Annotated in this window: 445 protein-coding genes, 4 tRNA genes, 3 pseudogenes, 6 riboswitches and 1 other annotated feature (2 of these 459 only partly in view); of the genes and pseudogenes, 70 read left to right on the forward strand and 382 right to left on the reverse strand. The window is 37.6% G+C overall.

The window, feature by feature from the left end; translation table 11 throughout:
• The 3 genes from LEUM_RS05535 to LEUM_RS05545 form a co-directional block, all read right to left on the reverse strand.
• Window positions 1-147 carry the 5' portion of an ASCH domain-containing protein gene (locus LEUM_RS05535; protein WP_011679872.1) on the reverse strand. It extends 192 nt beyond the left edge of the window, so the window shows 147 of its 339 coding nt (coding positions 1-147); the start codon lies at window positions 145-147; its stop codon lies off the left edge, out of view.
• A 52-nt stretch (window positions 148-199) separates the two neighbouring features.
• Entirely contained in the window at window positions 200-814 is a 615-nt protein-coding gene (locus tag LEUM_RS05540; RefSeq protein WP_011679873.1) for a cadmium resistance transporter, read from the reverse strand.
• Between the two features lie 132 nt (window positions 815-946).
• Entirely contained in the window at window positions 947-1,360 is a 414-nt protein-coding gene (locus tag LEUM_RS05545) for a cytidine deaminase family protein (RefSeq protein ID WP_011679874.1), read from the reverse strand.
• Between the two features lie 220 nt (window positions 1,361-1,580).
• Here LEUM_RS05545 and LEUM_RS05550 point away from each other — a divergent pair, with 220 nt between their 5' ends.
• Window positions 1,581-2,009 (forward strand): HIT family protein, encoded by a 429-nt coding sequence (locus LEUM_RS05550; protein ID WP_011679875.1) that lies wholly within the window; start codon window positions 1,581-1,583, stop codon window positions 2,007-2,009.
• Between the two features lie 72 nt (window positions 2,010-2,081).
• Window positions 2,082-2,522, forward strand: a complete 441-nt coding sequence (locus LEUM_RS05555; protein ID WP_242824515.1) for a DUF2000 domain-containing protein — start codon at window positions 2,082-2,084, stop codon at window positions 2,520-2,522.
• Here the strand turns inward: LEUM_RS05555 and LEUM_RS05560 are convergent.
• The 4 genes from LEUM_RS05560 to LEUM_RS05575 form a co-directional block, all read right to left on the reverse strand.
• Entirely contained in the window at window positions 2,514-3,290 is a 777-nt protein-coding gene (locus LEUM_RS05560; protein WP_011679877.1) for an AraC family transcriptional regulator, read from the reverse strand. The genes LEUM_RS05555 and LEUM_RS05560 overlap by 9 nt on opposite strands.
• A gap of 76 nt (window positions 3,291-3,366) precedes the next feature.
• Window positions 3,367-4,014 (reverse strand): response regulator transcription factor, encoded by a 648-nt coding sequence (locus tag LEUM_RS05565; protein ID WP_041775243.1) that lies wholly within the window; start codon window positions 4,012-4,014, stop codon window positions 3,367-3,369.
• Window positions 4,004-5,212: a sensor histidine kinase gene (locus tag LEUM_RS05570; protein ID WP_011679879.1), complete on the reverse strand. Its 1,209-nt coding sequence runs from the start codon at window positions 5,210-5,212 to the stop codon at window positions 4,004-4,006. Before LEUM_RS05570 ends, LEUM_RS05565 begins: the two co-directional genes overlap by 11 nt.
• A 77-nt stretch (window positions 5,213-5,289) precedes the next feature.
• On the reverse strand, window positions 5,290-7,404 hold the full coding sequence (locus LEUM_RS05575; RefSeq protein ID WP_011679880.1) for an MMPL family transporter: 2,115 nt from the start codon (window positions 7,402-7,404) through the stop codon (window positions 5,290-5,292).
• A 144-nt stretch (window positions 7,405-7,548) separates the two neighbouring features.
• Here LEUM_RS05575 and LEUM_RS05580 point away from each other — a divergent pair, with 144 nt between their 5' ends.
• Window positions 7,549-8,010, forward strand: coding sequence for a GNAT family N-acetyltransferase (locus tag LEUM_RS05580; RefSeq protein ID WP_011679881.1), 462 nt, complete (start codon window positions 7,549-7,551; stop codon window positions 8,008-8,010).
• 42 nt (window positions 8,011-8,052) lie between these two features.
• Here the strand turns inward: LEUM_RS05580 and LEUM_RS05585 are convergent, their stop codons facing one another.
• The 35 genes from LEUM_RS05585 to xerC all read right to left on the reverse strand — a co-directional run bounded on the left by LEUM_RS05585 (window position 8,053) and on the right by xerC (window position 42,408).
• The gene (locus tag LEUM_RS05585) at window positions 8,053-9,423 is read right to left on the reverse strand and encodes an FAD-binding oxidoreductase (RefSeq protein WP_011679882.1); all 1,371 of its coding nucleotides are present in this window, start codon (window positions 9,421-9,423) and stop codon (window positions 8,053-8,055) included.
• A 26-nt stretch (window positions 9,424-9,449) separates the two neighbouring features.
• On the reverse strand, window positions 9,450-10,649 hold the full coding sequence (locus tag LEUM_RS05590; RefSeq protein ID WP_011679883.1) for an MFS transporter: 1,200 nt from the start codon (window positions 10,647-10,649) through the stop codon (window positions 9,450-9,452).
• 118 nt (window positions 10,650-10,767) lie between these two features.
• Window positions 10,768-11,703, reverse strand: coding sequence for a helix-turn-helix domain-containing protein (locus tag LEUM_RS05595; RefSeq protein WP_011679884.1), 936 nt, complete (start codon window positions 11,701-11,703; stop codon window positions 10,768-10,770).
• Window positions 11,704-11,712: 9 nt separating this feature from the next.
• Entirely contained in the window at window positions 11,713-12,474 is a 762-nt protein-coding gene (locus LEUM_RS05600) for an acetoin reductase (RefSeq protein WP_010277938.1), read from the reverse strand.
• Window positions 12,475-12,579: 105 nt separating this feature from the next.
• A complete protein-coding gene (locus tag LEUM_RS05605; protein WP_011679885.1) occupies window positions 12,580-13,722 on the reverse strand; it encodes an acyltransferase family protein in 1,143 nt (380 codons plus the stop codon).
• Window positions 13,706-15,235, reverse strand: coding sequence for an AMP-binding protein (locus tag LEUM_RS05610; RefSeq protein ID WP_011679886.1), 1,530 nt, complete (start codon window positions 15,233-15,235; stop codon window positions 13,706-13,708). Before LEUM_RS05610 ends, LEUM_RS05605 begins: the two co-directional genes overlap by 17 nt.
• Window positions 15,236-15,254: 19 nt before the next feature.
• Window positions 15,255-16,223 (reverse strand): aliphatic sulfonate ABC transporter substrate-binding protein, encoded by a 969-nt coding sequence (locus tag LEUM_RS05615; RefSeq protein ID WP_011679887.1) that lies wholly within the window; start codon window positions 16,221-16,223, stop codon window positions 15,255-15,257.
• Entirely contained in the window at window positions 16,220-16,942 is a 723-nt protein-coding gene (locus tag LEUM_RS05620) for an ABC transporter ATP-binding protein (protein WP_011679888.1), read from the reverse strand. Before LEUM_RS05620 ends, LEUM_RS05615 begins: the two co-directional genes overlap by 4 nt.
• A gap of 4 nt (window positions 16,943-16,946) precedes the next feature.
• Window positions 16,947-17,723 carry an ABC transporter permease subunit gene (locus LEUM_RS05625; protein WP_011679889.1) on the reverse strand — a complete coding sequence of 259 codons (777 nt, stop codon included), beginning with the start codon at window positions 17,721-17,723 and terminating at the stop codon, window positions 16,947-16,949.
• Window positions 17,724-17,920: 197 nt separating this feature from the next.
• A complete protein-coding gene (locus LEUM_RS05630) occupies window positions 17,921-19,120 on the reverse strand; it encodes a Zn-dependent hydrolase (protein ID WP_011679890.1) in 1,200 nt (399 codons plus the stop codon).
• A gap of 6 nt (window positions 19,121-19,126) precedes the next feature.
• Window positions 19,127-19,681: an MFS transporter gene (locus LEUM_RS10875; RefSeq protein ID WP_341349448.1), complete on the reverse strand. Its 555-nt coding sequence runs from the start codon at window positions 19,679-19,681 to the stop codon at window positions 19,127-19,129.
• Between the two features lie 66 nt (window positions 19,682-19,747).
• The gene (locus LEUM_RS10880; protein ID WP_242824517.1) at window positions 19,748-20,353 is read right to left on the reverse strand and encodes an MFS transporter; all 606 of its coding nucleotides are present in this window, start codon (window positions 20,351-20,353) and stop codon (window positions 19,748-19,750) included.
• Between the two features lie 23 nt (window positions 20,354-20,376).
• Window positions 20,377-21,153: a thiazole synthase gene (locus LEUM_RS05640; protein ID WP_011679891.1), complete on the reverse strand. Its 777-nt coding sequence runs from the start codon at window positions 21,151-21,153 to the stop codon at window positions 20,377-20,379.
• Between the two features lie 21 nt (window positions 21,154-21,174).
• Complete coding sequence (gene thiF / locus LEUM_RS05645) at window positions 21,175-21,822, reverse strand: sulfur carrier protein ThiS adenylyltransferase ThiF (RefSeq protein WP_011679892.1); 648 nt, start codon at window positions 21,820-21,822, stop codon at window positions 21,175-21,177.
• Window positions 21,823-21,832: 10 nt separating this feature from the next.
• Complete coding sequence (thiS, locus tag LEUM_RS05650; RefSeq protein ID WP_010292462.1) at window positions 21,833-22,030, reverse strand: sulfur carrier protein ThiS; 198 nt, start codon at window positions 22,028-22,030, stop codon at window positions 21,833-21,835.
• A 26-nt stretch (window positions 22,031-22,056) separates the two neighbouring features.
• A complete protein-coding gene (gene thiE, locus LEUM_RS05655; protein WP_011679893.1) occupies window positions 22,057-22,695 on the reverse strand; it encodes a thiamine phosphate synthase in 639 nt (212 codons plus the stop codon).
• A 131-nt stretch (window positions 22,696-22,826) separates the two neighbouring features.
• Window positions 22,827-22,917, reverse strand: a riboswitch (TPP riboswitch).
• A gap of 149 nt (window positions 22,918-23,066) precedes the next feature.
• Window positions 23,067-23,948, reverse strand: coding sequence for a type I 3-dehydroquinate dehydratase (locus LEUM_RS05660; RefSeq protein WP_011679894.1), 882 nt, complete (start codon window positions 23,946-23,948; stop codon window positions 23,067-23,069).
• Window positions 23,945-24,499 (reverse strand): type 2 periplasmic-binding domain-containing protein, encoded by a 555-nt coding sequence (locus tag LEUM_RS05665; protein ID WP_011679895.1) that lies wholly within the window; start codon window positions 24,497-24,499, stop codon window positions 23,945-23,947. The genes LEUM_RS05660 and LEUM_RS05665 overlap by 4 nt, the downstream gene beginning before the upstream one ends.
• Window positions 24,500-24,502: 3 nt before the next feature.
• Complete coding sequence (locus LEUM_RS05670) at window positions 24,503-25,303, reverse strand: shikimate kinase (RefSeq protein WP_011679896.1); 801 nt, start codon at window positions 25,301-25,303, stop codon at window positions 24,503-24,505.
• Window positions 25,304-25,310: 7 nt separating this feature from the next.
• A complete protein-coding gene (locus LEUM_RS05675) occupies window positions 25,311-26,162 on the reverse strand; it encodes a prephenate dehydrogenase (protein ID WP_011679897.1) in 852 nt (283 codons plus the stop codon).
• Window positions 26,159-27,463, reverse strand: a complete 1,305-nt coding sequence (aroA, locus tag LEUM_RS05680) for a 3-phosphoshikimate 1-carboxyvinyltransferase (RefSeq protein WP_011679898.1) — start codon at window positions 27,461-27,463, stop codon at window positions 26,159-26,161. Before aroA ends, LEUM_RS05675 begins: the two co-directional genes overlap by 4 nt.
• 46 nt (window positions 27,464-27,509) lie before the next feature.
• Complete coding sequence (gene aroC, locus LEUM_RS05685) at window positions 27,510-28,688, reverse strand: chorismate synthase (protein ID WP_011679899.1); 1,179 nt, start codon at window positions 28,686-28,688, stop codon at window positions 27,510-27,512.
• A gap of 1 nt (window position 28,689) precedes the next feature.
• Window positions 28,690-29,754, reverse strand: a complete 1,065-nt coding sequence (gene aroB / locus LEUM_RS05690; protein ID WP_011679900.1) for a 3-dehydroquinate synthase — start codon at window positions 29,752-29,754, stop codon at window positions 28,690-28,692.
• On the reverse strand, window positions 29,751-30,743 hold the full coding sequence (gene aroF / locus LEUM_RS05695; RefSeq protein WP_011679901.1) for a 3-deoxy-7-phosphoheptulonate synthase: 993 nt from the start codon (window positions 30,741-30,743) through the stop codon (window positions 29,751-29,753). The genes aroB and aroF overlap by 4 nt, the downstream gene beginning before the upstream one ends.
• A 4-nt stretch (window positions 30,744-30,747) precedes the next feature.
• Window positions 30,748-31,572 carry a shikimate dehydrogenase gene (gene aroE, locus LEUM_RS05700; RefSeq protein ID WP_011679902.1) on the reverse strand — a complete coding sequence of 275 codons (825 nt, stop codon included), beginning with the start codon at window positions 31,570-31,572 and terminating at the stop codon, window positions 30,748-30,750.
• Entirely contained in the window at window positions 31,569-33,491 is a 1,923-nt protein-coding gene (locus LEUM_RS05705) for a transketolase family protein (RefSeq protein ID WP_011679903.1), read from the reverse strand. The genes aroE and LEUM_RS05705 overlap by 4 nt, the downstream gene beginning before the upstream one ends.
• Window positions 33,492-33,872: 381 nt before the next feature.
• Complete coding sequence (locus LEUM_RS05710; RefSeq protein WP_011679904.1) at window positions 33,873-34,445, reverse strand: anthranilate synthase component II; 573 nt, start codon at window positions 34,443-34,445, stop codon at window positions 33,873-33,875.
• Window positions 34,442-35,806, reverse strand: coding sequence for an anthranilate synthase component I (trpE, locus tag LEUM_RS05715; RefSeq protein WP_011679905.1), 1,365 nt, complete (start codon window positions 35,804-35,806; stop codon window positions 34,442-34,444). The genes LEUM_RS05710 and trpE overlap by 4 nt, the downstream gene beginning before the upstream one ends.
• A complete protein-coding gene (gene trpA / locus LEUM_RS05720) occupies window positions 35,793-36,569 on the reverse strand; it encodes a tryptophan synthase subunit alpha (protein WP_011679906.1) in 777 nt (258 codons plus the stop codon). Before trpA ends, trpE begins: the two co-directional genes overlap by 14 nt.
• Window positions 36,566-37,141, reverse strand: coding sequence for a phosphoribosylanthranilate isomerase (locus tag LEUM_RS05725; protein WP_011679907.1), 576 nt, complete (start codon window positions 37,139-37,141; stop codon window positions 36,566-36,568). Before LEUM_RS05725 ends, trpA begins: the two co-directional genes overlap by 4 nt.
• Entirely contained in the window at window positions 37,138-37,926 is a 789-nt protein-coding gene (gene trpC / locus LEUM_RS05730) for an indole-3-glycerol phosphate synthase TrpC (RefSeq protein WP_011679908.1), read from the reverse strand. The genes LEUM_RS05725 and trpC overlap by 4 nt, the downstream gene beginning before the upstream one ends.
• A complete protein-coding gene (gene trpD, locus LEUM_RS05735; protein ID WP_011679909.1) occupies window positions 37,923-38,948 on the reverse strand; it encodes an anthranilate phosphoribosyltransferase in 1,026 nt (341 codons plus the stop codon). The genes trpC and trpD overlap by 4 nt, the downstream gene beginning before the upstream one ends.
• The gene (gene trpB, locus LEUM_RS05740) at window positions 38,941-40,128 is read right to left on the reverse strand and encodes a tryptophan synthase subunit beta (RefSeq protein ID WP_011679910.1); all 1,188 of its coding nucleotides are present in this window, start codon (window positions 40,126-40,128) and stop codon (window positions 38,941-38,943) included. The genes trpD and trpB overlap by 8 nt, the downstream gene beginning before the upstream one ends.
• A gap of 434 nt (window positions 40,129-40,562) precedes the next feature.
• Window positions 40,563-41,441, reverse strand: a complete 879-nt coding sequence (locus LEUM_RS05745) for an aldose 1-epimerase family protein (RefSeq protein WP_011679911.1) — start codon at window positions 41,439-41,441, stop codon at window positions 40,563-40,565.
• Window positions 41,442-41,505: 64 nt separating this feature from the next.
• Window positions 41,506-42,408, reverse strand: a complete 903-nt coding sequence (gene xerC, locus LEUM_RS05750) for a tyrosine recombinase XerC (protein WP_011679912.1) — start codon at window positions 42,406-42,408, stop codon at window positions 41,506-41,508.
• Window positions 42,409-42,549: 141 nt separating this feature from the next.
• Here xerC and LEUM_RS05755 point away from each other — a divergent pair, with 141 nt between their 5' ends.
• On the forward strand, window positions 42,550-42,990 hold the full coding sequence (locus tag LEUM_RS05755) for a hypothetical protein (RefSeq protein WP_011679913.1): 441 nt from the start codon (window positions 42,550-42,552) through the stop codon (window positions 42,988-42,990).
• A 33-nt stretch (window positions 42,991-43,023) separates the two neighbouring features.
• On the opposite strand, the gene LEUM_RS05760 is transcribed toward LEUM_RS05755, so the two are convergent.
• The 3 genes from LEUM_RS05760 to LEUM_RS05770 form a co-directional block, all read right to left on the reverse strand.
• Entirely contained in the window at window positions 43,024-44,367 is a 1,344-nt protein-coding gene (locus LEUM_RS05760; protein WP_002814654.1) for a PFL family protein, read from the reverse strand.
• 53 nt (window positions 44,368-44,420) lie between these two features.
• Window positions 44,421-44,693: an ACT domain-containing protein gene (locus tag LEUM_RS05765; RefSeq protein WP_031295551.1), complete on the reverse strand. Its 273-nt coding sequence runs from the start codon at window positions 44,691-44,693 to the stop codon at window positions 44,421-44,423.
• Window positions 44,694-44,924: 231 nt separating this feature from the next.
• On the reverse strand, window positions 44,925-45,368 hold the full coding sequence (locus tag LEUM_RS05770; RefSeq protein ID WP_011679914.1) for a nucleoside 2-deoxyribosyltransferase: 444 nt from the start codon (window positions 45,366-45,368) through the stop codon (window positions 44,925-44,927).
• Window positions 45,369-45,634: 266 nt separating this feature from the next.
• On the opposite strand from LEUM_RS05770, the gene LEUM_RS05775 reads away from it, so the two are divergent.
• Complete coding sequence (locus LEUM_RS05775) at window positions 45,635-46,270, forward strand: hypothetical protein (RefSeq protein ID WP_011679915.1); 636 nt, start codon at window positions 45,635-45,637, stop codon at window positions 46,268-46,270.
• 27 nt (window positions 46,271-46,297) lie between these two features.
• Here the strand turns inward: LEUM_RS05775 and LEUM_RS05780 are convergent, their stop codons facing one another.
• From LEUM_RS05780 to LEUM_RS05865, 18 genes are all read right to left on the reverse strand, one after another.
• A complete protein-coding gene (locus LEUM_RS05780; RefSeq protein ID WP_011679916.1) occupies window positions 46,298-47,455 on the reverse strand; it encodes a hydroxymethylglutaryl-CoA synthase in 1,158 nt (385 codons plus the stop codon).
• Window positions 47,456-47,590: 135 nt separating this feature from the next.
• The gene (locus tag LEUM_RS05785) at window positions 47,591-49,213 is read right to left on the reverse strand and encodes an ABC-F family ATP-binding cassette domain-containing protein (protein ID WP_011679917.1); all 1,623 of its coding nucleotides are present in this window, start codon (window positions 49,211-49,213) and stop codon (window positions 47,591-47,593) included.
• 163 nt (window positions 49,214-49,376) lie between these two features.
• Window positions 49,377-49,814, reverse strand: a complete 438-nt coding sequence (locus LEUM_RS05790; protein ID WP_010280083.1) for a hypothetical protein — start codon at window positions 49,812-49,814, stop codon at window positions 49,377-49,379.
• A gap of 48 nt (window positions 49,815-49,862) precedes the next feature.
• On the reverse strand, window positions 49,863-50,600 hold the full coding sequence (locus LEUM_RS05795) for an RsmE family RNA methyltransferase (RefSeq protein WP_011679918.1): 738 nt from the start codon (window positions 50,598-50,600) through the stop codon (window positions 49,863-49,865).
• Window positions 50,600-51,490, reverse strand: coding sequence for a 50S ribosomal protein L11 methyltransferase (gene prmA / locus LEUM_RS05800; RefSeq protein WP_011679919.1), 891 nt, complete (start codon window positions 51,488-51,490; stop codon window positions 50,600-50,602). The genes LEUM_RS05795 and prmA overlap by 1 nt, the downstream gene beginning before the upstream one ends.
• Window positions 51,477-52,547 carry a zinc-binding alcohol dehydrogenase family protein gene (locus LEUM_RS05805; RefSeq protein WP_011679920.1) on the reverse strand — a complete coding sequence of 357 codons (1,071 nt, stop codon included), beginning with the start codon at window positions 52,545-52,547 and terminating at the stop codon, window positions 51,477-51,479. The genes prmA and LEUM_RS05805 overlap by 14 nt, the downstream gene beginning before the upstream one ends.
• Window positions 52,544-53,335, reverse strand: a complete 792-nt coding sequence (locus LEUM_RS05810) for a hypothetical protein (RefSeq protein ID WP_010289154.1) — start codon at window positions 53,333-53,335, stop codon at window positions 52,544-52,546. The genes LEUM_RS05805 and LEUM_RS05810 overlap by 4 nt, the downstream gene beginning before the upstream one ends.
• Window positions 53,319-55,172, reverse strand: coding sequence for a translation elongation factor 4 (gene lepA, locus LEUM_RS05815; RefSeq protein ID WP_025268153.1), 1,854 nt, complete (start codon window positions 55,170-55,172; stop codon window positions 53,319-53,321). Before lepA ends, LEUM_RS05810 begins: the two co-directional genes overlap by 17 nt.
• A 128-nt stretch (window positions 55,173-55,300) precedes the next feature.
• A complete protein-coding gene (locus LEUM_RS05820) occupies window positions 55,301-56,353 on the reverse strand; it encodes a Gfo/Idh/MocA family oxidoreductase (RefSeq protein ID WP_011679922.1) in 1,053 nt (350 codons plus the stop codon).
• A 43-nt stretch (window positions 56,354-56,396) separates the two neighbouring features.
• Window positions 56,397-58,454, reverse strand: a complete 2,058-nt coding sequence (gene glyS, locus LEUM_RS05825) for a glycine--tRNA ligase subunit beta (RefSeq protein ID WP_011679923.1) — start codon at window positions 58,452-58,454, stop codon at window positions 56,397-56,399.
• A 37-nt stretch (window positions 58,455-58,491) separates the two neighbouring features.
• Window positions 58,492-59,433, reverse strand: coding sequence for a glycine--tRNA ligase subunit alpha (gene glyQ, locus LEUM_RS05830; RefSeq protein WP_011679924.1), 942 nt, complete (start codon window positions 59,431-59,433; stop codon window positions 58,492-58,494).
• A 277-nt stretch (window positions 59,434-59,710) separates the two neighbouring features.
• The gene (locus tag LEUM_RS05835) at window positions 59,711-60,823 is read right to left on the reverse strand and encodes a DUF805 domain-containing protein (RefSeq protein WP_011679925.1); all 1,113 of its coding nucleotides are present in this window, start codon (window positions 60,821-60,823) and stop codon (window positions 59,711-59,713) included.
• A gap of 82 nt (window positions 60,824-60,905) precedes the next feature.
• Window positions 60,906-61,451: a ribosome recycling factor gene (gene frr / locus LEUM_RS05840; protein WP_002814677.1), complete on the reverse strand. Its 546-nt coding sequence runs from the start codon at window positions 61,449-61,451 to the stop codon at window positions 60,906-60,908.
• Entirely contained in the window at window positions 61,451-62,176 is a 726-nt protein-coding gene (pyrH, locus tag LEUM_RS05845; RefSeq protein ID WP_011679926.1) for a UMP kinase, read from the reverse strand. The genes frr and pyrH overlap by 1 nt, the downstream gene beginning before the upstream one ends.
• 146 nt (window positions 62,177-62,322) lie before the next feature.
• Window positions 62,323-63,198 carry a translation elongation factor Ts gene (tsf, locus tag LEUM_RS05850; protein ID WP_002814686.1) on the reverse strand — a complete coding sequence of 292 codons (876 nt, stop codon included), beginning with the start codon at window positions 63,196-63,198 and terminating at the stop codon, window positions 62,323-62,325.
• Between the two features lie 109 nt (window positions 63,199-63,307).
• Entirely contained in the window at window positions 63,308-64,084 is a 777-nt protein-coding gene (rpsB, locus tag LEUM_RS05855) for a 30S ribosomal protein S2 (RefSeq protein ID WP_002814693.1), read from the reverse strand.
• 145 nt (window positions 64,085-64,229) lie between these two features.
• Window positions 64,230-64,502 (reverse strand): GIY-YIG nuclease family protein, encoded by a 273-nt coding sequence (locus LEUM_RS05860; protein WP_011679927.1) that lies wholly within the window; start codon window positions 64,500-64,502, stop codon window positions 64,230-64,232.
• Window positions 64,499-65,263, reverse strand: coding sequence for a tRNA1(Val) (adenine(37)-N6)-methyltransferase (locus tag LEUM_RS05865; RefSeq protein WP_011679928.1), 765 nt, complete (start codon window positions 65,261-65,263; stop codon window positions 64,499-64,501). The genes LEUM_RS05860 and LEUM_RS05865 overlap by 4 nt, the downstream gene beginning before the upstream one ends.
• A gap of 59 nt (window positions 65,264-65,322) precedes the next feature.
• On the opposite strand from LEUM_RS05865, the gene LEUM_RS05870 reads away from it, so the two are divergent.
• The gene (locus LEUM_RS05870; protein WP_011679929.1) at window positions 65,323-65,961 is read left to right on the forward strand and encodes a lysophospholipid acyltransferase family protein; all 639 of its coding nucleotides are present in this window, start codon (window positions 65,323-65,325) and stop codon (window positions 65,959-65,961) included.
• A 10-nt stretch (window positions 65,962-65,971) separates the two neighbouring features.
• Here LEUM_RS05870 and LEUM_RS05875 read toward each other — a convergent pair whose 3' ends face one another.
• Entirely contained in the window at window positions 65,972-66,208 is a 237-nt protein-coding gene (locus LEUM_RS05875) for a YneF family protein (protein WP_002814697.1), read from the reverse strand.
• A gap of 249 nt (window positions 66,209-66,457) precedes the next feature.
• Here LEUM_RS05875 and lexA point away from each other — a divergent pair, with 249 nt between their 5' ends.
• Window positions 66,458-67,096: a transcriptional repressor LexA gene (gene lexA / locus LEUM_RS05880; protein WP_011679930.1), complete on the forward strand. Its 639-nt coding sequence runs from the start codon at window positions 66,458-66,460 to the stop codon at window positions 67,094-67,096.
• A gap of 39 nt (window positions 67,097-67,135) precedes the next feature.
• Here the strand turns inward: lexA and pyrE are convergent, their stop codons facing one another.
• From pyrE to LEUM_RS05970, 18 genes are all read right to left on the reverse strand, one after another.
• Window positions 67,136-67,768, reverse strand: coding sequence for an orotate phosphoribosyltransferase (gene pyrE, locus LEUM_RS05885; protein WP_011679931.1), 633 nt, complete (start codon window positions 67,766-67,768; stop codon window positions 67,136-67,138).
• Window positions 67,769-68,464: an orotidine-5'-phosphate decarboxylase gene (gene pyrF, locus LEUM_RS05890; RefSeq protein ID WP_011679932.1), complete on the reverse strand. Its 696-nt coding sequence runs from the start codon at window positions 68,462-68,464 to the stop codon at window positions 67,769-67,771. It abuts the gene before it with no gap.
• 44 nt (window positions 68,465-68,508) lie between these two features.
• Window positions 68,509-71,688 (reverse strand): carbamoyl-phosphate synthase large subunit, encoded by a 3,180-nt coding sequence (gene carB, locus LEUM_RS05895; RefSeq protein WP_011679933.1) that lies wholly within the window; start codon window positions 71,686-71,688, stop codon window positions 68,509-68,511.
• Entirely contained in the window at window positions 71,681-72,766 is a 1,086-nt protein-coding gene (gene carA / locus LEUM_RS05900) for a glutamine-hydrolyzing carbamoyl-phosphate synthase small subunit (RefSeq protein ID WP_011679934.1), read from the reverse strand. Before carA ends, carB begins: the two co-directional genes overlap by 8 nt.
• Complete coding sequence (locus tag LEUM_RS05905) at window positions 72,763-74,040, reverse strand: dihydroorotase (RefSeq protein WP_011679935.1); 1,278 nt, start codon at window positions 74,038-74,040, stop codon at window positions 72,763-72,765. The genes carA and LEUM_RS05905 overlap by 4 nt, the downstream gene beginning before the upstream one ends.
• 4 nt (window positions 74,041-74,044) lie before the next feature.
• Complete coding sequence (locus LEUM_RS05910) at window positions 74,045-74,938, reverse strand: aspartate carbamoyltransferase catalytic subunit (protein WP_011679936.1); 894 nt, start codon at window positions 74,936-74,938, stop codon at window positions 74,045-74,047.
• A gap of 177 nt (window positions 74,939-75,115) precedes the next feature.
• Window positions 75,116-75,739: a signal peptidase I gene (gene lepB / locus LEUM_RS05915; RefSeq protein WP_011679937.1), complete on the reverse strand. Its 624-nt coding sequence runs from the start codon at window positions 75,737-75,739 to the stop codon at window positions 75,116-75,118.
• Window positions 75,740-75,799: 60 nt separating this feature from the next.
• Window positions 75,800-76,153 carry a YlbF family regulator gene (locus LEUM_RS05920; RefSeq protein WP_010290990.1) on the reverse strand — a complete coding sequence of 118 codons (354 nt, stop codon included), beginning with the start codon at window positions 76,151-76,153 and terminating at the stop codon, window positions 75,800-75,802.
• A gap of 88 nt (window positions 76,154-76,241) precedes the next feature.
• Window positions 76,242-78,302 (reverse strand): PBP1A family penicillin-binding protein, encoded by a 2,061-nt coding sequence (locus LEUM_RS05925; protein WP_011679938.1) that lies wholly within the window; start codon window positions 78,300-78,302, stop codon window positions 76,242-76,244.
• 3 nt (window positions 78,303-78,305) lie between these two features.
• Window positions 78,306-78,776, reverse strand: a complete 471-nt coding sequence (locus LEUM_RS05930) for an arginine repressor (protein WP_011679939.1) — start codon at window positions 78,774-78,776, stop codon at window positions 78,306-78,308.
• A 112-nt stretch (window positions 78,777-78,888) separates the two neighbouring features.
• Window positions 78,889-80,580 carry an arginine--tRNA ligase gene (gene argS / locus LEUM_RS05935; RefSeq protein ID WP_011679940.1) on the reverse strand — a complete coding sequence of 564 codons (1,692 nt, stop codon included), beginning with the start codon at window positions 80,578-80,580 and terminating at the stop codon, window positions 78,889-78,891.
• Window positions 80,581-80,859: 279 nt separating this feature from the next.
• Complete coding sequence (locus tag LEUM_RS05940) at window positions 80,860-81,129, reverse strand: hypothetical protein (RefSeq protein WP_010292892.1); 270 nt, start codon at window positions 81,127-81,129, stop codon at window positions 80,860-80,862.
• A gap of 54 nt (window positions 81,130-81,183) precedes the next feature.
• Complete coding sequence (coaBC, locus tag LEUM_RS05945; protein WP_011679941.1) at window positions 81,184-82,389, reverse strand: bifunctional phosphopantothenoylcysteine decarboxylase/phosphopantothenate--cysteine ligase CoaBC; 1,206 nt, start codon at window positions 82,387-82,389, stop codon at window positions 81,184-81,186.
• A 70-nt stretch (window positions 82,390-82,459) separates the two neighbouring features.
• Window positions 82,460-82,957, reverse strand: a complete 498-nt coding sequence (locus tag LEUM_RS05950; protein WP_011679942.1) for an LURP-one-related/scramblase family protein — start codon at window positions 82,955-82,957, stop codon at window positions 82,460-82,462.
• Complete coding sequence (locus LEUM_RS05955) at window positions 82,954-83,769, reverse strand: SPFH domain-containing protein (protein ID WP_011679943.1); 816 nt, start codon at window positions 83,767-83,769, stop codon at window positions 82,954-82,956. Before LEUM_RS05955 ends, LEUM_RS05950 begins: the two co-directional genes overlap by 4 nt.
• An 11-nt stretch (window positions 83,770-83,780) precedes the next feature.
• A complete protein-coding gene (locus LEUM_RS05960) occupies window positions 83,781-84,128 on the reverse strand; it encodes a toxin-antitoxin system HicB family antitoxin (protein ID WP_011679944.1) in 348 nt (115 codons plus the stop codon).
• 104 nt (window positions 84,129-84,232) lie between these two features.
• Window positions 84,233-84,436 (reverse strand): CsbD family protein, encoded by a 204-nt coding sequence (locus LEUM_RS05965; RefSeq protein ID WP_011679945.1) that lies wholly within the window; start codon window positions 84,434-84,436, stop codon window positions 84,233-84,235.
• Window positions 84,437-85,478: 1,042 nt separating this feature from the next.
• Window positions 85,479-85,997 (reverse strand): hypothetical protein, encoded by a 519-nt coding sequence (locus LEUM_RS05970; RefSeq protein ID WP_010291464.1) that lies wholly within the window; start codon window positions 85,995-85,997, stop codon window positions 85,479-85,481.
• Between the two features lie 568 nt (window positions 85,998-86,565).
• On the opposite strand from LEUM_RS05970, the gene LEUM_RS05975 reads away from it, so the two are divergent.
• Window positions 86,566-86,784, forward strand: coding sequence for a hypothetical protein (locus LEUM_RS05975; protein ID WP_011679947.1), 219 nt, complete (start codon window positions 86,566-86,568; stop codon window positions 86,782-86,784).
• A gap of 147 nt (window positions 86,785-86,931) precedes the next feature.
• A complete protein-coding gene (locus tag LEUM_RS10995) occupies window positions 86,932-87,039 on the forward strand; it encodes an IS3 family transposase (RefSeq protein WP_223316677.1) in 108 nt (35 codons plus the stop codon).
• A 70-nt stretch (window positions 87,040-87,109) separates the two neighbouring features.
• On the opposite strand, the gene trmB is transcribed toward LEUM_RS10995, so the two are convergent.
• Genes trmB through LEUM_RS05990 form a run of 3 tightly spaced genes read right to left on the reverse strand, consistent with a single transcriptional unit; the run spans window position 87,110 to window position 89,798 of the window.
• Entirely contained in the window at window positions 87,110-87,769 is a 660-nt protein-coding gene (gene trmB / locus LEUM_RS05980; RefSeq protein WP_011679948.1) for a tRNA (guanosine(46)-N7)-methyltransferase TrmB, read from the reverse strand.
• A 12-nt stretch (window positions 87,770-87,781) separates the two neighbouring features.
• Window positions 87,782-89,068: an ABC transporter permease gene (locus tag LEUM_RS05985; protein WP_011679949.1), complete on the reverse strand. Its 1,287-nt coding sequence runs from the start codon at window positions 89,066-89,068 to the stop codon at window positions 87,782-87,784.
• A complete protein-coding gene (locus LEUM_RS05990; RefSeq protein WP_011679950.1) occupies window positions 89,058-89,798 on the reverse strand; it encodes an ABC transporter ATP-binding protein in 741 nt (246 codons plus the stop codon). The genes LEUM_RS05985 and LEUM_RS05990 overlap by 11 nt, the downstream gene beginning before the upstream one ends.
• A 162-nt stretch (window positions 89,799-89,960) precedes the next feature.
• On the opposite strand from LEUM_RS05990, the gene LEUM_RS05995 reads away from it, so the two are divergent.
• The 3 genes from LEUM_RS05995 to LEUM_RS06005 are packed head-to-tail and all read left to right on the forward strand — an operon-like array spanning window position 89,961 to window position 91,645.
• Window positions 89,961-90,383: an HIT family protein gene (locus LEUM_RS05995; protein ID WP_011679951.1), complete on the forward strand. Its 423-nt coding sequence runs from the start codon at window positions 89,961-89,963 to the stop codon at window positions 90,381-90,383.
• A gap of 34 nt (window positions 90,384-90,417) precedes the next feature.
• Window positions 90,418-90,660 (forward strand): hypothetical protein, encoded by a 243-nt coding sequence (locus LEUM_RS06000; protein ID WP_010289169.1) that lies wholly within the window; start codon window positions 90,418-90,420, stop codon window positions 90,658-90,660.
• A gap of 55 nt (window positions 90,661-90,715) precedes the next feature.
• Window positions 90,716-91,645 (forward strand): peptidyl-prolyl cis-trans isomerase, encoded by a 930-nt coding sequence (locus LEUM_RS06005; protein ID WP_011679952.1) that lies wholly within the window; start codon window positions 90,716-90,718, stop codon window positions 91,643-91,645.
• 79 nt (window positions 91,646-91,724) lie between these two features.
• Here the strand turns inward: LEUM_RS06005 and LEUM_RS06010 are convergent, their stop codons facing one another.
• The 7 genes from LEUM_RS06010 to LEUM_RS06040 are packed head-to-tail and all read right to left on the reverse strand — an operon-like array spanning window position 91,725 to window position 98,532.
• Window positions 91,725-92,930: an MFS transporter gene (locus tag LEUM_RS06010; RefSeq protein WP_011679953.1), complete on the reverse strand. Its 1,206-nt coding sequence runs from the start codon at window positions 92,928-92,930 to the stop codon at window positions 91,725-91,727.
• Between the two features lie 11 nt (window positions 92,931-92,941).
• Entirely contained in the window at window positions 92,942-94,123 is a 1,182-nt protein-coding gene (locus LEUM_RS06015) for a pyridoxal phosphate-dependent aminotransferase (RefSeq protein ID WP_025268174.1), read from the reverse strand.
• 30 nt (window positions 94,124-94,153) lie between these two features.
• Complete coding sequence (locus LEUM_RS06020) at window positions 94,154-95,092, reverse strand: D-isomer specific 2-hydroxyacid dehydrogenase family protein (RefSeq protein WP_011679955.1); 939 nt, start codon at window positions 95,090-95,092, stop codon at window positions 94,154-94,156.
• An 18-nt stretch (window positions 95,093-95,110) separates the two neighbouring features.
• Window positions 95,111-95,833 (reverse strand): amino acid ABC transporter ATP-binding protein, encoded by a 723-nt coding sequence (locus tag LEUM_RS06025; protein ID WP_011679956.1) that lies wholly within the window; start codon window positions 95,831-95,833, stop codon window positions 95,111-95,113.
• Window positions 95,826-96,485, reverse strand: a complete 660-nt coding sequence (locus LEUM_RS06030) for an amino acid ABC transporter permease (protein WP_011679957.1) — start codon at window positions 96,483-96,485, stop codon at window positions 95,826-95,828. The genes LEUM_RS06025 and LEUM_RS06030 overlap by 8 nt, the downstream gene beginning before the upstream one ends.
• A gap of 11 nt (window positions 96,486-96,496) precedes the next feature.
• Complete coding sequence (locus LEUM_RS06035; RefSeq protein ID WP_011679958.1) at window positions 96,497-97,333, reverse strand: basic amino acid ABC transporter substrate-binding protein; 837 nt, start codon at window positions 97,331-97,333, stop codon at window positions 96,497-96,499.
• A gap of 2 nt (window positions 97,334-97,335) precedes the next feature.
• Complete coding sequence (locus tag LEUM_RS06040; RefSeq protein ID WP_011679959.1) at window positions 97,336-98,532, reverse strand: trans-sulfuration enzyme family protein; 1,197 nt, start codon at window positions 98,530-98,532, stop codon at window positions 97,336-97,338.
• A 321-nt stretch (window positions 98,533-98,853) separates the two neighbouring features.
• Here LEUM_RS06040 and LEUM_RS06045 point away from each other — a divergent pair, with 321 nt between their 5' ends.
• Window positions 98,854-99,759: a LysR family transcriptional regulator gene (locus LEUM_RS06045; RefSeq protein ID WP_011679960.1), complete on the forward strand. Its 906-nt coding sequence runs from the start codon at window positions 98,854-98,856 to the stop codon at window positions 99,757-99,759.
• Between the two features lie 279 nt (window positions 99,760-100,038).
• Here the strand turns inward: LEUM_RS06045 and LEUM_RS06050 are convergent, their stop codons facing one another.
• The 7 genes and pseudogenes from LEUM_RS06050 to LEUM_RS06080 form a co-directional block, all read right to left on the reverse strand.
• The gene (locus LEUM_RS06050) at window positions 100,039-100,776 is read right to left on the reverse strand and encodes a 3-oxoacyl-ACP reductase (protein WP_011679961.1); all 738 of its coding nucleotides are present in this window, start codon (window positions 100,774-100,776) and stop codon (window positions 100,039-100,041) included.
• The gene (locus LEUM_RS06055; RefSeq protein WP_011679962.1) at window positions 100,773-101,330 is read right to left on the reverse strand and encodes a QueT transporter family protein; all 558 of its coding nucleotides are present in this window, start codon (window positions 101,328-101,330) and stop codon (window positions 100,773-100,775) included. Before LEUM_RS06055 ends, LEUM_RS06050 begins: the two co-directional genes overlap by 4 nt.
• Before the next feature lie 6 nt (window positions 101,331-101,336).
• Window positions 101,337-101,382: riboswitch (PreQ1 riboswitch) on the reverse strand.
• A 21-nt stretch (window positions 101,383-101,403) separates the two neighbouring features.
• Window positions 101,404-102,702: an RNA polymerase sigma factor RpoD gene (rpoD, locus tag LEUM_RS06060; RefSeq protein ID WP_011679963.1), complete on the reverse strand. Its 1,299-nt coding sequence runs from the start codon at window positions 102,700-102,702 to the stop codon at window positions 101,404-101,406.
• A 49-nt stretch (window positions 102,703-102,751) separates the two neighbouring features.
• A pseudogene (gene dnaG, locus LEUM_RS06065) lies at window positions 102,752-104,615 on the reverse strand (DNA primase).
• Between the two features lie 234 nt (window positions 104,616-104,849).
• Window positions 104,850-105,671, reverse strand: a complete 822-nt coding sequence (locus LEUM_RS06070) for a helix-turn-helix transcriptional regulator (RefSeq protein ID WP_011679964.1) — start codon at window positions 105,669-105,671, stop codon at window positions 104,850-104,852.
• Window positions 105,672-105,695: 24 nt separating this feature from the next.
• Complete coding sequence (gene yicI, locus LEUM_RS06075; protein WP_011679965.1) at window positions 105,696-107,834, reverse strand: alpha-xylosidase; 2,139 nt, start codon at window positions 107,832-107,834, stop codon at window positions 105,696-105,698.
• A 19-nt stretch (window positions 107,835-107,853) separates the two neighbouring features.
• Window positions 107,854-109,257, reverse strand: a complete 1,404-nt coding sequence (locus LEUM_RS06080; RefSeq protein WP_011679966.1) for a glycoside-pentoside-hexuronide (GPH):cation symporter — start codon at window positions 109,255-109,257, stop codon at window positions 107,854-107,856.
• 544 nt (window positions 109,258-109,801) lie between these two features.
• On the opposite strand from LEUM_RS06080, the gene LEUM_RS06085 reads away from it, so the two are divergent.
• The 3 genes from LEUM_RS06085 to LEUM_RS06095 are packed head-to-tail and all read left to right on the forward strand — an operon-like array spanning window position 109,802 to window position 110,679.
• On the forward strand, window positions 109,802-110,245 hold the full coding sequence (locus tag LEUM_RS06085) for a hypothetical protein (RefSeq protein WP_011679967.1): 444 nt from the start codon (window positions 109,802-109,804) through the stop codon (window positions 110,243-110,245).
• Window positions 110,238-110,450 (forward strand): hypothetical protein, encoded by a 213-nt coding sequence (locus LEUM_RS06090; protein ID WP_011679968.1) that lies wholly within the window; start codon window positions 110,238-110,240, stop codon window positions 110,448-110,450. Before LEUM_RS06085 ends, LEUM_RS06090 begins: the two co-directional genes overlap by 8 nt.
• Before the next feature lie 10 nt (window positions 110,451-110,460).
• On the forward strand, window positions 110,461-110,679 hold the full coding sequence (locus tag LEUM_RS06095; RefSeq protein WP_011679969.1) for a hypothetical protein: 219 nt from the start codon (window positions 110,461-110,463) through the stop codon (window positions 110,677-110,679).
• A 142-nt stretch (window positions 110,680-110,821) separates the two neighbouring features.
• Here the strand turns inward: LEUM_RS06095 and LEUM_RS10510 are convergent, their stop codons facing one another.
• Window positions 110,822-111,031 carry a hypothetical protein gene (locus tag LEUM_RS10510; protein ID WP_080506302.1) on the reverse strand — a complete coding sequence of 70 codons (210 nt, stop codon included), beginning with the start codon at window positions 111,029-111,031 and terminating at the stop codon, window positions 110,822-110,824.
• A 17-nt stretch (window positions 111,032-111,048) separates the two neighbouring features.
• Between LEUM_RS10510 and LEUM_RS10885 the strand changes: the two genes are divergently transcribed.
• Window positions 111,049-111,570, forward strand: coding sequence for a hypothetical protein (locus tag LEUM_RS10885; protein WP_242824518.1), 522 nt, complete (start codon window positions 111,049-111,051; stop codon window positions 111,568-111,570).
• Window positions 111,571-112,580: 1,010 nt separating this feature from the next.
• Here the strand turns inward: LEUM_RS10885 and LEUM_RS06115 are convergent.
• A complete protein-coding gene (locus LEUM_RS06115) occupies window positions 112,581-114,836 on the reverse strand; it encodes a S8 family peptidase (protein WP_011679973.1) in 2,256 nt (751 codons plus the stop codon).
• Window positions 114,829-115,875 carry an ATP-binding protein gene (locus tag LEUM_RS06120; protein WP_011679974.1) on the reverse strand — a complete coding sequence of 349 codons (1,047 nt, stop codon included), beginning with the start codon at window positions 115,873-115,875 and terminating at the stop codon, window positions 114,829-114,831. The genes LEUM_RS06115 and LEUM_RS06120 overlap by 8 nt, the downstream gene beginning before the upstream one ends.
• A gap of 378 nt (window positions 115,876-116,253) precedes the next feature.
• On the opposite strand from LEUM_RS06120, the gene LEUM_RS06125 reads away from it, so the two are divergent.
• The gene (locus LEUM_RS06125) at window positions 116,254-116,883 is read left to right on the forward strand and encodes a plasmid pRiA4b ORF-3 family protein (protein WP_011679975.1); all 630 of its coding nucleotides are present in this window, start codon (window positions 116,254-116,256) and stop codon (window positions 116,881-116,883) included.
• A gap of 49 nt (window positions 116,884-116,932) precedes the next feature.
• Here the strand turns inward: LEUM_RS06125 and LEUM_RS06130 are convergent, their stop codons facing one another.
• From LEUM_RS06130 to LEUM_RS06225, 20 genes are all read right to left on the reverse strand, one after another.
• Window positions 116,933-117,175 carry a hypothetical protein gene (locus tag LEUM_RS06130; protein ID WP_011679976.1) on the reverse strand — a complete coding sequence of 81 codons (243 nt, stop codon included), beginning with the start codon at window positions 117,173-117,175 and terminating at the stop codon, window positions 116,933-116,935.
• An 11-nt stretch (window positions 117,176-117,186) separates the two neighbouring features.
• Window positions 117,187-117,954: a relaxase MobL gene (locus tag LEUM_RS10970; RefSeq protein WP_011679977.1), complete on the reverse strand. Its 768-nt coding sequence runs from the start codon at window positions 117,952-117,954 to the stop codon at window positions 117,187-117,189.
• An 18-nt stretch (window positions 117,955-117,972) separates the two neighbouring features.
• Window positions 117,973-118,683: a relaxase MobL gene (mobL, locus tag LEUM_RS10975; RefSeq protein ID WP_011679978.1), complete on the reverse strand. Its 711-nt coding sequence runs from the start codon at window positions 118,681-118,683 to the stop codon at window positions 117,973-117,975.
• Window positions 118,667-118,981 carry a hypothetical protein gene (locus LEUM_RS06145; protein WP_011679979.1) on the reverse strand — a complete coding sequence of 105 codons (315 nt, stop codon included), beginning with the start codon at window positions 118,979-118,981 and terminating at the stop codon, window positions 118,667-118,669. Before LEUM_RS06145 ends, mobL begins: the two co-directional genes overlap by 17 nt.
• Window positions 118,971-119,684, reverse strand: a complete 714-nt coding sequence (locus LEUM_RS06150; protein WP_011679980.1) for a hypothetical protein — start codon at window positions 119,682-119,684, stop codon at window positions 118,971-118,973. The genes LEUM_RS06145 and LEUM_RS06150 overlap by 11 nt, the downstream gene beginning before the upstream one ends.
• 17 nt (window positions 119,685-119,701) lie before the next feature.
• Window positions 119,702-120,010, reverse strand: a complete 309-nt coding sequence (locus tag LEUM_RS06155) for a hypothetical protein (RefSeq protein ID WP_146133162.1) — start codon at window positions 120,008-120,010, stop codon at window positions 119,702-119,704.
• Complete coding sequence (locus LEUM_RS06160) at window positions 119,997-120,794, reverse strand: DNA/RNA non-specific endonuclease (protein ID WP_011679982.1); 798 nt, start codon at window positions 120,792-120,794, stop codon at window positions 119,997-119,999. Before LEUM_RS06160 ends, LEUM_RS06155 begins: the two co-directional genes overlap by 14 nt.
• Before the next feature lie 94 nt (window positions 120,795-120,888).
• On the reverse strand, window positions 120,889-121,188 hold the full coding sequence (locus LEUM_RS06165) for a hypothetical protein (protein WP_011679983.1): 300 nt from the start codon (window positions 121,186-121,188) through the stop codon (window positions 120,889-120,891).
• A gap of 208 nt (window positions 121,189-121,396) precedes the next feature.
• Complete coding sequence (locus LEUM_RS06170; protein ID WP_011679984.1) at window positions 121,397-122,365, reverse strand: coiled-coil domain-containing protein; 969 nt, start codon at window positions 122,363-122,365, stop codon at window positions 121,397-121,399.
• A 5-nt stretch (window positions 122,366-122,370) separates the two neighbouring features.
• Window positions 122,371-122,781 (reverse strand): single-stranded DNA-binding protein, encoded by a 411-nt coding sequence (locus LEUM_RS06175; protein WP_011679985.1) that lies wholly within the window; start codon window positions 122,779-122,781, stop codon window positions 122,371-122,373.
• Window positions 122,771-123,121, reverse strand: coding sequence for a hypothetical protein (locus LEUM_RS06180; protein WP_011679986.1), 351 nt, complete (start codon window positions 123,119-123,121; stop codon window positions 122,771-122,773). The genes LEUM_RS06175 and LEUM_RS06180 overlap by 11 nt, the downstream gene beginning before the upstream one ends.
• Complete coding sequence (locus tag LEUM_RS06185) at window positions 123,099-123,365, reverse strand: hypothetical protein (RefSeq protein WP_011679987.1); 267 nt, start codon at window positions 123,363-123,365, stop codon at window positions 123,099-123,101. Before LEUM_RS06185 ends, LEUM_RS06180 begins: the two co-directional genes overlap by 23 nt.
• Before the next feature lie 26 nt (window positions 123,366-123,391).
• A complete protein-coding gene (locus LEUM_RS06190; RefSeq protein WP_011679988.1) occupies window positions 123,392-124,333 on the reverse strand; it encodes a replication initiator protein A in 942 nt (313 codons plus the stop codon).
• Between the two features lie 11 nt (window positions 124,334-124,344).
• Window positions 124,345-124,557, reverse strand: coding sequence for a helix-turn-helix domain-containing protein (locus tag LEUM_RS06195; RefSeq protein ID WP_010279008.1), 213 nt, complete (start codon window positions 124,555-124,557; stop codon window positions 124,345-124,347).
• A 241-nt stretch (window positions 124,558-124,798) separates the two neighbouring features.
• Entirely contained in the window at window positions 124,799-125,092 is a 294-nt protein-coding gene (locus tag LEUM_RS06200) for a hypothetical protein (protein ID WP_010279016.1), read from the reverse strand.
• A 21-nt stretch (window positions 125,093-125,113) separates the two neighbouring features.
• Window positions 125,114-125,956: a PTS system mannose/fructose/sorbose family transporter subunit IID gene (locus LEUM_RS06205; RefSeq protein ID WP_011679989.1), complete on the reverse strand. Its 843-nt coding sequence runs from the start codon at window positions 125,954-125,956 to the stop codon at window positions 125,114-125,116.
• 1 nt (window position 125,957) lies between these two features.
• A complete protein-coding gene (locus tag LEUM_RS06210) occupies window positions 125,958-126,821 on the reverse strand; it encodes a PTS mannose/fructose/sorbose/N-acetylgalactosamine transporter subunit IIC (RefSeq protein ID WP_011679990.1) in 864 nt (287 codons plus the stop codon).
• 25 nt (window positions 126,822-126,846) lie between these two features.
• Entirely contained in the window at window positions 126,847-127,341 is a 495-nt protein-coding gene (locus LEUM_RS06215; RefSeq protein ID WP_011679991.1) for a PTS sugar transporter subunit IIB, read from the reverse strand.
• Window positions 127,342-127,356: 15 nt separating this feature from the next.
• Window positions 127,357-127,788, reverse strand: coding sequence for a PTS sugar transporter subunit IIA (locus LEUM_RS06220; RefSeq protein ID WP_011679992.1), 432 nt, complete (start codon window positions 127,786-127,788; stop codon window positions 127,357-127,359).
• A 182-nt stretch (window positions 127,789-127,970) separates the two neighbouring features.
• Window positions 127,971-128,546, reverse strand: coding sequence for a TetR/AcrR family transcriptional regulator (locus LEUM_RS06225; protein ID WP_011679993.1), 576 nt, complete (start codon window positions 128,544-128,546; stop codon window positions 127,971-127,973).
• A gap of 142 nt (window positions 128,547-128,688) precedes the next feature.
• Between LEUM_RS06225 and LEUM_RS06230 the strand changes: the two genes are divergently transcribed.
• Entirely contained in the window at window positions 128,689-129,825 is a 1,137-nt protein-coding gene (locus LEUM_RS06230) for an alpha/beta fold hydrolase (RefSeq protein WP_011679994.1), read from the forward strand.
• 102 nt (window positions 129,826-129,927) lie between these two features.
• On the forward strand, window positions 129,928-130,071 hold the full coding sequence (locus tag LEUM_RS10710; protein WP_011679995.1) for a hypothetical protein: 144 nt from the start codon (window positions 129,928-129,930) through the stop codon (window positions 130,069-130,071).
• Window positions 130,072-130,111: 40 nt separating this feature from the next.
• Here LEUM_RS10710 and dprA read toward each other — a convergent pair whose 3' ends face one another.
• Together dprA and LEUM_RS06240 are read right to left on the reverse strand one after the other, a co-directional pair.
• Window positions 130,112-130,978 carry a DNA-processing protein DprA gene (dprA, locus tag LEUM_RS06235; protein WP_011679996.1) on the reverse strand — a complete coding sequence of 289 codons (867 nt, stop codon included), beginning with the start codon at window positions 130,976-130,978 and terminating at the stop codon, window positions 130,112-130,114.
• A 54-nt stretch (window positions 130,979-131,032) separates the two neighbouring features.
• Window positions 131,033-132,910 carry an ABC-F family ATP-binding cassette domain-containing protein gene (locus LEUM_RS06240; RefSeq protein WP_011679997.1) on the reverse strand — a complete coding sequence of 626 codons (1,878 nt, stop codon included), beginning with the start codon at window positions 132,908-132,910 and terminating at the stop codon, window positions 131,033-131,035.
• Between the two features lie 93 nt (window positions 132,911-133,003).
• On the opposite strand from LEUM_RS06240, the gene LEUM_RS06245 reads away from it, so the two are divergent.
• On the forward strand, window positions 133,004-133,942 hold the full coding sequence (locus tag LEUM_RS06245) for a dihydroorotate oxidase (RefSeq protein ID WP_011679998.1): 939 nt from the start codon (window positions 133,004-133,006) through the stop codon (window positions 133,940-133,942).
• Between the two features lie 28 nt (window positions 133,943-133,970).
• On the opposite strand, the gene LEUM_RS06250 is transcribed toward LEUM_RS06245, so the two are convergent.
• Window positions 133,971-135,227: an acetate/propionate family kinase gene (locus LEUM_RS06250; protein ID WP_011679999.1), complete on the reverse strand. Its 1,257-nt coding sequence runs from the start codon at window positions 135,225-135,227 to the stop codon at window positions 133,971-133,973.
• Between the two features lie 156 nt (window positions 135,228-135,383).
• Here LEUM_RS06250 and LEUM_RS06255 point away from each other — a divergent pair, with 156 nt between their 5' ends.
• Window positions 135,384-136,247: an N-acetylmuramoyl-L-alanine amidase family protein gene (locus LEUM_RS06255; protein ID WP_011680000.1), complete on the forward strand. Its 864-nt coding sequence runs from the start codon at window positions 135,384-135,386 to the stop codon at window positions 136,245-136,247.
• Complete coding sequence (locus tag LEUM_RS06260) at window positions 136,247-136,546, forward strand: hypothetical protein (RefSeq protein ID WP_011680001.1); 300 nt, start codon at window positions 136,247-136,249, stop codon at window positions 136,544-136,546. Before LEUM_RS06255 ends, LEUM_RS06260 begins: the two co-directional genes overlap by 1 nt.
• Before the next feature lie 59 nt (window positions 136,547-136,605).
• Here LEUM_RS06260 and LEUM_RS06265 read toward each other — a convergent pair whose 3' ends face one another.
• From LEUM_RS06265 to LEUM_RS06280, 4 genes are all read right to left on the reverse strand, one after another.
• Window positions 136,606-138,798 (reverse strand): Tex family protein, encoded by a 2,193-nt coding sequence (locus LEUM_RS06265; protein ID WP_011680002.1) that lies wholly within the window; start codon window positions 138,796-138,798, stop codon window positions 136,606-136,608.
• A 122-nt stretch (window positions 138,799-138,920) separates the two neighbouring features.
• Window positions 138,921-139,352 (reverse strand): universal stress protein, encoded by a 432-nt coding sequence (locus LEUM_RS06270; protein ID WP_010290893.1) that lies wholly within the window; start codon window positions 139,350-139,352, stop codon window positions 138,921-138,923.
• A 341-nt stretch (window positions 139,353-139,693) separates the two neighbouring features.
• The gene (locus tag LEUM_RS06275; RefSeq protein WP_010287499.1) at window positions 139,694-140,170 is read right to left on the reverse strand and encodes an MscL family protein; all 477 of its coding nucleotides are present in this window, start codon (window positions 140,168-140,170) and stop codon (window positions 139,694-139,696) included.
• A 160-nt stretch (window positions 140,171-140,330) separates the two neighbouring features.
• Window positions 140,331-142,619 (reverse strand): carbohydrate-binding domain-containing protein, encoded by a 2,289-nt coding sequence (locus tag LEUM_RS06280; RefSeq protein ID WP_011680003.1) that lies wholly within the window; start codon window positions 142,617-142,619, stop codon window positions 140,331-140,333.
• A gap of 431 nt (window positions 142,620-143,050) precedes the next feature.
• On the opposite strand from LEUM_RS06280, the gene LEUM_RS06285 reads away from it, so the two are divergent.
• From LEUM_RS06285 to epsC, 3 genes are read left to right on the forward strand one after another with little or no spacing between them, the layout of a single operon-like run.
• The gene (locus LEUM_RS06285; protein WP_011680004.1) at window positions 143,051-143,965 is read left to right on the forward strand and encodes a PLP-dependent cysteine synthase family protein; all 915 of its coding nucleotides are present in this window, start codon (window positions 143,051-143,053) and stop codon (window positions 143,963-143,965) included.
• A 10-nt stretch (window positions 143,966-143,975) separates the two neighbouring features.
• A complete protein-coding gene (locus LEUM_RS06290; RefSeq protein ID WP_011680005.1) occupies window positions 143,976-145,115 on the forward strand; it encodes a trans-sulfuration enzyme family protein in 1,140 nt (379 codons plus the stop codon).
• 13 nt (window positions 145,116-145,128) lie between these two features.
• Complete coding sequence (gene epsC, locus LEUM_RS06295; RefSeq protein WP_011680006.1) at window positions 145,129-145,623, forward strand: serine O-acetyltransferase EpsC; 495 nt, start codon at window positions 145,129-145,131, stop codon at window positions 145,621-145,623.
• A gap of 257 nt (window positions 145,624-145,880) precedes the next feature.
• Here epsC and LEUM_RS06300 read toward each other — a convergent pair whose 3' ends face one another.
• From LEUM_RS06300 to LEUM_RS06370, 15 genes and pseudogenes are all read right to left on the reverse strand, one after another.
• Window positions 145,881-146,156 carry an HU family DNA-binding protein gene (locus LEUM_RS06300; RefSeq protein ID WP_002814789.1) on the reverse strand — a complete coding sequence of 92 codons (276 nt, stop codon included), beginning with the start codon at window positions 146,154-146,156 and terminating at the stop codon, window positions 145,881-145,883.
• Between the two features lie 173 nt (window positions 146,157-146,329).
• Window positions 146,330-147,640: a ribosome biogenesis GTPase Der gene (gene der / locus LEUM_RS06305; protein WP_011680007.1), complete on the reverse strand. Its 1,311-nt coding sequence runs from the start codon at window positions 147,638-147,640 to the stop codon at window positions 146,330-146,332.
• A gap of 74 nt (window positions 147,641-147,714) precedes the next feature.
• Window positions 147,715-148,905 carry a 30S ribosomal protein S1 gene (gene rpsA, locus LEUM_RS06310; RefSeq protein WP_011680008.1) on the reverse strand — a complete coding sequence of 397 codons (1,191 nt, stop codon included), beginning with the start codon at window positions 148,903-148,905 and terminating at the stop codon, window positions 147,715-147,717.
• 94 nt (window positions 148,906-148,999) lie between these two features.
• Window positions 149,000-149,677, reverse strand: a complete 678-nt coding sequence (cmk, locus tag LEUM_RS06315) for a (d)CMP kinase (RefSeq protein ID WP_164907664.1) — start codon at window positions 149,675-149,677, stop codon at window positions 149,000-149,002.
• A gap of 14 nt (window positions 149,678-149,691) precedes the next feature.
• Window positions 149,692-150,249 carry a hypothetical protein gene (locus tag LEUM_RS06320; protein WP_002814796.1) on the reverse strand — a complete coding sequence of 186 codons (558 nt, stop codon included), beginning with the start codon at window positions 150,247-150,249 and terminating at the stop codon, window positions 149,692-149,694.
• Window positions 150,250-150,322: 73 nt separating this feature from the next.
• Window positions 150,323-150,913, reverse strand: a complete 591-nt coding sequence (locus tag LEUM_RS06325; RefSeq protein ID WP_011680010.1) for an ECF transporter S component — start codon at window positions 150,911-150,913, stop codon at window positions 150,323-150,325.
• 98 nt (window positions 150,914-151,011) lie between these two features.
• A riboswitch (FMN riboswitch) is annotated at window positions 151,012-151,148 on the reverse strand.
• Window positions 151,149-151,176: 28 nt separating this feature from the next.
• Entirely contained in the window at window positions 151,177-151,926 is a 750-nt protein-coding gene (locus LEUM_RS06330; RefSeq protein WP_011680011.1) for a pseudouridine synthase, read from the reverse strand.
• A complete protein-coding gene (gene scpB, locus LEUM_RS06335; RefSeq protein ID WP_010293836.1) occupies window positions 151,919-152,518 on the reverse strand; it encodes an SMC-Scp complex subunit ScpB in 600 nt (199 codons plus the stop codon). The genes LEUM_RS06330 and scpB overlap by 8 nt, the downstream gene beginning before the upstream one ends.
• On the reverse strand, window positions 152,511-153,287 hold the full coding sequence (locus tag LEUM_RS06340) for a segregation and condensation protein A (RefSeq protein WP_010293839.1): 777 nt from the start codon (window positions 153,285-153,287) through the stop codon (window positions 152,511-152,513). The genes scpB and LEUM_RS06340 overlap by 8 nt, the downstream gene beginning before the upstream one ends.
• Entirely contained in the window at window positions 153,254-153,628 is a 375-nt protein-coding gene (locus LEUM_RS06345; protein ID WP_010293841.1) for a hypothetical protein, read from the reverse strand. Before LEUM_RS06345 ends, LEUM_RS06340 begins: the two co-directional genes overlap by 34 nt.
• 5 nt (window positions 153,629-153,633) lie before the next feature.
• Complete coding sequence (xerD, locus tag LEUM_RS06350; protein ID WP_041775244.1) at window positions 153,634-154,530, reverse strand: site-specific tyrosine recombinase XerD; 897 nt, start codon at window positions 154,528-154,530, stop codon at window positions 153,634-153,636.
• The gene (locus LEUM_RS06355) at window positions 154,527-155,390 is read right to left on the reverse strand and encodes a CvfB family protein (protein WP_011680014.1); all 864 of its coding nucleotides are present in this window, start codon (window positions 155,388-155,390) and stop codon (window positions 154,527-154,529) included. The genes xerD and LEUM_RS06355 overlap by 4 nt, the downstream gene beginning before the upstream one ends.
• A gap of 88 nt (window positions 155,391-155,478) precedes the next feature.
• Window positions 155,479-155,925 (reverse strand): GatB/YqeY domain-containing protein, encoded by a 447-nt coding sequence (locus LEUM_RS06360; RefSeq protein WP_010289446.1) that lies wholly within the window; start codon window positions 155,923-155,925, stop codon window positions 155,479-155,481.
• Window positions 155,926-156,007: 82 nt separating this feature from the next.
• Complete coding sequence (gene rpsU / locus LEUM_RS06365) at window positions 156,008-156,193, reverse strand: 30S ribosomal protein S21 (protein WP_011680015.1); 186 nt, start codon at window positions 156,191-156,193, stop codon at window positions 156,008-156,010.
• A gap of 136 nt (window positions 156,194-156,329) precedes the next feature.
• Window positions 156,330-157,599: pseudogene (locus tag LEUM_RS06370) on the reverse strand (MFS transporter).
• 139 nt (window positions 157,600-157,738) lie between these two features.
• Here LEUM_RS06370 and LEUM_RS06375 point away from each other — a divergent pair.
• Both LEUM_RS06375 and LEUM_RS06380 read left to right on the forward strand, forming a co-directional pair.
• Window positions 157,739-159,286: a PucR family transcriptional regulator gene (locus tag LEUM_RS06375; RefSeq protein WP_011680017.1), complete on the forward strand. Its 1,548-nt coding sequence runs from the start codon at window positions 157,739-157,741 to the stop codon at window positions 159,284-159,286.
• Window positions 159,287-159,387: 101 nt separating this feature from the next.
• Entirely contained in the window at window positions 159,388-160,794 is a 1,407-nt protein-coding gene (locus LEUM_RS06380; protein ID WP_011680018.1) for an amino acid permease, read from the forward strand.
• Between the two features lie 56 nt (window positions 160,795-160,850).
• Here the strand turns inward: LEUM_RS06380 and LEUM_RS06385 are convergent, their stop codons facing one another.
• From LEUM_RS06385 to LEUM_RS06400, 4 genes are all read right to left on the reverse strand, one after another.
• Window positions 160,851-161,717 (reverse strand): YitT family protein, encoded by an 867-nt coding sequence (locus LEUM_RS06385; RefSeq protein WP_002814812.1) that lies wholly within the window; start codon window positions 161,715-161,717, stop codon window positions 160,851-160,853.
• Between the two features lie 101 nt (window positions 161,718-161,818).
• Complete coding sequence (gene aspS / locus LEUM_RS06390) at window positions 161,819-163,594, reverse strand: aspartate--tRNA ligase (RefSeq protein WP_011680019.1); 1,776 nt, start codon at window positions 163,592-163,594, stop codon at window positions 161,819-161,821.
• Window positions 163,591-164,892 (reverse strand): histidine--tRNA ligase, encoded by a 1,302-nt coding sequence (gene hisS / locus LEUM_RS06395; protein ID WP_011680020.1) that lies wholly within the window; start codon window positions 164,890-164,892, stop codon window positions 163,591-163,593. The genes aspS and hisS overlap by 4 nt, the downstream gene beginning before the upstream one ends.
• Before the next feature lie 408 nt (window positions 164,893-165,300).
• Window positions 165,301-166,296: an aldose epimerase family protein gene (locus LEUM_RS06400; RefSeq protein WP_011680021.1), complete on the reverse strand. Its 996-nt coding sequence runs from the start codon at window positions 166,294-166,296 to the stop codon at window positions 165,301-165,303.
• Window positions 166,297-166,469: 173 nt separating this feature from the next.
• Between LEUM_RS06400 and LEUM_RS06405 the strand changes: the two genes are divergently transcribed.
• Window positions 166,470-167,399 carry an AraC family transcriptional regulator gene (locus LEUM_RS06405; protein ID WP_011680022.1) on the forward strand — a complete coding sequence of 310 codons (930 nt, stop codon included), beginning with the start codon at window positions 166,470-166,472 and terminating at the stop codon, window positions 167,397-167,399.
• Here LEUM_RS06405 and LEUM_RS06410 read toward each other — a convergent pair.
• The 4 genes from LEUM_RS06410 to LEUM_RS06425 form a co-directional block, all read right to left on the reverse strand.
• The gene (locus LEUM_RS06410) at window positions 167,396-168,568 is read right to left on the reverse strand and encodes a galactokinase (protein ID WP_011680023.1); all 1,173 of its coding nucleotides are present in this window, start codon (window positions 168,566-168,568) and stop codon (window positions 167,396-167,398) included. The two genes, LEUM_RS06405 and LEUM_RS06410, sit on opposite strands and share 4 nt — an antisense overlap.
• A 28-nt stretch (window positions 168,569-168,596) precedes the next feature.
• Window positions 168,597-170,009 (reverse strand): glycoside-pentoside-hexuronide (GPH):cation symporter, encoded by a 1,413-nt coding sequence (locus LEUM_RS06415; RefSeq protein WP_011680024.1) that lies wholly within the window; start codon window positions 170,007-170,009, stop codon window positions 168,597-168,599.
• 194 nt (window positions 170,010-170,203) lie between these two features.
• Window positions 170,204-171,211 (reverse strand): aldo/keto reductase, encoded by a 1,008-nt coding sequence (locus LEUM_RS06420; RefSeq protein ID WP_011680025.1) that lies wholly within the window; start codon window positions 171,209-171,211, stop codon window positions 170,204-170,206.
• On the reverse strand, window positions 171,204-174,314 hold the full coding sequence (locus LEUM_RS06425) for a beta-galactosidase (protein WP_011680026.1): 3,111 nt from the start codon (window positions 174,312-174,314) through the stop codon (window positions 171,204-171,206). Before LEUM_RS06425 ends, LEUM_RS06420 begins: the two co-directional genes overlap by 8 nt.
• Before the next feature lie 223 nt (window positions 174,315-174,537).
• Between LEUM_RS06425 and LEUM_RS06430 the strand changes: the two genes are divergently transcribed.
• Complete coding sequence (locus tag LEUM_RS06430; RefSeq protein WP_011680027.1) at window positions 174,538-175,893, forward strand: threonine/serine exporter family protein; 1,356 nt, start codon at window positions 174,538-174,540, stop codon at window positions 175,891-175,893.
• Between the two features lie 59 nt (window positions 175,894-175,952).
• Here LEUM_RS06430 and LEUM_RS06435 read toward each other — a convergent pair whose 3' ends face one another.
• Entirely contained in the window at window positions 175,953-176,897 is a 945-nt protein-coding gene (locus LEUM_RS06435) for an NAD(P)-dependent oxidoreductase (protein ID WP_011680028.1), read from the reverse strand.
• A gap of 218 nt (window positions 176,898-177,115) precedes the next feature.
• Between LEUM_RS06435 and LEUM_RS06440 the strand changes: the two genes are divergently transcribed.
• A complete protein-coding gene (locus tag LEUM_RS06440) occupies window positions 177,116-178,159 on the forward strand; it encodes a branched-chain amino acid aminotransferase (RefSeq protein ID WP_011680029.1) in 1,044 nt (347 codons plus the stop codon).
• Window positions 178,160-178,278: 119 nt separating this feature from the next.
• Window positions 178,279-178,350: transfer RNA gene (locus LEUM_RS06445), tRNA-Glu, on the forward strand.
• An 81-nt stretch (window positions 178,351-178,431) separates the two neighbouring features.
• Here LEUM_RS06445 and LEUM_RS06450 read toward each other — a convergent pair.
• From LEUM_RS06450 to LEUM_RS06480, 7 genes are all read right to left on the reverse strand, one after another.
• Entirely contained in the window at window positions 178,432-178,929 is a 498-nt protein-coding gene (locus tag LEUM_RS06450) for a YutD family protein (RefSeq protein WP_011680030.1), read from the reverse strand.
• Complete coding sequence (locus LEUM_RS06455; protein WP_011680031.1) at window positions 178,929-180,272, reverse strand: bifunctional metallophosphatase/5'-nucleotidase; 1,344 nt, start codon at window positions 180,270-180,272, stop codon at window positions 178,929-178,931. Before LEUM_RS06455 ends, LEUM_RS06450 begins: the two co-directional genes overlap by 1 nt.
• An 84-nt stretch (window positions 180,273-180,356) precedes the next feature.
• Entirely contained in the window at window positions 180,357-180,803 is a 447-nt protein-coding gene (locus LEUM_RS06460) for a hypothetical protein (protein WP_011680032.1), read from the reverse strand.
• Between the two features lies 1 nt (window position 180,804).
• Window positions 180,805-181,899 (reverse strand): aminopeptidase P family protein, encoded by a 1,095-nt coding sequence (locus LEUM_RS06465; RefSeq protein WP_011680033.1) that lies wholly within the window; start codon window positions 181,897-181,899, stop codon window positions 180,805-180,807.
• A gap of 116 nt (window positions 181,900-182,015) precedes the next feature.
• Complete coding sequence (rpmA, locus tag LEUM_RS06470) at window positions 182,016-182,333, reverse strand: 50S ribosomal protein L27 (protein WP_002814840.1); 318 nt, start codon at window positions 182,331-182,333, stop codon at window positions 182,016-182,018.
• Between the two features lie 27 nt (window positions 182,334-182,360).
• Entirely contained in the window at window positions 182,361-182,660 is a 300-nt protein-coding gene (gene rplU / locus LEUM_RS06475; RefSeq protein WP_002814842.1) for a 50S ribosomal protein L21, read from the reverse strand.
• Between the two features lie 11 nt (window positions 182,661-182,671).
• Window positions 182,672-182,755: a sequence feature (ribosomal protein L21 leader region), on the reverse strand.
• Window positions 182,756-182,844: 89 nt separating this feature from the next.
• Entirely contained in the window at window positions 182,845-183,426 is a 582-nt protein-coding gene (locus tag LEUM_RS06480) for a TetR/AcrR family transcriptional regulator (protein ID WP_011680034.1), read from the reverse strand.
• A 536-nt stretch (window positions 183,427-183,962) separates the two neighbouring features.
• Here LEUM_RS06480 and LEUM_RS06485 point away from each other — a divergent pair.
• Both LEUM_RS06485 and LEUM_RS06490 read left to right on the forward strand, forming a co-directional pair.
• Window positions 183,963-184,223 (forward strand): SemiSWEET family transporter, encoded by a 261-nt coding sequence (locus LEUM_RS06485; protein WP_010285162.1) that lies wholly within the window; start codon window positions 183,963-183,965, stop codon window positions 184,221-184,223.
• Between the two features lie 517 nt (window positions 184,224-184,740).
• Window positions 184,741-184,953, forward strand: a complete 213-nt coding sequence (locus tag LEUM_RS06490) for a hypothetical protein (RefSeq protein ID WP_011680036.1) — start codon at window positions 184,741-184,743, stop codon at window positions 184,951-184,953.
• Window positions 184,954-185,272: 319 nt separating this feature from the next.
• On the opposite strand, the pseudogene LEUM_RS06495 reads toward LEUM_RS06490, so the two are convergent.
• Both LEUM_RS06495 and LEUM_RS06500 read right to left on the reverse strand, forming a co-directional pair.
• A pseudogene (locus tag LEUM_RS06495) lies at window positions 185,273-185,458 on the reverse strand (SemiSWEET family transporter); the annotation flags it as partial.
• A gap of 522 nt (window positions 185,459-185,980) precedes the next feature.
• A tRNA-Arg gene (locus LEUM_RS06500) sits at window positions 185,981-186,054 on the reverse strand.
• Window positions 186,055-186,154: 100 nt separating this feature from the next.
• Between LEUM_RS06500 and LEUM_RS06505 the strand changes: the two genes are divergently transcribed.
• From LEUM_RS06505 to LEUM_RS06520, 4 genes are all read left to right on the forward strand, one after another.
• A complete protein-coding gene (locus tag LEUM_RS06505; RefSeq protein ID WP_011680038.1) occupies window positions 186,155-186,673 on the forward strand; it encodes a hypothetical protein in 519 nt (172 codons plus the stop codon).
• Window positions 186,674-186,851: 178 nt separating this feature from the next.
• Window positions 186,852-187,385, forward strand: a complete 534-nt coding sequence (locus LEUM_RS06510; RefSeq protein ID WP_011680039.1) for a GNAT family N-acetyltransferase — start codon at window positions 186,852-186,854, stop codon at window positions 187,383-187,385.
• Window positions 187,386-187,479: 94 nt separating this feature from the next.
• Complete coding sequence (rarD, locus tag LEUM_RS06515; RefSeq protein WP_011680040.1) at window positions 187,480-188,370, forward strand: EamA family transporter RarD; 891 nt, start codon at window positions 187,480-187,482, stop codon at window positions 188,368-188,370.
• Window positions 188,371-188,565: 195 nt separating this feature from the next.
• Window positions 188,566-189,285, forward strand: a complete 720-nt coding sequence (locus tag LEUM_RS06520) for a hypothetical protein (protein ID WP_011680041.1) — start codon at window positions 188,566-188,568, stop codon at window positions 189,283-189,285.
• A 114-nt stretch (window positions 189,286-189,399) separates the two neighbouring features.
• On the opposite strand, the gene LEUM_RS06525 is transcribed toward LEUM_RS06520, so the two are convergent.
• Together LEUM_RS06525 and LEUM_RS06530 are read right to left on the reverse strand one after the other, a co-directional pair.
• Complete coding sequence (locus LEUM_RS06525) at window positions 189,400-189,720, reverse strand: DMT family transporter (RefSeq protein WP_011680042.1); 321 nt, start codon at window positions 189,718-189,720, stop codon at window positions 189,400-189,402.
• Window positions 189,721-189,762: 42 nt separating this feature from the next.
• Complete coding sequence (locus tag LEUM_RS06530; protein WP_011680043.1) at window positions 189,763-191,451, reverse strand: glycosyltransferase family protein; 1,689 nt, start codon at window positions 191,449-191,451, stop codon at window positions 189,763-189,765.
• A 369-nt stretch (window positions 191,452-191,820) separates the two neighbouring features.
• Between LEUM_RS06530 and LEUM_RS06535 the strand changes: the two genes are divergently transcribed.
• Window positions 191,821-192,033, forward strand: a complete 213-nt coding sequence (locus LEUM_RS06535; RefSeq protein WP_010291057.1) for a hypothetical protein — start codon at window positions 191,821-191,823, stop codon at window positions 192,031-192,033.
• A 173-nt stretch (window positions 192,034-192,206) separates the two neighbouring features.
• On the opposite strand, the gene LEUM_RS06540 is transcribed toward LEUM_RS06535, so the two are convergent.
• The 4 genes from LEUM_RS06540 to LEUM_RS06555 form a co-directional block, all read right to left on the reverse strand.
• Window positions 192,207-192,295, reverse strand: a tRNA-Ser gene (locus tag LEUM_RS06540).
• A 47-nt stretch (window positions 192,296-192,342) separates the two neighbouring features.
• Window positions 192,343-194,184 (reverse strand): translational GTPase TypA, encoded by a 1,842-nt coding sequence (gene typA / locus LEUM_RS06545; RefSeq protein ID WP_002815002.1) that lies wholly within the window; start codon window positions 194,182-194,184, stop codon window positions 192,343-192,345.
• Window positions 194,185-194,245: 61 nt separating this feature from the next.
• Window positions 194,246-195,034 (reverse strand): inositol monophosphatase family protein, encoded by a 789-nt coding sequence (locus tag LEUM_RS06550; RefSeq protein ID WP_011680044.1) that lies wholly within the window; start codon window positions 195,032-195,034, stop codon window positions 194,246-194,248.
• The gene (locus tag LEUM_RS06555; protein ID WP_002815004.1) at window positions 195,031-195,303 is read right to left on the reverse strand and encodes a UPF0223 family protein; all 273 of its coding nucleotides are present in this window, start codon (window positions 195,301-195,303) and stop codon (window positions 195,031-195,033) included. The genes LEUM_RS06550 and LEUM_RS06555 overlap by 4 nt, the downstream gene beginning before the upstream one ends.
• A 55-nt stretch (window positions 195,304-195,358) precedes the next feature.
• Between LEUM_RS06555 and def the strand changes: the two genes are divergently transcribed.
• Complete coding sequence (gene def / locus LEUM_RS06560; RefSeq protein WP_011680045.1) at window positions 195,359-195,937, forward strand: peptide deformylase; 579 nt, start codon at window positions 195,359-195,361, stop codon at window positions 195,935-195,937.
• A gap of 49 nt (window positions 195,938-195,986) precedes the next feature.
• Here def and LEUM_RS06565 read toward each other — a convergent pair whose 3' ends face one another.
• From LEUM_RS06565 to parE, 19 genes are all read right to left on the reverse strand, one after another.
• Complete coding sequence (locus tag LEUM_RS06565; RefSeq protein WP_011680046.1) at window positions 195,987-196,886, reverse strand: DnaJ C-terminal domain-containing protein; 900 nt, start codon at window positions 196,884-196,886, stop codon at window positions 195,987-195,989.
• Between the two features lie 63 nt (window positions 196,887-196,949).
• Window positions 196,950-198,797: a molecular chaperone DnaK gene (dnaK, locus tag LEUM_RS06570; RefSeq protein ID WP_011680047.1), complete on the reverse strand. Its 1,848-nt coding sequence runs from the start codon at window positions 198,795-198,797 to the stop codon at window positions 196,950-196,952.
• Window positions 198,798-198,883: 86 nt separating this feature from the next.
• Window positions 198,884-199,453: a nucleotide exchange factor GrpE gene (gene grpE / locus LEUM_RS06575; RefSeq protein ID WP_011680048.1), complete on the reverse strand. Its 570-nt coding sequence runs from the start codon at window positions 199,451-199,453 to the stop codon at window positions 198,884-198,886.
• 16 nt (window positions 199,454-199,469) lie between these two features.
• Window positions 199,470-200,495 (reverse strand): heat-inducible transcriptional repressor HrcA, encoded by a 1,026-nt coding sequence (hrcA, locus tag LEUM_RS06580; RefSeq protein WP_011680049.1) that lies wholly within the window; start codon window positions 200,493-200,495, stop codon window positions 199,470-199,472.
• A 121-nt stretch (window positions 200,496-200,616) separates the two neighbouring features.
• Complete coding sequence (gene ribF, locus LEUM_RS06585) at window positions 200,617-201,561, reverse strand: riboflavin biosynthesis protein RibF (RefSeq protein ID WP_281446845.1); 945 nt, start codon at window positions 201,559-201,561, stop codon at window positions 200,617-200,619.
• Between the two features lie 2 nt (window positions 201,562-201,563).
• Window positions 201,564-202,472 (reverse strand): tRNA pseudouridine(55) synthase TruB, encoded by a 909-nt coding sequence (gene truB / locus LEUM_RS06590; RefSeq protein ID WP_011680051.1) that lies wholly within the window; start codon window positions 202,470-202,472, stop codon window positions 201,564-201,566.
• Window positions 202,450-202,989, reverse strand: coding sequence for a PTS glucose transporter subunit IIA (locus LEUM_RS06595; protein WP_011680052.1), 540 nt, complete (start codon window positions 202,987-202,989; stop codon window positions 202,450-202,452). The genes truB and LEUM_RS06595 overlap by 23 nt, the downstream gene beginning before the upstream one ends.
• A gap of 2 nt (window positions 202,990-202,991) precedes the next feature.
• On the reverse strand, window positions 202,992-204,167 hold the full coding sequence (locus tag LEUM_RS06600; protein WP_011680053.1) for an aminotransferase class I/II-fold pyridoxal phosphate-dependent enzyme: 1,176 nt from the start codon (window positions 204,165-204,167) through the stop codon (window positions 202,992-202,994).
• 95 nt (window positions 204,168-204,262) lie between these two features.
• Window positions 204,263-204,616, reverse strand: a complete 354-nt coding sequence (gene rbfA, locus LEUM_RS06605) for a 30S ribosome-binding factor RbfA (RefSeq protein WP_002815019.1) — start codon at window positions 204,614-204,616, stop codon at window positions 204,263-204,265.
• 72 nt (window positions 204,617-204,688) lie between these two features.
• The gene (gene infB, locus LEUM_RS06610) at window positions 204,689-207,193 is read right to left on the reverse strand and encodes a translation initiation factor IF-2 (RefSeq protein WP_011680054.1); all 2,505 of its coding nucleotides are present in this window, start codon (window positions 207,191-207,193) and stop codon (window positions 204,689-204,691) included.
• The gene (locus LEUM_RS06615; protein WP_011680055.1) at window positions 207,194-207,514 is read right to left on the reverse strand and encodes a L7Ae/L30e/S12e/Gadd45 family ribosomal protein; all 321 of its coding nucleotides are present in this window, start codon (window positions 207,512-207,514) and stop codon (window positions 207,194-207,196) included.
• Complete coding sequence (gene rnpM / locus LEUM_RS06620) at window positions 207,504-207,800, reverse strand: RNase P modulator RnpM (protein ID WP_041775246.1); 297 nt, start codon at window positions 207,798-207,800, stop codon at window positions 207,504-207,506. The genes LEUM_RS06615 and rnpM overlap by 11 nt, the downstream gene beginning before the upstream one ends.
• Window positions 207,801-207,853: 53 nt before the next feature.
• Complete coding sequence (nusA, locus tag LEUM_RS06625; RefSeq protein ID WP_011680057.1) at window positions 207,854-208,951, reverse strand: transcription termination factor NusA; 1,098 nt, start codon at window positions 208,949-208,951, stop codon at window positions 207,854-207,856.
• 24 nt (window positions 208,952-208,975) lie between these two features.
• Window positions 208,976-209,452, reverse strand: a complete 477-nt coding sequence (gene rimP / locus LEUM_RS06630; protein WP_002815024.1) for a ribosome maturation factor RimP — start codon at window positions 209,450-209,452, stop codon at window positions 208,976-208,978.
• Window positions 209,453-209,745: 293 nt separating this feature from the next.
• Window positions 209,746-210,015 (reverse strand): 30S ribosomal protein S14, encoded by a 270-nt coding sequence (rpsN, locus tag LEUM_RS06635; protein ID WP_002815025.1) that lies wholly within the window; start codon window positions 210,013-210,015, stop codon window positions 209,746-209,748.
• Entirely contained in the window at window positions 210,015-210,164 is a 150-nt protein-coding gene (rpmG, locus tag LEUM_RS06640; RefSeq protein ID WP_002815032.1) for a 50S ribosomal protein L33, read from the reverse strand. Before rpmG ends, rpsN begins: the two co-directional genes overlap by 1 nt.
• Before the next feature lie 165 nt (window positions 210,165-210,329).
• On the reverse strand, window positions 210,330-211,235 hold the full coding sequence (locus LEUM_RS06645; protein ID WP_011680058.1) for a manganese-dependent inorganic pyrophosphatase: 906 nt from the start codon (window positions 211,233-211,235) through the stop codon (window positions 210,330-210,332).
• 46 nt (window positions 211,236-211,281) lie between these two features.
• A complete protein-coding gene (parC, locus tag LEUM_RS06650) occupies window positions 211,282-213,720 on the reverse strand; it encodes a DNA topoisomerase IV subunit A (protein ID WP_011680059.1) in 2,439 nt (812 codons plus the stop codon).
• A gap of 142 nt (window positions 213,721-213,862) precedes the next feature.
• Complete coding sequence (gene parE / locus LEUM_RS06655) at window positions 213,863-215,926, reverse strand: DNA topoisomerase IV subunit B (protein ID WP_011680060.1); 2,064 nt, start codon at window positions 215,924-215,926, stop codon at window positions 213,863-213,865.
• 177 nt (window positions 215,927-216,103) lie between these two features.
• Between parE and plsY the strand changes: the two genes are divergently transcribed.
• On the forward strand, window positions 216,104-216,718 hold the full coding sequence (plsY, locus tag LEUM_RS06660; RefSeq protein ID WP_010287393.1) for a glycerol-3-phosphate 1-O-acyltransferase PlsY: 615 nt from the start codon (window positions 216,104-216,106) through the stop codon (window positions 216,716-216,718).
• Here the strand turns inward: plsY and dtd are convergent.
• Both dtd and LEUM_RS06670 read right to left on the reverse strand, forming a co-directional pair.
• Window positions 216,712-217,161 carry a D-aminoacyl-tRNA deacylase gene (gene dtd / locus LEUM_RS06665; protein WP_011680061.1) on the reverse strand — a complete coding sequence of 150 codons (450 nt, stop codon included), beginning with the start codon at window positions 217,159-217,161 and terminating at the stop codon, window positions 216,712-216,714. The genes plsY and dtd overlap by 7 nt on opposite strands.
• 160 nt (window positions 217,162-217,321) lie before the next feature.
• The gene (locus LEUM_RS06670; protein WP_041775247.1) at window positions 217,322-219,559 is read right to left on the reverse strand and encodes a RelA/SpoT family protein; all 2,238 of its coding nucleotides are present in this window, start codon (window positions 219,557-219,559) and stop codon (window positions 217,322-217,324) included.
• A gap of 315 nt (window positions 219,560-219,874) precedes the next feature.
• Here LEUM_RS06670 and LEUM_RS06675 point away from each other — a divergent pair, with 315 nt between their 5' ends.
• The gene (locus LEUM_RS06675) at window positions 219,875-221,083 is read left to right on the forward strand and encodes a multidrug efflux MFS transporter (protein WP_011680063.1); all 1,209 of its coding nucleotides are present in this window, start codon (window positions 219,875-219,877) and stop codon (window positions 221,081-221,083) included.
• A gap of 20 nt (window positions 221,084-221,103) precedes the next feature.
• Here LEUM_RS06675 and LEUM_RS06680 read toward each other — a convergent pair whose 3' ends face one another.
• The 6 genes from LEUM_RS06680 to LEUM_RS06705 form a co-directional block, all read right to left on the reverse strand.
• Window positions 221,104-221,406: a DUF7671 family protein gene (locus LEUM_RS06680; protein WP_011680064.1), complete on the reverse strand. Its 303-nt coding sequence runs from the start codon at window positions 221,404-221,406 to the stop codon at window positions 221,104-221,106.
• Window positions 221,399-223,900, reverse strand: coding sequence for a carbamoyl phosphate synthase preATP-grasp domain-containing protein (locus LEUM_RS06685; RefSeq protein ID WP_011680065.1), 2,502 nt, complete (start codon window positions 223,898-223,900; stop codon window positions 221,399-221,401). The genes LEUM_RS06680 and LEUM_RS06685 overlap by 8 nt, the downstream gene beginning before the upstream one ends.
• Window positions 223,881-224,960 (reverse strand): carbamoyl phosphate synthase small subunit, encoded by a 1,080-nt coding sequence (locus LEUM_RS06690; protein WP_011680066.1) that lies wholly within the window; start codon window positions 224,958-224,960, stop codon window positions 223,881-223,883. The genes LEUM_RS06685 and LEUM_RS06690 overlap by 20 nt, the downstream gene beginning before the upstream one ends.
• Window positions 224,961-225,085: 125 nt before the next feature.
• Window positions 225,086-225,613 carry a bifunctional pyr operon transcriptional regulator/uracil phosphoribosyltransferase PyrR gene (gene pyrR / locus LEUM_RS06695; protein ID WP_011680067.1) on the reverse strand — a complete coding sequence of 176 codons (528 nt, stop codon included), beginning with the start codon at window positions 225,611-225,613 and terminating at the stop codon, window positions 225,086-225,088.
• Complete coding sequence (locus tag LEUM_RS06700) at window positions 225,603-226,541, reverse strand: RluA family pseudouridine synthase (RefSeq protein ID WP_011680068.1); 939 nt, start codon at window positions 226,539-226,541, stop codon at window positions 225,603-225,605. The genes pyrR and LEUM_RS06700 overlap by 11 nt, the downstream gene beginning before the upstream one ends.
• On the reverse strand, window positions 226,531-226,920 hold the full coding sequence (locus LEUM_RS06705) for an EbsA family protein (RefSeq protein WP_011680069.1): 390 nt from the start codon (window positions 226,918-226,920) through the stop codon (window positions 226,531-226,533). The genes LEUM_RS06700 and LEUM_RS06705 overlap by 11 nt, the downstream gene beginning before the upstream one ends.
• A 184-nt stretch (window positions 226,921-227,104) precedes the next feature.
• Here LEUM_RS06705 and LEUM_RS06710 point away from each other — a divergent pair, with 184 nt between their 5' ends.
• Complete coding sequence (locus tag LEUM_RS06710) at window positions 227,105-227,488, forward strand: ribonuclease HI family protein (RefSeq protein ID WP_002815051.1); 384 nt, start codon at window positions 227,105-227,107, stop codon at window positions 227,486-227,488.
• 20 nt (window positions 227,489-227,508) lie between these two features.
• Here LEUM_RS06710 and LEUM_RS06715 read toward each other — a convergent pair whose 3' ends face one another.
• The 3 genes from LEUM_RS06715 to LEUM_RS06725 all read right to left on the reverse strand — a co-directional run bounded on the left by LEUM_RS06715 (window position 227,509) and on the right by LEUM_RS06725 (window position 230,583).
• Entirely contained in the window at window positions 227,509-228,036 is a 528-nt protein-coding gene (locus tag LEUM_RS06715) for a GNAT family N-acetyltransferase (protein WP_011680070.1), read from the reverse strand.
• Between the two features lie 58 nt (window positions 228,037-228,094).
• Entirely contained in the window at window positions 228,095-229,297 is a 1,203-nt protein-coding gene (locus LEUM_RS06720; protein WP_010289224.1) for an aminotransferase class I/II-fold pyridoxal phosphate-dependent enzyme, read from the reverse strand.
• A gap of 152 nt (window positions 229,298-229,449) precedes the next feature.
• Window positions 229,450-230,583 carry a THUMP domain-containing class I SAM-dependent RNA methyltransferase gene (locus tag LEUM_RS06725; RefSeq protein WP_011680071.1) on the reverse strand — a complete coding sequence of 378 codons (1,134 nt, stop codon included), beginning with the start codon at window positions 230,581-230,583 and terminating at the stop codon, window positions 229,450-229,452.
• Window positions 230,584-230,605: 22 nt separating this feature from the next.
• On the opposite strand from LEUM_RS06725, the gene LEUM_RS06730 reads away from it, so the two are divergent.
• A complete protein-coding gene (locus LEUM_RS06730) occupies window positions 230,606-230,887 on the forward strand; it encodes a hypothetical protein (protein WP_002815058.1) in 282 nt (93 codons plus the stop codon).
• On the opposite strand, the gene LEUM_RS06735 is transcribed toward LEUM_RS06730, so the two are convergent.
• The 5 genes from LEUM_RS06735 to LEUM_RS06755 all read right to left on the reverse strand — a co-directional run bounded on the left by LEUM_RS06735 (window position 230,888) and on the right by LEUM_RS06755 (window position 237,147).
• On the reverse strand, window positions 230,888-231,523 hold the full coding sequence (locus LEUM_RS06735; RefSeq protein ID WP_002815059.1) for a DnaD domain-containing protein: 636 nt from the start codon (window positions 231,521-231,523) through the stop codon (window positions 230,888-230,890).
• 108 nt (window positions 231,524-231,631) lie between these two features.
• Window positions 231,632-232,939 carry an asparagine--tRNA ligase gene (gene asnS / locus LEUM_RS06740; protein WP_011680073.1) on the reverse strand — a complete coding sequence of 436 codons (1,308 nt, stop codon included), beginning with the start codon at window positions 232,937-232,939 and terminating at the stop codon, window positions 231,632-231,634.
• A gap of 7 nt (window positions 232,940-232,946) precedes the next feature.
• Complete coding sequence (locus LEUM_RS06745) at window positions 232,947-234,140, reverse strand: pyridoxal phosphate-dependent aminotransferase (RefSeq protein ID WP_011680074.1); 1,194 nt, start codon at window positions 234,138-234,140, stop codon at window positions 232,947-232,949.
• 14 nt (window positions 234,141-234,154) lie between these two features.
• Window positions 234,155-234,682, reverse strand: a complete 528-nt coding sequence (locus LEUM_RS06750; RefSeq protein ID WP_011680075.1) for a hypothetical protein — start codon at window positions 234,680-234,682, stop codon at window positions 234,155-234,157.
• Window positions 234,683-234,753: 71 nt separating this feature from the next.
• Window positions 234,754-237,147, reverse strand: coding sequence for an exonuclease domain-containing protein (locus LEUM_RS06755; RefSeq protein WP_011680076.1), 2,394 nt, complete (start codon window positions 237,145-237,147; stop codon window positions 234,754-234,756).
• A 161-nt stretch (window positions 237,148-237,308) separates the two neighbouring features.
• Here LEUM_RS06755 and mvk point away from each other — a divergent pair, with 161 nt between their 5' ends.
• From mvk to fni, 4 genes are read left to right on the forward strand one after another with little or no spacing between them, the layout of a single operon-like run.
• Window positions 237,309-238,241: a mevalonate kinase gene (mvk, locus tag LEUM_RS06760; protein ID WP_011680077.1), complete on the forward strand. Its 933-nt coding sequence runs from the start codon at window positions 237,309-237,311 to the stop codon at window positions 238,239-238,241.
• Window positions 238,238-239,179 (forward strand): diphosphomevalonate decarboxylase, encoded by a 942-nt coding sequence (mvaD, locus tag LEUM_RS06765; RefSeq protein WP_011680078.1) that lies wholly within the window; start codon window positions 238,238-238,240, stop codon window positions 239,177-239,179. The genes mvk and mvaD overlap by 4 nt, the downstream gene beginning before the upstream one ends.
• Window positions 239,172-240,191, forward strand: a complete 1,020-nt coding sequence (locus tag LEUM_RS06770) for a phosphomevalonate kinase (protein WP_011680079.1) — start codon at window positions 239,172-239,174, stop codon at window positions 240,189-240,191. The genes mvaD and LEUM_RS06770 overlap by 8 nt, the downstream gene beginning before the upstream one ends.
• A gap of 1 nt (window position 240,192) precedes the next feature.
• The gene (gene fni, locus LEUM_RS06775) at window positions 240,193-241,245 is read left to right on the forward strand and encodes a type 2 isopentenyl-diphosphate Delta-isomerase (RefSeq protein WP_011680080.1); all 1,053 of its coding nucleotides are present in this window, start codon (window positions 240,193-240,195) and stop codon (window positions 241,243-241,245) included.
• A gap of 16 nt (window positions 241,246-241,261) precedes the next feature.
• Here the strand turns inward: fni and hpt are convergent, their stop codons facing one another.
• From hpt to larD, 4 genes are all read right to left on the reverse strand, one after another.
• Entirely contained in the window at window positions 241,262-241,825 is a 564-nt protein-coding gene (hpt, locus tag LEUM_RS06780; protein ID WP_011680081.1) for a hypoxanthine phosphoribosyltransferase, read from the reverse strand.
• A complete protein-coding gene (gene purB, locus LEUM_RS06785; RefSeq protein WP_002815074.1) occupies window positions 241,822-243,117 on the reverse strand; it encodes an adenylosuccinate lyase in 1,296 nt (431 codons plus the stop codon). The genes hpt and purB overlap by 4 nt, the downstream gene beginning before the upstream one ends.
• On the reverse strand, window positions 243,110-243,874 hold the full coding sequence (locus LEUM_RS06790) for a formate/nitrite transporter family protein (RefSeq protein ID WP_011680082.1): 765 nt from the start codon (window positions 243,872-243,874) through the stop codon (window positions 243,110-243,112). Before LEUM_RS06790 ends, purB begins: the two co-directional genes overlap by 8 nt.
• Before the next feature lie 175 nt (window positions 243,875-244,049).
• Complete coding sequence (gene larD, locus LEUM_RS06795) at window positions 244,050-244,769, reverse strand: D/L-lactic acid transporter LarD (protein WP_011680083.1); 720 nt, start codon at window positions 244,767-244,769, stop codon at window positions 244,050-244,052.
• A gap of 213 nt (window positions 244,770-244,982) precedes the next feature.
• Here larD and LEUM_RS06800 point away from each other — a divergent pair, with 213 nt between their 5' ends.
• Entirely contained in the window at window positions 244,983-245,435 is a 453-nt protein-coding gene (locus tag LEUM_RS06800) for a flavodoxin (RefSeq protein ID WP_002815077.1), read from the forward strand.
• A gap of 11 nt (window positions 245,436-245,446) precedes the next feature.
• On the opposite strand, the gene LEUM_RS06805 is transcribed toward LEUM_RS06800, so the two are convergent.
• From LEUM_RS06805 to LEUM_RS07055, 51 genes are all read right to left on the reverse strand, one after another.
• Window positions 245,447-245,863: a GtrA family protein gene (locus LEUM_RS06805; protein ID WP_011680084.1), complete on the reverse strand. Its 417-nt coding sequence runs from the start codon at window positions 245,861-245,863 to the stop codon at window positions 245,447-245,449.
• A gap of 43 nt (window positions 245,864-245,906) precedes the next feature.
• Window positions 245,907-246,809 (reverse strand): glycosyltransferase family 2 protein, encoded by a 903-nt coding sequence (locus tag LEUM_RS06810; RefSeq protein WP_011680085.1) that lies wholly within the window; start codon window positions 246,807-246,809, stop codon window positions 245,907-245,909.
• A 10-nt stretch (window positions 246,810-246,819) separates the two neighbouring features.
• The gene (locus LEUM_RS06815; RefSeq protein ID WP_011680086.1) at window positions 246,820-247,692 is read right to left on the reverse strand and encodes a hypothetical protein; all 873 of its coding nucleotides are present in this window, start codon (window positions 247,690-247,692) and stop codon (window positions 246,820-246,822) included.
• A gap of 1 nt (window position 247,693) precedes the next feature.
• Window positions 247,694-249,601, reverse strand: coding sequence for an LTA synthase family protein (locus LEUM_RS06820; protein ID WP_011680087.1), 1,908 nt, complete (start codon window positions 249,599-249,601; stop codon window positions 247,694-247,696).
• 94 nt (window positions 249,602-249,695) lie between these two features.
• The gene (locus LEUM_RS06825; protein WP_011680088.1) at window positions 249,696-251,465 is read right to left on the reverse strand and encodes a 6-pyruvoyl-tetrahydropterin synthase-related protein; all 1,770 of its coding nucleotides are present in this window, start codon (window positions 251,463-251,465) and stop codon (window positions 249,696-249,698) included.
• Window positions 251,449-253,386, reverse strand: a complete 1,938-nt coding sequence (locus LEUM_RS06830) for a DUF6020 family protein (protein ID WP_232683906.1) — start codon at window positions 253,384-253,386, stop codon at window positions 251,449-251,451. The genes LEUM_RS06825 and LEUM_RS06830 overlap by 17 nt, the downstream gene beginning before the upstream one ends.
• Window positions 253,355-254,308: a glycosyltransferase family 2 protein gene (locus LEUM_RS06835; RefSeq protein WP_011680090.1), complete on the reverse strand. Its 954-nt coding sequence runs from the start codon at window positions 254,306-254,308 to the stop codon at window positions 253,355-253,357. The genes LEUM_RS06830 and LEUM_RS06835 overlap by 32 nt, the downstream gene beginning before the upstream one ends.
• A gap of 9 nt (window positions 254,309-254,317) precedes the next feature.
• Complete coding sequence (locus LEUM_RS06840; RefSeq protein WP_011680091.1) at window positions 254,318-255,271, reverse strand: glycosyltransferase family 2 protein; 954 nt, start codon at window positions 255,269-255,271, stop codon at window positions 254,318-254,320.
• A 45-nt stretch (window positions 255,272-255,316) separates the two neighbouring features.
• Window positions 255,317-256,507 (reverse strand): UDP-galactopyranose mutase, encoded by a 1,191-nt coding sequence (gene glf, locus LEUM_RS06845; protein WP_011680092.1) that lies wholly within the window; start codon window positions 256,505-256,507, stop codon window positions 255,317-255,319.
• The gene (locus LEUM_RS06850; protein ID WP_011680093.1) at window positions 256,507-257,277 is read right to left on the reverse strand and encodes a DUF4422 domain-containing protein; all 771 of its coding nucleotides are present in this window, start codon (window positions 257,275-257,277) and stop codon (window positions 256,507-256,509) included. Before LEUM_RS06850 ends, glf begins: the two co-directional genes overlap by 1 nt.
• On the reverse strand, window positions 257,274-258,650 hold the full coding sequence (locus LEUM_RS06855; protein ID WP_011680094.1) for an O-antigen ligase family protein: 1,377 nt from the start codon (window positions 258,648-258,650) through the stop codon (window positions 257,274-257,276). The genes LEUM_RS06850 and LEUM_RS06855 overlap by 4 nt, the downstream gene beginning before the upstream one ends.
• A gap of 9 nt (window positions 258,651-258,659) precedes the next feature.
• The gene (locus LEUM_RS06860; RefSeq protein WP_011680095.1) at window positions 258,660-259,286 is read right to left on the reverse strand and encodes a YveK family protein; all 627 of its coding nucleotides are present in this window, start codon (window positions 259,284-259,286) and stop codon (window positions 258,660-258,662) included.
• 17 nt (window positions 259,287-259,303) lie between these two features.
• On the reverse strand, window positions 259,304-259,930 hold the full coding sequence (locus LEUM_RS06865; RefSeq protein ID WP_011680096.1) for a sugar transferase: 627 nt from the start codon (window positions 259,928-259,930) through the stop codon (window positions 259,304-259,306).
• Between the two features lie 65 nt (window positions 259,931-259,995).
• The gene (locus LEUM_RS06870) at window positions 259,996-261,441 is read right to left on the reverse strand and encodes a flippase (protein ID WP_011680097.1); all 1,446 of its coding nucleotides are present in this window, start codon (window positions 261,439-261,441) and stop codon (window positions 259,996-259,998) included.
• Window positions 261,442-261,537: 96 nt separating this feature from the next.
• On the reverse strand, window positions 261,538-263,049 hold the full coding sequence (locus tag LEUM_RS06875) for a glycoside hydrolase family 32 protein (RefSeq protein ID WP_011680098.1): 1,512 nt from the start codon (window positions 263,047-263,049) through the stop codon (window positions 261,538-261,540).
• A 108-nt stretch (window positions 263,050-263,157) separates the two neighbouring features.
• Window positions 263,158-266,187, reverse strand: a complete 3,030-nt coding sequence (locus tag LEUM_RS06880) for a glycoside hydrolase family 68 protein (RefSeq protein WP_011680099.1) — start codon at window positions 266,185-266,187, stop codon at window positions 263,158-263,160.
• Window positions 266,188-266,583: 396 nt separating this feature from the next.
• On the reverse strand, window positions 266,584-269,661 hold the full coding sequence (locus LEUM_RS06885) for a glycoside hydrolase family 68 protein (RefSeq protein WP_011680100.1): 3,078 nt from the start codon (window positions 269,659-269,661) through the stop codon (window positions 266,584-266,586).
• A 137-nt stretch (window positions 269,662-269,798) separates the two neighbouring features.
• On the reverse strand, window positions 269,799-272,807 hold the full coding sequence (locus tag LEUM_RS06890) for a glycoside hydrolase family 68 protein (RefSeq protein ID WP_011680101.1): 3,009 nt from the start codon (window positions 272,805-272,807) through the stop codon (window positions 269,799-269,801).
• A gap of 155 nt (window positions 272,808-272,962) precedes the next feature.
• On the reverse strand, window positions 272,963-273,994 hold the full coding sequence (locus LEUM_RS06895; RefSeq protein ID WP_011680102.1) for an acyltransferase: 1,032 nt from the start codon (window positions 273,992-273,994) through the stop codon (window positions 272,963-272,965).
• Window positions 273,995-274,054: 60 nt separating this feature from the next.
• Window positions 274,055-275,368, reverse strand: coding sequence for a GH25 family lysozyme (locus tag LEUM_RS06900; protein ID WP_011680103.1), 1,314 nt, complete (start codon window positions 275,366-275,368; stop codon window positions 274,055-274,057).
• Between the two features lie 45 nt (window positions 275,369-275,413).
• Window positions 275,414-275,923 carry a hypothetical protein gene (locus LEUM_RS06905; RefSeq protein ID WP_011680104.1) on the reverse strand — a complete coding sequence of 170 codons (510 nt, stop codon included), beginning with the start codon at window positions 275,921-275,923 and terminating at the stop codon, window positions 275,414-275,416.
• A gap of 104 nt (window positions 275,924-276,027) precedes the next feature.
• Window positions 276,028-277,035, reverse strand: coding sequence for a hypothetical protein (locus tag LEUM_RS06910; RefSeq protein WP_011680105.1), 1,008 nt, complete (start codon window positions 277,033-277,035; stop codon window positions 276,028-276,030).
• Between the two features lie 122 nt (window positions 277,036-277,157).
• Window positions 277,158-278,207, reverse strand: coding sequence for a WxLIP family cell surface protein (locus LEUM_RS06915; RefSeq protein ID WP_011680106.1), 1,050 nt, complete (start codon window positions 278,205-278,207; stop codon window positions 277,158-277,160).
• Window positions 278,208-278,235: 28 nt separating this feature from the next.
• Complete coding sequence (locus tag LEUM_RS06920; protein ID WP_011680107.1) at window positions 278,236-279,015, reverse strand: WxL domain-containing protein; 780 nt, start codon at window positions 279,013-279,015, stop codon at window positions 278,236-278,238.
• Window positions 279,008-279,406, reverse strand: coding sequence for a hypothetical protein (locus tag LEUM_RS06925; protein WP_011680108.1), 399 nt, complete (start codon window positions 279,404-279,406; stop codon window positions 279,008-279,010). Before LEUM_RS06925 ends, LEUM_RS06920 begins: the two co-directional genes overlap by 8 nt.
• Window positions 279,407-279,414: 8 nt before the next feature.
• A complete protein-coding gene (locus LEUM_RS06930; protein ID WP_011680109.1) occupies window positions 279,415-280,947 on the reverse strand; it encodes a hypothetical protein in 1,533 nt (510 codons plus the stop codon).
• Between the two features lie 384 nt (window positions 280,948-281,331).
• On the reverse strand, window positions 281,332-282,171 hold the full coding sequence (rfbD, locus tag LEUM_RS06935; RefSeq protein ID WP_011680110.1) for a dTDP-4-dehydrorhamnose reductase: 840 nt from the start codon (window positions 282,169-282,171) through the stop codon (window positions 281,332-281,334).
• A gap of 48 nt (window positions 282,172-282,219) precedes the next feature.
• Window positions 282,220-283,257, reverse strand: coding sequence for a dTDP-glucose 4,6-dehydratase (gene rfbB / locus LEUM_RS06940; protein WP_011680111.1), 1,038 nt, complete (start codon window positions 283,255-283,257; stop codon window positions 282,220-282,222).
• 13 nt (window positions 283,258-283,270) lie between these two features.
• Complete coding sequence (locus LEUM_RS06945; protein WP_011680112.1) at window positions 283,271-283,864, reverse strand: dTDP-4-dehydrorhamnose 3,5-epimerase family protein; 594 nt, start codon at window positions 283,862-283,864, stop codon at window positions 283,271-283,273.
• 9 nt (window positions 283,865-283,873) lie between these two features.
• On the reverse strand, window positions 283,874-284,749 hold the full coding sequence (rfbA, locus tag LEUM_RS06950; protein ID WP_011680113.1) for a glucose-1-phosphate thymidylyltransferase RfbA: 876 nt from the start codon (window positions 284,747-284,749) through the stop codon (window positions 283,874-283,876).
• 52 nt (window positions 284,750-284,801) lie between these two features.
• Window positions 284,802-285,953 carry a glycosyltransferase family 2 protein gene (locus LEUM_RS06955; RefSeq protein WP_041775288.1) on the reverse strand — a complete coding sequence of 384 codons (1,152 nt, stop codon included), beginning with the start codon at window positions 285,951-285,953 and terminating at the stop codon, window positions 284,802-284,804.
• A 937-nt stretch (window positions 285,954-286,890) separates the two neighbouring features.
• On the reverse strand, window positions 286,891-288,300 hold the full coding sequence (locus tag LEUM_RS06960; RefSeq protein ID WP_011680115.1) for a lipopolysaccharide biosynthesis protein: 1,410 nt from the start codon (window positions 288,298-288,300) through the stop codon (window positions 286,891-286,893).
• On the reverse strand, window positions 288,293-289,336 hold the full coding sequence (locus tag LEUM_RS06965; protein WP_011680116.1) for a polysaccharide pyruvyl transferase family protein: 1,044 nt from the start codon (window positions 289,334-289,336) through the stop codon (window positions 288,293-288,295). The genes LEUM_RS06960 and LEUM_RS06965 overlap by 8 nt, the downstream gene beginning before the upstream one ends.
• 21 nt (window positions 289,337-289,357) lie before the next feature.
• Complete coding sequence (locus LEUM_RS06970) at window positions 289,358-290,446, reverse strand: EpsG family protein (protein WP_011680117.1); 1,089 nt, start codon at window positions 290,444-290,446, stop codon at window positions 289,358-289,360.
• Window positions 290,447-290,474: 28 nt separating this feature from the next.
• Window positions 290,475-291,446, reverse strand: a complete 972-nt coding sequence (locus LEUM_RS06975; RefSeq protein WP_011680118.1) for a glycosyltransferase — start codon at window positions 291,444-291,446, stop codon at window positions 290,475-290,477.
• The gene (locus tag LEUM_RS06980) at window positions 291,443-292,369 is read right to left on the reverse strand and encodes an SP_1767 family glycosyltransferase (protein WP_011680119.1); all 927 of its coding nucleotides are present in this window, start codon (window positions 292,367-292,369) and stop codon (window positions 291,443-291,445) included. Before LEUM_RS06980 ends, LEUM_RS06975 begins: the two co-directional genes overlap by 4 nt.
• A complete protein-coding gene (locus tag LEUM_RS10380; RefSeq protein ID WP_011680120.1) occupies window positions 292,366-293,328 on the reverse strand; it encodes a DUF6625 family protein in 963 nt (320 codons plus the stop codon). Before LEUM_RS10380 ends, LEUM_RS06980 begins: the two co-directional genes overlap by 4 nt.
• Before the next feature lie 26 nt (window positions 293,329-293,354).
• Window positions 293,355-294,326: a glycosyltransferase family 2 protein gene (locus LEUM_RS06990; RefSeq protein WP_010290133.1), complete on the reverse strand. Its 972-nt coding sequence runs from the start codon at window positions 294,324-294,326 to the stop codon at window positions 293,355-293,357.
• Between the two features lie 18 nt (window positions 294,327-294,344).
• Entirely contained in the window at window positions 294,345-295,505 is a 1,161-nt protein-coding gene (locus tag LEUM_RS06995; RefSeq protein ID WP_011680121.1) for a glycosyltransferase, read from the reverse strand.
• The gene (locus LEUM_RS07000; RefSeq protein WP_011680122.1) at window positions 295,498-296,082 is read right to left on the reverse strand and encodes a sugar transferase; all 585 of its coding nucleotides are present in this window, start codon (window positions 296,080-296,082) and stop codon (window positions 295,498-295,500) included. The genes LEUM_RS06995 and LEUM_RS07000 overlap by 8 nt, the downstream gene beginning before the upstream one ends.
• Before the next feature lie 35 nt (window positions 296,083-296,117).
• Window positions 296,118-296,876: a CpsD/CapB family tyrosine-protein kinase gene (locus LEUM_RS07005; RefSeq protein WP_011680123.1), complete on the reverse strand. Its 759-nt coding sequence runs from the start codon at window positions 296,874-296,876 to the stop codon at window positions 296,118-296,120.
• A gap of 18 nt (window positions 296,877-296,894) precedes the next feature.
• The gene (locus LEUM_RS07010) at window positions 296,895-297,788 is read right to left on the reverse strand and encodes a YveK family protein (protein ID WP_011680124.1); all 894 of its coding nucleotides are present in this window, start codon (window positions 297,786-297,788) and stop codon (window positions 296,895-296,897) included.
• 22 nt (window positions 297,789-297,810) lie between these two features.
• The gene (locus LEUM_RS07015; RefSeq protein WP_011680125.1) at window positions 297,811-298,581 is read right to left on the reverse strand and encodes a tyrosine-protein phosphatase; all 771 of its coding nucleotides are present in this window, start codon (window positions 298,579-298,581) and stop codon (window positions 297,811-297,813) included.
• 101 nt (window positions 298,582-298,682) lie between these two features.
• A complete protein-coding gene (map, locus tag LEUM_RS07020) occupies window positions 298,683-299,471 on the reverse strand; it encodes a type I methionyl aminopeptidase (RefSeq protein ID WP_011680126.1) in 789 nt (262 codons plus the stop codon).
• A gap of 115 nt (window positions 299,472-299,586) precedes the next feature.
• The gene (locus LEUM_RS07025; RefSeq protein WP_011680127.1) at window positions 299,587-300,549 is read right to left on the reverse strand and encodes an LCP family protein; all 963 of its coding nucleotides are present in this window, start codon (window positions 300,547-300,549) and stop codon (window positions 299,587-299,589) included.
• A 132-nt stretch (window positions 300,550-300,681) separates the two neighbouring features.
• A complete protein-coding gene (upp, locus tag LEUM_RS07030; RefSeq protein ID WP_002815112.1) occupies window positions 300,682-301,311 on the reverse strand; it encodes a uracil phosphoribosyltransferase in 630 nt (209 codons plus the stop codon).
• A 153-nt stretch (window positions 301,312-301,464) separates the two neighbouring features.
• Window positions 301,465-302,817 carry a branched-chain amino acid transport system II carrier protein gene (gene brnQ, locus LEUM_RS07035; protein WP_011680129.1) on the reverse strand — a complete coding sequence of 451 codons (1,353 nt, stop codon included), beginning with the start codon at window positions 302,815-302,817 and terminating at the stop codon, window positions 301,465-301,467.
• A 370-nt stretch (window positions 302,818-303,187) separates the two neighbouring features.
• Complete coding sequence (gene rplT, locus LEUM_RS07040) at window positions 303,188-303,607, reverse strand: 50S ribosomal protein L20 (protein WP_002815114.1); 420 nt, start codon at window positions 303,605-303,607, stop codon at window positions 303,188-303,190.
• 44 nt (window positions 303,608-303,651) lie between these two features.
• Window positions 303,652-303,849, reverse strand: coding sequence for a 50S ribosomal protein L35 (rpmI, locus tag LEUM_RS07045; RefSeq protein ID WP_002815120.1), 198 nt, complete (start codon window positions 303,847-303,849; stop codon window positions 303,652-303,654).
• 65 nt (window positions 303,850-303,914) lie between these two features.
• Window positions 303,915-304,454 carry a translation initiation factor IF-3 gene (gene infC, locus LEUM_RS07050; RefSeq protein WP_050892168.1) on the reverse strand — a complete coding sequence of 180 codons (540 nt, stop codon included), beginning with the start codon at window positions 304,452-304,454 and terminating at the stop codon, window positions 303,915-303,917.
• A 148-nt stretch (window positions 304,455-304,602) separates the two neighbouring features.
• On the reverse strand, window positions 304,603-305,253 hold the full coding sequence (locus LEUM_RS07055) for a DUF1361 domain-containing protein (protein WP_011680131.1): 651 nt from the start codon (window positions 305,251-305,253) through the stop codon (window positions 304,603-304,605).
• A 330-nt stretch (window positions 305,254-305,583) separates the two neighbouring features.
• Between LEUM_RS07055 and pnuC (LEUM_RS07060) the strand changes: the two genes are divergently transcribed.
• The 4 genes from pnuC (LEUM_RS07060) (at window position 305,584) to LEUM_RS07075 (ending at window position 308,022) form a co-directional block, all read left to right on the forward strand.
• A complete protein-coding gene (gene pnuC / locus LEUM_RS07060) occupies window positions 305,584-306,378 on the forward strand; it encodes a nicotinamide riboside transporter PnuC (RefSeq protein ID WP_011680132.1) in 795 nt (264 codons plus the stop codon).
• A gap of 96 nt (window positions 306,379-306,474) precedes the next feature.
• On the forward strand, window positions 306,475-306,648 hold the full coding sequence (rpmF, locus tag LEUM_RS07065) for a 50S ribosomal protein L32 (protein ID WP_002815130.1): 174 nt from the start codon (window positions 306,475-306,477) through the stop codon (window positions 306,646-306,648).
• Between the two features lie 59 nt (window positions 306,649-306,707).
• On the forward strand, window positions 306,708-307,340 hold the full coding sequence (locus LEUM_RS07070; RefSeq protein WP_011680133.1) for a copper homeostasis protein CutC: 633 nt from the start codon (window positions 306,708-306,710) through the stop codon (window positions 307,338-307,340).
• A gap of 40 nt (window positions 307,341-307,380) precedes the next feature.
• Entirely contained in the window at window positions 307,381-308,022 is a 642-nt protein-coding gene (locus tag LEUM_RS07075; protein ID WP_011680134.1) for an NAD-dependent epimerase/dehydratase family protein, read from the forward strand.
• Window positions 308,023-308,085: 63 nt separating this feature from the next.
• Here LEUM_RS07075 and LEUM_RS07080 read toward each other — a convergent pair whose 3' ends face one another.
• Complete coding sequence (locus LEUM_RS07080) at window positions 308,086-308,400, reverse strand: SemiSWEET family transporter (RefSeq protein ID WP_010287764.1); 315 nt, start codon at window positions 308,398-308,400, stop codon at window positions 308,086-308,088.
• A gap of 212 nt (window positions 308,401-308,612) precedes the next feature.
• On the opposite strand from LEUM_RS07080, the gene ahpC reads away from it, so the two are divergent.
• From ahpC to LEUM_RS07095, 3 genes are all read left to right on the forward strand, one after another.
• Window positions 308,613-309,182: an alkyl hydroperoxide reductase subunit C gene (gene ahpC, locus LEUM_RS07085; protein ID WP_002815134.1), complete on the forward strand. Its 570-nt coding sequence runs from the start codon at window positions 308,613-308,615 to the stop codon at window positions 309,180-309,182.
• Window positions 309,183-309,192: 10 nt separating this feature from the next.
• The gene (locus tag LEUM_RS07090) at window positions 309,193-310,902 is read left to right on the forward strand and encodes an FAD-dependent oxidoreductase (RefSeq protein ID WP_011680135.1); all 1,710 of its coding nucleotides are present in this window, start codon (window positions 309,193-309,195) and stop codon (window positions 310,900-310,902) included.
• 194 nt (window positions 310,903-311,096) lie between these two features.
• A complete protein-coding gene (locus tag LEUM_RS07095; protein WP_011680136.1) occupies window positions 311,097-312,791 on the forward strand; it encodes an NFACT RNA binding domain-containing protein in 1,695 nt (564 codons plus the stop codon).
• Between the two features lie 49 nt (window positions 312,792-312,840).
• On the opposite strand, the gene LEUM_RS07100 is transcribed toward LEUM_RS07095, so the two are convergent.
• From LEUM_RS07100 to LEUM_RS07110, 3 genes are read right to left on the reverse strand one after another with little or no spacing between them, the layout of a single operon-like run.
• Window positions 312,841-313,599: a class I SAM-dependent methyltransferase gene (locus LEUM_RS07100; protein WP_011680137.1), complete on the reverse strand. Its 759-nt coding sequence runs from the start codon at window positions 313,597-313,599 to the stop codon at window positions 312,841-312,843.
• Complete coding sequence (locus LEUM_RS07105) at window positions 313,580-314,587, reverse strand: thymidylate synthase (protein ID WP_011680138.1); 1,008 nt, start codon at window positions 314,585-314,587, stop codon at window positions 313,580-313,582. Before LEUM_RS07105 ends, LEUM_RS07100 begins: the two co-directional genes overlap by 20 nt.
• 24 nt (window positions 314,588-314,611) lie before the next feature.
• Window positions 314,612-315,082, reverse strand: a complete 471-nt coding sequence (locus LEUM_RS07110) for a nucleoside 2-deoxyribosyltransferase (protein ID WP_010288781.1) — start codon at window positions 315,080-315,082, stop codon at window positions 314,612-314,614.
• Between the two features lie 109 nt (window positions 315,083-315,191).
• A riboswitch (TPP riboswitch) is annotated at window positions 315,192-315,299 on the reverse strand.
• 378 nt (window positions 315,300-315,677) lie between these two features.
• On the opposite strand from LEUM_RS07110, the gene LEUM_RS07115 reads away from it, so the two are divergent.
• Window positions 315,678-318,044, forward strand: coding sequence for a phosphoketolase family protein (locus LEUM_RS07115; RefSeq protein ID WP_011680139.1), 2,367 nt, complete (start codon window positions 315,678-315,680; stop codon window positions 318,042-318,044).
• Window positions 318,045-318,128: 84 nt separating this feature from the next.
• On the opposite strand, the gene argF is transcribed toward LEUM_RS07115, so the two are convergent.
• From argF to serC, 8 genes are all read right to left on the reverse strand, one after another.
• A complete protein-coding gene (gene argF, locus LEUM_RS07120; protein WP_011680140.1) occupies window positions 318,129-319,145 on the reverse strand; it encodes an ornithine carbamoyltransferase in 1,017 nt (338 codons plus the stop codon).
• A complete protein-coding gene (gene argH / locus LEUM_RS07125; protein WP_011680141.1) occupies window positions 319,145-320,527 on the reverse strand; it encodes an argininosuccinate lyase in 1,383 nt (460 codons plus the stop codon). The genes argF and argH overlap by 1 nt, the downstream gene beginning before the upstream one ends.
• A gap of 55 nt (window positions 320,528-320,582) precedes the next feature.
• Window positions 320,583-321,809: an argininosuccinate synthase gene (locus LEUM_RS07130; protein WP_011680142.1), complete on the reverse strand. Its 1,227-nt coding sequence runs from the start codon at window positions 321,807-321,809 to the stop codon at window positions 320,583-320,585.
• Between the two features lie 189 nt (window positions 321,810-321,998).
• The gene (locus LEUM_RS07135; RefSeq protein WP_011680143.1) at window positions 321,999-323,282 is read right to left on the reverse strand and encodes an adenylosuccinate synthase; all 1,284 of its coding nucleotides are present in this window, start codon (window positions 323,280-323,282) and stop codon (window positions 321,999-322,001) included.
• A 344-nt stretch (window positions 323,283-323,626) separates the two neighbouring features.
• Window positions 323,627-324,349 (reverse strand): YebC/PmpR family DNA-binding transcriptional regulator, encoded by a 723-nt coding sequence (locus LEUM_RS07140; protein ID WP_010278976.1) that lies wholly within the window; start codon window positions 324,347-324,349, stop codon window positions 323,627-323,629.
• 84 nt (window positions 324,350-324,433) lie between these two features.
• Window positions 324,434-324,922 carry a phosphatidylglycerophosphatase A family protein gene (locus tag LEUM_RS07145; protein WP_011680144.1) on the reverse strand — a complete coding sequence of 163 codons (489 nt, stop codon included), beginning with the start codon at window positions 324,920-324,922 and terminating at the stop codon, window positions 324,434-324,436.
• 16 nt (window positions 324,923-324,938) lie between these two features.
• On the reverse strand, window positions 324,939-326,117 hold the full coding sequence (locus LEUM_RS07150) for a 3-phosphoglycerate dehydrogenase family protein (RefSeq protein ID WP_011680145.1): 1,179 nt from the start codon (window positions 326,115-326,117) through the stop codon (window positions 324,939-324,941).
• Window positions 326,114-327,202, reverse strand: coding sequence for a 3-phosphoserine/phosphohydroxythreonine transaminase (gene serC, locus LEUM_RS07155; protein WP_011680146.1), 1,089 nt, complete (start codon window positions 327,200-327,202; stop codon window positions 326,114-326,116). The genes LEUM_RS07150 and serC overlap by 4 nt, the downstream gene beginning before the upstream one ends.
• A gap of 240 nt (window positions 327,203-327,442) precedes the next feature.
• On the opposite strand from serC, the gene LEUM_RS07165 reads away from it, so the two are divergent.
• Window positions 327,443-327,526 (forward strand) — tRNA-Leu (locus LEUM_RS07165).
• A 43-nt stretch (window positions 327,527-327,569) separates the two neighbouring features.
• Here the strand turns inward: LEUM_RS07165 and pta are convergent.
• Window positions 327,570-328,550, reverse strand: coding sequence for a phosphate acetyltransferase (gene pta, locus LEUM_RS07170; RefSeq protein ID WP_011680147.1), 981 nt, complete (start codon window positions 328,548-328,550; stop codon window positions 327,570-327,572).
• 105 nt (window positions 328,551-328,655) lie between these two features.
• Entirely contained in the window at window positions 328,656-329,318 is a 663-nt protein-coding gene (locus LEUM_RS07175; protein WP_011680148.1) for a uracil-DNA glycosylase, read from the reverse strand.
• Between the two features lie 48 nt (window positions 329,319-329,366).
• Here LEUM_RS07175 and LEUM_RS07180 point away from each other — a divergent pair, with 48 nt between their 5' ends.
• Complete coding sequence (locus LEUM_RS07180) at window positions 329,367-329,906, forward strand: LURP-one-related/scramblase family protein (protein ID WP_010294919.1); 540 nt, start codon at window positions 329,367-329,369, stop codon at window positions 329,904-329,906.
• Window positions 329,907-329,947: 41 nt separating this feature from the next.
• Here the strand turns inward: LEUM_RS07180 and LEUM_RS07185 are convergent, their stop codons facing one another.
• Window positions 329,948-331,090 (reverse strand): PTS sugar transporter subunit IIC, encoded by a 1,143-nt coding sequence (locus tag LEUM_RS07185; RefSeq protein WP_011680149.1) that lies wholly within the window; start codon window positions 331,088-331,090, stop codon window positions 329,948-329,950.
• Between the two features lie 379 nt (window positions 331,091-331,469).
• Here LEUM_RS07185 and LEUM_RS07190 point away from each other — a divergent pair, with 379 nt between their 5' ends.
• A complete protein-coding gene (locus tag LEUM_RS07190; protein ID WP_011680150.1) occupies window positions 331,470-331,790 on the forward strand; it encodes a hypothetical protein in 321 nt (106 codons plus the stop codon).
• The gene (locus LEUM_RS07195; RefSeq protein ID WP_011680151.1) at window positions 331,774-332,478 is read left to right on the forward strand and encodes a class I SAM-dependent methyltransferase; all 705 of its coding nucleotides are present in this window, start codon (window positions 331,774-331,776) and stop codon (window positions 332,476-332,478) included. Before LEUM_RS07190 ends, LEUM_RS07195 begins: the two co-directional genes overlap by 17 nt.
• A 40-nt stretch (window positions 332,479-332,518) precedes the next feature.
• On the opposite strand, the gene LEUM_RS07200 is transcribed toward LEUM_RS07195, so the two are convergent.
• The 31 genes from LEUM_RS07200 to LEUM_RS07350 all read right to left on the reverse strand — a co-directional run bounded on the left by LEUM_RS07200 (window position 332,519) and on the right by LEUM_RS07350 (window position 368,115).
• Window positions 332,519-333,355, reverse strand: a complete 837-nt coding sequence (locus LEUM_RS07200) for a DUF368 domain-containing protein (RefSeq protein ID WP_011680152.1) — start codon at window positions 333,353-333,355, stop codon at window positions 332,519-332,521.
• Between the two features lie 80 nt (window positions 333,356-333,435).
• On the reverse strand, window positions 333,436-333,966 hold the full coding sequence (locus LEUM_RS07205; RefSeq protein WP_011680153.1) for an adenine phosphoribosyltransferase: 531 nt from the start codon (window positions 333,964-333,966) through the stop codon (window positions 333,436-333,438).
• Between the two features lie 34 nt (window positions 333,967-334,000).
• Complete coding sequence (gene recJ / locus LEUM_RS07210; protein ID WP_011680154.1) at window positions 334,001-335,968, reverse strand: single-stranded-DNA-specific exonuclease RecJ; 1,968 nt, start codon at window positions 335,966-335,968, stop codon at window positions 334,001-334,003.
• On the reverse strand, window positions 335,955-336,911 hold the full coding sequence (rnz, locus tag LEUM_RS07215; RefSeq protein ID WP_011680155.1) for a ribonuclease Z: 957 nt from the start codon (window positions 336,909-336,911) through the stop codon (window positions 335,955-335,957). Before rnz ends, recJ begins: the two co-directional genes overlap by 14 nt.
• A gap of 125 nt (window positions 336,912-337,036) precedes the next feature.
• Complete coding sequence (gene msrA, locus LEUM_RS07220; protein ID WP_002815174.1) at window positions 337,037-337,552, reverse strand: peptide-methionine (S)-S-oxide reductase MsrA; 516 nt, start codon at window positions 337,550-337,552, stop codon at window positions 337,037-337,039.
• A gap of 60 nt (window positions 337,553-337,612) precedes the next feature.
• The gene (locus LEUM_RS07225; protein ID WP_041775202.1) at window positions 337,613-338,566 is read right to left on the reverse strand and encodes a ketopantoate reductase family protein; all 954 of its coding nucleotides are present in this window, start codon (window positions 338,564-338,566) and stop codon (window positions 337,613-337,615) included.
• 109 nt (window positions 338,567-338,675) lie between these two features.
• Entirely contained in the window at window positions 338,676-339,407 is a 732-nt protein-coding gene (gene trmD, locus LEUM_RS07230; RefSeq protein WP_011680157.1) for a tRNA (guanosine(37)-N1)-methyltransferase TrmD, read from the reverse strand.
• The gene (gene rimM, locus LEUM_RS07235; RefSeq protein ID WP_011680158.1) at window positions 339,407-339,928 is read right to left on the reverse strand and encodes a ribosome maturation factor RimM; all 522 of its coding nucleotides are present in this window, start codon (window positions 339,926-339,928) and stop codon (window positions 339,407-339,409) included. Before rimM ends, trmD begins: the two co-directional genes overlap by 1 nt.
• Window positions 339,929-340,003: 75 nt before the next feature.
• On the reverse strand, window positions 340,004-340,486 hold the full coding sequence (locus LEUM_RS07240) for a methylated-DNA--[protein]-cysteine S-methyltransferase (RefSeq protein ID WP_011680159.1): 483 nt from the start codon (window positions 340,484-340,486) through the stop codon (window positions 340,004-340,006).
• A 50-nt stretch (window positions 340,487-340,536) separates the two neighbouring features.
• Window positions 340,537-344,229: a helicase-exonuclease AddAB subunit AddA gene (addA, locus tag LEUM_RS07245; RefSeq protein ID WP_011680160.1), complete on the reverse strand. Its 3,693-nt coding sequence runs from the start codon at window positions 344,227-344,229 to the stop codon at window positions 340,537-340,539.
• Entirely contained in the window at window positions 344,229-347,708 is a 3,480-nt protein-coding gene (locus LEUM_RS07250) for a PD-(D/E)XK nuclease family protein (protein ID WP_011680161.1), read from the reverse strand. The genes addA and LEUM_RS07250 overlap by 1 nt, the downstream gene beginning before the upstream one ends.
• Window positions 347,708-348,499 (reverse strand): alpha/beta hydrolase, encoded by a 792-nt coding sequence (locus tag LEUM_RS07255; protein WP_011680162.1) that lies wholly within the window; start codon window positions 348,497-348,499, stop codon window positions 347,708-347,710. The genes LEUM_RS07250 and LEUM_RS07255 overlap by 1 nt, the downstream gene beginning before the upstream one ends.
• A gap of 87 nt (window positions 348,500-348,586) precedes the next feature.
• Window positions 348,587-350,368 (reverse strand): MFS transporter, encoded by a 1,782-nt coding sequence (locus tag LEUM_RS07260; RefSeq protein ID WP_011680163.1) that lies wholly within the window; start codon window positions 350,366-350,368, stop codon window positions 348,587-348,589.
• 100 nt (window positions 350,369-350,468) lie between these two features.
• Window positions 350,469-350,888, reverse strand: coding sequence for a 30S ribosomal protein S16 (gene rpsP / locus LEUM_RS07265; RefSeq protein WP_011680164.1), 420 nt, complete (start codon window positions 350,886-350,888; stop codon window positions 350,469-350,471).
• A 138-nt stretch (window positions 350,889-351,026) separates the two neighbouring features.
• Complete coding sequence (locus LEUM_RS07270) at window positions 351,027-351,227, reverse strand: hypothetical protein (protein ID WP_010282506.1); 201 nt, start codon at window positions 351,225-351,227, stop codon at window positions 351,027-351,029.
• A gap of 146 nt (window positions 351,228-351,373) precedes the next feature.
• Window positions 351,374-354,166 carry an isoleucine--tRNA ligase gene (gene ileS, locus LEUM_RS07275; protein ID WP_011680165.1) on the reverse strand — a complete coding sequence of 931 codons (2,793 nt, stop codon included), beginning with the start codon at window positions 354,164-354,166 and terminating at the stop codon, window positions 351,374-351,376.
• A gap of 309 nt (window positions 354,167-354,475) precedes the next feature.
• Complete coding sequence (locus LEUM_RS07280; RefSeq protein WP_011680166.1) at window positions 354,476-355,138, reverse strand: DivIVA domain-containing protein; 663 nt, start codon at window positions 355,136-355,138, stop codon at window positions 354,476-354,478.
• Window positions 355,139-355,198: 60 nt separating this feature from the next.
• The gene (locus LEUM_RS07285; protein WP_011680167.1) at window positions 355,199-355,996 is read right to left on the reverse strand and encodes a YlmH family RNA-binding protein; all 798 of its coding nucleotides are present in this window, start codon (window positions 355,994-355,996) and stop codon (window positions 355,199-355,201) included.
• Window positions 355,993-356,256 (reverse strand): YggT family protein, encoded by a 264-nt coding sequence (locus tag LEUM_RS07290; protein ID WP_010286031.1) that lies wholly within the window; start codon window positions 356,254-356,256, stop codon window positions 355,993-355,995. The genes LEUM_RS07285 and LEUM_RS07290 overlap by 4 nt, the downstream gene beginning before the upstream one ends.
• A gap of 5 nt (window positions 356,257-356,261) precedes the next feature.
• Window positions 356,262-356,711: a cell division protein SepF gene (locus tag LEUM_RS07295; protein ID WP_002815191.1), complete on the reverse strand. Its 450-nt coding sequence runs from the start codon at window positions 356,709-356,711 to the stop codon at window positions 356,262-356,264.
• 9 nt (window positions 356,712-356,720) lie between these two features.
• Window positions 356,721-358,028 (reverse strand): cell division protein FtsZ, encoded by a 1,308-nt coding sequence (gene ftsZ / locus LEUM_RS07300; RefSeq protein WP_011680168.1) that lies wholly within the window; start codon window positions 358,026-358,028, stop codon window positions 356,721-356,723.
• Between the two features lie 23 nt (window positions 358,029-358,051).
• Complete coding sequence (gene ftsA / locus LEUM_RS07305) at window positions 358,052-359,383, reverse strand: cell division protein FtsA (protein WP_011680169.1); 1,332 nt, start codon at window positions 359,381-359,383, stop codon at window positions 358,052-358,054.
• Window positions 359,384-359,474: 91 nt separating this feature from the next.
• Entirely contained in the window at window positions 359,475-360,179 is a 705-nt protein-coding gene (locus LEUM_RS07310; protein ID WP_011680170.1) for a cell division protein FtsQ/DivIB, read from the reverse strand.
• On the reverse strand, window positions 360,179-361,270 hold the full coding sequence (gene murG / locus LEUM_RS07315; RefSeq protein ID WP_010293865.1) for an undecaprenyldiphospho-muramoylpentapeptide beta-N-acetylglucosaminyltransferase: 1,092 nt from the start codon (window positions 361,268-361,270) through the stop codon (window positions 360,179-360,181). The genes LEUM_RS07310 and murG overlap by 1 nt, the downstream gene beginning before the upstream one ends.
• Before the next feature lie 10 nt (window positions 361,271-361,280).
• Window positions 361,281-362,630: a UDP-N-acetylmuramoyl-L-alanine--D-glutamate ligase gene (murD, locus tag LEUM_RS07320; protein WP_011680171.1), complete on the reverse strand. Its 1,350-nt coding sequence runs from the start codon at window positions 362,628-362,630 to the stop codon at window positions 361,281-361,283.
• Window positions 362,631-362,673: 43 nt separating this feature from the next.
• Complete coding sequence (mraY, locus tag LEUM_RS07325) at window positions 362,674-363,636, reverse strand: phospho-N-acetylmuramoyl-pentapeptide-transferase (RefSeq protein ID WP_002815199.1); 963 nt, start codon at window positions 363,634-363,636, stop codon at window positions 362,674-362,676.
• 9 nt (window positions 363,637-363,645) lie between these two features.
• Window positions 363,646-365,784, reverse strand: a complete 2,139-nt coding sequence (locus LEUM_RS07330) for a penicillin-binding protein (protein WP_041775170.1) — start codon at window positions 365,782-365,784, stop codon at window positions 363,646-363,648.
• 2 nt (window positions 365,785-365,786) lie between these two features.
• A complete protein-coding gene (gene ftsL, locus LEUM_RS07335; RefSeq protein ID WP_011680173.1) occupies window positions 365,787-366,155 on the reverse strand; it encodes a cell division protein FtsL in 369 nt (122 codons plus the stop codon).
• 58 nt (window positions 366,156-366,213) lie between these two features.
• Window positions 366,214-367,152 (reverse strand): 16S rRNA (cytosine(1402)-N(4))-methyltransferase RsmH, encoded by a 939-nt coding sequence (gene rsmH / locus LEUM_RS07340; RefSeq protein ID WP_011680174.1) that lies wholly within the window; start codon window positions 367,150-367,152, stop codon window positions 366,214-366,216.
• Window positions 367,153-367,190: 38 nt separating this feature from the next.
• Complete coding sequence (gene mraZ, locus LEUM_RS07345; RefSeq protein WP_002815203.1) at window positions 367,191-367,622, reverse strand: division/cell wall cluster transcriptional repressor MraZ; 432 nt, start codon at window positions 367,620-367,622, stop codon at window positions 367,191-367,193.
• A gap of 151 nt (window positions 367,623-367,773) precedes the next feature.
• Window positions 367,774-368,115 carry a DUF3397 family protein gene (locus tag LEUM_RS07350; protein ID WP_011680175.1) on the reverse strand — a complete coding sequence of 114 codons (342 nt, stop codon included), beginning with the start codon at window positions 368,113-368,115 and terminating at the stop codon, window positions 367,774-367,776.
• A gap of 100 nt (window positions 368,116-368,215) precedes the next feature.
• Here LEUM_RS07350 and LEUM_RS07355 point away from each other — a divergent pair, with 100 nt between their 5' ends.
• On the forward strand, window positions 368,216-368,422 hold the full coding sequence (locus LEUM_RS07355) for a DUF4044 domain-containing protein (protein ID WP_011680176.1): 207 nt from the start codon (window positions 368,216-368,218) through the stop codon (window positions 368,420-368,422).
• Between the two features lie 47 nt (window positions 368,423-368,469).
• Here the strand turns inward: LEUM_RS07355 and LEUM_RS07360 are convergent, their stop codons facing one another.
• The 22 genes from LEUM_RS07360 to LEUM_RS07465 all read right to left on the reverse strand — a co-directional run bounded on the left by LEUM_RS07360 (window position 368,470) and on the right by LEUM_RS07465 (window position 391,626).
• Complete coding sequence (locus LEUM_RS07360; protein WP_011680177.1) at window positions 368,470-370,176, reverse strand: DAK2 domain-containing protein; 1,707 nt, start codon at window positions 370,174-370,176, stop codon at window positions 368,470-368,472.
• Between the two features lie 8 nt (window positions 370,177-370,184).
• Window positions 370,185-370,544 carry an Asp23/Gls24 family envelope stress response protein gene (locus LEUM_RS07365; RefSeq protein ID WP_014324985.1) on the reverse strand — a complete coding sequence of 120 codons (360 nt, stop codon included), beginning with the start codon at window positions 370,542-370,544 and terminating at the stop codon, window positions 370,185-370,187.
• A 208-nt stretch (window positions 370,545-370,752) separates the two neighbouring features.
• Window positions 370,753-370,953, reverse strand: coding sequence for a 50S ribosomal protein L28 (gene rpmB / locus LEUM_RS07370; protein WP_002815208.1), 201 nt, complete (start codon window positions 370,951-370,953; stop codon window positions 370,753-370,755).
• A 90-nt stretch (window positions 370,954-371,043) separates the two neighbouring features.
• Window positions 371,044-371,358, reverse strand: a complete 315-nt coding sequence (trxA, locus tag LEUM_RS07375; protein ID WP_011680179.1) for a thioredoxin — start codon at window positions 371,356-371,358, stop codon at window positions 371,044-371,046.
• Window positions 371,348-372,007 (reverse strand): thiamine diphosphokinase, encoded by a 660-nt coding sequence (locus LEUM_RS07380; protein WP_011680180.1) that lies wholly within the window; start codon window positions 372,005-372,007, stop codon window positions 371,348-371,350. The genes trxA and LEUM_RS07380 overlap by 11 nt, the downstream gene beginning before the upstream one ends.
• Complete coding sequence (rpe, locus tag LEUM_RS07385) at window positions 372,007-372,663, reverse strand: ribulose-phosphate 3-epimerase (RefSeq protein WP_011680181.1); 657 nt, start codon at window positions 372,661-372,663, stop codon at window positions 372,007-372,009. The genes LEUM_RS07380 and rpe overlap by 1 nt, the downstream gene beginning before the upstream one ends.
• 13 nt (window positions 372,664-372,676) lie before the next feature.
• A complete protein-coding gene (gene rsgA / locus LEUM_RS07390) occupies window positions 372,677-373,564 on the reverse strand; it encodes a ribosome small subunit-dependent GTPase A (RefSeq protein ID WP_011680182.1) in 888 nt (295 codons plus the stop codon).
• Between the two features lie 51 nt (window positions 373,565-373,615).
• Window positions 373,616-375,541: a Stk1 family PASTA domain-containing Ser/Thr kinase gene (gene pknB, locus LEUM_RS07395; RefSeq protein ID WP_011680183.1), complete on the reverse strand. Its 1,926-nt coding sequence runs from the start codon at window positions 375,539-375,541 to the stop codon at window positions 373,616-373,618.
• Between the two features lie 2 nt (window positions 375,542-375,543).
• Window positions 375,544-376,278 carry a protein phosphatase 2C domain-containing protein gene (locus LEUM_RS07400; RefSeq protein ID WP_011680184.1) on the reverse strand — a complete coding sequence of 245 codons (735 nt, stop codon included), beginning with the start codon at window positions 376,276-376,278 and terminating at the stop codon, window positions 375,544-375,546.
• Window positions 376,278-377,624 (reverse strand): 16S rRNA (cytosine(967)-C(5))-methyltransferase RsmB, encoded by a 1,347-nt coding sequence (gene rsmB, locus LEUM_RS07405; RefSeq protein ID WP_011680185.1) that lies wholly within the window; start codon window positions 377,622-377,624, stop codon window positions 376,278-376,280. The genes LEUM_RS07400 and rsmB overlap by 1 nt, the downstream gene beginning before the upstream one ends.
• Entirely contained in the window at window positions 377,614-378,579 is a 966-nt protein-coding gene (gene fmt / locus LEUM_RS07410) for a methionyl-tRNA formyltransferase (protein ID WP_011680186.1), read from the reverse strand. Before fmt ends, rsmB begins: the two co-directional genes overlap by 11 nt.
• A gap of 107 nt (window positions 378,580-378,686) precedes the next feature.
• Window positions 378,687-381,098 carry a primosomal protein N' gene (priA, locus tag LEUM_RS07415; RefSeq protein ID WP_011680187.1) on the reverse strand — a complete coding sequence of 804 codons (2,412 nt, stop codon included), beginning with the start codon at window positions 381,096-381,098 and terminating at the stop codon, window positions 378,687-378,689.
• Complete coding sequence (locus tag LEUM_RS07420; protein WP_011680188.1) at window positions 381,095-381,649, reverse strand: GNAT family N-acetyltransferase; 555 nt, start codon at window positions 381,647-381,649, stop codon at window positions 381,095-381,097. Before LEUM_RS07420 ends, priA begins: the two co-directional genes overlap by 4 nt.
• A 41-nt stretch (window positions 381,650-381,690) precedes the next feature.
• On the reverse strand, window positions 381,691-382,833 hold the full coding sequence (locus tag LEUM_RS07425) for a nicotinamide-nucleotide adenylyltransferase (protein ID WP_002815228.1): 1,143 nt from the start codon (window positions 382,831-382,833) through the stop codon (window positions 381,691-381,693).
• Between the two features lie 45 nt (window positions 382,834-382,878).
• Window positions 382,879-383,646: a nicotinamide riboside transporter PnuC gene (gene pnuC / locus LEUM_RS07430; protein ID WP_011680189.1), complete on the reverse strand. Its 768-nt coding sequence runs from the start codon at window positions 383,644-383,646 to the stop codon at window positions 382,879-382,881.
• 102 nt (window positions 383,647-383,748) lie between these two features.
• The gene (gene msrB, locus LEUM_RS07435; RefSeq protein ID WP_010281611.1) at window positions 383,749-384,192 is read right to left on the reverse strand and encodes a peptide-methionine (R)-S-oxide reductase MsrB; all 444 of its coding nucleotides are present in this window, start codon (window positions 384,190-384,192) and stop codon (window positions 383,749-383,751) included.
• Window positions 384,193-384,295: 103 nt separating this feature from the next.
• Window positions 384,296-384,880 carry a ribosome biogenesis GTP-binding protein YihA/YsxC gene (gene yihA / locus LEUM_RS07440; RefSeq protein ID WP_002815235.1) on the reverse strand — a complete coding sequence of 195 codons (585 nt, stop codon included), beginning with the start codon at window positions 384,878-384,880 and terminating at the stop codon, window positions 384,296-384,298.
• Window positions 384,881-386,131 (reverse strand): ATP-dependent Clp protease ATP-binding subunit ClpX, encoded by a 1,251-nt coding sequence (gene clpX, locus LEUM_RS07445; protein WP_011680190.1) that lies wholly within the window; start codon window positions 386,129-386,131, stop codon window positions 384,881-384,883.
• A 140-nt stretch (window positions 386,132-386,271) separates the two neighbouring features.
• On the reverse strand, window positions 386,272-387,567 hold the full coding sequence (tig, locus tag LEUM_RS07450; RefSeq protein WP_011680191.1) for a trigger factor: 1,296 nt from the start codon (window positions 387,565-387,567) through the stop codon (window positions 386,272-386,274).
• A gap of 165 nt (window positions 387,568-387,732) precedes the next feature.
• Entirely contained in the window at window positions 387,733-388,467 is a 735-nt protein-coding gene (locus tag LEUM_RS07455; RefSeq protein ID WP_011680192.1) for a cyclase family protein, read from the reverse strand.
• Window positions 388,468-388,877: 410 nt separating this feature from the next.
• On the reverse strand, window positions 388,878-390,293 hold the full coding sequence (pepV, locus tag LEUM_RS07460) for a dipeptidase PepV (RefSeq protein WP_011680193.1): 1,416 nt from the start codon (window positions 390,291-390,293) through the stop codon (window positions 388,878-388,880).
• A 127-nt stretch (window positions 390,294-390,420) separates the two neighbouring features.
• On the reverse strand, window positions 390,421-391,626 hold the full coding sequence (locus LEUM_RS07465; RefSeq protein WP_011680194.1) for a DUF2075 domain-containing protein: 1,206 nt from the start codon (window positions 391,624-391,626) through the stop codon (window positions 390,421-390,423).
• 116 nt (window positions 391,627-391,742) lie between these two features.
• Between LEUM_RS07465 and LEUM_RS07470 the strand changes: the two genes are divergently transcribed.
• Entirely contained in the window at window positions 391,743-392,564 is an 822-nt protein-coding gene (locus LEUM_RS07470; protein ID WP_011680195.1) for an NAD(P)H-hydrate dehydratase, read from the forward strand.
• 57 nt (window positions 392,565-392,621) lie between these two features.
• Window positions 392,622-393,440, forward strand: a complete 819-nt coding sequence (locus LEUM_RS07475; RefSeq protein WP_011680196.1) for an exodeoxyribonuclease III — start codon at window positions 392,622-392,624, stop codon at window positions 393,438-393,440.
• 35 nt (window positions 393,441-393,475) lie between these two features.
• Here the strand turns inward: LEUM_RS07475 and LEUM_RS07480 are convergent, their stop codons facing one another.
• The 8 genes from LEUM_RS07480 to LEUM_RS07515 all read right to left on the reverse strand — a co-directional run bounded on the left by LEUM_RS07480 (window position 393,476) and on the right by LEUM_RS07515 (window position 402,888).
• Window positions 393,476-394,009, reverse strand: coding sequence for a 3'-5' exonuclease (locus LEUM_RS07480; protein WP_011680197.1), 534 nt, complete (start codon window positions 394,007-394,009; stop codon window positions 393,476-393,478).
• A gap of 2 nt (window positions 394,010-394,011) precedes the next feature.
• On the reverse strand, window positions 394,012-394,500 hold the full coding sequence (locus LEUM_RS07485) for a GNAT family N-acetyltransferase (protein ID WP_011680198.1): 489 nt from the start codon (window positions 394,498-394,500) through the stop codon (window positions 394,012-394,014).
• The gene (gene tsaE, locus LEUM_RS07490; RefSeq protein WP_011680199.1) at window positions 394,497-394,946 is read right to left on the reverse strand and encodes a tRNA (adenosine(37)-N6)-threonylcarbamoyltransferase complex ATPase subunit type 1 TsaE; all 450 of its coding nucleotides are present in this window, start codon (window positions 394,944-394,946) and stop codon (window positions 394,497-394,499) included. Before tsaE ends, LEUM_RS07485 begins: the two co-directional genes overlap by 4 nt.
• A gap of 69 nt (window positions 394,947-395,015) precedes the next feature.
• Window positions 395,016-396,170 carry a class C sortase gene (locus tag LEUM_RS07495; protein WP_011680200.1) on the reverse strand — a complete coding sequence of 385 codons (1,155 nt, stop codon included), beginning with the start codon at window positions 396,168-396,170 and terminating at the stop codon, window positions 395,016-395,018.
• A complete protein-coding gene (locus tag LEUM_RS07500; RefSeq protein WP_011680201.1) occupies window positions 396,163-397,350 on the reverse strand; it encodes a class C sortase in 1,188 nt (395 codons plus the stop codon). The genes LEUM_RS07495 and LEUM_RS07500 overlap by 8 nt, the downstream gene beginning before the upstream one ends.
• Window positions 397,351-397,488: 138 nt before the next feature.
• Window positions 397,489-399,015: a SpaH/EbpB family LPXTG-anchored major pilin gene (locus tag LEUM_RS07505; protein ID WP_011680202.1), complete on the reverse strand. Its 1,527-nt coding sequence runs from the start codon at window positions 399,013-399,015 to the stop codon at window positions 397,489-397,491.
• The gene (locus tag LEUM_RS07510; RefSeq protein WP_011680203.1) at window positions 399,005-400,129 is read right to left on the reverse strand and encodes a pilin N-terminal domain-containing protein; all 1,125 of its coding nucleotides are present in this window, start codon (window positions 400,127-400,129) and stop codon (window positions 399,005-399,007) included. Before LEUM_RS07510 ends, LEUM_RS07505 begins: the two co-directional genes overlap by 11 nt.
• A complete protein-coding gene (locus tag LEUM_RS07515; protein WP_011680204.1) occupies window positions 400,126-402,888 on the reverse strand; it encodes a SpaA isopeptide-forming pilin-related protein in 2,763 nt (920 codons plus the stop codon). Before LEUM_RS07515 ends, LEUM_RS07510 begins: the two co-directional genes overlap by 4 nt.
• A 466-nt stretch (window positions 402,889-403,354) precedes the next feature.
• Between LEUM_RS07515 and LEUM_RS07520 the strand changes: the two genes are divergently transcribed.
• Window positions 403,355-404,467, forward strand: coding sequence for a helix-turn-helix transcriptional regulator (locus tag LEUM_RS07520; protein WP_010293598.1), 1,113 nt, complete (start codon window positions 403,355-403,357; stop codon window positions 404,465-404,467).
• A gap of 79 nt (window positions 404,468-404,546) precedes the next feature.
• Here LEUM_RS07520 and nrdG read toward each other — a convergent pair whose 3' ends face one another.
• Both nrdG and nrdD read right to left on the reverse strand, forming a co-directional pair.
• A complete protein-coding gene (nrdG, locus tag LEUM_RS07525; RefSeq protein WP_002815265.1) occupies window positions 404,547-405,128 on the reverse strand; it encodes an anaerobic ribonucleoside-triphosphate reductase activating protein in 582 nt (193 codons plus the stop codon).
• Window positions 405,064-407,274: an anaerobic ribonucleoside-triphosphate reductase gene (gene nrdD, locus LEUM_RS07530; protein WP_011680205.1), complete on the reverse strand. Its 2,211-nt coding sequence runs from the start codon at window positions 407,272-407,274 to the stop codon at window positions 405,064-405,066. The genes nrdG and nrdD overlap by 65 nt, the downstream gene beginning before the upstream one ends.
• Before the next feature lie 294 nt (window positions 407,275-407,568).
• Between nrdD and LEUM_RS07535 the strand changes: the two genes are divergently transcribed.
• Together LEUM_RS07535 and nadE are read left to right on the forward strand one after the other, a co-directional pair.
• Window positions 407,569-409,011, forward strand: a complete 1,443-nt coding sequence (locus LEUM_RS07535) for a nicotinate phosphoribosyltransferase (RefSeq protein ID WP_011680206.1) — start codon at window positions 407,569-407,571, stop codon at window positions 409,009-409,011.
• Window positions 409,008-409,829, forward strand: coding sequence for an ammonia-dependent NAD(+) synthetase (gene nadE / locus LEUM_RS07540; protein WP_011680207.1), 822 nt, complete (start codon window positions 409,008-409,010; stop codon window positions 409,827-409,829). The genes LEUM_RS07535 and nadE overlap by 4 nt, the downstream gene beginning before the upstream one ends.
• Window positions 409,830-409,923: 94 nt before the next feature.
• Here nadE and LEUM_RS07545 read toward each other — a convergent pair whose 3' ends face one another.
• From LEUM_RS07545 to LEUM_RS07560, 4 genes are read right to left on the reverse strand one after another with little or no spacing between them, the layout of a single operon-like run.
• A complete protein-coding gene (locus tag LEUM_RS07545; protein ID WP_011680208.1) occupies window positions 409,924-410,448 on the reverse strand; it encodes a YiiX/YebB-like N1pC/P60 family cysteine hydrolase in 525 nt (174 codons plus the stop codon).
• A 16-nt stretch (window positions 410,449-410,464) separates the two neighbouring features.
• Entirely contained in the window at window positions 410,465-411,133 is a 669-nt protein-coding gene (locus LEUM_RS07550; RefSeq protein WP_011680209.1) for an energy-coupling factor transporter transmembrane component T family protein, read from the reverse strand.
• Complete coding sequence (locus LEUM_RS07555) at window positions 411,130-412,533, reverse strand: ATP-binding cassette domain-containing protein (protein ID WP_011680210.1); 1,404 nt, start codon at window positions 412,531-412,533, stop codon at window positions 411,130-411,132. Before LEUM_RS07555 ends, LEUM_RS07550 begins: the two co-directional genes overlap by 4 nt.
• 13 nt (window positions 412,534-412,546) lie before the next feature.
• On the reverse strand, window positions 412,547-413,137 hold the full coding sequence (locus tag LEUM_RS07560; RefSeq protein ID WP_011680211.1) for an ECF transporter S component: 591 nt from the start codon (window positions 413,135-413,137) through the stop codon (window positions 412,547-412,549).
• Window positions 413,138-413,259: 122 nt separating this feature from the next.
• Window positions 413,260-413,349: riboswitch (TPP riboswitch) on the reverse strand.
• A gap of 132 nt (window positions 413,350-413,481) precedes the next feature.
• Window positions 413,482-413,584, forward strand: a riboswitch (TPP riboswitch).
• A 74-nt stretch (window positions 413,585-413,658) separates the two neighbouring features.
• Here LEUM_RS07560 and tenA point away from each other — a divergent pair.
• Window positions 413,659-414,363, forward strand: a complete 705-nt coding sequence (gene tenA, locus LEUM_RS07565) for a thiaminase II (protein ID WP_011680212.1) — start codon at window positions 413,659-413,661, stop codon at window positions 414,361-414,363.
• 87 nt (window positions 414,364-414,450) lie between these two features.
• Here tenA and hisC read toward each other — a convergent pair whose 3' ends face one another.
• From hisC to gatC, 35 genes are all read right to left on the reverse strand, one after another.
• Window positions 414,451-415,524 carry a histidinol-phosphate transaminase gene (gene hisC / locus LEUM_RS07570; protein ID WP_011680213.1) on the reverse strand — a complete coding sequence of 358 codons (1,074 nt, stop codon included), beginning with the start codon at window positions 415,522-415,524 and terminating at the stop codon, window positions 414,451-414,453.
• Window positions 415,508-415,852 (reverse strand): phosphoribosyl-ATP diphosphatase, encoded by a 345-nt coding sequence (gene hisE / locus LEUM_RS07575; protein ID WP_011680214.1) that lies wholly within the window; start codon window positions 415,850-415,852, stop codon window positions 415,508-415,510. Before hisE ends, hisC begins: the two co-directional genes overlap by 17 nt.
• Before the next feature lie 23 nt (window positions 415,853-415,875).
• Complete coding sequence (gene hisI, locus LEUM_RS07580; protein ID WP_002815284.1) at window positions 415,876-416,274, reverse strand: phosphoribosyl-AMP cyclohydrolase; 399 nt, start codon at window positions 416,272-416,274, stop codon at window positions 415,876-415,878.
• Window positions 416,271-417,035: an imidazole glycerol phosphate synthase subunit HisF gene (gene hisF, locus LEUM_RS07585; RefSeq protein ID WP_011680215.1), complete on the reverse strand. Its 765-nt coding sequence runs from the start codon at window positions 417,033-417,035 to the stop codon at window positions 416,271-416,273. Before hisF ends, hisI begins: the two co-directional genes overlap by 4 nt.
• A complete protein-coding gene (hisA, locus tag LEUM_RS07590) occupies window positions 417,032-417,748 on the reverse strand; it encodes a 1-(5-phosphoribosyl)-5-[(5-phosphoribosylamino)methylideneamino]imidazole-4-carboxamide isomerase (RefSeq protein ID WP_011680216.1) in 717 nt (238 codons plus the stop codon). Before hisA ends, hisF begins: the two co-directional genes overlap by 4 nt.
• Window positions 417,745-418,362, reverse strand: coding sequence for an imidazole glycerol phosphate synthase subunit HisH (hisH, locus tag LEUM_RS07595; protein WP_011680217.1), 618 nt, complete (start codon window positions 418,360-418,362; stop codon window positions 417,745-417,747). The genes hisA and hisH overlap by 4 nt, the downstream gene beginning before the upstream one ends.
• 51 nt (window positions 418,363-418,413) lie before the next feature.
• On the reverse strand, window positions 418,414-419,001 hold the full coding sequence (hisB, locus tag LEUM_RS07600) for an imidazoleglycerol-phosphate dehydratase HisB (RefSeq protein WP_010284284.1): 588 nt from the start codon (window positions 418,999-419,001) through the stop codon (window positions 418,414-418,416).
• 1 nt (window position 419,002) lies between these two features.
• On the reverse strand, window positions 419,003-420,280 hold the full coding sequence (gene hisD / locus LEUM_RS07605; RefSeq protein WP_011680218.1) for a histidinol dehydrogenase: 1,278 nt from the start codon (window positions 420,278-420,280) through the stop codon (window positions 419,003-419,005).
• The gene (gene hisG, locus LEUM_RS10520; protein WP_011680219.1) at window positions 420,277-421,884 is read right to left on the reverse strand and encodes an ATP phosphoribosyltransferase; all 1,608 of its coding nucleotides are present in this window, start codon (window positions 421,882-421,884) and stop codon (window positions 420,277-420,279) included. Before hisG ends, hisD begins: the two co-directional genes overlap by 4 nt.
• Before the next feature lie 378 nt (window positions 421,885-422,262).
• A complete protein-coding gene (locus LEUM_RS07615; RefSeq protein ID WP_011680220.1) occupies window positions 422,263-423,369 on the reverse strand; it encodes a GGDEF domain-containing protein in 1,107 nt (368 codons plus the stop codon).
• Window positions 423,363-424,091, reverse strand: coding sequence for an EAL domain-containing protein (locus LEUM_RS07620; protein ID WP_011680221.1), 729 nt, complete (start codon window positions 424,089-424,091; stop codon window positions 423,363-423,365). The genes LEUM_RS07615 and LEUM_RS07620 overlap by 7 nt, the downstream gene beginning before the upstream one ends.
• A 91-nt stretch (window positions 424,092-424,182) precedes the next feature.
• On the reverse strand, window positions 424,183-425,025 hold the full coding sequence (hisJ, locus tag LEUM_RS07625; RefSeq protein WP_011680222.1) for a histidinol-phosphatase HisJ: 843 nt from the start codon (window positions 425,023-425,025) through the stop codon (window positions 424,183-424,185).
• A 49-nt stretch (window positions 425,026-425,074) separates the two neighbouring features.
• Entirely contained in the window at window positions 425,075-425,881 is an 807-nt protein-coding gene (locus tag LEUM_RS07630) for an HAD family hydrolase (protein ID WP_010292271.1), read from the reverse strand.
• Window positions 425,882-425,949: 68 nt separating this feature from the next.
• Window positions 425,950-426,129, reverse strand: a complete 180-nt coding sequence (locus tag LEUM_RS07635; protein WP_010292272.1) for a hypothetical protein — start codon at window positions 426,127-426,129, stop codon at window positions 425,950-425,952.
• On the reverse strand, window positions 426,129-427,604 hold the full coding sequence (gene ffh, locus LEUM_RS07640) for a signal recognition particle protein (protein WP_011680223.1): 1,476 nt from the start codon (window positions 427,602-427,604) through the stop codon (window positions 426,129-426,131). Before ffh ends, LEUM_RS07635 begins: the two co-directional genes overlap by 1 nt.
• Before the next feature lie 42 nt (window positions 427,605-427,646).
• Window positions 427,647-427,991 carry a YlxM family DNA-binding protein gene (ylxM, locus tag LEUM_RS07645; RefSeq protein WP_010285304.1) on the reverse strand — a complete coding sequence of 115 codons (345 nt, stop codon included), beginning with the start codon at window positions 427,989-427,991 and terminating at the stop codon, window positions 427,647-427,649.
• Window positions 427,988-429,316: a signal recognition particle-docking protein FtsY gene (gene ftsY / locus LEUM_RS07650; RefSeq protein WP_011680224.1), complete on the reverse strand. Its 1,329-nt coding sequence runs from the start codon at window positions 429,314-429,316 to the stop codon at window positions 427,988-427,990. Before ftsY ends, ylxM begins: the two co-directional genes overlap by 4 nt.
• 69 nt (window positions 429,317-429,385) lie before the next feature.
• A complete protein-coding gene (gene smc, locus LEUM_RS07655) occupies window positions 429,386-432,943 on the reverse strand; it encodes a chromosome segregation protein SMC (protein ID WP_011680225.1) in 3,558 nt (1,185 codons plus the stop codon).
• Complete coding sequence (rnc, locus tag LEUM_RS07660) at window positions 432,940-433,650, reverse strand: ribonuclease III (RefSeq protein WP_011680226.1); 711 nt, start codon at window positions 433,648-433,650, stop codon at window positions 432,940-432,942. Before rnc ends, smc begins: the two co-directional genes overlap by 4 nt.
• 111 nt (window positions 433,651-433,761) lie before the next feature.
• Entirely contained in the window at window positions 433,762-435,129 is a 1,368-nt protein-coding gene (glmM, locus tag LEUM_RS07665) for a phosphoglucosamine mutase (RefSeq protein WP_011680227.1), read from the reverse strand.
• 3 nt (window positions 435,130-435,132) lie between these two features.
• Complete coding sequence (locus tag LEUM_RS07670; protein ID WP_011680228.1) at window positions 435,133-436,230, reverse strand: CdaR family protein; 1,098 nt, start codon at window positions 436,228-436,230, stop codon at window positions 435,133-435,135.
• A complete protein-coding gene (gene cdaA, locus LEUM_RS07675) occupies window positions 436,227-437,048 on the reverse strand; it encodes a diadenylate cyclase CdaA (RefSeq protein WP_011680229.1) in 822 nt (273 codons plus the stop codon). The genes LEUM_RS07670 and cdaA overlap by 4 nt, the downstream gene beginning before the upstream one ends.
• Before the next feature lie 6 nt (window positions 437,049-437,054).
• Window positions 437,055-439,151: a Na+/H+ antiporter gene (locus LEUM_RS07680; protein ID WP_011680230.1), complete on the reverse strand. Its 2,097-nt coding sequence runs from the start codon at window positions 439,149-439,151 to the stop codon at window positions 437,055-437,057.
• A gap of 3 nt (window positions 439,152-439,154) precedes the next feature.
• Window positions 439,155-440,033 (reverse strand): UDP-N-acetylmuramate dehydrogenase, encoded by an 879-nt coding sequence (gene murB / locus LEUM_RS07685; protein ID WP_011680231.1) that lies wholly within the window; start codon window positions 440,031-440,033, stop codon window positions 439,155-439,157.
• Window positions 440,034-440,223: 190 nt separating this feature from the next.
• The gene (ndk, locus tag LEUM_RS07690) at window positions 440,224-440,637 is read right to left on the reverse strand and encodes a nucleoside-diphosphate kinase (protein WP_010290736.1); all 414 of its coding nucleotides are present in this window, start codon (window positions 440,635-440,637) and stop codon (window positions 440,224-440,226) included.
• Between the two features lie 64 nt (window positions 440,638-440,701).
• Complete coding sequence (locus LEUM_RS07695; RefSeq protein ID WP_031296130.1) at window positions 440,702-441,223, reverse strand: YehS family protein; 522 nt, start codon at window positions 441,221-441,223, stop codon at window positions 440,702-440,704.
• A 192-nt stretch (window positions 441,224-441,415) separates the two neighbouring features.
• Window positions 441,416-441,643, reverse strand: coding sequence for a CsbD family protein (locus tag LEUM_RS07700; protein ID WP_011680232.1), 228 nt, complete (start codon window positions 441,641-441,643; stop codon window positions 441,416-441,418).
• Window positions 441,644-441,813: 170 nt separating this feature from the next.
• Entirely contained in the window at window positions 441,814-441,957 is a 144-nt protein-coding gene (locus LEUM_RS10715; protein ID WP_011680233.1) for a hypothetical protein, read from the reverse strand.
• Window positions 441,958-442,119: 162 nt separating this feature from the next.
• Window positions 442,120-444,066, reverse strand: coding sequence for a DNA mismatch repair endonuclease MutL (mutL, locus tag LEUM_RS07705; RefSeq protein WP_011680234.1), 1,947 nt, complete (start codon window positions 444,064-444,066; stop codon window positions 442,120-442,122).
• 4 nt (window positions 444,067-444,070) lie between these two features.
• On the reverse strand, window positions 444,071-446,635 hold the full coding sequence (mutS, locus tag LEUM_RS07710; protein WP_011680235.1) for a DNA mismatch repair protein MutS: 2,565 nt from the start codon (window positions 446,633-446,635) through the stop codon (window positions 444,071-444,073).
• A gap of 140 nt (window positions 446,636-446,775) precedes the next feature.
• Window positions 446,776-448,170, reverse strand: coding sequence for a 23S rRNA (uracil(1939)-C(5))-methyltransferase RlmD (rlmD, locus tag LEUM_RS07715; protein ID WP_011680236.1), 1,395 nt, complete (start codon window positions 448,168-448,170; stop codon window positions 446,776-446,778).
• Window positions 448,171-448,250: 80 nt separating this feature from the next.
• The gene (locus tag LEUM_RS07720) at window positions 448,251-449,237 is read right to left on the reverse strand and encodes a diacylglycerol kinase family lipid kinase (protein ID WP_011680237.1); all 987 of its coding nucleotides are present in this window, start codon (window positions 449,235-449,237) and stop codon (window positions 448,251-448,253) included.
• A gap of 81 nt (window positions 449,238-449,318) precedes the next feature.
• The gene (gatB, locus tag LEUM_RS07725; protein ID WP_011680238.1) at window positions 449,319-450,758 is read right to left on the reverse strand and encodes an Asp-tRNA(Asn)/Glu-tRNA(Gln) amidotransferase subunit GatB; all 1,440 of its coding nucleotides are present in this window, start codon (window positions 450,756-450,758) and stop codon (window positions 449,319-449,321) included.
• A gap of 15 nt (window positions 450,759-450,773) precedes the next feature.
• Entirely contained in the window at window positions 450,774-452,240 is a 1,467-nt protein-coding gene (gene gatA / locus LEUM_RS07730) for an Asp-tRNA(Asn)/Glu-tRNA(Gln) amidotransferase subunit GatA (protein ID WP_011680239.1), read from the reverse strand.
• A 1-nt stretch (window position 452,241) separates the two neighbouring features.
• Entirely contained in the window at window positions 452,242-452,550 is a 309-nt protein-coding gene (gatC, locus tag LEUM_RS07735) for an Asp-tRNA(Asn)/Glu-tRNA(Gln) amidotransferase subunit GatC (RefSeq protein ID WP_025268372.1), read from the reverse strand.
• Between the two features lie 220 nt (window positions 452,551-452,770).
• Here gatC and rpsO point away from each other — a divergent pair, with 220 nt between their 5' ends.
• Window positions 452,771-453,040, forward strand: coding sequence for a 30S ribosomal protein S15 (gene rpsO / locus LEUM_RS07740; protein WP_011680241.1), 270 nt, complete (start codon window positions 452,771-452,773; stop codon window positions 453,038-453,040).
• A 49-nt stretch (window positions 453,041-453,089) separates the two neighbouring features.
• A complete protein-coding gene (gene rpsT / locus LEUM_RS07745) occupies window positions 453,090-453,341 on the forward strand; it encodes a 30S ribosomal protein S20 (protein WP_002815336.1) in 252 nt (83 codons plus the stop codon).
• Between the two features lie 55 nt (window positions 453,342-453,396).
• On the opposite strand, the gene LEUM_RS07750 is transcribed toward rpsT, so the two are convergent.
• From LEUM_RS07750 to LEUM_RS07780, 7 genes are all read right to left on the reverse strand, one after another.
• Window positions 453,397-454,761 carry a DEAD/DEAH box helicase gene (locus tag LEUM_RS07750; protein WP_011680242.1) on the reverse strand — a complete coding sequence of 455 codons (1,365 nt, stop codon included), beginning with the start codon at window positions 454,759-454,761 and terminating at the stop codon, window positions 453,397-453,399.
• Window positions 454,761-455,741, reverse strand: a complete 981-nt coding sequence (locus LEUM_RS07755; protein WP_011680243.1) for a DHH family phosphoesterase — start codon at window positions 455,739-455,741, stop codon at window positions 454,761-454,763. The genes LEUM_RS07750 and LEUM_RS07755 overlap by 1 nt, the downstream gene beginning before the upstream one ends.
• Window positions 455,742-455,780: 39 nt before the next feature.
• The gene (dinB, locus tag LEUM_RS07760) at window positions 455,781-456,866 is read right to left on the reverse strand and encodes a DNA polymerase IV (protein WP_011680244.1); all 1,086 of its coding nucleotides are present in this window, start codon (window positions 456,864-456,866) and stop codon (window positions 455,781-455,783) included.
• A 47-nt stretch (window positions 456,867-456,913) separates the two neighbouring features.
• Window positions 456,914-457,915, reverse strand: a complete 1,002-nt coding sequence (holA, locus tag LEUM_RS07765) for a DNA polymerase III subunit delta (RefSeq protein WP_011680245.1) — start codon at window positions 457,913-457,915, stop codon at window positions 456,914-456,916.
• Window positions 457,884-460,166 (reverse strand): DNA internalization-related competence protein ComEC/Rec2, encoded by a 2,283-nt coding sequence (locus tag LEUM_RS07770; RefSeq protein WP_011680246.1) that lies wholly within the window; start codon window positions 460,164-460,166, stop codon window positions 457,884-457,886. Before LEUM_RS07770 ends, holA begins: the two co-directional genes overlap by 32 nt.
• A gap of 1 nt (window position 460,167) precedes the next feature.
• Window positions 460,168-460,803: a helix-hairpin-helix domain-containing protein gene (locus tag LEUM_RS07775; RefSeq protein WP_011680247.1), complete on the reverse strand. Its 636-nt coding sequence runs from the start codon at window positions 460,801-460,803 to the stop codon at window positions 460,168-460,170.
• 64 nt (window positions 460,804-460,867) lie between these two features.
• A protein-coding gene (locus LEUM_RS07780; protein ID WP_011680248.1) for a SepM family pheromone-processing serine protease crosses the window boundary here: on the reverse strand, window positions 460,868-461,373 show its end. 586 nt of this gene lie beyond the right edge of the window; the window shows 506 of its 1,092 coding nt (coding positions 587-1,092); its start codon lies off the right edge, out of view; it ends in the stop codon at window positions 460,868-460,870.

The following is a 461,373-nucleotide window of genomic DNA, read 5'->3' on the forward strand; positions in this document are numbered from 1 at the left end:
TATTTGATTGTTATTCTCTAAATCAGTAAATAAGATTTTATGCCCAATTTTTAATTGTGCTCGCTTCTCATCATAGAGTCCTATTTCAATTGTTTTTGTACCCCGCTGCACTAAAACAAATTGATCGTGATTTAATCCCATTAACATAATTACCTTCTCCATCTTAAATGCCATTACCTATCATTATATACTAAAGGTTTTAATAGATTAACAGTAATAGGTGCTGAAGAGTTCCGGCTTCTACTAAGACATATAGCCCTAATGAAACATACACAATTAACTGAACTAAATCGCCTTGTTTACCAAAAAATGCCTTTACGATTGGTACGTTTACCAACTTATATGCTGCCACAATCACAGCCGTCAAGATAATAATAAACAGGACTAAAATGACCGGTAAGATTTGAACATTTAGCATCGTAAAATATGGTATATATAGTGCCATATTATCGGCGCCACAGGCAGAAAAAGTGATTACCAACACGTTCCAAAGAATAGCGTCTGGTTTAATTATCTTTAATTTTTCTTCTATCTCTTCCCCTTCGTCTTCTTTACTAAAATACCCCCTTACCCCGATTATGATCGGAATAATACCCAACAATCCAAGAAGCCATTCCTCCGGAACTTGCTGTAATGCAAGCGCAATAATAATTGAAGTAAGTACTAGTAATCCATTTCCTAAGTACGCGCCTAAAACAACTAATTTCGTATCATGTTTTGTACTATATTTTCCAAAGAGCAAGAGTAGAACAACAAAATAATCCGTTGTTGTCCCTATATAAGAAAAAATTGCTGTCAATACATCTTTTAACATAAAAGTCTCCTGATTTATACATGAATTTATTTTCATGTATAAATAGTAACATACTTACTGGATTTTACAAGTGTTTATTATGATATCAAAAAAAGAAACCAAATTTTATTGGTTTCTTTTTGCTTAATATCATCATTCACGCATATGTCCCCACCACTTAGGTAGTAGCTCTTTCAAGGTAACAGACTCTCTATTGTCATAATCTACCATAATTTCAGTATTTTCGTTTTCTGAAGAAAGTTGCATTAAAAATTCACGGCAAACGCCACATGGCATACCCGTAATACCGACTGGAGCCTCATCTCTAAAAGCAATGAGTCGCTTTATTTTAGTTTGATCGCTATTTAAATACATATTCAACGCAGCTGTTCTCTCGGCACAAAGGTTCATTGTTCCACATAGACCTTCAATACAAAATCCAGTATATATATCGCCATTTTCTGCCTCCAAGGCACTAACAACATGATGCGCATAGATAAATTCATTTACTTCTGTCGGACGATACTGTTTTTTAGCAGCTTCATATAGCTTTTGCCAAATATCCATTTTATCAAACCCCTTTACATTACTGAGGATATTATAACACATGCCAAAGAATTGAATTAAAGTTACACATACGCTCTTATGATAAATATGTGTGGCTTTCAAATTCTCAGAATATTTTGTTTTAATAATTCACTCGTTTAAGTCATGATATAATGGTCTAAATAAATAACGAAACTCAGGTTGTAAAATGAATAACTGTGAAATATGCCGAAGAATAAAAATGATTGAAGAAGGCACTAATCCTTACTTTGTTGCTGAACTAGAAACAGGGTATGTTGTTATTGGTGATCATCAATATTTTGAAGGATATACTTTGTTTTTGTCTAAAAAACACGTAACCGAGCTGCATTATTTACAAACAGATTTCAAACGCAAATTTTTGGAAGAAATGTGTCTTGTTAACGAAGCCGTTGCGCTAGCTTTTGACGCTGAAAAAATGAATTGTGAACTACTTGGTAACGGCGACGCACACGTCCATTGGCACTTATTCCCTAGGCACAAAAATGATACGCCAACACCAGGGCCAGTTTGGTGGTTAAACAGGAAAATCATGTTCAATGAAAATAACTGCCCAACACAAGAAAAACTTACGCAACTAAGAAACAAGCTGTCTAGGGAATTAAAATTAGTTCTTCGTAAAAGTATATAAAAAAGTTACGTCTTTGCTTAAATAGCAAGTTTATACAATACCTTCTTTTTAGAACATGTTTTAATAATATACATGGAAAATTTTGCAAAGAAGGAAAAATTAAAAATGAAAATGAAGTGTGTTGTAATAGTAGATCCTGAACTGCCAATTGGTCTGGTTGCCAATACAGCAAGCATATTAGGTCGTTCATTAGGAAAAGCGCATCCTGAAATCAACGGAGAAGATACTTACGATAAAAATGATCAACTTTACCCTGGCATTGTCAATATCCCTATTCCTATTTTAAAAGCTGATTCAAATAAAATTAACGAGATTCACCGTCAAGCTAACCAGTATGAAGAAATTGAGGTTATTTCGTTTGTGGACGTAGCACAACAAGTCAATAATTATGAAGAATATAAAGCAAAGCTCAAGCAGAGTACAGATGAGGATCTTAACTTTTTGGGGATTTGTTTATATGGCAGCGAAAAGAAAGTCAATCATTTTAGCGGCAGCTTACCAATGTTAAGATAATTGTAATTGATACTTTTTTGGTGAAACACCGTGATATTGCTTGAAAAGTTTGTCAAAATGACTTTCGTCAAAAAAACCATTTTGATGAGCAATTTCCGACATCGACAAATTTGTATTATCTAACAAGTCCTTCACAGCTCTATTCATACGATAGTTCATTAAATATTTTGCTGGTGAGATATGAAAAGTTTCTTTGAACAAACGAGTAAAGTAATATTTACTCAATCCTGATATGTTAGCTAGTGTCTCTACTTTACACTCACTATGAAAATTATTAGAAATATAATGTTGAACACTTTCGAATCGTCTAGTCTCCATATTTTCTACTGAATTCACGGTCCAAAAAGATAATATTTCTTCATCATCGAGTACATTAATGATTTTCGTCAATATATTCGTAGGAGACAGTTCATATACAGCAGAATCCATAATCATTTTAACCTGCTGCATTTGCCTGCTAGTTAATTTAATCGTCATTGGTTGATTAAACTGATCTTCAAGTGCATTCGATGCTATATATAGCATCGTGTAGCGCCAGTTCACTATGTCTATTGGCTGACACCAATGGACTAACTGACTAGGAATAATGACCAAAGTATTCTTTTTAATGTGCCTCACTTTATCAATATTTGCAATACAACTGCCACCTTCAACAATGCCAATCGATAAAAAATCATGATATTGATATCTTGCAGTTTGAAGTTCGTGTGCGCATCTTTTTATAATTAGGCTCTGATTTACAAGGCTTCTACTGTAATTAATTGTCATACGATATATTATATCCTAACTTCTAGTAATTTAAAAAAGCAGATGACAAGTCTGCTTTTTTAGTACGAAAAATATGTTAATCAATATCAATCAGATTATTTTTAACAGCTAAAGCCACGGCTTGAACTCCTGTTGATACGTTCATTTTGATGTAAATGTCAGTTAAATTAGACTTTATAGTCCGTTCTGAAAGATGCATCTCTAGAGCAATGAGCTTAATTTTAACCCCTCGAGCAACACGAGATAATATTTTAAGTTCTTTTTCTGATAAATTGTAGTCTTGTGTTTCTCCTGGACTTGTTTCTGTATGATTCTGAGAGAATAGAATGTCTGAAATCTGGTTTTGTAACACCATGTTTCCAGTTATTGCACTATCAATTGTTGTAAAAATCGTTTCGATACTAGCATCTTTTAATAAATAACCCTTCGCTCCTAACTTCAACATCCGCTGTATATTCACAACATTATCAAAGGTTGACAGTACCACGACAGGAAGGTCCGGAAAATGATCATGAATGAAAGACATAACCTCAAAGCCATCCTTTTTAGGCATTTTAATGTCTAATAGAACTAAGTCAACTTGAGATTTCTTGATAATATCAATAGCTTCATCCCCATCAGCTGCTTCATAAGCAACATCGTAATCTGAATGACTTTCAAAAATTAATTTAATTCCTTCACGAATAATAAAATGATTATCAACAATCATTATCTTACTGGTCATTTTGCCACCTCAATTTAGTTGGAATTTGAATTTGAATTTCAGTCCCTTCACCTATATGGCTTTTGACTAATAGCTTACCTTCCAATTGTTCCACACGCTCTTGGATTGATTTAAGGCCAAAGTGCTTGTGTTTTCTTTTGCCATTTTCCACATTAAAGCCAACGCCATAATCAATAATGCTAATCCGTAATTGATCATCCATGTCAATTTTAACAATTGCGACATCTGTTTTGGAATGCCTAACCACATTTGTCAACGATTCAGAAATAATTCTAGATACTTCCTCGTACACATCTTCAGAAACACGCATATCTGAAGTGCTTTTTATGCGCACACTTAGACCATAATTTTCATAAAACACTTTTGACAATAACTCAAGTCGATCATATAAATTGATGTTTTTGCTGTTATCTTTTCGCATATCAAAGACAATTTCACGTGCTTCCTTTAGTGTTGTTCGTGACAATGAAATCGTTTTTTCTATCTCTTCACTAGCCCGTTCAGTTTTATCAGATGCCATCAAGGATTTAATTCCTTCTAATTGCATTGTCACGCCGGCTAACCCTTGCATAAGCGTGTCATGAAGATCTCGGCCAATACGGTTTCGTTCATTTTGCTTCGAAATTTCTTTGACTTCTGTATAGGTCAATTGTAACTCATCCAGTAAATGCTGAGTTTTAACTAACTCACTAACTTGCCTTTGATAGAATCGCCATGCCAAGAAAATAATTACATTGAGAAAAGTAGAAGCTTGCAATACAATCAACGCCATTAAGGGACCAAAATTAACCCACTCTATTATAAGAAACACAACCTGAAGTGGCACTAATAATAAGGCCATTTTTTTGAACTCGATGTTAAACAACGTCAATAATTGTAAACCGACTACTGGCAACATGCCCATATATAGAACAACTTCAGAAGGAATAAGCAAAATACCTGCCAGAACAATCAAAATAAATTGCGCAGAAATAAAGAATTTTTTACTAAAATTGATGACCGTCCTACTAAAAAAGTTTAAACACAAATGCAAAAACACCACATTGAAAAACAATGCAGAGTTTATTGATTGGACAGCACCATATTCGGTTTTAAAATAGGACGCTAAGAAGTAAATCATCATACTCCAAAAAATCATTGGCCAACGGTATATCATCATGATATGCTTATTCATTTCAACATCTAGATTTTTTCTCATACGTAGATTCCCTTCCAAAAACATTCATACTCAATTATTTTATCATAGTACCAAACTTATAGAACTGATATTAGTGATTAATCGATTTTTACGTTAGGCAATATTTTATCCAACCATTTTGGCAGGTACCAACTCGCCTTTCCAAACAGATCAATTGTAGCTGGTACAAGAATTAGTCTTACCAATATCGCATCGAACAAGATTCCAGATGCTAATACTAATCCCATCGACTTTACAATGGCATCACTAGCGAAAATAAATCCAGAGAAGACCGCCATCATAATAAGTGCCGCCGCCACGACAGCTGGTCCACTATCTCGCATGCCTAAGATTACTGCCTGCCTAGTGTTCTCTGTTTTTAGATAGTGCTCGCGAATTCGACTGACCAAGAAGACTTCATAATCCATAGCTAATCCAAACATAATACCAATAACAAGAACTGGTAAGAAATTAAGTATTGCGCCCTTGGCTGGAATACCAAACAAGTTAATGAAGTGGCCATCTTGTGCTATAAACACAATAGCGCCCAATGTTGCCCCTAATGATAACACAAATCCTAGCACCGCAACCAATGGAATCAGCAAGGATCTAAATACGACTGTCAACAAAATGAATGCGAATAGCACGATAATAATTGCGAACTTTGGCAAAGCCTTCATTAATGCATCAGACATATCGATATTGATGGCAGTAGATCCTGTAACATACAACCTTGGCAAACCCTTTTTTTGATTCAAGTCACGTATCTTATGAACGAGCTTCTTAGTTTTAACAGCATTGGCATCCGTTTTGGGAATGACCGTAATCATCTGATAATCGTTATCTTTACTTGGCATAGCTTGTGAAACAGTGGCTACATTTCCTAAATCTTTAATCTCATTAACACTATCGCTCACCTTTACCATGTTATCTGTTTTTAGTAACACGACCAATGTTGCTTGACTACCCTCGCCATAGGCTTCTGTCATCAAATCATATGCGCGTCGTTCAGTTAGTTTTTCTGACTTAACCGAATCGTTAGGTAGTCCAAGGTTAATATGTGTGAATGGTGTTGCAATAACACCCAGTACCACGACCACCAACATTGTTAATAGTAACTTATATTTGGTTACTAGCTCACCCCAACCACCTTCAATGCGCATTTTACTTGCAAATTGTAACAATCGGTTTGGCTTTTTGCCGGTAACTCGATCACCTAATACGACCAGCATCGCTGGTACAAAAGTCAAGGAAGTTAAAATTGCAGTAAGAATGGCCAAAGAAGCAGTAATACCCATCACTGAGAGCATATCAATGCCAAGGACTGTCATACCTAATAAAGCGACAATGACTGTTGCCCCAGCAAATATCACCGACGTACCTGCGGTAGACATCGCTGCCGATAAGGCATCTTTTTTTGATTTATTTTGCTGTAATTCTTGTCTGTAACGTGAAATGATAAATAAAGCATAATCAATTCCGACTGCCAATCCCATCATTCCAACTAATGACATTGAGAAAGTTGCTACTGATAAGAAGTTCGTTGAAATCAAAACCAACATCATACCAGTCACCAGACCCAATAGAGCTGATAAAATAGGAATTCCAGCGACCAATAGTGAAGCAAAAGTAATTGCTAAAATCACAAATGCAATAGCCAAGCCAACCACTTCAGCCTGCTCACCATTATCCATACCTGAAATCGTAACATCATTTGAAGTTAGTTCTGTTTGAATACTTTTGTGTCGTGTAATCTTTATTGACTTCTCTAATGCGTCAACTGTTTTTTCTGAAACATTTTCGCCTTTTTGCTTATATATCACCCTAGCTGTAGCAGTCATGCCATCTTTACTGTAACTATTTAACATAGCTGGCAAAATCACCATTTTGACATGGCTGTTTTTTTGTACATCTTGAAATAGTTCTGCCATGACTTGCTGATTTTTATCAGTAGTTAATGCTTTACCATTATTTGAGTGTAGTACAATTTGTACCTGACCACCATTTTGCCTAGTACTTGGAAACTCCTTTTCCATTAGTTTATTAGCTCTTTCAGACTGTGACCCCTGAATAGACATCCCCGCACTATCAAAATGAATACCAAAGCTAAGAGCCGCACCAACTGATACAGCAATTGTTATGAAAAATGCCACAATTGTCAGCTTGGCATGCCGATATATCCACCGTCCTAATTTACTAAGTAATTGCCCCATTAATATATTTCTCCTTCTAAGTTAATATATTGACTATATCAACAAAAAGAGACTTACACATCGTACCAAAGGGCACACTTTTTGCCCTTTAGGGCAATTGTGATTGATATGGTATACTAAGTAACTAAATACGAGGAGATAACAATGTTAAGATTAGAAAAAATGACAGCAACGCATTTTGATGACTATATGAGTAGATCAATCAAAGAATACGCTTTGGAAAAAGTGCAAGCTGGTAGTTGGACACAGGAAGATTCGCTGGGTAATGCAAAACTAACATATGACCGACTATTGCCAGATGGATTAAACACTCCAGATAACTTTCTCTTCTCCATTATCAATGATGACAACGTTATTGGCTATATTTGGCTTGGAGCAGACAGTGAAAACAAGAACATCGCTTTTATTTTTGACTTTGAAATTTACGATACCTATCAAAATAATGGTTTTGGCTCTCAAGCCATTGCACTAGCTTCCACAAAAGCAAAAGCGCTGGGGTTCACCTCAATTGGCTTACATGTTTTTGGTACTAATTCTCGCGCTATACATGTTTACGAGAAAACTGGCTTTGAAATAACTGATATAAAGATGCAGAAAAAACTATAAAAAAAGAGCAGAGATATAGTCAACTATATCTCTGCTCTTTTTTTATGCATATCTAGATTGGTTTATGATGTGTTTTGAATCATATTTTTTAACAACCTTTTGCAATCGTTCACGCGTATCACGTGACCATGCTTTTGTTGTTTCTGACTTACTGGTATCACTGGAATAAGCACCATACACACCACATCCATGCTCTTGTAGCGGTTTGAATAATTGATTCAATAAACCTGATTGTGTGATGTCTCCCCACATAGCAACAAACAACGTTGCCTCACGAAATGACCAAGCATCAAAATCAGGCGACAACTGATTTATAGGACCATCAATAGCGCGCACTTCAATACCCATGACTGCACTAGATTTTAACATGGTATGCAATGCATTCAGTAAATGATCATCAATTTTAGTTAACAGTACATTTTTGACATAGACGTTATTCGCCCCTTCGTGTGGTAAATGCGGTGCCTGGACTAATGTATGATAACTCAAATTGCTCTCATCTTGCTTTTCAACTTTGGCGATGTTTAGTGCGTCAGTAAAATATTTTTCGCACAAATCTGTTTTTTCACCGCACCAGATGTTAGTTGCCTGCACCGAAATAATACTTGAATTACTGTCATTTTTGGTTAGCATTAATAAACTACTCATATCTTCAGTCGCAGTTGTTATCCAAGAATGCCATGCAAACAAAAAATGTGATAAGTCGAATACGTTATATGATAACTTTTGCAAACCGATTGGTACTCTTTGTCCTGATTTTGCTGGTTCGACTTTGTCGGCTTGAAAAATAAACTCAGTAACGATACCGACTTGTGAACCTCCGCCACGAATTGCCCAAAATAGGTCGCTATTTTCTTCTTTGTTAACATTACGCTTCTTGCCATCAGCGGTAATGATAGTTGCACCTAGTATTTGATCAGTGGTCAATCCTTGTTTCCGCACGAGTAAACCTAACCCACCGGAAGTTGCTAAACCACCAACGCCGGTGTCGCCAAAGTCACCACTAGACAAAACTAAATCGGCTTTACTAATTTTGTCAGCCACGTCACCCCAAACTGCACCGGCTTGGACTTTAACAAGACCTTTAGCCTCATCAAGTATGTTTACTTGGTTCATCTGTGATAGGTCAATAATGATACCACCATCATTAACTGAATAATTAGTTATGCCGTGCCCACCACTACGAACAGAAAAAGGAATTTGATGTCCAACAAAACGCTGCACATTTCCAGCGTACTCAACCACGTGCGAAACTTGTTCATCATTTTCAGCCATGAATACTAATCTAGGATGCCCTACCTTAAAATAATTAGAACTAACAGACTCGTACTTACCGCTATTTTTTGTAACTGCTATGTTACTTAATGTGGCGGGTAACGCTGGCCATTTCTGTTGATTATCACTGTCTGTCATTAGACTAATTTCTCCTTTACTATGAACTAGCTCAATGTATTTTCACGTTTTGAATTATTAGCAAGAAAAAATAAATAAGTTAAAATCGCAAACGCAGCAAAAAATAAAAATGGTAACTTTATGTTAATTTGATAAATAAATGAACCAAACAATGGTGACACAATTCCAGCTATTGCTTGGGTCATAGCAACAGTACCTGCAACTGCTCCTTGTTGATCCTGTGAAACAACAAGTGAAGCACCAGCAGATAGTGAACTCATTCCAAACGCAGCTCCTGCACCAATCAAAATGTAGCTTACCACTAACATCCAAAAGGCACTAGCTACAGTAATCAATAACAAGCCAAGCACAAGTAATGGAATTCCGACAATCATCATCTTACGAGCAGAAAAATTTAGTACTTTAATTTGCAAAATTTGTGTCAACATTAATGTTACGCCTAATATAACAAACAGCAGAGACGAGGTCTTCGCACTTTGAACAACCGTTTGACCAATATTGTCATGTAAATATAGCGATGTTAGTAACTGTAACCCAACCACAACGAACATCACAGAACATCCAACTAACAACCAGCTCAATAATTTAACCGAGAAAAACTTTTTTGACCCAGTTTCTTTTTTGTCGGTAGCGTGTGTTTCGTTAATTGACACCTGTCTTTTGGGTAAAATAGCCGTCATAATAACGGTAAACAACAACAAGAGAACAATGGTTGTATAAAAAGGCAAATATAGATTACCAGTTGTTGAAATCACCCCACCAATAATTGGCCCCAAGACCATTGCTAACCCTGTTGCAAAGCCAAGGGATGACATGTCTTTTGCACGATCTTTGGTCGTTGAAATATCTGCCATATAAGCATTTGCCGCCGTTGGTGTCGTTGTCATGAATATGCCCAGCAAGAACCTAGTGCCCATCAATCCATAAAAGAATAATGGTACTGCTTTTGACGACGCAATTGACATATGAAACAAGATCACGTAAAGAATGAAGAATACCCCCATCCCGAACAGTCCAATAATCATCACGATTCTACGACCAAATATATCACTCATTTTCCCCCATATTGGTGCAAACAGTAACATTGCCGCAGCACCGAGAGAAATCATAATACCAATTTGACTTGGTATCATGTGTGCTTTAGTTGAAATTGCTGACAAAACTGGCATGGTAATGTAAATTCCCAAATACGACACCAGTGTCGCAACAAAGAGTTTCTTTTTCATAAAATAAAAAATTCCTTTCCTTAATCAAATACTCTAGTGATTAATGTAAAGGAATTTCATGTGGTATACTGCTCTATTTTGGTAATTCTAGCCCAATCGTTCAATGAGCCTACTAAACTTAGTTTTTATAAAGTTGACGATACATTTTAGGTGTCATTTGTTTTTCCTTTTTAAAAAAGGCTGAGAACTTACTTGTATTCATATAACCAACTTCGTTGGCAATAAAAGTAATACTGGCCTGACTATCCTTTAGTAAAGCACAGGCATATTCCAAGCGCGCAGACATCAAGAAACTGTGAATTGACTGGTAATATGTGGCTTTAAACAATTTCTGCATGGTCGTTTGACCAATATCATATTGTCTAGCCAACTGCTGCAAAGTTAACTTTTCACCGATGTGATTCAGCAAATAGCCATGAATAGCATAAATTTTCTTAATATCTCTTGTTGGAAAATAAGTTTTCGGTAAAATAGCTTCGTGCGCCTCATCTGAATTAAGATATAATAATAATTCCGCTATTTTCAATCGTAAAAATTGCAATTGATTCGTTACTTCAACCGCTTCAAAATCTTTAAAAAACCGTTCAATAAACTCTGTTTTTATCAAGATATAATCTTGGTCGGATAAATAATACTTAGTAATGCTATCAATTAGCTGGTCATTACCAACAAGCCTTATAAAATCGTCACTAACTTTCTGGCGATTGATCAGCAATGTAATGCCTTGATATTGGCCACTAACGCTAGAATAGTGATTATTATCATCAAAACTTTGAGCTATTTTCAAAAAACCCGGTTCCAGAAAAATTGTCTCTTGATTATTTTTGATTAAGTTAACAGATCCATTGTAGGAAAAATCTAAGCGCAACACTTGGTCAGAAAAAGTTATCGCCCCATAATACCTATCGAAAGAATAGTCATGTATCACCAAATCCAAGCCTTGTGTTAACTTTATCGCAATTGGTTGAAGATTTCCCGAATTACTAAATAGATCGGTTTTATTTACTTTATTTATGTGTTTTAAAAAATTTAAATAGTTATTTTTATTCGTCATCAAAGACTATTATACATAATTAATCCCACCATCAACTAAAATAGATTGACCGGTGATATAATTTGATTTGTCATCAGCCAAAAATGACACTAGGTTAGCAACATCAGCTGGTTCTTCACCACGACCCAATGCAATACCATCAATATATTCTTGCTTTGTCTCTCCTAATGGACGGTCGTAAATTTTAGCCATTGCAGCATCAATTTGATCCCACATTGGTGTCAAGACGATACCAGGGCAATAGGCATTTACAGTAATTTTGTCTTTTGCTAGCTCTTTGGCAGCAGCTTGTGTAATACCACGTACCGCAAACTTGGTAGCTGAATAAATACCTAGCAACTCAACGGCTTGGTGCCCAGCAATAGAACAAGCATTAATAATCTTTCCACCTCTGCCTTGTTTCTTAAATTGTTTAGCGGCAGCTTGAATACCATATATTGTTCCGTTGACGTTGATGTTGAAAATCTTAGTAATTTCATCAGGCTTAGCGTCTACAATGGCAGCAATTTGTGCAATCCCTGCATTGTTCACAAAAACATCTAATTGACCAAAGTCGTTCACAACGTCATCAACTAACTTGAACATATCCTCATGACTTGAAATGTCAACGTAGTACCCTTTTGAGTCATTACCAACTTCTTCGGCAACTTTCACCGCATTATCTTTGTTTAAATCAGCGACTGCGACAGTGAAACCGTCTGATGCGAGTTGCTTAACAATACCCTCACCAATTCCTTGTCCACCACCAGTAACAACTGCAACTTTAACCATGTGAATTTCCTCCTTTTTAATTACAACTACATTATAAACTTGTAAGCCTTTACATTCAAGTAGTGAAATAATTTTGTGAATAATAAAACTTTAATACAAAAAGGTTCAAGTTCTGACCACTTTTCGTATATGTTGCGGTCGCCCAATCAAAAATCCAAATGGCGGAACTTTGTAAAAGAAGTAAGATAGCGCATATCCCATGAGTGCCGTTATTATATAAATGAAAGGTAACATAACTAATAGCACCCAACCATTACCAGAAGGTAGTGATGATAATAGCACAAACATTAACGCCAACGGTAGGGTCTGTGACAAATATATGCCGAATGATATTTTGGCCCCAATAGCAACAAAATTAGTGATCCATTTTGGCAAATAGTTTTTTCGTAGATCGGCATAACGTAAACCTAGCCAAACAATGTAACCAATGATCACTACATCATAAATAAAAATAAACGGCTGATGAACTTCTTCTGCTTTGTTTAACGTCAGGTTTAATACATGAACATTATAAAAGTATAGAAGTACTGTTCCACAAGCAAAAACCAACGATGATATGCCAAACCATATATGCCATTTACGTATAAAAACTACGAATTCTTGATAATGTATCGCCGCGTAGCCACCCATAATAAAATAAAATTGATAAACAAAAACATTAAAACCATAGTTTTTTAATAGATATGGCCATCCACTTGTACCAATATTTGGTAATTGATATTTAATGAAGACAAGCATTCCTAACTGAACAACTGCTGAAATTACAACTATCATATGATGATACGACAAAAAACGTTTAAACAGCCAAACAATCAACGGAAAGATAAGATACAGTTGCATCGTAACCAAAATATAATACATATAGTAATTATCAGCATAAACTGACAAATGCGCCCAATTTTCTAAAAAATCCCCAAGTGATGAATGGTTTTCTGCTCCTGTTAAAATAGCTGTCCAACTTAAGTAAGGGATCAAAACACCGAGGTATCTTTTTTTCCAAAACTTTAAAATTTGCATTGGCTTAAAGTAATTATTCATGAATAAGACTAAGCCTGTCACAAACATAAAACCCATTCTCGTGAAATGCAGTGAAATGTGAGTTGCCATCAGAATTTCATAGGGCATTGAATGAGTAGAGATCTTATGCGTGACTAAGGTAGTCGTATGATTAGCAAGGACGCCCAAAATGAAAACTATCCTGAAAAAGTCAACTTCAAATAAGTAAATCCGTTTATTTGATTGTTGCATGCTGCATTTCACCTTTCAGACGTTCAATTAATTGTGCCCTTAAAATTTTACCAGTTTGATTTCGAGGGAATGCCCCCGTAATTAAATACTCTGAAGGTTGTTCATACTTAGCTAATTCTTTTGAAATTTTTCCCCTAATTTCATCAATCTCTTGATTATGATCACTCGAATTATTCAGATGTAGTGCTGCTACAACTCTCTCACCATATAATTCATCAGGCAGCCCAATAACAGCGACTTCTGTTACGAACTGAAACTGAGAAATAATCCCCTCCACCTTAGCAGGAGCTACTTTTTCTCCACCATGGTTGATGATTTCTTTTATTCGACCAATCACGTACAGATAGCCCTCTTCGTCAAAATAACCAATATCTCCGGTTCGAAAATAACCGTCTACTAAAATATTGTCTTTAGGATCCAGATATGCTTGTAGTACTCTAGGTCCTCTTATTACGATTTCTCCATGCTGATTGGGTTTGTAAGTGATACCATAGACTGATGAATGAATCGCTATGTCCGTATCTACCACTGGGCCAACTGAACCAACTTTTGGCTTATCTAACGGATTAATTGAAACAACTGTTGTCGACTCTGTCATACCATAACCTTCTTGAACCTTAACATTAAATCTGCGCTCAAAGTCTGTTAATAATTGCTCAGGGAGCGAAAAGGAGGCTGAACGCACATATTCAAGGTGTACTGCTTTTTTTACTTTTTCGTACTGTTGATTACTATTTTGATTTTTTAGTAAAATATTAATAATTGTTGGTACAACTGACAACCAAGTAACTTGGTACTTCGCGACAATAGTCCAAAATTGACTTGCAGAAAACTTTGGCGCTACAATGACTCGACAGCCATTAATTCGTGAAGTAACCGTTGATACAATCTGTGCATTGATATGAAACATTGGCATAACAATTAAAGCATGATCGCTTTCTTTAATATTTTGACTTTTTGTAACAGCTTGCGTAGCCAATAATATTTTTTTATTAGTGATACCGACTCTTTTGGGTTTTCCAGTTGTCCCAGAAGTATTTAAGATTAAAGCTAGTTGTTGTTCATCATCATCGGCTATTTTCCTTACAGAAGTGCCGTTGAATGAAAAAAGATTTACCAGATGACTTAAAACTTCAAATGATCTTTCTGAAAGTATCTCTTGATTTGCTAATTCCATACGAAGGCGATCACTAACAATCGCTCCAGAATATCGGTAGGCGGTAAATTCACTAAGAATTTCTTTAATGCCTGTCGTTTCGGCAACAGGATGTGCTATAGCACCAATTTCCCATAAGGCTTGTTCGATAATAGTTATCCAAATTGAATTCTCTAATCCAATCAGGACGACATCACCCCTCTGAATATTTTGATTAATAAATTGTTCTCGAAATAAATGGATGGCCTCTTTAGTTTCTTTTCCTGTTAACTTTATTTCACTCTTTACGTCTATTAATTGAATTTCATTTTCGTGTAATTCTAATTGTTTATTCAATCTATCGAGCAATACTGACATATTTTATCTACCACCTTCTTTAGTTTGTCGTGTTCAGCACAGTATCTTTAATTGTGATTTTCTTGTTTATCAACCCTTCTTCGTAAAATAAATTAGCAATACTCTGTTGTTCTTTTAAAACAGCTGAAGTTATACCGGTCATTGTGAAGTCTCTACGTTTTACCATTTTTTCAATAACTGATTGTTTCATGCTTAAAGATTTTGCCAATAGTTTTGAAACCTCGGACTTATTATTGTTAGCCCATTTCATATCTTGAGAAAGATATTTTACGAGATATGATGAAACTTTTTTATTTTTCTTAGCAATAGATTTGGTAGATAATAAAAAGTCACGGTTCTTACTCAACCTTTTTCCAGTCGTCAACACCTTAGCATTTTGAGATACTTCTGCCTGGGCAGTATAAGGATCCCATGTAACCCAAGCATCAATTTTTCCTTGACTAAAGGCTATGCTGGCATCTGTCTGTTTCATGTTAACTAACGTAACGTCACTAGAACTAAGGCCGGCCTTCTTCAACGCGCTAAGAAGCAGATACTGAGAACTAGTTCCTTGAGTATAAGCAATTCGCTTACCCTTTAAATCTGATATTTTAGATAGACTAGAACTTTGAGGTATCAAAATGGCGGATCCACTAGATTTACTTGCACCAACAGCAATATAGGTAATATCCGTTTTTGAGGCCTGTGCTGTGACGGGTGGTGTATCACCAGTGCGCGCGTAGTCAATACTACCACTTGCTAATGCTTGCATCTCAGCAGCACCATCAGCAAATTCGCGATAAACAATTTTGTAGCCTTGTTTTTTCATATTTTTTATAAGTTCACCATGTTGCTTAGCAATATCAATTGGATCACCTTTTTGGTAACCAATCGTAATAGTTTGCAACGTTGTTTTTTTCTCGATTGTTTGTGTATAACCATAAATGGCACAAACAGCCCATAAGAACAAAAAAATAACTAACATTGTTTTTCTAACTAATTGCGTCATTTTATTTCCTCGCTAGCGGATAATATGAAACTTTGAACCGTTTCAGTTGCCTCGGTTGAATAGTTACGATCATTACTCTTGCGAATGCCATCTATAATCAATCCCAAATGCCCGTCTTTAACAGCTACTACCCGATCCCCTAGCTGTACAGCCTCTTGAACATCGTGCGTAATTAGAATAGTTGTTAAGTTGGATTCTTCAACAATCTTGGCAATTAGACGCTGCATCTTTAAACGTGTTAATGCATCTAAGGCCCCCAATGGTTCATCTAACAAGAGAATTTTAGGTCGTGACATAAGCGCCCGAGCGAGTGCGACACGCTGTTTTTGTCCACCAGATAGCTGTTGTGGATATGATGTGCTTTTATCGCCAAGTTCAACCTTTTCGAGAAGTGTTAACGCGTAAGCATTTACATCCTTATTTTTGCTACCAAAAGTAACATTATCTATAATAGTCATCCATGGTAGCAAGCGTGAATCTTGGAACATCACACGAGCAATTTCATTTTTATCTGTTAATGACTTGTTATTAACGCTAATCTGACCAGAAGTTGGCTTTTCTAGGCCTGAAATTAACCTCAAGAGTGTTGTTTTACCACCACCACTTTCCCCTACGAAAGAAACGAACTCACCCTCCTGAATATCAAAATTAATGTTTTTTAGAACTTGTTTTTCCCCATATGTTTTACAGATGTTATCTAATCTTATAACTGAGTTCATATATCTATCCTTTTTGCCAATTTAATAAGATGGTTTCAAAACTTAATGCAATCCAATCAGATACTTTACCAAGAAAAGCATAGATAAGGATACTTAAAAAAATAGTCGGCATATCTAAGAATTGCTGCGCATTTATTTCCATATAACCAATTCCTGAACTAGACGAAATTGTTTCAGACACAATGAGTGTTGTCCACATAACTCCTAAAGCATAGCGAAAACCCATTAAAATTGAAGGCAATGCACCTGGTATAATAATTTTCATTAACATCTGTTTTTTACTTAGGCCATAGGAAGAACCCATTTCAATTAGGCTCTTATCAATAGAACGTATGCCATGAAAAGTATTGATATAGATAGGAAAAAATACGCCTACCGCGACTAACGAAATTTTTGCACTTTCTCCAATACCCAACCAAATAATAACTAATGGGATTAATGCTAAGTGGGGAATATTTCGAATCATTTGAATTGAGCTATTAAAAAAACGCTGCGCAAATAATGAAACGCCATTAACACTCCCAAATACAAAACCTAATGTGCCGCCAAGCAACAATCCTGAAGTAGCTCTGTACAACGAAATACTCATATTTCGCTGTAATTCACCACTTTGGATTAGTGTGATACATTTACTTATGACCGCTACAGGTGTTGGCAGTAATGACTCATCAATTAAATTAATACTAGTAGTTACTTGCCATGTGACTAATATTGCAATAGGCAGTACGAATGGAATTAATATCTGATTTCCAGTCTTACTCCTGTACTTAATACTTGACATGATCGTTCTCCTAACCTTTTTTGACAAAATACTTACGTTCTACCTAGAATAGATCGTTACTTTTTGTAAGGTAATTCTATTCTTCGTATATTAATTGAAAAACAAAACTGTTCAAAATAACATGCACTTGTAATTTGTGATTTTTACGTCCAGTGAATTAAAAAAGCAAGTAACATCAAAGTTACTTGCTTTTTCATCTATATATACGCTAATTGATACAATGCTTGTTGCAATACTAATTGGCCATTTACTAAATGCTCAGATTTTGTGTTTTCCGAAGGAGAATGACTATTGCCTTTAATACTAGGGACAAAAATCATTGTGGTAGGCACATATTTTGCAATAATTTGAGCATCGTGTCCAGCACCAGAAATAAGCGACTGGTATGCTGAATTATGATATTGCGCAGCCAAAGCACTGTTATTTGCCAATTGATCACTTAATTTAATGGCATTCACATCCGTCATAATCGTCAAAATACTATCATTCAATTCCGTCAGCTCTTTAACAGCTGTGAATGCATCATCTAACCTTTTTTGGCTTTTATGTCTTAAATCTAATGAAAAATCAACTTCACTAGGAATAACATTAGCAGCATTTGGTTGAACTCGTATTTGTCCAATTGTGTATCTCAACGCTACAAATTCATCTAAAACCGCATAAAGCTGATGAATCAATGTGACTGCTTTTTTCATTGCATCACATCTCATATTCATTGGCGTTGTCCCTGCGTGATTAGCAACACCGTAACATTTGATCAATAGCTTTTTCTGACCAACAATATCAGTCACTATCCCGATATCTTGTCTTTTTTTCTCTAATATTGGTCCTTGTTCAATATGCAACTCAATAAAAGCGTGGATCAGACCAGTCGCTTTTAATTCAGATGCTAGTTCCTTTAATTGAGTAACAGCATTTTGACGTGCATGATTAAAAGATAAACCTTCATGATCTCTCAGACCGTATACTGTGTCTTCTAACTTGTTCATGAGATACCGTGAACCTGTAAAAGCTGTATTAAAACGTGACCCCTCTTCTTCCGAAAATGAAACAGCAACCAATGGTATTTTGGGATGACCAAATTTTTTCATTAATGTGCCAATTGATATCAAACTTGCTAAAGTCCCATAAACACCATCTAACGGCCCACCATTAATTACAGTGTCCATGTGTGATCCTGATAATATGAATACTTTTTGGCCTAGGTTTTTTTCTGTTGTTGCATAGACATTTCCAATGTCGTCAACAAAAGTGTAAAGACCGTAGTCACTAGCAATCTGCATATACTTTTTTTGCGCTGCCAACCAATTTTCATCATATACACAGCGCGTCACACCATCAAAACTAGTTAAACCAATTTTTTTGAATTCGTTTAGTAAAGATACTATATTTTTCATAAGCGTTCAGTCTCGTTCAGCTTCATATTTCACAAAATTAAAGCAAACTAACGACGCCATCAATAATAATGCGGCAACATAAAAACTAATGCTCATACCTTTCGTAACATCAATTAAGAAGCCAGTCATGATTGGTGCAATAATTGATGCAATCATCCCCAAAAAATTATAAATCCCAAATGTCATTGCCAGCTGCGAATTTTTAGCATTAATCTTAATGGTATACAATAGCAAAGGATCTAATGCCATTTTTCCTGTTACCCCATAGACTAGCAAAGACAGTAACAAGACCATATCATTATTAATCGTTACGCCGACAATCAGTGAAATTGCCGACAAAGGAACTAAAATACATATCAATGTCTTAGTATTTTTCAAATAATCATTTATTCTAGCAAACAATAATGCACTTGGAATGGCGATAAACGGCACAATGGATGCTACCCACCCTACATTTGTTCCTGAAATATGCCGATAATCTATCAAGTATAACGGTAACCAAGTAATCATTACAATCTGCCCATAAATTGAAGCAAAAAGCATCAAGTACGTACATGACAAATTACGTGTAAATAGCGCTTTGATGTCGATTGACTTAATTGCAGTCTTAGAATGATTTGGTTTAGTTTATGCATTAAACGGCTTGTCTCGTATAACCAATATATACAGAAGTCCAACGATTACAGTCGGTACGCTGATAGTGATAAATGGGGTAGACCAATGAAAATGAAGCTGTAACACAAGAATACTGGATAATAATGTGCCAAGAATTTGCCCAAAAGCCTGTCCAGAATTAATTAAAGCTGTTCCAAAAGTTAACTTGTTTTTCGGTAATACTTGCGAGGATAATCCATACGATGCGCCATAGAAGCTTCCTTCACCAATACCCACCATTGCTCTAGTAATTAAGAATAGTCCAATAGTTGTGACTAATCCAGAAAATAAGGTCATCACACCAAAAAATATGAAACCAAGTCCAATAATCCATTTTTTACTAAAGTAGTCTGCTAAGGTAGAAAAAGGCATTTGCACGATGGTATACGTTAAGAAAAACAAGGACGAAATCAAACCCAGTTGGCTATGATTCAAGCCAAATTCTGACTGAATAGCTGGCATAACAGGATTTAATATTGTCCGGTCTGCATATATGAATATCCAACCAAAAAAATTTAATAAAATAATAGTGACCCAACTATTATGCCGTTTATTTATTGGGTCTATCGTATTTTCCATGTGAGTTCCTTTTTGAATTCATCCTAAGCAGGATTACTTACTCCTGTTAGCGTTGAAGACGGTGAGGCAGATCCATCTAATACCCGGCCAGGTTTTGCTAAATAAGCTTTACGCCCAGCATTGATTGCTAATTTGAATGCTTCAGCCATCAAAGGAATATTTCCAGCAGTTGCCATTGCTGTGTTGGCCATAATGGCATCTGCCCCCATCTCCATAGCTTCAGCAGCTTGACTAGGTTTTCCGATACCCGCATCAATTATAATTGGCAAGTCAATCTCATTAATAAGAATTTGAATCAAATCTTTATTGGACAGGCCCTTGTTGGTTCCAATTGGTGCTCCTAGTGGCATAATTGCTGCCGCTCCCGCATCGGTTAATTGTTGGGCTATGTTTAAGTCGGGCAACATATAAGGCATTACAATAAAGCCTTCTTTGGCCAGAACTTCTGTTGCTTTTAATGTTTCGTAATTATCAGGCATTAAGTATTTTTTATCAGGAATTACTTCTAATTTAATAAAGTCACTACCACTTAATTCACGGGCAATACGGGCAATTCGGATAGTTTCTTCAGCATTTGTGCAGCCTGAAGTATTAGGTAAAATAGTGACATTCTCAGGAATATAGTTTAAAATATTTTCCTTGGCGTCATTGGAACGTCTCAATGCCATTGTTATTATCTGAGCATCAGCATTTTTTACTGCTGAATCAATTAATTCATAGGAATATTTACCGGATCCTAAAATGAATCTTGAAGTGAATGTATGACCACCAATGGTCAAGGTATCAGTATTTTCTTTCATTACTATCAGTTTCTCCTAAATTTATAAAGCCACTTTACCGAGTATTAGCTGTAAAATGACATTTGCTTGATGACCAGCGCACACAAGCACTCTTGGTGCCATCAATCCTTCTACTCCAGCACTAATGTTATCCCCACAGATGTATACATTTTCGCTCTGTTGTCTCGTTTTAATATTATTTGGACTATGAATTCCAGCTAACCCGTTGCCCATAACAAGCGGTTTATTTGGAAAAATTTCACGAGAACTACCTAATAGGACTGCTTTACTATGCGGGTCATCAAATGCCTCACATATGATATCACTATCACCAAATAGAGCTTCAACATTTTGCGACGTGACTCTTTCTTGAATTGTTGAAATTGTAATAAATGGATTGAACTCTAATATATTTTGTTTTAGCGCAATCACCTTTGGTACATTAATTTGACTCAATTTAAATTGCTGTCGATTCAGGTTACTCAACTCAACAGCATCAAAATCAATCAAAGTCAAATGCCCTACTCCTGCACGCGCTAATGCGATGGCAATATTAGAGCCAAGTCCACCAGCGCCTGCAATAGTCACATGGGCCTGTGCAAGTTTTTCTGACGTTCCTGGCACATTGCGTTGTTTCATATCTTCATATACTTCTTGAACGCTGTAACCATCAATATTAATTTTGTGCATAAGACTTCCTTTAACCTCCGCCTACAAATGAAATAATTTCAATTTGATCATCATTATGAATAAAAGTATCTACAAAACGTTCACGTTGTAAAATCTTACCGTTGTGTTCAACTACAATGTTTTCTAAAGCAGCATTTTTGTCATTGAGCAGTTGTGCAATTGTCTTTCCAACGTACTGATTCTCTACAGAGCCATTTATCTTAAGCATTGCCTAGGACCACCTTTCTCTAGTTTTTAAAGTACTTGGTCAAGTTCTTTAATCGTGTCGGATACTTTGTCCGCTATATTTTCGGCACACATAATTTCGCTAACCATCGCCACACCATTGATTTCAGTATTTTTAAAGTTGTGAATTGTATGTTCCTTGATACCACCAATTGCAATGACTGGTATGGAGACAGTTCGTGTAATCTCCTTTAAAGTTTCGATTGACGTAGGTTTTGTGATTACCTTGGTCTTAGTTGGATAAATAGCGCCAACTCCTAAATAATCTGCCCCCTCTAGTTCGGCCTGTGTGGCTCTCATGGCACTTTTAGCAGACACACCCAAAATTTTTTCTGGACCAATTAAACGTCTTGCGACTGATATCGGTAAGTCATTATCGCCAATATGGACACCAGCAGCATCAACTGCTTGACAGATATCTATTCTGTCATCAATAATCAATGGAATTCTGAATCTGTCAGTAATTTCTTTCACTTTCGTTGCCAGTTCAAAATACTTATGCGTGGTAACCTCCTTTTCTCTTAGCTGAGCGAGTGTGACACCGTTCTGACATGCTTTTTCAATTCGACCTAAAAACTCTTCATCAGAATAATCGTATCGATTTGTGACTAAATATAGCTTTAGCACCTTAGTTATATTTACATCCATGGGCTCCTTTTCGTAAACCTCCTGATAATATATTTTTGAAATTTTTCAATACACTGAACCTTTTTAAATTTTTCAAATAAAAAAGCTGTTTTTTTGCGCAAATGGGTACGCAAAAAAACAGCTTAATAAAAAATCTATTAATCACATCTTCCTACGCAGATTTTAATCCGATCAGGTTCAATGGGTATTTCTCAGCCCTCGCGGGCACCCCAGACATACATATATAATTTCATAAATACTATAACATTTATTTTTTGTAAACACAAGAAATAATTGCCTAGTAAATCAAAGTAAACAAAAAACGCTACCTCCTGAGAGATAGCGGGTAGGTAGATAGATACTACCCAGTTGGTCTTAACTAATATAACACATTATTGCCAAGCTTGCAATAATTCATTAATTGTCAGCTGCCCAGGAGCACTTCCTTGTGTACCATCAAGTACTGCAAAGGTCATTTCTGACCCATATTCATATCCCTCGATACGGCTACTTTTACCTATCTCTCCCATGCTCATCGTGATTAATGGTTGCGAAATATTGACGTTCTTAGTTGTTTGCAATAGGTAATCAACGTCTTTTTCGGATTCAGGCATGACAGCCAATTTGATAATATCTGCTGAAGTATCAGCCATATCACTGATTAAAGCTGGCAAATTTTTAGGGGTAGATTCAAAATCATGGTATGACAGTAATACTGGAATATTGGCTTTATTGGCTGCGTCCATAATACTTTGTCGTAGCGGCTCATCTAATGTATATTCAACATCAACAGCTGCAAACGGAAATCCCGAGTGTAAAGCAGTAATCATAAAAGTGGCATACTCGGTTGGACTCATTTCGCCACGACCACCCTGTGCAACCGTACGATATGTTAACAACACCGGAAAACCACCAATACTATTAAACACCGTACCAGTTAACTCTTTAATAATTTGAACATTTATTTGTGGCCAATTAGCCATGAATTCTTGCTTGGCATTATCAATTTCTGACAACATTTTCGCTTCTGTCATGGCAGAAACGTCTTTTTGCGCCAATTCACTTTGTGCCCCAGCCTTAACTTGTTGCCACATAACCGCCTGACTAAAGTCATCTGCGATGTAATCTGCCCGCCATTCAACAATGTCTGGATTTTGTTGTTGTAGTTTTTGAGCGAACGGACTAATTTTGTCCGTAGGTCCTAAAGTTAGGGGGACTGCTATAATCGGTTTATTCGTACTGCTAGGTATGTTTAATAGTTCTCTTAATGTCATAGGACTCTATAGACGATCCAAACCATCTGAGGCTTTAATTGTTGCCTAATTTGGTATTTTTCGTCACTACTTTCAGGTAATTTTTTGAATTGTTCTTCAGAAACAATTGTAAACCGATTTTGTTCTTTTATAAAGCTCTGTAATGCAACAATTTTACTTGGTGCAAACATCACTGACGGCCCCCAAGCATTATCTAAATTCACAGAGGTTAAATATCTTTTCATTAAGCCTTCTGTGGCCGCATGGACTATTGCTACATTTCGCTCAAATTGGGTATTTTCAATCACACTCATCGTCATTAAGGGTAGCGAAAATGTTTTTTCAATTGCAAGCTGTGACCAATTTAAATAATTAAAGTCGGCCCAATTCAAATCTGGTTCCTGATTAGACTTAAATGCAACTGGTAAAATTATTTTATCCCCTTTATAGTCACTTAGATGCAATAAAACTTCTTCAAGACTATTGTGCAAAATTAGGGTTTCGTCCGTTAAATAATATTGTGCTGCCTGTTCAGAATCTGTGCCACTTGGTCCTAATGTGTGAAGTTTCATAAATCACCTATTTAATTGCCTATTCTCTTTGTCAATGGCAGCCTGCATCAAAATGGTCATAATACCATCAATCATGTCATCTGTGATATCTACAGAAGTACTAAAATCTGATTTCAATTCCTTACGTAACTTTAACATACGATCCTGTTGAATCGTTGGTATACCAAATTTTTCTTTATAACGAGCCACTGCTTCAACAATCTGAAAACGTTCCGAAATAATTTTAAAAATTTGACGATCAAATGCATCTATCTGTGAACGCAATTGTAGTAGTGCTAGTTCATCCTCATTAGCGCTAAATAAGGCAATAATCTCAGCTGCAATACGCGCCGGTGTTTTACCAACTGTTTCTACGGTGAAATTGGCAACTTCTTCGTACTTTGGGTCACGTTCCTGCCATAATGCAAAGAATTCCGCCGTCGATTTTTCTTGAAGTAACGGGCGCTGTCCTTCAAGAATTAAGCGGCCAATAGTACTTTCTAAATTGCCATGTAAATAAATAATTGTCGCTGGAGAATGGCGCAGAATTTCTAAGTTTTCTGGTCGTTCCACTACACCCCCGCCCGTGGCAACAACACCATCAAATGTTTGCACATTATTTAAAACTTTGGTTTCTAACTCACGGAAGCCGGCTTCGCCACGTTCTTCAAAAATTTCTGCGATTGATTTACCGGCAGCACGTTCAATTTCAGAATCAATATCTACGAACTTTGAATGATGTTGCCGAGCAATTTCCTTACCCACAGTCGTTTTCCCAGCACCCATAAACCCAATAAGCATTAATGTATCTGGTTCTTTAATCATAATTTTCTCACTTTAACAATAAATTTTTTCTTGACTCCTGTGCTGACGAAATTAAAGTCATCAAAGTTGATGCATCATTATCTTCAATTGCTTGAGAAAATAATTGTAATTGCTCGATTATCAAGGACTGACTAGTTAATATTGCTTCTTTGTTGCTTAACAATACATCAGTCCATAACTTTGGATCACTTTCCGCTATGCGTGTCATATCTTTGAAGCCACCAGCAACATACTGTCCAAATGTCGTTGAATCGCCCAGCTGGTTAGTGGCAGTATTCATTAATGCAAAAGACATAATATGCGGTATATCACTAATTACAGCCATCAGCTCATCGTGTTTCTTGACTGAAATTGGCATAAATTTAGCGGCAATCGGTTCAAGAATTTCCTGCAACCTACGAGCATTAGAAATTGAACTTGGAATTAAGAAATAAGGCACATCTTGATACAGTTTTTCATTTGCCCACTCAACACCGCTCCGATGAGTACCGGCCATAGCATGCCCACCAACGAAATGAATATTTTTTGGTGTCAAAACTGCTTCAGCCACATCCATAATATCTCGTTTTGTCGATCCTGTATCCGTAACAATTACCTCTTTTTTTAGAGATAGTTGAGATAATGAACGAATCATTTCTTCAATATAAGTTACTGGTGTGGCCAAGATAATAACATCAGCATGAGATGCAACATTTACTAAATTAGAAGCTGCCCCAAAAACAATACCATGATCTTTTGCATAGCTGAGCGACTTTTCATTAATATCAACACCTATTACTTGGTTTTTTGGCTCTTTGTTTAAAATTTTGGCTAACGATGCCCCCATTTCGCCAAGACCCACAACAACGATATTTTTCATAACCATTCTCTCTTAATTGAGGACACATCTTCTACAAATCCAGGATACGACACACTCATAGCTTCTTCACCGGTTAATACTACATCCCCTTCAGTAATGAGAGAAGCAATCACGTTCATCATACCAATGCGATGATCCCCATGTGAGTCAAGTAGTGTTGAGCCATTTGACGTGTGCAAGAGCGTTCCACCATGAATAACCATACCATCTGGCTTCTCATCAATATCAGCGCCCAATTTAGTTAGCTCACTAATGACTGTCGAAATTCTGTCAGTTTCTTTTACACGTAATTCCTCTGCACCACTTATAATCGTGTCTCCCACAGCTTGTGTAGCAGCTAGAGCAAGAATGGGCAGTTCATCAACTGCACCAGGAATATCCTCAGCAGTAATTGCAATACCGTGTAAAGTTTGTGCTTTGACCGTGATATCAGCCAACGGTTCTCCATCAGATGCAATCGGTTTCTGAGTAATTTCTGCACCCATCCGTTCAAGCAATTTAATCACACCATCACGCGTTGGATTGACACCGACCTTTTTAATGGTAATTTCCGAGTTTGGTGTAATTAAACCAGCCACCATGAAAAATGCAGCACTTGAGATATCCGATGGTACTAAAACATGCTGACCGCTTAGTTTTGACTGCTTTTTAACAGTAATTACACCGTTATCTGTTTTAATTTGCCCACCAAACTGACGGAGCATGCGCTCTGTATGATCTCTTGATGGTAGATCTTCGATAATCGTTGTTTCACCCTCAGCTTGTATGCCCGCTAGCAAAATAGCACTTTTGACCTGCGCTGATGCTACCGGCATATGATAAGTAATACCATTTAGTTCAGTATTGGCCTTAATTACAGCTGGTAAGAACTCGTCATTAGATAATTCAAATTGCGCATTCATCATTGACAACGGGTCGGCAACACGACGCAATGGTCGCTTGCTCAGTGATGAATCACCAAAAATATTCAGATCAAACGGTTGCTTACTTAGCAATCCCATGAGGAGACGAGTTGAAGTTCCTGAATTGCCCATATCTAATCCAGCAGATGGTGCCTTAAAATTTGTAAGGCCTTTACCAATAACTGTAGCTTGTGATTCTGTGTGGTCAATTTCCACACCAAGCGCACGAAAAACACCCATGGTATGCATCACATCATCTGACATCAAAAAATTATCAATGACAGTTTTCCCCTCAGCTATCGCACCAAACATCAATGCTCGATGTGATATTGACTTGTCGCCAGGAACTGTTATTTCTCCATGAAGGCCATTTTTTTCTGCTTTAGTGAGTTTAATCATCTCTTTTTATCCTTTGTTCATAATATGTACTATAGCCGAAGCTATATTAAAACTTTCTTATTTCTTCACGATACACTGCCACTTGTTCTTTCATCCGTTCAATGTTATCTGCATCAAATTTATCCAAAACAGCTTTAGCTAACTCAATTGCTACCATTGCCTCAGCAATTACAGCAGCGGCAGTAACTGCAGTTGTATCTGAGCGTTCTATCGATGCACGGTGGTCTTCGTGTGTATCAATGTCAACTGACTGCATAGGACGATACAAAGTAGGAATAGGCTTAACAACACCACGAACAACAATTGCTTCTCCTGTCGTCATACCACCTTCAAAACCACCGAGATTATCAGAACCACGATAAAAGCCACGTTCTTCGTCCCAAAAAATTTCATCCATGACTTGATCGCCATACTTTTCTGCGTTATCAAAACCACCACCAAATTGAACACCTTTGAAGGCATTGATGCCAACAATAGCGTTGGCAATTTTAGCGTCTAACTTTGTATCGGCAGATACATATGATCCCAATCCAACAGGCATACCTGTCGCAATAACTTGGACTTGGCCTCCTACAGTATTTGCATCACGCTTTGTTTTATCAATTACTTCTTTAATAGCTTCATCAGCTTCAGCATTTAGAGCACGTGTGTCGAAACCTTCTGTCACAACACGCAACTCTTGCAGGTTCTTATACTTAGTTAACTCATTTAGGTCGGACTTAGCAGGTCCAACATTCACAACGAAACCATGAACATCAACACCTATTTCGGAAAGTAATTTTTTGGCAACAGCACCAACTGCAACACGCATTGTCGTTTCACGAGCCGAAGATCTTTCCAAAACATTGCGTAAATCTTCACGGTGACGATACTTCATCCCACCAACCAAATCAGCATGTCCTGGACGCGGGCGCAACACCTTACGGAGCGTATTTTCTGCTGTTGCTGGCTCATTAGGGGCCATAATTTTCGACCAATTATTATGATCATCGTTGTGAACATTCAATGTAATTGGTGATCCAAGTGTTGTTTGGTGACGAACACCTGTCAAAAAGGTAACTGTATCAGTTTCGATTTTTTGACGTTCACCACGACCATAACCACGCTGACGTCGAGCTAATTGCTCATTAACATCTTCTTGACTGATGTGTAATCCGGCAGGAATACCTTCAATAACAGCAATTTCTTCAGGGCCATGGCTTTCACCAGCAGTAACATATCTCATATTAATTCTCCACAAATGCCGGCATGTCGGCGATTTTTTTCTTTACAATAATTGGCTGACCTACTTTTTCAAGAGCCACTAAATTCAAAATACCATCATGATTTTTTTTATCATTGATCAAGTGGTTAAAGAAGTCAGTTGTCCCGATAAAATGCGAATGTGTTGGTAAACCAACAGCTTCCAATCGACTTAATAATTCAGTAGTTAGCCCTCTAGGCATTATACCATGTTGTTCAAATCGACTGCTAATAGCAATCATACCAATCGCCACAGCTTCACCATGACGTAATTCACCATGAGCTAATAGTTCAATCGCGTGACCAAAAGTATGCCCAAAATTCAGAAACTGGCGGTCTCCAGCTTCTTTTTCATCAGCCATCACTACACTAGCCTTATAAGCAATCGCACGTTTTGACAATTCTTGCGCATGATGACGTATATCTGCTACCGATTTGATTTGACCAGTAAAATCAAAAAAGTCTTGATTAGCCAATGCTGATGTTTTAACAACTTCCGCATATCCTTCAACTAAATCACGGTCCGTCAGTGTATTCAAATAAGTAACATCAACTAAATCTAAATCCGGCTGATAAAAAGAGCCAGCAATATTTTTTGTATTACCAAGATTCACGGCTGTCTTACCACCAACCGACGAATCAACTTGAGCTGTTAATGACGTCGCAATTTGAATAAAAGCAATTCCGCGCATGTACAAAGAGGCGACTACTCCACCTAAATCACCAATAACGCCACCACCTAATGCAATAACACCATCGCCACGTGTAAATCCAGCAGCTGCCATTTTAGCAATCAATTCACCGGCCACTGACAAAGATTTTGATGACTCTCCAGCGGGAACTTCTAACTCGAGTATATCAAATCCTACTTCACGTAATTGCTTTGCTGTATCCTTTAAATACAATGGCCCAACGTTGCTATCTGTTAATAGTGAAATCTTTCGCGCAGACCACACAGCCGATATTTCTTGGCCAAGACGTGTGTGTAAAGTGTTATCAATTTTCACATCATACTTTTTTGTCGCTAAATCAACTGTAATTGTGCTCATTTAATGGCCTCGCGCACCTTGTTTGCCTTCTCTGTCAATTGTTTGAATTGTGCTGGTGTCAATGCTTGGGCACCATCAACAAATGCATGTGACGGATCATCATGTATTTCGGTCATCAAACCTTGTGCACCAGCAGCAATTGCAGCTAAAGCAAGCGGTTCAACAAACTTTGAAACACCAGCCGCATGTGAAGCATCCGCAACAACAGGATAGTGAGTTAGCGATTGTAAAACAGGAATGGCTGATACATCAAGCGTATTACGCGTGTACTTATTATCATAAGTACGAATACCACGTTCCATCAAAATAATCTGATCATTCCCACCAGCAGCAATGTATTCAGCAGCATTAAGCAAATCATCGATGGTTGCTGACATACCACGTTTCAAAACTACGGGCTTGTTCTTCTTTCCCAGGGCCTTAAGCAAAGCAAAGTTTTGCATATTACGCGTACCGACTTGGAAAATATCTGTGTAAGAATCAACTAAATCCACATCTCGTGTATCTAAGATTTCGGTTACCATATCCATTCCCAACGCATCTGCTGCTGCGCGATGGGCTTTTAAACCTTCTTCGCCATTACCTTGAAATGAATATGGAGATGTACGTGGCTTGAAAGCCCCGCCGCGCAAGATAGTTGCGCCCGCCTGCTTAACATCTTCACCCATTTCTTTAACATGTTCGGGAGATTCGATTGAATCAGGGCCAGCCATGAAGACGAAGTTACCACCACCGATGACACTATGTTTAGTTGTAATAATTGTATCCTCTGGGTGGAAGTCACGTGATGACTTGATGGCTGAATGATGGTTTGTGATTATTTCAACAACGTCTTGTGATATATTTTTCAATATATCTTCGGGTAACTTTTTCACGCCGGCTAACGCAACTCTATTACTGTGAACAAACACTGGTTTAATAGGGTCTTTGGTATCTAATTGCGCTGCAATTTTTTCTGCATCTTGACTTGTCTTTGCGATAATAATCATTGTTTTATTCCTCAATTGCTTTCTTCATAAGATTTCTGTCAGCTGGCCTGTCGAACCAATATTCAAAGCTTAGCGCTCCTTGATTGACTAACATCGGCAAACCATTTAATGTTGCTAATCCACGTTGGTTAGCAGATTTCAATAATGTAGTTTGTTGATTACGATAAATCATGTCCACCACCAAGGCGTGCTGTGGTAGTAATGCTATTTGCAAATCCGTTAATAGCGTCCGCAAATCATTCATCCCAACGGTGGTGGCATTGATAAGCATATCAGCACGCTTTAATGCTTTGGTGAGCATCTGATTATCTGCTAAATCCTCTAGATGCCCATTCCCCTCACTAAGATAGCTAATCTCTGCTTTTCGCTCATGCCAATCTTCATGAACTCTATTAAACACAATTAATTCCCTCACGCCATACAGTTTCGCAGTGGCAATCACTGATCTAGCTGCTCCGCCAGTACCCAGTACAATAACCATTTCTTTGGGTTGGCGAGAATTAATACTTTGCCAGAACCCGTCTCCATCTGTGTTAGTGCCAATCAGATGCCCTTTAACACTTTTAACCGTATTCACCGCATGAAGCCGCTGAGATATTGGCGATAGCTCATCCAAATATTGAATAATTTCATTTTTAAACGGTGTTGAAACATTGAATCCGCCTACGTGTAGGGCTTTTAATCCAACGATGGCCTCTTCAAGTTTTTCTGGTAAAATGTTGAAAGCGTGATAGTGTGCATCAATACCATATTCAGCTATCATCATGTTTTGCATTTGCGGCGAACGTGAATGTCCGGCCGGATGCGCGATTAATCCATATAAAGTCATTGTAACTCCTGTGTGATTTTATCGACGATATCTTCAGCATTAAATCCAAATTCGTCAAGAGCTATTTGTGCTGCCGCACTCATACCAAATTCATCAATACCAAATATTACGCCATCATTGCCAGCAATTCCTTGCCAACCCAATGTTGTTCCTGCCTCTATTATCACATTTTTTGTGCCCGTTTCGGGAATAATTTGTTGCTTTTTATCATCATCTAGCGCTAAGAATCGCGACAGATTTGGCATGGAAACAACGTTTGAAGGTAGTGACAGTAATTCACTCACCTTCTGTGCTATTTGGACTTCGGATCCAGTAGCAATCAAGTTAATTTTAGCCTCATCATGATGTCTTATTTGTACCGCGCCATTTTCAAATGATTGTTTTGCTTGATCTGTGCTTCCTTGAGCACCAATTTCGCCACGACTTAAAATTAAGATTGTTGGTCGATCAGTTGACGTCAACGCCCGCTGCCAAGCGCTGGCTATCTCTTCGGCTGTCCCTGGACGCAATACATCAACACCCGGAATCAGACGAAGCCCCATCAGTTGTTCAACCGGTTGATGTGTTGGTCCATCTTCGCCAACCGTAATACTGTCATGCGTAAAAACATAAATACTCGGCACATGCTGCAAGGCACTCAAACGAATAGCTGCCTTCATATAATCCGAAAAAGCCAAGAATGTCGCGCCAAATACTTTTGTACCACCGTGTAAAGCTATCCCATTCATTACCGCGCCCATGCCAAACTCACGCACACCAAACGCAATATTTCTACCCGATCGATCATCGGCGTTGAACAATGGTGAAGCCACCACTTCAGCATTAGTAGATGCTACCAAGTCAGCTGATCCACCCCATAATTGTGGTAATTGTGTCGCAAAGTTTTGCAACACATATTTAGATATTTTTCGGCCTGCTTGTACTTTCAAATCAGTCGGTAACTCGGGGATGGTCACCGTGTTTTTAGTTGAGAATTGCAGATAATCGGTTAATTCGTCATTCAAAGGTTGTTTTTGATGCAAAAGTCTATTCGAAATTTTAGCACGCAAGTCTTCAAGCAAATTACTTGGTAATTCAAAATTTTGTATATCAACATCAAGCGCTGATGAAAGATCTTGCAATTGTTGACTATCTAGTGGTGTGCCGTGAGCCTTGTTAGTGCCAGCGAACGGTCCAAAATCACCAATAATTGTTTTCACAGCAATCAACGTGGGCTCAGGAGACATTTTAGCATTTTCAATTGCATCGTGAATGGCTTCTAAATCATTACCATCTGCCACCTCACGTATATCCCAACCATAACTGGCAAAGCGCGCTAGATTATTTGATATATCTGACCTTTTCTTCAAACCATCAAGACTGACAGCATTATCATCATAAAGAACAACCAACTTACCGAGCTTTTGTTGACCAGCGAGTGACGCTACTTCATGGCTCACCCCCTCCATTAAATCCCCATCACCAACTAGCGCAAATGTAAAATGGTCAATCACTGAGGGAAATTGGTTATTGAGCTTTGCTTCAGCCATTGCCATACCAACAGCCATACCCAATCCTTGCCCAAGTGGTCCAGTTGTTGCTTCAACACCAGGCGTCACACCAACTTCTGGATGTCCAGGCGTTTTTGAATGTGGTTGTCGAAATTCTGATAAATCTTGGGCTGACAGGTCAAAGCCAGCTGCATGTAAAGTCGCATACAGTAATGCGGCACCGTGACCAGCAGACAAAACGAAACGATCGCGATTAATCATATTAGGATTCTCGGGATCAACATTAAGTTGATTTGCATACAACTCATACAAAATTGGTGCAGCACCCAAAGCAATGCCAGGGTGCCCAGAACCAGCTTTGCTAATCATTTGGTTAGACAGCAACCTCAACGACTGAATTGTTTCTGTTGACAATGATGATGTTTTCATGAGATTCTCCTTAAATAAAAATCGTACTAAGTGAGTAAACACCTAGTACGATTTAACAGAAAATTACACTCCTGAAAACATAAAAGCCACTAGGTGTTTAATATCAACACTTAGTGACTCAACCTTGAAAAACTTCTGGTCGCTAAGTGCGTCGTAACCGACGCACTTATAATGCGACGGCTCTACATAAACCAGAAGTAGTAATAACTATTATTTTTCAAGACTTTGCTGTTCATAATTTTTCTCATTCTTATTTGATGTAATTAACTATACATTCATTTATTATAAATGTCAACAGTTTATTAAAATAAACTTCATTACATCATTAATTCCTCATGAAAAAAGCTTTTATTCTTGCACTAGATTTCATTATTATAGTTTTTATTTTACGTTTGCAGTTAGCGCTATAAATTTTTCAATCATTTTTGATCCTGTCGGCGTTCCAATAGATTCAGGATGAAATTGAAAGCCGAACACTGGTAAAGTTTTATGTTGCATAGCCATTATTTCATCGTCATCTTGTGCGATGCCAACCACTTTGAAATCTTTTGGAAAATTTTTTTTATCAAGAATGAGAGAATGATAGCGCATAATTTTGACTAATCCTGTGCTTAGTAACGGCGATGTGTCTGCTACCAGCATATCAGAAACCTTACCATGACGAATAACAGCTGCCCGTTTAACACGCCCACCAAAAACTTCACCAATGGCTTGGTGCCCTAAACAGATGCCCAACATCGGCTTGCTGTTGGCATAGTGTCGAATCATGTTTTCCATTTCTCCTGCTTGCTCAGGTTTTCCTGGGCCAGGCGAAAAAATAATCCCGTCAGCTTTATCAGCAGTCGCATAGAGTTTCTGATCATCGTTTCTTAAAACCACTAAATCAGTCTTTGTACCTACAATTTGTGCTAGATTATAAGTAAAAGAATCATAATTATCCACGATTAAAATCATACATCCCCTCCAACTCGCAACAACGCTTTAGCCTTGTTAAGTGTTTCTTGGTATTCATTTTCTGCTATAGAATCATAGACAATACCAGCACCCGCTTGCACATATCCTTTGTTACTTTTAACAACCATCGTTCGAATCGCAATGGCAAAATCCATCTGATTATCGCGAGATAAATAACCAATTGCACCGGCATAAACACCTCTTTTAACTGGTTCCATTTCGTAAATACGTTGCAGAGCACGAACCTTGGGTGCCCCAGAAACAGTTCCAGCTGGTAATGTAGCTTTCAAAGCTTCAATAGCAGGTGTGTGTGCCCTTAATTTTCCACTGACTTCAGAAACCAAATGCATAATATAACGGTATTTTTGAATTTCCAGCAAAGTTGTTACCTTGACACTGCCATATTCAGAAACTTTACCAAGATCATTCCGTCCAAGATCGACTAACATACGGTGTTCTGCTAGTTCTTTTTCATTTGTTTTCAACTCTTTAGCAATGGCAACGTCTTCTGTTAATGTTTGCCCCCGTTTACGCGTTCCCGCAATTGGATTAGTAGTTACTGTTTCTCCTCTTACTGTCACCAAGCTTTCCGGGGATGAACCAATAATTTGATAATCACCGTAGTCCATATAGTACATATACGGCGAAGGATTTGTACGACGAAGTTGCCGATAAAAATCAAACGGTTTATCCTCAAATTCAAAACTAAAACGTTGCGACGGAACCATTTGAAACATATCGCCTTCTTGAATTAATTCCTTCGTATGATTAACGATTTTTTTAAATTGCTCAGGCGTCACATTTGATTTTGGATTTAATTCATGTAGTTTTACCGGAACAAGTTCATCAGCCACAGGTAATTTCAACTTATTTTCGATTGCAAGAACAACGTGTTCTAAGTTCTGACGTCCCGAATAAACATTATCCACGACAATTTTTATTTTTTCTTGACGATGGTCGAAAATAACAAAAGTTTCATACAAAAATAAATGGCTGTCGGGCATATCCAACTCATCTTTAGGTTGGTTTTCTAGTTTTTCATAGCAAGCAACCGTATCAAACCCTACATATCCAATGGCACCTCCTTGAAAAGGCAACTCCTCCACGGGCTGTTCTTGCACAACTACTAAATTTTGCAATGCCAGCAGGGGATCTTTGCTTTCACTAGTTTGGCCATCAACCGTCACCAACATACCGTTGGTCTTAAACTCATGGACAGGATCAAGTGCGATAATTGAATAACGTGACTTTTCACTATCTGTAGGTACTGATTCTAATAAAAAACTATGTTCTCCGCGCAACCGAAAATAAGCACTGATTACTGTTAAGGTATCCGCGTCAATTGTCTTAATTTGTCGCATGACGCGCTCCTTTCATGTTTTTAATAAAATCTGTCAAATAAGATGTAGCATCCTCTGGGTGGTCTTCGATAATTTTGACAAGTGCTGAGCCAACAATAATCGCATCAGCAGATTCAAATTGTTTTGCTTGATCATATGTCGTGATGCCAAAACCAACTGCAACTGGCAAATCTGTTAACCGCTTAATCTTAGTAACGATTTCATCAGCTTCGTTTGACAATTTACTTCTAGAGCCTGTTATTCCTAAGGAACTTACTACATATATAAATCCAGAAGCACGTTCTACAATTTTCGGCAAACGATTTCCGGATTGTAATGTTACGAGTTGAATAAAGTCGCGACCATACTGGTGGACAAGTTCCAAAAATTCATCTTGTTCTTCCATAGGCATGTCGGGCATAATAACACCCTGAATATCCAACGACTGCATTTTGCTGAGAAATTTTTCGTACCCATATTTAAATACTGGATTTGTATACGTTAGAAAAACTAAAGGCACATCCGTGTGTTTGCGAACTTCAGCAACTAAATTAAATACATCAGCTGTTGTTGAACCGTTTTCGAGAACCTCTTGATCAGCATTCATGATAGTGGGACCGTCAGCACTTGGATCACTAAAAGCAATGCCAATCTCAATAAGATCTGCACCAGCCTCAGCCATATCAACAATATATTTTGCACTCTTTTCAAAATCCGGATATCCAGCTACCGCGAAACCAATAAAAGCATTTTTATTTTCTAATGCCTGTGAAATTCTAGTCATTTATTACTCCTTGCTATGCGAACCACTTCGCGCATCTTTTCTAAGTTTTTTATACCATTACATTCTGTTCCTGAACTAATATCAACAACCTTTGGTTTCAATAAAGAGATTGCCTGTTGTAAATTATCGGGGGTCAGCCCTCCTGCCAAGAAATCCAATGACTCTAGTGGCTGAAAATTTTCCCAATCAAAAGTTTTTCCGGTTCCTGCTCCTGCGTCAATCATCCGGCACATAGCTTGCGTTTTATACTGATGGTCAGGCTTCATCACCTTAATAACTGGTAATCCCGCTTGTTGAATTTTACTAATTTCCCGTTCAGACTCATTGCCATGCAATTGAACTATTTGAATAATCTCTCTATACTTCAAAATTTCATCAGCATCTTGATTTAAGAAAACACCAACTAATGGAATCTTTGCGTCCAATTGCGAACGTATCTTTTGAGCAAGGGCAAGAGACACCAAGCGTCGCTTGTGAGGAACCAAAATAATACCAGCTAAATCAGGTCGAACTTCATTCAAGTAATCTATATCTTGTAAACGAAAATTTCCACATAATTTAATTAGCGTCATTTTTCGCCCCTTAACTGTTGTATGGCCGCTAATTTATCTGCAGCCTTCATGAACGTCTCACCAACTAAAATACCGTCCACGCCAATCTGTTCAAGGGTAACAACATCTGAGCGATCTTTTATACCAGATTCTGAAATAAATAAAATTTCTGGTGGAACTAATTGTCGTAAACGTTTAGTGTTGTCAAAGTCGACCGTGAAGTCTTTTAAATTACGATTGTTCACACCAATAATTCGTGCATTTGCCTTCACTGCTCGGAGAATCTCTTCTTCATTGTGCGCTTCCACAATCACTGACAATCCTAATTCGTTTGCTAAAGATAGGTATTCTTTTAATTGTTCGTCCGTTAAAATAGCAACGATTAATAAAATGATTTGTGATCCAGCTACTTTAGCCTCATAAATCATGTATGGATCAATTGTAAAATCTTTGCGTAATACAGGAGTAGCAGAATCTGCTGCAACTGTTTTTAAAATATCAAGAGATCCCTTGAAATAATTCTCTTCTGTCAAAACGCTTATCGCATCGACACCTGCCACCTCATAGTCTTTCGCGATCCCTTGATAATCAAACTCTGATGAAGGTACAATTTGCCCTTTCGATGGGGATGCTTGTTTAATTTCGGCAACAACTGATATTTTCTGTTGAGCTAGACTTTTTTCGAAAGGAAATTCTCTTGAAACTGTGATGTGTGCTGCTTCTTTTTGTAAGTCATGCAGCGATTTTTGAGCTTGACGCGCCAACATATTTTGACATGTTGCTGCTACTAAATCATCTAATATCATGCCGTCACCGCCCTAGAAGATGATCGCAACGCCCCTAGTTGACCTAATGCCGTTCCATTAATCAAGGTTTCTCTAGCTAGCTGAATGGCAGCATCAATGGACTGCGCTTTTTTTGCAATAAACAATGCTAGCGCAGCATTTAAAATTGCAGTATCTGCCATAGGACCAGTGATTTTCCCTGCTAAAATATGCTCTGTTATTTTAGCATTTTCAATTGGTGTACCCCCTTGTAAGGATTCAATAGAAACATAGTCAAATCCATAATCTTGTGGGTCGAAAGTGGCCTCTCTAATATGACCATTCGATAATATGGCCAAATCAGTTTTAGTTGTTAATGTCACCTCATCTAAACCATCTTGTCCATGAACCAATATAGCTTCTTGAACACCTAATTCTGACAATACATTTGCTAGTGGTACTAGTAACTCTTTTGTGTAAACCCCCACCAACATTGTACGTGGACGTGTTGGATTCGTTAATGGCCCAAGGATATTAAAAATAGTACGAAATCCCAGGCTTTTACGAATTGATCCAACATACTTCATTGCCGGATGAAACGAGCGTGCAAATAAAAACGTTTGCCCAGCATTCGCTAAAACATCAGTCGCTTGTTCTGGTGTTAAATCAATGGTAACCCCAAGTGCTTCCAATGCATCTGCCGTACCTGATTTAGAACTAGCAGCACGATTTCCATGCTTGACGACAGGCACCCCCGCTCCAGCTACAATGAAACTAGCCGTTGTCGAAATGTTGAATGTACCGGACAAATCACCACCAGTTCCGACAATGTCCATTGCCTCAAATTCTGATGGAATTGTCTTTGCATGATCAATCATGGCCCGAGCCGAGCCAACTATTTCCGAAACAGCTTCTTTTTTTGCGGCTAATCCCATTAAGTAAGCTGCAATTTCAGGGTCAGACACTTTGCCGTCCATAATATCGTTCATTACTTTCTGAGCCATATCATCTGTCAAATTTTTTTGCACGAGCAAGGTTTTAAGTGCTTCTTGAATATTACTCATGAATATCAACTCCTTTATAACGGGCTATCGCAGCAACGTCTTTGTCACCTCGACCACTCAGATTAACCATTATTTGTTGATCTTTTCTCATTTTTGGTGCTAATTTCATTGCATAGGCTACTGCGTGTGCGCTTTCAATTGCAGCAATTACACCCTCTGTTTTTGCAATGTATTCAAATGCATCAACTGCTTCATCATCTGTAATCGGTACATAAGTTGCTCGGTGAATATCCTTTAGATAAACATGCTCCGGTCCGATGCCAGGATAGTCCAATCCTGCAGAAATACTGTAAACAGGATCAATTTGCCCATCGGCTGATTGTAAAAATTGGGATTTCATACCATGAAAAACACCTTTTGAACCTAGTGCCATGGTTGCAGCTGTTTGATCAGTTTTTACGCCTTTTCCAGCGGCTTCAACGCCAATCAATTCCACTTCTGCGTCATCAATGAACTTAGCGAAAGCACCAATTGCATTCGATCCACCACCAACGGCAGCAATTACAGCGTCTGGCAGTTTTCCAGTCATTTCTAAGAATTGCCTTCTGGCTTCCTCACTTATAACCGATTGGAAATATTTAACCATTTCTGGGAAGGGATATGGACCAACCGCTGAACCAAGTACATAGAAAGTATCATCAATTCTTTTTGTCCAGTCTTGAAATGTTGCGTTCACTGCATCTTTTAAGACTTGTGTTCCTGTTGTCACCGCATGAACTTTGGCCCCTAGTAGCTCCATGCGATAAACATTCAACGCCTGTCGTTCTGTATCCTCCTTGCCCATAAAAATTTCTGCTTCCATACCAAACAATGCCGCAGCCGTAGCTGTTGCCACGCCATGTTGTCCGGCACCTGTTTCAGCAATTAAACGTGTTTTACCCATTTTTTTGGCAATTAATGCTTGCCCTAAAACATTGTTAATTTTATGAGCACCAGTGTGATTTAAATCTTCTCTCTTTAGATAAATTTGCGCACCACCTAAGTCTTCAGACATATTTTTTGCATAATATAACATAGATGGTCGGTTCGCGTAATTGTCGAATAAATCTTTCAATTCACTTTTAAAAGCTGGATCCTCTTTATATTTATTGAATGCCTCTGTGACTTCATTAATTGCTGGCATTAGCAATTCTGGAACAAATTGTCCCCCATATTCTCCGTAATAACCTTTTCTTGTCATCTTATTCCTCTTTCTTTAAGCAAACAAAAACCGTCCTGAAAAATTTGCTTTTGCAAAAATTTCAGGACGGTTTTCCCGCGGTGCCACCTGATTTCGTTTAAATCAAATGGTACCCAAAAAGCCCACTCGAGTTAAAACGCGTCTCAACAGTTATCTAACAATAACCTGATCACTTACGTGGATCTTACGTTTGGCAGTACTTGAGATTGCTCTCGTTCAACCAACCCTCAACGGTCCATTTGCCATGTTGCGTTCGGCCCTACTTCCAGTAACAAGGGCTCCCTTTACGTGCACACATGGTTTGATCTCCGTCTCATCAGTTTATGACGTTTTTAAATTACTATCAGTTTAAGACATTATGATAGATAATGCAACCTTTTAACCTAAATTCTAATAAAAAAAGCATCGACACTAATGTATCAATGCTTTTTTTATTAGAAAAACTGTAGACTATAGGTGCCATTAAACGTGTCGCCGGCAGCTAAAACATTTGAACCAAATTTCTCTTTAAAGTTACCTGTTGCATCTACCGTGTCAGCCAACCCCCACCATGGTTCAAGCGCAATAAATGGTGCTTGTTTACCAGCAGGTGTCCAAACGCCGATAAATTGCGCATTGTCTAACGTCATACGCAATCCATGTTGATTAGCCAAACGAGCCAACAAAAATGACGTCTTTTGTCGATTGAGTTTCAAAATAATAGCATCATCATGATAGTCTTCTTGACGCAGACGTAGTGGAATACTAGCATTAAAAGGCGTGGGATGGTTTGGATTGGAATATGGTCCAACTAAACGTACACGATCATATATTTTTTCAGGCTCAATTGACAGATAGTAGTCCGAAAACTTTCCTCCATCAAGTGGCAAATTAAAGGCCGGATGTCCACCCACACTAAAGAATAGGGTTTCTTCTTTATCGGGATTATGTACGATATAAGCAATATGTAGTGTGTCATCCTCTGTTAATTCATAACTGATATCTAATTGAAACTTAAAAGGATATACACGATGCGTCGACTCAGAGTCAACAATACGAAAAACAGCCTTATTTTCACTTTGTTCAACAACATCAAATAACATATTACGTGCAAAACCATGTTGGTTCATGTAATACGTCTCACCCGCAACTCTAAATTGATCGCCACGTAATCGGCCCACAATAGGGAACAGATTTGAAGCATGTCGTCCCCAATATTTAGGGTCTGCAGTCCATATATATTCTAATTCAGCATTTTTATGCCAGACACTTGTTAATTCGGCGCCTTCTGGATTAATTTTCACAATGAGGTGTTTATTTTCTAGCGTTATCATAACTTTTATTTTACTATCTTTTCTTAGATTTGTGAAGCGCTTGATAAACTATTTTTGTAACCGGTTACTTATTGGCTCGCGGAAAGAAATTTTGATAATTTTTTTGTAAACTTTCTCGCGTCACATGGGTATACATTTGTGTCGTTGACAAATTAACATGACCCAACAGTTCCTGAACCGTTCTCATATCTGCACCTCGATTAATCAAATGGGTCGCAAAAGTATGACGCAACATATGTGGATGAATTTTACCAGTCAATGCAGAACGTTGCATTAACTGGTTTAAAATGTAAGTAATGCCAGCTGGTGTAATTGGCTCGCCACGATGATTTACAAATACATATTCATGTTCTTGATTTACTGTTAAGGATGCACGCAAATCTGTAATGTATTCTTTCATAATATTTTCTGCAAAATGCCCAAAAGGAACATAACGATCTTTATTTCCCTTACCATGAATGAGCACCAGGCGCTGCGAAAAATCCAACTGAGATAACGTCAATCCAGCAATTTCAGCCACTCTTATTCCAGTAGCATATAAAAATTCAAGTAAAGCTGCATTACGTTCCCACAAATAATCTTCATGATTGTAGGCCACATCAAAAAGTTCATGCAGTTCATCTTCGTAAAAAAAATCTGGTAATTGGTTCTGATGTTTTTTTAATGAAATACTATCAAATGGATTATCAATGGCAAATTGATTAGTAATTAAAAATTGATAAAACATTCGCAAACTGCTAATCTTTCTAGAGATAGTTGTACGAGCCAACTTTTTTTCATATAAATCATTCAAATAGACACGTACATCTAAAGTTTGAACTTCTCCAAATTTTGTAAATCCGCCACTTTCATGCAAATAATTCTTAAATTCAGCAATATCTGTTAAATAAGCTTTTAAGGTTTGCGGTGAATATTGACGTTCTGATTCTAAATAATCATGATAAAGTTGTTCTTCACGTGTTGTCATATTTTCATTATACTATCTATTGAAAAGATTAAGAACAATTAAATTTGTTTGCAATCATATAAACTCACCCAAATTTGCCTTAAGATGTCGTATAGTAAAGTTAGGATCTAACAATTAACGTTAAAGATATGGAGATTAAATATGAAAGTACCAGTATATAGCCCCATAGAGCAATTGCGTGAGCGCGTAATGAAGTTACAAAACAAGGCATTGGTTAATATTGCTAATTTCCGAAAAAATGTCTTAAAAAATCGAGATGACCGACGCAAACGAATAGCTAAGTTATCAAAAACACGTGAAATTTCTATTGTTCCTTATGAATCAACAGCCAGAGCTGTTGACACTAATAGTTTTGCCTATGCCTTGGAAGCCTCAATTACAGAAAGTGCTGCACCGCAAAAAAAACATTTTGCCATTTCAAATTATATTAAAAACTTTTTCTATCACCCACTTCGTGTTTTATCTACCGTCGTTATTCTGATTCTATTAGTTTATATTGCGGTTATGTTTTCTAAAGCAGTTTCCACAAACCAAAATCCAATTACCGAAACACGAACACAACAATCGAAAAATACAAAATAAAAAAGTTGCGATGATTTTTATCGCAACTTTTTATTAGTTTTTAAATGAATGAATCGGTGCTGGAATGTGTCCGCCACGATTGATAAAGTCTGCACTTGACTTTTCTACAACTGGCATAACTGGAGCAGTACCTAACAACCCACCATAATCAACCATATCACCAACCTTTGTACCCAAAGTTGGCAAAATACGGACAGCCGTAGTTTTATTATTTTGTACACCAATAGCGGCTTCATCAGCGATCATTGCACTAATTGTCGTTGCACTAGTATCTCCTGGAATAGCAATCATATCTAATCCAACCGAACAAACAGCAGTCATTGCTTCAAGCTTTGATAACGTCAATGTACCTTCTTTTGCTGCATCAATCATACCAGCATCCTCTGAAACTGGAATAAATGCACCGGATAGGCCGCCAACACGTTGCGAAGCCATAACACCACCCTTTTTAACAGCGTCATTCAATAGCATTAATGCAGCTGTAGTTCCGTGCGTTCCTACTTGTTCAAGACCAATTTCTTCAAGAACTTCAGCTACAGAATCACCTCGTGCAGGTGTAGGGGCCAAACTCAAATCGACAATTCCAAATTCAACTCCAAGTCGTTCAGCAGCTAGTGCACCCACCATCTGTCCAACACGTGTAATTTTGAAAGCTGTCTTTTTGACAGTTTCGGCAACTACTTGAATAGATTCGCCTTTTACCTTTTCCAGTGCACGTTTTACAACGCCAGGCCCAGAAACACCAACGTTAATCACAACATCGGCTTCACTGACACCATGAAAAGCACCAGCCATGAAAGGATTATCTTCGACAGCATTTGCAAAAATAACTAGCTTGGCATTAGCTGTATCGGATTTTTCAGAAATTCCTTTTACAGTTTCGCCCATCAATTTAATTGCATCAAGGTTTATACCTGCTTTAGTTGAACCAATATTAACACTCGACATCACTAAATCGGTTTCTGTTAGCGCACGAGGTAACGATTTAATTAATGCCAAATCCCCATTGGCAAAACCTTTTTGGACCAATGCTGAATAACCACCAATGAAATCAACACCCACTGCTTTAGCCGCATCATCCAAAGCGTGTGCGTAATAAAGCATATCATCGGGTGTTGCATGACCTGCAATCAACGCAATTGGCGTTACACTGATGCGTTTGTTTGTAATTGGAATACCATATTCACGTTCAATTTGCTCAGCAACTTTTATCAAGTCCTTCGCATATGTTGTAACTTTCTTATATATATTTTTTGCAGTTTGTTGTGGATCACCTGCGATTGTGTCGAGCAACGAAATACCCATTGTAACTGTGCGGATATCAAGATGTTCTTCCTCGACCATGTTGATTGTTTCTTGTATTTGCTTTGTTTCCATGACTTCTCCAGATGATTCAATTCGTAAGTTCTTTAGTAGGTTAGCTACAAATATTAAACTCTACTCATCGCATCAAATATTTCTTCACGTTGCGTATGAATAGTAACGCCTAAATCAGCCCCTAACTTATTCAAATCATCTTGCAACACGTTGAATTGCCCTTCTAATTCTTCTAAATTAATTAGCATACTCATCGTGAAAATATCACTCATAATCGTTTGAGAAACATCTAAAATGTTGATGTTGTGATCCGCTAACGTGTTAGCCACCCCAGCAATAATTCCCGGCTTATCTTTACCAACAACTGTTACAACTGCTTTACTCATAGTCATACAAATTCTCCATTAAAATTTACTTACAATATTATACCAGATTATACAGCAAACTATCTCGCAAAAACGAATAATTAATAGTACAAACTATTTTTTATTCGTTTTATCATCTATTCATTATACAATTACATCACCATTTAAAACGATTAACAAAAAATATACGTTCAAATGATTACCTGTTTTTTATTTTGTTCGGGAGACACATATCAAGTTCACTCTTAAAAATTAAAAGATTTCACCACTAAATTCAATCTTTGGCGTTGCATCAAAGTCGTAAGTTTCCAAATCTGAGATATCCGTGATATAAGCCGTTAATGGCATTCCCATCATTAGATTGACTGCACCAGCTTTTTCTTTAACAACAATAACCGGAATGTTTTTGGCTACTGCGTAGCCAAACTCCCAAGCAGTTCCTGGATCTACTTCCTGCCCTACATAATCAATAACCGCTACCATGACGTCAGCTTGGTTAATTGCCTCAATATCGCCGTTGTAGGTTGCGACACGCCACTCCGGGCCAAACATTTCAAATTCTTCGTGTTGGTGTTCGCGTGGTGAAAAAACAGAACTTAATGTTTGATTGGCTGCTAAAGCTTTTTCAACACGTTCAACACGCTCAATTTGCTCTTTATCGAAGAATGGACTCGCAAGATAAACATTTTTTGACATTTTTAACTCCAATATTATTTAATGCTATTAGTATAACACACCTTCTGGTGAGATTAATCGACCTGAAGACATAAAGACTTCTAAATGAATAACGTTTCGCAAAACAAATATACAAATGACTTCTTAGTAGTTCTTTTATACTTGAAACAGACAATAATTTTAGATATAATAATGTTGCAAGCGCTTAACTATAATGGTGATGCCGTGCCGGGACACGCTTCATCGGTTAAGTGCTTTTTCTTTTTCAAAATAAGGGGGATAAGAGAATGATATTTTTGTTTATCATTTTATTTTTATTAAGCATATTACTTGTAAGTTTTACGATACAAAATAAGCAGAGATATGGGACATTTCTAGTACCACTTATATTCTCCATATTATGTATTGGTGGTACAATCTTTTTTGGTTTTCAATTGCCGTCAGCAATACAAAAGATACAAAAAAATAACGACGCACAGGTAAATTCAAACAAACTAACCAAGTCGCAACAAGCCCATTCACAATCAAATTTGGAAAATGGCAGTACGACTGTAATATCCGATGCTACAACGAAACAACAGCAAGAACAACTCAAATTAAAAGAACAAGAGCTTACTCAGAAACTTGACACAGCATATAGCAAAATTGGTGACGTCACTTTTAATACCGATGCCAAAACTTTCCAGCTCAAACTTTACACTGATTCAGATTTATCAAAGTCGGTTGCTCAAATAGAGACCGACCCAAGTTTAGCAGAAGAAGCGCACTGGTCGAATTTCACTGATTCACTTTTAAAAACTTCGAAGAATATCAAAAAATCTTTTAAAACTGGATACACTTTTGAACTAATGGGTGTCAATGACAGTAACAAAGTGTTGTTTGCGGCAAAAGATGGTGCTGAAATCAGCTCTATCACAAAATGAAGAGATGCATACGCATCTCTTCATTTTTTATTTATATTGTCTTTCACCATTCTGCCAACCTAAAAACTGAAAATGATCTGCGTCAGGATGATCAGATGAAACGTTCTCATGTGAATCAAGAAGCTGTGAATTAAATATTTGTTCATACTGATCTACAGATACTTTTTTTCGATCAGCTAATTCATTTTTTGTTTCATTTGCTGGTACATACTTAAAGAAGTTTTCTTGCAATGTTATAGAGTACAGCTCGGCTTCAGCACCTGAACCATAACTAAATATGGCCAACTGCTCTCCTGCAACCAAATCTTGTGCGTAACTCAATAATGATAACAAGCTTAAATACACAGAGCCAGTGTACAAATTCCCTACTTCTCGACTAAACTTTTGACTTGCCTTTAGATTTTTTAATAACCGTCCTTGCGTTCTCTCATCAGCCTCATCTATAATTTGATCAAAAGCTTTTTTACCCATTTTTGTATACGGTAGATGAAAAGTAAAACCTGCAAAATCAGCGATTGTCCGCCCGGACTGGTCCTTATATCGTTGCCATAGTGTCAAAAACATTTCTTTATAAATATCTGTTGATAAATGTCCGTCTACTATGGCTTCCGTTCTATCGATAGGACGCCAAAAATCTGCGACATCTCGGCTCATATAAACCGAATCAGAATTAATTGTTGCAATGTGTGGGCTTTCTGAAACAATCATGGCAACAGCTCCACCACCTTGGGTCACTTCACCAGGTGTATTTAATCCGTATCTTGCAATATCCGATGCGATAACTAAAACCCTCTTACCAGAATGGCTTGCAACGTAATCTCGAGCCTGCATCAATCCGAATGTTCCCGCATAGCATGCTTGTTTAATCTCAATTGTTCGCGAAAATTCAGACAAATTAAGTAATTTTTGAACATATAATGCGCTTGATTTTGAATTATCGATACCAGATTCAGTGGCAAAAATAATCAAATCAATCTGCTGACGATCATCATTATCAATAATTTTTGCAGCCGCGTTAGCACCCATTGTTACGACATCTTCATAATTCGGTATCACCGATTGTTTATCTTGACCAATACCAATAGTATATTTATTCGGATCCACCCCACGTCGCTGAGCTAATTCTACCAAATCTAATACATATTCAGATGTGTAAAATGATAATTTATCAATTCCAATTGCCATTCTTTTTACCTCCTGTTTTATTGTGGTTAAATAGCAAAAAAAGAATTAATAAGTCGACGCTCAAAATTCACAATATGTTACAAATTATGGTTTTTGTGCCAGCTCATTAATTCAATTTACTATATTACTTATCTACTAGTAAAGTTCATTTACTTTGTCCTGAATACTATCATTATTAATGAATTCATCATACGTCGTATCAACGCGATCAACAACACCCTTTGGTGACACTTCAATAATATGATTTGCCGTAGTTGCTAAGAATTCATGGTCATGCGAAGTCATAATAATTGAACCCTTGAATGCGATTACCGCATCGTTAAGGGACTGAATTGACTCCAAATCCAAATGATTTGTTGGGTCGTCCATCAATAGCACATTAGCTTTGAGCAACATCATCTTCGCCAAAACAATGCGGACTTTTTCGCCACCGGATAACACATTAATTTGTTTTAAGGAATCATCACCACGGAACAGCATTTGCCCGAGCATACCACGTAAACTGGTGTTATCTTTTTGGTCTTCTTCCGCAAAATCACGTAACCAATCCAAAATAGTTACATCTTGATTATCGAAGTTATCATTTAAATCTTTAGCAATATAGGATTGTGACGTTGTAACACCCCAAGAAACGGTCCCCTCATCTGGTGCCATCGTACCTGCTATAATTTGCATCAACGTAGTGGTTGCTAAATCGGAACGTGATAAAATAGCAATTTTATCGTTTGGTCGACCAATAAAGGAAATATTGTCTAATACTTTTTCGCCGTCAATTGTTTTTGAAACGTTTTCAACGCGAACCATATCATTCCCGAGCTCACGATTAATGGGGAAATTAATGAATGGGTATTTTCTTGATGAAGGTTTAATATCATCTAAAGTAATTTTATCTAATTGCTTTTTTCGGGCTGTAGCCTGCTTTGATTTTGAAGCATTAGCTGAAAACCGAGCTACGAAATCTTGCAACTGTTTAATTTGTTCTTCCTTCTTAGCATTTTGTTGAGAAGCTAAGCGTTGGGCCAATTCAGACGATTCACGCCAAAAATCATAGTTTCCAACAAAGGGTGTAATTTTTCCAAAATCAACATCCAAAATATTGGTTGAAACAGCGTTCAAAAAATGTCGATCGTGGGAAACAACAATAACTAAGTTCGGAAAATCAGCCAGAAAATCTTCTAGCCAATTAATCGTCTGTACATCCAATCCGTTGGTTGGCTCGTCTAAAATCAAAATATCTGGATTACCAAACAAGGCTTGCGCAAGCAGAACTTTCACTTTATCATTTTCAGTTAGCTCACCCATCAAGGTATCGTAAACACTATCGCTAATACCCAGCTTGCTCAACAATTGACCAGCTTCAACTTCAGCATTCCAACCATCTAGCTCTTCAAATTCCGCACCCAAATCAGCAACACGCACACCATCTTCATCGTTAAAATCCGGCTTAGCATAGATAGCGTCCATCTCAGTTTTAACTTCGTACAATCGCTTATGACCTTGGATCACCGTATCTAAAACCGTAAATTTATCAAATGCAAAGTGATCCTGCTGCAAAGATGACATTCTCTCGCTATCACCGATTGAAATGGTTCCTTCAGTTGGTTGTAGTTCTCCTTGCAATAACTTCAAAAAGGTAGACTTACCAGCGCCATTAGCACCAATAATGCCATAAGTATTACCGGGTGTTAATTTCAAGTTAACATCTTGATAAATTTTAGGCCCTGAAAAACTAAAACTCATATCTGAAACTGTAATCAATGTAAAATCCTCCAATTAAGTTATGTAAAATAGTATCTCCAGAGTTCATTATTATCTGTATGCTTTGAGCAATAACTATTAAACACAAAGGTAAAATATCCTATACCAGTGTAACAGAAAAAGTGCGAAATATCGCACTTTTTCTAGTTATTCATAACACTAATTATACTTTCAAGTTTCCATCAACTGAAACTTGTCCATCATTCTTTGTCTCACTTTTTAAATCACGGAATCCGTTTTCAACTGGAATTTGATTTTCATCCGGGTCATCACGTGTATCTCCGAAAAAGGTGAATAAACTTAGTACAATGTACATTAGTCCAAAATAAAATCCATACTGATGAGATACCAAATGAAGTAATAATGTTGAAATTCCAGAGAATACTGCAGGCAAGGCAAATAAAATGAGAGGTGATAGCCCACGCTTACGCACACTATACCCAAGATATAAAGTATAAAGACCATTAATGATTAGATAAAACCAGATAACTTTATGTAAACCACTCACACTGAGTAACTTACCAATAAATGGTAGTACCAAACCAAGCATAAACGCTGCAAGCCACTGATACCCGTAGTATTTTTTGAATATCTTCAGCATTATTTCACCACCTATAGTTATCTCATTTATTTATTATATTATAACGAATTAATTTAGTTCACGCAACACGCTAATCGCTGACATTGCATAGAGTGGCGCTGTTTCAGCTCTCAATATTCGAGGACCCAATCCAGCTAATTCAAAATTCTGCAATCGTAATTCCTCAATCTCATTTTCTGTTAGACCACCTTCAGGACCAAATACACAGATTAGTTTTTCTCCAGATGGAACAGCCGAAACAGCCGCTATTAGTGCAGCACTTTCTCCATCACGAGCTGATTCTTCCCAAGCAACAAGTCCAGTATTTTTAGGCATTTGGATAGTATTTTGCCACGTGGTAAAAATAATTTCTGGAACAACCAAGCGATGTGCTTGCTCTGCTGCAGCTTGCGCTATTTTATTAAATCTTTTGACTTTCTTTTCTTGTTGCTTTCGCCAATCGGCAACTGTTCGTTTCATTGAGGTGAAAACGATTGTTTTGACACCAAGCTCTGTTGCTTTTTGGATAAACCAGTCAGAACGATCATTCTTTAGGGGAGACACGACGAGTGTTACATCAATTGGTAACTCAACATTTGAATAATATCGATCGATCACTTTGATATTCATAACCTCGTAATCAATTAAAGTAACTTCTCCAAGGCAGATTTCCAAATTATTACTAACAAATTCAGCTTTTGACCCCACTCGAGCTCTCAAAACTTTGCCAAAATGCTTAAAAATATCATTGTCAGCTGTCAAGCGAATCGTATCATTAATTGGTTCGTTTAGAAAATAGCGTTGCATTATTTAGAATCCTTTTTTGCAATGAATGCATGCCAGTCACTCATTGTTGTGTGTTGAAAAATTTTATATCCCGCTTGTTGTAGCTGTTGTTCAATCGACACTGAAATAGCATCATAGATTCCAGAAACCAAGAAATAGCCACCTGGCTTCAGGCGTGACCACGTCTGTGGAATAAGGCGTTCAATAACGTCAGCTAGAATATTAGCAACAATCAAGTCTACAGGCTTATCGATAGCAATTGACTCCAGTAAATCACTAGTTACCACTGTAACATCATTGGCCACTGGGTTTAACGCTAAATTTTCTTTAGCAACATTCACAGCCATCTCGTCAATATCTGTTGCTAAAATACCTGCTACACCGAGTTGTTTTGCAGCGACGGATAGTACTCCTGAACCCGTACCCACGTCTATCATGCTTTCTCCGCCACGAACGACAGTTTCTAGCGCTTGGATCATTAATCGTGTTGTTTCATGAACTCCTGTTCCAAAAGCTAACTTAGGATCCATAATAATTGGATATTCATCTTTTTGAGCTGCTACAAAGTTTTCCCATGAAGGTACAACAGTAATGTGTCTTGTTATGCGGGTGGCATGATAATATTGTTTCCAGTTGTTTTCCCAATCTGATTGTGCCACGTCATTTAATGTAATAGTTGCAGGTGATGCATCAACCCCAAGCGTCACTAAGTTATCCAACTGTTCTTTTATCCGACTAACAGTGTTAGGTAAAGATGCATCGTCTTCAAAATAAGCTGTCACTGTTACTGGTGAAATATCATCAACAATCTGCACACCCTCAGCGCCGGTTGACATCAATATATCAGCAATTGGTTCAATGCCATCATTGTTCGTCGCAACGGTGAGTGCTTGCCATTTATTGTTCGTCATACTTCACCACTACTTTTCCAATCATGCGACCAGCTTCAACTTCTTTCGTAGCAGCACGAATATTTTCTACAGACAGCCCGTGATAAGTCTTCGACAGTGTCGTCTTGATTTTATTCTCATCAAGTAAACGCGCTACCTGATTAAGTGCATTCCCTTGAGACTGCATATTAACGCCATAGTTCCCCTTCGCAAACATGAACACCCAGCTAAACTGTGCGCCAATGTTCTTCAAAGGCCCCATATCAATTGGCTCCGTCGTTTCAACAATTGATGCAATTCGTCCAAATGGCTTAATAACGGCTGTTGCAAGTGGCCAATAATAATCCGTATTTTGTAAAATCGCAATATTATCAACTTTATCGTGCTGAATCTTTCTCATCTGCTCGTTCAAATCTTGATGGTAGTCTAAGATATAATCAGCGCCAAGTGACTTAACCCAAGTAACAGACTCGGTGCGAGATGCTGTAGTGATAACTGTCATCCCGATATACTTTGCTAATTGAATTAATACAGATCCAACACCACCAGCACCATTCACAATCAAAATTGTGTGCCCCAAGGCACTGTTTTCCTCAAGATCATAACACAACGCTTCATGTAAGATTTCGTAGGCTGTAATTGATGTTAACGGCATAGCCGCAATTTCTTCATCACTCAATGAAGTAGGGGCATGGCCGACCAGTGCTTCATGAACAACTTGAAGGTCAGCGTTAGAACCGGGTTTCAATTGCGCTCCAGCATAGTAAACTTTATCACCAACGCTGAAATGTTGAACATTTTGACCAACTTCTACAACCACGCCGACTGCGTCAAAACCCAAAATACGAAAAACGCCATCATGAGTATAATTGGCTCTCATTTTTGTATCCACCGGATTGACAGAGCTGGCCAAAACTTTAACTAGTAATTCATCTTTATCCGGTTGTGGTCGGGGAATAACTTTTTCCACAAAAGCATCCGGTTGATCAATTAATAGAGGCCGTTCAAATCCAATGGCACGCATTTTATGACTTTGACCAAATGGCCAAATGTTTTTTATTTTGTCTAATAAATTCATTCTGATAACCCACTATTTAAAATATTATTCAGCGTTTGTTTCGATACTTGATAAATTGGTTTAAAGTTTTCATGAGTATACAACATTGTTATTGTCATATTTCTCGTCGCTGAGGTTGGCATGTCATCCTTCAAAACACTTTGCCAGTTTTCAGCGATCATAGCATACTCAACTAAGCGCAACTGTTCAGCAGATAATTTGCTTGCCTCACTAGATTTCTTTTGTAATTGTTTTTCAACATATCTTTGAACTTTTTTCTGACCAGCAGGCAAATCAATAGGTGTTACTTGATATTGAACCTTTGCGTTATGGTATCGATCATACCTTATTTTTGTGATTTTATAGTTACGATCACGTTGTAAGGTCTTTATATATCGTTGCGATAAATCGCTTATGACTTGTTTCTTTTGATACTTATGGCCATCAAAAGTAACTGAATCTGCCACTTTAGCGCTGCTCTTCCACGCTTTGCCAACACTAGTAGCAATTTCTGTTTGCCACGCTGTATTGGTTAAATGTACAACCTGTTTGGTGCGTTTGTCATCAGAATGGCCTGTCAAGCCAAATTGTAACGCGATCGCTGCATCTTTTTGAAGAGTTTTCACACGGGTCTCTTGCGAGATGCCATCAAAATTAAAAACAACTCTGGCAACTGTCAGACTAACCACTAACAGCATAACCAGTACTGAACAAACTGTTAGGATTTTAACTTTACGATTTGTTGGTTTTGACTGCTCGGATAAATTGCGTGCTAATCTAGAACGCTTTGTGTTAGTTTCCTCGGGCATATTGGGCATCGTCCTCCGTTTTAAGCACAGCCATGAAAGCTTCTTGCGGTACCTCGACTGAACCAACAGACTTCATACGTGCCTTACCCCTTTTCTGCTTGTCGAGCAACTTCGCACGACGATCAGGATCACCCGTATGAATTTTAGCCGTGACATCCTTACGATAAGCTTTAATGTTTGTACGAGCTAATATTTTAGCGCCAATAGCTGCTTGCACTGGAATTTCAAAGTTTTGACGTGGAATGATCTCTTTTAGTTTAGAAGTAATAATCCGTCCTCGTTCTACAGCAAAGTCACGATGAACAATGAAACTCAGGGCATCGACCTTCTCACTATTTAACAGAATATCTATTTTGACCAAGTCGGATTGTCTGTAGGATGATAACTCATAATCAAGTGAAGCGTAACCACGTGTGCTCGATTTTAGTTTATCAAAGAAATTGAAAATAATTTCGGACAAAGGCATGTAATACTTGACATTGACACGCGTGTCATCCAAATATTCCATTGTGTCAAATTCACCACGTTTGCGTTGCGCAAGTTCCATAACAGCACCAACGTAATCATTAGGCACCATAATTTGGGCATGCACATAGGGCTCTTCAATGTATTTCACTTTGGGCGTGTCTGGCATTTCGGATGGGTTTTCAATCTCAATAGTTTCTTCATCATTAGTTACCACTCGATAAGTAACAGACGGAGCAGTTGTCACCAAGTCCAAATCAAACTCGCGCTCTAGTCGCTCTTGAATGACATCCATGTGTAGCAAACCCAAAAAGCCAACTCGATACCCAAATCCTAGTGCTTGTGAAGTTTCTGGTTCAAATGTTAACGCAGCGTCATTGAGCTGTAGTTTTTCCAAAGCTTCCCGTAAATCCGTGTACTTAGCGTTGTCTGAAGGATATAGACCAGAATAAACCATAGGTGTCATCGGTTGATATCCGGATAATGGTTCACTGGCTGGATTATTCACTAGGGTAATTGTATCACCAGAATGTGTCGTATGAATGTCCTTAATAGCTGCTGTTAAGTAACCAACATCCCCCGCCATCAAGTAATCACGTTTCTGAGCATTTGGAGACATCACACCAACTTCCGTGACCTCATATTCCGCACCAGTGTTCATCATACGAACCTTGTCACCAGGCTTTACAATGCCTTCTCGTACACGCATGTTAACAACCACACCACGATAAGCATCGTAGGCTGAATCAAAAATCAAAGCACGTAGTGGTGCATCGATATCACCTTGCGGTGCAGGTAAATCGGTAACAATTTTTTCCAGCAGTTCTGGAATACCAATGCCTTGTTTAGCTGACGCTAACACTGCCTCTGAAGCATCAATGCCAATAACATCCTCAATTTCCGTACGAACCTTTTCGGCATCCGCCGCCGGTAAATCAATTTTGTTAATTACAGGTAGAATTTCCAAGTCATTATCTAGGGCCAAATAAACGTTAGCTAACGTTTGTGCTTCAACGCCTTGAGAAGCATCAACAACAAGTATAGCCCCTTCAGCAGCTGCCAATGCCCGCGAAACCTCATAAGAGAAATCAACGTGTCCTGGTGTGTCAATCAGATGGAAAATGTAGGTTTCACCGTCTTTAGCGTCGTAATGAACTTCGACCGCATTTAGTTTAATCGTAATTCCACGTTCACGTTCTAAATCCATCGTATCCAGTAATTGATTCTGCATGTCACGTTCAGCAACAGTATGTGTCTGTTCCAAGATACGATCAGCTATGGTTGATTTTCCATGGTCAATGTGTGCAACAATTGAAAAATTACGTATGTGTTTTTGTCGTTCTTTAAGTTCATTCAAATTTAATTCTGTCATAATTGGCATTTTTTTCTTTCAGTTTTCTATCTATTTAATTTTACCATAAAGCCTCACGTTACTTTTCGAAAATGACACCGCTATTTTAGCAAAATAAAAAAGCTAGGCTATTGCCAAGCTTTTAACTTTCATGAAAATTTAACGACGTGCGGTCCTTTTTCTTTCAACCCTGCAGACAGTATCTTCATTACAGTAATCATGTTTTCATCGGAAACAAGTTTTGGCATACCTTTGACCAGTGTGTTATAAACAGAATCATAGACTCTGCCATAATCACCCTGAATACTAGGTATGTATTTATCAATGCGATCACCACTCTGATTGTAGTATACCAAGTGTCCATAGTTTTGTGGTGTGTCAACGCCAAAACGCGCGTCTCCAGGCATAACACCAGTTTTAAGGTCATTTTCCTGCTCATCAACCTCATACTTAATAAATGTACCTTGTGTTCCACGCAGTTGCCATTTTGGATATTGGATTGTTGCTAATTCTGTGGTTTGAATTGTTGCTTTAAAAGCTTGTGGATAAAAAAGGTTAACCTCAATTTGGTCGTCTACAGGACTATTCAGTAAGCGAGTAGAACGTATATCGTAGGCTGCTGAATTTGGTGCACCAAAGAGACTCACAATTTGATCTACCAAGTGAACACCATGCCCGAATAGCGATCCGTCGATTTCATTACCATTCGATTGTCCGTCATTAGGTCGATAATGGTCCATATGAACCTCAAGATCAACTAAACGACCGAGGTACCCATTTTGAATAACCCGTTGAACTGTCAAAAAGTCACTATCAAATCGCCTACTTTGAAATGACATCAAAAATAACTTTTTATCATAAGCAATATTGACCAAATCACGAGCCTCGATATCACTAGCAGCCATTGGCTTGTCAACCATAACATTTTTTCCAGCCAACAGTAGTTGTTTTGTCACCTGATAATGGCTGGCTGAAGGCGTTACAACAACCACTAGATCGATGGTTTCATCTTCAATAATGTCATCAATATCTGTTGAAAATACAGTACCAGTAACTTCTAACTCAGATTGCTCTGTTGGCCTTTTCCCAAGTGTAGGTGTTACTACACGGCTCACGTGAAACTTATCTTGCCGTAACTTTAAATAAGGTAAATGATAACGATTTGTGCTTTTTCCAAAACCAACGTAAGCAATATTCAACATAATGACCTCCTACTTTCTAGTGACGACCTATTATTTAATAATTTTACTTAATGACAATTTGTTCTAAATCACCCAATTCACTAATTAAGCGATGAATTACATTCAGTTGTGCATAGCGATTGTTTTTAACAGCTGCATTCTCGGTGTTAACCATTGTAGCTTCAAAATAAGTTGAAATAGGAGATTGTAACCCAGCCAATGTTGTATATACCTCGTCAGCACCTTCTTTTACTAAGTGGCTTAAGTTCAGTGCATACGTTGCCTGATACAATTCTTTTTCAGCATCATTTTCAAATAGAGATGGATCCACGCTATCATTGGTTAACTGCTTCACTGCTAAGCGATCGACACGTGTCAGTGATTCAATCACATCACGGAAATCATTATCTTTACTATGAGCAGCGAGTACATTAATACGATCTATGAGGTAAACAACGTCAGTATTTCCTGAGCGACTAACTCCTGCAGATACCAAATCTTGGCGAACACCATCATCCAATGTTAACTTACGCACGCGATCTAAGATAAACTCCAGTACAGCTGTGATATCAGCCGCAGCAACTTCTCCCTGTGATTGGGCAAACTGAGTTAATACCGGTTTCAAAGCAATATGCCAGTTTTTTTCCTGTAACGTTCTTACGATACCTGTTGCTGCGCGACGTAGTCCATAAGGATCATTTGAACCGCTTGGTGTTAAGTCAGCTGCAAAGAAAGTTACAATAGCGTCTAGCTTATCGGCAACTGCTAGTACAGCACCAATATCTGACTCAGCAATTTTTCCTGTTGCTGAAGTCGGCATATAGTGCTCTTTAATTGCTGCAGCCACAGCGGGATTCTCACCAAATAATTTAGCATAGTGTTCACCCATAATACCTTGCAATTCGTCAAACTCACCAACCATACCGGTCATTAAGTCGAATTTATAGATTTCTGCTGCACGGCTCACGTTAGACAATTGTTGTTCATCAAAATTCAGTGATTGCGCTAGTGCCTGAGCCAAAACGCCAGTTCGTTGCATATGTTCATAAACAGTACCAATTTTTTCATGGAAAACCAATTTTTTGACCTTTTCCATGTAGTCAGCAATTGTTTTAGTTTGGTCTTCTTTGTAAAAGAATTCTGCATCCTCAAGACGAGCAACCAAAACTTTTTCATTACCAGCAATAACATTATCCAAATGCTCTTTGTTCCCATTACGTACTGATAAGAAATGTGGCAACAATTTCCCGTCATGATTAGTAACAAAGAAGAAACGTTGGTGTTCGCGCATTGATGTGATTAATACTTCATCAGGAATTTCCAAATATTTTTTATCAAAAGTACCAGCAAATGCCGTTGGCCATTCGACAATATTATTAACTTCTTCCAGCAAATTCTGTGCTGCATCAGTGTCTAATTCTAATGACCAATTGTTTTGTTTAGCAATTGCCGTCAGTTGAGAACGGATTGCATTTTTTCGTACCTCAGCGTTAACTACAACACTTGCTGATTCGAGTTTACTTACATAATCGTCAGCAGAAGAAATTTCAACATGTTCATTTGACAAAAAGCGGTGTCCTCTTGTAACACGACCAGTTTGAACATCTAATACATGAAAATCAACGACTTCCTTATCAAACAAGGCGACAAGCCAGCGAATTGGTCGCACGTACAAGAAAGCATTATTCGCCCACTTCATGTACGTTGAGAACTTCATCTCTGAAACCACCTCGGCACCAATTTTGACCAAGATATCCTTGGCAGGAACACCTTCAGTATGCTTTGTTAACCACACATAGCCGTCTCTTGTTTCAAAGTCATCTGGTGTTGCACCTTGACCGCGTGCAAATCCCATTGCTGCCTTAGTCCACTCACCATTGGCATCTTTTGCTCTTTCAATTGACGGACCACGCTTTTCTTCACTCAAACTTTCTGATTTTTCCGCTACATCGGTTAATTCAACCGCCAACCGACGTGGAGTTGAATAAGGATTAATGGCACCAACAGTCAAGCGATGCTCAGCTAAAAAGTTTCTTGTTCTTTCAATTAATTGATTTTCTGAGCTTGTGACCAGATGTGCTGGCACTTCTTCAAGACCAATTTCTAATAAAAATGTTGACATGAGTTATTCTCCAATATTGATTTTATCTCTGTTACTATCAGGCATTTTCTTTGGTGTATTTACCGTTTTTACCAAGATACTTATCCCGTAATGTCTGATCTTTTAGCAAAGGAAAACCAAGCTTAGCTCGTTCTTCAATAAATACTTTCGATACTTTGCGAGCCATTGTACGAATACGATGTAAATAACCAGCTCGTTCTGTGACCGAAACCGTACCACGTGCATCTAATAGATTAAATGTATGTGATGATTTCAAAATATAGTCATAAGCCGGATGTACCAAGCCCAAATCTAACAAACGAGTTGCTTCTGCTTCAAATTCTTCAAAGTGGCGCAACAACATATCTTGGTTAGATTCTTCAAAAGCGTATTTCGAATGCTCGAATTCTGGTTCTTTGAAAATATCACCGTATAACACACCATTACCCCATTCAAGATCATAAACCGTTGGTACATTTTGAATGTATGATGCTAATCGTTCTAGACCATAAGTCACTTCTGCTGTCACAGAATCTACTTCAATCCCACCAACTTGCTGGAAATAAGTAAACTGTGTCACTTCCATACCATCCAGCCAAACTTCCCAACCAATTCCTGCAGCACCCATGGAAGGGTTTTCCCAGTTATCTTCAACGAAACGTATATCATGTTCTAATGCTTTAATACCCAAAGCTTCTAAAGAACCTAGGTAAAGCTCTTGAATGTTTTCAGGGGAAGGCTTCATCACTACTTGAAACTGATGATGTTGAAACAAACGGTTTGGATTATCGCCATAGCGGCCATCAGCTGGACGACGAGAAGGTTGAACATAAGCAGCGTTCCAAGGCTCAGGGCCATTAGCACGTAAAAATGTATATGGCGACTGTGTTCCGGCCCCAACTTCATTGTCATATGCTTGCATTAAGTTTGCGCCTTGTTTAGCCCAATATTGTTGTAGGGTCAAGATAATATCTTGTAATGATAGTTTTTCGTTTGTCATAATCGTTCTTCCTTAAAAATTTACCGACAATTTAGCACAGATTGTATCGATATTTTGTTATATTTACCAGCATCAAAAAACCGCGTGTAAGTTCATCCAATGCCAAAATAATTGACATCAGGACGCTTACGCGCGGTTCCACCTGACTTCCGAGTTATAAAACCCGACACTCGACTGTTTGTCCGTTCCACCAACGCCACTTGGCTTCATCACGTACAAAACTCAATAATGATATTATGCACTCTCTACGACAAATCGTCAAGTAAAAATTTCTACATTAAGTTGCTCGAAAACTTTCTGACAATGTTTTAACAATTAAATTAAGCAATGATCTTGATGGCGCAATTAAGTACACAACTCGGATATGACCATCTGGCATATGCCACTCTAAATAAGTCATAGCCTTAATACTGTCAGAGGTAGTATCTTGGTAGGTACCATCAATTCGAGAGGCTTGTACATTGTCGACTTGATCTAATGAAACATCACTTTGTCCCGTAATTTTTTTAAAACTAAAACTAGCAAAATCAACACCAAATCCCTGACCTTGAGTGCTGGTTAAAATCATTACGTTTTGTTGTGACTGCAACCACTGCAAAGAAGCTGTATCTTGTTCCCAAGTCCCATGGACCTTAAAGAAACCAAATGTTGCATCTCCTATTGTATCTTCTGTTAATCCTCTGTATGCTGTCGTCTCAGAATCGTCTGGAAGTTCAGTAACTTCTTTTTCAGGTATCGAAGATGCTGAGCTGGCTTCTGGTGTGTTATCATCTGTCTCTTGGGTTGACGAGCTCATAGAACCATTTTTAGTAGAATAACTTGATGACGCGGACTTACCTCGATTTTCATTAACCTGCCGCTGTTCCTGAATATACTTTTGCGCAGCAGCTCTAAATTCATGTGTGATATGCTTTAAAGCAGCAATCTGAAAACAAGCAGTTAAAATCATTACAGCGCTAATTAAAGCTGCATAAAATGATTTTTGCTTTTTACTTAAAGTCGGTGTCCAATAAGCTGAACGCCTTGAAACCAAGTAAATGAGCCAACCGAAATATATTAAAAATGCAATTGGCGCCAAAATAACTAAACGAAAACTGGCTAAAATGCCAAAACTCACTCCTAAAAGTGACGGGCTCATCAGTACAAACATAATTGTCTGTACTGGAAATCCGGTATCTCGTAATCGCCTAATAAATAAGGATAAGTTTGGAATAGTTATTAAGATACTGAATGTTCCAGATAACTTGGTTGCTAACGACCAAGAATTTAAAAAAATAATTGATACAAATAAAATAGATGCAAAAATAAATGTATTCACGATATGAACCCACCAAAAATCCAATCGATACGCACCACTATGAAAATCAAATGCTTCCCGCCAATATCTCAAATATCTCCTCAGCACATCCCTCTCCTAAATAAAAAGACTTGGATTTATCCAAGTCAAGCATGATCGCAATATCTTACGAAAATCAAATTGTTAACAATTCTTTTTCTTTTTCAGCTGCTATTTCATCAATTGCTTTAATGTTTTCATCAGTCAACTTTTGTGTCTGATCTTCGGCCTTGCGGGCATCATCTTCAGGCATGTCTTTGTCTTTTTTAATATCATCCATAATATCACGACGAACATTACGAACTGAAACTTTAGCTTTTTCAGCTTCAGCCTTCACTTCTTTAGCAAGTTCTTTACGACGTTCTTCTGTCATTTGTGGAATCGCCAAGCGCACAATATTTCCGTCAGAAGCAGGATTCAAACCAAGATCGGACACGTTAATTGCATGTACAATTGCTTCCAAGGCACTTTTATCAAACGGCGTAATTAGCAATATTCGTGCTTCCGGTACTGAAATTGAAGCCACTTGGTTCAATGGTGTCATTGCCCCATAATATTCAACTTCGACGCGATTCAAAATATTGGGATTCGCACGACCTGTACGGATGTTGGCTAATTCACGTTGAAGTGCCTCTTGTGCCCCCTTCATACGCTCTTTAGCATTAGTTAAATCAAAAGTCATTATTTTTCTCCTGTTACTGTTGTTCCGATGGCTTCACCAAGCACAACTCGTTTCAAGTTACCTGGTGTGTTAAGGTTAAACACCACCAATGGCATATTATTATCCATAGATAGTGAGCTTGCTGTCGAATCCATTACTTTCAAACCTTTTTGCAAAATGTCAAGGTGAGTTAATTCCGTAAACTTCACCGCATTAGCATTTTTATTTGGATCTGAGTCATAAATACCATCAACGCCATTTTTACCCATTAAGATGGCATCAGCATTAATTTCGTTTGCACGCAAGGCTGCCGTCGTATCTGTAGAGAAATACGGAGAACCTGTACCTGCTGCAAAAATGACAATTCGTCCCTTTTCTAGATGACGAATCGCACGACCACGTATGTAAGGTTCAGCAATCTGCTGCATTGTAATAGCAGTTTGCACACGTGTTTGGACACCAGCGCGTTCCAATGAATCTTGCAAAACTAGAGCATTCATTGTTGTACCAAGCATGCCAGTATAATCAGCACGAGACCGTTCCATACCAATTTTTGATGCTGGCTCTCCACGCCACAAGTTTCCACCGCCAACAACAATGGCAATTTGAGTACCTAGGTCATGGACATCTTTTAGCTCTTCAGCAATTGCAGAAACAGTCTCAAGATCGATGCCTTGACCTTTGTCCCCTGCCAATGCTTCACCAGAGAGCTTCATCAAAACGCGTTTGTACTTAATATCAGTCATGTTTAACCTCTTTTATTTGCTTATACAAGTATATCAAAAATTCCGAAAAATTTCCGAAAAAAAAGTGCGCTATTTATAATAGTACACTTTTTAACTAATTAGCTGCATTGATAAAACAATCAATGGCAATTAGTAGTTTTTAAATATTAACCAAGTTGCTTAGCAACTTCTTCAGCTAAATCAGTGACTTGCTTTTCAATGCCATCACCAACTTGGTAACGAACAAATGACTTAACTGATCCATTTTGTGAAGAAATGAATTGTGCAACTGTTTGGTCGCCATTTTTAACAAATGGTTGATCCAACAAAGAAATTTCAGCCAAGAACTTCTTGATACGTCCTTCGACCATGCGTTCCTTAATGTTATCAGGCTTACCATTCAAATCTTCAGAAGCTAATTGCACTTCCTTTTCCTTAGCAATAACATCAGCAGGTACTTGATCATCAGATACAAATTGTGGTGCAATAGCAGCAACATGCATTGCGATATCCTTGGCAGCTTCTTCTGAAGCACCATCAACAACAACCAAAGCTGAAATTGAGCCTGCCAAGTGAGAATATGAACCAAAGTTTTCTGAATCTGACTTTTCTACTACTGAGAAACGACGCAAAGTAATCTTTTCACCAGTAATTTGAGTTGTTCCGATAATTTTGTCGTTCAAAGTTTGACCTTCTTGAACTTCAAGTGCCAAAGCAGCTTCAACGTCAGCAGGCGCAAATTCGACGATTGTGTTGGCAACTGCGTTTAGCAATTCGTTAAATTCAGCGTTACCAGCCACGAAGTCAGTTTCTGAGTTTAATTCAATGATTGCAGCGCGGTTACCCTTAACGGCAACAGCTGTCATGCCTTCGGCAGCGACACGATCACCCTTTTTAGCGGCCTTTGCCATACCCTTTTCACGCAATAAATCAATTGCCTTGTCTAGATCGCCATCAGCTTCAACCAATGCTTTTTTAGCATCCATCATTCCAACAGATGTCTTATCACGTAATTCCTTTACTTGTGCAGCAGTAATTGCCATTATAGTGCTCCTCTAAAATAGTTTAATGTATTTTTATTATAACATATTAAAATACCATTCCGCGTCCCGAACAGGTCCGCTAGGAACGGTATTTATAGAATAAAATTAATTAGTTATTGCCTTCTTCAACGATGTTAGCAATTTCTTCGATTGATTCTGTGTTTTCGTCACCTTCAACGAATGCATCTTCAGGTGCTGAATCTTGGCCTTGACGACCTTCAATAACAGCATCGGCAATCTTTGATGTGATCAAACGTACGGCACGAATAGCATCATCGTTAGCAGGAATCTTAACATCGACTACATCTGGGTTAGCATTTGTATCGATCATAGCTACAACTGGGATATTCAACATGTTTGCTTCCTTGACGGCAATTTCTTCCTTCTTTGGATCAACAACAAACAATACATCTGGCAAGCCAGGCATGTCTTGAATACCACCTAAGAACTTTTCCAACTTTTCACGTTGCTTGTTCAACAAAACAACTTCTTTTTTAGGCAATTGCTCAAATGTACCGTCTTCGGCCATTGTTTGCAAATCCTTCAAACGTTGGATACGTGTCTTGATAGTGTTCCAGTTTGTCAATGTACCACCCAACCAACGATGGTTGATATAGTATTGGCCAGCACGTGTTGCTTCTTCAGCAATCGCATCAGAAGCTTGTTTCTTTGTACCAACGAATAATACGTTAGCGCCATCAGTAGAAGCGTTACGAATAAAGTTATAAGCTTCGTCAACTAACTTAACTGTCTTTTGTAAATCGATGATGTGAATACCATTACGTTCTGTAAAGATATATTCGTCCATCTTTGGGTCCCAACGACGTGTTTGGTGACCGAAGTGTACTCCTGCTTCGAGGAGTTCTTTCATTGAAATAACTGCCATGATATGGCCTCCTAGGTTTTTCCGCCGACAAATTCGTTGTTCACGCTGACATTTCTGCACCTACGTGTTCTCATTTATCGTGTGTATTTGCTGCTTTTCACAACATATTACATTTTACATTATTTTTGGTTCCTTGACAAGCATATTACCAAATTTTGATTACGTGGTGTACTAATAAATACTTTTCCTTGTTAATTCGTGTTAATTTCTTAAAATTTGCCTCTGCTTTTAACGCTTCGCTCTTTGTCTGGAACTCTTCATAGTGAATCAATTTTAATGGATGCCGCGACTTTACGCGGGTAAACTTAGCCCCTTTACCAGACTCATGTGTCGCTAGACGACGTTGTACGTTATCCGTGAATCCACCATAAAAATAACCATCCGCTGTATATAAAACATAAAAATAATAATACTTCATTCATGCCACGCTTTACCATAAAGGATGTCGTGAACCTCTGATGTATAGTCATTGTCATCAGTATAGGCGATAAGGGGTGGCATAATGCGCACGCCACCTGGTCGGCCAGATTTAATGGCTTCTATTAAAACCATATTGGCTTCGCGGTTTGCCTTTCCATAAACAAATTGAACTCTTTTAATCATAAGCTTTCGTGCAGCAAACGCTGCAAATATATCTGCTAGCCTTTCCGGCCGGTGTACCATATAGACCTTACCATTATTTTTCAGCAGTTTATTGGCAATTTGGGCCAGTTCAGGTAAGTTAATCATCAACTCGTGGCGCGCAATTTCATAATGTTTATCTATATTAGTCTTGGTAGTCTCAGTTAAGGGAAAATAAGGTGGATTAGTCAGAATAGTTTCAACAGAGCCAGGTTTAATTTCATTAAATATATCTTTCATGTCAGCCTGAACGACTGAAACACGTTCATGTAAATTGTTCAGTTCAATGCTACGTTGTGCCATTTCAGCTAATTCTGGTTGTATCTCGACTAACTTTATTTCCCCAGTCACTTTTGGAGCGTAAAAAAGCCCAACCGCGCCAGTACCTGATCCCAAATCAACAGATAACCCTTTACCTTTTCCTTTTACATCAGCAAAATGTGCTAATAAAATCGCGTCTAAGGAATATGAAAACATGTCTGGATTCTGGATGATATTAATATTTTGTGATGGAAGTCCATCAATACGTTCATTTGCTTTAAGAAATGGTTGTGTCATTTGCGTTTCTTTCTGTTTATCTGTAAAATTGAAATGATTAATTTATGAGGTAAATAAATATGAAATTCTATGATTTTTTACGCGGCATTGCTGTTGCTTTAATATGGGCAGTTACTGGCCGCATTAAATACATGAATCGCGACAGAATACCCCAAAACGATAACTATGTGCTAGTTGGTCCACACCGCACTTGGTGGGATCCAGTATGGTATGCTGTGGCAGCCTACCCAAAACACTTTATTTTCATGGCAAAAATTGAATTATTTAAATTCAAGCCACTTGCATGGTTAATCAAATCAGCCGGCGCATTCCCAGTTGATCGTGAAAATGTTGGCCCAAGCGTCATCAAAATACCTGTACGCGAATTAAAAGATGGCAAGCGCTCTTTAATAATGTTTCCTTCTGGTTCTAGACACAGTGATGATTTAAAATCAGGTTCCATTCTAATTGCACGAATGGCTGGAAAGGCAATCGTACCAGCTGTATATCAAGGCCCTGTAAAGTTCAGTCAACTTTTCAAACGTAATAATACCACAGTTAATTTTGGTGAGCCAATTATTATTGATCGTAAAGACCGATTGAACAAGGAAAATATTGCTAAATATACTGAGCAGATGCAAGCAGCTTTCCAAGAATTAGATGCTGAGATTGACCCAACTTGGAAATATGTAGATCCAAAACGTTCAGAAAAAAAATAAGCCGATTGGCTTATTTTTTTTGCGAATTGGCACTTTGTTGCTTCATCTGAGCCATCATTTGGTTCAATTTCTTTTGAGATGGTTTTTGTCCCATTGACATCATCATTGATTTCATCATTTCTTCTGAAATAGGTGGGTTTTTTGCAAGATAACTCTTCATTGAGTTACGTGCCAAGAAAAAGCCACCGACCAAACCAATAATTAAAGTTAACACTGCAATCAAAATTGCTAGCCATGTGCTAATCATGCATATTCTCCTTACTAAAATGTCTGATAATTATTATAGCACAGCCAGCAAAGGCGTGCTATAATAACTTGCAGAGTTAACGTTTTCAATATGAACCATTTTGTTCGTTATAAAAATAAATAACACGAATTTTTTATTATTTATTTAATATTAGGTTGAATTTTTAAAAAAATAACGAACAAACGTTTGATTTGTTCGTGTTTTTCCGTTATACTGATGATAGTAAATTTAACAAGTAGGAAACCCATCATGGCAATTACACAAGAAAGCAAACAAATTCAAGTGCTTCGATTTATTCATGAAGCACAATCAGAAAATGGTTACCCACCAACCGTCCGAGAAATTGGTGAAGCTGTTGGATTATCATCTTCTTCAACTATTCACGGTCACATCGAACGTCTGGTAAAAAAAGGTTATCTTTTAAAAGATGCTTCTAAACCAAGAGCTCGTGCGATTGAAGTAACCGATATTGGTTTAGAGATGCTTGGGATTTCAACCACACCCGGAAAAATTCCGGTACTTGGAATGGTTACAGCGGGTACACCAATTTTGGCAGTAGAAGAAGAAGCAACTGAATTTTTCCCTATCCCAGATAATTTAATGCAATTTGATGGTGACCTATTCATGCTTAATGTTCATGGTGATTCAATGGTTAACATTGGCATTCTAGATGGAGACAAAGTTATCGTACGTAAGCAAGAGAATGCTGATAATGGTGATGTTGTTGTCGCAATGAATGATAACAATGAAGCGACAGTTAAGCGTTTTTTCCGTGAAGCCGATCATTATCGCTTACAACCTGAAAATAACAGCATGGCGCCAATTATTTTGCAAAAAGTCTCTATTTTAGGAAAAGTAATCGGACTGTATCGCGACGCTATTTATTAAAAACCAAATAAAAAGGCTCATCTCTGATGAGCCTTTTTATTATGCTTGCCAAGCATTTGGATTTTCCTTCCAGTTTTGTAAGGTTTCAACTTGTGATTTATCGAGATCCCCACGCTTAACGGCTGTTTCAATTAGTTGTGAATATGTTGTCAGTGAGTTAAATGTTAGTCCTGCTTCAGCAAAATTTTTTTTACCAGCTGGTAATTCATAAGAAAATATGGAAACAACACCAAGGACACTTGCTCCCTCCTTACGCACCGCATTTACTGCGGCCAACACAGACCCACCTGTTGATATCAAATCATCAATCAGAACGACTTTACGATTTTTTACCAATGCACCTTCCGTTTGACGACCTGCCCCGTGATCTTTGGGTTTTGAACGTACATAGACCATTGGTTTATTTAATTCTTCAGCTACCCAAGCTGAATGTGGAATACCTGCAGTAGCCACTCCACCAATAATCTCAACGTCACTATATTCTTTTTTTATTAGTTCAGACAGCCCTTTGTATATATTTTGACGTACCGAAGGGAAACCAATGGTCATCCGATTATCTGTATATATTGGACTCTTAATACCCGAGGCCCACGTGAAAGGTTCTTCTGGCGAAAATTTTACGGCACCAATTTCAAGTAAATCATTAGCTACTTGTTGTTTATAGTCTGTCATTTATTTTCTCCATTCATTGACAACACATTGATATGCAGCCACTGGGTTGGTCGATTGTGTAATTGATCGACCAACAACTAATCCAGTTGAATTCAATTTCTTGGCTTCCGCTGGCGTAGTTACACGCACTTGATCTCCAGCTTCATCACCAGCTAAACGAATACCAGGTGTGATACGTAAAAATCGATCATTCGTGTGTGACTTAATTAAACCAGCCTCTAAGGGTGAACTAATTGTCCCGTCTATGCCCACCGAGTAAGCAAGCTCAGCCAAATGTGCAACACTTTCTTCAATAGTTGCTGTGGTTAATTGTATCTCTTGTATCTCAGCTTCAGAAAAAGAAGTTAGCTGCGTCACTGCAAGTAATTTTAACGCTTCACTTTTATTGGCAACAGCTGCTTCTAGCATTTTTTTCCCTCCAGCTGCATGCAGAGTTAAATATTGTACATCTAGTTTTGATATATTAGCGACTGCACGACCAACAGTGTTTGGAATATCGTAAAGTTTTAAATCTAAGAAAATCGTATAGCCCAATGCACGTAGTTCTGTGATGAACTCTGGTCCCGTACGATAAAAAAGTTCCATACCAACTTTCAATGCTGGCTTTTCTACTAAATCTGAAAAAGGCTTCAAAAATTTGTAAGTAGTAGTTGCATCAGGAAAGTCCAAAGCAATAAAAACTGGCTGTTCTGTCATTATGATCCTCCTATGTACATAAGCCGAAGCTTATTTGAAAAAGTTTAGTGCATTTCTTTCACTGTAAAACTGCGCGACTCTAATACTTCTAAGAAGGCACTAACTGTGTCTAAGGCAGTAAACAAAGGCACGGCATTTTCAATCGCAGCATTTCTAATCAAGCGGCCATCGCTTTCAGCACGGTCATCTGCTTGAGTTGTGTTAATAACAACCTGCACTTTTTGTTGACGCAGTGCTGCAACCGCATTATTATCTGATTCCGAAATTTTATCGAGTACTTCCACAGGCAAGTCATTGTCTGACAAGTAAGCACCCGTACCGGCAGTTGCAAACAAAGCAAATCCCAAATCATTGAATCTCTTTGCTAATTCGAGCGCCTCTTCTTTGTCATCATCAGCAACTGTGAATAAGACATTGCCGTAACGTGGTACTTTAATGTTAGAAGCAATAAAGGCCTTATACAACGCCTTGGACAGGTTAATATCTGACCCCATGACTTCACCAGTAGACTTCATTTCTGGGCCGAGCAAAGAATCAACATCGGGCAACTTTGTGAACGAGAATATTGGTGCTTTAACGTGCACCATATCATCGTTAGGAACAAGTCCCGTCTCAAATCCCATTTCTGACAATTTTTCACCTAACATAACTCTTGTTGCTAATTGAGCGAGCGGAAGATGCGTGACTTTCGATATGAACGGTACTGTACGTGATGCACGTGGATTTACTTCGATAACATATGCCGTATTTTCATGGATAACAAACTGCACGTTCATCAACCCTATTGTGTTCATAGCTTTAGCCAAATTAATAGAGGCTTGCACCATTTCATCTTGAACCTTTTGTGACAAGTATTGTGGTGGGTAAACTGACATAGAATCCCCTGAATGGACCCCCGCCCGTTCAATATGTTCCATAATACCGGGGATTACAGCTGTTTCACCATCTGACAAAACATCTACTTCTGCTTCTTGTCCCACTAAGTACGAATCAATCAATACCGGATGATCATTTGAAACCTTGACCGCACGCTGCATGTAGTCCTGGAGTTCATCGTCAGAAGAAACAATTTCCATTGCTCGACCACCCAAAACGTATGAAGGACGAATCAATACAGGATATCCAATGGATTGTGCAGCTGCTAATGCACAGTCTACTGTGGTTGCTGTTTTACCAACAGGTTGTGGTAAAGCAAGTTCTTTTATGACCTGATCAAATGCTTCACGATCTTCGGCACGATTTAGATCCTCTACAGAGGTTCCTAAAATGTTTACGCCATTGTCTAACAAAGGTTGAGCTAAATTAATTGCAGTTTGTCCGCCGAATTGCACCACCACACCGACTGGATTCTCTAAATCAATCACATTGAGAACATCTTCCAAGGTAAGTGGTTCAAAATACAATTTATCTGAGATAGAGAAATCCGTTGAAACGGTTTCTGGATTAGAATTCATAATAATCGCTTCATATCCAGCCCGTTGAATAGCCTTAACAGCATGAACAGTTGCATAATCAAATTCAACACCCTGCCCGATGCGAATCGGTCCAGAACCTAGTACAAGTACCGATTTTTTTGTACTAATAATCGATTCATTTTCCTGTTCATAGGTTGCATAATAATACGGTGTTGCCGATTCAAATTCTGCCGCAACAGTATCAACCATTTTATAAACTGGCTTAATTTTTTTATCTTTGCGTAGTGTTCTAATATCAGCAGCTGTCTTGCCCCAGATTTTAGCAATTGTTTCGTCAGCAAACCCATTCTTTTTAGCATATTGCAACTGATCAATATCTCCAACATGGCTGGCAAGGTCTTGCTCAATTTCGATAACATGCAATACTTTATCCAAGAAGAATTCATTGATTAGTGTTTTATCATGAATAGTTTCAATTGAAACACCTCGGCGCAATAAATCAGCAATCATAAACAAACGATCATCTCGAGCAGGCATTAATGCTGCTAGCAGTTCATCATCTGAAAGATCCTTATAGGTTATATCATCTAAACCAATAGCCCCAATCTCTAGTGAGCGAACAGCCTTTAACATGGCTTCTTCCATATTGCGACCGATAGCCATCACTTCACCAGTTGCCTTCATTTGCGTGCCTAGGCGACGATCTGCTGTTGAAAATTTGTCAAATGGCCAGCGTGGAATTTTAAACACAACATAATCTAATGCTGGTTCAAACTCTGCCTTTGTCGTGCCAGTTACTGGATTGATGATCTCATCAAGTGTTAAGCCAACGGCAATTTTTGCAGCCATTTTGGCAATCGGATATCCAGTCGCCTTTGAAGCTAACGCTGAAGAACGACTGACACGTGGATTGACTTCAATAATATAATATTTGTATGAATCAGGATCAAGTGCCATTTGAATATTGACACCACCCTCGATTTTCAATGCACGAATAATTTTTAACGCTGCATCACGCATCATTTGAACTTCGCGATCAGATAATGTTTGAACTGGTGCAGTCACAATCGAGTCTCCAGTATGAATACCAACTGGATCAAAGTTTTCCATTGAAGCAACAACCAATGCGTTGTCATTAGCGTCACGCATCACTTCAAATTCAATCTCTTTGTAACCTGCAATCGAACGTTCAATCAACACTTGTGTTACAGGAGAAAGTTCTAATCCATTGGCCGTAATTTCCGAAAGCTCTTCATGGGTTTGAGCAATACCTCCGCCGGTACCGCCTAACGTGTAGGCTGGACGAACAATTACTGGATAACCATGTGTGTCAGCAAAATTAAGTGATTCTTCTAAAGTAGTTGCAATGATGGACTCTGGAATGGGCTCATTCAAACGTTCCATCAAGGCTTTAAATTCTTCACGATCTTCGGCCTCTTCGATTGCTGATAGCTTAGTTCCAAGTAACTCGATATTGAGTTCATCCAAAATTCCCGCTTCGGAAAGGTCTTTAGCCATATTTAATCCAGTTTGACCACCTAGCGTCGGCAAAATAGCATCTGGACGCTCCTTACGTAAAATACGTTCAATAAAGTCAATTGACAAAGGCTCAATGTATACCTTGTCAGCAATTTCAGCGTCAGTCATAATCGTTGCCGGATTAGAATTTACTAAAATAACATGATACCCTTCTTCCTTTAAAGAGAGCGCGGCTTGTGTGCCAGAATAATCAAATTCGGCTGCTTGACCAATAACAATTGGCCCAGAACCAATCACTAATATTTTACTAATGTCTTGACGTTTAGGCATTTGTAGTCTCCTTCTTTGAATCAGCTATCATATCCAAAAATTCATCAAATAAATATTCAGCATCGTGTGGACCAGGTGCTGCATCTGGGTGGAATTGAACAGAGAAAGCATTGTAGCCTTTTAGACGAACACCTTCAACAGTCTGATCATTAATTTCCTCGTGTGTCACAACTAGATCTGTTTTCTCTAAGCTTGCTCGTTCTACTGCGTAGCCGTGATTTTGTGACGTAAAGTCTAATCTCGCTTTGGAAATCGTACGCACGGCATGATTAAAACCACGATGACCGAATTTCATTTTGTAAGTTTCTGCACCATTGGCGATTGCGAACAGCTGATGTCCCAAGCAAATGCCCATTAACGGTAAATGCTTTTGTAGCTTCTGAATTGTTGGAATGGCATATTTTACATCTTTGGGATCACCAGGTCCATTCGACAATAAGATACCGTCAGGGTTCGCTGCCAATACTGTTTCTGCGTCCACATTAGCAGGAAATACCATCACGTTAACACCGCGCTTGGCAAGCGAGCGAAGAATTGAATTTTTCAGTCCAAAATCAATGAGCGCGATTGATACACCATCAGTTGGGTTTTGATACTGTGTCTTTGTTGTTGCATCTGCAACCATTGTTTTCGATGTTTCGAACGCTTTTAGTCTCGCAACGACTTCGTCAGTTATTTCATCAACAAGCGCTGCTTTCATGGAACCCTGATTACGTAACTCTTTTGTTAAAGCGCGCGTATCAATGCCCGTTATACCGGGCATTCCAGTTTTTTCTGCCCATTCAGGCAAACTCATTGTTTTGCGCCAATTGCTTGGTCGTCGAGCGATTTCGTGCACCACAATCGCAGATGCAGCTGGTCGCAAACTTTCAAAGTCATCACGATTAACCCCGTAATTACCGATTAGTGGGTAAGTAAATACAATAATTTCACCTCGGTATGATAAATCTGTAATTGATTCTTGATATCCGGACATACCAGTATTAAAAACTAACTCGGCCATGATATCAACATCAGCACCAAAAGCTTCCCCTTCATATACTGATCCATTTTCTAATAATAAGTAGCGTTTTTTCATTTTACGTTATCCTTATATACAATTTCACCGTCAACCCATGTGGCCAGTGTTTTTCCATACACTTTCCATCCAATAAATGGTGAGTTTTTTCCCATCGATTCAAAGCTTTCAGTATCGATTTCATAGTTATTATCTAGATCAAACAGAGCGAGGTCTGCTCGCGCACCTTCTTCGATACTAGTGGGCGCTTGCAAGTGGAATGCACTGACTGGAGCAGTGACCATTCGCTCAAGCAAAGTTTCTAGAGTCATCACACCATTTTTAACCAAATAAGTATAAAGCAGTTGGAAACTCGTTTCGATTCCGGTAATGCCAAATGGTGCCTCTCGGAAAGACTTCTGTTTCTCTTCTTTTCCATGTGGCGCATGATCAGTAGCAACCATATCGATGGTTCCATCCAACAATCCAGCAATGACTGCTTCACGATCTCTCTGAGTTCGTAGTGGTGGATTCATTTTAAACATTGCATTATCAGAATTGATATCTTCTTCTGATAATAATAAGTGATGCGGAGAAACCTCTGCAGTAACATGAACACCTTCATGTTTAGCAATTCGCACCAATTCAACCGATTCCTTAGTTGAAATATGCGCAACATGGTAATGAACGCCAGCAGCTTTAGCTAGTACCAAATCTCGAGCAAGTTGTGAACTTTCCGCCAATCCTGTAATTCCTGGTAATTCTAATTTTGTTGATGCTTTCCCCTCGTTCATGACACCATCATGAACCAGCGTATCGTCTTCCAAATGCGCGGCTAAAGGTTTGTTAACCGATGCAGCGGCGACCATTGCTTGGAGCATAGTATTTGCTGTCTGTACCCCTTTACCATCATTTGTGAATGCTTTGGCCCCAGCTGCTGACATTCCTTTAATATTGGTTACTTGAGTTGACGTCAAATTATTTGAGATTGCCCCGTACTGTTCAATATGAATCACACCATTTTGTTTATTTCGTGCGATTTGATTCGTTATCTTCTCTTCGTTATCAGGAACTGGATTTAAATTAGGCATAGCAATCACAGTCGTAAACCCACCGCGTGCAGCCGCCTTAGATCCACTATTAATCGTTTCCTTATACTCAAAACCAGGTTCACGAAAATGTACGTGCACATCTACTAATCCCGTTGAAAGGAAGGCCCCTTTGGCATCAAAAACGGTAGCTGCTTTACTTTCAAGATGATTACTAATCTTTTGAATGATTCCTTGGTCAATTAAAATATCTCGAAGAACGAGTTGATTGTTCCATAAAATTTTAGCATTTTTTATTAGTTGCATTTACTTACTCCGTAACGTATTCTAAAATGGCCATTCGTGCATAAACGCCATTGGTCATCTGGTCAAATATGCGTGATTTTGGTGCTTCAACTAAATCATCGGCAATTTCAACGTCTCGATTAACTGGGGCCGGGTGCATAATAATACTATTTTCTTTCAAATTTTCATAACGTGATTCAGTCAAACCATACACTTCATGATACTTTTTTGCCGAAAAATTTTGATTTTCAGTATGTGTAATTCGTTCATGCTGTACTCTAAGAAACATCACAACATCTTGTTCCGACCAACCAACATCAAGGTCCACATGTTCGCCAAATGAATCAAAATCAACTGGTTGCCAGTCTTTTGGTCCACTGAATGTCACTGTTGCGCCAAGCTTGTTGAGTATCTCTGCATTTGAACGCGCTACTCGTGAATGTGCTAGGTCACCAATAATTCGAACCTTCAAACCTTCAAAATGTCCAAACTCTTGGTAAATTGTCACTAAATCTAACAAACTTTGTGAAGGGTGTTGGCCGCTACCGTCCCCCGCATTTACAAGTTGTGGAATTGCATGCCCTTCACTCCGTAAGACGTTTTCATACCATGAATTTTGAGAGTGACGAATTACTGCAACATCCACACCAATCGCTTTAAGGGTTTTTAATGTATCAACCAAACTCTCTCCTTTTGTCATTGAACTAGTTTGAGGGTCGATTTGTATCTGTTTCCAATTAAGTTGATTCTCTGCCATTTGGAAACTACTATGCGTTCTCGTTGAATTTTCAAAAAATAAATTTACAGCCGTTATCGATTTTGTTTTAGGTTGCTCACCTGATTTTAACGCCAACGCACGTTGTATTAAGTGTAGCACGTCATTTTTATTAATTGCATTTATATTCAAATAATTTCGCATATTACCCTTCTTTATACAAAAAACCAAGCGATCTGAGCGACCGCTTGGTTCTAGAAAATGAGGGTAAAAGTGTACACTTCACCAAAAGTATCTAAAGCCTTGCAGGTCTCTCTGGACCTGATTAAAGGTTTTATTTTATTGATAGTAATCATAGCATTTTTTAAAAGTTAATGCAACTTACTTACTAAAGAAATTTTTATTCCCTTGATTGACATTTGCTTTAGCTGTTTTGTTACTATTCCAAAATGGAACAATGACTTTACCAACAACGTGCTTTTTATCTACAAATCCAAAATACCGACCATCATTTGAAACTGACCGATGATCGCCCATGACAAAATACTTACCTTTTGGAACTGTAGAATTATTGCGATCCTTTTTCTGCCATAGCGTACCGGAGGAAAGTGTCTTAAGAGACCATGTGCTACCAAAAGACATTTCCGTTCCCTGTGTACGTTCATTCAAACTAATGAAGCTTTGATTAACTTTCTTGCCATTGACGTACAGATTAGACGCTTTGTATTCAACTGTATCACCTGGGATCGCAATAATACGCTTCACGTACTTATCGTCCCCAGACTGGTACCTAGGATCTTCATCTTTAGCGTTAAATACAATAACATCTCCACGCTTATAACTTGCCACTTTGTTTAGAAACACATTCTCGTTATCTTGCAAATTTGGTTCCATTGATGGCCCACTAACTTTTACGCGTGTGAATAAAAATGAGCGAATAAGCACAACAATAAGAATTGCAATGGCAATTGGAAAAACCCACTCCTTCAAAAATTTCATAAACATAAATAACTTCCTTTACATAAAATCACCAACAGCATAACTGTCGGTGATAGTGAGCTTAATTTACTTCTGCAACTTAGAATATGCTTCGGCAACGGGTTTTGTAACGATGTCATTTAATTCCGTTAGCAAAGTGTTCAAAGCCTGTTCTGCTTCCATCAGCGCATTAATTTTTTCGTCTTTTTGTACTTTTGCAGCAACAGCATCCCATTCCTTTTCTTGTTCAGGTTTTGGTTGTTGCTGACTTTGCATCATTTGTTGTACTGCCATTTGAATTTCTTGGAATTCACCAAACAACGCCTTAGAATCAGTGTCATTTTGTATTGCGTTAAATGCATTTTGCCATGCAATATATTGTTGTGTTTCTGTCAAAATATTTGCCATTTCATTGGCGTTATCGTAAATATTTACTGTCATGTTATTTTCCTTTTTTTAACGTTATTCGATGTCACTAAAATCATATCACAACCCATAACTAATGTGAAACACTAATCAATCTAAACGATTAATTACCAAATAATCCTTTGACATTATTCCACAATTGACCCGCTCCTTCAACAGCTTTGTCAACGCCACTATTGAAATCATCTTGAATCGTTCCCCATAAGTCACTACTTTGACTTGTACTACTTGATGTAGTGTTAGGATTTGTTACTGTAAAGGCGGTTTGATCCGTATTTGGCAAAATTTGTTCCAAAGACGTTTTAACCAGTGGTCCCATTGTAGACGTTAATCCTAACGGCAAAGAACCAGTATTGTTCCCTTCCAGTCCCATCCAAGTTGCTTGAACAATGTCTTTCGTATACGCCATTGCCCATGAATCCTTTGACGAACTAGCATTATTGGTACTATTAGGATTTTCAGTAGTACCAGTTTTACCAGCAATAGTGTAACCGGATGGTGCAGATCCAACACCTGTACCATCCGTATAGGTACCTAGCATCATACGTGTCATATTATTTGCAACCTTACTACTGATGACCTGTGTTTGTTTTGCCTTTGGTGAGCTAACAATTACTTTGCCACTCGCATCAACTATTTTAGTAATATAATGTGCCTGACTCATCACACCACCATTGGCAAAAGCTGTGTATGCTTGTGCCATTTGTTGTGGGGATACACCTTTGGTCAATCCGCCTAGTGCTAGTGATAGGTTCTTATCCTTTTTGGTTAATGGTAAGCCAAACTTAGTACCACTCTTATAACCAACCTCTACACCCATTTTATTAAGTAAATAAACTGCCGGAATATTATACGAATGTTCCAAAGCTGAATACATAGGAACATCAGCCGTTTCAACGTTCATGGCATTGTTTGGTGTATAATTGTTCGTCCCAAAACTCATCGATTGGTTAGGCAATTTTGTACTAATACTATAACCTCGTTGTAGAGCTGGTGCATAAACGACCATTGGTTTGATTGCTGAACCAGGTTGTAATTGTGATTGATTAGCACGATTAAAGCCACGGAAAGTATGAGATGTTTCACGACCACCAACTACAGCCAATACCCCACCAGTTTTAGCATTCAAAACAATAGATGCTGCTTGTGCGTCATCAACATAGTTAAATAATGCTGAATTATCGAAATCATTTTGTAAATTCGTTTGATCCTTTTGGTTTAACGTTGTGTATATTTTATACCCACGATTCATAACATCGTTTTCTGTTAAACCATAGGTATTAATGGCTTCGTTAATCACTGAATCGAAATACCAAGGATAATTATAATCACCAGAATCATCATAAGTATCATTTAGCGTATCCGTCGTCGATTTGGCTGCACTAGCCTGCGCTGAAGTGATCTTTTTATTCTCAACCATGGTTGTCAAAACTAAATTACGTCGAGCCTTGGAAGCTTCTGGATAATCAATAGGATTAAATTTGGCGGGACTAGTTAACATACCCGCTAGTGTAGCCGCTTGTGTTGTCGTTAATTCACTAGCATGAACACCAAAATATTTCTGTGATGCATCTTCTACGCCCCAGACACCATGACCAAACCATGCATTATTAAGGTACATCGTAAAAATTTCATTTTTAGTGTAATCTTGTTCAACCTGCATGGACAAAAAGATTTCTTTGGCTTTTCTGGTAAATGTCTGTTCTTGCGACAAATAAGCATTTTTAACCAATTGCTGTGTTAACGTAGAACCGCCACCAGAAATAGTATTAGATCCGGTTATTTTGTTTTTAACCAATAAAACAGCTGCACGTGCAATCCCTTTTACCGAGAAGCCATACTCATGATAAAAATTACGGTCTTCGATTGATAAAACTGCATCTCGCATGTTCTGTGAAATCTTATTATACGAGACATAGGTGCCTTTTTGTGAATATAATTCGCCTGCTTTTTCACCCTGATCATCGTAAACTGTTGCCGTTTGAGAGAGCGTTGCTTCTAAATTTTTAACGTGTGCAGTTTTAGCTAAAATTGCTAAGTAGGCACTTGTGACCAAAAATAATGTTAAAAATAAAATAATCAGCAAGCGACCAAATTGCCAACGATGCCAAATTGGTCCTAACTTATCCCACACTTTTTGACTTATTGCTTTCAACCACTTCATTCATCAACCTATCAATTCCGCCCAATGATCAGCTAGCTTTGCGGCATCTGTTTCATTTTTACTTGTAACGTAAATTGTGTTAAATCCCGCTAGTGTCGTAATAACTTCAGGTAAATTCGCGTCATCGATAATGCCAGCAACTGAGTTACCACTACCATCAGTCGTTTTAATAATCGTTAAGAACTCAACGTGAGTCACGAATGAAGCATATTCTTTGATTGCTTCATCAACGGCGTTAGTCGTTACCAAATTTTGAACATTTTTCGTTGTATCATTGAGTTGCTGGTAACGTAACTGTCCGCTGTCGCTCTTTTGGCGAATAATATTCATTGCTCGAATATCACGTGATACGGTTGTTTGTGTTGTCTCAACACCATGCTTGATAAGTTGAGCAAGCAATTCTTCTTGGCTGGCAATGATATTATCCTGGATAATATCTAAAATAAGCTTTTGCCGTTCTTGTTTTGAAATCATTGATTTCTCCTTTGTATCATGATGCACGGTTATCTAAAAATATATCATTTACTACCGTTTTGTGCATCACTTTAACAGTTAGCTTAAATAGCACTTGATCTGTCCAGATCAGTTACATTTCTTCAGGTGCCTTGACACCTAATAATCTCAAACTTTCTGTCAAAACAATAGACACTGATTTAACCAACACCAAACGAGCATTTAATTGAACGTCTTCTGTTAATATTTTTGAGTTGGCATAGTACTTGTTAAACGCTCTTGACAAATTTAACGCATATTTAGCAATAATACTGGCCTCGCGTTGTTGCCAAGCACGTTGCACTGTCTTGGGAAAGTTGTTCAGTGTCGTAATAATATCCCATGTTGCTGGATCAGTCAAATTCAAGTCATCACTCGTCAATTGAACCGACGTCTTGCGTAAAATTGATTTTGCTCGGGCATTCGTATACTGTACGTATGGTCCAGTATCTCCTTCAAAACGGACAACTTCTTCTAAATTAAAGTCAAAGTTGTTAGTACGATCATTCATTAAGTCATGAAACACAACAGCACCGGCGCCCACTTCTTCTGCCACTGTATCTTTATCACCCAAATCAGGATTTTTCTCTTGAATTTGCTTCAAAGCCAATTCATGAGCATCATCTAATACATCCTTCAGTAAAACAACATCACCCTTACGTGTTGACATTTTTTTGCCATTAAACGTAATTAGACCAAAGGCAATGTGTTCAATGTCATCAGACCACTCAAAGCCCATCAATGATAAGACGGCCTTCATCTGCACAAAATGTTCTCGCTGCTCACCACCGACAACATACAACGATTTCGCAAAATCATATGTTTCTTTTCTATAAAGTGCGGCTGCTAAGTCACGAGTCATATATAAAGTTGCACCATCTGAACGCTTAATCATGGCCGGTGTTAGATTTGGATTGATATGGCTCAAATCAACAATCTGTGCCCCCTGTGATTCAACTAGAAGATTTTTTTCTTCTAAGAGATCAACTACCTTGTCCATTTTATCATTATAAAATGCTTCGCCGTTGAATGAATCAAACGTTATATCTAAGCGGTCGTATATTTCAGAAAACTCTTTCAACGACTCAGCACGGAACCATTGCCACAAACGGTGTGCCTCTTCATCACCATCTTCAAGTTTCTTAAACCAAGCACGACCTTCATCATTTAGTGAGTCATTTTCCTTAGCTTTTTCGTGAAACTCAACGTAGTACTTTAACAAAGTGGCAATTGGGTCTGATTTGACTTCTTCTTCAGAACCCCATGCTTTGTAAGCATATATTAGTTTACCAAATTGCGTACCCCAGTCACCTAAATGATTTATTTTAACCGGTGCATAACCATTTTTTGCTGTGATGTTTGCTAGTGCATTACCGATAACAGTCGAACGTAAGTGTCCCATCGACATTGGCTTGGCGATGTTTGGGCTGGACATGTCAATCGTGACTTTGGCACCCTGTCCATCCACATTGTCACCGTAGGCACCTTCCAAGTCAAATACTGTCTTCAATACTTGATTAGACGTAGCTACTTTGTCCAAGAAAAAGTTAACATAAGGCCCAGTAGCAACAACTTTTTCAAATCCTTCTTGATCAATTGCAGCAACGATGTCTGCTGCAATTAATTGCGGTGCTTTATGTAATGTCTTGGCTAATGTAAATGTTGGAAAAGCAACATCTCCAAGGTCAGATGATTTTGGTGCTTCTAGTTTTTCAGAAATTTCTTGTAAAGTAAGGTCAGTTAGCACTGCGTTAAGTGCCTCAACAATTTGTATATTATCTACCATTTTTTTTCCTTTTGGTTTTTAATTATGATTTTTAGTAAAAATACATTATAATCAAAAATTCGATATTCTTATTATACCGTATTTTAGGCATTATTCATCTAAAAATAAATAAGCTCGCCTCTTGTTTTCATCAACAAAGAGACGAGCCTAGCCCGCGGTACCACTCTAATAGCTTTCGCCACTCAAATTTATTAACTTTGGACTCTTAGTACGCGCCGTTTTGACTATGGCTTGACTTCCATCAACTCAAGCTCGCTTAATCATAGTTCCAAAACATCTTTACTTATCTTCGTCTTTTACAGATTTTTCAGGCGCAGGGCCGTGTTTAATCACTTCAACCTCATCCATGCGAACAACCGCACGATGGTTCATTTCGTTAACTGCTGGTTGGTCAGCTGGAGCATTTTCCGTAATCTCAACCAACAATGAGTTTTCATAAATTTTTTCAACTTGACCTGTAAAAGGTTTTTCTAAGTTACCATAAGCTGGTGCTAATAAAACATCTCCAAGGTTAAATCCAGAGGTATTTTCTTCTACTTCTTCTGCCATGTTTGCCTCCATTTTAACGTTATTTAACAGTTTATTCTAGCATAAAACAGATGTTTATGCGAGTGTTTTAACTACTCTATCTAATATAGCCCGCGCAATGTCAATTTTTGGTAACAATTCAATTTTTTCTGGGTCTTTATCACGTGATAAAATCGTTACTTTATTATTATCAGAGTCAAAACCACTATCCACATTACTAACATCATTAGCAATTAAGAAATCTGCATTCTTCTTTGATAGCTTTTTTTGTGCAGACGCGAGAACATTTTGCGTTTCAGCAGCAAATCCCACAACAATTTGCCCGGCTTTCTTCATATGACCAATATCTGATAATATATCAGGATTTTGAATTAATTCAATCGTTAAATTCTCGTGACCTACTTTTTTTATTTTGTTTTCAGCTTGTGAAGCAGGCCGATAATCAGATACAGCTGCCGAACTAATGAAAACATCCGCATCAGAAAATTCTTGCACAACCGCTGTATGCATGTCACGTGTAGAAGTAACAACTATTTCTCGGACGCCGTACAATTCTTCACGTTTTGTTGTGGTTATAAGTACCACCGTTGCACCTAACTCTGCAGCTACCTGTGCCAAAGCATAGCCCATTTTTCCTGAAGAACGATTTGTTAAATACCGCACTGGATCAAGCGCTTCACGTGTCCCGCCAGCTGTAATAACAAGTTTCTTTCCTTTTAGTTCACCGCCACGCGCCTGTATACGAATAGCTGCCTGATTTATAATTGTCACAGGTTCCGGTAGGCGACCTTGCGACTCGTAACCTTCGGCTAAGAAACCAATCGCTGGGTCAATAATAAACCAACCATCACTTTTTAATAAATTCAAATTACGAACAACCGCGTCATTATTAAACATAACATCGTTCATCGCTGGGGCGATAACTTTAGCCGCAGGTGATGCCATTACCGTCGCAGTCACAGCATCATCAGCGATACCATTTGCTATTTTTCCAATAATGTTAGCAGTGGCCGGCACAACAAATATCATGTCTGCCCACTTAGCCCATTCAATATGAGTAACCGCAGCCTTCTCATCACGAAAAAGATCAGTTAACACATCATGTTTAGATAAAACAGCTAATGTTTGTACAGTAATAAATTTTTGGGCCGCAGCCGTCATTCCCACACGAACATGAGCACCGCTTTTAACAAATTCGCGTACTAATGTTGCTGACTTGTAAGCCGAAATGCTACCTGTCACAATCACTAATATATTCTTATTTCTATAGAAATCATTCATGCCATTTATTATATCATGGAATGTTTTAAACACGATTCAAAAAGCGATATTCTAAGAATATCGCTTTCTTCTAGGAACTTGCAGAACTAGAATTATGAGATTGTGCTTTAACATAATCAATTGCTACCACTACCGCCACAACAACAGATTCCAAAGACTCGTCCTCAATTTTAATGTCATAGGTGCTTGTCATTGCTAACCAGCGCTGATCAACAGAGCTAATTTCACGTCCATCTTGCAGGATGGCAAAATTCATGTCCCAGATATTACCTTCTACACTTAGACCAAGTCCTTCAATTTCGTATCTTGGTTTTAAAAAGGAAAAGCGTTTAATGATTTCAACTTCTTCTGGAAACTCATTAATAATTAACTTAAACTTTGGTAAAAAAGTAAACACTTGATGCGTTAAACGCGCAATAGGTATACTGTTCAAATCTAGAATATCAAAATACTTTGGAATACTAAATGTACTGCCAGAAACGGTGTAGCGCGTGTTCTCACTGTCGTCAGTTATATCAAACTTTCCGCCCAACGAAAACAAGTGTTGTCTCATCAGTAAATGTTTCATTTAAGTCCTTTTTCTAGTAATTTCCCAGCAACTGGTATTTGACCCAACTGATCTAATTCCTGACCATTCACAACTACCAAATTGCTAGATGATTCAGCCAAAGTTGAGAAAGCATTGATTGACTGGTTTTGGAAATACTTATCATCAGCACCAGCTAAACCAGCCTGAACAGTGTCAATACGATATTTTTCAGCTTCAGCACGAGTTTTCGTAGCATCAGCTTCAGCCTTGGCAGTAGCCATCAATGCATCGTTTTTAGCTTTTGTTGTCAATTCAATTGAACGTGCTTCACCTTCAGCCTTAGCAATTGTAGCAACTCGCTCACGATCTGCCGTTAATTGCTTATCCATTGCTTCTTGAATTGAAGCAGAAGGGCGTAATTCATCAATATTGATACGATCAACATTGATACCGTACGTATTCGTTAAATCACCAATGGCATCCGCTAATTGGACATTAATTTTGGTAGTAGAACCAAGCGCTTCGTTTAACTCCATGCGACCAATAATATCACGTAAGTGCCCACGCACAAGTTGTGCCATAGATTCAACTGAATCCGTGTTTTCGTACATATATTTAACTGCGTTAGTTACATGATAATTTAAAGTAACACTTGCCTTAATATCAGCGTTATCGGCAGTAATCACCGAGTAATCAGGCAGACGTAGTGGGCGCATAGCCAAACTTACCTTACGAATTGTTTGAAAGAACGGTACATAAAAATGTAATCCGGCCTCTCTTCGGGCACGATATTTTCCCAACGTCTCTACAAGACCCGCATTGTTCTGCGGAACAATCTTAAAAAAAAGCATAACTTCTCCCTCTAATCTTTCATGATTTGTCGTAATGTCAAGATATTCCCGTTTGCCTCGAGAATCACGTAATCTTCATCACTTTTAGCAACAGCACTATTATCAATCAAATATCGATAATAGATACCAGAAACGTTGACCAAACCGCTTTTAATATCAATATCTTTACCTGAAATGACCTGACCCACAAATTGACGGTCTTCAAAGTTGCTTGGATGATAGTTAGCCATCAGTAATTGGGTGATGTAATTATTTAATGACCTCCCCTCCTTGCTGGCCTGTTCCGCCAAAAACTCATGTAGTTTGGGATCAATTCTCAATGGTATGTTGCCTGACTTCATGTTTTTTTCTTTAACCATATCTTTATGATATCACATTTAAATCATTTTGCAATTATTAAAATGTTTTTTTACATAATAAAAAGCGCCTAACTACTGCAAGCTAGGCGCTTTTTATTTGTTAATTATTTTTTATCGTTCTTTAAATTGTCAATACTATCTTTGACAGCATCTTTGGCTTCCGTTACGGCATCCTTAGCTTTTCCAAACAAGCCTTGGGCCTTACCTTCTGCTTCACGCTGCTTATCACCGGTAACCTTGCCTTCAACTTCTTTTGCTTTACCAGCAACCTTGTCCTTAGCATTATCAAACTTTTCTTCAACTGACATATAATACGTTCTCCTTGAGGTTTATTTGATGTTACAAGTTCATTGTAACATTTCTAATAAAAAATGACAGTAAAAAAGAACCACTAGAGAAGTTAGACGTGGTTCTTAACATTGGGAGTTGTGATTTTCGGGATAATTAAAAACCACAATTTTATTCTATGCCTATGCAAAGGCTAAAACAACGTATTTCCCTGGTCAATTGACTATCTTATGTTCAAAAAAACCACGTGGCATGAGCAGACACGTGGTTTAAAGATTAGAGTTCTGGTTTTCGTGGCAAATAACAAATCGAAAACCATACACACATTTTAGTTTTATTGATGGCACAATACAACAATATTTGCTGGGCAATCTCATTTAGTTTGTTCAAAAATAATTTTATTTTAATTCTTGGTTTTCCAGATGCTACACGCTGGCCATTTTATACACAAATCATTAGCTGATAGTTGAAAAGACTTTTTGCGAGTTTTGCTTGACGTAGATATCCCAATTCAGTCCAATTATTATTTGTTTAAATAGTATTGACAATGAGAAAATTTCGCTATTCACATATGTACGATGCCCCCGAAGGGAAGAAGCAATACATTTTGGGAGTGTATTTAATAATTTCTAGGGACATCTTACCTAAATGTTAGCACGCTAATTACATTTTCTCTAGCAATAACACTTATAACAACTGGTTAAACGTTCGACAATACATTAATTAGAATTTAATACACAATAAAATGCCCAACCTGAGTTTCGGGATAAAACATACAAATGGTTGGGCATTTGATAATGTCTAAATAACATTACAAAATTTAGTATATCGGATCAATCATTTAAAGATATAAAATATGTTAACTTTCTTGACAAAATTGACAAAACAAATACCGACCAGAATGTCTTCTAGCCGGTATTCTTTGCAATGAGTTTCACTCGTTCTATTTGAGATATTCACTCAAACTAAATTCTTCCCCATGCATAAAGCATATCATGAAACATCGATAGAAAATTCAATTGTTTATTATTAAAATTAACTTATTTAATTCAAATTTAATTATCATTTTAAGCATTTAAATAGCCAGGATTTAATTTTTTCATCAATATCATTAACAAACTTCAACTTGCCGTAGTAAATATTATCTAACGCGTCTATTGCGTAGACCTTAAGTTTTTTCGCATCTTGAGCCGTGATAATTACTCCTAACTCCTCCTCAACCCACGGCATATTAAGAGGCAAAGCTGTTTTTCCTATAATTTCTTTGTTGGGCTCAAAGCTATATTTTGCATAGTTCTTTTCTCGCAGATCTTGCCAAGTATCAGCATAAGTAAACTCTTTGTCAGTAATACCAGCCTCAACTATTTTCATATCAATATCACCAACATTTTTAACATTGATTTTAAAATATGTATTTTCGTAATTTTCCTTGGACCGATGATCTTTGTTTTGTGGAACAGGACGTTTGATATCTTTTTTGAAATGATACAAATATCCCTTTATCTCAATCTGAATTTTTTTATCATGAGAACGGTAAAAGGAACCCACAAAAATAGCAATTATCGCCCCTAAACCACCCAATCAGCAAGTGGTCCCATTTCACTTGTTGTTAAAGTCGTCATAGTATAGCGCCCTCCAATAGACAGCAAAAAAAGCATCCGAAGATACTTTTAAGTGATCCAAACAACGGTGTTATGATTTTGTATATTAATCAAGTTTCAGGAAATTACATAGTGCATTTGGATCACCACGAGCTAAATATTAGCACACTAAGCCTGTCTTGTCACTAAAATATTTGTACAATACAAATAATTGGAAATGTAGTAGTCTTTATAAATCGCCTTGCTTATGAAAAAACCTTAGCGAATCTTTCTGGTTGCAGGCTTTTGGTAACAAAAAACAAGGCTTAATCCTCACTCAAGAAAAAGCCTTGCAAACTCAGTAATTCTCGGCTTACCAAGCTTATTGATATACATTTATGGATGAATATCATTCTTGTAAACATTTTTTGGTAACGCTTACATAATGATTATATACAATTTTAATATGCTTGGCAATAATTATTTTGCTTAGTTTCTTATAGGTAGTTATTTGATTTTCCATTCATTGTTTTAGTGATATACTTTTAATAAATCAAATAGGGGGAAACATGTTAAATATTATTACTGAAATACTAGTTCTTATCATGTTTGTAAGCGGCGTTGGTTCATTTCTCACCTTAAGGCCAGCATATGAAATACGCTCAAAAACACAAAAAATATGGGTGTCTATTTTTCTTACAGCAATTATTGCCGCATTCATAATAACATTATTAACTGCAGTACCTGACTTCATTCACGGCTTTATAGACGGAATATCAGGCAAATAAATAATGAAACATCATCTTAATTGATGGTGTTTTTTGCTTGATTTAAAAATAAAAAACACTTGAGTGCTCAATTAACCCTGGTACAACAAACATTTCACAACTATTAAGTAATACTCTTCCAACTCAGAAGTTAATTCTAACTCGATCATCAATAAAGAAACCGATGTCTATTACTACAATAATGAGCGGATAAAAAAACTGGCCGGAAGCATTCCGGTTCAATACCGAAATCTTGCCAACCAGTTAGCCACTTAAACTTCACATTCAATTTTCGAGGTGAAGTTCATATTTTTTGTTTATATAATACTCTGTAACCCTTGTCGCTCTAAAAATGAGCCTTAATCTTATAAATTGGTTGACCCTTAGCCATAAACTTTTGTTCATACTCGGTCTCAACGTTACCCTGTACCTTGTCTTCATCAGCATGCAAGTCCAGCGTGTAATCTTCTGGTGTCCATCGCATGCCATAGTCCATAAAACTAACCATTGAATACTCAAATAAATGACGATTATCTGTTTTGAATTCAACTTCGCCATGTTCTGGCAAAACTGCTTCATAAGATTTCAAGAATGACTTATACGTTAATCGACGGGATTCATGACGCTTTTTTGGCCAAGGATCAGAAAAGTTCAAGTAAACTTTGCTAACTTCGCCTTTTTCAAAATAAGTCTCAACACCATTACCGTTACCATAAATATAACGCAAGTTTGGCAATGTTCCGACCTGATCAAAGCTCTTACGTGCTGCAATGGCAATCGCCGTCTCTTGAATTTCCATGCCAATATAATTAATTTCCGGATGTGCCAAGGCCATGCCAAGAATAAACTGACCCTTACCAGAACCAATCTCCAAATGTATTGGTTGTTCTTGGTCAAATAATGATTGCCACTGTCCAATTTGTGCTGTTGCACGATCTTGATCAATCACTATATCTGAATGCTCAGCCAGCCAATCGCTAGCCCAAGGTTTTGAGCGTAAATGCATAAAATCTCTCCGTTACTTTTTCATTTTTTTAATCATGTATGGAATATAACTTTTTTGTAGCGCAATAGTAACTACAATCAACAATACAAATAATAACAGTATCCGTTGTAAAGAGCCACTTGTCACGGCTACCGTAACAATCAACAACGTGCAAACAATGTAGTTCACCAATCTATGCACCTGAATAAATGCGCTCTGTTTCTGAGAATTGGTGATTGGCATCAAACGCGTCCAAATTTTCTTTTGCGTATCTGAAAATAGTGGCAATAACTGAAAATTAACAAGATATACTGTCAATGCACCAACTACAGCAACAAGCCAATCGGGTGCAGTCTGCAACACACCTACGATAATCATCCCCACAATTATTAATCTAAGAACCAAAGGCAATATTTCCGTGTCTCGCGCTAAACGTGTCCAATATAATCGCAACATTGCTGGTTTGTTCTTTATTAAACGTTGCAGACAAAAATCTAGGTAACGTCGTCTTTTAATTGATTTAGGTTGATTGGGGATTTCAGCAAAAAGTGCAAAAAAGTGCAATACTCTTTGCTTTTGTTGTTGTGCTTGTTGTGTTGCGATGGCCCAGTTGATTGCGAATGAGTTTGCCTTATGATTGCTGATATGAAAATAGTAAGCCGTTACTGCCATCAATACCAACCAAGCACTCATCAAAATATATACTTGCGTCTGGGTCAATATAAGGATAAATTCTAAGAAAATGCTAGGCAATAAAACACGGAAGAGAAGCCCCTCAGCTGTTGAATTTGCTTCAAATATCGTAATCGTTTGCACGCGTTGCTTCAAGAATAACTTATCTCGTTCAAATAGCAATAGAAGCAACTTATAACTAATTGCAAAAATCAGCAACGAACCAATTCGTAATAAACCACTGACATAAATTCGCAATAGAATTGGTATGATAGCACCGACAAAAACAGCTTGCCATACGCTGGCATATAGAATACTCAAATTTACAGAACGCGTCAAATATTTCTTGATAATTTCCGAGTCGTTTCCTAATAAGTAAAGCCTATCTGCTGGCTTGAAGTACGTAATTAAATCACCTATCTGTAGCCCTATCAGTAACCACGTAATGATGATTACTTGCCACCAATTAGAGCGCCAAAACATCATCGACTGCGGCGTACTGAGCAGTTCGCGATAAGCAAGCACAATACCACCCAAAGCAATAATCAAAAAAATCACAAAATGATCATTAAATAATAATCGCAGATATTTAGCACTTGTCCGCTGTTCGTCTCGAAAGCGCCGCCAAAATAAATCGCTAGCCTTCATTAGCTAACTCCTTTTGCATTAAATCAAACAAATCATCAAGATGATCAACTGTTAACTGATTTTCTTCTGCTAAAGCGGAAGGTGTGCCCACAAAACGTACTTTACCATCATGTAGAACAACGAACCTGTCCACAAATGTTGCCGCTGAAGCTAATAAATGAGTTGTCATCAAAATACTATTTCCAAGTTTTGCTTGTTCTTTCATCAAAGATACAACATCCCTTTGCGCTAATGTATCTAAGCCCAAAAAAGGCTCATCAACAATTAGCAATGGGGCGTTCAACATAAATGCAGACACAAGCATTACTTTTTGTCTCATCCCTTTCGAAAAATGGATTGGTAGCCAGTTTAACTTATCCTCTAATCTAAACATGGTTAATAATGACACAACACGTTCCCAAGTATTATCATCGTCTTTTTCATGCGCCGCTAGCATCAAATGTAAATGTTCACCCAACGTCAATTCGTCATACAATATTGGTTGTTCGGGAATATATGCAAGTTGTGATTTAAAAGCTGTCGGCTCTGATACTATATTAGTATCATTAAGAACTATTGATCCCATCTGAGGCTGTAGTTCTCCGATGATGTGATTAACCGTCGTTGATTTTCCAGCACCATTTAGACCAATTAAGGCAACGATTTCACCATTAGGCACGTCAAAAGAAATGTTTTTCAATATATTATTGCCTGCGTACCCGCCAGATATATTGTTAATTTTTAATCCCATACATTTATTATAGCAAGCATTACATGATATTTGTATGAAATCTATAAATATAGATAATGACCGTCTCTTTTCAATTTGTTTACTAAAAATAACACTTTATTTTTGTTATATAACCTTATTTGTTATAATGAAAGATAACAAGTAGAAACGGAGATTATTACATTGGATATTTTTGACAAAATTATTGCAGGTGAAATACCAAGTTATAAAGTTTATGAAGATGAAGATGTTCTCGCTTTTTTGGATATCTCACAAGTAACCCCTGGGCATACACTCGTTGTACCAAAGAAAAACGTTGATAATATTTTTGACTACGATGACGAAACCGCCAAAAAAGTTTTGTTGAAGTTGCCTGTCATTGCGCGCGCCATAAAAGCCAGTGACGACAAGATTACAGGTCTAAATGTCCAATCAAACAATGGTCCTTCTGCTGGTCAAACCGTTATCCATTCTCACTGGCACCTAATTCCTCGTTATGATGATGATAATCTAAATAGCGTGTTAGCACCAACTATTGATAACAGTGCTCATTTTTCAGCAGAACAGTACCAAGCCATTGCTGATAGTATTGCTTCGCAATTTTAAAACATCCGACGTAACGATGTTTGGGAGAAATAATATGAAATTATTTGATCAATTCAAAAATCTCATCACGAATATAAAAGAAATAACATCTTTGCTCAAACAACTCCAGTTACAACAGCATGAATTAACAGAACAATTAAAAGAGATACAGAGTGTTTCTGAGGACATTCAGTCAGACATCGAAAAAATGAATTTCAAAAATCAACCACATATTTCACGTATTAATGAAGCTACTGAGCATTTAAATACTGAATTATCTAAGTTTAAAGCGCATTAGATTCATTTATGGTAAAATACTTAGTATTGTATCTAGAAAAGGAAAGTATTATCACATGCGAAAATTTATTTGGGGGCTTCTCGTCGTTGTTTTTGTCGGCGGACTGGTCTTTCTTGGTTTTAACTCGTCAAAAACATTAATGACTTCAAAAGTTGGTAAAATTACTGAAAAGCAATTTTACGAAGATATCAAAACATCATCAGCTGGTCAGCAAGAATTTGCTAATATGGTTATTAATAAGGTCCTAGGGGCCGAATATGGCGACCAAGTTTCTGACACAGATGTACAAAACGCCTACGACGCACAAAAGGCACAGTATGGTTCATCGTTCAAGACTGTTTTGGCATCAAACAACACAACTGATGCCCAATTTAAAAAGAATATCAAAAATAATCTGATCATCAACGCTGCCATCAAGGCTAACTATAAGGTAACCGATAAGCAACTGAAAACTGCTTATACAAACTACCACTCAGACACGACGATTTCGATGATTACAGCCAAGAATGAAGCTAAGGCTAAAGAAGCAATTGCTGCATTGAAGAACGGTGATAACTGGAATACAGTGTACAAAAAGTATTCTACAGATAGTACTTATAAATCATCAAATGGTAAAATGCCAGCGTTTAATTCAACAAATACAAGCATCGACTCAGCCGTGCAAACTGCAGCATTCAAGCTCGATAAAGTTGGCGACTACTCAACGGAACCTGTAACTGGTACAAGTGGCAGTTACTATGTCATTAAATTGAATAAGAAAACAACAAAACCTTCAATGAGCAGTTTGCGTAGTACCTTATCAACTCAGATAGTGACTGACTTCATTAATGATTCAAGCAACACCAGTGAAATACAAGCCATTGTCGGAAAGATTTTGCGTAAAAACAATGTTAGTGTTAAAGACAGCGACTTGAAAACTGCTTTGAATACCTATCTAACGGCTGGTATTTCTTCTTCAAGTTCTTCAAGTTCTTCATCAAAATAACTGCTGAATCATTTATTGTCAATGATTGTGCAAAGAAAAACGATCTAATTGCTTAGATCGTTTTTTTATACCAATTTTTTTATGTAGGAGCCGTTGAATTGTCCAGTTCTCCTTTCTTCAATAATACGTAACTGATCATTAAGGCACCACTAGCAATGTAAAATAGATTATTCAACGGCATAAATTGACTCAGGTATGCACCAAGAATAGATCCAGCTAAACTACCAAGTGATTGTGCCGATAAACTCATACTAAAAACCGTACTCAATCGATTACTAGCTTTTGACAATAATACTTGTATCATTGGCGTCATACCAGCGTTAGCAATTCCAATTAAAAATCTTAGTCCTGCAAAAAACATTAAACTGGTGGTCATACCAAGCAAAGCATAAATTATTATTGCTGCAAGTTCACACAATTTAAGTATTTTTAAAGTACCAAAATGGCTACTCATTTTACCAACAAAGGTTGCAAATACAGCTGTTGCGACACCTGGCAAAGCAGAAACAATACCCGTCATGATAGTCAAATAATGCTCTGAAAATAACAAATCTTTAATCATCAAACTAACATAAGGAATTATGGCACTCTCTACAAACTGAATTAGCATGGTAGCACTGAGCAATATTAAGATTGGCACAGTCCAAACGCTTTCCTTTTTAGATGAGACTAACTTTTCGGTCGGACTTGTATTGATTTTCTGAAAGTTTTCCTGAATACCATAAAAACTGATGAAAGCTACGCATAACAAAATTATACCCGTAATAAAAAAAGTCATTCTAATGCTAAATATTGTAGCGAGTACGCCGCCAATTAGCGGGCCCATTAACCCACCAATAATATATCCGGTGGACAATTTACTAATCACTACGGATCGCTCCTCAAGTGGCGTTTCAGCAGCAATTAAGGCAATTACACTGGGTGTATAACCATCAAAAAGCCCTTGACAAAGACGGAGAATAATAATCTGCCAAATATTCGTCACACAACTCAATAAGATGATTACAATCCCCATCCCCGCCGCTGTGCGAAGCAGCATTGGTTTTCGCCCGTGTTGGTCTGCAATTTTACCCCAAATTGGTGAGACTAATATCACTACTAAATACGAAGCCGCATATGAAATACCGGCATAAAAACTAACTTGTGCCTGATTAAAATGACTAATTTGCATGATATAAAGAGCCAAAAAAGGCATGGCTTCACTAAATGCCATGCCCGCCATAAATGTTCCTATCCATGCTATCTTGAAATTTCTAATTCTTTGTTCACTTTTGATTTGCCCCACACTTCCACCTCTTAGCTGAGGCTTTTTTGATTGTTTAATTTAGCCACGGCAGCTTGAAACCTGTCCAAAGCTTCTTTTAGAATTGATAAATCCATTGCATAGGAAATTCGAATAAATCCTTCACCAAATTCAGTAAAAGCGGAGCCATGAACAACAGCCAAATCCACTGTCTCTATTAGAAACTTCACGAAGTCTAATGAAGTCATGCCAAACTTTTCAATATTTGCAAAGACATAAAATGTTCCCTCTGGTTTAATATAGCTAATACCAATTTCATCCAATCGTTTCAGAACATAGTCTCGCCTTTCTCTAAATATGGGCACGATCTCAGACGGGTTATCGCGATCCACTGTTAAAGCTGTCATTGCAGCTTCTTGAGAGATACTTGAGGCACAGCCAACATCGGTTTGATGGATTTTATATAATTCATGAATTAAACATTCTGGCCCTAATAAATAACCAATGCGCCAACCCGTCATACTGTGCGATTTAGATAAACCGTTTAATACTAAGGTTCTTTCCTTCATATCGGGCACACTTGCAATAGATGGTGCGAAATCTTGATCGTAAACTAAACGATTATACACATCATCTGTCAACACATATAAATCATGTCTCTTGATGACATTAGCTAATTCTACTAACTCTTGAGAAGATAAAACAACGCCACTCGGATTATTCGGATAATTGAGTATAACTAATTTACTTTTCTCACTAATGACCTCCTCTAATTGATTTGGTAATAGCCTAAAATTACTCGATCGTGTATCAACAACTACTGGAACACCCCCTGCTAAAGTAACGGCTTGCGTATAAGCAGTATAACCAGGTGAAACAAGGATGACTTCATCACCAGGATTCACTAATGCTCGGATTGCTAGGTCAATGCCTTCACTTGCACCAACTGTCACTAGTACCTCTGTAACAGGATTATAAGGTTCACTGTAAAATTCTTGCGCGTACTCAGTGATGATTCTTCTAAGTGCTAATATACCCATATTATCAGTATATTTTGTGTGATCTTGCTCAATCGCTTTAATGCCAGCTTGCTTGGTAGCAAATGGTGTTGGTAAATCAATTTCACCAACTGTCAGTTGAATGACCTCGTTTACCGGCTTTTTTATAAAATTAGAAACCAAACGGATACCTGACAGTCCTGTGTTATGAACATTTTTATTAATATTTTTTGTCATTAATGGCGTACCTTTCATCACCTAATTGTGCTAGTTTAATCTGTATATCGGCTTTTGGTTGTTAAAAAAATCAAGAACGCTTGCCACTACTTTTTCAGCAGTCAAGTATTCGGATTCTACTGTATTTGCACCAATATGTGGTGTAATCACAATTTGATCATGATTCAATAAAGGACTAGCTGTTTTTATGGTCTCATAACTTGTTGTGTCTAGACCTGCACCTGCTATTTTTCCAGTATTTATTGCCTCAACCAACGCCTCTTCATCTACTAAAGCAGCTCGTGCTGTATTAATTAGAATAGCGTTCGTTTTCATCTTTGAAAACGCTTCATGATTTAAAATACCACTTGTTTCTGGTGTAGCAGGAATATGTAACGATATGATATCTGATTGTGCTAGTAGTGTGTCATACGATACAAATTGACCATAAAGCGTTTCTCGCTTTGTTCGACTATAAACCAATACATGCGCCCCAAAACCATGCAATATTTTTTCTAAATTTTGCGCAATTTGACCATACCCGATGAGTCCTATTATTTTCCCAGATAAATTATGACCCATTAAACTTGCTGGATATGTTAATGCCTCACCTTTTTGCACGCTATTGGTTGCTTGGTTGACCTTACGCAAAACTGTTAATATCAAAGTAACAGCCAGTTCCGCAACAGCAATAGCATTTGCACCGGGTGTATTTGTCACCCACACACCGTGTTTGGTAGCTGATTCCACCGGAATGTTATCATATCCTACACCACGACGGGCGATTAATTTTAGATTTGGCAAGGCATCAAACCAATTCTTGTCAAATGCCATATCAGTCATAATAATGACCGCTGCATCAGAAGCTAAGGACAATAATTTTTTTTCATCATAATTCGGGCTATGCGATACATCATATCCTGCACTGGTAAATTTTTGAATAGCAACTTCGTGTAAATCACCTACAATGTGTATGCGTTTTTCTGACATATATAGTTCCTCAATTTTTCATAATACTTTTCCCAAAAATTCCTTTGTTCTGACATGCTGTGGTGCGCCAAATATCGCATTTGGAGATCCTTCTTCAACGACCACACCATCGGCCATAAAAATAACCTTATTAGCTATTTCTCTGGCAAAGCCCATTTCATGGGTCACTACGATCATGGTCATGCCCTGCTTAGCTAAATCCTTCATTACTTCAAGAACATCATCAACCATTTCTGGATCTAAGGCCGAAGTTTGCTCGTCAAACAATAAGTATTTAGGATGCATCGCAAGCGATCTCGCTATTCCTACACGTTGCTGCTGCCCACCAGACAAAGATTTAGGATAAGCATTCACTTTGTCAGATAAGCCGACTAATGCCAACAGTTTTTTGGCCTCTTCATTGGCCTCATCAACACTCAAGCGCTTCACGCGCTTAGGCGCTAATGTTATGTTTTCTAACACGGTTAAATTTGGGAACAAATTAAAATGTTGAAAAACCATTCCCATCTTGGCTTGAATACTAGAAATATCGTTATTCTCATCTGTTATATCTTCACCATCAACATGGATATACCCGCTTGTTGCAACATCTAAGTGATTGATGAGTCGCAGCAATGTTGATTTACCAGACCCTGATGGTCCAATGATAACAACGACTTCATTTTCTGGCACTTCTAAGTTAATATCTTTTAAAACATCATTGGTACCAAATTGTTTTGAAATGTGTTCTACTTTAATCATTTTGCGCCATTTTCCTTTCCCATAGTTTCATTAGTCGACTTGCTGACAAGGTCAAAATCAAATACAGTACGGCAACTGTGAGATATGGCGTCCAAACAACATAGTATTGTGCATTCATAGCTTGAGCCCAATACGTAATTTCTGGTGCGGATATTGCTGATACCAAAGATGAATCTTTGATTAAACTAATAAATTCGTTTCCTAATGCCGGTATCACTATCTTTATGGCTTGCGGCACTATGATAAAACGCATCGTATCAAATTGAGACAAACCCAATGTTCTAGCCGCCTCACGTTGCCCTTCAGAAATGGATTGAATACCTGAACGAAATGTTTCAGCAATGTAGGCCGCTGCATTCAGGGACAAGGACAGGGCACCGGCTATATATGGATTGGAATGTCCAAAAATTGCCGGTACGACACCAAAGTTGGTAATCAAAATTTGTACAAACAATGGTGTGCCACGAAACAAACCAATATAGGTTTTAAATATTCCAGAAATAACGGGGTTTTTCGACATACGGCCAAGTGCAATAATCAGTCCAAATATCGTTCCAAAAACTACCCCACAAAGGGAAAACAGCAAAGTGTATAGTAAACCATGCATGAAAAATGGGGCGTAATCTAAAATCATTTCATAACTAAAACTCATAGATCATCTCCTCATTGCTGTGACTTTATGACATCAAGTGATGGCTTACTACCAAACCACTTTTCATAAATTTTTGTATATTCGCCATTGTCAATTATTTTTTTCAAAGCAGCGTTATATGTTGAACGGTATTTTGAATTTTTAGTAAACATCAAACCAAAATATTCTGGTTCAAAGTTTTTATCGTCATAAATAACTTTTAATTTGTATGAGGGATTACTTGCCACATACTTTTTAACAGTGGTTTCGTCACCAATTGCAGCGTCTGCTTGCCCATGAACAACCTGTAAAAATGTTGTGCCGCCTTTGTCTTTGCTAATATTTGAACTATTCTTGCCAAGGATTGATTCAGCAGCTTCCTCTCCGGTTGAACCTAGCTGAACAGCAACTTTTTTATTCTTCAGATCAGTTGCATTTTTAATTACTGTGTCAGTTTTCTTAACAATGATTGCCTGTCGAGAAACAAAGTAAGGCTTTGAAAACGAATATGTTTTTTGACGATCTTTTGTAATTGTAATACCAGAAATAGCTGCATCAGCTGAACCAGAATTTAATTGTGTAAACATCGAGTCCCAACCAGTATTCTTAATCGTATACTGATAGCCCGCTTCTTTAGACAAAGATTTTAAGATATCTAAATCAAACCCAACAACCTTACCATTTTTTATGTATTCAAACGGGTTCCAGTTAGCATACGTTAATACTGATATTTTCTTTTCTGATTTACTTTTGGTGGTTGCTGAATGTCCCACCAATTTTGTTGTGCCTATGACAATCCCTACAATAACGACACCTAAGACAATATACACAATATTATTGTGTGACTTTTTTTGACGTGGAGCTACCATGTTTATTCACCTTCCTCTAACTCTATCTGAGATAATGCATACTCAAAGTCATGAATTAAGTCTGCTTCATCCTCAATACCGACACTAACACGCAGTAGTTGGTCAGTAATACCAATCTTTGCTTTCTCTTCTTCTGGCGTATCATAATGAGATGAAGAGACTGGATGTGATATTGTTGTTCGTATGCCTCCAAGGGTCATGGCATACTTCGTCAAGTTTAGCTCCTGTAAAAACTTATTAATTGTTTGACGATCGCCTTTTAATTCAAAACTCAACATGCCCCCATATTGGTTAGAAAATTGCGCTTCCGCTAAGTCATGTTGTGGATGGCTCTTTAAACCAGCGTAATAAACCTTGCTAATTAGCTGATGGTTTTCCAAAAATGTTGCTAATGACAAAGCATTACTTGATTGTTTTTTAACACGTAAGTCTAAGGTTCTGATACCACGTGTTGCTAACCATGAATCAAAAGGATCCCCTGTCGTACCCAGTAGCACCTGAAGGTTATAAATTTTTTCTATTATCTCAGCCTTAGCGCTAATTGATCCTAAGGTTACATCACCATGGCCATTTGCAAATTTAGTTAAACTATTAATCACAACATCTGCACCATCAGTTAGTGCGTGAAATAAAACTGGCGTCATAAAGGTGTTGTCAACAATAAGATAACTTTGGTGGCTATGCGCTAAATCTGCAATTGCCTTAATATTTGCAACTGTCATCATGGGATTGCTAACTGTTTCTGTATAAAGAATTCGAGTGTTCGCATTTATAACCGAAGCAACCTCATCTAGGTTTGTAATGTCAACAAAGTCAACTAAAATTCCGTATTTACTTAGTGTCTTAAGAAAATCAATTGATTCACCATACAGCGTTTTATCAGCCACAACGTGATCACCTGATGTCAAAAGTGCTAAGAGTGTTGTTGATATAGCAGACATACCTGTGTTCGTGATGACACTATTTTCTGATTGCTCCAAGTAGGTCATAAGTTCTGCAATCCCATCACGATTCGCATTATGGGACCTCGTATACGCATAACCTTTTCGATCATAAGTATTTTGCAGATCATCTAAATCTGCCACATTGTGAGCTGTTGACAAATATAAAGGCATCACTTCTGGATCACTGACACGATTGGGGTTAATTTTATTCCCTTTGTACAATATGTTTGTATTTTGTTCATTTTTGTATGTCATTACGACAATACCTCCCTTAAAATAAAAATAAAAATGCACTGATTTGTATCAAAGTTCGTATTTACGGATCCGCTATTTGATATTGCAGTCTACTCTACATACTTATCTATTTTATTTCATTAGTTAAATTGCCTTTTTAAAAATATAATTTGTACAAATTGCACAAATAACATCTCTTTTCAGGAACAAAAAACAGCATACCTAAGTTAGGTATACTGTTTTTAGAAAACTATTTACTCGCAATGTTTAAATAATCTTATCTTGGTTCCACTGAATAAATGCTATAATCGATTAACAACTTTTTTTGAAAGTGTGGTGCGTATGGAAATTAAGCAATTAGAATATTTTGTTACTGCCCATAACTGTGGCAGTTTGAGCAAAGCTGCCGCTAAACTGTTTACAACCCAACCCAATGTCAGCAGGGTCATCAAACTTTTTGAACAAGAGTTAGGCTCTCCTCTATTTGAACGAACTAGCAAAGGATTGAAACTAACAGCGTATGGCAAATCAATTTATAGTTATGCTGAAAATATTTTGAAAAACGTAAATTTGATTACTGATACAAATTCTATATCAAGTAATAATAATTTTTCCGTAGCAACCTATCCCAGTAATATCATGTCATGGCTGTTAGTTGAACTATACCAGAAAAACCCAGATATGATTCTTTCTCACCAACAAGGTACCGTTGAAGAAATAACGACTCAAGTTTCCCAAGGATTCTCTGAGCTAGGCATTCTATACGTTTCTCAAAACCAGTTAAAGGCTTTTCGACATATTATTTCTCACAAGAAACTAAAATTTATTGAGATTGAAAAAAGAGAGGCGTGTATTTATGTCGGACATAACAACCCTCTTTACAATAAAACCTCAATCTCGTTTGAAGAACTACTAAAATTAAAATTTGTCCGCGGATTAAATGATTTTTTTTCTATGGAACACCAATTGGAACAAGTTAATGTTGGTGGCTTCGCTACAGATACGCTACAACCAACTGTTTACACCAATAGCGAGCATCTTTTAACAAATATCATTTTAGAAACAGATGTCGTTGAGCTAGGTATTAATATGGTTTCTCCTAGCCATAAACAATATGATATCAAAAATTTAAAAATTGAAGGAGAAGATGCCTACTTAACATTTGGCTACGTGATCCAACAGGATCACAATCTCAGTCATAATGCGCAAGAACTACTAAAAAGTCTCGAAAAATTACTAAAGCCATAACAAAATGTTATGGCTTTTTACCTATAAACTGGTAATTGTTCTAAATAATTATATCAGGTATAGTGATTGTATATTAATCATTCGAAAAAGGCCACTTTTGAATGAAGCCATCATTATACTTTAAAACTTCAAATCAGCGATAACCCACACTCATGCAAAAATTCATCTGCCAGTAAATAAATATTATAATACAAATACTCTTTAAATCTAATTTGTCTACCCTTATTTAATTGTGACATGGATTGACTATATTATATGGAAGAAAAAAATATTTTTTGTTCAATGTCCTAATGTCCAACCACCGTCAATTGGTACTACTGTGCCATTAATATAGTCAGCTTGTGGGCTTGTCAAAAACATTGTTAAATCAGCGACTTCCTGTGGTGCAGCCCAGCGCTTTGCGGGGGTTTGATTGGCAACTTGTTGGGCCATACTAGCATCGCCAGCAAAATCTTTGGCATTCATTGGTGTTTTAATTGCTCCCGGCGCGATAGCATTAATATGTAATCCCTTTGAAGCATAATCAAAAGCCAACTGTTTGGTATATCCAATAATTGCATGTTTACTGGTTGTATATGCCGCCCCGCCCCCACCAGCAGTAAAGCCAGCTATAGACGCCATGTTAATAATATGTCCATATCCAGAGGCAATCATCTTGGGTAATACAGCATTCGATAAAATAAACATCGGTGTTAAGTTTGTATCCATCACCCGTTGCCAAGTCTCCAAGTCAATGGTTAAAGATGGCTGATAATCATCTAAGATTCCTGCTGTATTCAATAGAATGTCAATTGAAACATCACTAGTTATGTGTTCCACCAACATTTCTAGTTTTTTGTGTTGTCTAATGTCAATTTGATACGTATGCAAATGTTTGTGTGTGTACGTAATTTTTTCTTTGTCTAAAGCATACACTGTTGCTCCTTGAGACAAATAAGTTTTCAATTGCGAAAAACCGATGCCTGAAGCAGCACCGGTTAATAAAACATTTTTATTTGTATAATTTTGTTCAATCATTTGTCTAATTTAATAATCTTACTAAGTGCAAAAATCAAAATACCACCAACAATCAATGACACAATTTCTCCTGGCAAAACACTAATATAGTACGCCAACCATTGTGAAAAAAGACCGCCTGATGCGCCTGAAGGAAATGAACCACTGGCACCAATATTAAAGGCAAATGTAAACTCTGCTGCTAAAATACCCATTCCTAATGTAGAAACTACAAAAGAGCTAATTAAAATTTTTACCAGCGTGCTTGTTACTTTGCGAGTCAACAGATAAGTTACAGTGGTCATAATCAAGGTACCTGCGGTACCAAATATCCAATCAACCCAACCTAATGGCGAAATGAGATTGGCGATAAAAACGCCTAGCCCCAATGCCAAAATATATCGTTTATTCCATGCGGATAAGTGATTTAAGCCCTCAGATAAACGTAACTGAACTGGTCCAAATCCGATTGGTGCTATAACTAACGTAATTGCTGCATACAACGCAGCAACAATCGCTGTTAATGTGATATTTCTAGTGCGATTGCTTTGTCGCGCACTTACTGTTTTTTGCATAAATAGTATCTCCTAGTTTTTTTAAGCGGGATGGTTGATGAACCGCTATTATTAAGTCTCAGAACACAATCAATTAATTCGTACTCTCATCCATGAAATCCTTCAATTGTTTTGAACGACTTGGATGACGTAACTTTCGTAACGCTTTCGCTTCAATTTGACGAATACGTTCACGTGTTACACCAAATACACGGCCAACTTCTTCCAATGTACGTGTACGTCCGTCTTCTAATCCGAAGCGCAAACGCAAGACATTTTCTTCTCGATCAGTCAATGTATCCAAAACAGATTCCAATTGTTCCCTGAGCATTTCATATGCTGCAGAATCAGCTGGAGAAACTGCCTCATTATCTTCGATGAAATCACCCAAATGAGAATCATCTTCTTCACCAATAGGTGTTTCAAGAGATACTGGTTCTTGAGCAATTTTTAAGATTTCACGTACTTTGTCGGCCGTCAAATCCATTTCAGCACCGATTTCTTCCGGAAGAGGTTCACGTCCCAAATCTTGTAACAATTGACGCTGTATACGAATCAGCTTATTAATCGTTTCAACCATGTGGACTGGAATACGAATCGTACGCGCTTGATCGGCGATAGCACGTGTAATAGCCTGACGAATCCACCATGTAGCATACGTTGAGAACTTAAATCCTTTGGTATAATCGAACTTATCTACGGCTTTCATTAAGCCCATATTTCCTTCTTGGATTAAATCCAAGAATTGCATACCACGACCAACGTAACGCTTGGCAATCGAGACAACCAACCGCAAGTTGGCTTCTGCTAACTCTTGCTTGGCTTCGACGTCCCCATTTTCAATACGCTTAGCGATATCAATTTCTTCATTTCCCTTCAACAAATTGACACGGCCAATTTCTTTGAGGTACATACGCACTGGATCGTTAATTTTAATACCAGCTGGGGTTTCCTCGGCTTCTGCTAACTCTTGATCAGTGGGTTTGTTCTGCTTGGCCTTTAACACTTCTGGCGCTGGATCACCATTGTCATCAACAATTGCTATACCGGCATCTTCAACTTTTTCCATCAGACGTTCGATGTTTTCTTCATCTAAGTTAAAGGGCTCAGCTAAACGCTTTGAAAGTGCTGCATATGTTATTTGTTTTGCTGCTTTATACTCAGCAATTAACGCTTTGGTTGCCTTGTCGTACTCAGGATTTTTTAGTGGACCAGACTTTTTGGCTGATTTTGGCTTTGAAGCTTTTCCAGCTGCTGCCGCTTGTTCAGGAGTCTTTCCTTGTGCCAAAGCTAATAGTTCAGCCTTCTTTGCTCGACTATTATAAGCAATTTTTTGCTCATCAAGATAATCTTTAATATCTGAAATTTTACTTGAACTTGAAATAATTGTCATTTTTACTCCTATATTTTACAATGAGGCTATTTAATTAACATCGATTCGACTAATGTTGTCGTTTTTTTATGTTAATTAATTCAGTTGAAAGTTGAACTAGTTTGGCATCATCATGCTGTTGCTTAGCGATTTCAATTAGTTGTTTTAATTCCTGAACACGATTTGACACAGGTGCTTCTTCCATAATTATACGCAAATAATCTTGAACCGCATCATTTTCGACCTTTATATCGCCAAAACTGTGATCAATGGCCATAATTTTTTGATTCAAATTTGGCTTTTGTATAAAATCCATAAATTGAGCAATATCAAATGTCCCCAAATGATCTCGTTGATAAATTTCAGTCAGCATCATTAGCAATTGATACTCAGGATGAACAAAAGCAAATCCCGCTGTCGATTTAACACGTTCCAGCGTATACGGATCTTTAATCATTGCCATGATTAAGGCACGCTCTGCCAACTCAACCTTTGAAATTTTTTGATATCGATTAGGCTCAACTGGAAAACCAAATTCATATTCAGGGACCTTTGGGCTAAAGTCACTCGCAACATGAGATGATTGCGAAACTGATTGATGACTATTTTGCACTTTTACTGACTGCTTAGTTGGTTGTAGTTGTGCTTGTAATGCTTGCTTTGATGTACCAAAACTCATTTGCAATCCGAGTCAGCTGAATATCTTGTTCAACTGGCGTAGCTGTATATAATATTTGCATGACTTCATGCAAGAACGTTAGGTACTGCGCTTGATTACTTAGATTCTTACCATTTCTGGCTGCATTGACCAAAAACTCAATTGGTGTTAAAACGCTTTGATTTAGTGACTTTTTTAAAACTTGTAATCCGCGCTGTATTCGAACTTCATCCGGATCAAGCAAGTCAGGCAGATGGACAACACCGACTTCTATATCTTTAGCATTATTTTTAAAGAGCTCAATTGAACGCCTTGCAGCATTTTGCCCCGCTTCATCACTATCATAAACAAGAAGTATTCTTTTCGCAATACGTGAAAGCTGTCGGACATGATCAGGTGTTAGCGCGGTTCCCATGGTTGCAACGCCAACTTTTTCATCGGCCATGTGTGCTGAAATAACATCCATAAAGCCTTCAAAAATCATCGCCGTACCCGTTTGTCTAATGACATTTTTGGCTCGATCTAGATTATATAGAATACGCCCTTTAGTAAAAAATGGGCTTTCTGGACTGTTCATATATTTGATTGAATTTTCAGCGTCTAGCGATCGACCAGAAAAGCCAACAACTTGACCCCGTTCAGTTTTTATTGGCCAAACGATACGCCCTGAAAAACGATCACGCATGTCACCACTCACAGTATTCGTGATAAATAGCTCGGAAGCCATTAATATTTCATGAGATAAATTTTTCTCCTTCGCATAACTCAATAGAAGGTTATCGTCCGGAACAAAACCAATCCCAAATTCCTTAATAATCTCATCACTTAATTGCCTTTTATCATGAAGATAGGCTAGTGCCTGTTCACCAGAAACGGTGTTAAGCAATGTGTGTTGGTACAATCGTTGCGCATCAGTGTGTAGCTGATAGATTGCTTGTGTTGTGCCATCAATTTGATTACCATTATTCGCAGAAATACTTGAGTCAATTGGAATATCAACGCTTTCCGCTAATGATAAGATTGCCTCAGGATAGCTGTATCCTTCCTTTTCCATAATAAAGGAGAAAACGGAACCAGAGCGACCACATGAAAAGCAATTAAATACTTGCTTGTTTTCTTCAACAAATAAGGAAGGATGCCTGTCATCATGAAAAGGGCATGAGCCCGTCCATTGTCGGCCTTTTTTTACCAATTGTGTATATTGGCCGATAACATCAACGATATTTACTTTTGATCGCACATTATCAATAAAAACTTGCGGAATACGATTTGCCAATGGAACCACCTTTCAAACAATAAAAGTCGCAAACTATTTGGTTTGCGACTGAAATCATTCAACTGTTTTAATTATAATAGTTTAAACAAATCTTGTCAACCCCTGTTTTCGAGGCAGGAATACTTCTATACCAGTGTTTAAAGCTATTTTCATTTTAAGGTAATTAGGTATTATGTTAACTAAAAATTTTAAACCTTAAAAAATTCAAACATACGTTTGGATTTTTTAGGGTACTTACTTCTGTTGTCGTCGAACTTCACTTGGCAATGATCTGTAGTACTCTAAAAATATTTTAGTGCCTAATCTAATATTCGTTATACCACTATCTGTAAAAATTTTTCTAATACTTTTATTACTATTTACTATTTCAAAATATACATGTGCCAATCTGACAACGTAAATATAACGACCCAAAGAGATTCCTGATTTCTTTTTAAAAATTCGACTTAAATAATCTGCATTATAATTAAATTTTTCCGACAACGCTTTGACAGTTAATGTTTGTAAATAATTATTGTTGACATAGCCTATAACTTCTCCAAGCCTCTTATCATGTATGGAATCAATCAATATTCCCCGTTGCCTATATTTAGTAAATAGGTGAAAAAGTGTCCTCAAAAGAAGCTCATTAAATTTGAATCGATACCCAGGATATTTACTTTCGGAAACCTCAAACATTTCTTGGATCAGTGATACCACTTCGTGATATTCTTTGTCCTCGTAATTATTATGAATCGTGAACAAAATATTTTCTGGATTATCCCAATAGTGAGATATATATGTCACAGGAACTTGCAATACAATTGAGGAGTTGTTTGAATGAGAGGATGAGTGAAGGATACCGGAGCCAATAGCGATAAAATTTCCAGGATTTAAGACCGTTGTTTGCGATTCATAATTAAACGTAACAGAACCTTCCAAGACTAATACAATCTCAATATGTCGATGCCAATGAAGTGCCCTTGTCCCAGCAAGCTCATTAGATTTGAAAATTTTAACGTCCAAATCGGTATTATTCAAAACTAATTCATATTCACTATCTAAATCATTTTTCACTTTGTTTCACCTAGAATCGAGGTATTATTGAATTTTTTGCCATACTGGCAAGCTCAAAAAATCATATGTTTCTGAGAGCCATTGCCCTTGACTTTCAACATGAATGTCACGTCCATCAATTAGGTGGTGCCATTCACCTTCTGGCAGGTAGTAGTCGACTACGCCGCTTTCTTCCATGATTGGAGCGACTAAAATTTGTGATCCAAGCATGTATTGTCTATCTAATCCAGAACAATTGCTATCGTCAGGGAACTCCATATACATTGGTCTCATCAACGGAATGCCTTGGTTCACCGACTGTGCTGCTTGTTTGTATATATATGGCATTAAATCTTGTTTCATTTTAGAAAACTTACGTGTAACTTCAACTGCTTCTTCATCAAACAGCCAAGGTACTCTATACTGTATATTGCCATGATAACGCGAATGACTAGAAAGTAACCCAAATTGTGTCCACCGCTTATATATTGCTGGGCTAGCATTTTCTTCAAAACCACCAATATCGTGACTCCAAAAAGTAAATCCTGATGACATTAAGCTAAGACCACCTCTTAAAGTGTCCGCCATCGAGTGAAATTGGCTGAGATTATCCCCACCCCAGTGAACTGGGTATTGTTGACCACCAACTGTAGCAGACCTCGCAAAAACAACAGCTTCTCCATCGCCTTTTTCTTGCTTCAATAAATCAAAAACTGCTTTATTATAACGATACGTGTAAAAGTTATGTTCTCCTTCAGGGTTACCGCCATTATTATAAACAGCCCCATGCATCGGAATTCTCTCACCAAAGTCAGTTTTGAAACAATCAACTCCCATGTCAAGCAATTTTTTCAACAGGCTTTGATACCATTCAACTGCATCAGGATTTGTAAAATCAACAATAGCATTACCAGGCTGCCATAAGTCCCATTGCCAAACATTTCCATCTTCCTTTTTGATAAAATATCCATTCTCTTTTCCAATTTCAAATAATCTTGACTTTTGAGAAATATAAGGATTTATCCATACACACACTTTTAAACCTTTGTCATGGATCCTTTTTATCATACCGACTGGATCAGGGAACTTTTCAGCATCCCATTCAAAGTTACTCCATTCAAAGCCTTTCATCCAAAAACAATCAAAATGGAATACAGACAGCGGAATATCTCTTTCAGCCATTCCATCAATAAACTTCATAACTGTTTTTTCAGAATAATCAGTCGTAAAAGAAGTTGATAACCACAATCCAAATGTCCATTCTGGTGGCAAAGTTGAACCACCAGTTAATTTATTATACTTTCCAATAACCTCCTTGGGAGAATCGCCTGCAATGACATAGTACTCCAGGCTTTCCCCTCTCGTTGAAAAGCTAACCCTATCAACTACCTCTGTGGCTACTTCAAAACTTGTCGTTTGGCTCTCATTCACAAAAACACCATAGCATTTACCATTTTTTATATTCTTAATTCCCGGCTGAACAGCCAAATAAAATGGAATTGATTTGTAACTTTGATCTGAACCCGTCCCACCGTCTCGATTAATAATATCAATACTTTGCCCATTTTTTTCAAACGGTCCGAAGGTCTCCCCAAATCCATAAACTTTTGTTCCTGGTAAAAGGCTTAATTGCTCTCTCATGAAATGATCAGCCCAATTAATGTCGCTATCCTTGAACAGTGCCTGCGCTCCAGTAACAGTATTAGGATGCATAACTTTTCCTAACTCATGACCTGATAAGTCGTCAATAGAAGCTTGAGCTTTCAGTTCAGATGCTGTAATTTTTTCCCCTTTATACTTAAAGTCCATGCGAAAATTAGTATGTAAAGGAATCTCAATTTCTAATGATCCGCTTTTATATTTAATTGCGTCCGATGAGCGAGTGATTTTAGTTTTTACTGGTGTCTGCGCTAAATCATATAAAGGATTGCCATCCTGCTGATCAAAATGTTTGATTCTTACGCCTATAACATCGTGAGTTGGACTAAATAGCGAAATAGTCGAGTTACCCACATCTAACATATCGCTGCGAGTATTCAATCTCTGATAACTTGCGTAGACATTCAAATCTTTACGATTTTGACCTGAAATTTCTGTATCAGTGACTTCTGTATCGTAGGCTTCAATTGGAGAGTTAATGATATAATTATCTTTTCCTAACCAATACCCATCTGAAAACTTCATAATAATTCTCCTTACTTAATCATTCACCTTGCTCTAATTGATGTTTCATTCTTAAGTCTTTAGTCATTTTATTTTCAATCTTATCTACATTATTGAATAGTAGGACAACGCCTGATGCAATATAACCAAACATAGGGATCCATATAAATCCCATTCTTATAGCATTTAATGCCGACAAGCTTTGTGCTGAATCGGAAACATTCGACAAGGCAACGTATCCCCCAGCACTTAACACTGCTGAAAGAAGCATACTTCCTAATCCCATACCAAGCTTTGCACTGAATGAGCTGAATGATGTCACAAGCCCCTCGGCACGAACACCATTTTTCCACTCACCAAAGTCAACAGCATCTGATAACATTACTGCTATTAATGCTCCAACAAGACCATAGCTTATATAATAAATTAGCATTCCAAATAAAATCATTGGCACATTACCACCCATTTTGTCAGCAAAATGCAAAATTAATTGTGATAATGCGGTTCCAATCATTCCTAATAGCATTGTATTCCGTTTTCCAATTAATCTAGAAAAGAAAGGAACTAAGGCAGTAGATATTAAAGTTATAATCGTACCGGCAAGCACTGCGCTACCGAGTTCTTCATTATGGAGTACATATTTGAAATAATATGGCAAAGAACTTTGCCTAATAGCAAAACTCCCCCAGTATACAAAATTAATAAATATAATAATTGCCCAAGGATAGTTGCCTTTCAAAGCTTGCACTGATTCTCGTAAAGGAATTGCGCGATTAGAGTCTTTAGTGACAACACGTTCTCTGGTTCCCTTGAAGGCTGTCATCAAACAAACAACCGTCACCACTCCAAGCAGTAATGCCCATAAAAACCAACCTATTGCCGAAGTTGAAGGATTACGATTGCTTTTATCAAAAAAACTGGCGAATAAAGCAACTGCCGGTAGAGTCAATGGCAAGAATATTGCGGCACCTAAATTTCCAAAAAACTGTCTAATAGTCGACAGTGTTATCCGCTCCGTTGGGTTGCTTGTCATAGCCGGCAGGATAGATGTTACTGGGATATTAATTCCCGAATAAAGAATCTTAGATCCCAAATATGCAATATAAATCCACACAATTTTCCAAACCATCGGAATATTCGGAGCAGTAAATGACATTACACAAAACAAAGCAAACGGAATTGAAAACCATAGCCAATATGGTCTGGATTTTCCCCACCTCGTATGGGTCCTATCAATAAATTGTCCCCAAATAACTCCGTCAATAGAATCAATAATTGCTGAAACAGCGAATAATCCACCAACTACCGATGCTTTTATTCCCATTGTATCGGTACTAAAAACCATAAAATACGTTCCTACAATTTGAAATATAGTGTTACATCCGAAATCTGAAAGGGCATAGGATAATCTTTCAGACCAACTAACTTGTTTATTATTGTCCATATTAATCTCCTTGATTTACATCAAATAAATCTAAATATGTAAGCGCTTACTAATTAAGCATATTATAATTTTTATTTATTTCAACCTTACTAACCAAACAAATCAGATAACGTAACATGATATGTCGGAAACGTACATACTATATTAGTCATAATTAACATAATTTAAATTACTTGTGTAGCACTTCCAACTCGTTTCCTAATATTTATAACAACACATTCCCCCCAGCCCCCCCCTAATCATTAACTTGACAGGCGTGGTTGATACCACACCAGTAAAGTTAATTGGGGGTTCAAAAGGCTCCTTCCGTTTGCATCGCACCAAATTGTTCTGTTTGCTCTGTGCCGCTTTCACAATCGCATGATAAAGAGTCTGTAAGGCGCAAGCGCCAAACAGTCTCTACAAAGAAACACAAGGACGTGACAAGTTGCTGCGCAATCCTTGTGTTTCTTTGGTTATCATGCCAATTGTTACCCGTCACGACGCAACCAGCTCAATTGGAGCGATTGCCAACAGGAAAAAGTTTTGGAATGGAGAAAAAATAATGACAAAGCAATTCTATGATGACTTTAGCAAATTACCAATCGCCAAAATGGCACAATCAATCGCTGATATGACTTATTTATTTAATGAGACTAAAGTGCCGACTAGTCACTATAAAGCGCAATTAAGTAAAGGCTTTGAAGAAATGGTTGAAGCAAGCTTTAGTGTTTCATTAGTCAACACCATTTTCAACACTTTGCAAGCTTTGCAAAAAGAAAGCCCAAAGTTGTTTTACCAAGCTATGCTCTGCCTTGATACCAAAGTAAAGCCTAGCAGTATTACCCCCAGTCAATATCAAGCAATGGAATTTACTTGGTCACAATTTGAATTGAACAAAAAGAAAAATATCCTTGATAAGGACTTTATCCAAATGTTCAATCAAGTTGAAGAAAACGGACTCACCTATTACACGCAAAACCAACAGGAGATTAATGACAATGAATGATGAAGCAATTGAAAAAATAGCCCTACGTTACTTTTCATGGTCTGATGAACAACCTATGGGTGGCTCAGAAATACTGGTAAGCGAAAATCCAAGCAATAGTTCTGGCGAAATTGATTTATCAGATGATGAAGCATTGCGATTAAGTGCATTTATCATGCAAGAATTATCTGAGGGTAAACACGTTACCCTTAGAACCACCATTTAAGGAGAAAATTATGGCAATCGTCAACGTTAAATATATGGAAACATTGGTTAAAACAGTGGCAGTTAATGTCCCTGATACACTCACAGATGAACAGAAACTGACACAAGCTGTTGAAATTGGTAAAAGTCACTATTTTGATGAAAAAGTGATTTTAGGAGCAGATGATTTAGATTTACGTGAAATCAGTGCGGAGTACAAACAAGAGACAACGGACTACGAGGAATTTTAATCACAGATAGGAGTGTGTGCTTATGATTGCGCGCGAAGATGATGAGCGGTAAAAATCTTTTGCCGTGTTCCCCAGACCCGCAAGCGGGATCAAACACGCTACGCTAGTCCTGCCAAGCTCTTGGGTGCCACTTCGCTTTGAGTCAAACATTGTGCCACAACCAGTGACTTGTAAGCTGTGGTGATGATACCACAGCAACAAGCACTAGCACAGAATACAAGGGCTTCGTAAATTCGCTACGCTCACCCTTGTATTCTGCGCTGCTTGTGTCCCCATGTTCTTCGTCAAAACGAAATAACACACCAATCACAGGCAGGGCCGACAGGAAAAAGTTTCTGCCTGGTGCGTACATAATCAAGGAGAACTACTATGAATCGAATTACCAAAGTTATCACTACTATTGCCGCAACAATTATCAGTTTGGATATTTTATTAATGGTCATCAATGGCACGATGCTGTATGTCTTGCTCACCCTGGCTGGCTTTTCTTGGCTTTCAAGCAGTGTGCTTATAAAGCGACGCGTAGCTGGATTGATACTGGTCACCTGTCCCATAAGGAGAAAACTCATGTCAAAACTCACAACTAAATCATTGTCTACCACTACTGATGTTAACGGATTAGTCATTTTAGAAAGCAATGGCCAATATATCTATCCAGGTTTGGCACAAGCAATCTTTGACGATGCTATTTTTGGTCCGCGTATTTTAAAGCGACTGCAACGTCTTTTTGTTGACCACCCAGATGGTCTGAGTGAATCAGGTCATGACTGGTATTTTGGTTATCTGGTCTGTGCTTATACGCAAACGCATTTTGGTATTAAGAATCTATTGAACTATCCCTCAGTGACAAAGGAGCTTTTTTCACTTTGTCTCACACAACTCTCTGATTAGGAGGAACCTAGCATGTTAATCTTTTGTTTATGTTTATTAGCAATGTTTCTGTTTTGGCTAATTGGCCACATTTTAGGAACCTTACTTTATGTGTTAATCCTTATTTTTGGTCATCTTTTTAACTACTGGCACCTGTATTTACCAGTTTTTATCATTGCTTGCATCTGGCATCATATTGGCACCCTGAATATGATTGTTGTCATGCTATGTTTAGCAGCAATGGGATGGTCATATTTAGTCATGCTGATTCATTTTGGCAAGCAGAAGTGAACTCCAAGAAAAAGTGTGGCATACAGGTAACATTAATTCATTATCTGTTATAGTCTTCTTATGATAGAAATTATTAACATTTGAGTTTCACATTTTGAGCTTCTAGTAAGCCAGTCGCTCTTGCTTAATATACATGGTCAAAATGTGTTGGGTTGACTCTTCCTCGGTTTATTTTTATCACTAGACATTGTGTGGCTGTGTGATTGGAGCATTGATGAGTAGTTTATCTACTCGTCAATTAAACACATAAATACTTTGTCACTCACAAAAGGCGCTAACTTGCTTAAATTAAAAGTTAGCGCCTTTCTTTTGTAAACACAAAAGACTTAAACTATTTCTTGATGCATACTGTTCCATTGCCTATTGAACGTTAGACTTGATGAAATAAGATTAATACAGATTAGAGTTTAAATTTATCAAATAAATATCTTTATTTACTTGATTTGTGTCTATGATACCAAAAAATATTATTACCCCAAAGATTAGCACAAACCATCCAAATAGTTGATTTCTTGAAGGAAGTATAAAAAGCCTAGTTATACTGCGATTCCAGAAACAAGATGAATAGTCACTCTGCAAACGATTGCTGAATCAGTAATACTTTTACTTATTGTGTTTCCATTTAATTTTGATTGCTCCGAGGTAGCCTAAACTAGCATTTATCACCAATAAACCCTTAACAACATTTAATATTCTAAATATTGATATGATTCACTTAATGACCAAATACTTTTTATACGTTAATCCAGTTCAACTTCTTCATTCAATTTGTTAAACAAAACTATTTGGTTCTCAACTTGCAACCTCGTAACCAGCCATCCTCTCAAATAAGCCGAATTAATGAATTCTTCAATTCGATTGACACCATCAATTGCTTTTAATGTAACCACAACACCAAACCGAACTCCTTCACCATCTCGGGAAGCTAATCGTTCTGTCGTTTTCACACTCATTCCCCACTGCGGATTATGATTATTCAATATGCTTTTCACTTGTTTTCGTTGCGAATATTTTTCACCAATATGCTTCACGTTATCCCATTTTTGGAATAACTTTCGTGCGTTCTCCTCATAGAGATAATGTGGCTTCCCATCATCGACATTTTGATGATCGCTGTTGATTGGATCGATTGGATCCCCTTTAGCAACATCTTTAAGTCGTCCAAATTTTATATTTAGTTCCGTATTTGTATAGTCAACACCCTGTGATCTTGAAGTTTTTGGAAAATAAACCATCGTAGCCTTAGCAATATAGGGAAAGGCTGAGTCCTTAATGGGAACTGGAAAATTGTAATTATATGAATCATATTTTTCCGACACATCAGAAATCATAAATTTTATTTCATCTTCAGGTGTCTCTAGGACCTCACTGATACTGATTGGAACAATACCGTGACCAATTAAAGCAAGCTCATTGAAACTTTTATTTTGATTCCATCCAATAGCCGAATCTATAATCAAAGCCTTTGCAACTTCACGACTTAATCCCATAACATGAATCAAATAGGCTACTTTTCTTGAAATTAAAGGTGCAGCATATGAAGTACCAGTGACATCAGCCAAGCCCAACGGTTCTATGACCTTAATAAAATCTCCATTCCCTCCACCATAATATGAAACATCCGGTTTCGTGAAAAAAGACAAGACAATTCCCTGTCTCGAGTAATTGGCCGATTTTTTACTAAAGTCAACAGAATTTACGACTATGGAATTCAACGAATCAGCAGGAGCGCCAATTTTTTGGAGTTCTTTATGAACATTTACCTGATTTGTACCAGCAATAATAAATATGACATCATATTTGTATTGCAATTCGTCTAGGATTGATCCTTCAGCTGATATAAAATTATCCCTTATTTCGTCATTAGACCCCAGAGAAAGGTTCCACACTTTAATATCAGAGTTAGTCTCCAATATATGTGATATTTTACGAATGATTTCAAACGAGTTAAACCCTTTTGCAAGCGCAACACCGAAGTGCCTAACTTTAAAATGCCCACATCCATCATCTAAATTTGGGTTTAAATCCGGAGCCGCAACAATTAGTGAGCTTACACTTGTTCCATGTCTATAGTCAATCGGATTTTTAGAAATTTGATCTGAAATTTCATCATGAAATTCAACCCACTCTGAAAATAGTACTTTTGGGTCAAATAAGGTATCCAAAACTCCTATGGTAGGTTCATCCTTAGGAGATGGTAAATGGAAAAGTCCATCGTTAGATAATGGCATACTTTTATAAGGAGCCATTTGATTTATGTCCTTTACAGCCATGGAAACCAAATAAGGAGCTTTATCAAATAGAATTTTGACGTACTGTTCATCCAATAGTACCGTTGTCTTATTCATAATTCTATCACTTGAAATATGAATTCCCAGCTTCGATAGCATATTTTTTAGATCTAAGTTGACATCATATAATGTAACTATGGATGTTCCACTTATATTGTTAACTTGCATATCAACAAACAACTTCTCAATGAAACACGAATCTTTCAAAAAATGTTTAAATTCCGTTACTTTTACGGTGTACTGTGAAAAGTTAATCGTATCAAAAGCACTTCGATCCTCGAACTCCTCTTTAGATAAGCTTTCTCCCGCAATTTCATTTTCAAATATCTTGATAACTTCATTCAATTTTTCAATTGTCTTCTTAAGCACATCCATTGATACAAAATGAGTAATAATGTGTTTATTCTTTTGTTCATTGAAACGTGCCCCTACTACAGTTTCATTGGGTACATGCTTACCATTTTTAAAAAAAGCTGAAGCTCTATTGCTTTTGGCGACTAATTTATAATACTGAACGTTAATTAATGCACCATTAATGACATGTTCATTATTCCAAAAACTTTGTATTTTTTGTAACTCTGCGTACAAATTTTTTATATGAATTAGTTTTATAATCGCTCCGGTGGGTACATTCACACCCATTGGAATACCATTGCTTTTTCGCTGTTCAAAGCGTTTTCCTGTTAGAGTTAAAATTTCATTCATGCTTACTTTCCTCACTTAATTCGCGAGAGACACTACTTTTGGATACACCTGTAATAATTTCAATTTCACGTACCGTAAATCCTAATTTGTTTAACTGCTTGATACTTGGAATACGTCCATTGTGAAAGCTCTTTACTAGTCTTTTCAAGTAATCATACTGATCATTTTCATTACTAAACGCTAGTGAGGTTCGAATGATGTTTTTTAAGTCTGCCGGATAAGGCAACTTTTTTACAGTTGTTAATATTTTTTTAAATAATTTAATATCTCTTTTGGCAGTTTTGAATTGCTTAAGGTACTGGTTCAAAAACACCTCTGCTATTTCAACTAAATCTTCAGACGTATATCTATCAAAAGGCACAATTGCATCAAAACGTCTTGAGAGAGCTTTGTCGATGTTTTCGTATAGATTGGTAGTTCCGATTAAAATAATATTTGTACTCAATCGATCTAATAGTTTTAAGAATTCAGAAGTTAATCGTCCCATCTCGCGTATATCATTACTATTAATTCTGTCTAGTACAAGGGCATCAATTTCATCAAACAAAATAACAAAATTATTTGGATTTGGAATTTGATTAATTACGTCAAATAAACTAATTAAATTTTTCGCACTTTGACCCAACTTGCTGTCCATTAAACTACTAAAATTAACCATTAACAGTTCACGATTCAAGAGCCTGGCGACTTGCTTGACACTCTCTGTTTTGCCTGTACCAGGACTGCCAACGAAAAGAAATTTATGAATACCAACATTATGATTAACTGCGTTTATTATACCTTTAACATCATCTAATATTGGGGTAGGCAGTGGTAGTGATTTCGCGTCAATAGGAACAATTTGAAAGAACTCGTTTAAATTGGATTCTTGTGGAATAAAAGTATCTGCTTGTGAAATTAACCCCATAATATAAGAGGACAGTTGCTCTTCGCCAGAATTACTAAATTCTCGTGCAATCTCTAAAGACTGATTTTTAAAAGCTGTAGAATCATTTTCAAAATGATACCTAATTAAATCTAGAACGTCTTTTTTTTTCATAACTAATACCTCTACAAAAATTATACCATATTTGGGACAAAATGTTATATTTTGGGACAAAAATATAGAATAATTCAAATTATCAGGTACCTCATAAAGATATGTAATTTTATAAATAAAAATAAACTCTTTTTATTCAGTAATGTAAGATCACATTTGAAAATCAGTCATGTACCAGCCACTCCTTCAAAAAATACACTTAACTGTTAAAAATTTAATGGAATACCCGCAATTCCTTTTATTTTAAAAACTAAGCTCTTTGAATTGAGAGTATTCCAACATTAGCAATTGGTGTACATAAATAACTCCATTAAATAACAAAGTATAATATAATTACATTACCGACATCCAACCCACTTGACAATACTAGGAGATCTGATGGCAACGCATAATATTTATGAACTTGACGTGACACTCAAAGACTTTAAACCAACAATCACACGTACTCTGCTGATTAATGGTGAACGTACGCTTGCTTACCTAGCTTACACCCTGATTGCCTCTTTTGAACTTTACGGCAGTCACTTATTCGAATTTAATCAAGATTTGGATATTGGCAGACCAACTACGCTAACTTATGCTTTCCCAATTCCTGATAATTTGGAATCTTTTGTTGAAGAAGGTCATCAAAGCGTTCTTTCTACCAAAGTTAATTCGCTTTTGGGACACCCTGAATTAACTAAACAAACCAATTTCGTCTATGATTATGGTGATTATTGGGAATTTGATCTCAAGGTTAAATCAGTCCAAACACAAGATATTTCTCTGAAACAAATTCCCACTATTCTTGCAGGGCAAGGATTTGGCTTAATTGAGGATATCGGCGGTTTGGGTGGCTTACAAGAATACGCTACGGCTTATAAAGCAGGTAATCTAGATCGCTACCACGAATGGCTGGGTGATGATTTACCAGATATTGGTAGCTTTGATATTGAAATGGCCAATAAAAAACTAAAACCAGAAATCAGTCTTATTAAAGGGCAACACGAAGACATTGATTGGCTTTAACCATTATAAAAGAGCAACGCTAGTATTAATCGTTGCTCTTTTTGATTAATTATTTTATTTTCTCAAAACTTTTGTCATCTATTGTAATCACTTCCAACAACTTCTCCAGACCTGCATCAGTGACTTCAAACTTATCAGCCAACATTTCTTTTCGATTTTGGTCAAACGTCTTAGGTGTAAAACGTCCTGATAAAATACTGGTTATTTTTTGTGCCACAGATGGTGCTGGTAAGTGATGATATTGATCGCTTTTATCATTCACATATATTGCTAAGTAATCGTTAATTGTCATGATCTAATCCTTTATCTTCCCCTTGAGACATGATTTTCATATTCTTCTTGTTGTCGTTCCACAACCTCTTTGTGCTGATTTTCCATAAAGCGTCGCTCAGCAGTTAGCTCAGCTTGAACATCTTTTTGCCAAATTCTACTGATTTTATTAATTGTGCCGTTATTTTTCAAAATAAGAGGCTCTGATTTTCGATTTAAGGTAGGTAAATCGTTCATTGGATATCGTTGCTTATCCGCATCTTTTAAAGCCTCAGAAGACCATTTAGAGCTAGTTTTATCTTTATGAGGTTTTTGCGACTTTATTCGTTCAAATATTGGTGCTAACTGCTGATCAATCGTCTCTGGCTCATCTATGCCATTCAAATGTCGATACAATTGATTAGCTAAGCGCTTTTTTAGTTCTACCTCTTTATTTTCAGACCATTTACGTTGCCCTTTCCTCATCACACCTTGATCTTCGATATTAATATCGTCGTATTTTTTGGCCAACGAGGTAAACCTATTGTAAGCGTTTTCTTCATTGTTTTGCAAGACTTTATCGATTAAATCATTAGTTAACAGATTAGCTTTAGCCATCCTACCTCTACCACTGGTCAAAGGTGTATTACCAACTTGCCATTTACCGTGCATCTCTTGCGGTAAAGCCTGATAAATTTGTTTGATTTGTTTGGCATATTGATCACTGACTAAATGTTGGTCTGTACTGGCAATAATTTCTGCCTTACAGGAGGCAACGCCTTTCAATATTTCTTGCCGCTTGTTAACCTCTGATTCAGACATTAACTGACTGCGAAATTGTCATTTAGCCTCCTCAATGTTCGTTAATGGTATGACACCAACTTGCTGTCCTTTATATGGTCCAGTTTGTTTTAACATTTCAGGGCGAGTTTCAGGACTGACTTTGGCAAACCATAGATGCATATTTAAATGGTCCGTATCTTGATGAATGACCCCAAACCATGCCACATCCTCTGGGGTCTCTCCTAAGGGCAAACTAAACCCCTGGTTAATTAGCTTTTTGGCAACGACTTGCTCTGCACGTTTTAATTTGTTTTGATCTAATATCCCTGTTTCAGGGTCATAGAGTTTATTCTTCACTAACCAATCCCCTCTGATAGAAAAAGCTAACTCATACATGTTATTGCCATTTTGTTGTGCTTCATCCAGGCGTTTTTTTAAGTTTGAAACGTCATGATTATCATAATTTAGCTTGTCATGACTAAATACTGGTTGATTTTCAGTAACTGCAGTTGAACGTGTTGCATAGCCATGCCTACGACTACCTTCAAATTGTTCTGACAACGTTATCACATCCTCTATTGTACCGTTATTAGCTTCACTAGTTTTAACCTTGCCATTTTGGTCTTTAAGGGAGTAATCAACTAACTCGCTATACTGCCAACCATTCTCGTTAGCGACATTTGCCGTGACAAAATGGGCCGGCAGATTCACCATAGCTGTCTTCTTTTCGCCCATTGTAAATGCGCCTAATTTACCAGTCTTCACCATTCTCAAGTGCCTCCTGAATTTCTTCTAGAGATGAAAAATCTTGTTTATATTTTTTAATTAAATCAAAGCCATGTTTAACTGATATCTGTAAGATATAGTCAATATTGTTATACGACATTTCATAATTATTTTTTAAGACCAAAGCCATCTGAGCTGTATAGTAATTTGTTTTGTCCCGTTCATATTGACTATCCGCCATCTCATTAGCTTGCGCTGGATGATGCCAATTAAACTCATCAAGCTGCTGTATATATTTTGCCAGTTTAATTTTTCTTTGTTTTTGTTCCTTAATCGTCATCTACTTTCCCTCCTGCTTGATGATATTTTTTGATCAGTTGCTTATCTCGGCTACGAATCTTTTTATATTCTTCATAGGACTGTGCTAGCTCATTGTTTGGATTGAGTTCTGTTGGTGCGCCAAATTGTTGAAATTCTGTCGGATTGATTGGATTAATGGCGTATTTGACAAAACCATTATCTAAATTAATACCTTCTGGTATGTACTCTAATTGCCTCTGTTGCATGGTTAACAGAAAGCCTAGTAACGTCTCGATATTTCTAAGCTGTGTGTCACGTTTTTTGTCCGCCTTAGATGGGCCAGTGTAATTGACCTTCTGGGCCAGATCACTATAATTCAAGTTTGCATTACTGGGATTTAATGCAATGTTTTCTACGAAAAAGTGCAAGGTAAATTTATAGATGCCGCCTTTTGAAAGTTGTCCATTTAAAGCAGCTGGGTGACGTTGTACCCAATGACTCATCTGCTGGAAATACCACTCTTCTTCGCGTGAATTTCTGATATTGATTGCTTTGGATTGTATGTTAAATACCTGTTCATCAACATCCATTTCTTGAATCACTTTGTCAATAAAATCTAATTCTGATTTCACGTCAAGCGGAATATCTTCGGGTAAATAGGTATCATAAGCTTTTAGTAAATAGTTCTTACGCTTCAACAATGTTTTCATGTGCTGTGCTCTGATTTCGACGGTGTCTTTCATAATTGATGTTCTTCCTCTCAAAATAAATAACGATATTGTCCAACTATAATGAGTAGCTCGAGCAAAGTGATGACAATGAGTCGTCTACTAGCATTTGGTTTAATTAATTTGTCTTGAATGCGCCAAACCTTGATACCATAAATCGCATCCATACCCAGATGAATAATGAGAACGAAAGGCATCACTAAGATACCATTTGGAATATTAAACTTTTTAAAAAAACAAGCATAGAGCAGTATCAACACAAAACTACCAATAGTACTTTGTATAATGATCAATAGTTTTATTTTTCTTCTATCGTCAGATATTTTTTTATTTTGCATCATTAGCTTCTTTCTCGGCCGAACCGTTTAAATAATTTATTTTCCACCCATCCTTAACATTGAAAACGTAGACATTAAATTTTAAAGTCCCATCATTTGACTGTGCCATCATGTGAACACCACGAGGGACTAACTCAACATTTTTGTACATGGGTGTGACTTGATAACGAACATAGTTATTCATTGACTGATGCAAGTAATCGGCAATTTCTGTTTCGAAAGCCACCATACTTTTAGCATTGACACGGCTATCCGCATTCAATTGTCGCGTGCCTGTGATTAGATTTTTGGCTTCGTTGTTTAGACCAGTAAATTGATACCCAATCAAATGACTACGGTTGTATAGCCATTCTGTGTTATTCGTCCCAGTTTTAATGGCATGGTATCCCGGCGTTTTAATTGTTAACCGTTCACGCGCTTGATACTTTTGAGAGGGTGGCATCAATTTTTGGTTAAGCAATCCATTAGCAACCTGTGGTCTCCCCAACCAATCGAGTGACGAAAGTTTTTGCCAACCACCCTGTTTAATTTGCAAATCATTTTGATTAAATGTTGGTTGATTATGATTGACCTCGACAACGGTTTGACCAGTATATTTCAAATTAACTAGTTCATCATTTTGTGTCTGTGAGCTATTTTGTTTATCAATATTAATCAGTTGTGAGTGAGAACCTATTGAGACTATTTTTTGCAAAATCGACACACGGTTTAAATACACAACGCCTATCAAGATAACAATAACTAATAAAATTATTCTCGCAAATCTACCACGTTTATAATTTTTCATCTGAACTCCTTTTGTTTATTCAAACTCATCAAAGTTAATCGAGTGCGGCAAATTTTTTTCCTGAGGGCGAGCGTTGTTTTGTATTTGCTCAATATCATCTACCAATGGTGGTAAATAAAAATCTAAACGTGAAATAATTTTTTTTAGCTAACTCTCCAAAGACAAGCGTGTTGTCATTATGAGCTCGGATCAAATTATTGTTTGCATCAATCAGCTCATCAATATCCGCATCCAACTTTTTTGAAGCATCCATTCTTTCCAATCGTTGCGCATAGACTTCAATTTGCTCACGAATTAATTGGCTGCCTGTCACATTTTCTTGTTTTGCATGTGCCTCAATAATTTTTAAAGAGTGTTCATCAATATATTTAATTGTCTTCGTTACATTTCCCATGCAGCCTCCCATATTTATTTAGTGAACTGGGAACAGGTTAAGGGGAAAGGAAAACCTGATAGGTTTTAATCCCGCCGTGCGGGCCTTTCAAAGGTTTACCAAACCCTTAGGGTGTAAAGGCATTTCTTTACGCCTGTTTCACTATTTCTTTACGCTCAACTCGGATAAAAAATAGCCCTTTTTTGAGCTTTTTTTCATGCTTGTATTTTTACAAATCAGTTGGTTTTGGCAACAACGACTTGCCATCTTCAACTTGCTTTTTTATCTTCTGATATTGACTAATATTTGTCTTGGCACGTTGGATATTATTCTGCGCATCACTAACTTGCGTCCGTATTTGAGTAATAGCATCGCGTGCATTATTAATGCTCGTTTGTGTATCTGAGTCATCAGATTGTGCGAGTATTTTTTGGTACTTTTTGATTGAAGACTGTTGTTGATCAATTGCTTTTTGATATTCAACAATTGCGTTCGTATTCTTTGAAATCAGTTTTTGTTGTGCCGAAATTTTGTCATTACTTTCGTTAACTTCTAGTTCTTTTTGAGTGGCAAATGTTAGTGTATTTGACTTAGAAACTTTGTCACGATTGATGATGAATTTGCCATTTGCGGTATTACTATTTGCAGTAGTTTTCTTTGCATTTGAACTATCGGCAACTACGCTACTTGGTGCTTCGACTGTCGCCGTGTTGATACTTTTATCATGAGCTGTTAGTGTTACAGCATTGAAGTTATGACTCAAGTTTTTAAATTGAACCACGACTGTATTATTCGAAGTTGGTACGACACGACCAGTGACTTGATTACCACCATGATCAGTCATGGCAGTAAATTTAATTTTGCTAATATCGACCAAGTCTTGGTCAGAAACCGATCCGTCAGAGATTGTATAATGCAGTTCCAACACGCCATTATTTTTATTAAAAACACTTTTTGTTAGACTCGCTGTTTTGTTCAAAGTGCCAAATGAAACAGGTGTATTTAACTCCGTACTAGGCAAATTTGAAGGTCGAGGTGTGATGCTAACCAGCACAGTTGCACCGAAGGCTATCATCACAAATATCGAGAAAATACCAATCAAATTACGACGTTGATGTTCTAAAAACCAGGTACCAAAGCGACTAAATCTTTGAAAGACATTTCTAAATTTATCAGTTATAGTGATTATTGCGCTCATGGTCCTCACCCCTCTACGTACTCAAATGCGTTGCTACTAAAGTCCGGGTATGGCGGTAAATCATTATCAGTCTCAGTATGTTGTTCACTTTGATTTTTAGATGAAGGATTAGATTTGTAGATACGGAATTTCGTGACTTGGTTTTGCATGGCATAAACTTTTTGACCTTTTTTTTTATCAGTGTAGTTATGATTACGCATGACAAACTCCACCTCAACGACCTGACCTATATCAGTCACATAATCAAGAATCAATTCAGCTGTTTTGTTAAAAGCAACATAATCAATGTAAGTGGCTTTGCCATCTTTTAAATCATTCATTGCTAATTTGAAGTAGGCAATTTTGGTTTCCTTTTCACCCCTTACGGTGAAGTTTACATCACGAACTAAACGTCCTACGTGGTGATTAATTTGCATAATAATTGTTCCTCTTCTGTCTTAATATTTTCAAAATTGGCTCAGCTCGTGTTGCTAAATAATCCCGTATAGACGTTGACAAAATAAATACTTCCGTATCACATTGAATCTGTTTACTTGTTAAATCTTTGTCGATTGTACAACCAACATAATGGTTGCCTGCTGAGTCGGTAAATAGCTTTCCTTTGATTCTCATGCTCCCTTCACCATGCCAATAGGAAACCAATTTTTTGTCCAAATCAATATGATCACCACATACTTTCTGAACTCTAATAACGTAGTATTTTTTGCCAGCCATCCTCTTTTGAGCTTTCTTTTTAAGCGTATTTGATTTCGTCATGTTGATACTCCCGTGGCTTAGCTACCTGATGAAACGGTAAACGATAATTTCTCATCAATCTTTGAATCATCTTAAATGATTGATAAGAGGTACGGTATAATCTCACTGCACCTTCACTTTGTAATTCATGGTTTTCAATTGCTTTAATCACTTGTCGGCTTAGTTCTCCTGACGAGTTAGCCACAAAAAGAATATCAGCATTGAAAAAGTCTACTGCAATAAAAATGTTATATTGGTTTGCCATTTTGCCTCTCCCCTCTCAATTTAAAGTTAGAACCTTGATACTGATTGATTTGTTGTAACAGCGATCTTCAAACGATTTTCAAGTCCCTTAGCAAAATAATTACCGTATTGGTTAATACCAACCAAGTGGTCTCGCATATACTCCAATTGCTTACCACCAATCTTTAACAAAAATAATTTGATACTGTCATCACCTTGCAACTGCTTTTGTAGTGTCAAAACAGAATTATTTTTTTCAAGCTCACTTGTTAAAAATTTATAACCCTGATCAAGTGCAGTAACAACCACTTGTGCTTGCTCAGGTTCATTCAGCAGCAAATCAGGAATTAATGTTTGGACTACTACCCTTAAGGCCGGATTGTTCTGAATTGTGTTCCCGATAACCACCAAAGTTTGTTGAGAATCATTTGAACTCTTAATATTATTTGTTTCATCCTCATCCAAAGAATCTGTTTCAGTATTACTAAACTCAGTCTTACTTAAATCAGTATTATTAGTGTCGTAATTTGCGACTTCTTGAAGTCTCGTTTTACGACTTCTGGTATTCGCATTTTGAGACTTCCGGAAGTCGCATTTTGCGACTACCTTGGTATCACTGATATCCAAGTTGTTTTCTGTGACCTTTCTAACTTCCAAGTTCCCAACATAGATACGATTTGGATTATTAAATCCCTGCCGTTCTTCTTCTAAAAGACCAAATTCATGTAACTCCTTTTTGATGCGAATTACTTTATCTTTCCCAACATTAAGATCTTCGGCTAATTTCTCATTAGGATAATACAGATAAACATCACCTTTAGAATCAATCCATTCGTTTGAAATTGACAAATTAAACCGATTGCGTAAAAGGCTGTAAGTCAATTTAGATTCTGGCTTCATTTTTTTATAATAATCATCTTCAATTAATGCTTTAGAAAACATAATAAACCGCTCGCTGGTAACTACTTGGTTTAATTTAGTTCTTTCCATGTTCTTCCCCCTTACTCTTGACACTCATTAATAATCCTCAACAATTCAATTTCGGAAATATCCAAGACTCTAGCTACTTTAGAAATTTCGTCCCCGTATATTTTGACTGTTCCCCGCTCAATTCTGGATAAACGGCTTCTATCAATTTTCATTAAATCGGCTGCTTCATTTTGTCCCATTCTTTTAGCCAATCTTTTCTGGATCAAAAAATCACCTAATTTCATAATTGCTCTCTCCAATCAAATATGAGTTACTTTTACTACTCTTTTTCTGGTACAATATACTTTCAATAAAAATCATGAAATTATTTGACGCTTATTTTGGTCAAAAAAAAAGCATCCTACTCTAAGAGTAGAAATACTATCATATCAATCATTTAAACGTTATTTTAAAGTAATATTCTATTTCATAATAGAATGTACAACTAAAAAGGTTTCTCTTTCTAAACAGAGAAACCTTTAAAATTTATTTAGGTTTGACTAGTTCATCATATCGTTCAACAATCACACTAACATTTTGTTGTCCTCTATAAATGGCATAACCAATGATAAAAACAATTAAAATATTGATTGTGCCTAAAACTAATCCTGTACCAAATAACCAAACATTTCGATGGACAAAGAAATAAGTAAGAAGAATGCTTAGACCAACAATCATTGAGAAAAAGGATTGCCAATGTTGAAGATTTTTAATCATTTTCTGCTGATAAGAGATTTCACTCTGATATCCCTTGTCCAAATTTTGTATGCTCTTTGCCATAATAAATACCTTCTTTATGCCTTAATAACTTAATCCAGGATTGAAGAATCCAACTAGCACGCCGATCAAAGCAACAACCACCAAAATGAGCATAACCCGAATAGGTGAAATGTTTTTCTTAGCCATTAACCACCAACAAAATACAATAAACAAAGCGGTCAATAATCCTGGATACACCGAGTCTAATTTGTCTTGCAAAACTAAGTACGCTTTTCCAGATGAATTTGTTAATTTAAAGGACGTTTTTACGGTCACCCAAGTGGCAGCGACGCCACCGACAACCATACCGCCGACAGTTGCAATCGCTTTACGAATCGCTTTTCCTTGAGCGCCAACTAAAATTCCTACCGCCTTATCTCCTAATTCATAACCTTTGAAGTAGGCAAAACGCATACCGAAGTATCCAAGTAAGTTCCAAACGATAATATAAAATATTGCACCAAGCGGTGATCCACCGTCGGACATCCCCAAAGCAATTCCAAGAATAACTGGGATCAATGTGCCGACAACTAGTGAGTCCCCAATTCCTGCAATTGGCCCCATTAAACCGGCTCGTAAACCATTGATTGTTGTATCATCAACATTGCCATGATTGGCTCTTGCCTCTTCCAAACTAGCCGTAACACCGACTATAACAGTACCTAACTGTGGCTCTGTATTGAAAAAAGCCGTGTAGGTTTTCATTGCCTTTTCTTGATCTTCCTTGTTGTCATACAATTCTTCCACAATAGGCAACATTGAAGTCAAATAACCAAATGTCTGCATGTGTTCTTGAGAGAACGCTGTAAGATGGCCATAAAACCAGTAATGAAACGACTTGTTTAAAGTCTTACGAGAAATTTTCTTTTTTTCTAAGTTATCCATCTTAAATATCCTCGTCTTCCTCATCATCGTCGGTCACATCAGTATTTGATCCCGGAGACGCAACTTGTCGATTGGTGCTAATTGCCATGTCTAACTTGTATGAAATCATGGCGAAAATTAATGAAACCACTGTCACTGAGACCAAGTTCAAACCTAGAGAAGCAGCAAATGTAAAGCCTACGAAAAACGGAATGAAATCAAGTGGACTATCTACTATTTGCTTCAACAAAATTGCGATACCTACACAGGGGAGTAAGGCACCAACTGTGAACAAGGTTTTCATTGGAATACCATCCATTGGTAATGCTGTCTTCAATGCAGTAACAGCACTAGACCCAAAATGTGTCATGAATAGTGTTGGAATAAATGAGAAGAAAAAGTGTGAGATCCATGGTAGTCCCCAATCCACAACATACAATTTCTTAAATTGCCCTTTTTCAACTGCTCGCCATCCAATGTGTTGCCAAACCAAGTTCATAGTTGCTGTTCCGTAGAACAACACCGTTCCAACAGTTCCGACTAATGTACCCATTGATTTAGCTAAATCAGCAGCATTTCCTGATGTTGCTACTAATCCTTGAGCATGAATAGCAACCATTGCTAATGGTATACCGATGTAAGAGACCGCTCGAAGATCCGCCGAAACAGTGCCTCCAGGGGTAACCAACGCGATATAGACTAACTGCATCGCTACACCAGCAGCAATACCTGTTTTAAGATCTCCCAAAACCAATCCACAGACTAAGCCACCCACTAACGGACGCCCCAGTGTATAATTTCCAATTGTGGATCCTGCCATACCTGGCATGGAAGACAAACTTGCAAAAATACCTAAAATACTTGCTTGCACCCAACTAATTGTCATATTTCTAACCTCTTTTTATGTTAGACTACAGATTAAATTTTCCTCTGAAGGCATCCCAATAGCCAATTGATACATCTGGCAACAATTGAAACTTAACTTGGTACCCTTTCGCTTGAATATCATCAAATGCTCTAGCTTCCTCAGACGTAATAGACTGATTATTTCCTAATTTCACTGCGTCAGGCCGATCATTGGCTGGACCAACAATCACCGTTTTTACATCATCAGGCTTGAACCCAAAATCAACCAAAATTTTTTTCATATCCTGTGGTGTTTTCGTAATTAGAAAATATTGTCGATCAGAATCCAAAACTTGTTGTGCTTTTTCTTTAAAGTGGTCTAGTGTCCAAACAAACGTTTTCTTTTCTGAGGCACTTTTGAATGCATCCTTTAGAATAGGATTTGTGGCTGCTGCATCATTAACTGCTATCAAGCCATCACAAGGATATTCTTTAGCCCAGCGGGTCACGGTCTGTCCGTGAATAATTCTATCATCAATACGTACAAATGAAATACTCATAATTACTTCGTCCTTTCAAATCTCATCATCGTCCTCTGGATCATCATTCATCTCAAATTGTTTCAAAGCAGAGGCTCCTTCACGTAATACACTGCTAATTAGTTCGTCTTTACTGGAACTGTCTTTCAAGATAGCAGCATTGAGTGCCATTGGGAAATTCATCCCACCAAGAACAATTGTACTTTCTAACCTATTTTCTTGATTCAATACGTTTACAACGGTAGTCAGTGGACTACCGCCGATGATGTCCCCTAGAATAAGCAATTCTGAATTTTGTTCAAGTGTTGATAATAAAGATTTGAAACGATTTTCAAAATGATCTGTATCTTCACCTGATTGGAGCCCTATTGCTTTCACAGTTTTAATACCATCACCAACAAACATTCCCAGAGCGTCCTTGAGCCCCTCTGAGAACTGGCCGTGGCTAACCAAAATAAGATAGTTCATTCTTTTCTCCTATCTTTCATAAACGGAATGTTGTTTCATTTGTTACTATGAAACCCTTTGTCAGGTATTATGTAAGCGCTTGCATAACCTAAATCTTATTCTACTCTTACTATCGATAAAATACAATAATAAATAACAATATTATATGAAGTCTCTCATAACTAAAAAACCATAGCTCTTTGCTATGGTTCGTCATGTATTTCCTTTAAAGATGTAGACATCTCAAGTATTTTCTTTCTGATGTTTTCCACAAATAACAGCGTTTCATCATCAATGCCATTTTCAAAGGTCCAGTTAAGCGTGTCAAAGACAATACTAGCGCCAAATTTTGCAATCAATTCGTTATACTTCAAAGATGATTTTTCACTGAGATACCTCAGCCAATGCTGATATAATGTATCCTCAAATTTTTGTTTTAAATTAAATTTCGGTTCATTGATTGTAAATAAAGCTCGAATAATCTGTTTGTTGTTGACTAATTCATTGTAGAAATGTGTAATCGTTTCTTCAAATTGCCCAGAAATCAACCCCTCAATCCTTTTATCCACAATTTTTTCAAATACTGAAAACTGTGTTTCGACAAGCTGATTTAAGAGGTCATATTTATCTAAATAGTGCAGATAAAATGTTGATCGGCTTGTCATAGCTTGCTTACAAATTTCTTCCACAGTTATTGATTTGAAATTTCGTTCATTCAACAAGGTAACAAAGGCCATCTCAATGTTTTTCTTCGTCTTTATTTTTCTAATATCCGCCATACAAAATAATCCTTTTCTGTCCATAACTAGACAGGTCAAATCATATCGTCCATTTATGGACATTACTAACATCAACTGATAATTGTTTGACCTTATTTTATTAATTATAATGAGTTTAACAAATAAAGAAAGAGGTACTAATATGTTTTATGAATATATCAAAAATAATCCACAATGGAATTTGCAAATAAATCGTCAACTTGAAGGAATCAAAGAAAGTTCAAAAGTGAAAGATGATTTAAAAATAATCATACCTAAACTAACAAATGACGCTTCTTGGTACAAAACTTGGTTCTCATTCGGTGAATTACGCGAAAAAGAAGAAGATCATGCTCTCGCTTGCGCTTATTTTGGCCTTGCCCAGTTTTACTTAAACCAAGATGACGAAAATAAGCAGACAGTTGTTCACCGATACTTAAATAATTTTTACCGTGCACATACTGAAATTGATTATGAAAGTTATCAAGTACCCTATCAAAAAACATTTTTGCCTGCCATAAAGGTCAATATAAATCCCACAGCCACTAAAACTTTGATTATCATCAACGGTTTTGATAGTTTTATGGAAGAAATATTAGTTGCGGTCAATTTCTTTAAGGGAACCGATTATAATGTGATTTTATTTGACGGTCCCGGTCAAGGACGAGCCTTAATTGATAATAACATCAAGTTCACACCATATTTTGAAAATCCTGTCAGTGCAATCATTGATTATTTTAATTTAGACGAAGTTGATGCGATGGGTGTTTCATGGGGCGGTTATTTCGTTATTCGTGCTGCTGCCTACGAAAAGCGAATCAAGAACGTTGTTTGCTATGATTTCTTTTATGATGGGTTAAATACTTTTTTGAAAGATTTTTCAAAAGACACACGAAATCATATTCGTCAATTACTACAAAATAACGACGTTGAAAAAACAAATCAATTAATCCCTACTTTGATTCATTCTGATGCCAACTTAAACTTTCTCTTTACAAAAGGCTATGAAAATACTGGTACTGAAACCCCTTACTCACTGCTAAAAGAAATTGAAAGGCATACAGTGAAAGGAATCGGACATTTAGTGAATCAAAATGTATTGTTACTCGCCGGAAAGGATGATCAATATGTACCTTTTAATGACTTGGTACTAGAACAACAAGAATTAACGAACGCAAAATCACTTGAAACTAAAATTTTCACTAAAGAAACTGGTGGTGAACAGCATTGTCAAGCTGGAAGATATGATTTAGCTTTAGTTGCCATTCAAAAATTTTTAGCTGCACACTGTGAGGATTAAAATACACTGGTTTGATCGATACTTTTGATTGTTTTAACCAATTCATGTTTTTTGGAATCTGAACCTATGGTATAATGAGAACTTCAAAAGGAGTTTAAAAACATGGGACGATATCAAATTGACTTTAAACAGAAACAAGCTAATGCTAAGTACAAGTCTAGTCAACAAACGCAAGCTACTAAAGCCGAAAAAGTCGCTGCTATTAAGTCAGCCTTACTTTCACAAGCAAAGAAACAAGATAAGTAATTGTCTTGTTTTTTGTTTGTTCGGCAAAAACCTAATTTGATCAGCTAAAGGTTCGCACACTTTCAATGACTTCCTCTGAACGACTAATTAATTTTGCACCTAATTGTAATAACTCATTAGTTCCCTGAGAATTTTCAGAGAAAATAGACCCAGGTACAGACAACACTTCTCTGTTATTTTGTAGCGCATAGTTAGCAGTTATTAAACTACCAGACTTTATTTTAGCTTCAATAACCAATGTAGCCGATGATAGACCAGCTATGATACGGTTCCTTGCGGGAAAATGAGACTTATGCGGCCCAACATCGTGTGCATATTCACTTAAGACAATGCCATGTTGTGCAACTTGTCGTTGTAATACTTTATTCTTTGCAGGATAAGCAATATTCAATCCTGTACCTATAACTGCTATAGGCACGCCCTGATTGGCGAAGGTAACTTGGTGAGCCATTACATCGATACCTTTAGCCAGCCCTGAAACAATGGCTGTTCCCCTATTTATTACATTTGGCAATAGTGATCGTAAGCATTCTAATCCATAGGGCGTAGCAGTTCTTGTGCCCACTACCGCTAAATTAGGTAATTCCAGTGCGTTTAAGTTACCATCATAAAACAGAATTAATGGCGGGTCAAATATTTCTTTGAGCTGTATCGGATAGCAGTCATCAAAATAAGTAAAATAATTTTCCTGACTTGTTTCTGCCTTCTGACAAGCTGCTACATATGTAGCTTTTATTTTAGCAATATGTTGCGGTAATGGTCTGACTACTGCCAGTAAAGTTTCAATATTCCAAGGATAATTCTCTGGTATCAGATGATTATCAATTACTTCAATGACCCTTTTTTCTCCAGCATGACCAATGCCTGAAGTTAAATGTAAACCTAATAAAAACTGTTTTAAAATCATATTATTTTCCTCTTGAAATAATACGAAGACCAAAAATAAAAAGCTTATGATTTATCACAAGCCTTCCACAATTTCACTCAAATATTCCCAACGATTCATTTTTTCTTCCAAGTCCTCATTTAGCGAATCTAACTCTTTTTGTAAGTCGCCTAGCAAGACATAATTTGTACCATTTTGAGCCATCTCTTCAGGAATTTCGGAGATTCTTTGTTCAATTGAAGCTATATCATCTTCAATTGTTTGCCACTCTTTTTTCTCATTGTATGTTAACTTCTTTTTTTGCGGCTTCTTATCATCAACTACTTTTTCTTCTTTTTGTGCTGGTGCTGATTTTGCTAAGTCCATCGCCAGATAGTCACTGAACAGGCCATCAAAGCGTTTGATAACACCATCCCCTTCAAACATATATAGTTGATTAGCAACTTTATCCAAAAAATAGCGATCATGGGAAACAGTAATCACGGCCCCAGCAAAACCAGACAGGAAATCTTCTAGAACAGTTAATGTTCCAATATCAAGATCATTAGTTGGCTCATCAAGCAAAAGTACATTAGGTTGTTGTAATAGCAGTTTCAATAAGTACAGCCGCCTTTTTTCACCACCAGACAACTGTCGGATTAATGTTCCATGCATAAATGGTGGAAATAGAAATTGCTCTAATAAGTCCGAGACACTAATTTGATTGCCATCTTTGTCCTTTACAGTAGTTGCAACATCTGACAAATAAGCAATCACACGCTTATCATCTGGAATCTCTTCAGTAACCTGTGTATAATAAGCCATCTTTACAGTTTCACCTAATTCAATGATTCCGCTAGTTAATGGCACTCTCCCAGCTATTGCGTTCAAAAAAGTAGACTTTCCCGCGCCATTAGCACCTGTGATACCAATACGATCACCAGAGGAAACTCGTAAATTGAAATTTTCAAAGATTTTTTTATTGTCGAATTGAATAGTCGCATCTTCAATAACAATTACTTTTTTACCTAAACGTTGCTGTCCAAGATTAACAGCCACATCTTCATCGAGCTGCAAGGTGCCCATATTAGCTTCTAACTCAGCAAAAGCATTCTCCCTACCTTTTTGTTTGGTTGTTCGCGCACGAGCGGATTTACGCATCCATGCTAGCTCTTGTTTGTATAGTTGCTGTTGCTTGTGTTCAGCGACCTTTCCCTGCTCAATACGCTGAGACTTTCCACTCATATAATCTTGGTAATTACCTTGGTATTCATACAAATCGCCAAATGATAATTCGAATATTCTTGTTGTGACAGCATCCAAAAAATAACGATCATGAGTAACAACTAAAACTGCCCCCTTATAGGCAGCTAAATACTTTTCTAACCAAGAAATAGAATCAAAATCTAAATGGTTGGTAGGTTCATCCAATATCAATAAATCTGGCTCTTGAATTAAAACTTGGGCTAATCCAACTCTTTTTCGTTGTCCCCCTGAAAGTTCGCTCACTTTTTTATGCAACTCTGGCATATGTAGCTGTGTTAGAATTGTTTTTACCTGAGATTCCGTTGTCCAAGCATCATCTCGGTCCATAGCATCTTGTGCTTTTTCAAAATTTTGGGCAACTTTTTCATCTGTTGGTTGCTCCCCATATTTTCGCAAAGTATATTCATACTGTCGTATCGTCTGGAATACTGGTTGATCACCAGACAAGATTGCATCCATCAATAAGGAGTGGTCATCCAAATAAGGGTCTTGCGCCAGATATCCGATTGTATAGTCATTTTGCTTCGTGATTGTTCCAGCATCAGCTGGCTTTTTTCCAGAAATGGCATTCAGAAGAGAAGTTTTTCCACTACCGTTTACACCAATTAAACCAATTCGATCACCTTCCGTAATCAAAAATGAAATATCATTGAAAAGAACCTTTTCGCCATATGTACTTTTTAAATTGTCTACTCTAAATTGTTTCATAATACTATTATAACCATTATTGGGGGTTTATATCTCAATAAGTTTTAGATATAATAAGATAACCATTTTAAGGTAACAGAAAGGATTATTTTCATGAATTTAACTGCTAACATCGCTGGTTTCAACTTCGACCATATTTTACTCAACGCTGCAGGTGTTGTGTGCCAGACTAGCGACGAATTAGATAGTGTTCTAGCATCTGACTATACGGGCGCAGTTGTTACGAAATCAGCAACTCCAAGCCTTCGCCCGGGTAACGTCTCACCTCGATATCATGAATTGACCAATGGCTTAGGCACGATTAATTCAATGGGCTTACCAAATGAAGGCTTTGACTATTACATGGATTATGTTACCCAAAAACAAACAGACAAGCCGATCTTTTTCTCAGTTGCTGGTTTATCAAAGCAAGAGAACTTAGATATGTTGCACAAGATAGAAGAATCAGAATTCAATGGTCTTGTTGAATTAAATCTATCTTGTCCTAATGTGCCCGGCAAGCCTCAAACAGCTTATGATTCCGAAACAACTGAAGAAATTTTAACTGAAGTATTTTCATTTTTCACCAAGCCTCTTGGCGTTAAGTTACCACCCTACTTTGATATTGTGCATTTTGACAATATTGCAAACATTTTAAATAAATTTCCATTAGCCTTTGTCAATGCTATCAACTCAATTGGTAATGGCCTTGTGATTGATGAAGAAACTGACACAGTTGTGATTAAACCGAAAGGTGGTTTTGGTGGTGTCGGTGGTCCCATTGTCAAAGCAACAGCGCTAGCTAATGTTAGAGCACTACGTCAGCGGTTAAACCCAAGTATTAAAATGGTTGGAACTGGTGGTGTTACTTCTGGACGTGATGTTTATGAACACGTTTTGTGTGGCGCTGACTTAGTTGAAGTTGGTTCACAATTAGCAATCGAAGGAACATCTGTTTTTGAACGTTTGGAAAAAGAGTTAGCAGCTATTTTAACAGAAAAAGGCTATAATTCTCTTGATGAAGTCCGTGGGCAGTTGAAAATAATTGAGTAAATAAAAAAAGTTGGCTTACGCCAACTTTTTATTTTGTGTTTTGTAATGTTACCACATCACGTGCAATCATTAATTCCTCATTTGTCGGAATCAATAACCCAGTTACTTTAGAACCGGATGTTGTTATAATTGTTTCTTTACCACGAACATTGTTTGCTTCTTCATCTAGATCAACGCCCGCAAATGCCAATGATTTCAATACTTTAGCACGTGTTACTGCATCGTTTTCACCGATACCTGCTGTGAAAATAATAGCATCCACACGACCTAGTTCAGCAAAATACTGCCCTGCATAACGAATCACACGATCGTAGAACATATCCAATGCCAATTGCGCATGAGTATTGGTTTCCTGAACATTTTCCAAATCACGCATATCACTTGAAATAGTTGAGATGCCTAATAGACCAGATTTTTTATTTAAGACATTAAGCATTTCTTCATTTGAAAGGCCTTCACGTTCTTGAATATAATAAATTAATGATGGATCCACATCCCCAGAACGAGTCGCCATTGTCAAGCCAGCAAGTGGTGTGAATCCCATTGACGTATCGTATGACTTACCATTTTTAATTGCCGTTACTGACGCTCCAGCACCTAAATGAAATGAAATCGCATTAAACTCGTCTAATGGTATTCCTAATTTGTCTGCCGCACGTTCAGTTACATAACGATGTGAAGTTCCGTGCGCACCATATTTACGAGCACCGTAGCGTGCGTAGTATTCATATGGCAAGCTATATAGATAATTCTTTTCAGGCATTGTTTGATGAAATGATGTATCAAACACTGCAACAGAAGTCGCATGTGGCAACAATTTTTGGAATGCTCGAATCCCCATTGCATTAGCTGGGTTGTGCAGTGGGGCGTAATCAGCTAAGCGATCTATCTTAGATAACACGTCATCATCAACAACAACTGAATGATTGAACCACTCACCACCAGCAACAACGCGATGGCCAACACCTGTTATTTCTTGAAAATCTTTAATAATTCCTAAATCTGATAATTTTTTTAACATCAGATCAATTGCTGCATGATGATCTTTAATTGGTAATTCAGCTTCGTATTTCTGATCACCACTTTTTGTTGATGAAATTGTACCATCTTCAGTACCAACCAAACGAACAGGTTCAACATCTGCACCATACTTAACTGTGATGATTGCATCGTCCATACCAATTCGTTCGATTACCCCTTGTGTAATAACTGTTTCCTCGGGCATTTCTAACAATTGAAACTTAAGTGAAGAACTTCCGGCGTTTACTGCCATTATTTTTGACATCTGCGTCTACTCTTTTAATCCTTTTCTTTTCTAAAACTATATTATACAGTAAATTTAAGATAATAACGATAATATATTCCAAATTAAGTAAGCGTTTTCAAAAATAAAAATATGGTAAACTACTATATATAAATAGAAAATGTGCGCAAGGATATTATGGTTAAAAAATGGCTTTTAAGTAATTTGATTGGCATCATCATTACTGTCAGTATATTAATTACAGTAGTAGGATTAATTATTTCACTCGTTTCAAAAGAAGAGATTATTACCCATCCCAACAATGTTCAGTTTCGAAATGGCCCTGGGCGACAATACAAATCATTAGCTTCACTAAAAAGTGGTACACGACTAATTGTGATAGACAAGAAACACGGCTGGTGGCAAGTCCGCCGTTCTGACAATGAAAAAGTCGGCTGGGTGGCCAGTTGGGTGGCAAATTCAACCATCTTAAAAACAGCAAAACCGATTAGTGAAGCCACTATTGTTTTAGACCCTGGTCACGGCGGTTCTGATACTGGCGCCCTATCATCAAACGGCAAGTATAAAGAAAAAACATACACTTTACGTACTGCCAGGCATGTGAGGGCAGCCTTAAAACCTACTGGTGCTCGTGTCATCATGACAAGAGATAGTGATAAAATTGTGCCACTTTTGAAAATAGCCATTCCTGGCGAAAAAAATAAAGCCGATGCACAGATATCCTTTCACTTTGACTCTTCAGCAGAGGGTACCAAAGCAACCGGTATTTCACAATATTATTATCACAAAAATTCTAAAACGCTAGCAGAAGTAGTTAGTTCCTCGTTAAATAATATGCCTTTGAATAATCGAGGTGTTGATACAGCTGCTTATATAGCAATAAAAAATACTAGTCAACCTGCAATCTTACTTGAAAATGGCTTCATCAATAACAATGCTGACTTGAAATATATTCGTAAAAGCAGTTATCAAAAGAAAATTGCCAAAAACTTAACTACGGCCCTAACGACTTACTTTAAACAAAACACGGAGATGAAATAATGTCACTATTTAAAAAAGCAAAATCACAAATTGAAGAGAATGCAGCTAATCAAGCCACAGAAACAGTTGAAAATCGTCTAGATGGTATGATTGTCCAACCGTTTGCTTATAAAAAACTACTTATTATCTACCGTATCGAACAATATCCTAGTACTAGTAATCACATTGAAAACAAAATATTATCATTTGATCGCAAAGAACCATTGTCCGAAGCTCGTTATAACGAAATTATTACTCGCTTGAAAAACGATGAAAGTGATCGTATCGCCATTGTTAATATCTTACCTCTAGTTGATTAATGAAAATTAAAAACCTTACCCGCTAAGCGGTAAGGTTTTTTTATTACAACCAACGTCTGTTATTGCGGCGCCAACATGGTTAATCCAATGCGATTTCTTTTTTCATCAACATCAACAATCCAGACCTCAACAATATCACCAACAGATACAATTTCAGATGGATGTTTAATACGACGTGTACTTATTCTAGAAATATGCACAAGTCCATCGTGTTTGACGCCCAGATCCACAAATGCACCAAAATCCACAACATTGCGAACGGTACCTTGTAGTTTCATACCTGCTTTCAAATCTTCAATGTGCATAACATCAGATTTTAGCAATGCCCCTACCATTTCTGAACGACCATCTCGTCCCGGCTTTTGTAAGCTCATAATCATATCATGCAACGTTTGTATACCAACATCTAATTGTTCCGCTGTGTGCTCATTATCTAATCGGTTCAATACCGTATTAGCTTCATCTGTCGCTAAGTTTACTGGGTTTATGTTTGCTAATGACAATAACTTTTTAGCAGCGGTATAACTTTCTGGATGAATATCCGTGTTATCTAATATATTCTTACCATCCTCAATACGTAAAAATCCAGCAGCCTGTTCATACGCTTTAGGTCCTAAACGTGGTACTTTCTTGATTTGTGTACGTGATGTAAATTCACCAAAGTCGTTTCGATAATTAACGATATTTTGAGCCAAATTCTTATTTAGGCCGGCAATGTGAGCTAATAACGCAGGTGAGGCTGTATTTAAATTAACCCCAACTTGGTTAACTGCTGTTTCAACAACGTTGTCTACTTGTTCATCTAGTGTTTTTGCATTCAAATCATGCTGATATTGACCAACACCAACGGACTTTGGATCAATCTTGATTAATTCAGCTAACGGGTCCTGAATCCTGCGCCCAATAGAAATCGCACTGCGCTCTTCCACGTGTAAATCAGGAAATTCTTCCCGCGCCTGCTCGGAAGCAGAATAGACTGAAGCGCCCGCTTCGTTGACAATGGTATACTTTACACCGGCTGGCAAATTTTCCGCAACAAACTCTTCAGATTCACGAGACGCTGTGCCATTCCCAATTGCTACCAGCTCTACCTTGTAATCTGATACCAATTGTTTGAAAGTGTTAATTGCTTCGGACCGTTTCTGCACATTAGCTGGTTTATGCGGATAGATAACCTGCTTAGCTAAAAACTTGCCATTGCTGTCAATAATTGCTAATTTTGATCCTGTACGAAATCCTGGATCAAAACCCATCACAATTTTATTCTTCAGCGGTGCTTGCATCAAAAGATGATAAAGATTGTCACCAAATACCTTAATGGCTTGCTCTTGTGCTTGGGTTGTCAATTCTTGTCTAATTTCTCTTTCGACTGCTGGACGAATAAAACGTTTATAAGCATCTTCAATGGCACGTTGTAATATCTCATATCCTTGGCCTGTCGGATTTTGCCCGTTCAACTCTTTCGTTTGAATAAAGTGCATCATACGCGCCTCAGAAAAATCAATTTTCACTGATAATATGCCCTCTTTTTCACCTCTGTTCACTGCTAAAATACGAAATTTATTGTTGAGAAGTGATTTAATTGTTTCAGTAAAATCGTAATATTGCTCGTAAACTTTTTGCTCATCTTTTCCAGCCATACCACGCTTTAAGCTAGAAACCAACAACCCATCTACAGCCATTCTCAAGCGTAGCCATTGACGATAATTAGCATTTTCACCGATTTGTTCAGCCAAAATTTCATGCACTCCTGCACGCACATCGACCATAGTTGGTAAAGCTTCATTAACGTAATTTCGAAAATCATCATCAATATTACTATTAATATGCGTCATTAACCAGTCGGCAAGTGGTTGCAGACCATTTTCTCGTGCAACCATCGCTCTGGTCCGACGTTTTTGTTTATATGGTAAATATATATCTTCTAGTTCCTGAAGCGTCTGAACGTCTTGAATACTCTTTTGCAAAGCATCAGTCAATTTGCGTTGTTCAAAAATGGCTTTCAAAACTGTATTTTTTCGTTCTACTAACTCTTTTGACCTTTTTGCAATAGATTGGATATCACGAATCTGTACTTCATCCAGTTCACCCGTCATTTCTTTTCGATATCTGGCGATGAAAGGGACAGTTGATCCTTCGTTAAGCAAGGTTAGTGTAGCATTAATTTGCTTTTTAGTTATATTCGTTACTTTAGCCGCAACACTTTGCGCAATAACGTCTTGCGTTGGCTCATGTTGTATTAATTCTGTCATGTTTAGTGTGTTTCCTCCACAAAAACTATTATACTAGATTACTGCTGGAATATATTTAGAATAATAATCATGACTGCACAAAAAAACACTACCAAAAAGTAGCGTAATCATCTTTATCAAATCTATTGTACTAGCAATACACTGGTTTCAGCATGCTCTGAAACATATCGAGCCGTTGAACCCATGAATACACGCATGACAATATTAGTACCGGTTTTTCCCATTACGATTAAATCAGGACTGAGTTGTTCTGGGACCTGATCAGCCAAAACAAAACGAGCATCACCTTGTAGGACATGTGTATCAACTGCAATTTCAGCGTCTTTGACAACAGCTGCTGCCTCATCAAGTTTTGCTGATGCTGTATTAGTCATTCTCTGCACCAAAGAATCATAAAAAGATTGGTCAGAGTCGTAATAAGTGATGGTTGGATACTGAATTACATTAACGATATCTATTTTAGCATCAAACTTCTTTGCCAATTCAACGCTAAAATCGACTGCTCTTTGAGCTGCTTCGCTACCGTCTATCGCAACAACAATTCTACTAATCATAAGTGCTTCCTCTCTGATATAATCATGCATGCTACGCTACTCAAATAAATTATCTGTTAGCATACCATCGTTTTGAGTAACAAAAAACAACTTGCTTTTTGACGAAAACTGCCCTATATTCTCACTTTGGGGAACATAAACATCATCTTGCTTAAACTAGTCATTTAACATCATGCACGTGGCAATACTTGTAAACTAATAGCATAAACTACGAACAAGTTGTTTTGGGGTCAGCTAACCGTCTTTAGAAACTCACCTAACCTATAACTTCAGTATAACCCTTATTGATTTCTTTTGCAAACGCTTACAGGCAGGCCAAAAAGCCCTCTTCTTGACATGAATCAATCCTTTTTCTCCTCAGTTTGATTCAATAATTTTTCTTGCAGATTAACTGATTTCTTGAGCAGCTCATTGGTTTCATGCTGTATCTTAATTAACTTTTTCGTTTCTTCAAGTTGTGCGTTATAACCCAAAGTCTCTGAGGCCTCTTTGATTAAAAATTTATTGACCAATTTAACAAAGAAAAAGACACATGCAGCAATAGTACATAACGTTAGAAAGTTTTCAAAAACACTACGTAATGGGTCTAAGACTAAGTTGATTTTGGCCGAGTGGTTTTTTGAAAATAGTAGTAAAGACAAATAATAAAACAAATTAGAAGCAAAACTAATCACACTTTTGATTAAATCAGTCAAACTACCACCGACAATGACACCTATAGATAATTGAATAATAGCTGGAGAAGTTATAAACTTTCTAAATTCATTAACTTGTTCGGTAGCAATATTATCAGTTATTGGTAGTTTTATTTTTTGCATATTTTTCATCCCTTTTAGTCTGCCATTAGTATGATGACAAAATAATGTTTAATAATTACCTGTTTATTATTCCATGTTGCACTAAATTTTTCAACCAACCGTTCTAATCAAAAAACCGTTTATAATAAACGGTTTTTCTAACGATTCATGAAAATAATAATTATTTAGTCTCTTTTGATGTTCTATACTTAGTTCTTAATCCTGCTAACAAACCAACTTGTACCAGTATCGCAATTAAACTAGATAGCACACTAGCGTTACTAGTCCCTGTTTTTGGTAAGGATGAGGATGATGAAGTAGTAACTTTTGTACTCTCGGCTTTGTCATCATTTTCGTTTGTTATTGATGTTTCATTAGTAGCAGTCGTCACTGATGAAACATTTTCTGCAGGGTCATTACTTGTTTGAAGCGTTTGTTCAGCATCGTTGCTTTCTAAATCAGCCGTAACTGTTACAGTGCTGTCCGGTGACTCAACTGTATTGGATGAGTTTGTGTCCGTTTCGCCAACAGCGTCTTCTGCAACTACTGTTGAACCATCTTCTGTTTTGGGCGCTGACGATGTGGCCGAATCATTATCTGCTGGCGCACTGTTATTAGTTGATTCTTGGGCATTATTTTCAGAAGTACTTGGGATACTCTCTCCTGATGGTGCTGACGGTGCACTATCCGGCTTATTTGCAGGTGCTTCTCCACCAGGAAAACTACCACTACCTGGAAAAGTTCCTTGACCAAATTGTCCATCTGGTGGTGTCCCCATGTTGCCCATACCACCTTCAGCGGTCATACCTGAGCCACCACCTTGACCAGCAATGATATCCGTTGAGGTACCGTTAACGCTTACTTGATACGTTTCACCGGATACAATGCCCTCCGTTGATATATTTAGATACGTTGTCGCGTCAGGAATAGTTGTGGAGAAAAGTTCCTGCCCATCTTTTGAAATAACAATTGTTGATCCAGCTGTTACGGATCCAATAGCTACATAGCTTTGAGTTGATTCCGTATCTGGCGTCCCTTCTGTTCCGGTACCACCCCAAATAATTGTTCCACCTGTAAATGTAATTGTCCCATCGGCATCAAGCGCACCATTATCAGGCGTTGAATTAATTAAATCTATGATTGTACCGCCACTAATATTGATGTCACCGTTGGAATCTAGCCCATCACCATTTCCTCGAATGGTTAAGATGCCACCGTTAATATTAATTGCTTGTGTGTCAGTAGATCCTGCATCGTATTTAGTTTGATCTAACTGAGCATTGATAATATCGTCACTTGAATTCAGGTTAATCGTTCCACCGTTAATTGTTACGATTTCCCCTTCCAAAGCTTCATATGACTTAGTAATATTTAACGTACCAGAATTAATAGTTAAGGTGCCATCAGAGGATATACCATTCATAGTTGAACTAATATTTAAGGTACCATCACCATCAATTGTTAAGTCACCATTAGCATATATGGCGCCATTCGGATTTGTTGTATCTAATGACTCTTCATCTTCAACGACTACAGAAGTTGTGATATTGTTTGTACCCACTACTTCAATCGACAAACTACCAAATTGCTTACCATTAAGCACAGCACCAATTTGGTTGGCTAAATCAACATTGTTAAATACTAACTTTACTGCCGCAGTTACTGGTGCGTTAACAATTATTTGCGCATCAGTCGCTGTACCCTCAATATTGTAAGTTCCAGCTTCGCTAATTGTGACTGTGTTTCCATCACTAGTTGCACCATCTCCTGTAATTGTCGCTGAGGATGAATTAAATGTTATATTACTCGTGTTTCCCGTAGATGCATTTAACGTATTACTTGTTGTGTCAGTCACACTACTTGTTATATCACCTGTGCTATCAGCTGTTGATGTATCTGTCGCACTGCTTGTTGTGTCGCCTGTGCTATCAGCTGTTGATGTATCTGTCGCACTGCTTGTTGTGTCGCTTGTACTATCAGCCGTTGTTGATTCGTCTGTCATACTGCTTGTTGTATCACTTGTGCTATCAGCCGTTGTTGATTCGTCTGTCATACTGCTTGTTGTATCACTTGTGCTATCAGCCGTTGTTGATTCGTCTGTCGCACTGCTTGTTGTATCACTTGTGCTATCAGCCGCTGTTGATTCGTCTGTCGCACTGCTTGTTGTGTCACTTGTACTATCAGCCGTCGTTGATGCATCCGTAGCACCGCTTGTTGTGTCGCTTGCACTATCTGTTGTTGATGATTCGTCTGTCGCACTGCTTGTTGTGTCGCTTGCACTATCTGTTGTTGATGCTGTGTCTGTCGTATAAACAGCGTCTGTCGATGTGGTATCCGCACTAGCAGTGATCTGACCAAGACCACCAATAACTAAGGCAGATAAACCAGCAAATAGCCAAACCTTACCAGCCTTATACATTTTATAGCGTTTTGAAATAACAGCATGTGCAACCTGAGACTTTTTATTCATTTTTTCCTCACTTATTCAGTAGTGTTTTACCAGCAGAGATTAAATTACTCATTGAAAGTCACATCATTGTGACAACCCTTAATTGGCATACGTTTATCATATAGACTGGAAATTAAAAGAAGATTAATTTAAAATTCTATCAATATTAAAATCACTTCCAACATTGTTTGACAAAATATTTTATCTATAGTATATTTAACTCAATTCATAACTAGGAGTTCATTATGGTGTTACCTTTTGCTACATTTAATTCAACATGCTGCAGTACAACGCGTTTTCGATGTTGTACTGTTTATTGAGCATGAATTTTTTGGGTATATCATAACTTAAAATTTTCTACTTACACAGTTAAACTATCAAAACGCGAGAATTCAATTGAATTTTCGCGTTTTTTGTTTGTTTTTTACTAAGAAAATATACAAGGATACATTATGCTAATCAAAAACATACATCAATTAATTGGCCAAACACCGTTAATTGAACTGCAAATACCTGTTCCAAACCAAAGTCGCATTTTTGCAAAACTGGAGATGTTCAATCCTGGTGGTAGCATTAAAGACCGTTTAGGACAATTCTTAATATCAGATGCTTGGCAGCGAAATCTAATTAATCAAAATTCAACGATTATTGAACCGACTGCCGGAAATACTGGTATTGGCTTGGCATTAGCTGCGCAACAATATAAATTACCAACCATTCTTGTTGTACCTGAGAAATTCAGCGCTGAAAAACAGCAACTCATGAAAGCATTGGGCGCAACAATCATCAACACACCTTCTAACGAAGGTATTAAAGGTGCCATTTCCAAAGCAAAATCGATAGCAGCGGAAATTGAAAACAGCTACTTGCCAATGCAATTTGCTAATCCTGCTAATCCTGAAACATATTACAAAACGCTAGCACCAGAAATCGTTACAGATTTGAAAAACGAAAAGATTGATGCTTTTGTTGCTGGTGCTGGTAGTGGTGGAACTTTTGCTGGAATTGCCAAATATCTGAGTGAATATGATGCAACTATAAAAAATATTGTTGTAGAACCCGAAGGATCTATTTTAAATGGTGGCCCAGCACATGCTCACCGTACAGAAGGTATTGGTGTTGAATTTGTACCACCATTCTTCGAATCAATTCACATTGACAAAACATTAACTATTAGCGATGACAATGCCTTTCAGCAAGTTCGATATGCTGCCGAGAACCTAGGACTTTTTATCGGTAGTTCAAGTGGCGCGGCCTTGGCTGCTAGCCTACAGATGGCAGAAACTTTGCCGCCACAAAGTAATATTGTCACGATATTCCCAGACAGCAGCGAACGTTACATGAGCACAAACATTTATGGAAACTGAGGAAAGAAAAATGAAATTTGATACACAACTTATTCATGGTGGCATTAGTGTTGACCAATCAACTGGCGCCGTATCTGTCCCTATTCATATGGCTTCAACCTTTAAGCAAACTAAAATTGGCGAGGCAAAATATGAATATTCAAGATCTGGCAACCCAACCCGTGAAGCCGTAGAAAGCTTAATTGCAGACTTAGAAAATGGTACTGCTGGCTTTGCTTTTGCATCAGGATCTGCGGCGATAAGTACTATTTTTTCACTATTTTCATCTGGGGATCACATTATTGTTGGAAACGATGTTTATGGTGGTACATTTAGGCTAATTGACAATGTCCTAAAAAGAACAGGTCAGACATTTACAATTGTCGATACCCGTGATTTATCTGCTATTCAGGAAGCTATTCAAGATAATACTGTCGCCATTTACCTTGAAACACCAACTAATCCTCTATTACGCATTAGTGATATCAAGGCAATTTCCGAACTTGCTCATCGTCATAATTTATTAAGTATTGTTGACAACACATTTGCTTCTCCTTATGTACAAAAGCCAATTGACCTAGGTGTGGACATTGTTGTTCACAGCGCTTCAAAGTACTTAGGTGGTCATAGCGACCTCATTGCCGGCTTAGTTGTTACTAAAGGTGAGAAACTTAGTGAGAAAATTAAGTTCTTACAAAATGCGATTGGTGCAATCTTGGCCCCTCAGGAAAGTTGGCTCCTACAACGAGGTATGAAAACGCTTGGATTAAGAATGCGTGCTCACCAGTCAAATGCGCAAACAATATTTGATTACCTTAAAACACAAGATAAAGTTGGTAAAATATATTTCCCTGGTGATCCTGATAATCCTGACCATGCTTTAGCCAAGCAACAGATGAATGGTTTTGGTGCCATGATTTCATTTGAGCTAAAGGCTGGGCTGGATCCAGAACAATTCATTAGTAACTTAAAAATCGTTACCTTAGCAGAGAGTTTAGGTGCACTTGAAAGCCTAATTGAAATTCCAGCTAAAATGACTCACGGCGCCATTCCTCGTAATATCCGGCTATCTCATGGCATTCAAGACGAACTAATCCGTCTCTCTGTGGGTGTTGAAGATATTGAAGATTTAATTGAGGACCTAGAACAAGGTTTTAATCAATTGAAATAATAGTGGAGAAAAAATGTTTTTTACTGCTAAATCAATTCTAAAGCGCGACCCAGCCGCAAAAAGCCTTATGATGGTGATTTTAACTTACCCTGGGTTACATGCACTGTGGTTTCATCGCGTTGCTCATTGGCTTCATATTCATCACCGTTATTTGCTCGCTGCCATCATTTCTCGTTGGTCAGCCAAACGAACTGATATATTTATTGCCCCCGGTGCACAAATTGGTCGTGGCGTATTTATTGATCACGGTGTAGGTGTTGTTATTGGTGAAACTGCAATTATTGACGATGGTGTAACCATATTACATGGTGTCACTCTGGGTGCTCGTCATGCGGTGACAGAACGTAGACACCCTCATATCGAGAGCTACAGCTTCATTGGTGCTCATGCGCAAATATTGGGCAATATTACTATTGGTGCAAATAGTAAAGTTGGTGCTAATGCTGTGGTTTTAAACGATGTTCCCGCCTATTCTACTGCTGTGGGTAATCCTGCACGCCTAGTCTAGTATTACCCCCTTCTATATAAATATAATGATAAAAAGCGACGAGACGTTAATCTAGTCGCTTTTTATCGAGATCACTTACCTCGGTACCAATGCGTCATTTTTGGATTATATCTAACCACTTACCTAACACGTATTACAAAAATAACCTTTCAATCTCGAATCGGTTATCAATTTTTGATATACCGTGCCAAAAGGAAAAAGAGCAAGCCCATGTTGAGCTTGCTCTTAATTTATCTGGATAATATTAAGGGTATTAATTACTTAACGGCATCCTTCAAAGCTTTACCTGGCTTAAATGCAGGTACCTTTGAGGCAGCAATTTGAATTTCTTCACCAGTTTGTGGGTTACGGCCCTTACGAGCAGCACGATCACGAACTTCAAAGTTACCAAAGCCGATCAATTGAACCTTTTCACCGTTCTTCAATGCTTCTTCGATTGATGCAAAAACTGCGTCAACTGATGCAGTAGCATCCTTCTTTGTCAAACCTGTTGCCTTAGCAACTGAATCTACTAATTCTTGCTTGTTAGCCATTTTCTTGTCTCCTAATAAGAGTTTTTTTAACGCATGATGCGCTCCGTGAAATCTGTCGAAACATTATTTCATGTAACTAGAATAACATAAGAAACGCCAAATGTGTAGTGTTATCAAGGGTTTTCGGGATTTCGTAACATTTGTGTTACATTAAAAACATATTTTTGCAACGTTTACTTTCGTGCGCGAACAATGAGTTTGATTGGCGTACCAGTAAAGTCAAATGATTCTCGAATTTTATTTTCTAAGAATCGTTCATATGAAAAATGCATAAGTTCAACATCATTAACAAATATGACAAATGTTGGTGGTTGCGTTGCGACTTGTGTCGCATAATATACTCGTAAACGACGACCATTATCTGAAGGTGTTGGATTTATTGCAATAGCATCCATAATGACATCGTTTAATGTTGAAGATGTTATACGCTTACGATGATTATCGTCAACATCTTTAACCATTTGTGGCAATCTATCTAAACGTTGCCCTGTCTTAGCAGAAACAAACACAATTGGTGCATAATCTAAGAATTTAAATTCTTCGCGAATTAAATTCTCAAAGTCAGACATCGTCCGATCATTCTTTTCAATCGCATCCCATTTATTGACAACAATGATCATTGCTCGCCCAGCTTCATGAGCAAACCCAGCCACGTGTTTATCTTGTTCTCTAATTCCTGCTTCCGCATCAATAACCATCAAAATAACGTTGCTATCATCAATAGCTTTCATAGCACGCATCACGGAGTACTTTTCAGTATTCTCATAGATTTTCCCGCGCTTACGCATACCGGCTGTATCAACCATCACAAATTCGTCACCTTCTTCAGTCACAAATCGTGTATCAATAGCATCACGAGTAGTCCCTTCAATATCAGAGACGATCACACGTTTTTCACCAAGCATAGCGTTGACAATTGATGATTTACCAACATTTGGGCGGCCAATTATACTAAAACGAATCGCATCGTCTTCTTGCTCGGCAGCTTCATCAGGAAAATGTTTTACAATTTCATCAAGTAAATCACCTAATCCCAAACCGTGTGATCCTGAAACTGGGAATGGATCCCCAAGACCTAGTGCATAAAAATCATAGACATCATGGCGCATTTCAGGATTATCTACTTTGTTGACAGCCAGAACGACAGGCTTATCAGATTTATATAGCATACGTGCAACTACTTCATCAGCCTCAGTTAATCCTTCTCGGCCGGAAACAACCATCACAATAACATCAGCTTCATTAATTGCTAATTCTACCTGTCCACGTATTTCTGCTAAAAACGGTGCATCACCGATTTCGATACCACCGGTATCAATCATTCGAAATTCATAATTTAACCATTCAGCTGGTGCATACAAGCGATCTCGCGTGACACCGGGCATGTCTTCAACGATCGCAATTCTTTCTCCCGCCATACGGTTGAAAATAGTTGATTTACCAACGTTTGGTCGACCGACAATTGCTACTATTGGTGCTGACATTTTGGCACCTCCTTTGTATAAATAAATTTATCATAAAAAAAGAACTGGCGAACCAGTTCTTTTCAATAGAATTCTTAGAACTTACCATCAAAGAGGTCGCCCAATGTTGCAGCTGAATCATCTTGTTGCTTATAAGCAGCAATATCTGCACGTGATGCTGAACTATCCTTTGAATTTCCACGATCTTCACGTTCTGGCTTTTCTTCCAATGCCTTCATTGACAATGAAATACGTTCTTCGGCAGGCTTAACATCCAAAACTTGAACTTGAACTTTATCGCCTGACTTCAAAACTTCTGAAGGGTTTTCGATACGCTTGTGTGAAATTTGTGATACGTGAACTAATCCTTCGATACCAGGGAAAATTTCAACGAATGCTCCGAAGTCTTTTACACGCTTAACAGTTCCTTCAAGAACTGTTCCGGCAGGAGCTTCTTCAGCAACCTTATCCCAAGGTCCAGGTTGTGTAGCCTTGATTGACAATGAGATACGTCCCTTTTCAGCATCTAAGGCTAAAATTTTAACGTTAACTGTTTCACCCTTTGTCAAAACATCAGCAGGGTTCTTAACACGATCATGAGAAATTTCTGAAACGTGTACCAAACCATCAACGCCACCTAAGTCAACGAATGCTCCGAAGTCAGTCAAACGAGCAACTTTACCTTCAACAACTTCACCAACTGATAGCTTTTCAAATGCTTCTGCTAATTGTGCTGCACGTTCTTGTGCTGCAACTGCCTTACGTGACAAGATTAAGCGTGCCTTGGCAGCATCAATTTCAATAACTTGTGCTTTAATATCTTTATTCTTAAACTGGTTCAAATCTGACACGAAACGATCAGCAACCATTGATGCGGGTACAAAGCCACGAACACCATTAACATCGACAACTAAACCACCACGTACAGCATTGATAACTTTAGCATCAACTGTATCACCTTCACCAAATGACAAGTTTTCCCATGCCTTACGTGCTTCCAAGCGCTTCTTTGACAACAAGTAAGATACGCCTTCCTTGTCGCTTGTTACATTAGAGATGACAACAGCTTCAACACTGTCGCCAACCTTCAATTCGTCTGCCAGATTAATGTTACGATCGTCTGAGTACTCACGCGCTGGCACAACTCCTTCTTCACCGGTATGCAAACCAATAACTGCTTGGTTATCGTTATCAACGGCTAGTACTTCGCCCGTAACGACATCTCCTACCTTAATTTGATCTGCACTCTCGAGAGCTGCTAAAAGCTCGTTGTTTGTTTCACTCATGACGTCAAACGTCCTCCTACAATTTACACTATGAATATAGTGTACCAAATATTTTAGTTCTTGTATAGTAAAAAACACGGTTTAACCGTGTAAATTAGAAACTAATATTATTTTCGATAATGTTGGCTATTTTAGCCACAACATCGTCAATACTTTGTCCCGTTGTATCCACTAAAATAGCGTCCTTCGCTTGTGTTAATGGACTAATTTGACGATGAGAATCTTTGTAATCTCGCGCTTCAATTTCGCGCTTCAATGTTTCGAGATCAGTAGTCATCCCTTTAGCAACATTTTCTTTATAACGTCGTTGGGCACGTTCATCAACACTTGCTACAAGAAAAATTTTGACATCTGCTTCTGGTAACACAGTTGTGCCGATATCGCGGCCGTCCATAATCACACTGTTGTTATTAGCTATTTCACGTTGACGATTGACTAAATTAGAACGTACATCCGCAAAGGAAGCCACTACAGACACATTGTTTGTCACTTCAGCGGAACGAATTTCCTCCGTGACATCGGTATCATTCAAAAATACACGTTGAACTGGTGTACTAGGTTCAAAGCGTATTTCCGTTTGTGACAATAAGTTTTTTATTTTTTCTTCATCATTATAAGCAATGCCGTTCTTTTTTGCAGCTAAAGTTATTGTTCTGTACATTGCACCTGTGTCAACATACACATAATTTAGCTTTGTTGCTAAAATTTTGGCAATAGTAGACTTACCGGCAGAAGCTGGGCCATCAATGGCAACTTGAAAATTCGTCATAATAATAAAAAGTCCTCTTACTGAATGTTTAGTGCAGTACCAGCATACTGTGTGTAATTATCAACTGTTAACCCTGGATTTAATGCAATAACTTGGCTAGTTGTCATCCCGTGTGTAACTGCAAAATTATACAACGTTTGACTAGCACCCAAAACTGCAGTAGTGGTTGTGGAACTACTTGATGCTGAACTTGATTCAGCCGTCTCAGTAGAAGATGAACTAGCAGATTCCTCACTTGAAGCAGCTTCACTGCTACTTACTGATTCTTCTTCAGAAGAACTTGATGCACTTGACTCGGAAGATGATGATTCAGAAGACTCAGAAGACGTAGATTTAGTAGTTGATGAACGCTTTGTACTTGAAGAAACAGCCGTTTGTGGCTTTGATGATTTTTGATTAGCAATCATGCCATACACAGGTACAAAAGATATAACTGCAAGCGCTAATACAACAAGCAGAACACGAAATCCTTTATTTGGGGATTTTGAATCTGACTTTCGGGAAAATTTTGGTTCGAGTTTATCTTTTTTGGGCCGCTTTGAGCGGCTCATGTTGTTTGGGTCAAAATCGTTCATAGAAACGACCTCCATTTTATTGGTTCACATAAAATTTTACCACACCAACACCGACTTTGCTCATAATGTTTTGTTAAGAATGAAACCTTCTCTGGAGCGGCTGTATTGCCCTTAATATGATCATACTCACGACAAACCATATAATACCCTCGATAAGATTGAACGGTAATACCATACCGATAAAATAGTTTTTTAAACCAATGAATTTAGCAATGTCGAAATTAGCAAACCTCGCATACAAAGGTATAGCTACAAACCAATTGATGACAATCGCAACAATTGTCATGACAAACGTGCTGCTTATTAACGGCAGGATTTTTTTTTGCCAATTACTATACTGCTCAAGGTTGGGCATTGTAATTTTTAAGACTGTGATAAAGGCCAAAACAACCAGTAAATTAACCGGTAGTCCTAAATAAGTGTTAACCCCCTCATTTGCCAAAATTAACTTTAGCAAGGTACGAATTAAAATGACCCACAGTGAAGCAGAATAATTTAACCAATATAAGCCAATGACAACTGGTACGATTGAAAAATCTAGTTTCAAAAAATCGGCACTAGGAATGATTGGCACTTGGGGAAACAGCATCAAACCAAATGAAATAGCGCTTAGTATTGCAATTAATGTAGTACGTTGCACTCGCGTTACAGGAATAATTGACATATTTCTTTCCTCTTGTTTGCTCACCTCACCAGTAGATGCAAACAAAAAACCACAGATTTTGTCAGGGTACAACAAAAAATGCAGCTTTCACTTTCTTTTTTAGACTTCTTTATACCCGACTTTACGGTCGGCTCTGGATTTTGACCAGATCAGCTGCAAAAGCAGGTCGCGGGCTTACCATGAAAATTCATGTCTCACCGCCGGTTGGGACTTACACCCGACCCTGAAGTTATTATTAAATTTGATTTTATTGTATCACGGTGTTACTTACGACGCAACAATTTGTAATCTTGTGCCTTTAAGCGTTTGATCTCTACGCTTGTTAATTTACGATACTCGCCCGGCTGTAGACCAGTGACATCAAAAAAGGCATACTGCTCACGCTTAAGCTTTTGCACTGGTAGGCCAACCTTTGCGAGCATGTTTTTGACCTGATGATTACGGCCTTCATGAATAGTTAGACGGACCATACTTGTTCTTTTTGTCGGCTCAATTCTTTCAATGGAAACACGAGCTGGCGCAGTTTTACGTCCTTTTAGGACCACTCCACGTTTCAAAGGAGCTAGCTTTTCTTCGGTTGCAATGCCTTCAACCTTTGCAACATAAGTCTTATCGACTTTAGTTTTAGGATGCATTAATTGATTAGCCACTACACCATCATTTGTTAATAACAAAACACCAGTTGTATCATAATCTAGACGGCCAACTGGATAAACACGTTGATCCACATCCTCTAAAATATCCAATACCGTACGACGACCTTTTTCATCATCATTGGTTGTCACAACCCCACGAGGCTTATTTAACAGGTAATAAACTAACTTCTCACGCCCTTCAATTGGCGCACCGTCGACCTGTACTTTATCATTTGCAGTAACTTTCGTACCTAATTCGGTAACAGTTTGCCCATTAACTTGGACACGCCCATTGATGATCAATTCTTCTGCGCCCCGTCGGGACGCTAGACCCGCTTGGGCAATAATTTTTTGCAGTCTCTGTGCTTCTTCAGACATTTTCTTTTTCACTTTCTGATTGATGTACATCAAATGCACTCGTAAATAGTTCGCCATCAATATCATCACCTAAATCTAACATATTAAAATCAGGTAACGGAGGTAATTCTTCAATACTTTTCAAACCAAAATAATCCAAAAATTCATCGGTGGTACCAAACATGATGGGACGTCCTGGTTCGTCTTTTCTGCCAACTTCGTGGACTAGTTGCCGTAATGCTAGCTTCTGTAAAGTTCCTGAGGATTGCACACCACGAATTGTATCAATTTCAACACGTGTAATTGGTTGCTTATAAGCGACAATAACTAGTGTTTCGAGTTGTGCTTGCGATAATGTTGCATTTACAGGTGAATCAAAATACTGTTTTACTGTGCCACCAAGTTCCGGTTTAGTCACTAGGCGATACACATCGTCACTTTCACGAATTTGTAATGCACTACTTAAATCAGTATCATACTTTAACACAAGTTCTTCAAGCAATCCTTGTATTGCTGAACGATCAAATCCAGTGATAATGCTCATATTTTTCACGGAAATGCCCTCATCGCCAGATACGAACAATAGTGCTTCTATTTGACTTAAATTATTCATCTTCGCCAAACGCCTCAATTTCTACATAAATTTCTTGTTGTTGGTGCTCTTGGTGTAATTTTAATCTTTTATCTTTGGCCATTTCTAATAACGCCAAAAAGGTGACTACCAAATGCTCCCGCTCGTAAATATCATCAAAAAAAGAAGCAAATGGAATCATATCCCCCGTTTGATGCTGTAAGAAATGTTTATTGATGTTGTTAACAGCTTCCTCAAGAGAATATGTTTCCGCAGTAACATGCCTTCTGATGGGCTTTTCCTGCTTTTTTCGCCGCAATAGTTGAGCAAATGCTGTTTGTAAATCCCCTAACGATAAACCAGGAGCTAAAGTTATGGGATGTTTCAAATTATCAGGAGCCTTCATTTGAGTACGTGGAAAGGATTGTTGTTTTAATTGTTCACGTTCACGCAAAGATTCGCTTGCCACTTGAAATTGTTTGTAGGTCAATAATTGTAGCATCAGCTCTTCACGTGGATCCGCATACTCTTCATCTACGGCATAATCATCTGGCTCTTCTTCTGGTAACAAATCAGCGGACTTTATCTTAACTAAAGTAGCAGCCATCACTAAATATTCACTTGCTACATCAAGCTGCATAGCCTGTTGTGCATGAATAAAATCTAAATACTGAGATGTAATGTCAGCAATTTTCAAATCAAAAATATTCATCTCGGATTTCTTAATTAAGTGTAATAACAGATCGATTGGCCCTTCAAAATCACTTAATTTAATTGTTAGACCGTTTTTCGCGATGTTGCTTTTCTCCATTTGTTAATTAACTTTTGATTATCCAAGGTACCCATTAAGAAGGCTTCAGAATGTTGCTCTTGATAATCAGAAATCATGTCGAAGTAGTTTCTGACACTGCGTGACTCTGGGGTTAAGGCAACATGACGAATTATAGCAATATTATTATTATAAATCTCAACACCTAGAACACCAAGTACTTGTCCTTGAGACTCTTTTTGCCAAACATATAAAGATCTTGCTTCATTATCATGATACCATGCTATTTCCGCATTTAAATGAGATATTTCACGTAGCCCTGGCAGCAACGATAAAATACCCATAATTGTTTTTTCATCTGATTGTCTTGATTGTGTCAACATAATTTTTACGCTCTGGGGTGGTATTCATCATACACTTCACTAAGTCTTTTTTTCGAAATATGGGTATAAATTTGTGTTGTCGAAATGTCCGCATGCCCCAATAATTCTTGAACTATACGCAAATCAGCACCGTTCTCTAAAATATGGGTAGCAAAAGAATGACGAAGTGTATGGGGAGAAACATCTTTAGTTATTCCAGCAGTTGTTACCAACTTTTTTATAATCTTCCATATTCCCTGTCGTGAAATTTGATTTCCACGATCGTTTAAGAAAACATAAGGAGACTCTTTGTCTTTAAGTAAAACGATACGGCTTTCATTAAAATATCGAGTCAGCCAATCAATCGCAATTTCACCAATTGGAATAATACGTTCTTTGTCACCTTTTCCGAGTGTTTGAATCAGTCCCAATTGCAAATGAAGGTCACTCATTTTTAAATTAACCAATTCACTGACACGCAAACCAGTTGCGTACATCACTTCTAGCAATGTTCTATTTCGAAGACCAAGTGGTGTATCTTCTATCGGTGCTTGTAATAAACGGTCAATTTCCTCTATGCTCAAAACTGCTGGTAGGTGCTCTGCTTTTTTGGGTGGGCGAACATCATTCATTGGATTATGAGCGACGACTTTTTCTCGCACTAAATAGCCAAAAAAGTTACGCAATGTCGTAACCATTCTAATCACTGAACTATTGGATTTTCCTAGATCTCTGAGTTTATTCAACCACGACAAGATAACAATATGATCAACTTGATCAAGCACCAGTTTCTCACCATTTAGATACTCACCAAATTGTACCAAATCTTGGTGGTAACTCTTAATTGTATTTTCAGATAAGCCACGTTCAATTCGAATATAGTGTAGATAATCCACTATCGCATTGTCAATTTCTTGCATCATTTCTCAACTAATTTTATACCATCGTCAATTTGTTCAATTAGTCTATCCTTGTATAAATGACCCAAGGCTCGTTTGAACTGACTCTTACTAAATCCAAATTGACGCTTGATTGCCTCTGGGTTACTTTTATCATTGAATGGTAAGAAATGATCCGCCCGTCGTTGCAATTGCAACAATAAGAATTGTGCATCCTCATCCATGGTCTTATAGGCCAAAGGTTTCAGTGATAGATTTAATGTGCCATCATCACGGACGCCGATAACACGTGCATCTACAACTTGTCCTAAACGTGGCTCATCGTCACGTTGCGAAGGATGAATAAAACCAAGATAATATTCATCAGTAATAACCAAAGTACCTGCCATTTTGTTACGATAAACTGTGGCTTTAACTGTGGTCGACTTCATACTTTCCGGTGCGCGACGCGATACAGCATTAATAATATGCTGTTGTGCTATTTCACCCCACAAACGGCCTTTATGATCTTCTTTAATGGCAATCATCAATTTGTCGCCTTTTTGTGGCCAAAGTGTTGAAATCGTTGGTAGATCATCAAGAGAAACAACGATATCCTTATTCGGCAAACCGATTGAAACAAAGACGCCCAAATCATGTCGATTCGCTACGACTGTTCCCCAACCGTATACTGATTTCTGTACAGCAGGCGTTTTCTTGGTAATTTGTAATTTGTGTCCTTCATTTTCATATGCAAAGCCAGTCACAAATCCACCGATTTTGAGAGGCTTCTCAAGTTCTGACTTATCAATTTCATATGTAAAGCCGTCGACTTGTGCAAAGAAATATTTTTCATTTTCATCAGTAACGTTTGCTTTAATTATTGTTCCAACTTTTGGATTCATAGCGTTTTCCTTAACGTACGCAACATCACGCACTTTTTATAATACTTATAGTTTACCATGTGTGGTTTACATAATCTATAACGGTCAATTAACCTTTTAACAGATTTTTCACTTGATTAGCAACAAATTTACCGTCAGCTTTTCCTTTGACTTGAGGCGTGACAATACCCATCACTTTGCCCATATCTTTTGGAGATGTAGCGCCCGTCTTTTGGATTGCGTCCTTCACCAATTCGATAATCTCTTCGTCACTCAAAGGTTCTGGCAAATACTTTGCTAAAATAGCTAGCTCTGCACGAATACCAGCAGCTAAATCTTCTCGATTGCCTTTCTCAAACTCTGTCAACGAATCTTGACGTTGTTTAACTTCACGTGAGAGGACTGTTAATTCTTCTTCCTTTGTTAAATCATGGCCTAAATTAATCTGCTCGTTCATAACCGTTGATTTAACCATGCGAATCACTGACAAAACATCTTTGTTTTTGTCTTTCATGGCCTGCTTTATATCATTATTTAACTCTTCTAATAAACTCATGTATATCAACCTTTCAAAATTTAATCTATTGTTATTCTACCATAAAAGAAAAACGCCACCTAAGTGACGTTTTAGAATCGAATTAACGACCCTTCTTCTTGTTACGCTTTTGTGCTGCTTCAGACTTCAATTTACGAGCAACTGAAGGCTTAACATAGTATTCGCGCTTACGGTATTCTTGGAGAGTACCGTCTTTTGAAACACCACGCTTGAAGCGACGCAATGCATCATCCAAAGATTCGTTCTTACGTACGATGACCTTTGCCATGTGATAACCCTCCTTTCTCGCATTTTATTTCGTTAAACGACATGCAGTAAATACTTATCTATTATGACAGACTTTCACGTAATCGTCAATACTATAAACACTGTAAACATGCATTTTATAGCAATTTCCAACATAATTAGTGATCAAGCTTAGATGTGTGCTTTGTATCCGTCATGCGCCAATAAACTAGCAAACTAATGAACACAACCACAGTAACATAGACGAAAAACAAATTTTCGTGATTTATTTTTTTCAGGTACAAGGCAACGTATTCAACCGTGCCACCAAAAATGGCGACCGTCAAGCCATAAGGCAATCCAACACCTAATGCACGAATTTCAGTTGGGAACATTTCAGCTTTAACAATTGCATTAATTGACGTATAACCTGTAACAATAATTAATCCAGCCAGCATGAGTAAGAAAGCCCCCATCCCCGTTTTCACTTGTTGCAAAGTGAGAAAAATAGGAATTGTAAATATTGTCCCCATAATACCGAACCAAAACAATAATGGTTTACGACCTATTTTATCCGATAATGCACCGGCGATAGGTTGTAAAATCATAAAAATAAATAATGCTGCAAAGTTGATCAGTGTGACTTCTTGTGTTGGTAACCCAACAGAATTAATCATAAATTTTTGTAAATAAGTTGTATAAGTGTAGAAAGCGATTGTCCCACCGAGTGTTAATCCAACTACCGTCATGACAGATTTTGGATACTTTAACAAAAGTCGTAGACTACCATTATTGTTTTTCTTTTGTGCCTTAAATTGGTCAGATTCTTCCATGCTCAAACGAAGGAACAATACTACAATGGCTCCCAGAGAACCAATAACAAATGGAATACGCCAACCCCAGTCAGTCAACATCTCTTCTGATAATACTGATTGTAAAATAATTTGAACACCCAAGGCAATGAGCTGTCCACTGATTAACGTTACATATTGAAATGAAGCATAAAAGCCACGATGCCCGCTGCTGGCCATTTCAGAAAGGTAAGTTGCTGAAGTACCATATTCTCCACCCAACGATAATCCTTGGAATAGCCTTGCCAACACCAAGATGATTGGTGCAGCAATTCCTATTACATGATAACTAGGTGTTATCGCAATTACAAGCGATCCTGCGGCCATAATCAATACTGATAAGGTTAATGCGGCCCGTCGACCATGTTGATCCGCATATTTACCGTAACACTAGACTTCCTAGAGGTCTCATCAAAAAGCCAATTGCGAAGACTCCTGCCGTACTTAATAATGCGGCCGTTTTGTCATGGCTTGGGAAAAATGATGGGGCAAAATAGATAGAGAACGAGGCATAAACATACCAATCGAACCACTCAATTAAATTACCTAAGGATCCCTTTAAAATATTACTGACAATTTTCTTTTCTGTACGTTGCATACGCTCACCTCATAATGTTTTCTTTACTGTAACGAACGCATAAAAAATAATCATCGTCATATTGCACAACTTTTTTAATTTTATTTGTACACAATAAGCAAACATGGCATAATAGTAACAACACAATTGGAGGTCGATTATGAACGTTAAAGAATTATTAGCTAACCCCGTATTAGCAGAATACCCAATTTTAGCAGGCGCCGAAGGGCTCAATCGCGAGATCAACCAAGTGGGTATGATTGATGCACCAGATTTTGATGAATATATTGCTCCTGGTCAATTACTGCTCACTACCGGCTTTTTGTTCAAAGAAGATTGGACATTACTGCGAGACTTAATTATCGCGCTAGATCATCATAATGCTGCTGGCTTGGGCATTAAGACGAACCGGCATTTATCACAGCTGCCACGTGATATTATTATATTAGCCAACAAACGTCGAGTACCAATCCTCATGACCCCAACTGATGAATTGATGCCACAAACAATTCAAAATATTACTGATATTATTCTGAACACTCATACGGGTGAACTGCATCAAATTGTTAATATTAATCATCAGTTGTCAACGATGCAAACTAATAATACTTATCAGCATCTGTTAAATCTTAGCGCGGAAATTTTAGAAGCACCACTAACCTTGTTGGACTCACATTTTCGTGCCTTATATGCCAGTACTGATTTACTTCCACAACGTGACTTTTTCACCAAATTTTTACGAGAAGAATCTGGAATTGATTATTTGAATTTAACTCAAAAAGTGCACGTTACCTTCAATAATACAATTTTCGAGATTTCTCCCATTTTTTCTGCTCTAAACGAAAATAAAGCCTTTGCAGCTATTATGAGTTCGAATAAGACACTATCAGATTTTGAACTTTTAAAACGCGAACAAGTAATTACTGCATTGGGATTTTCAAATTCGAGAACCGATTTGTTAAATGAAACTGAGTTTCGCAACCGTTCTGGCTTCTTTTTGAACATTATGCAACACGGGCTAAGTGATGACGCGATTGACAATTATCTAAAGAACGCAAATATTGATTCTAAAAATCCCTATCGCGTAGCGGTTATTGACTTTACAGCGAAAAAAACAGTCATTGAAACACATCAATTTGAAATATTACAAGCACTGACACGCTGGTTTGTTAACGAATCAAACTGGTCTGTACTCCTATTTTCCTATAAACAGCAACTGATTTTGTTAGTTGATAACAAAATTGATACACGCGCATTTCTCAAAGAACTATACGATTTTCTAACATCACAATCAAAGTTAGAATATAACTTTACCATCGGCTTTTCTCGAGTCGCAGAACCCATTCGTGCATTAGCAGATCTTTATGAACAAGCTAACCATGCGCTTCAGCTGACATCAGTAGCACATCCGATTATGCGATTTAGACCCAAGAGTGCCCAAGAAATGTTAAACTTGTTACCCAAGCAAGAGAGCGATGCTTTTGTGGAAAGAATTCTAGGCCCAATTTTAGACAATCCAAGTCTTCTCAAAACTTTGGAAACCTATATGTTCTTACATCAAAATGTAACAGCCGTCGCTTCTGATATGTTTGTACACCGGAATACCATTAATTATCGCTTGAAAAAAATATCTGAGTTATTAGATGTTAACCTTGACATGCCTGATGTTTTGGTCGATATTCAATTAGCTTTTTTGTTACTTGATTAGGCATAATGCACAATAGATTACCCTATTTTTTGTTCACTAATAAATGAGGGTTTAATGATAACTGTGTTAGAATTGTTATCAATCGAGGAGGCATAATATTTATGAGTCAACAAAAAAACGCAACGATGAATGCCGATGGTACCATACGTGGTTTGAAAAAGAAGCACGTACAGATGATTGCCATTGGCGGTACCATTGGTACAGGACTTTTCTTGGGAGCCGGAAACTCTATAGCTAAAACTGGGCCATCAATTTTGATTGTATACGCAGTACTTGGTGCATTTTTCTTTATGATGATGCGGGGAATTGGTGAAATGCTTTATGCAGACCCTTCCCAACATACATTTGTTTCTTTTATCAGTAAGTATGTTGGTGCTGGAGCGGGATATTTCGCTGGATGGTCCTATTGGATTGGACTACTTTTCGTAGCTATGGCAGAATTAACAGCCGTATCAACTTACGTTAAGTTTTGGTTCCCAAGTTGGAAAACTTGGATAATTCAAATTCTCTTTTTGTTTGTTTTAACTATGATTAACTTAATTGCCGTCAGAGTATTTGGTGAAACAGAATACTGGTTTGCCATGATTAAGATCATTGCTATTGTAGCGATGATTGTAACGGGTCTAATATTAATCTTTACAGGATTTAAGGCGCCCGCAAGTGGTGGTCATACTGTCGCTTCATTTAGTAATGTATTCTCAAACTTTTCACTATTTCCAAATGGTGCTTCGATGTTCTTCGCTGCCTTTCCAATGGTATTTTTCGCCTTCCAAGGTATGGAATTCGTCGGTATCACAACAGCTGAAACGGAAAATCCACGTGAGGTTCTGCCAAAAGCCATTAATACAATTATTATCCGTATTTTGATTTTCTACTTAGGTGCCATGATTATTATTATGTCGATCATTAATTGGCATGTTATCGCTAAAACACCTGAATCAAGTCCCTTCGTTATGGTGTTCCAATTGGCTGGATTCAAAGCGGCTGCTACAATAATTAACTTTGTCGTACTAACATCTGCTGCTTCAGCCTTAAACTCAGCCATCTATTCTGCAGGACGACACTTCTACCAATTAGCTGAAGAGTCAGATTCAAAGTTTATGATTAATTTTCGTGAAATTTCATCAAATGGTGTTCCTGCTAAAGCAATTATATTCACAGCTATCTTAGTGTTAATATCACCAGTGATTAATTCGATACCACAGATTACCAGTGCATTCGGTTTAATTACATCGATCTCATCAAACATGTATATCATCGTTTATGCAATGACAATGTATGCTCATCGTAAATTCCGTGAATCAACTAATTTTATGCCAGATGGCTTCCTGATGCCAGGATACAAGTGGACTAGTCCACTAACATTGCTATTCTTCGTCAGCATTTACGCCAGTTTGTTCTTTCAAGCTGACTCTCGTGTTGCTGCCATCGGCGCAATTTTGTTCACGATAGTATTCGGTTACCTTTCTCACCGAAAGTTTTCTACAAAAAATGCAGTAACCGTGTAAAAAATAAAATAGAACAAAAAAAGGAGACAACATCATGTTGTCTCCTTTTTTATTAACTATAACTCTGGCTCGTAGAAACGTCCCACAGTGTGTTCGATTTTCCAAGTAGAAGAGAAAGCTTGTTCATCAACCTCTTTGATTGCTTCTCGTAACTCAAATCGTTCTTGCTGCGTGATAACGGTTAGTAGCACCGAACGCTCCCTCCCAGTGTAACCACCACGCGCCTCATCGATAATGGTAACGCCTCGTCGAAGCTTATTTTGAATACTATCCACCATTTCATCTGGTTTAGTAGTAATAATCATCACTTGCATTTGCTGCTGTCGTGTATAGAAAACATCTATCATTCGTGAACTAATAATAACACCTACAATTGAGTACAAAGCATACTTCCAACCATATGTTAGCCCAGCACCGACCATAATCAAGGCATTGAAAGATAAATTAATTGGTCCCATTTTAAAGCCGTAATGCTTCTTAACTAGGAGACCAATAACATCTAAACCACCTGTTCCGACGCCATACCGTAATGCTGTACCAACCGCCATACCATTAAGCGCGCCACCAAACATAGCGTTTATTAACGGGTCAGTTGTTAAAACACGCGTGGTATCAAAGACAGGAATTAACGCCGAACTGAGCAAAACTGCTAGCGTTGTAAAGATAGCAAATCTCCACGACAACTTCCACCATGCAACGGCTAACATTGGTAAGTTAACCAAGGCTAGCGCTAAAGCGACGGGAATTCTATCGCCAGTTAAAGTCGAAACAAGTTGGGCAAATCCTGTGAATCCAGAGGAATAAATATGCCCTGGATGCCAGAAATAATTCATTGCAAAGGCAACGATTACACCATAAAATACCGCGCCACCAATACGACCAGCGTATTGGTTTTTCATAAAATTGTGAACAATTTTTTGCATAATCAATATGCGTGTTATACGAGAAAAAATCTAATGTATAACACACATTTATCTCCAAGTTTTATCTAAGCTAATAATAACACGAATTTGTTTGATAACAATTACTCTGCTTCTGGAACAAACAATCCTAATTCGTTCAGTTGTTTGCCTTCAACACGAGTTGGTGCCTCTGTCATTGGTTCAGTAGCTCGTGAATTCTTTGGGAAAGCAATCACTTCACGAATATTTTCTTGGCCAGCTAGTAGCATTGCCAAACGATCCAATCCTAGTGCGATACCACCCATTGGTGGGAAACCATATTCCATACCCTCAAGCAAAAATCCAAAGGCTTCATGTGCTTTTTCAGGAGTAAATCCAAGTGCCTTTAGCATCTTTTCTTGGATATCCATACGATGAATACGAATTGATCCAGATCCTAGTTCGTAACCATTTAGTACTAAATCGTAGCTTTGCGCATGTGCCTTATGAGGATCTTCACCATCATTCAAGTAGTGTAAGTCTTCTTCATTTGGCATCGTGAATGGGTGATGAGCAGCAATCCAGCGGTCAAAGTCTTCAGAGTATTCAAACAATGGCCAATCCACAATCCAAGCAAATGCCCAAGGATTCGTTTGATCAATCAAATCTAATGCTTTAGCTGTTTCACGACGCAAATAATCTAGAGTCGCTGAAACGACATCAGCACGTCCGGCACCAAATAACAACAAATCTCCGACTTGAGCGTCTGCCGAAGCAATCAATGCTGCCTGTGCTTCGTCATCAAAGAATTTAGCAATAGGACCGGTCAAGCCTTCTGGCGCTACTTTCATCCAAGCTAGACCTTTTGCACCGAAACGTTCGATGTATTTTGTTAGCTTGTCAATGTCTTTACGTGAATAATGGTCAGCCCCACCAGGAACAGCCAATGCTTTAACAACACCGCCACCTTTAATAGCATTTGCAAACACACCAAATTCACTATTTTTTACTGTTTCAGACAAATCCTTGATTTCGTAGGCTATACGTAAATCTGGCTTATCAGTACCAAAGCGATCCATAGACTCTTGCCATGTCAAAGTTGGAATTTCAGCTGTATCAAGATCAAAATCTACAACGTCATGCATCATCGCCTTAACCCATGCATTGACCAACTCACGGATTTCATCGGCTGTCATAAATGACGTTTCTACGTCCATTTGCGTGAATTCTGGTTGACGGTCACCACGCAAATCTTCATCACGGAAAGCACGGGCAATTTGGAAATAACGATCGAACCCTGCACCCATCAACAATTGTTTAAATAATTGTGGTGATTGTGGTAAGGCATAGAATGACCCTGGGAAAACACGAGATGGCACTAAGTAGTCACGGGCACCTTCTGGTGTTGATTTTGCTAGTACTGGCGTTTCGATGTTAATAAAATCATGAGTATCCATAAAATGCATGGCGCTACTCATAATTTTTGAACGAATGCGCAAGTTTTTTTGCATCTCAGGGCGGCGCAAATCTAAGTAACGATACTGTAGCTTTAATTCTTCATTGGCATTCACATCATCTTCAATATAAAATGGTGGTGTTTTTGACGTTGACAAAATTTCCGCCTCTGTTACATCGACTTCGATTGTTCCAGATTTTATTTTTGTGTTAATTTGATTTTCAGCACGTTCAATAACATGCCCAGTAATCTTTAGAACATATTCACTACGAACTTTTTCAGCGACTGCTAGTGCGTCCGCATTTGTTGCGTTAAAAGTTAATTGTACGATACCTTCTCGATCACGTAAATCAACGAATATCAAGTCTCCAAAATCACGTCGTTTTTGCACCCAACCGGTCAATGTGACTGTCTGATTTAAATATGTTTCATCAATTAATCCTGCGTAATTAGTACGTTTCATTCCTTGTTCCCTTCTGCATCCATGATAAGTGGTAAATTGGTATAAAGCTCTGACAATTGAACAGACTTTTGTTCGCCATTGGTCATATTCTTGATGTTAACAATTTGTTCTTCAAGTTCTTGCTCGCCAATCGTTATGACATATTTGGCATGATGACGATCAGCTGCCTTGAATTGTGCTTTCGCTGATTTTGACAAATAATCACGTTCAGCAACGTAACCAAATGAGCGAACAGCTTGAACAATTTTTGTTGCGATAACATCAGTAGTATCACCGATGTTAACTACGTAAAAGTCTAAATTCTGTTCCTCTGTTGGAGCAACATTTTGCGCTTGCAATAAATCCAACAAACGTTCTACACCAATACCAAAGCCAACACCTGGTGTTTCCGGACCACCAAATTCCTCAACCAAACCAGAGTAACGACCGCCACCAGCAATCGTTGCAGCGCCTTTTAAACTTTCATCTGTAGTCATGATTTCAAAAATTGTGTCGTTATAATAATCCAATCCTCGAACCATTGTTGTGTCAATGTCAAAGTCTAAATTCAATGCAGTTAAAATATCTTGCAACTTTTCCCAGTGTTTAGTCGATTTTTCAGACAAAAAGTCCAGGATTGATGGTGCATCTGCAACAAAGACCTGATCACGGGGATCTTTAGAGTCCAATACACGTAATGGATTTTTTTCTAACCGAGCTTGTGAATCTGCAGATAGTTCATCAAAATGAGGTTTCAGATAATCAATTAAAGCTTGTCGGTAAGCATCCCTGGACTCCTTATCTCCCAAGGTATTAATCGCAACTTTCAAATTTTTTAACCCAAGCGTTTGGAAAAAATCAATGACCATCGCAATTACTTCAGCATCTAATGCGGGCGAATCTGATCCGAATACCTCTGCACCTATTTGATGGAATTGACGGAAACGACCAGCCTGTGGCCGTTCATAACGGAACATCGGCCCCATGTAAAATGCCTTATATGGTTTGTCAAATTCCGGTCCATATAATTTATTTTCCACATATGCTCGGACGACACCTGCGGTACCTTCCGGACGCAAAGCGATATGACGATCACCCTTATCATGAAAATCATACATTTCTTTTGTCACAACATCAGATGTATCACCAGCTGAGCGTGAAAAGACTTCGAAATTTTCAAATAACGGTGTGCGAATTTCTTTGAAATTATAGTCACCAAATAAAACACGGGCAACTGCTTCTACATGTTGCCACTGTACTGTTTTTTGAGGTAGTAAATCTGCTGTTCCTTTGGGACGTTGAAATATTGGTTTTGCCATAGTTGTTATCGTTTTTAGTGTTTTTTATCAGAATTTTGAAGTATACGACATGTTAGTTAACATATTCATCGCTATCCAAAAATAATCAACCACTGCAAACGTATTTCCTCCATTATTTTTTATCTTGCTATATAAAATCCGAAAAAAACGCCCTCAACGATTTCTCGTTAAGGGCGCAAATGCACGGTACCACCTTAGATTTTAACATTTTCATGTTACTTTAATTGCTTAACGCGCAACCACGAGCTATCTTGATCAATAGCAACCTCCAAGGTGTCCAAAATTACGTCTTTGTTTTGCTCGCATCTTCCGCAAAATTTCTTCATGTCCAGACGGTAATTTTTCCAATTCATCGGTTCTAATATAGATAATCATAGCTGTAAGGCTGAATAAAGTCAAGTGAAATATTTAATCTGTTATCTTATAAGTCACCGTGTATTCCTTCACCTGATTAGCTGGCAGCACAATATCCCCAAATCCCTCATGATTCACGGCGTCCGGCAATGTTTGCATTTCAACAGCAAGTGCTGTGAATGGTGCATTTTCTGCCCAATCATCATCGTGATCTTTGATTCCTGGATTAGTCATAAAAATAACAACACCATTCCGATCTGAAGCGACTGTTAGTGTTCGACCACTAACAGGCTCTTGCACAATAACACCAACTTCATCACGCTGCTCATCTAGCAACCAGGCGTCATCAAATTGATCATCCCCAATTTTACGTAGCTGTGAGAAGTCAAATTTGGAATGCTGATTTTCTACCAATCGGCCAGTAGGAATTGTTTCGTCATCTACTTCAACATGTTTGTGAGATGCCACTCGCAACTCATGATTTGTGATATCAGCATCTTTTCCAGCTAGATTAAAATAAACATGTGTCATAGGATTATACAGTGTTGGTTCTGTTGATTCACCACTAAACTTAATTGTTAACTTATCGTCGTCATAAAGTGTGTAAGTCACATTCATCTGTAATTGGCCAGGAAATTCATCCTCAAACGTATGTGACAAAACAATTTCTGCAGCGGTACCCATGTTGCGTGCTGTTCCTTGCCAGTTAATCGTATCAAAACCATTTACACTTGAATGTAAGACATGCCCATTTTCATTTGGTGTTAATGTGAATGACGTGCCGGATAAATTGTATGCAGTTTTAGATAATCGACCACCCACACGTCCAATAGTATTTCCAAAATGAAAAGGATTGTCTAAGTAATGCTCTAAATCATCAAATTGAACAAGCAATTCTTTTTTCTCTCCTGATCGCTCAATAGAAAAAGACTGCCATGTCGCACCATACGATATAACTGTTACTTGAGTATGATTAATGTTTTCTAACGTGAACGCGGTTACCTTTTCGCCATCAGGCAATGTACCAAACACTTCTTCTGTAACTTTCATATGCTACCTCTTTCATTTAATTAAAAATTTTGTTTAAACTATTTATCTAACCCAATAATAAATCACTTGAATAACACATAACAAGTATTATCACTTATCAATAAATATTTTTAAAAAATGATATACTAATGTTGGAAGCGCTATCATTTTATTTTTAAAAAGGTCGTTAAATTATGGAAAAATCATTATTTAATATCGTTAATGAGCACACGCTTGAATCAAGTATATTCTTTGATTTTTCTGGCGTTAGTAAGACTTTTTCTGGTCATGCTTCTGGCCCATTAAAACGTTCACATTATTTGCTTCACTTTGTCTTAGAAGGCCAAGGAACTTACTTTACCATGAATCATAAATATACCCTGAAAGCAGGTGACTTTTTCCTTATACGACCTGATGAAACAATTTTTTACCAAGCTGATTTGAATAATCCGTGGCATTATGCATGGATATCCATTGGTGGTACTGAAACAGCGCAATTAATTGAGAACTTCTCGCCTTTTCGCAATCACCATGATACTTTCTCTTGCGCAACTGTTGAAAATTATCTTAAATTAATTGTTGAATCACTAACGTTAACAAGTCATAGGCCACAAACCGAATTGCGATTAAATCAAATTGCTAGTGAAATACTCCTGTTGCTAATGAAGGAAAACACTTGGAACGTCGTTGAGCATCAAAACGCAACAATACGCCCCATGTCAGAATACACTAAATTATCATTGGCCTATATCAATAATAACTTTACTTATGACACATCTATTACTGACATAGCTGATGCTATCAAAATCAACCGTTCTTACCTCTCGCGACTCTTTAGACGAGATGTAGGTATTTCACCAAAAAAGTTTTTATTACGCCTTCGTATTAACGAAGCTTGCCAATTACTTCAAACAACCCAGTTATCAATTAATCAAATTTCCGAAAAGGTTGGTTTTAGCAATCCATCTGTTTTCGGCCACTCATTTACAGAGCTCATCCATGAAACACCCAGTGCATATCGAAAACGAAGAAGTTTCAACAATATCCAAGAACAACACTCATTAGAATGGCAACAGATCAATGATATTTTAGGACATTTAAGTGCTGTGCAGCAATCTACTTAATCATTAAGCTTAGTCGTGCCATTGCCAACATGTGCCACGTAAAATTCTGGGGCATAGCCGACCACATTCATATAGTCATCATAGACTTTGTTTTCAAAATTGGAAATGGCTGTTTCTTTAACAAGTGCTATTGCACAACCACCGAATCCAGCACCTGTCATTCGTGCTCCTAAAACACCTGGCTGTTTTTGTGCGGACTGCACTAGCGTATCTAATTCAAGTCCAGTAACTTCATAATCTGCTTTTAGAGAGGCATGAGAATCATTCATTAGTTGTCCAAATGTTTGCAAATCACCGTCGGACAACGCTTTTTTTGCTTTTAAAGTGCGCTGATTTTCATAAACTGCATGACGTGCTCGTTTTACGAGTGTTTCGTCGTGAATTAATGCAACATTGTCATCAAATTCTTCATCAGTCAATTCACCTAATGAGTTAATATTAAGTTCTGTTTGTAATAACTTTAAAGCAGTTTCACATTGTGCGCGCCTTTCATTGTACTTCGAATCGCCTAATTCACGACGTTTATTCGTATTCATAATAACAATCGCATATTCACCAAGAACAATAGGAACCAACTCATACGTCAAAGTATTTGTGTCTAACAAAATAGCCTTTTGTTCTTGACCAAAACCAATTGCAAACTGATCCATAATGCCAGTATTGAGACCAAAGTATTCATTTTCAACTTTTTGACCAATTTTAACTAATGATAACCTAGAAACATCCAGATCAAACAAATCCTCTAAAACAACACCCACTAATAACTCTAACGACGCTGATGAGGAAAGGCCTGCACCATTGGGAATGTTGCCCTCGACCAACAGATCAAATCCTGTGTCGAGTACATAACCCTGCTCTATTAATTTGACGATAACGCCTTTAACATAGTTGGTCCACCCATCATTTTCGTCAAAATCAAGCTTCTTATAGTCTAACTGAACTACGCCTTTTTCATCAAAATTAACCGAATAAACTAAAATACGATCATCATCTCGTTTTCTGGCAACACCGTAAGTCCCATAGGTAATTGCAGCCGGAAAAACGTGACCGCCATTATAGTCCGTATGCTCACCAATTAGATTAATCCGACCTGGCGAAAAATACTGTTGGGTTTCGTGAGGGCCAAACTTTTCAGCAAACTTCGTGTTTAGTGCCTTAATTCTTTTCATGAGTAGTCAACCTTTCAAATTATACTAATTACTTCTTGCTATAGCGTAATTCAAGTTCTGCAACTATCTTCGCATGCTTTTTTTCAGTTAGTGTCACTTTAAACATGAAAATAAGTAAAGAAATAATCATCAATGCTGCAGGAATATAAAATGCATATAATTTATAAGTATGGATGCCGCTGGCCGTCATATCATTAAATGTTGCATTTCCGGTCATACCAGCAGCAATTGCAACAAACCCAACAATAGCATTTGAAAATGCGCCAGCTAATTTATCTAATAACGGACGTAATGACAGTGTTACGGCCTCGTTCCGCTGACCATTTTTCCATTGTCCATACTCCACAGAATCTGTAATCGTCATTAACACTGACAAAAAGATAAGTTGTTGTGGGAAATAAAAGAATACTAAGCCAAGGCCAACAATCCACAAGTTACTACCGGCTATTGTAAACATGACATATGCCAGTACCATCAGGGCAATACCACTAGCAAACACATAACGACGTGTCATTACTTTGGCCAAGAATGGGAATAAAGGCACAGCAATTATACCAGTAATCATTGAAATCACACCAACCATCGCAAACTCTGTTACGTGACCGATAACAAATTTAAAATAAAACAGCAGCACGCCTGTGGTTGCTACGTTGGCAATTGCGTAAAACATGTAAGATAGTGCTAACCAAAGCAACTGATCATTCTTAAGGATGGCCTTAAAAACGTCAATAATATTGTATTTTTCGCTGGCTTGTGTCCTTAAAACGGTTTCGTTTTCTTTTGAAAATTTAGCTGTTACTATTGCTGAACCAGCTGACAAAACCGCAACAATTAATGCAAACCAGAACCAGCCAGTTGCACTCTCTTTACCACTACCACCCGTGAGCACAGTAAAGAATGCCACAATAGGTACAACCAAGGCAGTTGTACCATTAGCACCCAATGATGAACCAAAGCGAGCAAATGTTGCTAAAGTACCACGTTCCGCAGTATCAGTTGATAACGCCGGAATCATTGACCAAAAGGCAATATCTTTGAATGAGTAGAAACTATCCAAAATGATAAAAACAATTGTAAACAGTACGAGGTAGAGTGTTGGGTTACTAACAGATAAACCGAAAAAGTTTGTGAAGATTGCCAGTAAGGATATACCCGAGACAACTCCACCAATCACTAACCAAGGTTTGAATTTTCCAAATTTGGTTCGTGTATTATCAATAATACTACCAATAATCGGATCAAAAATAATTTCTACTAAGCGAATACCGACGACTAGTGAGGTAACAATACCAATATACTTGGACTCAGTCGCCTTATCACTCCCCGCAAATAGTGTGCTTGTAACAAAAATCATGAAATATGTTGATAACGTTACATAATACGCATCGTGCCCGAATGCACCAAAAGCGTATGAAAAACGTTGCTTCATTTTATCAGACATCTTTCGACTCCTTATATTTTATTAAGTTCAGGGTATGTATTAACAATACTATGTAAGCGTTTACAAATAAAGTGTAATTTGTATCCTTTTTTCGTTGTTTTGTGATATTTATTGAAAAATAAAAACCCGTCGCCGGCGAGACGTTGGGTTCTGTCTTTTAAATAAATTGGGATAATCCAGAATGAAAGAAACTATTACGCTTGATTGGCTGCATATTCGCTCAATGCGCGATCAATTTCAAGCAACTCCTCTGGTGAAAATGATAGATTGTCCAAAGCTTTGACATTTTCTATGACCTGTTTGGGATTACTAGCACCAATCAAAACACTAGCCAACTCAGGAATTCGTAAATTCCAAGCAAGTGCCATTTGTGGTAGCGTTTGACCTCTCCTTTGTGCAATTTGATTCAACTTTTGCACCGTATTAATTGTTGGTTCAACTTTTTCTGTTGTCAAAAAGGGGATTGTTACTTTGTTCGCACGTGAATTATTTGGAATACCTTTCAAGTATTTATCTGACAACAATCCTTGCGCTAAGGAGCTAAATCCAACCGCACCTTTTTTATTTTCTCCTAATGTCGTAAACAAACCTCGCTCAGCTTTACGATCAAACATATTATAACGTGGTTGATGAATGATGAATGGCGTCTTTAATTCTTTAAAAATATCGATAATCTCTTGTGTTTCTTGACTTGAATATTTAGAAATACCAATATAAAGCGCCTTCCCTTGACGAACCAATTGGTCTAAAGCTTGTGCGGTTTCTGCAACTGGCGTCATCGGATCAGGACGGTGACTATAAAAAATATCAAAATAGTCTAAACCAGTGCGTCTTAAACTTTGATCTGCACTGGCAATGATGCTTTTTCGAGAATTCCAATTACCATAAGGACCTGGCCACATTTCGTGACCAGCCTTGCTTGCAATAACCATTTCATCTCGATAAGGTTTCATATCCGTAGCCATAATCTTGCCGAAATTTTCTTCAGCACTTCCTGGTATAGGACCATAATTATTGGCTAAATCAAAATATGTGATACCTAAATCAAAAGCTTGGTGAATAATTCCCTTTTGGTTTTCGTAGGGATCCACACTACCAAAATTATTCCAAAGGCCCAAACTAATAGCTGAAATCTGTAATCCACTGTTGCCAATTCTGTTATATATCATTTTCTCGTAACGATTTTTATTAGCGCTATACATTTGCTTCTCCTTCTGCATTTGACCACGAAAAACTATAATGATAATGATCGTTTGATAATAAAAACTCTGGCGACACGCTTGGAGACCAAGAATCATCGCCACCAACACCCATATGATAGCCATCAATGTTCAACCAAACACCCTCTTCAGGTTTTAATAGGTGTTGATGCGTGACTGCTGACAATTGTGCTTGACTAAATTGACTCAAATTAAATGAAAAACGTTGTTCGAGTGCCCGAATGACATGATGATCAAATTTAAGATACGCCACTTCAGTACGCAAGCCATTTTCACTAGGAAAAACATACGGTGTATAAAGTTCCTTCAAGGAAGCATCCCATTTGCCACGAATAGCCGCTGAACGCCTATCTGGATAGTTTTCCATTGGTCCCAATCCACTATAAGTCACTGCGTCAGTCGTTGCGTTAATTTGAACACTCAATCCAATACGTGCTGGCTGTGGATCGGCAACTTGCCGCCAAACATCCACATACACTTTTAAATCACCAACATGATTTATTCGATATTCTTTACTAGATATAAACATGATATGTTGATCAATCGGTGATAAAAATTGATGTTGTGTCGTGATTCGTACCTCATCTTTTAATGCTGTCCAATTGAATTGCACAAGCTTTTCATTCAAGTGATTGAACCCTGTTGCTTGCCATCTTTCAAACCAAGCATTTGGATCAATATTTGTTACCTCACTCACTCCAATATCATTATCCAAAGCTGCTCTACTAAATTGATCTTTCAATGGAGTCAGTACTTTTTCCTGCCCATTCTTTATCCAATTAGATAACCAACCTGTACGCTTATTAAACTGCCAGATAGCATCATCTAAAGAAATGGACAAGGAGTCTGTCGCATCATTTATAAGGAAATCTTCATAATCATCAGATGATCGTACGTCACTAATCATTATCGGTTTATTTCTCAAAATAAATTGCTTGTAAGCCAGTAATGTACCAGACCGGATAAGGCCATCAGTGCTATCTTGAACAATCTGGCAGTTCATATAAACATCTTCATTGCTGTTATCGGAGAAATTCAAACTGACTCTCTCTTCAGTTTGGGGTGCCAAATTGAGTTTGATTTTTTTAGTCTCAATCACCTGATCATTTGACAAAATTTGATAAATTAAGGTTGCATCATTGACTGTTTTGAATAAATGCTTATTTGATACCGTCATATAGTTAACTTTTCCAGTTGGATCTTTTTCCAGTTGGAAAGCGAAATATTGTTGACAGTATTTTGCCTCCAGCAAGGCTGGTTTTGGAGTGCGATCGGGAAATAGTAACCCATCCAAGCTAAATTGGCGATCATTAGGATAATCACCAAAATCACCACCATAAGCATAATATGATTGGCCTTCGTTATTTTTTGTGAGCAGGCCCTGATCTACCCAATCCCAAATGAAGCCACCCTGAAGTCTTGGATATTTTTCAAAAGCCTCCCAATATTTATTAAATCCACCTAAACTATTCCCCATGCTATGCGCATATTCACACAATATCAGTGGTCGATTTTCTTTTGACAAGCCAATCCATTTTTTAATAGCCCATTTTGAGTTGACCTCTTCCACTTGATCTTGGTCAACACGTGCATACATCGGTGCAATAATGTCCGTTGCCGGTGTATCAGCACCACCACCCTCATACTGAATTGGACGAGAGGGGTCGGTATTTTTAATCCATTGATACATTGCATCATGATTATGTCCATAGCCAGACTCATTCCCCAACGACCAAATAATAATTGATGGATGATTATAGTCTCTCTGAACCATTCGTGTCACTCGCTCCATCATCAAGGGTAAGTATTTAGGGTCATTTGTAAGGTAATTCATTGGCTTGACACCATGTGTCTCGATATTTGCCTCATCTACTAAATATAATCCATATTGATCACACAGCTCGTACCATCGTGAAGCGTTGGGATAATGAGAAAGCCTTACTGCATTAAAATTATGCTCCTTCATCATACGGATATCATCAATCATTGTTTTTTCATCAACATAGTATCCTGTTTTTGAATTAAATTCATGCTTATTGACACCACGAATTAATAACGGTTGATTATTTAAAGTCAGTAAACCATCTTTAATTTGAACCTTCCTTATACCAACTTTCTTATTTTCAATTTGATAGTTTTCTTCCCCATCGTGCAAAGAAACTTTTATATCATATAAATTTGGTACTTCAGCTGACCATAATGCCGGATTTTTTACTGGTAATTCTAAACTAACTTGACCATCATTAGTACCACGTTCGTCGATTACTCGATTACCAAATTGTTCTGTTGCTTTGAACAAGCTCATACCATGGTAAAATAATTCAGCAGTCACACTCAAGTTATCCGCCGAATTTCCAACTAATTGTGCCCTAACCTCAACAGTTGCGTCATCAAGATCTTCATCCAGTTTTGTCTCAATTGCTAAATCCTGAAATCTTGTTTTTGGAACACGAATAAGATCAACATCACGGAAAATTCCCGACATTCGCCACATATCTTGATCTTCAAAATAGCTCCCCTTGCTCCACTTCAACACCAAAACCGCGATACGATTTTCACCAGCTCGCAATTCTTCAGTGATGTCAAATTCTGCTGGTAAGCGACTGTCTTCCGAATAGCCGACCCATTCTCCGTTAACCCAAAGATAAAATGCAGACCCAACACCATTAAAGACAACATGCGATTCTGTGTTATCTGCTAACCATTTATTATCAAGAAAGACCTTTTTGGAATAAGCGCCAACCGGATTCTCAGTCGGCACATACGGTGGATTTACTGGAAATGGGTAAGTAACGTTTGTATAAACAGGAACATCATAGTCCCCCTGTAACTGCCAATTACTAGGAACATGAATAATTTTTGACGTAGGCAAGTCTTTTTTTCGCCATTCTTCGTCAATGTCTGATAGATTTTCAAAATAACTAAACTGCCAAGGTCCATTGAGGCTTTTTCGTGGTTGTTTAATTTCTCGTTTGTTTCGTTCATTAGCGTAGCTCATACTCGTGTGTAGTGGTAATCGATTCCAATTCGTTACCACTGGATTTTCCCAATCATGGCGTGCTAATATTTGTTTTATACTTGTCATATTTAATCCTCGAGAATTCTTCTGCCAAATTATACACACATCTTATCATCGATGTTCAGAAATGTAAACGCTTACCTATCGGAGTTCATCTACTTTTGGGACGCAAAGAACTTGTTAACCCTTTATTCATCACTATTGAATAGCTTGAATACGACAGCAACTGCAACTATAATGAAGGAATTAGGAGTGTTGTATTAATTTCATTGATTCATTGGAGGAAATAATGGACAAGAATAGTAATCCACACGTGTTAAAAAAAATACCTTTGTCTTTACGCCATCATATGACGATTCCTTGGGCCACTTTTATTAAAAGCGAAAATATTCCAGCTAAAAATGCTAGTCTCCAGGAACGCGCCTCAATTGTTGGTCGAATTGGTATTCTCATGTTGTCTTGCGGTACTGGCGCATGGCGAGTGCGAGATGCAATGAATAAGGTTGCTAGAAAACTAGACCTCACATGCTCTGCCGATATTGGATTAATTTCATTGGAATATACTTGTTTTAGCAATAATCAAAGTTATTCTCAAGTATTATCGCTGCCAAATACAGGTGTAAATACCGACAAGCTAAATATTTTAGAGCATTTCGTTAACAATATCCAAGATGATTTTTCATCTTTAACTATTGGTCAAATTCATCATACGATTAACGACATTCAAAATCGACCAAAGCAATATACGCCGATCATCTCTGGCCTTGCTGCTGCTCTAGCATGTAGTGCGTTCATTTTTTTACTTGGCGGCGGTATTCCAGAGATGATCTGTTCATTTATTGGTGCTGGGATTGGAAACTATGTCCGTTCAATTTTAGGTAAACATGCTATAACCACCATTGTGGGCGTCGCTATCAGTGTTGCCACAGCATGCATCACCTATATGTTTGCATTTAGAATATTCGAATTTTATTTCCATATTTTAGCTCAGCATGAAGCCGGATATATTGGGGCTATGCTCTTCGTTATTCCTGGTTTTCCTTTTATTACTAGCATGTTAGATATCTCGAAATTAGACATGCGCTCTGGTTTGGAAAGACTAGCTTATGCCATAATGATCACGCTAATTGCCACATTAGTGGGTTGGTTAGTCGCTTCGCTGGTTCATTTTAGACCAGCAAATTTTTTGCCACTTGGCTTATCGTCAGTCACACTGATGTTACTTCGTATCCCAGCCAGTTTTTGCGGCGTATTTGGTTTCTCAATCATGTTTAACAGCTCGAAAAAAATGGCTGCTGTGGCTGGATGCATTGGTGCAATTGCCAACACTCTGCGACTAGAACTAGTCGATTTAACTACTATTCCTCCCGCAGCGGCGGCATTTTTTGCCGCTTTGGTTGCAGGATTAATCGCATCGATGGTCAATCGTTACAATGGTTATCCAAGAATTTCCTTAACTGTTCCTTCCATCGTCATTATGGTGCCTGGTTTGTATATCTATCGTGCAGTATATAGTATTGGTAATAACCAAATCGGTATTGGCGCGCTATGGATGACCAAGGCTGCTTTAATTATCATGTTCTTACCACTGGGGTTGTTTGTGGCACGTGCCATACTAGATAAAGACTGGCGGCATTTTGATTAATATAAACAAAAAAGCAGTAATACTCTAAATTAGAGTATTACTGCTTTTTTAAAAGAATATCAATATCCTTTATTTAGATCAACAACATTTTGAACGAACGTACCATCAGCCATAAATGAAGGAACATTTTTTTCAAACAAACGAAATAATCCACCAACACGACCAGCACTTTCTTGTTCACCCCAACTTGTATGTTGTGTCAATAAGATTTGTGGCCGCTCAAATAATGGATGATTCATTGGTAATGGTTCAGGTGTTGTGACGTCTAATGCAGCATATTTGACACGAGAATCATCAATTGCTGAAAGTAGGTCGTCCTGATTCAAAGTTGTGCCACGCCCAATATTGATAAACAAAAACAATTGATTAAACTGTTGGAAAAAATGCTCATCAAAAAAGTTTTCGGTTTCTTTTGTCCCTGGTAACCCGTCAACAACAACTTGCGATTTAGCTAGTGCTTCTTGATAGTCAGAAATCGCATAAGTTGCATCGAATCCTTCAACTGGACGACCTGTAGTATTTACACCAAAAACTACACCGCCCAATGATTTTACAGCGTGAGCAATTTGCTGTCCAATTCGACCAGTACCAAACACCAAAACTGGTAATTCACTCATCAAATACTGATCTGTAAAAGGCTCCCAATGTTTTCGTGTAGAATAAACATTTAAGCCACGAGCAAAGTGGAGAATATAGCCCAAAACAGTTTGAGCTATAGGTACCGCTTTTAACCCACTCGCATTTGTCACAGTAATTTGACGCTCCTGTAGTGTTTTCAAGGGTAAGTAGTCAACACCAGCCGATTGCGCCTGAATCCACTTTAATTTTGATTCTGGGTTAGCAAGGATTTTATGCCCAATTTCTGTATCCCAAGCATAACTTATCAATACCTCAGGTAATTGCTCATCGGTAATCGTGTCCGGTGTCACAACGCTAATATCATATTGTGCAAGAAATTCACGATTTTCTTGCGTTATTGCTTTCACTGCCAGTAATAATGCCATTTTAATTCATCTCCAATAATACTTGATTTATCACTGATATGATAAATAATTTTAGTGATGTTGTGCAATGACCCAATTCATAGGCTTCAGCACTACCTTTAATTATACGAGATTTCTAAATAATTAACATTAAAAAGATTCATCGTTAGCTATTGCACAATTCCCTTCTAAGCGTTATAGTAGTTTTATCATATTTTTCTAAGAAAGAAGGACGTATTATGTCAGAACAACGAAAGGCTAAAGCTGAAGATTTTGATTGGGACAACTTGGGATTTGAATACCATGACCTTCCTTATCGTTTTCGTGCCTATTATAAAGATGGTAAGTGGAGCGAAGGTGGTCTCGAAACAGACTCAAACATTCCAGTCAATGAGGCAGCAACCGGACTTCATTATGGTCAAACAATTTTCGAGGGGTTGAAAGTTTATCGCCGTAAGGATGGCGGTGCAAACATTTTCCGTCCTGACCGTAATGCAAAGCGTCTACAAAATTCAGCCGCTCGTTTGATGATGGCTCCCGTCCCCGAAGAACTTTTTGTGCGTGCTTTAAAAGAAGTTACGAAGGCAAACCAAGATTTCATCCCACCTTACGGAACTGGCGCAACACTTTATCTACGTCCCTTTGAATTTGGTGGTGGCCCAGTTGTCGGCGTGCATCCAGCAGATAACTATGTCTTTGAAGTATACGCAACTCCTGTTGGTGCTTACTACAAAGGTGGATTAACACCAACAGCCTACGTTACTAATCATTATGATCGTGCTGCTCACGGTGGTACTGGTGCAGCCAAGGCTGGTGGTAACTATGGTGCCTCAATGCTTGCTGGTGATGAAGCCCATGCTGCTGGTTATTCTGATGTTGTTTACTTGGATCCTCGTTTGCATGAAAATATTGAAGAGTTGGGATCAGCCAACTTCTTCGGTATCACAAAGGATGGTCGCTTCTTAACACCAAAGTCACCTTCAATCTTGCCATCTGTAACCAAATATTCATTGCTTCAAGTAGCTGAAGAACTTGGCCTAAAAGCTGAAGAAACAACTATTTCAATCAATGATCTTGATCAGTTTGCTGAAGCTGGTGCAATGGGAACTGCTGCTGTAATTTCTCCTGTAGGTTCAATTACACATAACGGTAACAAGCACGTATTCTATTCTGAAACAGAAGTTGGTCCTTGGACACAAAAGCTTTACGATCGTTTGACAGCCATCCAATATGGTGACCAAGAAGGTCCCGAAGGCTGGGCAGTTGACGTACCACTTGATTAATATACTAAAAAACGTCTTAGTGACGTTTTTTATTTTGTACTTAAAAAGTATTGACAGCGCTGCAGATTCTTGTTATTCTATTATAGTTGTTTGATTCAAGCAAATAACAAATTGATCATGGCTCGTTGGTCAAGTGGTTAAGACGCCGCCCTTTCACGGCAGAATCGAGAGTTCGATTCTCTCACGAGCTACTAATTAAGTTACAACTTTGGTTGTAGCTTTTTTTGTTTCTATATATCAATAAATCAAAAAATAAGAGCCTAAAATGGCTCTTATTTTTGCTTAATCACAAATGATTTCTTGTTTTTTTGTTTAGCTGCAGCCACTTTTGCTCTTGATTCTTTTTTATGAGTTACGGGCCGATGATGCTTACTTTTATTCTTATTTTTGGAACGCTCGTTCACCTCAGGAACACGAGGATTAATATTTTCTAGAACAAAGTATGGTGCGCCAAAATTCACATATTCATACAAATAATCCTGTAAAGATTGAATTTTATCATGATTATTCACTGCTTTATTATTATTATAAAAGCCCTTCAAGCGTAATTGTTCAGCAGAAATATCCCCTACAATATAATCATACTGAGCTAATAGCGGTGTGTATCGTATGGCTAGTTTATCTTCATCAAAGGCATCTTTAAAGTCTTCAACTATTTCTAGCGTCAAACGGTCAATTTCAACCTCATTACCCAGCTTTTTAACTTTATAAGTCCCTTTGCGTTCCTCTTGTTGTTTGAGTGTACGTTCTTTTAGTGTGTCGTGATCCATTAGTTATCCTTATATTTATTCGCATAATAATTTGCCATAAGTTCACGCAAAAGTAGATTTAATTCTATTTTTGCTGGCGCTTGCGCTACATCTGGGAAAAAAGAAATCCACTTGTAATGATCGAGTGTCGCTATTTTATACAATTTACCTTTATCGATCGTCTCTCCATTATACAAAACTTCACCATTCTTTTGTCGATCAATACCATCAAAGCGCATATAACCAAAAATTTTACCTCGAAACCCACTACCTTTCATAGGATACTGCGCTAAGTTCGTTATCTGTTCGTCAATACTGTGCAATAAGGAGAGCAGCTTTTCTCCAGATATGGTAATTAGCATTGGATTAATTGCGTGTGGCATACTTTCTAGTAGTTCATAGCGACTTAGTTTTCCTTTTGGTAACTCTTCACTAAACATCCCTGTAGAAATCATTGACACTGGCACATTATAATACTGCTTCAAAGCACGTAAGCCATCATAAACTTGTTCATCTGATGTTATCTCACGAGGCAATGTGCACACGTACTGTTGTTCGAGTAATTCTCGCCCTTTAGCAATCCAACCCCGAACTGTTTTATAATCATCATCGTTTTCTGCTAACTCATAAGTGGGTGTTGCTATCGCCGACTTATGAATAATTCGATGACCCTTGATAGTTAATGTGATATCACCGACATTTTCGCCATAGCGCCCTGCCGCTGCTAACAGAGTGCCACTAACCATTTTACCTTGCGGTAGCAGATGATGCGTATGGGCACCCATAATAACATCTACGTCATATTTCTGAGCAATATGCTCATCTGTTGGCAAACCTAAATGAGAGAGTAACAAAATAATATCTACTTGATCACGCAAAACTGGTAAGTACTTGTCTAACGTCTCATCAATAGCAATGGGATCCCAGCCAAGTGCCGGATAAGTTAGTTGGTATGGCGCTGTTAATCCTATGACACCTATTTTCGTGTTATCTTTAGTGGTCAAAATTTTATAATTTTTAGCCCACTTAGGTTGTGTATCATGAGGCATTTCCTTCAAATTAGCCAATAATACATCAAAGTTAGCATTATCATATAAATGATTCATGGTGTCATGTGAGAAAACAAGCCCCTCGTTGTTTCCAATAGTCACACCATCATAATGTACATCATTCATTAACGAAACATTGCTCAACCCCTGAGTTGCTTCAGTCAATGGATGTAACCTGTCGATTGCATCCCCAATATCAAATGTAAAGCTCTCATCATACTTAGCCTGACCTGCTAATAAATAGCGTGATATGCGCGGCCAATTTTCGAAATGCGAATGAATGTCATTTGTATGTAATAAGTGAATTGTCCCCATTGGTTTCCTCTCTAGCCGATTACGAAATGATTTATATTTTAATTTTACACCTATCTACGTAAAAAGACGTCAACCGACGTCTTTTTATTGTCCAAAACGATACAAAAAATGACTAAAATCGTCCAAATTTGCAGGAAAAGCATTTAATCCCCAAATTAATTGCTCTTTTTCCCCTGGTACTTTGAAACGAACGCCCCATTCATCATTTTTACTAGGATCATCATAAGATGGGCCACGGTATTCACTCATCCAAGTCGTAATATAGGCCATTGCCTCCTCTGAAAAATGATCCCAAACTTTTGTCATATCAACCCAATCCTCACGATAACGCCAATTAAAAGGCTCCCCTTTGTCATTTAAATGTGGATTATAAAACATAAAGTCCTTATCTAAAATATCTTTTGCTTCCTGCGCCTTGAGATCACTCTGCCAGAAAGCATGCCCTTCTTGACGTTTTACGTATATGTAATCAAAGCCCGTAACCAAATTACCTCGATAAAATACTAAAAAGTCTAATCGTTCTTGTGCCATTCTATTCCTCAATAACTATTAAATCTTTAGGCAACGCCGCTGTCAAATTTTCAAAACCATCTGTCGTAACAATAACGTCATCCTCAATACGGACGCCACCCTGATTAGCTAGATAAATTCCTGGTTCAATTGTTAGCAAATGCCCAACTTGCATTTCATCACTAGAACGTGGGCTAATTGCTGGACCTTCATGAATGTCCAGACCAACGCCATGACCACCACCATGATTAAATTGCTGACCATAGCCATGTTCTGTAATATAATCACGTGCCACTTTATCAATTTCGCTACCCGATATTCCTGGTTTAACAACATCAATAGCATTTTGATTAGCCTGTTTAACAATTTCATAAATAGTCTTCAGTTCATCACTAACATTGCCCACAGCAATTGTTCGTGTTACATCCGAAGTATAGCCATCAACATAATACCCAAAATCGATGGTCACTAACTCACCATTTTCAATCACTTTGTCAGTTGCTTCACCGTGTGGTAATGCTGATCGATATCCAGAGGCAACAATTGTATCAAATGATGCTTTTTGTGCACCATATATTTTTTGTAGTCTGTCCAATTCATTAGCAACTTCACGCTCTGTCTTACCCGGTTTTATAAAGGGTAGCAAGTCCTTAAATGATTTCACTGAAGCGTTAGCCGCCTTACGTAAAGCTTCTAATTCTTGTACGTCTTTGACTTCGCGTAACACTTCAATAGCTTTTGGCAATGCATCAAAATCAATATCTGCTGGCAATAATTCATCCAAGTAATCATAAATGTCATAAGGTAAGCTTGCTTCGAAAGCCAACTTCTTGATACCAAATTCTTGCGCTGTTTCTACGGCAACACCGAAATAATCACGTGTGACTTTAAAATCAACACCCTCAGGTAATCTATTTTTGTAGTCTTCTTCGTAACGAGCATCTGTAATTAAGCGAGCATTCTTCTTGCCAACAACTACAATACCATCACCTGTGCCACCTTCAAATCCAGTTAAATATTTTGTATTAAAACCTTGATAAACAATCATACCGTCCAAGTTAAGCTTGGCCAGTAGCTTCTGCAATTTAGCAATACGCGCCTCATAGTACTTTGACATAAAAATCCTCTTTCCTATAACTGATTTAATTATAACATCTGCAACGTTAATCATTTGTAAGTAAAAAGACTAACATATTATCTGCATAATACGTTAGCCTTTTCAATAATTATTACTTACTTTGCAGCAGCAACAATTTCATTGTATTGTTCACGTGTGTAAACAGATACTTGACGCTTTTCGCGACCTTTACGTTCAAACTTAACAACACCGTCTGTCAAAGCAAACAATGTGTCATCGCCACCCTTTTTAACGTTTACGCCTGGATAAATATGCGTACCACGTTGGCGGTAAATGATTGAACCAGCAGTTAAGTCTTGTCCGTCAGCAACCTTAGTTCCTAGACGACGACCAGCTGAGTCACGACCGTTGGCTGAAGATCCGCCACCTTTGTGGTGCGCGAACATCTGCAAGTTTTCTTGATTCATCAACATAAGTCTATTCTCCTTTACAAGTAATGATTACGCGATTGAATCAATCTTCACGCGTGTATATGGTTGGCGGTGGCCTTGCTTAGTATGTGAATGCTTCTTGGCACGGTACTTGAAAGTAATAACTTTCTTTTGCTTGCCTTGCTTTTCCACAGTACCTTCGACCTTTGCACCTTCAACAAAAGGTGTACCAATCTTTGAATCAGTTAATACAACTTGGTCAAAAGTAACCTTTTCACCTGCTTCTGCATCTAACTTTTCGACGAAGATTGTGTCGCCTTCAGCGACTTTATATTGTTTGCCGCCAGTTACAATAATTGCGTATGCCATTATTGGTTTCTCCTTATACTTAGACTCACCATCACAGGCGGTCGGGCCCTTGTCCCGAGCATGCTTTGACCTGTTCTGAGTGGTTGTAGCTATGCTAACAACCGTTTAATTATAACAAAAATAGATCATCGAGTCAATGATTTTCAAAAGAGCTTCAAATAATCCAGAATGACTCAGATGACTATCATATCAGTTCATTACCATTGCTAAAGTCGAATAGGTTCAATCCGTTGCTGGCAACCGTGTTGGTATTGATTCGCCATAGCTCTGTAAATTCTTTAAACAAGTCAGATTGCGAAATGTTCATATTATCCGCTAACCACTTAGCCATGATGGCCCAAAAGCCAGCATTGATAACTTCCCATTGATATTGTTGCGCCCGTCGTTCTTCGTCGTTTAATTCCCTGGTACGGGTTGCCATTTGGGTACGCAGCCTACTATATAGTGCATCACTAAATGGTTTGTCAATATCATGGTTCAAAACAGCATTATAAAAAGCCGCTTGTTTACTAACCGTATTGATCATGTCGGTTATTTTAAAAGTTTGTTGCGTATGTTCCAGTAGGTCATTAATCAAGGAATCATTAATCTCAGATATAAGATGTTCTTTGTTACGATAATATTTGTAGAATGTGCCGCGCGTGATATTCGCACGAGCCAATAGGGTTGTGATAGAAAAATCTGGCTGAGTTGATAGTAATAAAATTGTTTCAGCTTGAATAATGTGTTTAGTACGTACAACACGTGCATCAGTTTTATTTGACATAAATTTACTCCTGACTAAAATATTATGGTTATTCCCACTTTATTTGCTATATTCTTCAATCATCAATTTCAGTTAGTAATTATTAACCAATCAGATATTCTAATTATTCACTCTTAGTAAATCATAACATATTGAAATTAAATGAAATATTACTTTTCATGTCAGGGGCAGCGACAGCATATTCACTAATCTTTTCCAATAAAAAAGTACCCTAATCAGGCACTCGTTACATAGTTTATTATATTAAACTATTGTATTTAACAGACATGATTATCCCCATCCCCGTCTATGTATGGTGATCCCCCAATAATGAAATGAATAAGGATCTTATGAAATAAAATAGAATATAGAAAAGATCACCGTATGTTTATAATAGCACTATTTCTAAAAAAGGTACAAATTAATATGACAAATATTCTAAAATTACAACTTTTAAGGTAAAAATTGCGACCACTTTTCATCAATATGATAAAAGTTGTGATTTTATTCACTTCGTTGTATTATTAAAGCGTACAATAAAAAGGGAGAAGAATATCGTGAAAGAAACAAATTTTATAAAGTACCTAAGCTGGATTGCGACCGTCATGGCTGTGTTAATGTATGTTTCGTATATCCCTCAAATAGCAGATAATCTAGCTGGCTCTAAGGCGAATCCCTTACAACCACTGGTGGCGGCTATCAATTGTACCTTGTGGGTTATCTACGCACTAAAAAAGAATCATCGCGACATACCTGTCGCCTTAGCTAATTTTCCAGGCATAATATTTGGTCTAATTGCTTTCGTGACTGCCGTTTAACTTCTGGACAGCTTACATTGTGATTTTATAAACATTTTTAAAGGTTGTGTTCATTAAAATCAGGGAAACATTTTTTATAATGTTCCCCTGATTTTGTGTCATTTCATTTGTGCGTTTTTTGCTTTTTATAAATAACGTGATAATTAACCTAGGGGGTATTTATAAGAACTGTCACCAAAACTTTAACCCATGTTTCCTCAATGACTACGCTAAGAATGCAACTCCCGATAATAGTTGATACAAAGAAATAATCAGCTGCTTTCAGTTTTATTAGCTGTCTTAATACCAATTGCTCTCATGTCACTAGATAAATTTTGATGCTTTCAACATCATCAAAATTCCAGTAACGAAATTTCCAAGACTGGACTTATAGATGCGCAATACTTATCAGTAGTATCTTTATGCTTCAAACCAGACAAATAATCTTGCTCGGGTTCTTTAGACTTTTTCATGTTATTTAAGACCTTCTTTTCATCGTGTTAGTGCTATAATTTATCTATACATCTAGGGGGAAAGTATGGTAAATTTTATTGTTTCTTTATTACATCTTCTAATCTTTGTAAGTGCTATCGGATCGTTTGTGGTTTTGAAACCTTTATTCAAAACATTCACCAAAGCCCAAAAAATATGGGTTATCATTCTAGTAGTTGCTGTTATCATTGTATTTTTTACTAATGAAATGCCAGATATGATTAAAGGGTATAGCGACGGCTACAATGCTTATAAATAATCAAAAACCATCAACATTATTGATGGTTTTTATTTTGGTGTTGTCTTTTCATGATTAAGCACTTTTAATAGCGTTTTGTGCTAATTTTAAAATGGCATAATTTAAACTATTTTTTTCAAAAAATGGAACAAAACAGCAGCTATAAGAACCAAAATAATTGGATTAAATACACCAATCATTAACCATGATTCTACTGAAGCTTCATCACTCATATCGTCACCTTCAATGTGTTATTTACTAACATCATACCAGTAAATAATCACATATTCATAATCCTCCCAAACTAATTTTAAAACAAAAAGCACCGTAGTGCCTTATTTTAATGAATATAAATTGTAATGACAGTTACTAATCCAAAAAAGATGCCTGGAACGTTAGAAATTATGATTGGCCAATCTTTATATGTTTTACTCCAACCATACCCTGTCCAAAGAGAAGCGTTAATCATTGCAACTAAAGGCTGTAAAAAACCAACAGGATGACCCGAAAAGTTACTAAGTAGTTTTAATCCTGTGCACATTTGTGGATTATAAGTTGGTAACTTTTTATAGAATCTCTTCCACAACCCGCAATGACATCTTGTGAGAATTTAAAGATCACTACAGCAAGCACTTTTTTGACTATTTCAATATTATACTCAAAGATGAACGTAAAGCGGGTCTCGAATGTATAACAAAAAAACTCTTTAAATGAACCCTACAACATTTAAATAGTTCTTTGTAAATCACTTATTCTTAATTGTGAGCACTTCTTCAATTTCTTAAATGCTTTTATCAAAAAAAATTTTGCTGGGAATAATCTATACTTTCAAGTGAAGACTATCTATTGGGGATATCTCTTAAGCGGAAAAACGTGTTTAGAGATGTATCCACTGCGTGGTGTTTCATTAGACAAAAAGCACAAAAATCGAAAATACGATTTGTAAAAGTTTAAGAAGAAATTTAAGTTCAGTCACAAACACCTACATATAGCAACACTTAAGCAAACAAAAAACGTCTTATCAACATTCGTGATAAAACGTTGTAAATGCGCTGAGGGGGATTCGAACCCTCGACCTGCCGGGTAGAAACCGGCTGCTCTATCCAGCTGAGCTACCAGCGCGTACTATAATATAATAACATTTTATTACGTTTCATGAAAGTATTTTTTTTAATCTTAAATTGATTTATACTAACAGTAGATAACATTGGGAGAATACCACATGAGAAAAGCATTTATTGCCTTGGGTGTCGTGATTGCAGCGTTGCTCATCGCCTTTATAACTTTTAATCAACAGCCAAAGTACGCAGATGTTTCTATGCCAAAAGCTGATTATACCCATTTACAAGAATCACGCACCAATATAAAAAGATTGATTGATGATTTAAGTAAATTTAATTACAAAAAAGACAGCACAATGGCGGCAATTGAAAAAGATGCTAAAATTATTGCTAACGAAAATAGTAAAGATCTAAGTAGTTCTGACGCACAGACACTTCGTGATGCCTTATATGGGCAAAATGGTATTGTCACAATCGTTAAAGCCGCACAAACTGGTAAATACAACATTGACGCTAGTGTTGCTTCACGGTTCCATACCGGATTCGATTCAATCATTACCATGTCTGTCAACGCAATCAATAAAAGCTCTGCTCAGCGCGCAAATATTGTTACTCAAATGAAAAAAGACTTAAATATCGAAGAAGCCATATACCAAATTGGTGCCAAGCATGAAGAATAAAAAGCGATTCTAACCAATCGCTTTTTTATTTTTGCTCTTTTCACAACAAACGAACCTTATCTCAAAATAACTCCTATTCCCTTGAACAAATTGACTACATTTAACTATTTATTATCCTGCAATCTCATGTTAAAATGGTTACCTATTATTTTTTTATCCCAAAACTAGGAGTAATAATATGATGAATGTTCGCACGGTGAAGTTAGCAGACGCACCAACATTATTGAATATCTACAAACCTTACGTCGAAAGAACAACCTCTACTTTCGAGTACAATGTTCCTACTATCCAGGATTTTGAAGACCGAATCGCCAATACGCTTGAGAAATACCCTTATATCGTCATAGAAGAAGATAACACGATTTTAGGCTATGCTTACGCTCATGAGTTTAATAGTCGTGGCGCGTACAAATGGACCGTTGAAATTAGCGTATACGTCTCACAAGAAGCTCGCAGTCGCGGAATAGGTAAAATGCTCTATTCCGAAATTGAAAATATATTAAAAAAGCAAAATGTTGTTCATATTATCGCTTGCATTACTGAAGAGAATGAAACAAGTAAGAAGTTCCATGAACGAATGGGCTATGAGAATGTTGGCTTGTTTAAAAAAATAGGTTTTAAATCTGGAAAATGGCTAGATAACTTTTGGATGCAAAAAACACTCTGTCCTTCTGATCAACCGAAAGAGTTTGTGCCTTTTAGCTCATTATAATTATCCGTACTAATTCAAATACTTAACATAAACGTGATAAATCGTTTGCAACAAGTGGTATTATAATAGTTATATTTAATTCGGGAGTATAGCTATGGAAAATAAACGTCTAGGAATTATTTCAGGCCTCTCTGCATACCTTCTGTGGGGCATGCTTGGTGTGTTCTGGAAACTATTAAGTGTTGTCCCAGCAATGGATACTTTAGCCTATCGAATTGTTTGGTCGCTTGTAACCATTAGTGTGGTGTTAACCTTTCAAAAAAGTTGGAAAGAAGTCTGGCACGTCATTATTGAATTAATCCAAAATCACAAAATGGGTTTGATTATATTAAGTGCCTTCCTAATCTCAATTAACTGGTTTTTATATATCGATATGGTTACTCATGAGCAAGCCACTGAAGCGAGCCTCTCTTACTATATAATGCCACTAATGAATGTAGTTGTCGCAGTTATTTTCTTACATGAAAAACTATCAAGGTCCAAAATAGTCGCCTTAATACTTGTTATTATTGGCGTTGTCATCCTAACTATTCAAACTGGATCACTACCTTTAAATACACTACTAATGGCGGCTACATTTTGTTTCTATGGCTTGATCAAAAAACAAGTACCCTTACCAGCTACAATTTCATTAACACTGGAAACCCTCTTCGTTGCACCTATTGCTTTAGTTTATCTGTTCTTATCTCCACATGTGATGATACAAAATGGGCCTAAGATTACAATTCTATTGATTATGAGTGGTATCTTAACGGTTATCCCCTTACTCTTATTCGCTGTTGCCAATAAAAATACTGACTTTATCACGTTGAGTTTTATTCAATATCTTAATCCAACTATTCAATTGCTTATGGCCATTTTTGTTTTGCATGAAGCCTTTAACTGGCATAAGGTCATTGTGTTTGCTTTTATTTGGACTGGCATACTCGTATTTATTATTGGTAGTTTGAATAGCTATTATAAATTGAAAAAAACAGCTTCATAATAAAAAAGCATCTTTGCGAAAGTGTTCCAAACGAATCGCAAAGATGCTTTTTGATAACATTTTTTACATATTTTCTAAAAATGTTTGCTATAATGCAAAAAAGAGCTTCTTTTAATTAGAGGTGCTAGTGTTTTCTGCCTTCACGTGCTAAGCGTCCACGTTAAAAAGTTGAAGAGAATTTGGGAGAATTTGAAAATGTTAGATTATACAAACTTCAACAATAAGTTAAACAGTTGGAAACGAAAACCAATTTTTTGGATTATTCTTTTATTTATTTGGCCGTTTTTTTTACTTTGGTGGCTTGGCCTTTGGTCCATCAATGACATTAAAAAGAAGCGTAGCCATGCTCCTTGGTATAAAATAAAAGGTACTTATGGCCTAATCTTCATTGCCCTATTTCTATTGATTGAGGCATCACCAAATCATAGCAGTAGCAATAGCAATCAAACTAGCTCGGAAATAAGTAGCTCCTCTACATCTGAAAACAGCGAAGCCAGTCAATCCAAATCAATTTCAATAGCCGCAGAAACGAGCTCCCGTGCTGAGGTTGCTAGTATAGAAGCAGCTTCATCATCTCAAGCCAAAGCTAGATCTGATGCTGAAAAATCTAGTTCAGAATCTGCCGCTTTATCCTCGTCAATCTCCGCTAGTTCAGCTTCTAACAGCGAATCTATTGTTCAATCATCTCGTATTGCTGCTTCTCAAGCGCAAGCTAGTTCTGAAGCAACACAACAGGCAAATACTGATACTTCAACTGTAACCACCCAGACAGCTGATAGTAATAATATCAATTCTACTGATCGATATAAATGGGCTATACAAGATGGCTTTACCTGGGAAACTAGGAAAGGTCATTCTACTAGAATAGCACCTGGAAAAGCTTTACCTGTTGGCTATCATTGGCAAGTCCAATGATTGTACGAAGTTATTTGTTAATTCACAAAATAAAAATTATAAAGCCCTTTCTTAACTGATAAGGGCTTTATAATTATGTTTTATTGAACCATCAACGCAGTTGGGAACCACTTGTCACTCTCCGGCTGTCATCTTTATTCCAATAATTGCAACAATCAATAATGCAACAAAAAACCACGTAGCAGTTGAGAATTTATCGTGAAAAAGGATAACCCCCACAAGGACTGAACCAACAGCGCCAATACCTGTCCATATTGGGTAAGCGAGACTAAATGATAAGTGTTTAACAGCTTGCAGAAGACAAAGCATGCTAGTAATTAGACCTACTACAGTAATAACAGCCCAACCCACTTTAGAAAAACCATCACTTAACTTCATAGCAGTTGACCATAATATTTCCGAAATACCCGCAAACAACAAAAAGATCCAAGACATAGTTATCCTCCAAAATTAAAGCAGTTAAATAATCTAATTAGTTCAATGTTTTTTAAACAATGGTAACAGCTTAGTCAATTTTTTATTTTTTAATACAATTAAAGTCAACAATGCAATGACACTTATCCAAAATGAAATTATTTGAACCGGCGTCTTTACATATTTCACATCAATTTTACTAATACCTTTTTCTATAGGAACAACGATGGCATTGTTTTTATTATATTTTTCAGGCATTTTTTCCCCATTCACGTATACTGTGAACCCAGGATAAAAGATATTTGGCAATACAACATCAGTATACTTTTGTACTGAATTAATTCGATAATGTATGCTGTCGTATCCTGTTGTCCAACGTGTTTGTTGTATCTCTTTCTTTGGATTCATCAACGGAATAGAATGTTGTTCTAACTTATCTTTGATTTTGAATGCATTATGTGGCAAATAATCATATACATAATTATTTAGTGTGGCATTTTGAAAATCATCCCAAGAAACTATGTTAACAGCATTGCCGTTTGGGTTTCGCTTAATACTAAAATTAAGACTAGTGACTGAGAGCAATCCAATAGAACAAAATAGCGTTACCAGCAAGTAGCGACTCTTTCTATTTTCAACAATATTAGCAATGGCAATTGCCCCAAGAAAAGCTGAAATAAAAGTCGCAGTATAGAGAAATCTGCCAACGAATTGTACGAACCCTAAATATTTATCAAAAATTGGCCAAGGAAAGATATTAGTTACAAGTATTAAATTGATCAACAAAACTACTGATAAGTATTTTAATGCGGGATGAAACTTGTTCCAGCCATTAATAACAAAGAATACAACGATTAGGCCTGATAAACCTAAGCTGTACGAAGCCAACTTGTCTGTTAAAAATACACTCAATGTAGGTAAAACAGTATTTGACAACAATAGTTTATTGACAGAAATATTTTTAACAAACAACAAATTTTGTAGAAGTGGTGCTAAGAAAAACGCTGAAAGTAACGCTGAAAGCATTCCTGCGTAAATTAACTTTACTATACGCGTTAATTTGATATTCTTAGCTTCTTTAACAGTAAATGTCATTGAGAATGAAAAGACCAACATCAAAACAACAACTACCGCATCAGGTAGATCACATAAAATGAGTCCGGCAACCCCTAAAGACATTATCCACCATTTTTTATGATCTTTTAATGCAATCTGATACATTCCATAAAAAGCAATTGGCATAAAAATAAAAATAAAAGATCCACCAAAGCTACGATAAAACAATGTTATAGAAATCGCAAAATGACTAAATCCATATAGCGCACTACTTAATAGAGCAATGAAACGACTTTTTGTTATTTTTAATGTACAAATGTACATTGACATAAACGTTGAAAAAAAGATTAAAGCAATAAATGCCAAATAACCACCGTACGCATTGCCAAAGATTATGTGCAAGAGCACCTCTGGAAGCATAGTTATCAACGGATAAAAAAGATTTTGTGGATATCCAAATGATCCAAAAGTTTTAGTCATCACACTGGGAATTGCTTGATTCAAATGACCATGACTTAAATTCAAATAACTTTCTGCGACACGAGCCATATGGAAACGCCCATCCCATCCCTCTTGATGGATATAGGCTGGCCCATGCAAATAAGGTAAAATAATCAAACAACTGAATAACGCAAAAAGTAAGCAAACACTTATGTTTAAATGCTTACCAATTATATACTTAACTTTATTTATCATACTATTCTACTTTCCCCAAAAAAGAGCGAAATAACCTTCATTAACATCTCCAAAATAAGAAACACGCTCCTATGTATCATAACAGAAGTAATAGTGTTTTTAAAGCAAAAGTTTCTATAATAATTTCTGAAGTGAACTTTCACCATAATTTGTACCTAATTTTTCTAACACTAGAAGAATAGAGATAATTTGCTACTTATCACTGTTCGATTTTCAGAAATAGCAGCTGTCTATCAAATACTTTATAAGCATTTAATGTTTTTTAAATCTGGCTATGTTTTTATATGGCATACCCCATATACCATATTTGTGATATCCTTTAATTATTAGCGCCAAAATGATACTGATTTAAAAAAAGGACAGAATTTCATGGATTGGAAAAATTATTCTTTGCAAACTCAAAATGCAGACTGGGCATTTTTGGATGAAATGTTAAGACGATCAAAAAGTAAAAAATTCGAGTTATCAGATTTTTTCGAAAATTATCAACACAAAAGATATGTCCTCGAAAATTGGAGTCGTAATCATTTACACAAACAAGTATTTTTTTCAAATTTTGATGAAATTATTCGGATTGAATGATTTTAAGAATAAACCCTACATAAATTTTTTTGCAGTTTGAGTTACGAAAACAGTAAATGGCTCCTACTGTGTACTGTGCTGTTTTCTAACGTTGTATTAAGTTATGCAAAATAAAAAAACGTTGATATAACAACGTTTTTGTACATATAAAAACATGAGATAACATATAATAAAGGAGCTAGCGGGATTTGAACCCGCACACCGCGAAATGCGGCTCGACGGATTTCGAGTCCGTTGCAGTACCGGATTGTGCCATAGCTCCATAACGAAGAACCCAAGCAGGTTCCTGATTATTATTTAAAATAAATGTTAGTTTGTTGATGCCTTACGACGCTTAGCAGACTTTTCACGCTCAGCTGTGTTCAAGATAGCTTTACGGATACGTACGTTTTCAGGAGTTACTTCAACATATTCATCATCATTCAAGAATTCCAAAGAAGCTTCCAAATTCATGATGCGTGGTGTCTTAATTGAAGATGTTTGGTCTTTGTTTGATGAACGAACGTTTGATTGTGGCTTCAATTTTGTAACGTTGACTGAGATGTCATTGTCACGCGCATTCATTCCAACAATCATTCCTTCATAAACTTCAATACCAGCGCCAACAAACATTTGTCCACGATCTTCAACACCCATAATCGCATAGTTTGTAGTTGTTCCTTGGTTAATAGAAACCAAAGCACCATTACGACGTCCTGGTTCCCAGTTACGAACAACTGGACGATATTCAGCATACGTATGGTTAAAAATACCATATCCACGTGTAGCTGACATAAATTCAGTTGAATAACCAATTAAGCCACGTGAAGGTGCCATATAAGTCAAACGTGTTTGTCCGTTACCAACAGACTCCATGTTGACCATCTCACCCTTACGTTGGTTCAATGAATCAATAACTGTTGATGAATATTCATCAGGTGTATCGATTTGAACTGATTCATATGGTTCTGATTGAACACCATCAATTTCACGGTAAATAACCTGTGGACGAGAAGCTTGTAACTCAAAGCCTTCACGACGCATCGTTTCAATCAAAATTGACAAGTGTAATTCACCACGACCAGACACTGACCAAGCACCAGCTTGTCCAATATCTTCAACGCGCAATGACACATCAGTATGCAATTCACGACGCAAACGATCTTCAATTTGACGTGCAGTAACAAACTTACCTTCTTTACCTGCAAACGGACTGTCATTTTGACGGAATGTCATTTGCAAAGTAGGTTCGTCGATACGTAAAATTGGTAATGCATCTGGATGAGCAGGATCTGCAACTGTTTCACCAACAGAGATATCTTCCATACCAGAGACAGCAATCAAATCACCAGCTTTAGCTTCTTGGATATCTACTTGGTCTAACCCGATGAAACCAGCAAGCTTAGTTACACGGAAACTTTGTGTTGAACCATCCAACTTCAAAACTTCAACGTTGTCACCAATTTTAATTGTTCCGCGCTTAACACGGCCAATACCGATACGACCAACGAAATCATTGTAGTCCAACATTGCCACTTGGAATTGTAATGGTTCATCTGAGTTGTCAACTGGTGAAGGAATTGTATTAAAGACAGCATCAAAAATTGGCTTCATCGTATGTTCTTGATCGTCAACATTTGGTGACAAAGAAGATGTACCGTTCATCGCTGAAGCAAAGATAACTGGGAAGTCCAAATCTTCTTCATCGGCACCTAATTCAATAAACAAATCCAATACTTCGTCAACAACTTCTTCAGGACGTGCACCAGGACGGTCCACTTTGTTAACGATAACGATTGGTGTCAAATGTTGTTCGAAAGCTTTTTTCAACACAAAACGAGTTTGTGGCATTGTACCTTCAAAAGCATCAACGACCAACAACACGCCATCAACCATACCCATGATACGTTCAACTTCACCACCGAAGTCCGCGTGTCCAGGTGTATCCAAAATGTTAATTTGCTTGTCCCCAACCTTAACGGCTGTGTTTTTTGACAAGATAGTGATACCACGTTCTTTTTCAATATCGTTAGTATCCATTGCACGATCACCCAATTCCTTGCGTGAATCCAATGTGTCTGATTGCTTCAAAAGTTCGTTAACCAGCGTCGTCTTCCCGTGATCGACGTGGGCAATGATAGCGATGTTACGAATGTCTTCGCGATTTGCCAATTTTCTAGTACTCCTTTAATTTAAATGCTGCCACATACAAAAGCTAGGGACACTTCGTTCCCTAGCTTCTATGCAACGCCAAAATATCGCGATGCGCTCGATTCGTAGCAACTAATACTATGTTAGATGATAACATATCTAACTGCTTTCCGTCAATATCTGAAACAATTAATCCTAATGTTTTTGCTAAAACTTGACCAGCAGCAAAATCCCATGACATCATTTTTGAAGAATATCCAACGGCTTGACCACGTAAGACACGGATAAAAGACGGACCAGCAGCGCCAATAACTCGGTATCCCAAGGCACTTTTAGCAATTTCGTCATATCCAAACATCCCATAGAGCAAGCGCGCACCACTCAATAAAACAATTCCTTGATTAAGCGCATCATTTTCTGGTGGATCTAACCGCAATTGATTGGCAAAAACACCCATTTGAGGACCCCCATGATAAACAATATTATTTACCACATCCATAATCCATCCTAAAATAGGTTGGTTATCAATGTAAAGTGCTATCATAATAGCAAAGTCATCGTGCTGTTTATAGAAATTCATGGTACCATCAATTGGATCGACAAACCACACATGTCCAGCCATACTAATTGGTTTATCACCAAATCCCTCTTCACTCACAATTTGTGCATCTGGATCAAATTTTCGAATGTACTTGTTGATTATTTGCTCATTGCTTTTATCAACATTTGTAACTAAATCACGTGCATCGTGTTTAGTAGCTACATCTAAATGCTGATTCATTGCCGCTATTGTAGATTTTTGCAATTCATCAAGCCACACTAATACAGTTTGGTCAATTTCTTGAATTTCAAATGGGCTTAATGTGCTCATAAGCGTACTCTGTCTTTCGTCGAATTTTGGACAAATTTTATGGTTTTATATATGCTGTATCCCGTTTGGCGTTCAAAATCCTTATCAAATTTTTTCTGCTCGCTTTTGGCAGGCATTATTTTTCTGTATGCATCGTAGTTTTTTAATACCTCTTCACGAGAAGATCCTTTTTCATAAACACCTAACACACTGTTTATAAAATTTGTCACAATAATAATATCTTGGGTCGTCCAATCACCATCGATTGGTAATACATAATTTTCATTCATAATTTTATTTTAACATGTTATAACGTTTGATATACTAGATTGTGAGGTAAAAAAAATGACAATCAGATTTACTATGGATAAAATCACACGGGACGGGGATCCCGTACTACGTAAAACGGCTGCGTCCGTTCCTTTCCCTTTGAGTGAAGAACACGCACAACTTGCTAAAGATATGATGGAATATTTAGTTGTATCTCAAGATGAAAAACAAAATGAGAAGTACGGTCTACGTCCAGGTGTTGGATTAGCTGCTCCACAAGTAGGCTACTCTTTGCGTATGTCATCAATTTTAATACCTGCACTTGACCCAGAAGACACAATTGACGAACCTTATTTTAAGGGCACAATTTTCAACCCTGTAATTATTTCAGAGTCCGTCAAGCGAGGTGCCTTAAACGTTGGTGAAGGTTGTCTATCAGTTGATGAAGATGTGCCTGGCTTTGTACCTCGTGCTTATCGAATAACAGTACGCTACCAGGATGAAGATGGTAATAAGCAAACAATTAAATTGCGCGACTATCCTGCCATTGTTTTCCAGCATGAAATCGATCACTTACATGGGCACTTATATTATGATCACATTAATATGCAATCGCCTTGGGAAGTTGATGAAGATACAAAATATATTGATTAATTTGGTCAATCTAAAAAGCTCTGCAGATAATCACTGCGGAGCTTTTTGATTACAATTTATCGAAGAAACTCTTTTTCTTAGTTGTACCGTCGGTAGCTTCCTTGAAAGCTTCCAACGCCTTTTTCTGATCTTTATTAAGTCGTGTCGGTACTTCGACAGTCACAATAACAAATTGATCTCCGTGTCCATTGCCACGCAAACGCGGAGCACCCTTACCACTCAAGCGGAAACGCTTACCAGTTTGAGTACCAGCTGGGATTCTTAACTTCACTTCACCGTGAACCGTCTTGACTTGAATTTCGTCACCCAACGCAGCTGTCACAAAGCTTATCTTTTGTTCTAAGTAGACATCTGCACCATCACGTTCAAATCCATCCCTTGATGGTGATACTTGGAAGACAACGAACAAGTCTCCTTGTGGTCCACCATTAACACCACTTTCACCTTGTCCACTCAAACGCATTTGCTGCCCAGTTTCAACACCAGCAGGTACAGTAACCTTAATCTCGTGTTGCTTACCATCACCACGGTTAAACTTAATCGTAGTTTCCTTACCAAAAATGGCCTCTTCAAAAGTCAAGTTCATGCGGTACTGTAAATCTTGTCCTTTGCGCGGACGATTTGGATCAAATCCGCCACCAAACATTTGACTAAATATATCACCCAAATCGGAGAAGTCGCTAAAGCCACCTTGGCCGCCAAAACCGCCTTGGCCACCAAAACCACCTTGTGCGCCGTTAGGTCCAAATTGATCATATTGCGCACGCTTTTGTTCATCACCTAGCGTCTCAAAAGCTTCTTGAACTTCTTTATATTTTTCTTCAGCACCAGGTTCATGATTCAAATCTGGATGGTATTTTTTTGATAGCTTACGATAAGCCTTTTTAATTTCATCTTGACTGGCGTCTTTACTAACGCCGAGACGGTCATAATATTCAGTGTTATTCACGCGCCCGCTCCTTCTAATTTATGTACACAAACCGCACTCAATGAATGCGGTTTGTTTTAATAATTACTTCTTGTCGTCTTTATTTGGATCAACTTCTTCAAAATCACCATCAACTGTGTTGTCATCAGCAGACTTTGCGTCTCCTTCAGCTCCGTCCTTTGGCGCTGCTTGTTGATACAACTTCATTGCTAATTCACCAGCTACCTTAGTTAATTCTTCTGACTTAGCCTTCAAATCTGTCAAATCAGCATCATCAGCTGCGGCATCTTCCTTAGCTTTTTTCAAAGCTTCCAAAGCGTCTTGTGTTGGCTTCTTTTCATCGTCACCCAACTTGTCACCAACTTCTTCCAAAGTCTTTTCAGTTTGGAAAATCAATTGATCAGCTTCGTTGCGTGTATCGACAGCTTCTTTCTTCTTAGCATCAGCCTCTTCGTTTGCCTTGGCATCGTTCATCATCTTTTCAATTTCTTCGTCTGACAAACCACCAGCAGCTTGGATTGTAATCTTTTGCTCCTTCTGTGTTCCTAAGTCCTTAGCAGAAACATTAACAATACCGTTACGATCAATGTCAAATGTCACTTCAATTTGAGGTACACCACGTGGTGCGGCCGGAATATCTGCTAATTGGAATCGACCCAATGTCTTGTTGTCGGCAGCCATTGAACGTTCACCTTGCAAAACATGAATGTCAACAGCTGGTTGATTGTCAGCTGCAGTTGAGAATACTTGTGACTTTGAAGTTGGAATCGTTGTGTTGCGTTCAATCAACTTAGTGAACACACCACCCATTGTCTCAATACCCAATGACAATGGTGTAACATCAAGCAAAACAACATCCTTAACATCACCAGTAATGACACCACCTTGAACGGCAGCGCCCAAAGCAACAGCTTCATCAGGGTTAATTGAGTGGTTAGGTTCCTTACCTGTCATCTTCTTAACAGATTCTTGTACGGCTGGAATACGAGTTGAACCACCGTTCAAGATAACCTCGTCGATGTCAGAGAATGACAATCCGGCATCCTTCAAAGCACTCAAAACAGGTTGCTCTGCTTTCTTAATCAAATCAGCTGTTAATTCGTTAAACTTTGCACGTGTCAATGATGTCTGTAAGTGCAATGGTCCGTTATCACCTGAAGCAATAAATGGCAAATCAATTTGAGCTTCGTTTGCAGATGACAAAGTCTTCTTAGCTGATTCTGCGGCATCCTTCAAACGTTGCAAAGCTAATTTGTCATCCTTTAAATCAACACCATTTTCTGACTTAAATTGTTCTGCCAAATAGTCAATAACTTTGTTATCAAAGTCATCACCACCAAGATGAGTATCACCGTTTGTTGACAAAACTTCAAACACGCCATCTCCTAATTCAAGGATTGACACATCGAATGTTCCACCACCTAAGTCATAGACAAGAATTTTTTCATCCTTATCTAGCTTGTCCAAACCATAAGCCAATGCGGCAGCTGTTGGTTCGTTAATGATACGTTCTACTTCCAGACCAGCAATCTTACCGGCATCCTTAGTAGCTTGACGTTGTGCGTCGTTAAAGTAGGCAGGAACTGTGATAACAGCTTTTTCAACCTTTTCACCTAAGTAATCTTCAGCATAGCCCTTAATATATTGCAAAATCATTGCTGAAATTTCTTGTGGTGTGTAGTCTTTACCATTGGCATTAACTTTATAACCAGCTTCACCCATGTGAGACTTGATTGAAATAATCGTGTCTGGGTTTGTAATTGCTTGACGCTTTGCAACATCACCCACTTGACTTTCGCCATTTTTAAATGAGACAACTGAAGGTGTTGTACGACCACCATCTGGATTTGTGATGATCTTTGGTTCGCCACCTTCAAGGACAGCAACAGCTGAGTTTGTCGTTCCTAAATCAATACCAATAATTTTTGACATAAATATTTTCTTCCTTTACTTTAAAATCATTTTCATCTTTTTAAGGTGTGGTATCTCATCGATTGAATCACCATGCAAAATCGTTCTTATTTCGCCACTGCAACCATTGCTGGTCGAATTACGCGGTCTTGTAATATGTAACCCTTTTGCAAAACTTGTGCAATCTGGTCAGATTCAACTTCATCTGACTCAACACTTTGAATTGCTTGGTGCTTAGTTGGATCAAAAGATTCACCAATTTCACCCGTTGACGTAATACCATTGTCTGTTAAAGCTTGATTTAACGTCTTAAGCGTCATCTCCACACCTGTTTTAATTTGCTTTGACACTTCATCGTTAGCTTCAACTTGAAGGGCTCTTTCCAAATTATCAACGGCTGGCAATACTGCACTGGCTAATTTTTGTCCATCATACTTGCGTACATTTTGTAGTTCACGCGCATTGCGCTGTTGTATATTTTGAATTTCTGCTTGTGAACGTAATAATTTTTCTTCGAGGTTGTTAACTTGCTCTGTTAGCTTATCAATTTCCGCTTGTTTCGGATCAGGCTCCACCTGTAAATCATCAGCTTCAGATTCAATTTCTTCGGTCAAATTTTCATCAGTTTGATCAGAAATGTTCTTATCTTCTACAACTTCTTCGTTTTTTTCTGTCACAAGTGTGACCTCCTAGCTATGTATATTCAATCATTTTGCGACTTAACGCTTCACCAAACGCGTCTGTAAGCAACGTATTGGTACTATATGACATAGGAATTGGACCAAGTAAAGCAATAATACCACTTCCTTGATTTGGTACCAAAAATCCACGCGTAATCAAGCTGAACTCTGAAAGTAATGGCTCGCCAATCTCACGTCCAATTTTAACTTGAACATCTCGTGTTGGCGAAGCAATTTGTCTAACATCCTCAGCATTGTTCAAAAATTCCAACAGAGGCTTCACATCAGCGATATCTGTTTCTTTACTAAAGTCTAGAACATTCAATCGGCCGCCAATATGGACGTTATCTCCGTTCGATCGTGCTAACACGTCGCCAAATAGTTGCAAAAAAGCTGCCGGCGTTTTAATCATGCGACTCATTTGCGTAGGCAACTCATCAGACTGCATCATACGCAACACATCATTAACCGGTCGACCGACCATCTGATCATTGATGTATGCAACCATACTTTCTAACGATTCAATCGCCATTTCATTTGGTAATTTAAATGTCTGGCTAGTCACTTTACCATCATTAGTAACCAATACTGCAATCAGCTGATGGCCCTCCAATGGAACCAATCGAAATCCCGAAACTTTAATATCAATTCGCCTTGGCTTCAAAATTAACGCAGTATAACCAGTTAAATTTGATAAAGTCCTAGCTGTTTCGTCTAGCAAATCATCTATCTCATGGAAGTTTCCACGGAATGATTGAATGACCGCTTGTACATCGCGATCAGTCGATCTGCGTGTCATCATCAGGTGATCTAAATAATAACGATACCCTTCGTATGATGGTACACGACCAGCAGAAGTATGCAATTTTTTTATAAGATCATCGGATTCTAGCGCTGCCATTTCGTTACGAATCGTAGCAGAGCTAATTTTAATATCTAGATGTTCTTGTAGACTTTTTGAACCAACCGCATGCTCACGCTGTGTATACTCATAAATAATGGCGGTTAAGATTAACTTTTGTCGTTCTGTTAGCGCCATATTATCGACTCCTTTTAGCACTCACTATATCTAACTGCTAACACTTATTATAATACACTATTTGAGAAATAATGCAAGTCTTTTTAGCACTCTTTTTATAAGAGTGCCAAAAAACTGTATTTTATAATTTTGTATTAAAATAATGCCTTGTTTGTCTTGCATCTTCATTAAGTTGATCTATCAGTGCTTGAACGTTTTCAAATTTCACTTCACCACGCAGATAATGACACCATTGTATCTGAACAAACTCACCATATATTTCTTCTTGATAATCTAAAATGTTAATTTCAACTGTGATTGGACGAGCATCACCAAACGTCACATTGCGTCCGATGCTAGCCATTCCTAGATACCAAGTATCATATACTTTTATTTTTACAGCATAGATACCAATACCAGGCAGCCATTCCTCTTCAGGTGTTTGTATATTGGCAGTTGGGAAGCCTAATTCACGGCCTCTAGCTTCGCCATGGACGACTATACCTGATGTCGAATGGACACGACCAAGCTGCTGTGCGGCGCCATCTACGTTCCCCTGATCTAACATAGATCGAATTGTTGAAGAAGAAACTTTCTGATTATAATCATCAAATTCAGACACAGTAATAACATCAAAGCGATTAGTTGCATATGTTGCTAAATGTAGCATATCACTATCCGTTCCCGCTGCACCATACAAATGGTCGAATCCTGCTACCACCGTAACAGGGTTTAATTGCATGACCACCTCATCTACAAACTGTTGACCACCTAATTTAGCAAGTTTAGAAGTAAATTGCATAACATAAACCCGATCAACACCTAGCTGTCTCATGATGGACTTCTTTTTGGCTAATGGTGTTAAATAACGCAGTGGTTTTTTCAACGTCTGAAAAGCTACAATTGGATGTGGATCATAGGTCAACACAGCCAAGGGCACCCCTTGTTTTTCAGCTTCTGCTTTCGCACGAGCTAAAACAGCCTGATGCCCGCGATGAACACCGTCAAAAAAGCCCATTGCAACGACCTGTTGAACCGGCTTTTTAAAATCTAATATCGGATAATGTAAACGAATTAATTCTGTCATAGTCATTGGTTATCAAATACATAACGAGAGCGCCATAATTGCTCAATCTCGTCATATTGATATACTGCTTTCAGTTTGTTTTGATAATATAGTTGCAAATAGCTGTCATTTGCAGGCCAACTAGAAATTTTCTGACCATTTTTTACAGCAAACCATTCATTTTCACTCAAATTTTTAGTTGGCCACTTCAATACTTCTCTAATAGGTATTACTTGTTTTAATACTTCTTCATACGATAGTGTGGACAAAAAATCCAGGTCACGTGCTTCAGAAATTTTGAATCCGCTCCCCATCGTTCGAGTTAATTGTGTCATTGTTGCCGGGATCCCAATTATTTTGCCTGCATCTACGGCTAAAGTGCGAATATACGTGCCCTTGGAAACTGTGGCTTCAAACTTGAATACCTGCTTACCTTCTATAAATTTAATACCGGATGTACGTTTAAAGTCATGAATTACCGCTTTACGAACTGGACGTTCAACAGTCTCACCATTTCGAGCATACTCATAGAGCCGCTTACCATTAACTTTTACAGCAGAGTACATAGGTGGCCTTTGTGTGATTTCGCCATTTAATTGCTGTATCGCTTGATCAATTTTCTGGTCAGAAAAAGGCGTTACGATATCCAGCTGATCAACGATTTCACCATCAAGGTCCTCTGTTTCTGTTGAAAACCCTAATGTAATTTCACCAATATAACTTTTTGGCCGTGTTTGCAATTCATCAATCAACTTTGTCGCTTTACCTAAAGCAACTACTAGGACACCATCAACATTCGGATCTAAAGTGCCAGCATGGCCAACTTTTTTTTGACCAATAATACGGCGTACTCTACTAACAACATCAAAAGATGTCATGCCACGAGACTTATTGATAACTAACAAACCATCAACTATCTGATTCTTTGTCATTTTGCAATTCCCCTACTTGCCAGACGTTTTGTCCTGCATAAACAGAACCATACCGAATATTTGGTAGGTCTTGGTTTGCCCAAACAACATAAATGCGTAGTGCTTCATGATCAGCAGATAGCACCTTCTGATTTGTCGTTCCAATAACATCACCTGCATGTAATTGTTGTCCTACACCGTATTGAGCCAACCGAACGACATTTGATGTGCCCACGACAGTTACAGTTACAGTCTGTTCTGAAATATCTGTCAGCGTCAAATAATCATTAGTGGACTCAGTAACAATACCCGAAACCGGTGCCATTAAATTACCACTATGCGGCACTAGCATAACCCCGTTTTTAGTTTTAAAGGGTTCATCGCGGCTGTCGGTAATTTTTTGTAAATCCCCAGTCACTGGCGCTACTAAAACAGGCGTATCATTATTACGCGCTAATCTAGTCGCATTGATTTGACCCGTACTCTTCAATTGTGATAATTTTTTTTCTGAACCAAAAAGTCGTTTCCAGAAGTTCATCTTTAGCCGCGTACCTTTTCAATATATTTTGTCATTCGCTTCATTCCTTCTGCCAAGTCTTCATCGGACGCAGCGTATGAAATACGAATGTAAGCTTGCGCTGCATCGCTGAAGGCCGAACCAGGAATAACCGCCACTTTACCTTCTTTTGCTAACTGTAAAGCAAACACATCGCCATCAGTACCTAAATCAGCAGGCAATTTAGCAAATAAATAAAATGCCCCTTCTGGCTCAACCACATCAAACCCTAACGCCTGCAACTGTGATAACACTTTGTCTCGACGTTGACGATAAATATCACGCATCTTTACTGGTGTGTCGGTTACATCACGTAAAGCAACCAAAGCCGCATCTTGAACAAATGTAGGTACAGCGAAAACCAGCGTTCCATGTGTTTTTTGCAATTGCGCAATTGTCTCAGCTTGGCCTAAAATAAATCCCACACGATAGCCTGTCATGGCATGAGATTTGGATAAACCATTAATGTAAATTGTGCGTTCAGGTATATACTCAGCAAATGATACATGTTCTTGATCATAAGTTAGGACGGAATAAATTTCGTCAGAAATGACCCATAAATTATGCTTCGTAAATGTTTCAGCTAATGCAATGATCTCATCACGTGAGTATGTTACTCCCGTGGGATTAGTTGGGTAATTCATCAAAATAGCTTTAACGGGTACCGTCGCATTTTTGATGGTTTCTTCGACCATATCAGGTGTTAATTTAAAATCGTTTGCCGTTGTATCAATGGACAAACGCACACCATGTGCTAAATCAAGAGAAGAAAAATAAGGTCCATAGGCTGGTTCTGGTACCAACAAGCCATCATTATCATTCAGGAGGGTTTGAAATATAACATTTATGGCTTCACTCACACCCTGTGTGATGATAATATTTTCTGGACCATTATAATTTAAATGATACTCACGATTAAAATACGCAACAGCAGCTATTCTCAAATCTGTTTCACCTTGACTTTCAGCGTAGTGAGAACGATCATTTGTAATTGCATCAATAGTCGCTTGCTTAATACGTTCATCAACAGCAAAACCAGGTTCACCAAATGTTAATCGTAAAATATCTGGAATATCACGAACTTTTAATTGAAAATCCAATAGTTTGTCAGGCGCCATATCCAATACTATAGAATTGAAGGGTTGAGTTGGATTAGTCATATTAAATCTCATTTTCTTAAAAATTAATTGTATAGAACTATTTTAACACAAAAAGCGCTCATCCTAATGGAGAGCGCCCAATATTTGATAATTTATTAATTTTCAGTGTGCAGCTTGCGAATCAAGTCCTCAATATGATTTCCGTATTGAACAGATGTATCACGCACAAACTTCAATTCTGGCGTTTTGTAAACCGTCAATCGTGAACCTAATTCTTTACGAATCAATCCACTAGCAGCTTCCAAGCCGGCTTGAGTTTTCTTAGCATCACTGGCCAAATCAGATAAAATGGAATAATAAATTGTTGCTATCTGCAAGTCACCAGACAATTCAACACTTGTTACTGTAACCTCTTTTACTCGCGGATCATTAATACGCTTAAGTAATAAATCAGTAACATCACGTTGTACTTCTTGAGCGAGACGACCTGCACGTTGTGGATTTGCCATAACTATTTCGCCTTCTCTTTCTTTCTATTAAAAGACACAACCTACCAAAAAGCATTCAGCGTAATCGGTCTCTTACTTAGGTTTAACTTCTTCCATTACATAGGCTTCAACAACGTCCCCAGCGTGAACATCATTAAATTTGGCCACTGTAAATCCGAATTCAAATCCCATCTTCACTTCGTTAACTGCATCTTTACCGCGCTGCAATGAGCCAACTTCACCGTCAAACACTACCACATTATCACGTATGACGCGAACCTTAGAATCCTTAGTAATTTTACCTTCTTCAACCATGGCACCGGCAATAGTTCCGACCTTAGAGAATTTGAATAATTCTTTAACTTCGACTTTTCCAATAACCTTTTCTTCGTATACAGGTTCAAGTTGGCCCTTCATAGCTGCTTCAACATCGTCGATCGCATTATAAATGACATTATAGAAACGAATATCAACCTTTTCAGAATCAGATTGTGATTTTGCCAAAGGTGTAGGACGAACGTTGAATCCGATAATAATTGCACCAGATGCTTCAGCCAAAGTAACATCCGATTCGTTAATCGCACCAACAGCAGTATGGATAATATCCACACGAACACCGTCAACCTCAATCTTTTTCAGTGATCCAGAAAGTGCTTCGACAGATCCTTGAACATCAGCCTTGACAATAACTGGCACCGTCTTCATCGCTTTTTCAGCCATTGTATTGAACAATGTATCCAAAGTAACAACTGATCCTGAATTACGAACTGCTTCTTGTGCTCGCTTTGCACGTTCTTCACCGGCTGCGCGAGCTGTTTTTTCATCAGCCATAACAATGAAACGATCACCAGCTTGTGGCACCCCATTCAAACCAGTAATTTGGATAGGTGTCGCAGGCAAAGCTTCTGATAGCTCAACGCCACGTTCGTTTGTCATTGTACGTACACGGCCATAGGTATTACCAACAACAATTGGATCACCAACATGCATTGTTCCTTGTTGTACAAGAACAGTAGAAACTGGTCCACGTCCCTTATCCAAGCGGGCTTCAATTACTGAACCACGTGCTGGCATATTAGGATTTGCTTTCAATTCCAAAACTTCAGCTTGCAACAAAATCATTTCCAGTAGTTCATCAACATTTTGACCAAACTTAGCTGAGATTTTAACGAAGATTGTGTCACCACCATACTCTTCAGGAACTAAGTCATAAGCCATTAACTGATTCATCACATCGTCAGGATTTGCTCCAGGCTTGTCAATTTTGTTAACAGCAACAATGATTGGCGTTCCCGCTGCCTTAGCATGATTAATCGCTTCAATTGTCTGTGGCATAACACCGTCATCAGCAGCAACAACAAGAATTGTCAAATCAGTTACGTTAGCACCACGTGCACGCATCTCTGTGAAGGCGGCGTGTCCTGGCGTATCCAAGAATGTAATTAATTTATCATTAATACGTGTTTGGTATGCACCGATATGTTGTGTGATACCGCCTGCTTCACCTTCAGTAACATGAGAATTACGTAGATAATCCAACAATGTTGTCTTACCATGATCAACGTGTCCCATGATCGTCACAACTGGTGGACGAGAAACTAACTTGCTCTCATCAATATTTTCATCATCAAAGAATCTGTCAATATCTGCAACGTCTTCTTCTTCTTTTGCTTGTGCTTCGATACCATAATCAGCTGCCAAAATTTCGATTGTATCTTCATCCAAACTTTGGTTTTGATTTGTAACAATGCCCAGTAAGAATAACTTTTTAATAATTTCTGCTGTATCACGATGCAACAACTTTGACAAATCTTGCACGTTCATACCAACACGATATTCCAAAACTGCTGGTAATGGTTGTTCTTTACGTACTGTTGCTGGAGTTGATGGTTGGTGTTTAGCAGCAATACGACGTGACTTTTTAGAACCGCGTGGACGATCATTACGGCGTGGTGTTTGTTGGCCAGTACCATTAGTATTACGCTTACGTGAGTTATTGCGCGCAGAATTATTACCAGAAGCGAGAGCGCCACCAAACTTCCCTGCACCAGTGGTTGTTGATGCAGTAGCTGGTTTAGTTGCACTAGTTTCTTTCTTTACAGCTGGCTTAGTTGCTGCAGCTGGCTTCTTTGGATGCTTAGCAGCTGCAGAAGCTTGGCGCTTCTTTTCATTTTCATTCACGTACTGCTTCAAGCTATTATCCGGTTTAGCAGAATAATCAACTTGCCCTTCACGTGGCTTCGTTGACCAATTTTTCTTCTCTCGAATCATTGGACGCCCTTCAGCAGGTGCAACGCGTGATCCAGGACGATTGTTGCGGTTTCCACCGTTATTTGAACGGTTTTGGCCACCAGTAGATGTATTCGAGCGATTCTGATTATTGCGATTTTGGCTTTGGCCACCATTATTTGGACGATTTTGATTGTTATTGTTAGGACGTGCAGGACGGCTTGGACGTGAGCCTCCTTGGGCTGGCGTTGTACCATCTGCTAACTTTGCCGCATGACGGCGTTGTGATGCGGGCAATTCCTTACGTTCTGGGACTGCCTGTTTTCGTGCAGGACGGTTTGAACCTGAGAATTTCTTTTCTTCTGTCATTTAGTTCCGCTCCTTTTCTGAAATTAATTGTTTAATTTTTCGACTAAAACCTTGATCAGCAATGGCGAAAACACCTCGGTTAACACCAATGGCATCCGTTAATTGCTTTTTAGTATAGTCTTGTACTAGTTTGATATTATAGAAGTTTGATTTATCGGCGAATTTTTTTGCTTGGCTTTTACCACCATCACTGGGAAAGAAAACTAGAAAAACCTTTTGCCCACGAATAGCTGATAACGTAGGTTCTGTTCCAAGTACTAGTTTACCAGCGCGCATTGCTAAACCAACTAAATTCAATATTTGGTCATTCTTATTTATCACCAAACAACTCCCGACGTGCTTGTTGATGGTCAACGTAAGCAATGAGTTCATCATAGAATTCATCTGCTACTTTCACACCAAATGCTTTATCAAAGATACGCTTTTCTTTAGCCATTTCTGCATTTTTTACATTTAGGCTAACATACGCACCACGACCATTGGCTTTCCCTGTTGGGTCTAAAGCCACGTCACCTTCTTTACTACGCACGACTCGAACGAGTTCTTTTTTAGGAAACATTTCACCCGTTACAATGTCTTTTCTCATTGGTATTTTACGAGGTTTCATATGTACCAGTATGACTATAAATCACTTGATTTATGATCATATTTCCTTTCAAATTATTCTTCGTTTTCGTCAGCAGCTGTAGCAGCTGGTGTTGGGTCTAAGCTAGCTGCTGCTTCACTTTCAGATTTAATGTCAATCTTGAATCCCGTTAAACGTGCTGCTAAGCGAGCATTTTGACCCTTTTTCCCGATTGCTAGAGATAACTGATTATCTGGAACAATAACCGTTACCGCACGGTCGTTGGCTGGATCAAAAATGACATCAGTTACTTCTGAAGGGTTTAAAGCATTCGCAATATACTGTGCTTCATCTTCAACCCACTCCACAATATCCATATTTTCACCAGCTAGTTCGTTAACAACGCTTTGTACACGTGCACCACGTTGACCAACCATGGCCCCAACTGGATCTAAGTCAGTATCATGCGTATAAACGGCAATTTTTGAGCGATCACCAGCCTCACGCGCAATAGACATGATTTCAACAGTACCATCATAAACTTCTGGCACCTCTTGTTCAAACAATCGTTTAACCAAATCAGCTGCTGTTCGTGATACAAAGACTTGTGGTCCCTTGGCATTGTTTTCAACTTTGTTAACCAAGACCTTAATACGATCTCCCATGTGATACCGCTCATTGGGCATTTGATCGTTTGGGGCCATTACAGCTTCTTGATTGCCAGGTAAGTTCACATATAGGAATCGTGCATCTTGTCGGTCAACTTCACCTGTTATAATTTCATCTTCATAATCAGAAAACTTGTTATAAATAGCTTGTCGTCCAGCTTCACGCATTTTTTGCACAATCACTTGTTTTGCAGCTTGTGCCGCCATACGACCAAAATCTTTTGGCGTAACATCAAAGCGAATCTCATCTCCTGCTTCATATGCTCGATTGATTGCCAATGCATCGGATAAAGAAATCTCTATTTCTTCATCTTCAAGATCATCATCTAAAACAACATGCTTTACTTGTTTAATACTAATGTTGCCCTTTTTATCGTCGAATGTTGCTTCGACATTATCAGCGGTATTGTATTGCTTCTTGTAGGCGGCTTTCAATGCGTCTTCAAGCGCTTCGACAACAACTAAACGATCAATTCCTCGTTCTGATTCAAGAGCATTAAGTGCTTCCACTAATTCTTTACTCATTTGATTTTCTCCATTTTTAACGATTTAAAACTGGACATCCAGTATTGCTTTAGCTATTTCGTCAAAGGTTAATGGCAAACGTCCATTAGTTGTCGTCAGCGTCAAGCCATCTTTGTTTAGATCAGCAATCTTTCCTTGCCACTTTTTTTGGCCTTCTTTGGCAACAAACAAGGATACTAAAATATTTTCATTGGCCTCTTTAGCCCATTCAAAATGCCATAATTCCTTTAATGGTCGATCAGCGCCTGGTGATGAAATATCTAAAACATAGGCTTCAGGAATTGGATCTGGATCCACGGTATCTAACAATTCATTAACTTCTTGCGTGAATAGTGTCAAATCATTCATCGTAATAAATTGATGATCAGGTTTATCCAGCAAAATCCGTAAAACTTTTTGTCCACCTTCTTTGGTAAACGTTAAATCCCACAGTAAATCATTATGTGCTTCAATGATTGGTGAAATCAAGTCAATAACTGTCTGTTCGGTTTTGTTTGCCATTTATTTTCCCCTTTCGATGAATAGTTTTGTCAATTACGTTTACTAATATAGCGTTAACACTATCTTATATTGACAATAAGCGTGCTAATCCCATAAAAAATGAGCCGGCCGCTTTTCCAAGTGACCCGCCCATTTACAATTGCTATGTAAATTAACTATATTTATTGTACCCTATTTATTAAAATAGTGCAAATTACAGTGCACATACGTCAACAACATAAAAAAGCCCGCAAGCTGGGGCTTTTTATACTAATCCTTCGAATGAAACAATTAGAAGAAGTTGCTGGTTTCTTTTACCAAGAAGCCTTACGAACACCAGGAATTTGACCCTTGTGTGCTAATTGACGGAAGTTCAAACGTGACATTCCAAATTCACGCATGTAAGCGTGTGGACGGCCATCAATCCAATCGCGGTTATGAACGCGTACTGGAGATGAATCCTTTGGCAAAGCTGCCAATCCAATATAGTCACCCGCAGCCTTCAATGCTGCACGCTTGTCAGCGTACTTTGCAACTAAAGCTTCACGCTTTTGTGCCTTAGCAATCTTTGACTTCTTTGCCATTACTTAATCTCCTTAAATGTTACTACTTTGCGAAGTTTTGGTGAGTACTTCTTTAACTCAAGGCGGTCAGGCGTATTACGACGGTTTTTAGACGTCAAGTAGATACGCTCACCAGTTTCATCATTTCCTAGAACGACGTGGATACGCATAATCCTTGCTCCTTAGTGTTTTTCTTAAAATTTTTATTTGCTTGTCAATACAAATATCTATTATACATGAACCGATTACCAGTGTAAAGGTCTGTGAATAAATTTATCAACATTTTATCCACAAAAATTCATAATTCGAATTAAATTAATTTGGTATGAATTTTTTTAGAGTTGGTTTTCTAATGGTGGAACTACTTGCTTCTTTCTAGAAACAACACCAGGTAGATCAATTACATTATTGTCCAGTTTTTGATTAAATGCTGCTTCGATTGATTGAGCAGCATCTCCAATGTACAAGCCCTTAGAGTTTGAATTCAAGATATCAGTAATCACAAACAAAAAGTCTTCATAACCTTCCTCTGCAATTGCTGCTTCAATTCCTGCCTGACGAGATAATACTTCATCAATATCAACAGTGTTGACTTGACCAATCCGGAATTGGTGCCCGCCCATTTCAAATGATTTGGCATCACCATCAATTAATTCTTTATCAGTGCGTGATGACAAATCTGTTCCAGCTTTCAACAAATCCAAACCATAGGCAGCATAATCTTCAAGTCCTGCAATCTTAGCTAAGGATTCCAAAGCGGGTTGGTCGTATGATGTCGTCGTTGGACTCTTGAGCAATAATGTGTCAGATATAATTGCTGAAGCTAATAGACCAGCAATTTCTGCAGGAATAACAATATTTGCTTGTTTGAATTCATAGTACAAAATAGTTGCTACAGAGCCCCATGGCTTAGCCGTGATATACAAGGGTGTAGAATTTGTGAACGCAAACTTATGATGATCATAAATGTTTTCCACGGTAACGTCAGCTAAATTATCAACTGATTGTGCAGCTTCATTATGGTCAACTAAAACAACTGTTTCTGTATCGGCCTCAGAAATTACACGAAGCGGCTTAACTTTAAAATAATCTAACGCGAATTGCGTTTCAGCGTTGGGCTCACCTTGCGCGACTGCTTCTGTATCCTGACCTTGTTGGTTCAATAAATAACTTGCAGCGATTGCTGATGCGATTGTATCTGTATCTGGGTTCTTGTGCCCAAAAACTAAAGTCTTAGCCATTAGTTTATCTCCTAGCATTTTATATTTTTATTTTAACAAAAATTAATCATTTTGTCTCAGAAATTGTTAGCGGTTTTATAATCCACGGTTCGCCATTTTTGTCAGTGTCAACGACATATTGTCCATTGCCAATACGTTGTGATTCATGATAATCACTTAATTGTAATTCTTGAATTTGATAACGCTTTGTCAAAATAGAAAGTGCTTTCACATTGCTATCAAATATTGTCGCTGTGGCAACTTTATAGGCTACAGTTTTCTTTTGTGTGAAAATGAGAACACCTTTATTACCACGTTTTGAATGGTTAATTAACGATACTGGCATATACTTGAAGGCGCCATTTTCAGCAACAATAGCAACACTTTGTTTATCATCGGTAATAAACAAGGCAGCTTTAATCGTGTCATCATCGCGTAAGTCCATTGCCTTGACTCCAGAGGTACGGGAACCAATTTCTGGCACCTCTTTTATCGCGTATCGTAAACCAACACCATTATGTGACAACAATAGCACATTTTGGCGCTTAACATTTTGGAAGTACGCAACATTAACAACGTAGCTCACATCTTTTTTAAGCTTAATAGCCATCGAAGATTTCTTTTTATAAGCTTTGGGAACAATATCTACTAAAGTAGTTTGTTTAATAAATCCATCATTTGAAACTATTGTAAATGCGCCACCTTGTTCGAGATTATCAACAGCGATAGCTTTAATCACCACTTCGTCTTTATCCCAGTTCGATAGTTGCTGTGAAAAATGTTCTCCTGTATCTTTCCATTTTGTATCAGGTAGTTCATGAACCGGTCGATAAATAACATTCCCCTTGTTGGTAAACATAAACAAATGATTTGTCGTATTTAGGGTTCCTTGGAAAACAACTAGATCATCTTCTGCCAGACCATTTTCATTATCCGAAGCTTTAAAGGAACGCAAAGATGCACGCTTATAGTAACCATTACGTGACACTAACACTTGAACATCTTCTTCAGCAATCGTTACCGCTGTATCAATTACCAAATTCTCAACTTCTGCTTCAATAACACTGCGACGTGGTGAAGAATAGGCCTTAGTAATTGCCTTAATTTCTTCGCGAATAACATCTTTCAATGCTGACTCTTCGTGAATAATTTGGTTCAAACAATTAATTTTATCATTCAACTGGGAAAATTCTTCTTCTAATTGCGTCACATCTGTGTTGGTCAATCGATACAATTGCAACGTGACAATGGCTTCAGCTTGTGCTTGTGTAAACTCAAAACGATTAATTAAGTTTTGTGTAGCGTCTTTACGATTCTTAGATGCTCGAATGGTAGCAACGACTTCATCCAATATAGACAGCATGCGGATTAAGCCTTCAACAATATGTTGCCGTGCTTGTGCTTTAGCCAATTCATATGCTGATCGCTTTAATACAACCTCTTTTCGGAACGAAAGGAAAGCTTCTAAACCAGCCTTCAAACCAACGTGTACTGGTCGTTGATCATGAATAGCAACCATATTGAAGTTATAAGATATCTGCAAATCAGTTTTTTTGAACAAATAAGTCAAAATACCATTGGCATTTGCTTCTTTAGATAATTCAATAACAATAGACATTCCCTCGCGATCGGATTCATCGCGGACTTCTGAAATGCCGGTTACTTCTTTATTTAATCGAATGGCATCAATTTTTGATACCAAATTTGACTTAACAACCTCATAAGGCAGTTCAGTAATTTCAATTTTCTTCTTGCCAGCGCGAAGATCAGATATTTCTGTCTTAGCACGAACAACGATTTTACCACGTCCAGTTTTGTACGCTTTTTTTATACCATCAAGTCCCTGAACAATACCACCAGTCGGAAAATCAGGGCCTTTTACATAGCGCATTAATTGCGATAAAGTAGCGGCTGGATGATCGAGTAAGTAGATTAATGCGGCATTGATTTCTTTCAAATTATGGGGTGGGATTTCTGTTGCATATCCCGCCGAAATACCAGTTGCGCCGTTAATAAAAAGACTAGGAATACGAGAAGGTAAAACTGTTGGCTCATAAGTTGTGTCATCAAAGTTCAAAACCATGTCCACGGTTTCTTGACCCAAATCCGCCATCATTTCACCAGCAATTTTAGACAATCGCGCTTCAGTATAACGCATTGCTGCAGCCGGATCATTGTCCACTGAACCATTATTACCATTCATGTCTATCAACGGCTCACGAACTTTCCAATCCTGCGATAAACGTACCATGGCTTCATAAATTGATGAATCACCGTGCGGATGAAAATTACCCATTACGTTACCAACAGATTTTGCTGATTTACGATATGGATGATCATAAGTGTTTCCATCCTGATCCATTGCAAACAAAATACGCCGTTGCACTGGCTTCAATCCGTCTCGAATGTCTGGCAAAGCACGTTCTTGAATTATATATTTTGAATAGCGCCCAAAGCGCTCCCCCATCACTGCTTCAAGTGAGAGTTCGGTTATACGATCTGCCATCTAAGTGCGGTTCTCCTTGATTAAAACATCTATAAAATTACTAATTACAGATAAATGTCATAAAAAGTTTTATTTAAAATATTAAGTAATAACCTAACCATATTTTGAATAGCTAGCTATTCTTATCTAGTAACAAGTGAAATCAGTCGTCACCATTCTGCCAAGTCTTAATGACTGGCATATTTTTTTGTTCTTTAAATTTTGTACCAGTTTCTTGATTGCGCGCTTTTTCAAAAACATCACTAGACTTTGTGTCATCCCCATCAACTGTGTCTAGAATTGACCCGGCTTCATCCAATGTAAAGTGAACATTGGCTTCAATCCATTCACGCCGCGGATCAACTTTATCACCCATCAATGTAGTGACACGTTTTTCAGCTAACACAGCGTCATCAATTTTAACACGTATTAATGTTCTTGATTCGGGATCCATTGTCGTTTCCCATAATAATGGCGCATTCATCTCACCAAGTCCCTTGAACCGTGTTAATTCATAACGTGCATCACTCTGACTGGTAATTGATTCTAACTCATCATTAGTCCAAGCAAATTGATCTTCTATTTTCTTGGAAGAGTACTTGACGCGGTATAATGGTGGTAAGGCTATGTAGACACGCCCAGCTTCAATTAATGGCCGCATATACTTATAAAAGAATGTTAGTAGTAGGGTTTGAATGTGCGCGCCATCATCATCGGCATCTGTCATAATGATAATTTTGTTAAATGAAGCATCTTCAACTTTAAAATCAGTTCCAACACCGCCACCAATAGCATAAATCAATGTTGATATTTCTTCGTTTTTTAAAATATCTGCTAACTTAGCTTTTTCAGTGTTTAGTACTTTTCCACGTAGCGGCAAAATGGCTTGGAACTTACGGTCACGACCTTGCTTTGCAGAGCCCCCGGCTGAATCACCCTCGACTAGAAAGAGCTCATTTTTATCAGCATTTTTAGATTGGGCAGGTGCTAGCTTCCCGGAAAGCAGACGATCTTTCGCCCCTTTAGTTTTACCAGTGCGACTTTCGTCGCGGGCGCGACGAGCTGCTTCTCGAGCTTCGCGCGCGCGAAGTGCCTTACGGATTAAGTTTTGTCCGAAGTCACCATTTTCCATTAAGAAGCGTCCAAGAGTTTCATTAACCACAGAGTCAACAATACCACGTGCCTCTGGCGTTCCTAGTTTATCTTTGGTCTGTCCTTCAAACTGCAAAAACTGTTCTGGAACACGCAATGAAATAACAGCTGATAATCCTTCACGGACATCCGTGCCTTCTAAGTTTTTATCTTTATCTTTTAGTAAGTTGACTTTTCGTGCATATTCATTAAAAGCCTTTGTCCACGCAGTTCGGAAACCGACTTCGTGGGTTCCACCATCCTGTGTACGGACATTGTTAACAAATGAAAGAAGTGTTTCAGAGTAACCATCATTGTACTGCGCTGCAACATCAACAACAATACTCTCTTGTTCACCCTCAAAGGTCATAACTGGTCCGATAGTTTCTTTGTCTTCATTCAGAAAACCAACAAACGCTTCAAGACCTTTTTCATAATGATATTCTTCAACACGAACCGGATCAACTCTTTCGTCGGTTAACGTAAACTTAACACCACTCATTAAGAACGACGATTCACGCAAACGTTCTGCTAAAATATCAAATTTATAAACCGTAGCACTAAAAATTGTCGCATCTGGCTTGAAAGTAACCGTTGTCCCTGTTGGTTCCTTAGTTTTACCTAAATCTCGTAAGGTACCAACTGGATTACCACCATTCACGAATTCTTCTTGCCACTTATGGCCTTCGCGAACAATGGTTACCGTTAAGCTCTCCGACAATGCATTAACAACAGAAGAACCAACACCGTGTAACCCACCGGAAGTCGCATAGCCACCCTGCCCAAACTTTCCGCCGGCATGTAAAACTGTTAAAATAACTTCTGGTGTGGGTTTACCAGACTCATGCATGCCAATTGGCATCCCACGGCCAAAGTCTTGTACGGTGATAGCGTTATTATCATGTATCGTAACGCGAATTTCATTTCCATAGCCACCAAGTGCTTCATCAACAGCATTGTCAACGATTTCATAGACCAAGTGGTGCAAACCACGACCATCTGTTGAACCGATATACATTCCTGGACGTTTACGAACGGCCTCAAGTCCTTCTAAAATTTTTATTGAATCTGAATCATAATGATTTTTTTCTGGCATATTAATCTATCCTTCGATACACGAACCAGTGTTCGTGCGCTAATGTCAATCTATTTTATCATAGATGAAAATCTTGTTTCTGACAAGTGTCAATATTTTATTTTCAATAAGTTATGCCATATACTACTTAAATATATGGTAAACTTGTACTTGCTTTTATATTAAAGGGGTTTTTTTATGTTTACTACTATATTAATGTTTATACTCTCTTACTTGAGCGGATCTCTAGTCCCAGGATTTTGGGTAGGTAAAATCTTTTACCATAAAGATATTCGCGATGAGGGGTCAGGTAACATTGGTACTACCAATTCATTCCGTGTTTTGGGTATCCGAGCTGGCATAACTGTGCTGGCACTTGATATGCTTAAAGGTACGGCAGCAGGCTTGCTTCCCTTATTGTTCCATAGTAGCATTAATCCAATGTTAGTGGGTATTGGTGCTATACTGGGACACACGTTCTCCATCTGGATTGGCTTTAAAGGTGGTAAAGCAGTTGCTACTTCAGCTGGTGTATTACTTGCCTATAATCCCATATTTTTCATCATCATCATTAGTATTTTCGTTATTTTATTGTCAATTAGTTCAATGGTATCTCTGAGCTCTATGATTAGTTTCTCATGCGCCGTCCTAATATCACTATACTATCATGATTGGATACTAACGATAGTTGCTACCATATTAACAATTTTTGTTTTCTACCGCCATCGTACAAATATTTCCCGAATCAGAAATGGTACAGAAAGTACTATACCATTTGGCTGGTATTATAACCACAAGAAAAGCGCTCATTGAGCGCTTTTTGTATCGAATAAAATTGTCACCGGTCCATCGTTTGTTAAGCTAACTTGCATATCCGCTCCAAATTCTCCAGTTTCAACCTGTAATCCACTTTCCCTTAATGTCGCATTGAATTGATTATACATAACAGTCGCAAATTCTGGTGCCCCTGCCTTGGTAAAACTTGGACGATTTCCTTTTTTAGTATCAGCAAACAACGTAAATTGTGAGATAGATAAAATAGCGCCAGAAACGTCTTCGATACTACGATTCATCCGGCCGCTTTCATCTTCAAAAATTCGTAAATTATGTATTTTCCGAACTAAATAATCTATATCTGCTTGCTCGTCACCGTCAGCAACGCCAACTAACAATACATATCCTTTGTTAATTGCTCCTTTTACTTGGTCGTCAATTTTAACACTAGCTTTGCTTACGCGTTGCAATACAACTTTCATGCTATCTCCATTCTAAAAATACATTTACTTGCTAACATCATACGTGAAAAACGATATCGTATCAAGAACTTTCAAACGTCTTCCAGTTTTGACACAATTTTTATCATAAAAAGCCTCAAAATTGTTTTATTTGAGGCTTATCAACATATTTTGACATATTTTAATGAAATGTGCGTTCCACATCGTATACTGCTGGTAGATTGTTTAGAGAATCCATAATTGCTGTCAGCTGTTCTGAATTTTTGACACCTATTGATAGAGAAACTTGCGCCATCCCGTTTTTTGTCACATGACCGTTAACAGAATTAACATAGCGCGTTCGTCCATTAACACTACGAAGTACATCGTTTAGCAATCCACCGCGATTTTCACCATGAACAGTCAAATCAGCATCATAATTAGGTTTTGAGCCATTTTCATCTTCCCACTGTACATCCACAAGACGTTGTCCTTGAAGTTGAGCGGCTCGAATATTTGGGCACCCCACACGATGAACAGAAATACCACGTCCCTTCGTGATATAACCTTTAACATCGTCTCCTGGAACTGGTGTACAACATCGACCTAAACGTACTAATAAATTATCCACTCCTGCAATAACAATATCATCAGCCGTTGATTTTTGTCGTTTGGTGAAAGCTGTTTCATCACGAGTGATTTCGTGGCCTTCCTCCAGCATTTCACGCTGTAATTCTGCTGTAGCAGCTTCCTCATTAGCCTCTCGTATCTTTTCGGTTAATTTATTAGCCACACCAGGTACAGCAATATCGCCAAATCCTATTGCTGCCAACATATCATCTGGCGTATGATAGTGCATCTTATCTGCGGTTTCTTGAATATTTTCTGGCGTCAGAATCTCAGCAGGATTGAAATTATTGTCTCTTAGGTTTTTAGCTAACAATTCACGCGCTGCGGCGATGTTGTCTTCTCTATCCAACTGCTTAAAATACTGCTTAATTTTGTTTCGTGCTCGGCGTGTCGAAACAATCTCTAACCAGTCACGGCTTGGTTTAGCATTAGCAGAAGTGATAATTTCTATAATATCACCGGTTTTTATTTTATAATCCAGTGGTACGATTCGACCATTTATTTTTGCACCAGTTGTTTTAATCCCAATATTTGTATGGATTGAAAACGCCATATCCAACGGTCCGGCACCTTTAGCCAGTTCGAACACATCACCACGAGGTGTAAACGCATAAACACGATCAGAAAACAAATCACCCGTTACACCATCCATAAAGTCTTCGGCATTTTTGGCATTTTCTTGCAGTTCTAATATGCCTTGGATGACATTTAAGGCTTGCTGACTGTTATCATCGACATTTGCCTCTTTATTTGAGCCCCGATTTTTTTTATATGCCCAATGTGCAGCTACTCCATATTCAGCCACTTCATGCATATGATGCGTACGAATTTGCACTTCCAATGGACGTCCGTCAGGACCAATAACTGTGGTATGTAAACTTTGATATCCGTTCGCTTTTGGCAATGCAATATAATCTTTAAAACGGCCAGGAATCGGTGTCCATTTTGAGTGTATTGCTCCTAATACAGCATAAGTGTCCGGAATCGAATCCGTTAATACACGAACAGCCAATAAATCATAAATTTCTTCAAAAGCCTTATGCTTATCCACCATTTTTCGATAAATTGAGTAAATATGCTTTGGACGACCATACACATCAACATGACTTAATTCAAGATCTTTTATCGCACCATTAATCTGGTCTACTGCTTCCTGTACGTAGCTAATTCGTTCTTCGCGCTTCATATTCATCAGTGAAGCAATATGATAATATTGCTCGGGATCAATATAACTTAAGGATAAGTCTTCAAGTTCCCACTTAATCGTACTAATACCAAGGCGGTCAGCCAGTGGCGCGTAGATTTCCAATGTTTCTTTTGCAATGCGCTTTTGTTTTTCTTCCCGTAAAGCGCCTAAAGTGCGCATATTGTGCAAACGGTCGGCTAACTTAACAATAATCACACGTATGTCTTTTGACATAGCTAAAAGCAACTTACGATGGTTTTCTGCAAGCTGTTCTTGTGAACTTTGATATTGAATTTTACTAATTTTCGTTACACCATCAATAATTTGGGCAATTGTTTCTCCAAAATTATCTCGAACATCCTGTAACGTAGCCGTCGTATCCTCAACAACATCATGAAGATAGCCTGAAATAACCGTTGCCGTATCCATCTTCAGTTCTGCCAAAATACCAGCAACTTGAATTGGATGAATAATATATGGTTCCCCAGACTTACGTTTCTGCTCCTTGTGCAACTCTGACGCCCATTCGTAGGCCTTTTTAACATTTTTTGTATCTGATTCGGACATGTATTGTCCGACCATCTCGAGGACTTCCGGTCCTGTATAATGCTTTGTTTTTGCCATATTTTAGCGTATAATGTGTGACCATTTATCCATGTTTCAGTGTTTGATACACTACTGTCTTAAACAAGCTAGATCCACTGATTTCAAAGATGTCGCACACAATTCCCTTCATGGATTCCGGAGAGTACAAAATCACTTAACAAAACGATTTGCACCTTATTAACGCTTTACAATGCGTACTCTCATTATAAGCAAAATTTAATTTTTTCACAAGCCACGTTTAAATCTGTGCACGAGTGAGTCATAAGCGCTAAAATTAAATAATAAACTTTACTTGTTTAATTATTTAAAAATAGGGAGATAACGTGCTTAGTCATGTCAAAAAATCAAGAAAAATCTCTTTGGAAACGTAACGTATTGGTCCTTTGGTTTGGTGTGTTTATGACAGGAATCGCTCTGAGTGAAGTCATGCCATTTCTTTCTTTGTACATTGACACCTTAGGCCATTTTAGTAAAAATCAGCTAACATTTTATTCTGGGGCAATTTTCTCTGTGTCATTTTTAGTTATGGCGATCGTGTCCCCTTTATGGGGGAATCTCGCTGATAGAAAAGGTCGCAAATTAATGATGCTTCGTGCTGCACTTGGTATGGCGATTGTCCTATTTTTAATGGGGTATGTCACTAATGTTTGGCAATTATTCATTCTTCGTGCCCTTCAAGGTGCTACGGGCGGCTATATTTCCAATTCAAATGCCTTAATTGCCACACAAACCCCGAAAGAACACGCCGGTCACGCACTTGGCATTTTGGTAACTGGTATGACAGCTGGTAATTTACTTGGTCCACTATTTGGTGGTACTTTAGCTTCAGTTGTTTCATATCGTATGTCTTTTCATATCACCGGTATCATTTTATTTTTGGTATTCATACTGACCATGTTTTTTGTTAAAGAGGAGCCTCACGTAGCCCCTGCTGATTCAAATCCAACGTCAACAGCTGATCTCTGGCACGCACTACCAAACAAACAATTAATTTTTGGACTATTTATTACTACAATGTTAGTACAAACAGTCAATACCTCCATCAATCCCATTATCAGTCTGTTTGTCCGCGAGTTAACAAACAACAGTAACAACACTACCTTTCTCGCCGGTGTCGTGGCAGCAATGCCTGGTATTGCAACAGTTTTTGCAGCGCCACAGTTTGGAAAAATTGGTGACCGCGTGGGTACACACAGAATGATAAAAATTGGTTTTTGTATTGCTATCGCTGCATTAGTCCCAACAGCATTTGTAACAAGTGTCTTCATGCTAATGGTATTTCGATTTATTATTGGTATTAGTGATGCCACCATGTTACCAGCTGTGCAGACCTTGCTATCTAAAAACTCACCCTCAGCAATGACTGGCCGAATCTTCAGCTATAATCAAAGTTTCCAATCAATCGGAAGTGTCATGGGTCCAATGTTTGGTGCCCTAGTAGCCAGTGTATTTGATTATCGAGGTATTTTTATTTTCAGTGCTTTGTTAATCGTATTGAATGCTATCCTGTTTAACTTTAACACCAAATCTTTGAGAAAATAAGCATACAAAAAGGATGAACTTTATGATTCATCCTTTTTGTATGCTTCAAGTTTTCTCAAGTCAACAGTTGCTTCTGTCCATCTTTGTAACGGCACATAATCATGGCGCTTATTAAAAGATAATTTTTCTTGTGATAGTACAGCAACACTTTGATTATTTTCTGTCAAAAATACTTGCCCAGTATGTTTGTACTTTCCTTTTGTATGTTTTCCAGTTCGCCACCTGTGCAAAGTCGCGCCATCTTTAGGAACATAGTTTCCTGACAGATCCTGCTCAACTACAATACCTGTAAACAGATGTGTTTCATACTTGTCTTTACTCATAATATTTGATGCCCACCCCTAATTCAAATCTTGTACCATCAATAGGCTCTGTGGGTTGCAAGTGGAGCTCATAATCAATATTGGAAGCCGCTAAGCGGACATCTGTTTGTAGTGTCAATTTATTAACATTATCCAATAACTTTCTATCTTGCTCCGTCATCCGATCTAACAATGATCGAACTGTCATACGTAGCCACTGAACCTGCATTACTTTGCTTATAAAGGCAACTTGTCCAAATGGCATAGGACGTAACCATGTATCATAACTGATGTTTGAGACTTCAACATGATCTACCCAGTCATTACCATTTTGACACCATATTACCTGGTACACGCCTGGATTTTCCAGATGTGTTTGTGTTAGCTCTTTTGGCAAATCAACAATTTGTGGCACAATTCGCATTTCACCGACCATGTGTTGGGTGATGTTAATTGGATAAATTTGATGCCCATCAGAAAATACGTTTAAGGCAAATTCAGTTTGTGTTGTTTCCGGTCCACTTGGTGTATGCTTTTCCTTTGGCAAAATCAACACGTTCTGATTGAGTTCGCGTAATGCCTTAATTAACTTACGTCGATTCCCTGGAACAATTATGGCTATCGGATTTTCGAGTTCAACAACCTTCATGACGTCTGAAATTTCCAATGGCTCCAAATATTGCTTATCAGCCAAATTTTGCATCAGCGTTGCATCACTAGCGTTATTATTCATAATTACAGTATGGTACTGCAGACGTCGTAGTTCAGATAACACAACGGTTGTCGCATAACCACCAGATGCAGCATCCCCTAGTCTAAATGCACCACTACCGATGACCAGAACAGTATTATCACTGACCTGTTCAGATTCATTTTCTTCTTCGTAAGTCGAGTAATATTGACGTGCATTCTCTGGAAACTCACCGGCCGATGGTTCTAAAGCTTTATAAGTTGGGTCAATGTTGTGTTCCTTTGTTAAGGCTCGAATAATTTTAAAATCGGTATCCCAAAAAAGAGCAATTAGACCATCTGATAAGCCATACCTTTTACCACGCCGCAATGACACGATACTGTCTACATCTTTTTCAATCTCAAGTTCTAATTGCAATAGATGCCTTAATTGATAAAAGTAAAATTCGTCAATATTTGTTAATTCGGCTAACTCGTCAATTTCGTAACCACGTTTTATGGCTTCAATGAGTAGCAACACACGATTATCTTCAGGATGAATTAGCTGCTGGATTAATGCGTCATCACTAACATGTGCCATATTTGTTGGTGAAAATGTGGCATTGTTAAAATGTGCCGATCGAATGGCTTTTTCGAGAGCCTCAATGAATGTACGCCCAAACCCAATCGTCGAGCCAACAGACTTTTGTATACTATTCAGCTGTCGATTCACCGAAACATTGGATTCCTCTAACTCACCGAATGGAAAAATTGGCAACTTTACCGTGATATGATCCATCATCGGTTCCATCATAGCCATTTTTTGACCAAAATCGTGTGAAAGCACAATGTCTTCTAACGCAATACCCATCGCCAAGTTAATGGCTACTAGCATTACTGGATATCCAGTTACAAGCGCCATACGACTAGACATTTGATCAATATAGGGTGAAACCTTAATGATATAAATAGCACCTGTCGTATCGTCAAAGGCAAATTGAACGTGCATTACACCTTGTAATTCTAATAAATCAGCAACTTGGAAGGCATACATCCTCATTTTTTCCAAAATTTGGTCTTGAATCGTTAATGTTGGTGACACACTTAATGAATCAGCAGTATGAATACCAATTGGATCCATATCCTCACTGGCACCGATTTTCATCTTGTTCCCGCGAAAATCTCGTAACACTTCCATTCCAATTTCTTTCAAACCATTTATGGCTTTAGAAATAATGATTTCTTGCGTCATTGACTGTGTTTTGGCATTATCAATTGCTTCTTCAAATTCATCTAACCGCTCAACCATCTGACGTGTATTAGTATTTTTTGGATGCAGAGATCTAATCATTAATGGGACCTGAAGCTCACGTAACAATTCGTTTGCATCGTCTTGCGCTTTGACAACATGGCTTGTGATAACTGGTAAACCAGCTTCTGCCATAAATTTCGTAAAATCAGCCAGATTATTAATCCTTAGTAACATATCAATGCTCAAGCCAAGAGTTTGAGGTACTAAACCGTCCCCATGCTCCCATGATTGCACAACATCTGCCCATAACCTTACCGCGCGCACGCCACCAAAAAGTGGTAGCACCGTGTCAATATGGTTATGCTTAATAACCTGTTTAACGTTTTCAACTGTCAAAGGCTTCCAAATTGTTTCAGCCGCTAAACTTTCTAGAGACAATGCGTAAGGGTTTTCGTCAATTAGAAAGACATTAATACCATGTCCCTTTAATTCGGGCATGACCTGATAAATGGCTGCATCATGCTCCGATTCAAGACCAAAATCATTTGATCCCGCACCAATGAATAAAATATTTTTAGCTGTGATGTTCGACATAATCTTCTACCGTTTCAAAAAAATCTGCAAATACTGCTGTCGCTTCATATGGTCCTGGAGCGGCATCTGGGAAAAACTGTACACTAAAAGCTGGATAATCACGGTGACGCAGTCCCTGTACAGCACCATCTACTAAATCACGATAGGTAACAAATAATTTCTTATGGTCAAGTAATTCTTCGTCAACCGCATACCCTTGGCCCTGCATTGCATAAAAAATTTGCCTAGAAATAATTTCTTGAATAGGATGGTTCATGCCGTGATGTTCAGATGGGAGTGCCACCAATGTTGCATCATTGGCTAAAGCAAATAATTCATGGCCCAAGCCAATACCCAGTAACGGCGCCTTTGTTTGCAATACTCTGATCAACGTAAGAACACTTTCTGGCAGTGAGCGCGGATCGCCAGGGCCTGTAGATAGGATAATGCCATCTGGATCTAAGGTTAATACTTCATCAACACTTGTTGTATATGGTAAAACGGAAACATTGGCATCGTAATCCCCTAACATGCGAAGAATACCATGTTTTAAACCGAAATCTATTACTACAATATGACGACCACGCCCGGGATTAGCATATGGCTTAGAGGTCGCTGTATTTTGGACTTGTTTATTTGTTAAAACTGTCGCTACTAATTGATCTACTGCGTGATCATCAGCGTAGTCAACAATTGTAGCTTTTTGTGGCCCAGTTTCTCGCAAATGTCTGATCAATTTTCGTGTATCAACTTGATACAATCCAGGAATATTGTGTTGCTTCAGGAAACGATCTAAATTCATACGACGTTGCCGATTAACTGATACCTCAGCCAAATCATGTACGATCATTCCTCTTATCATTGGTTTCACTGATTCATAAGCCTCAGCATGAATACCCGCTGCCCCGATAACAGGCATCGAAAAGACAATCATTTGCCCATCGTAAATTGGATCTGTGATAATTTCTTGATAACCAGTCATGGCCGTATGAAAAATGATTTCCCCAAAAGTGGTGGCAGGTGCACCAAAGCCAAGGCCCTCAAAAACCGTGCCATCTTCTAGGATTAAATGTCTAATCATAAGCTATAATTCTCCAAACTGCTGTATACAAATAGACAGTATTGTATACAGCATTAAAGTAACAGATTATCTGTTATCTACTTCCCCACAAATATATCAATTGATCCTTAGCCGCCAAAAAGTTATTAATGAACAATTTCAACTGCATCTTTTCCATCAATTTCTTGCACAAAGACTTTAATCTTTTCATTCTGTGCGGTGGGAATATTTTTTCCAACGAAGTCTGCTCGAATAGGCAATTCTCTGTGTCCACGATCCACCAAAACAGCTAGTGAAATCGTTTTAGGACGACCAATATGAATCAGTGCATCCAATGCTGCTCGAATAGTTCGTCCTGTAAACAATACATCGTCAATCAAAACAATATTCTGTTCGGAAATGTTCAATCGCTCTTCTGAGTTCAAACCTAAATCGTTATGCTGATCAGGTTTATCATCCCGAAAGTTAGTAATGTCAATGGCCATGACCGGAATTTGAACGCCTTCTAATTGTTCTAAACGATCTGCAATACGGCGTGCAAGATACTCGCCACGTGTTTTGATTCCCACCAGAACCAAATTTTTACCGCCCTTATTACGCTCAATTATCTCGTATGTAATACGAGTTAACGCGCGCTGTAATGAGGCATTATCTAAAACTTCTTTATTTGGCATATTCATCTTCCTCTCTATTAATCGGTGTTAATGTTGATAAAGCAAACTGAAAGTAATCTGGTAATGGACTGTCAAATGACAGTTCATCGCCTGTTGTAGGTTGCTCTAAAGTCAGTGTCTTAGCATGCAATAATTGCCCATTCAACTGTGTACCATCTAGCTTCTGTGCCGTGCCGTATACCGGATCCCCAACAACTGGATGACCAATGTAACTCATATGCACCCTTATTTGGTGCGTTCTGCCAGTTTCTAAACTCACTTTTAACAGCGTATAACCAACATATCGTTTTAAGACACGAAAATGCGTGACAGCCTCACGTCCGCCTTCAATAACTGCTTGTTTTTTTCGATCAATTTTATGACGTCCAATCGGAGCTTCAATTGTTCCTGAATCTTCCGTAAATTCACCACGGACTAGCGCGTAATACACGCGCTGATTTTTATGAGATTTTAACTGTTCAGATAGTGAACGATGAGCCTTATCGTTTTTTGCGACCATTAGTAGGCCGCTGGTATCACGATCAATGCGATGTACTATTCCAGGTCGGAATTCACCATTGATGGTTGACAATGGTGAATGATGAAGTAATGCGTTCACCAATGTACCAGAACTATGTCCTGCAGCAGGGTGCACGACCATTCCTTGTGGCTTATTTACAACAATAATATCATCATCTTCATAAATAATATCAAGCGGAATGTTTTCAGCTTCGATCTTTGTTTCTTGAGTCTCAGGTGGAGTAATAGATATTGTATCTCCACTGACAACTTTATATGAGCGTTTTACTTTATGATTATTAACTAAAATCGTACCATCCACTAGCCAATTTGAGAGTGTGGTACGTGAGTAACTCAGATTTTCTTTCGATAACACAGCATCAACACGCCCAGCTTGATCTGTTATATGAATTAATATTTTATTTGCCATCAGTATCCATGTAATCCTTAATTTGTTGCACAATGTTTTTTGTAAGATAATATTTTCGTTCTCGGCCAGCACGAATAAATGATAAAACATGACCATTCAACTGCCAATGTTCAATATCTTTCAAAGAAATTTTTTCATACTCTGATAATAACACCCGACCCAAAAAAAGATTAGGCCCAGCGATGTAAACACGTCGACGAACGACTAGTAGTACGCCTAATAAAATCATCACCATAATAAACAAAATTGGTAGGATTTCAAGTTTGAAACTCATTTCATCCCAAACGACAATACTGCCCATAAAAAATATACCCCACCACAACCAACTAATTGTACCTGTTGAATCCAGTGGTTGAAAAAAACCGCGTCTTGGTATCATGTGTTGCCCTTTTCTGTAAACGTATTCAACTAATATTTTACCAGATTTCAATTAAAGGAATGTAAAAAGTTACTGCTAACAATGCATAGCTTATTATCCTCAATGTATTATTCGACGACAACATATAATATTTCAACAAAATTTGTTATACTTTCGATATACGTTCAATTAAAAGGAAACTTATATGATTACACTATATGTTGACGCAGCACGTGACGTATCCACTGGTCGTTCGTCAGCTGGCGCAGTTTTAATTATTGATAAAGTACAAAAACAGCTAAAAACAGCCTTGAGAGAGACTGTTAATAATCATGAGGCTGAATTTTTGGCAGTTCTTTGGGCATTAAAGTACCTACCTAGCAATGAAAATGTACAAATATATAGTGATTCAAAAATCGTAACTGATGCCTTGCATAAATCTTATGCAAAACACTACCAAGGGCTTGTTGATGAAATCAATCTACAATTAACACCATACCCTCTAGTTTTGATCAATTGGGTTCCAGAAAAAGAAAATCGCGGAGCTCATAATTTAGCTTTGCAAGCATTAAAAAACGCGAACCATTAAAGTTCGCGTTTTTTAATTGTTTACAATACAAGTTGGTACGCCCATCGAACACCATTAATTTCTTCTCCCTCATTAATGTGCACAATGCCACGCTTCTCAAATCCATTACCCGTGATAACAGCTTGCATTGGCAAGTTACCTGGATGAGTATCAATTCGAAAATCGCTTGTACCGTTTTCATAGAAAAATGTCAAAATAGCAGTCATGAATCGCTGCGCCAGTTTTTGCCCCCGGTACTTATCAAGAATAGCAAAGCGATGAATGCCAATGTAATCTGTTTCATCATTTAGCCATTGACCGTCCTCTATTAGCGTATATATCGGGTCTTCACCTGCTAATATTGCTGTATATCCCGCAACTTGATGATCCACAACCAACACGAATCCTCTTTGCAGTACTAAGTCTTCCTCAATCGTATCTTGATTAGGATATCCCGATTGCCACTGTGAAAGCCCTTGTTCTTTCAGGTAATAACGGGCATTATTGATGATTGATACAATTGATTTTATATCCTCCTCATGCGCCCGTCGCATATAAACTGATGTCATATTCCCGTCCTTATAATTAGAAATAATTTATTTTATCATAAAAATTATAATAGGACAATCATAAAATCTTTACCGTTCTCTTTTCTTCACAGTAACTTTCCAAACGATTCATAGCTGTCTCTAGCATGTCCAGAGATGCCGCATAACTAATTCGTACATATCCTGCACCACCTGGTCCAAATCCAGATCCAGGAACGACTGCCAATTGTTGCCTATCTACCAGGTCATAAGCAAACTCCACGTCATTTTGATTTAAATCTACAGGTATTTTAGCAAACATATAAAATGCGCCGCTTGGTGTTGCCATTTCAAAACCTAGTTTTGTCATTTTTTCAACTAAGTAGTCACGTCGTTTTTTATATTGCTCTTTCATCCATAATGTATCGTCCTTACTTTCAGCACTTTTAAATGCTTCAGTAGCTGCTGCCATTGCAGGATTTGAAGGTGTCATTATGACAAAACCATGCACCATATTAATTTTCTTCATTAATGCCGCAGGACCCGCCAAAATACCGATTCGATAGCCCGTCATGGCATGGGACTTTGATACGCCATTAACAACAATTGTTTGTTCTGGTAAAATGCTTGCCATTGAAACATGAGGTGCATCATAGCTCAATTCAGAATAGATTTCGTCTGAAATGATTAAAATATCTGTTTCTCGTACCACGTCTGCTAAAGCTTTCAACTGTTCTGCTGTGTAAGTCACGCCAGTTGGATTAGAAGGATTGGTGATAATAATTGCTTTGATATGATCTTCGGTAGCAATGATTTCGCGTAAATGATCTGGCGTTAATACGAATTCGTCTTCCGAAACGTCAATAAACACTGGGTGTCCGCCATTAATGCGTGTCATTTCAGCATACACTGGGTAGGCGGGCGTCGGGATCAGAACCTTATCATCAGGATTCAAAATTGCTGCCAATAATGTATAAAGACCTTCTGTGGCACCAACTGTTGTAATGATTTCTTCAGCTGGGTCAAAATCAAGCCCATAACGATCATTTAAAAAGTCACTAGCTGCTTGACGTAGTGTTTTCTTTCCTGCTGAAACTGAATAGTGTGAATCATCTGCACTAATTGCAGCTAAAGCAGCTTCTTTAATATGCTGGGGAACTGAAAAATCTGGCTCACCAATTGTTAGTTTCAGAATATTGGGAATATCACTAACTTTTTCGTCGAATGAATGGATTGGGCTAGGCTTTACTTTATCTAAATTATCATTAAAAATACCGACTTGTTCTAACTTTGACTTAATCATATTGAATCCTCATTTCATTGTTGCTTTATTCTATCAATGATGAATTATTTTTTCACGAAAATATTGTACAAAGAAAAAATTTATCATTGGTCATATTGCATAAATAGCCACCCTGAAAATAAAAAAACAAGAGATCATTGATCCCTTGTTTTTTATCTAACACGCTTACCCCAGTACTGGAAGTAATCGACACGCAATGCCCCATTATATAGTTTGCGTCGTTTTGTCGCTTTTTCACCGTAAGATTTTTCAAACTCTAAGTCACTAGTTAAAATATACTTACTCCAACTTGGTAGATTACGATAGACAGAACCCATTTGCTCGTATAACTCACGGGCGGCTTCGAGTTCACCTAAACGTTCACCATAAGGCGGATTAGTCACCAGTACACCGTTAAGTTTATCAGTTGTCCAGTCTTTGGCAGCTAACTGCTTGAAAGTGATATCCTGACCAAGTCCCGCATGTTTGGCGTTTTCTCTAGCAATATCAACCATATTTTCGTCAATATCAAACCCTTCAATATCAAGAGTACGGTCATAATCAGCTTGCGCTTCAGCCGCATCACGCACTTTGTCTGACAATTTTTTATCAAACCAGTCCATGCTCTCAATATCAAAGTCACGAATTAATCCAGGTGCGATATTACGACCAATTAATGCTGCCTCAATCGCAATCGTTCCAGAACCAGTTGTTGGGTCAACAAATGGACGATCCGGGTGCCAATTTGTTAGCAAAACTAGTGCCGCTGCAAAGTTTTCTTTTAATGGTGCACCACCCTTATTCACACGATAGCCACGCTTAAATAGGGATTCCCCTGTTGTATCCAAGGTAACCATAACGTGATCTTTATCAATCATCACTTCAAGTTGTGCAAAATAACCGTTTTCAGGCAAACGTGTTCGAATATGATAAGCTTCTTGCAATCTATTGACGATTGCTTTTTTAGTAATAGCTTGAACATCTGGCACACTAAATAACTCAGATTTTTTTGAACGTCCTGCAACGGGGAATTCTGAATCATAGTTCAAATAATCCTCCCATGGTAACGCTTTAACGCCCTCAAACAGCTGATCAAATGTCGTCGCATCAAATTCACCCACAATAATTTTAATTCGATCAGCTGTACGAAGCCAAATATTAGTATTCAATATATCTTTTTGTGTACCATCAAAACGTACTCGATAATTTTCAACTTGATGTTCATAGCCCAAGCGTTCTAGCTCTTTACCAACAAGCGATTCCAATCCTGCTGCTGCTGTTGCCATTAAATGATATGTTTTTTCCATGATTTTCCTTTATAATTAGCGTATGAGATTAACTGATTTAGAAGATTTAACACAATATATGTCACTTGATACAAAATTATTAGTACAAACTGAGGACTTTGTTAATCCAGTGACAGCAATAAAATATGCAAATAATCATTCGGATATTATATTGCTAGCTAATAATCAGACTAATGCCATGACACTATCACAACTATTCGCACGTTTGCGTACACTACCGGCAAATACTATTCTCCTCACAGAAAATAATCAACCTATTTTTGGTTTTCATCTTGATAATCAATACAATATTATTTTTAAATAATTAATCAATAATATTGTTATATGTTACACCACGTCTGCGCTGCTTAGAGACCTGCGCTGCCTGTGGTGTAGTAATATTATCACGTTGCCAGTTGGCCAAAATTGTTTCAATATAACGCAAACTACGGGCATTATTTGCAACAGCCTCTTGAATGGCCAATAACATCATCACTGGCTCAAAGTGATCCTGATCGAACCAATGCCCAACAGTTTGCATTTCCATTGGTGATAACGGACGCCCAAATTCTGCCTCTAACGTCTGCATAATCTCACGACGAGCACTCTTACCATCTGACACAATTTCCGACCGTTGTGTAGTTTGACCATCTAATAGTTTTTCGTATAATGGTGTAAAATCATAAGTTTCAGTCTGAATACTGCCACCTACCACCTGCATCAAATCTCGTCTTATCAAACTCTGCAAACGCGTAATAACAATTTTTTCGGTCGTGTGCATTACTTGGGCAATAGCTGCCGGTGTAGCTTGATCTCCCCGCCCTTGAATACGCTCCACCTGCATATACAATGCTAAATCATCATTATCTAGACCAACATCTTGATAATGTAACAACAAGTCATTACTTACGCCAGTGTTACCAGCTTGAATATACTGTTGTAATCTTTTTTCTAACGTCATATTTCCTCGGTTTTAAAAACGTCCAAATAAATTGGACGTTTTTCTTAGTTTTTCTTATATAAATAGTGTATCACATTCGAGTAAGAATACTATGCTACAAAACTATAATTAAGGACGTAAACGGTTGGTCATTCGTGGAAATGGAATGGCTTCACGAATATGCTCCTCGCCAGTTACAAATGTCACCATACGTTCTAAGCCCAAGCCAAATCCTGAGTGTGGCACTGAACCGTACTTACGCAAATCAAGGTACCAAGCATACTCATCCATGTTTAACCCTAGTTTTTCAATTTCATTCTTCAGGTAGTCATAATCCGTATCACGTTCTGATCCACCTATAATTTCTCCATAACCTTCCGGAGCTAATAAATCAGCTGAAACAACAATGTCATCTCGTGTTTTATGGCGCTTCATGTAGAATGGCTTAATTGCTTTTGGAAAGTTAACAATAAACACGGGTTTAGCAAAATGATTAGCCAAGAACGTTTCTTCGGGTGAACCAAAATCAACACCCCACTCCACATCAAAATCATTATCTTGTAATAATTTGACTGCATCATCATAGCTCACACGTGGATATGGTAACTGCGTATATGAACGAAGTAGGCCTTTGTCACGCTTGAGAATGTCAAGTTCTTGATCATTATTCTCGAGTACCTTTGAGATCAAGAAAGCAATATAACGTTCTTGGAGTTTCAAACTTTCCTCTTGATCCATAAAAGCCATTTCAGGCTCAATCATCCAAAACTCAGTCAAATGACGTCTCGTCTTAGATTTTTCTGCGCGAAATGTTGGCCCAAATGTAAATACTTTACCAAACGCCATTGCACCAGCTTCAGCATACAATTGACCAGTTTGCGACAAGAATGCTGGTTCGCCAAAATAATCCGTTTCAAATAATTCAGTCGTTCCTTCTGGGGCAGATCCAGTCAGCACAGGAGCATCTAATTTCGTAAAGCCTTCTTTGTTAAAGAACTCGTATGTTGCTGCAACAAGTGTATTACGAATTTTTAGAGTAGCAAACGGCTTCAGATGCCGTAAGTACAAATGACGTTCGTCAAACAGAAATTCAGTTCCATGCTCTTTAGGTGTAATTGGATAGTCATGGCTTTCACCAATTACTTTAATATCGGAAACAGCCATTTCATAACCGAAAGATGAACGAGCATCTTCATGAATTTCACCAGTAACATAAATACTAGTTTCTTGCTTCAAACTTTTAGCAGTTTCAAACACTTCTTCTGACACGTCAGCTTTAGCAACAACCCCTTGGAAGAAGGCTGTGCCATCACGTAATTGTAAGAATGCAATTTTGCCACTACCACGCTTTTGACGGAGCCAAGCCCCAATAGTCACTGTCTTTCCAACAAAGTTTTTTGCATCAATAATCTTAATTTTAGGTATTTCTTCAGTCATCACTATATTAATCTTTCGTATATTTTTTAAAGAATTGCGTCAAACGTAAAACTGCTTCATTAAGGGTATCTTGGTCTTTAGCATAACTCAAACGCAGATATCCTGGCATGCCGAATCCCTCACCGGCAGGCAAAGCAACATGTGCTTCTTCCAAAATTTTCGTTGATAATTCAACAGTATTACTTACGCCAACAAGTTTCTTTAATTTTTCATCAACTTGTGGAAATAAATAAAAGGCACCTTGCGGCTTTACATCAACGTGTACGCCATTAATTTTGTTTATTGCCTCAAAAGTCGTATTTAACCGTTGTTCAAACGCCTGACGCATGTTTTCAACAGTGTCTTGCTCCCCATTCAATGCCTCAATTGCTGCATATTGAGCCGCTACTGTTGGATTGGAAGTCATGTGTCCCAATAACTTATTCATCGCCGAAATAATTTCTGAACTCGCTAAAGTCCAACCTATACGCCATCCTGTCATTGAGTATGCCTTAGACACACCATCCACAATAATCATAGCACTATTTTCAAGATGTTGTAACTGCAACCCAGATGTAAACTCAGCACCATTATAAACAAGTTGACCATATATTTCGTCTAAAATAACATAGACCCCATGTGTATTTGACCAATCTAGGATATCTTGAATTTCTTGTTTACTATATACTTGCCCAGTTGGATTGGTAGGAGAATTGACAATAACCAACTTGACCGTTTCTTTAATTTTGTCCAAATCTGAAATGGTTAACTTCATCGACGAGCTTTCCGAATGAACCTCTATCAGTTCACCACCAGCTAGCTTGATTTGTTCAACATAACTCACCCACTCCGGAGCAGCAGTAACAACTGTGTCACCAGGATTTAGTAAAACTTGCATCAATACATACAGTGATAATTTTGCTCCTGTCGTTACGGAAACATTTTGAGTAGTAATAGCTGCTTCATATCGCTGACTGACATTTTCAACAATCGCCTGCTTCAAGGCAGGTAAACCACTGGCTGGTGTATAAAAACTTGTTTTTTGTGCTTGAATCGCTTCAATAGCTGCGTCAGAAATATTTTTAGGTGTTTGAAAATCAGGCTCACCTACGCCTAAATTAATGACATCAATACCCTCTGCTTGCATTTGTTTAGCAAGGCCGTTCATAACTAACGTTGGAGAAGCAGTTATAGCATTCACACGATTCGAAAAAGTCTTCACTTTATAGTTACCTCTTACATACCTGAAATGGCACGATACGTCTTTCCTGATTTAAAGTCTAATGTTAAATAATTTAGTTTATTGTCCTGCCCTTTATAACTAATCTCCCAAACTAATACACCTTGGTATTCACTAATATTAGCTGAATATAACTTTTTTGGCTTGAATTTGTTAGTTATCAGTTTTTTGAGCTGACTATCTGTCATTCCTGATGAACGATTATATGTTTTTATTTTATTATTGCGAACAATTGCAACTTTTTGAGTGCCAGTCGTTGTTTGCCCTAGAACAGCATAAGTGGTCGTCTTTCGATAATTAACAGATACTTGTGTTACTGTTGCAATGCTTGTTTTTTCACGTACTAATTTTTCAACTCGATTTTCTGCCTGGCGCATTGGAGCTAATGAAACGTAAAAATACCCCAAAATAAAGGCTGCTAGGATAATCAGAATACCGACTACTATGAACCAGAAGTGCGCCCAATGAATGCGCGCTTGGCGATGTCGCTGGCGGATTCGAATATCATCTTTAAATTGTATCATTTTTTGAACCCTCCATAATGGCACGTACACATGATATTATACCAAAAAATATGGTGATTTTGATCTGCGAGTTAGAGGTCATGCAATAATCGATCATATTGCTGTTCTAAACCTTTTTTCAAGTTCATCTTTTCAACGACAATTTGTTGCTTAAATCGATTACGTTGCATAGCATTCAATTGAGAAACTAATATACCATTTTGATGACGTTGCATTTGGGTTAAAACATAAGCTAGACGTGATACAGGTTGCCATACTTCTCTTTCTGGAACAATTACAATTGCAGGTAATTCCTGCTCTCTAAGCCACATGGTTGAAAAAATTTTTGGGGTAACAATAATAATATTATTTCGTTTGGTTTGACTCTGTCGTTGTATTTTTTCCAACGAGCCAGTAATTCCTTCCGCGACAATATTATAATTCGTTGTCACTGCATATTTTATTTTTTGATACCAATGATTAACCCGTTCTTCATTGGGGACGATTAATAGTATTTCTCCAACATTACGCTGCGTAATAGCTTGTAAATGCACTATTGGAGACGAACGTTGCAATTGTACAACATGAATTGGTTGTAAATCATTATGAACAAATTCACGCTCAACAGTAAAGGGCTCCGGTACATCACGTAAGAATTCCGTAACCTCTGTTGGTAAAAACTCACTCACAATTAATAATTTATGAACATTGGAAACAAATTCTGCTTGATAAATCGCACGTTCCAAAATATCGAATACGACTTCAGTTTGAGTTTGTCCGTTAACTTCGGAAAATTCATTTGCCACCACAATGTCATTTTGTAACTGTAAGCGTCTAATCTTCAACAATTGATCTCGAGCATCTTGGAACTCATGAGGAATACTATTTTCACTAATTTCAAATAATTCCTTCAAATGTAATATTATCAGTAGAAACCGTTCCACGCGCTTTAAATTAGCCCGTTGATTATCGGATTGCAATATTTGTTTTAGTAGTTTTAATGCTTCACTTAAACTCTGCCGAACAAATAAGCGCTGTTTATGCGTCAAACCAGCAATCTCTTGATGATTCAATCCTTTTAAAATGTTTTGATACTGCGTGACATTTAAAGAAACGTGAAAATAATCATGTAAATCATCAACAAATTGCGTTGGTGTTTCCATGACAACAACTGGCCATTTATCAATCTTTTTCTCTTCACGCAGTTTCTGACTTTGCACAAAGTATGTGCTGAAGTTCATGATAATGATATTAGCTTGATGCGCACTTTTATAAGCCTTTTCGAAAAATTGTGCATGACTGTCACCACGAATTGATGACACGTAGTCACCATTTTGAACACCTACCGAAATTTCTCGAAGTAAACCAGTTTTTGTTTGCGTTAGCCAAACCAAAACACGAGCTTTAAAAAATTGAATTTGCAATGTACTTTTTTCTTCTAAAGTTTGAGCAAACTTTTCAACATCTATATACTCTGATGGCTCGTACAAAATAGCACTTTGCATTGGTCGGCTAAATAGCTTTGTAAGATTAGTAATAATATCTACTTGCTGAGCTTGTAAACTCTCATCATTAGTCAATAAAACCGCTGTTTTTCCACTTAGAATAACTGGAACTAAATAGGCCAATGTTTTTCCAACTCTCGGACCGGTTAAAATGGTCAGCAAGCCATCGGTACGTTTATTTAAGAATTGATTGGCACGATCCATTAAACTGTTCTGTGCAACATTTGTCGTTAACCACTGCCCAAATAACTTTGTCTTTTCGTCACTTGTTTCTGGATAATCAACTTGGACAGATTTAGAAGAATGAATTGTTTGTTCTGTTGTAGTGGTTAATACAGCGACTTGCTCAACGGTACCAAAATTTTGCTTGTTTTTTGAATGAACAAGCTTTAAAAATTGCTGCGTTTGACGTAGTAACGGCCAATCACCTTGTTGCAATTGTTTTAATGTAATGTCCGGTAATTCTTCAAGTTTTTTCCAAAATTTCAAAAACAGTAAAGCCGTGGCATGCGCATCCGCATTGGCACGATGTGCATTTTTGAGCGTGATATTTAAGTAGGTCGTTAAATCTAATAAACGATATCCCGGCGCCGTTGGAAACAATATTTGAGCAAGCTGTACTGTGTCAATAGCAGCGGATTTTAAGAGTGGAAAACCAGTTCTTTCGAACTCATCATTTAAATACGGATAATCAAAATTAACATTGTGCGCAATAATCACTGTATTTTGAAGTAAATTTTGCAATAACGGTGCAATTTCTTCGAAATACGGTGCGTTTTGCACATCCTTTTGTGATATATGCGTGAGCTGCTGAATTTGACGATCAATTAGTTGGCCAGGATTGACAAAAGATTCAAAATGATCAACGATTTGACGTTTCTTTATAAATGTCATACCAATTTGAATAATTCGTCCACCTTTTTTTACGCTATGTCCTGTGGTCTCAAGATCGACAACCACGAATGTATCGTTGGCGTTCATATAAAGCACCTTTCTAAACGTGCGTGCTAGAGCACTTTTTATGTGAGAATTGCGCTGTTTACTACACAATAATTATGCGCACTAAACAACGCAATTCTCTTTTATATTTTACACTAAATACTACTGTGCGGTACAATAGTAGAGTACATCTGGAGAAATTTATGTTAAGTCAAATGAATGGCGTAGGTCAATCCCACGCAAAAGCAATATTAATCGGCGAACACGCCGTTGTTTATGGCGAACCTGCCATTGCAATTCCCCTACCAAATATGACGGTCACTGCTACATTGAGGCCAGCATTTCGTGGTCAAACAATCGATGGTGCTGAATTCCATGGTGATTTAAGTGAACTTGGTGCAAACGTTGAAGGTATCCGACAGCTATTACTGCGCCTAATCAATAAATTTAAAATGACTAATGTGCCATTCCTTCTCTCTATTGAATCAAATGTTCCTCAAGAACGAGGATTTGGCGCTTCAGCTGCTCTAGCAACTGCGATTACAAGAGCATTTTTCGATTACTTTAACACGACTTTAAGTAATACGGAACTGAATTACTTCACAAACATTGAAGAAGTCATTTCCCATGGATCACCTTCTGGCTTAGATGCCACCACCGTTAATTCGAGCAACCCGATTTGGTTTATCAAGAACAAAACAATGGAAAAATTCGAAATGAACTTATCAGGTACGTTGGTATTAGCCGATACAGGTATCCATGGTCAAACCGTTCACGCTGTCAGCATAGTCAAAGAATTTTTGATTAATGATCAAGAACGTGCTTGGTCAACAATTAGTCATCTCGGACAAATTGCTGAAAAAATACGGATTGATATTTCTGAAAATAATCCCGAGCATTTAGGTATGATGTTTACAGCAGCCCATCATGAATTACAATCATTGGGTATTTCACATCCTAAACTTGACAAACTAGTTAATGCTGCGAATCATGCTGGTGCTTTAGGAGCAAAGTTAACAGGCGCTGGCATTGGTGGTGCTATGTTTGCTTTAGCTAGAAATAATAATGATGCAATCGCAATTGCCAATGCTCTCAATAAAGCTGGCGCACAGAATACATGGATTCAACCCTTATGAAAGCTACTGCCCATACAAATATTGCCCTCATAAAATACTGGGGAAAAAAAAATACGGAACTGAATCTACCGACAACTAGCTCACTTTCATTAACACTAGACAAGTTTTACACAACAACTTCTGTGGAACCTGCCAATCATGATCGTTTTATTTTAAATGACCAAGTCGTCGACGCCACTCGTGTTCATCGCTTTTTGGATATTCTGCGACAACAGTTGGGTGATTTTACACCACTGCAGGTTATTTCTGAAAATCATGTACCTACAAGTGCTGGATTAGCCTCCTCTGCTTCGGCTTTTGCTGCGTTAACAGGAGCTGTTACACACGAATTAGGAATGGACCTACCCAAGGAAGAATTATCCCGCTTAGCCCGTCGTGGTTCTGGTTCAGCTAGTCGCTCTTTTTTTGGTAACTTCGCCATGTGGCATAAAGGTATTGACGACGCATCTTCTTTTGCCGAGAGCCTTAACGCGCCTGAATTGCCCATTGCCTTGGTTGTTGCTGAGGTTTGTGATGCGCCTAAAAAGATAACTTCAACTGAGGGAATGAAACGTGCTATTACCTCACCAAATTATGATCGCTGGCTATCAAAGTCGGCTAATCAATTCATTGATATGCAACATGCTATCCTAGATCAAGATATTGACAAAATTGGTGCTTTGGCTGAAGATAATGCCTTGGGTATGCATGCTTTAAATTTAACAGCTACAAGAAGCCCATTCACTTATTTTACAGACAAAACACAATTAATTTTATCTTTGATACAAGATATGCGCCATCAAGGAATATTGGCCTATGCAACAATTGATGCAGGGCCAAACGTTAAAATTATCACAACAACGCAAGAAGCGCCCAAAATTGTGACCATACTAAATCATGCCATACCATCCCTGAAACTTGAAATTGCTCAAAGCGGGCCTGGAATTTCTTATGACTAAAATATTAATCCCTGGTAAACTCTTTTTGGCTGGTGAGTATGCAATTACTAATCCTGGCAATACCGCGCTTGTTGTTGCCATTACTACAGGGTTAGCAATAGAAATTACCACAGCCCGTGAAGTTTCTACTATTACTTCTAATATCATTACAGATGATCTAACTTTCAATATCAACCAAGAAACGCCAGAGCAAACTGATGACTGGCGTTTTGTTCGCGCGGCTGTGAATCTGATGACACATTATGTTCACACGAAAAAAATTAGGGCAACATTACAAGAAGTAAATATTGACATCAAAAGTAATATGAATCATCCTACAGGTAAAATTGGTCTTGGTTCGTCTGCAGCCGTGGTTGTAGGCATCGTATCGGCTTTTAATAACCATTTCAAACTCAACCTAACGTTACTGACTCAATTTAAAATTGCTGCGCTCGCACACTTGCATGTGCAGAAAAATGGTTCATTAGGTGATGTTGCAGCAATAACATACGGCGGTGCTATTTCATACCAAAGCCCTGATTTGTCTCAATATCAAACGGCAGATAAAAATTGGCTACAGCCTGAAATTGTAGATGTGCCCTGGAAAAAACTAAACATCGTTCCCCTCAGTTGGCCGCAAGACTGGCAAATCCTTTTAGGTGCCACACATGAAAGCGCCGATACAAGTAAGGCACTCGCCTCAAAAACATTGCCAACTTCTTTTTTCAAAGAAAGTCAACATGTCGCTGACGACGTCGTTCAATCGGTTATTAAAAACGACTACAAGCAATTTTCAAAAGGTTTAAAATTAAATCAAACCATCTTACGGCACACATTATCCCAAAAATACGTTACACCAAAACTAGCAATTCTACTGCAGACACTTGGCGATACCGCAGGAAAAATCAGTGGTGCTGGATTTGGTGATAATGGCTTTGCTGTTGTTAATGGACCTACAGATTTACCAGAAATGTGGCTTGCAGCTGGAATTGAGCCACATTACGTCCAAATTGCCCCACAGAATCGAGGTTAAAATGACTGAATCTGCTCAATCTCATCGTAAAGATGAACATCTATCGCTTGGTGTCAAACTCTGGCGTCAAAATACAATGCCTGTCATTGGTGCAACTTATGATGATGTACGTTGGTTACCCAATACTTTTCCCGAAACGAGTGTGTCAGAAGTTGATGTTTCAACCAAATTATTTGAACACCACTTTAAATGGCCCTTCTACATTGAAGCCATGACAGGCGGATCAGCTTTAACTGGTCGCATCAATATGGAACTTGCTGAGGTAGCTGCTGAGTCAAATATTGCTATGGCAGTTGGCTCACAATCGATTGCACTTAAAGAACCAGAAACTCGTGATACATTCACAATTGTTCGTAAGAAGAATCCCAATGGTTTTCTATTTGCCAATTTAGGGGCCGACCATCCTATTTCAAATGTACGTACTGCCATTGATATGATTGATGCTAATGCCATTGAACTTCATGTTAATGCCGCCCAAGAACTTGTCATGGCTGAAGGTGATCGCAAATTCTATTGGCTAGACAATCTTGCTGAAATCATCGCAAAGTCACCTGTTCCGGTGATAATTAAGGAAGTCGGCTTTGGTATGAGTCAGTCTACTTTCAAACAAATTGCCGATCTAAATCCAGCTGCTATCAATGTTGGTGGAGCAAACGGAACAAATTTTTCTATTATTGAACAAAGGCGTAATCGCCTTTCTGAAGCTGTTAATTTAGATCATTACGGACTATCAACTGTCGAAAGTTTGCTGGAAGCAAAAATGGCTAAAAATAACTTACCCTTAATTGCTACAGGAGGCATTCAAAGTGTGAATCATGTCATAACTAGTCTCATGCTGGGCGCGTCTTTAACTTCTAGTGCTGGTTTCATGCTCACAACACTAATGGAAAAAGGTCAAAAATCATTACTCGAAGAAATTAATGCATGGCAAGTAGCGTTGCCACGTCTATTCACATTACTTGGTGCCCAAAATATCACGGAACTGCAACATAAACCACTAATATACAGCCCTAACCTACAAAATTTTATTGCACAACAAAAAGCATCTCAATGAGATGCTTTTAAATTTGTTATTTTATTAAATCAACTTTGTCAAAGTCAACAATAGCAATTACTGGTAAGTTTCTGAAAAAATTATTGTAGTCCATACCATAGCCCACAAGGAATTCATCCGGCACTTCCAAACCAAAATAATCAACTTCAAAATCAACTACTCTAGCCTCTTTCTTATCAGCCAATGCCACTGTGGTCACACTTGAGGCACCCTTTAATTCAAAATAATTGTGCAGCCACTGCATTGTTCTTCCTGAATCAATAATTTCATCAACAATAACAACATCCCGCCCAGTTAAATCCATGCTAACATCATGAACTACTTTGACTTGACCAGTTGATGCTGCGCCTGAATAACTTTTAACGTCTACAAAATCGAAATCAACATCCAGTGGCATCTTTCGAAGTAGATCGGTGGCGAAGATAACCCCGCCTTTTAATACGGCAATAAAAATAGGTCGTTCTTTATTTCCCTCAAACTTTGTAGTCAATTCATTAGCCACACGCTGAACCTGTGCTTGAATATCTGTTTCTGTCGCCAACACCCCTTTGATAGCTGGGTGTGTGATTAAAGGTTTCATGCTAGACCTACTCTCTTAAAAATTTCATCAACATGTCGCAAATGATAATGATAATCAAATGCATCGTCAACTTGTTCTTTTGTTAAGTTTGCTTGGATGGTTGGGTCTGCATCTACTAGGTCGCGGAACATCAATTGCTCATCCCACGAACGGGCTGTCAACGGTTGGACAGTGTCATATGATTGCTCACGTGACAATCCTGCATCAATCAAACTCAACAGTAAACGCTGTGAATATATTAACCCATACGTACGGTCCATATTCTTTTTCATTGTTTCTGGGAACACACCCAAATTATTTAGAATACCAGTATGGCGGTTTAACATGTAATCAAGTAACGCGGTTGCATCTGCAAGTATGATACGCTCTGCAGATGAATGCGAAATATCACGCTCATGCCATAAAGTAACGTTTTCCAAAGCAGTTACTGCGTAACCACGTAGCACACGTGCCAATCCAGTAATATTTTCATCACCAATTGGGTTTCGCTTATGTGGCATGGCCGATGAGCCCTTTTGTCCTTTAGCAAAGCCTTCTTCAACTTCATGTATTTCAGAGCGCTGTAGGGAACGAATTTCAGTAGCGAGCTCTTCCATTTGAGTACCAATCAAGGCAATTGTCTGGATATAATCTGCGTGTAAATCACGTGGTAGTACTTGTGAACCAACTGGTTGAGGGGTTAGCCCAAGTTCTTTCATAGCAACTTCTTCAACACGTGGTGGCACGTTTGCAAATGTACCAACGGCACCTGAAAGTTTCCCAGTTTCTACCTCTGCCGCAACACGTTCAAAACGTTCTATAGCGCGTGTTGCTGAAGCATAGAAACGTGCCATTTTCAAACCAAAAGTTGTTGGCTCAGCATGCACCCCGTGCGTACGACCCATCATAACTGTGTCTTTATATTGCACAGCTAATTTTTTAATTGCTTCACGCCAGTCTTGCAAATCTTTTTTTATCATATCATTTGCTTGGCGCAAACGTAAAGCTTGTGCTGTATCAACAACATCCGTTGAAGTTAGACCATAATGAATCCACTTGCGCTCATCACCCAAAGATTCAGATACGTTACGTGTAAATGCAACTACATCGTGTCGTGTAGATAATTCTATTTCTGCTATTCGATCTACATCAAATTTTGCATTTGCACGTATTTTTGCAAGATCCTCGGCTGGAATGTGGCCTTCGGCGACCCAACCAGCGTCAACAGCAATTTCAACATCTAACCATGTTTGATATTGATTTTTCAGCGACCAAATGTCGCGGAGTTGTTCTCGTGAATATCGTTCAAGCATTATTTTTGTCCTTTGTGAAATAAAGTGAAGCAGCGAGTAATAAGCCACCAAACGTGTTACCTAAAAATGCTGGCACAAGATTATGCAACATTTGTACCAATGTAATCGTACCATTAAAATAAGCAGCTGGCAGCAAGAAAAAGTTAGCAATAACATGATTGAATCCAATCAACACAAAGATCATGACTGGAAACCACATACCTACTATTTTCCCAATGGTATCCTTGGCGACCATACCTAAGTATACACCCATCGCCACCAACCAATTCGCACCGATTGCCGAAAAGAAGATCATCGGCATACTTGGAGTTACTTTAGACATTGCCATTGTCGCAACTTGTTTGCCATAAATATCCACCTTAGTCAGTCCTAAATAGTGTCCAAAAATATAGGCTAATAAAATCGCACCAAGTCCATTGAGCAAAGTTATCAGTATTACTTCAAAAAAATAACGTAACCAACCCAAATTACGATTTAAAGCGCCGTAACCAAGAACAAACATATTTCCAGTAGCTAACTCTTGTCCAGTGAACACAATCATAATTAGTCCGACCGGAAATAAAGATGCGCCGACCAAAGAGACAACGGGAGATTGGAGAGCAGTTAGTGGTGCCATTGCACGTATTGCTGCTAAAAATCCCAAAGAAATAGCAACGCCACCCAGTATCCCAAGCGTTACTTTTTTCCTGAGAGGATAGCCAACTTTTCGTCGGACAGTATCAACTAGCAATGCTTGCATTTCATCGTTTGTGTGCATATTCATCTCCAGAATAACTTTATTTAATTTTCTCTACTCAATTATTTTACCAGTTATTTTACTGGTTGCGTTCGTAATTAAATTAGTATTTTCTCACAAAAATAAAAAAAGTTCGGTTTACCCGAACGAAACAGTGTTTTTTATAATTTTAAGCGAACGTTTGGATTGTAAGCGTTCACAGGCCTAAATAAAACTTTGAAAATAAGGCAGCAAAAATTGCACCAACAAATGGCGCTATTCCGGGCACAAGAATACCGTATTGGAAATCACTGGAGGCTCGTCTTTTCCAAGGAATAATTGTATATGCAATACGAGGCCCCATATCTCGAGCAAGGTTCATTGCAAATCCAGTAGTACCACCTAGACCCATACCAACAGCCCAAACTAAGAAAGCCACAGCTAGCGGAACCATACCAGGAACATCCCCCGCTTTTGCAGAAATAGCTAATATACCTGTCAAAAATACGAATGTCGCAAACATTTCAACAAAAAAATTACGTGGTAAGTTACGAATTGCTGGCGCTGTTGAAAAAATATTGCGAACGATTACTGGATCAATATCTTTTTCAGATAATTTAAATTGATCTGCATACATAATATAGACAATAATTGAGCCGAAAACACCACCCAATACTTCTACTAAACTAACAATTAAGAAATAATCAAAATGAATATTTCCTAAAATAAGTTGGGCCATTGCCATTGCAGGGTTAATATAAACTTCCCCGAAGATAAACAAAACAACTGCTATTCCAAATCCCCAAGTTGTAATCGAAAACAGATGACCTGAACCGTGGTATTTTGTACGATTCAACACTTCATCAGCGTGGACGCCAACTCCGAAAATAATCATGAGCGCAGTGCCCATGAATTCAGCCAACAATTGATGTATCATTTTTAATCTCCTAAGGGGTTGAAAATTTGCATGTGAAGTTTCAAATTACAGTCACCTAAACTATATTAAGGCCTCAGAACCAGACTGTAAAGCTTTTTTATGAATTTGTCAACAAACCGTCATATTTCTAGGTGTTTCGTCAAATCGTAGCTTTTAATAGTTTAATAAAATGCTATAATTACTTTTGATAATTAAAATAAAGAGGACTATAAAATGAAAGCACAAGTTGTCTATGCAACTCTTACTGGGAATAATGAAGATGTAGCAGATATTATTATTGAAGCGCTTGAAAATGCTGATGTTACGGTAAAAAAATCTGAAATTAGTCAAACCGAGGTCGATGAATTAGAAGATGTCGATATTGCCGTGGTTGTACCCTATACATATGATCAGGGCTCACTACCAGATGAAGGATTAGACTTTTATGATGATTTAGCTGATGCAAATCTTGCGGGTGTCGTATACGGTGTTGCAGGATCAGGAGATACCTACTATTTGGATGATTATTGCTTAGCAGTACCAAAATTCGAAAAGCAATTTTCGCTTACCAACGCAACTAAGGGTGCGGCAGGTGTCAAAATTAATTTAAACCCACAAGCAAACGATATCCCAACACTACAAAAATTTGCACAAGATTTAATTACTGCAGCTAAAAACAACAAATAAAAAGAAGGCGTTTAAGCCTTCTTTTTAAATATAACTAATTTACTTAATGCAAAGTTGGAAATGATTACAAAAATATTTTGTATGATATTCCAGATTTGAGCATCTTGCTTTAACAAGTTAACCCCAAAATAAAAAATAACAAAGCCAATTACGGCAGTAGCAATTCTTGCTACCAAGAACTGAAATATCTCATTGATTACCGTCTTAAGGTCGTGAGCTGTTGAGTGAAACACCCAAGTTCGGTTTGTAAGATAAGCAAAAAAGATAGACCAAAACCAAGCAAAAAGATAAGATACAGAAGAATTCATATGCCATGCTTGAAAGGCTAACCAAAAGGCAATGATGTTAACCAACATTGTTAAGCCGCCAAATACGATATACAAAATAGCTTCTTGGTACTGAGTCAGCAATAACTTTATTTTTTCCATGAATTTCTCCTAAAAATAAAATAGCCCCCAATTAGGCACTATTTCATTTTTCCTTTAAATCATCTGCAAATTCAATTATTGGATTGAATGTTTTACCAGCCTGAAATCCCTTTTTAAAGATATCAAGCTTTTCTTGCTTTCGTTCTGTATTCGAAAACTTAATTTGGAAATATTCAGCCCACATACGTAGTAACGCACGATTACGACGATAGAAATCACGTTTTTTTGCATAATATCTTTTATTTCGGTAAGAATAAAAGTAACGTGGTGTTCTGTTTTCATTATCATTAAGAAGACTACTACCCACATTTTCTGCCATCTTGTGGGTCACCTTTGCGCTTGGTACAAAATATCCAGGTGCAACACGACCAGCGCGTTCGGTATATTCAATATCATCGCCCCAAATAAAGAATTCCGTGATAGGCAACCCAATCTTTTTAACTACTTCACGTTTTACTAATAATGAAACGAACGTTGCATTTTGTAGTTGCACAGGTTCCACTTGATCCTCTGGAATTACTTTCAAACGATTCATTGGTGCTGGCTGATTCATTAGTGCACGACGCCCATCAGTCCAACGAACATCACTAGACAAGAAACCGAATTGATCTTGCTTATCAGCAAACTTCAATAACTCAGTTAACGTATCTGGATGCACAACAGTGTCGTCATCCATCAACCAAACAAAGTCATCGGTTGTGTGCTCCATAAAGTAGCGCACACCTTTATTAAAACCGCCGGCGCCACCAATGTTTTCTGGTAAACGTACATATTCGATTTGGTTGCCAAGTGAGGTTAGATACTCTTGCGTATCAGATTTACTATTATTATCAACCACAATAATGTGTGAAAGCTTGGTATCTTGCGTCTGTAAACTTTCAATTACTTCTTTTAGAAGAGTAAGACGATTAAATGTGACAATCACTGCACTGACATTCTGAGACATATTGTTTTCCTTAATTCAAAAATATTGTTAAATTTACCACTAATGTTAGTATAAACAAAAAACCAACAGTCGTATAGAAAAAAATTTTTTTAGACATATTCCATTTTACATGAATCGTCACAAAATCTAATAAGAATTCAATGAGTTTTATTGCAGCAATCAAACCAAAAACAGAAATAAATATATTTTCCGCTCGACCATAACTAAAGTACACACCACTCATTTTAGCAGCAATTATCGTAACGATGCTCCCTATCAAAATCCAAATAACTCGCATTTTAGTAGATTTGACAATAATACTATCGTTCATAACGAGCAAACCTGTTCCAAGTAATGCTGCATTTAAGCTGAATGGTAGATCAATAATTTCACCTATATATTGAGGCGCAATCATCAAAACTATTGCAGAAACAATGAGTACGCGTTTATCGGAAATTTTTTGATGCATATAATGGGCTAGTTTCATCGCAATGGGTGTCATCATTAAAAACCAACCGATTGGGTATTTCGTCCAGACTTCCCCTAAGGGCGTATTCAAATTCCCCTCATTACCAAGTGCACCAGCAGAGATAGCATCCCACCAGTTTCCCATAGCAAATTGAAATGGTGTGCGCACAGGAATCACCTGCAATGTGATAAAAAATCCAATGACTGCTAATATGGTTGAAAGCAGCAAATAACAATCAAAGATGTCACCTGGTTTACGATCTTCCAATGATGCCAATCGCGCAAGGCCCACCAATAGTAACGGCCAAGAAAAGTAACTCACCAGCTTACCTAATCCATGAAAAGCATGTAAATCACCTGTAACTTTTGTTAAATACACAACGCCAATTAAAGCAATGATGACCGTTAAGAAGGCGTTTAAATATTTTTTTGTCATATTATTTCACCTTCTGGAAAAACTTTGTTTTTAGTAAATAGTTTTTACCTGTCGTAATATCATATTGCACGAGTTTAAAATCCTTCACAAGCTTTTGTTGTTCTGCCGTCAAAGATTTTTCATCAATATTTTTTCCGTTTTTATCAATAAATGACAGTTTACCATTCTCATCACGTTTGTAGTTGTTAATTGTTGGTACTTTTTCAAGCAATTCGGTCTTCAATGCCCAGTACGGATCGACCTTCATATTGTTCATTTTAAGCACCATTGCAGTGAAATCAGATGGGTCTGCATAGCTTTCTGAAACATCAACTGTACCGTTAGCTTTTTTGGCTGCATCATTTTGCCAAATAAAATAGGGTGTTGAATGCGCTGATAAAGCATCTGTAGATGTGTTCACGAAGCTAAATATTCCTGGCCAGTGATCCCCATACCAGACCAGTGTAACCGGCCGCTTTAATTTGTTTAATTTATCAAGAAATGCTTGTGTAGCGTTATCCGTGTAATGAAGTCCCTGCAAATAAGATTCTATCGTATCCAAATCTGCATTTGAATCAGTTGGCTCAATAACATTGTAATCACGTCCGGAAAATGTCCAAGGTGTATGATTTTGCATTGTTAATAATTGAATGAATTGGCTGTCATTACCACTACTAATTTTAGAAAGCACATTTTTATATGCTGAAGTGTCGCTAGCATGATTGCCGCCACCAACTGAAGCTGTATATTTGACTGGTGTGTCACTGTCAGTTGTATAGAAATAATTAATACCCATATTTTTGTACACAGCACGTCGATTGTAAAACGAACCCACATATGGATGGACCACAATTTTTTTATCAAACTGTCCAGTGACCGTTGATTTTTCATTAATGCTACTTGTTAATTGTGAATACGGCATCGTAATTGTTGGCTTATAAGCTGTGATATTAAATCCCGTCAAGGTCGAATATTCAATTCCAGCAGTACCACCGCCATATCCTGAGGAAACCATATGGCCAGAACTTGTAGTATTCATAATATTATTGAGCTTTTTTAAAGGATTATCACTAATTGTCAATCCTGGCACATAACTTGGTTTTGTTAAAGATTCACTGAGCGTATAAATAACTGTTTGGTTTTTAAAGTTTTTATTTTGTCGTGTTGCATTGATGCTTTTTGCTTCGCCTTGGTATTTTTTTACAAGTTTCTTCATCGTGGCCTGACTATAACCCTTAGGTTGTACCATCGCATCTGTCGTTCGTGAATTTAGCAACGCGACAATTCCACCATTAGAAACAGCATCGTAAAGTGAATCCCATACTTTAGGATCATCCCCGAGCTTAATAAAGGTTTCTTTATTTTGATCAGAGTTTATTTGGAAGAAAGGCACTAACGCCAAAATAGAAATAATCATTAATACTGCACGCCAGCGAATTGATCTAAAGACAATCCATTTACTGCGACGGTAAATAATGAAAAGTAACACCGCCATAACAATTAGAATTACCACAAAAGCTATTACTAATTTGATATCTAACATTCCAATCAAATTACCAAAAGCCGTCACTTCTTGTAGACTTGCCTCGGTTATTGCTTCTTGTCTAACGTTAATCAATTGGTATTCAGCAACCGTTACGATGGCTGTTAGAACAGCCATTACGATAATTGTTACCGGTATCCGATTACTAATAAGAGTAATAAGCCACATTAATATCATTAGAACCAATACGTTTATACCGGCCGAGGTCGTTTGATTGATGACAAATTGGATACCATTTGTCCAAGCACTACGCCCCCAATCACCAGTGCCATAGGTCGGATCTGTCAGCATAACGCCAATCTGAATAATGTAAAGTGATACTATGGATAACCACAGGAACAAAAAATTAAGTCGTAAAAATTTAAATATTTTATACTTTATCTTCATTTTATTTTCCATTCTAAAAAAGGAACAGTGCTGTGCACTCTCCCCCAATTAATATAAATTCTATTATACCGTAAAACAAACAAATTTTGTGGCACTAAGTTAAACGATCTGTTCTTTGAAGTCTTTTATGAAAACTGAGCAATGTAACCAAGGTTACCGCAGATACTAAGTTTAACACAATTAACCAATTTGGCACCTGTTGTGTAATTTTTATTTTAGAATTAGCAGCTAATGCATCTTGTAGTTTTAAGGCAATTTTGCCATGTTTAATGAAAGTTTTTTGTTGCTTACCATCAATAGTTGTATTTACACGTAAGCCTTTGTAAGACAATATAGGTAATTCAATAATTGAATTTGATGGAATCATTTTTTGAACATTCATATTAATCGATTTTAAAGTGGGATTATAATTATTTGTATTGTATGTTTGACCACGTTCATCTATAATTTGATGTTTTGTCAGCAAAATACCAGATTTATCTGCCCCAATGAAAGTACTCTTATCGTTAGGATTTGACAAAGCAGATTTTGGAATGTAGTCCGTGTAGTTCTTCAAGTACCAAAATCTCTCATTGTTGCTTATTTGATTGCTAAAGGTCATGTCTGATGAATACCCATAGCCATCATGTATACCATCATAAAAAGTAGTATATTCTTTTAAATGTTGTGCCGTCCATAATTGTGAGTTACTATTTGGAAACCAATTATTTTTCACCACACCAGCCATGATAATGACTGAAATCAATCCATAAGTGATTAACCCGCTGTGGAACCTTTTAGTATTTTCATGTGTTTTTTGATTAGCTTTCAAATCTAGCAGTGTAAACATTAAAGCTAAGGCTATTCCTGGTTTGATAAATCTCGTAGCAAACTGTATAAAAGTTACTGGACTGTTTCTTAGATAGTACGGCCACGGTGTAAAATTAGTACCTAACAACATCACAATTAATCCCAGAACAACACCTAATGATGGTTTACGAGATCCAACGACAATACAAATCATGATGAAAAACAACGGTAACCATATGTCAGGACTATCACTCGGATTTAAAAATAAATGACTGAGATCCTTTACATTATTTGCAAACACACTAGTACTGACTACAGGCTTTTTAACATTGTTAAGCAGTTGGACAATTAATATAGGCCCTATAGCAGCAGCTGTTGAAAGCAATGTTACTATGCCGCCTAAAGTTATTACCCAAACAATTTTTATTTTATGATTGTTTTTAATGAGCAAAATGAATAAATAAACCGCAGTAAACATAGTTAATATAAAGAAGGTCATAACATGTGAGTAAGCAGCGATGCTTAACCCCACAGCGATATGGGCAATGATTTTCTTTAATTGTCCCTTTGTTTCTTTTGAAAAAGCATAAAGGCCATAGGCTAACCAAGGAATACCAATATATGCAGTCGATTCCGCTATGTTCCCCGGCGCTAATGCTGTGATACCAATAGTGCTCAACCATAGAATACTGCAAAAAAATGCTATTTTGCGTCCCAATTTACTATGATAACGCAAAATAATATAAACTGATGTTCCGGACAGAAAAGTAGTGAAAATCATACTTATTTTGAATGCTTGTATTGCTGAATGCGTAAAGAAAAAAATAGTTTGAACAATCTGAAGTGTTAATGCTGGGTAAAAAATATTCGTAGCTAAGCCATATTGTCCTAACGTAGTAAAATTTTGTGGATACAAGAACGCCAATCCTGATTGTCTCAAGTTTTCAATGCGCGATACATGATAATAAGCATCCCAAGGTAAACGAATTGGCACAAAAAATATCGCGTTAAACAAAATAGCAGTTGTGACTGCTATACCAACAACTGCTACTAATTCTTTATATACTTTCTTCATTTTTTTTACTCTCCTTGTTCACATTAACAATTACTGCTAATAATAACGGTAATGTATAAATAGCTGGGAGCATGTAACGTTCCATACCATTTACGGGAGACAATAATGGTACGACTGCCAATAAGCCAATTGGAATAAAGATGAGAGCTGAATAGCTCTTTTTATAAAGGCAGTAGGCAAAACTGAAAAGAACTGCCCACAAGGCAAATGCCGGTTGAAGAATTGTTCTGATAATAGGTAATGAGAATACTGTGTTTGGCCACTTAATATATTTTCTCGTAGCATCAGAGAACCAATAATGGATCTCCGGATACCAACTTGGTTGCAAGAATGTATTATATTTCATATACTCATTGCCATACATGATCCCTCGTGAATCAGGATTACTATCGAGTACTGGATTTAAGAACGAACTGTCGGCCGCAAAGAAAGTAACAACGTAAGTCTTAGGGTGCTTCAATAATTGCTTAAACCAAACCATCAAATATTGTCCAGTTTGTTTCTTGATTTTAGGTGTGGCCTCTTTCTTAAGATGACCTAGTTTTAGCTGTTTTATTTCGTAAGAACTACGTAAAAAAGAATCAACTGGGTAAAGGGATTTCAAATTGTCCGCATTATTAACATTAAAGTGATTTTTAATTTCCTTAACTGGGGTAATCTTGTTGATTGTAGCTAAATCCTTTTTGCTCAATGATTCCGGATGGTTGATAACTACTGCTGACAACTGGCGCATCGGTAAACTAATAACTTCAGCTGTTGATCCTGAAACAACATTCATCGCTGGTAAGGCAACTTTGTTCCAACCAACGTATACTGACAAAAATACTGCCAGACCAATGATGAGCTGACGAGGCATTCTTTTGTTTCGGACAATTTGTACAATAAGCAACACAAATAGTGACAAAATGACAACATAACTACCGTCATTTCTAAATAATGACATTAGTATGCCAGAAACAATTAGCTGCACATATAAAATCATTGGTAACTCAGTTTTTAAGTTCGCCACTAAAATTTTAGCATAGCATAATACAAACATTGTAGTAAATGCCAAGAAAAGTGGTGTCTTCTCTATTGTAACTTGCCAAAAAGCTACAAATGGTGAGGCGTAAAAAATAAAGGCAACCACAGCTGCTTTCTTTCCCCAGCACTCACCAATAAAACGAACGACTTTAGCGTACACCAGTGATGAAATGATTATTTGCACCAATACAATTAAAAAGAGTCCAAAGTTTGGACCAGCAATCTTTTCCCCTATTGAAAATAAACTACCAAATACCAGTGTTGAGAACCATGGATGATGATTTGTAGGATAATAAGTAAAGTCCAGTTCAGCAACGTGTGTATGAAAAAACTCAAGGAATTGGCGGTAACCGTCCCAAGAAACCATCCCAGGGAATAAAGGGAAAATTTGAATTATCCAAATCAATCCCAACCCTATAACGATATACCAATAATTTATGTAAAACTGAGATACCCTTAATTTACTAATGACTTGCCCTAAAAAAATACCAAAATTAGTAAAAATAAAGGCGAAACCACATAAGGCTACCAAAGTGATGAGCAAGTTTGTTTTGCCCATTAAACTTGGTACATAGGTAATGTTATCAGAGGGAGCCTGATACACTGACATAGTTATCACATAAAAAATAGATAAGATTGACCCTAAAAGCCAATAAGGCCAATATGATTTTTTGAATATATCTAGCTTAATTTTATACTGAAATAAAACCAGCAAAACAATAATTATCATAGCTAGTAAACTTTCATAAGCCGAAACAGAAAAACGTGCGTGTATCCGACTTGATAAAGTCTCAAAGCTAGTTGAAGGATAAGCGATACCCAGCGCTAAATAACTGATGAAACAGAACACGTAATTTATAACTTTTTTATTCATTTGAATACTTTTTAATTTTTTCATTGGCATTTATCAAATTTAACTCAAAATTTCGCTTGTTGCTTGATTGAATAGCATTCAAAATGGCTCCAGCAAAAAAAGCAGTGACAGCAACACTGAATAGAATCATCGTGACGACTAGCGTTGGCATATTATCAACTCTCCCCGTATGATAGTATGGAACAAAAACACGAAAAGCAAACAACAGCAGTGATATGAGCGACACAATCCCAGCAGATATACCGAAAAACGCAAAAGGATGATAAATACGATATAAATTGACGACAGTTTTTAGTACCCGTAATCCATCCCCATACGTATCAAGTTTAGACTCAGATCCTTCAGGTCGATCTCGATATTCAATAACTTGATTTTCAACTAACATCTTAAATTCAGTGGCATGAATCGACATCTCTGTTTCAATTTCAAATCCTCTAGACAATACTGGGAATGTTTTTACAAATTGATAACTAAATGCGCGATACCCTGTGAGGATATCTTTAATATTTGTCTTAAACAAAGTATTAATGAGTCCACGTACCAAGGTGTTTCCGGTATTATGAAATGGACGGGTGTTTTCTTCGAAGTACGTTGAGGATAGTCTATCACCCACAACCATATCAACCTTCTTATCAACTACTTTTCGATACATGTCCGGGATTGCTTGAACAGGATATGTATCATCAGCATCAATCATTATATAGGCTTCAGCATCAATTTCTCGAAACATTCTTCTAATAACAGCCCCTTTACCTTGTGCATATTCATGGCGAACAACTGCACCGGCTGAAGCTGCTAATTCAGCTGTGTTATCTTTTGAATTGTTGTCGTAAACGTAAACAACGGATCCGGGAATATTCTCCGTTACTTTTAATACGTCATTCACTACTTTAACAATTGTTTGGCTTTCATTGTAAGCCGGTATTAATATCGCAAGTTTATCCATACTTCTGTCCTAATTTTCCTCTTTCTTAATAAAAATAGGTCGCTTCTTCGTTTCTAAGAAAATAGCAGCCATATACCGACCGATGACACCCAAACTGAGTAATTGAATACCGCCAATAAATAATACAATAGTAACCATTGATGGCCAACCGGCCACACTATTATTATTAACCAGCGCCCTAATAACTATAAAAGCTGCGCTTAATAGTGACAAAGCGAAGGATAATAGTCCTAGCACCGTTATCACAGTTAAAGGTACCGTTGAAAATGAAACTACGCCTTCAATAGCATACTTTGTTAATGACCAGAATGACCATGATGTGTTCCCCGCAACACGCTCACGATTTTCAAATGGTATGTATTTCGTGTTAAAACCAACCCAAGTAAAGATACCCTTACTAAAACGTTGATTTTCACTTAATGACAAAATAGCATCTACCATCTGTCGAGTCATGACACGATAATCTCGTGCGCCATCAACAAGATGCGTTTGACTAATTTTGTTCATCCAAGTATAAAATTGCTCGGAAAACCATGACCGAATTTTTGCCTCGCCATTACGATTGGCTCTACGGGTCCCAACAGCATCATATTCACCGTTTTGAACTTCTCTCAGCATTTCTGGCAAAAGTTCAGGTGGATCTTGCAAATCAACATCCATAACAGCTACATAGTCACCATCCGCTTGCTGTAACCCAGCATAAAGGCCTGCTTCTTTGCCAAAATTACGAGAAAAACTAATATAATGAACATTATCATTAATTTTAGATAAATCTCGTAAGATCGATAGTGTACTGTCTGTCGAGCCATCATCAATGAAATGATAATGAACATCAGCAGTCAAATTAGGTTTGAGCTTCTCAATAGTATTATAGAAAATATTAATCGTTGCCTCTTCATTATGAACAGGAACAACTAATGATAATATATTTTTCTTTAAGTGTCGTTGGACTGTACTTTCCATTATGATTCCCCTCATACTTTATGTACGCCCCCAAATGGGCTTAAATTATTTTACTTGATCGTGAGCAAAATTAAATTCTTGATCAATGCCAAACTCTTGACGTACAGTATTGAATGCATCATTGAAGACCTGGTCCATATCAAAGTAACGATACTTTCCTAAGCGACCGCCAAAAATAATTTCTGGATGGCTCTTACGAGCTTCTGTGGCGTAGGATTTGTATATTTGTGTATTCTTGTCATTATTGACAGGATAATAGGCTTCTTTTGATCGATCCCATTCCTGTGGATATTCCTTTGTGATGATTGTTTTACCTTCATCAGCGAGGCCGTCCAAATGTTTCCACTCCATTACACGTGTGTATGGTGTTTCGGAATCTGTGTAATTAATCACGGCATTACCTTGATAGTTGTCTGAATCAATAACCTCATGCTCAAAACGCAGCGAACGATATTCTAATTCACCAAACTTATAATCAAAGAATTGATCAATCATGCCCGTGTACAAAACACGTGGAAACTCTGATAGCAACGTTTCCTTGTAATCAAAGAAATCTGTATCTGTCAAAACATCAACTAATCCATTGGATTCAGCGACCATATTTTCAAAAATTTGAGTATAACCGCCTACAGGAATACCTTGGTAACGATGATTGAAATAGTTATTATCATAAATAAATCTAACTGGCAACCGTTTAATAATAAAAGCTGGTAATTCAGTAGCCTTCCGACCCCATTGTTTTTCCGTATAACCTTTAATGAGTTTGTTATAGATATCTGTTCCAATCAATGAGATTGCTTGTTCTTCCAAGTTACGTGGTTGGCGATCCCCAAGATCTTTTAGTGCAATTTGCTTTTGTTCTTCAATCTTTGCATGTGCTTCATCAGGTGTTTTAGTACCCCACATCTGATAGAAAGTATTCATATTAAATGGCAAATTATAAAGCGTACCTTTATAGTTGGCAACCACTTGGTTTTGATAACCATTAAATTCCGCAAATTTACGAATATAGTCCCACACCTCTTTATTATCAGTGTGGAATATGTGGGCACCGAAGTCATGAACAGTAATACCATGTTCTGTGTGCGTATGCGTATTTCCACCAATATAGGGACGTTTTTCAACTACAAGTGAGCGCTTCCCGCGTTTAGCAGCTTCGTGTGCAAAAATCATGCCAAATGGCCCTGCCCCAACGATTAAATAGTCATAATTTTTTGTATTAAATTGATTTGTCATTAGAAATGTACCTTTTTATTTGTATTTGGGAAAAACTTTCTTTTAAGGAAATTATACCCTTTATCTAACCAGTTTGTGCGCTCTAATTCTATTACTGGGCACTCTGCTACAGTGAGCTTTTTCGTATTAACCCAAGTATCCATTAATCGTTCACTTAGAAAACCATATACCCGTTTTTCTTGACCCTCGAGCTTATCCACATCTACTTTTGCTTCTACTTTGCCAAGCACTTCAAAAATGAAATCTGTGTACTCATTGAAATACCTACGCGGCATGATAAACATGTTAAAAAGATGTGCCGATGTCGACTGTTCCATATTCTCAAAAGCAGGTAAATACTCTGGATAATCCGCAGCAATAATTTCCTTCATTATATTATAAGGTTCAGCCGTGTGTGCGTGTAAATAATGATCACGTTGATTTTCAATATAGTAATTTCGCTTTTGAGGCAAAATGATATCAGCCTTTTTCAATAATTCCTGAGTTTGTGACTCAGTTAGGATGGCCGATAAACTGTGACCTTTTTTTTTACCCAAATAACGGCGGTAATGAAGTAGCCCCACGACCGGTGTGTCTGTGTTGTGCCGAATCCAATAAATTGCAGTTAACTCATTAAAGTTAGGATTTTTAGTTGAAATATTTTGTCCAACAGCATCAGATTGATAACCATCCGGTACACTATCATGTTGGGCCGCACCCACAAATATTGGTTGATAGTCGCTATCTTCTGGCATGATATACGGTTTATGTGTTGCAATGTATAAAGTCACAATGCTAACTCCTTTTCTTGATTAATTAGCATTTGCCGATAAAAGAAAAACATCAACAAATATGGCCATAAGAAAATTTGAATAACAAACAACGACGATACAGCGACTAAAATAATCATAATCATAAAGCTAATCTGAGTGCCTAAATGCCATTGCCAATTTTCTGGTTGACGTATTTTAAGCTCGTGTTGTACTACCAACGAACGTATGATTAAACGAGCTAGCATCCACAGTGCTGGTATCATGATAACCAAACCATACGTCGCAAACCAACCAATTCCATCACTGAGCACAGGATAACCAATGTGCCTGTACACTTGCTGAAACTCTGGATTATAGGTCGTAGACTTTGGCACATAATCCATAATGAAATACCCTGTGAAACCATAACCAACACCAAAGAGTGGGTGTGATAGGAATGTAAGCACTAAGGCAATGGTGCCACCTAGTCGATTAGAAGTCCCTTGTTTGTTGAATAAGAAATTATAAAAAATATCATGTATTGGCTGCACGAAGAAATATCCTAATGCAATACCAACAATAGCCATTATACCAAAAATAATTAAAATAATTTTATCATCACGTTTACTCCATAAAAACCAGAGTACGGCAGCTACCACTAATGTGATCAGTCCCGTTGTTGTTCGGGCAAGTACCAAAAACATTAAAATCGAACCAATAAAGGCCCAGTTAAACCATTTTTCTAGGGCAACGTGCTTTTTAAAATGCCAAAAATTTTGTTTTGTTATCGCGATACCTAAAATGATTGGCAAATAAACGACACCTAATAGGTTAGCTAAAAAAGCAGCTTCAGGTTCAAAACCATTCAATCGATAATTGTTAACTGCGTAGCTACCGGCTGCATAGAAATCGCGTCCCATCCAATGTCGTTCGAACAGACGTGCAATGGCATTAACGTACGGACGTATAGAAAAGTTATTTAGTGTCACCAACAACTGTGGAACCAAAACGATTCCCATGTATATCAGTAAACTAATCAGTCCACTTTTAATAAATAATCGTTCCTCTTTATGATTAGTAACCGTGAGGACGATTAATGCCCAAGACATATAGACAGTGACAATCCACCCCGCCAAAAAGATCATTGAACGAATAATACCAGTTGTTTGAATTGAGTCACCAGAATGCTGATAACTTAAAAACATCGCGATAAATTGCATAACCAAAAAAAATCCCGCTAGCAAAAAAGATTGCGCGCTAGGAATGATTTTTGCAATACGAGATGGAAAGCGATATATCTGCAACAATATTAAAAGTGCAAATACTGGAAAAGCAATCATCATTGTTGTTTCAGCAAAACTATATGAATATGTTTTTGAGAAAAATGTGATTGGTAGTAAAAAAGCTGCCACAGCGGTGCCTCACTTTGTTGTCTTAGTCATCATTCGCTTATAGTTTTGAAAAATACCAGTAAGCAATATGATAAATGCGCCTAAGGTAATACCAAAGGCAAACCCAAATACGGCTAATTTCTTAGGGCTATAAACTGTGCCGGAGAGTACATCAGCCTTTTTCGCTGACGATAACAATAATGGCTTGGCCATGTCAGGATATAACTTGCTTCCTTCGATTGAAAATGCTTTAGCATATGCGTTAGCGATTGCAACCGACTTTTTGGCAGTTGCAGCGGAAGCACTAAAACGCATCATCAGCGTTTGGTCTGGTTGTGAAACTGTAATTGCGCTTACAATTTCTTTTTTTGTAACAGACACTGTGGATAGCTTTTTAGCCTGATTAACAACTGATGGATCGCTAGCAATCTTTTTATAAGTGTTAATTAGCATTTGATCTGCTTGCACACGAGAATTTGGATCCTTAACCCCCGTGTTGCTTTTTGCAACAATAACATATCGTTCAGCCGTATATGCCGTCAGCACAGAGTGTTTTGCATATGTGTAAAGAGATGCTCCCATAACAATCCCCAGAATAAGAATCCACCAACTATTTTTCAACAGTCGTTTAACTAAATCTATTAACGAAAAACTCATTTTTTCTCTCCTAAAAATTAAAATGCACCATCGCGCTTAAATATTGCAATTACTGTTTTAAACAAAATATAAAAATCAAATCGCAAATTAGCACGATCAACATAATCTAATTCCATCTGTGCTCGTTCTGGATACTCAATATTACTGCGACCACTGGCCTGCCACAAACCAAATACACCAGGTTTTACTGATAAAAACTTATCAATATCTTCCCCATATTCGACTAACTCATCTTCTACAACTGGTCTTGGCCCGATAATACTCATCGTTCCATTCAAAGTATTCCAAAACTGTGGCAACTCATCTAGAGATGTTTTACGCAAGAATGCTCCAAATTTAGTGATTCGAGGGTCCTCCGCTGTAGGTAGCTTATAACCACTAGCTACAAACTTAGCATATAAATCAGCATCTTGTTTTAATATTTTGTCAGCATTGTCAACCATGGATTGGAATTTATATATTTTAAAACGCTTTCCATATTGACCAACTCGCTCTTGTGCATAAATAATTTTACTTGTTTTCTTATCTTTAATAATAATTAAGGCAATAATAGCAAACACTGGTGACAATAGAAACATCGCCGCCAAAGATACGCTAATATCTAAACCCCGTTTTGCGGTTAAATAACCTAGTTTGCGTTTCAATTTTCCACCTCATTCGTGCACATATGTGCATGATATAACTTTACCATTATACCAGAAAAAAAGCGTCATTTTGCTATTTTATTTAGTAAGGGTATTTTTTTAAGAATTGGTGCTCGTAAAATAATGAGAATTAGGACATACATAAAGACACCTAATACCAGCTCTATTGATGTACTTTTGATGTTGATTTCTAGATATTGACTAATCATCGTAACCGAAACATACATCCCTAATCCCGCAATGATATAACGCCACATTTCAGAAAAATGATGCCAGATATTCATGTCTTTACGCGTAACGTATAGCTGATAACCAATCACCAAGAACTCTGATATCGTTGTAGCCACCGCAGCACCATTCACTCCTGCCACATAAATTAACCAGAAATTAAGTAGCACATTGGCTAATGCACCAATAGTGACAGATAGTGTAAATTCATTCAGACGTTTGGTTGGCACCAAATACTGCGTGCCAATAACCGTACTCCAGCCAATGAAAATAATAATTGGGGATAGAAGAACAATGACTTGACCAACTACTTTAAACTGCTCACCCAGAAACCAAATCATGGCTGTAGGGGCAATAGCAGCCATTCCAAAGGCCATTGGAACTGATAGTGCGGAGACAAAATCCATCGATTGTGTAATATTCTGCTTCATTTTGTCAAATTGCCCTTTGGCAAACTGGGCAGACATCCGAGGTAGCATTACAGTTCCAACAGATGTAACCAGTGCCAGCGAGACTTTTATAATTCGATCAGCATTATCATAGAATCCAGCCGAATCTGTTGAATTAGTAAAGAACGGCAACATTGTTTTATTCAACTGTAAATAGACTTGAGTCGCAATGGTTGGTAAAAACATCATAAATATTGGTTTCACATGTTCTTTTAAATCAAGTTGATGCCAGTTTGGTAATGATATCTTTTTAAATAAATAAAACCACATTGACAAGTTACCGAAAACCTGTGACAGTCCGAGTAACAAAATATAATTGCCGATATCGTTTGGTGTTTTCACTAAAACAAATATCAACACTGTCATTGCAATTTTAACGAGGGCATTTCGTAGAACAGTTTTCTTGAAATCCTCCATGCCCATAAAGTACCAAGAAATGTCAAGAATACCGGAAATAATGACCCAAGTTTGAAGGATTAGATAAATTTGATTATCTTCAATATTGCTATTCAATTGCACACCATACTTCAAAAATAAAAAGTATAGCGCTAAGGAAAAGATTCCAGCAATCGTGTGAATAATTTGGATTTCCCAAAATTTTTGCTGTCTTGCTTGCTTATTGTCTTTTACATAGGCAATTTCGCGACTACCATATGTAACAATTCCAAGACTTGCAATCAATAAGAAGTAGGTTACAAACGAATTAGTCCAGCTTGCAACACCGACACCATTTCGACCAAGAACTCGCGCTAAATATGGCATTGTTATTAATGGTGCAATAATGTTCAGCAGCTGATATGCCGCAGTGTATAAATAGTTTTTTGCAACTTGCATGTTGTTAAGTTGTCCTTAATTTAGTCATATGACCAATAAACGGTTAGCCTAATAATAGCCCCTTCATAGAATTATATCAAATTATGAGATTTATGTTTACTTCATTTCCTGAACGACTAGGCTTGAACTTTTATTATCTAAATTATCGAATACAATGTTATCACCACTATCATTACTGTACTTAGCAAACGTAGCTACTTGTCCAGTCTTTGGCCAGAATACTTCAATACTGTATTGATCAACGTAAAAATCAACCTTTTCTGACCAATCTCCCCACAAATTGATGTTATAGTCCTTATTATAAGCATCATTTGTAACATAATTGCTTTGGCGATGTACCGTCATTTTTTTGTCAAAATTATTAAAATGAAAGGAAACATTGCTATCTCCATTGCCAGCTCTAATAGTCAATTTTTGGTTACCGTTCACAACGGTACTAATTTTGTAAGCAGCTTTATTGGTTTTGATGTGACTTTTACTGTGCGTCCTCACCAGAGCTGTTTTCTTTTTTGTGTCAAATAGACCATTAGTAATAATTTTTGATGTTTTTAATTTATTATCTGAACTTAAAAACATTTTTCTAAACGCCGAATAATTGCCTTTATACTTTATATCATCACTAACGCGATTAATATAATCCCAGTTACCCATCCATCCAAAGCCAAGCAATTGTTCATTATTTTCTTGATAATTGTGTGCAGCATAATAATCAGTACCAAAATCAACACGTTTTGGATCAGTTTCAGCTTCAAACTGGCCGTTTTTCAATTGACCAACAACGTAGTATGAGCCGGTACTTTTTTGAAAATCATCAGCAAAACCATTAGCACCAAAAAACAAAATCCATTGCTTTTGATTATTATTTTTTTGATAAATTTGATGTATTTCAGGAACTTCTAAAGTACCTAAATCCCGTGGTGAATAAAAGCTATCTGTGTATTGCCAGGTTGTGCCGTTTTTGGAAATATAAAATCCAATTTTCATATGATTGTTATCATCCGCCTCAGCTACTGTCATGACAAATTGCTTGGCATCAGAATCATATATTACATGAGGGTCTCGAAAATCTTTTCCTTCTTTATATGGTTTTGCTACTGGCTTGCCATTATGAGCAACATGCCAATTTTCACCTTGATTAGTCGAATACCACATATAGGTCCATTGATTACCATTAATGTATTTCGTAGCATAAGCCAGTAATGAGTTTTTACCATGTCCAGATAAATTATCTGCGTCTTTGACAATAGAACCTGTGGCAACTGATTCTTGTTGGGAAACTGGTTTGATATCGGCGCTATCGGCTACTTTAAATGTTGTTAAATCCGAAGATACCGAACGAGCCCAACGAGTTCTTTGTTGATTTGCTTCCAATCCCTTACCAGTGTCCACCAAATAGAACAGTTCATATTTTTGACCATTTTTTAAAATAGTTTGCGTATCATTTGATAACCCATTTTTAGATAAGCCGTTTAAATGCCATTTTTGAGGTAATTGTTGTTGTGTCATATTTTTGCTGTTGTTTTTCAAACATATTAACCAACCAATCGAAAACAATACTATTCCCGCCATTATGATTGATAATACTTTTCTCACTCTATGTCGTTGCATGATGTTTCCTCTCTGTTAATAATATAGTAAAATTATGAAAAATAGCAATCCTGCTTTAAAATCAGGATTGCTATTTATTTTATTATTTTCTATAGATGTTATTATTTCTTAACGTAAGTAATATGTGCCATCATTACCAAAGTTATATTGCTGACCATCTATCTTTTGAATACCTTGTAATGCTCGACCATTGGCATCTGTATAATACTTCTTGCCCCATGCTTCGCGCCATCCTGCATTTTGACGAACACCATTCACGAACCAGTAATATGTGCCCATGTAATAACGGAATCCTGTATATGGCTTACCATTCTCAAACCAGTTATAACCACCATTGGCCTTTGAATAGCTTGGCGAGTACAAATAGCCACTCGCTGCACTCTTCAAATTATACGTACCATTTGTACCAAAGTCATAGGCTTGGCCATCAATGATTTGGATACCTTGCAATGCACGACCACTAGCGTCCGTATAATACTTCATGCCCCATGCTTCACGCCAACCAGCATTTTGACGAACACCGTTCACAAACCAGTAATAAGTACCTTCGTAGTAACGGAAGCCTGTATATGGCTTACCATTCTCAAACCAGTTATAACCACCATTCGCTGTTGACAATGATGGTGAGTACAAGTAGCCACTCGCTGTCCCCTTCAAGTTGAAAGTTCCATTCGTACCAAAGTCATATGCTTGTCCATCAATAATTTGAACGCCTTGTACTGCACGACCATCAGTACCAACGTAGTACTTCATGCCCCAGGCTGTTTCCCACTTACTCTCTTGACGTTGTCCTGACTCGAAGAAGTAATAAGTATTTTGATAGTAACGGAAGCCAGTATACTTTGACCCATTTTCAAACCAGTACCACTGATTGTTATCCGTCACATCTTGTAAGTAACCTGATGCAAAACCACGCTTAGCGTATGTTTTGTCATTACCAAAGTCATAAGCAACACCATTAACTGCAAACTGACCTTGCTTCACACGACCGTCGTTACCAAAGTAATATTCTAATCCCCAAGTTGCTTTGCGGATGTCATTTTCTACTCGCTTGTACGTTACTGGGTCAAAGTAGTAATAGGTATTGTCATAAGCTTGCACACCACTTTGGCGAACACCATCTTTAAACAAATAATTCGCGTCATTCGTATAATCATATTGGTAACCATTAGCTACTTGATCATTGACATAAAACTTATTATCAATCCAACCAATCTTTTTACCAGTTATGTTTGATGTCTCTTTTGTGCCAACTAGTTCCGCAACGCTGCCTTTACCATTATAAGTCCATGTTCCTTGTGCTAAAACAGTATCTAGTACTTTTGTTGTTTGACCATCGGCACCTACTTGAACTAAGAATGATGGTGCTACCGTAGAATTAAGTCCAACGCCAGCTTTTTCAGCACGGTTACTCATGTATGATGTAATTAACAACAAATCATTATGTCCTTCAACAGGAACTGCATAATATGAATAAGTATCTGTTCTAGATTCAGCTAATTGTGTTCCTGTTATCACACTGCCACTACCATTCAATGGTGTATAAGGACCCATCAAACTATCAGAAACATAGCCCATCATACCAACGTTAATGTCCGGATCAACTGTTGGCACAACACTCTTACTCAAACGTGTATCTGTAAAGAGATAGTACTTTCCATTCAAAGGCACAATGTTAGCACGTTCGATTTCATCAGTAATACCGTTGGCTGCCAGAAGTGGTGAATAAATTTGTCCAATAGTTGGATTATTTTGCTGTCCTGTAAGCTTCACCAATCCAATAGCGCCATTGGCCTTCTTTGAGAATTTCAACTTATCCGCATTTGCCAATGTTGTTTCTCTTGCTGTTTGGTTGAATTCATCAGTTCCACCATAGTAATCCATGTTATCGACAGCATCATCACTTTGATAATTCTCAGTACCTGTGTTGGATTCAAAAGTTAGATAACGTTCTCCATCAACCTCAATCACGTGCGGATCACGTAAGGTAAAGTTATCTCCCGTATCATAGTATCCTGCATCGATCCATTGTTGCAGAGTTTGGTAATGCTCCTCATCCCCTGTGAAGAGTTCATGATCATTACTAACTTTTGCTACACGAACTTCAGTATCCGTATATGCCATTGACAAGTTAGCAGTTGACAAACGTTGTACTGTGCGTGGTTGGTCAGTTTTTGTATAGAATAATTGAATACTGTCATCATCATTGACCGTTGCAGATCCAGACCACTGCTGCTTATCCCACAGTGCATTGAAGCCAAAGACTGGCCCAGCATTCTTCCAATTATTGATTGCTGTATCACCATTCTTAGTGTAAAGCATGTAAATATGTTGATCGTTATCCTCTTTTGGAGAACCTGCTAAAGCAAAAACAATGTTGTAACCATGATAATTTGCAGTGACACCAGTTTTTGCGTCTTGTAGTGCCCAAGAATCCCATACATCCAAATCTTGTACTTCACCACTTTGCGCATCTGCCGTTGCCATTGCTGGCAAATTCTTAATTGCATCAGCATTGAAATATGGTACAGACGTATCTGAATTCAAATTAGCAATGTTATCCGCAACATCTTTTAAGTTAGCATATGTCATGTTGGTAGTTGAGGTACCATCATCATTTTTAGTAACTAATGTTGTTTTAGAGTTTAAATCTTTTGACACACTGTCGTCTAGTGTCACAACTGAGGTGGTCGCTTTTTTATCATCAGTAGTAGCGTCGGTTTCTGCATTTTTGTCCGCTACTTTTTTCGAACTATCATCTGCTGATACTGCTGCCACATTCGCTTTGTCGTCAGTTGTTGCACTCTTAGTATCATCAACTGACGTAGTTTCTTTATCATCAGTTGTTTCTTTGTTAGCATCTACTGTCTTAGTAGTACTATCTATAGCCTTTTCTTGATTGGCTTTAGTTGTCGTTGCATCAGGAGTCGTTGAATTGACTGTCGTTTCTTTATTAACATCTGATGGAGCTGTTGTGTCAGTATTCACATCAGTTGTTTTGCTCAGTGTTTCTGTGTCAGTTGTTGTAGTATTACCAACCGTGTCTGCACTAACAGAACTCACTCCCATAGAAATAGCTGCTACTGTTGCTGCTCCAGCTACCCATATCTTCCCCGCCTTGTATAACTTCTTTCTCATCGATAAGAACTCCCAATTTAGAATTATTGCATCTCGTGCAACTACGTTAAGTATAATCGTTCATCATTTCAAAAATATTACAAAAAGTTGTTAAACGTATAACATAGTTCATTGTTGAACAAAAATGAATTAAATAAACATTAAAATAATAATATTAATATAAGTCTTTAAATATCAATATCGATTCTATTATCAACATTTATGTTTTAATTGTATATAAATTTTTTTAAATATTAATATATGAAATCATTCATGTGTTTTATTGAACTATATGAATTACTAAAATGAATCTACTATAGTTAAGTAAAGGTGCAGAGTGTAGCCATAGATTACAGTACTTTCTAAATTAGAATGATCATGCCTCAAAACAAAATAAAAAAGGCTTTCGCCTCTTCTTTAACGTAAGTAATATGTGCCATCATTTCCAAAGTTATATTGCTGACCATCTATCTTTTGAATACCTTGTAATGCTCGACCATTGGCATCTGTATAATACTTCTTGCCCCATGCTTCGCGCCATCCTGCGTTTTGACGAACACCATTCACGAACCAGTAATATGTGCCCATGTAATAACGGAATCCTGTATATGGCTTACCATTCTCAAACCAGTTATAACCACCATTGGCCTTTGAATAGCTTGGCGAGTACAAATAGCCACTCGCTGCGCTCTTCAAATTATACGTACCATTTGTACCAAAGTCATAGGCTTGGCCATCAATGATTTGGATACCTTGCAATGCACGACCACTAGCATCCGTATAATACTTCATGCCCCAAGCTTCACGCCAACCAGCATTTTGACGAACACCGTTCACGAACCAGTAATAAGTACCTTCGTAGTAACGGAAGCCTGTATATGGCTTACCATTCTCAAACCAATTATAACCACCATTCGCTGTTGACAATGATGGTGAGTACAAGTAGCCACTCGCTGTCCCCTTCAAGTTGAAGGTTCCATTCGTACCAAAGTCATATGCTTGTCCATCAATAATTTGAACGCCTTGTACTGCACGACCATCAGTACCAACGTAGTACTTCATCCCCCAGGCTGTTTCCCACTTACTCTCTTGACGTTGTCCTGTTTCAAAGAAATAATATGTGCCCATATAATAACGGAACCCAGTGTACTTTTTACCACTTTCAAACCAGTACCACTGATTGTTATCCGTTACATCTTGTAAGTAACCTGATGCAAAACCTCGCTCATAATAGGTTTTATCGTTACCAAAGTTATAAGCAACACCATTCACAGCAAATTGGCCTTGCTTCACACGGCCGTCATTACCGAAGTAATATTTCTTCCCAGTATTATCTTGATGAATCTCATTATCAACTCTTTTATATGTTACTGGATCGAAATAATAATATGAATTTGCATAGGTTTGCACACCACTTAAGCGAACACCATTTTTAAACAAATAATAACTAGTATTTGTATAATCATAAACATAACCGTTAGCTAGTTCATTATTAACGTAAAACTTGTTTTCAACCCAGCCAATCTTCATATTTGTTAATTCTGAAGTAGCTTTTGTACCAACTAATTCCTCAACGCTATCACTCTCACCATCATAAGTCCAAGTTCCTTGTGCCAGGATAATATCTAATACCTTCGTACTCATACCATCGGCACTTATTTGAATCAAGAATGAGGGTGCAAAAGTTGAGTTCATTCCTGTACCAGATTTTTCATTACGGTTACTCATGTATGAAGTGACCAGTAATAAATCACTATGTCCCTCAACTGGAACTGCATAATAAGAATACGTATCAGTTCTAGAAGTAAATAGTTGCGTCCCGGTAATCACACTGCCGCTACCATTTAATGGTGTATATGGCCCAAATAAACTATCTGAAACGTAACCCATCATACCAACATTAATATTAAAATCAGCTGTCGGCACAACACTCTTACTCAAACGTGTATCTGTAAATAGATAGTACTTGCCGTTTAATGGCACAATATTAGCGCGTTCGATTTCATCAGTAATGCCGTTGGCTGCTAGAAGTGGTGAATACACTTCAACCACACTCGGATTATTTTGATCATTGGAAAGCTTAATTAATCCAATAGCTCCATTAGCCTTAGTTGATAAAGCTAATTTATCAGGATTCTGTAACGTATCAGTTTTAGCTTGTTGATTAAACGATTCTGTTCCACCATAATAAGTATCGTTATTGACGGCATCATCTGATTGATAATTATTTGTCCCAGTGTTAGCTTCAAACGCTAAATAACGTTCCCCATTTACTTCAATAACATGAGGATCCCGCAAAGTGAAGTTATCTCCACTTTGATAGTCACCACCAGCTTCCCATTGTTGTAGTGTTTGATATATTTGGCCATCTCCCTCAAAGAGAACATGATCATTGTTAACTTTAGAAACGCTAACTTCGGATTCATCATATACCATTGATAGGTTTGCTGTTGCCAACCTTTGCACAGTCATTGGTTGGTCTACTTTCGTGTAATATAGTTGAATACTATCATCATCATTGACCGTTGCAGATCCGGACCACTGTTGTTGACTAGTTGTAGCATTGAATCCAAACACTGGCCCAGCATTTTTCCAATCATTTAAAGCCGTATCACCATATTTTGTATAAAGCATATAAATATGCTGATCCCCGTCTTCTTTTGGATTACCAGCTAAAGCAAATACAATATTATACCCATGATAATTGGCGACGACACCAGTAGTGGCATCTTGTAGTGCCCAAGAGTCCCAAACATCTAGGTCTTGAATTTCACCTGTCTGAGCATTAGCTGTTGTCATTGCTGGCAAATTTTTAATAGCATCAGCATTAAAGTATGGTACTGATGTATTAGAATTTAAACTTGAAATATTATCAGCTACATCTTTTAAATTAGCGTATGTAATATTAGTGGTATAAGTTCCATCATCATTTTTAGTGACTACTGTTGTTTTTGAATTTAAATCTTTTGAAACATCAGAATCTAATGGTTCAACAGTAGTAGAAGATGCCGTCTCACTACTTGCCGTTGTGGTATCTGCCTTTGTAGTTGTGTCACTACTTACTGTTGTGGTATCTGCCTTTGTAGTTGTATCACTACTTGCCGTTGTGGTATCTGCCTTTGTGGCTGTGTCACTACTTGCCGTTGCGGTATCTGTCTTTGTGGCTGTGTCACTACTTGCCGTTGCGGTATCTGCCGTTGTGGCTGTGTCACTACTTGCCGTTGCGGTATCTGCCGTTGTAGTTGTGTCACTACTTGCCGTTGCGGTATCTGCCGTTGTAGTAGTGTCACTACTTGCCGTTGTGGTATCTGATTTTGTAGTTGTATCACTACTTACCGTTGTGGTATCTGATTTTGTAGTTGTGTCACTACTTACTGTGGTGGTATCTGAAGTGGTCGTATCAGCACTGACTAATGTGGGAATAGCAGCTATAGTTACTATGGCTGCCGCCGCTGCTACCCATATTTTCCCTGACTTATATAACTTTATTCTCATGAGATTCTCCAATGTAGGTTCTTAACTTAAATACTATTAATAAGTATAAACGGTTATCATTTCAATTATATTACATTCCCTTGTTGCCCATATATCATATTAATTGTTTTCAAATAAAAAAGGCTTTCGCCTCTTCTTTAACGTAAGTAATATGTGCCATCATTACCAAAGTTATATTGCTGACCATCTATCTTTTGAATACCTTGTAATGCTCGACCATTGGCATCTGTATAATACTTCTTGCCCCATGCTTCGCGCCATCCTGCATTTTGACGAACACCATTCACGAACCAGTAATATGTGCCCATGTAATAACGGAATCCTGTATATGGCTTACCATTCTCAAACCAGTTATAACCACCATTGGCCTTTGAATAGCTTGGCGAGTACAAATAGCCACTCGCTGCACTCTTCAAATTATACGTACCATTTGTACCAAAGTCATAGGCTTGGCCATCAATGATTTGGATACCTTGCAATGCACGACCACTAGCATCCGTATAATACTTCATGCCCCAAGCTTCACGCCAACCAGCATTTTGACGAACACCGTTCACGAACCAGTAATAAGTACCTTCGTAGTAACGGAAGCCTGTATATGGCTTACCATTCTCAAACCAGTTATAACCACCATTCGCTGTTGACAATGATGGTGAGTACAAGTAGCCACTCGCTGTCCCCTTCAAGTTGAAAGTTCCATTCGTACCAAAGTCATATGCTTGTCCATCAATAATTTGAACGCCTTGTACTGCACGACCATCAGTACCAACGTAGTACTTCATGCCCCAGGCTGTTTCCCACTTACTCTCTTGACGTTGTCCTGACTCGAAGAAGTAATAAGTATTTTGATAGTAACGGAAGCCAGTATACTTTGACCCATTTTCAAACCAGTACCACTGATTGTTATCCGTCACATCTTGTAAGTAACCTGATGCAAAACCACGCTTAGCGTATGTTTTGTCATTACCAAAGTCATAAGCAACACCATTAACTGCAAACTGACCTTGCTTCACACGACCGTCGTTACCAAAGTAATATTCTAATCCCCAAGTTGCTTTGCGGATGTCATTTTCTACTCGCTTGTACGTTACTGGGTCAAAGTAGTAATAGGTATTGTCATAAGCTTGCACACCACTTTGGCGAACACCATCTTTAAACAAATAATTCGCGTCATTCGTATAATCATATTGGTAACCATTAGCTACTTGATCATTGACATAAAACTTATTATCAATCCAACCAATCTTTTTACCAGTTATGTTTGATGTCTCTTTTGTGCCAACTAGTTCCGCAACACTGCCCTTACCATCATAAGTTAACGCACCTTGTGATAAAACAGTCTCCAATACTTTAGTGCTCATACCATCAGCGCTTAACTGAACTAAAAACGATGGAGCGAAAGTAGAACGATAGGTATCAGCTCCACGATTAGTCATATAGGAGGTAATTAGTAATAAATCACTCCGATCTGCCACAGGAAGAGCATAGTAAGAATAACTATTGGTTCTTGATCCATAAGACTGAGTACCAGTTAAAACATTTCCATTACCATTAAGCGGTAAATATGGTCCTGTTAAGCTATTAGAAACATAACCCATCATAGCAACTGTATCGTAATTTTCTAATTTAACAAGACTACGATCCAGCCTAGCGGTGGTGAAAAGATAATATTTACCGTTCAAAGGAACTATATTAGCTCGCTCAATCTCATCTGTAACACCGTTGCTGGCTAATAGTGGTGAATATACTTCTTCCACAGTAGGATTATTTTGGTCATCTGATAACTTAAGCAATCCAATTGCACCGTTTGCTTTTGCCGATACATCAAGTTTATGAGCATCGCTCTTTATATCAGCTATAGCTTGCTGGTTAAAATCATCTGTTCCGCCATAATAATTTATATTATCAACCGCAGTTGTACTTTGATAGTTTTCTGTTCCTGTACTTCCTTCAAATGTTAAATAGCGTTGTCCATCAACTTCTATAACATGCGGGTCTCTTAAAGCGAACTTGTCTCCTGTATTATAATAACCGTTTGCCCAGTACTGTTCAAAAGTTTTGTAGTGATAACCGTCACCAAAGAAAATATCATGGGCATTATTTACACTTTTTACCACTAATTGATCATCAGCATATTTCATAGTTAAATTAGCCGTAGCTAGGTGCTGGTGAGTATCGGGTTGGTCAACCTGTGTATAAAATAATTGAATACTGTCGTCATTGTTTACCGTAGCAGACCCAGACCATTGTTGACTACCCCATGTGGCCCCCATCCCCATTACTGGACCAGAAGTTTGCCAAGAGTTTAATGCATTGGTCTCGATTTTTTTGTAGAACAAGTATATATGTATATCATCCGCATTTGGACGGCCAGCTAAAGCAAATACAACATTATATCCATGATAGTTTTCCACTTCAGCTGATTGAGCGTCTTGTAAGGCCCATGAGTCCCAAACATCTAGTTCTGTTACATCACCAGTCTCAGCATTTGCCGTAGTAGCAGCGGGAATGTTTTTAACAGCATCGGCATTAAAATATGGAACAGATGCTTCGGTGTTTAAGTTATCAGCAACATCTTGAAAGTTTGCGTAAGTAATTTGTGTTGTTGAAGTACCATCAGTATTTGTTCTGATAACGATTTTTTTAGAATTCAACGCAGAAGAAATACTATCATCAATGTTCGTCGTTTGATATTCTTGTTGATTACTGTTGACTTCTTTCGCTTCTGCAGATTCAGTCTTTATATCAGTGGTTTTAACATCTGTGGTAATTGTATCATCTACCTTGGCATCAGCACTGTTTTCCGTTTTCTCTGTCGTATTTGCAGTCTTATCCGCTGTAGAATTTTCAGTAGTCGTTGTTTTGTTATCAGTGGAAGTAGTATCTGCTGTACTATTTTTTGTATCAACAGTTTCTGCTACTTCTTGCTTGTTAACAGTATTGCTTGCATCATCTGGTTCGGTCTGAATCTCTGTAGTGTCAGAGGTTGTCGTTGATATACTTTCTTGATCTGTGGTTTTTGAAGTAGTAGCATTCGCTGCAGTTACTGTATCAGCTTGAACTGTAGCAGACCCAGTAGCAATTGAAAGAGTCACTGCTGCTGCTGCAACCCATAGTTTCCCTGATTTATATAGTTTTTTTCTCATATAAACTCTCCATTTTTATTAAACTCTCCACTTTATATTACTTATAATATAGCTTCGTTAAGTATAAACGTTTATCATTTCAATAGTATTACATTTGTTTGTTAAACCTATATCATAAATAAAAAAGACGCTATGCACGCCTTTTAATATTTAATCTATACAATTTTATTTAGCAATGGAATTTTATGAATAATTAGTACGAGAGCAGTTGATGCTAACCATACAATGATCGGCAAAATGAACATGTGTTTCAGCGAACTGTCGGCAATATGTAACTTTCTCTCAGCAAAATAAATGAAGAATTCATGAATCACATACACACCAAGCGATGTACTGGCTACTTTTTGCAAAGCAAGTTGCACTTTAGGACTCGGTTGATATGTCGCCAAATGACTTTTAACAAATTCAAATACGCCGATGGAGAGTATAAATCCAAATAATCCCCAAATATCATAGACTTCGCGTGCAAATTTGCCCCTTTTGATGGAGAGGTAAATTGTCAACGCAATCATGATGGCTACTGATACTAAGGCAGCCACATATAGCATATTTTTTTGCCATTTGTGTAAAACAGTATTTTTTAAGTACCAACCAACCACGAAAAAGCCAACGCCACCAGCAGCACCTATTTGTATGCCATGTAGAAAAAAATTATCTGTTTGTAAACGAACTTCATAGTAATAACTTAAGATATTGACAAAGATCATATTCACTGCTAATAAATATAAGGCTAGTGTTTTATCTGATTTATTGGTAATTTTTGTTAGTAGTGGTGCACTAATGTAGAAGCCAATGACGAAATAAAAGAACCAAAATATCGGCTGAATACTATTGTGCATGACCGCATCAATAAATTGTCCAATATGATAATCAGTTGGTTGATGAAATATAAATGGATTTAAGATATACCACACAAATGACCAAAAAATAAATGGCACAAAAACCTTGGTCATTCTTTTTTTGAAAAAAGTTACTGTATCATATCGTTCGCGATAATCTAGCAAATGGGCACCAGACATCATAAAAAAGATTGGCACTGCCCAAATAAAGGTAACTTGAAGTATTACCGCTATAATCCAGTGCGAATCACCAGTTTGATTTGAAAAAGCATATTCTGAGGTATGAAGGAAAACAACTGCTATCGTAGCAAGTATTGTCAGAATATCCATGTAATAATAACGCTTCATATTTTTACTCTCAATATTTTTTTAATTTTTCGCAATAAAAAAGGCTTTTGCCCTCATGAATTAGCGCATGTAGTATGTGCCATTATCACCAAAGTAATAGTCTTTACCATCAATTTTTTGATGTCCCTGAACAGCACGACCCGTGCTATCTGTCCAGTATGTGTAACCCCATGCATGTCGCCAACCCTCATTTTGACGAACGCCGTTCACAAACCAATAGTAAGTACCCGTATAATAGCGGAAGCCAGTGTATGGTTTCCCGTTTTCAAACCAGTTATAGCCACCATTGGCAGTTGAGTAAGATGGTGAGTACAAGTATCCACTAGCCATCCCCTTCAAATTATACGTGCCATTTGTACCAAAGTCATAAGCTTGCCCATCAATAATTTGAATGCCCTGTAAGGCACGACCAGTATTATCAGTGTAATACTTCATACCCCATGCTTCACGCCAACCGGCATTCTGACGTACACCATTGATAAACCAATAATAAGTGCCCATGTAATAGCGGAAACCAGTGTATGGTTTGCCATTTTCAAACCAGTTATAACCACCATTGGCAGTTGATTGTGATGGTGAGTAAATATATCCGCTGGCCGGCTTTCCATTTTGATAGAAAATGCCATTATTGTAGCCATTGGCGTTAATCGAAATTAAGTTTTGATAATCAATCGAAACATCAAATGTTCCTTTTACACCAGGAAAACTAGTATTACTGTTCCATTGCCACATACCATATGATTGATTCCATAAAGAACTAGCGCTTGGCTGGTATGGATATTGTGCCATCCATACCCGATTATTACCTATATATGAAAAATTCAAGTTCGTTTCATTAACATAAGAAACATATGTATAAGTAGAAGTATTTGTATATCCAGCAGCTTTAACTTGCGCGTTAAAGGCTGTTGCATTGGCAGTTACACTGCTATTTTTTGTGTATGATTCTTCCAAATCATCAACCATCAACGTATCTTTTGGTAGTTCTAATGAGGCTGCGTAATTAGTAAAATACTTTGCTTCAGCTTGCGCGTCAGCTTTTGAAGCGTACCATGAATAATGATATGCGCCAACTTGTAGGCCAGCTTCTTTAGCATTAGTAATCTGCGATTTAGCGTATGGATTTTTATATGAATCGGCTTCTGAAAGTTTAACAATTACGGCTTTAACACCATAATTTTGCATCTTCTTATAATCAGCTACAGAAATAGTTCCATTGTTAGAGGAAACATCCACAACATCCATTCTAGGTAAGCCAGAAGTACCTGCTGTGATAGCAGGTACACCATCAGCTGCATGAGCCTGACCAACAGCTACTAATGAAGCAGCAATGCTCACCGCTGCGATGCTCGACCAAAAAGTTATTTTATTCATTTACACACTCCCACATATGTACACTGACCGACGTCAGCAATTTTTTTAATTATGAAAATTAGCCTTTGCGTAATCAACAACTGACATGTTTTGTTGAGAAGCTTCAGTGATAATTTTCTTGATATCGCTTGGTGCCCATTGATCTGCTGGTAATCCCGCCGCAATAAGTTGCTTACGTGTTTCAGCAATCATCTCTGATGTTACTTCAACGCCTTGAACGGTTTTGTTTGGATCATAGGTTGGGCTATCCGTTGTATTAGAACTTACAGAACTAGAAGATGATGAACTATCTGAAGATGACGACTCTGAACTTGACGAGTTTTCTGATGAACTAGATGATGTCGTTTGCTCAGAGGAAGAACTAACAGATGAAGAACTTGATGAAGATGATTTTTCAACTGAACTACTTTTCGAAGTCTTCGATGAACTTTTCGATACTTTAACTGTTGTTGACGATTTTGATGTTTTCGAAGAATCATTATTTTGATGCCCTAAGGCTATTATCCCCACAATAACAACAATGACAGCGGCAATGATACCAAATATTTTTTTCATTAACACTTCTCTCCCATAAGTAAAAAAACAATTAGCAATGTTCTAACCTTAAGTACTCATTTTGACATAATGCCTGCTAATTTACAATAGGTTGACGGCAGCTGTTACCCAATTGTCAAAAAGCTGTAGTCATTATCAATATTTTTTTTGGTATTTGAACTGGTAACACCAATTAGAAATAACCTGGTGGGTCGTATTTCGAAATAGTTAACCAAAGAATTGATATTTTTAATAGATAGATTCTGCGCTTCATCAATAAAAATGTAATCAAAGTTTTGTAACTTCTTCGACTTTATTTTCTTCATGAACTGGCGAATTGGAATGATTTTCCAGTCATAATTTCGTCTCAAGCTAAATTGAGTGGCATTTAATTTCCCAACATGAACAATTAAGACAGTATTATTTTTGCTCAATTTTTTGACAGTATCGTACAGCATCAGTGCTTTTCCATTCCCAGATGGTACATTAACAGCATAGAAACCTGACTCACTGATTGTTAAAATATTGTTCTGAAGTACTTGTTGCTGTTGACTCAGAAGATAGTCCCCCTCTAAAAAAGCATGTGTTTCTCGAAACGGCGAAACTAAATATAAATTGACCTTAAACAAGCTATCTAAATTGCCCATATCTATACTATCGAAAGTTGCCAGTATCCGATAAAATTCTGATGCTAAAAATAAATGCGTTGATGATATATCTGTTGCCTCTAGTTCATCTTGTTCAGTTAATGTGTAGATAATGTCTGAATCTGAGTTATAAGTAAATAGTTTAATTTCTTTAGCAACTTGTGACAAATAGTATTTATTGTTGATTAACTGTTTTCTGACCTTCTCTTCATCATAATCAGCTTGGCTTTTGAGCTCAATATTAACTACACGATGCCTTTGATCAAAGGCTAATAAATCGAACTCCTTACTAATTTTTGGCATGCTGTAACCAATATAAAAAAAATTTAAGGGTACCTGCTCATCAATAAAATGACGCACTAATCGCTCAATCCCTTGGAGTTCTCTTTCACGAATTGATAGCACACCTAAGTGATTTAGATAGTGTTTGATGCTTTCAGACTCTATATTTGAAGCAATTTTTCTTAAATTAGCTGGTTTCAACATTGCACTCACTATTTCCTTAAATGTGACCGGATTACATCGTGTCCTTTTTATTATAGTACCAATAAAATATTCTAATTAAAAGTTGAAAAAAAGCAGAAACGAATGACGTTTCTGCTTTTTGGTTACTGATTAGAATTTTTCTTACGCTGTAAAATAATCACGACAATCAAAATAATGATTATGATTAACAATGCAGCACCTATCACAATGTACAGCCAATTACTATTATTAGTATTTGCTTTTACATCAACATCTGATTTGTTTAAATCTCGTGCTTGTTTTGATTTAATCGTGAAATCTTTAGTGAATGTCCATTTTTTGACTTGTTTATTAGCTGTAGCTGTAACTTTCATTTTCAGCGTATAGTCACCAGCCTTCATTGACGTACCATTTAATGAAATAGGATAAGTCAAATGACTATTTGACGCAATTTGCATATCACTTTTAATCGATGTGTATACTGGTTTCTTACCATTTTTAGAATAAATCTTGGCATCAACTGATACTTTAGACATCAAGACCGATTGATCATTTTGAAGTTCAGCGTTAATGACATTGCGATAATTTATTTGTCCAGGATTGACTTGAAGTAAATTAAGATTAGGATCAACCACTTTATCGGTTTCCTTTAATAAGATAGCCACCGCATATGAGTATTCATTTTGAACCGTTGTGCCGTTTTTCGCTTTATCTTGATTTACTTCGCTTGATTTTTGTTGAAATGTCAAACCACCGAGTAATATACCATCAAATGATTCTTTAGGCATAGTAATATGGAAAGCAACATTTTTAGACGAGCTGGCGGGGATTACAACACTTGACGGACCCTTGACAATATTTGAAATGTCATATTTCAAAGAGCTGTCATTTTTTATACTGGATTTACCATATTCGACAACCCCATTGGAATTTGTTTTGGCAGTATTGACGCCAACTTCAACAGTGATATCTTTTTTTGTATCATTTTTCAACGTAACCATAATATCTTGCTGTTGATCTGAATTCATTTTCAGATTGAAATATGTCTTTGACTTATCAATTTGATTATCAGGAATAGCGGTGTTTACCGAAAAATTCATTTCAGCAGCAATTGCTGTGTTATTAAATACAAAAAAAGAAAACATTGCTATGAACACTGCAAATGAAAATCCGTAAATTTTTTTAACTATCATATTAATGTCCTCTCGAAAAAGTTAACCATTATTCTACAGCTGTATCAGATAATGTCCATGTTAGAGTTGTTTTATAAGTATCTTCCTTGATTTTTGAAGACGCAGGAACTGTTAATGAAACACTTTTATCAGCAGTATTTTGGTTTCCCATAGAATATATCCAAGTACCAATTCCTTCTCCATCATCAGCGCTCATAACTGTTGTATTTTCCCTACCTATTGTAATGCTATTAGTGTCAACAGTATTAATGACCTTGTCTGAACCATTACCATTCACTGCTTTTCCATTACTAATACTGATAGTAGCTCCAGTTAACTTTGAACTCGAATCAGTAACAGCAGTAAAGTCACCATCTTGCTTCACTTGAAGTTTCCATCCTGTATGCTTATCTCCCGAACGGTTATCAGTTACCTGTGCAAAATTTGGTCCCGTTGTCATCGTTCCCTTATTAGAATATGATTGGGCGCTTGCATAATATGTTTGCTTAGCTGATGAAATAATGATGTTCGTTCCAAAGTTAAACGATGACGCAAAATCAATGGTTAGTAATCCTGAGGTACCTGCTTGTGGTTTGTCTTTTGTCACATTGTCAATTGGTGTAACAGAATTTTGACCACCATCAGCATTCACCGGGTTTAAAGGATTTAATACTGGCTTAGTAGTTTCATCTTTTATAAAAGATACTTGTGCATTTGATTGAAGACTAACTTTTGATGTATCATCTGCATGTACCACAGCGAGTGGTGCTGTTGTTGCTAATCCTAAACTTGCTAATCCTGCTAGTCCTAAAATTTTCTTGTTAATCATAATTCTTCCCTTTTTCTGTTCTCTTATTCTCTGAAATAATTATCATCGTAACGATGATAACACTGCATAATATGTATGATAACGACTGTCTATGTGTTACACCTACACTTGGTAGTCGTGTGGTGACCGGTGTCACCTCCTTTCGTGTTGAGACATAACCAAACTGACGGTCATATTTACCATGAGCCATTGGTGCATTCACTAATGTACCTTTAGCTGTGGACATTTGATTGGTTGGCTGTTGCTCAACAGGTATATAGTCAGGCATTTGAAAACTTATTTGCGCGTGAGATTCAATTGCAGATCCCAACACATTAGCCGAACAAACAGTCATAGAACTAGCAATTACGTAGCTGGATAAGACACACAACAGAATCTTTTTTTGTTTCATGTAGACTCTCATGGACTATCAACCAATGTCCATCTCAGTGTTGCGGTATAATTACCTATTTCTGTTATTGTGTCTAAATTAGATACTTGCATATCGTAGAAACTATATTGTTTCTTTTCTTTGTTATAGCTCCAATCAGACAATAAATTACCAGTCCCATCATCTTGCCAGGGCCAATAATTAATACGTGCCGATGTTGTTGTAAAGTCTTGTAAAGACGTTGTTAAGCTGCCCGAGCTGTAATCACTCTTCACTAACTGCCAACTAACATCATTAGCGAATGATCCATTTTCTGATGTGAACTGTTTAGCCAATTCAACGTTAATTTTTATTTCTTTACTTTTTTCACCACTGACTTGACAGTTACCTTTCCAATTACCAATCAAACTTGTTTCACTATTTATCTTGTGAGAACCAAAATCTACATCTGGAGCAGAGATTAACTTTGGTGACACATCATTGTTTCTATCAATTGGCAGTTCCAAATCTGGAAAAGTACTACTTGTTGGAAAAGTGTTATTTCCTACGTATTTATGTGCAACAATGTTACCATTAAACGTACCAATACCAGACAGTGTGACAATGCCTTCAGGCGATAATATGGCATTACTTGTTTCTTTATTATTGCTCTGCCAATCAACCTTACCTGTATAATTAGTTTCAGAATCTATATTATAAAAATTAAACATGATATTTTTGCTTTTCGAAACCGAATCAAAAGCCATGCTACCTGTTGAAAAATTGTTCACACCGGAAGTATCGATTGTAATAACGACCTTCTCCACATCAGATATTCCCTTAATTGACAAAGAATAGCCAGGAAAATCACTTGCTTTAACAGTTAAATACTTGACATTATCTTCCGATGGAATATGACTCGCATCAATTGTTATCGTACCACCCCACTTGTTTTCAACAGTGGCATTATTGTTTTTGGAGTGGTTGGCGATTATTTTTGATACAGATGATAGCCTCGCGAGTTCTGTATCTATATCCAAATACTCATCATTATCAGCATCTTGCCGTAACACTTTTGGTGTTTGGTTTAATTTTAAGCCGTTGATTGTTGATCGTCCATCGGTTGCTGTTGGCTGTAAATATTTAAAAGACGAGCCTAAAATTAAAGTATCGTTATTAAATGTTGCCTGATCATTATTAGACTGTATGCTTCTTTGAAGATAGGAAATCCCCTTATGACCAGCTGAACTGCCACCTTTTCTAATCATGTCTTGTGTAGCAAAATTACCTTCTATTGGTCGATCATCAAGGTCCATTGTTTTTGAAAAAATATTGAATTGACCAGATAATCCCAATACAGTATTCGTTAATTCTGAAAAATCATCTTGCCAGTGACCTGCTGCTGGCAAAGTGACTCTAGTATTGTCTTCTGCAAGTCTTTGAAATTGATATGTACTTGATGGTTTCTTGTATTGATATGTGGTTGATACTGACGTTCGTTGAGGTGAAAAATTAATATACCATGCACTCACAATCGCTACAGTTAACATTCCCAATAGAGGTAATAGTGCTTTTTTTAACATGAATTCCTCCTTTCTAATACACTCAAACGCTTATCATTGTACCAGTTACAATGTGAAATCAAAACAACAGAAATATGTTTTTTTATAATCGTTTATTAATTCACAATAATATTTATACTTTAGTTAATTACTATCTTAACGATTTTTGTTTAGAATATTTTGTATCAATAGCTTTAATACAAGTAAGTACTTGCATATTAAATTAGAACGAATGACAATTTCAACCCGACGTATTTCGAGTCGTTTTGCTTGACTTATTGTAAAATGTATGTTATTAAATATTATTTTCACAAGTAAAATAGCAAACAAAAAACCTTACTCCATATAAGATAAGGCTTCTTTCCAAACTATATTTTTATCTCATCAGCATGAATTTAACTACTACTACTCTATCCCTGCCAAAAACTCCCCCAGCGCCTCGCGCCAAGTACTAATCTCAAATCCTGTCGCCCTAGCTTTCTCCAAACTCATCACTGAATGCTTTGGTCGGTAAGCTTTTTGTGGGAATTCTGCGCTAGTTACTGGGGCAACTTCAACGTCTGTATCTTTCAAAATTTCCCGAGCAAAGTCAAACCACGTGGCAGTACCGTCGTTAGACAAATGATAAATACCATAGCCGGCCTTAGTATCTACCAAATGAAGCATAAACTCAGCCAAAGTACGTGTCCAAGTTGGCCGTCCAAGTTGATCGTTCACAACTGTCAACTTGGGGTGCGTGGCTGCCAAGCGTTGCATGGTGTAAACGAAGTTATTACCAAACTCGCCAAATACCCAACTTGTGCGAACAATGTAGGCATCAGCGCCACTTTCAGTAACGGCCAATTCACCGGCTAGTTTAGCTCGTCCGTAGGAATTTTTTGGGTTAACCGCATCTGATTCGAGGTATTCGCCCTCGTTGGTGCCATCAAAAACATAATCTGTTGACACGGCTACCAGCTTCGCCTCGTATAACTTAGCAGCATCGGCAACATTTTTTGTCCCATCAACGTTAACCTGCCAGTTTAACTCGCGCCCGTCATCTTCGGCTAGATCAACTTTTGTGTACGCCGCCGCGTGCAAAACAACATCCGGTTGCGCTTGTTCAAATGCTGATAACACAGCTGCGCTGTTCGTAATGTCGAGCTGTTTTGAATCAAAAGCGACAAAATCTAGTCCACGTTCGCGCAATAACTTTTGTAATTCTTGCCCTAATTGACCCTTAGCACCTGTAATTAAAAATTTCATTCCAATTCTCCCTCATAGACAAAAAACTCACATGCGTGAGTTTTAACTTTATTGATTATTCTGTGCGTACTTGGCTTCAACTTCATCTTTTTCAGCCTGCCACCAAGCTTGGTTATCTTTGTACCACTGAATGGTATCGGCTAAGCCAGTTTCAAAATCAGTATACTTTGGTGTCCAACCCAACTCTTCGCGAATTTTTGTGGCATCAATTGCATAACGTAAATCGTGGCCTGAACGATCTTGGACAAAGTCGAAGTCATCTTCAGCTTTACCCATATCTTTCAAAATAGCGCGCAATACTGTGATGTTATCTTTTTCACCATCAGCACCAACCAGGTAAGTTTCGCCAATTTTTCCCTTAGTCAAAATTGCCCAAACTGCAGTCGCATGGTCGTATGTATGAATCCAATCACGGACGTTTTTACCGTTTCCATACAACTTTGGCTTAATTCCACTGATAATATTCGTCACTTGACGAGGGATGAACTTTTCAATGTGTTGGTATGGGCCGTAGTTGTTTGATGTGTTTGAGATAGTAGCTTGCAAACCAAACGAACGTACCCAAGCACGAACTAACAAATCAGAACTAGCCTTTGTTGATGAATAAGGGCTTGAAGGACGGTATTGTGATTCTGGTGTAAACTTTTCGCCAGCACCTTCACCATGCCCTGGCAAATCTTCACGCAATGGCAAGTCGCCATACACTTCGTCAGTTGATACATGGTGAAAACGCTTGTTATACTTGCGTGCTGCTTCAATTAAGGTATATGTGCCAATAATGTTCGTCTGCACAAATGGGGATGGGTCTTTTAATGAATTATCGTTATGACTCTCAGCGGCATAGTGGATCACGGCATCTGTTTCAGAGACCAATTGATCAACCAGTGGCGCATCAGCAATGTCACCAACCACTAATTTCACACGGTCTTCAGGCAATCCTGCTAAGTTTTCCTTGTTACCAGCATAAGTTAATTTATCTAAAACTGTCACAAAAACATCAGGATGTTCTTCGACAATGTAACGGACAAAGTTCGCCCCGATGAAGCCGGCACCACCCGTTACTAAAATATTCTTATATTCAGTCATGAATGTTCTCCTATTACAATTGCTCTTTTGTTAGTGGCACGACATCTTTTAGCAAAGGATGATTTTTGTCTGCTTCACTGACTTCAGCATTTTCGACATCATACCATTCAATGCCCAAAGCAGGATCTGCGTAATTCACAAAGGCATACTTTGGCTTTAAATCTAGTGCCCAGTAGTCATTGACTAAGTATGAGTATGATACCGTTTCACTCAATACTTGGAATCCATTAGCCACACCACGTGGTACATAAATGCCTTTACTAGCATCAATAACCGTTTGGTAAACATGTCCAAATGAATCACCCTCGCGTAGGTCAACCCAAGAGCCCAACACACGGCCATTATCGGCCACAGAAATGTACTTATCCCATGGTTCAGCATGCAGGCCACGGAGCACACCCTTTCGTGATAAGGACACATTGTTTTGTAACTTATCCTCTTTAAAGAAAGACTCTGGAAAACCAAGGGGTAACATCTTTTCTTTTTGGAAGTTTTCCTTAAACCAACCACGATTATCACCGTGAACAGGAATATCAAAAGCAATCATCCCCGGAATAGCTGTAATTGGTTGTGCTGCCAATTTTTTCTCAAAAAATTCTTCAGTCATGTAAACGCCTTAATTCCCTTCTTCATCAACAATTCTAAGCAAATATTGACCGTAATCATTTTTTTTCAGTGGTTGTGCCAACTTTTCTAATTGCGCAATATCGATATACCCCATACGGTAAGCAATTTCTTCTAATGAGGCAACTTTTAAGTTTTGTTGTTTTTGAATCGTTGCAATGAAGGAAGAAGCTTCAAGGAGAGAATCCAACGTTCCAGTATCAAGCCACGCATAACCACGTCCCATAACTTGAACGTCTAAATCACCACGATCTAAATAAGCTTGGTTAATATCAGAAATTTCAATTTCACCACGCTCTGACGGTTTAACGTTGGCAGCGATTTCCACGACATCATTGTCATAGAAATAAAGACCGGTTACGGCGTAATTGGACTTTGGCTGTTCTGGTTTTTCAACAATGGACAAAGCCTTGCCATCCTTGTCAAATTCAACCACACCAAAACGTTCCGGATCCTTAACTTGATAGCCAAACACTGTGGCGCCAGATGTTTTTAAAGCCTCTTGTTGTAACTTTTGTGATAGACCGGCACCATAAAAAATATTGTCTCCCAGCACTAAGGCCACAGCATCATCACCGATAAAGTCAGCGCCAACAATGAACGCGTCGGCCAAGCCACGAGGCTCTTCTTGAATCGCATATTCGATGTGCAAACCAATTTCATGGCCATCACCGAATAGTTCCTCAAACTGTCCAACATATTCAGGCGTTGAAATTAGTAAAATTTTTTTAATTCCAGCTAACATCAAAACAGACAATGGATAATAAACCATTGGTTTATCATAAATTGGTACCAACTGCTTACTTGTTGCCTTGGTAATTGGATAAAGTCTTGTGCCAGAGCCTCCGGCTAGGATAATGCCTTTCATTTTTCTCTCCTTATACTATCTACAACATATATTTACCAAAATCCTCTATTTATTATTTTGTACCGAGTGAAGTTTCTTTCTTCAGAAAGTCAACTGGAATTGCACATGTTCGTCCATGGATTGACAGATTTTTCACTGTCTCGCCATTAATGCATTGTATGTTCTGCACCAATGATTTCTCGCCTGAAAACAATTCTGTCTCTAAGTTCGATAATTCCTCATCGTTCATGCCATACTTAATTCCTAGAACCATCCATCGTGATTCTTGGCGAACTTCGCTAATACTTTGTGAATCCATACGCTCATTGATAATTTTTCTCAAACCAGCAATTAGCGTTTCTCTCTCTTGTTCATTTTTCTGAAGCTTAATAATTTCTATCACAGTTGTATATGAGCTATTAAATAGTCGACCAATATACATTGCCTTGAGCTTGGATTGCTGTGCTAAAGACCAATTAGGAGATGCCTCGATAATATTGAATACTTCTGATAAGATGTTGAGATATTTCCAAGGTTCATTGTAAGTATAACTTGAACTCTTGCCCAGATTACCAAAGTCTTCTCGTTGGTTCCAATAATAGTAATCTTTATCTGCTAAGATGGAAATCTTTCTCGAAACAGAGTAGGCTTTCATGTTGAAAACTTGATCTTCTTCGACTGGAATATAACTACTGTCAGGGAACCTAACATCATATTGATTTAACATTGCCCGTCGATACATCTTATGTGGTGCTAACGTACTAAGAATATGATCCGTTATGATGCTCGCGTCTTTAATGTTCGTGCTGTTCTTAAAGGGGACCTGTGTGCCGTTATACATTTTACCTTCGGCGTATTTGCCAATAATGACATCAGAATCATCACCAGCAAATTCAACAAAAGTCAATAAGGTGTCATCGGCCAAATTGTCATCTTGATCCATCAGCATGATGAACGTCCCACGTGCTTTTGCTATCCCATGATTTCTTGGAATGCTTGGATAGCCATGATTCTGATCTTCGACAATTATTCGCAAATGCTTAATTTTAGACTCATATTCCTGAATAATACCTAATGGCTTGGTACTCTTGTCGTCAACAATAATTACCTCAAAATCATCTTGGTTCATCGTCTGTCTGACCAGAGAGTCAAGCGCTTTTCGGATATAATCCCCAGCATTGTAGTGTGCTATAACAACTGATACTTTGTACTCATCACGATTCATTCCCATATCCTCACTTCTCTCCTACGCCATAAGATTACACCATCAATCAATCGCATTAACTACTACTATACTAATTAATAGATTAAGCACTTCCTAGTGAGCTCTTTTCAAAGTATTATCTGACTATTTCTTTGAGAATAATCTCCAATTAAACATGAACGGTGTTTTCATCATGAGAACATCATATTATTGTGCCTACATAAGCTTATAGCAGTGAAACTTTGAACATTAAAATTATCTTATGTCTATATTATTAAGTATAACTACTCAAAGGCAAAGTTTGTTTAATTTTGACTTAGGCAAGAATAATGTTGACTAAATAAAGACACGTTAAAAAGATCAAATTACAATAATTTTGTAACTTGACCTTCTTTGAAATGTATTAAGATGTCAACGATTAGACAATATCAAAAAATAACAATTATGAAGTATCCTTACTAACATGATTACTTTTTGGGCATATTACAACTCCAAAAATATTGGTAGAATTATTTTTAAATAAAAAAATCGTCCCCTGCTTTCAGATTACATTTACTTTTCTAGACAAAACATATAATAACTGTGCCACGGCTCAGTATAAATCAATTTTATATAAAATAATTACCAAAAAATATTTTATATAAGTTAATCTAAAAAATGATAAAAATACTAAATAATACTTTTTACCTTAGTGATATGTCATCTTTCGGCTAAGGATGCTTTCTATATTTAATTCTTCTATAAATAACATAAAAATATTGTGCAGTTTATAAATGACTCAACATGTAAAATGGCTTAATTTAAACGTACTCAGTCACTAGTTTGTTAGTGCTTTGGAACGTTGCTCAACTATTTTTTTAGTATTCTTTCAGTACATAATAAGTTTACTATCCTTAGAATTATTGCATACTTGCCATTTGATGAGTCAAATATTTACCATAAGATAATGATAAAAAAGTTACAGACTCTTGTCATTATTTTTTTTGAATATTAAAGGCTTAAAAATATATATGTAATATAATATTACTAAAAAAAGATAAACTATTAACAATATCCACGAGAAATCAAGTGAATACACAATAAACAATGAAAATACAAATAACAATACTGCAATCCATGGAATATTTAATTTCAAAATCCTATTTTCCATCTTAATAAGAAGGATAAACCGTAATACAGAAACTATCAAGAAAGAAATCCCTGATGTTATTGCGGATCCAAATAAACCTAATGATAGTGTTAATAAGTAACCTAATACCATATTAAGAATCATACCAATTATAGTAGTTATAAGAATTATTTTTGTTTTTTCTTTAGTTAAAAAATACGTCCCCATCTGTCCTGCTACCATAGACATAATAGCGCCGAATAATAATGGTGGAACAATTTTCCAGCTACTGAAGTAGGTCATTGGTGCAATTATTTGATAAATTTCAGGAATTAATATAACTAGAAGTCCAGCCATTACAAATGTAAATTGCATAGTTCTGTATATGGATGATAATAGGTATTCAGTTCCAGTTTCATCCCCATCTATTTTAGTGATAGCAGTAATTTGCCATGCTTGATTAAATATTCCAAAAAACATATTTAAAAGTGAAGGTATTTTAGAAGCAACAGCAAACATACCATTACCAAATGAACCAATCAAAGAATAAATGAACAACCTGCTAATATCAGATGTTATCCACCAAGAGATAGCATTTGGTATTAAAGGCATAGAATACACCAGTGTTTTTTTTAAAGTAGTAACATTAACATATTTATAAGATAATTCTTTGGTAATACCTGTTCGAAAAAAGAGATAAAAATTACTACAGAATGTTCCTATACACAATGTAAGAAAATATCCATTCAAAGATAAGTCGAACAGCTTTAATGTAACTACTGCTGATATTGCAGTAACAATCGATCCTAAAATACCCGAAGATGCTAAATATTTGTTTTGCCTTGTTCCTTTAGTATAGGCTTGTAATAATGAGTTGAATATTCCCATAACAACAGATATACATAACCAAATTTTTAATCCATTTATATTGTTTAAGTTAATAAAACTAACTATTACAAATAATAAAGTAGAACCAACAATTGATATAAATGTAACAGATGATACCAAACTTTTTTTGTCAATCACATTATCATCTTTTAACATGTATCTAAATATTGCATCAAAACTACTCAAACTAACAAGTGGAACTAACAAAGATGATATGGAAAAAATCAAATCCCCTAACCCAAATTGGGTTGGTGTCAAAGCATGGGTATAAACTGGTAAAAGAACAAACCCTATAAATTTTGAGCTCAATGAAGCAATTGTTATTAAAATGGTATCTCTAAATACTGTATTTTTTAATATTTTATTAATCATGGAATACTTTCTCAATATTTCGTATTAAGTCCGTGAAATTCGCTTCCATATTTATCGGTGCAATTGTTTTTCCCATATTTCTCTTTGCCCAATCATATATTTGCGAAGTATCAAATTGGTCCCCAATCAATATACCCTCATCATCTTTTAACCATGTATTATATAAATTAACAATCTTACCGTCTGCGTTGTTAAATAAGATAACCGGTATACCTTGAGCTCTCGCAAGAATAAGGCCATGCAGTCTATCAGTAATTACTAATTTAGCCTGTTTGATTTGCTTGCTTTTTTCATCTAACAAAAATGAACGATTTCTTCTATTTACAAAAGATGTATTTAATGGTTTCGTATCTGTATTACTAATATTCCATCTCTGAGAAGCAATTTTGATAATACTCTTTATTCTGTTACTATTTGCTGCTCTTTCCTGGTCATCTCGAAGAATTGTTAGTATATCAAACTTTTTGTCGATATTAGAATCAATATATTGGCTAAAAGAATCCATGACAATATCTGGAGTTAAAATAGATTTATTTAGAAAATGTTCTTCAAATTTTTTGTAAGATATGCTGTCTCGGAAAGAAAAAAAATCAACGGCTCTCGTGTAGATGCTATTAGCATCTCTTAAAATATCACTTTTCTTGTCCGAAAAAGAATAAGATTGTGGAAATGAAATTATCTTTTTACCCATAAAAATAGTTACTATTTTTTGTCTTATTTCTTCTGTAACTGGCCAAATATCACCGAAATTACCACCACCAGGTAAGATAATAATATCGTTAGATTTCATTTTATTTTTTAGATATCTATATTGCCAGTCTTTAGTAAGTTCACTTACTTCTCTTATGCCATATTCTGGAAAATTTTTCTTCAAAAATTTTATTGTGTGTTCAGTTATCGCTTGGTCACCTAAATTGTCATATGATGGTACCATCATAATCCAAAATATTTTTTTCTGGTTTTTTCTACTAAAATTTTGATCTAATCGTAAGTTCCACTTTCTAAAAGCGAAAACTATTTTTTCTTGTTTTTTCATTTCAAACTACCTACTATCTAATTAATTCATATTAATGATTCTATATATGTGCTCTATTTCTGATGGATAGTATATTATTGTCAACTGAATAACATAAGAAATAGTAAACAATAATGTACTTATAGAAATACCTGGTTGATTAGTTTCTTCTAAACTTACATTTTTCTGTTCTAAATTCCAAATATATAATATTTCAGAAAAAACAAAAGCATTTCTCATAATTCGTGTGTAATCCCACTGTAAAGTTATCAGAGGAATAACCAGCAACCCAACTAGCGAAAACAGCAATAAAGGAAATATTTTCTCTGAATTTTTCGTTTGTCTCGATTCAAGGGAAACGATGTTGTTTATAACTATAACAAATAATGTAATTGCAATCCAAAACATGAAAATTTGCCAAAATCGTGGAACATAAATTCCACCGACTCTATTCACAAGAACTTCACGATTAGTTAAACTAACACTATACTTAGAAAGAAAATCAATTACTTTAGTAGACAACGAAGTGAAATAGAGGAGCAGACCCGCTACCCAGCTGACACATAGCAACATGGGCACAAACTTAACAACCTTTGATACCTTAATAAAAGACACAGGTATCACAATAAAGAAAATCCATGCTCCTGAGTGAAAAAGAGTTGCCATATAGAGAAGAAAAATTCCATAACTTTTTAAAAAAAGATTATGTCTAGTAAGATAAATTGAAGAATACAGTACTAAACTAAACATAAGAAAATTTCTAAACTGTATAACATCTATTAAGAAAGGAAATGGTAACCATAAAACTACAAATAAACTTATATTTTGAATATAATGCTGAACACTGTATCCTATTAGTAGTAAAGCTATACCACCAACGATAATTTTAAATTGTAGAAATGAAAAACCATGAATTAAAAACCAGTGGCTTATATAAGAGTATCCTAACTCAAATCCTCCAGAATCACTATAGTAGGAAGAGTAGTATATCCTTGTATCTTGAACTGTATCGATGGGAATATATGCAATGAATAAAACAGATAACAAGATACTTATAAGCCCTATCCACTTAATCTTCTTAAAAAGTAGCACGGTACATAAATTAAAAATCCAAATGATTAAAAATAACATTGATGATTAAATTTCCTTCCGTAAAATACTATCTTTTTAAAAGGCTATAAATTTTATATCCAAAATAATTCTTAAAAATATACATTTTGAGTCGTTTTATGTAGACATTTTCTGCATCAAGGTAGTCACTTTTAACACTGTTCCTAATAGGCTGAAGAGCATTAAATATGATTTTGGAATTCAAAAATGAACTTAATGTTGTAATTACGGACCTACCTACTACTGCTCCCAAACTTTTCTTAGGATGAAGTTTATAAAACGCAAAAAGGTCTTCGATCACAAAAACTGCATCTGATTCATAATCGCTTATATTTTCAGTCATTATAGAACCAGGTCGTTGTCTGTATTTATAAAGAGGTAAATCAATAGGAGCAATCCCTTCACTGAAATAAAAAACTTTAGGTGTATAATTTGTATCTTCAAATTTTTTTCCTATTGAAAAAGAAATATCATTCTTAACAATTATGGAACGTTTGGTTACGAAAGACCATGCTGTTGTAGGTACTTCATCTTTTGATAAAGAAAGTAAAACCTCATCATTATTTAGTAAATCTTTTTTTTGATAAATATCACCATGCCCATAGAAACTTTCTATATTCTCACCAAATTCATTAATACTTTCATAATCAAAAATAAGGGTATCGGGATTATCGTAATAGTCACAAAAGTAATTTATCATCTCAACAAAGTTTTCTGCTATCACATCATCTGAGTCCAAAAAGAAAATGTATGTTCCAGTCGCTACTGCGGCCCCACTATTTCTTGCAGAAGATAACCCCTCATTTTTCTGTTTCACTAACTTTGCCGATACTTTTTTTCGAATAGTTGGTAAATTTTGCCTTACAATTTCTAAACTCCTATCTGTTGATCCATCATCCACAAATATAATTTCAAAATTTGAATTAGTTTGATCAAACAAGCAAGCAAGCAAACTTCCAATATACTTTTCAACATTATATACAGGAACCACTATTGTTAAAAAGGGTCTATCTATTATCATTCTATACGTCCTACTATTTCAAATTGATTGTCAACTGTAATATTATCATAATTAATGTCGTTTACTTCATTTACCGCTTTATTATTAAGGGCTATTTTCTTTTTAGCATTTAAAAGATACCATTGATACTCTACATCCAAGTGTCCTACATCTAAAATTTGAGCTCCTCTATTTGCTAAATCATAAGATAACACTGTTGCTGTGGGACCAATTGCTAACAATACTACTAAATTTTTCTTATCACAATTAGATATGATATCTTTAGTTACAGTCAATATTTGTTCATACTTGCTAAAAGCATTTTTACTAGGGACTATAAGTTTAGATACTTTCTCTGCACCAAATAATAAGTCATTTCCATCTCCAAAGTTAGTTTTATCTCCTTCAACTATTAATACATGTTTACCTTTCCAAATCTCCTTAAATTCATGAAAAACTGTGCCAGCTATATTTTTAAAATGATTAATTTTAAAATAATCCATATAAGGCCTCGTAACTTGAGTATTTACTGCTTTTTTATTATTCCAAACATCTGGATTCATAGCTTCTTTCCACAATTTACCATCATCTGACAATGCGCCAATCCAAAAAGAACGAGCATCACAATTCATTTCAAACAGAGATCTGGACAGTGGCCCAGGAAGGGCTACAACATGATTATTTTTGGGCTCATTCAACACCTTTTCTAACTTTACTGAAAGATATGAATCATGGCTTTGGAAACCAATTGCTTCACCATGTTGTGTTAAGATACGGAATTCACCATCTCCAAATCTACTCACAGAAACACCTTGTTTGATAATATTCATACTTTCAATTAAATTCACAACTTCAATAGTAGGTCCTAAATCTACAGATTGTTTATAATGGAACCAATACCTCGGAGTTCTTAACTCTCTTCGTAAAGATTTATATAGATTCATTTTTTCACTTTCAACTTTAGCTTTACTAATTGTTCGCCTGACAATATAGTAGTTAAATAATACTTACATAAATGATGAATATTTCCGTCTGGCCAGTTTTTATGCTGCATCATCAAATTATCTTCTATACTCGTCCACTCAACTTCTTGTTGAATAATGCTAGATTGATCGATTAAAAACGACTCACTACCTAGATTTTCCATAAAAAAAGTCATTTTACGTTTTTGTAAATGTAAATAACTGATTTCCATATTTTTGCTTACACCCCACTCTACAAGTCTTCCTTGTTTCCAAGTAAAGTTAGCGGGGTTATCTTGAAAACCATGATTATCTACTGACACCAGTGGATACGCTTTAGGAGAGGCATCAAAATACTTAACACTATTTCTCTCTACCTCATCTTTATACGTATAGTTCCCGTTCCTATATATATTATTAATTCCCCACATTTCATCAAAATGACAAGGTATATTTGTTGAAAACGCTTCTTTATAAGTAAAAGATTTTCCTATAGGAAAGTCTTTATAGGCAAAAATATTTTTCGTAGAGTTTTTAAAAATAGATAAGTGGCCTCGACTACCTATCCTATCAAAAGTGTGTAGGTCTTCATTCGAAGCAAATAATGATAAGTCTCCTAATACCGTGTCAATATCAAAATAGCCCCAATGACTATATGATTTTAATGTTTCTTGAAAAAGTTGTCCGTATAATGGTTTATAATCTGTCAATTTATATGGCGTTTCCAAATTTACTGAAAAATCAAATAAATTCTGAATTTTCTTTTTGATATCAGAAAAATGGCACTGTATAATGCTAACATTTTGTGGAACATCCCACGGCCCTTGATTATCAGTGTAGATATAAAAATCAAAATTAGGATTGTGTTTCGCAGATAATAAAAAAAGAGGAAAATAACTAGGAAACCTTCCAAAGTAAGCACACACCAAACCAATTTTCATATTCTTCCTTTCCTTTCATTTCTAATTTAAAACTTAACATTTCTGTATATATATAAAACTAAATACTTACAACGGAACCGAAATAAGAATTTTTGCATAAATCTCTTAACTCTTTTTTTCAGAGGTATTCTGGCACCTAAATAAAGTGCTAAGTATTCAGAAATCAAATTTTCGGCTATTGTATCATTTCCATTTTGCCAATTTAAAACAATCAATGGTATCAAAGTGCCTAATATTCTAACATTCCCAAGATTTTCGGCCTCGGGATAATTAGATTTTAACAAGTCTCTTTTCATAGCTAAAGCACTTTGATACGCGTTTTTATAGTCATTAATATTCAAATTGTGGACCACTGAATTTTCTCGCTGAACATAATCATAGCAAGTTATAGATGAATAGTATACATTTTTTGATTGTAATAGTACTCTCAATAATATTTCTTCATCTTCTAAAAAATAAAGTTGCTCATCTAATCTCTGGTTATTCCACAATCTTGCTTTACTAATAGTACTAAATAAATATCCATAACTGAGCTGTCCTATAAGACGTTCTATTGCATTCATTTTTGAAATTTTTTCTGTTTTATAAAGTTGCTTTCCTACTTCATCATCACTCTCGTTGGTTAAATTAATACTAAAAATAGCTATATCTGCACCACTGGTATTAATTTTTTCTACATATGTGCTAATAAAATTACTATGTGGGGTATCATCTATGTCAGCAAACATTATATAATCACCTGACGCATGTTTTAATCCTAAATTTCTGGCGCTAGATACCCCACCATTATTTTTAATAAATAATTTGACATTATCCATATGTTTGTTTTTAATATAGAAATTAATTATTCTGGCTGTATCGTCGACACTGCCGTCATCAATAATAATCCACTCAAAATTAACGTATTCTTGTTTATTAATATGCTCTAAAAAGTCATTAATGTAGTTTTCACCATTGTACACTGGCGTAATTACAGATACTTTCCCATAGTCCTTCATAATCTCTCCACTAATAAATCATTCCTTATACTTTGAATATATTTTCTTCATTTTCATATCTACACGATTACAGTCAAACTTCATTAGAAAGTTACCATATTTTTTTGCATCTACTCTAAAATAATTATTGGTATATTTGTTAATTAAACTAGACAAATTATCTACATCAGTAGGAGAAAACAAGTTTCCTGATTTGTTTTCAATAATATAGTCTTTTATACCACGAATATCCGCACCAAGAATATATAGCCCATCAATTACTGATTCTAAACCGCCAAGAGCCAGCCCTTCCTGAAGAGATGGAAAAACATTAATATCACACGCATAGTGTAGTTCTTTTAAATCATTACGATATCCTAGTAGCCTCAACTGCTTATCAACTTTCAAATTTCTAGACAAATCTCTTAACTGATTTTCCAACGGTCCCACCCCCGCAATCAATAATTTTATTTTAGGATTATTTAACTTAGCAATCGCTCTCAGAATTACTTGGTGGTTTTTACGCTTGCTCAATTCTCCAACAGATAAAATAACAATATCTTCGTCTGATAAGTTCAACTCTTCTCTTTTGTGACATCTAATCTTTTCTTTTTCAATATCAGGAACAGCCAAAGCACTCTTCACATCAACTCCCACACCAGGCACATATTGAACTTTCTTGGCATGAAATTTTTTTGTTACTTGTAAATCTTCTTTGTTTATAACAATCAATGTGTCAGTTATAAAAGATAATGTCCATTCTAATGGATAAAATAACAACCAATTTTTAAATGGAGACCCTTTGAAAAAATGAAAACCATGAGCAGTATATATGGATTTAATATGTTCTCTTTTAGCAGCTAATCTTCCAATCACACCACCTATAGGAGAATGTGCATGAATAATACTAATTCCATTTTGTTTAATAATGGCACATAAGTCTTTATATACGAGCCAGTTAGTTTTGGGATTACCCATGCCTCGCATAAAGTTGACCTGATGCATAGTTACATCTTGCTCAGTCAACCACATTTTTAATTTTTCATTTTCCCCAGATGACATTGACCCATAGTTAACAAAATTAGTAGCAACATGAACATCGTATCCTAAGTCTTTTAAAATTAAAATATTTCTGCGATTAAATTGTTGTATCATGTTAGCAGCAGCTGATACAATCAAAATCTTAGGAACATCACTCATCTTTAAATATACCTTCCCTTTTAACCACAGAAAAAAAAGTTACTACCAAAATCATAAAATCATGCTTACATGAGACGTTTTTGACATACTTAGCATCATAATTTGCCTTTTCAGTATCTGTTATATTGTTTCTACCATTAATTTGCGCCAATCCAGTAATTCCTGGACGCACTTTATCTGCGCCATTCTGTTTTCTCAAATCTAATACCAGTCGATCTGTTGAAGCCAGCGCCCTTGGTCCAACGATACTCATATCACCTTTTAAAACATTCCATAATTGTGGTAATTCATCAATTGAAGTTTTCCGAATAAACATGCCAAATGGTGTTATATAACTAGTAATATCGTTAAATTCGGAGTTAGCCTTAATAGGTGCCTCATTTGTCATTGATCGAAATTTGTATAACATGAACGGCTCTGAATTTATACCATAGCGTTCTTGCATGAAAAGAATTGGCCCCTTCGAAGTCAGTTTAATAATCATTCCAACAATAGCTAGTGGAATTAATAAGATGATTAACATGGAGATTGCTAGCAATAAATCGAGCAATCGTTTAACAAATTTTCTATAAAACAATGTATCTCTCCCATCTCCCAATATAAGATTATCACTTAAGCCTTGGTTTCTCCATAACCGTAGCCGTAACCATAACCAGCACTGCCCTTCTTCTTACGACTCTGATCGTTATAAATAAATCCAAGTACTGGTGCTTCAGCAATTTTTAAAATTTCGTGTGTTCGCTGTATGGCTCCTCTATTTGTCTTTCCACCATTAACAACAATAGCCACACCATCCATTTTTGACATCAACACTTGTGCATCTGTGACCATCAGGAATGGCGGAACATCAAAAATAATCATATCGTAGTGTGTTTTCAACTGGGTAATTAAGTTTGTCATACGACCTGACCCCAAGAGTTCCGCTGGGTTAGGTGGTATTGGTCCTGACGGCATGACGTTGAGGTTATCCATAGACGTGCGATGAATAATTGATCCAACCTCTTTCTCTGAATCGCCAAGATAATTCGTTAACCCGCTGGCATTTTTATTTAATCCAAATGTCACAGCCACTGTAGGACGGCGTAAGTCAGAATCAACTAATAATACCTTTTTTCCTTGTTGTGCGTAGGCAACAGCTAGGTTAGCTGTGACCGTTGACTTACCTTCTGAAGGCAACGCTGAAGAAATCAATAACGTTTTGATTTCGCCTTTTGCTACTGAGGCGAATTCGATATTCGTACGTAAAGTACGGAATTGTTCTGACACAGGATTTTTTGGTTCTGCTGCGGTAATTAAGCGAGCGCCTTTGGTCATTGTCTCAACGGACAGCCCATCTTTACCAACAGCTCGTCCTTTATTAAAAAAACTCATTCTGCTCTCCTAATCTCTTTAATCGCGATCCAAACGGCTCAAACGTGACCGTGGTGTTTTACTATTTTCTGGTTTAGCAATCTCTACCTTTGGTGACATACTGAAGTGCTTAATTGGCTTAACATGACCAATAATACCAAGGTTCGTCATGCCAAATGCTTCTGAAATCTCATCCGGTGACTTAATGGTTGTATCAGATAATTCCTTAACAAGCATATACAAGAATGTTAATCCACCAAGTACAACCAATCCTGCCAAAGTAAACAACTTAACATTTGGTGCAACCGGTTGTTTATTAGCTTTCGCCGCATCAACAATCGAGACGTTATTAATTTTCATAAAGCCACCAATTTTATCTTTAAACGCATCGGCAACTTCATTGGCCACATCAGCAGCTAACTTAGAATCTTTGGCTTTGACGTTGATTGAAAAGACTTGCGAATTAGTTTGGTTACTGATAGAAATCATACTTTTTAGCTCTTCAACACTTAGATTATATTTTGTCTTCGTTGAAGGCTTTGTAATTCTCTTCTTAGCTGGTGTTACCAGACGTTGTGTACCATCAGCAAGCGTTTTGTACTCGGCATCTTGGGCTTCTTGTACAACAATTGGTGCTGGATTTTTTAATTCTTTTGATACAGTTCCTAGAACATTGCTAGAAATAATCAAATTCTTATATGTATTAATCAGCTGCACATCGGCCTGTTGATCAGACAAGTTAGCAGTTGCGGTACTCGTGTCATCAGCAGATCGGTTAACCAACATACTTGTTGATGCACTATAGGTAGGTGCAATGACAAACTTAGCAATGCCAAACCCAGCAGCTGCCCCAATGATTGCCATCACAACAATTGAAAAGAAGTGTTTTCGAATAATCTGCCATAATTGACGTAGTTCAAGAACATTATTCATAGTTCATTAATCTCTCTATTCTCTAAAATTTACTAAAAAACTTACGTTTAACGATTGGTTCTGGAACCAAGTTTGTGACATTATCACCATCAAGTATTGCTTCAGCATTAGTCTCAAACAATTCTTGATAGTCCCGTCCCATTTGTTTCTCTAATTTTGCCATGGCCTCAACCATCTCATAATCACGATTTGGTAAGTCATGCGCATCAGAAACAAAAACATGAGCCAAGTTATGCTTAATAATTTCTTCGGCAAACTTCTCAACTTTTTTACCAAAGGTACCTACATAGGAACTTGCTGTCACCTGCGCCACCGCACCTGCTTCAATCAAATCAAACAAAATACTTGGCGTAGACATTATTTTAGTATTTCGCTCAGGATGAGCAATTTCTACAGTAATACCACGCTGCATGATTTGAAAAATCATATCTTTACTATATGTAGGAACATCATCATCTGGAAACTCCAGTAGAAGATAGCGGTTACTTTCATCAGCAAACAAAATATCATCATCATCCAAAGCCTGCAATAAGCCACCATTGATACGTACCTCCTGCGAAGGAAATACTTGGAGTCCAATGTCATTATTATCTAGGTGCTTTTGGAATTCTGATGTTAGTCTGATGACATCATCTTTATGGTTCACGTAATGGCCATTCATATGATGAGGCGTCATTAACGCAGCTTTAATCCCACTATCTACAGCTTCCTTGGCCATACGTATAGAAGCTCGCAGAGACTTGGACCCATCATCTATGTTTGGTAATAAGTGACTATGTAAATCTATCAGCATATTTTTCTCCCATAATAAAAAGGGACTGCTCGCAAAAAGAGCAAAATCCCCTGTCCCCATTATTAAACTGTAGCATACAAAACATTACATAAAAATGACAATTATGAGTAACGTTTATCATACTCCGGATCCTGACTTGTCAAAATCTTCGGACCATCTTTTGTAATTGCTAATGTATGTTCGTATTGTGCCGACCATGAACCGTCTGCTGTTCTTACTGTCCAGCCATCGGCTTCTGTATGGTCAGTCTCAACCTTCCAGCCACCTAAGTTAATCATTGGCTCGATGGTAATGACCATCCCCTCACGCAAACGCACACCGTGACCTGGTTTACCATAGTGCGGTACATTTGGCTCTTCATGCATTGTTGGTCCAACACCGTGCCCGATATATTCACGCACATCCCCGTAATGGTGTTCAACTTCAGTGTACTGCTCAATGGCATTTCCAATATCACCAACGCGATTCCCAATAATCGCTTGATCAATACCCAAATACATCGCTTTTTTGGTTACATCCATCAGTTTTTGAACCTCTGGTGTTACCTCGCCAACAGCATAAGACCATGCTGAATCAGATACGGCGCCATTCAAGCCAACCACTGTGTCAACCTTCACCAAATCACCGTTCTTCAGCTTTAGTCCCTTACGTGGCAAACCATGCGCCACCTCATCATTTATGCTGATAGTCGTAGCATACTTGAATCCTTCAAAACCAATCTGCAAAGGCACGCCACCATGGCTTTCGATATACTCCCGTGACTTTGTTTCAATTTCCCATGTATCAATACCTGGTTCAATGAGATCACGCAACATATGGTGCATACCAGCGATGATAGCACCAGATTGTCGCATAGCTTCAATTTCTCTAGGTGATTTTAACTGTATCATTAGTTACTTCTTTCATTTTCAATATCTATTTCATTATACATATAATGTTACCAAATAAAAAGTCCCCGAAAACTACGAAGAGTTTTCAAGGACAATCCTAAAATTTACTTAACTTTTATTGTGCCATTTGGGTTGTAATTGCCTTATGAACACGATCAATTTCTGTTTGGCTCATGACTTCTGTTGAACCCAATCCAGAAATACTTTGCGTGGTACCTTTTAACTGATCCTGCTTAACCGTACCAAATGCATCACGATAGCTCAAAGCCAAATTTTTCATGGACTTAGTTGAAACATCAGTTTGCACATTGTTAGAGACGGTAGTCAAGAATGAATCATTGAACACGGTACCAACTTGGGCTGAATTCTTCAAAATGGCTTTGATGACCAATTGTTGACGCATTTGACGACCATAATCACCATTAGGGTCTTCGTGTCGCATACGTGCAAAGGCTAAGGCTTCTTCACCATCCATATGATACGTTTTACCCGATACGAATGAATACTGGTTCTTAGAGTCAGCTTGCGTGTCATCACCTTCAGTTGTGAATGTGAGTGGTGATGTCACGTCAACACCGCCAACTGCATCGACCATTTTAACTAAGCCACCCATGTTAATCAATATATAACCACCATTGATATCAATATCGAGCAAGTCTTCGACAGCTTGTGTTGCTGAAGCAGCTGAACCATATGCATAGGCAGCATTGATTTTCATTTGTTGTCCGCTAACTGTTACCAATGTATCACGCGGGATTGATGTCATTGTAGTTGTTTTGGTTTTAGGATTGATTGTCATAACAATCATAGTATCCGTACGCCCTTTATACGAACGACCAAGCTCACCCGTGTCAGTTCCTAAAAGAAGATATGAAACTGGCTTTTTACTATTCGTAATTTTATCAGCAGACTTTGTCGTTGTTGACGTCTTTTGCATCTTTGTAATTGTGTGATTAACTTTAGTATATGCATAGGCACCTAGACCAAGTCCGACAACAAACAATAGTCCGATAATTGTCAGAATAGTATTGCGCACTCTATGATGCTTTTTAGGACGAATCTGAGATCGTCGTTTCATAATTAAATGCTCCTTTTAGCTTTGTTACATAATCGCTGTTTATTGTATCATAATAGCTTGCTATTTGCTTAAGTTCCGTCACGAAACCAATAAAAAAGCCTGCCTTTACAGACAGACTACGATGATATTGATTTACATTGTACCAAACAAACGATCACCAGCATCGCCAAGTCCTGGCACGATGTAACCATGTTCGTTTAAGCCTTCATCAAGAGAACCCGTATAAAGGTCAACATCTGGATGGGCTTCTTGCACTGCCTTAACACCTTCCGGTGCTGAAACAAGTGTAATCAACTTAATATGCTTTGCACCACGCTTCTTCAATGCTGAAATGGCATCTTTTGCTGAGCCACCAGTAGCCAACATTGGATCCACTAACAAGACATCACGTTGGTCAATATCTTCTGGTAACTTGATGAAATACTCAACTGGTTCAAGTGTTTCTTCATCACGATACATACCAATATGCCCAATTTTAGCCGCTGGAATTAGTTGCACGATACCATCAACCATGCCTAGTCCGGCACGTAAGATTGGCACAACAGCAAGCTTTTTACCAGCAAGTTGCTTTTTGATCGTCTTAGTAACTGGTGTCTCCACTTCAACGTCTTCCAATTGAAGATCACGACTTGCTTCATACGTCATTAGCATCGCAATTTCATCAACTAATGCACGAAAATCTTTGGTCCCAACATTCTTATTACGAATCATTGTAAGTTTATGTTGGATCAAAGGATGATCCATTACAACAAATTTTCCCATGATATTTTCGAATGCACACCACTTCCCTAATTTTTAGTGAAGCCATGAACACCTTTCCTTCCAATTCATTTTGCTATATAAAAGTATACCAAAAAAATTGACGTCAAGGCTAATTTTCTCATAATTTAAACTGATACTAAAAACAAATCAATTTTAATCCAGTGCTGTAACGCGCTTGCTATTGGTTAACAAATAACCACTCACACCAAGAACCGTACCAACAACTGCCGGCACAACCCAACCAAATCCAAGGACCGCAAACGGTACAAAGTGGTGATAACCATTAACTAAGCTTTGGACGTGGCTGGTTGTAGCCAATGGTGAACTAGCTAATGCATCAAGGAACGCTGGTACAGTAACAGAGGCAACTACAAAACGATAAACTACTGGAGATTTTTTGAAATATTTACTAAAAAGCGATAATAAGATTAAGACTAAGGCAAATGGATAAAGCAACATCAACACAGGTACTGACCAAGCAACAATGTTCGTCAATCCAGCATTAGCTGTAACGAATGATCCAAATGCAATAACGCGTAGCCACCATAAGTAACTCACTTTTGGAAATACACGGTGCAAGTCTTGCGCAAATGATACAAACAACCCCATTGCTGTCGTAAAGACAGCTAGTGTAACGATTACCCCTGTCAACGCCGTACCAAAGTTGCCCATATAGTGGCTAACAATTTGAGCAAAGGCAGCACCACCATTATCAGAAGCTTTGAACAAACCTAAGCTAGTAGTACCAACCAAAACCAATACCGCATATAATACCGCTTCAGCTAGGATGCTTAACAAACCAGCTTTTGCCAATACCTTAGATACTTGTTGCTTTTGAAAGCCTAATCCTCTGACTGCGTACACAACTGATACCGCCAAAGCTAACAGCGCAATACCATCCATCGTATTGTAACCGTCCAGAATTCCTTGAAATGCTGCATTACTTTGATAAGCAGCAGATACTGCTTGATGTGTATCCCCCATTGGCAAAACCAATGACAAAACAAGCACCACCAGTAACAAGCCTAGAAAGAGTGGATTAAGATATTTTCCGACCCATTTCAATAATCCCGATTCCTTGACAGTTAGGAAGTAAGCTAAGCCAAAGAACACAGCGGAAAATACAAACATAACTACGCCTTGGTATCTAAGTGGTACAAAAGGCGCAATACCCATTGAAAAAGCTGTCGCTGCTGTACGCGGTGTCCCAAAAAATGGGCCAATCGTCAAATGAATAGCTACCAAGAAAACCGTACCAAACCAAGGCGCTACTGGTTTAGCAATATCATAAACGCTTTGACTGTTTGTTAAGCTTACCGCCATCATTGCCAAAAACGGCACAACCGTTCCGGTAATCAAGAAACCGATTGTCGCCGGTAACCAATTACCGCCTGATAATTGTCCCAATTGGATTGGAAAAATCAAATTTCCCGCCCCGAAAAACATCCCAAATATGAGTGATGCCACTAAAACTAATTGTTTCCATGTCAATTTTTTCTCAACCATTATTACTCTCCTATATTTCATGTTTTATTTTCTATAGCTAAACAAGCTATACTTTTAATGGCAACATTGTCATTTTCTCCTCTGTTTTATTAAGAAAATAAAAAAGACGAGTTACTATGAATCTAGTAGCTCGTCTCTTAAACAATATCAATCAGCTACCTATCACGTTATGTTGTGATAGGCACTAAAAAATTTCAGCACTTATCACTATCTAATGATAATAATGCTGATAATAATTTGTTCAGTTGTTGCTGATTGGTATGTCATGTTATTTTCTCATTTACTTGATAATATTATTAAAACAATTTTTATCCAATTTGTCAACTTTTAATCAAAATAAAAAACGCCATAAGCGTTTTTAGTTTAATGATTAACGTTCAACTGAAACAGTTGTGTCAGTTGTAGCCGCTGTACGTGCTTGAACCAAAACGTTGTCAGATGACAATGCTGCTTTGGCTTGATCAGCCAACTTTGTGAATGTGTCAAAGTCAGAAACAGCGATTTCAGCCAACATCTTACGGTTCAATTCAACACCTGCCAATGTCAAACCGTGCATCAACTTTGAGTATGACAAACCGTTCATGCGTGCTGCTGCGTTGATACGAGCAATCCACAACTTACGGAAGTTACGCTTTGTGTTCTTACGATCACGGTAAGCGTACAAGTATGACTTGTAAACTTGTTGCTTAGCAACCTTATAATTAATACGACGTTGTCCACGGTAACCCTTGGCCAACTTAACAAACTTTTTACGACGTGCGCGTGACACTGTACCACCCTTAACTCGCATGGGTATTTCCTCCTAGAAATTAAATAATTAGACGTACCTTGAAATTAGAGCGTGCTCAACATCTTAGCGTATGTCTTTACAGTCGTTGAATCCATCATGCGTGTACCACGCAATTGACGACGTTGCTTCTTTGTCTTACCGTGGAAACGGTGTGAAGTATAAGCTGAAGCTGACTTCAAGCCACCATTGGCTGTCTTCTTAAAGCGCTTTGCTGATGCGCGGTGTGTCTTCATCTTTGGCATGTGACCAATTCTCCTACTTTACGATTTTTGTTTATGCTTACTATAGCAAGCTACTAAACACTAACTTACTTGGCATCGCGTGGTGCCAAGACCAAAAACATTTGGCGGCCGTCCATTTTGGCACGTTGTTCAACCTTGGCGATGTCATTAAGTTCTTCAGCCATGCGGTCTAAGACCTCACGACCAATGTCTTGGTGAGTAATCATACGACCACGGAAACGCAAATTAAGCTTAACCTTATTCCCTTGTGACAGGAACTTAATTGCTGCTTTCTTACGTGTTTCGAAATCGCCAGAATCAATCACTGGTGACATGCGAACTTCTTTAACTTGAACAATTTTTTGGTTTTTACGTTGTTCTTTTTGCTTCTTTTGAGCTTCGAACTTCGCTTTACCCCAATCCATGATCTTGGCAACTGGAACTTCTGCATTAGCTTGCACCAATACCAAGTCCATGTCTGCATCATTCGCTAACTGTTGTGCGTCACGTGTTGACATTTCTTCTTGCTTACCATCGTGGATAAGCAAAACACGTGGGGCGCGGATATTTTCGTTGACTAAATCAACTTGTCGTGGTTGACGTGCTATTGTCAGGCACCTCCAAATTTATTTTGTGAATCAAGAAGAAAAGTGGGCCAAGAACTTAATCTTTACCCACTTCCACACTTGCAGTACTTTCGTACAACTGTATCTGCCAAGCAACATAGTCACTTGGCGAGAAGCGGGTGCTTCTACTTGTTCAACATCTATTAGTTTACTCTGTTTCCTCATTTTTGTCAACTACATTGTGGATAAGGCTAATACCAAAGTGACTGATGACCAGAATGGCAAACTGTACGCCAGCAAATAGTGTAACAAACGCCAGCATATGCATACTAGTTGATGACACGACCAACCTTGCCACGCGATGTGTTTGTGTGAAAACATCCCAAGAATTCAAACGTAAAAAACGGCCAAGATAAATACCAACACTGGCAATCAATGACAAGCCAAATATCAGAACCAATTGTAATAGTTCATGCCTTCTATGGAAATAATGCTTTAAAATCAGTTCGATACTTAACATCCCCAAAACAACGCCCATAAAGACCCCTGCTGCTAACACCGCGTAATTGAAGTATTGCATACGAACAGTGAGTCCGATACCAATATATTGCAGATGAATAAAATCGGTAATCATATACATCGTATTTGGATAAAATAATAGCCATAACAAGCTGAAAATAATTTGTATGGATCGGCGTTTACTAATATTTACAATAATGGCAAAATCTAATGGCAACAACGCCAAAAAAATGTTCCAATTCAGGAAAGTAAAATGCGTTGGTGTTAGTAAAACAAACCCAAAAAATAATAATACAATGACATGTATCGCTAAAACACTTGTTATGTCTTGTTTCTTCATATATACCCAACCTCTACAAACAATTTATAAACTATTTTATACGAAATTGTTAACTAACAATCACTTACTATTATTGTAACATGGACGACAATTGTCTTTTAGTTTGAAATTTCAACACAAGTTAAATTTTGTGTTGTACACTCAAATTAAATAGAAAAAGGAGAAAAAATGATTCAAAATAATAAACGAGTTATCGAAAGCAACATCGTATTTATTCATTCTGATTGGTAGTGGTTTTATCAAACAAACCCCAATATAACGGCATTTTTAATCTCAATCAGAAAGGTGCAGTGCTATCCAACGGATACCTATCACTGCAAGTGTTACGCTATGTCTTCAAAAAAAATTACATTTAAAGATTTATTTTCATTCAAGTGGTACGTTCATCAGATGTCTGGCTGGACAAGGACCTCATACATTCTATTAATTTTTGGTTATCTCGTCATTACCTATAGCTCATTCTTTGCCGGTTCTCCCATTAATCATATGACATGGTGGACATTTGTCGCCGCAATCCTAGGATTTACAACAACATTGGCCATCACCAATGCACGGCCCTTAAATGGCGTTTTCGGTTTACTTTCTGCTTTAATTTATATCGCGATGGCACTCCAAGCCAATAACCCCGCCGATGCGGTATTACAAGCCGTATATATTGTATTACTTGATATTCCCGTTTTAATCATGCCTGGCTGGGCAATGGATGTTGAAAAGCGGATTCGGTTCATACACGAAACCGATGCTCGTGGTGAAAAGCATGGTAAATCTTTTTGGTACCCTGTGCTTATCGGATCAGCAATCGTCGCTTTCATTGCAGCTTATCTATTTGAAACACAAGTTTTGCACACACCAAGACCAGTTGCTGATTCAGCTGTCTTGGCAACTGGCCTCGTTGGTGCCCTGTTAACAACTTTCCGTTTTTCAGAAGCTTTTGCCATGTGGCTTATTCAGGGCGTTGCTCAAGTACTATTATGGGGATTGACTGCTGTCCATGGCGATGCAAACTGGGTCTTATTTTTAACCTATATGCTATATGTCGGTAATGACTTGATCGGTGTCTTTCAATCTTCATGGTTCCACCATAAGGTATATACTCAAGAAATTATCCAATCCCATGTCAAGTAAATTTCCTTGACATTAATAAGCCGTAGCCCTTGACAAATATTTAAAACTTCGGTAAACTTGACTAGTTGATAAATTGAAACGAAAGGAGGTGCTCTTATGGCTACCCCATCAAACAAGAATTCAAAGTCTCACAAGCGTAATCGTCGCGGTCACATCGGCTTGAACGTTCCTAACATTGTTTTGGATCAAACAACGGGTGAATATCGCGTTTCACACCGCGTTTCACCTTCTGGTGTTTACAACGGCAAGCAAGTTATTGATAAAAAGTAACAATGACACTCGTTCATAATGAACGGGTTTTTTTGTTTAAAGGCAAAAACTAATTACCTATGATTAAAATAAAAGAAGCCGCGGTTGATTCCGTGCAGCGCGCTCGTGAAATGATATCACGTGGGGCCAATCGTATTGAATTAAATTCACGACTTGATTTAGGTGGCATTACACCTGATACTAAAAAAATTATTGATACATTAGCAATTGCTAATGAGTTACCTGTTGTTATCATGGTTCGCCCACGTGGTGGTGATTTTGAATATAGTAGTAGTGAAGTCGAACAAATGTTGGATACCATGCAAATAATTGCTGATGTTGGCGGTGAGATAGTCACTTTTGGTGCTGTCTCCGCCGATGAACTAGACTTTGATAGTATGTCTATTTTAATTGGTTGCGCTCATAAATTGCATTTACAAGTTGTCATGCATATGGCATTTGATCAAATCGCAAACCATAAACAACAAAATGCGATGAATTGGCTATCTGACCATGGTGTCAAGCGGATACTAACTCATGGTGGTCCACTGTCAGTACCAATCATGCAGTCGCTGCCCCATTTGCAAACACTAGTCAACAGCGCCCCAGCAAATTTAACAATTTTACCTGGTGGCGGTGTAACAAAAATGAATGCTGAAGCCATAGCTAATATTCTAGGCGTTAATGAGGTCCATGGCACACAAATTGTTTAATTTTTAGCACGATACGATTTTAAAATCAAGGAGAGCTATGATGGATAACAAAAAAATAATTGTTGTTGGTGGGACAGGTTTTGTTGGTCAGGGCGTCTTATCAGCTTTGAACAACAAGAACTTTGAATTGCATAGTTTATCACGGCACCAATTCATTCCCTCTGACGCAACTGACCAAGTCACTTACCACGCTGCTGATTTAAATAAGCCTGGAGAATGGCAAGATTTGCTCAGAGAAGCGGATTGGGTTGTCGATGCTGTAGGAATATTGCTACCCAACCCTTTCAAACATATTAATTACCAAAACAGTAGCGTTCAGCCCGCGCAAAGACTCTTGGATGTTCTTGCGACAACGCACCAAACTAAGTTTTTGTTTGTATCCGCCAATGTGACACCCTTCTTTTTAAATGCCTATTTGCGGGCCAAATTAACCGTAGAACACTCGGCTAAAGCCCTATTAAACGACAGAGCTTATAATGTTTATCCTGGTATTGTCTATGATAAATCAAGAATTTATTCTTATATTCCCGCTATTATTCTTGTAACCCTGCAACGCATCCCTGGATTAAAATTTTTACAGCGTTATCGTCCTGTAAGTCGCAAAACCTTTGCTATAGAAGTTGAAAATATTTTAAATGGCAAGGAAAGCGCCCTATTGAAACGAAATATAAAAATAAAATAACTGCTGAAAAAGCGTTCGACTAAATCATTTAGCCGAACGCTTTTATTATCTATAACTTGATTTTTAATAAACATAGACCGTTACTACCGTAACAACACCGAAAATTACACCTGGTATATTAGCTAGAATAACAGGCCAATCCTTATAGGTCTTTAGCCAGCCATAAGTCACCCACAAAGTTGCATTGACCGTGGCACACAATGGTTGAAGTACCGATACAGGATTTCCGGATAGATTAGCTGTAATCTGTGGAATATAAGAAATATACATCAAACAACAAAATACTACCGCTACCTTACTTAACAGTTTCAGAAATCTAATTCTCTCTTGACTAACTTCTTTTCTTGACTCTTTCGGGACGTAATTGTCGTAATTCATTGGGTTCCTTTCATATGTAAATACAATGTTTTCATTATAACATTATGTGATTTTTATGTAAAATACGCCACAAATATTGCTTTTTATTTTAGGATGAATGCTATGTTCGTCACATTCAAAAATTTAATTTAAAATGATTCTTGATTTTTGAATTCAGAACGTTGTATAATAAAAACAGATTAGAATTGTTCTAACAAAGAAAAGGAGAAATTATGACTACAAATTTTATTGATTCAGAAATAACAGATTTCAAAGTGAATGCATACCACGATGGTGATTTCACAGAAGTAACTAAGCAAGATACCTTAGGTAAATGGGGTGTTTATTTCTTCTACCCTGCCGACTTCTCATTTGTTTGCCCTACTGAATTGGGTGACTTAGCTGATCACTACGCTGACTTCCAAAATATTAATGCTGAAATTTATTCTGTATCTGAAGACAGCGAGTTTGTTCACAAGGCTTGGGCAGAAGCTACGGATACAATTGCTAAAGTAAAGTATCCTATGTTGGCTGATCCAGCTGGTAAGTTGGCTCGTTTCTTTAATGTTTTAGACGAAGATGCAGGCTTGGCTTTCCGTGCAACTTTCATTGTTGATCCTGAAGGAAAAATTCAGTCATATACCATCAACAACATGGGTATTGGCCGCAATGCTGAAGAAATCTTACGTACACTTGAAGCTGCACAATTCGTTGCTGAACATGGGGACCGTGTCTGCCCTGCCAATTGGCACCCTGGTGAAGACACAATTGCTCCGAGCTTAGACTTAGTTGGTAAAATTTAGAGGTTACGCAATGACTGAACCACATATTTATGACACGATTATTATAGGTGGCGGACCTGCTGGTTTATCAGCCGGTATTTACGCTGGCCGTTCAACAATGGATACCTTAATTATTGAGGGTGACCAAATTGGTGGGCAAGTCACAACAACCTCAACTGTTGCAAATTATCCTGCTGTTGAAACAATTGATGGTACAGCATTAGTCAATAGAATGCAGCAACAGGCAAAAAGTTTTGGTGTTCAATTCGTTTTTGATACCGTGACTGATTACAATTTTAGTGATGAGGTCATAAAAACAGTTACTGGTAAAAAAGATACTTACCATGCACGTAGCATCATCATTGCTACAGGTGCTGAACCTCATCAAGTTGGTTTCCAAGGTGAGCAAGATTTTCGAGGCCGTGGTGTGGCCTATTGCTCAACTTGTGATGGTGAATTATTTAGTGGATTAGAAGTATTCGTCATCGGTGGCGGCTATGCTGCTGCTGAAGAAGCTGATTACCTCACAAGATTTGCACGTCACGTCACCATTGTGATGCGATCTAATGACTTTACTTGCCCGCCACTAACTGCTGATCGTGCACGCCTCAACCCCAATATCACCATTTGGCCAAACACAGAAATTCAAACGGTGGCTGGTCAAAACTACTTAACTGATGCAACCTTTATTAACAACAAAACAAATGAGCAAACTACTTACCATGTTGCTGATGGTGATAATACATTTGGTATTTTTGTTTACGTAGGCACAGATCCGCAAACAAAAATGTTCCAACATGATATTATGTTGGATGAGCACAAATATATTGTGACTGATTCCCAGGGTCAAACGAATATTCCGGGGGTGTTTGCTGCTGGGGATGTCATTTCTAAGCCACTTAGACAAATCGTCACGGCGGCTTCTGATGGTGCCAATGCCGCTACTAATGCAGAGCTATTTGTGTCAGAACAAAAGCACAGGCTTAATATTCCGGTTAACCGTTCCGCAGTGTCCTCTCCAAAAACCGACGTTACTAAAGGACCTACAAGTACTATTGATGCAACTGATCATTCTGCCCTTCCTACTCACACTGGACAGTGGTTCGCAAAAGAAATTATACAAGCCTTACAACCTATTTTTGATAAACTTACGCAAGATGTTACCCTGCATCAATTGACAGACGACTCATCAAAAAGTCATGAACTTTCCTCATTTTTGGAAGAGTTTAGCCAACTAAGTAGCCACCTGAAATTTAAAATGGAACCTACTAGTACTGAACTAGAAAGCAAATATCATGTTCACCACATGCCAAACTTTAGATTGCTTACTGACAATAATGAAGATACTGGAATTCAATTTAGTGGTATTCCTACCGGACATGAGTTAAATTCTCTAGTTCTAGCGCTCTATAATATTGCTGGGCCTGGTCAAACAATTGATACAGAGCTTGTCCAACGTATACAGCGTTTACCAAAAACAGATCTGAATATTGGTGTGTCATTAACTTGTCATTTTTGTCCAGATGTTGTGGCTGCTTGCCAACACATTGCCGCAATTAATGATAATGTAACTGCCGAAATGATTGACTTGCAATTATTCCCTGAACTACGCGAATCACATCATATCATGAGTGTACCCGCGATGATTATTAATAATAGCGATAATGTTATTTTTGGTAGCCAATCACTGGAAGAAATCGTTTCCGCCATCGAGACAAGCAGCCCCTTGCCTGTCCATTGATTTAAATCAAAAAAAAAAAAACTACTCCAGGTTAAGTAGTTTGTTTTTTTATGCATACGAATATTAGAAGTGAGCCAACTCCGCTATTATTACGTGATACAATTAAAGAATGATAAATTAAACAAATAAAACGTTTGTAACTATGATATAAATATTTTCTCGGCTGCAACAAATGATAAAAGGAAGTACACAGAATGCCCTTAGATGGACTATTTACGCACGCGATTGTGCATGAACTAAATGATTTAATTACAGGTGGTCGCATCACCAAGGTGCACCAACCTTATCCAAATGAAATTGTACTCGTGGTCCGTAATAATGGGCAGAATTATCCGCTCCTACTGAGTGCTCATCCCAGCTACGCACGTGCCCAAATCACACGTATTCCCTACGAAAACCCGCAAACTGCACCAAACTTCGTAATGTTTTTACGACGCTATTTAGAAGGCGCTAAATTACAAAAAATTGAGCAAGTTGAAAATGATCGTATCATTAATTTTTACGTTAATGCACGTAATGAATTAGGGGACATACAAGAAATCCGCTTAACCTTAGAGATGATGGGACGCCACTCAAACCTATTTTTAGTTCGTGAAAGTGATGCCCGTATCCTGGAACTAATTAAACATGTTCCTGCTGACCAAAATCGTGTCCGTTCTTTGATTCCTGGTGCAACTTATGTTTTGCCTCCTGCCCAGAATTTGAAGAATCCGTTTACTGCAGGGCTAGATGGTTTAGCTCAAATGATCCTAGATACACCTCTCGAAGAATGGCCTAAATACATTCAAAAAACGTATCAGGGATTCGGAAGAGAATCCGCGGAAGCATTGGCTCGAGCAATTAATCAGGCAGGTGATCAATTAGCGCATGCGCGTGAATGGTTGGCTCATTTTGACCATCTCGCCCCCACACTTTTCACTTCAAAAGATGGTTCTCTTAGTTACTCTGCCTTTGACTGGTTGCAAGACAGCGCGTCACAGGAAGAATTTCCAACGTTAGGCACCATGCTTGACGCCTATTACATCGGAAAAGCTGAAAGAGAACGTGTCAACCAACAAGCCGGTACCCTCGTTCGGGTTGTTAAAAACGAATTGAAAAAAAATACGGCTAAGCGAAAAAAATTATTAAAAACACTTGAAGACGCTGAAAATGCTGATGAGTTAAAAGTCAAAGGTGATTTGTTAATTACCTACCCTCACCTCGTTCAAAAAGGAATGAAAAGCGTATCTATTGAAAATTATTATGATAATAATAATTTACTAGAAATTCCCTTAGATCCTAAACTAAACGGTCTGAAAAATGCTGAAAAATATTTCAACAGATACCGTAAATTACGTACGGCCGTAGATTTTGTTAATGAGCAAATTGCGTTGACCGACGCAGAAATTGATTATTTTAATAATATTGTCGCACAATTAGATGTTGCATCTCCAAAGGACGTAGAAGATATCCGCCTCGAATTAACCGCTGAGGGATACATTCGCGCCAATAAGAAAAATAAACAAAAACCAAAGGTATCAAAACCTGATAAATTCGAAAGTTCCGATGGTACGTTGATTGAAGTTGGTAAAAACAACTTGCAAAACGAACGACTTTCATTAAAACAAGCTGATCGTCGAGATATTTGGTTACACGTCCAAAAAATACCAGGATCACACGTTATTATTCATGATTCTAATCCTTCAGATACAACGCTTATTGAGGCCGCAAAGCTCGCTGCTTACTTCAGCAAGGCGCGTGAATCTGCCAATGTCCCCGTCGATTATTTACCTGCCGGAAAACTGCGCAAACCAAATGGTTCAAAGCCAGGTTTTGTTATTTTTGAAGGACAGCAAACACTATATGTTACGCCCGATGCTAGTTTAGTTTCAAAACTGAAAATAAAATAATAAAAAGACCAAAACAAATGCTTTGGTCTTTTTTTGTTCCTCGAAAAATCTACTTTTTTATAGCTTGGTATAAAATAAATGGTGCTTGTGTTTTTTCATTTAACCAACTCTTATAGTGATACTCTTGTTCTATTTGTTGGATTTGTTCTGCTGAAAAATCTTCTAACTTTGGATACCGAACTGTAATTTCACTAAATCCTGCTCGCTTTAAATTTGTTTCATACATACGATTTGGCCAGTTAAAATCATGCAAAATAAGTTTTTCTTGCGAGTCCAGATTCAACTTTTCAACACGTTCTTCACCATAACTATAAAATTTCCCCGGTTCACCATTTTGAAAAGTTGAAAATGGTACACCCGTGGTATTTGGATTAGTATCTAAAATGATGAAGTGACTGTTTGGTCGCAATGTTCGATAAATTTCCCTCATAATCTTTAAAATTCGTTGTTCAGACTGATTGTTAATAAAAACATAGCACGCAATCGCACCATTTACTGAATTATCAGAGATAAAATCTAAATTATCTTTTTTAACAATTTTATAATCAATTTGCTGATGCTTACGCTCTCTTTTCGCAATTTCAATCATTTTAGCAGACTCGTCAACCGCAACTATATCGGCTGATAGTTGGTTTGCTAAACGCAGCGAAACTTTTCCAGGGCCACATCCATAGTCTAATATTTTCTTTGCTTGAGTCGATTTCAAAATCGACAAAACAAAATTATATCCCAAAACCTGTTCTAATACGTCATTATAGTCGTTAAACTGATTAGCCACGACTTCATCCTTAAATAAATTTTCTGTCATTGGACACCATCCCTCTACTCATTTTTGTTGGCCATCTATTCAGCAAAAGATGTTGATATACTGGCAAAAGATGGTCAAATAACACCTGGTCCACTTCCTCGTGATAATAAATCATTTGGTAAATACTAAATAAGGCCAATATTTGTTGCCAATACGACGATAACTCAGTATGTTGAATGTTCACCCAATTCATTGTTAATTCTTTTTTTCTTAATTTTTCTTCATAATGCATTAGCTCATGTACCATCGCCCAATTATTTCCTTGCGGCATTTTAGGAGAGATAAATGTTTGATCATTTGATTCATTGAGCACATGCGTCACCCACTGATTATCAGGTTCATAAATATGCATTGTGCCCACGCTATGGTAATATTTTCCAACTTTAAGATTCAACTCTCGTGCCATAAATTCTTGGATAAAGGTGAATGAAAAAATATCACTTACTATGCCTCGAAACGCATCATTTGCTCGCATGTAAGCCACCATATTGAGTTGGTTATTTCTAATTAAGAACTGCAATCCCAATGTGCAAGATACATCTAAATTTTGATTAATTGTTAATTCGTGCGCATCAAATATTTGGATTACTGCTCGTTTCGAATCAGCATCATTTAGCAGTTCTTGTTTAACGTTCTGCCATTGATTTAGGTTTTGTTCCCCAAAATGAAACAGCTTTTTGCCGTATGCCGTACCGGTTAGTGTTTGCCCGTCCATTGAATAATCAGGCATTCGTTTATTGTAATAGCTGATGTAAGACAAGCTATTGTTTCCTGTTAGATACCACAATGCCTCCGCAAAATTAAAGATAATATTTGTTTTTCTCGTTTGGCTATATACAATTCTCTGTACGGGATTTTCAATTTTAAAATGGACACCTAATTTTTCCCGACTACTAAATCCTCTGGGCTCATTGAAAAATTCTGCATGATGATATATTTCATTTAGTTCGGCTATATAGGCATCATCAAAGGTTTCATATGTTGTCATTTAACTCAACTCCCTCATTCAACGCTACTTTGACAATACTTTATTGTGTTGTAGATAATTGTCTATCACATTACTTATTTGTGAAAGGCAACTATTCATATTTTCGTAATAGATATACTCTACGTCCCCAATTACACCAAGACCACGTATCAAATATGCATAGTCAACATCATTCTTTAAAAGCAAAATAATCTTTTTATGAAATGCTGACGCCCAGCCAATTTCAATATGGGTACCTGGTGATGCTGGGCTACCCGGAAAAGCCATTAAAACATCACAATTTTTTATGGAATTAAAATCAGCATCTGTACATTGAGTGGGGGTCATCATTTCTAATCCCCAATTCTCTCGTTTGTGCGCATTATCCACAAACATTCCTTTATCTTCTAACACTTGCATTACTTGCTGAAGTGACTGTGTAGTTTCCGTATTGACTCGATTGTTTTGATTCAAAAGTTGTTTGAAAGGTGCGGCCAAAAAAACACGTTGATTCACAAAATTGCCTCCTAAATTTTCAACACATAGAAAAAGAACGTTTGCAATAATAACAGTTATATTGCAAACGCTCTTAGATATAGTATGGCTGTTTATATGATTGCAAAAAAATCATATATTCATACTTTCCTACGCTGCTTGCTACAGATCAGGTTCAAAGGGTTCAAAGATTATCTCTTCTCTCTCAGCTTTTTTAAAAGCACCCCTAGTATGTTAATTAATCGACTAATAACAAAATCGAGTGTAACACACTTGTTCAGAAGTATGCAAACAAATTATTTTATCAAATAGTAATGTTAAGACGCTAATTCCCGTTATGACGCGATTATAACCATAAAAGTCAATACCAATACATTAATTGGGTCGTACCAATTAATATATTGGTATTGACTTTTCAAAAAACAACCTTTACGATGAATATGTAAAAACACGGCTTGATAATGAATTGGTGTTCGCCAGGTTCAGATTAATTATCAATTTATTTCTGAACTTTTCACTATACTTTGCAAAGTTAATTTTATATCTTGCAATATTTTTTACGCAATCGTAGCATGCACTTTGTGTATGCATTGTCACAAATTGGAGGAAGTATCAAATGAATATCGATTCAACAGATTACCTGAACAATTTAGATGCCTACTGGCGAGCTACCAATTATTTGTCAGTTGGACAACTCTATTTGTTAGATAACCCATTGCTTAAGGAAAAGTTAACGGCAGAACAAGTTAAAATTCACCCAATCGGGCACTGGGGCACGATTCCTAGTCAAAACTTTATTTATGCCCATTTAAATCGTGCTATTAATAAATTTAATTTGAATATGTTTTACATTGAGGGGCCTGGCCATGGCGGACAAGTAATGATTTCAAATGCTTATCTTGATGGTAGTTATACCGAAGCATTTCCAGAAATCACACAGGATGAAGCGGGTATGCAGAAAATGTTTAAGCGTTTCTCTTTCCCCGGTGGCGTTGCTTCACATGCTGATCCTAAAGTACCTGGATCGATTCATGAAGGTGGTGCTTTAGGCTATTCTATCTTGCACGGTGCTGGTGCTGTATTGGATAATCCAGACCTCATTGCTGCGGTTGTTGTTGGCGATGGTGAAGCAGAAACAGCACCCCTAGCCACTTCATGGCATGTTAATAAATTTTTGAATCCTAAAAATGATGGTACTGTATTACCAATTTTGAATTTAAATGGCTTCAAGATTGCGAATCCCACAGTTCTCTCTCGAGAATCTGATGAAACACTAACCGATTATTTCCACAGTCTGGGATGGCACCCTTACTTTGTAAGTTCTTTTGACAAACCGATTATGCAAGTTCATGAAGAAATGGCAAAAACCATGGACACAGTATTTACTGAGATTAAAGACATTAGAGAAAAAGCCGTTCAGCAGACAAATGAAGAGATTACACGACCACTTTGGCCAATGATTGTTTTACGTTCACCTAAAGGCTGGACAGGGCCAAAAACTTGGGATGACAAACCAATTGAAAATTCATTTCGTGCACACCAAATTCCAATTCCTGCTGACCAAAATCATCCTGAATATATACCACAACTTGTTGATTGGTTACAATCTTACAAACCAGATGAATTATTTGATGAAAACGGTCAGTTAACACAATCTATCCAAGAAGTATTACCGAAAAAAGAGCTACGTATGGCCAATAATTCGGTCACCAATGCTGGTATTATCAAACCTTTGATTTTACCTGACATTGACAATTACTTGGTAGAAAATAATCAGCCAGACAATAACTTAGCTCAAGATGCTATTTTGTTAGGTGACTATTTGCGTGATATCATCAAACTTAATCCTACTAACTTCCGTGGCTTTGGCCCAGATGAAACAGCTTCTAATCGTTTCCAAGACATTTTTGAAACAACTAATCGCCAATGGCTATTACCAATCAAAGAACCTAATGATCAATTCATGGCACCTGAAGGCCGTATTATTGATTCTATGTTATCAGAGCATTATGATGAGGGGATGCTTGAAGCTTATACGCTAACCGGTCGTCATGGATTCTTTGCCAGTTATGAGGTCTTTATTCGTGAAGTTGATGACATGATTGTGCAACATTTTAAGTGGTTGAATCATTCTCATGACGTTTCATGGCGTAAGGACGTACCGGCATTAAATATTATTGCTGATTCAACCGTTTTCCAACAAGACCATAATGGTTACTCACACCAAGATCCTGGTGTAACAACAATGTTGTATGAAAAGCAACCAGACTTCATTCGCGAGTTCTTCCCAGCGGATGCTAATAGCTTGGTCGCAACATTTGAACATGCTGCGCAAGCAACGCAACAGATTAATTATATTGTGGCCAGCAAACATCCCCGCTTACAGTGGTTCTCACCTACTGAGGCCAAACAGCTTGTTACGCAGGGATTACGTGTCATTGATTGGGCAAGTACTGACAAAGGTGAAAAACCTGATATTATTATTACTTCAGCTGGTTCTGAACCAACGACAGAAAGTTTAGCAGCAATACAAATTTTGCACGAACACATACCATCATTAAAAATACGTTACATCAATGTATTGGATCTATTTAAACTACGGGCCGATGCCAGCTATGGCTTAAGTGATGATGAATTTGATGCTTACTTCACTACTGACACACCAGTATTATTTGCATTCCATGGCTATGAACCAATGATTGAATCTATTTTCTTCAAACGACACAATCACCACTTAGCAGTTCATGGTTACCGAGAAGTTGGTGACATTACAACACCATTTGATATGCGTGTTCTTAACAAAATTGATCGATTTAATTTAGTTAAAGCTGCTATTAATCTCTTGCCAGAAAATATTCGCACCAAGCAAGCAGCCCTCGTGCAAGAAATGACCGATAAGCTCGACCTACACGTTGCGTATACTAGGTCAAAGGGAACGGACTTGCCCGAAGTAGAAGATTGGCGCTGGCGACCACTTAAGTGACCTCTTTCTGTTATTTCATTAGAAATTCAAAGCAACAAGAAAAAGGATCCTAATTATTTAGGCTCCTTTTTCTTGTTGCTATTTTTAATTCAGCTCCGGAATAAACATATTTCCTAAAGTTGCTGCCATGACAGCTTTAATTGTATGTAGCCGGTTTTCTGCTTGCTCAAATTGATGCGCATATGAAGCATGAAAGACCTCATCAGTGATTTCCATCTCTTTAATACCAAACTTGTCATAAATATCTTGCGCCATTTTAGTATTCAAATCATGAAATGCTGGTAAATCATGTAACACAATTACCTGTTCGTTGTTTGTTTTTTCGACTAATGTTGCGTTAATTTGATAAGGTGATAATAACTTTATTCTTTCTTCAAACGTATCTTCTTCACCCATCGAAGCCCACACATCCGTGTACAAGACGTCAACATCATTTACGCCACCATCAATGTCATCTGTAACAAGCAACTTTGCACCTGATTCAGCAGCTTTTTGGTTGGCTATATTTAGAATTTCTTCACTTGGTTGCAAACTTTTTGGTGATACAATATGCACATTAACACCTAATATTGCCCCTGTTACCAACAGAGAATTAGCAACGTTATTTCGACCATCACCCATATAGGCTAAGGTAATACCCGCTATGTGGCCTAGTTGTTCCTTAATGGTAAGAAAATCAGCTAACATTTGTGTTGGATGCCAATCATCTGTCAGACCATTCCAGACTGGCACGCCACTGTAAGTGGCCAATCCTTCCACTGTAGCTTGCGAAAATCCGCGATATTCGATTGCATCGTACATGCTCCCAAAAACCTTTGCCGTGTCTTCCAGGGACTCTTTCTTGCCAAATTGAATATCATTTTTACCTAGAAACTCCGGATGAGCGCCTAAGTCATTTGCAGCAACGGTAAAAGAAGAACGCGTACGCGTTGAAGTTTTTTCAAACAACAAGGCAATATTTTTGCCCTCAAGGTATTTATGCGGTATATTATTTTGCTTTAAATACTTGAAGTGCGCAGCCAAATCGATGAATGTTTCTAGCTCTTTTTTTGTAAAATCAATTTCTTTAAGAAAAGATTTTCCTTGAAAATGTGAATGCATTACCTTGCCTCCAAAACTTTTTTATTTCTTACAATTTCTTTTTTAACATTTTCAACAGCCGTACCGCCTAACGAAGTGCGTCGGTTAACTGCTGTTTCAGATTGTAGTTTGTCGTAAATGTCTTCTTCTATTTGTGGGGCTACGGCTTGCAAATCAGACAGAGACATTTTTTGTAATGGCGTTTTTGATTGAATACCTGTCAAGACTAATTGACCCACAATTGCATGGGCTTCACGGAATGGTACACCTTTAGTGGCCAAGTAATCCGCTAGTTCAGTCGCATTCGAAAAATCATCTTGTGTTGTGGCCAGCATACGCTCTTTATGAACCGTCAAGCCACTTAGCATACCCGTAAACACCTTAACAGAGGCTAGAACCGTATCCATAATATCAAAGACCTGCTCTTTATCCTCTTGCATATCTTTGTTGTAGGCTAGTGGCAATGACTTCATCGTTGTCAACAGACCCATTAATGCGCCATAGCTTCTTCCTGTTTTTCCACGAACTAATTCAGCAAAATCGGCATTCTTTTTTTGTGGCATAATTGACGAGCCGGTTGAAAAATCATCTGATAGTTCAATGTAATTAAATTCGTAAGTTGACCACAAAATTAACTCTTCTGCCATTCTGGAAAGGTGCATCATTAATATAGCGGCGTTTGACAAGAATTCTAAAGCAAAATCACGATCTGACACGGCATCTAATGAGTTGTGATAAATACTGTCAAAACCCAGTTCTGAAGCAACAAATTCACGGTCAATCGGGAAAGTTGTCCCGGCTAATGCCGCTGCTCCTAACGGCAAAATGTCTGTATGCTTTTGGTTAAATTCGAAACGTTCATAGTCACGTTGAAACATTTCAAAGTAAGCAAGAAGATAGTGACCATAAGTTATTGGCTGCGCATGTTGCAAATGCGTATACCCAGACATGATGGTTCCTGCATGAGTTGTCGCCAAAGTTAACAACTCCTCTTGCAATTCAGTTAGAGATTCTAGAACGTGGGGCAAACGATGCTTGACCCATAAATGAAAATCAGTGGCTACTTGGTCATTACGGGAACGAGCAGTGTGCAATTTTCCTGCCACCGGACCTATTTTCTCGGTCAATAATGATTCGATATTCATATGAATATCTTCGTTTTTAACGTCAAACTCAATTTTTCCAGCAATGAGTTCTTCATTGATGATTTTCAAACCAGAAACGATTTTTTCTGATTCTTCCGGACTGATAATGCCTTGTTTGCCAAGCATTTTCGCATGTGCTATCGAACCTTCAATATCTTCAGCTGCCATTTTTTGATCAAAGTGAATTGAAGCACCAAATTCATCTACCCATTCTGCAGCTTTAGCAGTAAAACGACCACCCCATAATTTATCACTCATATTATTCATTACTCCCTTTATTGCTATCTATGTACACGAGCTAGGCTCGTATTTTTTATTTCACTGTGTTCTTTTTCGCTTGTGAATGGACATGGTTGACTTGTTCATAAACCGTATTACTTAGTGTCCACAATTTGATAAAGCCTACCGCAGATGCTTGGTCAAATGATGATGATGATGTATATGTTGCCAAATCTTCATCGTATAGTGAGTTGTGTTCAGATTGACGGGCAACCGCAGTGGCATTCCCCTTAAACAACTTCATCTTAACCACACCATTGACATTTTGTTGTGTGCTATCAATAAATGCCATTAAACTATCAAACAATGGTGATACCCACTTCGCTTCATAAACCAAATTAGCTAACTGTTGTTCCACAATTGGCTTGAAATGAGCAACATCACGCTCTAGTGTTAAATCTTCCAAATCCTTATGTGCTGTCATCAGTACAGCTGCAGCTGGTGCTTCATAAATCTCACGTGACTTAATGCCAACCAAACGATTTTCAATATGATCGATACGGCCAATACCATGCTTTCCAGCAATCTCATTAACCGCCACAATGAGCTTTTCTAATGACAATACTTCACCATTAAGCGCAACTGGCACACCAGCTTCGAAAGTAACATCGATAAATTCTGGTGTATCTGGTGCATCTTCAATGGCAGTTGTTAATGCAAATGCATCTTCTGGCGCTTGGTTCCATGGGTTTTCTAAGATACCAGCTTCATTGGCACGTCCCCATAAGTTCTCATCGATTGAGTATGGTGAATCTAAATCAATAGGTACCGGAACATCATGTTCTTGTGCATATTGAATCTCTTCTTCACGTGACCACTGGAAATCACGAATGGGTGCTTCAATCTTCATGTCAGGGTCCAATGCATGAATTGCGGCCTCGAAACGTACTTGATCGTTACCATGACCCGTTGAGCCATGCGCAATCGCAACGGCATCATTTTCATGTGCGATATCAACTAACTTTTTGATGATTAATGGACGAGACAAGGCTGATACCATTGGATATTCGCCTTCATACATCATGTTAGCTTTAATAACTGGTGCAACATATTTATCTGCAAATTCAGCTTTTGCATCGATAACGATTGATTGTTTGGCACCAACTTTTAAGGCTTTTGCTTGAATTTCATTTAAATTCTTGCCATGTTGCCCAACGTCCAAAACAACTGCGATAACATCGTACCCTTTATCCTTTAACCAAGGAATGGCTACTGAAGTATCTAAACCGCCGGAGTATGCTAATACTAATGTGTCTGTCATAATTTTGCCCTCATCATTTTTTCTTTAGCTATTTGATGATTATATATTAACCCCGTTTGATTAAATATGCAATAATATTTCGTTTATATACAGTATAAAAGTGAATATATGCTATTTTATTGTATATTTAATAAAAAAAAGCAGATAAGACGAATTTATTCATCTTATTTGCTTTATTAATTGTACTGTTTATTCCCAAACTGGGCGCAATAAATGTGTCTGTTCTGGCTTAGGGCCAACAGCGAAACTTAATAGATCAACTTCCAATAATTCAGAAATTCTTTTCAAATAGTTTTGTGCATTAATTGGTAATTCGTCAAACTTCGTGACATCAGTAATATCTTCATCCCAACCAGGCAATGTCTCAAAATTAACATCTAGTCCTTGGAACCAAGTATCTGATGCTGGGAAATGATGAATTTCTTCACCTTTATAAGTATATGATGTTGCAATTTTAACTTCTTTTAACCCAGATAAAACATCTAATGAGTTAATAGCTAGTTTCGTTAAGCCAGATACTTGCACTGCATGACGCAATGCAACAGCATCTAACCAACCAATTCGGCGTGGGCGCTTTGTCACAACACCATATTCATGACCAATTTCACGAATATGGTCCGCTGTATCATTAAACAATTCTGTGGGGAATGGTCCTGAGCCAACGCGTGATGTATAAGCTTTAATAACGCCCACAACATCTTGAATTTGCTTTGGTCCTACACCCGCGCCATTCATAACGCCACCAGCAGTTGGATTTGAACTAGTAACAAATGGGTATGTGCCGTGGTCTACATCTAACATGACCCCTTGGGCTCCTTCGAAAACCACACGTTTGTTTTCTTTCATTTGTTGACCAAGTAAGTAAGATGTATCAGTGACATACGGTGCCAATTGACGACCATATTCAACATATTTATCATATATTTCATTATAGTCAAGCGCTTCTTCACCATATAACTTGGTTAATTGCGCATTCTTGAATGGTAAGTACTCTTTTAATAACTTACCAAAAATTTCAGGGTCAATTAAATCAGCAACACGAATACCAACACGTGAAATTTTATCTGTATAAGCTGGGCCGATACCCTTTTTTGTTGTACCAATACGATTATTTGATGCTGTTTCAGATGCTTTGTCTAATGCGATATGATAAGGCATAATCACATGCGCACGATTTGAAATAATCAAATTTTCAACTGTAACACCCTGAGATTCAACTTCTTTTATTTCTGCTAACAATGCTTCTGGATTAATAACCACACCGTTACCCAAAATAGCAAGTTGTCCCTTTGTGACAATTCCTGATGGCAATGCTGATAACTCAAATTTTGTATCACCATGCCAAATTGTGTGTCCTGCGTTATTACCACCTTGATAACGCACTACTGCGTCCGCATGTTCCGCGAAAAAGTCAACGATCTTTCCTTTTCCTTCATCACCCCATTGCGAACCAACAACAATTACACCAGACATATATTTTTTCTCCTATAACACTAATAGCTGCTTTCAGACGGGATAGGCTTGTCGGAGAAAACTAACTATTACAAAAAATAGTTAATCTGTTTGCACCTATCCGTGAGTGTCCCTCTATCAATGTTGCTTTTTTAGTAAAAAACGAACATTAAATACGTTAATCGCTTTTTACTTATCCATTTTACCATAATTATAAATTATATTTTGAGAATATTACTAATTATTTCTAACATTTATAGTGTATGTCTTAGTTTAGTGCTCTTTCAGCTAAATATGAAAGACAATTATTGTCCTTTTTGAAAGTAATTGTAAAAAAAATACATCCATTGATGTATTTTACCTACCTAATCAGCGGTTGTATAAACTGCCAAAACGTCTTCATTATCTTCTAATTCATCGACTAACTTATCCAACTTCTCGCGATCTTCTTCTAAAATGTCCATTGGATTTTGAGCGATCATTGTCACTTCTGCGTCTTCAAAAACATATCCAGCTTCTGTCAAAGCCGATTCAACAGCTTGGAAATCAGCTGGCTCTGTATAGATTTCAAAAACATCATCAGAAGTTTGCATGTCCTCCGCACCTGCTTCCAACGCAGCCTCTAGCACTGTGTCTTCGTCTAAATCGGGAAACGCACTACGATCAATAGCAAGATAACCCCTACGATCAAAGTGAAATGCCACTGATCCTGAAGTTCCCAATGCACCGCCAGCGTGCTTGAATGAGTTACGAACACTTGATACCGTGCGGTTAATATTATCTGTAGACGCTTCGACGAGAACAGCTACTCCAGCAGTACCATACCCTTCGTAAGTGACTTCTTCAAACTTAGCGCCATTTGCGCCAGAAGCCTTATCTAACGCACGTTGTATGTTTTCCTTAGGCATGTTAGCGGCCTTAGCTTTTTCAACAACTAATCGCAATGATGCGTTCATATCTGGATCTGCACCGCCGGCCTTTGCAGCAACATATAAGTCGTGCGCTATCTTTTGAAAAATTTTACCACGCTTAGCATCTTGGGCGTTTTTACGACCTTGAATGTTATGCCATTTACTATGTCCTGACATTGTGTCATCTCCTTGAAATTAATGAATAACGCTTCTATTTTAACAAAAAATAACTACAATTTCCAGTAAGCACAGTTTAAATCATTAATATTGATTACCGCCCAAAAGCTCCAAATATGACATTGCTGAACTGGCAATCAATGCTGCCAAAATATCGTCTAAGTAAACATTAATGCTATCGGTCTTGTCGTTAATTTCTCCAATTAACCCTGGCTTTAGGTCATCTAACAAACCATAATGCACTGTTGCAGCCGCAGAAAATTGTTGCGTAATTGCAATTGCCAAAATTTCATCAACATTATGACCATTGGCATCGCGTTGCAAGCGTGCTTTTAAGGGTTGGTCATCGGGCATAACTTCTGCTTGCTCATCAAGGTATATCGCAGTCAAAATAATATCAGCTACTTCATCTTTGTAAAGAACATGTGCAATAGATTTGGCCAATACTTCTTCATTAATGGTATCTTTGTATTTGCCACTCAAAAATGTACGTGTGCCTTCGGCGATATCATTGGTAGTCACACCTCGACGTGCGAGCGTTGTGATTGCTGATTCTTGTAATTCTTTAGTCATTTTGGTTTTTCCTTCTTTATATTCTTGTGTTAACATAACGACGAGTTAAGATAACGTGTGGAATTTCATCCAAAGCCGTTTTTACCAACTCTTGTTGTTCTTCAGTAAAGTCGTTAATTGCCACCATTGTATAGGCATAATTTCCAACAGCACGATTACTTAACTGTTCAATGTTGATATTATGATCACCAAAGAACTTTGAAATTTGTCCCAACATATTCGGCACATTTTCGTGAATAATACCAACGCGATACTTAGTCGTGAATGGTTCATTAATATCTGGATAATTAACTGAATTTACAATATTTCCTGTTGTTAAATACTCATCTAGTTGACGTGCAGCCATCAAAGCACTCGTGTCCTCTGCTTCAATAGTTGATCCACCAATATGCGGCGTAATAATAACCTTAGGATTATCAAACAAAACACTGTCAGCAAAATCAGTGATATAGACACGTAACTGATCATTATCCAACGCTTCCTTTGCAGCTTCATCATCAACAATGCCGCCTCTTGACAAGTTGAGTAACGCAGCCGTTGGCTTCATCAGATGCAATTTATCCGCATCAATGAAATAACGATTTTTCTCTTCTAATGGAATATGAACAGTCACATAGTCGGCTTGCTCTAATACTTCCTCAACACTTCTTGCATGAACAATATGACGATCGACACGCCAAGCTGTATTGGCATTCAACCCAGGATCATAACCAATAACGTCCATATCAAGAGCTAAGGCGGTATTAGCAACTTTTGATCCAACGTTTCCTAAACCAATAACACCCAGTTTCTTTCCTGCTAGTTCTGTGCCACGGTAACCGCCTTTATTTGACTCTGTGCGCAAAGACACATCCCCGCCCCGTGTATCATTAGCAAATTGTATAGCACCAACTACTGGTCGTGCTGCCAAAACTAGTGATGCAATTGTTAGTTCTTTCACGGCATTTGCATTCCCACCAGGCGTATTAAAAATAGCAATACCACGTTTTGATAATTCCTCAACAGGAATATTATTAAAGCCAGCACCAGCACGAACAATGGCACGAACATTATCATCGATTGGTTCATCGTGTAAATTTTGTGAACGTAACAAGATGCCTTTTGGCGCATCATTACCGTTAATGTCGTAGTGATGGTCTTTCAAATAGTCCAGTCCTTTAGAACTAATAGCATTATAAGTTTTAATGTTTGTCATTTGTAATTATTTTCTGCTTTCTTCAAAAATGTAATTAAGGCATCAACTGCTTCAATAGGTTGTGCATTGTATAATGAAGCACGGAAACCGCCAACCGACCGATGACCACTTAAATTAAATAAACCTTCTTTAGTTGCGTCTTTGGCTATTGCTTGATCTCGTTCTAAGTCTGCTGTAGTAAAGACAACGTTTGTCAGTGAACGTGCCGATTCATCAACCAATGCATGATAAAATGTAGAGTTATCTAGGTAATCATACAATTTTGAAGACTTCTCAATATTTTGCGCATACATACTGTCAACGCCTCCCTGCTCTTGTACCCACTCAAGTACTAAGTTCAGAGCGTAAATCGAAAATACTGGCGGTGTATTATACATTGAATGCTTGTCCAGATAGTTTTGATAACGCAACATTGAACCTACGTTTTCAATATTTTGTTCTTTTAACCAATCTTTTTTGACGATAGCAACCGTAACGCCAGCTGGCCCAAGGTTCTTTTGCGCCCCCGCAAAAATAGCATCAAAATCATTGACATCATATGGCTCTGCCAAAATATTTGAACTCATATCTGCTGTTAATCGACCAACGGTTTTAGGCAAAATCGATTGATGGTAAGTAGCACCCTCGATTGTGTTATTGGTCGTTAGATGTAGGTAATCATACTCATCGGCGTTGAAATCTGTAGATAACATAGGTAAATGATGATAATGATCCACTTTGGAGCTGTCCAAAATTGTTGCTTGTTTACCAATAGTAACTGCTGCCTGCGCTGCCTTTGAGGCAAAGTTACCTGAATCTAAAACAGCAATTCTATTCTTATTATTGGCAAAGTTAAGTGGCAACATTTCAAATTGCGTGGATCCCCCACCCTGAATAAATGCAACACCATAATCATCTGATATATTCATTAAATCACGCAAACGTTCTTCAGCGCTGTTAATGATTTCTTCAAATTGCGTGGAGCGATGCGAGATTTCTATGATGGACATATGCGTAAATTCATTTTTGATGAATTCATTTTTAATCTTAGTGAGAACTGGCGTTGGTAGAACACCTGGACCAGCAGAAAAATTATAGTTTGTCATTAAAAATCCCTTTCAATATACAAAAAGACAACACAAGTATACACACCCATGTTGTCCGTCATTTCTACGTTATCTGTACGCAAAGAATCCCGATCACATGAGTGGTCGAGTGGAGGATGATGTTTGATTGAAGAATAATTTGTTCATAATACATCCCTGCTTCTTTGAATAATTTAATAGTACTATACCAGAAAAATTTGTCAACCCTTACTTTTTCAGGTATAATAAAAAAGTTGAACCGCGGATATGGCGGAACTGGCAGACGCGTACCGTTCAGGTCGGTATGGTGGCAACACCGTGCAGGTTCGATTCCTGTTATCCGCATAAAAAAAGACTTAACTTTTCAGTTAGGTCTTTTTTTATATACTTATAATGCTTGCGCAGCAGTAATAATAGCTACTTTATAAACATCCTCTTCATTGGCTCCTCGCGATAAATCAGAAACAGGTTTTGCTAAGCCTTGTAAAATAGGTCCAATCGCTTCAAACCCACCCAAGCGTTGTGCAATTTTATAGCCAATATTACCTGCTTCTAGACTTGGGAAAATAAATGTGTTCGCTTTACCTGCGACTTTTGAATCAGGCGCCTTTGCGGCAGCAACAGATTCAACAAACGCAGCATCAAACTGTAACTCTCCATCAATTGAGTCCGCCAGTTCAGGTGCTAACTTCTTAGCCAATGCAGTGGCAGTTGCCACCTTATCGACCAAGGGTGATTTCGCGGAGCCCTTAGTTGAAAATGAAAGCATCGCAACTTTTGGTTCAATATCAAACACTTGAGCTGTGTGGGCTGATTGTATTGCAATTTCAGCCATCGTGTCCGAATCAATGTCAATGTTAATGGCAGCGTCCGCAAATACATAACGCTCTTCGCCTTTTTGCATAATGAATGCACCAGAAATACGTGATGAGCCAGGCGCCGTTTTAATGATCTGCAACGCAGGACGAACTGTATCACCAGTTGGATGTACTGCGCCTGACACCATACCGTCAGCTTTGCCAGTATAAACCAGCATTGTCCCAAAATAGTTAACATTTTGTAGCCATTTGGCAGCTGTCTCAGCGTCTGTTTTCCCTTTGCGCCTTTCGACAAGTGTCGCATTTAATTTTGCCAATTCATTCTCATCATATGAAGCAGGATCAATCGTCTCTATGTTCGATAAATCAAAGTTATGGGCTTGGGCAGTTTTTGAAATTTCCTGTGCATCCCCCAACAATATTGGCTCGATCAAATTATCAGCTGCTAATCTGATAGCTGCGCCCTGGATACGGGGATCTTCACCTTCCGGAAATACAATTGTCTTATTTTGACCGGTAATTTTATTTTTTAATTGCTCAAAAAGTTCCATAAATTCCTCCAAATTCGCTGCTACGAATTAATTATTTACAATTTAATTGTAACAGACAACTACACAAAAGTCTGTGTATTTAGTAATATTTGTGAATTTATTCACTCATTTCAACCAATCAATAGGTTGTCGCCCCTTAGCAACTAAAAAGTGATTTGCTTTTGAGAATGGTTGACTTCCAAAAAAGCCACGGTAAGCTGATAGTGGGCTTGGATGGGCACTCATTAAGACGAGATGCTTAGACTCATCAATAAATTGACGTTTCGATTGGGCAAACTTTCCCCACAAAATAAAAACTTTCGGTGCATCATCTTCAGAAGCAATTTGGATCAAACTGTCCGTCAACGGCTCCCAAATTTTCCCTTGGTGCGCATTAGCCTGCCCTTCTGGAACTGTTAAGACAGCATTTAGTAGCAATACACCTTGTGTGGACCAGCTGGTTAAATCATGAGATTGACGAGGCCCAACATCTGTCGAAAGCTCTTTTAAAATATTCTGTAAGGAAGGTGGTGCTGGCACGTTTTCAGGAACTGAGAAGCTCAATCCTTGGGCCTGACCAATATTGTGATATGGATCTTGCCCCATGATGACCACTTTCGTCTCAGGCAAAGGTGTTTTCTCAAGAGCAGCAAATATATTTTTTTGCTGTGGAAAAATATGAGCATCTTCCCGGTAAGTTGATTGAATAAACTGCGCGACTTGTTTTAAATACTCAGGATTTAACTTGGCCTTAACAGCTGGTGCCCAAGTTGTATGTGATAATGGCATTTTCTTCTTCTTTCGTGATAAACTTGTAATTGAATACGAGGTTTGCAAATGACAAAATATTACTTACGTCAACGACATAGTATTAATGATGGCGTCAACATTGTTTTCGACCAAGATTTTAAAGCGTCTTATTTAGTGTCTGGCCGTTCTGGTAAAAAATCTGACGAAATTCAAGTTCAAGACATGTCCGGTCGCGTTTTGGTGCGCATCCGCCAAACATCTTATGGTATTATACCAAGATTTACCCTCAACTACCGTGGGCATATCGTCGGGTCAATTAGTTTTACACTAGGCCATATTAGTGACTTTGTTTATGTTCGACATTTAAGCTGGTTAATATCTGGTAATTTCATTGCAAATCGATACTTCATATACCACAATACCAAAAAATTGCTTAGTGTGAAACCGGAAAATCGACCAGATGGTCTATATAATCAATTGAATGTCACATTTGATGCTCAGGCTCCTGTTCATATTGCAATTGCAGCGTTACTCGATATTTGGGGCGTAAAATCAAATCCATTAAAACACTTTAACTGGCTCAAAGGGCCAAATAACTTATCCTATCGCTCAACATACACAAAATAAAAAAGCATGATGTCTCAATTAGCGACTCATGCTTTTTTATATTAAATCATCTCCAAGTGCAATTGTTGTGGCTTTGCCCAACCCATTTTACGCATGAAACGATAACCAACAAATGAAACAATCACGGGAACACCTACACCGATAATCATGTAAGCAGCAAATGCAGCAGGATTTGAACCAGCCAATGCCAACGGAACGATAAATGAATTAAATCCAATACCAGCCATTGAGAAAGGTGCAGTAACATTAAACGCGATTGTTGCGATTGGTGCAGCAATTGCTGCGCCAATCATTGGTGGAATAATCAAGGCAGGATTTTCAGTCAAATTTGGAAATTGAATTTTTGGTGTAACAATACCTTGAGCAATTGTTGCGCCAATTTTATTTTCATGAAATGACATTGCAGGGAAGCCAACGAATACAGCCGTTGTACCGATTAAGATTGCTCCTGCAGCCTCTGGTGAAGTTACACCCGTTGCACCAATTGCCACAGCTAAAGCTGCTGCGGAGGCTGGTGTCATGGTCATTGCACCAAAGGCCATTGCAACAATGGCTGTACCAATAATTGGATTAACTGCAACACTCGAAGCAATAAACTTTCCGATTGCGACCAACGCCGGTGTCGTAACAGCTGCCAAGTAGTACCCTGACACCGTGCCAACAATTGTGGTCGCCGCTGGTACAATGACCATATCTAATGGTGTCTTACCACTCAACCACTTACCAAACAATACGGCAATCACACCAGCCATAACAGCTGAAATTGGTTGTCCAGTGGTCATTATAGCTGAACCAGCAGCTTGTGCACCAGCGTATCCGGTTGCTGTCACACCCTCCACGGCTTTATCTGTGAAGAAAACAGCGTTAGCACCAACCGCTGAGGCAGCCATCGCACTAAACATAACCATTGTATTCGTTTTCATTTGTGATGCAATCGCGGCGCCAAATGCTGCTGGTAACATAATTTTAGTGATTGCACCCATTTGGACCATCGGTGCCCAGTGGATGAATCCTGCAATCGTTTGCAGCAATAATCCCATACCCAAGGTAACCAAAATGGCGTTTGAGACAGCTGCACTGACTTTATAAACAGTGTCACGAACTGACTCCTTTTCTTGAGCTACTTTTTCTTTAATTTGATCTGTATCAATTTTATGTTGTGGTGTAATTGCGTTTTGTGCCATGTTATTTCTCCTGTTTAATAACTTAATTCCAATATGAGCTACTAACAATCGTTGAGAAAAATAAAACGTCCCAACGATTGCTCGTTAGGACGTTTCCTACCTAACCAGCTACTCTGACTCTTTTAGTAAAGTCTAGTAGCTGATTATTGCTCAAATAACAACCTACTAGACTCAAATGAGAAGGAGGTTGAGGAGGAGTGCGTTATTTTGATGTGCTTGTACATTTTTAGCCATGATGCGTCTCCATTTTTTGAGCGAATTACTCGCTTGTTTCTATGAGTAATAATATACCCTAATAACATTTATATGTCAATACTTTTTTATAAATCTAATAAAACTCTCCAAAACTATAGTATAATAAACAAGGAGGAAAAATATTATGAAACAGATATTTCAATTTATTGGGGCCGTGGTTACAGCGATTATTGGGCTGTTAATTTTGATTCCTGTCATTTTAACAATTATTGGCGTAGCAGTTCCGGTCGTACTTAGCATTATTGGCATTGCACTCTTCGTTGCCTTAATTATAGCTGCTGTTGCTGGCATTATTGGCTTAGTTGCATTTTGGCGTTTCAGAAAAAATATCAAAGATAACGAATTTGAGTTTGTTAGAAATGGTAAACATTTCAACATACATATTAGTAAGGACGGTACCAAGGTAAACCATCGACGTGATGTAACAAATGACGATGAAGATTAAACTAGCGCAATATGCTCAGCAATTTTCTGACAGCCCAGATACGTTGGTTAAAATAAATGCAGCTCGTAAGGCATTACAGTCCCTTGCTCAGCATACTTTACCCGAAAACCCCCTACCTCAGCTTAGTTTTTCTAGTCAAGATATTCTATCCGATTTACGACTGATGCCTCTTGATGATTTACTTTCTGAATTTCGACAAACAATTATTAAGTCTTTTGGCGTCTGGCATTTGCCAAATAAGCTTTGGTTATCGGATTTAAATCAATTTATTGATGGCCGACGAGTTTTAGAAATCATGTCAGGAAATGGCGTTATTTCTAGCCAATTGCGCCTTTTTGGCAATAACGTCATCGCAACAGATAACTTCGACTGGCACGGTCAAGATATACAGCATCCTGATTTATGGACAGAAGTTATCTGTTTAGATGCATTGGAAGCTATAAAAGCAATGTCCTATGATGTGGTTATTCTAAGCTGGGCACCTGATACAGATGAAACGGACTGGCAAGTTCTACAAGGCCTACGTGCGCAACACTTTAATGGTGATTTTATTGTCATTGGTGAAAAAAATGGCGCAACCAATTCACAATTATTTTGGCAGAATGCAAAACTAGCACGCCCCAAAAAGTTAAATCAACATCATCAACCATTTGATTTTATTAGTGATCAAGTTTGGTTAGTACAATAAAAAAACGATCTGGCGATAGAAATTATCACATGATCGTTTTTTATTTGTACTTTTCTTCTAAGCCGCTCATCCAGTGACCAGCCCATACACCGAGGATGAATAAGATAAAACTTATAAATCCGCTCATTATGTTAAAGCCACTATAATCAGCGACTGGTGGAATAACAATTAAAAGCGTTGACACCACAACAATACCTAAAATGAAATGGTATACCTTAGCATAATAGTGATGTAAAAGATAGTTCATTAATTTTGAAAAAAGGATTAATGTCAACATACCACCAAGTGCTATTGGCAAAAATACACTTATATCAGCACGTTTAAATCCGGCTAACATTGGGTCAAATAATCCTAGGTATAGCAACAGGTTTGATGGACTTAATCCCGGGACAATAACGCCTAACGCGATTAGTGCCCCCGCCAACATCCAAGAAAAGAAATTAATTGGCATCGTTCCAAAGATGGCCGTCATATTATATAGGAATAATCCACCAGCAACTATTGTGACGATGAATAATATCCAATCGCTCGGGCTCCGCCCATGCTTGCCACTTTCCTTTGTCAGAGCTGGTAAAGTACCAACAATGGCACCAGCAAACCCCCACAAAATAATTGCTTTATATTCAACAAGCAAAAATTCTAATGGTCGGCTTAATAAAATAATACCAGCGATACCACCCAAACCCACTGGTAGAAAAAACCAAAAATCTTTCTTAAAATTCTGCCTCAAATGCGCCATGAAGTTCAGCATTCGTTCATACAAGCCAAGAATTGCTGCTAATACGCCACCGGATACACCAGGAAGAATAAACCCTAGAGCAATGAATATCCCTTTGAAAAAGCGTATAAACCACTCTTTAATGTTACTATTGTTCATCAGTAGCACCTCAATATGATGTATATTATTGTTCTAAGTATTTTACGGCATACTGCCAATTACACTAATCTTAAAAAAGCTTAATATTCCATTAAAGCTAGGAATGGCACTTCGCCAGCTTTCATAATTTTTTCACGGCCTTGCAAGCTTTCTAATTCTATAATAAAAGCTACACCAGCAACGATGCCACCAAGTTTTTCAATAATTTCACGTGTAGCATTAATAGTGCCGCCTGTCGCTAGTAAATCATCAACAATCAGCACACGTTGTCCTGGCTTAATAGCATCTTTATGAATTTCTAGCTCATTAACACCACCATACTCTAATGTGTATGATGCTGATACAGCTTCACGAGGTAATTTGCCACCTTTACGAGCTGGAACAAAGCCGATATTCATCGCATACGCCAGCGGTGAACCTACAATAAATCCACGTGATTCAGGACCAGCAATTAAATCAACGTTTAAATGTTTAGCAAAATCAGCAATAGCATCTACTGCTTGCTTATAGGCCACACCATCACCCATCAATGGTGAAATATCACGAAAACTAACACCTGGTTCGGGGTAATCTTCAACTGTTGCAACAAAATCATGTAAATCTACTGTCATTCTAAATCTCAGAGCTATCGCTCATACTTTCTTTTTAACGATTTGCCAAATACTTTTGGTATGTTATTGACGTGGTTAAGGGTTTTTGTGCTGCTCCCGAAATAATTGTAACAAATCCATTGGTAACGTGCACGAATCCTAATTCAATAAATACTTGAATCATAATATTCAAATCGTTCTTATTGATATTTAACTGCTTCGCTATTTTATCCAAGTTCTGCGCAAAATTTAGATCCTGATGTGCGTAAATGAATTTATATACTTGAGCAAAAAACTTTTTATGAGCAGCATTTTCATCAGTTGCCTCTGATGTATTAATAGCAGTTAGTAGAAGCTGTATCGTTTTGCGCCCACGGAAATAATTAATACCCAGAGTCGCAGCAAATGATATCCCTAATGGATTAGCAACCATAGGCACCCAATCTGGATGGTTAAAGCCAACTGCTTCAACATTATTTTCTAAAGCTAACTTAATATGTTGCTTTAAGTTTCCCATGGTTGTTACTTTATTAATTTTTGGTTGCTGCAATCCAAACACTGGTTGCTGATTTCCAGTACCGAAAGGTTCAAGCAGGCGTAGTTCTTCATACGTTTCAGTGCTGATTTCATTAACCGACAGTGTCGTATTAATACTAATCGGCTTGGCATGAATTTGTAATTTAGCTGAGTTCAAACGAACTTGCTCTTTTAATACATCTAGTTGCTCTGGGGAAATAGCTAGTCCTAGTGCACTGGCATGCCCACCAAACGTATCATACAAATCGTGAAAGGTATTCATAAATTGATAGAGGTCAAAATCACCAAAAGTCCGACCAGATCCTTTATAAACACCATCCGTTAAACTTAAAACAATTGTTGGTTTTTGTAATAGTTCCACCAATCGACTAGCCACAATACCCAAAATTCCTTGATGCCAATCTTGACCAGCAATAACCAAGACTTGATCATTTTTGTATTCGTCTGACAAAGCCATTTGTTTTGCAGACCCAAATACCTCTTCAACAATTTCTTGACGTTGCGCATTAATGGCCTCAACTTCAGAAGCAATGGCAGTTGATTCTTCTGGATCTTGACTTAACAAAAGTTGTAGAGATAAGCTAGCATCCCCTAATCGACCAACAGCATTTAAGCGAGGGGCAATCTTAAATGAAACTGTTTCTGAAATAACTGGTTCATTATCTTTCTTACCCGCATTTTTCAAAACTGCGGTTAGACCCGGACGTGGCGAAACATTAATTTGTTTCAATCCCCATGAAACTAGAACCCTGTTTTCGTCAGTCAAAGACACCATATCAGAAATTTCACCTAACGCAACGAGATCCAACAACTCAGTTGGTAGCTCTGTTTGATCCTCAACTGGTTGCCCTTCATTTAATAATGCTTGGGCAACTTTGAAAGCAACACCAGCGCCAGATAAATCACCAAATGGATACTGGCCTTTTGGATGTCTTGGGTGAATAACGGCATAAGCGTTTGGCAATGTGGCAGGCATTTCGTGATGATCAGTAATAATGACATCAATACCTTGACTCATCGCATATTCAACAGCTTCTTGACCACTAACACCGTTATCTACTGTCACAATCAATTGCGCACCATCAGCAATAAGTTTTTTATACGTATCAATATTTGGCCCATAGCCATCTGAAAAGCGATTAGGTATGTAAGGTGTTACATCTGCCCCCAATACTTCTAAGGCTTCAACCATAATTGCTGTACTAGTGACACCATCCATATCATAATCACCGTACACAACAATCTTTTCACCACCAAAAGCTGCGTCCTGTAGACGCTCAATGGTTCTATCCATATCATGAAGTAACATGGGATCATGCAATTGTTCTACACTTGGTTGTAGATATTTAAAAGCTGCTTCTGGATCTGTATAACCCCTTTGAGCCACAATTGTTGACATAAATTGACTAATATTTAGTTGTGCGCTTAACTGCCGAACAACCTTTTCACTTGGTTGTGGCAGAATGTTCCAATTATTTTGATTCATTACTATCTTTCTTAAAAGGAATATCAATAATGTCAAAGTCGCGTGCCACATACGTGTTAGCAAAGTTGCGACGGACATCGTGTATTAATTCTTTAACCATCGGCCCAATATAACGAGCTGAAAGATGTGTCAATACTAACTTGTTTACATGTGCCCGGCGAGCCACACTTGCAGCATTTGCACTTGTTGAATGGGCATGGGCTTTGGCCATTTTCGCCTCTTCTTCGCTTGAACCATAGGTACTCTCATGCACCAGAACATCGGCATTTTTTGCTAACCACTCTACATTATCATTAGGACGAGTATCTAAAATGAAAGTTACTATACGACCTTTTTGAGCTTTACCAATGAAATCATGACCATTAACGATACGCCCATCTGGTAGTGTAACTGTTTTTCCTGCTTTGAGTTGTCCATATACTGGTCCAGAAGGAATATTTCCCTGCTTTAGTTTATCAACTAATAGTTCGCCTGGATGATCTTTCTCTATCACACGAAATCCCCAGGTCTCAATACGATGACGCATTGGTGCGGCAACAACTTGAAAAGTATGATCTTCAAAGATGACACCTTCAGTTAAGTCAACATACTCAATTGGATACGATAGACGTGTTTCGGAAATCCGTAGTGCCGTTTGAACAAATTCTTTAACACCCTTAGGCCCATATATAGTTAAGGGTTCATTTTTATCAGCACCTTGAAAGGAACGTGAGCTTAAGAATCCTGGCAATCCAAATATATGATCACCATGCAAATGTGTAATAAATATTTTTTCAACTTTACGTGGTCGCAAAGTGGTTTTTAAAATTTGATGTTGCGTTGCTTCACCAACATCAAAAAGCCACACAGCATTGCGTTCGTCTAAAAGGCGAAGCGCAATACTTGTAACATTTCTAAATTTAGATGGTTGGCCAGAGCCAGTCCCGAGAAATTCAAGTTGCATTCATTTTACCTACTGAGCGCTTTCTTAATAACGTTCATAACTAGTCAATTATAACAAAAAATGAGCGTTTCCGCTCACTTTCATATCATTTAAATTGAATTTATCTTAAAATATATTGGTTAAATTCAATTCCACTTATCAGCTTTAAATTGCAAGCGTTGTGCCATTTCTAGTGCTTCTCGTTCTGGATCCTTCTTGTAAAAATCCTGGTGATACTCTTCTGCTTCATAAAATGGTTTGGCGTCTTCAATTTTCGTCACGATGGGTTCATCAAAACGATTTGAAGCTGCTAATGCGGCTCTAGATTCTTCAGCAATTTCACGTTGTTCAGGACTATTTACAAAAATCACTGGACGGTAGTTATCACCGCGGTCTTGGAATTGACCCATTGCATCAGTTGGATCAGTCTGTTCCCAATATATTTCGACTAGTTCACGATAACTTATTTTTTCGGAATCAAACCAAATTTTAACAGCTTCTGTGTGTCCTGTAGTATGTGTTAGTACTTGCTCATAAGTTGGATTTTCAACATGACCACCAGTATAGCCTGAACGAACCTTTTCTATGCCATCCAAAGAATCAAATGGTTGAACCATGCACCAAAAGCAGCCACCAGCAAATATTGCAGTTTCTATTGCCATGTTATTTCTCCTTACAAATTAAAAGTAAAAGCAGTTACACTCATTTTACTTTAATTAAGATTAAATTTCAAAAGTTTCCTGTTTTTTAGCTAACTTTGTTCGCTCAATATCTTCTTTAGCGTGAATTAATCTTGTTACCAGAGCATTAAATGGCATAGCTACATCATGTTCAGATCCTAATTTAGCGAAGTAACCGTTTAAAAAATCGATTTCTGTATGTTTACCAGCTTTAATATCTTGATACATTGATGGGTAATGATTTCCAGCATTTTCAGGTCGTATGAGTAAGGCTAAATCCTTCATGATCGCGTTTACATCAACGTTAATTCCTTCTAACTCACCAATTTTTTTTATTTCATCCAGAATATTTAGTGATAAATCCATACCATTTCCAGCCATACCGAACTCTGCAATATTTGCATCTAACAAAACTGTTAACGGGTTAAGGACAGAGTTAATTCCCGCTTTATGCCAAATTGCTTCAATGACATTTTGAGATAATGTCACATTGAGACCAGCCTTATTCAGAGCCGATACAATTGGTTTAGCGTTAGCCTCACCGATTGCCTGTAATTTGATGGACCCAGTTCCCGTCACGCGAATTTCACCAGGATTAATTAATTCTGATGTCCACAAAGTCACACCAGCCAAAATCTGATTGCGATTAACATGCTTTTCCATGACCTCAATATTACCAAGACCATTAGAAAGAACCAACAGCTTGGTATTCTTAGTAATAATGTGCTTGATATCTGTTAACATCATATCTAATTGAGGGGTCTTCGTTAACAAAATAATAAGGTCAAACTTACCATCAATTTCTTTAGCTGTCATAACAGGAATATAATATTTTTTTGTTGCCCCATCATCTTGATGCACTGTTAACCCATCTGTGCTTATGGCAGCAATATGTGCAGCCCAGCCATCAATTCCTGTAACTTCATGGCCAGCTTGTTGTAACATCACACCAACTCGAGCGCCTAAAGCACCAAACCCTGCTATTGCTATTTTCATAATTTTAGAAGCGTGAGTAATCAGGTATTTATTCACAATACCTGAAATAGCTAAACGCATTTCCTCCATATCTGTTTGCTAGTTCTGTTACTTTTTCTCACAAAACTTTTTACTGTTCTTCACTCTTTATATTATCCAGCAAGTCCCGCTCTTGTTGCGTTAACTGCCGCTTTTCTAATAAATCAGGTCGGCGTAAATAAGTACGGCGCAATGACTCCTTTAATCGCCACTCAGCAATTTTGGCGTGATTACCACTAGTCAAGACTTCCGGAACCATTCGTCCCCGAAAATCAGCTGGTCGTGTGTACTGCGGAAATTCTAACAAACCATCTTCAAAAGAATCTCCCTCAGCACTTGCCGCATTACCTAAAATTTCGGGCAGAAAACGTACTGTGGCATCGATAATAACCATCGCGCCGAGTTCTCCACCTGTCAAAACATAGTCACCTAGTGAAATTTCATCATCGACTAATTCTCGAATGCGCTCATCATACCCTTCGTAATGACCAGCAACAAAAGTTAAATGGTCATAAGTAGCTAACTCTTGGGCAACTTCGTGGTTGAACTGTCTACCAGCTGGATCCAACAGGATCACACGTCCTTTGCCACCAGCTTGCTTTTCAACAGAGGCCATCGCATCAAATATTGGTTGTGGTGTTAATAACATGCCAGCACCGCCACCAAATGGATAATCATCTACGTTATTATGCTTATTTTCGGTGAAATCTCGAAAATCAGTCACTTGAAAGTCTAACGCCCCTTTATCAATCGCTTTGCCAATAATTGATTGGCGCATTGGTGCAAACATGTCGGGAAATAAGCTTAAAACATCTATTCTCATTAATCTAATAACCCTTCTAAAGCGTCAATTGTAATTAATTTGGCGTCAACATCAACTGATTTAACAACATCATCAATCATAGGAATCAAGGCATCTGATTGACCGTCACGTTGAACTATCCAAACATCATTCGCTCCTGTTTCCATAATTTCCTTGACAACACCGATTTTGTTACCATCCAAATCAACCACAGTGCTATCGATAATTTCATCGTAATAGTACTGATCGTCTTCTAATTCTGGACGAGCTGTACCTTCAATATAAACATCATCACCTTTATATTTTTCAATTTCATTAATGTTGGTTACGCCAACAAATAAAACCAACCACATGTTTTTATGTAGTCGTGATGATTGCACTTTGACAGGGATACGTCCCTGTTTTGTATCAATAAATAGATCTGCTCCCTTTTTGAAGCGATCTTGAGCAAAATCAGTAATCGCCATGATTTTCACTTCACCACGAATACCATGTGTGTTTACAATTGTGCCAACTTTAAAATAATTTTCTGTATTAGTCATAAGTCTATTGTATCAGGTTTTACAAACGGAAATACAAAAAAAGTGCGTCATAAAATCTCACTGACGCACTGTTTCTCACTTCTCTAATAGGTTTTCTAATACTAATAATTTTCTTTTAATGTCAGTACCGTATCTATACTTACCCACACCACCACTCTTAGGTAAGATATGATGACAGGCATTAATAATTGGAATAGGATTTTTACCAATCGCTGTCGCTACAGCGCGAACAGCAGTGGGATGATTAATCTTTTTTGCGAACTGCTCGTACGTTAATAATTCATGACAGGTATTTAGGGCCTGCCATACCTCTCTTTGAAAGGCAGTGGACTTAAGGTACCCAATCTTAATCCGCGAGAAATCAATCTTTTCACCAGCAGCATACGCTCGAAAAAGACTTGTTTCTGGTAATACTTGCTGTTTTAACTCATATTCTGGAAAGTCATTTAAAAATTCGCTAACACCATCATCAGCTAGACTAATGCACACAATTTGATCATTCTTTTTAAATAATGTTAGTTTACCGTTTAAAAAAGAGATTGTTTCATATTTTATCATTACTTCACCATGACATTTTTGTGTAAAACCCAATAAGTAATATTTATTGTCTATTTTACACTAATTACTCGACCGACATTCAAAGCAATTAATTGTGGATCACCAACCTGATAACCAACATATTCCCGTTGAAGTGCTTGTTGATACAAATGAAGCTGTCCCTTATATCGCGCCTGCAATTTAGTCAAGTCTTCATCTATTTGAGCATTTCGAACAAAGTCGGTTTTATAATCAAACAATGTGATTGTTTGCGATGCTTCATCAACAAAATACCCATCAATAATACCATGAATTAACACTGGTGCAGAATCCTCTAGTGTGTCATAAATATCATTGGCTGGCATAATCATAGCAAAAGTAGCTTCTCTGTGCAACGTCTTCTGGTGAGCAATGATTTGTTTGGCAAAGTCGGATTGCAAAAATGCAAGAATCTCATCAATTTCAATTAGTGGTGCCACGCTAGGCAAAATTCTTTTATTTTCAACCAATTCGTCACGTAATTTTTCTATGCTCTGTACTGTATTAATTTTGGTAAAATCAATCAACTGTAAGATCAAATGTGTTGCCGTTCCTACCGCAGAGCTTGATGGTTTTTGCGAACCGTCATTCATAAAATCTGGTAAAGGTAACTCGTCAACCTTCAAAACATTAGCAGGTTGTAATTGTCCATTTTCAGTAATAACGGCTGTCTGCATCTGAGCAAGATCCGGGTCCTCAAATATTTGTTTGATTTCACTCACAGATTGATACGCCGCTGTTTGTGTTGCTTGTAAGTTAGCATATTGATAGTTCAAAATTGTTTTAGCTCGATCAAAATCCATCGGCGAATAGGTTCCATCCTCAACTAATTCACTACCTTTAGTACTCGCTATTGGTGCATGAATTTCGTTTTGATTTGTGAGTGTAACAGCCACTTTTCCTGTTAATGGTGTTTCAGATCCCACCAACCTTGGTAATTGACCATCACCAAGCCAATCCTCTAGTACTTTATTTTTTGTACGAGCTAAACTCATAATAGTCCATTTTAGATATGAATCGGCTTGTAAGCGCAAAAATTCAGGTAAAAATTGTCCATTGGCGTTCTTGGATTGCTGCCACAAAGATTTTAAGGATTGGTTCCCTGCTTCTCCCTTGACTTTAACCGAACCAACGATATACAATTGCTGTTCAGCTCTCGTCAGGGCAACGTATAAGAGGCGCATTTCTTCAGACCAACTCTGTCGCTTTAACGCCTGCTGCACTACAAGCTTTTGTAATGTAGGAATCATAACCAAAGCATCTGGTTGAATATACTCTACCCCTATACCTTCATTTTTTTGAATCAATAGGCCGCCCTTTAAATCCTGGGTATTAAATGATTTATCAAATTCTGGTAAAAATACAATTGGAAATTCTAATCCTTTTGATGCATGGATGGTCATAATTCTTACAGCTTGAGCATCCGTTTCTTGTGCTGCTTCGCCTAAATCGCTGTCACCAGACTGCAACTGTTCAATATATCTAATAAAACGGAACAAACCGCTATGCGTATTATTTTGATAGGTACGCGCATATTCGTATAACGCATGCAAATTTGCTTGTCTTTGTGCACCTCCCGGCATACCAGCAACGTAATCAAGCCACGCCGTATCATCATAGATAGCCCAGATTAATGCTACTAAATCGTTTTGTGTCGCAATTGCATGCCACTTTTCAATTAAATTGAGGAAATTTTGCGCTTTTTGATCTTGTTGCGCGTAAGCTTGCAACGCTGTCCAGTAATCATGCATTTTATCTGCAATACGAATTGCCGCCAACTCATTTTCATCAAAGTTAAAAACTGGGGAACGTAACACCGCGGCTAATGGAATATCCTGATGTGGATTATCTATGACGCGCAATATATCGAGCATCAGATACACTTCCATCGTCTGAAAATAATTACCGACACCTTCAACTTGAACGGGAATTCCCGCCGCACGTAAGGTTGACACAAGGTCAATATAGCCCGACTTGGCTCGTGTCAAAATGGCAATATCACTGTACTCCACTGGGCGAAGACCGGCTGGATCAGCTTTACGATCGAATATTGAAGTTTCACGTAGCTTCAGTATTCTTTCGGCTAGCAAAGCATATTGGGCCTGCCTTTTCTCAAATACTTCCGTATCAGTTTCCAAATCTTCTTCAGCGTCTTCGACAATAATGTCCATATGAAATACAGCAGGTACATCATCTGGATAAGCGGCTTTCGGAACTAGTTTTGCCTCACCCGCGTAGGCAATATCTCCAAGTGTTTCATCCATTATTTGCGTAAAAATCAAATTCGTAATATTGGTGACGTTGTTTTGCGATCTAAAATTATCCGCTAAATCAATACGAATATCATCGCTTTCTTTTTTCGCAAATTGTTTATATTTGTTTGTGAACAGAGATGGTTCTGCTTGACGAAAGCCATAAATACTTTGCTTCACATCCCCAACCATATACATATTATGCCCGTTCGAGACACTAGTTAACAGAGTTTCTTGTAATTGGTTGATGTCTTGATATTCATCAACTAAAATTTCATCAAATTGCCCTTGGATTGTTTGTTTGGTAACATCATCTGATAGTATTGCTAACGCCAAAGTTCCTAAATCTGGGAAATCAAGTAATTTTTCTTCGCGCTTGGTCCTTCTAAATGATTCTCGGAATGCTTGCGTTACGAGAATTAGCGTATCAATTAGCTTATAAGATTCTTTTTGCACTAGTTGCCATGACTTTTCATCGAGTGCAAAATAAGATGTTATCAATGAATTCATTTGCGATTTGACGCCAACAACCTGCCCTTTAATCTGTCGAGCCACTTCAAGCGTGGCTGACAAATCCGGATCTTCTTTGATTGCCTTTGTTTGAGAATTAATCTTACCACTTGGTGTGTCTAAAATAGCTTCCCGAAGTTCATCCCAAGGTGCAACCATCGCTTTGTCTTGGATTAATAATAAATAATCTTGGATCTCAAGAAAAGCATCTTGTGTTTTTTTGAGTTCATCAATTCCTGTAATAGTAAGTTGTACTTCTTCAACTTTTTTAATCAGATTCTTAATAATTTCTAGGATAATTGGCCGAATACTGCGTACATATAACGCTGTTGCTGTCAGTGGTTCCCCTGTCACTTCATAAGGTTCACGTAGCTTCTCTAACCATTCATTTCCGTCAGCGCGGGCTTCTGCAAAATCTGATAACTTTAAAATGATTTTCTGTAACTGGTCATCTTGATTTGGATTACCAAAATTATTTACTAATGTTAAAAACTGCTCATGATGAATGTTATTTTCATCATAAAAATCAGCTAAAACATCAGTTAACACATCTTGTTGCAATAATTTACGTTCAGCCGTATCTGACAATAATCGAAATTGTGGGTCTAACCCAATGATATGGTAATACATTTCAATAATTCGTAAAGCATACGCATCTATGGTTGAAATGTTCGCTGCTGGTAATATCAAGAGTTGCTCTTGTAAAAAGCGTTTTTGACTTTCATCAGCTACCTTTAAACGTTTTTCAATAGCGACTTCTAAACGTTCCCGCATTTCTTTTGCAGCAGCGTTTGTGAAAGTTACAATTAAAAATTTTTCGACACTCACACCACTTAAAATTTTTTGAATGAGACGCTCAATTAAAACAGTTGTCTTTCCCGACCCGGCTGATGCAGCAACTAGAATATTATGACCCTTTTCTTCAATTGCACGTTGCTGATTTTTTGTGAATTTGGTTGCCATTAATCTTGACCACCTTTCAATAATTTAATGATTGTGTTTTTATCAGCTGGCGACTGCACTTTATAGGCATCACCCAAAGCACGATCAAAACGGATAATATCAAGATAAGGAGAATAAGTCAATCCACCTTCAACTGGCATAATTGGAAAATACCCAGACAAAATGAGATCTCCCGCAGTAATAATATTTTCACGATTACGCTGTAGTAATAAAGCAAACTCATCTGGATCAACTGCGTCTACACCAATCTTTCCTAACGCACCGTTTTTCAGTAACACTACTGGATAGTGAGCTGATTTTTCTTGTGGTTCTAAAGTTGTCAGCGCAGAAACATACGCTGGCTCAGAAATAAAAAGACCACGATACTTAAAAGTTTCTGGTATTAATTTGCCAGTAAATAGCGCATTAAGATCTGTTTTATCCGTTATTTTGGTTTTTTCTGGAGATATTTTGGCAAAAAAAGCACCTCCAATAGCCGCGACACCAAGCTTTTCTGCGCTTTGTTGGGCAGCGTCCCAATAAGTTAACAATTGCATTTGCAAACCATCGTAAGCTTGACCCCAGTTAAAGGTTTTGCCATTTGATTTATAATCAATGATTGTACCGAATTCGCCATTTACATCTTGCTTATCAAAACGATCAAGTTTACCACGCACTTGCATACGTGCAAAAGAAAGTGGTGGTAATGACTCCTTTGAAAAACCAAATAGTTGCTCAACTGCTTCTGGTTTGCTCGTATTTTCTCGTGCCGCAGCTTGTAAATTCAGTACTAGCGTTTCACAGACACGTGTCAAATAGTTTGTAGTTGCCCGCATTTTGCCAGAGTCATTTAATATTTCAAACGCTGGTAACGCTAATTGACTCTGCATATGTTGTCGCACTAAAGCACGTAATTCATCCCCAGTGATATCGCGTAAACTTTTATTTTTTACAATTAATTCATGGAGCACATTTTCAAAAACCGCATGATAAAGCGTACCAGTTTGAGCCACATTCAGTTCGTTCGTTGCGCGCTCTTGCAGCTTCAAACCATACTGGAGAAAGTAAGCAAATGGATTACTATAATAACTTTCCAACTGTGATATAGAGACGTTTAGTCGTTCACCAAACAAAGCCGAGATAAATTCTGGCTTTAATTTTGTAGTATTATTTTGATAATTTGGTGCTGATAATACACGTTCAAGTCTATCTTGCATTGTATTGGAAATAACATTTTGAACGGCTTTAAAAGCTGCTGTCTGGCCGTAAACAGGTAAAATTTTAACCAAATCAGACAAAGTTGCTCTTGCTGTCCCAACATATTGCTTTAATAGCGATGCCGCGCTACTTGGTATACTACCGATTACCTCTACTTCACTATTAAATGTATCTACTAATCGTTTGAAAAACGGTGACATTTCTGCTAGTTGTCCACTTGGTTCCAAAATTGGGTAAGAAAGTGTTATTGACCCGATGGAGCTCATCAAACTTCCATAAAAAAGAAGGTTTTCTTCTGCCATCTGCTGTTGTGCAGTGTTTTGCAAATAACGCGGATTAGTTCCTGACTGCAAAGCAGGTTGCACAATTGATCGCTCAGCATCATTGATCAGCGCTGCATTTTTTACTTGTGCTGGCAAATTCTGACGTGTGCCACCAATAAAATAAAGTTGTTTATACTGCGTATTTTGAACAATTCCTGCTTCTGAAATCATTAATTGGTCCAAATTATTCGGTATACCAGAGAATTTTGCGCCAGACAAACCAGCTTGCAACGTGGTCACTATATCAGTGAGTGATACACTACGCTCGCCATCAATTTCAACCATCTCGTCTAAAGTTTTTGTCAGCATTTGCCAAACTTCTTCACTCTGCTGTGAACGAGATAAATTTCCTTGTGCAATAAAATCATCACGCTGTTCTAAAAGAGCATCGGTTACATGATATTTTTGTAACCATAACACGAGATGCGTCACCGACTGACGCAAATTTTTAGCCATTGCAAATCCGTCATCCAACTCATCAAAAGCTTCGACAATAAAGTGGCGTAGATATTCCAAGCGGTTGTTAACTTTTTCGTCTTCTGAAATTTCTGTATCATCGTCATCTCGCGTCACTTGAAAAAGTTTAAATGGTCGTGAAAAATCACGCCACCTTGATTCATATGGTCGATAAGCATATAAATAGTTATCCATGTGCGAAACGATATCAAAAAACTCGTCGTGTGAAACAATTTTATTTTCAAAAGTTGGTCGTAACAATCCTGTCTTTAAAATCGCCAACATCGTCTGATACTGAAATTTATTAGGTGCTAACAAGTTCAATATTAGCTCTACCAAGGGATGATTCATCATATTCACATCCATATCCAAAAAATATGGTAATTCAAATTGCGACATGACTGCTTCTATATGTGCTTGATACGGTGTTAAATCTCGTGACAAAATAATAATATCACGTAAATGTAATGTTGGATCATCAACTAGTGAACGCCTAATACGTCGTGCTACTTCTTTAATTTCAGTAATTGGATTTTCGGCCGCAAAAACATTCAAGTGTACCTCATCTCGTGAGCCAGTAAAATTGCGGTACTCACCCAGGCACGCCCAAGCGCCTAAAACCTGTTGCGCGGTCCTTGATAGTGGTCTCATTTTTGTAGCAGCAGTAATAGCCACTTCTTGCTGTGCAGTACGTGCTGTTATGGATAATTGTTCAACCGTTGTCATTGGTTTAAAGAACACATCACCTTCTCGTTGTTGACCCATTTTTTCAGGGTCACCGAGGATACCCATTGTCACTGGGTAAGTAGTAATTAATTGATTGACTACCATCATTTCTGCACTTGTAAACCCATTAAACCCATCAAAATAAAATGCAACGTTAGATAGTTTAAGATCAGCCAACTGTTTTGCAAAGGCAATCAATGTTTCCTGTCCTGTAATTTGATTCTCACCCATGCGAGCATTAAAATCATCAGCCACGATCGCCAAATCATGTAACTTGGCATTAAGTGTTTGTCTCAGAAATATATTATCTGCAGACTTCTCAAGAACTTCTAATAAATTTTCTGGCGTGACATTACTAGCGCGTAACTCGACCAGCTGGGCAACCAATGCAGACACAAAGCCACTTTTTGTTTGCATCCGTGAGAACACTGGTAAATTATCTGATTGTTCACGTAAAATATTTGAAACAATCATAAATAATCCCGTCGGTTCGACGATATCTGGTTGCCGATCTGGTGTGTTTTTCATTAATGCCCAAGCTAAACGGGTTAATGAGTAGACTTGCAGACGACTTTGCGCATACAACTCACTGTCGTCGTTACCATTCATTATTGAAAAGCGCTGCAGTACATTGACCTCACTATCGAATTTCACATGATTAGGGACAATATAAAAAACTGTCAGCAACTCATTTTGACAAAATTGCTGTTGAATCATTGTCAACATTTCGGATCTTAAGTCATGTTGACCATTACCCATTACAACATTGAGTGACATTAACTCAATCTCTCTTCCTGAACATAGTTAATTGGTAGCCATTCTAACACGCGTTCAATTTGTTTGTTCCAATAATACCATTCGTGTGTGCCAGGTGCTGTTTCGTATGTAATATCATAATTCAATTGCTGCAAAGTTGATATAGCAACATCATTAATGGGCTTCAAAAAATCTTGTTCTCCTATCCATGCATATAGTTTTGGTCGCTTGTGACACGTCTTGGCGAGAGCTAAAATATCATTTTTAGAACCAGCAAAATCATCAAAATCGCCAAAAATTCCTTGCCAATATGAAAGCTTTTCCATATTTAAAAAGTCTTCTTGTCTCGGATTGCCTACTAATGCTCCGGAAAGAGAGGCGGCATAACTGAATTGACTTGTTCCCAAGGCCAACTTAAACGCACCGTAACCACCCATTGACAGTCCGGCTACGAAATTTTTTTCTCTTTTAGTTGATATTTGTGGAAATAAGCTAGCTACTTTTTCAGGTAGCTCACGTGCCAATGCATCAAAATAGTTCAATCCATAGGTTGTGTTAGTATACCAAGCTAAGTCAGTAGACGGCATTACAATTGCCACAGGTGTTTGCCTTACTAAACGTTCAATTGATGTCCGACGTTGCCAAATTGCATGATCACCTGACATACCATGGAGAAGGTACAATACAGGAATATCCTTTAAAGTTTCTGTTGTCCAAGTTGGGTTATGATCTGATAATTCGGGTAGAATAACATTCATCACACGATCCATACCAAGCACTTTTGAATAATAATTAACTTCTAAAAAAGCCATGTCACACCTCTTTCCATTTACTATTAATGTTATTTTAACAGAAAAAGCGCACGATTGTTCGTACGCTTTTCTAATTCCTATGACTATTTACTTTAACCCATCAATCGTTATTTTCTCGATTGTCGCAATCTTCGCATCATCTAACATATTTGCTTTGAAACTGACTTTATCGCCTTCTTTTAAGAATACAGCCTTAGGCGCATTATCTGCGTCAATCTTAAAGACAGCGGACTGTCCTTCGACCATAAAATTAACAATCGTATTTTTACCATCATTAATTAATGCAACACGTGTTACGCTACCGCTAATGGTTTTATCATACTTTTTGTTCGTTGAGTGATTGTTTGTACTATTTGAAGCTAAATCATTACGATAATCATCAAGTGCCTCTTGGGCATTATCACCATCGACGACAATGTCGTTATCAATAGCATTAATATATACGTACTTTTTAAAGATTCCCTTACTATCTAATAATGAAACAACCCATGTTGGTGTGCCATCAATATTATATAGAATTGGCCTTTGTGCTACCCATTTTTTCTCGGGATATATTTTATCTGCAATGCTGATCGCACCATCTGAGTCCATTAGTCCTGAATGGGTGTCACGATAATAAGTTAATTCACCCGTTCGAGCATTAATTAATGAATAACCAAGAGCAGAATCCTGATTATTATTACCAGACGTAAAATCAGTGAAGTACAATAAGTTCCCCTTTGAATCAATTAATGGTGTGATTTGACCCGAAGCATAAACACCATTATCGGTTGGAATTTTCACATCACGTTTTGCGCCAAAAGATGTTTGGTTCCACCAACCCTTTTGATATCGACCATAAAATTCATTCATTTTATTTGCTGCGGAACTTGTAATAGGTGCATCAATAAATTTTGGTGCCTTATTCGCCGCGTAAATTTTAACTTCACCAGTTTGCGCATTCAACACAGCTGTTTTAAATTCATTGAACTTCATTCGTCCTGAAACACCATATTCACGGTATAGTGTTTGAATATAATATGGTGTACCATTCTCATCAATTTCTAAATTCATATTGCCCATGCTAGCATAAGTTGGTGCTGACGCATATATTTTACGCGCCGCATCATTATTTAGATACGCCGATGGACTGTATTTTAATCGTTCCTTAACAAATTTTGGTTGTGCGTTAACATCAGTTGCACTAATAATGAAATATCCTGGAACTGATTTATTCTTTAACCATTTGAAAAAACCATTAAACTCTACTGTAGCCACATAAACATATTTACCATTAACTACTTGAGCAGTAATCCCGTCCAATTCATACATGTTTGAATTAGGAATGACGCTAAATTTTTGTTGCATTTTCCTTTTGGCAGTATCAGGTGCCAGCGCAATTGGCATATCCTTAGCGGATGTCAACAACTCCGAAGACCCTTTAGTTTTAGCTGGTATTGAACTATAAACATTATTAATACTGGTTAGCTTTGTGACAAAAGACACGGCCCCTACTGCTATCCACAATACGAGTGGTGCTACTGCAACAAAAATATAGCGACGAAAGAAATAAGTTTTTGTACGGTCACTCACATCTTTGGCATAATTTTTGCTTCCCCAATCACGAATTTTATCAAAAGAAGCTAATCCAGCATAGCCAATTAAGTTAATAATTGCTGCAACAAATGCAAATAAAATATTGACATTGATCAATGTTGTCATATTCTTTGGCGGCAACTGAATATACAGCACAACATAGGCCAAAATAAATTCAATCAAGGTGCTCAAAATGAACCATTTTATTCTGCGATTCAACGTCACCGCGATGATATTAACAAGCAATGTTCCAATCAAAAATACCAGTGTAACATTTACAAAACTTAGTAACATATTAATTCTCCCTTATTAATGATGTTATTATCGACACACGATATTCGATAAATAAAAACAGTCGCTTCCAATTATAGAAGCGACTGTTTCGTCAGTTATATTAAACAAGTGCTAATAAATCAGCCTTCTTAGCAGATGAAGTATATGCAGTGCCTTGGGCATCCAAATATGCTTTGATTTCTGCAACAGTATTCTTATCTGTAGGCTTCTTAGCTGAAGCTTCCTTAGTTGTTGCTTTCTTAGCTGGCTTCTTGCCTGACTTTGATTCGTTGTACTTTGCCAAAATACCTGCATTGCTCAACAAGTTACGAACTGTGTCAGATGGTTGTGCACCATTACCCAACCATGACAAAATCTTTTCTTCATCCAACTTGATTTCTGCTGGTTGTGAGATTGGGTTATATGTACCAACTGTTTCGATAAAACGGCCATCACGTGGTGAACGTGAATCAGCAATAACGACACGGTAGAATGGACGCTTCTTTGCACCCATGCGCTTCAAACGAATTTTAACTGCCATTGTGGTAGTCCTCCAAATTTCTTTTGTGCTTTTTACACTTTTAATTTACTATATAATTATGCCATATACCAATATATATGTCAAGTAGCATACCTTGACATATATATTTAAAATCAGAAGGGCATTGTTTCAGAGTTACTATTCATCATTACTATGACGCGCCGTATTAATTTCTTCACTCAAAATAATTAAATTATCTAGTGCTCGACGCGCCAACATTGAATCATGTTTACGATTTGCTGGGTTCGTAATGCCACCAAGTGTGTGTGGTGTGTTTAAATCGTTAATAATTTTTACTAATTCATCTTGCCAAATTTTAAGTTGATCATTTTCGCCCATAAGCCCTACTCCTATAAACACTTTACCCATTATTTTATCAAAATTACAACTAAATAACAAACTAATTACTAAAAACTCACCTTCACTAAACAAATAATTGCCAAACAAAAAAACATTACACATAATAAAAGTGTAATGTTTTTAATTTACTCCAAGCCCTCTGTTACAGCTTCTGGATAAAACTCGCGTATGATTTCAGCTTCATGTTTTGATAATTCTGGGAAAGCTGAATCAGCACCTAAGTCCTCATGGAACATACGATCTCGTGGAGAAACACCGCCTGTTGCATGAGCAACAGCCAATTGCCAACCATCATAATCTTTAGCATTCTCAGCGTCTTGAACATCTTGAACATGCAATTGAGATACCATTAGAAGCAAACGAACATCGGCATGCAATTCTGCTAACCAGTTTTGTTGCTCAGTCGTCAAATACATTGTCAAAGCTGCTTCAGCATTTTTACCAATCAAATCTGCTTCACGCGCTTCTTCTAATATTTTGTTAACTGCATCACGTAACTTCATAAACACTGCCCAGTGATCAAACAGTGCTGTCGTGTCACCCAAATCCTCTACCTCAGGCATATCTGTCAAGTAAGCAAATTCAGCTGTTTCATGTGGCAAATACTCCCATACTTCTTCAGCAGTATGTGGTAATACTGGCAATAGTAATCGTACAAGATCAGTTAACGTTTTGTAAAATACGGTTTGCATAGAGCGTCGGGCATGACTTGTTGGGGCTTCAACATAGACGACGTCTTTAGCAATATCCAAATAAAAGGCTGATAAGTCAACGTTGACAAAATTAATAACACGCTTGAAAATATCATTTAATTGATAATTATCATAGTCTTTACGAATATCTGCAACGAACTCATTTTCTAAAGCATAGAAATACTGATCATGTGCAGATAAATCACTGTAAGCAATTGCATCTTTTGTTGGATCAAAATCAGCTGTATTGGCCATCAAGAAACGCAATGTATTACGCAACTTACGATAATTTTCTGAAACTTGTTTCAAAATTTCATTTGATACAGGCATATCTTGCGATGTATCAACAGAAATTGTCCACAAACGTAAAATTTCAACACCAAGCTTGTTGGCCACTTCAATAGGAGAAATCGTATTACCCAGTGACTTTGACATCTTGTTACCTTTACCATCAAGGGTAAATCCTTGTGACAAGATAGCCTTGTATGGTGCTACACCATTGACAGCAACTGAAGTGATTAATGAAGAATTAAACCAACCACGATATTGATCAGATCCTTCCAAATACATATCAGCTGGATAGTCCAATTGTGGACGTGTATTCAATACGCCATTCCATGAAGAACCAGAATCAAACCACACATCCATGATGTCTTCTTCCTTGGTAAATTCACCATTTGGAGAATGTTCATTAGTATAGCCTTCAGGCAACAAATCCTTAGCTTCATGTTCAAACCAATAATTGGAACCATGTTCTGCAAATAAATCGGCAACATGGCTAATGACAGTTTCATCTAAGATAGCTGTCCCATCTTCTGCATAAAAGATTGGTAATGGCACACCCCAAACACGTTGGCGTGAGATGACCCAATCACCACGATCACGAATCATATTGTGCAGACGCACCTTTCCCCATTCTGGGAAATAAGCAACTTTATCTAATTCTGATAAAATTTCACTACGGAATTTTTCAACAGATGCAAACCATTGTGGCACGGCTCGCCAAATGATAGGCTTTTTTGTACGCCAGTCAAATGGATATGAATGCGTGATTTTCTCTTTTGCCAAGAACAAGCGCGCATCGGTTAACTTATTAATCACCGTACCAACAACATCATCGTAAAACTTGCCTTCAAAATCAGGACCAGCATTAGCCGTCATAAATCCTTTGGCATCAACAGTGACATCAGCAGGCAAACCATATTTTTTACCTACATTATAATCATCTTCACCAAAACCAGGAGCAGTATGGACCAATCCAGTTCCAGAATCTAGGGTAACGTGATCAGCATTCATAACTAGCTCTTCTTGCTCACTATCCCATGGATGGTATGCAGTAATCTTATCAAGTTCTTGTCCCTTGTAAGCAGCGACCGTTTCCCATGATTCCCAGCCAAACTTAGGCGCCACTGTTTCAAGTAAGTCTGTGGCTACAACGAATTTACGGTCTTCCCCAACTGGTTTCACCACCGAATATTCAAAATCAGGACCTAAGGTAATTCCACGAGAAGCCGTCACTGTAAAGGGTGTCGTCGTCCAAACTACAAAGTACGTATCCTCATCCAAGAGACCATGACCATCTTTAACTTTGTTTGCATAAAACAAAGACGTTGAATCAATATCATGATATTCAATTTCAGCTTCAGCCAATGCAGATTCAGAAGACCATGACCAATAAACTGGCTTTGCGCCTTTAAAGATATACCCTTTGGAAACCATAGTACCGAAAACTCGAACTTGTGCTGATTCAAATTCAGGTTGTAAAGTTATGTATGGATTATCCCAATCACCTAACACACCGAGTCGCTTAAAGTCAGCACGTTGTGTATCAACCTGCTTCAGAGCAAAATCTTTCGCCAAATTACGCCACTCATGCTTTGGCATACTTTTGCGATCGTGCCCCAGCTTTGTCAATTGTTGCTCAATTGGTAGACCATGTGTATCCCAGCCTGGAACATACGGTGCATAGAAACCTGCCATATTCTTATAGCGAACAATAATATCTTTAGTAATCTTATTCAAAGCATGACCAATGTGAATATTTCCGTTCGCATATGGTGGCCCATCGTGCAAATTAAAATGTGGTTTCAATTGATTTTGGGACAATCTTTTTTGGTATAAATCCTGTGCATACCATTTTGCTTGACGCTCGGGTTCAGTTTTAGGTAGCGAACCACGCATTGGAAATCCTGTTTTTCCAAGATTTAATGTATCTTTATATTTCATTGATAAATTCTCCTTTTTATCATTTTTTAGCCATTTTAAACAAATTTATTTAAACCATAATAAATATAAAAAGCCCCTATGCTCGAAAGCATAGGGACGCAATAGCGTGGTACCACCCAACGTTTAGCAGCATAAAAATGCTGCCCTCAACTGGGGTTTAACGATCCTCACCGGCTTAGCTTACTAAATATTGATATTCAGCTAAACAAAATAGTAACTGATCTGGTCAACATCAGGGACGATCATCTCTAACCACCATGACTCGCTGCACGTATGAATGCCAACCTTGCTGTGTTACGCTTTTTATAATTATTTATCGTCTTCGTTTTGTTCTGATCCCGGAAACACTACCACAGGGCCTTGCTCCTCGCTTGACTCTGGATCCTTCTGTTCTTCATCAGGTTCAGGAATAGCTACTGGCTCAGCCTTAGCGATTTCGCCAATACGATGAGCAGTTACTTGCCCCATTGGTAAACGATGAACTGCTTCTGCTAACTCATCGCTTTCTAATAGTTTACGCTGAGATTCCAATAATTGCAAGAATGAATTTTTAAAATCTTCAACTTCAGTACGTAATTGATTTTGCTCGTTCGTTAGATCAGCATTTTCTTGGGCTAAACGAACAGCATCAGCATCTGCCTTTGCTCGAGCATCATTAATAATTTTCGTCGCTGATTCTTGTGCATGAGTCAACTGCTTTTTCACTTCGACATCAGCATCTTGCTTCAAGCGATCAGCTGCTTCTTGGGCAACAAAGATTGATTGATTCACTTGATCACGTTTTGATTCTAGCTCTTCAATCTTTACTTGAGCTAGTTCATTTTGATGCTTTAATTCATCACGTTCTGCAATCAGGGCTTCATAATCACCGTTAATCTGGTCCAGAAATGCGTCGACATCTGTTGCAATGTAAGCTTTGCTGCCTTTTTTTGTAAATTCATGATTCAAAATTTCATCAGGTGTTAATGCCATAATTTTTCTCCTTTAATATGTTTTGTGCGTTCACAACTACAGTTATTTCATACTTGCTCACTATCTCCGGATAATATTGACAATGGATTTAATCTTGCCTTTTTTACTTATTCCGTCAAGCAATTTAATCTGAACTCGACCATGCTTTCTGACTGAAATAACATCACCGATTGCTAATTCTACATCCGGTTTAGCTATTTCGCTCCAATTCACGCGCACTTGATTTTCTTCAATTAGCTTTTTAGCACCAGAACGCGATAGGTCAAATCCAGCTGAAATTACCGTATCAAGTCGTAAAGAAGATAACAACAAGAAATTTTCTTCCCAGTCATTTATATGGGGTAGTACGTTATTAAGATCACATTCTATTAGAGACACTTGAACATGACCAATTTTGGTAACCATCTGTTGCATGTAATGTTGCATCTTTGAATCAATGATGATTTGCCATCGACTGTGTGTCTGATCATATAAAATATCACCGATAACATTTCTACTAATTCCACTGTACATCATTGAGCCTAAAATAGTTGAGTGATGCAGGTCATCAAATTTAGTAGGATATTTTATTTCAAGCAATGATATCTCAAATTCCAAATCATCTTGAGGATATTCCTTGGGTATAAGAATAGCACGCTGGCTTTCCGCACCTTGAACACCACCATTAAAGTAAACAGCTAAATCAGCAGCATGATTCACTAAAACATTTAAAATGTACTGTTCCCGTGGATTGAGAAATCGTGTTAAAATACTACGATATTCATTTCTAGATTGTTGAATCCAATCATCAACTTGCTTTACAAATGGTTGTTCATTTGAACGAAAATGTTGACTAATTGTTGATAGCTTGTTTGTCATAGAAACAAATTAACCAAGTGTAATAAACCACTACGAGCAAAATTCAAAGCAATTATGGCGACAATTGGTGAAAAATCAATCATTGCTATAGGCGGAATAAAGCGAAACATACTTAAGTAAGGTTCAACAATTTTTCCAAGGAACCGCCCCAAGCCAGATTCACGTGCGCCAGGAAGCCAAGACATTAAGATATAAACGACAATGGCATATTCATAATATTGAATCAGGTTAAAAACCCATTTAATAATTTCTATTATCATGTGTATTAGTACCGGCTGTTTGGTTCAAGGTTATCCGTCAATGTGCCAGAAATCTCAAATGTATTCGGCGTTACCAAAAAAATTGATTGTCCGATGCGTTCAATTTCCCCATTAACAGCGTATATTGTACCGCCTAGGAAATCTAAAATGCGCTTGGCTTGAGCTTCATCAATTTGAGTAAAATTAACGATTGCAGCCTCACCGCCAAGTATCTGTGACGCAATTGAACGAGAATCTGAATAAACTTTAGGCTCAAATAAAGCAATTTTACTGTTAGCGCTGTTCAATCCTGCAGGAGTTTGTGACTGGGTAGTTTGTCTAACAAATCGTGGTTGTGAAGAAGTTTGTTGTGTTGTCTGCTGCTCTTGCTGCTGACTTTGTTCATACCCATCTTCTTCGTAATAGTCGTCTTCTTCATTGCTGAAAAGACGCTTAATTGTATCACCTAATGCCATAAGTTCTCCTTAACGCTTCTTGAAAAATGGTGGCTGATCATTATCATCATCATTTGACAAATCAACAGATGCACTTGAAGTTGGCGTATTAAACACATCAAAAGATTGCTTTTGAACATCGTCAAAACGTTTTTCCTCAGAGAATACATCTTTTGTATCATTCGTAATGTTCCAGTCTGCAAATGGATCATTTTGTGCCATTGTAGGCTTAGGCGCAGCATTTGAAGGTGCTGGCTTTTCAAATACAGAATTGTTTATTGGCGCTTCATTGGTATTTGTTGTGCTACTTGTATTAACGTTAGAACCAAAAACATTTGCAGCTGAGGCAGCAGTGTTTTCAGTCATTTTAGGTTTTTCAGTCACATTTTGTAAACCAGTAGCAATCACTGTAACTCGAATTGAATCTTCCAAGTTTTCATCAATTGAAGTACCAAAAATAACATTGACATCGTGACCGGCTTCTTGGCTAATCACTTCTGAGGCTGTTTGCGCCTCAAACAATGACATGTCCAAACCACCTGTGATGTTTAACAAAACATCTTCAGCTCCTGCCATATCAACTTCCAACAATGGAGAAGAAATAGCTTGCTTAGTTGCATCAGCTGCACGCGTTTCACCACTGGCTTGTCCAACACCCATCAAAGCAGGTCCGGCATCTTGCATAACCGTTTTAACGTCAGCAAAATCCAAGTTAATAAAGCCTGGGTTTGTAATCAATTCTGAAATACCACGAACACCTTGTGCCACGACTTCATCAACTACCTTAAAAGCTTCTGACAATGGCGTGCGCAAATCAATACGATCTTTCAAACGTTCGTTTGTAATAACAATCAAAGAATCGACAGATTCTGAGAGTGCTTGAAGACCTTCGGCAGCATAACGACCACGCTTTGGACCTTCCCACTTAAATGGACGAGTAACCACAGCAACGGTTAGAGCGCCTTGCTCCTTGGCAATACGTGCTACAACTGGAGCAGCGCCATTACCAGTTCCGCCACCCATTCCAGCTGTAATAACTACCATATCAGCCCCTGTCATGGCAGAAGCAATTGCCTCTGATGATTCTTCAGCGGCCTTGGTTCCTCTTTCAGGATTAGAACCGGCACCTAATCCACCGGTCAATTTAGGACCAATTTGAATTTTTGTGTCTGCTTTTGATTTATCTAGTGCTTGTACATCAGTGTTGGCAACGATAAATTCGACACCGCTAACACCTTCTTCTATCATATGATTAACAGCATTGGAACCACCGCCTCCAACACCGATAACCTTAATGATTGCGCCTGCTTGTTGCGCGTCATCAATTGAAAAATCCATGAGTCGTCTCCTTAAATGTTCGATTATTCTTCATTAAATAAATTGCTGAGTTTTTGACGCATTTTGCCAAACCAGCCTTGTTGCGGGTCATTTACAATTTCACCATCATACTGAAAACTTTCTACAGGTTGTTGCACAACTTCATCCCCATACTCTTCTGGTAACATGGAAGTTTGTTGTTCAACTGCATGACGTTGCATAATAGTTTGCTTAATCACCTGTTGTGTCATACTTTCACGAGAAGCAAACATCGCATAGGATAGCGAACGCGAATAGGCTGGATGCCGCAAACCAATTTGATCTGGTACAAACAAGCGGACATTATCACCCAAAACTCGCTTTGCAAAGTCTACCATTTTCGGTAAGGCAGCGTTGCCACCAGTTAGAACAAAACCACCTGGTAGATTCAACGCACCAATTTGCTTTAATTGCTCAAATAGTCGCGTATACATCTGTTCTAAACGTGCAGCGATAATCTCTGAAAGATACTGTTCGTCAAATTGCTTAGTAAATTCTTCGCCGATAACCTCTACTGGAAATTCGTTAGATGACACAGTCTGCGAAGGATCTGCATATCCATAGTCTCGCTTGATTTTCTCAGCGTTAATATATGATGTCCCTAACACAGTTGATATATCTTTAGTAACATTATCTCCACCTTCTATATCGACGAAGGTAAATTTGAGTTTTCGATCATGGATAACTGAAGTACTAGTTTGGCCGCCACCAAGATCTATAAGAACAGTTCCAAAATCTTGCTGCCCATCATTTAAAATGATAGATCCCATGGCTAATGGTGCTAATACAAATTCTCGTAAAGTTAATCCTGCTTTTTGAATAGCCATCCGTGTGTTATCTAAAACTTTTTCCGGCCCAACATAAGCAATGCCATGCATCTCTAACCGAACACCAATCATTTCATGTGGATCTTTGATGCCATCAAAACCATCAACTACAAATTCCTCAGCGACCAATTCTATTACATCATGGTCAGCTGGCAATCCACGCGACAAGGCCTGTGTTGCAACATTTTGTACATCTTGATATGTAATTCTTTTATTCTGATTAGCAATCGACACTAAACCGTCGACATTAATAATTTTAATTTGATTAGCTGGAACACCAGCTACGACTTCACTGATTTGAATATTTGCTTTTTCTTGTGCTTGGTCAATCGCTTCACGAATTGCACTTGCAGTCGCATCAATGTCAACGATGACACCACGTCTCAAGCCCCGAGATGGGGCATTTCCTGCACCAATTACATTGAACTGATTACCAGTCATTTGTGTAATGACAACCTTGATTGAAGTAGTTCCGATGTCTAATCCAACCGTCACGCCTGAATTATTCATGCGTCGTGCCCCTTTATAAATTATTTTTTTAAAATATACCTAGTACTAATGGTACCATACAAATGAGGTGTTTTACCACTCATTTGCTGTTCTATTTAGAACCATATCCGTAGGAATATGCACCATATTGTAAATCAATTATTCCCTTGGTTTGCATTTGAGCTGCAATACCAGGATAATAAATCATTTTTTTCCCAAATGTCTTCAGCGTAGCCAAAACTGTATTTCCATCCGTCATAATAATCTTCAAACGATTATTGTTGTCCTTGGTTGGTGAATATATGATTTGACTTATGTTCTGCCTTAATGATAATTCAAACTGTGAGAAAGTTTTAGCCGTGTTAGTCAGTTGCGCGTTATTTTTGAAGTTACTATAAATTGGTGCATTTCCGTTAGGATTATCAACTTTTTTTGATTTCCCTTGACGGTTAAGTGCATACCATTGACCATCTTTTTTCACAAATCCTGCACTAATATTTTCAACAACTTTGATTGAAACGACATTACTGTCCAAATCAATATCAGCAGAATAAACTTTGGCATCTTTTTTTATTAATCGATGCGCGATGAAGGTCGTTTGTCCAAGAACACGCCAGCGTGGTGTTTTATCGTTAATGCCAACATATTTTTGAACTTGTTGTTTGGTTAACATATTCGAATCAATGTTAACTGAACTAATCGTACGCCATGGTTGTAAACTCAAAATTAAACCGACAATTAAAACAACAAAAGCCGTCAAACTAATCCAAAGTTGTAACGGTCGTCGCTTCATAAATTGTGATTTAATTTTCTCCATTATTCACCAATTGCATCTAATATTAACGCGTATAAACGATCTCCAGCATCTCTGATGCCAACATTTTTAGCTTGTTCTGTCATTGTTTTGCTAACAGATTCATTTAATAACAGCGAATCCGCTGCTAGCAATAATGCTTTCCCTGACAAAGCTGGTTCAGTAATCATCAATGCAGCGCCTGCATCAACTAGGCTTTGTGCATTTTTTGTTTGATGGTCACCAGTAACATAGGGGCTTGGCACTAGAATTGATGGAATGCCCAGTGCCGTGATTTCAGCAATAGACGTTGCACCAGCTCGAGATACAATAGCCGACGTTTTTGCCAATACCTCTGGCATGTTTTCAATGTAAGGTAAAATTCGAACATTATCTGCTGGCTGTGTAGTCAGCCGATCTAAAACATTTTCATATCGCTTTGGACCAGTCACAATAACGACTTGATAATTTCTTTTATTAAACTCTTGCATAGCATCAATGACAGCTAAATTGATTGGCGGTGCCCCTTGAGAGCCTCCAAATATCAATAATGATGGCTTTTCATCGCTCAATCCAATTTGTTGCCATGAAAAATTAGACTTAATAGATGCCACCTGTTGGGCCCGCGGGTTTCCTACAACAAATACTTTGTCTTTAGGAAATTGTGACAGCGCAGCATCAAAAGCGACACCTATCTTAGTTGCACCACGTGACAAAAACTTATTTGTAACGCCTGCCACTGAATTTTGCTCATGTATAACAGTTGGGATGTGCAGCCTTTGGGCAGCATAGACAACAGCGCCACTGACATATCCACCTGTTCCAACTACAACATCAGGATCAAAATCCTTAATAATCTTTTTAGCCTCTTTAACCGCTTTTAAGAATAATGATACTGTCTTGATATTTTCTAATGAAAAAGATCTTTTAAAGCCTTGAACAGTTAATTTTTCAAAAGGCATGCCTGTGGCCGGCACAATGTTTGATTCCACACCACGTTCTGAACCAACATACAAAAATTCCGTATCCGGCTCATGTTTACGAATGACTTCAGCTAGTGCCAATGCTGGGTAAATGTGACCACCAGTACCACCACCCGATAGAATTATTTTCATTTTAGTCCTCTCATGAATTCAATGTTTCTTTCAGTGATGCAACAAAATTATCACCGCGCTCTTCAAAGCTACTATATTGATCCCAACTTGCCTGTGCCGGAGAAAGCAACACTACATCTCCTGGTGAAGCTAATTGAACAGCTACTGGCGCAGCATGTTCGACATCAGTCACAGCAATCACTGGTTTTCCAGCCTCACGTGCAAGTGTTACAATTTTTTGTTGCGTTTCTCCAACAGCAATAACTGCCTTCACATTTTTTAGATTTGGTAGCAAACGTTCCAAATCATCGCCACGCTCTAAACCGCCTCCAATCCATATCGTTGGACAATCAAAACTATCCAAAGCGGTTTGGGTGGCTTCAATATCTGTTGCTTTAGAATCGTTATAGTATTTAACATCACCAGCTGTGAACAGATATTGCAGTCGATGTGCTACACCACTAAACGTTTTTAAAACTTCTCGAATAGCTGGTTTAGACACACCGGCTAAATTAGCTACTGTTACAGCAGCTAAAATATTTTCCTGATTATGTGGTCCTACTAACTTAATATCCTTAGTAGGCATCACAATTTCATCTGTTAATGTCAAATTACCATTCGAAAATGCAACTGGAAAATGCTGTTTTGTTCTAGAAAATTCTAAAACTTGAGCCTCAGTTTCATTTTTAAACTTTTCTGTATCTTGCCCATCAGCATTTAAAACCAAGTATTGATTAGCATTTTGATGACGCGTAATGCGGAATTTAGCAGCAACATAGTTGGCGCGCGTTTTATGGTAATCTAAATGATTTGAAAAAATATTAGTAACCAACGCGATGTCTGGTTGGATATCAGGTAGTCCTAATAATTGGAAGCTAGATAACTCCAATAATAAAGTATCTTCTCGAGTTAAATCAAAAACCACTTCACTAACTGGAACACCGATATTTCCCGCAGTTATTACATTTTGGCCGTCAGCCTTCAACATATCACGAATTAATGATGTAGTTGTTGTTTTTCCGTTCGAGCCAGTTACTGCTATCAAGCGACCATTAAAAGTGCTCAAGGCAATCTCAACTTCTGTCAATATAGGAATATTAAGTTTTTCAGCTTTTTGCACTAAAGGATGGTCATAATTAATACCAGGATTTTTAATCAGGTAATCATATGTGCTATCAAGCGTTTCGGCATTGTCCGTGCCAATCAATGTTACATCAGCAGCCAATAACGATCGATAAGTAGCATCTTGCGCATCAAATTCGCCGCCATTGACCACTGTAACTTTGCTACCTAATTTTGTTAATAGTTGTGCTGCTGCTTTTCCTGAGCGTGCCCAACCAAATACCATTACTTTTTTGTTTTTAAAATCTGTTGCTTGCATAACTAACCTGATTTCTATTATATGTACGCGGCTAATGTCCGCTTTAACTCATATACAAAATACCAATAATTCCTATGATTGCAGTTACAATCCAGAACAAGGCATCAATTTGCCATTCATTCCAGCCAAACTTTTCAAATGAGTGATGTATTGGCGCCATGGGAAAAATTCGCTTTTTCCAGAAATGATAGCCAATTGTTTGAATAACTACTGATAGGGTCTCGATAACAAAAATCAACCCAAACCATAAAAGTGAAAAAGGAATGCCAAGTACAATTGATTCGATTGCCAGCCCAGCACCCAAAGCTAAAGATCCGGTATCGCCCATAAAAATTTTTGCTTTTGGTTTGTTAAATAACAAAAAGCCAACCAACGCACCGATAATTGAGGCGTTAAAAATCACAATTATATGGTTATGAACTCCTAAAGCAATCCACGTATATACGAGATAGACAATAAGACTTGTCCCCGTTAGTAGACCATCTAAGCCATCTGTTAAGTTAGTCGCATTTGACCAACCCACCAGCCAAAACCACAGGAAAATGAAGTAAAAGATTCCTAAATTAAAAACACCAATAAACGGTATATTTAATATGAGTGGTATTTGCATAATCCACATAATAATCATGATGACAACCGCACATAACGTTTGCGCCAAAAGTTTTGGTATGAAGCGGAAACCATCATCCGCATGATGAATCATTTTCAACGCATCATCAATGCCACCAATAATTGCGTAAGCAACAACTGCCAAGATGGGTATAAGCACCATTACAAATCCAATTTTACCCGAATAAGCGACACTACCAATCAGTGCGCTTAGCGATGCAGCTGCAATAAACAATGCCCCACCCATACTTGGTGTACCTGCTTTAGATTGATGGTCAGGCCCAAGTTTCCGAATTACGGCCTGTTCTTTAGATTGTTTTAAAAATTTGATCACCGCAGGCATGAATATTACAGTAACAATAAACGCACGGGTGAATGCCCAAAAATACTCTGTCATTTTCTCCCATTACTCCTTCTCTTTTAAAGCAATTGACACAACACTACTTTTTACAATAAGTTGGTTTTCAGCTATACTTTGGCCCGAAATAAATCCAGAACCTTTCCACGTTAGTTTGAAGCCTATTTTATTAGCAAATGTTTGCGCATCAACTAAACTCCAACCAATCATATTTGGCATATATGTGTTTCCTTTTGCAGTCAAAATTACTAATTGGTTTGTCAATGACTTTTGATTAGCTAGCAATGACTGACTAGTAATTTTACCTTTTGATCCCACAACTGCAACTCTAAATCCAGCCTTTGTCATTGTAGATTTTGCACTTGAAATAGATTGCCCAACTACATTAGGTACTGTTTGTTTAGTTGTCTTTGATTTTACCGCACTATCACTATCATTTAAAGCCTGGAGCATTAAAGGCTTAAATAGTTTACTCATTGTTGGTTGAATATCACCGTCAGGCAATTTTGAGGGTTGCTTGACAGCCATGTAGAATATATATTTTGGATTTTTTTCCGGCGCCAGAACCATCACCGAATGGATAGCATCTTTATAAGTCTGTGAATACTGACCATTCTCACTGATTTGAGCTGTACCTGTTTTAGCAGCAATCTGATAACCATAATCACTAAGATCAAATTCCTTAGCAGTTCCATCCGACTTATTAACAACATCTATCATATATTTTCTGACTTGCTTTGCCGTACTAGCTTTGATGGGATGTCCAACTGTCGTTGTTTTACCTTGTTTAACTATTTCTCCAGTAGACGAATTGACAATTTTATCAATAAAGTACGGTCTAATTTCTTTACCATTATTGGCAATTGCTGAATAAGCTTGTATCATTTGCAAGGGTGTAACACGGATTGCTTGACCAAACGCTGTGTTTGCTTGATCAATCGCATATGAAAACGAGATTGACCCTGCTTCTTCGCCATTTAGCCCTGACTGGGTTGACTGCAAAAACTTGAATTTTTCTAAATAATTTTTCCACGTCTGTGCACCAATTTTTTGCTCTGTTTTTGCAAATGCGACGTTCGATGAACGCCAGAAGCCCTCTCGATATGTCATTTGTCCTTGATCATCACCAAAAGAATCTGTCACTTCCTTTCCGTCAATCAGATAAGTTCCTGACTGGAAGGTTGCGTTAGGCTGCCACTTACCAGTATCAATAGCTGCAGCTAATGTTATGCCTTTCATGGTAGATCCTGGCTCAAAGGCTCCTTGATCTAACAAATTGGACCAGACTGTTGGAGTATCTGATTTATCATTAGGATTAAAATTAGGTCGTTGCGTTGCTGCGACAATACGACCTGTTTTAGCTTCCATTAACACAGCAACTGCTGCTGTTGGTTTAGTGGCTTTCACAAATGTGTCCATTCGTGTTTCCAACGTTGTCTGTAGCGAAGAATCTAACGTGAGATAAACGTCATCTCCATTTTTAACACTTTTACTGCTATCAGTTTTTTGCCCCTGATAACTCTTGATACCGTTTTTACCTGATAGCAATTTGTTTTCTGATGCTTCAATACCCATTATGCCAGATATAGTTGACTGACCACTACTACCTTCAACCATGTTCACATTTCCAATCAGATGCGAAGCCATCTGATCATTAGGATATGTTCGAGCCTGATGTGAAGTAAATGAGATACCTGAAAGCTTCATTTTCTCAATTTTATTATGTTGCGAAATCGTCAAGTTTTTACCCGCGGTACCAAACTCAACTTGAAATTGTTTACTGGACAAGCGTTTATAGATTTCTTTTTCTTTTAGATTGATTACCTTGCTTAACTCACGAGCGACTTTAGCTTTGTCCGTTACGTACAATGGCTTACCATCAGTATCTTTCTGATTTTTATTCAATATTGCGTACATATTATAGACTGTGGTATTTTCTGCCAACACCTGCCCGTCCGAATCAAATATTTTGCCACGAGAGGCAATAATATTTTGTTTTCCCATAAAGGCCTCACGTGTGGCTTTTGTAAGATTATGACCATCTACCGATTTATTACCCGCGATAATAAAAAGACGCACACCAAGTCCTAAAATCACGATGGTCGTTGCGATAAGCAGCAGAACGCCAAAGGTCTTGGCGTTTTTCGTGATTTTTTTGTGTGGTATCCGTCTCACTTTGTTTTTCATAATTATTGATTAATATTGCGCACACTGTTGTCAGACAGTGTCATGCCATATTTTTTTGCAACCTTATCTAGATTTTTTTTACTCATGGCTGTTTGCACCTGTGTACGTAAATCGTCATTATTTTGCTTAGTTTCATCAATTTTGGTTTGAACTGCGTTTACACTGGCTGTTGTTTTGGTCGTTTGCATGCTTGTATAAACAACGCCAACCATCAATGCCAAAACAACAGTGGCAACAATAGCTACCATTATTCGCTCTTTTTTTGTCCAAGCGGCTGCTTTATATTTAGTACGACTATGAGTACGCGGCTGAGATGCTGTTAAAGGTGCTTGCTGTGCTAAAGGTGTATATTGATATGCATTTTGTGCCATGTAATATTCTCCAATTTATTTATCATTGCTAATCTTATGTAAGACCACAGCATCTAGTCTATTTTCTTCTTATGCCACGTAGTTTCGCCGACTCTGCACGATGATTGATAGCCATCTCTTCTGTGCTTGGTGAAATTGGTTTGCGCGTTAATAACTCATAATCAGCTTCAAATTGCCCCGGTAGCACTGGCAAACCAGCAGGTAATTCTGGTGCCGAAGATTTTTCACGAAACATTTGTTTTACTAAGCGATCTTCTAATGACTGAAAAGTAATCACACTAATTTTGCCGTCAGTTGCTAATAACTCAAGTGCTTGAGTTAATGAATCTTCTAAGGCACCTAATTCGTCATTGACAGCAATACGAAATGCTTGAAATGAGCGTTTTGCAGGATGTCCACCCTTTCGACGGGCGGGTGCTGGAATTGCTTCTTTAATGATGTCTACCAATTCAAAAGTCGTATTAATTGGTGCGTTTTCACGGTGCTGCTCAATCTTTCGAGCAATTTGCTTAGGGAAGCGATCTTCTCCATAACGGCTCAAAACACGCATCAATTCATTAAACGGCCACTCATTAACAATTGTTTTAGCTGTTAATGCTTGGCGTTGATCCATGCGCATATCAAGTTCAGCATCATATTTATAACTGAACCCTCGCTGACCATCATCAAATTGCACAGAACTAACACCCAAATCGTAAACAATACCATCAACTGCTGTCACACCATAATCCGCTAATGCGGAGGTTAATGTCCGAAAATTTTTATGAATTATAACTAATTTACCAGCAGCGATTTCATCTGCGTATTGTTCAGCGTTATATTGGATAGCTGTATCATCTTGGTCAAAACTATAAAGTGTACCGGTTGTGAGTTGCTTTAAGATTTCTCCAGTGTGTCCACCGCCACCTAATGTAGCATCGACATAAGTTCCTTCTGGTTTAATATCTAATAGAGCAATAGCCTCATGTAAGAGTACTGTTACATGTTCAAATGGCATAGCAGCCCTCTTTCTTAAAACTTGTATTATTAATTCGTTTAAAGGTCGAAGTCTACCAAACCTTCAGCAATATTATCAAAATCATCCGCAGTTTCAGCCGTATATGCTGACCAATTCTCTGCACTCCATATTTCAAATGAATCACCAACACCGGTAACTACAACACTTTTTTCTAGTGACGCGTATTCTCTTAAATTATTAGGAACAACAATTCGTCCCTGCTTATCAAACTCGGCTTCTAATGCACCAGCCATAACAAAACGTCTAAAAGCACGTGCATCTTTCTTGCCTAATGGTAATTGATTTAACTGCTCTTGCAATTTTTCCCAAACTGCCATCGGCATAGCGCGAAGTGATTTCTCCATCCATTTTGTAATAATGAATTGATCACCGAGTTGATTACGAAATTTTGCCGGAATAATTAAGCGACTCTTTGTATCAAGCGTATGTGAATATTCACCCATGAACATAGAGCCACCTCCATTAAAATTTCTATACTATTAATTTACCACATTTCCCCACTTCACTCCACCCAAATTATTGTTTTGTCACAAACTAGTAAATTTTCAGCACACAAAAAGCGCAGTTATCAAGGATAACTGCGCTTCAAAAATGTGGGGTTTAATGGAGGAATAACCCAATAATTGTTATCAAAATGACAATTATTGCGGCCAATAAACCACTCCATTGCCAGTACCTTCGCCAAAATGTTTGCCATCGCCAGTTATTTTGCAATAAAAACCAAGCTAAAAAGATCCCAACGACCAACCATACAAGTAAAAACCAAGGAACAAAGCTAATACCAAATAGATAACCCATTGTTTGGTGCAATACAATCCAGTTAGGAATCGTAATAATGTCTAATGTTTTAATAGATGCTTGTTTTAAAGCTGTCCATTTCTTAAATATAATGACAACTGTCCAAAAAATAAAACCACCGAGTGGCCAAATCCACCATTGCATGTTAATTACCTCGTATCTAACTTTAACGAATTCGCGTAGAAATTTCAATTATTTTAGAAGATATGTTAGACTAGAAAGTAATATATTAGAGGTGATATCAATGACTGACGAACAAAACCATCGACCGGTTAACACAAAATTACAAGCCGAAATAGAATCAAAGTTAAACCAGCACAAGGTGCCAAAAATTGATAAAAAACCACGGACACGTCTCGAAAAAATGACGTTAGTTATGTCATGGTTTATGGTTATCTTAATGGCTGGATCAGTAATATACGCAGCTATTAGCGCATTAGGCTGGCTATAATAAAAAAGACGTAAATTCAGTGTAGTACTGAATTTACGTCTTTTTTATTATTCAACTGATATGAAGAATGGATACAATGGTTGTCCACCATCGTGAACTTCGACTTCTAGACCGTCATCTAATTCTTCCACAAATGCTTTTAACTTTTGTGCAACTTTAGCTTTTGTTCCCTCACCAAAAATAATTGTCACAATTTCAGAATCATCATCAATCATTTTTTGAATAGCTTCTTGCGCAGCTGATTCAACATTGTGAGCTACGACTTCAATGTCACCATCGATAATCCCCATCCAATCACCATGATGAATTTCATGGCCATTAAATTTAGTTTCGCGAACTGCCTGTGTGACTTGCGCCGACTTTACATCAGCCACCATTTCTGACATTTCTGCAGCATTTTGTTCCAAATCAGCATCAGGGTTATAGCCCATCATCGCTGTTAATCCTTGTTGAATTGTACGTGTTTTAACAACTTCTACTGGAATTTCCGCTAATGTAACTGCCTGTTCTGCTGCCATGAAAATATTGCTGTTGTTCGGTAAAATAATAGCCCTTTTTGCGCCACTATCTTCAATAACCTTAACAATATCAGCAGTTGATGGATTCATTGTCTGTCCACCAGAAATCACAGTATGAACGCCTAAACTTTTGAAAAGTTCAGCAATACCATCCCCAGCAGCAATGGCAATTACTGCTGTGTCAGATACTGGGACCTGCATTGCAGCTATTTTTTCAACACGTGCTTCTTCTGCACGTTGTGCATCAATAACTGTTTGCTGTTGATCGCGCATATTGTCGACTTTAACTTTAACTAGTGAACCAAAATGTGTTCCCCAACTGATTACTTTACCAGGATTCTCAGTATGCACGTGTACTTTAACAATTTCATCATCGTTGATAACTAATAAAGAGTCACCTAATTCTGCTAAATAATCGTAAAACTTTTGGTAATCAAAATCATGATCATATGTTGTGCCTTTACCAATCTGAACCATAATTTCAGTACAGTAACCATATTTAATATCTGCTGGATCTAAACTGCTACTAGCTTGCGCCCCCGCATGAAGTTCCTTGACCATTTGATCAAGCTCAGCATTATCAGGTGCTTTAATATCTTCTTCATTAAAATCACCACTGATCACTTGATAGAAAGCTTGCAATACGAAAACAAGTCCTTGTCCGCCAGAATCAACAACACCCACTTCTTTTAAGACTGGTAACAATTCAGGCGTTGAATCCAGAGCTACTTGTGCTGCTTCCTGAACAGCAGCCATCAGTTCAACAATGTCGTCTGTTTGTTCAGCCACCTTGTTTGCTTTAGCTGCCGCCTCACGAATAACCGTCAAGATTGTTCCTTCAGTAGGTTTCATCACTGACTTATATGCCACTTGTGCACCACTCATTAATGCATCAGCTAGATCACGTGCCGATAGTGTTTCTTTTCCAGCCATACTATTGGAAAAGCCACGAAAAATTTGTGATAATATCACGCCTGAGTTACCACGTGCTCCCATCAGTAAACCCTTGGAAGTAGCTTTGGCCAAAGCACCAATTTCTGTTTCTAGTGAGTCACGCTCATACTGCGCACCACTCGCCATTGAAAGGCTCATGTTCGTTCCTGTATCGCCATCAGGAACCGGAAATACGTTTAATTTATTAATTTTATCTGCATTAGCAGCAAGTACAGCCGCTGCAGCATTAATCATCTTACCAAATTCAACATTGGTAATCTTTGTTAGTGAATTAACTGACATAATCTCTCCTAGTCACTGACGCGAACACCCTGAACAATCACGTTAACCTCAGAAACATGAATACCCAAAAATGCGTCAAGATTATACTTTACTTTACCTTGAACTGATTTTGAAATCTCGGACAATTTAGTACCGTACTGTGCAACTAAGTAGACATCAACTGCAACACCACTATCTTTTTGATGAACTACAACGCCTTTAGCATAGTTTTCCCGATTCAGAATCTGATTAACGCCATCGCGAAAAGTTGCTTTAGATGCCATCCCAACAACACCAGGATTTTCAATTGCAGATCCACCAACAATTGTAGCAATAACATCATTTTCAAGGCTAATATCGCCATTATTTGTTTTAATTATAATTGCCATAAAATTTAAGAACATTTATCGTTATATTGAGATGTCTTTTATCAACACCCTAAAGTATAACAATAAATGCATTTCCTCCTCACAAAGAGTTTACTAAGTATATTTTACCATACATAAATTAAGTTGCATTGAGAGGTGTTCTATCTATTAATAAAAAAGACCACCCCATGGTGGTCTTACGACGTCAGCAAGCTAACGAAATACTAGCTTAAACGCGTTCGATAGAACCGTTCTTCAATCCAGCCTTCAAAGTACGTGCTGTCAAGTAAACTTTCTTTGGTGCAGCACCATTAATTTTAACCGTAACTTTTTGCAAGTTTGGCTTCCAGCTACGACGACTTGAGTTCAACGCGTGTGAACGTTGGTTACCAAAGCGTGTACGCGCACCAGTAATAGCATCTTTTGCCATGTTTAACCCTCCTTCTTCGAGCTGTTTATTTTTTAAAAGCTCTTTCTACAACAATATTAAATTTTACCAGAAATTCAACCCTTTGACAAGTTAATTTGTATATTTAGCTAAAATCTTTGCTAATTGTTCTTTATTATGGAATCCCGTTAAGCGTTCCACAACTTCTCCATCTTTTTTAATCAAAAGCGTTGGAATAGCACGAATACCGAATGCAGCAGGAGTTTCAGGGTTAGCATCCACATCCATTTTAACAAACTTCACATCGTCGACTTCATCAGATAGCACATCCAGAACAGGTGATTGCATGCGACATGGACCACACCAAGTTGCCCAAAAATCTGTTATGCTAACGCCCGTGTTTGTTTCTTGATTAAAAGTTGCATCTTCTACTGTTTTAACTGCCATGTTGTTTTTCTCCATCTACAGACTGCGTAATCATTATGATTCCTGTATCAAAGGACACGTGAACTGAATTTGATATAAATTCATTCGATGACCACATTTTATACTTATTTTTTGTTAGTGTCAATGGGTACTTGGCATCTATTATTTTGAAGTTCTCAACATCATTGAGCGGCATAAATCCTAAATACTTTGAGTTAGGATACTTTGCAATCTCACTTAAGCCAGGTGTAACATAGCTCACGATGTTTGCATTATCAATAAAATTCGTTTTTTCAACAATACTTTCAAACTTTTCATCAGCCATTAACCACAAATTACTCAACATGTGATCAATTCGTGCACCAGTAGCACCAAATACTTTAATAATATCGGGATTTTTGTCTTGAGCGTACATTAAGGCCAATTCTGTGTCTGTTTCATCTTTTTCGGCCTTGACATGAATAATTTTTTGCGCGGCTAAATGATTTTGAATTGTGGTTAATTCAAAATCTGTTAGAGAATCAAAATCACCAACCGCCATGATCATTGGTATATTTTTTTGGTATAGATACCAAGCACCTCTATCAGCGCCAATCCACATCCCTTGTTCCTGAAATAAATTTTTGGGCCATAATTCCGTTGGCCCACCGGCTAAGATATTAATCTGCATTATTTAATCAAATCTTTCAAAATACCGATTTTTGCAGCAGGATCTACTTTATCGTACACATACGATCCAGCCACAAAAACTTTTGCACCAGCATCATATGCTGATTTAATCGTCTCGTTATTCACGCCACCATCAATTTCAATATCGAAGTCAAAGCCACGCTCCTCACGGAATGTTTGTAGTTGTTCAATTTTTTGCAGCGTTGATGGCAAGAACTTTTGTCCGCCAAATCCTGGGTTTACAGTCATAACTAGTACTTGATCAACCATATCCAGTACTGCTTCAATTGCGGATACTGGCGTTCCTGGATTGATAACAACTTCTGCTTTGACACCTTTGTTCTTAATCATTTGTAAAGCACGGTGAATATGTGGTGTTGCTTCAACATGAACACCAATGATGTCTGCACCAGCATCCGCAAATTCTTCAACAAAGCGTTCTGGATTTTGAATCATTAAGTGAACGTCTAACACTAAATCAGTTTCCGGACGCAATTGCTTGACCCAATTTGGACCATAAGATATAGCGGGCACAAAAGTACCATCCATAACATCGATGTGCAAATACTCTGCACCAGCAGCTTCAACAAGCTTGACGTCACGTTCCAAATTTGTGTAATCTGCGCTCAAAATTGATGGTGCAATGATTCCTGACATGATATACCTCTTTTTAATTGTCTGTTTTATATTTTGGTTTTTGCGCTTTAATCAACTCATAAAACGCCTTATAACTATTATACCTTGACTGTGTGATTGTGCCAACCGCTACAGCCTCTTTAATGGCACATCCTGGTTCATTCAGATGTAAACATCCACGGAAACGACAATCTTGACGTTTTTCAACAAACTCTGGAAAATAATCATCTAATTCTTCAACAGGAAAATCAAACACTTCATATGAAGAAAATCCTGGCGTGTCAGCAATCAAAGCCTCATCTACCTCAATCAACGTTACCTGTCGTGTTGTGTGTTTTCCTCGACTCAACGCTTTAGAAACTTCACCCGTTTCAAGCCCAAGTTGTGGCGATAGATGATTCAGTAATGTTGATTTTCCAGCTCCCGTTTGCCCCATAAAAACTGAAACATGGTCTTTTAACATCATTTTAAGCGCTTCAAAAGCGCTTTTTGAATCTGAAAAAATAACATCATAACCAATACTTTGATAATAATTAGCGACGTGATTTATTTTCTCATGTTCAGATTTTTCCAGCAAATCCATTTTAGAAAAATATATCAACGGTCTTACGTTTGCAGCTTCAAGTGCCACCAACTGACGATCTAACAAATTTGGTGCAAAATCAGGTTCCTTGGCGGCTGTCACAATAACGGCAATATCAATATTTGCTATTGGCGGGCGAACTAAAAAGTTCTCCCGTTCATGGATTGCCCAAATAAAGCCCTCGTCATTTTCACTCTCAAAATCAACAAAATCGCCAACTAGCGGTTTTTGCTTAGATTTCCGAAATTCACCGCGAGCTCGCGTTCTTTGAATGTCACCACTGGGTAACTGTATATCGTAATAACCGCTGAGCGATCTAATAATTCGTCCTGTTTTCATACCATTAATCATAACAAAAAAAGCCGATAATATCGACTTTTAGACACGTTGTTATTGACTCGAAGAGCTCTCAGATGTGGAACTGTCCGATGATGTAGTACTAGAATCCTCACTACTTGTTGAACTACTTGAGGAACTACTGCTAGAACTAGAAGACGACGAACTACTACTACTTGAGCTCGATTGTTCTGGTCCCTGTGAAATCGTAATTAATAAGGTGTTATCTTTTGTAATCTTTGATCCGCCACGGATTGATTGACTAATAACATGGTCCTTCTTAACAGAATTGGAGTAAGTCGTATTAAAATTAACAGTGACATCATTTTGTGATGCCCAATTTTGAACATCGCTTTGTGTGCTACTTTTAGTGAAGTCAGGGACAGTAATCTTAACCGGTCCTGTTGAGACAGTGAAAGTCACCTTTGTGGCTGTAGGGTCTACCTTCCCATTGGCATTAATAGATTGAGCTATAATTATGCCTGCAGCTACACTATCTGACGCTTGTTGTTCTTTTTGAATTTCGTATCCTTGCGAGCGCAATTGTGCTGCTGTTACATCATAATCCGATCCAACATAATCTCCAAAACGCACTTTTGCCTTACCAGAGGAAATAACCAAGTTGATACTGTCCCCTTTTTTTACGTCAGTTCCTTCTTTAGGGGTTGAACGCACAACACTGCCCTTTTTGATGGTTGTCGAAGTTGTCGAAGTCACACTACCAACATTCAATCCAGCTTCTTGTATTTTCTTTTCAGCCTTGGCTCTTGTTAAGTTGGATAAGCTCGGCACAGTGATTTGACTAGCCTGAATATGAATAAACGCAAAAATAGCAATAATAGCAACAATAAAAAGCACTGCAAAAGCCAAAATTTTAGGTAATTTATTTTCACGATACTTGATGCCATTGCCCCGAAGCACACTTCTAACATAATTAGGTGTCCGGTCAACAATTTTTGCGATACTTTTAACAGCGTAACCTTTTTTACCATACTCAATGATCAGATCTTTTACTGATGGTTCCTCAGGAACTTCCTCCGGTAAAACATTAACAGAGGAAACACCATTCTTGAGCTGGTCTTGAATTTGTTCCATCGGAATAATGCGCGTTTCGTTTTCAATATCCGCAGTTGGCGCAAATCGTTGTTCATTTGAACGACGTGGCGATAGAACTGTTTTTAAATCTTCAGCCATAACTGAGACATCTAAATAACGATCCTGTGGGTTCTTAGCTGTGGCTTTTAAAATAACATTTTCTAGTGCTTGGGGAATTCTTGGATCAAAATCACGTACTGAAGGCATATCATCAGTTGCATGTTTTAGTGCTACTGCGACCGGCGTATCTCCTTCATACGGCACTTGCTTCGTTAGCATTTCATATAACATAACACCAAGTGCATAGATATCAGACTTTGCTGATGCCATGCCCCCACGGGTTTGTTCTGGTGACAAATAATGAACTGAACCAATCACGGTATGCGTCTGCGTCAAATCTTGCTCTGACTTAGCAATTGCAATACCGAAATCGGTAATCTTCACTTGATCATTTCTGTCAATTAAAATATTTTGTGGTTTTAAATCACGATGAATAATACCTGCATTATGTGCAGCCTGCACGGCGTTTAATATTTGCATCATAATATCAACAACTTGTTGATATGCAATTGGAAAATGTTCACCAATGTATGATTTAAGATTTGTACCATCAACATATTCCATGACAATATATTGTGAACCTTGGTACTCACCAACGTCGTATACTTGGACAATATTGTCATTAATCAGTTCTGTTACTGATAAGGCCTCACGTTGAAAGCGTTTTGCCAAATCTACATCATTTTTCATATCAAGACGCATCATTTTAAACGTTACATCACGATTAAGAAATTCATCATGCGCCAAATAAACATTGGCCATACCGCCATCGCCAAGCGATTTTATAATACGGTATCGATTGTCAACTAGTGTATCTGGTAACATCTCTAATCCTTTTCATGTGTGACGAGTACCGCCGTCACGTTATCTGGTGCGCCTTTTTCATTTGCTTGCTGAATCATATCAAAAACTTTAATATCAAGTGGTTCTTCGTAGCGCATTATTTGCTTAATTGTCTTGTAGTCTAATACTTTTGTAATACCATCAGATGTTAGAAATAAAATATCATCTGCCACAAAATCGTGTTGAGAAATTTCAATATCTGCGTGTTCATCAACACCTAAAAATCGTGTCACACTATTAGCGTGTACCATGTTACTAGCATCTGCACTGGCCATAGCCCCTCTACGAACGATTTCATTTTTTAAAATATGGTCATTGGACAGTTGGGTTAATTGATTATTATGCAACAAAAAGGCTTTGGAATCGCCTAAATTAGCAATCACAACTTTTTCGTCAAACAATACAGCCAAAACAACGGTCGTTGCCATCTGTGACAGCTCTTGAAAGCGTTGCCCGGCCTTTATAATAGCATCATTTTCAATTTTAGCTTGTTTTTTTAACCACGCAATTGTAGGAACAATTGTCTCCAAATCATTGCTTTCCCAAGCATGTCCGAAGTGCTCAACAGTCATTGCACTGGCAACCTCACCGCCTTCATTCGAAGTAACGCCGTCAGCAACGATCACCATTGTCCGTCCAACTTTATTTATAAAAGAACCTACATAATCTTCATTGTCGTGGCGCTTGGATCCAGGATCCGTACGATAGGCAATTGCCATTAATCATTTTTCCTCAATGTAGCAACGAAAAAGCCATCTGTATGGTAATCATCGGGATACACATGTAAGGCTTTTTCGCCATGATCTAATTTTAATTTATACGTTGTTTCCGTTGGAATTAATTCAAAATTCGGATGGTCTTCCAAAAAATTTGTTACAACATCGTCATTTTCTTGACGCAAGATTGTACAAGTACTGTAAACCATGATACCATTTTTTGCAAGGTTTTGGCTAACTGAATCCAAAATTTGTGTTTGTAAACGAGCTAAACTTTCGACATCTTCCAAGGTTTTATCATATCTAATTTCAGGCTTTCGACGCAATAAACCAAATCCTGAACATGGTGCATCAACTAGAATTCGATCAAATTTTTTGTCAATTTGTTCAGGAACTTTTCTTGCATCTAGGACACGTGCATGAATTTTATCGGCTACGTGTAATCTCTCAGCATTGTTGTTAATTAACTTAATTTTATGCTCATGAACATCTAAGGCCGTAATCACAGCATCTGGAGCGCTGTATTGTGCAAGTTGCGTGGTTTTTCCACCAGGTGCCGCCGCTGCATCTAAAATACTTTTAACCTCAGGCGTCAAATGTAAACTTTCTACTGGTAGCATCGCACTTTCATCCTGTAATGTTAACCAACCATCATGGTATGCTTTAGAACTGGCCACATGCCCACCGCTGACTAAAAACGCATGTGCAGCAACGCTAGATGCTGTAATAGTGAAATTTTCTGATTCTAGCGCAGTAACGACTTCTTGATCAGTAGCTAGTAACGTATTAACACGAATGGATTGCTTAGGTGCATCATTGATTGTAGCAATGATTTGGCGTGCTCGTTCATCCCCATTTTGCTTAATCAACTCTTCAACCAACCAAACCGGCAAACTTGCTTCAATAGAAAGACGTTGTATGTCATCACCAATGTCGGCAACACTACGAAGGCCTTTACGACTAATGTTATGCAAGATGGCAGTAACAAATTTTCCTGTTCCAACATGCCCTAGTATTTTAGCTACTTCAATTGATTCATTAAAGATGGCATGCTGTGGTATTTTATCTAGGTATTCCATTTGGAAAATAGCTGTATATAGCAGCTCCCGAACCCATGGATCAATTTTTTTGCTACCTACGAAAGGTTCAAGCCAATACTCAAAAGTTAAGCGATGCTGAATGACACCGTAAACCAAAGTTGTTAATAAACGAGTATCTGCTTCACCCAGCTTATGTTGCTTGATCACTTGATTTAATTGTAGATTAGAATATGCACCATTTTTTATTTTGGCTAGTGTTTGAACTGCTAAAACACGTGGATTGTCACTGTAAACTCGTTTATCGCTCATTAATTGTTGCCCATTTCTGACCTACTTCAAGATCTTTTCCAGCGCCATTTAAATAGGCACTAATCGCCATTTCTGATTTACCTGCCGGCTGTAGTCGGTTGATTTGAACAACCGTACCATTTGCGGAGGCCACTTTTAATTGTTTTTTGCTTTTCTCAACAATGGTGCCCGGTTCTTGCGCTGTTAATTCAGACAAGGGTGTCACATCAGTGATTTTCACGCGTTGATCCAAAACCTGCACAAAAGCTGGATGAGTTGGATATAAACCACGTATATGCCAGTCTAGTTCTTGGGCTGTTTCTGTTGCAAAATTAAGATTCTGCATGTCGTGCGGTATATTTGGTGAAAAAGTAACTTCTTCTTCATTTTGTACTACTGGGTCAATATTACCGGTAGCGATTTTAGGGAGTGTCTTTAATAGCAAATCACGTCCAGCAATGCTTAATTTGTCAAACATCGTGCCAACATTATCGGTGCTCGTAATTGGAACTTTTATCGTATCAATAACATCACCGGCATCCATTTTTTTGACCATGTACATAATTGAAACACCGGTTTCTTTATCGCCATTCATAATGGCATAATGAACTGGTGCACCACCTCGATATTTTGGTAATAATGAAGCATGCGTGTTAACTGCAGCAATTTTGGCCGCGTCTAATAATTTTGTAGGTAAAAATTGTCCAAATGCTGCGGTCACGATGAAATCAGGATTAATATCAATGACTTGTTGCATCTCAGGAGAACCACTTATTTTTTCTGGTTGTAAAACAGGCACGTTCTGCGCCAGTGCTGCAACTTTAACAGGACTTGGTGTTAAAGTATGCTTGCGTCCCTGTGGGCGATCGGGTTGTGTCACAACAGCCTTCACATCATAATTATTATTTTCAAGAAGCGCTTCTAATATCGGTACTGCAAAACTTGGAGTGCCCATTAATACTACTGAATATGTCATTTTATACCTCTCAAACAGCTGTGTTAGGGTGTTTTATTTTTTATTCGCACGATAACACAAAAATGTCCGAGCAATCTCGGACAGTTATCAGTATTTATTATAACACATCACATAAATGAGACAGGATCACGATCAATGCTTAGCTGCAAATCACCTTTAGCCTTTTGTGCGCGATTTTGTAGTTCCTGTAGCAACGTGTCCATTTCATTACGTTTTTTAAACTTTAGGATAATTTGAAAGTAATAGCGCTTGCGCATTTTAGCAATTGGCTTTGGCGAAGGTCCTAAAATAATCACATCTTTCTTAGCATGCAAACGTAGCCAGCGCGCAACTTTCAGCATTTGAATGGCGGCTTGATTTTCATCTGAATGGCTGGCTTGTATCTGAACCGTGTAGTAGTACGGTGCGTAATTTCCAGCATGCCGGACGGCCATCTCTTGTCTGTAAAAACCTTCATAATCATGATTTTGAGCATAAGTAATTGCATAATGCTGTGGATTGAACGTTTGCACCAACACCTCACCAGGTTTTTTAGCCCGTCCAGCTCGCCCACTAACTTGGGTCAACAATTGAAATGTACGTTCACTGGCATGGAAATCCGGCAATCCCAAAGAGGTATCTGCATTCAAAACACCGACTAAAGTAACATCAGGAAAGTCGAGTCCTTTAGCAATCATTTGCGTGCCTAATAAAATATCTGCCTCATGATTACCGAATTTTTGAAGCATCTTATCCATACTACCCTTTTTGCGTGTCGTATCTTGATCCATACGAATCACCCGCGCATCAGGAAATAATTCTTGTAACTCAGCTTCAACCTTTTCTGTACCAGTCCCGTAATAACGTATACGTTTAGAACCACATTGCGCACAGATAGTGGGTATTTTTTCTTCATGACCACAGTAGTGGCACTTCAGTGTATGTGTGTCCATGTGCAGTGTCATAGCTAAATTACAATTAGGATCACATGGAACATAACCACAGTCTCGACACATCACGAAGCTTGAAAATCCTCGGCGATTGAGCATCAACACACTTTGTTCATCTTTCGCCAAACGGTCGGCTAATTTGATACGTAATTCTTCCGAAAAATTGGTCTCTGGTCCTCGTGACAGCGTTTCTTTCATATCAATCACATTAACGCTCGGTAGTTTTGCGCCTCCTGCGCGCTGTGTCAGTGTTAATAGTTCATAAACACCGCGTTGTGCTCGCGCACGGCTCTCCAAAGAAGGTGTCGCTGAGCCCAAAATAACCGGTATTTGATAGTATTGACCACGCCAGAGTGCGATATTTCTGGCATCATACCGCGGATTATCAGACTGTTTATAGGTTGTTTCATGTTCTTCATCAACAATAATTAAACCAATATTTGTCAGTGGGGCAAACACAGCAGAACGTGCACCAACAACAATTTTCACATCACCGCGCTCAATTCTACGCCACTCATCGTAGCGTTCACCATCACTTAATCCCGAATGTAAAACTGCTGTCTGGGCACCAAAACGGCCTTTGACCCTTCTAACCATTTGTGGCGTGAGGGCAATTTCAGGCACCAAAAAAAGAACCGTTTTTCCCTGCTCAAAAACATGTTGTGCCACCTGCAAGTAAACTTCAGTTTTACCTGAGCCAGTAATGCCTTCAAGTAAAAATGGTTGGAACCTTTGCGCATCAAATGTACCAGAAATACGTTCATAGGCCTCTTGTTGCTGCGCATTTAACTCAAGTAACGCTGTTTGTTTAACTTCAGCATGAAATGGATCGCGAAGAAGCTCCACTTTTGTTTTCATTAACCATTTTTTAGTTGCAGCTTGGTTTAAGACGGCGTCACTGATATCGATAACATCCTGCAGATCCTTTTTCACCCATGTTTCAGCCAAATGACTGAGTATGAACTGCAACAACGTTTCTTGTTTCTTTGCTGAAGATCGTAATCCTCTTAACTCATCCTCCAAAAATTCAACATCATCACTGAACTGATAAGCTAATTGTGTCTTTATCTTCGCCTTGTCATGCACTGCCACTTCTACATCAATTTTATGTTGACGACGTAGCTTAAGCAAAGTTGCCATATCTGGCTCAGTAAAGTCGCCTGTTTTAAAAGCTATCTCATCAAGCCCTTTAAATAAACGATCACGTACATCGTCATCCACTTCGTCAATAATCCTTAAAGTACGCTCGTAGTTTGCTTTAAACACATTTGGCAGCATCGTTTGTAAAATTGTAATTCGAAAAGCAAATGTTTCACTGGCTAAGTAATCAGATAGATTTAGTAGTTCTGTATTTAATACCGGTGTTAAATCTAATATTTGCTGAATTGGGCGCACTTGTTCCTCTGGTAAGTCAGTTGAAGCGATTAAACCAACAACAAATCCCATCACATTCCGGCGACCAAAAGGCACCGTCACACGCATGCCCAACAATAGCGAATCTATCATATTTTCCGGAACGGCATAGGTATAAGGCTGATCAGTTTGCATTGTTGGCACATCAACAATGATTTGTGCGTATTGTTTCGTCATAACTCTATTTTACCAGAGGGGCTTATAGGCGTCATTTCATTTCGCAAAATGCCATATTTCATGCTATCCCAATACTGACCTTGCCACCATCTCACTTGTCGGATTTGTCCTTCTAATTTTAAGCCCAGTTTCTCGCTTACACGCATCATAGCCTTATTACCAGACCAAGTGGTTAAACCAATATGTGGTAAACTGTCATATTGCTCAAATAATATTTCCAACCACATACCTAATGCACGGGTGCCAATTCCTTGTTGCCATGTTGCTTGTTGATAAATAACAATTCCTACCTCAAGCCAAGATTTTAGTTGTCCATCCTCAAAATATGCACTCACACTACCAATAATTTGACCGTCGTATAAAATAACCCGCCGATTCATATTATTCACGAATCTTTCAGGGCCAATATTATTGATAAAATCGTCTTTTTTAGGTAACACATCTTTAAAATATGGTCCGTTCCATTTAGTCCACTCAGCTTGCGGATCACTATAAGCTGTTTCCCAAAATAACGCTAAATCTTCTGTTTTGAATTGTCGTAATTTTATCATTTTTACCTTTCAAAAAAAACCGGTATAAAACCAGTTTTTCTCTAAATATGCTTAATATTAAATCCTGTTCTAGTTTGAATAGCATCTAGTGCTTGTAAGTAACGTGCATAATATCCATAAGGATCATCACTATCGCCTTTTGCATCAAGAATTACTAGTTTGTCCGTAAATCCATATTCTTCAATCACTTCTAACAAATGGCGGTGGAAAGCCCAACGCGAATCATTATCTGAAGTTGTCATATTTCGGAAGCCGTCATCAACATAAGGAGTCACCGGTGGAATAAGTAGAATTAAGTCAATCAACTCCTCACCAATTGTATTATCAAACAATGGCTTCAGCTGCGCATTATCCACATCGTTTAACCACATATCTGCGTATACTTTGGTCACCATTGCATCAGTATCAAAAATCGTTAGACCATTGTTAGCTGGAGAGTTAATTTCTCTTGAGTTCGCATCATATTGTCCTTGAATTAAACGGATGTAGTCTTTAACGACTAACTCTTCATCGCTAACATTCGATTTTTCTTGATACTCACGAGCATACTCTTCTGAAAATGGTGAATTACTTGTTCGAGCCAAACGACGTACTAATGTGGATTTTCCTGTTGAAGCTGATCCCATCACCGTGACTTTTTTAGCAAAATGGCGTCGAAAAACACGGTTAATGTAATCCCAATTTCCAATAGGATCTTTTCGAATATCTGTTGCTGATATTTTTAATACAGTGCGATCCATCAAGCTCACTTTGAACTGACCGTTCTTCGGTAATCTTGTTTCTAATTGATTTTTGTAATCTTTCTCACCGGTATAAAATGTAATCGTTGCATCTTTATTAACAATATTACGCTTAACCGTTTCAACAATTATTCGTGTCCACTCATCCCAACCATCAGGCATCATTGGGATATTGTCTTCATTGATGTAATCAACTTTAATATCTGTTTCGTCACTAAATGCTTCTCTCAAATAGCGAAAACGTTTCTCAACGGATAATCCGATTTGGTACCCTCTATCGTTTGTGTAACCAGAAGCAATAACAACGACACCATCATTTAAGGCAGCCGCTTTATAAATTTCTGCTTGGTGCCCTACGTGCATTGGTGCTAACGTACCAAAGAAAACGCCAATTTTGTCACCTTGAAGATCATCTGTGAATAAGTTCCCTGCAATTGTTCTCATGACTTTATTAATTATATCCTATTAAAATTTGAACATTGCGCATGTTCATTCTTTTTTGGTTAACTTTCGCCACTGAATAATACCGTATATAGCATTGACAGATAAGGCGAGGTTCATACCTAACATAGCAAACGCACTAGGATCCGCATGTCCCGTCCAAGCACGTCCCCACAAAACAATTTCGACTATATCAAAGAGTAGCCAAGCATACCATGATTCCGCAAACTTTGCGGTTTGCAGAATTTGAGCCCCCATTGATATGGTTGTTGTCAATCCATCCATGTACGGTTGTCTTGACCCAGCCTGATGTAAAATCATACCAACAATCACTAATATAACTAGGAATACTGGGATAACTAGAAGCCATTGTTTGAAGGTCATATATTTAGTCGCTACCACATCTTGACTGTCTTTTTCTGATAAATTATCGCGTTTCATAAAGCCAAGCCAAGCTGCAACACCAACAAATTGCATAACAACCCAAAATGCACTTAAAGCAACCTCACCAAACAACTGTGACTGAAAGGCCAATGGCATGTACATAACAGAATAAATCAGGCCCCAAAAATAATTTGTTATACGACCCTTGGCGACCAATACAACAGTGATAATGTTCATCATCCCGGTTGCCAAGCCAAACCAATCGAGCGTGCTATTGTGAACAACACCCAGTGTCCAAACTAGTAATTGCAGTAAAATCAGTACTAAAAACAATACACCTTCAGCCCATTTCCAGCCAAATAACAATTCTTTGAAAATGTTCACGGGGTTAAAGTAGCGCCAAAAACGATGCCAGACTGGTTCCTCAACCATTATAGATTCTCCCTAATAATTATTTATTTCATTATATCAGTAAATAGCCTAAAAAACCGATTAGTTTAGGGAGATTTTGCCGTCCAAAAACCAGCTATTAATCTAATCTTTAAACAATTTCAAATATTTGCCGTAGCCATCTTTTTCTAAATCTTTTTTTGGAATGAACCGTAAGCTAGCTGAATTGATACAATATCTTAAGCCACCACGATCAGGCAATCCATCATTAAACACATGACCCAAATGAGATGCCGCTTCTTTTGAAGTGATTTCTGTCCTTGTCATTCCTAATGAACGATCTGTATTTTCTTGTAAATGCTCGTCGTCATCGATTCCTTTTGTAAATGATGGCCAACCACAGCCGGAATCGTACTTATCCGTTGAACTAAACAATGGTTCACCACTGACAACATCAACGAAAATACCATCCTCCCACCATTGGTCATACTTACCAGTGAACGGGCGTTCTGTTGCCGCATGTTGAGTCACCTCGTATTCTTCCGGTGTCAAACGAGCACGCAATTCTTCATCGTTATATTTTGTCATAAAATCCTCTTTTTATTTTTTAATTTTACGCTGGTTTTAAGATACGTCAACCAATAGAACTTAGCAGCGAAAATAAAAAAATGTCGGCATTTCTGCCAACATTTTAAATATGTTGTTCAATCCAATGCCACACTTCATCTTTACCATATTTTGTTTCCGATGAGAAAAATTGGAAATCACTGTCTTCATTATCAAAGCCTAATGCTTTTTTAATGACTGATTCAGCTTTATTAAACTTACCACGCGAAATTTTATCTGACTTAGTTGCTACAACTAAAATTGGAATATTATAGTAATGTAGCCATTCGTACATTGAGATATCGTCTTCACTAGGCTCATGGCGTGCATCTACTAAACTAATAACACCACGTAGCTGTTTACGACTAGTGATGTATTCTTCAATCATTACACCGAAAGCTTCACGCTGGGCCTTTGAAACTTTAGCATATCCATACCCAGGAACATCAACGAAATATAATTTATCTTCAACATCATAAAAGTTTAACGTTTGTGTCTTACCTGGTTGTGAAGATGTGCGAGCAAAATTTTTCCGCTGGATTAGTGTATTTGTTAAAGAAGATTTACCGACATTTGAACGACCAACCAAAGCTATTTCAGGTTTTCCGTCTGTTGGATACTGAGACGCTGATACAGCACTCATCACCATTTCGACATTGTGTACATCCATTTATTCACTCACCTTTTTTAATTGCAATTCTGGCTGTTCACCCTGTTCCACGCTGGCTTTGGTAATAATAACTTTAGCAACATCATCACGACTGGGAATATCGAACATGACATCCTTCATCACATTTTCAATGATTGAGCGTAATCCTCGAGCGCCAGTGTGTCGCTTAATCGCAACACTAGCCATTGCATCCAATGCATCCGGTTGAAATTCAAGTTCAACATCATCTAGACCCAAAAGAGCAGTGTATTGCTTAATTAAAGCATTTTTAGGCTCTGTCAAAATTCTTGTTAAATCAGAAATAGTCAACTCGTCTAACACAGTTACAATAGGCAGACGACCAATAAATTCTGGAATCAACCCAAACTTGGTCATATCTTCTGGTTGCACATGATGCAAAATATTGTCGTCATTCAAAGCCTCAGCGTTTTCATTTGCATCTGAACCAAAACCAATAACTCGTTCGCCCAGTCGCTCCTTAATGATTGTGTCGATTCCAGCAAACGCACCACCAACAATAAACAAAATGTTGGTCGTATTCACTTGAATCAACTCTTGCTGTGGATGCTTACGGCCTCCTTGAGGTGGCACGCTAGCAGTTGTCCCTTCAAGCATTTTTAATAGTGCCTGCTGAACTCCTTCACCAGAAACATCACGTGTGATGGAGACGTTCTCTGATTTTTTAGCAATTTTGTCAATTTCATCAACGTAAATAATACCACGCTCAGCAGCTGCAACATCAAAATCAGCTGCTTGCAGTAATTTCAAAATAATATTTTCAACGTCTTCACCAACATAACCCGCTTCAGTCAATGTAGTTGCATCAGCAATTGCGAATGGTACGTTCAGAATACGTGCCAAGCTTTGTGCTAAATAAGTTTTACCCGAACCAGTTGGCCCCATCAAAGCAATGTTTGATTTTTGTAGCTCAACATCTAATGTTGGCGCCACGTTTTCATTAATACGTTTATAGTGATTATATACAGCTACCGCCAGAGTCTTTTTAGCATCTTCTTGTCCAATAACATAATCATTTAACTCATTAACAATCTCGTGTGGTGTTGGCAGTGACAACACTTCTGCTGCACGATCTACAGTCAATTCTTCTTCAATAATGCCTTCAGCCAAAGCAACACACTCATTACAAATGTAAACATCATTTGGCCCGGCAACAATCTTTTTTACTTCACTTGCAGATTTTCCACAAAAACTACAGTGTATTTCTTCTTCAAAATTTGGTGTATTCGCCATGATTATTATCCTAAACTTTTAGTTACTTCCTCCATTCTACCAGTTTATTCCTACGCACGAAATAGTAAATTATGATAGTATGTGTGTCTATAAATTAATTCAAACCAAAATAAAAAAGCCGACAGGCTTTTTTTAATTACTTAAACTGCTTTAGCAGAGTCAGTAACTTTCTTAATAGCTTCGCGCATAGCAATATCATGCTTCAACATTGATTCAGAGATAGCGGCACGCACTTTATCTTCTTCCATGTTGTATTGCGCAGCCAAGCTAGCAACTTCTTCAGAAACTTGTTCTGCTGAAGGATCGATCTTTTCAGCTGCAACGATTGCTTCTAATATCAAGCCAGTCTTTACACGTGTTTCAGCACCTTCTTCGAATTGCTTATGCAAATCATCTTCAGTTTGACCTGAAATTTGGAAGAACATTTCACGTGAAATACCTTGTTGTTGAAGTTGTCCCAAGTATTGGTCGATTTGACGATGTACATCTTCATCGATCATTTCTGCTGGAATTTCATCGCCATCAACTGAGGCATTATCAACTGCCTTAGAAATAACAGCGTCTTCAAAAGCAGCTTTAGCAGCTTGTGCCTTCTCATCAGCTAACTTCTTAGATGTCTTTTCCTTCAATTCAGCTAATGTTTCAACTTCTTCATCAACATCCTTGGCAAATTCATCATCTAATTCAGGCAATTCCTTGCGCTTCAATTCGTGAATTGTTACTTCGAACAAAGCTTCCTTGCCCGCCAAATCAGCAGCTTGGTAGTCTTCAGGGAATGTTACGTTAACATTGACATCTTCACCAGCTGTGTGACCAACTAATTGTTCTTCAAAGCCAGGAATAAATTGACCTGATCCCAAAGCTAGAGAGAAGTCCTTGCCTTGTCCGCCATCAAACTTAACGCCATCAACTGAACCGTCAAAATCAATCACAACAGTATCGCCGTTTTCAGCCTTAACTGATTCTTCTTGCAAAACTAATTCTGCTTGGCCATCTTGCAAACGCTTGATTTCAGCATCTACATCAGCATCAGCAACTTCTTCGTCTTGTGCTTCAACTTCAAGGTTCAAGTATTCACCCAACTTAATAGCAGGGGCAGTCTTGACAACAGCCTTTAAAGTCCAAGCTTCACCCTTATTCATTGAAACGGGTTCGATGTTTGGACGACCAACTGGTGTGATACCAGCTTCATCAATTGCGGCTTCATAGGCAGCAGGCAAAACAATGTCCATTGCTTGTTGGTACAAAGCTTCTTCACCAAACTTTTGGAAGAAGAGTTGCTTAGTTACCTTACCCTTACGGAATCCAGGAATACTAACTTCGTTCTTGTTACGTTGGAAAGCTTGTTCCAAACCTTCTTCAACTTGCGCACGCGCGATTTCAAATTCTAATGTGCCTTGGTTTTTTTCATCCGCAGCTGGTGTCCACTTAGACATGTTATTTCCTCCGAGTTTTCAATACTATATAATTTTAGACTAAATTCAAGAATATCACAACCATTTTATCTATTTTTATCGCTTCAAATAAAACAAATTGACATACTTTTTAGAAATAGCATTTTATGGCGTTTCCATTATTATAGCTGTGCACCCTACAACAAATTATGGTAAGTAGGCAATTACGCGAGTTGGAAAACCTGGCGCTTTCTCAAACTTGGGTGTCATAACAGAAATAATTGCTCCGGTAGCCGGAACTTCATCCAAATGTGTTAGCATTTCAACTTGATAATGTCCTGACCTCAAAACTAGTTCTTCAGCTATAAAACCTTTTGTTGGTTGATTTACAGCTGTGTCCGTGTCATAAGTTTCGTGACCATTAGCTATTGCATGGCGCGTTTCATAAATATATTCAATGGCCTCAGCTGACCATCCAGGATAGTGCTTTTGACCATCACTATCTAAATTATCCATTAACTTTTGATTTGGCCAGCGTTTTGACCAATCAGTTCTAAAAGCAACAAAAGCACCTTCTGGTATTAAGCCGTTTTCATTTTCCCATTCTTTAATATCAGCAACTGTTAGTGAATAATCCGGATTTTTCTTGACAACGTCGGATTTATCAATGACAACTAATGGGGCTATTAAATCTTTCAACGGAATGTCAGTAACCCATTCGCCACTTTTAGCACCAAAATGAATTGGCGGGTCAATATGCGTGGCGTACTGACCCACGAAACTAAATTCTTTAACCAAAAAGCCATCCTTTTCGTTAGTAAAGATCGTTTTTGCAGAGGCCGCATTAAATTTGGGGAAATGGGGTGAGTTTGGTCCAAATTCATGAGACAAATCTACCCATTTACTTTTTTTTAATTCCACCAGAAAATTTTGAATCGACATAGAACTACTGTACTCCTTGGATTAATAATAAAAACCATTCTAACATTAAGCTCATAAAAAAACATAATAATGCTAATACTATTATCATTATTATGTTTTTATTAATATTTACTTCATTCATCACCATACATCGATACTTGTTTAACTCAAAATAAGGCACATGATAACATACACTTATTATATCGAATATAAGAGGATGTTAATTTATTTAGCGATCATTTTTCACACGAACTGGCTGTGGTTGTCCGACACGTAAAACTTTTTTCAATGAAAAACCAATTAAACCTACAGCTACAATAATTAATAGTGTCATAGTCGTTTCTCCTTTGTTTGATTGTTTACTATTTTAGCGTTTCAACATTAAATTTAAATCAATTAAACAAAAATAAAAAACAGCCCTAAAGAGCTGTTTAGTCCAAATTAGTAATTTCGGCAATTGCTTGCGCGTATATCGAAATTGAGCGATACAAATCATCAAGCAGAGCAAATTCATTAACTTGGTGCATTGTGTCTGGTGAGTCTGGGAATAATGCGCCATAAGCGACACCGCGTTTCATTAAGCGACCGTATGTTCCACCACCAATGACTTGATCGTGTGCTGGCAATCCTGTTTGATCATGATAAACACGAAGTAGTGTTTCCACAATTGGATCACTAGGTGCAACATAATGAGGCACTTGAGCATGTCCACCGATAGTTGGTTTCACATCCCATCCATTCAATTGAGAAGCAAGACCCGCTTCAATTTCTTCCGGTGTGATTCCCTTTGGATAACGGAAATTAAAGTTGATAAAGACCTCGCCACCATCAACAAATTTCTGGATACCGACATTCATAGACAAAGGTCCCATCACATCATCAGTATACTTAACACCAAATTTTTCGCCAACAGTATCATTGTGTGCTGGTGTTCCCAAATACGTTAAGAATGACTTAGCTGTACCACCAAAATCAAAGTCTTGAAGGAAGTTTGCTAAGTAAGTCCCAGCATTTTCTCCTGTTTCTGGCATTGCCCCATGAACTTGCTTACCGTTTAAGACAAATTTGATGATCTCACCATCAGTTTCAGTTGAACCAGATACCTTTGGATTTTCTACCAAAAACTCTTGGAATTCTGTCACAATTTTTTCTGAATGAGATGATTTTACCGTTGCACGAGCAATACCTGGGACCATATTTGTCCGTAATCCAGACTCAAAATCAACAAGCTTAACAGTGCCACCATTAGTGGCTTCACCTTTAATGATTACTTGAACGTTACCCTTTTCACCGTTAATGATTGGGTATTCAGCATCAGGTGAGAAACCAAATACAGGCTCTGGCTCAACTTCAAAGTAACGAGTCATCCCCGTCCAATCATTTTCTTCATCAGTTCCAAAAATCAGACGAACCCGACGCTTCAATGGCACATTCAAATCAGACAAAATTTTGAAAGCATAGTAGGCTGACATTCCTGGCCCCTTATCGTCTGAAGCACCACGGGCGATAATCTTATCATCCGTTACAACAGGTTCAAATGGTTCGGTATCCCAACCCTCGCCTGCAGGCATCACATCAACATGAGACAAAATAGCGACATATTCATCAGCATCTTTGGGACCAATTTCAATATAGCCCACAATGTTATCAATATTTTTGGTAGTGAAACCATCTCGCTCAGCAATAGCCAACATCTTAACTAAGGCAGCTGTTGGTCCAGGACCTAAAGGTGCATCAGGCGTTGCTTGTGAATCGTCACGAACAGATTCAACAGCCAATAAGGCTTTTAAATCTTCGATATAGGCTGCTTTACGTTTCTCTGTTTCTTGTTTCCAATCAACTGTCATATTTTTTTAACCTTTCTAGTAACTCATAGGGTTATTATACCCTGTTATGGCATTTTTTTCTAATATTCATGTCAGGAACAAGGATTAAATAATCAAAGTATCCATATACTATATAGCGCTATAACCACTATTTTTTAATAATCGTGGCTAGCTTTCTACGCAATGCATGGTCCGCAGCACAAATATATAACCCTTGTCGGCCACGCTTTAATAGCACATTTAGCGCGTTCAGCATAATAGCTTCTTTCTCTTGCTCACTAAATGAATGACCCTTTGTTTGTCGAAAAGCGGCGTTATCCTCATATTTTTCGGTATGAACCACGATTTTATTTTTATCTTCATCAAATGTGATACTGGGTCCAATAATCACACCAGCATAGTTCAAATCAAAACCTTGAATTGTGTACACTGATCCTACTTCATTAATTGTGTCCGGTCTCAATGCCCATGGTGCTGTACCTGTGTCTAACTGATCCCAAGGTAATTTGAAATCATCAACCGTCACATACCAGATACCGCGATTAACGGTATACGGATAATCCGTTGTTGCTAACAAACGTGACATTCCTACCCGCTTATTTTTTTGTTGAATCATTCTGTAGAGATCATTAGCATTGGAAAAAATATGAAAATCAAATCCGTCAACGAGGCCTAATGTTGAAATTTCTTTATTTTGCGTTAGATTGTCAATCCATTGAACAACATGCTCGTTATTACCTAGCATACGATACTGATTACTTAATTGATAACGCGTTGGTGCGTACTGTGAAACGATTTGTTCCAACCTTTGATTAGTCCACATACTTTTGAATTTTAAGACTTGATGGCTATCAAAAACTAAAATGATAACTTGAGAACGTTTGATAATCTCGACCAGTTGGTTGGTTTGATTAAATTTATTGTAGCGATCAGGTTCAGTTAATAGTAAATGTGCTTCATCAATTAATACAACATCTGCATGACGCTGCTCTTTATCCATTTGATGAATAAAAGTTGTGGGTTTTAGGAACTGTTTCTTTTTTAATTCTTCAGTTTTCCCTGCTAAATCACGATATATTTTCCAAATTTCAGCGTGATTGACCAGTAAATAATTATTAGTTTGATAAAGTGCTGATGACTCATTATTTAAAACAGCATGTTGAAGTTGTTTAAATATTTCAAATAGTACAACACTTTTCCCAGAACCAGCGCCCCCTTCAATAATAAATACTTTCTTTTTTTCTTGCTTCAAACCCTGATTTGCAAAGTCAACCACATCTTGAATCAAATGCGCTTGTTCAGTTGACAATTTTTCCTCATCAGAGAGAATAAAACTATTTTTTTCCATAAACATATTGTACACTATCTACATAATGAGTCACATAAAAAGTCACGCTAGATGAGCACTCCTATCACCTTCTTTGTGCATTAAACAAAACTATCGTGTAGAATAATGTTAAGGATTAAACTATGAAAACATTAACTGAAGATATTTTATACCGAGTCATTAAAAAAAGAGCTAAGGACTCACACAAAGGAACCTATGGCCGTGTTTTAATCATTGGCGGCACGGCACAATTTGGTGGTGCAGTGATTATGAACGCATTGGCTGCAGTTAATTCTGGTGCCGGACTGGTAACCGTAGCCACAGATCCATCAAACTTTACCGCTTTACATAGTCACTTACCAGAAGCAATGGTTGTTGATTTTAATGAGGATCTCACCGAGTATATTAAAAAATCAGACGTTGTTTTAATCGGATCAGGTTTAGGCGATCGTATTGATTTAGTACAACATACCTTTTATGCTATTTTGCCACGTCAAATACTCATCGTTGACGGTTCTGCCTTAACTCTAGTTGCTGAACATAAACTAAAGTGGCCAAAATCGCGACTCGTTTTAACACCACATCAGATGGAGTGGCAACGTCTAAGTGGTGTGACAATCAATGAACAAGCTTTTGAAGCGTTTAATATGCTAGCGCAACAAAGGATGAATGTTGAACCGATTTTAGTTTTAAAACAACATCATACTCAAATTTATACCAATGACTGCGCTTTTGAAATACCAGTTGGTGGACCTTATCAGGCCACAGGGGGCATGGGTGACACACTCGCCGGAATGATTGCTGGATTTACGGCACAGTTTATGTTGTCGTTTTCCGAAGCAATTTTAGCGGCGGTCTATGCTCATTCTGCTATTGCTGACGAACTAGCTGAAACCCGCTACATCACACTACCCACAGAAATCAGTGCCTCAATACCTGAATTTATGCATCGATATTCTCGGTAATACGTGAAAACAAACAGTATGTTAAAATATTTATATAACTCTCAGGGGGACGAAAATTTGAAATTTATCTCATGGAATATTGATTCCATCAATGCTGCAGTTGAACACAAAAGTGTCCGTGGTGAAATGACTTGGAGCACATTAAACGAAATTGCGACCATACGCCCTGACGTTTTTGCCATCCAAGAAACAAAATTGAAATCAACAGGCTTAACTAAAAAACAAGCGACAGCCATTGCAGAACTTTTTCCAGAGTATCATTTGTATGTAAATTCTAGTACTGCGCGCTCTGGCTACTCTGGCACGATGGTGCTTTCCAAAGTGGAACCTACTCAGGTGGAATATCCTACCATTGGTGCGCCAGGTTCCATGGATTTAGAGGGACGCATCATCACCTTAGAATTTCCAACTTTTTTCCTATCAACTGTTTATACACCTAATTCCGGAAGCTCGTTGATACGTCTACCTGAACGTGGTGAGTGGGATGATAAATATCGTGAATATATCAAGACCCTAGACGCTACCAAGCCAGTTATTTTTAGTGGTGATATGAACGTCGCGCACCAAGAAATTGATTTGAAAAACCCAAAACCAAATCGTCATTCTGCTGGATTTACTGACCAGGAACGGGAAAAGTTTTCAGCACTATTGGATGCTGGATTTACAGACACTTTTCGATCATTAAATCCAGACACACCAAGTGTTTATACTTGGTGGGCACAAATTAGTAAAACAAGTAAAATCAATAATTCCGGGTGGCGAATTGATTACTACTTGGTTAGTGATCGAATCGCTGAAAACGTCACAGAATCCTGTGTTATAGATACGGGTGCCCGTCAGGATCACGCACCGATTCTTCTCGAAATTAATGTATAAATAAAAAGCCCTGCATAAATTGCACGGCTTTTTATTTATTTATTTTTAACATATGGCTTAAGTACTTCTGCTCCAAAATGATTAGATTCATAAATTAAGATGTTGGCTGCAGCTACTGCATCATCAAGCGCGTTATGGTGATGATCCAATGTAATCCCTAGATTACCAGCCACAGTGTTTAACTTATGATTTTCGAAATTTGGAAATAATTTACGACTAGTTTGAACCGTGTCCAACAACAAATAATGCGGTTCATCAATATCGTAATACTGCAATGTTCCTTTCAAGATACTATTATCAAATGATGCGTTGTGGGCCACCACTAATTTATTTTCTGTGAAAAAAGGTGAAATTGTTTGCCAAACTTCGGGAAACTTTGGCGCGTCAGCTACATCTTGTCGATGGAGACCATGAATAGCTGTGTTGTACGAGCTAAACGTTGTTTCCGGCTTGATTAATGAATAAAATTTATCAACTACTTGATTATCACGCACAATTGCTAAGGCTATAGAAACTGCCGAATGCTTTTCGCGGTTTGCTGTTTCAAAATCCATTGCTACAAAATTCATAGTTATAACTCCAAGATCATTCTTTGTAACTCTGTATCACGACCATTTGGTAAGGTAAAGTTCTCTTTTTCATCAACACTTAAGAACCCGTATTTCTGATAAATATGCACGGCGATGTCATTATCAATTTGTACATCTAACCATACCTTTGATAACCCGTTAAGTTTAGCCCAGTCCAGAAGTGACCGCATTAAATCCTGACCAAGACCAGCACCGTGAAATTGTTTCAAAATAGCCACACCGATTTCTTCATTTTCGATAGATCCTATTCCTACCGGTAATGATTGTTCACCTTGTTCAGCAATCAACAACAAAGTAATCGCCGGCGCATCGTTTTTTACAGATATTTCATCCCCATCACGCATACTTGCAATCAAAAAAGTATCTGTTTCCACCATTAAATCTTGAATTAATTGTTGCCATTCAGCAGCTCTAGCTAAGCTGGCTTCTTCTAAGCTGAACGCAATCGGCTGGTTCATATCGAATGTCATAGTTTTTCCTCAATTTCAATAACTGAACCAACACCTGCGATACTTATTGTTCGTTCGTTATCATCCTCACCTCGAGTAAATGTGATGTCCAATCGATTATTTGGCAACAAATCATTCATATATTGCGGCCACTCAATAAGCGTTACACCATCCGTACCGATAAAATCCTCGAATCCTTGATTAGCAGCACCTGTCATTTCCAATCGATAAGCATCAAAATGATAAATGGGAAAATCACGCGCCATATAAGTATTCATAATATTAAATGTCGGGCTCTTAACCCTTGACTTCACCCCTAAAGCGCGTGAAAATCCCTGGGTAAAGGTTGTTTTCCCCGCTCCTAAATCACCATTCAGCGTGATCACTAAACCAGGATAAACAAATGATGCTATTCTACTAGCTAAACTTTGTGTTTGCTCAAAATTGTTTGTTAAAAATTCTTTCATTGTTTTATTATAGCACGAGAGAATTGGTAAGATTAAATCGAAATATATTTACTTTTTTGAGTTCATGCATTATCTAATAATCCACAGTTTATTGTTATCCGAATGGAAAAAAGGTTTTGACTTTTTAGTTGGATAAAAGGTCATATTCTTATCCTTTAGTTTTTTTACGCCAGCAATAACCCCGCTATTTTTGTTAGTTGTAGCCTCTTTAACATAGTAGAGTCTGCCTGGAATATCATCAAATGTAACAAGCCCTTCATCATTTGAATGGCGAATTAATGATTTTCCATCTCTTTTTAAAGCAACTTTTTTATTCTTAGAAAACAATTGAAAGGCAACAGATGAAACGGGATTACCATCAGCATCTAAACGATAAAATGATAAATCAAACTTTTTCTTAGCTAATTTGATACGTATGATGCGTTTATACAAGAAAAGAAATTGCAATACAATTAATAAAATGATGACAATAATAATAAGAACTTGCTTGATATTGTTAAACTTATCAGCATTTTCAATATTTTTTGCCATATTTTTATTATAAGGAACTCGATATCCTGTCACCAACAAACGATGTGAATTGACCATATAAGGTGTGCAGGTTATTAGCGTTACCAAGTCTTTATCAGGTTCAACTTGCAGCCCTTGGTAATCTTCAGGTTTGACAACTTCAATTTTAAAAACTTTATAGGCTAATTTTTTATGAAATACCGTTAGTACAAAAGTATCGTTTTTCTTAACATGATTTAAGTTCGTAAATAACATTCGTGAAGCTAAGCCACGGTGCGCGGAAATAACACTATGCGTGCCTTTCCCACCCAGAGGAAAAGATGTTCCTTGTAAGACGGTTGCGCCATAGTTAAGTGTTTCTTCATTTGTCGTATCAAAAAGCGGAATATGCACATTAATTTTAGAAATACTAATTGTACCAATTAAATGCTTCTTCAATACCACATGCTCTTTGTAAGTGGAACCAGAAAATGGGTCACTCCCAGGTTGAATGCCATCTTTTCTTAACTGTGCATTTTTCTGTTGCATACGTGCTTCTTTTGCTGATATATCTTGATTAGTTTCCTTTTGAATTGTCTTGATTCGTTGCTGGTCAATAAAATGATTCAATGCACCGACATAAAAAGGATACAACGCTACTAAAAATCCTATAAGAAAAATAATATTTAAAAATATATTTTGTTTATTCTTTTTTTTACTGGTTTGCTTAGTCATTTGTTGCATCACCTTCTGTTTGAATTTGGTAACCATTTTTAACTACTTTTTTTATATAGAATTTTTTATCCTTTAAATGTTTAACTATCGCTTTAAAAGGTTTGAGGTTCATGTTTGGATTCATCGGAACTATTTTATACCTGCCACCATTAATTTGACCAAACGATACATAGCCTCTTGAGTCACTCGTAGACTCACATAACTCACCTTGGTCATTTAATATTCTTTTACCAAAATAATCTACTACAGTGAATTTATGACCAGAAATGAGACGTCCATTATTATAAACAAAAAATGATAACTGATAATTTCTTTTATGTGACAATAGTTCAATAAGCTCACGTTTGATGATATAAAAAATTAAAGCCATAAAAATAAAAATCAGTGCTGTCAGACAAAACAAATATTTTCCTTGATATGATACTGCCTTTTTTTCTTGTTTATCAAATGAACTTTTATCCAACGGCACCCTTTTCCCAGTAACCAACAATCGATGTGTGTTCACCATATAGGGTGTACATGTGACCAACGTTGCCAAATCTTGGTTATTTTGTATTGTGATATCACTTAGATCTGTTGGTAAAACCACTTTGATTCGAATAACTTGATAAGCTAAACGTTTCCCATACACTTTCAAAAAAAACTTATCGCCTTTTTTTAATTCGTGCAGATGAGTAAATAATTCTTGATTAGGCAAACCACTGTGCCCCATCAAAACGGTATGCGTACTTTTGCCACCAACAGGATAAGAACTGCCAGGTAATAATGTAATTCCTTTATACAAAAGGCTGTCAGTCGTTGTATCAAACACCGGTAAACTCAGAGATATTTTAGGAATGAATATACTTCCTAACGAGTGCTTTTGATAGTACTCTCTACTCTCCTTGGGTACATTTTCCAACGTTTGCCCCAAGATATTCTTGACAGGTGATATACCAAGTTGTTGATTTTTTTTTGACTTTTGTTTGTTTTTTTTGATTAATTTTTCAAGTTTCTTGGCACTGGCTTTCTGATTGCTTTGATTTAGTTGATTCACAGCATTTAATTCTTTTTGGGCCACATAGTTATTCACGCCATTAGCAATAAAAGGATACATGAACACCAAAAAGCCAATGAAAAACATTAATGCAATGAACAGTTTCAGAAAAATATTAGCGTTATTTTGTTTTTGTTCTGCCATCGTTCTAGTTATCCTTTGAAACCACGGCTCATAATATCAATGAAAACCATTATTCCAAAGAATTATGAACATAGTATTCATTTTTATAAAAAAAGTGCTTACCACGAACATGGTTTGCACTTTAGTTTTCAAATATGATTAAATATTTTGGTTCTTTTTATTACGCTTATTCCAAACATATGCGCCACTCATCAAAAGTGCACCTGCAATCAAGAACAAGTAGATACCAGAACCACCAGTTGATGGTAAGATACCCTTCTTAATGTTTGTCACAGTGATTGTTTGATTGTCAGCATAGCTTCCTTTAGTAACTGTAAACTTAACAGGAGCTGTCAAAAGCGCATAACCAGCTGGAGACTTTGTTTCAACAAGTGCATAGCTTTGACCATCAGCCAACTTGTTTGAATATTCAAGACCCTTTAATTCAACTGATCCTTGATCATTTGATGTATATGTTGTCGCTGAGTCATTATTTGATGCCCATGTGTATGAACCATCAGTTGCTTGCGTTGCGTAGGCAACTTTGTCACCATTAGCATTTAACTTAACCAACTGGAACTCTGCACCAGCAAGCTTTGCAGCACTTTGCTTGTCTTGCTTAACGAATTTCACACCACCAGTGTAAATTTCAGGTCCTTGAACCGGTGTAGAAGTAACATCTGTTCCGTTACCAATATTTAACGTAGCCGTGTTGTTCAATGCTTTGTCAGGAACAGCAGCATTAGTCAAGGTAGCATCATAAGTAACTGTTAACTTTTTACCGGCAGCAGCCTTAACAGCAGCTGCAGTTGGATTAAATGTTATTTTAAAACTTTTACCATTTTTGTCAGTTGCATCAGTTGCTGAAACTGTATAGTCAGTTCCTTTAGTTAATCCTGCAACCTTTACCGTAGTAGCATCATCATCAATACCTAAGTTGGGCGTATCAACTACATTAAATGTATCTTTATCCGCAATGTTCCATGGTACTGCTATTTGCAATTGATAACCAAATTTTTGACCATAAGTGGCATTATAGACCTTTGATCCATCAGGCAATGTCACAATCAAATCTTTTTTACTTTCGTCACTTAAATCTTTTGTAATAGCATCAGTTTGTTCGTTTTTGGGATAAACGTGAACATCAGAATTAATTTCTGAGTCTGACCCTGACTTATAAACAGGTAAAGCTAACACAATTGGAGCAGCTTTTTGTGTGACATTTGTTGGTGAATTTGTTTCAACAAACAAGTAAACCTTGTCTTTATCGCCGTCCTTAGACTTCAAATTTGAAAAAGTTACTGTGCCATCGGCTCCAGCTGTTACACCTTCTGCAACTTTTGTGGCGTAACTTGGTGCAGCATCAGCGGCATCAGATTGAACCTCTTGGGATGCTTTTTCAGCAGTGTCACCACTAGAACGTAAGTTCAAATAATGGTCAGTTACATCATAAGCTGTAAAAGTAACACCTGCTAATGGCGTTCCACCAAAATTATTATCTACTTCACCTGTATTGGTCTTACTATCCGGTACTTGTCCTTCATCAAAGACCCTTTTATGCAATGTAACATTAACACTATCTGTTGTGTCCGCAGATACATTAGTAATACCAAACAAGGCTGATACTAAAAGAGGAAGTACGAGTAAAATCGCATTAGCCATTTGTGACCATGATTTACTTTTCATTTTTAAAACTCCTTTTTAATTGTAATTTCTTCTTATAAATTTTTATCAATATTACCAATAAAATAATCAACAAACCGACTAAAGAAATTGAACCAATTGCTATTCCTGTTTCTGGTAAGAATGGCAAGCTAAACGGTGGTTTCTTAGTGGGTTGCTTTTTTTGGTAATTCAAAACTCTCGGACTTGCATTTTGATACACGTCATTAGGTATCACACCCGCAGCTATTTTAGACAACGGCTCGCCATTAACAGTAATTGGCGGTACATTAGCTAAGCTAGTGACTGCTGGAATATTAACACTAATGTGTTGTGCCTGAGAAGATATTTCAAAGTTCTTTAATGTTTGAACTTCTTGAAAATAATATTGACCCGCGGGTAGCTTACTATTATTCAAAGCAACTAAACCGGTATCATCAGATACGACTTTTTTTACTTCTTTTTCATGTAATGGGTCATCAGTGGTTTTCCAACTATTGTCATCAGTCAGGTATTTTTTTTGGTTGTCAACTGTTTTATACAACACAAATTTGACACCTGCTAATGGTAATTCTTTATGATCAAGCGTTTTTCCATATTTAAAAAAATATGGTATGCGTGTCACAATAGCAGATTTGGTCTCAATTTCAAGCTTGTTTTTATCCATATCTTGATTTCTTAGCGAAAATGCGACTGGATCACTAACCTGCTCATAGGATAAACCATCACTTTCAAGTTGGCTACTTTTTTGTTGCACAATAAGATAAGCTTTTCCATATTCTTTTGAAACATGAAATGTTGCTTGTCCATTGGCATCAGTAGTTTTAGTATCCATCAAACGAATATGATTGTCTTGAATATAATTTTGAATACCCTGATTTTGAGATTTCAAATCTTCAAAATAATTTTCATCATTTTCATGCTTCTGGTAATCAGCCGTCAAATCATACAATTGAAATGTTACGTTACTGCCAGGAGTATAGGATACTGGATTTGATTCATACACACTCAACTGATGATGCAATTCTATCGTAAATTGGTTATCAGTATCGGCTAAAACCTTTAAATTGTCTTGTTGCAAGCTAAGCAACCCAAATGAAATACAGGTAATGATAAACACAATCATTTTTTTAATCATGATCGGTTACCCCTCTTTATTCGGAAAATATAATAACCGCTAGCACCCAAGGCAATTAATATAAAGGCCCCAGCTATCAACATGTAGCGCACAATACCAGTGCCACCTGTAGATGGAAAAACAGTTTTATTTGAATTGTTGACCGTTAGGCTAATCTGATTGTTACCTGCATCATTTTGTAAAGTTGATTTCCAATCGCCATTATTGTTAGTTACCTTAACACTGCCATCATCAGAAATTATTATTGTGACATCTTTACTAGCAATGTATCCATCAGGAGCTTTTGATTCTTTCAAAGTATATGTTCCTGATGAAAGATTTTCAAAAGTGAAAGTCGACGTTGGATCGGTTTCTTTGTAAACTGATGTTTTGCCATCAGAGTCAGTTAATGTGAATTTAGCACCTTTTAGCGCATTTCCAGTTGTTTTGTCAACTTTATTAACTGTCAGATTAAACTTCTTGAAAGTATCATTTTTGACAAATCTAACAACATTATTCTTATCAGTATTGTTTGATTTGTCAGTAGCAATAGAAAAACCATCTTTATAGCCGTTGCCATCCGTGGTTGGTGATTTCACATTAATACCTTGACCGCTACTTGACCATTTTCCATCTTGCGATAGTGTTATTGGATAAACCGTAGAATCAAGTTGATACCCAGATGGACTCTTAGTTTCTTGAATGGTGTAATCCCCTGGTGTCAGTTGCTGTAACTGATTATCTTTTAATGTATAGGACTGCTTTCCATCCGTTGATTTAACAATAAATTCAGCACCAGTGAGTTTATTTTTCGAGTTACTTGCATACTTATCAATAATCAAACCATATTGTGTATTTGTTATCGTTGACTCATTTATTTTGTTAGTAATGCTTGAAACGTAACCATCCGTACTTTCGTTTAGCACCTGATAATTGAACGTTCCACCTTTGTTATCATAAGCTGGTAACGAAACCGATTGATTATTTCTATTCAACTGTTTGAAAGTTTTAGACCAATTATCCGATTTACTCAAAGTACCAGTTGCCCGCCAATCGTTTGATTGGTTGTTCGTAGTTCGCGTTACTTCAAAATTAATACTATCTGGTCGCTTCGATGAATCAGTCAACTCTTGCCATTGTTTGATAACCTTTAGCTCCGTTCCAGGTGCTTTCGCAGAAGGAACACCAAATTCTACAGCGTTACTATCCTTTGTCGGTGTAAATGTTGTTTTGCCATTCATCTGATACCAGTAATCCGGTTTAAAATTATCTGATTCAGTATTTAAATGCACCTGATAATGTATTTGAATTTCTTGATCTTTCCCCAGATTAATATTACTTACAGAGATACTTCCGTTTGATTTGGTAACTGTTGGTAAATTCTGAACAACACTACTTCCTACACTCTTAACCGTCGGCGTGTCATCTCCATAAATAAATTGAGAACCTAACGGATCTGAAATACTTCCTTGGTTGACCGTGTTGAATTGACTCAGAACATCTTTTGCTTGATTTTTCAAATACGTTTCCACATCAGATGCACTGTTAGCATCTTGATAAAGACCAGATGAAGCAATTAAACTAGCTCTGGAACGTACATTATTGGAGGATAGATAAAGTGGCGAATCCCAATAATTATTATTATTATCATCACCTAACTGTATTCCTAAAGCATGTATTTCGGTACCACTATCTCTACTGATTTTTGCTTCTCCCAGCGTTGCTGCCCAAGTATTCCAAATTTTGACATTGTTACCAGTATTGTAATATAGTCCATAATTCTGTGCACTTGTAGTTGCTCCGTTAGGATCAGTTCCACTAATGTAACGATTTTTCCGACTTTCCCAATTATTTCTCCCACTTACAAATTGTGAAGTAGATCCGGGTTGATCCTGATCTGAGGAGGAAAATGCTGTTCCATAAGTCGTTCCTGAAATAGTTGTTGCTTGGGTGACTTTATAAGAAAAGGTTGGAACACCGTCTGTCAGTAAAATCATCATTTTTTTGTGATCATTTTTATCGTCGTCGAGCATTTTTTGACCTCTACGAATTCCCAATTGTGTGAATGTTCCACCTGAAAAAGTCGGAGATAGAGTTTTATTTATTTGTTCTGTCTGCCCAGTTGTTGAAAGGCTCTGCATCCCAACTTCTAGATACCCGTTTGAACCGGTAACATAGTTTCCTGGGCTTGAGAAACCCACCAAACCAACATTAACGTACTGGGAAATTCCAGCATCTTTAATTGCTTGTAGAAATTGTTTAACGCCATCTCTAGTAGCCTGAGCTCTGTTACTTCCAGACGGATTATTCGCCGGCTCCATTGATCCCGACATATCAACAACTAACACAATATCGATCGGTTTAATATTCTTAACTTCATTACCTTTGGCGTTCAAGTAGACATCGTATAACCCAGGTGTGGACGTTTCTTTAGCATACTTACGAATTTGGTAATCTGGGTTACTAGTGTCAGTACCAAATTTCAAATATGATTTTGATGTATCAGATGAATCCCCATTCCAACTGCTATTCTTGTCCCAGCCATTACTAGCATCTCCACCTTGATGATTTATTACCGTATTTTGACCTGGAATAGTCCACGAATTAGTGGGAAATACGCCTGTACTATTACTCGTATACTGTGGCGTAATATCACTCGCAGCAGATACTGTAGTTAGTGGAATCATCAGCGCATTTGCTACTAATGTTGACAATATCAACAAAATTCCAAAGACACGCAGAAATAAGCCGTTCACAATCTTGTGAATGTTATTTTTCATATTTCTCCCTTCTAAGAACTCTTCAGCGTTCTTGTTTTAAAAATCATCACTTCTCTCACAAAGTGTTAAAATTGCTAGTTTGTATTGAGAACCGCAATTTTAAAAATACAAACTCTTTTTGATAAAAGTTTAGTACAGGCTAAAATATATTATGACTTTCACCAATTACAGAATCTGTAACTATGTGATGTACTTCTCTATTTTTATCCACCTTTCTCTACAAATTACATGTGATTATTCTCTCGAAATTAAGCTGTATGATCACAAGTACTTCATATTATGTATGAATCCTTTTGCAATTTCATGATAAAAAAAGGTAGTTTATATCAAAATAAGATATTTTGCTTCCTGATGTTATATTTATTACTTAATAGTTTTTATACAATTATGAATAAATACATTTTATAAAGAAAGAACAAATGCTAATAACACGTTTAATGATTAAATGTAATTTCCGGGAGAAGTAATGAAAGATATTAAAAAGTTAGCAAACATTTTAAATGCTGATGTTATTTTGATTGACATTGCCACAAAACAAGTAAATTACTTAGATGAATCTACTAATAATTCCAATAAAAATGTTGTGAATTTATTAATTGATAATATTGAGCTGCTCACAAATCACATTTATCAATCTCTAGACTATAATTCTGGTCATATTTTAACTTGCCATGTCAATGAAGAAAGCATCGTTTGCTTCTCTTTTAAATACGACGATCCACTATCAACGAGTAGTGAGTTAATGATGTTACATTCCCTTTCAAATCTAAAATCCATTTCTCAAATCATCTATACTTTATATAATTCTAACGATGCGCCAGAAGAAGAGGTCCACATTACAAAGTTTTCAGATAAACTCCACATCAAAAAAGAAAGCAGCGAATCCTTTGATCCAAAAACTTTTTTTAATGCAGAAACTGATATTATCAAATCGATTGTTTATTCACGTAAAGCCAGTTTAATCTCAGCACTTGAAAAGTTGTCACGTTTAAAAATAATTGGTGAACGTTTTGCCTCCAACAACATGATTAGAGGCGAAAAAGATACGCTTATTTCCTATGTCTCAATTTTAAACCGAGCGATTATCCAGTGGGGGTACCCTGTCGAGTCAGCATTTCAATTGCATAATGAGCTTGTGCAAGAAATTGAACTATCTCCTCAGTTCCTGAATTTTTTTCAAGTTATTAGAGAAATTACTTGGCATTATTTTAAAATTGTACAAAACCATAGGGTTCACAATTTTTTACCACTCCACCAAAGAATTAAACAATATATAAAAGAGCATATTAGCGAAAACATTACACTCGATGACATTGCTACCGCACTGAATGCTTCGAAAAAGACATTGAATCCAGCGTTCAAAAGAGAGTATAAAATAACGATCACTCAATTCATTAGGCAAACCAAAATAGATACGGCAAAAGAATTGTTGATTGCTTCGAATCTCACATTACTGGAGATTTCAAATTTACTATCTTTTTCAACCGCAAGCTATTTTGTCAAAACTTTCAAAGAAATAACCGGAATAACTCCTAATCATTTTCGCCAACATTTTTTTGATGAAGAACTTCATTTGTAAATATTAATCAATAAAAAAATGTGTACACTCGTTTTATAAAAACGAGTGTACACATTTTCCAAAAATTACTATTAATAAATCATCGCACTAACTTATCCCAAATGACAACTTCATTTTGTGCCAACGATTTAGGTACATCAATAATTCTTTGGTTAGCGCTACCTCTAAACTGTAATGTTAAATCTTTTTCTTCTTCCAAGAAACGACCATCCACCAGAATATCTAGTAAGGATAATAACCGCATCTTATCATAGGTCTCTTGTTCCAGCTCTTCCCATGTATAACCAGTCCACGACCAAATATCTTTCGAATGGCCAAATTCTTTCCGAATCCGACGGCAGAGCTGTAAACATACATCTGTATTTAAGAATGGTTCCCCACCTAACAGCGTCAACCCTTGGACGTAGTCTTGACTCAAATCTTCAATAATTTGGTCTTCTAGTTCTTGTGTATAGGGCTGTCCAAAATGAAAGTTTTGCGCGGCAACATTGTAGCAGCCGGGACATAAAAACAGACAACCACTCACATATAGACTGCAACGAACCCCCTCGCCATCAACAAAATTGAAGGCTTTATAGTCAGCTACATAATTTTGACTATACTTTTGCGCGGTCCATTCTTTGGGCATCGGATTGTTTGGTTTTCGCAAAGGTCGCGACATTTTCAATCATCTCCTTAGTTAAATTCTTTTGACGTGAAATTATTTCAACATGTCGACCATGAACCATTGGTCGTTGCTGAGGATTTCCTAGATAGCCACACGTTCTTTTGACCACATCACACAATTCAGGATCATGGTTACCACACTCAGGACACATAAAGCCACGCGCTGTTGATTTGAATTCACCCGCAAAGCCACACTTGAAACACTTGTCGATGCACGTGTTGGTTCCTAAATAGCCAACGTGATCGTAGGCCCAATTCCATACAGCTTCTAATGCTTGAGGATTTTGTTTTAAGTTAGGATATTCACAATAGTGGATAAAACCGCCCGACGCATATTTTGGGAACGTCTCTTCAAATGCTATTTTTTCAAATGGTGTTGGATGCTTTCTAACATCGTAGTGGAAACTATTGGTATAGTACTGCTTATCAGTAATATCAGGAACAGCCCCAAATTTTTCTTGGTCAAGATGGCAAAATGTATCGGTCAAAGATTCGGCTGGTGTCGAATACAAACTATAGTGATAACCACTCTCTGCTGCCCATTCTTGACAATAATCATGCATTCTTTTAACAACTGCTTCAGCAAATTGATGTGCTTCAGGATTCTTTTCCCAGTCTGGCCCAAAGAATGCAATGCATGTTTCATAAACGCCCACATATCCTAATGAAATCGTAGCGCGGCCGTTCTTAAACACTTCATCAACACTATCGGTGGCCTTCAATCTTTTGCCAAAAGCACCATACATATACAGTAATGGTGCATTTTCTGGTACAGCTTCTTTGGTACGTTCAATCCGGTAAGCTAGCGCATCATGACATAGCGCCATTTTCTCATCAAAAATCTTCCAGAACAGATTCATATCACCCTTAGCAAACAGGGAAATACGTGGCAAGTTAACTGAAACAACACCCAAATTCATACGTCCAGAATTAACTTCAACGCCTGTTTCATCTTCCCAGCCTTGTAAGAATGAACGACAACCCATCGGTGTTTTGAAACTACCTGTCAATTCAACAATTTTGTCGTACATTAATAAATCAGGATACATACGTTTGGTTGAACATTCCAAAGCTAATTGCTTAATATCATAGTTTGGATCTTCTTGACTAAAATTGAGCCCTTTTTTCAAAGTAAAAATTAATTTTGGGAAAATGGCCGTGCGCCGCTCTTTCCCTAGTCCCTTGATACGAATCTGTAAAATAGCTTTCTGGATTTCGCGCTCTAACCAGCTTGTTCCCAATCCAAAATTAACAGTTGTAAATGGTGTTTGCCCTTGCGACGAGTACAACGTATTGATTTCATACTCCAGTCCTTGCATCGCATCGTAAATGTCCTTGCAAGTCTTCTCTTTGGCATACTCTTCTTGTCGGTCAGCATCAATCCATTTTTTGGCGTCAACAAGGTGCTTGTCATAGTTTATTTGTGCGTAAGGCGCAAGTAACTGATCAATCCGATTAGCTGAACAACCACCATATTGTGAAGATGCAACATTAGCAATGATTTGGGCCATCTGCGCAGTGGCCGTTTGAATAGAATGTGGTGAATCCACCCACGCATTTCCAATTTTATAGCCGTTTGTTAGCAAGTTTTCAAAATCAATCAAACAACAATTGGTAGCTGGTGTGACTGGTGAATAATCCAAATCGTGCCAATGGATATCTCCACGTAAATGTGCTTTGGCTACCAAAGGTGGCAGCATTTGTAATCCTAATGCACGACTTGCCGCTCCCGCTTCCAAATCACGTTGCGTATTGAATACGCGACTATCCTTATTGGCATTTTCATGAACGACACTCTCATCTTGTGCAAAAAGTTTCTCTATGCGTTTTTGAACATTTGAAGCATCGGAAAATTTTTGTTGATCAGCTACGTAGTATGAATTGTAAGCATCCACAGCATCCAGCTGTTCATATTTTTTAAGTAAGGAAACCAATAAATTACGAATTTCTATTGCTGTGATACTCGCTTGGTTCGCCAACATTTGATATAAATCACGGTTGATATCGTTGATAATATTTTCTGATAAATTGAGTTTTTCTAAAATAAAATTAATTTTATAGGCATAGAATTGTGTCCCCTCACCACTATGCTTGATTACTGTTAAATCAGGTAACTTCATAAGTTTAATCGTATTGTTCATTACTAAACTATTTCCTCCAGTGCTATTTTTTAAATTGCTATAACTTAAATACTACAACTATTTTTTCAATAAGAATAGGACAAAAAATGTCCTATTTTCGAATTTAATTCAGGAATCCACTGTTTAATAGCCCTAGAAGAATTAAGCCATTATAAAATTTAATCATCTCGTAAAATTATTACAAGAATTAAATATTTGAGTATCTAACTACAATCAAATTGACATATAATTAATACTTATTAATTTAAGTAACAACTAAAAAATATTGTTATAATGGAAGGAAAGGACTTGAACATGTATTCTGATGACTCACTGGTGCTCCATACGGATGCGTACCAAATTAATATGATTTATACTTACTGGAAACAAGGTATTGATCAAAAACCCGTTGTTTTTGAGGCTTATTTCCGTAAAATGCCTTTCAATAATGGCTATGTTATTTTCAGTGGTTTAGAACGAATTGTCAAAATATTAAATCAACTGAAATTTACTGATGACGATATTGATTATTTACAATCATTAGACCTATACGACACTGAATTTTTAACGTACCTTAAAAACTGGCATTTGACTGCAACAATACGTTCGGCTTATGAGGGTGAAGTGATGTTCAACAATGAACCGCTTTTGCAAGTTGAAGGACCTCTGGTCGATGCTCAATTATTGGAAACTTTACTGCTCAATATTATCAACTTTCAGACATTGATTGCTACTAAAGCGGCTCGTATTGCTAGTGTAACAAATGGTGACCCCCTATTAGAGTTTGGTACACGTCGTGCTCAGGAATTGGACGCTGCGCTTTGGGGTACCCGTGCTGCTTTTATTGGTGGCTTTGATGCTACATCTAATGTTCGTGCAGGAAAACTATTCAATATTCCTATTTCTGGCACACATGCTCATGCGCTTGTTCAAGCTTACCACAACGATTATGATGCTTTTCATGCCTACGCAGCAACACATAAAAATGTTGTTTTTCTAGTAGATACATTTGACACACTAAAATCTGGTGTTCCAAACGCTATCAAAGTAGCCCGTGAGTTTGGAGATAAGATTAATTTTCAAGGGGTTCGAATTGATTCAGGTGACATGGCATACCTTTCTAAAAAAGTTCGTATCATGTTAGATGAAGCAGGATTCACGAATGCCAAAATTTATGCATCAAATGATTTAGACGAAAACACCATTTTAAATCTTAAAATTCAGGGTGCAAAAATTGATGTCTGGGGAATTGGCACAAAATTAATCACAGCATATGATCAACCTGCCTTAGGTGCGGTATACAAGATGGTTAGTATCGACGGCGATGACACAATTAAATTGTCAAACAACGTTGAAAAAATCTCAACCCCTGGAAAAAAGCAAGTTTGGCGAATAACAGATAGTAAAGATGGCAAATCTGAAGGTGATTATTTGACTTTCGATGATGAAAATCCTAGCCAATTGGAAACTTTGCACATGTTTGATCCCAATCATCCTGTTATTTCTAAAAACATTAAAAATTTCGATGCACAACCGATGCTACATGATATTTTTGTTGAGGGTGACCTAATTTATGATTTGCCTGATATTACTACAATTAAAAGCTACGCCAAACATTCGTTAAACGATCTATGGGATGAATACAAACGTATACTGAATCCTGAAACCTATCCTGTTGACTTATCTCAAAAGCTATATGATGCTAAAATGAATTTAATTCATGACATTCGAAACAATATACAGGAGATGACCAAATGAGACCTTTACAATCTAAAATAATTGCTGATCTGCACGTTCAGCCCGTTATTGGCCCAAACATTGAAATCAAGCGCTCTGTGAATTTTCTGAAACAATATCTCACTCACAGTGCTTACACCGGTTTAGCTATTGCAGTAAGTGGTGGTCAAGACTCCACACTTGCTGGTAAAATTGGCCAACTTGCTATTGCTGAACTACGAGCAGAAACGAATCAAAAGTTCGAATTTGTTGCGATTAGGCAGCCATACGGTGAACAACAAGATGAAAACGATGCCCAAGATGCACTCAATTTTATCAAACCTGATTTAACAGTAACAACAAATATCAAAGATGCAACCGATGCTCTGGTAGGTTCACTGCGTCTTGGTGGATTAACCGTTGATGACATGAGTCGCGGTTCAATTAAACCAAAAGTACGTATGATTGCCCAGTATGCTGTTGCTCGCGAGCATAATAGTGCCGTTATCGGAACTGATCATGCAGCTGAAGCCGTAGCTGGTTTCTTCACCAAGTATGGTGACGGCGGCACAGACATTAACCCTTTGTGGCGTCTAAATAAACGACAAGGAAGGCAGCTTCTCGAAGCATTACACGCCCCAAAGCATCTATACGACAAAGTACCTACTGCAGATCTTGAGGATGAACGCCCACAGTTGCCTGATGAAGTTGCGCTGGGTGTTAGATACGATGTCATTGACGATTATTTGGAAGGCAAAGATGTTGCAAACACCGATGCCGAACGAATAGAAGAGATGTATCTGACAACGCAACAAAAGCGTCACGAACCAATCACTATTTATGACACTTGGTTCTATTAACTCTAAAATTTGATTGTTATGTTCCCCTATAAACACTTAAAAAAGCCACAATATCATTATATATTGTGGCTTTTTTAGTATTTACTAATTTAAATTATAAGTCAATTTTTCCAACATAATGTAACTGCGGATCGTGAGACATGTCATTAGGATTTGTTCCCAAAACATTGACTGGCACCGGCTCGTTTAGTTCCTTATAGTAAGCAGCCCAAAAGTCAGAAATTTGTTTTCGTCTGTCTCCAAAAAACATTGGTTGTTCACTAAATTTGACAAAGTCTTCAAAGGCTGTCACTACAAACTGTGAACAATAGAAGCTGTTCGTACCTGGCTGAAAAGAAAAGTTATAGGGTTTACCCAAATGCGTTTTAGCGTTAATAATAATTCGCTTCGTATTTTTAACATTTGTGCGGTAAACATCAGCACTTTTATTTTTCTCTAAAAAAAGCTGAAGCGATTGTAAACAAACGCCTGAATCAGCTGTTGCATGAATGACATTTTCTTCGTCGGCTAATATCGCAACATGAACAAAATTTCCCGTTGATTCTGCAATACCCTCATCCAGATCGCTATGTCCATTTTTTACAAAAAGTAAATCTGCTTGTTTTAATTTCATAATCATAGTCTAACACATTTGTTTACCAAAGCTTAATAACAAATAAACAGTACTGAATGAGTAGCATAACGACGCCAATGATTAACCACCCAGAAACTTTTGTTGGAAATAATCGGTGGTAGCTACGGCTTTCACCTTCTTCAAAGCCATGAGAGGTCATAGCCATCGCTAAATTATTTGACCATATTAATGCTTGACTAATGGCTTTAAAATAAAGTTTAGGCGACCAAAAACTCAAGACCTCACCTCGCATCAGCCCCACTGCCCGAATCGTTTTAACTGAATTTATAATTTTGGGAATAAAACTCAATGCACCCAGAATGCCATATACAAAGGTTGCGGACATTTTGACATTTTGTTCAAGAGAACGTAATAATTCGTACAAAACCATAGTCGACATAAATGCCGCACCCATGAATACATAAGCACCTACACGTGTGGTCATTACTAGTGCAAAATGTAATCGTTGTGATTCGTCTCCTGTACCAAAAAAATAAAATGAGGTGAATGATCCGACTGCCGGCAAAATTGATACAATCAATAATCGAGCAAAAGTTTTCAAATGGCTTTTAGTCACTATTAAAATCAAAATACTAACAACAATTAAAAACAGATTGAGATAAACTGATTTTGTGAACGCAATTTCTATCGAAATAAGCAATACTAATAGTAATTTTTGTGTTTCATTCATGAATTAACTACACTTTCATATTTCAAACCATTTTGATCAAAGCGAACATGATAATCAATATATTGAATAATGCCGTGTGTTTGGTGTGAAATCATGATAATACTTTGTTCAAGGTCATTTGATGACTGTTTAATGATTTTCATGACATGTTGAATAGAATTCGTATCCAATCCAGATAATGGCTCATCTAACAGCAAGGTATCGGGTGCAATAATTAACATAATCAGTATTTGTAGCTTTTTTTGTTGGCCACCTGACAATTCGTAAACACTATGCTTTTCAATACCTATTAAATTTAACTTTTGGATGCACTGGTCAACCTTCTCATTTGTCCAATAATCAGCGTGATGGCTATGGGCTCTAGCCTGCTCAACTTCTTCAGAAACGGTAATGTTTAAAAATTGGTCAGCTGCATTTTGAAATACTAAACCAACTTTCCTAGCATATATTTTTTTACGAAGTTTATCGAGTAGCTTCCTTTGATACAACAACGAGCCCTCATAATCGTGTAATCTTGCAAAAGTAAGCAGTAAGCTTGATTTTCCAATACCATTGGGTCCAGTAATTAAGGTGATTTTATCTTTTGCCCACTCAAAACTGCTATTCTTCAATATGGATTGTTTACCGTTGTTTACCGTCACATGTGCCATGCTAAACACAGACTCATTAAATTCATCATTAGTAACAATACTATCATTTACATCTTGTTTAAAAAAAGGAGACCAAGCTGTAGAATCAATACATGCTATATGTCGATTTTCAATACGATATAAATCTGTTATCAGATTTTCGTATCCACTTGTGTCATGATCTGAAACTAAAATACCATGTCCTTGATCAACTAATTTTTTTAACAATACTTGTAACTCATGTCGATGCTCTGGATCAACGGCCGCAAAAGGTTCATCCAATAAAATAATTTCTGCACCCATCGCTAATGTTTCAGCTAAAGCAACCTTTTGCAATTCTCCACCTGACAAGTATGAAAGTTCTCGGTGTCGCAGTGATTCAATTCCTACCTCTGATAAAGCAGAATTAATTCTCTTATCAATTTCCTCGGTAGTTAAAGATAAATTTTCTAATGAAAAAATCAATTCATCTTCTACGCGATCCATGGCAAATTGTTGATCTGGATGCTGAAATAGCATGGCAACTTTTTTAGCGCGATGGTTCGCTTTGATTTGAGCAATTGACTGATGGTTCAAAGACACTTCCTGTGACAATTCGCCGCCATATTTAGGATATAACCCAGCTAAGGCAGTCATCAAAGTTGATTTGCCACATCCAGATGAACCAACTAATAATATAAATTGTTCTGGTCTAATCTCCAGTGAAATATCTTCTAAGATAATTTCATCGTCAAATTTAATATCTAAATGATTGGCCTTTAATTCCGTCATACTTTTATTGACCTTATCGGTTTGTTTTTAATAATTTAGACTTCTCTAGCAAGTTGACAATCCAGTAAACTAATAGACCGGCAAAAAATGCAATTGAAATCCAGCGAACAATAAACAACCCAACTAGCATACCAAAATCAAATTGTAGATATCCATCGTGGAACAATGACCAGATGAATGTCACGCATGTTCCAGTAAATGTTGACAAAATCAAACCCATTTTCCAGCTTTTATATCCTGTCAAAGTAAAACCAAGCTCTGATCCGATACCTTGAACAAATCCAGAAATTAGTGTTGCAACACCCCAATAGCCGCCCAACAAGGCTTCTCCAGTGGCGCCAAGCAATTCACCTATTAATCCCGCACCAACACGTTTCAATAAATAACTAGCCAATGGGGCTGCCATCATCCATGGCCCAATAGTGATTGCAATGGTGTATTGGTGTAACCCAAGCGGAACTAAAACTGCATCAAGTGCTGTGTACACTGGATCCATAATAAAATAAATCACACCAAAGGCAATACCAATCAACGCCATTAAAATGACTTCTCGCAAAGACCATTTCCCTTTTGATCCCGCTGTTACTGTTTCTACTTGTTCCATAAACATCTCTCCTCTTGTTTCGAGGTTGTATGTTTCGATAAAATACCTTTTATAGTATAAGTGTCTATACAAAAAGCCACCAACCACAAAAGAATTTAGTGATTGATGGCATCAAAAAGACATCTTAATCTAACTTATTCTTCCTTCGCAGGTATTAACCTGACAGGTTCAATGGGTATTATCTCAACCTTACGGTACCCCAGATAAAATATTAACTTCGTGAATTAGTATAACCCATTCTAATTTTAAATGCAAAGAAATTTTCTAGCCCATTAGCTACACCATAAAACCATTTGCAATTTTAATTTTTCAATGCTATGCTAATCTCATTAAAAAATATATATGCTGTCCACTAGGGGTGCCTTCTTGGCTGAGATGATATTACTTATCAATCCCTTCGAACCTGATCTAGTCAATACTAGCGTAGGAAAGTGGTATTCTTTTTACAAAAGATACTCTTTTTTGCCTATAGTCAAGAGAGAGTTTTTTTTGTTGGACATGTAAACATTTTAGGAGAAATTATGTTTTCAGAAGAATTGCGCACCCAAGCTGCACCAATTATGACAGCCATTCATGATCACGCATTTGTTCGTGGCATCGCGGACGGTTACGTCCCCCGAGAAGCTTTGATTTTTTACGTTGAACAAGATTTCCAATATCTTAGTGAATTTATCAAAATTTATGCCAATGCCATTACAAAATTAACTGATCGTAATGAAATGAAATTTTTTGCTGATTCAATTGATTTCATTTTAAATAGCGAAATTCATCCCCATCATGTTTTTTGTGACGTTGCCGGCGTCGAATATGAAACATTGCAACACGCCACGCCAACACCTAAAGCATATCTATACGAATCACATATGTATCGTGCGGCTGACACCGGCTCCTTATTAAATATTCTAGCTGCTTTTCAGGCGTGCCCTTGGACCTATAATGAAATTGCAAAAAAACAAGTTCAGGAGAAAGCGAACACAAATGATAACCCATTCAAAAGCTGGATTGATTTTTATGATAATACAGATGATGATCCGGAAGTTTCACTATCTGACAAAATCTTTGAATGGATAGATCGCTTGGCAGAAAATGCAACAACTCAACAACGCCAACAGGCCACACAGTTTTTTCTTAAAAGTTGTGAATTAGAATGGCAGTTCTGGGAACAAGCCTACCACCAAGAAGACTGGCGCTTCAAAGATGTATTAAATCAGGCAAACTCTTTGTAAGGCTATTGATGTAAAGAAGTGAAATTTAATAACACAAAAATGTTGCGTCGTTATTCAATGACGTAACATTTTTGTGTATCCGTGAATTTATTTGTTTGTAGCTTTCAAAAAAGCCAATTTTAATTCAGCATTGTCTTCTGGTGTACCTAACGCAATACGAATCCACTCAGGATTAAGTCGATCGTTGACTTGGAAACCTTGTTCTAATAATTTTTGACCAACTTTTTTCGTTTCGCCAACCTTTATCCAAATAAAATTAGCCTGTGATTCATAAAACTTAAACTTATTTTTAGTCAAAAAATCTTGGAACTTTTGGCGCTCTACTTGAAAACGTTGGACATTTTTCTGCAAGTACTCTTGATCTAATACAGCAGCCGTGCCACCAGCAATCTGATAGGTTGATAAATTATACGGTAAACGAACTGCTTGCATCGCACTATAAAGGGGATCTTGCATAATGCCATATCCAACACGTAAATTAGCTAGACCGTATGCCTTTGATAAGGTACGTAGCACAACCAAGTTTGTGTACTCAGCTACCAAAGGTGCCACGGTAGCATCAGGTTCATCTACAAAATCATAGTAGGCTTCGTCCACTACTAACGTAATATTTGCTGGCAGCTTGTCCAAAAAGCGCTTAATGGAGCTGGTTGTTTCGAATACCCCTGTTGGATTGTTGGGGTTAGCTATCCATACCATAGCAGTTTTATCATCAATAGCATCTAAAATCGCATCAAAATCAACATTCCCGTTATCAACATTAACGGGTATTTTTTTTGTTGTAGACTGTTCGATTTGTGCATGCATCGCATATTCACCAAATGTCGGATTGGGAATAATAATATTTGATCCTGGTTCCAACACAACACGAGTCAACAGCTCAATCAATTCATCTGCGCCAGCACCAAACACCAAATGTTGTGGGTCAACATGATTTAACTTAGCTACCGCTTCACGTAGTTCTGTCGCTTGTCCATCTGGATAATAACCTAAAATATCATCGGAAACAGCACGTACAGCTTGAGCAACTTTGGGTGATGGACCATACACAGATTCATTGGCTGATAAGCGGGCTAAATGTTGCAATCCATACTTTGCTTTTACAGTTTCTACCGGTAATTCTGCTTGATAAGCTGCTAAAGCTTTAACTGTCTTTTTCATTTTTCTTATCTCCTCGCCAATCAGCGCGTTCATGCAATAATGATTTTTTTCCTAAGCGTGAACCTAATTCATCTTTAATATCATCTAAACTGACACCCTTTTCAACTAATAAGACCATTAAATGAAACAATAAATCTGAAGTTTCATAAATTAGCTCTTCATTATTATTTTTGGCGCCGAGAATTACTTCCGTGCTTTCTTCTCCCACTTTTTTTAGAATTTTATCTAATCCTTTTTGATATAGATAATCAGTATAGGATCCTGTTTGGGGATTTTGTTTGCGCTCAAGTGCTTGTTCATAAAGTTCTTCAATTGTTTGTTGTGGCATCATTTCTCCTTTTAGTGTGGTATTTACTCTTTTGGAAAATAACCATCAGTCCATTTATTTGCAATGGTTGCTTGATTAGCATCTGCTAAACCTTCACCTTTTATCGTGTTAAAAAAACATGAGTAAGCATTAGTATGACAGGCTGGCCCTGCAGGATTCACATGAATTAGCAGAGTATCTAAATCACAATCTAATGTCATGCTAACGACCTGTTGTATGTTACCCGAAGTCTCCCCTTTATGCCACAATTCTTGTCGCTCACGAGACCAAAACCAAGTTTGCCCAGTACTTTTGGTTAATGAATAACTTTCTTTGTTCATATAGCCTAGCATCAAAAATGCCTTTGTTTCCGCGTCGACAATGACAGCAGGGATCAAACCATTTTGACTTTGCTTGTTGAAATCCGGTTCAGTTCCAATCATATGCGTATCTCCACACCATCATCTTTCAGTGTTCGTTTCAAATTTGGTATTTTAATTTCACCAAAATGAAATACTGAAGCAGCTAGTGCTGCGTCAATTTTAGTTTTCTCAAATAAATTAACGAAATCTTGTGTTGAACCAGCACCACCCGAGGCTACTACTGGTACATTCACAGCATCTGCTAGTTGATCATAGAGTTGAATATCGTACCCTTTTTTTGTTCCATCGGCATCCATACTTGTTACTAGCAATTCGCCAGCCCCACGAGCGACTAATTCAAAGGCCCATTCAATAGCATCAAGACTTGTAGGCTTAGATCCGCCAGAAACGTAGACCCGATAAATACCAGCCGACTCATCCCATTTAGCATCAATTGCGCCGACGATAGCTTGCGAGCCAAATATTTTAGCCCCGTCCGTAATTAGCGCTGGGTTCTTTACTGCTTCAGAGTTAACAAATATTTTATCAGCTCCCGCTTTAATTAAACGACCCATGTCTTCTGTCGTTCGAATACCGCCGCCAACGGTCAAGGGGATGAATACTTCCCTGGAAACAGCATCAACGACTGACATGATGGTATCCCGCTCTTCCAAAGTTGCTGTAATGTCTAAAAACACTAGCTCATCAGCGCCAGCAGCCTGATAGGCTTTCGCTGATTCAACGGGATCACCTACTTCACGTAAATTGACAAAATTAACCCCTTTAACTACTCTACCATTCTTAATGTCTAATGCTGGAACAATTCGTTTGGCTAAAGTCATCCATCCACCTCCTTTAATTGAGCTAGTGTCACATCTCCATCATAAAGTGCTCGGCCAACAATAATATCGTGAATACCGCTTGCTTGTAAATCTGTAACGTTTTTAATATTGGCAATACCCCCACTAGCTATAATATTGCTTTTAGGAAATTTATTTTGTAAACGTGATAATAGCTCAATGTTAGGACCTGATAGGGTCCCATCTCTGGCGATATCGGTGACAACAAAATTCGAAACACCTACTGATAACATAGCTTCAACAATATCATCAAAACTCGTATCAGAATTTTCAAGCCAACCTTGTGTGGCAACTTTTTCATCACGGCCGTCAACACCAACAACAATTTTATCGGAGCCATACTTTGCAACCGCTGTTCGCACAAGTTCCGGATGAGTCAAAGCTGCTGATCCAATAATCACACGATTAATGCCTATATTTAAGTATTGGTTAACCTGTTCAAGAGTCCGGATACCGCCACCAAGTTCAATAAACAAGTTTGTTTGTTCTCGCAAAGATTGAATAACATTTAGATTAACTGGTTTTCCTTCCTTTGCACCATCTAAATCAACCAGGTGTAAATGCTTTAAACCTGCGCTTTCAATTTGTTTTGCCTGTTTCAATGGATCTGGGTTAATTGTGGTTTCTTTTTCATAATCCCCTTGATAAAGGCGAACTGATTGACCATTTAATAAATCAATTGCTGGAAAAATCATACGTTTTCTACCATTTCCTTAAAGTTTTGCCAAATCTCTAATCCATCTTGTCCAGATTTTTCTGGATGAAATTGGGCACCAATCACATTTTTGTTAACCACAACACTTGGTACATCAACTTTTCCATAATTAACAGTTGCCGCAATATATTTTGAATCCGTTACCGCATAATAGCTATGTACAAAGTAAGTATATTTATCATTCATTGTTCGAGTGATTTGGTTGATTTGGCTCACTTTGTTCTGATTCCAGCCCATTTGCGGTACTTTATAATTCTCTTGTTTAGGTAATTCAACCACTTGCCCGGGAATTAGCCCAAGACCTCTCGTTTCACCAAATTCAGTTGATGAGTCAAAAAGTAACTGCATCCCTAAGCAAACACCCAACAATGGTTTACCGCTATTTGAAAACTGTTTTATTGGTTCAACCAAATTACGTTCTCGAAGTTTATCCATTGCTGAGGCAAAAGCGCCAACTCCTGGCACTACCAGACCATCAGCGGCAGCAATCTCGGCAGGATCTTGAGAAACTTTGGCATTTAATCCTGTATATTCAATTGCTTTCATGACATTTCTAATATTACCCGCGCCATAGTCTACGATAATAATCGCCATATATTTCTCCTTTGTATTATACGATTTAACTTCACAAAATCATCTAATATTTTAAATTCGCCCCTTGGTGGAATTAACCCCTTTAATTTCCGGATTGATAGTAATTGCTTGGCGCATTGCACGACCAACAGCTTTGAACATACTTTCAATTTTATGATGTGTATTTCGACCATATAGGACTTCAATATGAACATTGGCTCTTGCTTGATCAGCAAAGCCTTGCCAAAAATCTTCGACAACCTCTGTCTCAAAAGTGCCCAATGTTGGTGCAGTAAGTTCGGCATGCAAAACTAGGTAGGAACGCCCCGATAAATCAATCACTGCGCGGGTTAGTGTTTCGTCCATAGGGACAAATTGGGCACCGTAACGTTCAATTCCAACTTTATCACCCAAAGCTTGGGTAAATGCTTCTCCTAGCACAATACCAATATCTTCAGTCGTATGATGACTATCAACTTGTAAGTCACCCTTCACATCAACTTGTAAACCAAAGCGGCCATGTTTAGCAAACAAAGTTAACATATGATCGATGTAACCAATGCCGGTGTCAACTTTAATCGGTGTTTGTTCGTCAAGATCTAAAGTCAATTCAATTTGTGTTTCAAAAGTATCTCTCTTTATTGTTGCAGTTCTGGACATATTATTTTTCTCGACTTTCAATTGCTCGGGCGTGCGCTTCTAATCCTTCTTCACGTGCTAATACTGTGACGTCAGCCGAATCAGCCAATAATGCTTCAGCAGAATATTGTAAATACTGAATGCGCTTTTGGAAATCCCAAACACCTAGCGGTGAACTAAATCGTGCTGTACCACCTGTTGGCAAAATGTGGTTTGGACCGGCTAAATAATCACCAAGTGGTTCAGAAGCATACTTCCCTAAGAACACTGACCCAGCATTTTTAATTTTAGAAATATAATCATACGCATTTTCTAATTGTATTTCCAAGTGTTCAGGTGCTACAGCGTTCATCAGATCAATCATTAAATCAATCGTATCAACCAAATATATGAAACCATTGTTTTCAATTGCTTGACGCGCAATAGCTTCACGAGGCAAGACTTTAAGTTGGTCTTCGACCTCCTTTGAAACTGCTGTTGCTAATTTTTCAGAATTAGTGATCAAAATTGCACGTGCATTAACGTCGTGTTCTGCTTGTGAGAGTAAGTCTGCTGCTACATCCTTCGCACTTGCTGAATCATCAGCTAAAATCCCGATTTCTGATGGTCCTGCAATCATATCAATATCTACTTGACCATATACGTCACGCTTAGCCGTCGCTACATAGGCATTACCCGGTCCAGTAATTTTATCTACCTGTGGAATAGATTCAGTTCCATATGCTAAAGCGGCAATTGCTTGAGCCCCTCCAACTTGATAAATGCGATCCACCCCTGCTATTTTAGCAGCAGCTAAGACAGCTTGGTTTAAACCATTTTTTTGCGGTGGTGTAACCATAATAATATTTTCAACACCAGCAATTTTAGCAGGAATAGCATTCATCAAAACAGACGAAGGATAAGCTGCAGTACCTCCGGGTACGTAAATGCCAACAGCTGATAGTGGTGTCACCTTTGTTCCACGAATCACACCATTACTGGGATTATCTTCAAAGGATTCACCAATCTCTAATTTGTGAAAGCTTCGAATGTTATCTGCAGCTTTTTCTAGTGCTTTAATGACGGCTGGATTAACCTGATTAAAGGCTTCTTCAATCTGACTATCGGTCACCTTTAAGTTATCTAAAGTGACACCATCAAATTTTTCTCCATATTCTTTCAAAGCTTCATCGCCGTTTGCGCGAACATTTTTAATAATATCAGTTACACGAGCCTCTACTTGCGGATCAACCGTCTTCTCTGTTTGCTGACGAATACGAGCTTTAATTGCTTCCAGTGATTCATTTTTAATAATATTCATTGTTCTTCTTCTTTCAAAATATTAACAAGGTTATTGATTACTTTCGTAAGCTCTAATTGAAAACGCAGTAAGGCGCCAGCACGAACGAGCATGTGGGTAGCTACTGGGCCAACCGCATCATAAACCTGCAGATGATTTTCGCGCAGTGTGTTTCCTGTTTGTGTGATATCAATGATAGCATCCGATAGACCAGTGAGTGGTCCAAGTTCAACAGAACCTTCTAACTTAATTAATTCGACATCTTCCCCACGATTACTAAAGTACTCGGTCGCAATTTTGGGATATTTCGTGGCAATTCGCTTTCGCGTTGGCGTATCAAGATTAAAACCTTCTGGCGCAGCGACAACGAATTCTGCTTTGCCTGTCTGCAAATTAAGCACATCGTAATGATTTTGTACCTGCTCAGCTATCGTGTCAGAGCCAACAATACCGACATCACCAATGCCACGATCAAGATATTTAACGACATCACTCGGTTTTACCAAAATAAAGCGATATTTTCCGTCAGTACTATCAAATATTAATTTACGTGCTGGATTTTCTAATAACGAAGTATCAATACCAGCCGCTTTCAATAATGGTCGTGCATCTTTTTCAACACGTCCCTTGCCAAGTACCATCACAATAGGTTCTTGTGGTTTCATTTCCTCAGGCTTACGTCGCCAGTCAGCTAAAATTGTTTCAATATTTAATCCCATACCAACCGCCGGTAATGATTTATTCTGGAAGTTTTCTAACAAACGATCATAACGACCGCCGCTAAATAAATATCGACCTAAACTTGGAACAAAACCACGTATAATTGTGCCCGTATAATATGGTTGCGGTGAAGCCGCTGCCAAATCAACCGTAACTGCAACTGCTGGATAATGTTTGTGCGTATATTCTGCTAATTTCAACCAATCATTGATAATATCATTAACTGCCGGTATTTCTTGCAGTTGCCACATCACTGTTTCGCCATCTTCACCAAATGCTAAAGGCCAACCAGCCAACCCTTCCGGGAAATCAGGAATAGTGGCCCGAAGTTCCTCAAAGACCGATACATTTTTTTGCTCAATAGCTTGCTTCATACGTTGTCGCAAGTCTTGATCTAATTGCAAATTTTCTAAAACCACATCAATAAAACGGGCATCACTCAAAACCACTTGTACATCCACAATCCCAAACTCTTGCGCAAATTTAAGCATCGTGTCTAGTGCTTGAATTTCCGCTTCAAAACTTTGATCACCAATCAGTTCAATGCCGGCCTGCGTTTCTTGATTGTAATCACCCGACAAGCTGTCGGTTCGCCTAAAGACATCCCCTATATAATAAAGTCTAGACATACTATTTTGTTGTCGATTGGCTGATAAAAAACGCGCAATGGGCAAGGTCAGATCTGGACGTAAAACTAAATTTTCTCCAACCTGATCAAACAAACGAAAAACATTCTTGTTTTGATATTTATCAAATGTACTCTCGCGCTCGATTAATGGTGTATTAATCGGTGTAAAATCAGTATCATTTAAGATTGTAGTTATCATCTGTGAAATTTTCTGTTTTTGTTGTAATTTTTCACCAAATTCGTCTCGCGAACCGGCCGCTAATACTTTATCGTTCATGTTCATCTCCTAGATGCCATATAATAAAAAGACGCCCTCACAAACTAATATTTTAGTTTGCAAGGACGTCTTCACGTGTTCCCACCTTGATTTCAATTTTACTTACGTAAAAAAGCTCAATAACCTACTAACGCAGGCTTATTCGGTATCGGGAATTTCCGGAATGGCTTTTTAACCATTCAGCTCGTTGGTGTGTTTTCATTAATTATGCTGGCGCTCATCTCAATGCGTTAGCTTGAGCACTTCCTGTACAACACGGTAATTAACTACTTTTTCAACTTCAGCTAAATTTATTATTAAGTTATTTTCATTTTACATCAATTATTATATATGTCAATACTTATTTTTATATAATAAAACATGCATTCTCATATCATTTTATCCTTCAATAACTATCTTGCCCCTTCCTGTCTTCTTAGACTGATAAACTAGGTCGTCAGCAATATCAAAAGTTATCTTTAAATTAAACTTATAATTTTTTGAAAAACTTACACCAGCCGAGAAACTCATCAAGTGATTTTGATCTCCTAGAGGCAGTTTACTCAGCTCAAGTTGCATACTTTTTAAGAACTTTCCGATATCAGAAAAATTATTGGGATCAAACATCCAAACAAATTCCTCACCGCCATAGCGATAAATTCCTAAATCTTTTGAATTTAGTTTGTAGGCTAGGCGCTCTCTCAAAAATAAAGAAAATTCCTGTAAAACTTTATTTCCAGCTTCATGTCCGTAGGTATCATTAACATTTTTAAAATAATCCAGATCAATAACTGCAATGCCAGTATTTGTCTGTTTGTCAGGACCTAACAAGATATCTTGTTCAAATTTTTTATAATTAAAAAAACCTGTTAATTTATCGAAAATAACTTCTTTCTGCAGTTGAATATTCTTATTTTGCAAATTAGTAACTTGAAAATACACTTTTCGAGTTATTAAAATCGTGATAATAGCTACAGTGGCACGAATTATCCAATTCGTTGGTTGATTGAAGATACTATATATCACAACATGGGGAATGAAGGGAGCAAAAAAAAGACTAGTGGCCACAATAAATATTTCAGAAAGAATCATTGAGAGTGTTTGATTAGAAACATATTTATCAAATACTTTCATATAAAATATAGCCATTCCAGCTACTACTAGTGAAGCCAAAACATTAACAGTTGTTAAGTGACCATCCACAAATAGCATGTATAACATTCTTACAAAGGGTGTAATAATAACCAAAAGAATGGCTTGCTTTTTATCAACCAAGTAAAAAATTAAAAGTGCGAGTAAATATTCATGTGCTACAACACCAATAAAATGATAAGAAACTGACATTGATGTATAAAGCATAGCAACATATATTATTGGTTTTATCCATTGTTCATAACGACTACCGGAATTGCTATACATTAAAAATTGCATACTAATTAACGTAGAAATAGCTAAATTCATTATAACCAACATCAACAATAGATAACTAAACAAATAGGTTAACATTTTTGTGCCTCGATCATATCCTCTCTAGGTTTACCAAAAAACCAACCTTGCTGATAAATGATACCCATTTTTTGTAGTAATATTTGAGTATCAACATTTTCAACACCTTCGAAAACAAAGGCCAAATTATTTTTTTTGGCTAAATTATCCCATTCTTTCAAAAATGAAATACTGATTTGGCAAGAATCCTCTTTAAAATGTGGCCAAGCAAACTTAATACCATCAACTAAATTGACATTGTCCTGTACGTGTGACAAGGTATTCCGACCTGTACCAATATCATCAACAAAAATTCTATACCCCATTTTTTTGATTTTCTTGACAGCATCCAGTAAATAATTGCTGCCATTAGTTGCATAGGATCTTTCTGTCAGTTCAACAATAATATTGGGTGCCCAAGTATGCATTCTTTCGAAGAATTCATGTGTTTGTGGTGATTTAAATTGTATTATTTCAAAATTAATTGAAAGTTTAGTACAAGGATTTTCTTGTAATATTTCCTTTAATTGTTTTTCAAAAAAAGAAAGCACAATTTGATTTCCTGATTGACTTTTGATTAAGTCGAAAAATATTTCTCCAGGAAATTGCCTTGTTTTCTTAGAACGTAATAATATTTCGTAAAACGCGATCTTATCTTTTTGTTTACCAGAAATTTTAACAACTGGCTGCATCACAAAATAAAAATCTTTAATAACTCCCAGTTGCTCGTGATGCTCAGTCATAGTTGCTCTCCACTATTTATCAAGTTTTTGTTTTTTCGTTTTATCATCAAAAATTCTATAGTTTTCTAACACACTTATGTCTACTAATCCCCTATTTTTTATCTACAATCAATTCTTTCATTTCATCATAATATAATCCTAGAGCGTTCACTTCGTGCGCATCGGAACCATAAACCAGCTCAATACCTATTTTTTTTGCTTGCTCAGCAATATCAAATGTAGGGTAACTTTCACCATTGTATGGCTTACTAAAACCAGCCGCATTAAAATCTAACTGATAATTTTTTTGCTTAATAATTGCTAACAATTCAGTAATCTGTTGCTTGATAGATTCGTCAAACTTTGGCAAATGTAATAGTTTTTGGTATTTTCGAATGAGCGTAATATGTCCAATTCGCACAGGCACTTTTAGCCCAGTATCAAAGTTTACACTTTGGATAACTGCGTCATAATAACGTTTAAATAATATTTGAGGATTACGACACTCGTCACTAAAATATGCTGACAATGTATCTGGCTCGTAATCAATAGGTGCAACATTTCCCTCATTGTTAGGTAAAAAATGCACAGATAAAACAATTTCATCAATCCAATTAGATTCTCTCTGTAAAAATGAATGTATGTCAGTTTCATATACTTTTAGATAGTCTACTTCAAAACCAGATTTGATGTTTATTTTATCTTTAAACTTTTCTTTCACTCGCTCAACTTCAGATTTATAAAATGTTAACTCATCAATTGCCATAGCAGAATTATCACGTGCATCGTCAGGACCAACAAATTCTTCTAAAAATTGTTGTGGCAACGGTGCGTGCTCTGTAACAACATATTCAGTAAATCCCAAATCAATAGCTCGTTCAATATACATATCAAGCTGCTCTGTGCTGCCGTGATGAGAAAACTGTGTATGAGTATGTCCGTCTTTTTTTATCATTATAATCACCTTATTTTCTACTATAACAAAAAAACACACGCCAAGTGTGTTAAACGTTTTCTAATATTGTTTTTAAGACGCCATCATGCTGATTATCGGCTACAGAAATATCGAAATCATGTTTAAATAATTCCGGGTCACTATTAGTCATCGCAACCGGATGCCCAACATATTCCAACATCTCCATGTCATTCAATCCATCGCCAAATGCCATAATATCTTTCGCATCAACATGCAATGCATCAGCAATATACTTTAGTGCATTGGCTTTGTTTACATCAGCATTAACAATATCAATCGCACCGTACCCCGAAGTAGTGACATGGACAACTTTACCTAAAATGGATTTGAGATCATTCATATAAGCTACTTCATTATGAGATAAAACAATTGTTGACTTCAAAATCGGTTCGACTACATCATCAATGCTGTCAACTAATGTTAAGTTTTCAAAATATTCTGAGGAAATTTTGAAGGTGTCACCAATTGCTGCCTGTGATTTTAACATGTATGTAGTTGATTGTCCATTAAACGCCAATCCCACCGCAACATCATCGAGATATTTTTCAGTTACAGAAAAAATAGTTTTCAATGCTTCCTTGGGCAAAAATTTGACATTTTGCACTTCACCATCTAACATCACCTCAGCACCATTATTGGCGATGATTTGATACTCACCTTCAAAGTTTTTGAAGTACTCTAAAACTTTTTGCAAATGATTACCAGTCGCTACAATGAACTGCATGTTTTGTGCTTTCATTTTTTGCAACACTTCTCGAAAGAGTGGTTCATTAATTGTTTTATCATCTCGTAAAAAAGTTGCGTCTAGATCTGATGCTATAAGTTTAAGTGTCATTATCGATTCCTTTATACATAAACGGTCTAATACGAACAAACATTAGATATATTGAAAATAAAAGTATATTATCGTTGAACCCACCACCACAATAATTTTATGAGTCCGAAGACAAAAACGCCTGCCACCAGTGGCCAAAAAACAGCAAAGAAAACTGATACAAATGAAAAATGAGAAATATTAAGTAAATTTGATCCAAGTAACACGACAAATACAAAAACTGGTAAAATACGTTCCATACTTTTCATTACTTACGTCCACGTTTCTTTTTAGCCTTTTGCAGCCGACGTGCAGCTTGTTTTACAGCAAAGTTTTGCATTTTCTGTCCTAAGTTTCCTTTGGGCATTCCACCATTCATGCCACCCATCATTGAGGACATATCCATGCCTGAACCACTCATCATTTTATCAATGCCACCAAAGTTCCCATTAGTTGCTTGATTCATCATTTTACGCATTTGATCAAATTGCTTGATCATACGATTAACCTCAACAATTGGCCGACCAGCACCAGCCGCCAAACGACGACGACGAGAAGGGTTGATTAAATCAGGATTCTCTCGTTCTTCAGGTGTCATTGAGCCAACTATTGCTTCTAAATGAGCGAATTGTTTAGCATCAAGATTAACATTAGCTAAAGCTGGATTATTTGCCATTCCCGGAATCATCTTTAACAAATCTTCCATTGGCCCCATGCTCTGTACTTGTTTTAATTGTGCAACAAAGTCATTAAAGTCAAAGGTATTTTGACGCATTTTTTCGAGCTGTTTAGTTTGCTCTTCTTCGTCAAAATCACGTTGTGCTTTTTCAATCAACGTTAAGACATCGCCCATGCCCAAAATACGCGAAGCCATACGATCAGGATAGAACACATCTAAATCAGTAGGCTTTTCACCTTGACCAACAAATTTAATTGGTTTTCCAGTGACATCTCGAATGGACAATGCCGCACCGCCACGCGTATCACCATCTAACTTTGTTAGAACAACACCCGTTAAATCAAGTGAAGCAGAGAAACCTTTGGCCGTTTCCGCTGCGTTCTGCCCAGTCATGGCATCAACTGTCAATAATATTTCATCAGGATCAGCAATTTCTGCAATATCTTTTAATTCTTGCATCAATTCTTCATCAATTTGAAGACGTCCAGCTGTATCGATGAATACATAATCATTTTTATTCTCAGCAGCCTTCTCTAATCCAGCTCGAACAATGTCACGTGGGTTGACGTCTGTGCCCATTGAAAAAACTGGAATATCTAAGTCACGACCAAGTATTTCTAATTGATCAATCGCAGCAGGACGATAAATATCTGCAGCGATTAATAATGGTCGGGCATTATTTTCATTTTTGAGTTTGTAGGCCAGTTTGGCAACAGTTGTAGTTTTACCAGCACCTTGCAAACCAGCCATCATAATGATTGTTGGTATTTTTGGTGACTTATTTAACGGCACCGCTTCTTCACCCATTGTTGCAGTCAATTCATCGTTGACAATCTTAACAATTTGTTGTGCTGGATTCAAACCCTCCATGATATCAGTGCCACTTGCTTTTTCGCGCACATTGGCCACAAATTTTTTCACTGTGTCATAATTAACATCGGCCTCTAATAAGGCCAACCGGATTTCCCGCATTGTTGCGCGCAAATCCTCTTCACTAACACGGCCATGTCCTGTCAGATTTTTAATTGCCTTTGATAGGCGTTCTGTTAGATTTTCAAATGCCATAGGTTATTAAACTGTACACACTATTTTGTGCACATTTCCCTTCTAGTTATCAATTTCCGTCGTTAAAAGCTTCTGTACCAATAATTTTAACACATTATCATCTGGATAATGTGTCTCGATATATTGTTCAACATCCTTTTCTAATGCCTGTCGCTTTGCAAAATCGACTTGCAAATGAAGGATGTTTTCGTATTTTTCAAGTTGTTCAATAGCTCGATTGATATTATCTGATACTGCTTGGCGACTAACGGTCTCCGCTTCAGCGATTTCAACAATAGAGTAATCATCTTCAAAATAGTAACGTAAATAAGCTTGTTGCTTATCCGTCAACAATTTTTCATAGAAACCAAATAGTTCGTTGATATGAGTCTTCTTTGCTAAATTCATGATTCAACCAATTCCTTGAATAGCCCATAAACGAATTCTTCAGGCTTGAATTCACGCAAGTCACTAGCTTTTTCACCAAAACCAATCCATTTAACCGGTAAGTGCATTTCATTACGAATGGCAAAAACAATACCGCCCTTAGCTGTACCATCCATTTTTGTCAACACAATACCACTGACATCAGATGAATTTTTGAACAATTTTGCCTGTTGCAATGCATTCTGACCGGTTGTTGCATCAAGAACCAACAAAACTTCGTGCGGTGCTTCAGGAATTTCACGCTGAATAATGCGTTTCATTTTTTCTAGTTCTTGCATTAAATTAACATTATTTTGCAATCGACCTGCCGTGTCAACAAATAAAACATCATAATTTTCATCGCGAGCTTTTTCAACTGCTGCAAAGACAACAGAAGCAGGATCCGCTTTTTCTTTACCAGCAACAACGGGTACATGCGCACGTTCACCCCATTCTTGCAATTGTTTGGTAGCACCAGCACGAAATGTGTCCGCTGCGGCTAACAAAACAGACTTACCTGCTTTTTGATACTTACTTGCCAATTTACCGATCGTTGTTGTTTTACCAACACCATTCACTCCCACAAATAGAATAACTGTTGTTTGTCCTTTGGGTGCAAAATTCATTGTGGCATCTTCATTTATACCGTCGGCCTCATACAAATCAACCATTTTTTTAATGATGACATCGCGAACGTCTTCTTTACGCTTCGCATTTTTTAATTTCACTTCTTCTCGAAGTTCGTCACTAATCTTTATAGCCATATCAAAGCCAACGTCCGCACCAACTAAAGTTTCTTCCAAGTCTTCGAAGAAATTTTCATCCACCGAACGGAAATTAGCCAAAAATCGGTTAAATCTATCTGCAAAGCCAGTACGTGACTTTTTCAATCCTGCATCGTAAATTTGTTGCTCAGTTGTTTCTGTTTCTGTTTCTGTTTCTGTTTCTGTTTCTGTTTCTGTTTCTGTTTCTGTTTCTGTTTCTGTTTCTGTTTCTGTTTCTGTTTCTGTTTCTGTTTCTGTTTCTGTTTCTGTTTCTGTTTCTGTTTCTGTTAATTGTGGGGTACTGATTTTTTGTTTGTCAAGCGCCTCTTGCCAAATCTTGGCTTCATCTTCGTTAACTAAACCAACTTGTTCCATCATCGGTTGCGTCACGGCTGACGTATTTTCAGATACAGCAGTACTTTGCTCATCCTCAGAAGCATCACTATTAGATTCAGATTCACTCAAAATTTCAGTGGATTCTGACGCAGACTCCTGCTCAACCGTTTCATTTTTCTTTTTACGGAAAATATCAAATAATCCCATTTATTTTTCTCCTAATCCAAGTAATACACGCTTCTGAGCATATAGCTGTTTCTTAAACAAATTATACAATTATGAAACTGCTTCTTCCATTCGATCTAAATCAACTGAGACCATTTTTGACACGCCAGCTTCTTGCATCGTCACACCATATAACAAATTAGCATTCACCATCGTCCCCTTACGGTGCGTAATAACGATAAATTGTGTATCACCAGCAAATTCACGTAAATATCTAGCAAAACGCGCCACATTTGCTTCATCCAACGCAGCTTCGGCTTCATCAAGCACAACAAAAGGAACAGGGCGAACGTGCAAAATAGCAAATAACAGCGTAATCGCAGTCAATGCTTTTTCACCACCAGACAACAAACTCATTTGCTGGAACTTTTTACCAGGAGGTTGCGCTGTTATATCAATACCGGTTGTTAATAAATGGGCTGGATCTGTTAAGCTAATTTCTGCACGACCACCGCCAAACATTTTGGCATAAATATCTGAAAAATGTGCCGCAACTGCATCAAAAGTCTTTTTAAAACGAACTTGTACTTCCTTGTCCATTTCATCAATTGTTTGTAGCAGCGTTTCTTTAGCTGAGTTCAAATCATCGCGTTGTTTTGTCAAAAATTCAAATCGTGTTTTTACAGACTCATACTCTTCAATAGCTCCAATGTTAACATTGCCAATTTCATCTAAACTACGTTTAACTAAGCGCAACTGTTCGGTAATATTTTGGAAATCCATGTCAGCAACTTTTTGGTACAAAGCTTCCACATCGCCAACATCGTACTGCGTCAGTAATTGCGTTTGCAGATTTTCTATCTGTGTCTGCAAACGAGCCAAGTGCGCTGCAGACTGACTTTGTGATCCAATAAGCGTTCTCAAAGTCTCCTGTTGCGTTGCAAATTGCTCTTCCAAATCCGTGATGCTGTTCGTCAAAGCCACGATTTGTGTATTAATATTGTCATACTTTTCTTGTGTGGCATCAAGTTGATGCGACATATCATCAATTATACTTTGATTAGCTACATTACCTTGCGCTATAGCCAATTGTTTTTGCAGATTTTTTAAGTTTTCTTCTACAGTACTATGCTCTCTCTGTAGTTCATTACGTTGATTCTGTAATAAACTCAACTGGCCATTAATACTGTCAAGCTGAGCACCAACTGTTGCAAACTGAGTTTGCAACGTGGCTTTTTCTTCATTTGTTGATTGTGATTTTATTGAAGCTGTCTCTAAGTCATGAGCTAATTTGGCAGTCAGCTGTTCTTGATCCAGTTTTTGTTGTTCAATATTTTCGATTTTAGTACTAAACTCTACTATGCGATTTTTCAGTTCTAGTTGTTGTTCGCTTACTTCTTTCAATTCATATTCAATAGCTTGCACGGCTCTTTTTTGTTGCTTTATAGCATCCTGTTGCCGCGATAACTCATAATCAATTTTTTTAGTATCATTTTGAGCTGCTCGCAATGATTCTTGTGCCAAAAGTAGTTTTTCTTGTAACTGTTCACCAGTTGAACGTTTCAACTGCAGTGTTTCTTCTAATGTTCTTGCTTGAACAGATAATTCATCTGCACGTTCACTTAATTCAGCAATATCAGATTGACGACTCAATAAGGTTGCGCCACGTTTTTGAGTTGCGCCACCTGTCATAGAACCACCAGCATTAACAACTTGGCCACTTAGACTTACCACGCGAAAACGAAAATGTCCACGTTTGGCAATTTCAGTTGCTTGATTTAAATTTTCCGCCAAAACGGTTGTCCCTAATATGTTGGCTTTAATAGCAGACATTTCCTCAGGCATATCAATCAAATTCGCGGCAACTCCTATAAAACCATCCATGTGTTGCACTGCTTCCAGACCGCTTAAGTGACGTGATTTGATGGTATCCATTGGTAAAATTGTAACACGTCCCGCCCGGTTTTTTGTTAAATAAGAAATAACCTGCTTGGCCGTTGATGTATTATCTACTACAACCTGTTGTAACACACCACCTAATACGGTTTCAATTGCCAAAGCATAACGACTGGGAACGGTCATTAATTCAGCAATAACCCCTTTAATACCACTAAATTTTTCTAAAGTTTGTGGCTTCATCAGCGCGCGAACACCTTGATAAAAGCCAGCATACTCGTCTAATGAATTGAGTGCATCGCGATGACTACGTGCCTTGTTTAATTCATCTAATACCTTGTACCAATTTTGCTCTGTGGACTTATATATTTTTGCTGCATTACCAATGTCTTTCTTTAAATCTGCTACATTTTTTTCAAGTTCTGTAATGTTTACATCATTATGATCACTATTTGGTACTTTTTTGTTAAACGTTCTTTGAATAGCTGTTAACTCTTTGTTTTCATTATCAAGACGGACTGACAACACTTTTTGACGACTTTCTAGCTGCTGTAATAGCTTTTCGTCATTTTTTTGCGTGTTATGCAGTGTAGCTATATCCTGCATTGTTTGAATATAATGATGTCGATTTACTTCAATTTTGCTTTGTATTTCACGTTGTAACTCAACTTGTACACTTGTATCGAATTGTCCCAGACTAATTTTTAGTTGTTGGTATTGTTTTTGTAACCCATCATTTTGTTTTTCTACTTGGCTAATTTGTTCATCTAATTTCCGAACACGATTTTGTAAATCAAACTCTTGTTTTTTAGCACTTTCAACATCTCTATTTAGCGTTGAAATTTGCTGTGCTCCTAAATTTTTAGCGCCAATCAAACGTTCACGTTTTTGAGTACACTCTAGAATTGTAGCCTGTAAGCTATCTCGTGACAATTGTGCACTAACACGTTCTTGACGTTTGTCCAATAATTTTTTATTGACAACATCTAGTGCTAGCTTCGTCTGGTTAACACGTTTGTCATGTGTTTCTACTTGTTTGGTCGTTGATGATATTTGACCATTAAGATCATGAATTGACCATGCCAATCGCGCCTTGTCTAACGTATCAAAACGTTCTTTTTGAGCTAAATAATCTGTTGCTTCTGCCGCCTGCTCCGCTAATGGATCAATTCGACTTTCAATCTCATGAATAATATCTGCCACACGTGACAAATTATCACTTGTCTGGGTTAATTCTTTTTGCGCCTTTTCTTTATTTTGCTTGTATTTATACACGCCGGCGACTTCTTCAATAATGCCGCGTCGATCTTCAGGTTTTGCATTGAAAATACTTTCAACTCGTCCTTGGGATATTATTGAAAAACTTTCACGTCCCAAACCAGTATCCATAAACAATTCATGAATATCTCTCAACCGGCTCTCAACACCATTAATTAAATAGGAACTTTCACCTGATCGATACAACTTTCGCGTAATTCGAATTTCATTAAAATCAGATTGTACATAGTGATCAGAATTATCAAAAGTAATTGACACTTCAGCGCGATTCAACGCACCACGTTTATCGGTACCACCAAAAATAACGTCGGACATCTTTGTCCCACGCAAATCTTTGGCAGATTGTTCACCCATCACCCATTGAATCGCTTCAATGATGTTTGATTTTCCTGAACCGTTAGGTCCAATAATACCGGTCATCCCCGGCATTAGTTCAATCATTGTCTTATCAGCAAATGATTTAAATCCGCTAATTTCAAGTGATTTTAGTTTCATAAGTTGACATTATCTTCCAGTATTTTTAGTGCTGCTCTGGCAGCTGCTTTTTCAGCATCTTTGATGGATTTACCAGTACCACGCGCTAATTCTTTGTCATTAGCGGAGACACTCGCTTCAAATAATTGGGTATTATCTGATAATTGTTCCTCTTTTTCGGTCTGATAATCAATATCCACAGACCCTTTGGTCTGTAATCGCTCTTGTAATCGGCTTTTAAAATCAATAAAACGATCAAAAAAGTCTGTATCAATTGCTGCAAATAATGTTTGATTTAAGAATTGTCTAACGACATCTGCCCCTTGATCTAGATACAATGCACCAATAAAAGCTTCCCAAATATCTTCAAGCAATGAGTCGCGATCCCGCGCCCCGCTCATCTCTTCACCTTTTCCTAAACGAATACCTTCGTTTAAATGAACCATGCGTGAGAAATGCGCAAATGATCTTGTTTGAACCATTGCAATACGCATTTCGGTCAATTGACCTTCATGCCAGTCAGGATAGCGCTTAAACAAATACTCAGCAACAATCATTTGCATGACAGAGTCACCTAGAAACTCCAGACGCTGGTAGTCGCGACCTTTTTCGTCCGGATGTTCATTCAAATAGTTGCGTTGCGTTAAAGCTTCTGTTAATAAGCTTTCGTCATTAAATGAGATATTAAATTTTTTTAAAATGTATGATTTAAAACTGTCTTGTGACACGTTATTTTCCTTTTAAAGCGTAGTCTATAGTATATTATATCAAAAAAGTGGCCATACTTTTCGAAAAGTTATAGCCACTCAATCTAAAGATCATAGTAGTAATCGTATGCTTTATAGTCCAGATTTTTCACGAACAACATTTGCGATGGATTCAGTATACTTTTCCACTAACTCTTGCGTTGGTGCTTCCACCATGACACGTAGTAAAGGTTCTGTTCCTGAAGGGCGGACTAATACTCGACCGTCCCCTGCCATCTGTGCTTCAACCTCAGCAATTTTGGCAATAACATCAGGATCATGCTGAATTTCTTCTTTATCAGCGACAGTTATATTCACTAATTTTTGTGGATAAATATGAACAGGAGCTGCCAGTTCAGATAGCTTCTTTCCCGTCTCTTTCATTACATATAACAATTGTAGAGCCGTTAGTAAGCCATCTCCAGTTGTTGCCCAATCACGAAAAATAATGTGACCAGACTGTTCGCCACCAAGATTATGGTCCGATTTAATCATTTCTTCCATAACATAGCGGTCACCGACTGCTGTTTTGATACTAGTCATATCATTTTCTGCCAACGCCTTATAGAAACCAATATTACTCATTACTGTTGAGACAACTGCATTGTGCTTTAAACGCCCTTGTTCATTTAAGAATTTTCCAGTGATAAACATAATTTTATCACCATCAACAATCTCACCATTTTCATCAACAGCAATTAATCGATCCCCATCACCATCAAATGCTAGACCTGCTTGTACATCATTTTCTTTTACAAGTTCAGCAAGCGCCGCTGGATTAGTAGATCCAACGCCATCATTAATATTTAGCCCATTTGGTTCTGTTCCTAATGTTACGAAATCTGTTCCCAAATCCGCAAACAATCGTGCTAATAAACCGCTGGTAGCGCCATTAGCACCATCAAGAGCAATTCGCATACCATTAAGGTCTGTTGGAATTGTTTTTTGAAGAAATTCTAGGTACTTTTGAACGCCTTCCGGATAATTATTAACGACACCTAATCCATCAGCACTGGGACGAGGTAGTGTATCTTCTGATTCATCTAATAATTGTTCAATTTCATATTCTAATTGGTCAGATAATTTGAAACCATCATTTCCAAAGAATTTTATGCCATTGTCAGCTGCCGGATTATGTGAAGCTGTAATCTGCACACCAGCGTCTGCCTCTAAATTTTGAACCAGAAAAGCTACAGCTGGCGTAGTAATAACGCCTAACCGCAGCACATCAATACCAACTGATAAAAATCCTGCAATAATGGCTTGTTGTAACATTTCGCCTGAAATTCGAGTATCACGACCTACAATAACAACTGGTTTCTTGTTTTCATCGTTGGCATGCCTGGTTAATATTGCACCACCTGTACGACCAAGACGAAAAGCAAGCTCAGGTGTAAGTGTTTTATTTGCAACACCTCTTACACCATCGGTTCCGAAATATTTAAGATTAAATTCTGACATATTTTACTGTCCTTTAGTTTCTGATGTTGTGCTTGCACTACTTTGAGTACTACTACTTGTACTGCTTGTTGATTCAGAGGATGATGAAGATGATGAACTAGAGCTGCTGCTCGTGCTCCCCGTCGAACTGCTACTTGTTGAGCTGGTGTTTGACGGTGTAATAGTTACTTTTACTTTTGAAACACTATATTCAACAATCCCTGTTTGTGTAGGAATCTCTATAGTACGCGTTGTTTTATTGCTAATATTTCCAACATCCACTGGTATATTAATAGTGTCCACCGATTTAAGTATATCAGAAGAACCATATGCCGTCACCGTTTTTGGATCAAATGTAATCGTATAGTCATCACTGTCACCATTGTTTATTGTTGCGCTCAAATTCATTTTTTTACTGTCTTCAGGTTCTACATCTAACGTGACATTCGCCGTTGGATCACTAATATTAACCTCAACTGCATTACCATCTTTATCTCGTGCAACAAGTTTGACAGATTGTGAGACAGACTGTTTAACACCACTATCAAGTGACACTTTGGCATCAACATAACTCACAGCTTCGACGTTAGCCTTAGGTCCTGAAATCGTGACATTTTTTGGATCTGATGTTGTATCTCCAACCGTGTATCCGGTCGCAATCTTACTTTTATCGAAACTAACCTGCACCGGCAGTTTTGCCGATTTCTTTTGGGAAATTGTCACCGTGACTGTTTGTGGCGTTACCGTAGATGTTAGGGAAGAGTTAACGCCTCGTAAAGCCACCTTAACATTGTGCTTACCAACACCTAAGCTACGTAAATCTACGCTAGCTTGAATGTCATTATGACTCTGTGCAGCTGTCACCAGTGGTCCCGATCCCTCAATACCAACCTTAACTGTTGACGGTGCGCCGATAACAACATATTTATCTGAATCAACTTGTAAATTTAAAGGTACCTTTAGGGTAGCCCTTTTTTCTGGAATCAACGTTGAAAAATTTGTTGACCCTCCATTGTTAGTAGCAGTACCTTGTTTCGTACTAGAAACATAAGCGGCAAGTAAAATAGCGATAACTAAGGAAACCACCAAATTAACGATTTTAGACTGTCCTATTTTTTTCATTTTGAACGTCCTCCAATCTTTTGCCACCAGTGTTTGTCATTTTCTTCGTCAATTTGCACCAAAAATTGATGTTCAAAAAAGTTCATGTAAGACTCTTGGTCCATATTGCGAAGTAAATCCCCCCCTTGAGTGATCGATATTTCCCCTGTTTCTTCAGAAACAACCACTGTAATTGCATCACTTGCTTCACTAATACCAACAGCAGCCCGATGACGTGTTCCCAGTTCCTTTGGTATTCGCGTACTTTCTGATAATGGTAAATATGCTGCAGCAACAGCAATGCGATCATCATCAATAATCACGGCACCATCATGTAAAGGTGTGTTAGGAATAAACGTATTAATTAATAACTGACCGGTAATGTAGGCATCTAACTTTATGCCAGTTTTGATATATTCATCTAAACTACCATCACGTTTTATCGTAATTAAGGCACCTATTCGCCGTTTAGACATGTACTGCAAAGCATCATCTAGACTCTTAATGAGTTGATGTTCTTTAGAATTATCCACACGAGCACGTCGAATAACCAAACGTCGTCCCAAGCTTTCTAATCCTCGTCGAATCTCTTGTTGGAAAATAACTACCACTGCTATTGGAGCCCATGTAATTATTTGATCCATAATCCATGATAGGGTTACTAAACCAAGGTACCAACTCACTACCTTAACCAAAATAACGAAGCCTACTCCAAACAATATCTGCAAAGCGCGGGTTCCTTCGACAAATTGAATGAGCTTATACAAAATAAACCATATAATAGCGATGTCAATGACATGCATTAGGTTATTAAATGTAAAATATAGTAGAATATTCATACTTAGCTATTCCTCATCCCTTCCTGCTAGAGCAGCTGTTTCGGCATAATTGATAAACTGACGTATGTTCACGCCTGCTTGTCTTGAAATACGCCCTTGTTCATAAAGTTGTTGAATCGTTTCACGTTCCACATTTAATGCTTTGATTTCCAATTCCATTCGATATCTATCATCTAATTCACGTTGTTCTGGTGTATCGGGATGACGTTCTTTTTCAATCTGATTACGATAAAATATAATCAAATTATAAGCCGCTTGGCGTTCCATTCGATGTGAAACAGTATCACCTGTATACTTTTCCATATATTCAGACAAAGATTGAATGGCTTCCTTGGCCATTTCTTTAGTGGCCATTGAACTTTCTTCACGAAATTGGTCGGTTGACTCATCCGAAATCCAAATCCGAATACTTCTTAGCGTACGCCGCCACAATATAATAATCCACTGGGTAGATAAATGATAGTGTTTATCAGAATCAATCATATTCTCTAGACGATCTAAACGTCGATTTTGAGAAGAATAAGTTAGTATAGATATTTTTTCATCGGCTAGCAGTTGACGTAAGCAATTTCGTTGCGCTTCCAATGCGACGCGTCGCAATTCTCGATCATCTTCAATATTAACTTTATGATCATTACTTTTGTTTAACTGTCGATAAATCTGGTCAATAATTTGTTGTTTTCTACCAATTAATTCATAGACAATAATTCTATTATGATCATTTTGTTGCTCACGGAGAACTTGTATACCAATTCGAATGGAAAATATTCTCGCTTGTGCCTCGGTTAAATCAACTTTAGATTCATGGGTACTTGATGTTTCAACTTCGCCCACTTCTGGTTGTGTAAAATCATGTGTGGTTCGTTGTTTGGTAACAATTGGCAACATAATTGTGGCCACCAACAGACTAATAATCACCACTACTGCCGCCACAAAAACGAGTAAATTACGTTGTGGAAAAGCCGATCCGTCTGCAATAGTCGATGGAACAGTTAGAACAGCGGCCATTGTAACCGCACCACGAACACCAGTAAGGCCCGATATGATTGCCATTCTAAAAGAAATGGCGCGTTCCTTATGTTTTAAATGATATGTAATTTGCGTGCCGTAAGCCCAAAATGTACGAATAGTAAATATGATAAACCAAACGGCAACACCATAAAAGATGGCCATACCCGTATGAACCTGCGTACTACGCACAATATCTTTCATGGCAGCAGGAAGTTCAATACCTAGTAAGATAAAAATTGTGCCATTTAGCAAATAAACAAATACTTCCCAAGTACGTACTGTGACCACATTTATTTCAGGTGAACGCGCATTCATATGCTGATCGCTCAAAATTTTCGATAAAACGCCACCAGCCACAACTGCAATTACACCAGAGGAGTGAAAAATGTCCTCAGCAACCCAATAAATAACGAATGGCATTAACAAAGTCACAACCGTATGGAAAACCACATCATTCAAGCCAACACGATCAAAAGAGTCACGTAGCCAGCTAACAAAACTACCAAGAATTAGCCCAACAGCTAATCCGACAATAGTCATCCAAAAGAAGTTTCCAATGGCTTCACCAATTAGAAAAGTACCTGCGATGGTGGCTTTAATCGCCGTATTAAAACTAACCAACCCACTCGCGTCGTTGATTAAACTTTCTCCTGAAACAATATGCATCACATTTTCCGGAAGCTTCACACGCCGAGCAATGGCTTGCACAGCCACCGGATCAGTTGGTGATATCACAGCCGCTAGGGCCAAAGCCACTGATTTTGGTAGTTGAGGCATTAATAGGTGCATTAAAAATCCACCGACTAACGTTGTTAAGATAACCAAAATAATTGAATTACCTAAAATCGGCCCACGTAATTCCCAAAGTTCATGTTTTGGAAAACGCCATGCATCGTTAAACAATAATGGTGCTATAAACAATAGCATAAACCACTCTGAATCAACTTCAACGTAAATACCACATACCAGTGCTAGAAAGAGACCAATCGCAATCTGAAATAAACTGATAGGTATCTCAGGTATAAAATGCGACACAATGTTAGAGATGGTTACCGCAACAATTAATATTACAATTAATTCTAATATTGCCATTCCTTAACGCTCTCCCATTATTCTGACTTCTGTTTCTAAATGCACACCAAATTTTTCATACACTGTTTTTTGTACATAATGAATTAAATCCTCATAGTCATTACCGGTGCCATGTGCGATATTGACCATGAATCCCGCATGCTTTTTGGAAACTTCAACACCGCCGCGGCGGACACCTTGTAATTTAGAATCCATAATCAATTTACCTGCAAAGTAACCTTCTGGCCGCTTAAAAACGGAGCCATTCGATGGATAATTTAGTGGTTGTTTATTAGCACGTTTAAAATTATTTTCATCCATTCGTGTCCTGATAGCAGTGCAACTATCTGGTTGCAATTCAAAAGTCGCACTAATTATAATGCCACCGTTGCTCTGGAAAACAGATTTTCGGTAACCAAATTCCAATGCCTTTTTTTCAAAATTTTGCAGAGTGCCATCTGGCATTAAAGCAGTGACAGATGACACAACCATATCAACTTGCCCCCCATAAGCGCCTGCATTCATGAATACAGCTCCGCCAACTGACCCTGGAATTCCTGCGCCCCACTCTAAACCACTCAGCCCATGTTCAAACGCTTGCTCAGTTACCCAAATTAAATCAGCACCAGCTGATGCTACGATTTTATTTTGATCCACAACGACGTCCCGTAAATCATGTAGTAAGATGGATAGTCCCCGTAGACCACCATTGCGAACGATTAAATTGGATAGCCGACCAAAAACTTGCACAGGCATGCCTAACTCTTTAGCCCAGTTCACCAGTACTTTCAATTCATGAATACTTTTGGGGATGGCTAAATAATCAACCAATCCACCAGCTTGCGTATAAGCATATGGTGCTAGTGAATGATTCTCTAGTATTTCAATATTTTCTAATTGCATTAAATTTTGTCTCCAAGTCCATATGTACTATTTTACCAAACTTTAGGTAATTCTTTAAAATTATGTTAAATCGCTAATATATTATTGAAAAAACAAAATAAAAAAGCGCCCAAGTGGATTTAAATCAATTCCCGTGAGTGCTTAATCAATTCACTTTAACTATTAAAAACATCATTCATCTTACGCTGCGTTACGCAAACCATAATTTGATTTCATATTCGGCCGCTTCAACACTGTCCGAACCATGAACGATATTCATAACAGCTTCCCCTTCCCATTCACGACCTAAATCACCACGAATGGTTCCCGGTGCAGCTAGTGTTGGATTGGTCGTTCCCATAATTGTTCGCCAGCCCGATACAATGTTGGTTCCTTCTCCAATCATCGCAATAACCGGGCCCAAAGTCATATACTGCACTAACGAAGGATAAAATGATTTGCCCACATGTTCAGCATAATGCTTTGCTAGTAATTCAGGAGTAGGTTGTACCATTTTCATCGCTTTAATCGCATAGCCTTTATGCTCAATTCGCTGAATAATCTCACCAATTTTGCCACGCGAAACGCCATCCGGTTTAATCATCATAAAAGTACGTTCTACCATATATTTCCTCCTTACAATTAAGTCTCTAACTTAATTGTACACATATATGAAAACGTTCACAATACTACTTTCTTGCTGTGCGTTTGACATCCTCAGGACGGTACTCCATGGCCATCCCTTTTAAAATATTACGAAGATAGCGATCACCAGCCGGTTTATAATTTCGATGATCCGGTCGACGCAATATTGCACTTAACTCACTATTAGAAATTTGAATACCTGCCGTTTTTAAGAAACCAATTAAATCATCACTAGTATAGGCCATCGCAATTTTCAATTTTTTGATAACAACATTATTTATCGCTGCCTCGTTGACCATATCAAATGTTGGTGGAACAGGCTTTAAATCGGGACCAATTTTTTCACCACGTTGTGAAATAATCAAGCCATTCATAAATGATTCAAGTATTTTTGTAGCGACCTTCTCATCACGTTTCGTATCTTCTGCTTGTTTTGTCAATAGATTGTGTAATTGATCTTCATCTATTGTTACGCCACCAAATTTAAAAATTTTGATCATATCAGCATCTTTTATGTTGAGTGCGTAACGTAAACGAATAATTATATCATTATTGTTAAAAGCCATTGTTGTAGAACCTAGTAAATAGAAAATATATTGTCCAAATGTCAACTATTTTTCTCTATTATTTTCCTTTTATTTTTCTCTTCAAACTACCCTGTAGAAAAGACAGTTGTATCCGTAAGTCTAATTATACCATACAAAAAAGGCCGATCAGAATTCCCTAGCCAGCCTTTTTGATATGCAATTGTAAACTTATTATTTTTCTGGATTATCTTTTTTATTTTTCAAAGCATCTTTTACGGCATCGACATCGTCATGGGCAACATCTCGAACCTTTTGTACATCATCTTTGGCTTCGCCCTTAACATTTTGGGTCTTACCTTCGACTTCACGTGCTTTATCACCGGTAATTTTTCCTTCAAGTTCTTTTGCCTTACCAGCAATTTTATCTTTAGCATTATCAAACTTTTCTTCAAATGACATGAGCGTCCTCCTTGAATGATATTCGATGTTGTCTGATAAGTATAACGCAACTGTAAGCGCTTGTAAAAGCATATGCCTCGCACAAATCATTTTTTTCCCAAAGCCATGTGCTGTGAATAAATATTCGAGGCAAAATCATCCCCAGATTTTATGTAAAGAGCATTAAGAGGTTACTTCTTATGTTCCATAGGAACACTATCATGTTTGAAGTCTTCAATTGAATTTTTAACAACTTGCTTACTATTGTCTTTAATAATTTTAGTATTTTTTTTAACATTATTTTTTGTCTGATTTAATTTTGTATTCAATGCCATTACAATTTCTCCCATCAATTGTTTGAAATCATATTTTATCGAATAATTTTGAGTTACGCAAGTGAAAAATTAATCCATTTTTACTTTATTAAATAATAATGTGATAACAAATCTATCCCAAAAAATATGAAGTAACTAGAAAAACTAATGTGTTACAAATGGTTAATATGGATGGTTATCATATTCCTCCCATGCCTCATGTGAATCTTGAATGCGTTTAAACATTTTTTCCATTTCAGTTAGTGTAAATGACGTCACCACTGGACGACCATGAGGACAATTATAAGGGTTCTCAGTCGAGGCAAGTGATTCGAGCAACGTCCGGGCTTGTAAGTCGCTCAAATGCATGTTGGCACGGACTGAGCGTTTACAGCTCATCATAATTGCTGTACGTTCACGAAATTCGGCAACTGTCAAATTACCGTCTCGTAATATCCAATCAACCATTTCTTTAATCGTTTCAGTCTCTTGGCCCTTTTCAAACCATGTTGGATGTTCACGGACAATTACTGTTGTTGGCCCGAATGGTTCTAGCGTCAAGCCAATAGCCTCTAATTCGGCTTCCTTATCGGCAATCTTCAACATATCAGCTACAGAATAGTTAATGGTGATTGGCACTAACATTCGTTGCTTATCCGTGCCAACCTGACCAATTTCTTTTCGATAATATTCATACTTCACACGTTCTTGTGCAGCATGTTGGTCAATCAAATAGAATCCTTCGCTACTTTGAGCAAACAAAAACGTACCATGCATTTGTCCAATATATTCTAGGCTGGGAAATCCGCTCGGTTTCTTTGGTGAAATGTCTAATTCTTCTTGGGTTGGTATATCTGGCTTATTATAGCTGGATATATCTTCAGAAACTTGCACAGTTATTTCATCATCAAATATTGGTAAGTTAGGTTCGTGAGCATATTTTTGAGTAAACTCATTAACTGCATGGTTCATCAAATCTGCCTCTTGATTGATGACCACTTCATTGCTATCCATACCTGTATTGATTGCAATAGTCTGTTCCATATCTGGCTTAGCCCATGGTGCTACTTGCTTTGGTGCTGGTGGCTCAATTTTGTTAGTCTGAGCCTGTCCATATAGATTTTCATAAGCATCTGGAATTAAATTTTCATCAGCAAAGCAAGATTTAATAGTATCAATAATTAATGCTGATAGTTCGGCTTCTTTTGATAATCGAATTTCAGCTTTTTGCGGATGTACGTTAACATCAACTAATAAAGGATCTGTATTGATGTTGATGACACCCATTGGAAAACGACCAACCATCAGCTTTGACCCATATCCACGAATAACTGCATTTGATACGGAAAAATTTTTAATAAAACGGCCATTAACCAATATCGTTAAGTAATCCCGCGAACCTCGCGTGAGTTCTGGTAATGACACAAACCCTGTAATATTAAAATCATCATCTTCGCCAGTAATTGCACGCATTTTTTGCGCAACGTCACGTCCATATATCGCAGCGATAACACGTTGCTGATTACCATCCCCATTTGTTTGCAAAATATTACGTCCATCAGCAGTTACAGTGAAGGCAACATTCGTATATGACAACGCAATACGATTCATAATATCAGCGATACGAGACAACTCTGTTTGCGGCCGTTTCAAGTATTTTAATCTAGCTGGGGTATTGTAAAATAGATCTCTAACAGAAACTACCGTTCCTCGCCGGCCGTTGGCTGGCGTTGCAGAAACTTGCTTGCCACCTTTGATATGATACATGATCCCACTTGGCGCATCTTGAGTAGTGGTATTCAGTGTTACATCAGAAATAGCTGCTATCGACGGCAAAGCTTCTCCACGGAATCCAAGAGACATAATATTAAACAAATCGTGTCGATTGCTAATTTTACTAGTAGCATGCCTAGTAAAAGCTAACGGTACATCTTCTGGGTTAATTCCTTCACCATTATCGACAACACGAATTAATGACTCACCGGCTTCTTCTACGATGACATCAATTTGTGTTGCCCCTGCATCAATAGCATTTTCAACTAATTCTTTTACAACACTGGCTGGACGCTCAATGACCTCACCAGCGGCAATTTGGTTAGCTAATAAATTTGATAATTCATGTATGCGCACTGTCTTACTTCCTCAATTTTTGTAATTCTGCCAATACATTTAATGCTTCTAGCGGTGTCATTGTTGATATGTTGATGCTATCTAATTTTTGAAATAATGTTTCTGTTTTAGGATCAACATCCGAAACATTGAACAATGCCACTTGCTCAGACAACCCTGAAGCTTTTGGTTCAGGTACTAATGCTTCTTGATTTTCTAATCCTGATAAAATCGTTGTTGCATTTGCAATTAATTCGTCAGGCAATCCGGCTAGTGCAGCAACGTGAATGCCATACGATTTATCAGCTGGTCCTTGTTGAATCTGATGCAAGAAGTGTAACTCACCCGATTCATCTTCAACAGCGCCCACATGAACATTTTTAATATTTTCATGTTTGTCTGCCAATGCCGTTAACTCATGATAATGGGTTGAAAATAATGTTTTAGCATGTACATGAGCATCTAAATATTCAATGATGGCTTGAGCTAATGCCATACCATCATAAGTTGCCGTGCCTCGACCTAATTCATCAAATAATATTAATGAGTGCGCGCTGGCTTCTTGCAATGCTAGGTTGGCTTCCGCCATTTCGACCATAAATGTCGATTGACCCATTGCCATATCATCATTGGCGCCAATACGGGTAAATATTTGATCAAATATTGGTAATACGGCACTTTCGGCCGGAACAAAACTGCCCATTTGACCCAAAATAACAATCAACGCTAACTCCCGCATATAGGTTGATTTTCCAGCCATATTAGGCCCCGTGATCAATTGCATTGCCGTATTTTGATCCAAATTCACATCATTAGCAACAAACTCACCGGCTTCTAATATTGCTTCAACCACTGGATGGCGTCCCTGCTTAATATTAATTATATTATCGTCAGTAAATGTGGGACGAACAAAGCGATTATTGTCAGCAACATCTGCTAAGCTTGCTAGAACGTCTAATTGCGCTACCTGTCGTGCCAACTTTTGTAAACGAGAAATATTTGCTTTAACACGCTCACGAATCGTAATGAACAATTCGTATTCACGCTCGGTTCTTTTGAGTTGCGCTTCGTTAATTAAACGCTCGTGCTCCTTCAGTTCAGGCGTAACAAACCTTTCAGCATTAGTCAGGGTCTGCTTACGTTCATAGCGCCCTTCTTCTAACTTACTAACATTTGCACGAGATACTTCAATGAAAAATCCAAAGTTTTTATTGTACTTAACTTTCAATGAATTAATGCCAGTTGCAGCACGCTCATCGGATTCTAATTGTGCCAGCCATTTCTGATTTTGACTCAAAACGTTACGATATTCATCGATTTTTGAATCAAATCCATCATTGATGATATCGCCCTCACGGATGCTAATCGGAGGGTCATCAACAATTGCTTCATCAATCAATCCAGCTAAATCACTCATATCTTCTAGTCGTTGACTAGCATGATTTAAAATACCTTGGCTTGAGGACAGAACGGACTTCATACCTGGAATTGCAGATAATGATCGCTTTAATTGTACTAATTCTCGGGCGTTCATCGTGCCCATAGCAGCACGAGCTGCTAAACGTTCCAAATCATATACTGATTTCAAATGATCTTGTAGCGCGCCACGTACAAAAAATTCATTTTGAAATGCTTCAATCACATCTAAACGTTCATTGATGTCTTCTGTATCCCGAAGTGGACGCAGCAACCATTGTTTTAGTAACCGACCTCCCATAGCGGTTTTAGTTTCATCAATTAGACCAAGTAAGGAACCTGCTTTCTTTTTTGTCCTTGCGTTTTTTACAAGATCTAAATTAGTCCGTGTATCTTGGTTGAATTTCAAATAAGCCAAGCGTTCATAATTTTGAGCCGGAATAATATGATCCAAATTACGGCGCTGGGTGTCAAATATATAGTTTAATAAAATAGTGGTTACTTGTGCTTCATTTTCATGTACCAAAGGCTGTGTCAAAAAACTAACTGTAGCATTAACATTTACGTCAGATTGAGTAGAAATTACCAATCCCCGTTCAGCAAGCTTATTAGCTATCCCTAGTTCTGTTGTTTCATCATCTTTTAATAACACAATTTCTTTAACTTCAAGTGAACTGAGCTCATCAATTACATCGCTAAAGCGCTTTAGTGTTGTGGTTTTTAATTCACCCGTTGATAAATCAATATAACTCAAAAAATAACGATTATCTCGTGGCAATACCGCAGCCAAATAATTATTTTGCTTATCATTACCCATGCCACTATTAAGCTTTGTCCCCGGGGTAATGAGTTGCACCACATCACGCTTCACCATTCCCTTTGCAGTGGCAGGATCTTCCATTTGCTCCACTATAGCAACTTTGTGTCCTTGATCAACTAAAATATCAATATAATTCTGAGCAGCATGGTGTGGAATGCCAGCCATTGGTACCGGATTTTCAGAATTTTTATTACGTGCTGTTAATGTTAGCTCCAACAATTTTGCGCCAAGCACTGCATCATCTTCAAATAACTCATAAAAATCACCCAAACGATAAAACACGAATGCGTCAGGATATTGACTTTTAATCTCATGATATTGCACCATCATTGGTGTTTCAGCAACTTTAGCCATGTTGAATACCTCTTTCTATACACTACATTTTAACATATCAAATAAACATTTCTGTGACACACTGAAAAATGCAGCGCACATCTGCTATGAAAGGACAATCTCATAGTGATGCGTACCGCATATTGTTTGGATCTAAATTATTAATTTTCAGCTTTTTTGAAAACTGTAATGCTTTCAACGTGAGTTGTTTGTGGGAATTGATCCAGTGGTTGAACTGCACCTTCGATTTCAAATCCTGCAGCCAAAATTTGAACAGCATCACGCGCAAGTGTTGCTGGGTTGCAACTTATATATACAAATTTTTCAGGATTCATTGCTTTAACTGCATCAATCAATTCTTGTGTTAACCCTTTGCGTGGTGGATCAACAAAGACAACATTTGGCTTTAATCCTTCATCCGCCCATTTTGCCATTTGCTCTGGTGCGTCAGCCAATACAAATTCGGCATTTGTAATTTGATTATTTTTGGCGTTTTTTTCAGCATCTTCAATTGCTCCTTCAACAACATCAACACCATATATTTTTTTCACTTTATCCGCAACAGATAACGTAATTGTTCCAATACCAGAATAAGCGTCAACAACAACATCAGTCGGTTTCAAATTAGCCTTTTCAGCTGCGAGCGCATACAAGGTCGAAGTGGTTTGAGGATTGACCTGATAGAAAGAGTTTGGCCCAATAACAAAGTCTTTACCCATTAATTGATCGTGAATATCGTCTTCACCCCAAATCGTTTCATTCCATTGTCCCATAATCACATTGGTATCGTGATTATTGATATTGTGGATAACACTCTTTAATTCAGGTAGTTTTGCACTGAGTTTTTCGGCAATTAAGTCGCTATTAGGCAGCTTTTTAGTATTCGTGATGATAACAACCATTAATTCATGTGAATAATAGCCCCGTCGTGCCATAATATGACGAATAACGCCTTTTTTAGTTTCTTCTTCATACGCGGAAACACCTAATTCACGTAAAATGTCTCGCGTAATACGAACTGCTTCATCAACCTTGGGATCTTGAATATAAAAATCTTCAATTGGCACTAAACGATGTGACCCACGACGATAAAAACCTGTTTCTAATTTACCATTTATCATTTGCACAGGTACTTGTGCCTTATTACGGTACCCTGTTGGATTTTCCATACCAATAGTCGGCGCCACATCAACATCTACATTAACCTTTTTAAATAATTCTTCAATTTGATGCTGTTTAAACGCCAGTTGTGCCTCATATTTCAAATTGGCTAGCGGTGCAATGCCTGTGGTAATTGCTATTTTGTTGGCATTTTGAACGCGATTTTCGGATTCCTGAATACGTCTTGTTACACGCCCAAATGCGTAGCTTTTTAGTACTTTTGTGACACTCACGCGGACAATTTCTCCCGGAATAGCATCAACTACAAATATCGGAAAATTATCAACCTTAACAACACCCATGCCTTGATATGTAATATCAATCACGGTTGCTTCAATTTCCTGATTTTTAGCTACTGGTGCTTTGGTTTTATATACTCGATTAGCTTTCGCCATAATGATTTGCTTCTTTCTTGCGCCTTTTGACACGCACTTTAAAATGAGAATAAGGCGCCATAATTAGCGCCTTACTGATGTTACTTTGTATCTAGTTTTTCGGCTTCTTCAACAAATTTACGTTTAGCAACACTTACAGAATTTTCTGACATGCCTGAACGATTGGCCACAAATTCAATATGTTGTTGTAAATCAGTAAATTTCATTGGCGCATCACCACCATATTCGCCATCTAAATTCACTTTCATTTGGTCATTATCTAGTGGCAAGATCTCTACTTTGTTGGTTTTCTTATAGATTAACTTAGGATTATCAATATGCTTACCGCCATTAATCATCTGCGCCACCATCTGTAGCATCTGTGCCAAGTTAGCTTCTTTAATGATTAAGAGCGTAAAACGACCATCGTCTAACTTTGCATCTGGCACAATGGACTCAAAGCCACCGACAGAATTAGTCAGTGCCAAAAAGATCATCGAAGTTTTTCCTGAATACTCACCATCATCAAATATAACCTTGGCATTAACTGCTTTAACTCGAGTAATCAGCTCTGCCCCCTTAACCAAATAGGCCAAATAGCCATATAATGATTTCATCAACGAAGGTACTGCATACGTCACCTCGCTAATAGTTCCTAGAGCGGCAATATTCATAAAATACTTAATTTCGTTATCTTTTTCAATTTTACCTATGTCCATTTTAATGGTTTCATTTTGCAAAATTACTTTTGCTGCTTCTAATGGCTCATCGCGAGGTAATTTTAATGCACGTGCATAATCATTGGTTGTACCCGCCGGTATGACTGCCATCATCGGGCGCTTTGTTAAGGGAGATAATCCATTAACAACCTCGTTAATTGTTCCATCCCCACCTGCTGCGACAATAAGATCAAAACCAGCCTCAGCAGCACGCCTTGCTTCTTTCGCCGCACTCAGTGGTTCTGGTGTAGTGGCAAAAGCCGAAGTTTCATACCCAGCTTTTTCATAAACTGCGAGGATATCAAGCATCTCGCGTTTAATAGCCTCTCGACCCGAAGTTGGATTATAGATAATTCTTGCTCGTTTCATGCCGGCAAACACTTTTCCTTTCAGCTTACAATATGTACGCGAGAAAAATCTCGCTTATTGACTAGTTTACATTCTCAACATTTATCGTTTTTTTAACTCTGACAACAACAACTTATTCAAAACACTTGGATTTGCTTGTCCTTTGGACATTTTCATAAGTTGCCCAATAAGATAGCCAGTAGCACGATCTTTACCGCCCTTGAAGTCTTCAATAGATTGCGGATTATTGTCCAATACTTCAGTAATCCAGCCTAACAACAAATCTGGATCACTTAATTGAACCAGACCATGCTTCTTAGCAAAGGCTTCTGGCTCTTCACCAATCATAATCGCTTCAAAGACTTGCTTGGCTTGCTTTGTAGAGATTGTTCCGTCTTCAATCAACTTAATCATGCCTGCTAAATGCTCAGGAGTCAAACGCGTGTCTTGCAGCTCGACTTGATTCTTATTCATATAAGCATTCACATCACCAATTAGATAGTTAGCAGCGCGTTTTGGATCAGCTCCTGAAGCTACAGTCGCATCATAAAAATCAGACATAGCAAGCGTCTGTGTCAAAACTTCTGCATCATAAGGTTCAATTCCCAAGTCATTTACATAGGCTTCTTGACGTTCACTCGATGATTTTGGTAAGTCTGCAGCAACTTCATCAATCCATTTTTGATCAATGACCACCGGAGATAAATCAGGTTCTGGGAAGTAACGATAGTCGTCTGCTCCCTCTTTTACACGCATTAAGATTGTCGATTTAGTTGGTTCATCATAGCGTCGAGTTTCTTGTTGAATTACACCACCAGAACGCAAAACCTCTGCCTGTCGCTTTTCTTCAAAAATCAATGCGTTACGAACGTAGTTGAATGAGTTAATATTCTTCATTTCAACTTTTGTTCCATACTGATCTGATCCAAATGGTCTGAGTGATACATTGACATCTGCACGCATTTGACCTTCTTGCATCTTAGCTTCAGAAACACCTGTAAATAAAATAACTTGGCGCAACTGCTCTAAGTAAGCATAGGCCTCATCTGGTGAAGCAAGATCAGGTTCTGAAACAATTTCAATCAATGGTGTCCCTTGACGGTTTAAATCAACATAAGAATAACCATCAGATCCGTGTGTATTTTTACCCGCATCTTCTTCAACGTGCATTTCTGCAATGTGGACACGCTTTACCGTTCCATCGGCCAATGTCACATCTAAGTAACCGTTAGTACCAATTGGTGTTTGTGATTGCGTTGTTTGATAAGCCTTGGGGTTATCAGGGTAAAAATAGTTTTTACGGTCCCAACGAATCAATGGCGAAATTTGTGCGTGTAATGCCAGCGCAACACGCATACCATATTCCAATGCGCCTTTGTTTGCTACCGGCAAAACACCAGGATAACCAAAGTCAATTACGTTTGTATTAGTATTTGGCTTGTCACCATAGTGAACCGGTGAAGGTGACAACAGCTTTGAGTTTGTTTGCATTTCAACGTGGACTTCAAGTCCAATCGTTGTTTCAAAATTTCCAGTTCCCATGTGTGCCCCTCCTCTTTAATATTCTTTCGCAACGTCAGGATGTTGTTCAAACAAACGGCTGGCTTGTTCGTAAGCATATCCTGTTTGATAAACAGTCTGTTCGTCAAATGGCTTACCAATAATTTGCAAGCCCACAGGCAATCCATCAACAAATCCAGCGTTGACTGACAAACCAGGTAGACCAGCTAAGTTTACTGGGATAGTCAAAACATCTGCCAGGTACATTGCTGTAGGGTCATCAACCTCTTCACCAAGACCATATGCAGCTGTTGGCGCAGTAGGTCCAACAATTACATCATAGTTTTCAAAAACCTTATTAAAGTCCTCAATCAACAATGTACGAATTTTAGCGGCCTTCTTAAAGAAAGCATCATACGCTCCAGCTGACAATGAGAACGTTCCTAACATGATACGACGCTTGACTTCGTCACCAAAACCTTCTGAACGTGTTTTGACATATAAATCTTCCAAGTTTTTAACGTCATCGGCACGGAAACCATATCTCACACCATCATAACGTTGTAAGTTAGATGATGCTTCTGATGACATGATAATATAGTATGCAGCCACACCGTATTTAGTGTGTGGAAGACTTACTTCGTCAACAGTTGCTCCCAATGCTTCTAATTGTGCAATAGCAGCCTTGACTTGCTTGGCAACTTTTGGATCAATACCTTCACCAAAGTATTCTTTTGGCACAGCGATCTTTAAGCCCTTAACATCACCGCTTAACTTTGCAGTGAAATCAGGCACTTCACGCTGCGATGAAGTTGAGTCTTTCTCGTCGAAACCAGCAATAGCATTTAGTACTGTTGCGTTATCCTTCACAGTTCTTGTGAAAGGCCCGATTTGATCAAGTGAAGAAGCCATGGCAAACAAGCCCCAACGTGAAACACGACCATACGTAGGCTTTAAACCAACAATTCCATTAAAGGCAGCTGGCTGGCGAATTGAACCACCGGTATCAGACCCTAATGCAAATGGCACTTGTCCAGCGGCAACTGCTGCAGCTGATCCACCTGATGATCCACCTGGCACCTTACTATGATCCCACGCATTTGATGTTTGTTTATAGTATGAGGTTTCTGTTGAACCACCCATGGCAAATTCATCCATGTTAGTCTTTCCAACAGAAACCGCCCCTAGGTTTTGCAATTTTTCCACCACTGTCGCATTATAGATTGGCTTAAAACCTTCCAAAATATGCGAAGCACCCGTTGTTTGAATGCCCTTGGTTGCCATATTATCTTTCAATCCCAAAGGGAGACCCGTCAAGACATTCGAAAAATCAGATTTTTCATCAATTTTTTGAGCTTGTGCTATAGCTTCGTCTGGGTTTGTGCTAATAAATGCATTTAATTTATCATCAGTTTTAGAAATGTTATCAAGCGATGCACGTGTCAAATCTACCGCACTTACTTCTTTGTTTACCAACTGATTGTGCAAAGAAGTTAAATCATGCTCAAAATAATTAATTGTCATGTTATTCCCCCTCACCATTCAAAATTGCAGGAACCTTAATTAAATCTGCAGCTTCAAGTGGTGCATTATTAAGAAGTTCTTGTTTTTGATTCCAGTTATTTGCGACATCTTCACGCAAATGATTAACATTTTCCGTTACTGAGTATGTTGGGATAACATCATCAGTATTTACCTCGCTCAACGTATCAAAAATATTCAAGATATCACCCAATTGTGTTGTAAATTGGTCAAGATCAGCATCGTTAAAAGCTAATTTGGCTAACCCTGCAACATGGGCAACTTCGTCACGTGTGATTGTTGTTTCGGCCATAAATATCCGCGGGTGCATACATTTCTGTAGGCACACTTCCTTTCAGTGTTTATATACTAGTCCATTTTATCACATATTTGTCAATCTCTCGCCTTGCATTTCAATGGTATTCCTGTATAATTAAGAACGTTGTACAAACAACACGACCAGTAACTTTGTTGAGCGGCTCACCATCGCTTTACGCAGTCTCTGGCGACATTTTAGAAAGGTGGATATAAATATGGCACTTACACAAGAACGTAAGAACGAAATCATCAAGGCATACGCCCGCCACGAAGGCGATACAGGTTCAGCTGAAGTACAAATCGCAGTTTTAACTGCTGATATTAACGAGTTGAACACACACATGGCAGCTCACAAGCATGATTTCCACTCACAACGTGGATTAATGAAGAAGATTGGTAGCCGTCGTAACTTATTACGTTACCTCCGCAATACTGATATTCAACGTTATCGTGAATTGATCCAACGCTTAGGTTTGCGTCGTTAATCTTAGGATTACTTGAAAACCTCGTATCAAATTTAAGGAGAAAAGACATATGCCTGTTATTGAATCAGCAATTCAACGTGTTCGTCTTACTAAGAAGCAACACGACCGTAACGAACCACAACTCAGTGCTTACCGTACAGCTGTAAAAAAGTTTGAAAAAGCTGCAGCTGCTGGTACAGACAACTTAGCAGAATTATACAAGGCTGCTTCTTCAGCTATTGATCACGCCTACTCAAAAGGTTTGATCAAGAAGAACAAAGCTTCACGTGAAAAGTCACGTTTAGCTAAGTACGTTAAGTAATTAACCTACTTCCTTGAATACTAAAAGGACTTGGAAAAATTTCCAAGTCCTTTTTTTAATGTTCTCCACGTTGTTTGTTTGCTTTGCGTGTTGCTCTCATTTCTTGTCGTTGAGATATTCGACGATCCATTTGATTTTTACGCTGAATTGCATTTTTAATGCGTCTTTTGTAACCTGGCTTGACATTTTTCTTTTTCTTTTTAACCATACCAACCATAGTTGAATCCAATTTTTTGGTTGTGGCTACTCGCTGAACACGAGCCCTTCGATCCTTAACGTCAATAATTTCATTGCCCTTAATTTGCTTAGCCTTAAAAGTGATACCCAAGGCTTCTAATTCAGCAACTTCATTTTCTTCATCTGGACCATACAACGTAATGGCTAATCCAGGCAAACCATTACGGCCCGTCCGACCCACACGGTGAACAAAGAATTCTAATTCGGCAGGTATATCATCATTAATGACATGCGAAACACCTTCAATATCAATACCACGTGCAGCAAGGTCTGTTGCCACGACATATTGGTATTCTAAGTTTTGGATTGCTTTCATCACACGTCGACGTTCACGTGGTTCAATATCGCCATGTATTTCGGCCACTTTCAAACCATGTCCACGCAAAAAACTCGAAATTTCCTTCGCACGCTCTTTGGTATTAGCGAAAACCAATGCTAAGTATGGATTACCAATAGTTAATACTTGATAAATAATGTCATTCTTATCTTTTGACTTAGTAGCTAATAACCAATTGTCAATTGTATCGGCAATGACCGTTGACACTGGTATAGCTTCAAAATGTGGGTTATCTAAATATTTTTTCAAGAATGGCTTCAACTTTTCTGGCATTGTCGCACTGAACACCAACGTCTGAAGACCCTCAGGCATTGCACCTGCAATATAATCGACTTCATTTAAAAATCCCATATCTAACGTCATATCAGCTTCATCTACAACAAGCGTATGAACTGCATGTAACTTCAATGATCCAGACTCTACTAAATCTTTAATCCGACCCGGTGTCCCAATGACAATTTGTGGTTGGTGATTTTCCAATTGTTTAATTTGTCGTTGCTTGTCTGTTCCACCCACAAACTCAGAAATGGAAATATCAGTGTTTAGCTGATTGGAAAATTCTTTCATCGCCTTGGTGATTTGCGCTGCCAATTCACGTGACGGTGTCGTAATTACTGCCTGTACGTATTCGTTATCCTGCTCTAATTGATTCAAGATTGGAATCAAAAATGTGTGCGTCTTTCCTGAACCAGTTTGCGATTGTCCGACCACATCTCGTCCTTGTAAAACATCAGGAATTAATTTTGCTTGCACAGCAGTTGGTTCATAAAAGCCAATAGCACTTAATGCGTCAATAACTTCCTTTTTTAAATTAAATTGTCCAAATTGGTTTGCTTTTTCAGCCATCAATCTTCCTTTTCTGCGTCTTGCTTCTCGCTAAGAGCACTATCAACTATATTGATTAAGCGATCTATATCACCTTGATCTTGCGCCCAAGCTCCTGAAGCCATTGGATGACCGCCACCCTCAAATTGGTTTGCAATCTTATTAATTGCAATTGTTCGTGAGCGCAGTCTGACACGATAGTTTCCTTCGTCTTGTTCTTCAAAAATAGCCCATGATTTCACACAATCTATCTTTGATGGTAATGGTACAACAAAAGCTGTCCCGGCATCTTTCAAGTCAAATTGCTTTAACAATTCTTTAGTTAAAATAACATAAGCAAATCCCGATGGCAGTATGCTTAAGTTTTGCAAAACATAGCCTGACAATTTGGCTGCGTTTTCCGAAATGGTTGCCATCGCATGATGAATTTCTTGATAATCAAAATCATACTTAAACAGTTCTGACACCACACGGAACGTTTCTGAATCGATACTATACATAAATCGACCCGTGTCTCCAATAATACCAATATATAATAGGCGCGCTGCTTTTTTGGTCATCACCAATCCTTGACCCTTAAGTTTTTCATAAAACTCAAAAATCATTGTGCTTGTAGCGGAGTGACCATCTTTAACCCATTGCCAATCCCCGTATGGTTCATCATTTGGATGATGATCTATTTTAATAACTTCTAAACCATCTGGCCAGCGTTGGTCATCTACACGCGGTGCATTGGCTGTATCAGTTACAATAACAAGAGCCTTATTGTAAGCAGCATCGGGTATAACATCCATGAAATTGTCATCTTCATTCATCCATGATAATCCTTGAACTTCTTTGCCTACAGCATATATCTTTTTTTCTGGAAAACTTGCTTTTAATATCTCTTTCAAACCCAACTGTGAACCAAAAGCGTCTGGGTCAGGCCGTTGATGCCGATGAATAATTATTGTATCGTAACGCTTGATCTGTTCTAATATTTGTTCTTCGATTACTGACATGTTTATACTTTCTAATTATTATTTTCTATTATTGTAACATTAAAACAGCGTTATTTCCTCAAATCCGCTAGACTGTAGGTTACTAAGTGATATTCCCAATAAACGAATAGAAAAAACTGCATTCATATTCTCATCAAATATTGTCTGCGCTACAAATACTATACTCCCAGCTTCTAATTTGAAAGGCACACTTTGAGTTACAGAACGTGTGATAGTATTAAATTCGCTGTCACGAATTTTTATATTTAGCGTACGTCCTACTAATTTCTTATTTTTCATGATTTTAACAATTTCCACAGCCAATTTTTTGAATTCTAGATTAACTTCATCTCTTGTTTGTACAAATTGATCAAAGGTTTCTTCTTTTCCTACGGATTGTCTTTGACGATGCCATTGAACTTCGCCAAAATGAACACCTCTAGCCTGCCAAAACAAATGTTCACCCATTTTTCCAAATTGAGCTCGTAACGTTTCTTGAGGTATCATGCGCAATTGTGCGCCATTCTCAACACCCAGCATTGCAAATTTTTCTTGTGTTTTTTTCCCAACTCCTCGAAAAGAGGAAATTGGTAATCTTGCCAAGAAATCTAATGCATTATCTTTTGTTATTACAGTAACGCCATTTGGCTTATTGAATTCTGATGCTAACTTCGCCAACAATTTATTGTACGAAACACCAATTGAACTGGTTAACTGCGTTTCTTTTAGAATTTGGTGACGAATTTTTGCCGCTAATGTCGCTCCCGTGAGTACGCTATCTGTTAAATCTAAGTATGCCTCATCAAATGCAATAGGTTCAATTTTATCAGTATACTGATGAAAAATATGATGAATTTGCTGAGATATCATCTTATATTTCTGAAAATCAGGTCGCATGAAAAATGCATCTGGCGCTAATCTTTTGGCCTCGGCAGCGCTCATTGCTGAATGCACTCCTAATTTTCTGGCGGCATAATTAGCAGTCGCAACAACACCACGTCCGTTTGACTCAATAGGATCACGCGAAATGATCAATGGCAGATCACGCAACTCAGGATGATCACGCATTTCAATTTGGGCATAAAAGGCATCTAAATCAACGTGAATAATTCTTCTATTGTCTGCTGCGATAAGAAATTCTGGCATACTATAATTTTATCACAGGAACAAGTGTTCTTATTCAATAAAAAATATTACTGAAAATTTTTTAAAATAAACCGCTCAAATAAAAGTTCTGGATCTTGAGATGTGGATTTCAATTGTGTTTCGATATCAATCATACCTAGATACCCTGTTCGTACAAACTGTGGTGGATAAGACCTTAATGCTTCTTTGGCTAATTTTACTCGATAAGGATGAACCTTGAGTTGCGCCCCAATGTCTTGGTCATTCCCAGACAACCCTGCAACCTGCAAAAGTAATCTAAATTGATTAGTTAAAACAGCATTTAATCGCAACGGGGCTTCGCCATTCTGTAAAAGATCATGATAAAGGGTTAGTGCTTCTTGAGGTCGTCGTTTAATAACTGCGTCTACCAAATCAAACGCATTAGCTGTCAGTGTCTTGGGAACTAATGCCGATACTACGTCTAGTGTTATTTTTTTTGTCTGTTCCGCATAGGTTATTAGTTTAGGCAATTCGTTTTTCATATCTGTGTACTGGGCATTAGTACGCTGCATTAATTCATGAAGTGCTTCTGGTTCTATGGCATACGAGCGCTGATCTAGTTGTTGAACGATAGCCTGTTGCGCCTGGCGCTCGTTAAGAGCTGGTAAAGAAATATTTTCAGCCGTTTTCAGAAGGACTTTTGCTAATTTTTTACGCTTGTCTAATTTTAAGTCATTGGCAAAAAAAACAACAATATTTTGTAATACTGGCTGATCAAATAATTTTAATAATAATTCTTGATCACGATCCCCAACTTTTCCTGTAGCAGTCAAAAATTGTGGATTTTTGACCACAACAACACGACGATCACCGAAAAAAGGCACGGACATAGCATCATTAATTACTACATCCAATGTCTGTTCGGTTAAATCAATCTGGGAATAATTCATGTCACGATCTTCTTGATCAACTAATCCCTTAAACATTGATTTTGCGTGGCTTAGCAATGTTTCTTCTTCTCCTGTCACGATATAAAAGTTTGCCATGGCATTATTTTCAATTTGCTGTTGTAGTTGTTTTAGGTTCATGGGGTATTTTTACCTTAAAATGTCCGTTTAATCCTGAATATTCATAACACATCATACCATTTATTTGTGTATTAAAGACAGTCATTTTATTATTCTGAGCTGTTTCAAGCGTTTCTTTATTTGGATGGTTATAGCGATTGTTTCGTCCGGCAGATATTATGCCAATTTCAGGATGCCATTTATTGATAACTTCAGGATTTGTCGATGTTTTTGAACCATGGTGACCAAACTTTAAGATGTCAACATGCATATCTGGCAAGAAATTTGCAATCTGTTTTTCTCCAGATTGGTCTAAATCACCAGCAGTGAAAATATTTTTCCCTCCAATATGGCCAAATAACGCGATACAATCCTCATTTTTTGCTTGACCACTTTTAAACGGATGAACTATTTGAAGCGGTAGTTTCGATACTTGAATATTATTGGTAACTTCTGTTACTTGTGCTGACCTAAGATATGGTTTAATTTCGGTTTTAAACGACGATTGTTGCATCATTCCAGCTGGAATAATAACATTTTTAACATTCATTTTTGTTAATATGACTTTAGCATTACCGATATGGTCTTGATCATGATGTGATAAGACCAAGTTATCAATCTTACTAATCCCCCGGCTATGTAAATAATTAACAATTACCGTCTCGCCATTGGTACGGAAGTACTTCTGTTTTTGCCATGCTGGCTGTTCGCCAAACGTTACTTTTCCTCCAGTATCTATTAACGTAATTGTTTTATTGTACGGTTCACGAATCACTGCTGCATCCCCTTGTCCTATATCAAAAGTTGCAAATTCGCCATGATATGGGAGATGTACGAAAATCATGGCTACACTAAAGGAAACAAGCCACGATATTCTCGAGATATGCTTAATTTTGGCTTCACGCGCAAACATCCCTAAAGCCAAAAACAAAAGTATTGCAGCTAGTGCGTTAGGTATTTTACCAACCACAAAATTTCCTGGTAACGTTGCACATAAATCTACCATATAAGCAAAATACCGGATGATTAGGTTTGTTATATATGTTAAAAATGGAATATATTGACCAAAAAAACCTATCATAACCAAAGGAACAATTACTGTACCAAAAATAGGAATTGCAGCAAAATTGATAAATGTTTGCAGAATGTGCCATGTATATTGTTGTTGAATAATAAGCGGAAAACTAACTAAGCTCATCAAAATGTTAGTTTGCCAAAATGTTAGTCTCTGTGCAAATGTCAAGCAAAAGGTTAAGGCAAATGACAGTTGTCCTCCTAGCGTCAATAAAATTTGCGGCACCATAGCTAAACTAAACAACAGACTCAACGACCAGATAACCTGAGCTTTTATCTTCTTATTTGTTAAATCCTTTAACAATATTAATTCTCCTGAAATGATAGAACGAATTAATACATCGGGTTCTCCCGCAAATATAAAATATGCAATCAGTATTATACTCAACACCAATATAGTATATTCTTTTGGGAACCAGATCCTTCTTGATATTTGCATCAGTAATGTCATTAAGAAAGTCACGTGAAATCCTGACACGCTGAATAAGTGAATTAACCCTAACGTTTGTACTCCTGGATTATCTTCATATAAGGACTGAGGTGTCGTTCCAAGAATTAAAGCCTCTGCATTTGCACTAAGCGGAGAAGGAAGCCGCTCGGCATTATGGATACCGACGCTATGCCATTCATGGAGTTGATATCTAATTTTTTGTAGTAAAGTTGACGGTTTGGCTACCTCCGTATACCATGATTTGATATTGATTTGATGTGTGATTGACTTTGTTAAATAAAATTTTTGAGAGTCAAATTGATTGAAATTAGTTGGCCCAGGTATACGCGTTAATTCAGCTTCTGCTTGAAAACAAATGACTTTATTGTTTTCAAGCCACATGTTTTTTATCTTTTCATCTGGAAAAAGCCAATACAATTTGACTTTCTCATGGTTATCTAACTGAGCCGTTGCCTTGAGATTTGCTCCATCAATTTGAATATCATCTGGAAAAATAATACCTCTTACATGATGTTGCTTATCATTTTTTTGATTGACTTGTTGCTGTAAACAATGCGAATTGTAAATAAAATAAACCATAAAAGGTAGTGTCAGCAGTAAGATTTTGAACAAAAAATCAATTTGCCGTTGCCAAGAACACAATACGACCATAAAAGTAAAAAGGAACCAAGTAACTGCACATGAATAATAGATAATGCCAGTTAAACTTGCTATCAACAAACTAGCAAACATTAAAATCCGCGCCATATTAAACAGTCACTTTATCTTTCAAAGCTTCAAATCTTTTTTCACCGATACCGGAAATCTGTTTAATTTCCTCAATAGATTTAAATCCACCGTGTTCTTCACGATATGCAATGATTTGTTCCGCTTTCTTGACACCAATTCCATCTAATGTTTGTAATTCCACTACCGTAGCGGTATTCAAATTAATAACTTCATTATCTGTCGTAGTCACTGCTGACGTACTACCGTTGTTTACAGGAGCAGAAGATGTCTCTCCTCTCATAGGAACGTACACAATTTGTCCGTCCGTCAATTTTTGGGCTAAATTAACTTGCTGCATATCTGCTTCTTCTAGGGTTCCACCAGCCTGTGCAATGGCTGTTTGTACACGTGCAAAACTAGTAATGTTGTAGACCCCAGGCTTTTTGACAGCGCCCTTAACATCAACCATTACGATTGAGCTATTTTTGTCGTCAGATTCAGATTTCTTTACATCACTTGTACTTGCTATTGAAGAAGATAATGATGTCTGCGGTACTTCTTTGGTCTGATGAGAATATGCACAATAAGTAATAGCAGCGAGAATAAATAAAATGATGAATATCCAAATTTTATACTCATAGTATTTTTCTTTTACAATTTCTAACATGTCTGACATTTCAATCCCTCTACTTTCATAGTACGAATTTCAAAATAAAAAAGCTTACCATAGCAGATAAGCTTTATTTCACACTGTCAGTTGTCTTAATTACTTTCCCTGTTTGCAAATAATTGATGACATCATCAAATGTTTGCACAGGAATAACTTTTAATTTAGGTGCATATTTTTTGGCCGTATCTCGAGCTAGCATGTAGTTAGTTTTATGTTGCTCTTCATACTTGAGTAACTCTTTGCTTGGCTTTACATATGGCGCAAAGAATACTGTTGATCCGGCTGCCTTAGCAGCCATAATCTTCTTATCAATACCACCAATTTCACCCACATAGCCATCAGCACTCATTGTACCAGTACCAGAAATATTACGTCCCTTAGCTAACAAATCACCAGTCAATTGATCATAAATCTGTATGGTAAACATTAAGCCGCCTGAAGGTCCACCAATTTGGCCGGCATTGACACTAACTTTTGGCGTTGTTGTAACGGCCACATTATCCGTCAGCACGATACCTATTCCAGCACGGCCATTTGGGTATTCTGCCGTCTTGGTCCCAGCGAGCTTAATTGTAT

The sequence above is a fragment of the Leuconostoc mesenteroides subsp. mesenteroides ATCC 8293 genome, from assembly GCF_000014445.1.
GTDB lineage: Bacteria > Bacillota > Bacilli > Lactobacillales > Lactobacillaceae > Leuconostoc > Leuconostoc mesenteroides.

What these genes read in the sequence shown, in the direction of transcription:
- LEUM_RS06755 (WP_011680076.1), bottom strand. Translation starts at nt 237,147, where the DNA reads ATGAACGCCAACGATACATTCGTGGTTGTCGATCTTGAGACCACAGGA.
- brnQ (WP_011680129.1), bottom strand. Translation starts at nt 302,817, where the DNA reads ATGGTTGAGAAAAAATTGACATGGAAACAATTAGTTTTAGTGGCATCA.
- LEUM_RS06705 (WP_011680069.1), bottom strand. Translation starts at nt 226,920, where the DNA reads ATGATACCAAGACGCGGTTTTTTTCAACCACTGGATTCAACAGGTACA.
- LEUM_RS06025 (WP_011679956.1), bottom strand. Translation starts at nt 95,833, where the DNA reads ATGATTAAAGTAGAACACATTTCAAAACAATTTGGTACCAATGATGTT.
- rpmF (WP_002815130.1), top strand. Translation starts at nt 306,475, where the DNA reads ATGGCTACCCCATCAAACAAGAATTCAAAGTCTCACAAGCGTAATCGT.
- LEUM_RS07270 (WP_010282506.1), bottom strand. Translation starts at nt 351,227, where the DNA reads ATGGGCGAAAATGATCAACTTAAAATTTGGCAAGATGAATTAGTAAAA.
- LEUM_RS06085 (WP_011679967.1), top strand. Translation starts at nt 109,802, where the DNA reads ATGACAAAGCAATTCTATGATGACTTTAGCAAATTACCAATCGCCAAA.
- LEUM_RS06820 (WP_011680087.1), bottom strand. Translation starts at nt 249,601, where the DNA reads ATGAAGATAAAGTATAAAATATTTAAATTTTTACGACTTAATTTTTTG.
- LEUM_RS07695 (WP_031296130.1), bottom strand. Translation starts at nt 441,223, where the DNA reads ATGGCTTTTAACAATAATGATATAATTATTCGTTTACGTTACGCACTC.
- carB (WP_011679933.1), bottom strand. Translation starts at nt 71,688, where the DNA reads ATGCCTAAACGTCAAGACATTAGTAAAATATTAGTGATTGGTTCTGGG.
- LEUM_RS07620 (WP_011680221.1), bottom strand. Translation starts at nt 424,091, where the DNA reads ATGACTGAGCATCACGAGCAACTGGGAGTTATTAAAGATTTTTATTTT.
- LEUM_RS07280 (WP_011680166.1), bottom strand. Translation starts at nt 355,138, where the DNA reads ATGGCATTAACACCTGATGAAATTTTGAATCATGAATTTACAAAAAAA.
- dnaK (WP_011680047.1), bottom strand. Translation starts at nt 198,797, where the DNA reads ATGTCAAAAATTATTGGTATTGATTTAGGAACGACAAACTCAGCTGTT.
- LEUM_RS10380 (WP_011680120.1), bottom strand. Translation starts at nt 293,328, where the DNA reads ATGAAAATTGGTTTGGTGTGTGCTTACTTTGGAAGGTTTCCTAGTTAT.
- addA (WP_011680160.1), bottom strand. Translation starts at nt 344,229, where the DNA reads ATGGCAACCAAATTCACAAAAAATCAGCAACGTGCAATTGAAGAAAAG.
- LEUM_RS05940 (WP_010292892.1), bottom strand. Translation starts at nt 81,129, where the DNA reads ATGGCAGAAGAAGTAGAAGAAAATACCTCTGGATTTAACCTTGGAGAT.
- LEUM_RS06925 (WP_011680108.1), bottom strand. Translation starts at nt 279,406, where the DNA reads ATGAAACAAAAAAAGATTCTGTTGTGTGTCTTATCCAGCTACGTAATT.
- argS (WP_011679940.1), bottom strand. Translation starts at nt 80,580, where the DNA reads ATGGTAGATAATATACAAATTGTTGAGGCACTTAACGCAGTGCTAACT.
- rpsN (WP_002815025.1), bottom strand. Translation starts at nt 210,015, where the DNA reads ATGGCAAAGAAGTCAAAGATTGCTAAGGCACAAAAGCGTGAAGCTTTA.
- trpC (WP_011679908.1), bottom strand. Translation starts at nt 37,926, where the DNA reads ATGATATTAGATGATTTAGTAGCAGCAACATGTCAAAATATGTTGGCG.
- LEUM_RS06160 (WP_011679982.1), bottom strand. Translation starts at nt 120,794, where the DNA reads ATGAAAAATTATAAACGTGGTAGATTTGCGAGAATAATTTTATTAGTT.
- LEUM_RS05790 (WP_010280083.1), bottom strand. Translation starts at nt 49,814, where the DNA reads ATGCTGAAGATATTCAAAAAATACTACGGGTATCAGTGGCTTGCAGCG.
- gatC (WP_025268372.1), bottom strand. Translation starts at nt 452,550, where the DNA reads ATGGCCGAAACAACAATCACACGTGACGAAGTTGCCCATGTTGCAGGG.
- epsC (WP_011680006.1), top strand. Translation starts at nt 145,129, where the DNA reads ATGTTTTTTACTGCTAAATCAATTCTAAAGCGCGACCCAGCCGCAAAA.
- pyrE (WP_011679931.1), bottom strand. Translation starts at nt 67,768, where the DNA reads ATGACAGACTATAAACAACAAGTAGCTAATGATTTACTTGAAATTGGT.
- LEUM_RS06810 (WP_011680085.1), bottom strand. Translation starts at nt 246,809, where the DNA reads ATGTCTCAGAATGTCAGTGCAGTGATTGTCACATTTAATCGTCTTACT.
- LEUM_RS06815 (WP_011680086.1), bottom strand. Translation starts at nt 247,692, where the DNA reads ATGACAAAAAAATATTTAAACGCCTTCTTAACGGTCATCATTGCTTTA.
- pta (WP_011680147.1), bottom strand. Translation starts at nt 328,550, where the DNA reads ATGGAACTTTTTGAGCAATTAAAAAATAAAATTACCGGTCAAAATAAG.
- LEUM_RS05810 (WP_010289154.1), bottom strand. Translation starts at nt 53,335, where the DNA reads ATGCCCGAGGAAACTAACACAAAGCGTTCTAGATTAGCACGCAATTTA.
- LEUM_RS06225 (WP_011679993.1), bottom strand. Translation starts at nt 128,546, where the DNA reads ATGGCGGATATTAGAAAAATAAAGACGAAGAAAAACATTGAGATGGCC.
- aroB (WP_011679900.1), bottom strand. Translation starts at nt 29,754, where the DNA reads ATGAGCACAATTACAGTTGATTTAGCGACAAAAAAGTATGATGTGAAA.
- LEUM_RS06960 (WP_011680115.1), bottom strand. Translation starts at nt 288,300, where the DNA reads ATGATTAATAAAATATTAAAAAATACAGTATTTAGAGATACCATTTTA.
- LEUM_RS05870 (WP_011679929.1), top strand. Translation starts at nt 65,323, where the DNA reads ATGAAATTCTATGATTTTTTACGCGGCATTGCTGTTGCTTTAATATGG.
- dinB (WP_011680244.1), bottom strand. Translation starts at nt 456,866, where the DNA reads ATGCCAGAATTTCTTATCGCAGCAGACAATAGAAGAATTATTCACGTT.
- LEUM_RS06040 (WP_011679959.1), bottom strand. Translation starts at nt 98,532, where the DNA reads ATGACATACAAAAATGAACAAAATACAAACATATTGTACAAAGGGAAT.
- msrB (WP_010281611.1), bottom strand. Translation starts at nt 384,192, where the DNA reads ATGACAAAATATAACGATGAAGAATTGCGTGCTCGTTTGACACCGGAA.
- hisD (WP_011680218.1), bottom strand. Translation starts at nt 420,280, where the DNA reads ATGAATATTATTAAAAATGAATCACTGGAAGCAATTAAAGCTCGTATT.
- fmt (WP_011680186.1), bottom strand. Translation starts at nt 378,579, where the DNA reads ATGACATATTCAGTAGTATTAATGGGCACTCCAAGTTTTGCAGTACCG.
- LEUM_RS06450 (WP_011680030.1), bottom strand. Translation starts at nt 178,929, where the DNA reads ATGGATCACGACACACTAAAAGAACGTACACTCAAACAACAAGAGGAA.
- LEUM_RS06555 (WP_002815004.1), bottom strand. Translation starts at nt 195,303, where the DNA reads ATGAATGAAAATTATGTATTACCAATCGATGGTGATTGGACGACCCAA.
- LEUM_RS06965 (WP_011680116.1), bottom strand. Translation starts at nt 289,336, where the DNA reads ATGAAAAAACAAGAAAAAATAGTTTTCGCTTTTAGAAAGTGGAACTTA.
- LEUM_RS07560 (WP_011680211.1), bottom strand. Translation starts at nt 413,137, where the DNA reads ATGGAACAAGTAGAAACAGTAACAGCGGGATCAAAAGGGAAATGGTCT.
- rsmH (WP_011680174.1), bottom strand. Translation starts at nt 367,152, where the DNA reads ATGCCATTTGAACATGTAACAGTACTCTTACATGAGGCTATTGCTCTA.
- LEUM_RS07775 (WP_011680247.1), bottom strand. Translation starts at nt 460,803, where the DNA reads ATGTCAGACATGTTAGAAATTGTAAAAGAAAAATACTATGAGTATAAA.
- trxA (WP_011680179.1), bottom strand. Translation starts at nt 371,358, where the DNA reads ATGGCAGTTAAAACAGTAGAAGATGCAACTTTTAATCAAGAAACAAAC.
- LEUM_RS06670 (WP_041775247.1), bottom strand. Translation starts at nt 219,559, where the DNA reads ATGGCAAAAACAAAGCATTATACAGGACCGGAAGTCCTCGAGATGGTC.
- pnuC (WP_011680189.1), bottom strand. Translation starts at nt 383,646, where the DNA reads ATGGTTGAGGAACCAGTCTGGCATCGTTTTTGGCGCTACTTTAACCCC.
- LEUM_RS05580 (WP_011679881.1), top strand. Translation starts at nt 7,549, where the DNA reads ATGTTAAGATTAGAAAAAATGACAGCAACGCATTTTGATGACTATATG.
- LEUM_RS06015 (WP_025268174.1), bottom strand. Translation starts at nt 94,123, where the DNA reads ATGACAAAAAATATTAATAAAAATGTTCATAACACAGGACTGTCAGGT.
- LEUM_RS10880 (WP_242824517.1), bottom strand. Translation starts at nt 20,353, where the DNA reads ATGGAAAATACGATAGACCCAATAAATAAACGGCATAATAGTTGGGTC.
- LEUM_RS07500 (WP_011680201.1), bottom strand. Translation starts at nt 397,350, where the DNA reads ATGGCAGAACAAAAACAAAATAACGCTAATATTTTTCTGAAACTGTTC.
- gatB (WP_011680238.1), bottom strand. Translation starts at nt 450,758, where the DNA reads ATGGGAACTGGAAATTTTGAAACAACGATTGGACTTGAAGTCCACGTT.
- LEUM_RS06330 (WP_011680011.1), bottom strand. Translation starts at nt 151,926, where the DNA reads ATGTCTGAAGAAGCACAGAGACTGCAAAAAATTATTGCCCAAGCGGGT.
- LEUM_RS06910 (WP_011680105.1), bottom strand. Translation starts at nt 277,035, where the DNA reads ATGTTGAAACCAGCTAATTTAAGAAAAATTGCTTCAAATATAGAGTCT.
- LEUM_RS05560 (WP_011679877.1), bottom strand. Translation starts at nt 3,290, where the DNA reads ATGACAATTAATTACAGTAGAAGCCTTGTAAATCAGAGCCTAATTATA.
- LEUM_RS06645 (WP_011680058.1), bottom strand. Translation starts at nt 211,235, where the DNA reads ATGGCTAAGACTTTAGTTTTTGGGCACAAGAACCCAGATACAGATACA.
- LEUM_RS06685 (WP_011680065.1), bottom strand. Translation starts at nt 223,900, where the DNA reads ATGTCGAACATCACAGCTAAAAATATTTTATTCATTGGTGCGGGATCA.
- LEUM_RS07130 (WP_011680142.1), bottom strand. Translation starts at nt 321,809, where the DNA reads ATGACAGACACATTAGTATTAGCATACTCCGGCGGTTTAGATACTTCA.
- ylxM (WP_010285304.1), bottom strand. Translation starts at nt 427,991, where the DNA reads ATGAATTTAGCAAAGAAGACTCATATCAACGAACTATTTGGTTTCTAT.
- recJ (WP_011680154.1), bottom strand. Translation starts at nt 335,968, where the DNA reads ATGAATCAAAATAATTGGAACATTCTGCCACAACCAAGTGAAAAGGTT.
- LEUM_RS06835 (WP_011680090.1), bottom strand. Translation starts at nt 254,308, where the DNA reads ATGGATAAACTTGCGATATTAATACCGGCTTACAATGAAAGCCAAACA.
- LEUM_RS05910 (WP_011679936.1), bottom strand. Translation starts at nt 74,938, where the DNA reads ATGCGAAATTATTTGAATATAAATGCAATTAATAAAAATGACGTGCTA.
- rpsU (WP_011680015.1), bottom strand. Translation starts at nt 156,193, where the DNA reads ATGGCAAAGGTCATCGTACGTAAGAACGAATCTTTGGATGATGCATTG.
- LEUM_RS06325 (WP_011680010.1), bottom strand. Translation starts at nt 150,913, where the DNA reads ATGTCAATTATTCCTGTAACGCGAGTGCAACGTACTACATTAATTGCA.
- LEUM_RS07510 (WP_011680203.1), bottom strand. Translation starts at nt 400,129, where the DNA reads ATGATTAAAAAAATGATTGTGTTTATCATTACCTGTATTTCATTTGGG.
- LEUM_RS05775 (WP_011679915.1), top strand. Translation starts at nt 45,635, where the DNA reads ATGATATTTTTGTTTATCATTTTATTTTTATTAAGCATATTACTTGTA.
- LEUM_RS05805 (WP_011679920.1), bottom strand. Translation starts at nt 52,547, where the DNA reads ATGAATTTATTAGACAAAATAAAAAACATTTGGCCATTTGGTCAAAGT.
- LEUM_RS07485 (WP_011680198.1), bottom strand. Translation starts at nt 394,500, where the DNA reads ATGACATTCGATATGAACCAGCCGATTGCGTTCAGCTTAGAAGAAGCC.
- LEUM_RS06460 (WP_011680032.1), bottom strand. Translation starts at nt 180,803, where the DNA reads ATGGCACAAGAACGATTAGACTTTTTAGTATTTTATCGAGGTAATTTG.
- LEUM_RS07520 (WP_010293598.1), top strand. Translation starts at nt 403,355, where the DNA reads ATGAAAGATATTAAAAAGTTAGCAAACATTTTAAATGCTGATGTTATT.
- LEUM_RS07350 (WP_011680175.1), bottom strand. Translation starts at nt 368,115, where the DNA reads ATGCAATGGTGGATTTGGCCACTCGGTGGTTTTATTTTTTGGACAGTT.
- LEUM_RS05540 (WP_011679873.1), bottom strand. Translation starts at nt 814, where the DNA reads ATGTTAAAAGATGTATTGACAGCAATTTTTTCTTATATAGGGACAACA.
- LEUM_RS05570 (WP_011679879.1), bottom strand. Translation starts at nt 5,212, where the DNA reads ATGAGAAAAAATCTAGATGTTGAAATGAATAAGCATATCATGATGATA.
- hrcA (WP_011680049.1), bottom strand. Translation starts at nt 200,495, where the DNA reads ATGGCGCTAACAGAACGACAAAAGTTAATCTTAACCGCCATTATTTAT.
- hisH (WP_011680217.1), bottom strand. Translation starts at nt 418,362, where the DNA reads ATGGCGATTATTATCGTAGACTATGGCGCGGGTAATATTAGAAATGTC.
- dprA (WP_011679996.1), bottom strand. Translation starts at nt 130,978, where the DNA reads ATGATTTTAAAACAGTTTTTATTAGGTTTACATTTAACTTCAGGCATT.
- tig (WP_011680191.1), bottom strand. Translation starts at nt 387,567, where the DNA reads ATGTCTAAGTGGACACCAGCTGCGGATGAAAAAAACCAAGGCACATTA.
- LEUM_RS06875 (WP_011680098.1), bottom strand. Translation starts at nt 263,049, where the DNA reads ATGCAACGACATAGAGTGAGAAAAGTATTATCAATCATAATGGCGGGA.
- ffh (WP_011680223.1), bottom strand. Translation starts at nt 427,604, where the DNA reads ATGGCATTTGAAAATCTAACAGAACGCCTATCAAAGGCAATTAAAAAT.
- LEUM_RS07100 (WP_011680137.1), bottom strand. Translation starts at nt 313,599, where the DNA reads ATGACAGAAAATTTATTTAAGGATGAAGTCGTGGCTAATCAGTTTAAC.
- LEUM_RS07750 (WP_011680242.1), bottom strand. Translation starts at nt 454,761, where the DNA reads ATGGCTGAAAAAGCAAACCAATTTGGACAATTTAATTTAAAAAAGGAA.
- frr (WP_002814677.1), bottom strand. Translation starts at nt 61,451, where the DNA reads ATGACTTTTGATTTAACTAATGCTAAAGAGCGTATGAAGGGGGCACAA.
- LEUM_RS06880 (WP_011680099.1), bottom strand. Translation starts at nt 266,187, where the DNA reads ATGAGAAAGAAGTTATACAAGGCGGGGAAGATATGGGTAGCTGGAGCA.
- LEUM_RS06340 (WP_010293839.1), bottom strand. Translation starts at nt 153,287, where the DNA reads ATGGAGAAAAGCAACATCGCGAAAAACGGTCTAACAATTAAATTAAGT.
- rfbD (WP_011680110.1), bottom strand. Translation starts at nt 282,171, where the DNA reads ATGAAATTTTTAATTACAGGTGCTAAGGGTCAATTAGGGCAAGAATTA.
- LEUM_RS07225 (WP_041775202.1), bottom strand. Translation starts at nt 338,566, where the DNA reads ATGAAAATAGCAATAGCAGGGTTTGGTGCTTTAGGCGCTCGAGTTGGT.
- LEUM_RS06720 (WP_010289224.1), bottom strand. Translation starts at nt 229,297, where the DNA reads ATGATTAAGTCAAAGTTAGAACAAGTCGGTATTTTTAATGATAATTTA.
- map (WP_011680126.1), bottom strand. Translation starts at nt 299,471, where the DNA reads ATGATACAGTTAAAATCACCTAGAGAAATTGAAGCTATGCGACAATCT.
- LEUM_RS06275 (WP_010287499.1), bottom strand. Translation starts at nt 140,170, where the DNA reads ATGCAAAAAATAAAACTACCAATAACTGATAATATTGCTACCGAACAA.
- LEUM_RS06900 (WP_011680103.1), bottom strand. Translation starts at nt 275,368, where the DNA reads ATGAATAAAATAACTTTTTGGTCGAGCATCGCAGCGGTGAGCATTGCT.
- prmA (WP_011679919.1), bottom strand. Translation starts at nt 51,490, where the DNA reads ATGACGAACAATAAATGGCAAGCACTCACCGTTGCGACGAACAATGAT.
- LEUM_RS06955 (WP_041775288.1), bottom strand. Translation starts at nt 285,953, where the DNA reads ATGAATCGTGATGAGTACAAAGTATCAGTTGTTATAGCACACTACAAT.
- aspS (WP_011680019.1), bottom strand. Translation starts at nt 163,594, where the DNA reads ATGAAACGTACTAATTACGCAGGATTAATTGATGAAACATATTTAAAT.
- LEUM_RS05905 (WP_011679935.1), bottom strand. Translation starts at nt 74,040, where the DNA reads ATGCAACTAATAAAAAATGCTAAAATTTTATGGAACAATCAACTCGTT.
- glyQ (WP_011679924.1), bottom strand. Translation starts at nt 59,433, where the DNA reads ATGACAAACGAAAAACTATCATTACAAGATATTATCTTGACCCTACAA.
- LEUM_RS07015 (WP_011680125.1), bottom strand. Translation starts at nt 298,581, where the DNA reads ATGCTGATAGATTTACATAGTCACTTATTACCAAACATAGATGATGGG.
- der (WP_011680007.1), bottom strand. Translation starts at nt 147,640, where the DNA reads ATGTCAGCACCAATAGTAGCAATTGTCGGTCGACCAAACGTTGGTAAA.
- rpoD (WP_011679963.1), bottom strand. Translation starts at nt 102,702, where the DNA reads ATGACAATTATTTCAAGTTCAAGTAAAATTTCAGATATTAAAGATTAT.
- rpmB (WP_002815208.1), bottom strand. Translation starts at nt 370,953, where the DNA reads ATGGCAAAAGATGCTATTACTGGTGCGCGTACACGCTTTGGTAACCAA.
- LEUM_RS07150 (WP_011680145.1), bottom strand. Translation starts at nt 326,117, where the DNA reads ATGACAAACATTAAAACTTATAATGCTATTAGTTCTAAAGGACTGGAC.
- LEUM_RS07550 (WP_011680209.1), bottom strand. Translation starts at nt 411,133, where the DNA reads ATGAATGAAACACAAAAATTACTATTAGTATTGCTTATTTCGATAGAA.
- LEUM_RS07615 (WP_011680220.1), bottom strand. Translation starts at nt 423,369, where the DNA reads ATGTTAACCTATTTGTTTAGTTATCTATTGTTGATGTTGGTTATAATG.
- infB (WP_011680054.1), bottom strand. Translation starts at nt 207,193, where the DNA reads ATGACAGAAGAAAAGAAATTCTCAGGTTCAAACCGTCCTGCACGAAAA.
- LEUM_RS07005 (WP_011680123.1), bottom strand. Translation starts at nt 296,876, where the DNA reads ATGAGTTTTTTTAATAAAGGACGAGCTGTTGGTAAAGATGGGCTGTCC.
- lepA (WP_025268153.1), bottom strand. Translation starts at nt 55,172, where the DNA reads ATGACAGAATTAAATTTGAATGAACTTAAAGAACGACAAAAACACATA.
- argF (WP_011680140.1), bottom strand. Translation starts at nt 319,145, where the DNA reads ATGCATTCACATTTTCAAGGAAAATCTTTTCTTAAAGAAATTGATTTT.
- def (WP_011680045.1), top strand. Translation starts at nt 195,359, where the DNA reads ATGACAATCAGATTTACTATGGATAAAATCACACGGGACGGGGATCCC.
- trpA (WP_011679906.1), bottom strand. Translation starts at nt 36,569, where the DNA reads ATGACTAGAATTTCACAGGCATTAGAAAATAAAAATGCTTTTATTGGT.
- LEUM_RS06205 (WP_011679989.1), bottom strand. Translation starts at nt 125,956, where the DNA reads ATGGATAACTTAGAAAAAAAGAAAATTTCTCGTAAGACTTTAAACAAG.
- LEUM_RS06120 (WP_011679974.1), bottom strand. Translation starts at nt 115,875, where the DNA reads ATGAAAAAAAAAGACGTTCTAGATTTAATTAGGTATCATTTTGAAAAT.
- LEUM_RS06180 (WP_011679986.1), bottom strand. Translation starts at nt 123,121, where the DNA reads ATGACGAAATCAAATACGCTTAAAAAGAAAGCTCAAAAGAGGATGGCT.
- LEUM_RS06675 (WP_011680063.1), top strand. Translation starts at nt 219,875, where the DNA reads ATGTCAAAAAATCAAGAAAAATCTCTTTGGAAACGTAACGTATTGGTC.
- LEUM_RS06510 (WP_011680039.1), top strand. Translation starts at nt 186,852, where the DNA reads ATGATGAATGTTCGCACGGTGAAGTTAGCAGACGCACCAACATTATTG.
- LEUM_RS06945 (WP_011680112.1), bottom strand. Translation starts at nt 283,864, where the DNA reads ATGACTGAAGAATTTTTTGAGAAAAAATTGGCAGCACAACCAATTACA.
- nrdG (WP_002815265.1), bottom strand. Translation starts at nt 405,128, where the DNA reads ATGTCGCGACCTTTGCGAAAACCAAACAATCCGATGCCCAAAGAATGG.
- LEUM_RS06250 (WP_011679999.1), bottom strand. Translation starts at nt 135,227, where the DNA reads ATGTCAAAAATAATGGCAGTAAACGCCGGAAGTTCTTCACTTAAGTTT.
- LEUM_RS06930 (WP_011680109.1), bottom strand. Translation starts at nt 280,947, where the DNA reads ATGTTAAAAAAAGCACTATTACCTCTATTGGGAATGTTAACTGTAGCG.
- LEUM_RS07495 (WP_011680200.1), bottom strand. Translation starts at nt 396,170, where the DNA reads ATGACTAAGCAAACCAGTAAAAAAAAGAATAAACAAAATATATTTTTA.
- LEUM_RS07480 (WP_011680197.1), bottom strand. Translation starts at nt 394,009, where the DNA reads ATGAATTTTGTAGCAATGGATTTTGAAACAGCAAACCGCGAAAAGCAT.
- thiE (WP_011679893.1), bottom strand. Translation starts at nt 22,695, where the DNA reads ATGGATGTAAATATAACTAAGGTGCTAAAGCTATATTTAGTCACAAAT.
- rpsP (WP_011680164.1), bottom strand. Translation starts at nt 350,888, where the DNA reads ATGGCAGTTAAAATTCGTTTGAAGCGCATGGGTGCAAAGAAGCGTCCA.
- LEUM_RS06130 (WP_011679976.1), bottom strand. Translation starts at nt 117,175, where the DNA reads ATGACAATTAACGATTACTTAGCAATATATGTGAATGATAAAAGCGAT.
- pyrR (WP_011680067.1), bottom strand. Translation starts at nt 225,613, where the DNA reads ATGCCAAATAAAGAAGTTTTAGATAATGCCTCATTACAGCGCGCGTTA.
- LEUM_RS07205 (WP_011680153.1), bottom strand. Translation starts at nt 333,966, where the DNA reads ATGACAGTAGATTTACATGATTTTGTTGCAACAGTTGAAGATTACCCC.
- hisI (WP_002815284.1), bottom strand. Translation starts at nt 416,274, where the DNA reads ATGATTGGAACTGAACCGGATTTCAACAAGCAAAGTCAAAATGGTTTG.
- LEUM_RS06905 (WP_011680104.1), bottom strand. Translation starts at nt 275,923, where the DNA reads ATGAAAAAAATATTTGGTATCATTGCCGCTGTCATTGTTGTTATTGTG.
- LEUM_RS06255 (WP_011680000.1), top strand. Translation starts at nt 135,384, where the DNA reads ATGGTTAAAAAATGGCTTTTAAGTAATTTGATTGGCATCATCATTACT.
- LEUM_RS05795 (WP_011679918.1), bottom strand. Translation starts at nt 50,600, where the DNA reads ATGCAACGCTATTTTCTAAACGAACCAATTAATGATACGATTCGCTTG.
- mvk (WP_011680077.1), top strand. Translation starts at nt 237,309, where the DNA reads ATGTTAAGTCAAATGAATGGCGTAGGTCAATCCCACGCAAAAGCAATA.
- LEUM_RS06150 (WP_011679980.1), bottom strand. Translation starts at nt 119,684, where the DNA reads ATGAAAGACACCGTCGAAATCAGAGCACAGCACATGAAAACATTGTTG.
- LEUM_RS07680 (WP_011680230.1), bottom strand. Translation starts at nt 439,151, where the DNA reads ATGGCAATATTAGAATTAATTGTAATATTAATTGTTGCGGTAACCATC.
- LEUM_RS05585 (WP_011679882.1), bottom strand. Translation starts at nt 9,423, where the DNA reads ATGACAGACAGTGATAATCAACAGAAATGGCCAGCGTTACCCGCCACA.
- pknB (WP_011680183.1), bottom strand. Translation starts at nt 375,541, where the DNA reads ATGTTACCAGATACACTAGTTGACAATCGATACCGTATTATAAAATCG.
- LEUM_RS07465 (WP_011680194.1), bottom strand. Translation starts at nt 391,626, where the DNA reads ATGTTTATGGAAAAAAATAGTTTTATTCTCTCTGATGAGGAAAAATTG.
- LEUM_RS06830 (WP_232683906.1), bottom strand. Translation starts at nt 253,386, where the DNA reads ATGAAAAAATTAAAAAGTATTCAAATGAATAAAAAAGTTATAAATTAC.
- hisE (WP_011680214.1), bottom strand. Translation starts at nt 415,852, where the DNA reads ATGCCACAACAAACAATTGAAGAACTTTATGAACAAGCACTTGAGCGC.
- hisA (WP_011680216.1), bottom strand. Translation starts at nt 417,748, where the DNA reads ATGATTTTTCCAGCAATTGATTTATTAAATGGTCAATCAGTTCGCCTT.
- LEUM_RS06410 (WP_011680023.1), bottom strand. Translation starts at nt 168,568, where the DNA reads ATGAAAAGAATTAAGGCACTAAACACGAAGTTTGCTGAAAAGTTTGGC.
- LEUM_RS07630 (WP_010292271.1), bottom strand. Translation starts at nt 425,881, where the DNA reads ATGACACTTAAACTTATAGCATCAGATCTAGACGCAACTTTTTTACGA.
- LEUM_RS05770 (WP_011679914.1), bottom strand. Translation starts at nt 45,368, where the DNA reads ATGTCAAAAAATGTTTATCTTGCGAGTCCATTCTTCGATAAAGAGCAA.
- LEUM_RS05545 (WP_011679874.1), bottom strand. Translation starts at nt 1,360, where the DNA reads ATGGATATTTGGCAAAAGCTATATGAAGCTGCTAAAAAACAGTATCGT.
- rpsO (WP_011680241.1), top strand. Translation starts at nt 452,771, where the DNA reads ATGGCACTTACACAAGAACGTAAGAACGAAATCATCAAGGCATACGCC.
- hisB (WP_010284284.1), bottom strand. Translation starts at nt 419,001, where the DNA reads ATGTCCAGAACTGCAACAATAAAGAGAGATACTTTTGAAACACAAATT.
- LEUM_RS05860 (WP_011679927.1), bottom strand. Translation starts at nt 64,502, where the DNA reads ATGAAGTATTATTATTTTTATGTTTTATATACAGCGGATGGTTATTTT.
- LEUM_RS06530 (WP_011680043.1), bottom strand. Translation starts at nt 191,451, where the DNA reads ATGATAAATAAAGTTAAGTATATAATTGGTAAGCATTTAAACATAAGT.
- rpmI (WP_002815120.1), bottom strand. Translation starts at nt 303,849, where the DNA reads ATGCCAAAGATGAAGACACACCGCGCATCAGCAAAGCGCTTTAAGAAG.
- LEUM_RS07330 (WP_041775170.1), bottom strand. Translation starts at nt 365,784, where the DNA reads ATGAAAAACAAAGTGAGACGGATACCACACAAAAAAATCACGAAAAAC.
- LEUM_RS06790 (WP_011680082.1), bottom strand. Translation starts at nt 243,874, where the DNA reads ATGCACACAAACGATGAAATGCAAGCATTGCTAGTTGATACTGTCCGA.
- LEUM_RS06230 (WP_011679994.1), top strand. Translation starts at nt 128,689, where the DNA reads ATGTTTTATGAATATATCAAAAATAATCCACAATGGAATTTGCAAATA.
- LEUM_RS06290 (WP_011680005.1), top strand. Translation starts at nt 143,976, where the DNA reads ATGAAATTTGATACACAACTTATTCATGGTGGCATTAGTGTTGACCAA.
- rbfA (WP_002815019.1), bottom strand. Translation starts at nt 204,616, where the DNA reads ATGGCAAATCCACAACGTGCAGGTCGTCTCGCTCAAGAAGTACAACGT.
- LEUM_RS06020 (WP_011679955.1), bottom strand. Translation starts at nt 95,092, where the DNA reads ATGTCAGAAAAACGCATACACATTGTAGGTGATTTACACGAAGTTGCT.
- LEUM_RS07180 (WP_010294919.1), top strand. Translation starts at nt 329,367, where the DNA reads ATGACAAAATATTACTTACGTCAACGACATAGTATTAATGATGGCGTC.
- LEUM_RS05950 (WP_011679942.1), bottom strand. Translation starts at nt 82,957, where the DNA reads ATGAAACATTTACTGATGAGACAACACTTGTTTTCGTTGGGCGGAAAG.
- hisC (WP_011680213.1), bottom strand. Translation starts at nt 415,524, where the DNA reads ATGAAAAAGACAGTTAAAGCTTTAGCAGCTTATCAAGCAGAATTACCG.
- LEUM_RS06260 (WP_011680001.1), top strand. Translation starts at nt 136,247, where the DNA reads ATGTCACTATTTAAAAAAGCAAAATCACAAATTGAAGAGAATGCAGCT.
- LEUM_RS05925 (WP_011679938.1), bottom strand. Translation starts at nt 78,302, where the DNA reads ATGAAGTGGTTGAAAGCAATAAGTCAAAAAGTGTGGGATAAGTTAGGA.
- holA (WP_011680245.1), bottom strand. Translation starts at nt 457,915, where the DNA reads ATGAACCTAAAACAACTACAACAGCAAATTGAAAATAATGCCATGGCA.
- hpt (WP_011680081.1), bottom strand. Translation starts at nt 241,825, where the DNA reads ATGAAACCTTTAATCACACACCCAGCTATCAAAGGGGTGTTGGCGACA.
- rsmB (WP_011680185.1), bottom strand. Translation starts at nt 377,624, where the DNA reads ATGAGCGATAAACGAGTTTACAGTGACAATCCACGTGTTTTAGCAGTT.
- LEUM_RS06535 (WP_010291057.1), top strand. Translation starts at nt 191,821, where the DNA reads ATGGATTGGAAAAATTATTCTTTGCAAACTCAAAATGCAGACTGGGCA.
- rpmA (WP_002814840.1), bottom strand. Translation starts at nt 182,333, where the DNA reads ATGTTGATGAATCAAGAAAACTTGCAGATGTTCGCGCACCACAAAGGT.
- mvaD (WP_011680078.1), top strand. Translation starts at nt 238,238, where the DNA reads ATGAAAGCTACTGCCCATACAAATATTGCCCTCATAAAATACTGGGGA.
- nadE (WP_011680207.1), top strand. Translation starts at nt 409,008, where the DNA reads ATGAGACCTTTACAATCTAAAATAATTGCTGATCTGCACGTTCAGCCC.
- aroC (WP_011679899.1), bottom strand. Translation starts at nt 28,688, where the DNA reads ATGAGATATGTTACTGCTGGTGAAAGCCATGGCCCTGAAGAAATTGCT.
- rarD (WP_011680040.1), top strand. Translation starts at nt 187,480, where the DNA reads ATGGAAAATAAACGTCTAGGAATTATTTCAGGCCTCTCTGCATACCTT.
- LEUM_RS06345 (WP_010293841.1), bottom strand. Translation starts at nt 153,628, where the DNA reads ATGTTGACACAATCAAGACAATCAGATGAAAAAACAATTATGGGTATT.
- LEUM_RS07295 (WP_002815191.1), bottom strand. Translation starts at nt 356,711, where the DNA reads ATGGCATTAGGTGATACAATTAAGCGTCTTTTCAGCAATGAAGAAGAC.
- LEUM_RS06000 (WP_010289169.1), top strand. Translation starts at nt 90,418, where the DNA reads ATGAAATTATTTGATCAATTCAAAAATCTCATCACGAATATAAAAGAA.
- LEUM_RS07105 (WP_011680138.1), bottom strand. Translation starts at nt 314,587, where the DNA reads ATGACAACATATGAAACCTTTGATGATGCCTATATAGCCGAACTAAAT.
- ftsA (WP_011680169.1), bottom strand. Translation starts at nt 359,383, where the DNA reads ATGAATAATTCAGGCGTGACGGTTGGATTAGACATCGGAACTACTTCA.
- LEUM_RS07075 (WP_011680134.1), top strand. Translation starts at nt 307,381, where the DNA reads ATGGATAACAAAAAAATAATTGTTGTTGGTGGGACAGGTTTTGTTGGT.
- LEUM_RS05765 (WP_031295551.1), bottom strand. Translation starts at nt 44,693, where the DNA reads ATGAGTAAAGCAGTTGTAACAGTTGTTGGTAAAGATAAGCCGGGAATT.
- LEUM_RS10710 (WP_011679995.1), top strand. Translation starts at nt 129,928, where the DNA reads ATGGGACGATATCAAATTGACTTTAAACAGAAACAAGCTAATGCTAAG.
- scpB (WP_010293836.1), bottom strand. Translation starts at nt 152,518, where the DNA reads ATGAATAATTTAAGTCAAATAGAAGCACTATTGTTCGTATCTGGCGAT.
- murD (WP_011680171.1), bottom strand. Translation starts at nt 362,630, where the DNA reads ATGCAAGCAACAGATTTTAAAAACAAAAAAGTAATGGTATTTGGTTGG.
- LEUM_RS07195 (WP_011680151.1), top strand. Translation starts at nt 331,774, where the DNA reads ATGACGATGAAGATTAAACTAGCGCAATATGCTCAGCAATTTTCTGAC.
- LEUM_RS06465 (WP_011680033.1), bottom strand. Translation starts at nt 181,899, where the DNA reads ATGTCAAAGTACTATGAGGCGCGTATTGCTAAATTGCAGAAGCTACTG.
- LEUM_RS07355 (WP_011680176.1), top strand. Translation starts at nt 368,216, where the DNA reads ATGACTGACGAACAAAACCATCGACCGGTTAACACAAAATTACAAGCC.
- LEUM_RS05865 (WP_011679928.1), bottom strand. Translation starts at nt 65,263, where the DNA reads ATGACACAACCATTTCTTAAAGCAAATGAACGTATTGATGGACTTCCA.
- parE (WP_011680060.1), bottom strand. Translation starts at nt 215,926, where the DNA reads ATGCCAGAAAAAAATCATTATGATTCAGATTCAATAAAAATTTTAGAA.
- LEUM_RS05705 (WP_011679903.1), bottom strand. Translation starts at nt 33,491, where the DNA reads ATGAAAACATCATCATTGTCAACAGAAACAATTCAGTCGTTGAGGTTG.
- LEUM_RS07025 (WP_011680127.1), bottom strand. Translation starts at nt 300,549, where the DNA reads ATGAAACGACGATCTCAGATTCGTCCTAAAAAGCATCATAGAGTGCGC.
- LEUM_RS06055 (WP_011679962.1), bottom strand. Translation starts at nt 101,330, where the DNA reads ATGCAAAAAACAGTAAGTGCGCGACAAAGCAATCGCACTAGAAATATC.
- xerD (WP_041775244.1), bottom strand. Translation starts at nt 154,530, where the DNA reads ATGATGCAAGAAATTGACAATGCGATAGTGGATTATCTACACTATATT.
- LEUM_RS06870 (WP_011680097.1), bottom strand. Translation starts at nt 261,441, where the DNA reads ATGCAAGTTGCAAAAAACTATTTATACACTGCGGCATATCAGCTGCTG.
- serC (WP_011680146.1), bottom strand. Translation starts at nt 327,202, where the DNA reads ATGACAAACTATAATTTTTCTGCTGGTCCAGGTGTTCTACCAACGCCA.
- LEUM_RS05670 (WP_011679896.1), bottom strand. Translation starts at nt 25,303, where the DNA reads ATGATTAAAGAACCAGATACATTAATGCTTATTGGGTTTATGGGTGCT.
- LEUM_RS05960 (WP_011679944.1), bottom strand. Translation starts at nt 84,128, where the DNA reads ATGGTTAAAGAAAAAAACATGAAGTCAGGCAACATACCATTGAGAATT.
- LEUM_RS05595 (WP_011679884.1), bottom strand. Translation starts at nt 11,703, where the DNA reads ATGACGAATAAAAATAACTATTTAAATTTTTTAAAACACATAAATAAA.
- glyS (WP_011679923.1), bottom strand. Translation starts at nt 58,454, where the DNA reads ATGTCAACATTTTTATTAGAAATTGGTCTTGAAGAAGTGCCAGCACAT.
- LEUM_RS06980 (WP_011680119.1), bottom strand. Translation starts at nt 292,369, where the DNA reads ATGAATCTATATAAATCTTTACGAAGAGAGTTAAGAACTCCGAGGTAT.
- LEUM_RS05920 (WP_010290990.1), bottom strand. Translation starts at nt 76,153, where the DNA reads ATGACAGTAAATATTTACGATAACGCCAATGAAATGGCAAATATTTTG.
- LEUM_RS06440 (WP_011680029.1), top strand. Translation starts at nt 177,116, where the DNA reads ATGTCAGAACAACGAAAGGCTAAAGCTGAAGATTTTGATTGGGACAAC.
- rnz (WP_011680155.1), bottom strand. Translation starts at nt 336,911, where the DNA reads ATGCAACTTGAATTTCTCGGGACTGGCTCTGGCCAACCATCTAAATTT.
- LEUM_RS06030 (WP_011679957.1), bottom strand. Translation starts at nt 96,485, where the DNA reads ATGAGTTTTAGTTATGAAATGATTTTAGATTACGCCCCATTTTTCATG.
- LEUM_RS07505 (WP_011680202.1), bottom strand. Translation starts at nt 399,015, where the DNA reads ATGAAAAGTAAATCATGGTCACAAATGGCTAATGCGATTTTACTCGTA.
- LEUM_RS07055 (WP_011680131.1), bottom strand. Translation starts at nt 305,253, where the DNA reads ATGAAGAAACAAGACATAACAAGTGTTTTAGCGATACATGTCATTGTA.
- rnpM (WP_041775246.1), bottom strand. Translation starts at nt 207,800, where the DNA reads ATGAAACCTCGTAAAATACCAATGAGAAAAGACATTGTAACGGGTGAA.
- LEUM_RS07455 (WP_011680192.1), bottom strand. Translation starts at nt 388,467, where the DNA reads ATGTCGATTCAAAATTTTCTGGTGGAATTAAAAAAAAGTAAATGGGTA.
- LEUM_RS06355 (WP_011680014.1), bottom strand. Translation starts at nt 155,390, where the DNA reads ATGAATCCAAAAGTTGGAACAATAATTAAAGCAAACGTTACTGATGAA.
- LEUM_RS06285 (WP_011680004.1), top strand. Translation starts at nt 143,051, where the DNA reads ATGCTAATCAAAAACATACATCAATTAATTGGCCAAACACCGTTAATT.
- trmD (WP_011680157.1), bottom strand. Translation starts at nt 339,407, where the DNA reads ATGAGAATAGATGTTTTAAGCTTATTTCCCGACATGTTTGCACCAATG.
- LEUM_RS06425 (WP_011680026.1), bottom strand. Translation starts at nt 174,314, where the DNA reads ATGACAAGTATAAAACAAATATTAGCACGCCATGATTGGGAAAATCCA.
- LEUM_RS07175 (WP_011680148.1), bottom strand. Translation starts at nt 329,318, where the DNA reads ATGCCATTATCACATACAACTTGGGCACCAGCTGTTAAGGCCAAGTTA.
- hisS (WP_011680020.1), bottom strand. Translation starts at nt 164,892, where the DNA reads ATGGCAAAACCAATATTTCAACGTCCCAAAGGAACAGCAGATTTACTA.
- LEUM_RS05555 (WP_242824515.1), top strand. Translation starts at nt 2,082, where the DNA reads ATGGAAAATTTTGCAAAGAAGGAAAAATTAAAAATGAAAATGAAGTGT.
- LEUM_RS07720 (WP_011680237.1), bottom strand. Translation starts at nt 449,237, where the DNA reads ATGAAACGAGCAAGAATTATCTATAATCCAACTTCGGGTCGAGAGGCT.
- LEUM_RS07260 (WP_011680163.1), bottom strand. Translation starts at nt 350,368, where the DNA reads ATGTTACTAAGTTTTGTAAATGTTACACTGGTATTTTTGATTGGAACA.
- rplU (WP_002814842.1), bottom strand. Translation starts at nt 182,660, where the DNA reads ATGGCATACGCAATTATTGTAACTGGCGGCAAACAATATAAAGTCGCT.
- LEUM_RS05975 (WP_011679947.1), top strand. Translation starts at nt 86,566, where the DNA reads ATGTTAAATATTATTACTGAAATACTAGTTCTTATCATGTTTGTAAGC.
- LEUM_RS06220 (WP_011679992.1), bottom strand. Translation starts at nt 127,788, where the DNA reads ATGAACTATCTTATTTTGGTTAGCCACGGCCAGTTCTCAGAGGGGCTC.
- LEUM_RS06145 (WP_011679979.1), bottom strand. Translation starts at nt 118,981, where the DNA reads ATGACGATTAAGGAACAAAAACAAAGAAAAATTAAACTGGCAAAATAT.
- fni (WP_011680080.1), top strand. Translation starts at nt 240,193, where the DNA reads ATGACTGAATCTGCTCAATCTCATCGTAAAGATGAACATCTATCGCTT.
- LEUM_RS06600 (WP_011680053.1), bottom strand. Translation starts at nt 204,167, where the DNA reads ATGACTAATCCAACTCAACCCTTCAATTCTATAGTATTGGATATGGCG.
- argH (WP_011680141.1), bottom strand. Translation starts at nt 320,527, where the DNA reads ATGAGTGATAAATTATGGGGTGGTCGTTTTACTGCTAAAGCTGCAGAA.
- nrdD (WP_011680205.1), bottom strand. Translation starts at nt 407,274, where the DNA reads ATGAACAATACGATTAAACTTATGAAGTTACCTGATTTAACAGTAATC.
- LEUM_RS06860 (WP_011680095.1), bottom strand. Translation starts at nt 259,286, where the DNA reads ATGAGTTTTTCGTTAATAGATTTAGTTAAACGACTGTTGAAAAATAGT.
- LEUM_RS06995 (WP_011680121.1), bottom strand. Translation starts at nt 295,505, where the DNA reads ATGAGTGATGTTCCTAAGATTTTGATTGTATCAGCTGCTGCTAACATG.
- murG (WP_010293865.1), bottom strand. Translation starts at nt 361,270, where the DNA reads ATGAAAATAATTCTATCGGGTGGTGGTACTGGTGGTCACATTTACCCA.
- purB (WP_002815074.1), bottom strand. Translation starts at nt 243,117, where the DNA reads ATGCTTGAACGATATTCACGAGAACAACTCCGCGACATTTGGTCGCTG.
- LEUM_RS05620 (WP_011679888.1), bottom strand. Translation starts at nt 16,942, where the DNA reads ATGAACTCAGTTATAAGATTAGATAACATCTGTAAAACATATGGGGAA.
- rplT (WP_002815114.1), bottom strand. Translation starts at nt 303,607, where the DNA reads ATGCGAGTTAAGGGTGGTACAGTGTCACGCGCACGTCGTAAAAAGTTT.
- LEUM_RS07135 (WP_011680143.1), bottom strand. Translation starts at nt 323,282, where the DNA reads ATGTCTGGTGTAATTGTTGTTGGTTCGCAATGGGGTGATGAAGGAAAA.
- mraY (WP_002815199.1), bottom strand. Translation starts at nt 363,636, where the DNA reads ATGACAGAGTATTTTTGGGCATTCACCCGTGCGTTTATTGTTACTGTA.
- ftsY (WP_011680224.1), bottom strand. Translation starts at nt 429,316, where the DNA reads ATGGGATTATTTGATATTTTCCGTAAAAAGAAAAATGAAACGGTTGAG.
- LEUM_RS06455 (WP_011680031.1), bottom strand. Translation starts at nt 180,272, where the DNA reads ATGGGGACAATTCACTTATTACATACAAATGACATTCATTCGCATTTC.
- rpe (WP_011680181.1), bottom strand. Translation starts at nt 372,663, where the DNA reads ATGTCAGGAATCATTGCACCATCAATTTTGAGCGCAGATTACACAAAT.
- aroA (WP_011679898.1), bottom strand. Translation starts at nt 27,463, where the DNA reads ATGATTAAACTCACTAAAGCAGAAAAAAATGGCCTTCATGGAGAAATA.
- ahpC (WP_002815134.1), top strand. Translation starts at nt 308,613, where the DNA reads ATGACTACAAATTTTATTGATTCAGAAATAACAGATTTCAAAGTGAAT.
- LEUM_RS05675 (WP_011679897.1), bottom strand. Translation starts at nt 26,162, where the DNA reads ATGAAAAATATCGTTGTTGTGGGTCTTGGCGAAATGGGGGCATCGTTA.
- LEUM_RS06735 (WP_002815059.1), bottom strand. Translation starts at nt 231,523, where the DNA reads ATGACGTTAGAAAAAAGATTACAACAGTATATTCAAGCTGGTAACACT.
- msrA (WP_002815174.1), bottom strand. Translation starts at nt 337,552, where the DNA reads ATGGCAATAGAAACTGCAATATTTGCTGGTGGCTGCTTTTGGTGCATG.
- ndk (WP_010290736.1), bottom strand. Translation starts at nt 440,637, where the DNA reads ATGGTAGAACGTACTTTTATGATGATTAAACCGGATGGCGTTTCGCGT.
- LEUM_RS06430 (WP_011680027.1), top strand. Translation starts at nt 174,538, where the DNA reads ATGGACAAGAATAGTAATCCACACGTGTTAAAAAAAATACCTTTGTCT.
- glf (WP_011680092.1), bottom strand. Translation starts at nt 256,507, where the DNA reads ATGACAAATCAATTTAATACAAAAAATTATGACTATTTAATCGTTGGG.
- LEUM_RS06505 (WP_011680038.1), top strand. Translation starts at nt 186,155, where the DNA reads ATGAGAAAAGCATTTATTGCCTTGGGTGTCGTGATTGCAGCGTTGCTC.
- rimP (WP_002815024.1), bottom strand. Translation starts at nt 209,452, where the DNA reads ATGGCAAACAAAACCGAACAGACAGTTATTGACTTGATTTCACCAATC.
- yihA (WP_002815235.1), bottom strand. Translation starts at nt 384,880, where the DNA reads ATGGATGTACACAATGTCGAAATGGTGATGAGTGCTGTATCAGCGTCT.
- LEUM_RS07070 (WP_011680133.1), top strand. Translation starts at nt 306,708, where the DNA reads ATGATTAAAATAAAAGAAGCCGCGGTTGATTCCGTGCAGCGCGCTCGT.
- LEUM_RS07140 (WP_010278976.1), bottom strand. Translation starts at nt 324,349, where the DNA reads ATGTCAGGACATAGTAAATGGCATAACATTCAAGGTCGTAAAAACGCC.
- LEUM_RS07250 (WP_011680161.1), bottom strand. Translation starts at nt 347,708, where the DNA reads ATGTCACTCAATGTTGTAATGGGTAATGGTCAACATGACTTAAGATCC.
- LEUM_RS07080 (WP_010287764.1), bottom strand. Translation starts at nt 308,400, where the DNA reads ATGAATTACGACAATTACGTCCCGAAAGAGTCAAGAAAAGAAGTTAGT.
- LEUM_RS05630 (WP_011679890.1), bottom strand. Translation starts at nt 19,120, where the DNA reads ATGAAAAATATAGTATCTTTACTAAACGAATTCAAAAAAATTGGTTTA.
- LEUM_RS07515 (WP_011680204.1), bottom strand. Translation starts at nt 402,888, where the DNA reads ATGAAAAATAACATTCACAAGATTGTGAACGGCTTATTTCTGCGTGTC.
- LEUM_RS05660 (WP_011679894.1), bottom strand. Translation starts at nt 23,948, where the DNA reads ATGACATTAAGAGAACTATTAAACATACCTAGCAGTACGAATAAACCG.
- rlmD (WP_011680236.1), bottom strand. Translation starts at nt 448,170, where the DNA reads ATGGCGAAAGCTAATCGAGTATATAAAACCAAAGCACCAGTAGCTAAA.
- LEUM_RS06265 (WP_011680002.1), bottom strand. Translation starts at nt 138,798, where the DNA reads ATGACAGAATTAATACAACATGAGCCAACGCAAGACGTTATTGCGCAA.
- LEUM_RS06210 (WP_011679990.1), bottom strand. Translation starts at nt 126,821, where the DNA reads ATGACAATTAGTTGGGTGCAAGCAAGTATTTTAGGTATTTTTGCAAGT.
- LEUM_RS06550 (WP_011680044.1), bottom strand. Translation starts at nt 195,034, where the DNA reads ATGAGCACATTAAGCCCATTTGAAATTCAAGAAATTGACCAAACTGTA.
- LEUM_RS06990 (WP_010290133.1), bottom strand. Translation starts at nt 294,326, where the DNA reads ATGAAGGACTATGGGAAAGTATCTGTAATTACGCCAGTGTACAATGGT.
- clpX (WP_011680190.1), bottom strand. Translation starts at nt 386,131, where the DNA reads ATGGCGAATACACCAAATTTTGAAGAAGAAATACACTGTAGTTTTTGT.
- LEUM_RS06195 (WP_010279008.1), bottom strand. Translation starts at nt 124,557, where the DNA reads ATGAAATTAGGTGATTTTTTGATCCAGAAAAGATTGGCTAAAAGAATG.
- LEUM_RS06435 (WP_011680028.1), bottom strand. Translation starts at nt 176,897, where the DNA reads ATGGCATTATTACTGGCAGTGAAAGCAATAACGCAAGAAAATCGTGAA.
- LEUM_RS07095 (WP_011680136.1), top strand. Translation starts at nt 311,097, where the DNA reads ATGCCCTTAGATGGACTATTTACGCACGCGATTGTGCATGAACTAAAT.
- LEUM_RS06710 (WP_002815051.1), top strand. Translation starts at nt 227,105, where the DNA reads ATGATTACACTATATGTTGACGCAGCACGTGACGTATCCACTGGTCGT.
- LEUM_RS10715 (WP_011680233.1), bottom strand. Translation starts at nt 441,957, where the DNA reads ATGGCATTGAATACAAAATTAAATCAGACAAAAAATAATGTTAAAAAA.
- LEUM_RS07115 (WP_011680139.1), top strand. Translation starts at nt 315,678, where the DNA reads ATGAATATCGATTCAACAGATTACCTGAACAATTTAGATGCCTACTGG.
- rsgA (WP_011680182.1), bottom strand. Translation starts at nt 373,564, where the DNA reads ATGAAAACAGGACGAATTATTAGATCGCTCAGCGGTTATTACGATATA.
- LEUM_RS05965 (WP_011679945.1), bottom strand. Translation starts at nt 84,436, where the DNA reads ATGTCAGTTGAAGAAAAGTTTGATAATGCTAAGGACAAGGTTGCTGGT.
- LEUM_RS06090 (WP_011679968.1), top strand. Translation starts at nt 110,238, where the DNA reads ATGAATGATGAAGCAATTGAAAAAATAGCCCTACGTTACTTTTCATGG.
- trmB (WP_011679948.1), bottom strand. Translation starts at nt 87,769, where the DNA reads ATGCATTTACGCTCAAAACCTTGGGCTAGCGATTGGCTGGCTGAGCAT.
- thiF (WP_011679892.1), bottom strand. Translation starts at nt 21,822, where the DNA reads ATGCACAAAATTAATATTGATGGTTACAGCGTTCAAGAAGTATATGAA.
- pyrH (WP_011679926.1), bottom strand. Translation starts at nt 62,176, where the DNA reads ATGACTGATATTAAGTACAAACGCGTTTTGATGAAGCTCTCTGGTGAA.
- LEUM_RS06730 (WP_002815058.1), top strand. Translation starts at nt 230,606, where the DNA reads ATGAGATTAACTGATTTAGAAGATTTAACACAATATATGTCACTTGAT.
- lexA (WP_011679930.1), top strand. Translation starts at nt 66,458, where the DNA reads ATGGCAATTACACAAGAAAGCAAACAAATTCAAGTGCTTCGATTTATT.
- LEUM_RS07145 (WP_011680144.1), bottom strand. Translation starts at nt 324,922, where the DNA reads ATGACTAAAGAATTACAAGAATCAGCAATCACAACGCTCGCACGTCGA.
- LEUM_RS10510 (WP_080506302.1), bottom strand. Translation starts at nt 111,031, where the DNA reads ATGTACGCACCAGGCAGAAACTTTTTCCTGTCGGCCCTGCCTGTGATT.
- hisJ (WP_011680222.1), bottom strand. Translation starts at nt 425,025, where the DNA reads ATGATAAAAAAAGACGGACATACTCATACACAGTTTTCTCATCACGGC.
- LEUM_RS05565 (WP_041775243.1), bottom strand. Translation starts at nt 4,014, where the DNA reads ATGACCAGTAAGATAATGATTGTTGATAATCATTTTATTATTCGTGAA.
- rpsA (WP_011680008.1), bottom strand. Translation starts at nt 148,905, where the DNA reads ATGAGTGAAACAAACAACGAGCTTTTAGCAGCTCTCGAGAGTGCAGAT.
- LEUM_RS06895 (WP_011680102.1), bottom strand. Translation starts at nt 273,994, where the DNA reads ATGAAGCGTTATTATTACATGGATATTCTGACAATACTTGCTACGATA.
- rpsB (WP_002814693.1), bottom strand. Translation starts at nt 64,084, where the DNA reads ATGGCAGTTATTTCAATGAAAGAACTCCTCGAAGCAGGAGTACACTTC.
- murB (WP_011680231.1), bottom strand. Translation starts at nt 440,033, where the DNA reads ATGCAATTAGAAAATATTGAAATACTAGAGAATCATTCACTAGCACCA.
- trpE (WP_011679905.1), bottom strand. Translation starts at nt 35,806, where the DNA reads ATGCGACAAATTAAGACAATTGACGCGGATACCTTAACAGTAATCAGT.
- LEUM_RS05760 (WP_002814654.1), bottom strand. Translation starts at nt 44,367, where the DNA reads ATGGAAACAAAGCAAATACAAGAAACAATCAACATGGTCGAGGAAGAA.
- hisG (WP_011680219.1), bottom strand. Translation starts at nt 421,884, where the DNA reads ATGAACGATAAAGTATTAGCGGCCGGTTCGCGAGACGAATTTGGTGAA.
- xerC (WP_011679912.1), bottom strand. Translation starts at nt 42,408, where the DNA reads ATGACAACACGTGAAGAACAACTTTATCATGATTATTTAGAATCAGAA.
- LEUM_RS07010 (WP_011680124.1), bottom strand. Translation starts at nt 297,788, where the DNA reads ATGAATAATGTTCTTGAACTACGTCAATTATGGCAGATTATTCGAAAA.
- LEUM_RS07670 (WP_011680228.1), bottom strand. Translation starts at nt 436,230, where the DNA reads ATGAAAAAAATAGGACAGTCTAAAATCGTTAATTTGGTGGTTTCCTTA.
- LEUM_RS05615 (WP_011679887.1), bottom strand. Translation starts at nt 16,223, where the DNA reads ATGACGCAATTAGTTAGAAAAACAATGTTAGTTATTTTTTTGTTCTTA.
- LEUM_RS06320 (WP_002814796.1), bottom strand. Translation starts at nt 150,249, where the DNA reads ATGAACGATTTTGACCCAAACAACATGAGCCGCTCAAAGCGGCCCAAA.
- rpmG (WP_002815032.1), bottom strand. Translation starts at nt 210,164, where the DNA reads ATGCGTATCCACGTCGTTCTAGGAAATGATGAAACTGGTGAGCGTATC.
- LEUM_RS10970 (WP_011679977.1), bottom strand. Translation starts at nt 117,954, where the DNA reads ATGTCTGAATCAGAGGTTAACAAGCGGCAAGAAATATTGAAAGGCGTT.
- smc (WP_011680225.1), bottom strand. Translation starts at nt 432,943, where the DNA reads ATGAAACTAAAATCACTTGAAATTAGCGGATTTAAATCATTTGCTGAT.
- LEUM_RS06215 (WP_011679991.1), bottom strand. Translation starts at nt 127,341, where the DNA reads ATGAGTATTTCATTTGTACGTATTGATGATAGAATTATTCACGGACAG.
- LEUM_RS06200 (WP_010279016.1), bottom strand. Translation starts at nt 125,092, where the DNA reads ATGGCAAAGAGCATACAAAATTTGGACAAGGGATATCAGAGTGAAATC.
- trpB (WP_011679910.1), bottom strand. Translation starts at nt 40,128, where the DNA reads ATGACAAGAAAAGGTTATTACGGAGAATATGGGGGACAATTTGTTCCA.
- LEUM_RS06240 (WP_011679997.1), bottom strand. Translation starts at nt 132,910, where the DNA reads ATGAAACAATTTAGAGTAGACAATTTAAAAAGTACATATGGCGAAAAG.
- LEUM_RS05665 (WP_011679895.1), bottom strand. Translation starts at nt 24,499, where the DNA reads ATGAAACTTCACACATTAGGACCAAGTGGCACAGATTCTGAACAGGCA.
- LEUM_RS06520 (WP_011680041.1), top strand. Translation starts at nt 188,566, where the DNA reads ATGTTAGATTATACAAACTTCAACAATAAGTTAAACAGTTGGAAACGA.
- LEUM_RS07285 (WP_011680167.1), bottom strand. Translation starts at nt 355,996, where the DNA reads ATGACAAACAAGCTATCAACAATTAGTCAACATTTTCGTTCAAATGAA.
- LEUM_RS07755 (WP_011680243.1), bottom strand. Translation starts at nt 455,741, where the DNA reads ATGTCAGTAATCGAAGAACAAATATTAGAACAGATCAAGCGTTACGAT.
- LEUM_RS06080 (WP_011679966.1), bottom strand. Translation starts at nt 109,257, where the DNA reads ATGGACAATAATAAACAAGTTAGTTGGTCTGAAAGATTATCCTATGCC.
- LEUM_RS06490 (WP_011680036.1), top strand. Translation starts at nt 184,741, where the DNA reads ATGGTAAATTTTATTGTTTCTTTATTACATCTTCTAATCTTTGTAAGT.
- LEUM_RS05875 (WP_002814697.1), bottom strand. Translation starts at nt 66,208, where the DNA reads ATGATTAGCACATGGCTAGCAATTTTGATTGCAGTGTTAACTTTAATT.
- LEUM_RS07190 (WP_011680150.1), top strand. Translation starts at nt 331,470, where the DNA reads ATGAAACAGATATTTCAATTTATTGGGGCCGTGGTTACAGCGATTATT.
- LEUM_RS06050 (WP_011679961.1), bottom strand. Translation starts at nt 100,776, where the DNA reads ATGATTGAACAAAATTATACAAATAAAAATGTTTTATTAACCGGTGCT.
- LEUM_RS07425 (WP_002815228.1), bottom strand. Translation starts at nt 382,833, where the DNA reads ATGAGAACAATTGCAGGGAACTTATTCACAGATGATCTTCAAGGTGAC.
- LEUM_RS06975 (WP_011680118.1), bottom strand. Translation starts at nt 291,446, where the DNA reads ATGATAATAGATAGACCCTTTTTAACAATAGTGGTTCCTGTATATAAT.
- upp (WP_002815112.1), bottom strand. Translation starts at nt 301,311, where the DNA reads ATGGGAAAATTTGTTGTAATGGATCATCCTTTGATCCAACATAAACTT.
- LEUM_RS06300 (WP_002814789.1), bottom strand. Translation starts at nt 146,156, where the DNA reads ATGGCTAACAAGCAAGAATTAGTAGATTCAGTTGCTAAGGCAACAGGT.
- LEUM_RS06525 (WP_011680042.1), bottom strand. Translation starts at nt 189,720, where the DNA reads ATGTCTTGGATCTTTTTGTTGTTTGCGGGTATTTCGGAAATATTATGG.
- tsaE (WP_011680199.1), bottom strand. Translation starts at nt 394,946, where the DNA reads ATGAAAGAATTTTTAACAAACAATTTTGAGCAAACACAAAGTTTAGCT.
- LEUM_RS05600 (WP_010277938.1), bottom strand. Translation starts at nt 12,474, where the DNA reads ATGGTTAAAGTTGCAGTTGTTACTGGTGGTGGACAAGGAATTGGTGAG.
- LEUM_RS06825 (WP_011680088.1), bottom strand. Translation starts at nt 251,465, where the DNA reads ATGAAGAAAGTATATAAAGAATTAGTAGCAGTTGTTGGTATAGCAGTC.
- LEUM_RS07290 (WP_010286031.1), bottom strand. Translation starts at nt 356,256, where the DNA reads ATGATAATAGAAATTATTAAATGGGTTTTTAACCTGATTCAATATTAT.
- LEUM_RS06270 (WP_010290893.1), bottom strand. Translation starts at nt 139,352, where the DNA reads ATGATTAGTAGAATTGTTGTTGCGATAGACGGTAGCGAAGCAGCTCAA.
- aroF (WP_011679901.1), bottom strand. Translation starts at nt 30,743, where the DNA reads ATGATTATTATCGCAAAGACAAGTCAAGATGCAGAAAAAATTGCAGCG.
- LEUM_RS07400 (WP_011680184.1), bottom strand. Translation starts at nt 376,278, where the DNA reads ATGGCAATTGCCTATCGTACGGATCCTGGATCCAAGCGCCACGACAAT.
- tsf (WP_002814686.1), bottom strand. Translation starts at nt 63,198, where the DNA reads ATGGCAATTACTGCTGCACAAGTAAAGGAATTACGTGATAAGACATCT.
- LEUM_RS06125 (WP_011679975.1), top strand. Translation starts at nt 116,254, where the DNA reads ATGGCAACGCATAATATTTATGAACTTGACGTGACACTCAAAGACTTT.
- LEUM_RS06165 (WP_011679983.1), bottom strand. Translation starts at nt 121,188, where the DNA reads ATGGGAAATGTAACGAAGACAATTAAATATATTGATGAACACTCTTTA.
- LEUM_RS06245 (WP_011679998.1), top strand. Translation starts at nt 133,004, where the DNA reads ATGAATTTAACTGCTAACATCGCTGGTTTCAACTTCGACCATATTTTA.
- LEUM_RS06405 (WP_011680022.1), top strand. Translation starts at nt 166,470, where the DNA reads ATGGAAAAATCATTATTTAATATCGTTAATGAGCACACGCTTGAATCA.
- LEUM_RS07555 (WP_011680210.1), bottom strand. Translation starts at nt 412,533, where the DNA reads ATGACGGAATTAAAGGCCAATCATTTAGATATTAAATTTGACGATGAA.
- LEUM_RS06420 (WP_011680025.1), bottom strand. Translation starts at nt 171,211, where the DNA reads ATGTATAGCGCTAATAAAAATCGTTACGAGAAAATGATATATAACAGA.
- LEUM_RS06380 (WP_011680018.1), top strand. Translation starts at nt 159,388, where the DNA reads ATGAGTCAACAAAAAAACGCAACGATGAATGCCGATGGTACCATACGT.
- LEUM_RS07420 (WP_011680188.1), bottom strand. Translation starts at nt 381,649, where the DNA reads ATGATAAAATTACGACAATTCAAAACAGAAGATTTAGCGTTATTTTGG.
- LEUM_RS05710 (WP_011679904.1), bottom strand. Translation starts at nt 34,445, where the DNA reads ATGATTTTAATCGTGGATAATTATGATTCTTTTACTTATAATCTAGCA.
- LEUM_RS10885 (WP_242824518.1), top strand. Translation starts at nt 111,049, where the DNA reads ATGAATCGAATTACCAAAGTTATCACTACTATTGCCGCAACAATTATC.
- LEUM_RS06680 (WP_011680064.1), bottom strand. Translation starts at nt 221,406, where the DNA reads ATGAGTAAAGACAAGTATGAAACACATCTGTTTACAGGTATTGTAGTT.
- pnuC (WP_011680132.1), top strand. Translation starts at nt 305,584, where the DNA reads ATGTCTTCAAAAAAAATTACATTTAAAGATTTATTTTCATTCAAGTGG.
- LEUM_RS06595 (WP_011680052.1), bottom strand. Translation starts at nt 202,989, where the DNA reads ATGAACTTCTGGAAACGACTTTTTGGTTCAGAAAAAAAATTATCACAA.
- LEUM_RS05590 (WP_011679883.1), bottom strand. Translation starts at nt 10,649, where the DNA reads ATGAAAAAGAAACTCTTTGTTGCGACACTGGTGTCGTATTTGGGAATT.
- LEUM_RS05610 (WP_011679886.1), bottom strand. Translation starts at nt 15,235, where the DNA reads ATGTCAGTATTGCTCGATAGATTGAATAAACAATTAGAATTACACGAA.
- LEUM_RS07535 (WP_011680206.1), top strand. Translation starts at nt 407,569, where the DNA reads ATGTATTCTGATGACTCACTGGTGCTCCATACGGATGCGTACCAAATT.
- asnS (WP_011680073.1), bottom strand. Translation starts at nt 232,939, where the DNA reads ATGACTGAAGAAATACCTAAAATTAAGATTATTGATGCAAAAAACTTT.
- LEUM_RS05725 (WP_011679907.1), bottom strand. Translation starts at nt 37,141, where the DNA reads ATGACGCTAATTAAATTATGTGGAAATTTTCGTTTACAAGATATAGAT.
- truB (WP_011680051.1), bottom strand. Translation starts at nt 202,472, where the DNA reads ATGACAAAGAATCAGATAGTTGATGGTTTGTTAGTTATCAATAAGTCT.
- LEUM_RS07770 (WP_011680246.1), bottom strand. Translation starts at nt 460,166, where the DNA reads ATGGCGCGGATTTTAATGTTTGCTAGTTTGTTGATAGCAAGTTTAACT.
- LEUM_RS06190 (WP_011679988.1), bottom strand. Translation starts at nt 124,333, where the DNA reads ATGGAAAGAACTAAATTAAACCAAGTAGTTACCAGCGAGCGGTTTATT.
- LEUM_RS05550 (WP_011679875.1), top strand. Translation starts at nt 1,581, where the DNA reads ATGATTGAAGAAGGCACTAATCCTTACTTTGTTGCTGAACTAGAAACA.
- LEUM_RS06700 (WP_011680068.1), bottom strand. Translation starts at nt 226,541, where the DNA reads ATGGCAAATAAAATATTAATTCATATAACAGATCAAGCTGGGCGTGTT.
- LEUM_RS06480 (WP_011680034.1), bottom strand. Translation starts at nt 183,426, where the DNA reads ATGTCAAATAAAACTGATGCACGTGTTGTACGTACTAAACACATTATT.
- LEUM_RS06725 (WP_011680071.1), bottom strand. Translation starts at nt 230,583, where the DNA reads ATGGAAAAAACATATCATTTAATGGCAACAGCAGCAGCAGGATTGGAA.
- LEUM_RS05605 (WP_011679885.1), bottom strand. Translation starts at nt 13,722, where the DNA reads ATGCAACAATCAAATAAACGGATTTACTTATTTGAAGTTGACTTTTTC.
- plsY (WP_010287393.1), top strand. Translation starts at nt 216,104, where the DNA reads ATGTTTACTACTATATTAATGTTTATACTCTCTTACTTGAGCGGATCT.
- LEUM_RS05755 (WP_011679913.1), top strand. Translation starts at nt 42,550, where the DNA reads ATGAAAGTACCAGTATATAGCCCCATAGAGCAATTGCGTGAGCGCGTA.
- ileS (WP_011680165.1), bottom strand. Translation starts at nt 354,166, where the DNA reads ATGAAATATAAAGATACATTAAATCTTGGAAAAACAGGATTTCCAATG.
- LEUM_RS06115 (WP_011679973.1), bottom strand. Translation starts at nt 114,836, where the DNA reads ATGAATGAAATTTTAACTCTAACAGGAAAACGCTTTGAACAGCGAAAA.
- LEUM_RS05985 (WP_011679949.1), bottom strand. Translation starts at nt 89,068, where the DNA reads ATGAAGGCTAGCGATTTATTTTGGCGGCGCTTTCGAGACGAACAGCGG.
- rpsT (WP_002815336.1), top strand. Translation starts at nt 453,090, where the DNA reads ATGCCTGTTATTGAATCAGCAATTCAACGTGTTCGTCTTACTAAGAAG.
- LEUM_RS05780 (WP_011679916.1), bottom strand. Translation starts at nt 47,455, where the DNA reads ATGGCAATTGGAATTGATAAATTATCATTTTACACATCTGAATATGTA.
- LEUM_RS06690 (WP_011680066.1), bottom strand. Translation starts at nt 224,960, where the DNA reads ATGATTAGACATTTAATCCTAGAAGATGGCACGGTTTTTGAGGGCCTT.
- LEUM_RS06890 (WP_011680101.1), bottom strand. Translation starts at nt 272,807, where the DNA reads ATGAGAAAAAAACTATATAAATCAGGGAAACTATGGGTTGCAGCAGCA.
- rfbA (WP_011680113.1), bottom strand. Translation starts at nt 284,749, where the DNA reads ATGAAAGGCATTATCCTAGCCGGAGGCTCTGGCACAAGACTTTATCCA.
- cdaA (WP_011680229.1), bottom strand. Translation starts at nt 437,048, where the DNA reads ATGAATATTCTACTATATTTTACATTTAATAACCTAATGCATGTCATT.
- pepV (WP_011680193.1), bottom strand. Translation starts at nt 390,293, where the DNA reads ATGACAGTTGATTGGAAACAAGAAACAGAGAAACGTAAAGCAGCCTAT.
- LEUM_RS06970 (WP_011680117.1), bottom strand. Translation starts at nt 290,446, where the DNA reads ATGTTATTTTTAATCATTTGGATTTTTAATTTATGTACCGTGCTACTT.
- LEUM_RS05575 (WP_011679880.1), bottom strand. Translation starts at nt 7,404, where the DNA reads ATGGGGCAATTACTTAGTAAATTAGGACGGTGGATATATCGGCATGCC.
- LEUM_RS06280 (WP_011680003.1), bottom strand. Translation starts at nt 142,619, where the DNA reads ATGAATAAAAAGTCTCAGGTTGCACATGCTGTTATTTCAAAACGCTAT.
- LEUM_RS06185 (WP_011679987.1), bottom strand. Translation starts at nt 123,365, where the DNA reads ATGGCAAACCAATATAACATTTTTATTGCAGTAGACTTTTTCAATGCT.
- LEUM_RS05640 (WP_011679891.1), bottom strand. Translation starts at nt 21,153, where the DNA reads ATGAAAGAAAATACTGATACCTTGACCATTGGTGGTCATACATTCACT.
- LEUM_RS06360 (WP_010289446.1), bottom strand. Translation starts at nt 155,925, where the DNA reads ATGAGTTTATTAGAAGAGTTAAATAATGATATAAAGCAGGCCATGAAA.
- ftsL (WP_011680173.1), bottom strand. Translation starts at nt 366,155, where the DNA reads ATGGCACAAAATGCATATCAATATACACCTTTAGCACAGCAAGCACCT.
- lepB (WP_011679937.1), bottom strand. Translation starts at nt 75,739, where the DNA reads ATGTTTATGAAATTTTTGAAGGAGTGGGTTTTTCCAATTGCCATTGCA.
- glmM (WP_011680227.1), bottom strand. Translation starts at nt 435,129, where the DNA reads ATGTCAGAATTTAATCTTAAATATTTCGGAACCGATGGTGTAAGAGGT.
- LEUM_RS06375 (WP_011680017.1), top strand. Translation starts at nt 157,739, where the DNA reads ATGAACGTTAAAGAATTATTAGCTAACCCCGTATTAGCAGAATACCCA.
- LEUM_RS06915 (WP_011680106.1), bottom strand. Translation starts at nt 278,207, where the DNA reads ATGATAGTTAAAAAAATTTACGGATTTTCATTTGCAGTGTTCATAGCA.
- carA (WP_011679934.1), bottom strand. Translation starts at nt 72,766, where the DNA reads ATGAAAAAACGCTACTTATTATTAGAAAATGGATCAGTATATGAAGGG.
- nusA (WP_011680057.1), bottom strand. Translation starts at nt 208,951, where the DNA reads ATGAGTAAAGAATTAGTGGAAGCACTTAATGCTCTTGAATCAGAACGA.
- thiS (WP_010292462.1), bottom strand. Translation starts at nt 22,030, where the DNA reads ATGCTTAAGATAAATGGCTCTGTAGAGAATCAGTACGTTGGAAAGACA.
- trpD (WP_011679909.1), bottom strand. Translation starts at nt 38,948, where the DNA reads ATGAGTAATATTCAAGAAGCACTTAAAACCTTGCTCGTGCAAAAAAAT.
- gatA (WP_011680239.1), bottom strand. Translation starts at nt 452,240, where the DNA reads ATGACAATTAATTATTTTGAGCATGATTTAACTTCTTTGCACAATCAG.
- hisF (WP_011680215.1), bottom strand. Translation starts at nt 417,035, where the DNA reads ATGACTTTAGCCAAACGAATTGTTCCAGCATTAGACATTAAGAATGGT.
- LEUM_RS06885 (WP_011680100.1), bottom strand. Translation starts at nt 269,661, where the DNA reads ATGAGAATAAAGTTATATAAGTCAGGGAAAATATGGGTAGCAGCGGCG.
- yicI (WP_011679965.1), bottom strand. Translation starts at nt 107,834, where the DNA reads ATGAAGTTTTCAGATGGGTATTGGTTAGGAAAAGATAATTATATCATT.
- mobL (WP_011679978.1), bottom strand. Translation starts at nt 118,683, where the DNA reads ATGGTGAAGACTGGTAAATTAGGCGCATTTACAATGGGCGAAAAGAAG.
- mutS (WP_011680235.1), bottom strand. Translation starts at nt 446,635, where the DNA reads ATGGCTAAAGTTGCTGAAACACCAATGATGGTGCAATATCATGAGATT.
- rimM (WP_011680158.1), bottom strand. Translation starts at nt 339,928, where the DNA reads ATGACTAATACAGAAAATTATTTTAAAGTTGGCACAATTGTAAACACA.
- LEUM_RS05930 (WP_011679939.1), bottom strand. Translation starts at nt 78,776, where the DNA reads ATGATTTCAAAACAAGAACGGCAAAAGCTTATTTTAGATATTATCCAG.
- LEUM_RS06800 (WP_002815077.1), top strand. Translation starts at nt 244,983, where the DNA reads ATGAAAGCACAAGTTGTCTATGCAACTCTTACTGGGAATAATGAAGAT.
- ribF (WP_281446845.1), bottom strand. Translation starts at nt 201,561, where the DNA reads ATGACAGAATTAATTCGTTTACATTATCCGATATTAGATTTTAAAAAG.
- LEUM_RS06095 (WP_011679969.1), top strand. Translation starts at nt 110,461, where the DNA reads ATGGCAATCGTCAACGTTAAATATATGGAAACATTGGTTAAAACAGTG.
- LEUM_RS06840 (WP_011680091.1), bottom strand. Translation starts at nt 255,271, where the DNA reads ATGGAAAGTACAGTCCAACGACACTTAAAGAAAAATATATTATCATTA.
- LEUM_RS06400 (WP_011680021.1), bottom strand. Translation starts at nt 166,296, where the DNA reads ATGAAAGTTACAGAAGAAGTGTTTGGTACATTGCCTGATGGCGAAAAG.
- LEUM_RS06175 (WP_011679985.1), bottom strand. Translation starts at nt 122,781, where the DNA reads ATGCAAATTAATCACCACGTAGGACGTTTAGTTCGTGATGTAAACTTC.
- dtd (WP_011680061.1), bottom strand. Translation starts at nt 217,161, where the DNA reads ATGAAAGTTGTATTGCAACGCGTAAGCAAAGCTAGTGTTAAAATTGAC.
- LEUM_RS06385 (WP_002814812.1), bottom strand. Translation starts at nt 161,717, where the DNA reads ATGCAAAAAATTGTTCACAATTTTATGAAAAACCAATACGCTGGTCGT.
- tenA (WP_011680212.1), top strand. Translation starts at nt 413,659, where the DNA reads ATGTTTTCAGAAGAATTGCGCACCCAAGCTGCACCAATTATGACAGCC.
- LEUM_RS05820 (WP_011679922.1), bottom strand. Translation starts at nt 56,353, where the DNA reads ATGTTGAATATTGCTTACGTTGGTTTTGGAAAAAGCACAAATCGTTAT.
- LEUM_RS05625 (WP_011679889.1), bottom strand. Translation starts at nt 17,723, where the DNA reads ATGTCAAGTATTAAGTACAGGAGTAAGACTGGAAATCAGATATTAATT.
- LEUM_RS07700 (WP_011680232.1), bottom strand. Translation starts at nt 441,643, where the DNA reads ATGTCATTTGAAGAAAAGTTTGATAATGCTAAAGATAAAATTGCTGGT.
- LEUM_RS06920 (WP_011680107.1), bottom strand. Translation starts at nt 279,015, where the DNA reads ATGATTAACAAGAAAATTTTAGGACTAGCAGGATTAGCAAGTTTAGGA.
- larD (WP_011680083.1), bottom strand. Translation starts at nt 244,769, where the DNA reads ATGATACATCAATTGTTGGCTGAATTCATGGGCACTGCGCTCATGATT.
- mraZ (WP_002815203.1), bottom strand. Translation starts at nt 367,622, where the DNA reads ATGTTCATGGGTGAATATTCACATACGCTTGATACAAAGAGTCGCTTA.
- rfbB (WP_011680111.1), bottom strand. Translation starts at nt 283,257, where the DNA reads ATGACTGAATATAAGAATATTTTAGTAACGGGTGGTGCCGGCTTCATC.
- parC (WP_011680059.1), bottom strand. Translation starts at nt 213,720, where the DNA reads ATGGCAGATCGTATAACCGAACTCTCACTTGAAGCAGTGATGGGGGAG.
- LEUM_RS07365 (WP_014324985.1), bottom strand. Translation starts at nt 370,544, where the DNA reads ATGGCAATTATAATTAAAACAAATAATGGCGATATTAGCCTTGAAAAT.
- LEUM_RS07635 (WP_010292272.1), bottom strand. Translation starts at nt 426,129, where the DNA reads ATGAAAAGTATGGAACGTATTTTACCAGTTTTTGTATTTGTCGTGTTA.
- LEUM_RS06805 (WP_011680084.1), bottom strand. Translation starts at nt 245,863, where the DNA reads ATGGAAAAAATAAAGTTATTGCTGACTCAGTACCAAGAAGCTATTTTG.
- LEUM_RS06715 (WP_011680070.1), bottom strand. Translation starts at nt 228,036, where the DNA reads ATGACATCAGTTTATATGCGACGGGCGCATGAGGAGGATATAAAATCA.
- LEUM_RS07200 (WP_011680152.1), bottom strand. Translation starts at nt 333,355, where the DNA reads ATGAACAATAGTAACATTAAAGAGTGGTTTATACGCTTTTTCAAAGGG.
- coaBC (WP_011679941.1), bottom strand. Translation starts at nt 82,389, where the DNA reads ATGAATGATTTCTATAGAAATAAGAATATATTAGTGATTGTGACAGGT.
- LEUM_RS06170 (WP_011679984.1), bottom strand. Translation starts at nt 122,365, where the DNA reads ATGAGCGCAATAATCACTATAACTGATAAATTTAGAAATGTCTTTCAA.
- LEUM_RS06035 (WP_011679958.1), bottom strand. Translation starts at nt 97,333, where the DNA reads ATGGTAGCTCCACGTCAAAAAAAGTCACACAATAATATTGTGTATATT.
- LEUM_RS05990 (WP_011679950.1), bottom strand. Translation starts at nt 89,798, where the DNA reads ATGGGATTAAAAATTAACAATATATCTGGCGGGTACGCAGGCAATAAT.
- LEUM_RS05955 (WP_011679943.1), bottom strand. Translation starts at nt 83,769, where the DNA reads ATGCTTTTTTTTAAGATTGTTCCGCAGAACAATGCGGGTCTTGTAGAG.
- LEUM_RS06750 (WP_011680075.1), bottom strand. Translation starts at nt 234,682, where the DNA reads ATGATACAATTTAAAGATGATATTCGAATCCGCCAGCGACATCGCCAA.
- LEUM_RS06770 (WP_011680079.1), top strand. Translation starts at nt 239,172, where the DNA reads ATGACTAAAATATTAATCCCTGGTAAACTCTTTTTGGCTGGTGAGTAT.
- pyrF (WP_011679932.1), bottom strand. Translation starts at nt 68,464, where the DNA reads ATGACAGAACAGCCAGTTTTTATTGCTTTGGACTTTCCTGATGCAACT.
- aroE (WP_011679902.1), bottom strand. Translation starts at nt 31,572, where the DNA reads ATGACTTTATATGGATTAATCGCGCATCCGGCCGGACATTCACGTTCG.
- LEUM_RS05745 (WP_011679911.1), bottom strand. Translation starts at nt 41,441, where the DNA reads ATGATAACGCTAGAAAATAAACACCTCATTGTGAAAATTAATCCAGAA.
- LEUM_RS07545 (WP_011680208.1), bottom strand. Translation starts at nt 410,448, where the DNA reads ATGATTATGAAATTAAAACAAGCAGATTTACTTTTTGTAAAAAATGGA.
- LEUM_RS07185 (WP_011680149.1), bottom strand. Translation starts at nt 331,090, where the DNA reads ATGGCACAAAACGCAATTACACCACAACATAAAATTGATACAGATCAA.
- LEUM_RS06155 (WP_146133162.1), bottom strand. Translation starts at nt 120,010, where the DNA reads ATGATGCAAAATAAAAAAATATCTGACGATAGAAGAAAAATAAAACTA.
- priA (WP_011680187.1), bottom strand. Translation starts at nt 381,098, where the DNA reads ATGACGAAACAATACGCACAAATCATTGTTGATGTGCCAACAATGCAA.
- LEUM_RS07470 (WP_011680195.1), top strand. Translation starts at nt 391,743, where the DNA reads ATGAAAACATTAACTGAAGATATTTTATACCGAGTCATTAAAAAAAGA.
- LEUM_RS06045 (WP_011679960.1), top strand. Translation starts at nt 98,854, where the DNA reads ATGGAAATTAAGCAATTAGAATATTTTGTTACTGCCCATAACTGTGGC.
- LEUM_RS07380 (WP_011680180.1), bottom strand. Translation starts at nt 372,007, where the DNA reads ATGCAGATTAATATCTTAGCCGGTGGGCCAACGGAATTATGGCCCAAA.
- LEUM_RS07310 (WP_011680170.1), bottom strand. Translation starts at nt 360,179, where the DNA reads ATGGAGAAAATTAAATCACAATTTATGAAGCGACGACCGTTACAACTT.
- ftsZ (WP_011680168.1), bottom strand. Translation starts at nt 358,028, where the DNA reads ATGGATTTTTCAATTGATGACGCGCAACAAGCAGGCGCAATCATTAAG.
- LEUM_RS07090 (WP_011680135.1), top strand. Translation starts at nt 309,193, where the DNA reads ATGACTGAACCACATATTTATGACACGATTATTATAGGTGGCGGACCT.
- LEUM_RS07255 (WP_011680162.1), bottom strand. Translation starts at nt 348,499, where the DNA reads ATGGCTTTTTTAGAAGTTAATTATTATTCAAAAGTGCTTGGTATGGAT.
- LEUM_RS07360 (WP_011680177.1), bottom strand. Translation starts at nt 370,176, where the DNA reads ATGTCAGTTAATTCACTAACAAAGATTACCAATGTTGAATTTGGTAAG.
- LEUM_RS06415 (WP_011680024.1), bottom strand. Translation starts at nt 170,009, where the DNA reads ATGTCTGATAAAATGAAGCAACGTTTTTCATACGCTTTTGGTGCATTC.
- LEUM_RS06005 (WP_011679952.1), top strand. Translation starts at nt 90,716, where the DNA reads ATGCGAAAATTTATTTGGGGGCTTCTCGTCGTTGTTTTTGTCGGCGGA.
- LEUM_RS07240 (WP_011680159.1), bottom strand. Translation starts at nt 340,486, where the DNA reads ATGATAAAATATGAAACAATCTCTTTTTTAAACGGTAAACTAACATTA.